296 protein-coding genes, 7 pseudogenes and 1 riboswitch are annotated in these 333,289 nt (G+C 71.2%); of the genes and pseudogenes, 156 read left to right on the top strand and 147 right to left on the bottom strand.

Features of this window, described 5'->3' with window-relative positions:
• Positions 1–491 precede the first annotated feature (491 nt).
• Positions 492–1,193 carry a 2-phosphosulfolactate phosphatase gene (locus ACWCPW_RS10140; protein ID WP_449761101.1) on the top strand — a complete coding sequence of 234 codons (702 nt, stop codon included), beginning with the start codon at positions 492–494 and terminating at the stop codon, positions 1,191–1,193.
• A gap of 139 nt (positions 1,194–1,332) precedes the next feature.
• Here the strand turns inward: ACWCPW_RS10140 and ACWCPW_RS10135 are convergent, their stop codons facing one another.
• Positions 1,333–2,094 carry a TetR/AcrR family transcriptional regulator gene (locus ACWCPW_RS10135; protein ID WP_449761100.1) on the bottom strand — a complete coding sequence of 254 codons (762 nt, stop codon included), beginning with the start codon at positions 2,092–2,094 and terminating at the stop codon, positions 1,333–1,335.
• A gap of 305 nt (positions 2,095–2,399) precedes the next feature.
• On the opposite strand from ACWCPW_RS10135, the gene ACWCPW_RS10130 reads away from it, so the two are divergent.
• Positions 2,400–4,652 (top strand): MMPL family transporter, encoded by a 2,253-nt coding sequence (locus tag ACWCPW_RS10130; protein ID WP_449761099.1) that lies wholly within the window; start codon positions 2,400–2,402, stop codon positions 4,650–4,652.
• Between the two features lie 108 nt (positions 4,653–4,760).
• Here ACWCPW_RS10130 and ACWCPW_RS10125 read toward each other — a convergent pair whose 3' ends face one another.
• Entirely contained in the window at positions 4,761–5,432 is a 672-nt protein-coding gene (locus ACWCPW_RS10125) for a TetR/AcrR family transcriptional regulator (RefSeq protein WP_449761098.1), read from the bottom strand.
• Between the two features lie 188 nt (positions 5,433–5,620).
• Here ACWCPW_RS10125 and ACWCPW_RS10120 point away from each other — a divergent pair, with 188 nt between their 5' ends.
• Entirely contained in the window at positions 5,621–5,992 is a 372-nt protein-coding gene (locus tag ACWCPW_RS10120) for a hypothetical protein (RefSeq protein ID WP_449761097.1), read from the top strand.
• A gap of 94 nt (positions 5,993–6,086) precedes the next feature.
• On the opposite strand, the gene ACWCPW_RS10115 is transcribed toward ACWCPW_RS10120, so the two are convergent.
• Both ACWCPW_RS10115 and ACWCPW_RS10110 read right to left on the bottom strand, forming a co-directional pair.
• On the bottom strand, positions 6,087–6,950 hold the full coding sequence (locus tag ACWCPW_RS10115; RefSeq protein ID WP_449761096.1) for a YwqG family protein: 864 nt from the start codon (positions 6,948–6,950) through the stop codon (positions 6,087–6,089).
• A 468-nt stretch (positions 6,951–7,418) separates the two neighbouring features.
• Entirely contained in the window at positions 7,419–8,081 is a 663-nt protein-coding gene (locus ACWCPW_RS10110) for an NADPH-dependent F420 reductase (RefSeq protein WP_449761095.1), read from the bottom strand.
• A gap of 254 nt (positions 8,082–8,335) precedes the next feature.
• Here ACWCPW_RS10110 and ACWCPW_RS10105 point away from each other — a divergent pair, with 254 nt between their 5' ends.
• From ACWCPW_RS10105 to ACWCPW_RS10095, 3 genes are all read left to right on the top strand, one after another.
• Positions 8,336–8,965: an RNA polymerase sigma factor gene (locus tag ACWCPW_RS10105; protein WP_449761094.1), complete on the top strand. Its 630-nt coding sequence runs from the start codon at positions 8,336–8,338 to the stop codon at positions 8,963–8,965.
• Positions 8,962–9,540 (top strand): hypothetical protein, encoded by a 579-nt coding sequence (locus ACWCPW_RS10100; RefSeq protein ID WP_449761093.1) that lies wholly within the window; start codon positions 8,962–8,964, stop codon positions 9,538–9,540. The genes ACWCPW_RS10105 and ACWCPW_RS10100 overlap by 4 nt, the downstream gene beginning before the upstream one ends.
• Before the next feature lie 554 nt (positions 9,541–10,094).
• Positions 10,095–10,526, top strand: a complete 432-nt coding sequence (locus tag ACWCPW_RS10095; RefSeq protein ID WP_449761092.1) for an ester cyclase — start codon at positions 10,095–10,097, stop codon at positions 10,524–10,526.
• 317 nt (positions 10,527–10,843) lie between these two features.
• Here the strand turns inward: ACWCPW_RS10095 and ACWCPW_RS10090 are convergent, their stop codons facing one another.
• Positions 10,844–11,551: a class I SAM-dependent methyltransferase gene (locus ACWCPW_RS10090; RefSeq protein WP_449761091.1), complete on the bottom strand. Its 708-nt coding sequence runs from the start codon at positions 11,549–11,551 to the stop codon at positions 10,844–10,846.
• A 66-nt stretch (positions 11,552–11,617) separates the two neighbouring features.
• Between ACWCPW_RS10090 and ACWCPW_RS10085 the strand changes: the two genes are divergently transcribed.
• Positions 11,618–12,115 (top strand): MarR family winged helix-turn-helix transcriptional regulator, encoded by a 498-nt coding sequence (locus ACWCPW_RS10085; RefSeq protein ID WP_449761090.1) that lies wholly within the window; start codon positions 11,618–11,620, stop codon positions 12,113–12,115.
• A gap of 208 nt (positions 12,116–12,323) precedes the next feature.
• Here ACWCPW_RS10085 and ACWCPW_RS10080 read toward each other — a convergent pair whose 3' ends face one another.
• A complete protein-coding gene (locus tag ACWCPW_RS10080) occupies positions 12,324–12,917 on the bottom strand; it encodes a permease-like cell division protein FtsX (RefSeq protein WP_449761089.1) in 594 nt (197 codons plus the stop codon).
• Positions 12,918–13,197: 280 nt separating this feature from the next.
• The gene (locus tag ACWCPW_RS10075) at positions 13,198–14,181 is read right to left on the bottom strand and encodes a hypothetical protein (protein WP_449761088.1); all 984 of its coding nucleotides are present in this window, start codon (positions 14,179–14,181) and stop codon (positions 13,198–13,200) included.
• A gap of 187 nt (positions 14,182–14,368) precedes the next feature.
• On the opposite strand from ACWCPW_RS10075, the gene ACWCPW_RS10070 reads away from it, so the two are divergent.
• Both ACWCPW_RS10070 and ACWCPW_RS10065 read left to right on the top strand, forming a co-directional pair.
• Complete coding sequence (locus ACWCPW_RS10070) at positions 14,369–15,496, top strand: MerR family transcriptional regulator (RefSeq protein WP_449761087.1); 1,128 nt, start codon at positions 14,369–14,371, stop codon at positions 15,494–15,496.
• Between the two features lie 296 nt (positions 15,497–15,792).
• Positions 15,793–16,179, top strand: a complete 387-nt coding sequence (locus ACWCPW_RS10065; protein WP_449761086.1) for an MmyB family transcriptional regulator — start codon at positions 15,793–15,795, stop codon at positions 16,177–16,179.
• Between the two features lie 94 nt (positions 16,180–16,273).
• Here ACWCPW_RS10065 and ACWCPW_RS10060 read toward each other — a convergent pair whose 3' ends face one another.
• Positions 16,274–17,428 carry an MFS transporter gene (locus ACWCPW_RS10060; RefSeq protein WP_449761085.1) on the bottom strand — a complete coding sequence of 385 codons (1,155 nt, stop codon included), beginning with the start codon at positions 17,426–17,428 and terminating at the stop codon, positions 16,274–16,276.
• A 391-nt stretch (positions 17,429–17,819) separates the two neighbouring features.
• On the opposite strand from ACWCPW_RS10060, the gene ACWCPW_RS10055 reads away from it, so the two are divergent.
• The 4 genes from ACWCPW_RS10055 to map all read left to right on the top strand — a co-directional run bounded on the left by ACWCPW_RS10055 (position 17,820) and on the right by map (position 22,662).
• Complete coding sequence (locus ACWCPW_RS10055) at positions 17,820–18,326, top strand: MarR family winged helix-turn-helix transcriptional regulator (protein WP_449761084.1); 507 nt, start codon at positions 17,820–17,822, stop codon at positions 18,324–18,326.
• A gap of 286 nt (positions 18,327–18,612) precedes the next feature.
• The gene (locus ACWCPW_RS10050) at positions 18,613–19,623 is read left to right on the top strand and encodes an NAD(P)/FAD-dependent oxidoreductase (RefSeq protein ID WP_449761083.1); all 1,011 of its coding nucleotides are present in this window, start codon (positions 18,613–18,615) and stop codon (positions 19,621–19,623) included.
• A 434-nt stretch (positions 19,624–20,057) separates the two neighbouring features.
• A complete protein-coding gene (locus ACWCPW_RS10045) occupies positions 20,058–21,557 on the top strand; it encodes an MFS transporter (RefSeq protein WP_449761114.1) in 1,500 nt (499 codons plus the stop codon).
• A gap of 337 nt (positions 21,558–21,894) precedes the next feature.
• Positions 21,895–22,662, top strand: coding sequence for a type I methionyl aminopeptidase (gene map / locus ACWCPW_RS10040; protein ID WP_449761082.1), 768 nt, complete (start codon positions 21,895–21,897; stop codon positions 22,660–22,662).
• Here map and ACWCPW_RS10035 read toward each other — a convergent pair.
• Positions 22,545–23,192 (bottom strand): nuclear transport factor 2 family protein, encoded by a 648-nt coding sequence (locus ACWCPW_RS10035; RefSeq protein ID WP_449761081.1) that lies wholly within the window; start codon positions 23,190–23,192, stop codon positions 22,545–22,547. The genes map and ACWCPW_RS10035 overlap by 118 nt on opposite strands.
• Before the next feature lie 275 nt (positions 23,193–23,467).
• On the opposite strand from ACWCPW_RS10035, the gene ACWCPW_RS10030 reads away from it, so the two are divergent.
• Both ACWCPW_RS10030 and ACWCPW_RS10025 read left to right on the top strand, forming a co-directional pair.
• Positions 23,468–24,331: a helix-turn-helix transcriptional regulator gene (locus ACWCPW_RS10030; protein ID WP_449761080.1), complete on the top strand. Its 864-nt coding sequence runs from the start codon at positions 23,468–23,470 to the stop codon at positions 24,329–24,331.
• Positions 24,332–24,427: 96 nt separating this feature from the next.
• A complete protein-coding gene (locus tag ACWCPW_RS10025; protein WP_449761079.1) occupies positions 24,428–25,240 on the top strand; it encodes an SDR family NAD(P)-dependent oxidoreductase in 813 nt (270 codons plus the stop codon).
• A 106-nt stretch (positions 25,241–25,346) separates the two neighbouring features.
• Here the strand turns inward: ACWCPW_RS10025 and bla are convergent, their stop codons facing one another.
• Both bla and ACWCPW_RS10015 read right to left on the bottom strand, forming a co-directional pair.
• Positions 25,347–26,258, bottom strand: coding sequence for a class A beta-lactamase (gene bla, locus ACWCPW_RS10020; protein WP_449761078.1), 912 nt, complete (start codon positions 26,256–26,258; stop codon positions 25,347–25,349).
• 273 nt (positions 26,259–26,531) lie between these two features.
• Complete coding sequence (locus ACWCPW_RS10015; protein WP_449761077.1) at positions 26,532–28,079, bottom strand: FAD-binding oxidoreductase; 1,548 nt, start codon at positions 28,077–28,079, stop codon at positions 26,532–26,534.
• 262 nt (positions 28,080–28,341) lie between these two features.
• Here ACWCPW_RS10015 and ACWCPW_RS10010 point away from each other — a divergent pair, with 262 nt between their 5' ends.
• On the top strand, positions 28,342–28,638 hold the full coding sequence (locus tag ACWCPW_RS10010) for a hypothetical protein (protein ID WP_449761076.1): 297 nt from the start codon (positions 28,342–28,344) through the stop codon (positions 28,636–28,638).
• An 80-nt stretch (positions 28,639–28,718) separates the two neighbouring features.
• Here ACWCPW_RS10010 and ACWCPW_RS10005 read toward each other — a convergent pair whose 3' ends face one another.
• From ACWCPW_RS10005 to ACWCPW_RS09990, 4 genes are all read right to left on the bottom strand, one after another.
• Positions 28,719–29,312: a YbhB/YbcL family Raf kinase inhibitor-like protein gene (locus ACWCPW_RS10005; protein ID WP_449761075.1), complete on the bottom strand. Its 594-nt coding sequence runs from the start codon at positions 29,310–29,312 to the stop codon at positions 28,719–28,721.
• Between the two features lie 354 nt (positions 29,313–29,666).
• Complete coding sequence (locus ACWCPW_RS10000) at positions 29,667–30,569, bottom strand: hypothetical protein (RefSeq protein WP_449761074.1); 903 nt, start codon at positions 30,567–30,569, stop codon at positions 29,667–29,669.
• Complete coding sequence (locus tag ACWCPW_RS09995; RefSeq protein WP_449761073.1) at positions 30,566–31,363, bottom strand: MerR family transcriptional regulator; 798 nt, start codon at positions 31,361–31,363, stop codon at positions 30,566–30,568. Before ACWCPW_RS09995 ends, ACWCPW_RS10000 begins: the two co-directional genes overlap by 4 nt.
• 284 nt (positions 31,364–31,647) lie before the next feature.
• Entirely contained in the window at positions 31,648–32,349 is a 702-nt protein-coding gene (locus tag ACWCPW_RS09990; protein ID WP_449761072.1) for a DUF4232 domain-containing protein, read from the bottom strand.
• A gap of 175 nt (positions 32,350–32,524) precedes the next feature.
• Here ACWCPW_RS09990 and ACWCPW_RS09985 point away from each other — a divergent pair, with 175 nt between their 5' ends.
• Positions 32,525–34,078, top strand: a complete 1,554-nt coding sequence (locus ACWCPW_RS09985) for a helix-turn-helix domain-containing protein (protein ID WP_449761071.1) — start codon at positions 32,525–32,527, stop codon at positions 34,076–34,078.
• A gap of 198 nt (positions 34,079–34,276) precedes the next feature.
• On the opposite strand, the gene ACWCPW_RS09980 is transcribed toward ACWCPW_RS09985, so the two are convergent.
• Positions 34,277–35,134: an alpha/beta fold hydrolase gene (locus tag ACWCPW_RS09980; RefSeq protein ID WP_449761070.1), complete on the bottom strand. Its 858-nt coding sequence runs from the start codon at positions 35,132–35,134 to the stop codon at positions 34,277–34,279.
• A 402-nt stretch (positions 35,135–35,536) separates the two neighbouring features.
• Positions 35,537–35,968: a hypothetical protein gene (locus ACWCPW_RS09975; RefSeq protein WP_449761069.1), complete on the bottom strand. Its 432-nt coding sequence runs from the start codon at positions 35,966–35,968 to the stop codon at positions 35,537–35,539.
• 865 nt (positions 35,969–36,833) lie between these two features.
• Here ACWCPW_RS09975 and ACWCPW_RS09970 point away from each other — a divergent pair.
• Complete coding sequence (locus ACWCPW_RS09970; protein ID WP_449761068.1) at positions 36,834–37,832, top strand: NlpC/P60 family protein; 999 nt, start codon at positions 36,834–36,836, stop codon at positions 37,830–37,832.
• Between the two features lie 157 nt (positions 37,833–37,989).
• Here ACWCPW_RS09970 and ACWCPW_RS09965 read toward each other — a convergent pair whose 3' ends face one another.
• Entirely contained in the window at positions 37,990–38,616 is a 627-nt protein-coding gene (locus tag ACWCPW_RS09965; RefSeq protein ID WP_449761067.1) for a pyridoxamine 5'-phosphate oxidase family protein, read from the bottom strand.
• A gap of 99 nt (positions 38,617–38,715) precedes the next feature.
• Complete coding sequence (locus ACWCPW_RS09960) at positions 38,716–39,411, bottom strand: carboxymuconolactone decarboxylase family protein (RefSeq protein ID WP_449761066.1); 696 nt, start codon at positions 39,409–39,411, stop codon at positions 38,716–38,718.
• A gap of 260 nt (positions 39,412–39,671) precedes the next feature.
• Between ACWCPW_RS09960 and ACWCPW_RS09955 the strand changes: the two genes are divergently transcribed.
• Positions 39,672–39,896 (top strand): hypothetical protein, encoded by a 225-nt coding sequence (locus ACWCPW_RS09955; RefSeq protein ID WP_449761065.1) that lies wholly within the window; start codon positions 39,672–39,674, stop codon positions 39,894–39,896.
• A 242-nt stretch (positions 39,897–40,138) separates the two neighbouring features.
• Positions 40,139–40,753, top strand: a complete 615-nt coding sequence (locus ACWCPW_RS09950; protein ID WP_449761064.1) for a TetR/AcrR family transcriptional regulator — start codon at positions 40,139–40,141, stop codon at positions 40,751–40,753.
• A gap of 131 nt (positions 40,754–40,884) precedes the next feature.
• Here ACWCPW_RS09950 and ACWCPW_RS09945 read toward each other — a convergent pair whose 3' ends face one another.
• Positions 40,885–41,292, bottom strand: a complete 408-nt coding sequence (locus ACWCPW_RS09945; protein WP_449761063.1) for an SHOCT domain-containing protein — start codon at positions 41,290–41,292, stop codon at positions 40,885–40,887.
• Between the two features lie 545 nt (positions 41,293–41,837).
• Here ACWCPW_RS09945 and ACWCPW_RS09940 point away from each other — a divergent pair.
• The 4 genes from ACWCPW_RS09940 (at position 41,838) to ACWCPW_RS09925 (ending at position 45,295) form a co-directional block, all read left to right on the top strand.
• Entirely contained in the window at positions 41,838–42,485 is a 648-nt protein-coding gene (locus ACWCPW_RS09940; RefSeq protein WP_449761062.1) for a GAP family protein, read from the top strand.
• Positions 42,486–42,904: 419 nt separating this feature from the next.
• The gene (locus ACWCPW_RS09935; protein WP_449761061.1) at positions 42,905–44,242 is read left to right on the top strand and encodes an MFS transporter; all 1,338 of its coding nucleotides are present in this window, start codon (positions 42,905–42,907) and stop codon (positions 44,240–44,242) included.
• 327 nt (positions 44,243–44,569) lie between these two features.
• Entirely contained in the window at positions 44,570–44,992 is a 423-nt protein-coding gene (locus ACWCPW_RS09930; protein ID WP_449761113.1) for a DUF6325 family protein, read from the top strand.
• A 36-nt stretch (positions 44,993–45,028) separates the two neighbouring features.
• A complete protein-coding gene (locus ACWCPW_RS09925) occupies positions 45,029–45,295 on the top strand; it encodes an SHOCT domain-containing protein (protein WP_449761060.1) in 267 nt (88 codons plus the stop codon).
• A 112-nt stretch (positions 45,296–45,407) separates the two neighbouring features.
• On the opposite strand, the gene ACWCPW_RS09920 is transcribed toward ACWCPW_RS09925, so the two are convergent.
• A complete protein-coding gene (locus tag ACWCPW_RS09920; RefSeq protein WP_449761059.1) occupies positions 45,408–46,733 on the bottom strand; it encodes a hypothetical protein in 1,326 nt (441 codons plus the stop codon).
• 226 nt (positions 46,734–46,959) lie between these two features.
• On the opposite strand from ACWCPW_RS09920, the gene ACWCPW_RS09915 reads away from it, so the two are divergent.
• The 5 genes from ACWCPW_RS09915 to ACWCPW_RS09895 all read left to right on the top strand — a co-directional run bounded on the left by ACWCPW_RS09915 (position 46,960) and on the right by ACWCPW_RS09895 (position 54,037).
• A complete protein-coding gene (locus tag ACWCPW_RS09915) occupies positions 46,960–49,668 on the top strand; it encodes a LuxR C-terminal-related transcriptional regulator (RefSeq protein ID WP_449761058.1) in 2,709 nt (902 codons plus the stop codon).
• A gap of 107 nt (positions 49,669–49,775) precedes the next feature.
• A complete protein-coding gene (locus ACWCPW_RS09910) occupies positions 49,776–49,973 on the top strand; it encodes a hypothetical protein (protein ID WP_449761057.1) in 198 nt (65 codons plus the stop codon).
• A gap of 62 nt (positions 49,974–50,035) precedes the next feature.
• Positions 50,036–50,554: a hypothetical protein gene (locus ACWCPW_RS09905; RefSeq protein WP_449761056.1), complete on the top strand. Its 519-nt coding sequence runs from the start codon at positions 50,036–50,038 to the stop codon at positions 50,552–50,554.
• A gap of 183 nt (positions 50,555–50,737) precedes the next feature.
• Positions 50,738–52,351 (top strand): MFS transporter, encoded by a 1,614-nt coding sequence (locus ACWCPW_RS09900; RefSeq protein WP_449761055.1) that lies wholly within the window; start codon positions 50,738–50,740, stop codon positions 52,349–52,351.
• Positions 52,352–52,597: 246 nt separating this feature from the next.
• Positions 52,598–54,037 (top strand): diacylglycerol/lipid kinase family protein, encoded by a 1,440-nt coding sequence (locus ACWCPW_RS09895; RefSeq protein ID WP_449761054.1) that lies wholly within the window; start codon positions 52,598–52,600, stop codon positions 54,035–54,037.
• 131 nt (positions 54,038–54,168) lie between these two features.
• Here the strand turns inward: ACWCPW_RS09895 and ACWCPW_RS09890 are convergent, their stop codons facing one another.
• Positions 54,169–54,420: an amphi-Trp domain-containing protein gene (locus tag ACWCPW_RS09890; protein ID WP_449761053.1), complete on the bottom strand. Its 252-nt coding sequence runs from the start codon at positions 54,418–54,420 to the stop codon at positions 54,169–54,171.
• Positions 54,421–54,769: 349 nt separating this feature from the next.
• Here ACWCPW_RS09890 and ACWCPW_RS09885 point away from each other — a divergent pair, with 349 nt between their 5' ends.
• Together ACWCPW_RS09885 and ACWCPW_RS09880 are read left to right on the top strand one after the other, a co-directional pair.
• On the top strand, positions 54,770–55,048 hold the full coding sequence (locus ACWCPW_RS09885) for a three-helix bundle dimerization domain-containing protein (protein ID WP_449761052.1): 279 nt from the start codon (positions 54,770–54,772) through the stop codon (positions 55,046–55,048).
• 236 nt (positions 55,049–55,284) lie between these two features.
• On the top strand, positions 55,285–55,929 hold the full coding sequence (locus ACWCPW_RS09880) for a dihydrofolate reductase family protein (RefSeq protein WP_449761051.1): 645 nt from the start codon (positions 55,285–55,287) through the stop codon (positions 55,927–55,929).
• A 224-nt stretch (positions 55,930–56,153) separates the two neighbouring features.
• Here ACWCPW_RS09880 and ACWCPW_RS09875 read toward each other — a convergent pair.
• Positions 56,154–58,938, bottom strand: a pseudogene (locus ACWCPW_RS09875) (helix-turn-helix transcriptional regulator).
• A gap of 244 nt (positions 58,939–59,182) precedes the next feature.
• Between ACWCPW_RS09875 and ACWCPW_RS09870 the strand changes: the two are divergent.
• A pseudogene (locus ACWCPW_RS09870) lies at positions 59,183–59,586 on the top strand (MBL fold metallo-hydrolase); the annotation flags it as partial.
• Between the two features lie 257 nt (positions 59,587–59,843).
• Here the strand turns inward: ACWCPW_RS09870 and ACWCPW_RS09865 are convergent.
• Positions 59,844–60,020, bottom strand: a pseudogene (locus tag ACWCPW_RS09865) (aldo/keto reductase); the annotation flags it as partial.
• 86 nt (positions 60,021–60,106) lie between these two features.
• Complete coding sequence (locus ACWCPW_RS09860) at positions 60,107–60,943, bottom strand: class II glutamine amidotransferase (protein WP_449761050.1); 837 nt, start codon at positions 60,941–60,943, stop codon at positions 60,107–60,109.
• A 515-nt stretch (positions 60,944–61,458) separates the two neighbouring features.
• On the opposite strand from ACWCPW_RS09860, the gene ACWCPW_RS09855 reads away from it, so the two are divergent.
• The 9 genes from ACWCPW_RS09855 (at position 61,459) to ACWCPW_RS09815 (ending at position 69,039) form a co-directional block, all read left to right on the top strand.
• Positions 61,459–61,779, top strand: a complete 321-nt coding sequence (locus ACWCPW_RS09855; protein ID WP_449761049.1) for a cupin domain-containing protein — start codon at positions 61,459–61,461, stop codon at positions 61,777–61,779.
• Positions 61,780–61,796: 17 nt separating this feature from the next.
• Positions 61,797–62,006 carry a hypothetical protein gene (locus ACWCPW_RS09850; RefSeq protein WP_449761048.1) on the top strand — a complete coding sequence of 70 codons (210 nt, stop codon included), beginning with the start codon at positions 61,797–61,799 and terminating at the stop codon, positions 62,004–62,006.
• 336 nt (positions 62,007–62,342) lie between these two features.
• Entirely contained in the window at positions 62,343–63,983 is a 1,641-nt protein-coding gene (locus ACWCPW_RS09845; RefSeq protein WP_449761047.1) for an ATP-binding protein, read from the top strand.
• A complete protein-coding gene (locus ACWCPW_RS09840) occupies positions 63,983–64,420 on the top strand; it encodes a roadblock/LC7 domain-containing protein (protein WP_449761046.1) in 438 nt (145 codons plus the stop codon). The genes ACWCPW_RS09845 and ACWCPW_RS09840 overlap by 1 nt, the downstream gene beginning before the upstream one ends.
• Positions 64,417–64,797: a DUF742 domain-containing protein gene (locus ACWCPW_RS09835; protein ID WP_449761045.1), complete on the top strand. Its 381-nt coding sequence runs from the start codon at positions 64,417–64,419 to the stop codon at positions 64,795–64,797. The genes ACWCPW_RS09840 and ACWCPW_RS09835 overlap by 4 nt, the downstream gene beginning before the upstream one ends.
• The gene (locus tag ACWCPW_RS09830; protein WP_449761044.1) at positions 64,778–65,371 is read left to right on the top strand and encodes a GTP-binding protein; all 594 of its coding nucleotides are present in this window, start codon (positions 64,778–64,780) and stop codon (positions 65,369–65,371) included. The genes ACWCPW_RS09835 and ACWCPW_RS09830 overlap by 20 nt, the downstream gene beginning before the upstream one ends.
• Positions 65,368–66,660 (top strand): cytochrome P450, encoded by a 1,293-nt coding sequence (locus ACWCPW_RS09825; RefSeq protein ID WP_449761043.1) that lies wholly within the window; start codon positions 65,368–65,370, stop codon positions 66,658–66,660. Before ACWCPW_RS09830 ends, ACWCPW_RS09825 begins: the two co-directional genes overlap by 4 nt.
• 1 nt (position 66,661) lies before the next feature.
• Positions 66,662–68,527, top strand: coding sequence for a hypothetical protein (locus ACWCPW_RS09820; RefSeq protein ID WP_449761042.1), 1,866 nt, complete (start codon positions 66,662–66,664; stop codon positions 68,525–68,527).
• Positions 68,528–68,616: 89 nt separating this feature from the next.
• Positions 68,617–69,039: an ATP-binding protein gene (locus ACWCPW_RS09815; protein WP_449761041.1), complete on the top strand. Its 423-nt coding sequence runs from the start codon at positions 68,617–68,619 to the stop codon at positions 69,037–69,039.
• 100 nt (positions 69,040–69,139) lie between these two features.
• On the opposite strand, the gene ACWCPW_RS09810 is transcribed toward ACWCPW_RS09815, so the two are convergent.
• Together ACWCPW_RS09810 and ACWCPW_RS09805 are read right to left on the bottom strand one after the other, a co-directional pair.
• The gene (locus ACWCPW_RS09810) at positions 69,140–69,592 is read right to left on the bottom strand and encodes a hypothetical protein (RefSeq protein WP_449761040.1); all 453 of its coding nucleotides are present in this window, start codon (positions 69,590–69,592) and stop codon (positions 69,140–69,142) included.
• Positions 69,593–69,762: 170 nt separating this feature from the next.
• On the bottom strand, positions 69,763–70,155 hold the full coding sequence (locus ACWCPW_RS09805) for an MmpS family transport accessory protein (protein ID WP_449761039.1): 393 nt from the start codon (positions 70,153–70,155) through the stop codon (positions 69,763–69,765).
• Positions 70,156–70,543: 388 nt separating this feature from the next.
• Between ACWCPW_RS09805 and ACWCPW_RS09800 the strand changes: the two genes are divergently transcribed.
• A complete protein-coding gene (locus ACWCPW_RS09800) occupies positions 70,544–71,800 on the top strand; it encodes a pyridoxal phosphate-dependent aminotransferase (protein ID WP_449761038.1) in 1,257 nt (418 codons plus the stop codon).
• Between the two features lie 44 nt (positions 71,801–71,844).
• On the opposite strand, the gene ACWCPW_RS09795 is transcribed toward ACWCPW_RS09800, so the two are convergent.
• Complete coding sequence (locus tag ACWCPW_RS09795; RefSeq protein WP_449761037.1) at positions 71,845–72,729, bottom strand: MurR/RpiR family transcriptional regulator; 885 nt, start codon at positions 72,727–72,729, stop codon at positions 71,845–71,847.
• A gap of 109 nt (positions 72,730–72,838) precedes the next feature.
• Positions 72,839–74,338, bottom strand: coding sequence for a PP2C family protein-serine/threonine phosphatase (locus tag ACWCPW_RS09790; protein ID WP_449761036.1), 1,500 nt, complete (start codon positions 74,336–74,338; stop codon positions 72,839–72,841).
• 398 nt (positions 74,339–74,736) lie between these two features.
• On the opposite strand from ACWCPW_RS09790, the gene ACWCPW_RS09785 reads away from it, so the two are divergent.
• On the top strand, positions 74,737–75,003 hold the full coding sequence (locus tag ACWCPW_RS09785; protein WP_449761035.1) for a GlsB/YeaQ/YmgE family stress response membrane protein: 267 nt from the start codon (positions 74,737–74,739) through the stop codon (positions 75,001–75,003).
• An 860-nt stretch (positions 75,004–75,863) separates the two neighbouring features.
• Here the strand turns inward: ACWCPW_RS09785 and ACWCPW_RS09780 are convergent.
• Positions 75,864–76,208, bottom strand: coding sequence for a hypothetical protein (locus ACWCPW_RS09780; RefSeq protein WP_449761034.1), 345 nt, complete (start codon positions 76,206–76,208; stop codon positions 75,864–75,866).
• Between the two features lie 267 nt (positions 76,209–76,475).
• Between ACWCPW_RS09780 and ACWCPW_RS09775 the strand changes: the two genes are divergently transcribed.
• Positions 76,476–76,964: an isochorismatase family protein gene (locus ACWCPW_RS09775; RefSeq protein WP_449761033.1), complete on the top strand. Its 489-nt coding sequence runs from the start codon at positions 76,476–76,478 to the stop codon at positions 76,962–76,964.
• 64 nt (positions 76,965–77,028) lie between these two features.
• Here ACWCPW_RS09775 and ACWCPW_RS09770 read toward each other — a convergent pair whose 3' ends face one another.
• Genes ACWCPW_RS09770 through ACWCPW_RS09755 form a run of 4 tightly spaced genes read right to left on the bottom strand, consistent with a single transcriptional unit; the run spans position 77,029 to position 81,468 of the window.
• Positions 77,029–78,966, bottom strand: a complete 1,938-nt coding sequence (locus ACWCPW_RS09770; protein ID WP_449761032.1) for a hypothetical protein — start codon at positions 78,964–78,966, stop codon at positions 77,029–77,031.
• Between the two features lie 55 nt (positions 78,967–79,021).
• Entirely contained in the window at positions 79,022–79,792 is a 771-nt protein-coding gene (locus ACWCPW_RS09765) for a class I SAM-dependent methyltransferase (RefSeq protein ID WP_449761031.1), read from the bottom strand.
• A gap of 12 nt (positions 79,793–79,804) precedes the next feature.
• On the bottom strand, positions 79,805–80,617 hold the full coding sequence (locus ACWCPW_RS09760; RefSeq protein WP_449761030.1) for an LLM class flavin-dependent oxidoreductase: 813 nt from the start codon (positions 80,615–80,617) through the stop codon (positions 79,805–79,807).
• Entirely contained in the window at positions 80,614–81,468 is an 855-nt protein-coding gene (locus ACWCPW_RS09755; protein WP_449761029.1) for an alpha/beta fold hydrolase, read from the bottom strand. Before ACWCPW_RS09755 ends, ACWCPW_RS09760 begins: the two co-directional genes overlap by 4 nt.
• Before the next feature lie 96 nt (positions 81,469–81,564).
• Between ACWCPW_RS09755 and ACWCPW_RS09750 the strand changes: the two genes are divergently transcribed.
• Positions 81,565–82,470 carry a LysR family transcriptional regulator gene (locus ACWCPW_RS09750; protein WP_449761028.1) on the top strand — a complete coding sequence of 302 codons (906 nt, stop codon included), beginning with the start codon at positions 81,565–81,567 and terminating at the stop codon, positions 82,468–82,470.
• A 123-nt stretch (positions 82,471–82,593) separates the two neighbouring features.
• On the opposite strand, the gene ACWCPW_RS09745 is transcribed toward ACWCPW_RS09750, so the two are convergent.
• Both ACWCPW_RS09745 and ACWCPW_RS09740 read right to left on the bottom strand, forming a co-directional pair.
• Entirely contained in the window at positions 82,594–84,096 is a 1,503-nt protein-coding gene (locus ACWCPW_RS09745) for a glycoside hydrolase family 6 protein (protein ID WP_449761027.1), read from the bottom strand.
• A 252-nt stretch (positions 84,097–84,348) separates the two neighbouring features.
• On the bottom strand, positions 84,349–86,103 hold the full coding sequence (locus ACWCPW_RS09740; RefSeq protein WP_449761026.1) for a type IV secretory system conjugative DNA transfer family protein: 1,755 nt from the start codon (positions 86,101–86,103) through the stop codon (positions 84,349–84,351).
• A 647-nt stretch (positions 86,104–86,750) separates the two neighbouring features.
• Here ACWCPW_RS09740 and ACWCPW_RS09735 point away from each other — a divergent pair.
• On the top strand, positions 86,751–89,690 hold the full coding sequence (locus ACWCPW_RS09735) for an ATP-binding protein (protein ID WP_449761112.1): 2,940 nt from the start codon (positions 86,751–86,753) through the stop codon (positions 89,688–89,690).
• A gap of 238 nt (positions 89,691–89,928) precedes the next feature.
• Here the strand turns inward: ACWCPW_RS09735 and ACWCPW_RS09730 are convergent, their stop codons facing one another.
• Entirely contained in the window at positions 89,929–92,256 is a 2,328-nt protein-coding gene (locus ACWCPW_RS09730) for a HelD family protein (RefSeq protein ID WP_449761025.1), read from the bottom strand.
• A gap of 328 nt (positions 92,257–92,584) precedes the next feature.
• Between ACWCPW_RS09730 and ACWCPW_RS09725 the strand changes: the two genes are divergently transcribed.
• Both ACWCPW_RS09725 and ACWCPW_RS09720 read left to right on the top strand, forming a co-directional pair.
• Complete coding sequence (locus tag ACWCPW_RS09725) at positions 92,585–93,496, top strand: RNA polymerase sigma-70 factor (RefSeq protein WP_449761024.1); 912 nt, start codon at positions 92,585–92,587, stop codon at positions 93,494–93,496.
• A 65-nt stretch (positions 93,497–93,561) separates the two neighbouring features.
• Positions 93,562–94,338: an SDR family oxidoreductase gene (locus ACWCPW_RS09720; protein ID WP_449761023.1), complete on the top strand. Its 777-nt coding sequence runs from the start codon at positions 93,562–93,564 to the stop codon at positions 94,336–94,338.
• A gap of 22 nt (positions 94,339–94,360) precedes the next feature.
• On the opposite strand, the gene ACWCPW_RS09715 is transcribed toward ACWCPW_RS09720, so the two are convergent.
• Positions 94,361–94,984, bottom strand: coding sequence for a TetR/AcrR family transcriptional regulator (locus tag ACWCPW_RS09715; protein ID WP_449761022.1), 624 nt, complete (start codon positions 94,982–94,984; stop codon positions 94,361–94,363).
• Between the two features lie 114 nt (positions 94,985–95,098).
• On the opposite strand from ACWCPW_RS09715, the gene wrbA reads away from it, so the two are divergent.
• The 3 genes from wrbA to ACWCPW_RS09700 all read left to right on the top strand — a co-directional run bounded on the left by wrbA (position 95,099) and on the right by ACWCPW_RS09700 (position 96,933).
• Positions 95,099–95,707, top strand: coding sequence for an NAD(P)H:quinone oxidoreductase (wrbA, locus tag ACWCPW_RS09710; RefSeq protein ID WP_449761021.1), 609 nt, complete (start codon positions 95,099–95,101; stop codon positions 95,705–95,707).
• Positions 95,708–95,962: 255 nt separating this feature from the next.
• Positions 95,963–96,277: a DUF2795 domain-containing protein gene (locus tag ACWCPW_RS09705; protein ID WP_449761020.1), complete on the top strand. Its 315-nt coding sequence runs from the start codon at positions 95,963–95,965 to the stop codon at positions 96,275–96,277.
• Positions 96,278–96,336: 59 nt separating this feature from the next.
• Positions 96,337–96,933, top strand: coding sequence for a DUF7691 family protein (locus tag ACWCPW_RS09700; protein WP_449761019.1), 597 nt, complete (start codon positions 96,337–96,339; stop codon positions 96,931–96,933).
• A 133-nt stretch (positions 96,934–97,066) separates the two neighbouring features.
• Here the strand turns inward: ACWCPW_RS09700 and ACWCPW_RS09695 are convergent, their stop codons facing one another.
• Positions 97,067–97,477, bottom strand: coding sequence for a hypothetical protein (locus ACWCPW_RS09695; RefSeq protein ID WP_449761018.1), 411 nt, complete (start codon positions 97,475–97,477; stop codon positions 97,067–97,069).
• Between the two features lie 88 nt (positions 97,478–97,565).
• Entirely contained in the window at positions 97,566–97,829 is a 264-nt protein-coding gene (locus ACWCPW_RS09690) for a hypothetical protein (RefSeq protein WP_449761017.1), read from the bottom strand.
• A 268-nt stretch (positions 97,830–98,097) separates the two neighbouring features.
• On the opposite strand from ACWCPW_RS09690, the gene ACWCPW_RS09685 reads away from it, so the two are divergent.
• Positions 98,098–99,003 (top strand): protocatechuate dioxygenase, encoded by a 906-nt coding sequence (locus ACWCPW_RS09685; RefSeq protein WP_449761016.1) that lies wholly within the window; start codon positions 98,098–98,100, stop codon positions 99,001–99,003.
• A gap of 168 nt (positions 99,004–99,171) precedes the next feature.
• Entirely contained in the window at positions 99,172–101,262 is a 2,091-nt protein-coding gene (locus tag ACWCPW_RS09680; protein WP_449761015.1) for an ATP-binding SpoIIE family protein phosphatase, read from the top strand.
• 160 nt (positions 101,263–101,422) lie between these two features.
• Here ACWCPW_RS09680 and ACWCPW_RS09675 read toward each other — a convergent pair whose 3' ends face one another.
• The gene (locus ACWCPW_RS09675; RefSeq protein ID WP_449761111.1) at positions 101,423–101,902 is read right to left on the bottom strand and encodes a winged helix-turn-helix transcriptional regulator; all 480 of its coding nucleotides are present in this window, start codon (positions 101,900–101,902) and stop codon (positions 101,423–101,425) included.
• Positions 101,903–102,035: 133 nt separating this feature from the next.
• Here ACWCPW_RS09675 and ACWCPW_RS09670 point away from each other — a divergent pair, with 133 nt between their 5' ends.
• Entirely contained in the window at positions 102,036–102,530 is a 495-nt protein-coding gene (locus tag ACWCPW_RS09670) for a PaaI family thioesterase (protein WP_449761014.1), read from the top strand.
• 162 nt (positions 102,531–102,692) lie between these two features.
• On the opposite strand, the gene ACWCPW_RS09665 is transcribed toward ACWCPW_RS09670, so the two are convergent.
• On the bottom strand, positions 102,693–103,091 hold the full coding sequence (locus ACWCPW_RS09665) for a nuclear transport factor 2 family protein (protein WP_449761013.1): 399 nt from the start codon (positions 103,089–103,091) through the stop codon (positions 102,693–102,695).
• A 318-nt stretch (positions 103,092–103,409) separates the two neighbouring features.
• Here ACWCPW_RS09665 and ACWCPW_RS09660 point away from each other — a divergent pair, with 318 nt between their 5' ends.
• From ACWCPW_RS09660 to ACWCPW_RS09650, 3 genes are all read left to right on the top strand, one after another.
• Positions 103,410–103,511 (top strand): putative leader peptide, encoded by a 102-nt coding sequence (locus ACWCPW_RS09660; protein WP_449761012.1) that lies wholly within the window; start codon positions 103,410–103,412, stop codon positions 103,509–103,511.
• 295 nt (positions 103,512–103,806) lie between these two features.
• Positions 103,807–104,466: a cysteine dioxygenase gene (locus ACWCPW_RS09655; protein WP_449761011.1), complete on the top strand. Its 660-nt coding sequence runs from the start codon at positions 103,807–103,809 to the stop codon at positions 104,464–104,466.
• A 340-nt stretch (positions 104,467–104,806) separates the two neighbouring features.
• Positions 104,807–106,528, top strand: a complete 1,722-nt coding sequence (locus tag ACWCPW_RS09650; RefSeq protein ID WP_449761010.1) for a type IV secretory system conjugative DNA transfer family protein — start codon at positions 104,807–104,809, stop codon at positions 106,526–106,528.
• A 107-nt stretch (positions 106,529–106,635) separates the two neighbouring features.
• On the opposite strand, the gene eno is transcribed toward ACWCPW_RS09650, so the two are convergent.
• From eno to ACWCPW_RS09635, 3 genes are read right to left on the bottom strand one after another with little or no spacing between them, the layout of a single operon-like run.
• Positions 106,636–107,919, bottom strand: coding sequence for a phosphopyruvate hydratase (gene eno / locus ACWCPW_RS09645; RefSeq protein ID WP_449761009.1), 1,284 nt, complete (start codon positions 107,917–107,919; stop codon positions 106,636–106,638).
• A 32-nt stretch (positions 107,920–107,951) separates the two neighbouring features.
• Positions 107,952–108,230, bottom strand: coding sequence for a hypothetical protein (locus ACWCPW_RS09640; protein ID WP_449761008.1), 279 nt, complete (start codon positions 108,228–108,230; stop codon positions 107,952–107,954).
• Between the two features lie 9 nt (positions 108,231–108,239).
• Positions 108,240–109,487: a phosphotransferase gene (locus ACWCPW_RS09635; RefSeq protein ID WP_449761007.1), complete on the bottom strand. Its 1,248-nt coding sequence runs from the start codon at positions 109,485–109,487 to the stop codon at positions 108,240–108,242.
• Positions 109,488–109,965: 478 nt separating this feature from the next.
• On the opposite strand from ACWCPW_RS09635, the gene ACWCPW_RS09630 reads away from it, so the two are divergent.
• The 3 genes from ACWCPW_RS09630 to ACWCPW_RS09620 all read left to right on the top strand — a co-directional run bounded on the left by ACWCPW_RS09630 (position 109,966) and on the right by ACWCPW_RS09620 (position 113,056).
• On the top strand, positions 109,966–111,216 hold the full coding sequence (locus ACWCPW_RS09630; RefSeq protein ID WP_449761006.1) for a sensor histidine kinase: 1,251 nt from the start codon (positions 109,966–109,968) through the stop codon (positions 111,214–111,216).
• Positions 111,217–111,353: 137 nt separating this feature from the next.
• Positions 111,354–111,812 (top strand): SRPBCC family protein, encoded by a 459-nt coding sequence (locus tag ACWCPW_RS09625; RefSeq protein ID WP_449761005.1) that lies wholly within the window; start codon positions 111,354–111,356, stop codon positions 111,810–111,812.
• A 293-nt stretch (positions 111,813–112,105) separates the two neighbouring features.
• Positions 112,106–113,056 (top strand): endonuclease/exonuclease/phosphatase family protein, encoded by a 951-nt coding sequence (locus ACWCPW_RS09620; RefSeq protein ID WP_449761110.1) that lies wholly within the window; start codon positions 112,106–112,108, stop codon positions 113,054–113,056.
• Positions 113,057–113,077: 21 nt separating this feature from the next.
• Here the strand turns inward: ACWCPW_RS09620 and ACWCPW_RS09615 are convergent, their stop codons facing one another.
• From ACWCPW_RS09615 to ACWCPW_RS09605, 3 genes are all read right to left on the bottom strand, one after another.
• Positions 113,078–115,459 (bottom strand): protein kinase domain-containing protein, encoded by a 2,382-nt coding sequence (locus ACWCPW_RS09615; RefSeq protein ID WP_449761004.1) that lies wholly within the window; start codon positions 115,457–115,459, stop codon positions 113,078–113,080.
• Between the two features lie 112 nt (positions 115,460–115,571).
• Positions 115,572–117,839, bottom strand: coding sequence for a protein kinase domain-containing protein (locus tag ACWCPW_RS09610; protein WP_449761003.1), 2,268 nt, complete (start codon positions 117,837–117,839; stop codon positions 115,572–115,574).
• 354 nt (positions 117,840–118,193) lie between these two features.
• The gene (locus tag ACWCPW_RS09605; RefSeq protein WP_449761002.1) at positions 118,194–118,868 is read right to left on the bottom strand and encodes a hypothetical protein; all 675 of its coding nucleotides are present in this window, start codon (positions 118,866–118,868) and stop codon (positions 118,194–118,196) included.
• 227 nt (positions 118,869–119,095) lie between these two features.
• On the opposite strand from ACWCPW_RS09605, the gene ACWCPW_RS09600 reads away from it, so the two are divergent.
• On the top strand, positions 119,096–119,686 hold the full coding sequence (locus tag ACWCPW_RS09600; protein WP_449761001.1) for a TetR/AcrR family transcriptional regulator: 591 nt from the start codon (positions 119,096–119,098) through the stop codon (positions 119,684–119,686).
• Positions 119,687–119,740: 54 nt separating this feature from the next.
• Complete coding sequence (locus ACWCPW_RS09595; RefSeq protein ID WP_449761000.1) at positions 119,741–120,763, top strand: nitroreductase/quinone reductase family protein; 1,023 nt, start codon at positions 119,741–119,743, stop codon at positions 120,761–120,763.
• A gap of 72 nt (positions 120,764–120,835) precedes the next feature.
• Here the strand turns inward: ACWCPW_RS09595 and ACWCPW_RS09590 are convergent, their stop codons facing one another.
• Positions 120,836–121,336 carry a hypothetical protein gene (locus ACWCPW_RS09590; RefSeq protein ID WP_449760999.1) on the bottom strand — a complete coding sequence of 167 codons (501 nt, stop codon included), beginning with the start codon at positions 121,334–121,336 and terminating at the stop codon, positions 120,836–120,838.
• Between the two features lie 149 nt (positions 121,337–121,485).
• On the bottom strand, positions 121,486–122,814 hold the full coding sequence (locus ACWCPW_RS09585) for a hypothetical protein (RefSeq protein WP_449760998.1): 1,329 nt from the start codon (positions 122,812–122,814) through the stop codon (positions 121,486–121,488).
• 315 nt (positions 122,815–123,129) lie between these two features.
• On the opposite strand from ACWCPW_RS09585, the gene ACWCPW_RS09580 reads away from it, so the two are divergent.
• Positions 123,130–124,599: a hypothetical protein gene (locus tag ACWCPW_RS09580; protein WP_449760997.1), complete on the top strand. Its 1,470-nt coding sequence runs from the start codon at positions 123,130–123,132 to the stop codon at positions 124,597–124,599.
• Between the two features lie 260 nt (positions 124,600–124,859).
• Here the strand turns inward: ACWCPW_RS09580 and ACWCPW_RS09575 are convergent, their stop codons facing one another.
• On the bottom strand, positions 124,860–125,801 hold the full coding sequence (locus ACWCPW_RS09575) for an EamA family transporter (protein ID WP_449760996.1): 942 nt from the start codon (positions 125,799–125,801) through the stop codon (positions 124,860–124,862).
• Between the two features lie 38 nt (positions 125,802–125,839).
• On the opposite strand from ACWCPW_RS09575, the gene ACWCPW_RS09570 reads away from it, so the two are divergent.
• Positions 125,840–126,406 carry a CGNR zinc finger domain-containing protein gene (locus tag ACWCPW_RS09570; protein WP_449760995.1) on the top strand — a complete coding sequence of 189 codons (567 nt, stop codon included), beginning with the start codon at positions 125,840–125,842 and terminating at the stop codon, positions 126,404–126,406.
• Between the two features lie 292 nt (positions 126,407–126,698).
• Here the strand turns inward: ACWCPW_RS09570 and ACWCPW_RS09565 are convergent, their stop codons facing one another.
• The 3 genes from ACWCPW_RS09565 to ACWCPW_RS09555 all read right to left on the bottom strand — a co-directional run bounded on the left by ACWCPW_RS09565 (position 126,699) and on the right by ACWCPW_RS09555 (position 129,467).
• Positions 126,699–127,133 carry a VOC family protein gene (locus ACWCPW_RS09565; protein WP_449760994.1) on the bottom strand — a complete coding sequence of 145 codons (435 nt, stop codon included), beginning with the start codon at positions 127,131–127,133 and terminating at the stop codon, positions 126,699–126,701.
• A 154-nt stretch (positions 127,134–127,287) separates the two neighbouring features.
• On the bottom strand, positions 127,288–128,787 hold the full coding sequence (locus ACWCPW_RS09560; RefSeq protein WP_449760993.1) for an MFS transporter: 1,500 nt from the start codon (positions 128,785–128,787) through the stop codon (positions 127,288–127,290).
• Between the two features lie 62 nt (positions 128,788–128,849).
• Positions 128,850–129,467, bottom strand: coding sequence for a TetR/AcrR family transcriptional regulator (locus ACWCPW_RS09555; protein ID WP_449760992.1), 618 nt, complete (start codon positions 129,465–129,467; stop codon positions 128,850–128,852).
• A gap of 421 nt (positions 129,468–129,888) precedes the next feature.
• Between ACWCPW_RS09555 and ACWCPW_RS09550 the strand changes: the two genes are divergently transcribed.
• From ACWCPW_RS09550 to ACWCPW_RS09540, 3 genes are all read left to right on the top strand, one after another.
• Entirely contained in the window at positions 129,889–130,785 is an 897-nt protein-coding gene (locus tag ACWCPW_RS09550) for an ABC transporter ATP-binding protein (protein WP_449761109.1), read from the top strand.
• Positions 130,782–131,654 (top strand): ABC transporter permease, encoded by an 873-nt coding sequence (locus tag ACWCPW_RS09545; protein ID WP_449760991.1) that lies wholly within the window; start codon positions 130,782–130,784, stop codon positions 131,652–131,654. The genes ACWCPW_RS09550 and ACWCPW_RS09545 overlap by 4 nt, the downstream gene beginning before the upstream one ends.
• Positions 131,655–131,767: 113 nt before the next feature.
• Positions 131,768–132,913 carry an ABC transporter substrate-binding protein gene (locus tag ACWCPW_RS09540; protein ID WP_449760990.1) on the top strand — a complete coding sequence of 382 codons (1,146 nt, stop codon included), beginning with the start codon at positions 131,768–131,770 and terminating at the stop codon, positions 132,911–132,913.
• 154 nt (positions 132,914–133,067) lie between these two features.
• Here the strand turns inward: ACWCPW_RS09540 and ACWCPW_RS09535 are convergent, their stop codons facing one another.
• The 5 genes from ACWCPW_RS09535 to ACWCPW_RS09515 form a co-directional block, all read right to left on the bottom strand.
• The gene (locus tag ACWCPW_RS09535; protein ID WP_449760989.1) at positions 133,068–133,514 is read right to left on the bottom strand and encodes a DUF3598 family protein; all 447 of its coding nucleotides are present in this window, start codon (positions 133,512–133,514) and stop codon (positions 133,068–133,070) included.
• 81 nt (positions 133,515–133,595) lie between these two features.
• A complete protein-coding gene (locus ACWCPW_RS09530) occupies positions 133,596–135,074 on the bottom strand; it encodes an aldehyde dehydrogenase family protein (RefSeq protein ID WP_449760988.1) in 1,479 nt (492 codons plus the stop codon).
• Entirely contained in the window at positions 135,074–136,114 is a 1,041-nt protein-coding gene (locus ACWCPW_RS09525) for a nitrilase-related carbon-nitrogen hydrolase (protein ID WP_449760987.1), read from the bottom strand. The genes ACWCPW_RS09530 and ACWCPW_RS09525 overlap by 1 nt, the downstream gene beginning before the upstream one ends.
• A 150-nt stretch (positions 136,115–136,264) precedes the next feature.
• Positions 136,265–137,134, bottom strand: a complete 870-nt coding sequence (locus tag ACWCPW_RS09520) for a hypothetical protein (protein ID WP_449760986.1) — start codon at positions 137,132–137,134, stop codon at positions 136,265–136,267.
• 17 nt (positions 137,135–137,151) lie between these two features.
• Positions 137,152–138,000 (bottom strand): serine/threonine-protein kinase, encoded by an 849-nt coding sequence (locus tag ACWCPW_RS09515; protein ID WP_449761108.1) that lies wholly within the window; start codon positions 137,998–138,000, stop codon positions 137,152–137,154.
• Between the two features lie 461 nt (positions 138,001–138,461).
• On the opposite strand from ACWCPW_RS09515, the gene ACWCPW_RS09510 reads away from it, so the two are divergent.
• Complete coding sequence (locus tag ACWCPW_RS09510; RefSeq protein WP_449760985.1) at positions 138,462–139,367, top strand: HpcH/HpaI aldolase/citrate lyase family protein; 906 nt, start codon at positions 138,462–138,464, stop codon at positions 139,365–139,367.
• A gap of 104 nt (positions 139,368–139,471) precedes the next feature.
• On the opposite strand, the gene ACWCPW_RS09505 is transcribed toward ACWCPW_RS09510, so the two are convergent.
• Positions 139,472–139,975 (bottom strand): GNAT family N-acetyltransferase, encoded by a 504-nt coding sequence (locus ACWCPW_RS09505; RefSeq protein ID WP_449760984.1) that lies wholly within the window; start codon positions 139,973–139,975, stop codon positions 139,472–139,474.
• A 233-nt stretch (positions 139,976–140,208) separates the two neighbouring features.
• On the bottom strand, positions 140,209–141,204 hold the full coding sequence (locus ACWCPW_RS09500; RefSeq protein ID WP_449760983.1) for an alpha/beta fold hydrolase: 996 nt from the start codon (positions 141,202–141,204) through the stop codon (positions 140,209–140,211).
• A gap of 144 nt (positions 141,205–141,348) precedes the next feature.
• Between ACWCPW_RS09500 and ACWCPW_RS09495 the strand changes: the two genes are divergently transcribed.
• The 3 genes from ACWCPW_RS09495 (at position 141,349) to ACWCPW_RS09485 (ending at position 143,691) form a co-directional block, all read left to right on the top strand.
• Positions 141,349–141,957, top strand: coding sequence for a helix-turn-helix domain-containing protein (locus ACWCPW_RS09495; RefSeq protein WP_449760982.1), 609 nt, complete (start codon positions 141,349–141,351; stop codon positions 141,955–141,957).
• Positions 141,958–142,203: 246 nt separating this feature from the next.
• Positions 142,204–142,800, top strand: a complete 597-nt coding sequence (locus ACWCPW_RS09490) for a hypothetical protein (RefSeq protein ID WP_449760981.1) — start codon at positions 142,204–142,206, stop codon at positions 142,798–142,800.
• Positions 142,801–143,142: 342 nt separating this feature from the next.
• The gene (locus tag ACWCPW_RS09485; RefSeq protein ID WP_449760980.1) at positions 143,143–143,691 is read left to right on the top strand and encodes a cysteine hydrolase family protein; all 549 of its coding nucleotides are present in this window, start codon (positions 143,143–143,145) and stop codon (positions 143,689–143,691) included.
• Between the two features lie 133 nt (positions 143,692–143,824).
• On the opposite strand, the gene ACWCPW_RS09480 is transcribed toward ACWCPW_RS09485, so the two are convergent.
• On the bottom strand, positions 143,825–144,676 hold the full coding sequence (locus ACWCPW_RS09480; protein WP_449760979.1) for an SAM-dependent methyltransferase: 852 nt from the start codon (positions 144,674–144,676) through the stop codon (positions 143,825–143,827).
• Between the two features lie 403 nt (positions 144,677–145,079).
• On the opposite strand from ACWCPW_RS09480, the gene ACWCPW_RS09475 reads away from it, so the two are divergent.
• The 3 genes from ACWCPW_RS09475 to ACWCPW_RS09465 all read left to right on the top strand — a co-directional run bounded on the left by ACWCPW_RS09475 (position 145,080) and on the right by ACWCPW_RS09465 (position 148,227).
• Positions 145,080–145,694, top strand: a complete 615-nt coding sequence (locus ACWCPW_RS09475; RefSeq protein ID WP_449760978.1) for an RNA polymerase sigma factor — start codon at positions 145,080–145,082, stop codon at positions 145,692–145,694.
• On the top strand, positions 145,691–146,710 hold the full coding sequence (locus ACWCPW_RS09470) for a CU044_5270 family protein (protein WP_449760977.1): 1,020 nt from the start codon (positions 145,691–145,693) through the stop codon (positions 146,708–146,710). The genes ACWCPW_RS09475 and ACWCPW_RS09470 overlap by 4 nt, the downstream gene beginning before the upstream one ends.
• A 131-nt stretch (positions 146,711–146,841) precedes the next feature.
• Positions 146,842–148,227, top strand: coding sequence for an SMI1/KNR4 family protein (locus tag ACWCPW_RS09465; RefSeq protein ID WP_449760976.1), 1,386 nt, complete (start codon positions 146,842–146,844; stop codon positions 148,225–148,227).
• 59 nt (positions 148,228–148,286) lie between these two features.
• Here the strand turns inward: ACWCPW_RS09465 and ACWCPW_RS09460 are convergent, their stop codons facing one another.
• Entirely contained in the window at positions 148,287–148,649 is a 363-nt protein-coding gene (locus ACWCPW_RS09460; RefSeq protein WP_449760975.1) for a DoxX family protein, read from the bottom strand.
• 197 nt (positions 148,650–148,846) lie between these two features.
• Positions 148,847–149,359 (bottom strand): cupin domain-containing protein, encoded by a 513-nt coding sequence (locus ACWCPW_RS09455; RefSeq protein ID WP_449760974.1) that lies wholly within the window; start codon positions 149,357–149,359, stop codon positions 148,847–148,849.
• A gap of 95 nt (positions 149,360–149,454) precedes the next feature.
• Here ACWCPW_RS09455 and ACWCPW_RS09450 point away from each other — a divergent pair, with 95 nt between their 5' ends.
• A complete protein-coding gene (locus ACWCPW_RS09450; RefSeq protein ID WP_449761107.1) occupies positions 149,455–150,306 on the top strand; it encodes a LysR family transcriptional regulator in 852 nt (283 codons plus the stop codon).
• A 78-nt stretch (positions 150,307–150,384) separates the two neighbouring features.
• Here ACWCPW_RS09450 and ACWCPW_RS09445 read toward each other — a convergent pair whose 3' ends face one another.
• Complete coding sequence (locus tag ACWCPW_RS09445; RefSeq protein ID WP_449760973.1) at positions 150,385–151,071, bottom strand: hypothetical protein; 687 nt, start codon at positions 151,069–151,071, stop codon at positions 150,385–150,387.
• A gap of 672 nt (positions 151,072–151,743) precedes the next feature.
• Between ACWCPW_RS09445 and ACWCPW_RS09440 the strand changes: the two genes are divergently transcribed.
• The 3 genes from ACWCPW_RS09440 (at position 151,744) to ACWCPW_RS09430 (ending at position 153,996) form a co-directional block, all read left to right on the top strand.
• Positions 151,744–152,046: a hypothetical protein gene (locus ACWCPW_RS09440; protein ID WP_449760972.1), complete on the top strand. Its 303-nt coding sequence runs from the start codon at positions 151,744–151,746 to the stop codon at positions 152,044–152,046.
• A 54-nt stretch (positions 152,047–152,100) separates the two neighbouring features.
• Entirely contained in the window at positions 152,101–152,427 is a 327-nt protein-coding gene (locus tag ACWCPW_RS09435; protein WP_449760971.1) for a DUF1330 domain-containing protein, read from the top strand.
• Positions 152,428–152,724: 297 nt separating this feature from the next.
• Positions 152,725–153,996, top strand: coding sequence for a protein-glutamine glutaminase family protein (locus tag ACWCPW_RS09430; RefSeq protein WP_449760970.1), 1,272 nt, complete (start codon positions 152,725–152,727; stop codon positions 153,994–153,996).
• 159 nt (positions 153,997–154,155) lie between these two features.
• Here ACWCPW_RS09430 and ACWCPW_RS09425 read toward each other — a convergent pair whose 3' ends face one another.
• Positions 154,156–155,610 carry a PhoX family protein gene (locus ACWCPW_RS09425; RefSeq protein ID WP_449760969.1) on the bottom strand — a complete coding sequence of 485 codons (1,455 nt, stop codon included), beginning with the start codon at positions 155,608–155,610 and terminating at the stop codon, positions 154,156–154,158.
• A 302-nt stretch (positions 155,611–155,912) separates the two neighbouring features.
• Here ACWCPW_RS09425 and ACWCPW_RS09420 point away from each other — a divergent pair, with 302 nt between their 5' ends.
• The 11 genes and pseudogenes from ACWCPW_RS09420 to ACWCPW_RS09370 all read left to right on the top strand — a co-directional run bounded on the left by ACWCPW_RS09420 (position 155,913) and on the right by ACWCPW_RS09370 (position 164,148).
• Positions 155,913–156,188: a hypothetical protein gene (locus tag ACWCPW_RS09420; protein WP_449760968.1), complete on the top strand. Its 276-nt coding sequence runs from the start codon at positions 155,913–155,915 to the stop codon at positions 156,186–156,188.
• A gap of 5 nt (positions 156,189–156,193) precedes the next feature.
• Entirely contained in the window at positions 156,194–156,493 is a 300-nt protein-coding gene (locus ACWCPW_RS09415) for a hypothetical protein (RefSeq protein ID WP_449760967.1), read from the top strand.
• 83 nt (positions 156,494–156,576) lie between these two features.
• On the top strand, positions 156,577–158,229 hold the full coding sequence (locus ACWCPW_RS09410) for a PucR family transcriptional regulator (RefSeq protein WP_449760966.1): 1,653 nt from the start codon (positions 156,577–156,579) through the stop codon (positions 158,227–158,229).
• Between the two features lie 195 nt (positions 158,230–158,424).
• Positions 158,425–159,819: a diaminopimelate decarboxylase gene (locus ACWCPW_RS09405; protein WP_449760965.1), complete on the top strand. Its 1,395-nt coding sequence runs from the start codon at positions 158,425–158,427 to the stop codon at positions 159,817–159,819.
• Positions 159,816–160,649 (top strand): M55 family metallopeptidase, encoded by an 834-nt coding sequence (locus ACWCPW_RS09400; RefSeq protein ID WP_449760964.1) that lies wholly within the window; start codon positions 159,816–159,818, stop codon positions 160,647–160,649. The genes ACWCPW_RS09405 and ACWCPW_RS09400 overlap by 4 nt, the downstream gene beginning before the upstream one ends.
• A gap of 107 nt (positions 160,650–160,756) precedes the next feature.
• A pseudogene (locus ACWCPW_RS09395) lies at positions 160,757–160,921 on the top strand (amino acid transporter); the annotation flags it as partial.
• Between the two features lie 20 nt (positions 160,922–160,941).
• On the top strand, positions 160,942–161,439 hold the full coding sequence (locus ACWCPW_RS09390; protein ID WP_449760963.1) for an amino acid permease: 498 nt from the start codon (positions 160,942–160,944) through the stop codon (positions 161,437–161,439).
• A 223-nt stretch (positions 161,440–161,662) separates the two neighbouring features.
• On the top strand, positions 161,663–161,959 hold the full coding sequence (locus tag ACWCPW_RS09385) for a hypothetical protein (protein WP_449760962.1): 297 nt from the start codon (positions 161,663–161,665) through the stop codon (positions 161,957–161,959).
• Positions 161,960–162,162: 203 nt separating this feature from the next.
• A complete protein-coding gene (locus ACWCPW_RS09380) occupies positions 162,163–162,408 on the top strand; it encodes a hypothetical protein (protein ID WP_449760961.1) in 246 nt (81 codons plus the stop codon).
• Positions 162,395–162,871, top strand: a complete 477-nt coding sequence (locus ACWCPW_RS09375; protein WP_449760960.1) for a Clp protease N-terminal domain-containing protein — start codon at positions 162,395–162,397, stop codon at positions 162,869–162,871. Before ACWCPW_RS09380 ends, ACWCPW_RS09375 begins: the two co-directional genes overlap by 14 nt.
• A 116-nt stretch (positions 162,872–162,987) precedes the next feature.
• Positions 162,988–164,148 carry a serine hydrolase domain-containing protein gene (locus tag ACWCPW_RS09370; protein ID WP_449760959.1) on the top strand — a complete coding sequence of 387 codons (1,161 nt, stop codon included), beginning with the start codon at positions 162,988–162,990 and terminating at the stop codon, positions 164,146–164,148.
• Positions 164,149–164,293: 145 nt separating this feature from the next.
• On the opposite strand, the gene ACWCPW_RS09365 is transcribed toward ACWCPW_RS09370, so the two are convergent.
• From ACWCPW_RS09365 to ACWCPW_RS09355, 3 genes are all read right to left on the bottom strand, one after another.
• Positions 164,294–165,220: a hypothetical protein gene (locus tag ACWCPW_RS09365; protein ID WP_449760958.1), complete on the bottom strand. Its 927-nt coding sequence runs from the start codon at positions 165,218–165,220 to the stop codon at positions 164,294–164,296.
• An 11-nt stretch (positions 165,221–165,231) separates the two neighbouring features.
• Positions 165,232–165,879 (bottom strand): SigE family RNA polymerase sigma factor, encoded by a 648-nt coding sequence (locus ACWCPW_RS09360; protein ID WP_449760957.1) that lies wholly within the window; start codon positions 165,877–165,879, stop codon positions 165,232–165,234.
• Between the two features lie 340 nt (positions 165,880–166,219).
• The gene (locus tag ACWCPW_RS09355) at positions 166,220–167,890 is read right to left on the bottom strand and encodes a protein kinase domain-containing protein (RefSeq protein ID WP_449760956.1); all 1,671 of its coding nucleotides are present in this window, start codon (positions 167,888–167,890) and stop codon (positions 166,220–166,222) included.
• A gap of 600 nt (positions 167,891–168,490) precedes the next feature.
• On the opposite strand from ACWCPW_RS09355, the gene ACWCPW_RS09350 reads away from it, so the two are divergent.
• The 3 genes from ACWCPW_RS09350 to ppk2 all read left to right on the top strand — a co-directional run bounded on the left by ACWCPW_RS09350 (position 168,491) and on the right by ppk2 (position 171,580).
• Positions 168,491–169,084: a hypothetical protein gene (locus ACWCPW_RS09350; protein WP_449760955.1), complete on the top strand. Its 594-nt coding sequence runs from the start codon at positions 168,491–168,493 to the stop codon at positions 169,082–169,084.
• Positions 169,085–169,384: 300 nt separating this feature from the next.
• Positions 169,385–170,326 carry a YihY/virulence factor BrkB family protein gene (locus ACWCPW_RS09345; protein ID WP_449760954.1) on the top strand — a complete coding sequence of 314 codons (942 nt, stop codon included), beginning with the start codon at positions 169,385–169,387 and terminating at the stop codon, positions 170,324–170,326.
• A 285-nt stretch (positions 170,327–170,611) separates the two neighbouring features.
• Positions 170,612–171,580, top strand: a complete 969-nt coding sequence (gene ppk2 / locus ACWCPW_RS09340; protein ID WP_449760953.1) for a polyphosphate kinase 2 — start codon at positions 170,612–170,614, stop codon at positions 171,578–171,580.
• Between the two features lie 112 nt (positions 171,581–171,692).
• Here ppk2 and ACWCPW_RS09335 read toward each other — a convergent pair whose 3' ends face one another.
• The gene (locus ACWCPW_RS09335; RefSeq protein ID WP_449760952.1) at positions 171,693–172,319 is read right to left on the bottom strand and encodes an alpha-ketoglutarate-dependent dioxygenase AlkB; all 627 of its coding nucleotides are present in this window, start codon (positions 172,317–172,319) and stop codon (positions 171,693–171,695) included.
• Positions 172,320–172,468: 149 nt separating this feature from the next.
• On the opposite strand from ACWCPW_RS09335, the gene ACWCPW_RS09330 reads away from it, so the two are divergent.
• A complete protein-coding gene (locus ACWCPW_RS09330) occupies positions 172,469–173,026 on the top strand; it encodes a DUF3592 domain-containing protein (RefSeq protein ID WP_449760951.1) in 558 nt (185 codons plus the stop codon).
• Between the two features lie 57 nt (positions 173,027–173,083).
• Here the strand turns inward: ACWCPW_RS09330 and ACWCPW_RS09325 are convergent, their stop codons facing one another.
• The 4 genes from ACWCPW_RS09325 to ACWCPW_RS09310 all read right to left on the bottom strand — a co-directional run bounded on the left by ACWCPW_RS09325 (position 173,084) and on the right by ACWCPW_RS09310 (position 177,665).
• A complete protein-coding gene (locus ACWCPW_RS09325; RefSeq protein ID WP_449760950.1) occupies positions 173,084–174,193 on the bottom strand; it encodes an acyl-CoA dehydrogenase family protein in 1,110 nt (369 codons plus the stop codon).
• Between the two features lie 190 nt (positions 174,194–174,383).
• The gene (locus ACWCPW_RS09320) at positions 174,384–175,088 is read right to left on the bottom strand and encodes a hypothetical protein (RefSeq protein WP_449760949.1); all 705 of its coding nucleotides are present in this window, start codon (positions 175,086–175,088) and stop codon (positions 174,384–174,386) included.
• Positions 175,089–175,272: 184 nt separating this feature from the next.
• Positions 175,273–176,364, bottom strand: coding sequence for an NlpC/P60 family protein (locus tag ACWCPW_RS09315; RefSeq protein ID WP_449760948.1), 1,092 nt, complete (start codon positions 176,362–176,364; stop codon positions 175,273–175,275).
• 9 nt (positions 176,365–176,373) lie between these two features.
• A riboswitch (cyclic di-AMP (ydaO/yuaA leader) is annotated at positions 176,374–176,511 on the bottom strand.
• Positions 176,512–176,999: 488 nt separating this feature from the next.
• The gene (locus ACWCPW_RS09310) at positions 177,000–177,665 is read right to left on the bottom strand and encodes a DNA-binding response regulator (protein ID WP_449760947.1); all 666 of its coding nucleotides are present in this window, start codon (positions 177,663–177,665) and stop codon (positions 177,000–177,002) included.
• A gap of 67 nt (positions 177,666–177,732) precedes the next feature.
• On the opposite strand from ACWCPW_RS09310, the gene ACWCPW_RS09305 reads away from it, so the two are divergent.
• On the top strand, positions 177,733–178,581 hold the full coding sequence (locus ACWCPW_RS09305) for an oxidoreductase (protein ID WP_449760946.1): 849 nt from the start codon (positions 177,733–177,735) through the stop codon (positions 178,579–178,581).
• Between the two features lie 236 nt (positions 178,582–178,817).
• On the opposite strand, the gene ACWCPW_RS09300 is transcribed toward ACWCPW_RS09305, so the two are convergent.
• The 4 genes from ACWCPW_RS09300 to ACWCPW_RS09285 form a co-directional block, all read right to left on the bottom strand.
• A complete protein-coding gene (locus ACWCPW_RS09300; protein WP_449760945.1) occupies positions 178,818–179,654 on the bottom strand; it encodes an NmrA family NAD(P)-binding protein in 837 nt (278 codons plus the stop codon).
• 27 nt (positions 179,655–179,681) lie between these two features.
• Positions 179,682–181,277 (bottom strand): MFS transporter, encoded by a 1,596-nt coding sequence (locus ACWCPW_RS09295; protein WP_449760944.1) that lies wholly within the window; start codon positions 181,275–181,277, stop codon positions 179,682–179,684.
• A 494-nt stretch (positions 181,278–181,771) separates the two neighbouring features.
• Positions 181,772–183,001, bottom strand: coding sequence for a sensor histidine kinase (locus ACWCPW_RS09290; protein ID WP_449760943.1), 1,230 nt, complete (start codon positions 182,999–183,001; stop codon positions 181,772–181,774).
• A 23-nt stretch (positions 183,002–183,024) separates the two neighbouring features.
• A complete protein-coding gene (locus ACWCPW_RS09285) occupies positions 183,025–183,681 on the bottom strand; it encodes a response regulator transcription factor (RefSeq protein ID WP_449760942.1) in 657 nt (218 codons plus the stop codon).
• Positions 183,682–183,875: 194 nt separating this feature from the next.
• On the opposite strand from ACWCPW_RS09285, the gene ACWCPW_RS09280 reads away from it, so the two are divergent.
• The 4 genes from ACWCPW_RS09280 to ACWCPW_RS09265 are packed head-to-tail and all read left to right on the top strand — an operon-like array spanning position 183,876 to position 187,552.
• On the top strand, positions 183,876–184,490 hold the full coding sequence (locus ACWCPW_RS09280) for a hypothetical protein (RefSeq protein ID WP_449760941.1): 615 nt from the start codon (positions 183,876–183,878) through the stop codon (positions 184,488–184,490).
• A gap of 41 nt (positions 184,491–184,531) precedes the next feature.
• Positions 184,532–185,578, top strand: coding sequence for an efflux RND transporter periplasmic adaptor subunit (locus ACWCPW_RS09275; protein WP_449760940.1), 1,047 nt, complete (start codon positions 184,532–184,534; stop codon positions 185,576–185,578).
• Positions 185,575–186,348, top strand: a complete 774-nt coding sequence (locus ACWCPW_RS09270) for an ATP-binding cassette domain-containing protein (RefSeq protein WP_449760939.1) — start codon at positions 185,575–185,577, stop codon at positions 186,346–186,348. The genes ACWCPW_RS09275 and ACWCPW_RS09270 overlap by 4 nt, the downstream gene beginning before the upstream one ends.
• Position 186,349: 1 nt before the next feature.
• The gene (locus tag ACWCPW_RS09265) at positions 186,350–187,552 is read left to right on the top strand and encodes an ABC transporter permease (protein WP_449760938.1); all 1,203 of its coding nucleotides are present in this window, start codon (positions 186,350–186,352) and stop codon (positions 187,550–187,552) included.
• A 425-nt stretch (positions 187,553–187,977) separates the two neighbouring features.
• Here ACWCPW_RS09265 and ACWCPW_RS09260 read toward each other — a convergent pair whose 3' ends face one another.
• The 3 genes from ACWCPW_RS09260 to ACWCPW_RS09250 form a co-directional block, all read right to left on the bottom strand.
• On the bottom strand, positions 187,978–188,757 hold the full coding sequence (locus tag ACWCPW_RS09260; RefSeq protein WP_449760937.1) for a ferritin-like domain-containing protein: 780 nt from the start codon (positions 188,755–188,757) through the stop codon (positions 187,978–187,980).
• 392 nt (positions 188,758–189,149) lie between these two features.
• Positions 189,150–190,562, bottom strand: coding sequence for a hypothetical protein (locus tag ACWCPW_RS09255; RefSeq protein WP_449760936.1), 1,413 nt, complete (start codon positions 190,560–190,562; stop codon positions 189,150–189,152).
• A 307-nt stretch (positions 190,563–190,869) separates the two neighbouring features.
• Positions 190,870–191,688, bottom strand: coding sequence for an alpha/beta fold hydrolase (locus ACWCPW_RS09250; protein ID WP_449760935.1), 819 nt, complete (start codon positions 191,686–191,688; stop codon positions 190,870–190,872).
• A gap of 531 nt (positions 191,689–192,219) precedes the next feature.
• Between ACWCPW_RS09250 and ACWCPW_RS09245 the strand changes: the two genes are divergently transcribed.
• Both ACWCPW_RS09245 and ACWCPW_RS09240 read left to right on the top strand, forming a co-directional pair.
• Positions 192,220–192,504: a hypothetical protein gene (locus ACWCPW_RS09245; protein ID WP_449760934.1), complete on the top strand. Its 285-nt coding sequence runs from the start codon at positions 192,220–192,222 to the stop codon at positions 192,502–192,504.
• A gap of 165 nt (positions 192,505–192,669) precedes the next feature.
• Positions 192,670–192,966 (top strand): hypothetical protein, encoded by a 297-nt coding sequence (locus tag ACWCPW_RS09240; protein WP_449760933.1) that lies wholly within the window; start codon positions 192,670–192,672, stop codon positions 192,964–192,966.
• A gap of 119 nt (positions 192,967–193,085) precedes the next feature.
• Here the strand turns inward: ACWCPW_RS09240 and ACWCPW_RS09235 are convergent, their stop codons facing one another.
• Complete coding sequence (locus ACWCPW_RS09235; protein ID WP_449760932.1) at positions 193,086–193,868, bottom strand: alpha/beta fold hydrolase; 783 nt, start codon at positions 193,866–193,868, stop codon at positions 193,086–193,088.
• A 137-nt stretch (positions 193,869–194,005) separates the two neighbouring features.
• Here ACWCPW_RS09235 and ACWCPW_RS09230 point away from each other — a divergent pair, with 137 nt between their 5' ends.
• The 3 genes from ACWCPW_RS09230 (at position 194,006) to ACWCPW_RS09220 (ending at position 197,081) form a co-directional block, all read left to right on the top strand.
• Positions 194,006–194,941, top strand: coding sequence for a LysR family transcriptional regulator (locus ACWCPW_RS09230; RefSeq protein WP_449760931.1), 936 nt, complete (start codon positions 194,006–194,008; stop codon positions 194,939–194,941).
• A gap of 139 nt (positions 194,942–195,080) precedes the next feature.
• On the top strand, positions 195,081–195,797 hold the full coding sequence (locus tag ACWCPW_RS09225; RefSeq protein ID WP_449760930.1) for a DUF3152 domain-containing protein: 717 nt from the start codon (positions 195,081–195,083) through the stop codon (positions 195,795–195,797).
• Positions 195,798–196,304: 507 nt separating this feature from the next.
• A complete protein-coding gene (locus ACWCPW_RS09220) occupies positions 196,305–197,081 on the top strand; it encodes a hypothetical protein (RefSeq protein WP_449760929.1) in 777 nt (258 codons plus the stop codon).
• Positions 197,082–197,192: 111 nt separating this feature from the next.
• Here the strand turns inward: ACWCPW_RS09220 and ACWCPW_RS09215 are convergent, their stop codons facing one another.
• Positions 197,193–198,197 (bottom strand): tyrosinase family protein, encoded by a 1,005-nt coding sequence (locus tag ACWCPW_RS09215; protein WP_449760928.1) that lies wholly within the window; start codon positions 198,195–198,197, stop codon positions 197,193–197,195.
• A gap of 1 nt (position 198,198) precedes the next feature.
• Positions 198,199–198,723 carry a hypothetical protein gene (locus tag ACWCPW_RS09210; protein ID WP_449760927.1) on the bottom strand — a complete coding sequence of 175 codons (525 nt, stop codon included), beginning with the start codon at positions 198,721–198,723 and terminating at the stop codon, positions 198,199–198,201.
• A 558-nt stretch (positions 198,724–199,281) separates the two neighbouring features.
• Between ACWCPW_RS09210 and ACWCPW_RS09205 the strand changes: the two genes are divergently transcribed.
• A complete protein-coding gene (locus tag ACWCPW_RS09205) occupies positions 199,282–200,961 on the top strand; it encodes an FAD-binding oxidoreductase (RefSeq protein WP_449760926.1) in 1,680 nt (559 codons plus the stop codon).
• Between the two features lie 495 nt (positions 200,962–201,456).
• Positions 201,457–203,646, top strand: coding sequence for a collagenase (locus ACWCPW_RS09200; protein WP_449760925.1), 2,190 nt, complete (start codon positions 201,457–201,459; stop codon positions 203,644–203,646).
• Positions 203,647–203,838: 192 nt separating this feature from the next.
• On the opposite strand, the gene ACWCPW_RS09195 is transcribed toward ACWCPW_RS09200, so the two are convergent.
• Both ACWCPW_RS09195 and ACWCPW_RS09190 read right to left on the bottom strand, forming a co-directional pair.
• Positions 203,839–204,897 carry a hypothetical protein gene (locus ACWCPW_RS09195; protein WP_449760924.1) on the bottom strand — a complete coding sequence of 353 codons (1,059 nt, stop codon included), beginning with the start codon at positions 204,895–204,897 and terminating at the stop codon, positions 203,839–203,841.
• Between the two features lie 134 nt (positions 204,898–205,031).
• Positions 205,032–205,298, bottom strand: coding sequence for a hypothetical protein (locus ACWCPW_RS09190; RefSeq protein ID WP_449760923.1), 267 nt, complete (start codon positions 205,296–205,298; stop codon positions 205,032–205,034).
• Between the two features lie 739 nt (positions 205,299–206,037).
• Here ACWCPW_RS09190 and ACWCPW_RS09185 point away from each other — a divergent pair.
• The gene (locus ACWCPW_RS09185; protein ID WP_449760922.1) at positions 206,038–206,244 is read left to right on the top strand and encodes a DUF6229 family protein; all 207 of its coding nucleotides are present in this window, start codon (positions 206,038–206,040) and stop codon (positions 206,242–206,244) included.
• A 478-nt stretch (positions 206,245–206,722) separates the two neighbouring features.
• Here ACWCPW_RS09185 and ACWCPW_RS09180 read toward each other — a convergent pair whose 3' ends face one another.
• From ACWCPW_RS09180 to ACWCPW_RS09145, 8 genes are all read right to left on the bottom strand, one after another.
• Complete coding sequence (locus tag ACWCPW_RS09180) at positions 206,723–207,019, bottom strand: DUF6506 family protein (protein ID WP_449760921.1); 297 nt, start codon at positions 207,017–207,019, stop codon at positions 206,723–206,725.
• A 38-nt stretch (positions 207,020–207,057) separates the two neighbouring features.
• Positions 207,058–208,050 (bottom strand): LysR family transcriptional regulator, encoded by a 993-nt coding sequence (locus tag ACWCPW_RS09175; RefSeq protein WP_449760920.1) that lies wholly within the window; start codon positions 208,048–208,050, stop codon positions 207,058–207,060.
• An 825-nt stretch (positions 208,051–208,875) separates the two neighbouring features.
• Entirely contained in the window at positions 208,876–209,337 is a 462-nt protein-coding gene (locus ACWCPW_RS09170) for a DUF3237 domain-containing protein (RefSeq protein ID WP_449760919.1), read from the bottom strand.
• 63 nt (positions 209,338–209,400) lie between these two features.
• A complete protein-coding gene (locus ACWCPW_RS09165; protein ID WP_449760918.1) occupies positions 209,401–210,186 on the bottom strand; it encodes an ABC transporter ATP-binding protein in 786 nt (261 codons plus the stop codon).
• The gene (locus ACWCPW_RS09160; protein ID WP_449760917.1) at positions 210,179–211,207 is read right to left on the bottom strand and encodes an ABC transporter ATP-binding protein; all 1,029 of its coding nucleotides are present in this window, start codon (positions 211,205–211,207) and stop codon (positions 210,179–210,181) included. Before ACWCPW_RS09160 ends, ACWCPW_RS09165 begins: the two co-directional genes overlap by 8 nt.
• Positions 211,204–212,097: an ABC transporter permease gene (locus tag ACWCPW_RS09155; protein ID WP_449760916.1), complete on the bottom strand. Its 894-nt coding sequence runs from the start codon at positions 212,095–212,097 to the stop codon at positions 211,204–211,206. The genes ACWCPW_RS09160 and ACWCPW_RS09155 overlap by 4 nt, the downstream gene beginning before the upstream one ends.
• Entirely contained in the window at positions 212,094–213,053 is a 960-nt protein-coding gene (locus ACWCPW_RS09150; protein ID WP_449760915.1) for an ABC transporter permease, read from the bottom strand. Before ACWCPW_RS09150 ends, ACWCPW_RS09155 begins: the two co-directional genes overlap by 4 nt.
• A complete protein-coding gene (locus tag ACWCPW_RS09145) occupies positions 213,050–214,762 on the bottom strand; it encodes a CocE/NonD family hydrolase (RefSeq protein ID WP_449760914.1) in 1,713 nt (570 codons plus the stop codon). Before ACWCPW_RS09145 ends, ACWCPW_RS09150 begins: the two co-directional genes overlap by 4 nt.
• A gap of 113 nt (positions 214,763–214,875) precedes the next feature.
• Between ACWCPW_RS09145 and ACWCPW_RS09140 the strand changes: the two genes are divergently transcribed.
• Positions 214,876–215,448, top strand: coding sequence for a TetR/AcrR family transcriptional regulator (locus ACWCPW_RS09140; protein WP_449760913.1), 573 nt, complete (start codon positions 214,876–214,878; stop codon positions 215,446–215,448).
• 213 nt (positions 215,449–215,661) lie between these two features.
• On the opposite strand, the gene ACWCPW_RS09135 is transcribed toward ACWCPW_RS09140, so the two are convergent.
• The 4 genes from ACWCPW_RS09135 to ACWCPW_RS09120 form a co-directional block, all read right to left on the bottom strand.
• On the bottom strand, positions 215,662–217,185 hold the full coding sequence (locus ACWCPW_RS09135) for an amidase (protein WP_449760912.1): 1,524 nt from the start codon (positions 217,183–217,185) through the stop codon (positions 215,662–215,664).
• 239 nt (positions 217,186–217,424) lie between these two features.
• Positions 217,425–219,071, bottom strand: coding sequence for an ABC transporter substrate-binding protein (locus ACWCPW_RS09130; RefSeq protein ID WP_449760911.1), 1,647 nt, complete (start codon positions 219,069–219,071; stop codon positions 217,425–217,427).
• Between the two features lie 564 nt (positions 219,072–219,635).
• A complete protein-coding gene (locus ACWCPW_RS09125; RefSeq protein ID WP_449760910.1) occupies positions 219,636–220,040 on the bottom strand; it encodes a hypothetical protein in 405 nt (134 codons plus the stop codon).
• A 177-nt stretch (positions 220,041–220,217) separates the two neighbouring features.
• On the bottom strand, positions 220,218–221,831 hold the full coding sequence (locus ACWCPW_RS09120; protein ID WP_449760909.1) for a PucR family transcriptional regulator: 1,614 nt from the start codon (positions 221,829–221,831) through the stop codon (positions 220,218–220,220).
• Positions 221,832–222,111: 280 nt separating this feature from the next.
• Between ACWCPW_RS09120 and ACWCPW_RS09115 the strand changes: the two genes are divergently transcribed.
• Positions 222,112–223,227 carry a serine hydrolase domain-containing protein gene (locus tag ACWCPW_RS09115; protein ID WP_449760908.1) on the top strand — a complete coding sequence of 372 codons (1,116 nt, stop codon included), beginning with the start codon at positions 222,112–222,114 and terminating at the stop codon, positions 223,225–223,227.
• Between the two features lie 125 nt (positions 223,228–223,352).
• Here the strand turns inward: ACWCPW_RS09115 and ACWCPW_RS09110 are convergent, their stop codons facing one another.
• From ACWCPW_RS09110 to ACWCPW_RS09090, 5 genes are all read right to left on the bottom strand, one after another.
• Positions 223,353–224,582, bottom strand: a complete 1,230-nt coding sequence (locus ACWCPW_RS09110) for an ABC transporter ATP-binding protein (RefSeq protein WP_449760907.1) — start codon at positions 224,580–224,582, stop codon at positions 223,353–223,355.
• Positions 224,579–225,685, bottom strand: a complete 1,107-nt coding sequence (locus tag ACWCPW_RS09105; RefSeq protein WP_449760906.1) for an ABC transporter ATP-binding protein — start codon at positions 225,683–225,685, stop codon at positions 224,579–224,581. The genes ACWCPW_RS09110 and ACWCPW_RS09105 overlap by 4 nt, the downstream gene beginning before the upstream one ends.
• Complete coding sequence (locus tag ACWCPW_RS09100) at positions 225,682–226,680, bottom strand: ABC transporter permease (protein ID WP_449760905.1); 999 nt, start codon at positions 226,678–226,680, stop codon at positions 225,682–225,684. Before ACWCPW_RS09100 ends, ACWCPW_RS09105 begins: the two co-directional genes overlap by 4 nt.
• 109 nt (positions 226,681–226,789) lie before the next feature.
• On the bottom strand, positions 226,790–228,562 hold the full coding sequence (locus ACWCPW_RS09095; protein ID WP_449760904.1) for an ABC transporter substrate-binding protein: 1,773 nt from the start codon (positions 228,560–228,562) through the stop codon (positions 226,790–226,792).
• 70 nt (positions 228,563–228,632) lie between these two features.
• Entirely contained in the window at positions 228,633–229,640 is a 1,008-nt protein-coding gene (locus ACWCPW_RS09090; protein WP_449760903.1) for an ABC transporter permease, read from the bottom strand.
• Between the two features lie 323 nt (positions 229,641–229,963).
• Here ACWCPW_RS09090 and ACWCPW_RS09085 point away from each other — a divergent pair, with 323 nt between their 5' ends.
• The 3 genes from ACWCPW_RS09085 (at position 229,964) to menC (ending at position 233,198) form a co-directional block, all read left to right on the top strand.
• Positions 229,964–230,989 carry a dipeptidase gene (locus ACWCPW_RS09085; RefSeq protein WP_449760902.1) on the top strand — a complete coding sequence of 342 codons (1,026 nt, stop codon included), beginning with the start codon at positions 229,964–229,966 and terminating at the stop codon, positions 230,987–230,989.
• Between the two features lie 289 nt (positions 230,990–231,278).
• Positions 231,279–232,064, top strand: a complete 786-nt coding sequence (locus ACWCPW_RS09080) for a GNAT family N-acetyltransferase (RefSeq protein ID WP_449760901.1) — start codon at positions 231,279–231,281, stop codon at positions 232,062–232,064.
• A 24-nt stretch (positions 232,065–232,088) separates the two neighbouring features.
• Positions 232,089–233,198 (top strand): o-succinylbenzoate synthase, encoded by a 1,110-nt coding sequence (menC, locus tag ACWCPW_RS09075; RefSeq protein ID WP_449760900.1) that lies wholly within the window; start codon positions 232,089–232,091, stop codon positions 233,196–233,198.
• Between the two features lie 245 nt (positions 233,199–233,443).
• Here the strand turns inward: menC and ACWCPW_RS09070 are convergent, their stop codons facing one another.
• The 4 genes from ACWCPW_RS09070 to ACWCPW_RS09055 all read right to left on the bottom strand — a co-directional run bounded on the left by ACWCPW_RS09070 (position 233,444) and on the right by ACWCPW_RS09055 (position 239,300).
• Positions 233,444–234,928 carry an amino acid permease gene (locus ACWCPW_RS09070; RefSeq protein WP_449760899.1) on the bottom strand — a complete coding sequence of 495 codons (1,485 nt, stop codon included), beginning with the start codon at positions 234,926–234,928 and terminating at the stop codon, positions 233,444–233,446.
• Positions 234,929–235,357: 429 nt separating this feature from the next.
• Entirely contained in the window at positions 235,358–237,217 is a 1,860-nt protein-coding gene (locus ACWCPW_RS09065) for a glycoside hydrolase family 15 protein (protein ID WP_449760898.1), read from the bottom strand.
• Positions 237,218–237,396: 179 nt separating this feature from the next.
• Positions 237,397–238,395, bottom strand: coding sequence for an aldo/keto reductase (locus ACWCPW_RS09060; protein ID WP_449760897.1), 999 nt, complete (start codon positions 238,393–238,395; stop codon positions 237,397–237,399).
• The gene (locus tag ACWCPW_RS09055) at positions 238,392–239,300 is read right to left on the bottom strand and encodes an EamA family transporter (RefSeq protein WP_449760896.1); all 909 of its coding nucleotides are present in this window, start codon (positions 239,298–239,300) and stop codon (positions 238,392–238,394) included. Before ACWCPW_RS09055 ends, ACWCPW_RS09060 begins: the two co-directional genes overlap by 4 nt.
• Positions 239,301–239,425: 125 nt before the next feature.
• Between ACWCPW_RS09055 and ACWCPW_RS09050 the strand changes: the two genes are divergently transcribed.
• On the top strand, positions 239,426–239,863 hold the full coding sequence (locus tag ACWCPW_RS09050) for an Lrp/AsnC family transcriptional regulator (RefSeq protein ID WP_449760895.1): 438 nt from the start codon (positions 239,426–239,428) through the stop codon (positions 239,861–239,863).
• A gap of 39 nt (positions 239,864–239,902) precedes the next feature.
• Here ACWCPW_RS09050 and ACWCPW_RS09045 read toward each other — a convergent pair whose 3' ends face one another.
• From ACWCPW_RS09045 to ACWCPW_RS09025, 5 genes are all read right to left on the bottom strand, one after another.
• On the bottom strand, positions 239,903–241,666 hold the full coding sequence (locus ACWCPW_RS09045) for a RodZ domain-containing protein (protein WP_449760894.1): 1,764 nt from the start codon (positions 241,664–241,666) through the stop codon (positions 239,903–239,905).
• Between the two features lie 9 nt (positions 241,667–241,675).
• Positions 241,676–242,389 carry a TetR/AcrR family transcriptional regulator gene (locus ACWCPW_RS09040; protein WP_449760893.1) on the bottom strand — a complete coding sequence of 238 codons (714 nt, stop codon included), beginning with the start codon at positions 242,387–242,389 and terminating at the stop codon, positions 241,676–241,678.
• A 141-nt stretch (positions 242,390–242,530) separates the two neighbouring features.
• Positions 242,531–243,277: an SDR family oxidoreductase gene (locus ACWCPW_RS09035; RefSeq protein WP_449760892.1), complete on the bottom strand. Its 747-nt coding sequence runs from the start codon at positions 243,275–243,277 to the stop codon at positions 242,531–242,533.
• The gene (locus tag ACWCPW_RS09030; protein WP_449760891.1) at positions 243,274–243,432 is read right to left on the bottom strand and encodes a hypothetical protein; all 159 of its coding nucleotides are present in this window, start codon (positions 243,430–243,432) and stop codon (positions 243,274–243,276) included. The genes ACWCPW_RS09035 and ACWCPW_RS09030 overlap by 4 nt, the downstream gene beginning before the upstream one ends.
• Positions 243,429–244,349 (bottom strand): zinc-binding dehydrogenase, encoded by a 921-nt coding sequence (locus tag ACWCPW_RS09025; RefSeq protein WP_449760890.1) that lies wholly within the window; start codon positions 244,347–244,349, stop codon positions 243,429–243,431. Before ACWCPW_RS09025 ends, ACWCPW_RS09030 begins: the two co-directional genes overlap by 4 nt.
• Positions 244,350–244,438: 89 nt before the next feature.
• On the opposite strand from ACWCPW_RS09025, the gene ACWCPW_RS09020 reads away from it, so the two are divergent.
• Positions 244,439–245,383 carry a LysR family transcriptional regulator gene (locus ACWCPW_RS09020; protein WP_449760889.1) on the top strand — a complete coding sequence of 315 codons (945 nt, stop codon included), beginning with the start codon at positions 244,439–244,441 and terminating at the stop codon, positions 245,381–245,383.
• A gap of 241 nt (positions 245,384–245,624) precedes the next feature.
• Here ACWCPW_RS09020 and ACWCPW_RS09015 read toward each other — a convergent pair whose 3' ends face one another.
• The 6 genes from ACWCPW_RS09015 to ACWCPW_RS08990 form a co-directional block, all read right to left on the bottom strand.
• Positions 245,625–246,455 (bottom strand): lipase family protein, encoded by an 831-nt coding sequence (locus ACWCPW_RS09015; RefSeq protein ID WP_449760888.1) that lies wholly within the window; start codon positions 246,453–246,455, stop codon positions 245,625–245,627.
• A 1,229-nt stretch (positions 246,456–247,684) separates the two neighbouring features.
• Positions 247,685–248,509: an alpha/beta fold hydrolase gene (locus tag ACWCPW_RS09010; protein WP_449760887.1), complete on the bottom strand. Its 825-nt coding sequence runs from the start codon at positions 248,507–248,509 to the stop codon at positions 247,685–247,687.
• Between the two features lie 226 nt (positions 248,510–248,735).
• Positions 248,736–250,121 (bottom strand): GH1 family beta-glucosidase, encoded by a 1,386-nt coding sequence (locus ACWCPW_RS09005; RefSeq protein WP_449760886.1) that lies wholly within the window; start codon positions 250,119–250,121, stop codon positions 248,736–248,738.
• Positions 250,122–250,345: 224 nt separating this feature from the next.
• The gene (locus ACWCPW_RS09000; protein WP_449760885.1) at positions 250,346–251,185 is read right to left on the bottom strand and encodes a carbohydrate ABC transporter permease; all 840 of its coding nucleotides are present in this window, start codon (positions 251,183–251,185) and stop codon (positions 250,346–250,348) included.
• Positions 251,178–252,170, bottom strand: a complete 993-nt coding sequence (locus ACWCPW_RS08995) for a carbohydrate ABC transporter permease (RefSeq protein ID WP_449760884.1) — start codon at positions 252,168–252,170, stop codon at positions 251,178–251,180. Before ACWCPW_RS08995 ends, ACWCPW_RS09000 begins: the two co-directional genes overlap by 8 nt.
• A 125-nt stretch (positions 252,171–252,295) precedes the next feature.
• Complete coding sequence (locus tag ACWCPW_RS08990; protein ID WP_449760883.1) at positions 252,296–253,621, bottom strand: ABC transporter substrate-binding protein; 1,326 nt, start codon at positions 253,619–253,621, stop codon at positions 252,296–252,298.
• A gap of 370 nt (positions 253,622–253,991) precedes the next feature.
• Here ACWCPW_RS08990 and ACWCPW_RS08985 point away from each other — a divergent pair, with 370 nt between their 5' ends.
• Positions 253,992–255,230 (top strand): ROK family protein, encoded by a 1,239-nt coding sequence (locus ACWCPW_RS08985; RefSeq protein ID WP_449760882.1) that lies wholly within the window; start codon positions 253,992–253,994, stop codon positions 255,228–255,230.
• A 269-nt stretch (positions 255,231–255,499) separates the two neighbouring features.
• On the opposite strand, the gene ACWCPW_RS08980 is transcribed toward ACWCPW_RS08985, so the two are convergent.
• Together ACWCPW_RS08980 and ACWCPW_RS08975 are read right to left on the bottom strand one after the other, a co-directional pair.
• Positions 255,500–256,120, bottom strand: a complete 621-nt coding sequence (locus ACWCPW_RS08980; RefSeq protein ID WP_449761106.1) for an ankyrin repeat domain-containing protein — start codon at positions 256,118–256,120, stop codon at positions 255,500–255,502.
• A gap of 736 nt (positions 256,121–256,856) precedes the next feature.
• Complete coding sequence (locus ACWCPW_RS08975) at positions 256,857–257,207, bottom strand: winged helix-turn-helix transcriptional regulator (protein WP_449760881.1); 351 nt, start codon at positions 257,205–257,207, stop codon at positions 256,857–256,859.
• Between the two features lie 110 nt (positions 257,208–257,317).
• Here ACWCPW_RS08975 and ACWCPW_RS08970 point away from each other — a divergent pair, with 110 nt between their 5' ends.
• Positions 257,318–258,205 carry an NAD(P)-dependent oxidoreductase gene (locus ACWCPW_RS08970; RefSeq protein WP_449760880.1) on the top strand — a complete coding sequence of 296 codons (888 nt, stop codon included), beginning with the start codon at positions 257,318–257,320 and terminating at the stop codon, positions 258,203–258,205.
• Positions 258,206–258,556: 351 nt separating this feature from the next.
• On the opposite strand, the gene ACWCPW_RS08965 is transcribed toward ACWCPW_RS08970, so the two are convergent.
• Positions 258,557–259,918, bottom strand: coding sequence for a protein kinase domain-containing protein (locus tag ACWCPW_RS08965; RefSeq protein ID WP_449760879.1), 1,362 nt, complete (start codon positions 259,916–259,918; stop codon positions 258,557–258,559).
• Positions 259,919–260,271: 353 nt separating this feature from the next.
• Here ACWCPW_RS08965 and ACWCPW_RS08960 point away from each other — a divergent pair, with 353 nt between their 5' ends.
• Positions 260,272–260,604, top strand: coding sequence for a hypothetical protein (locus tag ACWCPW_RS08960; RefSeq protein WP_449760878.1), 333 nt, complete (start codon positions 260,272–260,274; stop codon positions 260,602–260,604).
• Between the two features lie 290 nt (positions 260,605–260,894).
• Positions 260,895–261,892, top strand: a pseudogene (locus tag ACWCPW_RS08955) (zinc-binding alcohol dehydrogenase family protein).
• A 179-nt stretch (positions 261,893–262,071) separates the two neighbouring features.
• Here the strand turns inward: ACWCPW_RS08955 and ACWCPW_RS08950 are convergent.
• Positions 262,072–263,298 carry a hypothetical protein gene (locus ACWCPW_RS08950; protein WP_449760877.1) on the bottom strand — a complete coding sequence of 409 codons (1,227 nt, stop codon included), beginning with the start codon at positions 263,296–263,298 and terminating at the stop codon, positions 262,072–262,074.
• Between the two features lie 201 nt (positions 263,299–263,499).
• On the opposite strand from ACWCPW_RS08950, the gene ACWCPW_RS08945 reads away from it, so the two are divergent.
• The 11 genes from ACWCPW_RS08945 to hcaB all read left to right on the top strand — a co-directional run bounded on the left by ACWCPW_RS08945 (position 263,500) and on the right by hcaB (position 273,619).
• Positions 263,500–264,243 (top strand): hypothetical protein, encoded by a 744-nt coding sequence (locus ACWCPW_RS08945; RefSeq protein ID WP_449760876.1) that lies wholly within the window; start codon positions 263,500–263,502, stop codon positions 264,241–264,243.
• A gap of 276 nt (positions 264,244–264,519) precedes the next feature.
• On the top strand, positions 264,520–265,674 hold the full coding sequence (locus ACWCPW_RS08940) for a saccharopine dehydrogenase family protein (RefSeq protein ID WP_449760875.1): 1,155 nt from the start codon (positions 264,520–264,522) through the stop codon (positions 265,672–265,674).
• Between the two features lie 388 nt (positions 265,675–266,062).
• Complete coding sequence (locus ACWCPW_RS08935) at positions 266,063–266,887, top strand: IclR family transcriptional regulator (protein WP_449760874.1); 825 nt, start codon at positions 266,063–266,065, stop codon at positions 266,885–266,887.
• A gap of 10 nt (positions 266,888–266,897) precedes the next feature.
• The gene (locus tag ACWCPW_RS08930) at positions 266,898–267,545 is read left to right on the top strand and encodes a TetR/AcrR family transcriptional regulator (protein ID WP_449760873.1); all 648 of its coding nucleotides are present in this window, start codon (positions 266,898–266,900) and stop codon (positions 267,543–267,545) included.
• A gap of 109 nt (positions 267,546–267,654) precedes the next feature.
• Complete coding sequence (locus ACWCPW_RS08925) at positions 267,655–267,777, top strand: hypothetical protein (RefSeq protein ID WP_449760872.1); 123 nt, start codon at positions 267,655–267,657, stop codon at positions 267,775–267,777.
• A gap of 738 nt (positions 267,778–268,515) precedes the next feature.
• Positions 268,516–269,364, top strand: a complete 849-nt coding sequence (locus ACWCPW_RS08920; RefSeq protein ID WP_449760871.1) for an alpha/beta fold hydrolase — start codon at positions 268,516–268,518, stop codon at positions 269,362–269,364.
• A gap of 188 nt (positions 269,365–269,552) precedes the next feature.
• Positions 269,553–270,458, top strand: a complete 906-nt coding sequence (locus ACWCPW_RS08915) for a VOC family protein (RefSeq protein ID WP_449760870.1) — start codon at positions 269,553–269,555, stop codon at positions 270,456–270,458.
• A gap of 16 nt (positions 270,459–270,474) precedes the next feature.
• The gene (locus ACWCPW_RS08910; RefSeq protein WP_449760869.1) at positions 270,475–271,809 is read left to right on the top strand and encodes an aromatic ring-hydroxylating dioxygenase subunit alpha; all 1,335 of its coding nucleotides are present in this window, start codon (positions 270,475–270,477) and stop codon (positions 271,807–271,809) included.
• Positions 271,806–272,354 (top strand): aromatic-ring-hydroxylating dioxygenase subunit beta, encoded by a 549-nt coding sequence (locus ACWCPW_RS08905; protein WP_449760868.1) that lies wholly within the window; start codon positions 271,806–271,808, stop codon positions 272,352–272,354. Before ACWCPW_RS08910 ends, ACWCPW_RS08905 begins: the two co-directional genes overlap by 4 nt.
• A 13-nt stretch (positions 272,355–272,367) precedes the next feature.
• Positions 272,368–272,820, top strand: coding sequence for a bifunctional 3-phenylpropionate/cinnamic acid dioxygenase ferredoxin subunit (locus tag ACWCPW_RS08900; RefSeq protein WP_449760867.1), 453 nt, complete (start codon positions 272,368–272,370; stop codon positions 272,818–272,820).
• Positions 272,807–273,619 carry a 3-(cis-5,6-dihydroxycyclohexa-1,3-dien-1-yl)propanoate dehydrogenase gene (gene hcaB, locus ACWCPW_RS08895; protein ID WP_449760866.1) on the top strand — a complete coding sequence of 271 codons (813 nt, stop codon included), beginning with the start codon at positions 272,807–272,809 and terminating at the stop codon, positions 273,617–273,619. Before ACWCPW_RS08900 ends, hcaB begins: the two co-directional genes overlap by 14 nt.
• A 352-nt stretch (positions 273,620–273,971) precedes the next feature.
• On the opposite strand, the gene dmpG is transcribed toward hcaB, so the two are convergent.
• From dmpG to ACWCPW_RS08870, 5 genes are all read right to left on the bottom strand, one after another.
• A complete protein-coding gene (gene dmpG / locus ACWCPW_RS08890; protein WP_449760865.1) occupies positions 273,972–274,997 on the bottom strand; it encodes a 4-hydroxy-2-oxovalerate aldolase in 1,026 nt (341 codons plus the stop codon).
• Positions 274,994–275,926, bottom strand: a complete 933-nt coding sequence (locus ACWCPW_RS08885; RefSeq protein WP_449761105.1) for an acetaldehyde dehydrogenase (acetylating) — start codon at positions 275,924–275,926, stop codon at positions 274,994–274,996. The genes dmpG and ACWCPW_RS08885 overlap by 4 nt, the downstream gene beginning before the upstream one ends.
• Positions 275,927–275,993: 67 nt before the next feature.
• Positions 275,994–276,794, bottom strand: a complete 801-nt coding sequence (locus tag ACWCPW_RS08880) for a 2-keto-4-pentenoate hydratase (protein WP_449760864.1) — start codon at positions 276,792–276,794, stop codon at positions 275,994–275,996.
• Positions 276,791–278,161: an NAD(P)/FAD-dependent oxidoreductase gene (locus tag ACWCPW_RS08875; RefSeq protein WP_449760863.1), complete on the bottom strand. Its 1,371-nt coding sequence runs from the start codon at positions 278,159–278,161 to the stop codon at positions 276,791–276,793. Before ACWCPW_RS08875 ends, ACWCPW_RS08880 begins: the two co-directional genes overlap by 4 nt.
• Positions 278,162–278,419: 258 nt before the next feature.
• Entirely contained in the window at positions 278,420–279,349 is a 930-nt protein-coding gene (locus ACWCPW_RS08870; protein WP_449760862.1) for a helix-turn-helix transcriptional regulator, read from the bottom strand.
• Positions 279,350–279,552: 203 nt separating this feature from the next.
• Between ACWCPW_RS08870 and ACWCPW_RS08865 the strand changes: the two genes are divergently transcribed.
• The gene (locus ACWCPW_RS08865; RefSeq protein ID WP_449760861.1) at positions 279,553–280,404 is read left to right on the top strand and encodes an aldo/keto reductase; all 852 of its coding nucleotides are present in this window, start codon (positions 279,553–279,555) and stop codon (positions 280,402–280,404) included.
• Positions 280,405–280,753: 349 nt separating this feature from the next.
• Here ACWCPW_RS08865 and ACWCPW_RS08860 read toward each other — a convergent pair whose 3' ends face one another.
• Both ACWCPW_RS08860 and ACWCPW_RS08855 read right to left on the bottom strand, forming a co-directional pair.
• Positions 280,754–281,767 carry an MBL fold metallo-hydrolase gene (locus tag ACWCPW_RS08860; protein WP_449760860.1) on the bottom strand — a complete coding sequence of 338 codons (1,014 nt, stop codon included), beginning with the start codon at positions 281,765–281,767 and terminating at the stop codon, positions 280,754–280,756.
• 265 nt (positions 281,768–282,032) lie between these two features.
• Positions 282,033–282,824 carry a DeoR/GlpR family DNA-binding transcription regulator gene (locus tag ACWCPW_RS08855; protein ID WP_449760859.1) on the bottom strand — a complete coding sequence of 264 codons (792 nt, stop codon included), beginning with the start codon at positions 282,822–282,824 and terminating at the stop codon, positions 282,033–282,035.
• Between the two features lie 396 nt (positions 282,825–283,220).
• Here ACWCPW_RS08855 and ACWCPW_RS08850 point away from each other — a divergent pair, with 396 nt between their 5' ends.
• The 7 genes from ACWCPW_RS08850 to rph all read left to right on the top strand — a co-directional run bounded on the left by ACWCPW_RS08850 (position 283,221) and on the right by rph (position 292,326).
• Entirely contained in the window at positions 283,221–284,279 is a 1,059-nt protein-coding gene (locus ACWCPW_RS08850; RefSeq protein WP_449760858.1) for a substrate-binding domain-containing protein, read from the top strand.
• A gap of 130 nt (positions 284,280–284,409) precedes the next feature.
• On the top strand, positions 284,410–285,957 hold the full coding sequence (locus ACWCPW_RS08845; RefSeq protein ID WP_449760857.1) for a sugar ABC transporter ATP-binding protein: 1,548 nt from the start codon (positions 284,410–284,412) through the stop codon (positions 285,955–285,957).
• Positions 285,954–286,994, top strand: a complete 1,041-nt coding sequence (locus ACWCPW_RS08840; protein WP_449760856.1) for an ABC transporter permease — start codon at positions 285,954–285,956, stop codon at positions 286,992–286,994. The genes ACWCPW_RS08845 and ACWCPW_RS08840 overlap by 4 nt, the downstream gene beginning before the upstream one ends.
• Positions 286,995–287,234: 240 nt before the next feature.
• The gene (locus ACWCPW_RS08835) at positions 287,235–287,540 is read left to right on the top strand and encodes a PadR family transcriptional regulator (protein WP_449760855.1); all 306 of its coding nucleotides are present in this window, start codon (positions 287,235–287,237) and stop codon (positions 287,538–287,540) included.
• A 538-nt stretch (positions 287,541–288,078) separates the two neighbouring features.
• Positions 288,079–288,723 (top strand): dihydrofolate reductase family protein, encoded by a 645-nt coding sequence (locus tag ACWCPW_RS08830; protein ID WP_449760854.1) that lies wholly within the window; start codon positions 288,079–288,081, stop codon positions 288,721–288,723.
• Positions 288,724–288,851: 128 nt separating this feature from the next.
• On the top strand, positions 288,852–289,262 hold the full coding sequence (locus ACWCPW_RS08825) for a nuclear transport factor 2 family protein (RefSeq protein ID WP_449760853.1): 411 nt from the start codon (positions 288,852–288,854) through the stop codon (positions 289,260–289,262).
• Between the two features lie 457 nt (positions 289,263–289,719).
• Complete coding sequence (gene rph / locus ACWCPW_RS08820; RefSeq protein ID WP_449760852.1) at positions 289,720–292,326, top strand: rifamycin-inactivating phosphotransferase; 2,607 nt, start codon at positions 289,720–289,722, stop codon at positions 292,324–292,326.
• Positions 292,327–292,470: 144 nt separating this feature from the next.
• Here rph and ACWCPW_RS08815 read toward each other — a convergent pair whose 3' ends face one another.
• The 3 genes from ACWCPW_RS08815 to ACWCPW_RS08805 form a co-directional block, all read right to left on the bottom strand.
• Positions 292,471–295,317, bottom strand: coding sequence for a SpoIIE family protein phosphatase (locus ACWCPW_RS08815; RefSeq protein WP_449760851.1), 2,847 nt, complete (start codon positions 295,315–295,317; stop codon positions 292,471–292,473).
• 326 nt (positions 295,318–295,643) lie between these two features.
• Positions 295,644–295,811: a transposase gene (locus ACWCPW_RS08810; RefSeq protein WP_449760850.1), complete on the bottom strand. Its 168-nt coding sequence runs from the start codon at positions 295,809–295,811 to the stop codon at positions 295,644–295,646.
• A gap of 35 nt (positions 295,812–295,846) precedes the next feature.
• On the bottom strand, positions 295,847–297,301 hold the full coding sequence (locus ACWCPW_RS08805; RefSeq protein WP_449760849.1) for a DUF4082 domain-containing protein: 1,455 nt from the start codon (positions 297,299–297,301) through the stop codon (positions 295,847–295,849).
• 332 nt (positions 297,302–297,633) lie between these two features.
• Here ACWCPW_RS08805 and ACWCPW_RS08800 point away from each other — a divergent pair, with 332 nt between their 5' ends.
• From ACWCPW_RS08800 to ACWCPW_RS08790, 3 genes are all read left to right on the top strand, one after another.
• Positions 297,634–298,647, top strand: a complete 1,014-nt coding sequence (locus ACWCPW_RS08800) for an SMP-30/gluconolactonase/LRE family protein (protein WP_449760848.1) — start codon at positions 297,634–297,636, stop codon at positions 298,645–298,647.
• Between the two features lie 293 nt (positions 298,648–298,940).
• Positions 298,941–300,392: a purine-cytosine permease family protein gene (locus ACWCPW_RS08795; RefSeq protein ID WP_449760847.1), complete on the top strand. Its 1,452-nt coding sequence runs from the start codon at positions 298,941–298,943 to the stop codon at positions 300,390–300,392.
• Positions 300,393–300,643: 251 nt separating this feature from the next.
• Positions 300,644–300,850 carry a hypothetical protein gene (locus ACWCPW_RS08790; RefSeq protein ID WP_449760846.1) on the top strand — a complete coding sequence of 69 codons (207 nt, stop codon included), beginning with the start codon at positions 300,644–300,646 and terminating at the stop codon, positions 300,848–300,850.
• A gap of 162 nt (positions 300,851–301,012) precedes the next feature.
• Here ACWCPW_RS08790 and ACWCPW_RS08785 read toward each other — a convergent pair whose 3' ends face one another.
• Positions 301,013–302,344: a glycosyltransferase gene (locus tag ACWCPW_RS08785; RefSeq protein ID WP_449760845.1), complete on the bottom strand. Its 1,332-nt coding sequence runs from the start codon at positions 302,342–302,344 to the stop codon at positions 301,013–301,015.
• Positions 302,334–302,939, bottom strand: a complete 606-nt coding sequence (locus ACWCPW_RS08780; RefSeq protein WP_449760844.1) for a TetR/AcrR family transcriptional regulator — start codon at positions 302,937–302,939, stop codon at positions 302,334–302,336. Before ACWCPW_RS08780 ends, ACWCPW_RS08785 begins: the two co-directional genes overlap by 11 nt.
• Positions 302,940–303,123: 184 nt before the next feature.
• Here ACWCPW_RS08780 and ACWCPW_RS08775 point away from each other — a divergent pair, with 184 nt between their 5' ends.
• A complete protein-coding gene (locus ACWCPW_RS08775) occupies positions 303,124–303,675 on the top strand; it encodes a GNAT family N-acetyltransferase (RefSeq protein ID WP_449760843.1) in 552 nt (183 codons plus the stop codon).
• A 386-nt stretch (positions 303,676–304,061) separates the two neighbouring features.
• Here ACWCPW_RS08775 and ACWCPW_RS08770 read toward each other — a convergent pair whose 3' ends face one another.
• Positions 304,062–304,817 (bottom strand): helix-turn-helix domain-containing protein, encoded by a 756-nt coding sequence (locus tag ACWCPW_RS08770; RefSeq protein WP_449760842.1) that lies wholly within the window; start codon positions 304,815–304,817, stop codon positions 304,062–304,064.
• A 229-nt stretch (positions 304,818–305,046) separates the two neighbouring features.
• On the opposite strand from ACWCPW_RS08770, the pseudogene ACWCPW_RS08765 reads away from it, so the two are divergent.
• From ACWCPW_RS08765 to ACWCPW_RS08740, 6 genes and pseudogenes are all read left to right on the top strand, one after another.
• Positions 305,047–305,301: pseudogene (locus ACWCPW_RS08765) on the top strand (hypothetical protein); the annotation flags it as partial.
• A gap of 13 nt (positions 305,302–305,314) precedes the next feature.
• Positions 305,315–306,298, top strand: a complete 984-nt coding sequence (locus ACWCPW_RS08760) for an ATP-binding cassette domain-containing protein (RefSeq protein ID WP_449760841.1) — start codon at positions 305,315–305,317, stop codon at positions 306,296–306,298.
• Positions 306,295–307,086 (top strand): ABC transporter permease, encoded by a 792-nt coding sequence (locus ACWCPW_RS08755; protein ID WP_449760840.1) that lies wholly within the window; start codon positions 306,295–306,297, stop codon positions 307,084–307,086. Before ACWCPW_RS08760 ends, ACWCPW_RS08755 begins: the two co-directional genes overlap by 4 nt.
• A gap of 202 nt (positions 307,087–307,288) precedes the next feature.
• Positions 307,289–309,904: a hypothetical protein gene (locus tag ACWCPW_RS08750; protein ID WP_449760839.1), complete on the top strand. Its 2,616-nt coding sequence runs from the start codon at positions 307,289–307,291 to the stop codon at positions 309,902–309,904.
• A 218-nt stretch (positions 309,905–310,122) separates the two neighbouring features.
• Complete coding sequence (locus tag ACWCPW_RS08745; RefSeq protein ID WP_449760838.1) at positions 310,123–311,352, top strand: lipase family alpha/beta hydrolase; 1,230 nt, start codon at positions 310,123–310,125, stop codon at positions 311,350–311,352.
• Positions 311,353–311,503: 151 nt separating this feature from the next.
• Entirely contained in the window at positions 311,504–313,339 is a 1,836-nt protein-coding gene (locus tag ACWCPW_RS08740) for an alkyl/aryl-sulfatase (protein WP_449760837.1), read from the top strand.
• A gap of 168 nt (positions 313,340–313,507) precedes the next feature.
• Here ACWCPW_RS08740 and ACWCPW_RS08735 read toward each other — a convergent pair whose 3' ends face one another.
• The 3 genes from ACWCPW_RS08735 to ACWCPW_RS08725 all read right to left on the bottom strand — a co-directional run bounded on the left by ACWCPW_RS08735 (position 313,508) and on the right by ACWCPW_RS08725 (position 316,466).
• Entirely contained in the window at positions 313,508–315,211 is a 1,704-nt protein-coding gene (locus ACWCPW_RS08735; protein ID WP_449760836.1) for a SulP family inorganic anion transporter, read from the bottom strand.
• Positions 315,212–315,276: 65 nt separating this feature from the next.
• Positions 315,277–315,951, bottom strand: coding sequence for a GAP family protein (locus ACWCPW_RS08730; RefSeq protein ID WP_449760835.1), 675 nt, complete (start codon positions 315,949–315,951; stop codon positions 315,277–315,279).
• Entirely contained in the window at positions 315,885–316,466 is a 582-nt protein-coding gene (locus ACWCPW_RS08725) for a 3-oxoacyl-[acyl-carrier-protein] synthase III C-terminal domain-containing protein (RefSeq protein WP_449761104.1), read from the bottom strand. Before ACWCPW_RS08725 ends, ACWCPW_RS08730 begins: the two co-directional genes overlap by 67 nt.
• Positions 316,467–316,667: 201 nt before the next feature.
• Here ACWCPW_RS08725 and ACWCPW_RS08720 point away from each other — a divergent pair, with 201 nt between their 5' ends.
• Both ACWCPW_RS08720 and ACWCPW_RS08715 read left to right on the top strand, forming a co-directional pair.
• Positions 316,668–317,720 (top strand): MDR family NADP-dependent oxidoreductase, encoded by a 1,053-nt coding sequence (locus ACWCPW_RS08720; RefSeq protein ID WP_449760834.1) that lies wholly within the window; start codon positions 316,668–316,670, stop codon positions 317,718–317,720.
• A gap of 41 nt (positions 317,721–317,761) precedes the next feature.
• The gene (locus ACWCPW_RS08715) at positions 317,762–318,181 is read left to right on the top strand and encodes a MerR family transcriptional regulator (protein ID WP_449760833.1); all 420 of its coding nucleotides are present in this window, start codon (positions 317,762–317,764) and stop codon (positions 318,179–318,181) included.
• 52 nt (positions 318,182–318,233) lie between these two features.
• On the opposite strand, the gene ACWCPW_RS08710 is transcribed toward ACWCPW_RS08715, so the two are convergent.
• Positions 318,234–318,563 (bottom strand): putative quinol monooxygenase, encoded by a 330-nt coding sequence (locus ACWCPW_RS08710; RefSeq protein ID WP_449760832.1) that lies wholly within the window; start codon positions 318,561–318,563, stop codon positions 318,234–318,236.
• A gap of 59 nt (positions 318,564–318,622) precedes the next feature.
• Between ACWCPW_RS08710 and ACWCPW_RS08705 the strand changes: the two genes are divergently transcribed.
• Positions 318,623–318,982, top strand: coding sequence for a MerR family transcriptional regulator (locus tag ACWCPW_RS08705; RefSeq protein WP_449760831.1), 360 nt, complete (start codon positions 318,623–318,625; stop codon positions 318,980–318,982).
• Between the two features lie 231 nt (positions 318,983–319,213).
• Here the strand turns inward: ACWCPW_RS08705 and ACWCPW_RS08700 are convergent, their stop codons facing one another.
• Positions 319,214–320,341: an FAD-dependent oxidoreductase gene (locus ACWCPW_RS08700; RefSeq protein ID WP_449760830.1), complete on the bottom strand. Its 1,128-nt coding sequence runs from the start codon at positions 320,339–320,341 to the stop codon at positions 319,214–319,216.
• Positions 320,342–320,414: 73 nt separating this feature from the next.
• Between ACWCPW_RS08700 and ACWCPW_RS08695 the strand changes: the two genes are divergently transcribed.
• Positions 320,415–321,095, top strand: coding sequence for a TetR/AcrR family transcriptional regulator (locus tag ACWCPW_RS08695; RefSeq protein WP_449760829.1), 681 nt, complete (start codon positions 320,415–320,417; stop codon positions 321,093–321,095).
• Positions 321,096–321,409: 314 nt separating this feature from the next.
• On the opposite strand, the gene fdxA is transcribed toward ACWCPW_RS08695, so the two are convergent.
• Positions 321,410–321,763, bottom strand: a complete 354-nt coding sequence (fdxA, locus tag ACWCPW_RS08690) for a ferredoxin (RefSeq protein ID WP_449761103.1) — start codon at positions 321,761–321,763, stop codon at positions 321,410–321,412.
• A gap of 115 nt (positions 321,764–321,878) precedes the next feature.
• On the opposite strand from fdxA, the gene soxR reads away from it, so the two are divergent.
• On the top strand, positions 321,879–322,343 hold the full coding sequence (gene soxR / locus ACWCPW_RS08685) for a redox-sensitive transcriptional activator SoxR (protein ID WP_449760828.1): 465 nt from the start codon (positions 321,879–321,881) through the stop codon (positions 322,341–322,343).
• Positions 322,344–322,561: 218 nt separating this feature from the next.
• Entirely contained in the window at positions 322,562–323,272 is a 711-nt protein-coding gene (locus ACWCPW_RS08680; protein WP_449760827.1) for an L-2-amino-thiazoline-4-carboxylic acid hydrolase, read from the top strand.
• Positions 323,273–323,459: 187 nt separating this feature from the next.
• Here ACWCPW_RS08680 and ACWCPW_RS08675 read toward each other — a convergent pair whose 3' ends face one another.
• Positions 323,460–324,803 (bottom strand): MFS transporter, encoded by a 1,344-nt coding sequence (locus ACWCPW_RS08675; protein ID WP_449760826.1) that lies wholly within the window; start codon positions 324,801–324,803, stop codon positions 323,460–323,462.
• A 653-nt stretch (positions 324,804–325,456) separates the two neighbouring features.
• Complete coding sequence (locus tag ACWCPW_RS08670) at positions 325,457–325,903, bottom strand: MarR family transcriptional regulator (RefSeq protein ID WP_449760825.1); 447 nt, start codon at positions 325,901–325,903, stop codon at positions 325,457–325,459.
• Between the two features lie 214 nt (positions 325,904–326,117).
• On the opposite strand from ACWCPW_RS08670, the gene ACWCPW_RS08665 reads away from it, so the two are divergent.
• On the top strand, positions 326,118–327,377 hold the full coding sequence (locus tag ACWCPW_RS08665; RefSeq protein WP_449760824.1) for a PP2C family protein-serine/threonine phosphatase: 1,260 nt from the start codon (positions 326,118–326,120) through the stop codon (positions 327,375–327,377).
• Between the two features lie 145 nt (positions 327,378–327,522).
• Here the strand turns inward: ACWCPW_RS08665 and ACWCPW_RS08660 are convergent.
• Both ACWCPW_RS08660 and ACWCPW_RS08655 read right to left on the bottom strand, forming a co-directional pair.
• Positions 327,523–328,675, bottom strand: a pseudogene (locus tag ACWCPW_RS08660) (catalase); the annotation flags it as partial.
• Between the two features lie 263 nt (positions 328,676–328,938).
• On the bottom strand, positions 328,939–329,253 hold the full coding sequence (locus ACWCPW_RS08655) for a DUF6479 family protein (RefSeq protein ID WP_449760823.1): 315 nt from the start codon (positions 329,251–329,253) through the stop codon (positions 328,939–328,941).
• 126 nt (positions 329,254–329,379) lie between these two features.
• Here ACWCPW_RS08655 and ACWCPW_RS08650 point away from each other — a divergent pair, with 126 nt between their 5' ends.
• Positions 329,380–330,237, top strand: coding sequence for a Rieske 2Fe-2S domain-containing protein (locus ACWCPW_RS08650; RefSeq protein WP_449760822.1), 858 nt, complete (start codon positions 329,380–329,382; stop codon positions 330,235–330,237).
• A 423-nt stretch (positions 330,238–330,660) separates the two neighbouring features.
• Here ACWCPW_RS08650 and ACWCPW_RS08645 read toward each other — a convergent pair whose 3' ends face one another.
• Positions 330,661–331,467 carry an FUSC family protein gene (locus ACWCPW_RS08645; protein ID WP_449760821.1) on the bottom strand — a complete coding sequence of 269 codons (807 nt, stop codon included), beginning with the start codon at positions 331,465–331,467 and terminating at the stop codon, positions 330,661–330,663.
• 94 nt (positions 331,468–331,561) lie between these two features.
• Complete coding sequence (locus tag ACWCPW_RS08640) at positions 331,562–331,960, bottom strand: PRC-barrel domain containing protein (protein WP_449760820.1); 399 nt, start codon at positions 331,958–331,960, stop codon at positions 331,562–331,564.
• Positions 331,961–332,274: 314 nt separating this feature from the next.
• Between ACWCPW_RS08640 and ACWCPW_RS08635 the strand changes: the two genes are divergently transcribed.
• Together ACWCPW_RS08635 and ACWCPW_RS08630 are read left to right on the top strand one after the other, a co-directional pair.
• A complete protein-coding gene (locus ACWCPW_RS08635; RefSeq protein ID WP_449760819.1) occupies positions 332,275–332,445 on the top strand; it encodes a DUF5670 family protein in 171 nt (56 codons plus the stop codon).
• 491 nt (positions 332,446–332,936) lie between these two features.
• Positions 332,937–333,289, top strand: a 353-nt coding sequence (locus ACWCPW_RS08630) for a sigma-70 family RNA polymerase sigma factor (RefSeq protein ID WP_449761102.1), incomplete at its 3' end; no start/stop codon positions are given.

Raw genomic sequence — 333,289 nt, 5'->3', positions numbered from 1 at the left:
TGGGGCGGATACGGCGCCACCTTCGCCGACCCCGACGGCTACGTCTGGAGCCTGGGCTACAGCGCCCCGGGAACCGACCAGCCCTACGCCGAATAAGCGACGGCCAGGTGTCCTTGGCCTGCCGGACGCACACCGGCATCTCGATTCCGATCGACCGTGCCGGGGTGGCCGCCGGTTGGTGACGGGGGAACGGCCGGTCGGGGAACCCGCCGGTTTCCGCGGACGGTTGCCACGGCCCGGCACGACGTCCGTGTCCCGGGTGACGACCACGCCCCGCCGGCGGCTGCCCGTGTCATCGTGCAGATGCGCCTGCCGACCTCGACGCCCTGAACGCGACCTTCTCCATGCCCGGGGCCCTCGACCCCATCAAGCGCCGGCGGGGCCGGTAGCCGTACGAGGCGATCCGGGTCAACCACGAGCCGTTGGCGTAAGCGGCTGCGCATTTCGGGCTGTAGGCGGTGCCGGGGGCGGGTATGCGCGATCATCGCCGGATGGACGCTCGTTTCCTCGGCATCGCCGAGCTGGTCGAACCCCCGTCCGTGGCGGTCGTGGTCGACGTCATGCGTGCTTTCACGGTGGCTGCCTGGGCCTTCGCCCAGGGGGCGGAGAAGATCGTTCTGGCCGAGTCGCCGGCCGAAGCCCTGGCGCTCAAGGCTCGCCATCCGGATTGGGTGGCGCTCAAGGACGGTCCGCCCGCGCCCGGGTTCGACACCGTCAACTCGCCGGGCCTGCTGCGGTCCATCGACCTCGGCGGACGGACCGTTGTGCAGAAGACGACGGCGGGGACGGTCGGTGCCCTCGCCGTCAAGGAGGCGTCGCTGGTGTTGTGTGCGAGCTTCGTGGTGGCGGAGGCGACGGCTCGGCTCCTGCGGACACGCGAGTGTGAGAGCGTCACGTTCGTGGTCACCGGCGACGACGGGAAGGCCGACGAAGATCTGGCCTGCGCTCGATACATCGCTCGCCGGGCCACCGGAGCCGGCACGGATGCGGCCGAGTTCCTCCGCCGTGCCCGCGAGTCGCGCGCCGCCGCCGAGTTGACGGAGGGGGTGCGTGCGGGAGCCCATCCCGACGACGTCGCACTCTGTCTCGAACTCGACCGGTTCCCCTTCGCCATGGTGGCGACCTCGGCGGACTCGCTCATGGTTCTCCGCCCGTGCGCCGTGCCTTCGCCGACCGGCGACGCTTCGATCTGATCCGAGGCGAGGTCCGACTCCCGCCGTGCGAGAGCCGGCGCCCGGTCGGGTACGCGGCGCCGGACGCGCGCGGGCCGGCCGTACGCGGACCGGACTCCCTCGCCCCACCGTGAGCAGCGCATCGAGCCTCGCCGGTCGGTCAGGTCGTCGGTTCCGACGGCGCAACGCCCGTTTCGACGGCCGGAATTCGGCGGTGCACGTCCTCGTACATGTCGAGCATCGCGATGCGGAAGACCTCGGCCTGGTGCGTGCCGATGAACGCGGTGTGCCCGAACACCTCCAGGGCGACGAGGCCGTGCATGTGCCCCCACGAGCTGAGGATGAGGGCGGCCGCGGCCGGCGGTAGATCTCCCAGCCCGTCCGGCGGCAGGCCTTCCAGGTGTCCCCGGAGCGCGGGCGAAAGCGCGGGCGTGTCGGCGGCGCCCAGTTGTTCGGTGGTCAGCCCGGCGAACAGTTCCTGCTGGAAGATCGCGCTCATCCGGCGAACCGCCTGCGTGGTGGGACCGTCGGCGGGCGCCTGGTAGTGCCGCAACGGGGCCCCGTAGATCAGTTGGAACCGTTCGGGATTGGCGATGGCCCATCGGCGGTAGCCCTCGGCCGCCACCACCAGGCGCGGCATGGACGCGTCGTGCGCGCCGTCGACCGTGGCCTGCACGGCGTCGGCCAGGTCGTCGTACGCCTTGGTGATCAGCGCGGTGACGAGGTCGTCCCGGCTCGGAAAGTAGTGGTACAGCGCCTGCACGGTCATGCCGAGGCTCCGGGCGACCGCTCGCAGGGACAACGAGTGGGGTCCGTGTTCGGCGATGTGGCTCTCGGCGGCGCTCAGGATCTCCTGGACTGCGACGGCCCGGCGCCGCTGGCGCAGGGTGGGCACGGCCGCTGGGGCTTCGGCTGGAGGCATGCGACGACCGTACGACGAACCTTCCGGTACCGCATCCAAAAACCGCACTCTGTGAAGAAAATCTAACACTGCCAAAGATTCTTGTCCCTCACTAATGTCGTCCATGGCGACGGGGAGAACGACATCGCATCCCGTCCCCGGTACGCGAAACACGATGGACGCGGAGGAGCGGTCTCTTCCGCCTCCTCGGCACCGCCCCGGACGCCCCGCCTCCCCTGACCGGAAGGACGCCGGGGCCCACCCCCATCAGGTCGTTCCGACCTTCGTCATGTCTTTACGCAGTGAGAGTGCAAGGGAGAGAGTGCGTGTTCGACCGCATAGCCGAGCTGGTGGTTCGCCGGCCCAAGGCGGTACTCGTGGTCGCGGCCCTGGCCGTGGTCCTCATGGGTGTCGTGGGCTTCGGCGCATTCGGCAAGCTGCTGGGCGGGGGCGGCTTCGACGATCCGGCCTCCGAGTCCACCCGTGCCGGGCGGGTCATCGACGAGAAGTTCGGCGGAGAGCCGAACCTGGTCCTGCTGGTCCGCCCCTCCGACGGCGGCGTCGACGGCCCCGCCGCGAAACAGAGCGGTCGAGCCCTGGTGGCCGACCTGAAGAAGGAGCGGAAGCTCGACAACGTGATCTCGTACTGGGACACGGACAACCCGAACCTGCGCTCCAAGGACGGCCGCGAGGCCATCGTGCTCGCCCACGTCAAGGGCGACGACACGGAGCAGGGAAAGAACGTCAAGAGCATCGTCGACACCTACACCGGTCGGTACGGGGACGGGCTCACCGTCCGTGCCGGAGGGGCCACCGCGGTGGCCGACGAACTGGCGACACAGACCGGCAAGGACCTCGTGCTGGCCGAGGCGATCGCCGTGCCGCTGACGCTCGTGCTGCTCCTGGTCGTCTTCGGCAGCGTGGTCGCGGCGCTGCTGCCGCTGTTGATCGGCACCATCGCGGTCCTGGGCACGTTCGCCGTCCTCGCCGTCCTCGGCAGCGTCACCGACGTCTCGATCTTCGCGATCAACCTGACCACGGCTCTGGGCCTCGGACTGGGCATCGACTACGCCCTGTTGATGATCAGCCGGTTCCGCGAGCAACTCGCGTCGGGGGCCGAGGTGGACGACGCGGTCCGGCACACCGTGCGCACCGCCGGCCGCACCGTCACGTTCTCCGCCGCCACGGTCGCCGCCGCGCTCGGATCGCTGCTGGTGTTCCCGCAGTTCTTCCTCCGGTCGTTCGCGTACGCCGGCGTCGGTGTCATCATCGTCGCCGCGGCCGCCACCTTGTTCGTGATGCCCGCCGTCCTGGCCCTCCTGGGGCACAAGGTCAACAGCGGACGGATGCCGTGGGCGAAGCTCGGGCGCACCGACGCCCGGGTGCCGCTGTGGGGCCGGATCGCCGGCACCGTCATGCGACGTCCCGCGCTCACCGCGATTCCGGTGCTCGCGGTGCTGCTGCTGGCCGCGAGTCCGCTCCTGGGGATCAGCTTCGGTACGGCCGACGAACGGGTGCTGCCCGAGGACGCGCAGGCCCGTCAGGTCTCGACCGCGCTGCGGGAGAACTTCGACGGCAACGACGCCGCAGCCGTCCACATCGTCCTCGACGGGCCGGTGGGCGAGGCCCCGTTGGCCGCGTACGCCGCCGAACTGTCCAAGCACAAGGACGTGGTCCGCGTCTCGGCCTCCACGGGCACCTACGTCGGCGGACGCTCCACCGCGCCGGGGCCCGGCAATACGGCCCTGGGCCGCCCCGACGCCCAGCGCGTCGACGTGGTGAGCGCGTTGACGCCCAAGTCCGGCGCCGCCCAGGACCTGGTCGCCGAGGTGAGGTCGCTGCCGGCGCCGGCCGGGACGCGCCCCCTGGTCTCCGGATCCGACGCCGAACTGGTGGACTCCAAGGACTCCATCGCCGGCCGACTCCCGATCGCGGTGGCCCTGGTCGCCGTCACCACCTTCCTCCTGCTCTTCCTGTTCACCGGCAGCGTCGTGCAACCACTGCGTGCGCTGGTCCTGAACCTGATCAGCCTGGGAGCGGCCCTGGGCGCCATGACCTGGATCTTCCAGGACGGGCACATGGCCTCCCTGCTCGGCTTCACACCGCAGCCGATGGACACCTCGATGACCGTGCTGATGTTCTGCATCGCCTTCGGTCTCTCGATGGACTACGAGGTGTTCGTGCTCAGCCGGATCAAGGAACTCCACGACCTGGGCGAGGGGACCGAGTCCGCGGTGGTCAACGGCCTCGGGCACACGGGACGCATCGTCAGCGCGGCGGCCGCCCTGCTGGCGGTGAGCTTCTTCGCCTTCGGTACGGCCGAGGTCGGCTTCATGCAGATGTTCGGCCTGGGCACCGGGCTGGCCATCCTCATCGACGCCGTCGCCGTACGCGGCGTACTCGTGCCCGTGGCGATGCGCCTGCTCGGCCGTTCGGCCTGGTACGCGCCCGGCCCGCTGCGCAGGTTCCACGACCGATTCGGGCTCAGCGAAGCCGGCCCGGCGCCGGTGGCCGCGACCGCAGCCGCGACCCCGTCGGGCGCCGGCGCCTCTTCCGAGAAGGACTCGGCGGGAGTCTGACCACGCGGGACCGCTGCCGCACCGTGCCCGCCTCCGCCGTCCTCGGAGGCGGGCACGGTCGTCTCGCGCTTGCCGTCACCCGGCCGGGTCCGGAGCCCGGGTGCTCGCTCACCCGTGACCGGGAGGCACCGCACCGGGGTTCAGCAGGTCTTCCAGTTCGGCCGCGAACAGCAGGGCGGGGTCGAACCGCATTCCGGTGAAGTGTCCGGCGAGTTCCAGGGAGAGCACGCCGTGCAGCCGGGTCCAGAAGGCCAGGACCCGGCGGAGGACGGCGGACGAGGCGGGATGGTCGCCCGCCCAGTGCCGATGGTCTTCGAGGTGCGCGTCGAACGGCGTCGCACGCGTGTCCGGGGGCAGCGCGGTGCAGGCGTCGAGCAGAGTCACCAGGATCTCGTCCGCGATGGCGGTGACGTCTTCGGGCGCGTGGTAGCCGGGGACGGGGGTGCCGTAGATGAGGAAGTACCGCTGAGGGTCGGCCAGGGCCCATCCGCGCAGGGTGTGCGCCAGCGCGGCCATGTCGCCACCGGAGTGGGCGGCCGCGCGGAGGGTGTCGGCGAGGCTTCGGTACGCGTCCGTGATGAGTTCCGTGATCAACTCGTCGCGGCCGGCGTAGTACCGATAGAGCGCCGGTCCGCTCACGCCCATCTGCTTGGCGATCGCGTTGAGGGAGAGCGCGGACGCGCCCGCCGAGGCGATCTGTTCCCACGCGTGATGCTTGATCTCCGCGCGTACCTGGGCGCGGTAGCGCTCGCGCGGGGTCGCCGTGCCGGTTTCCGCCATGCCGTACCCCTGTCCGAACCCAGTCGGCTACATAGTCAAGTTGTGGTTAGAAGATATCACGCAGGTGGTTGACGTCGGTCGCCCGTGGAAGTTATAACTTATAACGAACGGCAAATCATCTAAGTGGGCTTCGCGGTGCGGTTCCTCGGGATCCGTACGCCCGACCACTCGCATACGAGGAGAGCGTCATGTCAGCTCCGTCGAACGTCGTGTCGGCCTCGCCGACGTCACCCGAGACCGGGGCGGCCCGGCGCGTTCCGCGGGCGGTGACCGTCTCCGCGTGGGCGGTTCCGATCATGGTCCTGGGCCAGTTCGCGCTGCTCGCGGGTGTGCCGGTCGTGGTGGCCCTGGTCGGCGCACTGGCTCGGGTTCGCGACCGGGCGGTGCGGGCGGGAGCCGTACTCGTGACCGTCGCGTTCGCGATCCCGCTCACCGTGTGGCTGGTGCGGCCCGACGGCGCGCAGAGCCTGTCCAAGGACATCCACCCGGCGTTCGTCGGCCTGATCGTCGCCGCGTCCGCCGTACTGATCTTCACCCTCCACCGCGCCCGCCGACGCTGAGCACGGCCCGCGCGGCGGAGCCCACCCCACCAACGCACCGAACACCCCGGCCGGGTCCACGACGGACCACCCGGCTGGGCTCACGACGGGCCGCCTAGCACTGCGCCGTCAGCCGTGCCCGGTCGAAGCGGCGGGCGGCGAGGTCCTCGGGACGGATCAGCCAGTAGAGGGCGCCGGCGTCGCCCCACATCGTCTGCGCGTCGCTGTCACTGTCGAACTGGGCGAGCAGGACCCAGCGTTCGGCTTCCCGGTCCAGGACGGGGGTGCCCCACGAGGGAGAGTTGCCGAGCACCCCGCATGCGATGTCGTACTCCACCGGGCCTTGCACCGGCACGGCGTGGCCGCCGATCCGGTGGTCGAGGTAGCCGTTCAGCCGGCGGAACGCCCGAATGAACGGCCGCAGCGGGGCAGGGGTTTCGCGCATGTCGGGCCAGAGCCCGCCGTCGCCGAGCAGGGCTTCCCGGACCCGGGGCAGCCACAGGTCGGGGGCGCTCTCCTCGACGAGCGCAGCCAACTCCACGCGCGCGTACGGTTCCAGCCCGCGGGGTGTCTTCGCCCGGAAGATCGGCGTGTCCTCCGGGATGTAGAGCACCTGGGCCCCGGCCCACGACCGCGGGTCGTCGGGGGAGACGAACGCGCCCTCGTCGGCATCGTCGCCCCGGCCGTCGAAGTAGAAGAACAGCAGGGTCCCGTCGTGCGGGAAGTCGGAGGTCAATCCGTCGCGGGGGAGCAGCGCGCATCGCACCGATGCGATGAAGGACAGCGGGCCTTGGCCCGGCCACTGTGGCCAGTCGGCCCCGGCGGGCAGTTCCGGCTCCCCGCCGAGGGCGGCGACGGCCTGCTCGCCGTCCGCCGCCCGGCGCAGACGCACGCATGGACGCAGCAGAGCGGTCCACCGCTCGGCGAGATCTCCGGGCAGATGCTCGGCCGCGAGCCGCGAGTATCGATCGTCGGTCATGCGAGCCATGATGGAGCGTGCCGCCGACACCGGTGCCGGAGGAGGGCGGATTCGCCCACTGTCCCCGCTACTTCACCGGCCCTCGGCAGCCCGGGCGTCGAGGCGCGCCGTACACGCCGTTCGGCACCTTCGCCCTGTTGACGATCCCCGGTGACAACGACACGTGGTCGGTCACGGTGGTCGCCCGCACCGGCGACGCACCACCGGTGAGGCGAGGTTGTGGCACCCGCGCGGCCACGGTGACGAGAGGGTTGGGCGCGCGATGACGCCGACACGCGTGGCCCGTGTGCTGAGGCGAGGCGAAGGTCTTTCCGGATCTCCTCGCCGCTGCCGAGGTCCTCGACTCCGAAGCGGGCGACCTTCTCCGTGAACACCCGTCCCGAAGAACCGAACGAGGCGGGGTGACCTCGTGGATGCGGCGGCACGGACCCGGCGGCGGGAGGAGTTGCGCCGCGTGGGAGACCAGCCTCAGCCGCGGAAGGATTCCTTGCGCTCCGGGTCGGCCTCGGCCAGGGCCTTGGTGACCGCTTCGACGCCGGCGCGGAGGCCGTAGACGGGGGTGTCCGGCTGCTGGCGCCAGGAGTCGTCGAGGTCGCCCGCGTCCACGGAGTCGAAGCCGAGTTCGTCGATCAGGGCCCGTACGACGTTCTTGGCCGACTCGTCGTCGCCCGCCACCGGCAGGGCCATGCGGTCGGGGTGGCCGGCCGGGAGGGGCCTTTCCAGGAGGTCCTGGGCGTAGGTGCCGTTGAAGGCCTTGACCACCGGGTGCCCGAGCTGCTTCTCGACCCAGCGGCTCTCGGTCAGCCCCTCGTCCTCGATGGCGGCGATCCGGCCGTCGCGCTGCTGCGGGTAGTAGTTGTTGGTGTCGATCACGGTGAAGCCCTCGGCGGCTTCGTCGAGGAGGCCGGCCGGCAGGTCGGGCACGTTCTTCAGCGGGACGGTGACCACGACGACCTCGGCGTCTCGGGCCGCCTCGGCCACGGTGACGGGGGTGGCGCCGGTCTCCTCGGCAAGGGCCGTCAGCGTCTCGGGGCCGCGGGAGTTGGCCACCGACACCTCGTGTCCGAAGGAGGCGAGCCGACGCGTCAGGTTGCCGCCGATGTTGCCGGCGCCGATGATGCCGATCTTCATGAACTCTCCAGTGCGTGCGGTATCGGGTGTCGCGCATGCCGGAACCCCGCGGGACGGCATGGCATTCCCCGACGCGCCGGATTCGCCGCACGAATAGCGAGCGGCGCATCGGTTTTGCCTGTGGTGTGTCGGCCGGTGGGACGGTCACGCGGTGCCGGGTGCCGGGCCGGGGGCGTCGGCGCGGGTGCGCTGTTCTTGTAACGCCTTCCGGAGCCGGGGCCAAGTAGGGGAAAGCAAACGAAGGGACACGCCACATGGGTGCGTACGACCTTGCACGGATCGGTCGTGATCCGGCCGCCTTCGAGGTGTTCTATCGCAGGCATTTCGAGGCGGTGACACGCTTCGTCGCGCGACGGGTCGACGACCCGCACACCGTGGCCGACCTCACCGCGGAGACGTTCCTGGCCGTGGTCGACTCGGCTCACACCTACCGCCCGGACAAGGGCAGCGAGCTCGCCTGGCTGTACGGGGTATCCCGCAACGTCGTACAGAACGAGAACCGGAGGGCCGCGCGCGAGCTGCGTGCCACCCACCGCAGTGCCGGCCGGCGTCGACTCGACGACGACGACATCGCGCGCATGGAGGAGCGCATCGACGCCGAGGCCTCCGGTCGTCGTGCGCTCGACGCGCTCGCGACACTGCCCGAGGGGCAGCGGGCGGTGATCGAGTTGATGTCGATCGACGAACTGTCGGTGAGCGAGGCCGCGGCCGCGCTGGGGATATCCCCGGTCACCGCCCGTGTGCGCCTGCACCGTGCCCGCAGGACACTGCGCAACGTCGCCGGCACCGCGGCCCCGACCGCCGCGGTGGTCACGTCCCGCTCCACCCCGACCCCCACCCCCACGGCCTGCGCCGTGACGACACCCACGATGGAGACTCGATGAACACTCGGAGCCCCTTCCAAGAGCAGCTCCTGACCGAACTCAGGGGAGTGGTCGCGGAAAAGGCCGCCACGCCGGCTCCCCGGCCCGGCATCAGCCGCCGCCGCAAGGCCACGATCACCGGCGCGATCGCGGTGGCGATGGGCGCCGCCGTGGCCGTGGTCGTACCCGTCGTCGTCGGCGGCGGCGCCACGTCACCGGCGTACGCGGTGGAGCGCGAGCAGGACGGCTCGATCACGGTCCGCGTGCGGGAGTACACCGACCCCGCCGGGCTCCGAGACCGCCTCCGGGACCTCGGCGTCGACGCGGTCGTGGACTTCGTGCCGCTGAACCGGCAGTGCGCCGAACCCCGCGCCGCCTTCGCCGAGTTCGACCCCCTGCTGTTCACCAGTGAGGCGCCGACCGAGGGTGCCGAGGGATACATGCGGCTCCACCCCGACCGGATCGCCGCCGGCCGGACCCTCGTGCTCGAGATCCACTACCGGAACGACGCCCGGACCCACGTGAGCAGTGACCGCGCGCGCCTGGCCACCGGACCGGTGGCCCCGTGCGTACTCGTTCCCGTCCCCGCGAACTGAAGTCCCGCAGGGTCGGCGGCGTCGGCGGCAATCCGGCCGAGCGAGCGGCACGAACGACTCCGCCGCATCCGGCGGGCACGGCACCGGCGGCTTCGCCGGGTGTCGGGTGTGTGGGGCGCCGTGCGTGGCCCTCGCCACCGAGGATGCCGCGCCGGACGCGGCCGGGGACACGCTCGGTTGACCGAGTGCGCGACCAGGCGCCACCGTGGTCCGGCCAAGACGCTGATCGGCGCGATCAGCTCTTGGCCGAGCCGCGGCCGCGTCCGTCGCACGGACCCGGGCGGCCTGTCTCGCGGCGTGGGCCGGAGGCTTGGCGGATGGCGTCCGCCCGCCCCGATGCGCTCGCCGCATCCGCGCGGACTCGCGGACGTGGCTGCGTCCGCCCGCCGGGCGCTCGCGGACGCACCTGGGCTCCGCCGATCCGTCAGGGCCGGCTCCCTCGTCCCGGCCGGGTCTGACGACGTCCCCGTCGGGGGGATCACGCGGTGGGGCGGTGGTCCGCGGGTCGAGGGGAGGATCATGGTGGTGGGGGCCGAACCTGCAGGAGGTAGGTCATGGGACAGGCACGTGAGGCCATGGACCGGCTCACCGAGGCGATGACCAAGTCCAAGGACGTCAAGGCCATCGCAGACTGTTTCGCGGAAGACGCCGTGGCCACGACGCCGGAAGGCAATTTCCGCGGCCGTGACGCGATCGCGGAGTACATGATCGAGTTCGCCGTCGCGGTACCGGACGGTGAGTTCGAATATGAACACGAGTACGAAGTGGGTGATACCGCAATCGACGAAGGATGGTTCCACGGGACCAACACCGGCCCGCTGAAGCTCCCCGACGGCGAGATGCTCCCGGCGACCGGCAAACCGGTCCGCATCCACGGTTGCGACGCCGGGACGGTCGAGGACGGACGGATCGTGGACTATCGGTTGTACTTCGACCAGTTGGCATTCCTCGATCAACTGGGGCTGGCGCCCGCAACCGCGGGTTGAGTCGGCGGCGCGAGCGGGCGGCTCGAACCGTCCGCTACGACAGGCACGGGCGCACACGGCGGACGCGTGTGCGGCGCGGGCGGTGCCGCATGACCGGCGGCGCGCCGTTCACCGTGCGTGGGCGCCGTTGTGCGTTCAACGCGGCTTCGTAGGTCCGCGGTCTTCGTGGGTCCGCTCGAACGGTCGGTCGATCACGCACGGTGCGACGCCACGCACGGTACGTCCGCCCGGGGACACGTCCGCGTCCGCGGCTGTGTCCCCGCCCGCGTCTCCGACGGTCCGACCGGCGTCCTCGACGGATTCCGCAGCCCCGATCCTCACGCCTCGCCCTCCCGCGAAGCGCCCGGGTCACCGTCACCCGGAGCCGGTGGACGTACAGCGGTGCCGAGGATGTGAGTGGCGGCGGGCATCGGGACCCGGGTGTCGGGGAATGCGAAGCGGTCCAACTCGGGGACGGTGAAGCCGGCCCGGCGGATCGCGGCCTCGGTGTCGCGTCCGGTATGACAGCCCCCGCACAGCAGCGGCCACAGCGTCGCATCCGCCACCCGTTGCACCCGCCGCATCCGCGCACTGTTCGCCCGGACATGCTCGAAGAACCGCAGTTGCCCGCCCGGCCGCAGCACCCGGAACCCCTCCCGAAGCGCCGCATGCGGGTCCGGCACCGAACACAGCGTCAGACAGAACACGACCGCGTCGAACGACTCGTCCTCGAACGGCAATTCGTCGGCCACGCCGTCGCCGACGTCGACCGGGACCGCGGTGGCCCGGGTGGCCTCGACCGCAAGCGCCCGCAGTCGCGGCTCCGGCTCGACCGCCGCGACCCGTGCCACCGAGGCCGGGTAGTGCACGAAGTTCGCGCCGTGCCCCGCGCCGATCTCCAGCACCTCACCGCTCAGGCCGTCCAGCAACCGCCCGCGATGCTCACCGACGCCCGCCTTCTCCAGACCCGGACCGGCCACCTTCGCATAGAACCGCGCGAACACCGGCCTGCGCACCGACCTCGCCGACGCCTTCGTCTCGTGCACGATCGACCACCACCTTCCCAGCCGCCGCCATCCGGCCGCTATCCTTGATGTAGGAGGGAGTACATAGTGAACTCTATTCACGATAACGCCGCAAAGGCCAGGGCGGACGGCTCGCTGGACCGGTTGTTCGAACTCGCCGAAGTCCTGGGCAGGTTGATGACCCACGGCATCGACGCCCACGGCCTCACCGCCGCCCGCGCCCGCCTCCTCTGGGTCCTGCTCCACCACGGCCCGATGACCCAGCGCGCCCTCGCCGACGCCCTCGACGTCACTCCGCGCAACGTCACCGGCCTCCTCGACGCGCTCGAAACCGACGGCCACGTCGAACGCGTGCCCCACCCCACCGACCGCCGCGCCACGATGGTCCGGCTCACCGACCACGGCACCGCCGTCGTCACCCACCTGCGCGAAGGCCGCGATGGCATGGCCGCCGCCCTGTTCGCCGACATCCCCGAGACTCACCTGGCGGGGTTCACGGCGACCATCGCCACGGTCACCGCCCGCCTGCGCGGCACACCCGCGCCGGGATGCGACGGCGTGCCCGCACCTCAACCTCCGCGGTGAACAGCGGATTTACCGCGACAGAGGCACGGACGGTGTCCCGCGCGACCTGCCGCTCGGTATCGGTGACCGGTGGGTGAGGCGTAGGCGTTCGCGGCGTCGGTCGGGCGATTCCACGGATGGTCACGACGGCGAGAGCGAGGGGCGGCCGACGGGTACCGGGGCCGGGCGTCCCGGGAAGCGTTCGATCGCGGGGTGACCGCGGAGTTCGTCAGTCGCGTCCGGCGGAGGGAGCGCGCCTCGTGGTCGAGGCGACGCCGGGGCGTCCCTCGAACGCGGAGGCCACGGTGGTGACGGTGGTGGGGTCCTCGAGCTTGACGCGGAAGGATTCCGGGAGTTGCTCGGCGGTGGTGGCGCCGAGGAGAAGGGGGTTGTTCGCGCTCTGTGCGCGAAACAACTCCCATGCCTGTTGCCGGTCCTCGAAGTACACGTGTTCGACCTGCGGCATGGCCTTGAGCGCGGCGAGGAGTTCCTCGCGCTGGGCGTTGGTGACGGCGCCGTTCGAGCAGCCGCCCGTCTTCGGATCGGAGGCCCGGCACAGGAACACGGCCAGGTCCGCCTTGCCGGCCCAGAAGTCGACGCCCGGCGGCAGGTTGTCCGTGCCCCAGGAGGGCGCTTCCTCGTTCGCGCCGTCGGAGCCGGACCCGGCCGACCCGGCGACCCCCGAGGAAGCGGCCCCCGCCCGCTTCGGAGGTGCTTTCCCGCTGCCGCCACCGGAGCACGCGGCTACCGCCGTGACCGCCAAGAGGGTTGCCGCGCATCCGATGCCGACCCTGCCGGCGCGCGAGGTGATCCGATTCGCCATGTCCGCCCCCGTCATGAACGTGCCTGGCAGCGAGCGTAGTTGGCAACTCTCCCACCGCAACCATCCGCCGCTCGCGGGTCGGTCCGACGAAGTACGACAAGCCAAAGCGAACCGCGCGCGGCAGAAGGCCGGCGGGGACCGGTCGGGTGATCCGGCCGAGGCCGGGGACGCCGTCGTGTACATCGCCGCCGTCGACCGGCCGCCGCCCCACCTCCTCCCCGGCGCGCGCCGGCTCCGAAAGGGGCGGTCGCGCGGCTTTGGGCGCCGGATCGGCCATCGGTCAGTTCGAGGTGGGGCCGCGTGTGAGCAGGCCTGCCGAATGCACCACGGCGTTACCGGTGTTCGGGAAGACCGTGTAGTAGTCGTACTTGAGTTTGCCGCCGGGTGCCTTGGTGAGCACGATCCAACCGCGCCGAGTACAGACCTGTTTCGGGTCTCGGACGATGTCCTCGCGCAGGACGATCCGGTCGCTGCGGATGGCCGCTCGGTCCTCGGTCTCCAGAGTGAGCGTGCCGGAACAGTTGATTCCGGGGTACTCCGACTCGCCGACGATGCTTCCGGGTTGGCCCACCTGTAGGCGCAGGGCGACGGTGTAGGTGGAGGTACTCAGTGCCGACCCGCGCCATCCCGCGGCGAAATCCGTCGGCAGCCGGCGGGCCGTCGGCTGCGCACTGCCACTCGTGCGGCTGCTCGCGCCGGTCCGGGGACTCGTCGCGGGCCGGGTGCCGCCGCTGGGACTCGCGCTCGCGCGGGCGCTCGGCCGGGTGCCGCCGCTCGGGTTCGCCCCGGGGCTCGCACCGCCACCCGTGGAATCGATGGTGATGCCGGTCCCCGGATCGGCCTCGATGAGCACTCGCCCCGGCGAGAACTCCTGGACCACCCTGCCCTCCATCGTCACCCGAAGCCCCTTCGCGGCGGCGACCCGAAAGACGGATTCCTTGACCGTGCCGTCCTCCTTGTGCCTGATCACCACGACGAGTTCGTTGCCGGCGGTCTTCTTCGAGTAGTCGACACCTTCGTCGACACTGAACGTGCCCACCGGCGTGACCCAACGGGCGCCCAGCGAAATGGAGATCTTCCCGCGCGTCGAGATCGAGAATTTGATCGGCCCGATCGCGTAGCCGATCACCGGATCCTCGACGCCCGCCTTCCGGTCGCCTCCCTCGTCGAGCCCCAGATAGCCGCACGACGTGGTGCCGATCAACGCCATCGACGTGCACACCGTGATCAGTCCCACCCGTGCCCTGAGCCGCCGCAACCGCATCGCGTTCCTCCCCCGAGAACACCCGTGCGTCGAGTATGAGCCCGAATACGAACGAATGTCGGGGAAACCGCCTCGATGCCGCGCGGGAACCGATCACCCATCACGCGACGGTGAACCCGCGGCGGCGCAGCCACGCAGCGGGCGGTATCGGAGCCAGGTGCTTGACCCTCACGTGGCGTCATGCCGCATGGTCGGTGGCGTGGAAGAGCACCTGACCGTGGGACGTGTGGCCGAGCTGGCCGGCGTGAGCGTCCGCACGCTGCATCACTACGACGAGATCGGCCTCGTGCGGCCGTCCGCGCGGACCGCGGCCGGGTACCGGGCCTACTCCGCGGGCGACGTGGAGCGGCTGCGGGAGGTACTCGCCTATCGGCGGCTGGGCTTCGGACTGCGCGAGATCGCGGATCTGGTCGACGACCCGACCACCGACACCGTCGCGCATCTGCACCGGCTGCGCGGCCTGCTGGCGGAACAGCGCGACCGCGCCGAGGCCATGGTGACGGCCATGGACAGGGAACTGGAGGCACGGGCAATGGGGATCAGAACGACGCCGGAGGAGCAACTGAAGGTGTTCGGCGCGCAGTTGTACGAGGCCATCGGGTCCGCCTACCCGGCGACGCGGCGCACCGAGCCGCGGATCGCCGCGAGGGTCTGGGAAGCGCTCGGGCACGCGCGGACGGTACTGAACGTCGGTGCCGGCACCGGCTCCTACGAGCCGCCCGACCGCGACGTCACGGCGGTGGAACCGTCGGCGGTCATGCGGGCACAGCGTCCCGCGGGCGCGGCGCCGTGTGTGGCCGCCAGTGCGGAGAGCCTCCCGTTCGAGGACCAGTCCTTCGACGCCGCGATGGCGTTCAGCACCATTCACCACTGGCACGACCCGATCGCCGGGCTGCGCGAGATGCGCCGGGTGGCCCGCCGCGTGGTGGTGTTCACGCACGACGCCAGTGACACCGGCTGGCTTCACCGGTTCTGGCTCACCCGCGACTACCTGCCCGAGGTCGCCGGCCTGATCGCCGGCCGGCCCTCGGTGGTCGAGTTGGCCGGAGCGATCGGGGCCCGCCTGGAGCCGGTGCTCATCCCGTGGGACTGCGCCGACGGCTTCCTCGAGGCCTACTGGCGCCGCCCCGAGGCGTACCTGGACGAACATGTGCGCCGCGCGATTTCGATCTGGACCAGAGTCGGGCCGGAGGCCGAGCGGCGCGCGGTGGGCAGACTCCGCGACGACCTTTCCTCGGGCCGGTGGGTCGAGCGCAACCGCGAACTCGTCGCCCTCGACGCGGCGGAGCTCGGCCTCCGCCTCCTCGTCACCTGAACCATCGTGCGTGAGAACGCCACGGGGAGCCGGCCCGCCGGAACCGGTGGACGTCGACCGCGGGCCGACCGGTCCGGCCCATCAGCCGCATCGGGCCCCTCGGAGCGCGCTGTGTCCACCTCGGTGCGGGGCGTGGTGGGCCGCATACGGTCGAGGGCGGTCCGCACGGGACCGCCCTCGACCGTGGATCAGCGGCGGGTTCCGACCTTCAGGCCGCCGCGGATCGGCGTGCGAGCCACGTCGCCGGCGAACATCTCGTACGGGAAACCGAGTTCGATCGCCCCGGCCTCGTCGAGGTGGACCAGTTGCCGCGGCGCAATGCGATGTGGCTGTGCCTGACGCATCCGCAGACGCGCGAGCTCTATGTCGACCGCGAACGCGTCGTGCGGGAGGGCATCGCCCACCTGCGCGCCGCGTGGGCCGCGTATCCGCAGGACCGGGTCTTGACCGACCTCATCGCCGAATTCATCACGCGGGACGAGGAATTCGCGCGCCTGTGGGCCGAGCGGGACGTCAAGGTCAACGGCCGCGGGCGCAAGGAGCTGCGGCATCCCGCGGTCGGTGTGATCGCAGTGCACTTCGAAGTGCTCATGCCACTCCAGGATCCGGACCAGCGGCTGGTGATCTACCGCGCCGCGGACGACGAGAGCCGGGCGGCATTGGACCGATTGCGCACGCGCTGACGTCGAACCCTCCACCCGCACACCGGGCCGCCCCGTCGTTCCGGTCGCGGGGAGGCCCGTCGTTCCGGTCGCGGGGCGGATCGAGGGCGGGGATTCAGCCGCCCAGGGTGATCGCGGCTGCGATCGCCGGACCGAAGGCGCCACCGAGCTGGTAGCAGAGGTTGAACAGGCCTATCGCGGTGGGGCGTTGGGCGGCCGGCGCGGCCGCGGTCGCGTACACCGCGAGCGTGGCCTGGCCCGCGCTCGCGGTGAACACGGCCAGTGTCGCGACCAACAGGAGCAGCGGCGCCCAGGGGGTCAGGGCGGCGGTGAGCGGAGCGAGCGCGCCGACGGTGAGCAGGATCGTCAGGACCCGGGGGCGGCTCATCCGGGCCGAGACGGCAGTCGGCAGCATGGCGAGCGCCGAACCGGCGAGGAGGGCGGCCAACTGGCTCGTGCCGATCGTGGAGGCCGACCAGTCGGTGCGGTCGCGCAGCAACTGCGGGACGGTGAAGAGCAGTGTGAAGTACGAGGTCGCGAAGGCGCAGGCGAGCACGGCGGAGAGGACGAACGCGCGGGTGCGCAGCAGCGCCGCCGGTACGAAGCCCGTGGGATCGGACCTGATGTGCAGGGCCAGCAGCGCGCCCGTTGCCAGTGAGGCGACCACCGCGGGGAGCGGGTAGCGCGGGACGAGTACCAGCGCCGTCGCGGTCAGGACCAGCAGGGCGGCGCCCCGGCCGTCGAACGGGGTGCCGTGCCGAGGCGCGGACGAGTCGGCGCGGCGCAGGACCGCCGGGAGGGCGAGGAGGGCGATCGCGCCGACGGCCATGGACAGCCGCCACGAGGCGACGTCCGCGATGGTCGAGCCGAGCAGCGGGCCGACCGCCCCCAGCGTTCCGAAGCCTGCCGTGATCACGCCCATCCGGCGGACCGAGCCGGCCAGGCTCATCGCCGCGGTGACCAGGCCCGCGCCGCCCGCGGCCTGGGCGGCCCGGCCCGCCATGGCCACCGGCAGCCAGGGGGCCGCGGCGAGGACCGCGGTGCCGGTCACGATCAGGACGGCGCTCAGCTTGAGCGTGGTGCCCAGGCCGCGGCGGCGCAGCAGGTTCGCCATCAGCGGGGTGCCGACCGCCATGGCCCAGGCGAATACGGTGACGAGCCAGGTCGCGGTGGCCGTACGGACGCCGAGCGAGTCGGCCGTGTCGGGGAGGATCAGGACCGGGCTGTTGGCGCTTGCGGCGATCGGGGTGGCCAGCAACGCCAGCCACATGACCGGTACTGGGCGCGAAGCGGGCTCGGCGGCGGAGGGCCGGAGGGCCGGCCGGCCGAGGGCCGAGGCGAGGGGCTTCGTCGGTGCGGTGGGGCGCGGGCCGGGACGGGTTTGGGCGTGCGGGGACACGGCAGCCTCCGGAAGGCGGGGTGGTCGGCGGTCGTCGGTGGGGGGCAGCGGTGAAGCCGGGAGAGTGATTCGGGCGGCTCGGTGGGAGGTCGGCTCGGACGCCGGATGTTCCCGTCGCTCGGATTCGACAATCTCAGTAGCCAGATACAAGCATTCGACTCTCCCAGAGTCAAGTATCTCGAATCTAAGAGACTTATTACTGGTAGAGTTCCTACTGAGAAAGTCCGTACCGAGAGAGTCTGTATCGAGAGGCGTGACGACGATGAGCGATGCCGTGGACGCGATCATCGGTCAGTGGGCCGAGGAGCGCCCCGACGTGGTGGACGACCTCTGGTCGGTGGAGCTCTTCGGGCGCATCCAGCGGCTGGCCCTGGTGGTCGAGAAGTCGGTCAAGGCGACCGCCGTCAAACACGGCCTGGATGTCGGCGAGTTCGACGTCCTCACCACGCTGCAGCGCTCCGGGCCGCCGTACGCCCTCACCGCCGGGACGTTCCTCAAGGCGTCCATGGTGTCCTCCGGCACGATCACCAACCGCATCGACAAGATGGAGGCCAAGGGCCTGGTGGAACGGGTGCGCGACGGGGAGGACCGGCGCACCGTCAAGATCCACCTCACCGAGCACGGGCACGAGGTCACCCGGGCCCTGTTCGCCGACCATCTGGAGAGCTATACAGGGCTGCTCGCGGACGTGGACCGGGATCTGGTCGAGAAGTCCGCCGACAGCCTCCGGCAGGTGCTCGAGGCCCTCGGCGACACCAGCATCAAATGACGGCCGCCGGGGCGGTCGCTCCCGGCGCTCTCGGGCGGCCCGCGGCCCTGTAGTCGACCGGACCGGCGGGCGCGGGGTCGGCGGGCGCGGGCCGGAACGCCGCCGGCGGCCGGCCTTCCGCCACGCGCGGGCGGAGAGTGCGGATGCCTCCGCGGGCCGGACTGCCCGTCTCGACCGAGTCTTGCGTTATAGGCAAGTTGACATGCCTTTATCGCAAGGTGGGCTTAGCGTTGCTCGCATGGCACTCCGAGAACGCACGGAGTGAGCAACGAGAGGGGACGACGCCATGTCTGTGACCACTGCGGCCTACACGACCGACCGACTGCCGAGCACGACCGCGGATGCCGTGGTGATCGGCGGCGGCGCCGCGGGCCTGAACGGTGCGCTGATGCTTGCCCGCTCCCGCCGATCGGTCGTCGTCATCGACAGTGGCAGCCCGCGCAACGCGCCCGCCGAGGGCGTACACGGCCTGCTCGGCCTGGACGGCACGCCGCCGGCCGAGCTTTTGCACAGGGGGCGTGAGGAGGTCCGCCGCTACGGCGGCCTGGTCGTGACCGGGCGGGTGATCTCGGCCGCGCCCGCCACCGCCCCTGCCTCCGCCGAAGGCGACCCGCGCTTCACCGTCACGCTCGCCGACGGCCGCACCCTGCGGGGCCGCCGACTGCTGGTGGCCACCGGACTGCGCGACGAGCTGCCCGACATCCCCGGGCTCGCCGCGCACTGGGGCCACGGCGTGGTGCACTGCCCGTACTGCCACGGCTGGGAGGTGCGCGACGAACCCATCGGGATCCCGGCGGTGGGCCCGGCCTCGGTCCATCACGCGCTGCTGTTCCGTCAACTGACCGACGACCTGGTCTACTTCACTCGCGGAACCGACCTGGACCAGGACACCCGGGCACGCTTCGCCGCACGCGACATCCGCGTCGTCGACACCGCCGTGACCGCGATCGAAACCGCCGAGGACGGGACCATCGAGGGCGTACGCCTGGCCGACGGCCGGCTTGTGCCCCGTCGCGTCCTCGCGGTCGCGACCCGGATGCGGGCCCGTACCGACGGCCTCGAGGAACTGGGGCTGCCGATGCGGGACTTGCCCGACGGTATGGGGCGCCACTTCGCGACCGGCATGGCCGGCACCACCGGGATTCCCGGCGTGTGGGTGGCCGGGAACGCCACCGACCCGACCGCTCAGGTCGGCGCCTCCGCAGCGGCCGGCGCTCTGGCAGGCGCCCGCATGAACGCCGACCTCGCCGCTGCCGACACCGACGCCGCTCTCCGGGCCGCACGCACCGTCGCCTGAGAAACCCCGCCCTCCACGGAACCCGCACGACCTTTCGCGGCGCCCGCGCCGGCAGCCACCACGCCGGCGCCTCGTACCCGGACAGCGCCGAATCTCGCACGCGCTCTCGAGCCCAGTCCCGCACGCACGCTTCCGAGCCGCACCCGCATGTGCTTGGAGCCGTGTGCCGTGTCCCGCGTGCGCCCTTCCGAGCCGCGCACCCCGCATGCCCTTCGAGCGGCGTCCTGCACGCATGCCCATGGAGAGGAACCATGAACTTCGACCGATCCGCGCAGGCGAGCACCGGCCCATCCGGCCTCCCCGCCCCAGCCTCCGCCTCCGCCTCCGCCTCCGCCTCCGCCTCCGCCTCCGCCTCCGCCCCCGTCCCCGTCCCCGGCGGCCCGCCGGACGCGCGGCAGCGCCGTACGATCCTGATCGCCGTGTGCGTCGCGCTGATGGCGGTGATCGCCTCGGTCTCCGGGCTCAACGTGGCCCAACCCGACCTGGCCGTGGAGTTCGACGCGTCGCAGGGCACGATCCTGTGGATCATCAACATCTACACCCTGAGCCTGGCCGCGCTCCTGCTGCCGCTCGGTGCCCTCGGCGACCGCCTGGGTCGCAAGCCCATGCTGGTGGCCGGCCTGACCCTGTTCGGCCTCGCCGGCGCCGCGGCCGGACTGGCGCCCTCCGCCGAGGTGATGCTCGCCGCGCGCGTACTCGGCGGCATCGGGGCGGCGATGATCATGCCGATCACCCTCGCCGTGATCACCTCCACCTTCCCCGAGGAGGAGCGCGGCCGAGCGATCGGCGTGTGGACCGGCGTCGCCGGCGGCGGTGGCGTCCTGGGCATGTTCCTCTCCGCGGCCCTGGTGGACGTGGCGAACTGGCGCCTGTTGTTCGTACTGCCCGTCGTCCTCGTCGCCGTCGCACTCGTCATGGCGGTGCGTTCGGTCCCCAACTCCCGTGACATCTCCCGGCATTCCTTCGACTTCACGGGTGCTCTCAGCTCCGTCGTCGCCGTGGTCGGGCTGATCTTCTTCCTTCAGGAAGGCCCCGAGCGGGGCTGGGGCGCACCCGAGACCCTCATCGGTCTCGCCGTCGGCGCGGTGGCCTGCGTCGCGTTCGTGACCTGGGAACTGCGACGCCGTGACGCCGCGCTCCTGGACGTACGCCTGTTCCGCGAACGCGGCCTGGCCGGCGGCTCGATCACGCTCCTGGCCGTCTTCGGAGTCCAGGCGGGCATCTTCGTCGTGCTCTTCCCCTTCCTCCAAGCCGTCCTGGGCTGGTCCGGGCTGCTGTCCACCGTGGCGCTGATGCCCATGGCCGTGCTGATGATGATGTCCTCCGGCCTTGCCCCCAAGCTTGCCGAGCGCATCGGCCCCAAGGCGACGATGGCCACCGGGATCGCGCTGGCCGGTGCCGGGCTCGCCCTGATGGCCGCCATCGTCTCCGTCGACGGCGGCTACCTGTCCGTGCTCCCCGGCATGCTCGCCATGGGCATCGGCATGGGACTGTCGATGACGCCGTCCACCGAGGCGATCACCGGCTCCCTGCCCCAGGAGCGCCAAGGCGTGGCGTCCGCCCTCAACGACGTCACCCGAGAGTTCGGTACCGCGCTCGGAGTCGCCCTGCTCGGTGCGTTGTTGTCCGCCGGATACCGAAGCGCCATCGACACCCGACTCGACGGCATCCCCGAGGACCGCGCCGACACCGCCCGCGAAGGCGTCGCCAACGCCATCGACGCGGCCCACACCGCAGGCCCCCGCGCGCAGGACCTGGTCCGCGCCGCCCGGGAATCGTTCGTCGACGGATGGCAACAGGCCATGTGGGCAGGCGTGATCGTGATGGGCGCCCTCTTCCTGTACATCCTCGCCCGAGGCCCCCGGCGCCCGGTCCGCACACCCGACATGCCGGAACCGGCCGCCACCACCACCGCCGTGACATCGCCGCACTGATCCGGGAACCGGCCGACTCGACTGCCCGAAAACCGCACACGGCCACGGAATTCGCGACCACACCCATGGCCGCCACCGCACCGACGCCGTCCGGGTCGCGCGTGGAACCGCCGGCCACACGTGCTCCCGACGAGAGCCTCCGCTCCAACGCGGGCCGGCTGCCCGGCGGGGGATTGAAGACACGCCCCAGCCCGCACATCCACCCGCGGTGGCGCCGCACACCACGGACGCGCCTCCCGCACCGCGCGCGGAGGGGGCGCAGGACTTCCCGCCTTGGGCGTGATACTAATACCGGTATAAGAATTGGATTCGCACGTGAGACATGGAGTCGCGGGACATGGTGGAGATCAAGACCGATACGGACCTGGACGCGATGCGGGAAGCCGGGCGCGTGGTGGCCCACGCCCTCGCCGCCGCTCGGGAAGCCGCGGGCATCGGGGTGTCCCTGCGGGAACTGGACGAGGCGGCCCGCGCCGTCCTGGGTAAGGCGGGGGCGCGCTCGCCCTTCCTCGGCTACCTGCCCTCCTTCGCCCCCACCCCCTTCCCCGCGGTGATCTGCACGTCGGTCAACGACGCCATCGTGCACGGCATCCCCACCGACTACCGTCTGCGCGACGGCGACCTGGTCGGCGTCGACTGCGGAGCGGAACTCGACGGCTGGACCGGCGACGCCGCCATCAGCTTCATCGTCGGCACCCCACGACCCGCCGACGTGGACCTGATCGACGCCACCCAACGCGCTCTCGACGCCGGCATCGCCGCGGCCAAGGCCGGCAGCCGCATAGGCGACATCTCGCACGCCATCGGCGCCGTCGCCCGATCGGCACGCTGCGGCATGCCCGCGGACTTCGGCGGCCACGGCATCGGCCGCCGCATGCACGAAGACCCCGACGTTCCCAACCGGGGACGCGCCCGCCGCGGCTTCCCCCTGCGCCACGGCCTGACCCTCGCCATCGAGCCCATGCTCATGGCCGGCGGGCACGACGACTACCGCGTCGGCCCCGACGGCTGGACCCTGTACACCGTGGACGGCAGCCGTGCGGCCCACATCGAGCACACGGTCGCCGTCACGGAAGAGGGCCCCCGGATCCTGACCCTGCCCTGATCAACGGAGGAGGGCCCCGGATCCTGACCCTGCCCTGACCATCCGGACGGCGCACCGTCCCCGCGCCGACCACTCGCACGCCGACCCGCGTGTTCGACACGAACCCGCGGGAGAGGTCGACTCTCTTGCGTCCAAGCGGGCTTGATCCGATAGTCGCGGATTCGCCGGCCCGCCGGCGTTCGTACCACGGCGCAGGTCAGTCGCAGGCCGCTGGTCAGATGTGGCGCCCGGGCCTCGCGGTGGAAGTACACGAGCGAGTTCGCCGACGCGGCCGCCCGGTCGCCGTCGACGTCCACCAGTACGTCGGTGGTCAGGTGCTGGGTGAACTCCCCTTCGACCTCGGCCCGGCGCGGGTAGCCGACGACGTTGTCGAGGCCCCGGACTTCGCCTCCGCGCGGCGAGTGCACCGCCACGTCGTCGGCGAACACGGTGCCCACGTCCGCCCACCGCCGCTCGTCGAGCAGGCGCGCGAGACGGATGAACAGGTCGGCGATCTCGATGCGGTCGTCGATCGCGGTGTTCGGGGACATGGCATCCCTCTTTCATTGGCGTGTCCAACATTGGCGTCGCCAACTATATCCAAATCCATTGGCGGCGCCAACGATGTATGCCCGCTGGGGCCGGCAGCACCACCGGCCCGGCGAACCGGTCCGATCGAGGCGCCCTCCGGAAGGACCCGGCGCCGCGGGCTCGACCGAGGCGGCGACCGCCGGGTCGACCGGCCTTCCACCGGATCGCGCTCGGCCGCTCGAGCCGGCAGGGCCCCGCAAGGGTTCGAGCGCCCGAGAGCCGGCAGAGTGGGGGGATGACCAGCACTTCCTCGACTTCCGGCAGCCCCTCGGACCCACGCCGCGAGGCGCTCCGGGACTTCCTGCGGGACCGCCGGGCGCGACTCACGCCGGGCGACGTCGGCATGTCCGCCGCGGGCCGGCGTCGTACTCCGGGGCTGCGCCGCGAGGAGGTGGCGGTGCTGGCCGGGGTCGGGGTGTCCTGGTACACGTGGCTCGAACAGGGTCGCGACATCACCGTCTCGACCGAGGTGCTCGACGCGATCGCCGGTGCGCTGCGGCTGAGCGATCCGGAGCGCGTCCACCTCTACCTGCTCGCCGGTCTCAACCCGCCGCCCGCCGGGGGCGAGCCCGCGGCCGAGGTGACGGCCGAGATCCGGCAGTTGCTGGACGCGTGGGCCCCGCGGCCCGCGGTGCTGCGCGACCGTTCCTGGAACGTCCTGGCCTTCAACGACCCGGCACGCGCGGTCTTCGACTTCGACGGCACCGCCCGCAACTGCCTTGTCACGTACTTCACCAGCCCCCGCTACCGCGCGATGCCCGACCTGTGGGCGGCAGGCGCGCCCGCGGTGGTGGCCGCGTACCGCGCCGACGCGGCCCACGCGCCGGGCGACTCCGGGTTCGCACGGGTGGTGGACGGACTTCGCGACGCCAGCCCCGAGTTCGCCGAGCTGTGGGCCGGGCACGACGTCGGCGCCCCCGCCCAGGCCGTGAACGCGCTGCGGCACCCGGAGGCCGGGGAACTGCACTTCGACGCGACGACGCTGACCGTCGCCGACCACCCGTACTGGCACGTCGTCCTGTACAACCCGCGGCCCGGCACGGACACCGAAGCCCGCCTCGCGACCCTGCCCCACCTGCGGCTCGCCACCCCGGCCTGACCCCTCGGGCGGGGCGCGCGCGGATCATCCTGGTGGTGCCACACCCACGATAAACGCGCACTGTATAGCCGCGAACCGGTCCCGCACGCTGGATCCATGACGCACAACAGCTCCCGCTTCGGCGGCAAGATCGTCCTCGTCACCGGCGGTACCAGCGGCATGGGCCTGGAGGCCGCCCGCAGGCTCCTCGACGAGGGCGCCCAGGTGATCGTCACCGGACGCGACAAGGTCCGCCTCGACAGCACCATCGCCGACCTCTCCGCCGCCCCCGCCCCCGACGATGCCTCCGCCGCCCCCGCCATCCGCGGCGACCGCGTCCTCGGCATCTCCGGCGACGCGAGCGACCCCTCCGACCTGGACACCTTGTTCGCCGCGATCCGGGAACGCCACGGCCGCCTCGACGCGGTGTTCGCCAACGCGGGCATCGGCGCCTTCCAGCCCGTCGGCGAGGTCACCGAAGCCGAGTTCACCCGCGTCGTCGACGGCAACTTCAAGGCGGCGTTCTTCACCGTGCAGAAGGCGCTTCCGCTGCTCGCCGACGGGGGCGCGATCCTGATCAACGCGTCCTTCGCCGTGCACCACGGGGTTCCCAACACCGCGCTCTACACGGCCACCAAGGCCGCCGCGCACAGCCTCGCCCCGACCCTGGCCGCCGAACTGGCACCGCGCCGCATCCGGGTCAACTCGGTGAGCCCCGGCTACACCGACACCCCGGCCTACCGTGCCGAGGCCTCCGACGAGGCCCAGGCCGGCGTCGGCGCGGTGGTCGCCGCAGGCCGCGTGGGCACCTCGGACGACATCGCCGCGGCGGTTGCCTTCCTGCTCTCCGCCGAAGCGTCCTACATCAACGGCCGGGACATCGTCGTCGACGGAGGCCTCACCGCCGCCACCCCCGCCCAACTCCTCTGAGCACCAGGCGAATCCCGGGCCCCGGGGCGAGGCTGTCGAACTGCGGCGCGGCACCGGTCAACGCGTCCGCCTCGCCGGCCCGAGCCCGGCTTCGTGCGGTTGGAGGTCAGGCGAGTACCGCTGCCACCAGCGCGGCGGTGTCGGCGATCAGGGGTTCGTCCGCGGGTGCGTCGGCGTCGTGCTTGGCGGACAGGACTGCCATGACGATGGGTCCCCGACCGGGTGGCCAGGCGATGCCCACGTCATTGGTGGTGCCGTACCCGCCGGTACCGGTCTTGTCCCCGACGATCCAGTCCCTGGGCAGCCCCGCCCGCAGGCGGTTGCCGCCGGTCGTGTTGGCGAGCAGCCACCCGGCCAGCCGCTCGCGGTCCCGCGCGTCGAGGGCGTTTCCCAGGGCGAGCCGCGCGTACGTCCGGCCGATCGCGCGAGGGCTCGACGTGTCGGTCGCCCGGTCCGGCTCCGCCGAGTTCAGGGCGGGCTCCCATCGGTCGAGCCGGGTCACCTCGTCCCCGATCGAACGGCAGAAGCGGGTGACCGCGCTCGGGCCGCCGAGTTCGCGCAGCAGGAGGTTCGCCGCGGTGTTGTCGCTGTGGTCGATGGCGGCCGCGCACAGGTTCGCCACGGTCATGCCGTCGGCGAGGTTCTCGGGCAGGCCCGTGATCGGCGCGTAGCCCGAGTCGGTGACGTCCTTCCGCGTGTACCGGACGCGTCGGGCGAGGAACTCGCCGTCCCGGTCGAGGTCCCTCAGGACCGCGGCCACGGCGATCGTCTTGAACGTCGAACACATCGGGAACACTTCGCGCGCGCGGTGGTGCACGGTCCTGCCCGTGACCGTGTCCCACGCGAAGACCCCCAGCCGTGCGGCATGCGCCTGTTCGAGAGCGCGCAACCGACCGACGATCCGCTCGTTGTCGCCCGTGCCTTGGGCGAAGGCCCTTCCCCCGACGGGGAGAACGACGCCGAGAGCCGCTGCGGCGAACCCGCCCAGTACCCCACGCCGAGTCGGTCGCAACTCCATGACCACTTCTTCCCTCTGCTCGTGCGGCGCCACCCGGCATGAGGACGCTCCCTCGCGGGCCGTCCAAACCCATCCATGCCTATTGCGGATGCGGGTTCACCCGAAACGGTTCCCACCCGCCCACCCGCCGGCCCGCCCGATACGTCGACCCGTGCGTCGTGGACCACGGCGACTCGTGCGTCGTGGACCACGGTGTGCAACGCTGTACGGACCTTGGGACGAGCGGCGCGTCGCGTCCTCGCGCACGCCACCGCCCCACGAGAGCCGTGCCGCTCAGGCCCGGGCCACCGACTGGGGGAACGTGAACACCTGGTCCGGGTCGTAGTGTCGGGACACCGCCTTCAGCCGCGACAGGTTCCCGGCGTAGTAGGCCGTACCCCAGTCCGGCAGGTTCGCGTCGATGTAGTTGACGTACGCGCCCGTCGCGCCCAGCGCCTCGAGGCCGTCCCGGACGGCGTCCACCGCGGCCGTGGCCTCCTCCTTGCCGGCCGGTGTGGTGCTCGCGTAGATCTGCGCGGTGGCGAGTGCCGAGCGGTGCGGAAAGGCCGTTGCGTCGGGGGCGATCCGCGAGACCGCGCCGCCCATCGAGTCCAGCAGCAGGTCCATCCCGGTACGCCCGGCCATCAACCGCACCACCCCTTGCGCGTCCAGCGGAGCGGTCAACACCCGGGAGACGGCGACGAAGGCCGCTCGCGGCAGCCGCCCGCCCTCGAAGGTCGGGTGGCACTGCGCGATGGTGTCGTTGGCGCAGCCGGCCATGTACTTCATCGTGTCCAGATAGCTCTTGCCCTGCACGGTGCGCGAGGTGGGCTGCGTCGAGGCGGCGGCGATCAGCCGGTCCAGGAGCGGATTCAGCCCGCCCTCCGCCCCGACGTAGCATCCGCCCACCCGGCAACTCGGCGGCGTACCGCCGGAGACCACGCAGTTCGACCACAGCTCCGGCGGCGCGTCCGAGACCCACTCCTGCCAGGCCCCGATCACCGACGCGGCCGAACCGGCCGGGAAGCGCAGCGAGAAGACGGTGAGCGCGGGCGCCGGCTCGGTGCTGAAGGTGAACCGGGTGACCACGCCGAAGTTGCCGCCGCCTCCGCCGCGCAGCGCCCAGTACAGGTCCGGCTCGGAGCACTCGGAGACGGTGAGCACCCGCGAGTCGGCGGTGACCACCTCCGCCGACACCAGCCGATCGCAGGTCAGTCCGTACTTGCGGGTCAACACCCCGATCCCGCCGCCCAGGGCCAGCCCGCCGACCCCCACCGTCGGACACGAGCCGGCCGGCATCAGCCGCCCGGCCTCCGCCAGCGCCGCGTACACCTCGATCAGCCGGGCTCCCGATCCCACCCGCACCGTCCCGTCCGACTGCACCTGGACCTGCGCCATCGGCCGCAGGTCCATCACCAGCCCGCCGTTGGGCACGCTGTACCCGAGGTAACTGTGCCCTCCGCTGCGCGCGGCGATCGGCACCCCGTGCCCACGGGCCGCGTCCAGGCAACTCTGTACATCCGCCGCGGAGGTGCATCGGGCCACCGCCGCCGGCAGTTGATCGTCGTAGAGTTCGTTGTATCCGAGCCGGGCCACGCCGTACCCCTGGTCCTCCGGCAACAGCAGCCGCCCATCCAGCCGCGCCTTCAACGCCGCCCAGTCCGGCGGGCCGGCCACGGACCCGGGCACCCGCTGCCCTGCGATGTCCCGCAACGGCCGCGCGTCGTACGCCGGCGACACCGGCGTCCCGCTCCGCGCCCTCGCCCCGGCCGCCGTCCCCGTCACCGCCAGCGCACCCCCGGCCCCCAGCGCGGTCAGAAACCCCCGTCGATCGATCGTCATACGTTCACATCTCCCGGCGACCCGTGCGCGCCGCGTGTCGGCCACGCGGCACTGCGTCGCTGCCATCCTCACCCGGGAACGGGCCGACGGCGCGCCGGATTACGCCCATCGGCGGACGCGAGTCTTCGGTCTCGGCGTCTGCGGCCGGCCGCCGACGCCTTTCGGGTGGATCTCCCGCATGCGAGCGCTTAATACCAATCGGTTGGGCATGAGGGGTCCGGGCTCCGGCGAACGGACCGGAGCATCTCAACCGGAGGAACCCATGCGCCGTATCGCACACGTCCTGGCCGCCTGCGCCGCCGCAACGGTGATGACATCGGCAACGGCCACCTCGGCCCACGCCGCCGAAGGCGTGTTGATCATCAACGGCACGCTGCACGAGGACCCCAGTGGCTGCATCGGGGTGGGCTCGCAACCGCAACCACTCGACGTGGTCAACGACACCGACCGTGCCGTGGACGTCTACTCGGGCGCGAACTGCACCGGTGCGAGGGTCTTGACCCTGCAGCCGGGCGTCGAGGACAGCGCCTTCGGCGCAAGCGTTCGGGTCCGGTCCTAGCGTCACGGAGCTCGGCCTGTCGGCCGGGCCTTGGCCCCTGCGAAGTCCGCCCGTTCGCAGGGGCTTCCTCCGATTGGTTGCTACGACTCGCCGCGGATCCCGGCCGAGGCGATCGAGGCCGCGGCTATGGTCCTGGCGGCGGTCTGGGTGGAGGAACCGGAGTTCAGGCCGGGCAGGGACGGCCGGTCGAGTGCGTGCACGACGAACTCGTAGGTGTTCACCGTCGAGGGTGAGCAGGGGCCCTGGTAGCCGTAGAGGCTCGCGCTTCCCCGGTAGTAGATCTGCCTGGCTCCCGCGGGGACCGAGGGGCGGTAGGCGTGGTCGACGTTTTGGGGGAGGGAGGTCGTGGTCGCCGGGATGTCGTAGATGACCCAGTGGATGAGGTTGGCGTTGTCGAGATCGCGCATGACGATCGCGTAGCTCCTGGCGGCGGCCGGGGCACCGGACCAGGTCAGGGGCGGGGACTCGTTCCTCTTGGCGGGGTCGGTGCCACCCCCGCTGGTGCACTCGTGGATCTTGGGGATGAAGCCGCCGTCGACGAAGGCGGCGCTGGACAGGGCGAACGCGCTCCGGTTTGCCGACGATGCCGGTGCGACCGACGAAGCGACGGCGGGCGGGACGGCGACGGCCCAGGTGATGAGCAGCGCGCACAGCACAATTCTTGTGCTTCTCACTGGAGGCTCCCGAGGATGCTTGTGGTCCCTGTGGTCGGTCCGTCCATGGGTGAGCGGGGATACGGGGCAAGCCGGGGTGGAGCAAGCCGGGACGGGCAAGCCGGGGCGGAGCAAGTCGGAGTGGGGCGAGTGGGGGTGGGGCAAGCGTCGTACGCGTGCGGTCGAACCAGCGTAGGCACGCCGGATTCCGGCGGCCAATGCCACTTTCTCGGCGAACGATGCACTTTTCTCGTGTGAACGACGTATGCGCCGCCCTGTGTTCGGTGACGACGGCATCGAACGCGGCCGGCCCGAGGGCGGGCAGCGGGGCCAGGGAGCCGACACGCCCCCGAGGTGTGAGCGGGCCGCCGCCGGTCAGCGGCTCCGGGGATGCCCGGGCGTGGTGGATGTGCGGGTTTCGGCGCCGGTGCCGGCTCCGAGGGACGCGACGCGGGCCTTCAGGGCCGCCACGGCCGGCTCGGGGTGCTCGGCGTAGAAGCGGAAGGCGCGGGCTTGGGCGGGCTTGCCGAGGGGGCGTCGGTACGGGACGGGGGCGGTGAGTTCGACGGTGATCGTGGTCTGGCTCGCCACGGCCAGGTCGGCGACGCCGTTGTCGTCGACGGTGCCCGATCTGCCTTCGGGGAACTTCCGTTCGAGGCGGACGGAGGCGATGTGGTCGGCGGGGATGTGGATGTCGAGGAGGGCGCCGTAGCGCAGGCGCAGGGACCCGTCCGGGCCGATCACGTGGGGGCGGACCACGCACGAGGCGTGCAGGGCGACGATGAAGTAGCAGCCCCAGATGTCGATGACCAGAGTGACGGCGTGCACGACCGGCCACGGGATCAGGAACGCGAGGGCCAGGGTCTCGACGACGGAGACGAAGAAGAAGCAGCACACGAACGCCGTTTGACCGGGGGCGTAGGCGACGGGCAGGTCGCCGTCGCGAACCCCGTGCGGGCCGCGGCGGGTTGCCCAGCGCAGGAAGCTGGTGGAGAGGAACACCTCGTGAGCGGTCAGCCTGCGTACGGGCGCCGGGACGGTGTCGGCGATCGCGGCGAGGAAGGCGGTGCGGCGTGCGAGGCCGGTACGGCGGTGACGGCGGTGGTCGAGGGCGAGCAGGGTGGATGCCAGAACGGCGATGGTGAGCGTCGCCGCGGCCGAGGCGGCCCGGGCGGTGGAAGGGACGCGTACGCCGCCGACCAGGCACAGGATCATCGTGAACTCCCCGGGAAGGAGCGCGACGAAGGACCAGCGCACGATCTTCCTCAGCCCCTTCATCCGGCACGCTCCCGGAGCAGCACGATGGCGCGGCGGATGGCCGCCGCCTGGGCGGGGGAGTGATCCTCGAAGAAGGCGCCCAGGAAACCGCTTTCGTCTTCCGGCACGTCCTGGTCCGGGATGCCCATCGCCCGCACCGCCGCGTCCGGGACGCTCTCGGCGACGGCCCGGGCGGCCTGCTCCACCCGGGGGTCGTCCTCGGCGGCGTCGGCCAGTTCGTCCAGTCGGGCGTAGACCTCGTACGCGCGCCGCATCGCCTCCGGGTCGGCGCCGAGGGTGTGTACGAGGGCGTCGAGCCAGCCGCGGTCGCCGTCCGGTGATCCGGTCTCCAACAGGGCCAGCAGTTGCCGCTCCTTGGCGGCCATCGCCGGCTCCGGACCGGGGAGCAGCGCCGATGCTCGGGCCATGTCCTCGAAGACGGCGGCGAGTTCGGGGGAGACGGGAGCCTCGGCGGGCAACCGTCCGGTCCGCTCGCCCTGTTCGAGCAGTTGGCGCAGGCGGGCGCGGCGCTGCCGGATGGCGTCCTCCTGGCGGGCCAGGTCGGCGTCCAACTCGGTGAGGATTTCCACGAGATCCCTGCCCGCGTCGTCCGCCAACACGACCTTGACCTCGTCCAGGCTCAGGCCGAGCTCGGTGAGCCGACGCAGGCGGGCCAGCTCGACGGCATCGCGCAGGGAGTACTCGCGATACCCGTTGGGCTGCCGAGGCGGCTCGGGCAGCAGGCCGATGCGGTGGTAGTGGCGCACGGCGCGAGTGGTGACGCCGGCGATGGCGGCTAGTTCTCCGATTCGCATGCCACCAGTAGAAACGTTGACGCTACGACAAGGTCAAGCTGTCGCCCCCGCGAGTCGGTCGCGCCTTGTGTCGCGCGTTCCGTCGCACCCCGCACGCGGTGTGAGGCGGCCCCCGCATGCCCGCGCCCCGCCATACACACGCCCCCGCCCGGGCCGTGCGCGCCCCCGACCCGCCGCCGACAGCGACTCCGACCATCCGCCGGCGATCCGGCCCACGGGTCCGCGGTGGTCGGGCCTTGCCGGCGCTGCCCGTGGGAGGGTCCGTTCACGTCAACGGTGCGTGCCTACCAGTCGGTCGCGGTGTCCATCGACTGCTGCCAGTACGTGACCTTGAGCGAGTCGTCGACGTGGATGCCGTTCGCGGGCAGCGACGGGTGGGCGCCCGTGCCGACGTTCTCGTTGCCGGAGGGGCCGTGGAAGTAGACGGTGAGGGACTTCTCGGTGTGGCCGGTGCCACCGCTGCCGTCGGCGGCGGACAGGTTGACGGAGGCGTAGCCGGACTCGCCCGGCTTGAGCATGACGACCGCCTGCGGCTTCGACGCCTCGATGACGGGGGGTACGGATTGGGCCTCACCGAAGCGCACGGCCGGGTAGCCGTAGAGGGCGCAGAGCTTGCCGCCGGTGTTGGTGACGGTGAGAAGCATGTGGTTCACGGGGCGGTTCAGCGGGGCCGCGACGGTCTTGGTGTTGGAGCCTTCGCAGGTGACCGCGGCGCCGGAGTCCGTGCGGCCGGCCGGGCCCTGGGTGGTGGCCGGGCCGGGCTTGCCGGTCGCGGAAGAGGGCCGGGAGGAGGGGGTACCGGCGGGGGCGGACGCGGACGGTGCCGTGGCCGGCGGCGCGGTGGAGGCGGCGCCGGGCGCCGGGGCTGTGGCGGAGGCCTTGGCGTCGGCGTCCTTGTCGTCATTGCACGCGGTCAGCAGGAGCGCGGCGAGCGCGAACGTGGCGGCGCCGACGAGACGAGAGCGGGAAGTGCGGTTGCCGGACATGAGGTCGAGCCCCTTCGGTGTTCGGGTGGGGGTGCTGCTTGAATGATCACGAGCTTGCGGGGCGGGTTGTCCCAACCGCCGGACGCGGCGGGCAGTTCGGGACGCCGGAACGGCAAATCCCGCCCTGAGCAGGGGAAACGCAGCGTCCCTGGAACGCGTGCATGGGACACGAGGCATGGAGGAACGGGTGTCGGAGGCAACGGGGGCCGAGGAAACGGAGGCATTCGCACGCCAGTTGCGGGAGCTCAAGGACCGCTCGGGACTGAGTTACGGCGCGCTGGCCAAGCGGCTGCACACGGGCACGTCGACACTGCACCGCTACTGCAACGGCACCGCCGTGCCGAGCGATTACGCACCGGTGGAACGCTTCGCCCGGGTGTGCCGGGCAACGCCGCAGGAACTGGTGGAGGTGCACCGGCGCTGGATCCTGGCGGACGCGGCACGGGGGCGCCGGGCGGATTCGGCGGCGACGGCGCCGGTGCTGGATCCGGCCCCGGCATCGGGCGCGGACCCGGCGTCGGGTCCGGGACCGGGCGCCGGTCCGAGGGGAGTGGGTCAGGCGGTCGGCTCGTCGGAGACGGTGGGTGCGGGCGCGGCGGAGGATTCGGCCGAGCGGGCGAGCACGACGCCTACGAGCGAGCGGGACTCGGATCCGGACTCGGACTCGGCGGCGGCGCCGGGCTCCGCCTCGGCCCCCGCGCCGGTCACCGGAACGGGCTCGACCCGCGCGGCGACGTCGCACGAAAAGGGCCAGGGCCAGGGCGGGGACGGTGAGTCCGCGGAGGCCGAGGCGCCTCGCGAGCCCGCACCGTTACGGCGCCGTCGTACCGTGGCGACCTCCTTCGTCGCGGTGGCGGCCCTGCTGGGAGTCGTGATGGCCGTCGTACAACCGTTCTCCGACACCGAAGGCGACGATGCGGGCGATCACCGGGCAGCCGGTCCCGCCGCCGCAATCACCGGCGCGGCGCATGCCACGGAACGACCCACCGAGCGAGCCTCCTCCTCCCCGTCTCCCAACGGCACCGCGTCGGCCTCGGCCGTCACGGCCGATTCCGGCAAGGTCGGGCCCGGCGCCTCGAAGAGCGGCGGTACGCCGGGCACGCGGGAGCCCGCCGGCGACAGCGGTGCCGGCGCCGTCCCGCTCAATGTGGGCATTCGCCCCTACGTCTACAACAATCCGTGCAGCCAGCATTTTCTCGTCGACAGTCCCCCCGAACAGGTCGGTCCGCCCGCGGGCGAGCGGGACGCCCCGCGTTGGGCCGGCGCGTACGGCGCGGTCTCCTCGAACGAGCAAAAGATCGCCCTCACCATCCAGGGCCGCGGCCAGGACACCGTGGTCCTGGAGGCGCTGCACATACGCGTCGTCGGCAAGAACGCGCCGCTCGCCTGGAACGACTACTCGATGGGCGTCGGCTGCGGCAGCGGGGTCGAGACCAAGTCGTTCGACATCGACCTCGACAAGGGCAGCCCCGTCATCACCGCGAAGAACGGCCAGGGCGACTTCCCGTACAAGGTCAGCGCGTCCGACCCGGAGGTCTTCTACGTCACCGTGCACACCAAGGCGCACGACGTCCGCTGGGACCTCACCCTGGACTGGTCCAGCGGCGACCGCCGGGGCACGGAGCACATCGACAGCAAGGGCACCCCGTTCCGCACCAGCGCCGACGCCGGCCGCCCCGGTTACGACTACCCGCTGGGCGGCGGGGAGTGGGTCGAACGACAGGAATGACAGCGGATCACACCAGGGCCCGCACCGGCGCGATCGAAGGCCGCGCCGTCGGGCGAGGACGGTCGGGCGGCCTGGGAGTTCGCCCGCGTGTCTGGACGCGCTTCGTGCGCGCCGAACCCTTTCGCCGCCATACGTGGCACGGGCGGCGGCGGCGTATCCATCTTGTTCATTTCGGCGTCGACGCCAAGCGCTCCTGTGTCACGACTCGCCTGTGAGGAACGCGTGCAGTGCGGTGGTCAGCGCCGCAGGGTTGTCCTCCTGGACGTTGTGCCCCGCGTTCGGCACGACCACGAGTCTCCCGTCCGGGATGCGCTCGACCAGGCGTTCCGCGGTGGCCTGCGGGAGGACTCTGCTGCGTTCGCCGCGCACCACCAGGACCGGTAGCGCGGTCAGCCGAGCCTCCAAGCGGTCGATGGCCGCGAGGATGGCGGGGAAGTCCGGGGGACGCGGATCGCCCTTCGGTGTCCAGACGCCGTCGGGCGCACGACGAAACAGGGTGCTCATGCGGTAGGCGACGGCGGCGCGGTCGCCGCGCGGATTGACGCACATCGCGGCCTCGACCACCGTCTCGAGTTCTCGCACGGGACCGAGCCCGGCCATGAACGCCCGTACCCGCCGGGTGCTTTCGAAGTCCACACCGGGCGCGACGTCGACAAGAGCCAACCGCTCCACCCGATCGGGCCGCGACTCGACGACGTGGGCGGCGACCACGCCGCCGAGCGACATGCCGACCAGCCGGACCCGATCGAAGCCGAGGTGGTCGGCCGCGGCGACGACGTCGGCCGCCATGGTGTCGATCCGGTAGTCCTCGGACCAGTCGCTGTCGCCGTGCCCACGCAGATCCAGCGCGACGAGTCGGGCGGCGCCGCGCAGGCCGAGGCAGACGAAGTCCCATGTGCGCGCGGTCAATCCGCCACCGTGCAACAGGAGCACCGCAGGCCCCGTTCCGCCCCAGTCGAGTCCGTGCAGCCGGCAGCCCGCGCGGGAGAAGCGGATCTCGCGGGGCGGTACCGCAGCGTGGACCGTCACGCCCAGGGCCGCCGCCACCTCGGTCATCGCCGCAATCGTGGCTCGTCCGCGCACGACGCCTCCTCTCATTACCTTGGCCATTCAAGGTAAAACTACTTACCTTGACCAGTCAATGTAAGTAGTTTGGCGGATGGCCACCCGAGTACGCCGACGGCTACACCGAACTCGCGCTCGCCCCTGCGCTGATCCGCCCGTCGGGACACCGGCGGCGGATCTGCGGCCCGCACACCGCAGCCCGCAGCCCGCACACCGTCACGGTCGCCGTCGCGGTCGCCGTCCGGTTTCCGGGCGGGCCGTCCGCTCCGCCGGGTGGCAACTCGGTGGAGCGGACGGCCCGCCCGTCGTTCTTGTTCGGCCGCGTTCCCGTGCCCGCGATATCGGTCATGCGGCGGGATCGGGGTGCGCGTGGCCCGTTCGAGGGTTGTCGCGTCAGCCGCGGACGGCGGCGAGAGTCACCTTGACGTCATGGCCGCTGTGCCAGCCGGTGTCGATCAGGGGGCTGTGCCGGCTCTCGTCGCCCCAGCCGTAGTACTTGCTCCAGGTGGTGTACCAGATGCCGCCCTTGCCCCAGCCGGTGATGACGTGGGCTTGGGCGATCTTGCCGTCGTGCTTGTTGTCCCACAGGTAAATCTGGGCCTTCGTCTGCTTCTGGGTGCCGCTGCCCCGGTCGCACTCCCGGTACCTGAGGCCGGTGGAGTTGCCCGACGTCCGGATGTCCCGCCAGTCCGTGCAGCTTTCTGCCGCTGCCTGGGCCGAGGGCGGTGCGACGGGTGCGGCCCCGGCCGGTGTCGCCACTGCCGCGGATGCAGCGAGTGCCGCGAGCACGCCGGCCACGAGTGCGAAGCGCTTTCCGGTGTTCATGGTTCGAACTCCCTTCGACGGTGGTGCACTTGGCGACGCGGAGTCGACCGCGCCGTGTAGTACCAGGGAAGCCGACCGCGGATTCCACGGCTTCCCACCGCGGGTTGGTCTTCGTCGTCAACCTGTGTGGCAGTCGGCCCGCCGCCTGCACCCTGCGCATCAGGCGACGGCGCAACCGCCGACACCGACACCGACACCGGACGCCGACGCGGATGCCGATCCGGATGCGAGGAATGCGGAGATCCCGCGTGTTCGTACGAGCTTTATCAATCGGTCGGCTGCGGGATCGAGGGTGAATCCGAAAAGGAGCGAATCCCGCATTTCGAAGGCTCTCATTCGAGGCTCCTCGTTCGCCGGGTCGACCACCGGCCGAGATTGCGCCACGCGTCCGGCCGAACGATGGGCCGCGGCAGAGGGCATTCCATCGCCATATGGACGCTCGCGGTTCCGAAATATGCGCCGATCCGCGCTCGGAATACCCCGCACGGACGCGATATTCGGGTGGCATCGTCGAATCCGCCACGAAACGCATCGGACATAGCTCTCATTTATGATCTTCTCGACTGTTCACGGAACTGTCGCGATGAATTCGAAGGCGAAGCATGTACGATAAAGATTCGGTAACGTGAAGGCCGGGGTCATGGTCGTCGGATGGCTGGGGTGGGCCTTCCTTCGACGGACGATCGCTTCGGGGTCGCGGCCACCCGGCCCGCCCGGGTCGCCCGGTCGTCGCCGCCGAATCGAGTGTCCGGCATTCGGCCCGGTAGGCGGCCGAGGAAGGAGAACCGCCCCAGTGGCGTCCAGACATCGGTGCGGACAGCACCGTAAGCCCAAACCGCGCACCTCCGCCCGCGCGGTGGCGACCGTGGTCACCGTCGCCGCGACCATGACCGGCACGATCGCCTTGGCCGGCTCCGCCCAGGCCGACCCCCAGCCTTCGCTGCAGCAGATCCAGGAACAGGTCAACAAGCTGCACAGCGACGCGATCAAGGCCACCGAAGTCTTCAACGGTGTCCAGGAACAGACCGACAAGCTGCGCGAAACAGCCAATCGCACGCAGGCCCGGGTCGCCGACGAGCAGAATCAGCTCAACATGCTGCGCGATCAGATCGGGGTCGTCGCGGCCGACCGCTACCGGGGCGGCACGCTTCCGGCGACGCTCTCCCTGGCGCTGAACGGAGACCCCGAGAACTACCTGCAGAAGGCGCAGATGATCGCGCAACTGGACAGCCAACAGGCTGCCAAGCTGCGCCAGATCGCCGCGCAGGCACGTGCTCTGAGTCAGGACCGCACCGAGGCTTCGTCGCAACTGGCGGAGCTGGAGAAGTTGCGAACCGAACTCAACCGGAACAAAACCGAGATCCAGGGGAAACTCGCCGAGGCCGAGCGCCTGCTCAACACCGTCACCAGGGAGCAGCGAGCCAAGATCCTCGCCTCCTCGGAGCACGAAGCCGACCCGGGAAGCCGGGCCGACCGCAGTTCGCGCGACAAGCCCGCGACGGACGTGCCGGCCTCCGGGCGCGCCGCCGCCGCGATCCAGTTCGCGCGCGCCCAGATAGGCAAGTGGTACGGCTGGGGCAAGACAGGCCCCACCAACTACGACTGTTCGGGCCTGACCCAAGCCTCCTGGGCCGCGGCGAACGTCAAGTTGTCACGCGTCACGACCACGCAGATCAATGACGGCAAGAGGGTGAGCAAGGCGGAGCTTCAGCCCGGGGACCTGGTCTTCTTCAACCGGGACAACTCGCATGTCGGCCTCTACATCGGTGGCGGTCGCATGATTCACGCACCGCGACCCGGTACGCAGATCACCGAGGCCTCGATCGACACCATGTTCTTCTACGGGGCTGTTCGTCCCGGCTAGAGGCGATCGCGGCACGCCGACGAACGTACCGCCCGCGCATCGGCACGGAGATGAGAATCCTCCCGTTCGCCCATCCGCGCGTCCGTTCACCCGGCCGACGAGCCGAGGCCGCCCCTCGATGTCACGAGGGGCGGCCTCGGCCGCGTCGGGTGGTGAATCACCCCTTTGAGCCGCCGCCCACACCTCCCGGTGCCGGCGGCGCGACCCGGGAGGCGGAGCCGGTTGCTCGGAATGTCCACCGCGTGTGGGTGTAAACCCCCTCGTCCCGGCCGAAGCCGTACGCGGTCGCCGGGGCCACCGCGAACACCAGCACGCTGCCCTTACGGATCGCGTCCCCCATTCCGTGGAAGGTGCCCTCGGGCGACGTGATGTGCGGACCGTACTTGCTCTCGTAGGCCGCGATCACGTCCTCCAGCAGCGCCGGATCGTCGATGCGCTTCGCTGTGCCCTCGATCACGACATCGAGCCCCTCGGTGAGCGAGTTCCCGCCGGTCAGCAGCGCGCAGTGCTCGTCGTGGGCCAGGTTCCTTGCCTTCTGCTCTCCCGGACCGGTGGAGAAGTACAGCGCGCCGTCGTGCCAGGCGGCGATCAACGGGGTGATGTGCACCCGCCCGTCGGGTCGCACGGTGGTCACCCAGAAGATCTCGGCGGCGCGCATTCGGCGCTGGGCCTCGGCCCATTCGGTGGCCGTGACATCCGCGGCGCCGGGGCGGGGGTTGAGTGCGGAGCTGTAGCGGGCGTCGAGTTCGGTCGTGGGTTGTTCCGCGGGTCCGTGCCGAGACATGGCGGACTCCTTCCTGTCCTTGCTCATGTAGACCGAAAGTCCGCGCCGAAATCATCGCCGTGCGCGTGTGGGTCTTCGGTACGTCCGATCAGGTGCCGCTCACGACCCCGGGGCGGTGGCCGGCTCGGTCAGCAGTGCGTCCAGGACGTTGAGGGCGCGCCAGGTGCGGGTCATCCCGAACGGCGAAGTGGCGCGGACGGCGGCACGGACCTCGTCGGGCGTGGCACCCGTGCCCAGGGCCCGGCCGACATGGGCGCGGAAGCTCTCCTGGAGGGTCTGGTAGAGGACATCGACCGTCATCGTGGCGAAGGCCCGCTCGCGGACACCGATCCTGGACATGTCGGCGCGCATGCGCGACTGGAGATCCATGTAGTCGGCGAACGTCGGGTCGAGGGCGTGCACTTCGGCGCGCATTGCGGCGGGGATGGGACTGCCGGTGCCGTCCGTGTCCAGCCGATGCGCCTGTCCGGTCGGCCCGGGCAGGTCGTGCTCGCGCTCGATCTCGACCAGTCGCGCCAGAGCGGCCAGTGCCGCCGGATAGCCGCTGTCGTAGGAGATGAAGCGGAGCAGCTCGCGCAGATCGTCGGCGTCGAGGCCGTTGTCCAAGGCGGCCCGTACATGCAATTCGTACGGCATCCCGAGGGTCTGTGTGCAGACATCCGCAACCAGGCTGAGCAAAACCTTTTCACGCGACGACAGTTCGGCTCCCGCCCCGGCGAGCCGGAAGCTTGCGGCGGCCATCTCCGCGAACGAAGGATCCAGTTCCTCGACCGCGGCCCGAGTCGGTAGCGCCATGATGACTCCTCGTAAGTGAACGTCTGTAGCGCTACGACTGTAGCCATATGAGTCGTCCGAGACAACAAACGCCGGATCGAAAACCTCGACCCCGCGGCGAAGCCTCGCCCGGCGGAGGGATATATCGGACGGCAAAGGTATAGACCTATTGTCCCGAGGTGGGGCGGACGGCTAGCTTGGGTTCGCCGCGCGGCACGAACCGTCAGTCCTCGCACGTCGTTTCCCCGGGCCGGACCGTCCGGGAGAATGGGGTTGGGCTCATGCGCAAGCTTTTGATCGGTTCCGCGTTCGTTCTCGCTCTCGCGGCCGGCTCCGTCGCACCCGCGGCCGCCCAGGGCGGACCTCCGGACTTCACCTACATCGTCGGCTACTACACGTCCGCCGAGGACTGCCGCGCCGGAGCCGTCGCGCAGTACCCCAACCACGGGGCGTACTTCTACTGCCAACAGGTCAACGCCCACGTCTGGGCGCTGTGGATGCACTAGCCCGGGCCCACCGGCATCCCGGAAGCCCCGCTCTCGGCGAGGGCTTCCGGGCAGACCGCAGAGCCGCGACCCGCGACGACGTCAGCGGTCACAGGTGATCACGGCGAAGGTGTTCGCCCGACACGGGGCGGGCGGTACGGAATCGGGCAGGTCGCGGCACCGGCACGGGCCGCAGGCCACTACTGCTGTAGTGCTACCGGCGTAGGGCTACAGGTGGTCCGGGTGCCGTCTACACTGCGGGCGTGAACGACGTTCCCACGACTCCACGGGTTGCCCGCGGCCGCAACCGGCGGGGGCAGGGCGAGCGCCTGCGCGACGAGATGTTGGTGGCGACGACGCGACTGCTGGACGAACTCGCCGACGACCAGGCGCTGTCGATGCGGGCCGTGGCCCGTGAGGTCGGCGTGGCGGCGACGTCTGTGTACCTGCATTTTCCCGACCGTGATGCCCTCGTCGTCGCCGCCTTGGAACGATGCCACCGAGAGTTGGCCCACGCGGTCGACGAAGCCGAGGCGTCCGCCGCGGATCCGGTGGCGCGGCTGCGTGCGCGCCTCCTGGTGCTGAGCGCGTGGGCCTGCGAGCACGCCGGACTGTACAAGGTGATGTACGAGAGCACGCTCAATCGGCGCGCGCACATGGCGTTCAAACGCGACATCACCGACCGGACCGTCGAGGCGGTCCAGCGCTGTATGGACGCCGGATCGGCTTGCTCCGCCGACCCGGTCGTCGTTGCCTTCGACCTCCGGTGCGCGGTACACGGAGCCGTCTCCATGCACCTGAACCAGCCCGAGGAAGCGCGTACGTCCTTGGACGAGCAAATCGACCGGTTCCTTCGGAAGCTCGTCGGCATTCGCTGACCCGGGCGGCCGATGTCCCGGATGTTCGGCGGAGACCGAGGGCTTCGCACGCCGGTCGAATCCGCCGTGCCCGAGCGGGAACGGCCCGGGAGAAGGTCCGGCGCGCCCCGGGGCCGGGCGGGGGCGCGGGCTCAGGTCAGGAGCTTTTGCTTGGCCCTTTGGAACTCGTCGTCGGAGATGGCGCCGTTGTTCTTGAGGTCGGCGAGCTTGCCGAGTTGGTCGACGGCGCTCGCGGACGTACCCGCCCCGCTCGTGGGCCCGGCGGCGTCGCGCACGTATGCCTTGAAGGCGGCCTCGTTCTCCTTGGCCTCCTCGACGTCGCGGCGGTTCATGGAGTGGCCGCGGACGATGAGGTAGATCAGGACTCCGACGTAGGGCAGCAGGATCGTGAAGACGAGCCAGCCTGCCTTGCCCCAGCCGCCCAGGTCGCGGCTGCGGAAGATGTCGCCGATGACCTTGAACAGGAGGAAGAACCACAGGACCCACAGGAAGAGCCACATCATCGTCCAGAACAGGTTCAACAGCGGATAGTCGTCCATCGAAAACTCCCAGTTCAGGGCCGCGGTCGGCGCCGTTGGGGCGCGGGCTCGCCGAGTTGCCGGATTGCCGTCGGACGCCCGGCATGTCGCATGTCGGCAGGCCGGATAGCGCGCACAGCAATCATTCAAGGCATACCACTCGTTCCGGATGAAAGCATTTCGAGAGCCGTGCGGCGCATCGCCGCACCTCGCCGCACATCGCGGCCGAGCCGAACGACACGTCCGGTTCAACGGACCATCGGCCGGGTTGCCGTTCCCCGGAAACAGCGGAAGCGTTGTGCGCACGATGTGGCTGCGTCGACCCGCCGCGTGACGCGATGGAGTGATGGCGCGATGTCGCTGTGGTCGACAGGGGCACAAGGGGCACAGGAGAAACGCCCGGCGTTCGAAACGGAGCGTGTGTCAGGACCGGAGCGGCTCCCGGGGCTCCGTCGACGATTGCCGGGATCCCCTGGCGGACAATGCGTTTCGTGCAACCCCGGATACGGGCTGCGCCGAGGAATCTCCTCGACTTCGCCCCGTGGTTACCGTCATGGGGGCAACCAATGGTCCTTGATCTCGTCATCATCGGCACGGCCATCACTTTGGGGCCGGTGCACAACTGCACGTTCATTCTGCTGCTGTCCACGGACAGAGGGTTGTTGAAGGGGCTCGTCTTCATCCTCACCTGGCTCGCCGAACTCGTCCTGGTGGTCGCCGGTGTGGTGTGGCTGACCGGCGGCGACCCGCCTTCGCGGCACAGCGCGTCCTCGACGGCGGCCCTGGCGACCAAGTTGGCGGTGGGCGTCGTGCTCGTTGTCTACGGCGAGCGCAAACGGCGGCGGGGGACCACCCGTGCCCGGGGGACACCCAAGTGGCTGGCGCGGCTGGATCACGTGTCCGCGTGGACGGCCGCCGGGCTCGCCGTCCTGCTACAGCCCTGGGCGATGGTCGCCGCCGGTGGCGCCACCGTGGTGCAGGCGGACATGTCCTCCGCCGTCACGTTCGTGGCTTTGATGAGCTTCTTCCTGCTTGCCACGGCCGGCGTGCTGGTGATGGAGCTGTACGCGACGTTCGCACCGACTGAGGCGCAGGCCCGGCTCGCGCGGCTGCGCACGGCGATCGAATCACACCAGGACCAGGCGATCGTCGTCCTGTCGCTGCTGATCGGCCTGTGGCTCGTCGCGCAGAGCACCTACGAACTCGTCACGTAGAGCCGCCGGCCCCCGACGACGTCCCGGGTGCCCGGTTGGGCCGGACGAGTGGCCGGTGCGGGATGGGTGGGACCCGCTCAGAGCGTCGTCTCGTCGTGGTGTCGCGGTCTGTGCGACGCTGCACCGACGGCCGCCGGGTCGGACCCGAGTCGGACCCGAATCGGACCCGAATCGGGCCGGATCGAAAACGCGTCGCGACGTGTCGGACGTGTCGGCACGCGTCGAATCGGCATGCGCCGTCGGCCCTGGCGCGGTGCGCCGTGGCCCGCACGGTTCCGGGGTCGTGGGTGGTGTGGTCCCTGCGGAAAGGTGGCGTTGTGGCGGCGGCAGCGGGGCGCGGGCCGGCGGGCGATTCGTCCAGAAAGGTACTTCTCCCTCTGGCGTTGGCGCAGTTCATCTGCAGTTTCGCCGGGTCGAACATGAACGTCATGATCACCGACATCAGCGAGGACCTCGACACGACGGTGCAGGGCGTGCAGGTCGCCATCACGGTCTTTCTCCTGGTCATGGCGGCGCTGATGATTCCCGCCGGCAAGCTGACCGACCGCTGGGGCAGGAAGCGGTGCTTCGTGCTCGGCCTCGTCGTCTACGGGGCCGGCGCGATTCTGAGCGCCCTGTCGCCGGGGCTGGGCGTCCTGATTCTGGGCAACTCGATCCTCGAAGGGGTGGGGACGGCGCTGATGATCCCGCCCGTCTACATCCTCACCACGCTGCTGTTCACGGAGGTGACCTCCAGGGCCCGCGCGTTCGGAGTGGTGATGGCGCTGGGAGGTATCGGTGCCGCCGCCGGGCCGCTGATCGGCGGACTGATCACCGCGGCGATCAGCTGGCGAGCGGCTTTCGTCTTCCAGGCCCTGGTCATCGTCGGGATCCTGGTGCTGAGCCGTCGGATCGAGGACCCCCTGCGGCCCGACCCGGAAAGTCCGTTCGACATCGTGGGCGCCGTCCTGTCGGCGGCGGGCCTGGTCCTCCTCGTCACGGGCATCCTCGCCGCGGACGAAAGCCTTTGGTTGATGGTCGGCCTGGTGTTGCTGGGCGTTCTGGTCCTGTGCTGGTTCTTCCGGGTCGTCCGCGCCGAGGAACGGGCCGGCGAGGCGCCCCTGTTGTCGACGTCCCTGTTCCGCAGTCGGACGTGCAATCTCGGCCTGGTCACCCAGAACGCCCAGTGGCTGATGTTGATGGGCGTGTCGTTCACGGTCGCGGCGTACCTGCAGACCGTCCGCGGCTACGACGCGATCGAGACCGGCGTGATCTTCACCGCGGCCACCCTGGGCATCCTCACGACATCGCTGGCAGCCGAGCGACTCGCGGCGCGATGGGCCCAACGGACCCTCATCATCGCGGGGTTCGCGGTCTCGATCGCCGGGATCGGCGTCCTGCTCGCCCTGGTCGGCGGCTCGTCGAGCGCGTGGAGGTTCGCCCCGGGCCTCCTGCTGATCGGGCTCGGCATGGGGGTGATGCTCACCCCGTCGGTCAACATCGTGCAATCGAGCTTCCCGGAGGAGCGGCAGGGGGAGATCTCGGGCCTGTCCCGCAGCGTCTCCAACCTCGGATCCTCGCTCGGCACCGCGATCGCCGGCACGATCCTGGTCGCCGGCCTGTCCACCGGCGCGTACGCGGTCGCCATGGCCGCCCTGGCCGCCATCGGTCTCCTCGGCCTCGGCGCCGCGGTGTACCTGCCGCGCGCCGCCGGCCGGCCGGACGGTTCCACCGGGACCGGGGCGGGCGGTTCGCCCGGAATCACCCCTGGCAGGTGATCCGAGGGGCACTCGGGCGCGCTAGCGTCGCATTATCCCGGTCGGCGCACACATCCCGATCGGCGGTAGCGCGCCGCCCGGGAACGGGTGAGGAGACACGGCATGCGCGAGTCGGCCTCCGAGTACGCCGGCTCCGCGTACGCCGGTCCGCTCGCCGAGGGGATAGGTGCGTCCGGCGGGCGACTCGGTGACCTCCCCCAGGCTTTACGCACCTCGCGCTGGTCGCAGCGGCCATCGCGCCCGACGAGCGACTCGACCGTGTCGAGGCGTAGCCCGTCGTTCCCGACGCACCCCTCTGGAACCGCCGTGAGCAATGAATTCAACGACATGGGCCCGATCGACTACCTGATCATCGAGTTCCCGGGCAGCCACATGACCGGAGAGGGCCTACCCCTCCTCATCGACCTGGTCGACCGCGGCATCATCCGCATCCTCGACCTGGCCTTCGTGCGGAAGCAGCAGGACGGCACGGTCTCGGGCCTGGCCTTGGCCGATGTGACCGGTGACGGGCTGCTCGACCTCACGGTCTTCGACGGCGCGTCCTCCGGCCTGTTGGGCGAGGAGGACACCGCGGAGGCCGCGGCCTCGCTGCGCCCCGGAGACTCCGCCGCCCTGCTTCTCTACGAGAACCTGTGGGCCGCGCCTCTCGCCGCCGCGCTGCGCCGCGGTGGCGCGCGCATGGTGGCCGGCGGTCGGATCCCGTTCCAGAACGTCGTCGACGCGCTGGACGCGCTGGAAGCCGCCACCTGACCCGCGGGCCCGTCCCGCCATCCCGAGGAGGCAATCATGCCCGGACTCCTGCGCGGCGTCGCCCGTACGGCCGTCATCGCCGGAACCGCCACCGCCGTGTCCAATCGCGTCTCGCGCCGCCAGGCCGGCCGCTGGGCGCAGCAGGGCGAGGAACAGGCCGCCCCGCCGCCCGCCGCCGCTCCGCCCGCCGCCGCGCCGGCCGACCCCATCGCCCAACTCAAAGACCTCGCCGCGCTCAAGGAGCAAGGCGTCCTCACCGACGACGAGTTCGCCGCCCAGAAGGCCCGCATCCTCGGCGCGTGAAGTCGGGGAGCGACACCGCCGCCCGCTCGCGGCGACCCGGCGCGCGTTCCGCGCCCGCGCGGGCGCCTACCCCGCCGCCCGCTCGCGGCGACCCGGCGACCCGGCGAGGCGACTACCCGTGCGCCCGGGAGTCCTCGTGGGAGCGTGTCACACGGCCCGACGCCGCCAGCAGCGCGACCACGGCAAGCAGCACCAGCAGGATGACCACCAGCAGCACGATCGTCAGCGCGGTGGGGTGGTTCCACAGTGCGAACCAGAGGGCGACGAGCAGCACCAGGCCGAGGATCAGCCATCTGCGGTAGGCGTCGACCCAGGTGCCGACGGGTCCCGCCGTGAGTCCGTGCGTGTCCCCCCACCGTGCCACGGAGTCGGCCGTGCGGTCGGTGCCCCCGCGCAGCGCGCGCGGCAGGCCGCCGGTGCCGGACAGGTACGCGCCGATCGCCACCACCAGGCCCAGGACCAACCCGGTGACCGTGCTGACCTTCAGGAAGTGCAGCAGCCTGTCGAAGACCGCTCCCGCCGCCGCCGGGGACAGCACCTCCGGCGGCAGGTGGTCCATGTAGTAGCGGCGCACGATCGCCAGCGCGACGAGCATGACCACACAGGCGGCCGCGACACCGAAGGCGGTCGTCACCAGGGCGCGACGGCGCCTGCGGGCCAGTGCGATCCCGATCGCACCGATCACGACGGTGATCACCGGCAACCAGTTGCCGATGACGTCGAGCGCGTGCGCCGCGTTCCTGACCTTGTTCATCTGGTCCGACCGGAAGAGCACCATCTGCTTGTCGACGTCGGGGATGCGTGAAGCGGGCTTGACTCCCGCGTCGACGAGGCTCTGCCGGACGTTCTCCACCGCGTCGCCGACATCGAGCGTGACCGTTCCCCCGTTGATACCGACCGCGCCGCGTCCATCGCCGGTCAGCACATCCACGACGGCCGTGTGCGCCTTCCGGTTGGCCTGCGTCCAGATCGTCTCGAACCTGTCGCTCGTCACGAAACGGTCGGCCGCCTTCCGGGCGACCTGGGTGACGGCATCGTCCAACTGCGGGGCGAGCGAGCGTACGGCGTCGCCCACCCGCGGCGGCAGCCCTTGGGATTCGAGCCAGCCGGCGACATCGGAGGTGACCGCCTTGCCGTCCGCGCGCACGTCGACCGCGCGCACGATCCGGTTGGCGGCGGCGTCCTCGATCGCGGGGTCGGTCGCGAGCGGCTTGACCGTCTGGACGTAGCGGTCGGTGTCGAGGACGATGTCGTGCACCCACACCGTGATCAGCGAAACCGGCACCAGGACGCAGGTCAGCGCGATGAGTACGGCCGAGGCGAATGCCCGGGCGAACCCGAGGACGTGCGAGCCGGCCCCGCGGTGCGGTGTCGGAGCGGCCGACACACCCCGCGAGCCCTCGGTTGCTCCGCCATGAGGCTCCGATGAGCTGGACATCGCGCTCCTTCTCCCAGGCCGACTCCGCGTGTTCGGCCGACTCCGCGTCTTCGAGTGTCACCGACGGTGACGAGGTTGGCACGTCGGGTTCCGCCACTCGGGCGTGCCCGGTCGCGATGTGGGCGGGCGTTCGAGGGCGGATCGTCCCCGCTGGTGAGCCGTGCACAACTGGGGTTGAGTGGAAATGTGGCCTGATTCCAGCTCCCCGGACGTGGGTGACCCCACCATGCGCGACCTCTCGGCGCTCGACTCCGCCGGACCGGTGCCGGCACCGGAGCGGGCGCGGGCGACGGCGCCGATGCTGACCGACCGGTTCGTCATCCCCGCGACACCGAAGGTGTTCGTCGAGCGCCCGGCGCTGTTGGATCGGCTGACCGCCGGAATCGCGGGACCACTGACCCTGGTGGGCGGCTCCGCCGGAGCGGGGAAAACCGCGCTCGTCGCGCACTGGATCACCTCGGGCGCGGCCCCTCGGGGCACCGCCTGGCTCACCGCGGAGGAACGCGACGGCCCCGGCGCGTTCTGGGCCCACCTGCTCGAGGCACTGCACCGGAGCGGGGTGCGGCTCCCGGTCGAGGTCGGCGCGCCGGTACGCGACGAAGGCCTGGACTCCTGCGTCCTGGTACGCCTCGCCGCGGCGCTGGCCGCCTGCCGGGACCCGGTCGTGCTGGTCATCGACGACTTCGACGCGGTCTCCGCCGCGGGCGTCCCGGAGGATCTGCGCTTCGTGCTCGCGCACGCCGCCGGCGGCCTGCGGCTCGTCCTGACCGCCAGAACCGAGCCGCTGCTGCCGCTGCACCGCTACCGGCTGGCCGGCGACATCACCGAGATCCGCAATGCCGACCTGCGCTTCACCGGACCGGAGACCGAGCAGATCATGCGGCGCCACGGACTGGACGTGTCACCGGCGGCGGTGGACCTGCTGACGGAACGCACCCGGGGCTGGGCCGCCGGGCTGCGCCTGTGCGCCCTGGCGATGGGGCGCAGCCCCGATCCCGAGGCGTTCGTGCGGCAATTCGCGGCCGACCGTACGACGATCGCCGACTATCTGCTCACCGAGGTCCTCGACGCGCAACCACCGGCCACCCAGGACCTGTTGCTGTGTACCTGCGTCTGCGACCGGATCCACCCGGACCTGGCGGACGAACTCACCGGTCGCCGGGACGCGGCCTGGACGCTGGGCCGACTCGCGCGCGACAACGCCTTCGTCGACCGCGAGGAGGGGGCGGAGCACTACCGGATGCACCCCTTGTTCGCCGAAGTCCTGCGAGCGCACCTGGGCCACCGGTTTCCCGACCGGGTACCGCTGTTGCGCGCCCGGGCGGCCCGGTGGCTCGCCCGGACCGGGCGACTGGGCGACGCGATCGCCCAGGCGACGGCCGCGGCCGACTGGTCGTTCGCGTCCGCGCTGCTGACCGGCGACCTGGCCCTGGGCAAACTGTTCACGGGCCTGGAGACGTCCACCCTGACCCGCGCGTTCGCGACCATGCCGACGGACCTGCCCGGCGCGGCACCGGCCCTGGTGGCGGCGGCGTGCCGGGTTGCCGAGGGCGACCTGCGCGGCGCCGCGGCCGCACTGCGGCGCGCGGACGCGTGCCTGACCGGGGTCGCCGACCCGTGCCTGCTGCTCGGCCGAGCCCTGGTCGGCGTGCTCGTGGCCCGACCGGCGGCCGACGCGGAGGCCGCCGAGCACGCGGCGGCCGACATCGACCGCCTCATGCGGCAGGTCCCGCGACCGCTGCGCGAGCGGCACCCGGAATTCCTCGCCCTCACGCTCGTCAACCTCGGCGCGACCGAGTTGGGAGGCGGGCGGCTGGACCGCGCCGAAGCCACCCTCACCACCGCGCTGGAGGCATGCTCTCGACCGGGGACCGAGGAACCGCGCTGCGACGCGCTCGGATCGCTGGCTCTGGTCGACCTGCTGCGGGGTCGGCTGCGCGACGCCCGGGCACACGCCCGCGATTCGCTCGCACTGGCTCGCAGATGCGCGCTGCCGCCGGACCGCGTGACCGGGCTCGACCACCTGGTCCTGGCCGGCGTCGCCACCGAACACGACGACCTGGACGCCGCCCGGGCCGGCCTCGACCTGGCGAACGCGGCGGCGGACACTTTCCACCAACCCGTGGCGAACGTGCGGGCGGCCGTCATCGGCGCCCGATTGGCGACCGCACGAGGGGACGGCGAGCGAGCCCTCGCCATCCTGCGGGGCGCGGCCGGCTCGACGCGGGACGCCGTGGCGGACACGGCGCGGTGGGAGGCGGACGAACTCGCCGTCGCGCAGTCCTCGGCCCACCTGGCCCAGGGCGACCCGGACGCGGCGTTGCGGGTGCTGGGCGGCATCGGCGACGGCCGTCCCGGGTACCTCGTCGCCCGGGCGCGGGCCCTGCTTGCCACGGGCGAACGCGAGCGCGCGCTGAAGCTGCTGACCGACCTGCCCGCCCACGCGACGAACGCCGACCGGGTCGAGGCCCGCCTGCTGCAAGGCGCCGCCGCCGCCGAGGCCGGCTCCCCCGCGGAGGCCGGCCGCCTGCTGGGCGAGGCGCTCGAACTTGCCCGCGCCGAAAGACTGCGGCGGACCGTCGCCGAGGCGGGCCCGTGGGCGCGCCGGCTGCTGCGCCGGGACCCGCGGCTCGCGACGGCCCACGGTTGGCTTCCCGCCCGTGTCCGCGGACGGACGGGCACCGGCCCGCCGGCGACTCGCGCGCCGGGCCGCACCGGCGAACACACGTCGGCCGTACCGGTGCCGCTGACCGACCGCGAGAGCGAGGTGCTGCGGGAGGCCGCTCGGATGTCGTCCACGGAGGAGATCGCCGCGGCACTGTTCATCTCACCGAACACGGCGAAAACCCACCTGAAGAGCATCCACCGCAAGCTCTGCGTCACCCGCCGCAGCGAGGCCGTGCGTCGGGCGCGCAGTCTGGGGATTCTCGAATGAGCGCGCGGTCTCCCCCGAATCGGGCGATGCCGAGGGCCGGACCGTCGACGAGCATGGCAGCGAAAGCATGGTCCCGGCCTCGGCCGCAAGCTTTGAGGACGTGCCGTATGCGCTACGAATTTCGAGTGGCCGGCCTCGTCTCCGAGCCGCTCGGCGAAGCCTTCCCCGAACTCGGCCGCGTCCAGGTGCCCGATCAGACACTGTTCATCGGCAGCGTGACGGACGACACCCACCTGTACGGGCTGCTGCTGCGTTTTCGGTCCCTGGGCCTGACAGTGGTCGAGATGCGGCAGTTGCCGCAGTGAGCGCGGCACCCGCACGACCGACGTCGGGGACGGCTCCACCGTGAACAGGCAAGGGAACTTCGATGTTCAGAACGCACCGGTCCGAAGCCCACGAGCGCAGGGCACAACACCGCGCCCACGCCGACTACACCGGTGGCGTCTACGGATCGATGCTCGCCGCGTCCGTCATCGTCGGCGCCGGGGGATTGGGCTCCTTTCCACGCCTGCAACTGATACTGCTGCTCCTGGCCACCGGACTGGTCTTTTGGATCGCCCACGTTCACGCGCAACTGTTCGGCGAACGCATGTCCCGACGGCGGATGAACCGCGACGTCGTCATGCGCGTGTGCCGGGAGGAGTGGCCGATCTTCAAGGCCGCCATCCCGCCGGCGATCGCGGTGGCGGTCAGTCCGCTGCTCGAACTGGGAGCACAGGGCACGGTCTGGCTGGCGCTCATCGTGGCCGTCGGCGGGCAGGTCGGATGGTCGCTGGCCGCGGCCTTTCGATTCGGTGCCTCCACGCGGCTCGTGGTCGTCTCCGCGGCGGTGAACCTGGTGCTCGGGATCGTCATCATCGTCCTCAAGGTCGTCCTGACGCACTGAACCCGGTCCGGCCGGGACGGGACGCCGTGAGCGCGGACGCGGTCGAAGCCGCGGTCGGAACCGGCGGTGGGCGACCGGCGTGCGTCGGCCGGAAGGGGGCCGCGGTACGTCGACTGCCGCCATTCGACGTACCGCCGTGGCGAGCCGCGAGCCCGTCCGTCGGGGCGCTGCGACGATGTGGCCATGACGGACAAGGCCGGGGCCGCGAAGCGTTCGGCGGCGGGACTCGTCCTGGGGACACTGGCCGCCGGGCAGTTCGTGATGGCACTGGACAGCTCCGTCATGAACGTCTCGATCGCGACCGTCGCCGAGGACGTGGGCACGACCGTGACGGGAATCCAGGGCGCGATCACGGCCTACACCCTCGTGATGGCGATGTTCATGATCCCCGGCGGCAAGGTCGGCCAACTCATCGGGCGCAAGCGCGCGTTCATGATCGGCTGCGCCGTCTACGGCTGCGGCTCCCTGACCACGGCGCTCGCCCCGAACCTGCCCGTACTCCTGTTCGGCTGGGCGTTCCTCGAGGGGATCGGGGCGGCGTTCATCCTGCCCGCGATCGTGGCACTCGTCGCCGGGAACTTCCCCGTGGAACGCCGGCCCGCCGCGTACGGACTCGTCGCCGCAGCCGGCGCCGTGGCGATCGCCCTCGGGCCGCTCATCGGGGGCGTCGCCACGACGTACTTCTCCTGGCGTTGGGTCTTCGCCGGCGAGGTCCTGCTCGTGCTCGTGATCCTGCTGCTCGCCCGACGCGTCGCCGACGCGCCGACCGGCGAACGCGCGCGCGTCGATCTCGTCGGAGCCGTGCTCTCCGCCGTCGGGCTCGGGACCTTCGTCTACGGCGTGCTGCGTTCCAGCGAGTGGGGCTGGTTCGTGCCGAAGGCCGACGCGCCCGATTGGCTCGGCATCTCGCTGGTCGTGTGGTTGATGCTCACGGGTCTGGCCGTCATCCGGCTCTTCCTGCACTGGGAGGCCCGCCTCGTGGAGCGGGGCAGGGATCCGCTCGTGGACCCGGCGATGCTGCGCAACCGGCAGCTCACCGGCGGCCTGACGATGTTCTTCTTCCAATACCTCGTGCAGATGGGCGTGTTCTTCCTCGTACCGCTGTACCTGTCGGTCGCACTCGGGCTGTCCGCGCTGGACACGGGCGTGCGGATCCTGCCGCTCTCGCTCACGCTGTTGGCAGCCGCGATCCTGATTCCGCGATTCCTCCCGAACGTCTCGCCGCGGCGCGTGGTACGGCTGGGGATCCTCGCGTTGCTCGCGGGCGCGCTGGCCCTGATGGCGGCACTCGACGCGGGCGCGGGCGCGGAGGTCGTGACCGTCCCGCTGTTGTTCATCGGGCTCGGCATGGGCGCACTGGCCTCCCAGCTCGGATCGGTCACCGTCTCGGCGGTGCCGGACGAGCAGAGCGCGGAGGTCGGCGGCATCCAGAACGCGGTCACCAACCTCGGCGCCTCGATCGGCACGGCGCTCGCGGGGTCGGTCCTGATCGCCACGCTGACGACCTCGTTCCTGACCAACATCGAGCAGAACCCGGCGATCCCGCCCCAGGTCACCAGCCAGGCGAGCGACGAACTCGAGAGTGGAGCACCCTTCCTCTCGGACGCCCAACTCGAGTCCGCCCTCGACGAAGCGGGCACGAGCCCGGGGGTGTCCCAGGCCGCGCTCGACGCGAACGACGAGGCCAGGCTCGACGGCCTGCGCGTCGCACTCGCCATCCTCGCCTTCGCCGCACTCCTCGCGATCTTCTTCACCCAGCGGATCCCGACGACCCAACCTCGCTCCGAACAGGCCTAGGACGCGGATCCCGGCGGCCCGACCTCGCTCGAAACAGGGGTGGAGGCCCATCCGCCGTGCCCGCGCGGGCACGGCACGACGTCGTGGGCGGCGCTCGCGCACGCGTGTCCGCCGCCGGTGGCGCACCGGGCCCTCGCGGGTCGGAGGGTGGCGGACCGAGTCCGGCACTAACGTGGATAGCGCGATGACCGGCGTGGTGGCTCGGGCTGATCCCGCGTGCTGTGCGCACGCGGTCACGGAGGAGTCATGACGGATTCCGAGAAGCCCGGCCGGGCCCCGGGAACAGGCCGCGGCAGTGGGGGTTCCCCCGGAGCGGCCGGGACCCCCGAGGCGCAATTGCCGCCGGTGACGGCCGCCCAGCGCCGGCTGGCCCGGCTGGCCTTCGCGGCGGCGCTCGGCGCCGCGGTGTTGCTCGTCAGTGGTGGTCTCGGCAGCCTGTCGGTGCTGATCGTGGGCGTACTCGGACTCGTGGTGACCCTCGCGGCGCTGTGGGGCTTCCTGAGCAACCGAAGCCCGCTGCGCTGGGTCTGCGCCGGCATCGCCGTCGCCGCGCCGATCATCGTGGTCGTTTACTACGTTGCCCGCGGCCAGGTGTGGGACATCGTGTCGACGGTGCTCCTGGCGGCACTGGCGGTTGCCGCCGCGAGGGCCGCCCTGGTTTTGGCCCGGCCGCCCGCCGGCATGCCCGAGCGCGAGACGCCGCCCCCGATCCGCCCCTTCCTGATCATGAATCCCCGCTCGGGCGGAGGAAAGGTCGCCCGGTTCGCCCTGGACGACAAGGCGGCCGCGCGGGGCGCCGAGGTGGCGCTGCTGGAGGGTCCCGGCCAGGTCGACGTTGCCGCCATGGCCCGGAAGGCGGTGGCGGACGGGGCCGATCTGCTCGGGGTCGCGGGCGGCGACGGCACCCAGGCACTCGTCGCCGGCATCGCCGCCGAGCACGATCTCCCGTTCCTCGTCGTCTCGGCGGGCACGCGCAACCACTTCGCGATGGACCTCGGGTTGGACCGGGAACGGCCGGACGCCGGCCTCGACGCCTTGAACGAAGGCGTCGAGGTGTGCCTGGACCTGGGGCTGATCGGCGGCAGGACCTTTGTCAACAACGCCTCGTTCGGTGCCTACGCCGAGGTCGTGCAGAGCCCTGCGTATCGGGACGACAAGCGGGGCACGATGCTTCGGCTGCTTCCCGAGACGCTCTCCGGCCACCGCGGCCCGCGTTTGGTCGTCCGGATCGACGACGAGGTGGTCATCGAGGCCCCGAAGGCACTGCTCGTCAGCAACAACCCGTACGAGTTCGGCGGTCCGACCGAACCGGGCCGGCGGGCCCGCCTCGACACCGGCCTGCTCGGCGTCGTCGCGATCACGGTCGACAACGCCGAGCAGGCCGTCGAACTGCTGCGCGGCCGCCGTGGCCGAGGACTGCGCGCGCTGGTCGCACACGAGGTGGTCGTCGAGTCGCCCGCCCCCAGGATCCCGGTCGGCATCGATGGTGAGGCCGTGCTGATGCCCACTCCGGTGCGCCTTACGATCCGGCCGCTCGCCCTGCGGGTGCGCGTGCCGCGGGAACGGCCGGGCGCGCCACGGTCGAAGCCGCCGATCGACCTGGCCCTGCTGCGCCACCAGGCACTGAACATGACACGTCTCGCGGGTGGTGGGACGCCCACGACCCGCCGCCGCGACCGGGGGTGACGGGTCGCCGACGGCCCACCGGCGGCCCGCCGCGAGGTGACGGCACACCGAACGGCGCACGACGAGGTGACGGCCCGGCGCTCTTCGGCACACCGCCGATCACCGCTCGGCGCGGGTGCCTCGCCGGACTTCTACCGCGGAGCCGCTGCCTTGGTCTTCGTGGTCGACCACTTGAGCTCGATCTCGAGCTCGATCTCGCCGTCGCCCACTTCCACCTCGACCTCGCTGCGCAGCTCGTCGGGAACGTGCATGCTCAGCACGCCCGGGCCGAGTTCCAGCTCGACGTGGCCGCCGCGCCGCAGCGCGGTCGCGAGCGCGGAGAGCAACTCGGCCGCCTCGGTGCGCGACAGCGAGCCCTTCTGCTCGAATTTGAGGTCCTTCATGGGAAGCCTCCCACTCCGCTGCGAACAAGCTTTGCAGTCGAGTCTGCGCCCCGCGTGGCCCCTGGGCATCCGGTGGCCGCGCGCGCCGGGCGGGCGGGATCGGCGGTACGCCGCTCCCGAGCGTCGTACGGTCGCACTCCGGGCGGGGCGCGACCGGCCGTCTCGACTGGACGCCGCGAGTCGGGCGCGTTCCCATGGAGGCGGGGCCGATCGACTCCGCGGCCGGTCCGCGCCGGATCCGCCGCAAAGCCCTCGGGTCGCCGTGCGGCGCGATCATTTCGCCCGGGTGGGTGACCCGACCACACGATCCGCGGAAGGCACCGTCGGTGACGTCCTCGAGGATTCTCGGATGAACGTCCGGCAGGATGAGCAGGCCGCGGTCCGGCATGCGGCGGCCCGGTTGAAAAGCGCCTTCCCTTCCGTGGATCCGGCCACCGTCGACGCGCTCGTCGAGGCGGCCCACGACGCGCTGAGCGATGCCCCGATCCGAACGTACGTCCCGATCCTGGTCGAACGGCGCGCCAAAACGATGCTCACGGACGGCGTCACGCCGCCGCCGGCGCCGTTGGCACCGGACGCCGAGCCCCGGGGCCACGGGGCCACCGCCTGGCACATCGTGGATCGGTGAGCCGATACCCGGACCGGTGGTCCGACAGCGCTGGGAGCGACGGACAGGACGGTCACCCGGCATGCGCCGGCGCCGGGTGGCCGGGCACCTGGGAGATGGCCCGAAAGATTCTTCGTGATTTCCCGGGGAGCCGTGTCGAGAACGCGAGAACGACTCCGACCCACCCGTGAGAGCAACGCGCGACCCGGCCGAATCCGTGCGAAGCACATCGACCGGGCACAACATGGGAGGAACTCGTGACTCAGCTCTTGAGGGTGCAGAACTTCAACGTCTCCGCCGACGGTATCGGCGCCGGTGAGGACCAGAGCCTCGAGCATCCGTTCGGGCACGTCGAGCCGGAGAGGTTGTTCGCCTGGGCCGGTGCCACGGCGAGCTGGCCGATGCGTACCGATCCCGGGGGCAGTCGGGGCCTCGACGACCTTTTCACGCGGGACTACCCGCGCAACATCGGTGCCGAGATCATGGGCCGCAACAAGTTCGGGCCCCAGCGCGGGCCTTGGCGCGATCACGAGTGGCGCGGCTGGTGGGGCGACGAGCCCCCGTTCCGCACCCCGGTGTTCGTCATGACCCACCACGAGCGTCCTTCGTTCACGCTCTCCGACACCACGTTCCACTTCGTCGACGCCGACCCGGCCACGGTTCTCGAACAGGCGCGGGAGGCGGCCGACGGCAAGGATGTGCGGCTCGGCGGCGGGGTCACCGTCATCCGGGAGTTCCTCGACGCGGACCTCGTCGACACCATGCATGTGGCGGTCTCGCCGATGAAGCTCGGGTCCGGGCTGCGACTGTGGGAGTCACCCGACGAACTGCTCGACCGCTTCCACCTGGACGTCGTGCCCAGCCCGAGCGGCGTGACGCACCACCTGTTCTGGCGAAAGTGACACGAATTTCGCCCACCTGAGGTGCCCGATGTCGAGCGGGCGCAGCGGGTACGCGGCGACCGGGGTGGTCGGGCCGGCGCAGTTCGGGGCCCGGTCGCCGGGCTGCGGTGCTTCGGCCGGTTCCCACGGGCTGCCGGCGAGCGGGCCGCCCCGGTAGTTGGCCGGGCGCGGGCCGTTGCCGCGCTGGGCCACGGGATGGGGTGGTTCCGGTGCCGGGTTTGGCCTCAGTCCTGGTGGTCGGGCGTGGTGCGGGCGTTGTCGACGAGGTCGCGCAGTTGGGAGCGGGCGGTGATGCCCAGCTTGGGGAAGCTGCGGTACAGGTGCGAGCCGATCGTGCGAGGGGAGAGGAAGAGCCTCTCGCCGATCTCGCGGTTGGTCAGTCCGCGGGCGGGCGGCGAGCCTGACGATCTGCTGCTGTTGCGGGGAGAGTTCGGCGAGCGCGTCGGGTGTGGAGTCGGTGACGTCCAGGCCGCGGCGCGCGCTTCGGCCCGGGCCCGCTAAATCCACGGGCGGGCGCCCAGGCGCCGGAAGGTCTCCAGGGCCTCGGTGAGGGGCGCTCGCGCCTGGGCGATGCGGCGACGGCGCCGCAGCCACTCGGCGAGGTCCAGGAGGGTCTGGGCGCGTTCGAAGGGCCAGTGCTCGGGCACCGGGTCGGCCAGGGCCGCCCGGAAGTACCGCTCCGCGTCCTGGGAGTCGGCCGGCAGGCCGCGAGCCCGGCTGATCAGCGCGCGCAAGCGAGGCGAGGTCCGCCCCGAGATCACGTGCGGAGCGTTCCACGATCGCGACGGCCTCGTCGCGGCGGCCACCGCGCACGGCGGCCGCGACCAGATCCGCGAGGGCCGGGTAGGCGGCGTGGTAGTGCACGGGCGCGCCGTCCGCCGTGAAGACCGCGCGGAGTTGGTCGTACGCCGCCTCGTACGCGCCGTCCGCGAGGGCCGCGGCACCGAGGGCACGACGGGCGTAGACGGCCACCGAGCGGCTCTCCAGCGGGTCGATCAGGGCGAGCGCGTCCTCGGCCCGGACGCGGGCCGCCGCGCTGTCCCCCTGGTAGGCCAGGACGGTGGCGTCCACCGCGGCGGGCACAGGCCACGGCGTGGTCGAGGCCGGCCGTCGAACCGAGCGCGCTGCTGCGGGCGCGGGCCTCCCGGGCCCGTCCCCACCTTCCTTGTTCCACGTAGCTCCACGCGGCCTCGCCGCCCAGACCCTCCGGGAGCGGTCCGCGCATCCCCCAGCGGTCGAAGGCCTCGTCGAACGCGCGGACGGCCTGTGGGGTCTCGTCCAGCAGCCACGCCATGATCGCGAAGGCGGTGAGCCGGTCGGGCCTGCGTCGTGCCTCGGCCGCGAACCGCGGGAGCAGGGAGAGCAGTTCGGCCCGGTCCTCGAAGGGGTCGGACACGGCCCGTACCCAGGCGCGCAACCACGCGGGTGACGCGTCCGCGGGAAGGCTCGCCAACACGCCTCGGACGCGGTGTCGTTGGGCGTCGTCCCCGCAGTAGAAGCGGACCACGGCGGCGCCGGCCAGGAAGTCCAGCGCGATGGCGGGCCGGTCCGGAGCCAACTCCTGGGCGGTGACGGCCAGTCGGGCGAAGACCACGGGGTGGCGCACGGTCAGGGCCGCCAGCCGCCCGACCTGTGCGGCGGCGCCGGCCGGCAGTGACGCGTCGTCGGTACGGGCGTGTACCGCGGCGGCCAGTTCCTCGACCCAGGGGAGGTCACCGGTGAGCACGGCCTCCGCGGCGGCCTCGACGAGCAGGCGGGCACCGTCCTCGCGCGGTGCCAGGTACGCGGCGTGTTGCAGGGCCCCGGCCGCCGCCGCGTGGCCGCCGCGACGACGGGCCCGGTCGGCGGTGCGTTCCAACTCCGCCGATACGGCCGGGTCCGGGGGCGTGGCGGCGGCGAGGTGCCAGGCGCGCCGGTCCGGCTCGTCCCGCAGCACTTCGGCGAGAGCGAGGTGGGCCACGCGCCGGGCCTCGACGGACGCGGCGTGGTACACGGCGGATCGCACCAGCGGGTGGCCGAACCGCAAGCCTCGGGCGGTCCGTCTGACCAGTCCGGCCTGCTCGGCGGGCAGCCAGGTGTCGTCCTCGGCGCTCGGCAGCGCGGCGGGGAGGGCGATGGCGGAGTCGGCGGTGTCCATGGCCGCCAGGAGCAGCAGGGCCCGGGTGGTGGGCGCGGGCAGGTCGTTGAGCCGAACCGCGAAGATGCGCTCCAGGTGGTCGGCGACGGGGAGCGGGCCGGCGGACGGCGGCCCCGCGGCCGCCTCGTGTGCGGTGGCCGTCCCGGCCAGTTCGGTCAGCGCCAGCGGGTTGCCGTCGGCCTTGGCGAGGATCCGGGTCCTCAACCGGCCGGTCGGGCGCCGCGGTTGCCGGTCCAGCAGCCGGCCGGCCGCGCCCTCGTCGAGCGGCTCCAGGGTGAGTGTCGGGACGTGCCGGTCCAACCCAGGCAGGTGATCGCCGACACGGGCCGCGATCAGCATCGTGACCGGTTCACCCGCCAGACGTCGGGCGGCGAAGAACAGTGCGTCCAGGGACGCACGGTCGAACCACTGCGCGTCGTCCAGGACCACGAGCACCGGCCCTCGATCCCCCAGGGCCGAGAGCAGGTTCAGGACGGCGACCCCGATCAGCATGAGGTCGGGCTCCGGTGCGACCGGTCCCGTACCGAACGCGGCGTGCAGCGCCGCACGTTGCCGCTCCGGCAGCCCGTCCGCCTCGGCGGATACCGGCCGCAGCAGTCGATGCAGGGCGGAGAACGCCAGGCTCGACTCCGACTCGCTGCCCTCCGCGTGCAGGACGCGGGCGCCGGTGGTCTCGGCCCGGCGTACCGCCCGGTCCAGCAGGGCGCTCTTTCCCATGCCCACGTCACCGAGCAGCGGCAGGATCGGGTCGGCCGATACCGAGTCCAGCACGTGGAAAAGGCGTGCCAATTCCGCGTCCCGGCCGACGATGGGCTTTTCCGCATCCGGCATCGGTCCCGTGCGCGCACGGGGGCGCCTGGGTGCTCGTCCACGGGGTCTCCCGGAATTGTGGCTCGTCGATCGTCGAAGGTTGTCGATCTTCGATCGGAGCTGTCCTGCCTTGTCGCGCCCAGGCTACAAGCGGGCGGGCCGGGTGCCCTGGGCGTGTGGGCGGGGTGCCCGGGCATGCGAGGCGGTGCCCGGGGCGTGCCGGCCGGTGCAGTCACGTGACGGATACCGGGCCCGGTGGGGCGCTCGTACGGTTCGGGAATGGCTTCGAATTCCTCAGGAATCCCCATGGAACAGATCGAGCTCGGCGATGTCACCATCACCCGGGTCCGGGAATACTACGGTTCCGTCGACATGACACCCGACACCTTCTTTCCGGAGAGTTCGAAGGAAGTCTGGGAAGACGGCGCTCCCTGGCCGGCCCCGCATTTTCTGGATTCCGAGACCAATATCGTGAATTCCGCGATCCAGACCTGGCTGCTGCGCAGCGAGGGCAAGACCATCCTCGTCGACACCGGCGTGGGCAATCACAAGGAGCGTCCGTACGCGCCGCTCTGGAGCCACCTGGAAACGGACTTCCTCGGCAATCTCGCCCGCCCCGCGCCGGCGTCGAGCCCGAGGACGCGGACATCGTGATCAACACACATCTCCACGTGGACCACGTCGGCTGGAATACATACCTGGACGGGCGGCACCCCGCAGCCGGTGCGCATGCGCGTTCGGGGCCGGACGCCGTGTCGATCGGCGTCCGATCACAGGTGCAGGCTCGCCGGTTCCGCCGCCGTCAGGGCGAGTGCGGCTGCCGCGGCCGAGTCGCGGACGGAGGCGGGTCGGCGCGCGCCCGGGATCGGGATCAGGGCCGGTGACTGGGCCGGATGTCAGGCCAGGCAGACCTGTTGCGGGCTGACGCCGTAGGCGCGGGCGATGGCGTGGAAGGGGGTGTCGGGCAGTCGGCGGTGTCGATCAGCCGTACGCCCGCGTCGAGCGCGGCGTGGATCGTGGCGAGCGCCTGCCCCTCGTCGGGGCGCCCCTCGACGGAGAGCGGCATCGCGCCGAGGCCGATGGTGCCCGCCGCGATGCCGCCGATGCCGCGCAACGAGGCCGGCGTGTGCGCGGTCCCGGTCATCCCCGACCGGGGACGGGTACAGGCGCGGAGCGGCCCGGCTTCGTAGGCCGAGCCGGGCCGGTGCGTGCGGGGAAGTCGGACCGCCTTCAGGTGGGCGGGCTGGGCGTGAAGGGGAGCAGTTCATTCCCGCCGGGCTGCACGATGCCGTAGCTGCCCTCGGGGACCTCGTTCCAGGCGCCGGGAAGGTCGCCGGGAGGCTCCGACACGATGAGGCGGGTGTCGTCGGAAATCCCGCGCAGGTACGCCACATCGGGGTGGAGTGCGCGCAACGTGTCCACCCGGGTGCTGTAGAAGAGCGAGCGTGACTGCGTCCGGCTGGAGTAGCGGAACGCCCACAGTCGTTCCCCGTTGGTCACCGCGACCGTCATCTGCAGCGGGAACTCCACGTCGTGCCGTCGACCGGTGTGCTCCACCAGGCCGGCCATTCGCGCGACGGCGCCCGGCGGGTCCTGCTCCAAGCCGAAGGTGAGTGCCAGGAAGAACATGAGCTCGGAGTCCGTCGATCCCTCGATCTGGGGGAACAAGTCCGGATCGACGGCCAGGGCCAGGTCTCGCTTGCTGCGGTGGAAGTCGGTGATGGCACCGTTGTGCATCCACATCCAACGCCCGCGACGGAACGGGTGGCAGTTGCTCTGCTGTACCGCCGTGCCGGTCGAGGCCCGGATGTGCGCGAAGATCAGTGGAGAGCGGACGTGGTCGGCGATCTCGCGGAGATTGCGATTGCTCCACGCCGGGCCGGTGTCCCGGACGAGTGCCGGGGCCTCGACGTCGGGTGTGTACCAGCCGACGCCGAACCCGTCGCCGTTGGTCGTCTCGACGCCCAGCTTGGAGTGCAGGCTCTGATCGATCAGCGAGTGGGCCGGTTTGTAGAGGATGGTCTCGAGCAGGATGGGGGTTCCCGCGTAGGCGAGCCAACGGCACATCGTCTACCGCCTCCCGGTCTTGGGGTTCGCGCCGCGGAATCGCGTTCGCGCCGCGGGACCGCGCCGCCGCGCCCGCAACGGGCACGTGGCGCGGATCCGGCTTCGGGACGGCGCACCCGGCACGCGACCTCGGGGCTTCGGCGACGTGGCGACGGACCGCTTCCGCGTCGGCGTCGTGGATGTCCGCGTCGCCCGGATTCCGCGGTCTCCTCCTTTCGACTCTAGGCATGTCCGCCGGTGGTCGCACCCGGGCGGAAGCCGATGTGACGTGCGCGGCCGTCATCGGCGTCGCACTCGCCGGTGCACGCGCGCCCGTCGTTCGGTCGACGCGATGACCACCACGCACATCCGGTGGGAGGAGATGGTGCACGCGGCCCCATCCGCCGCCGGAAAATGGTGCACGGGGGACGTAGTTCCGGCCATGCGCGTCCCTCTAGCGTGCTCATCACCGCCGACCGGACCGAGACGAGGTTCCGGGCGGTGGAGATGTGTGCCGTGAAACAGAAGGGACGATCATGCAGTCAGGATTCCGAGTGACCTCGATCCAGGACACGCCGCCGTCGACGGTCACCGACGGGATCACCGCCCGTGTGCTCAAGGAAGGCAGCGCCGAGGACCCGTCGGTCGTCATGGAGCTGAACTTCGCGCCGGGCGCCGCCTTCGGGGAGGACGCCCACGCCCTGCCGGAGATCCTGATCGTCACCGACGGCGTATTCCTGGACGGACACGCCGAGTACGGCAAGGGCAGCGTCATCGTGGGTGCCCCGGGCTCGGTGCACTTTCCGCAGTCCGAAGTGGGCTGCACGGTCCTCACGATCCACCCCGCGGGCCTGTAGCGCCGAAGGACCTGGTGATGTCGATGACCAGCGCACCGGAGTCCCGTTGGCCCGGGCAACCGCGACCCCGCCGGATGACCCTGGCCGTCTACCGGGTCGACGAGAGGACCGGCGATCGTATCCAGGTCGCCGAGCCGCGGACCGTCGTCGTCTCCGAGCGGAAGTGCGCGCAGACGAACGCGTACCCGGCCTGCCGCTGTCCGGGCTGTCGCCCGCCCGGTTCCTGACGACGGCACGGCCCGGGACACGCGGGTCGTCGGCTACGGCGTGTTCGCCTCGTGCACACGCGGCTCCGGGGCAGGTCCGACGTTGTCGGCGAGACGACTCATCGAAAAGTGCACCGGTGCCCACTCCGTGCCGCCGAAGCCGGACTCCGGGGGCATCCGGTGCTTCAAATGGTGCACGGGTGCCCTGTGTGTGGCCGAAATTGGTGCATCAGGACCGTGGTTCCGCCGTCCGATCGTCCTCTAGCGTGCTGATCTCCGCAGCCGGAACCGGGAAACCGGGTTCCGGATCACCGGTGCACCACCGGCTCCGTTCGTGCGGCGATTGGTTTGAAATTCGTGATCGATGACGTGCACATCTGGGTCGGCGCTTCGAGCGCGGGCCTCGCGGCCGGCCTGACGTGGCTCGGCCACCTGCCGGGGCGACGCAGAGCCGCACAAGACGTCCGACAAGTGCACGACCGGGCCCGGCAGACCGCGGCCCGGTCGGAGCAGACGGCCGGGCAGGCCGCTCGCGAGGCCCGTTCCGCGGGGCTCCGGGAGGTCGCGGAGGCGCGCGCGGAAGCCGCCGCGAACTGGTCGCGACTCCAGCTTGTGATGGCGGAGTTGGAGCACCTGGTCGAAGTGCGCCTGCCCGCGGTGACGCAGCGCCTTCAAGGCGTGTCGATCGCCGCGCCCACGGGCCTGCGCCGTCCGGAGGTGTTCGACGGCTCCGAGGTGGCGGAGCGGATGGCGGAGATCGAGGAGGCGCTGCGCGAGGCGGCGGCCGCGGTCCGGCGGCGCGTCGAGGATTCGGCCCGTGCCGGAGTGCGCGTCGCGGCCGAGGAGATCCAGGCGGCCCTGACGCGTGCCCAGCGGGACATCGACAACGCGCTCGACGACCAGGACGACCCCGAACTGTCGGCACGTCCGGACGGGGTGTACACCCGCACGCTCGCCCGGGTGGACCACAGCGTCACACTGGCGGGGCACACCGTGCAACGCCTGCGGATCCTGACCGAGTCGTGGCCGGGCGTGCAGCGGGCCAACTGCACCGTCGCGGAGATCGTGGAGAGCGCGCGCGGACGCGTCCGGCAGAGCGAGGCGGTCGACTACACCTACCGGGCGCGGACCGGCGAGACGGTGGTCGAAGGCCTCGTCGTGGAGCCGGTCATCGTGGTCCTCACGGAGCTGCTGGACAACGCCACCTCCTACTCGGGCGGCCCGGCCGTCACACACGTCGTCAAGGTGGCGGCCGGCATGCGCGTCACGGTCGAGGACCAAGGACTGGGGATGAGCCCGCTCCAGCTCCAGGAGGCCGAGCGGGCGCTCGCGTCCGGCGAGACCGACGTCACGGGCCTGGGCGATCCCGGGCGCCTCGGATTCCTGGTCATCGGGCGTCTGGTGCGCGCCTACGGGCTGCGGGTCGGCCTGTCACCGTCGGCTTCCGGCGGCGTCCGGGCCGACCTGCTGATCCCCACCGGGCACCTCGTCGCGGACGGACCGGAGGAAACGCGGTATCCACCCATGGCAGTGGCGCAGGAGCCGCCGCCCGCCGCCGCGCCGTACGCGGCCGAGCTGCCCGCGGGTCGGGCGTACGCGCCCGAACCGCCCGCGGTGCGGGACGAATTGCCCGCGGCCGAGCCGTACACCGCGCAACTCCCCGAGGCCCGGCCGTACGCCGCCGAACTCACCACGACACAGCCGTACTTCGCCGAGCCGGCCGCGGTTCGGCCGCCCACGGCCGAGACGGGTGGGGCCGACATCCCCACTGCGGCGTCCTCGTCCACCGCGCCGAGAAGAACGCCCGCCGGACCGGAGCTGACCGCGTACGGGCTGCCCAAGCGGCAGCCGCGGCGCGCGGCGCGCAGGGACCCGACGCCGCGACAGGAGGAGGTGGCCGACGCCGAGGCGTTCACCGAGGGGTTCGCTCGGCTCAGGGGTGTCCTGGCGGCCGAGTACGACCGAAGCGACAGCGTCAACGAAGGTTGGAGCACGTGATGTCCGAGTACCCGCACGCCACGGCCGACACGGCCGACCTGCGCCCGCAACTCAACGCGCTCCTGGGGGAGGGCGTCGTCTCCGCCGTGTTGTTCTCGACCGACGGGCTGGCGCTGGCGGCCACCGACGGTCTGGGCCGTGACGAGGCCGAGCGGTCCTGCGCGGCGTTCGCCGGCGTGGCCTCCCTGCAGGACACCTTCGCCGACTGTTGCCGAACCACGCCCGACAACCTCTTGATGCGCTATCAGATCATGGACTTCACGCGGTACACGGTCCTGCTGCTCGCGGCGGGTCGCAACAGCGGCCTGGGCGTCGCCGTCGAAGGCGACTCGATCAGCCAGAACGTGCAGTTGGCACTGTCGAAATCGCTCAAACTCATCAAGGCCCTGGGACCGTTCCTGGCCGCCCGGGACCGCCAGGCATCCGCCCGGGCATGACCTCCGGCGCGGGCGGTGGCGGCCACACGCGCCGCGGCGTCGTCCGCTCGCACACGGTCATCCGCGCGCGAGCGGCGGCAGCCGAGGGCGAACGCCCGCACATCGACGTGGCGACGCTGCTGTCGGTCGACCCCACGGCCCCGGTCACCGGACTCGGAGTTCAAGCACGCCGCGTGGTCGCGCTGTTGGTGCCGGGGGTGTTGTCGGTGGCGGACGTCTCCGCGCATCTGGAGCTTCCGGGGGCCGTGGCGCGTGCCGTCGTCGCGGACCTCGTCGTCAGCGGCCACGTACGTGCCGCCGATCCCTTCACGCCGCTCGCACAGCCGCACGACCGGGACTTCCTCGAAAGGGTTCTGCATGGCCTCCAGCGTCTCTGAGCGCGGATATCTGCCCGCCGGGGCACGATCGGTGAAGGTCGTGGTCCTGGGGGCGTTCGGTGTCGGCAAGACCACCTACGTGGCGACGCTCTCGGAGATGCGTCCACTGCACACCGAGGAGCGACTGACGCGCGCCGGCGAAATGGTGGACGACGTGGGGGTGGACACGAAGTCGACGACGACGGTGGCCATGGACTTCGGGCGGCGCACGCTCGGCGACGGCGACATCGTGGTCTACCTGTTCGGCGCGCCCGGGCAGCCGCGCTTCGCCGCGATGATCCGTTCGCTGCTGACCGGTGCCCTCGGCGGGCTGGTGCTCGTCGACACCCGGTACATCGACCGGTCCTACGAGTCGATCGACCTCCTCGAGGAGGCCGAACTGCCGTACGTCGTGGCCGTCAACGCCTTCCCCGGAGCGCCCGAATACCCCGAGGACGTGCTGCGCGACGCACTGACCCTCCCCAACGACCGCCCGCTCGTCTTCATCGACGCCCGCACCATGCACTCGGCGAAGCGCGCCCTGGTCGCGCTGGTCACCGACATCCTCCGACCCGCAGGGAGCCGCGCCCGATGACCGACCGGGACCAGCAATCCGCCGCCGTGCCGCGGTTGTTCGGCACCGCGTTTCGCGAACGCCCGGAAGCGGCCTACGCATCGCTGCGCGCCGCCGGACCGGTGGCGTGGGCCGAGGTGGCCGACGGCGTACGGGTCCTCGTGGTCACCGACCACGCCGCCGCCCGCGCACTCCTGGGCGAACCGGCGTACACCAGGGACCCGGGCGCGTGGGAGGCCCTGGCGCGCGACAGCGTCCCGCCCGGACTCGCGCTCATGTACGCCGGCGGTGTCCAGCACACCGACGCCGAGGAGCACCAGCGGTTGCGCCGGGTCGTGGACGACTGCCTGGCCTGCGTCGATCTGCACTCCGTCCGGCGCGGCGTGCAGCGCTACGCGCGGGAACTCGTCAAGGCCTTCGCCCACCGCGGACACGCGGACCTGATGGCCGAGTTCGCCGAACGCGTCTCCGTACACACCCTGGTCGAACTGCTCGGCGGCACGGCGGACATCGCCGAACGCGTCCGCGCGTACGCCTGGCCCGTGGTCGACGCGCTCCCGGAGGCGGCCGAGGCATCCGGGGAACTCAACCGTGCGCTGGGCGAAGTGGTCGCGGCCAAGCGAGCCAGGCCCGGTGCCGACGTGACGTCGTGGATGCTGGCGCACCCGGCAGCGCTCGGCGACCGGGAGGCCGAGCTGCTGCTGCGCTCGACGGTGGTGCTCGGCGCCACGTCCACGGCCGCCTGGATCGGGGCCACGCTGCACACGCTGCTCACCGAACCGGCCTATGCCGGCGAACTCGTCGGCGGCGCGGTGACGATCCGCGACGCGATGGACGCCACTCTGGCGACCCGGTGCCCGGTGGCGAACGCGTCGGTGCACTACGCGCGGCGGCCCACGACCCTGCTCGGTGTCGCGATACCCGCCGGGGTGCCGATCCTGATCAGCCACGCCGCCACCGGCCCGGACCCGGCTCGGCCCGGCGTGCCGCGATCCCGGGACCGCAGCCACCTGGCGTGGTCGGCCGGCCCCCACCGATGCCCCGCGCAGGCCGTGGCCTCGACCATCGCCGAAGCGGCGATCGAAACGGTCGTGGACGCCCTGTGGGACCTGTCCACACCCACTCCGGCGATCTCCGGCAGGCCCGGTCCGTTCCGGCGGTGCCCGGCGCACCTGGGCGTACTGTTCGCGCCCGACGGCGGACGCGGCGCCGGCGGGCAACCCGCGCGAGGCGACGGCGAACCCGTCGTGGACACTGATTCCGGTTCCGGTCTGAAAGGGGTGACCGCAGGACATGTTGTCCCTGCGTGATTTGAGTGCGATTTCCGAGTTCGGGCTGAATCCGGTGGCCGGCGCGGATCGGGAGGTGCACCGCGCCCTCATCCTGTCCGGCCGCGAGTGGATCGGCGCGGACATCGCGAACGCCCTGATCGTCGCCAACGCCGCGAATCTCCAGGTCGTGGACCGGCTCCTGGCGACGCTCGCCGCGGGTGGGGCGGCCGGGCTCGCGGTCGCGGAAGCCCCCGACCAGGCCTCCATCGCCGCGCTCCGGCGAGCCGCGGAGCACCGTCGCTTCCCGCTGCTCACCTCCACGCGCCCGCTCTCCGCGTGGCGATCCGGCCTCGCTCAGAGCGTCCTGGACCTCGGCGCGGACCGGGCCCGGCGACACGCCGCCAGATTGGGCGAACTGATCGGGCAACTCAAGACCTCGCACGACGCCGTCGGGGCGATCACCCGGCTGCTGGCCGAGGAGTTGGACGCCGAAGTCGTCGTACGCGGTGCGGACGGCATCCTCGCGGCGGTGCCACCGGCCGCCCCGCTCACGCTGGCCTCGGTCATCCAACGGCCGGACCGCCCTTTGCAGACGACGCCGGCCGGCCTGTTCGCCGCCACCGTGCACCTGTCGGCCGACCAGGTCCTGATCGTCGCGACCAGGGAACCCGCCGGGCGGGCGGACCGGGAGATCGTCAGGCACGCGGCCACGGCGCTGACGTTCGCCTTGGTGCCCCGGCCCCGACAGACCGACACGGCCCTGCTCACCGCCGTCCGCAGCATCCAGCTCTCCGCCTTCCAACTCCTGATGACCGGCAACACCACCCACGCGCGACGGGTGATGGCCGGCGTCACCCCCGGGCTCCTGGACAGCGAGTCCGCCCGGGTCTTCGTGGTGAACTGCGCACGCGCAGACCGCGACACCGTCATGGCGGAGGTGGAACGCAGCTTCCAGGACCGAGCGCTGGCCATCCGCTGCCCCGCCTACCACGAGCACATCATCGTCCTGGTCCCCGAACACCCCGGCACCGACGGGGAACGCGAACTGCGGATCCTGCGCCAGGCGTTCCGCACCGCCGACGTCGCCGTCGGAGGCAGTCCGGTGCATCCGCTGGAAGAGGTCGGCGACGCCTACGGGGAAGCGGCCGACGCCCTGTCCCGCGCGGTGCACCACCCGGAGCGCACGGTCATCACCTCGTCTCGCACCCCCGGCCTGGTGGACGTCCTGCCGGACGCCGCCCGTACGTGGGCCGCCGGGTTCCTCGAGCCGATCCTGAGCCTGCCGCGAACCGGGCAACAGATCCTGGAAGCCACCGCGATGGCGCTGGAGTTCCGGACGTCCGCGGCGGCCCGCGTCATCGGCGTGCACCGCAACACGATCGCCCGGCGGGTCAACCACGTGTGCGCCGAGATCGGGATCAACCCGGAGCGCACGCTCGACCGCATCACGCTGTCCCTGGCGATCCAGATCGTCAGCGCACTTCCCTCCACGACCGCCGGGCCCGGCGCGGACGTGTCACTGCACGGCGTTCTCTGCCATCCCCAGGTCCGCGGGTGGGCGGACCGGACGCTGCGTCCGCTGGCGGACGATCGACGCGACCTGATCCGCACCCTGCGGACCTGGGTGCTCACCGAGTTCAACGCCGACGCGACGGCGGCACGGCTGGGGATCGCCACCAAGACCGTCCGCGCGCACATCCACGCCGCGGAACCCCTCCTCGCCAAGGAACTCATCACCGGCCTGCCGCAGGACGTGGCGGAGGAGGGGGAACAGCGCCTGAGCGGCCTCAGGACGCTGACCGTCGCCCTGTACGCGACCACGCCACCGGGAGGCGCGCACCCCGCGCTGCCCGGCGACCCGCCCCGGCCCGCCCCGGGCGCCGGGAGCTTCGCCGCGAGTCGCTGACGGCCGCCCACGACCCAAGCAGGCGTGGGTCGGACCGTCCGGGGCAGACGCCCTCCGGCGGCCGTCGGCCGTGAAGAGGAGGGAACGACATGGCGGACATGCGTGCTGTGGGGTGGGCACGGTCCTTCCCCGTCACCGGAGGTGTCGAGGCGGGACGGCACTGGACCCGGGACCACCTCAGGTCCCTGGCCTGGACGAAGGACGCACCCGAGACGGTGCAGGACGTCCTGCTCACCGTCTCGGAACTGATCACCAATGCCCACGTACACGCGCACAGCACCGCCCACCTGGTCCTGGCCTGGGACAACCGATGCCTGAACGTCTACGTCAGTGACTCGGGCCCCGGCCTGCCCGTCGTCCGTGAGGACGGCGACACGCGCGCGACGTCGGGGCGCGGACTGGCCATCGTCGCCGCGGTCGCCGACGAGTGGGAGACACACCCCGTTCCGCACGGCAAGGCCGTGATCGCCTGCTTCCATCCACCGGGACAGGACCCTCACCCGGCAGGATGACACTCGCGCCGTCGGGGTGCCTCGGCCCCGGCCGGTGCCGGCCGTCGGGCCGGGACGCGCGTGGCGGCGTCCCGGCCCTGGTCCGTCGTCGCAGGTGCGGTCACGTCGGCTTCGTGCGGACGAACGAGTCGCTCTCGCCTTCCGTCCAGTCGAACGTGAGCGTCTTTCCGTTGCCGCTCACCACGGCTTTGCCGTGGGCCGACACCCCCGGGCAGTTCAACGTCACGTTCGCGGACGCGGACAACGTGCCCGAGCACTTCGTCGAGCCCGCCGTCAGCGACACCGCACCGCCGTCGACGGTCAGCACGCCCAGCGCGCCGTCCCCGCGCCGCACGGGCACGTACCAGGTGCCCTGGAAGGCCGCGCCCGCACCACCCCCGGCCGGGGCCGAGGTGCGCGGTTTCGTGGTCGTGGGACGGGACGACGGCGCGGCGCTGGTGCCCGGTCGCGAGGACGGCCCCGGGCTCGCGCTCGCGCCCGGTGTCGACTCCCGCGCGTCCGGGGGCGGCGTGGACGCCACGGTGCCGGGGCCCGCCGTCGCGGACGGCGCCACCGGCGGGCCGGACGCCTTTGCCCCGCCGCCGTGTTCGTTCGAGCAGCCTGCCACGGCGATGGCCGCCAACACGGCGGCGGCGACCGACGCGCCACGGCGCGCACGGGTCGCGGACGTACGGTCTCCGGCGGTTCGGGTCCCGGTCGAGCGGGCCCGGGTTTTCACCCGGATCACCGCTTCGACAAATCGGCCTCGCACTGAAGTGCCTCGGATGTCTCACCCCGTTTGAGCGTCTTCTCGTCCACGATCTCGCCGTCCAGACGCACCCGGCACGTGACCGTCTCCTCGGGCGCCTCCGACGCGGAGGCGTAGACGGTCATGTGCATGAGCGTCTCGGGAGTGGTCACCTCGATGCTCTTCGTCCATCCGGACGGGACGGCCTTGGCCTCCTCCCCGTCGGAGTTCGGGTCGTCGACGCTGTACCGCACGTCGACCGGCCCCCGGCCGGCCACTTCGTACACCACCGTGTGCTTCGACGACCCTCCACCACCGTCGTCACTCGAACAACCGACCAGTACGAGCGACCCCGCGAACGCGACGGCCGCAGCGATGACTGCGCGCAAAACTCTTCCCCCGTCTTCGTGACTTCCTTGCCGGACTCGCGTGCGACCCACACGCGCGGGCACGCTGTCCACGGCCGGGACCAGCCGCAACCGGCGATCCCGCACAGGCCGTTCGGCCCCGACGGCCGAGCACGGCGGCGACGATACACGCAACCTCCGTCCATCACGGAGTCGTTGTCCGCTCCCGCGCGCACACCTCGCGAGGCAACGATGCCGCGACGAACGGCGGCTCCGCGACCGGGACTTGCGCCGGCTCGTCGCGTCACGACCTCGGGGCGTCATGGTCGGGTCGGCTGTACGGGGTCGATTCCATGCATACCCTTTTGCATTTTTTGGTTGGATGCAACGCTGATTGCAGAAGCTTTCGATCTCGGGTAAGGGGTGGACCATGACCAATCATTCGGCGACCCTCGCCATCGACGAACGGCTGCGTGCCCGTCGGGCCGCGGGCGAGAAGGTCCTGCATCTGGGCTTCGGTGAAGCGGGGTTGCCGGTGCCGGCGGCGGTCGCCGAGGTGCTCGCCGGTGCCGCCGGCCGTAACGGCTATGGTCCGGTCGCCGGTTCGGTCGAGGCCCGGGAGGCCGCCGCGGGGTGGTTCTCGCGGCGTGGTCTGTCGACCGACGCCGACCGGATCCTGTTCGCGCCCGGAAGCAAGGCGCTGTTGTACGCGTTGCTCGAGGCCATCCCCGGGGACGTGGTCCTTCCGTGCCCGGCGTGGGTGACCTACGCGGCGCAGGCCGCCCTGGCGGGCAAGCGGGTGATCGGCGTGCCCATTCCCGAAGAGGCCGGCGGTGTACCCGACCCCGCGCTGCTGGAACAGGCCCTGAAGGACGCCCGGGCCGACGGCGCCGACCCCGGCATCCTGATCCTGACCGTGCCGGACAACCCGACCGGGACGGTGGCCCGTGCCGAGCACGTCCGCGACGTCTGCGCGATCGCCGACCGATTCGGGCTCGCGGTCGTCTCCGACGAGATCTACGCGGAACTGTGCCACGCGGACCGGGAGGCACCGCGCGCGGCGCGGCACCTTCCGGAACGGACCGTGGTCACCTCGGGTCTGAGCAAGTCGATGGCGCTGGGCGGTTGGCGGATCGGCTTCGCCCGGGTACCCGACGGGGCGTGGGGGGACCGCCTGCGCGCGGATCTGATCGGCGTGGCCAGCGAGATCTGGTCCGGTCTGGCCGCACCGATGCAGGCCGTCGCGACCCACATCCTGGGCGACCCGCCCGAGATCCTCGCCCACGTCCGGGCCGCCCGCGCCCTCCACGGCGTCGTCGCCCGCGCCGTGCATGCCCGGTTCACCGCCGCGGGGGCGCTGTGCCGGTCCCCGGAGGCCGGGTTCTACCTGTACCCGGACCTCGAGCCGCTGCGCCCGAACCTCGCGGCACGAGGCATCCACGACGGGGCCGCCGTGTCGACGGCGCTCCTGGAGCGACACGGCGTCGGCGTACTGACCGGGGAGGCGTTCGGCGACAGCGCCGGCGCGCTGCGGTTCCGGGTCGCGACGAGTCTGCTCTACGGCGACACCGACGCGCAGCGATGGCAGACCCTGCACAGCGACGACCCGCTGACCCTGCCCTGGGTCGCCGCGTCGATGGAACATCTGCGTGATGCCCTCGGCGCGCTCACCGCGAGCCCGCGATGACCGCGGAGGAGGCGGCCCGCGGATCGCGCGCGGCCCGCACGCCCCTACCGCCCGCCGTACACGTCGAAGTCCCGGAGCAGCCCCTCCTCCTCCAACAGGATGGCGCGTGCCTGCGGACCTCGGAGTTCGGCGACACCCGCGGCGAGTGCCTGGATCAGCGACGTGAAGGCGGTCATCGAACGCAATACCGACGGCCCCGCTGCATCGACGTATAGGACGTGCTCGCCCGAAGCCGCCAGCGGGGACGAGGGGTTGTCGGTCAGCGCCACGCTCCGCGCGCCGCGTTTGCGCGCCCACGCGGCGGCCCGGACGATCTCGGCGCTGTAGCGGTGGATCGAGATGGCCACGAAACAATCGCCGGCGCGCACCCGACGCAGGTTGTCGATGAGCGTGCCCGCTCCCAGGTCGACGGTCTCGACGTCGTCGTGCATCATCCGCAGCAGATAAGCGAGGAGGTACGCCGGGCCATGGCACTTGCGCAGCCCCATCACGTGCACGCGCGGTGCTTCGGCCAGTGCGCGCACCGCTCCCCGCCAGGTCTCGGGATCCACCCGGGCGAACGTGCGGGCGATGTTGGCCGTGTCGAACGCGGCGACGCGACCCAGCAGATCCCCGCCCTCGGCGAGACGCTCGAGGTTGTCGTAACGGCGCAGAAGCTGGGCCTGTTCGCGCAGACGTTCCCGGCACAGCACGGTCAGACCGGGATATCCCCTCAGCCCCAGACTCGTGGCGAAGCGCACGACCGTCGCCTCGTTGACCCCCACCGCCGACGCCAGGTCGGACACCGTCATGAAGGCCACCCCCTCGGGGTCGGCCATGACACGATCCGCGAGCAACCGCTGCGACCTGGTCAGCCCCGCCTCCCGCTCGCGCAGGACGAGCACGAGATCGTCATAGGTACCCGGCGGGGTGTTCGCGATATCGGCCATGTTCGGGATTCTCCCGTGCCCACGCGCCGGGCGAAACGGAGCACCCCTGCCGCGCCCGGCCGTGCGCGGCTCGCGCCGATCGGCGCGGTGCTCGCCACGGCGGCGGTGGCTACAGCGGCAGGACCACCAGGGCGGTGTCGTCGGTGGCGCCGTCGGGCGGGAGGAGATCGGCGAGGACGGCGTCGGCCAGGGGTTCCGGGGCCAGGGCACGGTGGTGTGCCAGTGCTTCGGCGAGGCGGGCGAGGGATGTGTCGATGTCCTCGCGGCGGCGTTCGACCAGGCCGTCGGTGTACAGGACCAGGGTCGCTCCGGCGGGGTACACGATCGCCGCCTGGGGGCGCGGGAGGTGTTCGGGGTGGGCGCCGAGCGGCGGGTCGGTGGCCCGGTCGAGGAAGGTGACCGTGCCGTCGGGGCCGAGCAGTGCGGGAGGGAGGTGCCCCGCGCTGCTGTAGAGGAGACTGCGACGCGCCGGGTCGACGATCACGGCCACCGCGGTCGCGGACTCCGCGCCGGGCACCGAGCGCGCGTGCAGCCCGAGTGCCTCCAGGGCCTGGGCGGGTCCGTCGGCGATGCGCAGGGTCGCGGTGAGGGCGCTGCGGAGCTGACCCATGACGGCGGCGGCCCGAAGGCCGTGTCCGACCACGTCGCCGACCGCGACGGCGGTGCGACCCTCGGGCAGGTCCACCAGGTCGTACCAGTCGCCGCACACGTTCAGCGCCCCCAGCGCGGGACGGTAGCGTACCGCCGCGGCGCGGGGCCCGGTGCGCGGCGACGGCGCGGGCAGCATGGCGCTTTGCAGTACGAGCGCCACCTCGCGTTCGCGGGTGTAGGCGCTGCGGAGGCGTTCGTTGACGTCCTGGAGTTCCCGGGCGCGGTTGTACAGCTCCGCCTCCATGAAACTCGCGGGGTTCTGGTGGCTCCCGCTCTTGGCACGCAGGAGTTCGGTGACCTCCTCGACCCGGTGCAGCACCCACCGCACGCGGCCGACGGGGTCGAGGACCGGGACGTTGAGAATGCTCCAGTACCGCTCGTTCCACACGCCGGGCTCGCCGGGCGGCTGCGTGTCGTACCGCTGTGGGGCCATCGCGTCGCGCTGCCCGGTGGCCGCCACGCGGCGCAGCGACGCGGCGAGGTTGCGCGTGCCGGTCGCGGACCGGTCGTGGGGATTGTCGGGGAACGCGTCGAAGATGTACCGGCCGATGATCTCCTCGCGGCGGCGCCCGGCCAGGCGCAGGTACGCGGGGTTCGCCTCCACGTAGACCAGTGCCGGCGTCAGCAGCGCCACGCCGGCGGGCAGCGCCTCGAACACCGCGTGGAAGTCCACGCGCCGGTCGGGTCGGCCGGCGCGGGCGGACGCCGCCGCGTCCTCGCCGGCTCCCGAGCCGACATCGTCCGCCGGACGCGGGCCGTCGACCGGCCCGGGCCCGGGCGCGGTGGCACGCGGCGCGGCGGCGGAACGCGGGGCGGAACCACCGGTCGGATCGAGGCCCGGAACGGCACCGGGGCGAATGCGGTGGCGCGTCGTCCCCGCCCGGGTCTGCCGGCCGGGCCGGTCGTTCGTCCCGCCGCCCATGTTGCCGTCGGCTCGATGGCTTGTGGGCGCGCCCATGGCCACCACCCTTCGTCGGTGAAGCCCCGAGCCCGTTCGCCTTCCACCGTACGCGCGCCGAACATCGGTCACATGTGCCGTAGCGGGCCCGGGGCCGCTTCCGGTGCGGGCCGCTCGCGCGGCAGTCGGCCTCGTGCGCGGTCCGGGCCCGCTCCCGTGGGCTCCCATATGTGTCGACGCGCCGGCATACCGTTCGCCGAACGGGGGCAGTAGCGGGTTGGTCGGACGGGGGCGTGCAGCCTCCGTGGCAGTCCCCGTTCGAGGAACGCAGGTGTGGCGACCCAGGTCGGTCGGCGGTTCGTCCCCTGACCGGCCCGACGACTCGCCGGGCGGCCCGGGCCGCCCGGACTGCCCGAGTGGCACCGCTTCGCCGCCGTCTTCGAAGGGCAGGACACACCGTGGGCATCCTCGCGTGGATCATTCTCGGCCTCATCGCGGGAGTCATCGCCAAGCTCCTGCTTCCGGGACGCGACCCCGGCGGGTGCCTGATCACGATCCTGATCGGAGTCGCCGGCGCGGCCCTGGGCGGGTGGATCGCCGCCGAGGTCTTCGACCGTCCCTTCGAGAAGCAATTCTTCGATCTCAAGACCTGGGGCGCGGCGATCGGCGGATCGCTGATCCTGCTGATCCTGTACCGCGTCATCTTCGGGCGAAGCCGACGCTGACCGGCCCGCGTCGACGAGGACGGCGTCCGCGCCCCGGATTCCACGCGGGCACGGACGCCGTCGCGTCGTCCTCGTGCGATCGGACCCGTCCGGATCACCGACGGCGGCCGTGCGGACGACGTCTCCCGCACGCGAGTGACCGACGACTCAGGACTCACGGCTGATTGCTCGGAGGGAGATGGTCCAGAGGCGAATTCCGCCATCGACGCCGGCGCCGGCCAGGTCGCGGAGGTGCGGGCTCGACGCCAGTGAGTTCAACGGACTTGACGCGCCCGGCCAGGGAGCGGACTTCGGGACCGGTGTGCGCATCCCACAGGCGGATCAGCCCGGTATCGGCGTTTCGCAGACCGGACTTGACGTGGCCGGTGGCCACCAGGCGGCCATCGGGGCTGAACGCCACCGACCTTGTGGGCTGGGACCCGGCCGCGCAAGAGGGCGGAAGGCGATGGAAGGCCGCGGAAGGCCGCCGGTGGCGCGTGCGTCGGCGCGTCCCCGGCGAACGCCGACCGACCGGCCCGCGCGCCGGTCAGCGGCGAAGGAGGCGGTGACGCGTCGTCGACCGCTTCGCCACGATCGGCCCGGTGGGTCCGGTGCGGATCCGGCTGACACTCGGAGGGTGTCGTCCGTGAGGGTGCGTTTCGGCGCGTCGGGTGGAAGGGGCGCGGGAGGTGACGCCCGGCCGGCCGGGTTCTCCGGCGGCCCGTACGGCCCGTTGTCCGCGTTCTGTTCCGGGTGGGGCGTACGACGGTGTGGGCGACCCGCGCACGGGCGGGCCGCCCACGACCGGACGCGCGGGCGTTCGGTGTACGGTCACGGTGCTCGGAGCGCGCGACCGGCCGGGCCGTCGTCCGACGGGCGACCTACGAGACGTAGGAGGCGTAGACCCAGCCCTTGATGCCGGTTGCGTTGTGCTTGACGTAGTACCAGTACTGGAGGTCCTGGTCGGCGACGATCAGGCCCTTGCAGTAGACGGTCACCTTCGCGTTCTTCTGGAGGAGGCGGAGGATGGGCGAGTTGTACGTGCCCTTGGTCTTGCGCAGACTCACGTTGTTGCCGGTGATCTTCCCCGCGCGGTCCTTGTTGTTGGAAACGTTGCACAGGGGATGGTCGACGGCTGCGGCCGTCGGGGCCAGGGCGATGCCCGCGCCCACGAGCAGGGACACCGAGGCCGTCGCGGCGGCCACTCTGCGGCCGAACTTGCTCATCGAGGACTCCTTGGAAGTGCGCGTCCGACCCGTGGCCCGACTCGCGGACCCGCCGGACACGACTTGGCGTGTCGTACGGAGGCCGGCACGGGAACGAAAGGCGCCGATCCGGCGACTCGAAACGGATGGGTGCGGACGGTCCTCACGCTCGGTGCCGCTCGCACATCATCGGCAACCAACTGCGGGTACCGCTAGCCGATTCGCGCGGCGGGCAGGCGCGCGCCATGTCATGGAGGGCTGCTTCCGGCCCTGGCCTACCATCGTCGCGTGACCTCCGCGCTGCTCCTCGTCGATCTGATGCCACGCATCATCGCCCTGCCCCTCGCCCCGCATTCCGGGGAGGAGGTCCTCGCACGCTGCCGTCGGTTGGCCGAGGCGTTCCGGGCGAGTGGCCGCCCGGTGGTGGCGGTTCGCGTGGAGAGGCCGAACGTGGCCGAGCAGCCGCCGGGCAGCGGCTTTGCCGACGATCTCGTCCGGCCCGATGATGTCCTGGTCGTCAAGCGCACCGTCGGGGCGTTCCATGGCACCGACTTGCACGACCGGTTGCGCGATCTGGGCGTGGACACGCTGGTGCTCGCCGGACTGGTCACCACGATGGGGGTCGAGTCCACCGCGCGGGCCGCGAGCGACCACGACTACGAGTTGGAGTTCGTCGCCGACGCGATGTCCGGATTCAGCGCGGACGAACACGACTTCACCGTGGAGAGGATCTTCCCCCGATTCGGCGAAGTGCGCGACACGGCGGCCTACACCTGACCGACCTCGCCCCGCCCGAACCCCCCCGCCGGAGCCGGGGTACAGGTCATGGTCGCGCGACCGGCTACCGGCTACCTGTCGTGGTGAGTAGGCCGAGGGCTGTTCTCAGCATGGCCGTGCTCCAGTTGAGGGGTGTGTGGGGGGAGGGCACGATCAGTTCGTTGTCCTGATCGTCACGGTAGGTGACATAGCATTCCGGGACTCGGTAGGGCGGCACTTCCCGCACGTGGTAGCCGTCGTCCTCGCGGAGCACGGCGTGCCACTGGTTCGCGCCGGTGACGGTGGCCAGCATGCGGTTCAGGTAGCGCACCGCGAATTCGCGGTAGTGCCGGGCCTGTTCGGGATCGGTCCGGCGCGTGTGCAGGCTTCGGCGGGCGGCCCATGTGGCCAGTTGTCCGAGTGGGTGGGTCCAGGCGGCCTCGCGCCCCCGCGGCGTCAGGCGGCCGCGCATCTCCTGTTTGCGGTCGAGGTCCGGATCGCCCCCGCGGGCCTCCGCGTCCGCCTTGATCTCGTTCTTGATGGCGTGGATGGTCGCCCGCACCTCGTGCGTGTGGAAGTTGACGCGCTGGTAGGAGTCCTCCGCATAGCGGATGAGGCCGCCGGTGGCCGGGTCCTCCAGGGGGCGCAGCGCGTCCAGGACCACCGTCTCCACTTCGTGCGCGGTCATGGGCCGGGCCGGATCGCCGATGGGGACGCGGCCTTCGGCGAGCAGTTCCGGCAGGCCGTACATCAGGAGGTAGACCAACGACGCGTCCGCCCGGCGGTGCCGGATCGAATCGGTGTCGTAGTCCGGTGACTCGAACGGGATCCGCCGGCCGATTTCCCGGAGACCGGCGTCCACCATCGCGCCGACCCGCGCGGTGAAATCCTCGCCGTCCGCCAGAAAGCCGAGTTCCGCGTGGTCCGCGAGCACCCTGATTCTGTCGAGCAGGGCTGTTTCGACGGCCATCACCGAGGTGCGTCGCGCGGCAACCTCCTCCCACGATCCGGAGCTTTCGTAGCACGGGAAACCGACCGCCCGGAGAAACGGCACCACGAAGCGAAGGAACTCCTTGTGCGCCGGCAACAGTTCGCCTGCGTCGACGAACCCACGATCCAGCGCGTCCAGGACGAGGAACGCGAGCATCTGGAACGAATCCTGCTTGTTTCGCCACCTGTTCGGCTTTTCGGCCTCGAGGTCGTCGAACCACAGGGATATGTGGGGCCATTCCTCCTGCCCGGTGTCCCCTCGCTCCACGACGGCGGCGAACCGGGCGAGTTGCGCGGGTGTGGAGATCAGGTGCAGCGCGCTGTGGATCAGCTCGCGCCCGATGGCCCCTTCCGTCGCGTATCGGTCCGGGTCACTCAGGAAGAGCTCCATCATGGCGCTCGCGGACTGCACGTGATCGCGCAGGTAGAACATCGTCGACATCTCGCCGTGTCGCACGGTGGGGTCGGCGGCGATGTCCGTCGCGGCGACGATGCAGACCCGTCGCGCCGCCCCGTCGACCCGGACGCTCCCGGCCTCGATCACCGGCAGATCGAGCGCGCCCCGCTCCTTCAGCAGCGTCTCCACCGCGCGCAGGTGCGTGGGTGAGCCCTCCGCCGTCGCCAGGCGCGCCAACGTCGGATCGGCGAACGGGATCCCGACGCCTTCGGACGCCCGATGCGCGCGATTTTTTGCCATCAGCTCGCGCAGCAGCGCCTGGTCGTATTGCCGGTGAAATGCGGGCACACTTGCTCCGTCGTACATGGCCGATACCGGTGCGGCGCGGCTCGAATTCATGAGAACCGTCGCAGCGAAACACCGGACGACGGGCGATCCACGGAGTCTCACGGTATTTCCGGAAATCGCGTCAACGCCTTGATCGTCCGATTTCGCCGCCCACGGCATGCTCATCCGTTGTGGACTTTTGGGCACGCACGGTAACCAAATGGATCCGCTTTTGCACAGTGCAAAGGCGACCGCTGCGGCGCTGATTATATTTTGCCACGCGCTGTGCCGGTATTTGATTCGGGGCAATAGTCCGGCATATCCCGGGGGGCTTCGCCGGGTCGGCGCGGGCGCGTGCCGGGTGTCAACGCCGGCGCGCGGTGATCAACCAGGCTCGGGAGTCGAACCACACGCCGTCGCCGGTGTCGTGCGCGGCGAGGGTCGCGCGCAGCCGATCGAGTGCGCGCTCCGCGGACGCGGCGTCCAGGTCGGCGAGCGGGTCCCGAGCCAGGAGCAACCCGAGCACGGCCGCACACGCGTGATCGACGTCCGGGCCGTAGTAGACGGGCTCGCGGACGTCGACGACGTCCACCGAGGTGAAACCGGCCGCGGTCAGGACGCCGACCGCGAGGTCCGGATCGGCCAGTGCGAAAGCGGCGTCGGCTTCGCCGGCCGCGGTCGACACCGTCTCCCCGCCGGCGAGCGCCGCCCGGATCGCGGTGGCCCACTCCTGGCGGTCGCGGGCCTGCCAGACCAGCTGTACGAAGGGCGCACCCGGCCGCAGGGCCCGCCCGATGTTGGCGAACGCGGCGACGGTGTCGGAGAAGAACATCGTGCCGAACCGGCTGATGCCCACGGTGAATTGCTCCGGCGCGAAGGCATGGGCCTGGGCGTCCGCCCGGACGAAGCCGACATTGCCGAGCCCTTCCGTCTCGGCCCGCAGGCGAGCCCGCGCCAGCATCGGGGCCGAGACGTCGATGCCGAGCGCGCTACCCGGCGAAGCGGCTCGGGCGGCGCGCCGAGTGGTCTGCCCGGTGCCGCAGCCGATATCGAGGACACGATCGCCGGGTTGGATGTCGAGGGCGTTCCACAGCCGTTCGTGGTACCGAGCGAGTTCCGAGTCGTAGTCGAACATGACGATCGCCTCTCACGCCGCGGGGCCGTCGCGAACCACGCCGCGCACGGTGTCGAGCCGTACACCCGGGTCGAGCTCCGGGAACCACCACGTCGCGCCGGCCCGCGCGTACGGCTCGGGATCGACACCGGGCGGCAGCGCGATGGCGATGTCGTACGAGGCCATCTCACCATGGCGCAGTTCGGTGAGGGTGCCGACGGCCTCGGCGAGTTGGTCCGGGTGCTCGAGGTTGACCGGGAAGAAGCCGTCGAGTCGCGCGGCCCGGCGGATCGGCTTGGGGCTGCCCGGGAACGCGGCGGCCCACACCGGCACACCGGGCCGCTGGACCGGCCGCGGCAGGAACGCCATGTCGTCGACGGTGTAGTGCTCGCCGCGATGGCGCACCGGCTCGCCGGACCAGGCGGCGGCCAGGATCGCCAAGGACTCGTCGAGCATGCGCCCGCGCACCCGGTCGTCGAGTTGCTCGCCGGTCTTGGACAGCTCGCCGCCGAACCGGTCGCCGCCGAGACCGACGCCGAGAGTCAGACGTCCATCGCTGAGCCGATCCAGCGTCGCCGTCTCCCGCGCGAGCTTGGCCGGCCGTCGACGGGCAAGCGGCGAGACCATCGGGCCGAGCCGCAGCCGCTCGGTCGCGGTCGCGATCGCCGCAAGTACGATCCACGGGTCGGCGACCCGGCGTACCGGCGCCCGCCAGTGCAGGTGATCCCACACGAAGCAGCCGTCCCACCCGGCCTCCTCCGCGTCGGCGGCCAGGCCCGCCACCACCCGCGGGTCGGCGAGGTCGTCGAAGAGCGGCAGCCACAGTGCCGAGCGCGGCCGGTTCACGATCGGCCACCTTCCGTGTGCCGCACCAGGGCCGTCACGAATGCGTCCCACACCGGCCTCGGCAGGTCGTGTCCGGCCCCCTTCAGGGCCAGCAGCTCGGCACCGGGGATCGCCTCGCGCAGCGCCTCGCCGTGCGCGAGCGGCAGGAGTGGATCGTGGTCGCCGTGGACCACGAGCGCAGGCACCGCGATGTCGCCGAAGCCGCCTCCGACCGGCCCGTCGAGCTCGATGGCGTAGTGGTTGACCAGAGTCGACGCGTAGCTCCTGGCACGCGCCACATCGTGTTCGACCAACGCTCGAATGGCGTCCTCGTCGAAGTACGGCGAGCCGCCGGCGTACGCCCGCGCGGCGGCGACCACGTACTCGACGAGCGCGGCGGGGTCGGAGGAATCCGGCTCGGCCGGCATGGCCAGGTCACTCGACGGCGGCGGCAGGTCGTCGGCCCCGGTCGAGCACGAGAGGAACGTCAGCGACGCGAGCCGATCGGGATGGTCCACACCGAGGATGAGTGCGATCCCGCCGAACATCGATTGACAGACCACATGGGCGCGTTCGATGCCCAAGGCGTCCAAGAGCCCGAGCACGTCCAAGGCCAGGTCGGTGAACGAGTACGCGGGCCGTCCCGGCGGGTAGGCGGTCGACCGGCCGGTGTCGCGATGGTCGTACCGGACCACGAACCGGTCACGGGCGGCGATCCGTTCGCACAGATCGGCGTCCCACCACAACATCGAGGCCGACGACCCGGCGACCAGCACGACGGCCGGGGCCGTGCGGTCTCCGAAGGTCTCGACGCACAGTTCGGCACCGTTGATCTCGAGGAGTTGCTCCCCGTGTGATTGCTGAGGGGTCATGTCCGGAACGTTAGAGCCCGTGGCTCGATCGCGAAAAGCGATGATTTCCGATCGGTTCAATCGCTTATCGCAATGATCGTCGTTAGGTTGGAGCACATGACCGATGTCGAACTGCGCCACTTGGCGGCGTTGTCCGCCGTCGCCGAGGAGGGCTCGTTCGGCCGGGCCGCGACCCGCCTCGGGTACACCCAGTCGACGGTGAGCCAACAGATCGCCGCGTTGGAACGGGCCGTCGGCGGCCTGGTGTTCGACCGGCCGGGCGGCCCGAAGCCGGTCCGGCTCACGCCGCTGGGCTCGGTGGTCCTCGACCACGGTCGCGAACTGCTGGCGAAGTGCGCGGCATTGGCCCACGCCGTGGACCGATTCAAGGCCGGAGAAGGCCGCATCGACATCGGCACGTTCCAGAGCGTGTCCAACGTGATCCTGCCGTCGGTCGTACGCAGGCTGCGCGACGAGTACCCCGGCTGCGACATCCGATTGTCCGAAGACGAGCCGGACCAGCCGCGGCTCGGTGACCTCGACCTGCTGTTCTACGACGGCCGCATCGACGGCGACGTCGAGCAGCTCAAGCTGCTGGACGATCCGTACCTGCTGGTGGCACGCGCCGGCACCTTCCCCGACGGTCCGGTCCCGCCGGCGCTGCTGGACGGCGCTCCGCTGTTGGCCTGGCCGCCGACCTGCGACCAGCCCCGAATGGAGCAGGCGCTCGCCCGGAGCGGCGCCCGTCCGCAGATCGTTTTCCGCACCGCGGTCAACGACACCCTGCTGTCGATGGTGCGCGCCGGCATGGGGTCGGCGGTACTTCCCTGGCTCGCCATCCGCGGTGCCGACATCGCGTCCGACGACCGGCTCCGCATCCACGAACTGCGGCCTTCGCTGCCGCCGCGCGAGATCTACCTGCACTGCCGGGCCGGACGGACCCACTCGCCCCTCGCCACCAGGGCCATCGAGATCGCCGTGGAGGTCGCCGGCGACCTCGCGCCGCCACCGGCCACCGCCTGAAGCCCGGCAACATTCGGCCGAGCTGCTCGACCCCGGCGCCTGCGGCGGGGGCGTCGACTGCACAGACGACGCGCCCCGCCGTACCTCGACCCGACCCGACCCGACCGGGCGCGGGCGGGGCGGTCAGGTGCCGTCGATCAGGCGGGTGGCGAGGTTCGGGTCGAAGGTTCCGGCCGCGACGCCCGGCGCGATACCGCACGGGCCGTCGGAGTCACCCGGCACCTTGATCCACAGCTCGTACTCGGCACCGCCGGTCCCCGCTCGGGACGGCTTGCCGAGCTTGCCGCCGGCCGGGTTGCACCACGCGCCGTCGGCGCCGCCGTTGCCGTTGCGGCTGGTGTCGATCAGGTACTTGGCGGTTCGTGCGCCGCCGTTCGGCAGCGCGGCGCGGACCTTCTCGGCGTAGCCGGCCGAGTCCGCGGTGGTCTTGTAGTTCGAGACGTTGACCGCGAATCCGCGCACATTGGCCACTCCGGCCTGGGCCAGCCGCGAGGCCATCGTGGTGGGCGCGATCCAACCCGCGTTGCCGCCGTCGAGGTAGACCTTGGCGTTGGGCGCCTTGGCCTTGAACTGCTCGGTGGCGTAGCGCAACAGGGCGAAGCGGGCGTCCCGTCCCTGCGCCGACATGCAGTCGACGTTGGCAACGGCGTCGGGCTCGATCACCACGATCGCCGAGCGGTCGCCGACCGCGCCCGCGAAGTCGGAGATCCAACGGCGGTAGGCGTCCGGACCGGCGGCGCCGCCGCCGGACGCGCCGCCGCAGTCCCGATCCGGGATGTTGTAGGGCACCAGGATCGGCGTGCTCCGGGTGGCGGTGGCGGCATCGACGTACGACCGCACCGCCTTGCCGATGTCCCCGCTCCAGGCGCCGAACCAGCGGGCACCGGCCTGCGTGGCGATCGCGGTGCGAATTTTGGCCGCACGCGGGTCGGATCCGTGCTCGCGTACCCACGCCGCCGCGTTGTTCGTCGGGTCGGTGTAGAACTTCTCGCCCGAACTCGCCGGGGGGACCGTGGCGGTGGGCGAGGACGCGGTCGGACCGGCCGGCGGGGGAGCGGAGGACGGACGGGCGCCGGGGGTGCCGGTCGGCTTCGCGCCGGGGCGGGAGGAGACCGAGGGCCTCGCGGGTGCACCGGGGACCTGCGAACCGGTGGCCGCCAGCGACACGTTGTCCAAGGTCGCCTCGAACCCCTTTGCCCGGCCCCCGAGTTGGAAGGTGACCTGGGTGGCGTCGATGCCGGGCATGGCCAGGAAGCGCAGCGTGTGCCCGCCGGTCTTCTCGCTGAACGTGACGGTGCGATCCAAGACGGTCCTGTAGGGCGGGAGATGCGATTGCACGGTGACCCGAACCTTGGCGGATGTGGTCGCCGAGGCGTCGAAGGAAAGCGTGTACACGGCCAGATTCGTCAGCCGCAGACCACCTTGCCCGAGCATCGAATCCCAGGGCGCGCGGGTGTGATCGGGAACCGTGACCCGCGCCCGCCCGTCCACGGTCTTGGCCGTGGTCGCACCGGTGGTCCACCAGTAGGCGGGGTTCGGTTCGAAGGCCCCGTTGGTGACGAGGTCCTTCCCGCCGGCCGCGGGCGTGGCCTGCCCGACGCCCGGCAGGCCCACAACACAGGTCACCGCCACCATCGTTGCGAGCGCAGCACGCCGACCATGCATGTGTCCTCCGTGAGCCCGAGCGAACGGTTGGCTTGCCGCGCATGCTAGGGCCGGGTCCACGGCACCGCTATCCACCGAACGCGAATCGACGAACCCGCGCGGAGTTCCCGAGGTGGGAGTCGGCGGCCGCCCCGCTCGCAACCGGTCCGAGGCGCACGAGCGTTGCGGGACAGGGCGAGGAACGCCACGATCGCGTCGCGCGGTGCGGGGGACTCACCGCGCCTTCGCCAGGCCGACTCCGGCGGAGAGGACGTGGGAGGGGTCGTGCATGGCGATCGACTCGCGGATCCGGTCGGCGTACTCCGTCTCCCACCACGGAACCGTGCGCACCAGCGTCGGGCGCGAACCGCTGATCTGCACGAAGGCCCGGCCGCGCGGCATCGACATCAGATCCGCGGCGTCGAGTACCGCCTCCGACCGGGAGGATCGGCTGATTCCCCGGTGGTCGCCGAACTTGTGGCTGGTGCTGGTGGTTCGCGGCTCGAAGTTGCCGCCGGATTTGGCGAGTTTCTCCAGAAACGAGACGTCGGAGACGCCGCCGCCGTACACGCGGATGTTCGCCGCACCCCACAGCTTCGACATGCCGTTCTCGCCCCACACCGAGACGCCCTGGGCCCAGGACTGGAGGATCACCATCACGATCACGCCGCGCGAGCCGAAGTGCGTGAACTTGTCCGGAAGCGCCTTCCAGGGACACACGTTCGCGGCCTCGTCCAGGACGAACAGCGCCGGAGTGGGCAGCCGTCCGTTGGGCAGCACCCGGGAGTACTTGTCCGCCTCCTCGGCCAGGATCGTGGTCAACGCCATCACCAGCGGAGCCGCGATCTTGTTCGTCTCCTCCGACAGCAGATAGAGCGTGTCCGAAGGAGAGCGTACGAACGCCTTGTGGTCGAATTCGGGTCGTGAGGGATCGCTTCCCGGGGTGACCCACTCGTTGATGTTGTCGGCCACCAGGAACGAGGCCATCTGGATCGCCGTGCCGTAGACACCCGCGCGCTGCCGGTCCGGCTGACCGATCACCGACTCGACCGACTCGGCCGGCATCCGATGACCGGCGTCGCGCAGGATGCGCACGGGAGTGTCGTCGGTGGGACGGGTCAGCCACACGTAGACCTGCGTGATCGGACGCTTGTCGATCGACGCCGCAAGCAGCAGGTTGGCGAACAGATCCTGGGCCGCGGGCTCGAAGTACGCGTCGCTTCGGGCGTGGCTCTGGCGATTGACCGACACGAACCGGCCGGCGAGCTTGACCGCGCTGACGATGCTGTCGCCGACGTAGGTCAGCGGGTTCCACCAGAACACCGGCTTGCCGCCGGCCTGGTTCTGCGGGTCGAAGATGTAGACGGTGCCCTTGTCCTCGCGGATGGCCCGGGTGGCGTCCACCACGTCACGCTTGTTCGACGTCACCACCACCGCACCCGGCGCCGCGACGATGTTCGGAATGGCCCGCGTCGCCGTCTTGCCGGTACGAGGACCCCAGATGTCGACGTGCATGTCCTCCCAGGAACCCCAGAGTTCCTGGTCGCCGCGAATGGCCCGGCCGATGAACACGCCCGGTGTCGTGCCTTGCGGCACCCCGAGTTTCGCCGCGGTACGGGTCACGCCCGCGGTCGTGGACGCCTGCAGTTCCCTGGACGAGGCCAGATGGCGATTGGCTCGGTCGATGCGTTCGCGCTCGCCCCGAAGCCGGGCGAACACCCGCCACCCGACCACCGCGACGAACAGCAGCACGGCAATCTGCAGGCTGAGCAGCACGGTTGCTGCGGTACCCGGCCAGCGGTAGTCGCCGATCATCAGCCGCACGCCCAGGACCAGCGGGTTGGACCCGGGCTGCTCCGTCGGTCCTCCGCCCCAGGACGCCGCGAGCCACATCATCCCGTGCAGGACCACCACCGCGATGATGCCGAACAGGAAGACCAGTGCCTCGAGTTCGACGTTGGGGCCTCTGCGCTTCTGCAGGGAGCTCATCGGTTACCCGCCACCGGCGGCTCGGAGGGCTGCCTCGTCGGGGAGGAAGCTCGCTGGGTAACCGTCGATGGAGGCAAACCCCACACGCGTAAAGCCCTTTCGCATGTCCGGGCAACCCGTGGACAGGCGGCCCCAACGCTGGGTCGTGACCGGATGATCGGATCTCGACGCTTGGCTTGATCGACCGTGCCGGCACCAGGTGAACGCTCGGCACCGCGACGCCCGCCGACGGGCAAACTCCTCACGCCGGATTCCGTCCCGAAGATGAACACCCCTGGGGTTGCCGGGACATCGCCGGTGTACCGCGCACCGGATCGTCCGGGAGAAGGCGTTGTCACATTCGAGTCGCAGGGTCCATCGGTGGTTGGCACGACGCGCACGATGCGGCCCCGGGCGATTTCGATCCCGGGGTCGTCGAAAATCCTCGAGGGGACGAACCGATGCGCACCCGACCGGTCGCGTGCTCCGCGGTCGCGCGGGCCCTCGTCGACGCGTCCGAAGGTGTCGCGGGTGCCGCGCCAAACGGATAGCTTCGGCCGCCGCCGGTGCTCTTGTATGAGGGGATACAGGAGACCTGCCAGGGCGTCCGGTCCGCGCCCGGGAACCTTGGCATGCGCGGACGCGAGGAGAGTCGACGCTTGGAAAGCGTGTACCACGGGTTTCGGTTCCATCAACTGCTCGCCCTGCCGAGGACGACGACGAAACCGGATCCCGGTGCGATCGGTTCGGGCGAGGCGCGGCACGCGCAGGCGGCCACCTTCGCGGCGTTGACCGCGGCGCACGCGAGGCTGGCCACCCGGCTCGTCGGCCCACCGCCCGCCCTGTCCGTCGCGTGGGTACGCCCTACGTCGGGCGGACCGCTGCGGTTCCTGATGGGCGGCAGACCGTACTTTCCGCCCGCCGGCGCCGCCGTGCCGGTCGGTGCGCACGGCAGGGTCGCGTACCCGCGCGGGGCGCGCGTCATGGCGCTCCCCGAGCGGGACGTCGCCGACATGCTCGACGCGCTGCCGTACTGGGTGCGGTGCGTCGGGGCGCCCGACGCGTTGTGGACCCGGACCTCCCCGATCGTTCGGCCGGTGGGCGGGCCGAGGCCGATCCTGGACACCGCCGCCACGTACATCGACGCGCCGTTCGCGTGGCTGGTGATCGCCGAACCCGTGCCCCGAGAGGTGCTGGACTGGGCGGGCCCCGACCCGGCCGATCTGTTCGTGACGCTCACCCGGACCGACAACGCGGTCATGGAGCGCGAGGCCGAGCGGCGCCGCGCGTTGGCCCGGGCGCGGGCGACCGGCATGTGGGAGGTGCGGATCCTGGTCGGAGCCGCGGACCCGGAGACGGCACATGCCGCCGCCGGACTGTTGTGCGGTGCCGCCGATGTGACCGACCAACCGTTCCTGCTCACACCGACGCGCGGTGTGAGCGACCTCGCCGGGAGCTGGGCGGCGCCGGAGGATCGCCTGCCCGACCCGGTGAGCGGTGGCACCTGGCCGTTCACCACCACGACGGAGTTCCTGGGGGCGCTCGCGCGACCGCCGGTCCTGGAGACGGCGGGACTGCACATGTTCCCGCCCAACACCTTCGGTCTCACCTACCCGGAGCTGGACGACGACGCGTTCCTGATCGGTGACGCGCTCGACGAGACGCAGACCCCGATGGGACCCATGCGGGTCGCGCGGTCGACGCTCAACAGGCACGCGTTCGTCTGCGGGGCGACGGGTTCGGGGAAGTCCCAGACCGTACGCTCGCTCCTGGGCGAACTGTCCAGGCACCCCCGGCCCGTGCCGTGGCTGGTGATCGAGCCGGTCAAGGCGGAGTACGCCCGGATGGCCGGCCGACTCGGCCCCGAGCACCGGGTGACCGTCATCCGTCCCGGCGACCCCGACACGGCCCCGGCCGGACTGAATCCGCTGGAGCCCGAACCCGGGTTTCCCCTGCAGAGCCACATGGATCTGGCACGGGCACTCTTCCTGGCGGCATTCGACGCGCATGAGCCGTTGCCGCAGGTGCTGGCCAGGGCCATGAGCAAGTGCTATCGCGACACCGGCTGGGACGTGGTGAGCGGGGTGCAACGCCCGCCGTACAAGCCCAAGTTCCTGGTGGATGATCCCGACGTCCCGCGTGCCGCGCGCTATCCCACGCTCGACGAACTCCGCACGGCGGCGATAGACGTGGTGCGGACGATCGGCTACGGGCCCGAGATCACCAGCAATGTCCAAGGTTTTGTGGACGTCCGTATCTCCAGCCTTCGCGAAGGCGCGTGCGGACGCTTCTTCCAGGGTGGACACCCGCTCGACATCGCCGCGCTGCTCGAGGGCAACGTCGTGCTCCAACTCGAGAACATCTCCAACGACCAGGACAAGGCCTTCGTCATCGGCACGGTGCTGATCCGCATCGTCGAGTACCTGCGGGTGCGGACCGATTCCGCCGTGCCCGGCCGACTGCGTCATGTCACCGTCGTCGAAGAGGCCCACCGCCTGCTCCGGGCGGGCGGCAGCCGGATCTCCCTCGCGGCCGCGGAACTGTTCGCCGGTCTGCTCGCCGAGATCCGCGCCTATGGCGAAGGCGTCGTGATCGTCGAACAGATCCCGAACAAGATCCTGTCCGACGTGGTGAAGAACAGCGCGTTGAAGATCATCCATCGGCTCCCGGCCGCCGACGACCGCGCGATGGTGGGCGACGCGGTGAACCTGCAAGGCACCCAGCACGAACGGGTGGTGGCGCTGCCTCCGGGACACGCGGCGGTGGCCACCGACGGTATGGACGTGCCCGTCCTCGTCGCGATGCCCTACGGGGAGGGATCCGAGAGCGAGGAAGGAGTCGCCACCGACCCACCGCTGCGCGGCCGCCGCAGCGTACTGTGCGGCACCGCCTGCGCCGAACAGCCGTGCACGCTGGGCGTCATGAGCCGCTGCGCCAACACCGCCGGTGATCCCGAACTGGTCCTGTGGACGGAGGCCAACGCGGCCGTGATCGTGGCCATGGGGGATGCGTTGCGGCCCGGCGAACCCCTCCTTCGGCGCCTTCGCGAACTGGACGACCGCGAGCTGCACTGCACTCTGGTGTACGCGGCCGAACGCGCGACGGCCGCACGGGTGGAAGTCATGTCGGGCGAGATCGACCCCGACGACTTCGCCGGTCGGCTCGTGGCGGTGCTCGCCCACCGCAGCGACCGCGGTCCCGAACCGCAGGCCGTCGATCCGCGAGCGCTCACCTTCGGCACCTTCCGCTGGCAGGACATCAAGGACGCGCTGCAAGCGGCGAAGGAGGCCGATCCGAGCACACCGTGGCAACACCCCGACAGCGCCGAGTGGGCACGCCGGGGCCTGCGACTGACCAGCGCGACGCCCGCCGGCCAGTTGCAGGAGCTGTGGCAGAAGCCCTTCTACTGGTCGGGTTCGAACCTGGTCCGGTACGGCGACCCGTTCCGGAGCGGACTGCACGAAGCGGTCGCCACCGTCGCGGGGGCGGTCAATGCCGAGGCCATCAAACGGGCCTTCCGCATCGCGTGCGCGGACACACCCGAACGCGCGAGGTTCCTGAACTGGACCACGACGAAATTGGCGGAACGCTTCAAGGCCGGCGCCTGACGCGGGCACCGAGGCGATGTCCGCGGCGCCGGCGGCGCACGTCCGCGGCGCGCGTCCGGATGATCCGCCCTGACGTCGGCGGCCTCGGGGAGCGGATGGTGTGGTGGTCGGCGCGGATCCCGCGTCCGCCGGCGGCCCGCGACCGCGCGGGCGGCAAGCGGGCCGGGGAGGACGCGGGACGCGCGCGGGCGGGACCGGCCTCGCCCGCGCTGCGGTCACCTCGCCCGGGCCGCGCCGGTCACCCCGCCTGGGTGAGACCGGCGAGCCCCGGCGGGAGGTCGCGGGTGTGCACGACGCCGAGCCGCTGGGTCGCGCGGGTCAGCGCCACATACAGGTCGGCCAGGGCGAACGCGGCCGGCTCCACGACGATCACCGCGTCGAACTCCAGGCCCTTGGCCTGCTTGGGGTCGAGCAGTACCAAAGGCCGGGTGAGGTCCGGCTCGACGCCTCGTTCGGCGTGCGGGAGCGCCGCCGCCACCGCGTCGATCAGCTCGCGCGGCGCGATCACCGCGAGGCGCCCCTCGGCCGGAGCCTGTGGATCGCGGCCGGCGGTCCCGTCCCCCGGGCCCGACTCCGGGCCCGCCCCCTCGTGCGCGACGGCCCACGCCACGGCGCCCGGCAGGTCCGCGGTGTGGTGCGACCACGGCTTCACGCCGGTCGAACGCACCGACCTCGGCGGTTCGAAGCCCGGGTCGGCGGCACGCATGACGTCGGCCGCGACCTGCATGATCTCGGTCGGCGTACGGTAGTTCACGCCCAGCCGGACCCGCTCCCAGCGGCCTTCGACGTACGGCACCAGGATGCGCTCCCAGGATCCGCACCCGGCCGGCTCCGAGGTCTGCGCGGGGTCGCCGACCAGGGTCATCGACCGGGTGGGGCTGCGCCGCATGAGCAACCGCCAGGTCATCGCCGAGAGTTCCTGGGCCTCGTCGACCACGATGTGACCGTAGGCCCAGGTGCGGTCCGCGGCCGCGCGCTCGGCGGAGGTGCGGTGGTCGAGTTCCTCCTGGCGTTCGGCGAGCCGCTCGGCGTCCACGAGGTCGTGCGCGCTCAGGACCTCCGACTCCTCGTCGTCGCGGTCCTCGAACTCCTGCGTGCGCGAGCCGTACGACAGGTCGAGCACACCCTGCGCGTAGGCGATCTGCCGTCGGCGCTCGACATCCGCCGCGGCGCGCGCCAACGAGTCGTCCTCACCCAGGAGTTCGGCCGCCTCGTCGAGCAACGGCACGTCGCCCACCGTCCATTCGTCGGCGGTCCGGGTCCCGAAGACCGGGTCGTACCCGGACGGACGCCGGATCGCCGCGGCGTCCTCGTCGGACAGGTACACCGGCTCGGCGAGGTAGTCCGCGAGCAACCCCTGCGGGGTCAGGCGCGGCCACAGCTCGTCGACGGCCGCCTGCACGGCCGGGCTCTCGGCGACCGACATCGCCAATTGCGCGACCTCTTCCGAGCCGAGGAAGTTCGGCCCGCCGAACGGGTCCGCGCCCAGCCGGTCGACCAACTGCTCCGTGAGGCCGTCGATCACGCGCGACGCGAACGCCGCGCGGGCGAGGTTGTGCGGCAACAACGTCGCACGCGCCCTGCTCCGGGCGGCCCGGGCGATTCCCGCGTCGAGGAACAGCTCGCCGTCGTCGTGCCCGATCACCAACGGCGTCTCGGGCACCGTCTGTCGGTCGGCCACGAAGCGGGCGAGCACCTCGGCCATCGCGGCCCGGCCCTTGACCTCGGCCGCCGCGGGGGTGTCGACGGCGGTCGCGGTGACGCCCGGGAACAACTCGCCGGGCGTGGCGAACTGCACGCCCGTCTCGCCGAGCGAGGGCAGGACGTCCTCGATGTAGCCGAGGAAGGCGGGGTTGGGGCCGACCACGAGCACCACGCGGCGGGTCAGGTGCTCGCGGTTCGCGTACAGCAGGTACGCCGCGCGGTGCAGGGCGACGACCGTCTTGCCGGTGCCCGGGCCGCCCTCGACCACGAGGATGCCGCGGTGCGGCGCACGGATGATGCGGTCCTGCTCGGCCTGGATGGTCTGCACGATGTCGTGCATGCGCCCGGTGCGGGCGGCGTCGAGCGACGCGAGCAGGACCGCGTCGGCGTCCGAGCCCTCGAAGCCGGTGCGGGTGTCGTCCGTGAGGTCGAGGATCTCGTCGTGCAGCGCGGTCACCCGCTTCCCGGACGTGGTGATGTGCCGTCGGCGGCGCAGGCCCATCGGGGTGTGCCCGGTGGCGAGATAGAACGGTCGTGCGACGTCGGCGCGCCAGTCGATGACCAGAGGGGTGTGTTCGGTGTCGTCGCGGCGGATACCGATGCGTCCGATGTGATGGTCGGCGCCGTCGCGGAACAACAATCGCCCGAAACACAGGCCGTTGGCGCCGGCGTCGAATGCCGCGCGCAGGCTCGAGTGCTCGAAGACCGCGATGTCCCGCTCGACGCGTGCCTGCCGGGTGCCGTCGTGCTCGCGCCCGAGCGCGCTCGTCACGGCGGCCTCCGCCTGGGCACGCAGGTCCGCGAGGCGCGCGTAGAGCACGTCGACGAATTCCTGCTCGTGTCGCAATTCGGCGTTTGACAATTCGTCTCCCGGGCGGGTATTATGCGTTCATTGAGATTCCTGAATACCGTGAAAACACCGGTATTCAGAACCATCCAATATACCTTGAATAAAGGCCCCGGACGTCAAGACGTCCGGGGCCTTTCTCGTTGTCCGGTGGCCGTGGAGACGCCGAGGACGAACGACTCGCGCGGGTAGTCACCGTCAACCCGATCCTCCCGACGGACCGGGTGATCGAAGCCCTGCGCGCCGTCGTCACCGGCGCCGCTCCCGCTTCCTCGCCCGCCACGTGACGCCCGTGTCGGGGCGGCGGCAAGCGGGGTCGTGCGGGGCTTGTACGGTGGATTTCGTGACGACCGACGCGTTCCCCGACCCGACCGCGGAATTCGAGGCGCAGCGGGGGCGGCTGTTCGGGATCGCGTACCGGATGCTGGGGTCGGCGGCCGAGGCCGAGGACGCGGTGCAGGACGCGTACCTGCGCTGGCACGCGGCCGATCGGGGACACATCGAGCTGCCGGGGGCGTGGTTGGCCAAGGTGCTGACGAACCTGTGCCTCAACCGGCTGACGTCCGCGCGGGCGCGGCGCGAGGAGTACGTCGGGCCGTGGTTGCCCGAGCCGGTGCGGACGGACGCGGGGGCGCTCGGCCCGTTGGAGACCGCCGAGCAGCGGGACGCGGTGTCGATGGCGATGCTCGTGATGCTGGAGCGATTGTCGCCGCCGGAGCGGGCGGTCGTGGTCTTGCGTGACGCGTTCGGGTACAGCCATCGGGAGATCGCCGAGGTGCTGGACTGGCCGGAGGCCAATTCCCGGCAGACGTACCGGCGGGCCAGGCAACATCTGGTGTCCGGGCGGCCGCGGTTCGAGGTTTCCGCGGAGGTGCGGTCCGATCTGCTGGCGCGTTTCCTGACGGCGGCGGCCGAGGGAGCGCTCGAACAACTGGAGTCGCTCCTCGCGGACGACGTCGTGACCTGGTCCGACGGGGGCGGCAAGGTCTCCGCGTCGACGCGACCGGTCTCCGGGCGCGACAAGGTGGCCCGGTTCCTGGTGGGCCTGGTGGAACGCTTCTCGTCCCGGATGGAGTTCGGCTTCGCCGAGGTCAACGGCGAGGCCGCGGTGTTGGGCTGGGAGGGCGGGGCGCTCACGACGGCGGCGGTGGCGGAGGTCGGCGCGGGGGGTATCGCGGGCGTGCGGATCGTCCGGAACCCGGAGAAGCTGAAATTCCTCGAAGAACAATGCCGAGAGTTGTCACGTAACGCGTAGCCGCCCGGTTCCTTGCTGGCGAGGCGACGTCGCGGCGGTGCGGCGTCCCGTAGCGAGGAGGACCGATGAGCGAGAACGTGATCCTGGTGACGGGTGCGACCGGTGTGCTCGGGCGCGAAGTGCTGGATCGGGTCCGGCGCACCGGGCTGCCGGTGCGCGCGATGACCCGCAGGGTGGCGCTGCCCGACGACCCGGGGGTCACCTGGGTGACCGCGGACCTGCAGACCGGCGAGGGCCTCGACGCGGCGTTCGAGGGCGTCGCGACGATCATCCACTGCGCGTCGGACACGCGGAAGCCGAAGCATGACCTTCCCGGCTGGCGGCACCTGCTGGGCGCCGCGAAGCGGGCCGGAGTCGGGCACATCGTGAACATCTCGATCGTCGGCGTGGACCGGATCCCGTACTCCTACTACAAGATCAAGATCGAGGGCGAGCGCCTGCTCGCCGAGTCCGGTATCCCGTGGAGCAATCTGCGCGCGACGCAGTTCCCCGAGTTGCTGCACATGGTGTTCGGCATGTCCGCCAAGACGCCTTTCGTCGCGGTCCCGTCGAAGACCGTGTGCCAGCCCGTCGACCAGGGCGAAGTGGCCGACCGACTGGTGGAGTTGGCGCAGGGCGCGCCGGCCGGGCGGGTCGCGGACATGGGCGGGCCGCGGGTCTACCAGGCGGCGGACCTGGCACGTTCCTGGCTGAAGGCGGTGGGCAAGCGGCGGTGGGTCCTGCCGGTGCGGGTCCCGGGCAAGGCGGGCGCCGGGCTGCGCGCCGGGGGGCTGGTCACGCGGGAGAACGCGGTGGGCGTCAGGACGTGGGAGGAGTACCTCGCCGCGAGGGTGGCCGGCTGAGCGGGACGCGTCGAGCGCGGCGTCAGTCGAGGCGTGCGTCGAGGCCGTACAGCTCCAGCGTCTGGTCGAGTGCCCGCTTGATCTCCGTGGGCGTCAGTCCTCGGTCGGTGCGCAGGTGGTGCAGCATGCTCGGCCCGCACGGGCCGAGCACGAAGTCCGCGACGGTCGTGGCATCGGCGTCCGGTCGCAGGCGGGCGATCAGCATCGCCGTGTGGATCCGCATCGCGCGGTAGGGCGCGCTGGTGTAGCGCACGCACGGATCGGCGATCTCCGCCGCGAGCAGCATCGCGTGTTGCTCCTCGACCCGATCGACGAGTGCGTGCAGGAACGCGCGCAGGCGATCGGCGGCGGGCGCACCCGGACCCAACGGGGGCGGACCGGAGAGGAAGGCGGCCTGGAAGGCCTGTTCGCGCTCGTCCAGGAGCGCGAACAGCAGGCTCGCCACGTCGCCGAACCGGCGGTAGACCGTGCCGACGCCCATCCCGGTGGCATGCGCGACCGCGTTCATGGTGAGCGCGTCGGGACCCTGCTCGGCGACGATCCGGCCTGCGGCATCGAGGATCCGGCGGCGGTTGCGGGCGGCGTCGGCGCGTTCCGGCGGAGGTTGTTCGGCCATCGGGAGGTCGATGCGGGGCGATGGGCTCATGACCGCAGCTTAACGGATAGCCATCCGTTTCCCTCTTGCCAAACGGATTGCTATCCGCTTGACTGCTCACCGAAGCGGATAGCAATCCGATTAGTCGCTGCCGGAGGTTTCGCCATGACCACCAAGATCGCCGTCGTCTACTACTCGTCCACGGGCAACGTCCACCGACTCGCCCAAGCCGTCGCGGAGGGCGCGGAGAAGGCCGGTGCCGAGGTGCGCCTGCGCCGGGTGCCCGAACTCGCGCCCGACGAGGTCGTCGACTCGGTACCGGCATGGCGTGCGCACGTCGATGCCACCCGGGACGTCGAGGTCGCCACACTGGACGACCTGGTGTGGGCCGACGCCTACGCGTTCGGTTCGCCGACGCGGTTCGGCAACATTTCCTCGCAGCTCAAGCAGTTCATCGACACGACCAGCGGGCTGTGGCAGCAGGGCGTGTTCATCGACAAGCCGGCCACCGGTTTCGTCAGCGCGGCGAACCTGCACGGCGGCAACGAGTCGACGCTGTTGGCGCTGTACAACACCCTGCACCACTGGGGTTCGCTGATCGTGTCGCCGGGCTACACCGACCCGGTCGTGTACGGCGCCAACGGCAACCCGTACGGCACCGCGCACGCGTCCGGGACCGGCGAGCCCGGCGACAACATCCTCGAAGCCGCCCGCTACCAGGGCGCGCGCCTGGCCACCGTGACCGGAAAGCTCCTGGCCGGCCAGGCCGCGTAGGCGTCGCCTCGCCCTCGCCCTCGTGCACGTGCGCTCGTGCGCTCGTGCCTCGTGCGCGGGCGGGAGAGGCGAAATCCGGGACGCCCCAACCCGGTTCGTCCGGAGGCCGGAGCGCGATGCCGGGTTCCGGGTTCCGGGTCGAGGTCCGGGGCGGGTGGACGCGGTGGCCGGGGGGTCGTCTCGTGCGCGGTTTCGGGATGCACCGGTTTGCCGTACGGGATTCCGGATCGAAGTGAATCGGGTAGGCGTCATGACATGACCACTCACGAGCATGACAACGTCTCCATCGCCGCGCCGGAGGATCTCGTCGAGCGCGCCTCGGGTGTGGGTGGAACGCCATCCGGGATGAGCGCGACCGACGTGCGGGTACGGAGTGATTTGGCGCGCTACCTGGGGCGGGACATCTACCCCGCCGATCGCGAGGCGCTCCTGGCACGGTTGCGCGGGACGTCGGCCCCCGACCACCTGGTGGACCTCCTCACCGGGCTGCCGGTGGACGGCTTCGACTACGAAAGCGTGCAACAACTGTGCAGGGCTCTCGGCCTGGGCACCGAGGAGCACCACACCTGAGAAGACGCGACCGCACGCCGGGCCGGGCCGTGTCGGGCGAGGTGGATAGGTTTGCCGGCATGAGTCTTTCGCTGTCTTTGTTCATTGCAGACCCCGAGACCGTGCGTGCGGTGGTGGGGTCGGGGGATGTGCGTGTGCGCCGGGCCATCGGTGGTCGCTTCAAGCAGGAGATGGCCCGGGACGACGATTACTTCTCGAGCGAGATCGAGTCCGGCGCGCCCACGCTGTACGAGGCGCTGACCGCGGTGGTCGACGGCGGGCCGTTCGCGGACGGGCACGCGTTCCAGTACGGCTACGCGTACCGGATGATCTGCGCCTTCCACGGGCGGCGGATCTACAGCAACAACTTCTCGCCGTTCCGATTCGGGTGGCTCGAGCGCGTCGACGAAGGGCTCGCGTCACTCGGCGTCGACGCCGTCCGGGTCTCGGAGTTCGGCTACGGACTTCCCTCGCCGCTCCCGTACACCGACCTTCCGGGTCACGGAGTCTGGTCGCCGGCGGACTGCGCCAAGGCGCTGGAACAGTACGGGGCCGCCACCGGCGAGCAACTGGCCGCCCTCGACGGGGAAGTGCGCGAGGCCATCGAGGAGTGCGCGGAGTGGCTGAACGCGGCGCGGGCGAGCGAGGGCCGCGGCGTCCTGGGGTTCATGTCCTGAGACCGATTCCGGGGATCGCCGGTGGTGGGTGGGTGTCTCCTTCGACCGAGGGGGATGCCCGCCCCGCCGACCCAAGCGCCGGGTCCGAGGCCCCGTCGCCGCTTCGCGCACGGGCCGGCGAGGTGGGGAAGGGTCAGTGCCCTGGGCGGCCGCCTCGCGCTTTGTGCCTCGCGGAGCTGACCAGGTGGGAGACGAGGCCGGTCGCGCCCGCGCTCGCGAGTCCGACCATGGTCACGCCCACCATGTACAGCCCGCTCGAGTCGTCCGACCAGTCGAGGTAGGCGGCGAGGGTCAGGCCGACGGTGATGCCGATCGTCGCCGCCGCGGCGTGGTCGCGGGCGGCCGCCCAGCAGACCGCCGCGAACAGGGTCAGTACGAGCCCGACCACCTGCCAGCCCTGGTAGGGGCCGGTCGTGGAACCGTCGGGCTGCACGTCGCGATGCCGATCCCAGCCCAGCCAGGCGACCCATGCCGCCGCCGCGATCCCGGCCAGGACCAGGGGCGCCAAGAAGGTGGGCACTGCTCTGCGTGGTCCTTCGTTCATGGCCCCAGTTTTCCGGCCCACGCCGAACATCCATCAGAGTACGAATACTCAGATCCGGCCGGCCCGGTCCGGGTGCGGGAGGCCCCGGTCACGGGGTCTTGCGTCCGCTGATTCGGGTGACGTGGTGCCCGGCGGCGATGACGACGAAGGGGTGTCCGATTCCGGCAGGCTCGGTGTCCAGACGCAGGAAGCCCTCGGTGTCGGGTTCCAGGACGGGGCCGTTGTCGATGACCGCGCTCCACGTACGCGCGAGGGTCTCACCGTTGATCGGCCAATCGAACAGGTCGAAGGTGACCTCGACATCCCCGAGGCCGGGGAGGACGAGGTAGCCGTGCGCCGACATGATCTCCACCATTCGAGTGTGCGTCGACCGGCCCGGTCCCGCCGGCGGCGGACCGGGCGGCATGGTGGTTCGGGCGCCTCGCGTACGAGGACGGCGACGGTGGCCCCGTTCCGGTGTCCGCTCGCACGCGTGGTGTGCGGGGCGGGCACGGCGGCGCGGGCACGGCGAAGGGCTCGCGGGCGGGAGGATGCGTTTCTCATCCGGCTCACATACGGCTCTCATGCCGCGTTCCTACGCTGCCGATGACCGAGAGGGACTCGGAAGGAGTCGACGGACCATGAGCCATGACCACCACGAAGGTCAACGCGTCAGCCGGCGCACCGCGCTGGCGGGCATCGGCAGCATCGGCCTGGGCGCGCTGCTCAGCGCCTGCTCGGGAGCGAAGAACGGCGGCAGTGCCCAGGCCACCACGACGACGGGCGCGACCGCCACGGTCTCGCCCCAGGCCGGCGCCACCCAGGACATCGACAAGCTGTTCGAGGGGGCGAGCACCTGCACTCTCACCCCACAGACCACCCAGGGTCCGTACTACTTCGACGCCGACAAGATTCGCGGCGACATCCGCGAGGACCGTGCGGGCACCCGACTGCGGCTGGCCGTCCGGGTCCAGGACAGTGAGACGTGCCAAGCGATCCCGAACGCGGTGGTGGAGATCTGGCACTGCGACGCGGCCGGCCTCTACTCCGGGGCCGAAAGCCTCTCCGGCGGCGGGAGCGGAGGCGGCCCGGGCGGCGGGGGCGGCGGTCCGGGTGCCGGCGCGCCCCCGTCCGGAGCGCCCGGCGGCGCACCACCCTCCGGAGCTCCGGGCGGTGGCGGGGGGCAGGGGGACCTCACGCCGCAGGACGACAAGCGTTACCTGCGCGGCGCCCAGGTGACCGACAACCAGGGCATCGTGCAGTTCACCACCATCTGGCCCGGCTGGTACCGGGGCCGTACCGTCCACGTCCACGCCATGGTGCACGTCGACAACGAACGCACGCTCACCACCCAGCTCATGATGGACGAGGCGCTCAACCGCGCCGTCTTCGCCAAACAGCCGTATGCCACACACACCGGTCGCGACACGTTCAACGACGGCGACAACATCTACAAGCCCACCATGCTCCTCGAGGTCGTCCAGGATGGCGACGGCTATCTGGGCGTGATCACCCTCGCCGCGGATCCCGACAAGGACGGCAAGTAGGTCCGGTGCCGGTGCCGAAGCGTCACCGCCGTCGACGGCGACGTTCTCGTGATCGGGGCGGGGTGGGACCGGCACGTCCGGGGTTCTGGTGGCAGGTGATGGTCGGGTGGCGTGAGAATGGAACGTCACGAAGGATTCCGTGGCTCGGGGAGGCAGGGCGGGCCGAGGATGCGGGCGTCGCGTGCCGTCGAACCGGACGACGAGATCCCCCCTGACCTCGCCGCGGTGCTGTTGGACGCGGAGGGCAACGTCCTGTTGTGCAGCCCGTCCGCGCGGAGGCAACTGGGTGATCCGCTGCCGCCGGCCGCTGCCGAGGCGCTGCGTGCGGTGCCCGGGCGCGGGCCGGGCGCGCGGGTGACGATCCCGGGCGTCCTGGGGCCGGTGCACGCCCGTTCCCTGACGACGCCGTTGTCCGACCACGGTCCGGACAGGTCGAACCTCGTCCCCAGCGCCCGACTGGTTCTGCTGCTGCCGGTGCGGCGCGCCGCCGGCAATGCGCGGGACCCGGAGGTCCGGGCCCGCGAACACCACGAGTTGGCGCACGCGGCGGCGGTCGACATCGGCGCCAGCCTCGACCTGGGCGAGGCGGCCCGAGCGTTCGTCGACGTGCTGGTGCCGGACTTCGCGGACCTGGCTTCCGTCGATCTGACCGAGCCCGTCCTGCACGGGGACGAGCCGCGCCCCACCGGCGAGAATGACCTCGCCCTGCTGCGGGTCGCGGTCGCCACCCTGCCGGGCACCCGCTGGCCCGCCCCGATGCTGGGCGTCGGCGACCGGCTGCCGCGGTTTCCGGAAAGCCCGATGCTCGGCCCGCTCGCCGAGGGCGTCCCCGTCTGCGCCACCGACATGGCGCAACTGCGCGCGTCCCTCAACCTGGATCCGCAGACGCTGGACTCGATCATTCCGGCGGTGGCGTCCTCGTCCATGGTCGCCACGCTGCTGGTCCGCGGACTGATCCTGGGCAGTATCACCGTGTGGCGCACCGGTGACCGACCCGCCTTCGACGACCGCGACGCGACCCTGCTCGCGGAGATCGCCTCGCGCGCCGCGCTCAGCGTGGACAACGCGCGCCGCTACACGCGCGAGCACCGCACCGCCGTGGCCCTGCAGCGATCGCTGCTGCCCCGGCGGGTCAACCGCACCGCGGCCGCGGAAACCGCCGGTACATACCGTCCCGCCGAAGGCGACGCGGGGGTGGGCGGCGACTGGTTCGACGTGATCCCGCTGTCCTCGATGCGCACCGCGTTCGTGGTCGGGGACGTGGTCGGCCACGGGCTGGGCGCCACCGCCGCGATGGGGCGCCTGCGTACCGCCGTGCAGACCCTCGCCGACCTGGACCTGGAGCCCGACGAGCTGATCGGACACCTGGACGACCTGGTGCTCAGCTACTGGCCCGAACACGATCCCGACGACGCGACCGCGGAACTCGCCGCACTCGGCGCCACGTTCCAGTACGCGGTCTACGATCCGATCGGCCGTACCCTCGCCATCGCCAGTGCCGGACACCCGCCGCCGCTGGTGCTGCGCCCGGGCGCGGAGCCGCGGTTCGCCGAGGTGCCGCCGGGACCTCCGCTCGGCGTCGGTGGACTGCCGTTCGAGGCCGTCGAGATCGAGCTTCCGCCCGACTCGCTGCTCGCCTTCTACACGGACGGGCTCGTCGAGCGCCGCGACGCCGACCCCTCCGTGAGCCTGGACGAATTCGCGGCGGTCGCGGCCGAGAACCGGGACCGGCCGTTGGAGGCCATCGGCGCCGCGGTGCTGGCTCGCCTGGACCCGCCGCGTGACGACGACGTCGCGTTGCTGCTCGCGCGTACGCGCGGCGTCCCCGACGACGCGGTGGCCCGCTGGGAACTGCCGGCCGACCTCGCACAGGTCGCGCACGCCCGGGAGCTGGTCACGAGCAAGCTCGCGGACTGGGGCCTGGAGGAACTCGCGTTCACCTCCGAACTCGTCGTCAGCGAGTTGGTCACCAACGCCATCCGGTACGCGGGCGGCCCCGTCGGTCTGCGGCTCATCCACGACGGCATGCTCGTGTGCGAGGTCTCCGACCCCAGCAACACCCAACCCCGGCTGCGCCGAGCCCACGACACCGACGAGGGCGGCCGCGGCCTGTTCCTGGTCGCCCAGCTCACCGCCCGCTGGGGCAGCCGCTACCACCGCACCGGCAAGACCATCTGGACGGAACAACCGACCACCTCCGCGCGCCCGACCGCCGCGCCGTCCGAGGACGACCTCCTGGCCGCCTTCGACGACGGGTGAGCCGGGCGCGGGCCCGGAGGCGGCTCCGGGCAGCCCCGCGTCGGGGTTGGTGGATTCGGCCGCGCGACCGGGCTGCGGTGGTTCGCCGCTCGGGGCCGATTCGGCGAGCCCCCGTGTGGGAAGCGTGTGGGGCGTGTCGGTGGGGCGCGCGGACGGGCGCTCAGCGGGTGGATCGGGTGAGCGGCCGGGCCGCCGGACCCGGTCGTACCGTCACGTCACGACGCGTCGGAACCGGGTGCCCCTCGGCGCATTCGACGACGACGCGAACCGGCGCGCCGCAGTCGCGGTGCCGTACGTCGAGCATCGGCCCGGCCGGATCGGCCCAGTGCTTTTCGCCGAACTGCTTGAGGGCCAGCAGCACCGGCCACAGGTCCCAGCCCTTGGCGGTGACCCGGTACTCGTTGCGCGTGCGCGCTCCGGGCTCGCGGTAGGGCCGGGTCGCGAGCACGCCGCCGGCGACCAGTTTGCGCAGCCGGTCGGTGAGCACGGCCTCCGACAAGCCGACGTGGCGTCGGAAGTCGTCGAACCTGCGCACGCCGTTGACGGCGTCCCGCAGGATCAGCAGCGACCACTTCTCGCCCACCAGGTCGAGCGTGCGCCGGACCGGGCAATCCGCAGGGTCGATGTCCAGCCACTCCAGGTCCATGGGAGTAGTGTGACACCTGGCTTCGGAAATCGAAGCCAGTCGGTGTCGGCAGCGGCGGCGCCGGTCACCTCGCACACGGACAACCCGTCGCGCCACGGCACGGCCGGGAGGGAAGCGGAGGACGGGCATGGGCAGGTCGCGGACGTATACGTGGGACGACCCGGCGATCACGGCGGCCGCCGCCGCGTCCATGGCCGGCCTCGATTTCCTGAAGGCGATGATCGCCGGCAGGTATCCGGGGCCGCCGATAGCCGCCACCCTCGACTTCACGCTCGACGAGGTCGAGCACGGGCGCGCGGTGTTCTCCATGACGCCGGGCGAAGAGCACTACAACCCGATCGGGAGTGTGCACGGCGGCGTGTACGCGACCCTGCTGGACTCGGCGGCCGGCTGCGCGGTACACACGACGCTGCCCGCGGGCATGGCGTACACCTCGCTCGACCTGTCCACGAAGTTCCTGCGTCCGATCACCTTCGACACCGGCCGGATTCACGCGGTGGGCCGGGTGCGCAGCCAAGGCCGCCGCACCGCGCTCGCGGAGGCCGAACTGCTGGACGCGAACGACCGTCTGCTCGCGCACGCGACGAGCAGCTGCATGATCTTCCCGCTCCCGGGGGCGTGACCGCGCGCGGGCAGGCCGGCAGGGGGAGGATCCCGTCGGGGACCGGGGCTTCACGGTGCGATGCCGCGCCGGCAACCCTTGTCTCCCTGTCGGCGACCCGCGCCGGTGATCCCTGGCCGGTGATCCCGCGCCGGTCCTCCCGGGCGGATGTGGCCCGGCCGGTCAGACCACGCCGAACGAGCGGGCCAGGTTGAGGCTGTCCTCGTAGGTGACGAATCGGGTGATCAGGCCGTTTCGCACCGTGAAGCGGAAGGCGAACGGGGAGACGAACAGGTTGCCGGTGGTCACGACCACCTGTCGCATGTAGCCGAGGGCGACCGCGTCCTCGCCCTCCACCAGGATCTGGTGGATGGCGAATTCCTCGGCCTTGAGATGCCGGGGAAGGATGTCGAAGAAGTCGGCGACCTCGGCCCGGGTGGTGCGACGACCGATCCATGGCACCTCCTCGGCGCCGTAGACGTCCCAGTCGACCTCCTCGGCGACCAGCTCCGGCATCCGCTCGAAGTCACCGGCCGCGGCGCGGCGGAAGTACTCCTCGACGACTGCCCTGGTTTCGCTCATGTTCCGACCTTCCTTGGAAAAGCACGTGCCGAACCAGGCACCTGCCGCAACGGAGTTCGTGCCGCACAGGCACCTGCCGCCACCATATTGGATCGCTCAGTACAAAACAAACGCCGCTCACACCGACGCCGGGGAGCGACAGGTTCCCGACTCGCGCGGCAGTGGCCGGGCCCGTCGGAGAGAGTGAGTCGCTCGCCCTCAGGGGGAGGGCGAGTCGGCCTGCGCGCCGGCTCGCCTGCCGTGCGGCAGTCGGGAATCGCCAACTCTTCTTCGAAGGCGGGCAGTTGGAGCAAGCCGATTTGACTGTGGGGAACGTGCGTGATTGTGTCCGTGAGCGTGAGCACTCACGAAATCCTCGTTGGGCGCATCCACCTGGATCTTCTCAGGTACGCCGGGTGTCTGTGTCGCGCTTCGCGCTGACCTGAGCCCTGGCCATTTTCGCGCGCCCCACTTGCCGACGCGCACACCTCGCATCCCGCCGCGGTCCGACACCCGGACCGATCGGTCCGCAACGAGGATTCGCCTCGCCGCGAAGTGCACGTGGCATGCCCACACACATCTCCTGACGCCGTCGGGTCGACCCGGTTTCCGGGCCGCTCCGCGGTGCGCCGAGACGTTCGCCGACGCCCGACCCCGTCACCCGACGCGTGTCCGTGGGCGGAAAAGGTGGAGGGCATACGGCAACAGCGCGGAGCACCCGTTTCGAGGACGATGCATGCGTACCGACTCCGTTGCCTCCGACAACTTCACTTCCCGATCGCCCGGTCGGCCCGGTCGGCCCGGTCGGCCCGGTCGGCCCGGACTGCCCGGACTGCCCGGGCCCGACCTCGACGGGTCCTCGGGTTCGCGGACCTCGGCCGCCGTGGCCGCCGCGGCTCGTTCGCACCCGTCGACGCGATCGTTCCTGGACTTCGTGCTCACCGCGGTGGGTGACCGGGAACTCGTCTCCACCCTGCGGTTGCACCCCGAGCGACGCACCTGGTCGCCGCTGCCCGTTCCGGGCGGTCGCCAGGCGTGGCTGATCGGTTGGCCGCCGCGTTCCTCCACCGGCTTTCACGACCACGGCGGGGCACGGGGCGCGTTCGCGGTGGCCCGTGGTGAACTCGCCGAGCAGGTCCTGCGGGTACGGAGCCTGCCCATCGTGGTGGGAGGCGCGGTCGAGGTGGAGCCCCGGCAACCGCGAGCGCGGCTTCTGCGCGCGGGCCGAGGGCGCGCCTTCGGCGCCTCGCACGTGCACGACGTACGCAACCCGTCCGATGCCGAACACGCGATCTCGGTCCACGTCTACAGTCCCTCGCTCCCGTCGATGCGCCACTGTCTGCGAGCCGGCGACCGGCTCACCCTGACCACCGTCGAGAACGCCCGGGACTGGTGACGACGGTGGTGGGGAGGCTCGGATCCGGCACGGGTGTGAGTGCGGGGGCGGGGGCGGAGGATCGGCCTCGGCGTTCCCGGCCGTGGTGTCGTGTTCTCGCATCCGCTACACGCTGTTGCCATCGCCGGAGCGGGAGCTGTAGCTGTCGTCCCTTCGACGCGTAGCCGCCTCCGGAGCGGCCTTCCCTCTCGACTTCCGCCCGCCCGACACGACGCCTCGCCGCCCGCCCGCGGTCGAGGGCCTTCGTGTCGGCACGCGGGCGACGCCATCGTGCACCGACTTCCCGTGCTGCCGTGCGCCCCGGCGCCGTCAGCCGATTCACCGATCGGATCACTCCGCAATGAGCGCTACCACCACCAGACGTGGCCCCTCACCGCACACCGACATCATCGTGCTGGCCGCACTGCCGGCAGCCGCCGTACTGGCCTGCTGCTGGCTCTGGTCGGCGGCATTCGTCATCACGTGGGCGGACGGCAGCCGGCCGCGTCCCGCCGCCTTCCCGCCGAGGTTCGTCCTCGAATGGCTCGCCGGCACCTACCCATGGCCCGGCGTGCCGGCGACGCTCGTCGCCGTGGGGGAGTTGTGCCTGGTGGGCGCGGGTGCGGCCGCCCTGATCCGCGCTCGCGCCGCCCGGCCGAGGGTGGATCGCGCCGCCCGGTACCTGGCGCGGGCCGGCGACCTGCGACACACGACGGCTCGCGCCGCCCGCGCGAGGGCGCTGCGCATGGGCGTGGCCCGCGATGCCGGCCCGGGACTGCTCGTGGGACGCACGGTGCGCGGCAACCGGGAACTGTGGGGATCGTGGGAGGACATGCACGTCGACATCTGGGGACCGCGCACGGGCAAGACCGCCACCAGGGCGATCCCGGCCGTCGTCGCCGCGCCCGGGAGCGTCGTCGTGACCTCGAACAAGCGGGACATCCTGGACGCGACGCGGGGCGTACGGGCCCGCGGGGGCCCGGTCTGGGTGTTCGACCCGCAAGGACAGGCGGGGGAACCGGCGTCGTGGTGGTGGAACCCCCTGACCTTCATCGGCGACAACGTGGTGAAGGCGGTCGTCCTCGCCTCGATCTTCGCGAGCGTCAATCGCAGTTCGCATGTCCGCAGCGACGGCTACTTCGAACCCGCCGGACAGGATCTCTTCGGCCACCTCATGCTCGCCGCCTCCATCGACGACCGGCCCATCACCGACGTGTACGGGTGGCTGACCCGCCCCAACGACGACACCCCCAGCCGGATCCTGCGCCACCACGGCCACCACACGGTGGCGAACGCCGTCGAAAGCGTCCATCAGGCCCCCTCCGCGCAACGCGCGGGGGTGTACGGCACGGCTCTGCAGATGGCGTCGTTCCTGTCCGCGGCCGAGGTCACCCGATGGGTGACGCCGAACGAGGACGCGTCGCGCCCGCAGTTCTCGCACAACGCCTTCGCGTCGACCGTGGGCGGCACCATCTACCTGCTGTCCGAGGAGACGAACAAGATGGCCGCCCCGCTGGTCCTGGCGCTGACCACGGCGATCGCCTACGCGTCGGAGGGTGTGGCGATCGAGAGTCCCGGAGGCCGACTGCCGGTGCCCGCGGTGTTCGTCCTGGACGAGGCGGCGAACGTCTGCCCCTGGAAGGAACTCCCCACCATGTACAGCCACTACGGGTCGCGCGGCATCCTGATGATGACGATCCTGCAATCCTGGGCACAGGGCGTGGCGGTCTGGGGCGAGCACGGCATGGCCAAGCTGTGGGGCGCGGCGAACGTGCGGGTCTACGGCGGCGGCGTCGCCGACACCCGCCTCCTCGGCGAACTCGCCAGTGCGGCGGGCATGTTCGAGCCGGCCACCACCAGTACGTCGAGTACGTCGCCGGCCCTGTGGTCCCAGTCGACCACCCGGGCGTCCCGCCCGGAATCGGTCCTGGACATCGCCGATCTCGCCGCGTTGCCGCGCGGTCGCGCGCTCGTGCTGATGAGCGGCACCCGTCCGGTCCTGGTCAAGACCGTGCCCTGGTGGGAGGGCCCACGTGCGGGCGCCATCCGCGCCTCGCTCGCCCGCCATGCCCCCACGGGGTGACCGGTCTTCGGCGGCCCCCGCCGGGCACGTCGGCGGCGGGACGACGATGGCCCGGCCACCGGATTCACCGGCGGCCGGGCCATCGCGGGGCGCTGTCCGAGGAATCGTCAGCCGCGCACGTACAGCGCCGAACGGCCGGCGTACCGGGCCTGGGAGCCCAGTTCCTCCTCGATGCGGATCAACTGGTTGTACTTGGCCGTGCGGTCCGAACGCGACAGCGAACCGGTCTTGATCTGGCCGCAGCCGGTGGCCACGGCGAGGTCGGCGATCGTGGTGTCCTCGGTCTCGCCGGAACGGTGCGACATCACCACCGTGTAGCCCGCCTTGTGCGCGGCGTCGACGGTGGTCAGCGTCTCGGTGAGGGAGCCGATCTGGTTGACCTTGACCAGGATGGAGTTGGCCACCCCGTCACGGATGCCGTCGCGGAGCCGGTCGACGTTGGTGCAGAAGACATCGTCACCGGTGAGCTGGCACCTGTCGCCCAGCACGTCCATGAGCAGCTTCCAGCCCTTGAGGTCGTCCTCCCCCATCGGGTCCTCGATCGAGGCGATCGGGTAGCGGGAGACCAGACCGGCGAGGTACTCGGCGTGCTCCTCGATGGAGCGCTCGACGCCCTCACCGGCGTAGTCGTAGACCCCGTCCCGGAAGAACTCCGAAGAGGCCGGGTCCATCACCAGCGTGATGTCCTCCCCGGGCGTGTAGCCGGACTTCTCGACGGCGTCCACGACGAACTGCAGCGCCTCGTCCGCGGTGCTCAGCGAGGGAGCGAAGCCGCCCTCGTCGCCCACCCCGGTGCTGTGACCGGCGTCGGACAGGGACTTGCGCAGGGTATGGAAGACCTCCGAGCCCATCCGCACCGCGTCGAAGAAGTTCTCCGCGCCGATCGGGGCGATCATGAACTCCTGGAAGTCCAGCGCGTTGTTGGCGTGCGCGCCGCCGTTGATGATGTTCATCATCGGTACCGGCAGCAGCCGTGCGCCGGCGCCCCCGACATAGCGGTACAGCGGCAGCCGGTGCGCGGCGGCAGCGGCCTTCACGGTGGCCAACGAAGCCCCGAGGATCGCGTTGGCACCGAACCTGCCCTTGTTGGGCGTGCCGTCGAGGCCGATCATGGTCTCGTCGACCAGGGCCTGGTCCTCGGCATCGAGTCCGACAAGTGCTTCGGCGATCGCACCGTTGACGGCGTCGACGGCCTGGCGCACGCCCTTGCCGTGGAACCGGGCCTCGTCGCCGTCACGGAGCTCGACGGCTTCGTTCGCGCCGGTGGAGGCACCGGAGGGAACGGCCGCACGGCCCAGCGAACCGTCCTCCAGCAGGACGTCGACCTCCACTGTGGGATTGCCCCTGCTGTCGATGACCTCGCGTCCTACGACACGGCCAATCGCAGTCATGTTCTCTCCTACTGTCGTCGGCTGCACGCACGTCAGTCCGGGTGACGTGATGCCGGTGGTCCGACGGCTTCGTCGCCGCGCCTCGCCATCCACCCTATCCAGGCCGGTGAATGGAGATCACGCAGCGGTCGGGGAGGCGCTTTCAGGCAGTCGGAAACATGGCAATTCGTGATTTTTTCGGTGCCGGCGATCGCTCGTCGGTCGAGGGCGTGTCGAGCGCGCACCGCCTCGTTCGGCGTCGCGTCGACCACGTTCACACGCGAGCTGCCCGTCTCGGCTTCGACAAGGGACTCGAGCAGGAACCCGAGCACGATGCCGATTCACGGCGTGGGGTGTTGGCCGGCCGGAATCCCGGCTGACGCGATCATCGCGGGGTTTCGGGGGAGCGTGTCGCCGAGGCGGTCGCGGACCCAGGCGGCACCGACCTGTGCGTCACGACCGTACGCCATGGCCGGTGCGATACAGGCCTGGATCTTGCGGGCGGCCTCGTCGAGGGTGTGTTCAAGACTCGACCGATCACGTTCGGCGGCCTCGCGCACGGACTTGATCACGTTGGGGATGAGCACCGTCGACTGCGTCGCGGAGACCGCCGCCATGGCGGTGGGAAGGTCGCGCTCGATCCCGGACGTTCGGCCGGCGTCCAGGCGACGGTCCCAACCGAAGGCCAGATCGGCGACCTCGTCCATCGTGCAGTCGAGCTTGACCGCGGCACACGCGAGGTCCTGTACCGGGTCGCCTTCGGTCACGAACTGCAGGTCCAGCAGGCAGACTCCGCTGCTGCGCATGCCACCGTCCCGCGGCACCGGCCGCACCAGCATGTTGTCGTAGTGCAGGTCGTTGTGCAGGATGCCGGGGGTACGCGGGGTGAACGCGGCGGCTCGGTCGCCCAGGTCGTCCAGGAGGGCGTCGTCGATTCCGAAGGTGGCCGTCCGACGCAGTTGTTCCTCACTGAAGCGACTGCGGCGCACGGTTCGCGCGCGGTCGATCATGGCCACGGTCGAATCCACGTTCTGGTGGCGTCGCACCTCTCTGGGGATCCGTATCGTCGTGAAGTCGGCCAACGCCTGGGGCAACCCCTGGAGGAGCAGTCGACGAACCACGGAGCCGGACGGATCGCGGTCCCTCCGCGGGTGGATCCCGAACTCGAAACTGGTCACGATCAGCTTCTCGTCCTCGTGGTGGAACAGCCGAGGAGTGAGTCCCGGTCGCTGCCCGTTGGCGATGCGGAGCGCCTCCGGCGTCGTCACGATCGGCTCGGCCTGCAGGACGGGATGCGTCGGACGGTAGTTCTCGCTGGTCCGTTGCCCGACCACATAGCCCTTCGTGGTCAGTGCCACGACCCCGGTGCTGAAGGCCCCGCGGACGGGGGGCCGGCCCGGAAGCGGGAAGTTCCGCAGCCCCGCGCTCTCGTACGCGTCGGTGAGCACCTTCGCGTACGAAGTGGGAGTGCCCTCGCCATGCGGGAAATCGGCAAGCGAGTCGTTGACCGGCATGCCCAGCAGGTGGCGGACGATGTCGATCTCCGGTGGCGAAAGGCCGTCTTCGGGTGCGGCCGGCCCCGGTCTCACCACTGCCCCACTCGCCGGGTCCGGAGCCGCGGCACCCGGCTGCCACAGCGGCCGCGGCCGGCCGTGCTCGCCGCTGCTCCGGCGCTCGTCCGGCGGCCCCGGCGCCACGGCCGGGGCATCGGCCGCCCGAGGTCCCTGGCACGGCTTGCCGCGAACACCCGCATGACCGTTCATCCCTCCGAACTGGGGAACCGGCTCTCGCGAGACGCGAGAAACCGGAGGAACTGTGCCATGGAAAAGGCGGCGGGGAGAAGTGACCGAACGGGTGACTCCCGCTGAGAAGACGCGCCCGGACAACCTGTGCGGATACCTCGAGCAGTTGCGCATCCGGGCGCAACGGGCCCCCGGGACACGGAACTCGGCGCGGTGTATCGCCGGCCGGGCGTGCGCGGTCCGTGTCTCGCCGCGCGTGTCGTCGGGCGGAGGTGTCGGGAGGCCGAGCCACTGGACGCACGACCATTGCGTACTTTTGTCGACCATGAAAGATGACACGACGGTGCCGGAACCACGGGCGTTCGGCGAGCGGCGGTGGTGGCTGCCGTCCGCGGTGGTGGACGAGCTCGATCCCGACGCGGGTGGACAGGGCCGATCCCGCCGCACGGCCCGTGACTGGATCGTCGACGTCTGCGGTTTCCTGGTGGCCGTCGCCATCGGCTTCGCCGCCGCCGCCTCGCTGCAAGAGGAGTCGGATCTGCCACGCGGCCTCGTGGTCGCCGACCTGGCGCTGGGCGCTCTGGCATGTGGCGCGGTCTGGTTTCGCCGCCGGTGGCCGTTGGGTCTGGCCGTCGCGATGATCCCCGTCGGTCTTGTTTCCACCGCCGCGGGCGGCGCCGCGCTCATCGCGCTGTTCACCCTCACGGTGCACCGTCCCTTCCGGTACGTGGCCTGGGTGGGCGGCCTGCAACTCGCGTTGATCCCGGTGTTCTACCGGCTGCGTCCGGATCCCGATCTGTCGTACCTCGGCGTCGTCGTGTTCGCCGTGCTGCTGACCCTGTCGGTGATCGGCTGGGGCATGTTCGTACGCGCCAAGCGGCAACTCATGCTCAGCCTGCGGGACCGGGCCCGCCGCGCCGAGGCGGAGGCGCGGTTGCGGGCCGAGCAGGCGCAGCGCCTCGCCCGCGAGGCCATCGCCCGCGAGATGCACGACGTCCTCGCGCACCGGCTGACCTTGCTGAGCGTGCACGCCGGCGCGCTGGAGTTCCGGCCGGACGCGCCGCGCGAGCAGGTCGCGAGGGCGGCCGGCGTCATCCGGGAGAGCGCCCACGAGGCACTGCAGGACCTCAGGGAGATCATCGGTGTGCTGCGCACGGGCGATGCCGACGATCCCGGCGGTCGGCCCCAGCCGACGCTCGCCGCGCTGGACGGACTGGTCGCCGAGTCGCGCGAGGCAGGCATGAGGATCACGCTGGCCCACGAGGTGACCGACGCGGAGACCGTACCCGCCTCCGTCGGCCGTACCGCCTACCGCATCGCCCAGGAGGCGCTGACCAATGCCCGCAAGCACGCCCCCGGAGCCGAGACCGCGGTGACGGTCGCGGGCGCACCGGGCGAGGGCCTGACCGTGTGCGTGCGAAACCCGGCGCCGCCGGGCGAGGTGCCGCACGTGCCGGGCTCCGGCCAAGGCCTCATCGGCCTGACCGAACGCGCCACCCTGGCCGGCGGCACCCTCGCCTGCGGCCCCACCCCGGACGGCGGCTTCGAGGTACGCGCCCACCTGCCCTGGGGCTGAGCGCGGTGCCGGCATCCGTTCGAGAGGGGTGTGCCGCGGCTCGGGAAAGTTCCGCGGCGGGTTGCGACGAGTTCGTGTCGGTGCGCGGGTCTACGTTTCGAAAGCACGGGACACCACCAGGATTCGAGGAGCTTGTCATGACCGGGAACACCGCTCTGGCGACCACGATGACCGACGACGGCGACGGTACGGTCACCTTCGTGCGTGAGTTCGACGCGCCGTGTGAGGAGGTGTTCGCCGCGTACACCGACCCGGATCGGATCGTGACGTTCTTCGCGCCCGAGGGGCTGTCCGTGCCGCGCGAGAGCGTCACTCTCGAGCCGCGGACGGGTGGGCGCTGCGAACTCACCATGGTCATGGGCGACATGGAGATTCCTTTCAACGGCGTCTACCTTGACGTCGTCGCACCGCACAGGCTCGCCTTCCACGTTCCCGGGGAGGCGATGAGGCAGGAACTGACCCTCACCGACCTGGGCGAGGGCCGTACCCGTCTGACCCTGCGCCAGACCGACGTTCCCGAGCAATTCCGGGGCGAGGGCGCCCACTTGGGCTTCGACTCCAGTTGGAACCTGCCGGCACGGCACCTGGCGGCCTGACGAGGCGGGCTCTGGGCCCGAACCACTTCCGCATGTCGGATTCCCGGGGCTGGTTCGACCTCTCCACGCACTGAATCCTCCCGCGCCGGGTTCCGCCCGGGCGTGGGGTGGCGGTGTAGGCGGCCGGGGCTCGGTGCTCTCGATCGATTTCGGCGACGATGCCGACATTCGGGTGAACACCGGGTCGTGGTCCGGCGGTCCTGGGCGTCCGCGCGAGATGTGGTGGGGACACTGTGCGGGCAGGGGCGAGTGCCGTGCCCGTGGATCGCGTCGTCCGGGAGCCGCAAGTGAAGCTGACGATTGCCACCTGGAATGTGGAGAACCTGTTCCTCGCGGGGGAGGCCGACGGCCCGAAGGACGAAGCGGCCTACCAGGCGAAGTCGGCCTCGCTCGCGGACACGATCAACCGCCTCGCGCCGGACCTGCTCGGTCTGCAGGAGGTCGGCAACCCCGAGGCGCTGGACGCGCTGGTCGACCTGTTGGACGGCCAGTGGCACACCGCGCTGTCCGCGCACCCGGACAAGCGTCGCATCCGGGTCGGGTTCCTCAGCCGCAAGCCCCTCACCGTGGTCGCCGACGTCACCGCGTTCCCGGCGGAGTTCACGCCGCTGCAGACCCAGGACACCGGGGTGCCACAGAACGCGATGGGCCGCGGCGGCCTCGCGGTGAGGCTGACCCCGAAGACCGGGCACACCCTGCTCGCGGCGGTGTGCCACCTCAAGTCGAAACTGCTCACCTATCCCGGCAATCGACACAGCCCCCGCGACGAGGGCGAACGCGCCCGCTACGCCGCCTACGCGCTGTGGCGGCGAGGCGCGGAGGCCGCGACCATGCGCGCGCTGACCGACGGGCTCCTCGACGGCGACGGACGCACCCGGGACGTGGTGGTGATGGGCGACCTGAACGACACCCCGCAGGCGGCGACCACCCAGATCCTGTACGGACCGCCCGGCTCCCAGATCGGCACGGGCGGGTTCACCAAGCCCGACAACGGCGACGCGGCCCGGCTGTGGAACCTCGCCCCGCTCATCCCCGAGAAGCAGCGCTTCTCCCGTGTCTTCGAAGGACAAGGCGAACTCATCGACCACCTGCTGGTCAGCCACGCGTTGCTCGCCCGCGTCGATACCGACCAGGTCTTCACCGGCGCGGACGGCCCGCTGCCGTCGGTCAACGGTCAGCCCGGCGAACGACGAGGCGCACCCGGCTCCGACCACGCTCCCGTGGTCGCCCGCCTGGACTACTGACGGCTCACGTCGCGGGTCCGGCTAGCCGGCCGCGTCGATCGCGGTGATTCCGAATCCGTGACCGATGAACACCGTGCCCGCGCCGGCCGCCAGGACCGGGTCGACACCGGCCGCGGTGGACGGGACCGGGAACGGGTGCTTCCACCGGGTCGCCCCGGTGGCCGCGTCGACCGCCCACAGTGTTCCGGCGGGGTCGACGACGTACACGTTGCCGAAGTCGTAGCGAACCCGGACACTTTCGGCCGTGAACACCGGCTGCCTCGCGGACCCGCCGGGTATCGAGCTGCGCCAGCGCGGCGCGCCCGTCTTCGCGTCGAGGCAGTAGAGCGTGGTCTGCGTGGTGGCGAAGACCGCACCGCCGTCGGCGTCCGAGGCGCAGTCCGTGAAGACCTCGCCGGCCGCGGCGGCGGGGAAGGCCCACACCTGCTTTCCGCTGCCCGGTTCGACGAGGTGGACCCGGTCCGCGCAGTAGACGAAGCCGTCGCCCGCCCAGCACACGGGGACCCGGCGGTCGCGCGGAACGGCGTACGCCGACGACGACACCGGCGGCAGGGCCTTGGTCCAGCCGCGCGCGCCCCGGCGCGTCGCGTCGAGCGTCATGAGCTGCCCGTCCGGGCCCCGTCTCCCGTCGCCGTGCACCAGCAGGTTCGGGCCGCGCGGGGGCACGAACAACCCGGAGACGTCCTCGCCCACGGCCTCCCACAGACCGGTCCGGGTCGCGAGGTCGACGGCCCACACGAACCTGGAGGCGGGCGCCCCGGAACCGACGACCACCCGGCCGACGACGAAGGCGGTGCCGTCGACGACGCCGGCCACGCCGTGGGGGAACCATTCGCGACGTGGGATCGGGAGTGTCCACAGTTGCGTTCCGGTGCCGGGCTGGACGGCGCTCAGCACGTTTCGCCCGCCGCCGGTCACGCTTCCGGTGAGGTAGGCGGTCTGGTCGTTTCCGGCGGCGAAACCGTCGTTCTCGGTCCACTCCACGGCCAGGGGCAGGGTCCACCGCGGTCTGCCCGCGCCGGTGTCGAACGCGTCCCGCCCGTTCGTGCCGGAGGCGATGACCGAACCGCCGTACACGGCCAGGTCGGTGATCGGGCCGCCGGCCGTCGCCGTCCACTTGGTCGCGGCCGCGGGTCCGTCGAGCACGCCCTTCCGGCCGGTGGGCGCGGGCAGCGGGGGGTGCGGAACGATCGCGGGCGGTGCCGGGGCGGCGGGCGGTGACGCGGATTCGGAGCGGGCTGCGGACGGTGTCGCGGCCGCACTCTTCTTGCCCGAACCGTCGTTCCGCGACAGCAGGACGGCCGCCGCGCCGCCGGACACCGCCACGGCCGTGCCCGCGGCCAAGCCGAGGATCAGCCGCCTGCGCGAGGGCTGCCGCCGGTCCGGCGCCGGCGGTCCCGGTGGCGGGTACATCCCGGGCGGCGGGGGAACGGACGACACGGGCCGGTCGCTCGACCGCGTGACCGTGTGCACGGCCGGATGTTCGGTCCTCCCCTCGCTCGCCGCGCCCGAGGAGGCCGGCAACCCCGTCAGGACGTCGGCCGCGCGGCCGATGTCGCGCGTCAGCGCCTCCGGCAGCCAACTCGGGGTGTCCGGGTGGTCCCCGTCGCGGCTGACGAAGTCGATGAGCGCGTGCGGCGTCGGACGCCGCGCGGGGTCCTTGTCCAGGCAGGCCGCCACCATGTCCCGGATGGAGGACGGCAGCACGGTGGTGTCGGCCTGATCGCCGACGACGCGCCTGAGCACGGCGGCGGGCGGGCCTTCACCGAACGGCCGTTGCCCGGACGCGGCGTACAACATCGTCGAGCCGAGCGCGAACAGGTCGCTCGCCGCGGTCACCGGCCGTCCCAGGGACTGTTCGGGCGACATGTACCCCGGCGATCCCACGATGGTGCCCTCCCGGGTGAAGGAGGTGGCGTCCAGTGCGCGGGCGATGCCGAAGTCGATGACATGGGGGCCGTCCAGAGCCAGCAGCACGTTGCCGGGCTTGAGGTCGCGGTGCACCACGCCCGCCGCGTGGATGCGGACCAGCGCCTCGGCCAGCCCGGCCAGCAGCATGCGCAGCGACCGCTCGGGCAGCGGGCCGTGGCGCCGGACGGCGTCGGACAGCGACAGGCCCGAGACGAACGCCGTTGCCATCCACGGTGGGTCGCCGTCGGGGTCGGCGTCCACGACCGGTGCGGTGAAGGCGCCGGACACCCGCCGCGCGGCCGCCACTTCGGCGCGGAACCGGTCCCGGAAGTGCTCGTCGGCGGCGAAGTCGGCGCGGATGACCTTCACCGCGACGGCGCGTCCGGCGGCGGAGCGACCCAGGTAGACCTTGCCCATGCCGCCCGAACCGAGCGGAAGGAGCAGGACGTACGGGCCGACCCGCCGCGGGTCCGAGGCGTCGAGCTGTTCCATGGCCGGTAGCCATCACCTTCTTGTTCGTGAACACCCGGGCAGTGGCGGGGGGTTCGAGTACGGTTCGCGGATTGCCCGGGCCGATCGCGCCGGTCGTGTGGCGGGTCGGCGGCTACGCCCCGCTCGCGGCGACGACGACCAGCGAGGTGTCGTTGGCCCCCCACAGCCGGCCGCCGCCGACCGCCGTGAAGGGGACGTTGATCGTGTTCTGGACGGGGTCGGTGTACTTCCACCGTCCCTTGCCCGTCTCGGCGTCCACGGCCCACAGGTTCGCCCGGTCGTCCGCCACGTAGACGTTGCCGTCCGCGATCCGGATCCCGGCCGAGGCCGAGCCGCGCTCCTCGAGTGAACCGCTTCGCGGCGCGGTGGCCCACTTCGGTGTTCCGGTCGCCGCGTCGAGGGCGACGAGACCGGAGGCGCAGGTGACGTAGACGGTTCTGCCGTCCGGGCTCGCGACCGGCCCGCCGAAGGCGTCGTTCCCGTTGGGGGTGGCCCTGAAGGTCCACCGCGTCCTGCCGCTGAGCGGGTCGACCGCGGTGAGCGCGGGTCCCGCGTACACGTAGGCACCGCCGGCGAAGCACGCCGTCGTGCTCCCGAAGGTCGAGAAGGAGCCGCCGGGCACCCGGTTTCGCCAGCCACGCCTGCCGGTCGCCGGATCCAACGCGACCACCTCGTCGTCGAAGCGGCCGAGGTCGCCGGCGCCGCCCGCCAGGATCATCGTCTCGGAACTGGGCGGGACCAGCAGCACCACCTTCAGATCGTCGCCGGACTGCTGCCACAGCGTGCCGCGCGTGCGTGTGTCGACGGCCCACACGAAACCTTGCTGCGACGTGCCGGGATCGGCGCTGCCGGCGACGATCACGGTGTTGCCGACGAGTCCGGCGACGCTGCCCAGGGACCAGCCGGCGACCGGGGCCGGCACCGACCAGCGGAGCTTTCCGGTCGCGATGTCCACGGCGTGCAGGCTCAGGACGTCCGCGGACGCGACGGACCCGAAGAGGTAGAGGGTGCCGTTGTGCACGACCGCGGGCCGGTCCCAGGGCCTGCGGACGGGCTGTGCTCCGATCGACGCCCAGCGCACCTTGGCGTCCAGGGCCAGGCCGGTCGCGTCGAGCAGGCCGAAACTGACCAGGACCTCGTCGCTCAGGACGAGGCCGGTGCAGGCGGTGGCGAGGTTCGGCATCTTGCGGACGACGGCGTCGGGTGCGGTCAGGGGCGTCGTCGCGAGGCCGGGCGGGGCGGTCGGGCCGGACGGGGCGGATTTCGGATCGGGGCCTGCCCCGGTTTTCCGGCCGGTGTTCTCGGCGCCGCCGCCCCGTGTCGACAGCAGGGCGGCGGTGACACCCCCGGCAACCGTGAGGGTGCTCGCGGTGCCGATGAGCAGGGCGCGGCGACCGATCCCGCGTGGGCCTGGAGCGGGGGCTTGCGGCGATGGGTGGGGTGGCGCCCACGGGGAGGTCGGGGGTATTCGCGTGGGTGGGGGCGTGGGGGCGGTGAGGATCGACGTGCGGACCGCCATGATGTCGGCGGTCAGCGGCGCGGGCAGCCAACTTCCGGCGGTCACGTCGGCGCCGTGCTGTTCGATGTCCGCGACCACCCGAGCCGGATCGGGCCGCGCGGCGGGATCCTTGGCCAGGCAGCGCAGGATCAACGCGCGAAGCGGCTCGCCGAGTCCGGCCAGCGGCGCGTGGTCCGGCTCGGTGCCGGCGACGCGGAACATCAGCGCGGCGGCGTTGCCGGTTCCGAACGGCGGCAGCCCCGTCGCGGCGAAATACGCGGTGGCGCCCAGCGAGAAGACGTCGCCGATCGGCGTGAGCGGCTGTGCCAGGGCCTGTTCGGGCGACATGTAGCCGGGCGAACCGACCACCGCGCCGCTGCGGGTGTGCGAGGTGCCCTCCGCCGCGCGCGAGATCCCGAAGTCGATGACGTGTGGCCCGTCGAGCGCGAGCAGGACGTTCGAGGGCTTGAGGTCGCGGTGGATGAGGCCGGCGGCGTGCACGTTCCCGAGCGCCTCCGCCAGCCCGGCGACCAGCATGCGCAGCGACGCCTCGGGCAGCGCCCCGTGCCGGGCGACCGCCGCGGACAGGGATACGCCGGGCACGAACGCCGTTGCCATCCAGGGGATCGGGCCGTCGGGGTCGGCGTCCACGACCGGGGCGGTGAAGGCACCGGAGACCCGCCGGGCGGCCGCCACCTCCTGGCCGAAGCGTGCCCGGAACACCGGGTCGTCGGCGAACTCGGGACGGATGACCTTGACCGCGACGGTATGTCCGCCGGCCGAACGGCCCAGGTACACCTTGCCCATGCCGCCGGCACCCAGCCGGCCGAGCACGGCGTAGGGCCCGACCCGCCGCGGATCGGCGGCGCCCGACAACTCCATGGTTCCCCTATTCAGCGGCAGCACGTCACCATACCCACTCGATGATCTTCGTGTGCCGCCCCCGCCGCGCGCTCCGGGCGAGCCCGCGCGTCACGGTGTCGGGCCGCGCGAGCGGGCGCTGTTCTCCCCCGTACCGCCCCCGCGCGGGTGTGCGTGAGGGACCTCGCGACACGCACCGCGACCTCTCCCGGCCGGCCTGATCCGGCGGCGGACGACGCACGGCGTTCACGGCGCGGCCCGGACGCGGGCTGCCTGGGGGAGGGACGTCGTCCAGGGCCTCTCACGGAGCACCAACACGACCGGGAAGACCTCCGCGGCCTGGTGCTCGGCCGTCGGGCGCTCGGCGTTTTGCTGCTAGCCCCGGCCCTGGTTCAGCACCAGTTGCCGGACGGGGCGTACCGCTCGGCCCAAGTGGGCGCAGCGTGCCTCGAAACCCGGAGGAAGCCACGTGCCGCCGAGTAGCCGGGGGTGCGACGGGAACGCCGCCAGGGCCGCCAGGGCGAACATCAGGGACGCCCACGGGGTGGTGACGCGCACGCACACGTACCCCTTGCCGTACATGTCGTGGTAGCGGGCCTCGAAGATGCCGGGCTCGGGCAGGTCGATCTGGTCGAGACCGGTGAAGCCCAGGCTCAGTGGATTGCGGGGATGCGCGAGGTACGCCGACAGTTGCGTGATGGTCAGTTCGCCGCCGCCGTCGTGCACCCAGCGGGGGACGGTGTCCTGCTGCGCACGCTTGCGGCGCGCCGCGTTGCCCAAGGCGTTCAGGGCCAGCGCGCCCACCACGAACCCCGGCTTGCCGATCGCGGCCACGCCGGTGCTGCGGTAACTGCCGTTGCCCACCGCGCGCAGCCTGAACTGATCCCCCGGCCCGGTCGCGAGCACGCGCTCCCCGGCGTCGATCCGGGCCGTGCTCGCCACCAGCGGGCGGCGGTGCGCTTGGCCGGTGACGGCATCGGCCACGATGTCGCAGGTGTACCAGAGGTATTCGTCATTCTGCGTCCACCCGTCGGCCGGCTGGGAGTCCATCCGGTTCCTCACGCTTGTCCCCTTGCCCGGCGAGCCCCGTGCCGCGCCGCGCCTTCGAGTCTAAGCGTGCCCGATGGACCGGAGTTCGAGCCAGACCCTTGTCCGGGAACTGCCCGGGTCGGCCGGGCCGGTGGCCGCACTCCGGTGCGGGGAGGACCGGGCGGGCTCCTGGCGGCTTGCGGCTCACCGCCCGCCGGGGCGTCGCGACGGTCCGGTATTTTCCGCGCATGGGACGCAAACCGAACCCCGAGCGGCGACCGGAGATCCTGAGCGCGGTCGTGGACGAGCTGGCGCGTACGGGACTCGGCGACCTCTCGCTGAGACCGCTGGCGGGCGCACTGGGGGTGAGCACGTACACGCTGACGTACCAGTTCGGCTCCAAGGAGGAACTGCTGCGCGCGGTACTGGAGTTCGTGGAGGCCGAGCAGGCCGCGACGGCGCGCGGGGCGATGGCGGACGCCGACGGTCGGGTGGGCGCGGTGGTCGCGGCGTACTGGGGTTGGGTCGCGGAGCCCGCGCATCTGGCGCGCGTACGACTGGTGTTCGAGGCGTTGACGATCCCGCGCCTGAAAGAACTGCTGCCAGGGGATGTCCGGGCGCGGCTGATGTCCGCGTGGGTCGATCTGCTGACGGGTGACCTGGTGCGGGTCGGTATGGAGCGCGAGGAGGCGGAGGCGGAGGCCACGGTCGCGGCGTCGGCGCTCGCGGGCATGCTGCTCGACCTGCTGGCGACCGGGGACCGCGAGCGTCTGGACCGGGGTGCGCGGCGTCTGGCGAGGCGCCTCGATGATCTTCAAGTCGCCGGCGGGGCAACGTAGTTGGTCGGAGATGCGGCATTGCCGATTGATATGACGGTCGTTATGTTAATCGGTATGACAATGACGCGCGCACTCTCGGACGGCACCCGCACCCCCTCGTGCGGTTCGGACGCCACCGGCCGCACACACGCCTCCCGTTCCGAGACGTTGCGCTGGGAGGGCATCGCATGGGCCCTCGTCGGCGCGGCCTGGACGGCCTCGGCGTGGCCCGGGTTCCTGGTCGACTGGGGCGGCGGTCCGGCCGCGGTCGTCGCGGGGTTGGCCATGGTCGCCCTGTTCGTCGTCTGGCACGCCCTCGCGCACGGCACGCGCCTCGGCCGGGTCGGCGAGCGCGTGCTGCGGGCCCGCGTCGGCCGACGCCGCAAGTCCCGTGCCCACCTACGCGCCACGGTGGTCGTGGACACCGTGGTGATCGGCGGCTCCGGCGTCCTGTGGTGCGTCGCCGCACGCGAGTTCGCGTGGTCCGAGGCGGTCACCGGCGGCGCCGCACAGGTCGCGGCGGGCGTCGCGTTCCTGGTGTGGGGCACGTTGCACGCCCCGGCGGTGCGGCGCGTACGCGGCGGCGCGGCCGACGCACCCGTCGTCAGCCGCCGGGTGTTGGGCGCGGGCCCGATGACCGTCGCACCGGCAACGGAGCCTCAGGCGGCGGCCCTCGACGACGCCGACGCCCGGCACCGCAAGGTCCGCATGGGCCGCCTGCAACGCTGGGTGCTCAACCCGCCGATGCGGGCACTGGCGTGCTCGGGCGTGCTCCCCCACCACGCGGTGTTGGAGACGACGGGGCGGACCACGGGGCGTCGCCGCCGGACGGTGGTCGGCGTACGCCGCGACCCGGACTCCGTGCTGTGGCTGGTCGCCGAGCACGGCCCGCGGGCGGGGTACGTCCGCAACCTGATGGCGGATCCCCACGTACGCGTGCATCTGCGCGGGCGTTGGCTCCCCGGCGTCGCGGCACTCGTGCCGGACGACGACGTGGAGGCTCGCCTTGCCGCGTTCCCGACCCGTCACGCGCGGACGCTGCGGAAGTTCGCCACGACTCCGGCAACCGTCCGCGTGGACCTCGCCCGCGCGGCCTGACGCGCGGCCCGGTCCGTCGTCGCGCGGCATCCCGTGTCGTCGCGGCGAGGGCCCAGGCGACGGTGATCGCCGTCAGGGCTGGATCGGGTCCGCGGGCGCCCCGCCGAGCACGACCGTCGCGGAGGAGCGATCCAGGTAGACACCCGCCCCGTTGTACGACCACCGGCCGTGTGCGGGTACGAGCGAGCGCAAGCCGACCGGCATCTTCGGTATCTCCGGTTCGCCGGTCGGCTGCCATGGCCCCCATGCCTCCGCGGCGGTGGTGTCCGCGAGACGAACGACGCCGTAGTACTCCCAGTCGTGCGGTCCCGGCACCGTCAGACGTGCCGTGTCGGGCGGCCCGAGAGCCTGGGTACACCAGTCGGCGGAAACCACCGGCCCCAGCCTCGGGAACGCCGCCGACAGGTCCGACGTGCTCGAACTCAGCGGTTCACAGCGGTGGGCCGCCAGTTCGGCCTTCTCCGCGTCACCCGTTCCGCTCCCGACGCCGCACGCGGCAGCGAGCAAACCGGTCGCCACGACGAGCGCCGCGCCGGCTGCTCTCCACTCGATCGTCGGCCTTGTCTCGCCCATGTGTCGATCTCCCCGCCCTTGACGTCACGTCGACGTTCGAGTCTGACGCCGAGGCCTCCCCGGCACATCCGACTTCGTGCGTACTTTCACGCGCGTCGCCGGGCGATCTTTTCGGGTGTACAGGCCGTCGGCCCGCGTGGGAGCCGGGGCTACAGCTCTCGGGTGCAGTTCTCCAGGTACGGGTCGTCTCGCCAGAGGCAGATCTTGACGGTGACGGCACGGTTGTTGATGACCGTCGGTACGGCCGGTGTGCGCACGTAGTCGCGTTCCTCCGTGGGAAGCGCCTTGCGGCACTCGTGCCATGCGGTTTCGCCGTCGAGCCGCCACAGCAGGCGTACGCCGCCGGAGTGCGGGTCGTGGTCGTCGGACCCGGCCCGGCCCCAGTAGTACTTGCGGCCCTGGTGACTCAGGTAGCGGGCCGAGCCGTTCATGGTGTCGAAGTCCAGAGTGGGCAGGACCATCGTGGCCTGGCTGTCGACGAACACCGTCGCGGGGGATTCGATGATGCCGGCGTCGACGACACCGTCGCGGCAACTGAGCACGGTCGGCCCCGACTCGGAGACCGGGTCGATGCGCTGTGTCGCGATGGATCGCGCGTCGGCGGAACTCGACGGCCTCGCGTCCGAGTCTCCCGAGGCGACCCACCACGTGATCCCCGCGGATGCCGCCGCGACGGCGGCGAACGCGGCAACGGCGGTGAGTCGAGACGTTCGGCGTCGTCTCGACGCGGTGGTCGCGGTGCCCTCGGGCGACGCGTCCGGCGAGGTACCCGACCCTCCGTCCGGTGAGGCATTCGACGATTCGTCCGGCGAGGCACCCGCCCCTCCGTCCGGCGAGGCACCCGCTCCTCGCTCCGGTGATCCACCCGCGGATCCGTCCGAGGGAAGGTCGGGCCCGGCAACGCCCCCGCCGCCGGCGGCCGGTTCGGTGACCGCGCCTGCGGTCGCACCCGCGAGCGGGCGTCCCGGTGGGTTGCCGGTCGGGTCGAGCGGACGGGCTTTGGCCGCGATCTCCGCCCTCCTGCGGAGCGCGTCGGCATGCCGGGCCGCCGCCGTGTACGTCCGGGCCTCGGCGTCACCGAACTCCTGTCCGGCGATGTGATGGCAGGCGCGGGCGACGGCGAGGACCAGGTCGACGTTGGCGACGCGGCCGGGCCTGCCCTTCAGGGCCTGGTCGATCGGGTTGTGGTCCGGGCCGTCCGTCGGTGACACGGCCAGGTCGTACAGGCGTAACTCGATGACGACCGCCGCGATATGACGCAGCGACCCGGGACGCCGGGGTTTGACGCTGCCCTTGCGCGGCTCGGGAACCGCGCCGTGCGCGACGGCGCGGTTCTGGGCCTCTCGCAGCAGACGGGCAACGTGTTGTTCCGCCCGCACGGCAGCGGCGTGGGCGGACACTTCGTCGTCGGCGCTTGTACCGCTCGTATCCCCGGCGACGTCCGCGTCCGCGGAACCGCCCGTACCGGTGTCGCTCATGCTCGAGTCCCCGTCCCATCGCGTAGGCGAGCACCGATTCTGCCGCAGGTCCGCGCCCGATCTGTTTCGATCCGTCGCGGAAGACACATCACGCCAGGTCACAGACACGTGGTGGGGGCGATGAACGGCCTCTCCATCACTCGATCGTGGCAAGCTCCAGATCGGTTGGACTGCGGACGGGGCGTCGCGGTGTGCGGCGCCACTCCCCCTTCGTCCTTCCTTCCTTCGCTCACTGTCGGGCCGGCCCTGTGCCGCCACCTGTTCTGTTCGCGTGCTTTCGCGGCCCTTGACGAACTCGGAGAAGCCGTGCGGTTGATGTCCAGGAACGTGGCCCTCGCCGGTGCCGTCGCCTTCACTCTCACCCTCGGCGGGTGTTCGGGCGACGGGGACGGCGCGGAGGAGCGCCGCCCGGCCGGCGCGAACAGCGATGCCCCGACCGCCGGGGACGGCGCACCGGGCGGCGGTGCGACGGTACGCAACGGCCCCGCGTACGCCGGGCCCGCGCTGCCGGGTCTGACCGACAAGCCGCTCTGGTCCGCGGTCGGCGGCAAGAACGGCGCCAAGGTCGACATCTCGACGGGCAAGGTCACCGGGCCCGCCGAAGCGCGGATCGTCGGCAACACGGTGGCGCTCGTGCGTACCGAACCGGCCGCGAACGCGCCCAAATCGACACCCGGGCCCGGTGCCGACAGCATTGTCGGGGACTGGAACACCGTGGAACTGCGCGACGCCGAGAGCGGCGCGGTCCGCGCGACCGTGAACCTGCGCGGCCGGGTCGTGGTGGGAACGTGGGCAGGCAGTCCGGTGCTGTACGCCGTCTACACCGAAAAGCTCGAGTCCGACGGGTTGAGCACCGCGAAACGCACCACGGTGTGGCTGGCACTGGACGAGAACGGCCGTGAAGTGGGAAGGGTCGCGCTTCCCGAGGACGGCGACGCCGACACCACGGAGACCGTCGTCGACGGATGGGTGCTGCGTAGCGTGCACGACGGCTCCAAGGCCACGGTGAACGCGCGCCCCGCGCAAGGAGGTTCCGCGGGTGCGACGGTCGAGCAGAACATCGCCGACTTCGACGGCGGCAAGGACAGGCAGGTCTTCGGCGGCCTGCTGTTCTCCTACGACAAGGCGGACAGGGACGGTGTGAAGCACCTGGTTGCCACCGACATCGCCACCGGGCAGCGCAAGTGGACGACCGCGAGCGTACGCAGGCCCGCCGGCACCCCCGAGGCGTCCACGACCAGCGCTCACGCGCCGGCGATCGTACGGATGATCGATGGCGACAAGATCGTCATCGCCTGGGACGCGGGCTCGAAGGGCAGCTTCAGCTTCGCGACGCAGTGGGGGCTGTACGACCTGGCGACCGGAAACCTCGTCCACGAAGGACCGCGCGTCGCAAGCGGCTACTACCGCGCGATCGTCGACCGCGAGGAGTCGCTGATGCTCGTCGCGGCCGGCACCGGCAGCGAAGTGCGAAGCACGGCATGGGACTTGAGGACCGGTCGGACCGTGTGGCAGCAGCCCAAGGAGGGCGAGTTGCCGATCGAGTCGTTCGTGGTGGTCAACGGCGCCTTGTACGCGAGCAAGCGCGGCTACAGCCCCAGCGGGAGCATGAACGGCGACAATCCGCGCGCCGGCGATCCGCTCGTGGTCGACGCTCGGACCAGGAAGGTCGTGCTGCCCGAAGGGGTGCCGGGCGAGTTGTTCCCCAGGATGACCGCGGACGGGCACGGTGTGGTGAGCACCAAGGACGGCATCTTCGTCTTCGGTGCCAAACCGCTCGCGTAGACACCGGCGGGTGGTGCGAGTTGCCGACCGCCCGGGACCGGGACCGGGGCCGGCGCGGGGTGGCCGGCCGGTGACCGGGCCACTCGCCCTCGCGACGGATCGATCCGCGGCTTCACCGGCAGGTCACGCGCGGGGGGTGTGAGCCTGCGGGTGGCGCGGGGGCGGGCGCCGGGGCGAAGATCCGGGTCGGGTGTGGTTCGGCGAGGTGGGGGAGATGGTGGTCCAGTCGGCGGGGGCCAGGGGGCGGGTTCGGGGAGCGGTCAGCGGTCGTCGAGTTTGGCCAGGACGACGCCGCCGATGATCAGGAGGCCGCCGGCGGTCTGGGACGCGGTCGGTGCCTCGTCGATCAGCAGCCAGGCGAAGGCCACACTGGCGACGACTTCCAGCAGGGCGACGAACGAGGCGGTGCGTGAGCCGAGGCGGCGGCTCGCTGCGGTTCCCGTCGTGTAGGCCAAGGCGGCGGTGACCAGACCGAGCAGGAGCACCGGCAACCACCACGGCGTGCTGCCGGTCGTGTAGGAAGCCGGTTCGAGGGTGGCGCGCATCGGCAACAGTCCGACGGCCGCGAGGGCGGCGAGGGTGACCGTGCCGACCACGAGACCGGCGCCGGTCAGGGCCACCGGCGGCAGCCCGGTGTCGGTGTCCGCCGCGATGAGGAAGTACGCCGTCAGGCCCACCATCGCGGCGAGCGCCCAGGCCACGCCCGACCAGGCCAGGTCGGCGCCGGAGAGCAGGTCGACGGCCAGTACCAGGCCGACGGCTGCCAGGCCGGCGCCGGCCAGGGTGTACGGGCGCGGGCGCTGACCGCGACGCACCCACAACCACACCACGACGGCCGCCGGAGCGGTGTACTCGATCAGCAACGCGGGCGCGACGTCCATCGTGGCGACCGCGGAGAAGAAGCAGAACTGCGCGCCGGCGAGGCCCAATATGCCGTACACCAGCACGGTCGGCGCCTGCGCGCGCAGTTGCCGCAGGCGTCCGCGCAGGGACGCGACCGCGAACGGCGCCACGACGAGCGCGGCGATGCCGACCCGGGCCAGCACGATGGCGCCCGGGCTCCACCCGGACGAGAGCAGTCCTCGTGCCAACGACCCCGACATGCCGAAGGACGTCGCGGAGACGAGAGCGAGGAACAGGCCGCCGCCGAGGGCACCGGAGGAGGTGCGTACACGCAACGTGTCATCGACTACATGGGTCATAGACTATGACGGTAAGAGGGAAGATGTAAGATGTCAAAATGATTTTTGGTCATGACACCGAGTCCGACCTGCAGGCGGCCGTGGCGTTGGTCAACAGCGCGGAGGGGTCGGACACCCTGACCACCGTGCAGGAATTGGACTCGTGGTACGCCGAGCATCGCTACACCGGGCGCCGGGATCGCGATGCCGCCGAACTCGCGAGCATGCGCGGGCTGCGGCCGGTTCTGCGCGAGTTGTTGACCGCCGACCGCGACCACGCGGCGAGTCTGGTGAACACGATGCTCACCGACGCTCGCGCGCTTCCGCAGCTCGTTCGACACGACGACCAGGACTGGCATCTGCACGCGGTGTCCTCCGACGCGCCCCTGGCGACCCGCGTCGTCGTGGAGACCGCGATGGCCATGACCGACGTGGTGCGCGTCGACGAGCTGTCCCGCCTGTTCGTGTGCGCGGACGAAGGCTGTGGGGGCATCGTCCTGGACCTCACCCGCAACCGTTCGCGCCGCTACTGCAGCACCGCGTGCGCCAACCGCAACGCGGTGGCCGCCTACCGCGCCCGCCTCGGTGCACGCCGGCCCGCGGACGGGCCGAACACGGCGACCTGACCTGCGGTGCCCCTGCGGGTATGGGTCCGACGGCTCGCACGCACGAGTGAACGGTGCGGCCTCGCCGCTCGTCGGGTACGTCGCCGCCGGCCCTGGGCTGCCGGAAGGCCTACCTCGGTGGGTCGCGGCGGTGTGTCGGGCAGGCCGCTTCAGCGGTGTCGCCCGTCGGTCCGATGGCTCGGTCGTGAGCCGAACGCCCCCATCGTGCCTCGTTCCGCCCGAGGGCCGGGCCGCAGGCCGCCTTCGATGGCCGGGCCCATGGGGGGCGGAACGAGGACACGTTCGCGGCCGCTCAGTCGAGACAGAACTCGTTGCCCTCGATGTCCTGCATCACGATGCACGACTCGTTCTCGGCATCGGCACGCAGTACTTGTAGTTGCACCGCGCCGAGCGCGACCAGTCGTGCGGACTCGGCCTCGAGTGTGGCCAGGCGCTCTTCACCCACGAGCCCGGTGCCGGCCCGCACGTCGAGGTGCACCCGATTCTTGACGACCTTGCCTTCGGGGACACGCTGGAAATACATGCGTGGGCCCTCACCCGTGGGATCCATGCAGACGAAGGCCGCACCCCGGCGCTCGGGCGGCAGCGATTGATGGAAATCGTCCCAGGTGGCGAAGCCCTCCGGAGGCGGCGGTACGACGTACCCCAACACGTCGCACCAGAAACGGGCGACGCGCTCGGGTTCCGCGCAGTCGAAGGTGACCTGGAACTTCTTGATCGATGCCATCGGTCCACCGTAGCGGCGTGTGCCGGCCACAGGGAGCCCGGGCGACATCGCCGCGCGGGACCTCGCCGCTGCGCCGGAGCGGCGCGGCCATGGGTTCCGGCGCCGATCTCCGGTCGCAGGACGGGACTTGCCCGAGCGGCCCTCGGGTTGTGGATCACATGTGCACGGTGGGGGCCGCGTTCGGTTCGACGGTGGGGGCGCCGCGGCGGAAGAGCAGGGCCGTGGCGACCAGGCCGACGGCGAAGAACGCGGCGGACCAGCGGTAGGCGGTCGCGTAACTCTCCAGCGCCGCGCGGGCGAAGGTCTCGGGGCCGGCGCGATGGTCCGTCAGGTAGTCCGAGCCGGCCGACGCGGACAGCGTGCTCAGCAGCGCGATGCCGACCGAACCGCCGACCTGCTGCACGGTGTTGACCGCGGCCGAGGCCACCCCGGAGTCCTGCGCCCGCACGCCGAACGTGGCCGCGCTCATGCACGGCGCGATGACCAGCCCCACACCCGCGCCGAACACGATCAGGCCGGGCATCAGGTCGCTCGCGTACGCGCTGTCCAGGTCCAGGCGGGTCAGGTGGAGCAGGGCGAGCGCGGCCAGGCCCATTCCGGTCGGCACGATCGGCTTGGGCCCGAAACGCGGCAACAGGACGACGGTCGCGCCGGTCGCGGTGAGCATGATGCCGAACACCATGGGCAGGAAGGCCAGTCCGGTCCGCACCGGGCTGTAGTGCAGGGTCTGCTGCATGTAGTAGGTCAGGAACAGGAAGATGCCGAACATGCCGGCGCCGGCCACGAGCATGCCGATCAAGGCGGCGCCCCGGTCGCGGTCCAGGAGTACGCGCGGCGGCAGGAGCGGGTTGGCCACGACGGTCTGGATGCGGGCGAAGACGGCGAGCAGTACGACGGCGGCGATCAGGCAGCCGTAGGTGATCGGGTCACGCCAACCGGCGCTCTCCGCGTGCGAGAAGCCGTAGACGAGCGCGAACAGACCGGTGGAGACGGCCAATGTGCCCGGCAGGTCCAGCCGGGGGCGGTCGGCGGCGCGTTCGTGCCTGCCCAGCAGCAGGGCTCCGCCGACGATGGCGACGCCGGCCAGGATCAGGTTGACGTACAGGCACCAGCGCCAGTCGAGGTGTTGGGTCAGTACGCCGCCCAGGAGCAGTCCCACGCCGCCGCCCGCGCCGGCGACGGCGCCGAACACGCCGAAGGCCTTGGCGCGTTCGGCCGGGTCGGTGAACGTGGTGGTGAGCAGGGACAGCGCGGCCGGGGCGAGGAGTGCGCCGAAGACGCCCTGGAGGGCGCGGGCGGCGACCAGCACCTCGAAGTTCGGCGCGGCGCCGCCCGCGGCGGAGGCCAGGGCGAAGCCGAACAGGCCGATCAGGAAGGCGTTTCGGCGGCCGAACAGGTCGGCGATCCGGCCGCCGAGCAGCAGCAGGCTGCCGAACGCGAGGGCGTAGGCGGTGACCACCCATTGGCGATTGCCGTCGGAGAAGCCGAGGTCCTGCTGGGCGGACGGCAGGGCGATGTTGACGATGGTGGCGTCCAGGACGACGGTGACCTGGGCCAGCGCGATCACCGCGAGGATCCACCAGCGGCGGGGCACGGTGGCGGCAGTGGCCGGGTCCGGTGGCGCGACGGCCGGGGCGGCGGTGTTTTGTGGCATGGCGAAACTGCTCCTGTCGGGTGGGAGAGGACGCGCTTCGGGATCGGCCGGCGGCCGGCGGTTCAGTGCCGGAGTAGCGCCGGGAGGACGACGGCGTCGAGGTAGCGGCGCAGGTACTCCTCGTCGGCGATGCAGCCCTCGATCAGCGGTCGGCCGGTCACCGCGCCGATCAGCAGGTGTGCCAGCAGGCCCCTCGCCGGGTTGTCCGGGGCGACTTCGCCGCGCGCGACGGCGTTCGCGATCACCCGGTCGAGCACCTCCGACTCGGGATCGACGATGGCTTCCCGTACCGCCAGGCCGAGTTCGGGGTCGCCCAGGATGGCGTGCGCGACACTCGCCAGCAGCGCGGTGTCGGGGGCGGCGCCGTACGCGATCCGGTGCACGGTTTCGTACAGGTCGCCGCGCAGCGAACCGGTGTCCAGGCCGACCAGGGACGCGCCCTTGTTGTGCCGCAGCGCCGCCGCGACCAGGCGCGGCTTGCTCTGCCACTGGCGGTACAGGGTGGCCTTGCTGGCCTTGGCCCGCGCGGCGATGGCCTCCATGGTCAACGCGGCGTAGCCCGTCTCGCGGAGCAGGTCGAGCGTGGCCACGTACAACTCGGCCTCGCGCTCAAGGGTCAGCCGTGAACGCCGGCCGGAGGGCCCGGAGTCGGTGGTCCCGGTCGAGTCGATGATGCGCATGCGGGGGTACCTCGTCCGTGAATCAGCGAAACGACTTCGTTTCGCCAAAGCTAGAGGTATCGCTATCGAAACGCAACCGTTTCGATAGCATGCCGCCGGAACGCCGGTTCCCCGGCCGGGAATCGCGCGTCGTCGAGCCCACGCGAAAACGATGTTGTCGAGCACGCCCGAGACTCCGTCAGGTCTCGTGGCGGACACATCTCATGATCAATGTCATCTTGTCGATTCGATCGATTGAGAAATCTGACGCATCGTCATATCGTCACGCCGGTCGAACGGAATGATCGACTCCGGTGGGGACACCGGGTGTGCTCGGGCACGGACGCACACGGACAACCGGACGCACGGATCGACGGATCGACGGATTGCACCGACCGCACGGACCGCACGGACTTCAGGGGTGAGACACGTGGGCCAGGAGCTGCCCGAACCGGCCGCGCAGGCCGGCAGGATCCGAGCCGCAGGGGTCGAGCGCCGATTCGGTCGCGGCGCGAGCCGGGTGCACGCGCTCGGCCCACTCGATCTGGACGTCGACGCCGGAGAGTTCTGCTGCATCGTCGGCCCCTCCGGGTGTGGCAAGTCCACGTTCCTGCGGATCGTGGCCGGGCTGGTCAAGCCGACCGCGGGCCGGGTCGAGGTGACGGCGGCGACCGCGAACCCCGCCGCGATGGTGTTCCAGAACTACGGCATCAGCCCGTGGAAGACGGTGTTGGCCAACGTTCGGTTCGGCCTGGACCTGCGTCGGGTGCCCCGCAAGGAGGCGAACGCGCGAGCGCGCGACTGGCTGGGTCGACTCGGCCTCGCGGACTTCGCCGACCGCTATCCCGCGGCCCTGTCCGGTGGGATGCAGCAGCGCGTGTCGATCGCCCGCGCGCTCGCCGTCGAGCCGGAAATCCTGCTCATGGACGAGCCGTTCGCGGCCCTGGACGCGCAGTTGCGGACGATCCTGCAGGACGAACTCCTGGAAATCTGCCAGGCGGACAAGCGCACCGTCCTGTTCGTCACGCACAGCCTGGAGGAGGCGCTGGTGCTGGGCGACCGCGTCCTGGTGATGTCCGCGCGCCCGGGTCGACTGATCGCCGAGCGGGTACCGCCGTTCGCCCGCCCGCGTACCGGAGAGGTGCGCAGGTCACCGGAGTTCGCCGCGATGCAGGCCGAACTGTGGGAACTGTTGCGCGGGGAGGTCGAGACGACGTCCACCCGCGAACAGGAGACGGACCGGGAGCAGGACCGCGACCGGGACGCGAAGCAGGGCGGGAAGCAGAAGCAGGACCGGAAGAGGGACCAGGAGAAGGACAAGGAGGAGGTCGCGTCGTGACGGTCACCGTAAAGGAGAACGCGCCGATCCGGGTGCTGGTCCGCGAGCCGGGCACCGCCGAACGCGACCCCGGCCGGGCGCGGACGCGACGGCGGCTGCTGGAGATCGGCATGGCCGTCGCCGTCCCCGTGGTACTCCTGCTGTGGTGGCAACTCGCTGCGAGCCAGGGGTGGATCGACGACCGGCTCTACCCCGCGCCCTCGACCATCGTGGCGGACGGCTGGACCGACGCCACCGACGGCAAGCTGTGGCCGGACGTGTGGGCCACGCTGGCCCGGGTGCTGCCCGGCTACGCGATCGGCGCCCTCGGCGGATTCGTCGTCGGCCTCCTGATGGGTACCAACGCGCTGGTGCGGGCCGCGCTCGAACCCACCCTGGACGCCCTGTACGTGGTGCCCAAGCTCGCGCTCCTGCCGATCTTCATGACCATGTTCGGCCTCGGCGAGGCGCCGCACATCGCGCTCGTCGCGGTGACGGTGTTCTTCTTCGTCTGGATCGCCACGATGGCCGCGGTCATCGCCGTGCCCGACGGCTACCGCGAGGCCGGGGCGGTCTTCGGCGCCGGTCCCTGGCAGATGTTCCGACACGTGTTGCTGCCCGCGTCGCTGCCGCAGGTGATGGTGGGCCTGCGGATCTCGGCGGGCGTCGCGGTCCTGGTCATCATCGCCTCCGAGGGCATCGCCTCGCCCGACAACAAGGGCCTGGGCTATGTGATCTTCAATTCCCGCCAACTCTTCGACAACCGCGCGATGTTCGTCGGGATCATCGTGGTCGCGATCGTCGGCGTGCTCTTCTCCGAGCTGATCCGCTACGTGGGCCGACTGTGCACCCCGTGGGCACCGCGCGACCGCGGCCCCGGGCAGTCCTGACGCGACGTCACCACCCCGACGCGGCGCTGACGCGACGTCACCACCCCGGCCGGGCCGCCTCGTGCGCGGCCGCCCCGACCACATCTCGGCGCACCGACCCCGAAAGGCACATCATGGCGAGACGCGGATTCCTGACGACCACCGCACTGTTGGCGTGCACCACGCTGCTCGCCGGATGCGGCGGTTCCGCCGACTCCGGTTCGGACCGGGACAAGACCCCGCAGCCCAAGCGCCCGATCGAGGCGGTCGCGGGATGCGAGAACGCCTGGACCGATCCGGCCGACCTGGCCCCGACCCGCAAGCCCGCGCGCTGCGCGGCGGGTTCGCCCGCCGCCAAGCCGCTCGCGCAGAAGGCGAAGATCACCGTGACGGCGGGATCGTTGTCGGCGGAATACCTCGGCCCGCTGCGCACCGCGATCGCCAAGGGCGAGTTCGCCAAGGAAGGCCTGGACGTCGAGCTGAAACAGATGCCGGCCACCGACGCGATCACGCTGCTCGCCAAGGGCCAGGTGGACGTGCTGTATTCGGCGCCCGAGGCGGGCATGGTCAACGCGGTCAAGCAGGGCTTCGACATCAAGTGGGTCGCGGGCAACTACTCGGTGGCTCCCGCATCCAAGACCGGGGTCTGGGCCCGGGTCAAGGACGGCAAGACCGGGGACGCGGTCGACCTGAAGAACGCGCGCTTCGGCACGCTGGTGGGCAAGACGTCGGTGATCATGTACCCGATCGAGAGCGTGCTCGCCCAGCACAAGACCAAGCCCACCGACGTCTCCTTCCAGCAACTGGACGGCGCGGGCGTGCCCGAGGCGTTCAAGAACGGCGGCATCGACGCAGCCTGGCTGCTCGACCCGATCTGGAAGGACTTCGAGGGCAAGCCCGAGTACACCTTCCTGGGCGGTCAGCCGGTCGGCGAGCCGCTCGGCGGAATGCTCTACGGGCAAAACCTCCTGGCGAAGAACCGGGACGCCGGCGTCGCGTTCCTGCGCGCGCTGATCCGCACCGTGAACACGTACTTCGCGGGCGACTACAAGCAGGACCCGGCCTTCGTCCAGGAGTTGGCGACGACTCTGGGCAGCAAGCCCGAACTGCTGAAGTCCGTGCCCGCGCAGGTGGTCGACTGGGAGATCCGCGGCGGCACGACCGACCGGGTGCAGAAGATGTACATCGAGGGCAAGGTGGTCGAGGCGCCGGCGCTGCCGGAGGACAAGCTCGTCGACCGTTCCTTCTACGCGGAGGCCGTGGGCCACACCGGCCCCTGAGCGCCCCGGCCGCTCACCCGGGCGGCATCGGATCGAACGCTGCCTTCCCGCCCGGGCGGGCCGCGTTCGATCCGGGCCCCGGTGTCGAACGATCTCCCGCGGTTCGTCGGCGTCCCCGGGTCCCGCGGCGTCGATCGCGGGAACTGGCCGCCGATCAAGGGAGGATGCGGCGCTCGTTGATCAGGACGCGTCGGGTGCACCGACCGTCCTGGATGAAGTGCCATGTCCGGCACCGCGCGTTGCCGTCCTCGGAAAGATGGATCATCTCGTAGAAACAGCCCGAGGGGTCGTGGGTGTACGTCCAGGTCAAAACCGTGATCCGGTCGTCGACATCCCACGCGTGGCCGCTCATCCGCTCGGTGTCGAAATGGATCCGGCCGTCCTTGTAGGTGGCCGGGAAGAGGAACTCCTCGGAGCGGCCGTCGTCCCAGCGGTACCGGTTCGTCTGCAGGTACGGGTAGGCGCCGTCGTCGGGGAACGCGCACGTCAGGCGGGCGTGGTGCCGGTCGGTGACCGTGCCGTCCTCGTCGATGTAGACGTAGGTGCCCTCCCACTCGCCCTCGTGTCGGACGAGGGTGGTCATCTCTTCGCGGATTCCCATGCGAGCGCGGTCCCTTCCCGGTGGGTGTTCGGTGTCGAGGAGTGGTGGCGCGGTGGTGCCCGGCGGCGGAGCGTTCGCCGATCAGAGGGAGTGCCACCAGGGGTTCGCGGTCGTGGGTTCGTGCACGAGCAGTGATTGGCGTCGGAGGAAACGCTCGATGGAGGCGGCGCCCATCCGCGAACCTCCCAGTCCCGACTGCTTGAACGCGTTCTTCTCCCCTTCGTGCAGCACGGCGGTCAGCGCGGCGTCGTTGACGCTGATCGCTCCCGCCGACAGTCGGGCGCCCACGGCCGCGGCGGCGTCGACGTCCTTCGCGAAGACCGCCGCCGAGAGCCCGAAGTCGCTGTCGTCGGCGAGCGCCAAGGCGTCCTCGACGGTGTCGAACGGCATCACCGGCAGGATGGGGCCGAACGTCTCCTCCTTCATGACGCGCATGCCGTGGTCCACATCCGTCAGTACGGTCGCCCGAAGGTAGGTGCCTCCGGCGTGGGTTTCGAACGCCCCACCCGTGAGCGCCGTCGCGCCCTTCGCGTAGGCGTCCGAGAGGTGGTCCTCGATGACGGCCGCCTGCGCGGGATCGATGATGGGTCCGAGGCCGCCGGCGGACGGGTCCGGGTACGCCAGGCCCAGCCGGCGAGCCTTGTCGGCGAGCAGCGCCGTGAAAGCGGCGAACACCCGGCGCTGGACGTAGACGCGTTCGATGGACAGGCACGACTGTCCGGCGTTGGCGGTGCCGCCCCACAGGATCGCCGAACCGGCGTGTTCGAGGTCCGCGTCGGCGCAGACCACGGCCGCGTCCTTGCCGCCGAGTTCGAGGAACGCGGGGATCAGCCGCTCGGCCGCCGCGCGCGCGACCAGGCGTCCGGTGGGCACGCTGCCGGTGAAGGCGACGGCGTCGACCTCGGCGATCATCGCCCGACCCGTCCCGGCGGCGCCTTCGACGATCTCCAGAACGCCCGCCAGTTCCGGTTCGTGGCACAACGCGGCGCGCACGGCCGCGACGAAGCGTGGGGTGACCTCGCTCGGTTTGACGAGCACCGAGCAGCCGGCGGCGAGGGCCGGGATCGCGTCGATGAGGGCGAGCAGCAGCGGAAGGTTCCAGGGGCTGATGACGCCCACCAGGGGATGCGGCCGGTGGGCGCGACGGATGGTGATCCAGGGGATCTCCGAACGGCGCGGCGCACCCGGCTCCAAGAGCGCGGGAGCCCGGGCGGCCCACCGCCGCAGTCCCGCCACGGTGATGTCGAGTTCCATGCCGGACTCCACCACGCGGCCGGTGTCCACGACGAGCGCGGCGACGATGGCGTCCCGGTGCGCCTCGAGCCGGTCGGCGAAGCGTTCGAGTATCGCGGCCCGTCCGGCGGCGCCGAGCGCCAGCCAGTCCGGCTGGGCGGCGCGCAGGCGCGCGCAGGACGCCTTGAGTTCGCCGAGCGTGGGCGCCGCGAGGACGTGGTCGCAAACACCGGTGCGCGGGTTGCGCACGGGCACGTCGGGGTCCAGCGGGACACGGGCACCGGTGTCCGTCACACGCTGGTCGAAACGGCGTGGCGTGGACGACATCAGGTCACCACTCCCGCCTCGCGCAGGCGGTCCAGGGACTCGCGGTGGCGGGCCGCGAAGTGTCCGCGATCGGGAACGCCGCCGTCCAGGTCGTGCGGGCGCTCGACGTCGTGGCGGGCGTACTCGCTCGCCCACAGGCCGCACTTGACCCGGGCGAGGAGATTTCCCATGCCCGGGCGCGCCCGGTACCGGCGGAGCGCGGCAAGGTCGATCTCGGCGTTGGCGACCATGGACTCGCCCGGGCCGGCGGCGGCCACGACCTGCCCGGTGAACGCGACGATCTTGGACAGGCCGTCCGTGGAGGCGGCCGGGATCGCGGTCCCGGTGTGGCCGCCGGTGTTCGCCGAGACCACGTACGCGAGATTCTCCACCGCCCGCGCGGACTTGGCGACGTCCTTCGGCGTGGCCAACGGGCTACCGGCCTCGGCGGACGAGTGCACGAAGACCTCGGCGCCGCGCAGCGCCAGACTGCGCGCGAGCTCCGGGTAGAGGATCTCCTCGGAGGCGATGGCCGCCAACGCGCCGATGGCGGTGTGCGCCACCGGCAGGACGGCATCCGGCCCGTACACCTCCAGGTAGCGATCCCACACGTCGTACGGCGTCGGAGAGTACAGCGAGTGCAGCCGGCGGTATCGCAGTACGCAGGTCCCGGTCGGGTCGTGCACGGTGGACGCCTGGAAGTACAGGCCGGGGAAGTGCGGGTCGGTCTCGTACGCGTTGGCCGCCAGGAAGATGTCGTGACGGGAGGCGACGGACGCGAGCCCGGTGTATTCGGGGCCGTCCGGCGCCAGTGCCGCCTTGCGCGCCCACGCGTCGACGGGGTCGCCCATCGGGAAGCCGGTGAGTACGTACTCGGGGAGTACGACCAGGCGCACGTCCGGCCCCAGGAACGCGATGCTCGCGCCGATCTGCCCGTCGATGCGATCGATCGCGTCGGCGATCGCGGTCCGTGCGTCGGTGTCGTTCAACGCGTTGACGGCCCTGCACGCGGTCTGTAACGCCAACGCGCGGTACGCGAGCACCTGTTCGCCGTGGTTCACGCACTCTCCCGTTCCTCGGAGCCACCCAGCGCCGTCGGTGGGACAGCGTTCCGCCACGAGGAACGTAACAGTGCCCACCCGGGTCGCGCAGGTACAGAACGCGACATCCCCCCGCAGACGCTCCCACCCGAACTCACCTTCGACGGGGCATCACTTCGGCACCCTACCCGCCACCGAGTCGGTGAACTCGGCGGTGACACCGCAGAGGTCCCGCTCCGGTCCGTCGCCGACCCTGTACACGTTCACGAACGCACTCCCGAACGTCGTGGACCAGGCGATTTCGCAGGTCCGCTTGTAGCTGTTCGCGCGTATCGTGGGGGAGGGCAGCCCGGCCAACGAAATCGGGCTCGGCTCGGGCTCCTTGACCGTGTCGTCCGGGCCGTATTGATAGACGAGCATGATGTCCGCGGTCGCTCGGCGTTGGGAGTTGAGCAGCGTCCACGAACACACCATCCGTGAGTGTCCGTCGGGGCGGTAGGCCTGACCCGCGCTCAGGCCCCACCGCTCGCGCATGGCATCGTCGACCGCCGCACACGGCTCGACCGCCCCACCCAAGCCCACCGGCCCGGTCGGCGTGGTGGCGGTCGTGGGTGCGGCAGCCGGCGTGGTGCCGCCGGGCCGGGCGTCCGTCCGCGCCGGGGCGTCGTTGTCGTCCCCGCCTGCCGTCGACCGGATACCGATGGCGACCGCGGCAACCAGGAGAACCGCGATCATCACCCCGAGCAGGGCTCTTCGGTGCCTGCGTTCGGGTGCCGGCTCGCCGGAGTGCGGCACCGGGCGGTGGTCGCCCTCGACATCGGGATCCGTACCGACCACGTTCGCCTCCGCCGGGCTCGGGCGGGGCGCTCGCCGAGGCACGAGGTTCCGGGTCGGGGCGGCATGGAGGAGTGCGGCGGTCGGCGGGTCGGTCACCGTGTCGCCCGCGTTCGCCGGGTCGGTCACCGTGTCGCCGCCGTTCGCCGGGTCGACCGCCTCGGCAGCGTCCGCCGGGTCGGGCGCGTGCAGCGCGGCGGTGGCCACCCGCAGGATGGCGTGGGTCAGGGCCGGTGGCAGCCAGCCAGGGTCGCCGCCGACCCGGGTGGGCGGGGTGGGGAGCAGTGCGAGGGCCTGCCGGGCGGTGGGGCGGCCGGCGGCGTCCTTGGCGAGTGCGGCTCGGATCGCGGGGGCGAGCGCGGCCGGGCGTCGTCGAGGTCGGGCTCGCGGAGGGTCAGGTTGGCGAACAGCACCGGCAAGGTGTCGCCGGGGAACGGCGGGCGTCCGGTGGCCGCGTAGGCCAGGACCGCCGCGCACGAGAACACGTCGCTTTCCGGTCCGACGTCGGAGCGCTCGAACTGCTCCGGCGACATGAAGCCCAGGGTCCCCACCGTGTGTCCGGTCCGGGTCAGGTCGGTCGCCCCGGAAGGGAGGGCGATCCCGAAGTCGATCACCTTCGGGCCGTCGACGGCGAGCATGACGTTGGCCGGTTTCATGTCGCGGTGCACCAGCTCGGCCGTGTGGAAGCCCGCGAGCGCGGCGAACAGGCCGGCGGCCAATTCCCGGAGCGAGTTCTCGGGCGGCGGTCCGAACCGCGCCACCGCCTCGTCGAGCGGGATCCCCACCACGAACCGGGTGGCCAGCCAGGGGACTTCCGCACCCGGGTCGGCATCCACCAGCGTCGCGGTGAACTCTGCCGGCACGCTGCGCGCGGCCCGCACCTCCCGCTCGAACCGGCGCCGGAATTCGGGCCCGCCCTGCTCCAGCAGGTCCGGGTGCACCAGCTTCACCGCCACGACCGCACCACCCGGTTCGCGACCGAGGAACACTCGACCCATGCCCCCGGATCCCAATCGCCCCAGCAACCGGAACCGGCCCAACCACCGGGGATCCCCTGCGCGCAACGGCTCCATGTCCCACCACTTCCCGCCCGGACCACGCCGGGACGGCCGGGCCGTCCCCCGTGGACGGACGCCCCACATCACACCGGACCCGTTACGAAGCGTCAACCGAACGGATCCGGTCACGGCTGCGGACGCGGCGCGGCCGGACTCGTCGGCGTCCGGGTCGAAGGATGTGAAATGCTCGGCGAAGTTCGCCGGCACGTCGAGCAGTTCGCGCACCGGGCGCGATCGCAGCGCTCGATTCGACTGCCGCGCTCGCCGCCCGACCAACTTCATCGGTTGAAAGTCACGCTATGGTGGCGGAGCATCCCGCTCCCGCCGCACGACCGCGCAGTCCGCCCACCGCCGTGCCCCGCGCGCCCGCGAGGAGACATCATCGCCGTCATCGAGCACGTGCCCTCGAAGCCCGCCGGCGGGCCGACTCCCGCCCGGCGTGGACGAGTCCGCCTCGGGGCGGACGGGCGGACCGGATGACCGGCCGCTCGTGGCTGTACGTTCCCGGGGACCGACCCGCCATGCTCGACAAGGCACTGTCCCGAGGTGCGGACGCGGTCATCGTCGACCTCGAGGACGCCGTGCCCGCCTCGGCCAAATCCGCCGCGCGCGCCGAGGTCGCGCGATGGCTGACCCGGCAGGACCCCGAAGGGCGATGCGCGATCTGGGTCCGCGTCAACTCCGGTACGCCGGGCCTCGTCGATGCCCGTGCCGTCGTGGCGCCCGCCCTGCGCGGTCTGGTCCAGGCCAAGTGCGCGGGTCTCGACGAACTGCGCGCACTGCACGACGTCCTCACCGAGCGGGAGCACGAGACGGGCGTCGACGCGGGCCGGACCGAGGTGTCCCCGCTGCTGGAGGACGCGGCGGCGATCCTCGCCGCACCCGCCGTCGCCCGTGCGCCCCGGGTGACGCGACTCCAGGTCGGCGAGGCGGACCTGTGTGCGGACCTGGGCATCGAACCCGGTGACGACGAATCGGAACTCCTCGCGATCCGCTCCCGGATCGTCCTCGCCTCGGCGGCTGCCGGCATCGCCCCTCCGGTCGGCCCCGTGTCGACCGACTACCGCGACCTGGACGCTTTGCGCCGTTCCACCGATCGGCTGCGCCGCCTCGGCTACCGTTCGCGGGCGTGCATCCATCCCGATCAACTGGGCGTCGTTCATGACGTCTTCACTCCCTCACCGGAGGCCGTCGAGCGCGCCGCACGACTCGTCGCGCGTTTCGAGGCGAGCCTTGCCGCGGGACAGGCGGTGTGTGTCGGCGACGACGGCAAGATGATCGACGAGGCGGTGGTCCGCATCGCCCGCCGGACCCTGGCTGCGGGAAACGCGGCCTCAGGGGGATCGGCGTTCCGATGGACGGGACCGGCCACCGCCTGGTGAGCCGTCCGCTCCGCCGTTGATCTTCGAGGCCACTCCCTGGCACACCGTCATGCGCACGCTCCCGCAGCCCTGACCGACGCCCCGCCGTGGAGCACGATCCCGCGTTACGGCAACGGGCGGGTGAGCCAGACCACTTCACCGCTGTCTTCGGTGGAGACGCGGTCCCGCTCGAAGTCGAGTTTCTCCAGGACACGCAACGATGGTGTGTTCCACGCGCCGACGGTCGACCAGAGCCGCTTCCGCCCGGTCGCGACGGCGGCGTCGACCACCGCGCCGGCCGCCTCGGTGGCATAGCCGCGTCCGTGCGCGCGCCGGAACAGCTCATACGCGATTTCAGGCTCCTCCAAGGTGGAGCGGCCGATGATCAACCCGCAGTAGCCGATGAAGTCGCCCTCGTCACGGCGCTGGATGGGCAGCAGGGCGATCCCCGTGGTCTCCGTCGCGGTGAGCAGCTTCGCGATGGCGGTCCGGGTGTGCTCGACCGTGGGCGTCTCCTTGCCGCGTTCGGCGAGGAGGGCGCAGAACTCGGCGGCGTCCGACTCGGCCCACGGCCGCAGTATGAGCCGCTCGGTCTCGAGGTGGAACGACATTTTCGCGTGCGTGGACATGTCCCTACCCTGCCCCACCATTGATCACGAGCCACAGCCGGAGTACGCCGATCCCGATCGCCGCGGCACCTCGTCGGTCGGCACGCCGATGCACGGCATCCGCCCTTCGGGCTCCTCGCTGCGCCCTTGCCGCGGAGCCCGATGGGGATTGAAGACACGCCCTGGGCCCGGGCCGCCGCGCGGCGGTGGACGTCCCGGTGGGGGGCGAGCGGGCTCATGGGGTGAGGGACCGGTCAGGTGGCCGAGGGCAGGGAGTCCAGCCAGGTGGTCAGGACGTGGTTGACCTCGTCGGGGCGTTCCTGCTGGATCCAGTGGCCGCAGCCGTCCAGGAGGTGCGAGGAGACCAGGCCCGGCAGCGTGGACGGATAGGCGTCGATCGCGTCGGCCATCCAGATCGTGGAGGCGTCCAGGCCGCCGCCGATGAACAAGGACGGCTGCTTGATGGGGGCGCCGGCGTACGGGGCGAGGTCCTCCCAGTCGCGGTCCATGTTGCGGTAGCGGTTGAGTGCCCCGGTCATGCCGGTGCGCTCGAACTCCGCGGCGTACACGTCGAGGTCGCCCTCGGTCAGCCAGGAGGGCAGCCGACCGCTCGGGAAGCGGTCGCGCAGCCGCCCGCCGCCGCGGCTGACGAAGTGCGGGTCGGGTTCGCCCCGTGCCGGCATGGTGTCGGCGGACAGGGCCGCGAAGAAGCCCGCGAGCCAGCCGCGGACGTCGGGCTCCACCTCGGCCTCGGCGCGGCCGGGCTCTTGGAAGTAGGAGACGTAGAACTCCGCCTCGCCGCCCATTCGGGCGAACACGTCGGTGGGGCGGGGGCCGCCGGGCGGTGCGTAGGGGACGCTCAGCAGTCCGACCGCGCGGAAGATCTCGGGATGGAGCAGGGCGGAGCCGGCCGCGATGTTCGAGCCCCAGTCGTGTCCGATGATCACCGCCGCGTCCTCGCCGAGAGCGTGTACCAGGGCGACGTTGTCCTCCACCAGGGCGAGCATCCGGTAGTCCCGCGTCGCGGCCGGCTTGGAGGAGCGGCCGTAGCCGCGTACGTCGAGCGCGACCGCCCGGTAGCCCGCCGCCGCGAGTGCCGGGAGCTGGTGCCGCCACGAGAACCAGGACTCGGGGAAGCCGTGGACGAGCAGGACCAGCGGCCCGGTGCCCTGCTCGACCAGGTGCAGCCGGCCGGCGGGTGCCTCGATGGTGCGGTGGCGCAGGTCTGCGGCTGGTGCGGGCTGGTACATGGCCCCTCCTGGGGTTCCCGGGTGGCTGGGGTGACGCACCGATCATGCGATGCCGCGGCCGACCGACGCGACATCGCTTGCCATCCTGGCAAACTCGGAGGCCAGGGCGGTGGACGCGGCCCGACCGGAAGGGGCGAGGCGAACATGACGGACGACGACACCGCGGGCGCACTGGCGGCCATGGGCCCGCGGCTGCGGGCCGTGCGCGAGCGGCACGGTGCCACGCTCACCGACGTGAGCCGAACGACCGGCATCTCCCTCAGCACGCTGTCGCGCTTCGAGAACGGTCGGCGCAAGCCGACCCTGGAGGCGCTGCTGCACCTGGCCGAGATGTACGGCGTCACGCTCGACGAACTCGCCGGCACCGCGTCCGCCACGGCGGAGAGCGCGCGCAGTGCCCCGCCGCGGCGGCCCGGGCAGGACAAGACGATGTTGTCGCTGACCCGGTACGTCGGGGGCCTGCACGCCCACAAGCACATCCTGCCCGCCGACGGCGAGCCGCCGTCGCGCCCGCGACAGGTATCCCACGAAGGGTACGAATGGCTGTGCGTGTTGTACGGGCGGCTGTGGCTGGCGCTCGGCGAACACGACCTCGTCCTCACCGCCGGGGAGGTCGTGGAGTTCGACACCCGTACACCCCACGGAGTCGCCAACGCCGCACCCGATGGACCGGTCGAATACCTGATCATGTTCGGACCGCAGGGCGAACGCCTGCGCCCGCGCGCCAACCCGGCCGCCGACCACCGGGGGTGAGCGGCCGAGGTGGCCGCGTACCCACGGGTACCGCCGTCGCGGCGATGACGAGCGGCGACGCACGAGGTGCCCGGCGGGCTGCTCCCGCCGGCGTCAGCGAGTCCCGAGGAGGCCGGTTGGCTCAGTCGCGATTGCCGGGCGAGGCGGGCCGCCGTGCAATGGAAGCCGCCGCACGTATTCCGGCGGCGCCTTGCCGCCGGGTCGAGAACAGGGATGGCAATGCAAGAGACGCTCTACGTTCGAAGCATGTACGCGACGGGTGACCCGGCCAGGATCGACGCCGCGCTGGACGGGGTCGTTCGTGAGGCCCCGGGCCTGCTGTCCGAGAATGCCGGCTACCGCCGCTTCGGACTGTTCGCCGACCGTGATCTCGGCAAGATCGTGATGAGCTCGTGGTGGGAGACCGCCGACGCCCGCACGCAAAGCGACGCGCGTCTGCGCGAGCGCCGGATGGAACTGCTCCGGCCGTTCGCCGACACCGTGACCACGGACCAATGGGAAGCACCGTCGTACACGGCGATGCCCGACGTGCCCGACGGCGCTTTCATGCGCATGGGCCGTACGGAGTTCGACCCCGCCGACGCCGACGTGTATGTGCGGACCTTCCAGGACTTCGGACGCGCGAAGCTCGAAGCCATCGACGGACTCGTCGCGGCGGCACTGTTCATCGACCGCGCCGCCGGGCGGGCCGCGGTCGGCACACTCCACCGCGACGAGGCCGCGCTGGCCTCGTCCCGCGCCGCGCAGTCCGCGGTGCGCGGCGAGGCGCTGCGGAAGGCTCGGGTCACCCTGCGCAGCATCGAGGAGTTCGAGGTCGTCATGCTGCATCGGCGTCCGTCGTAAGCGCGTAGGGGTATGGCGCAGTTCGGCGACCCCGGCCCGGGCGGACGTGCCGCGGACTCGGGGCGTCCTCGGGCCGCGCGTGACGAGCCCGCGTCGCCTCGTTCGGCGTGTGATGGTCCTCGAGGACGTCGTTCACCGAAAGGCCGGACGGCGCGGGCGAGTTGAGACGTGCGCGATGGTGCGGCGGGGGCGGGTCGGGCATCGGGGGCGACGGGCGTCGTCCGCGGGCTCGCCGGGAGGGCGGCTTCGGTCATGGACCGTCGGTGATCGTATGATCGTGGCCGTCGGAACGGTTGTCGTGCCGACCACGGGTGTTGGATACACAACTGGATGTGGGCTGTCGTGACCTCCGCACTGATCATCGGCGATATCCAGCAGGGCATCACGAGCGGGTACCCGTTCGCCGCGCGCGTCGTACCGACGCTCACCGAACTGCTTCCGCGTGCCCGCGAGAGCGGTGCTCTCGTTGTGTTCGTGCACTTCGCCGTTCGGGGCAACGGGGCCGATCTGCCGCCGGGCAACGAGATGTTCAGGACGTTCCACGAGGCCGGGGACACCTTCCACGAGGGATCGGCCGGAACCGAGATCGCGCTGCCGGTGGTCGACGAGGACGTCGTCGTGGTGAAACGCCGGGCAAGCGCGTTCGCCGGCACGGATCTCGACCTGGTGCTCCGCGCGAGGGGGGTCGACACACTCGCGATCGCCGGAGTGGCGACCAGCGCGATGGTGGCCGCGACGTGCTACGACGCGGCGGACCGCGGCTACCGGGTGACCGTGCTCCGCGACGGCTGCGCCGACGGTGACGCGGCGATACACGACTTCTTCATGGACGCGGTCTTCCCCAGCCGGGGATTCGAGGTCGTGCCCTGCGCCGACTGGCCCGGAAAGTAGCGCCGCGCCGCGCCGGGCGATCCGCCGGAACCCGACCCGGTGACGAGCCGCCCGGCGTCCATCGGGCCCTGTCCGGCACGGAAGTCGCCGTGGAGTGGCGGTCGGTGTGGCCGCTTCCCCGAGTGTGGTTCGCTCAGGGCTTGCGAGCCGCGAGTCCGTAGCAGCCGATGTCTGTCGGGTCCGGGAGTTCGGTGTCGGGTTCCGGGTGCCACCGGGACACGAGTTCGACGCCCGGTTCGAGGAGTTCCCAGCCTTCGGGGACGAGTGCTTCGACCTCGGCGCGGCTGCGCAGTTGCATCGAGATGCCTGATTTGCGGTACACGTTGGCGCCGCCGCCGGTGCCGACCGGGTCGAAGTCGCCGGTCAGGTGGGAGAGCAACAGGTGGCTGCCGGAGGGGAGGCGGTGGGTGAGGCGGCGCAGGATGTCCGTGGGCTTCCGGTCGTCCGGGACGAAGTGCAGGATCGCGAGCAGCATGAGGGCGAGAGGCTGGTCGAGGTCCAGGGTCCGGGTGAGTGCGGGGTGGTCGAGAATCGCGTCCGGGTCGCGGACGTCGGCGTCGATGTACGCGGTCTCGCCGTTGGGGTGGCTGCTCAGCAGCGCGCGGGCGTGCGCGAGGACGATGGGGTCGTTGTCGACGTACACCACTCGGGATTCGGGCGCGATCCGCTGGGCGGCGTCGTGCGTGTTGCGGCCCTCGACGGGGATGCCGGTGCCGAGATCGAGGAACTGCCGGATGCCGAGCCGGGCGAGGTGTTCGACCGCCCGCAGCAGGAACGCCCGGTTCGCTCGTGCCGCGGTGCGCGCGTAGGGGACCGCGGTCAGGGTTTGCTCGGCGGCTTCCCGGTCGGGGGCGAAGTTCGTCTTGCCGCCGAGGAAATAGTCGTAGATGCGCGCCGAGTGCGGCCTGGTGGTGTCGATCTCCGGCGGAGTCCAGCCTGTGATGAGGGCCTCCTGCTCGGGTGAACGCTCAAAGGCGGAGTCCATCGGGTCGTCGCTCCCGTCTCGCGCGGCACCGGGGACGGGCAGGCCGCCCTCGTTCGGTGATCGCGTCCTGCAAACGTCATGCTACTCGGGGGACTTGCCCACCCGGCGGTCGCCCGCCGTGCCGGAGTCGGGGCCACCGTCGTCGACCGGCGTCCACCCACCCGCGCCTGTCCGGTCACGCGCTTCGGGCCGTCGGCCGGGCGGAGAGGACGGCGGCGACCGGTGTCCGGGCGCGAGGCTCGAGGCCCTGCCCGACCGTGCGTGGCGGAGCGACGGCGGAGCGATTTCGTCGCGGATCGCACGCCCGCACGGGTGTGCCCCGGCGGCCTCGCACGCGCGGCGTCGCATCATGTGTGGCGCCGGTCACAGGAACCCGCCGATGCCGCCGGACAGGTCCAAGGACATGACGAGGAAACTGCGCGCGCGCATTCGCGACGGGGACGACGACGCTTTCGCGGAGTTGTTCGATCAGTACGCACGGTCCGTCTACAACCACGCCTTCCGGCTGACGGGGGACTGGTCGACGGCCGAGGACGTCGTGTCCCTGACCTTCTTCGAGGCGTGGCGGCTGCGTGGCCGATTGGACGCCGAGGGTGGGTCGTTGCGGCCGTGGCTGTTGGGGATCGCCACGAACACCGTGCGCAACATCAGACGCGCGGCCCGACGTCACGCTGCCGCGATGTCGCGACTGCCACCGGGCGGCGTCCTGCGGGACTTCTCCGACGAGGTCGTGGGCCGGATCGACGACGCCGAACTGTTGGCCGCGGTACGGCTCGCGTTGGACACGCTGCGCCGCACCGAACGGGAGGTGCTGGCGCTGTGCGTGTGGTCGGGCTGCGACTACACGACGGCGGCCCGGACGCTGGGCGTTCCGGTGGGCACGGTGCGCTCGCGGCTCTCCCGTGCCCGGCGCAAACTCGCCGCGGCCGCGGAGAAACGGGAACCGCTTCGCCGCTCGGGACAGGTGAGAGGTGCCCACACGTACACCAGCAGGCCCATCCAGGAAGGAAACGAATGAACGACACGACGTCGCTGCCCGAGAAGGACCTTCCGCCGGGTCGCCATCAGCAGATCAAGGAGCATCTGATGCGCGAGATTCGGCACGACCACGCCCCGGCCGGGAGCCGTTACCGACGCGCCGCGTGGTTGCGGCCCGTCGTCGTCGGGCCCGCGGCGGCCGGTGCCCTGGCCCTCGCGATTCTCGCGGGGGCCAGCCTGAACGGCGCGGACGACCCCGCCAGGACGATCGGTCGGGCCGGACCGGCGACGTTCGCCTTCGCCCCGCAGGTCAACGGTGACACCACCGGTGGCGCCGCCGAACTGCTCAACCGCATCGCGATGGTCGCGGCCGAGTCGCACGCGGTGGAGGGTGTTCGGGACGACCAGTACGTCTATGTGCGCAGCCGGGTCGCCTCGGCGACGGTCGGCGACGGCATCCCCACCACACTGGCCCCCCTGCACCCGCGTGAGGCGTGGATGGCGGTGGACGGCTCCCGCCCGGGACTGTCCCGGGAGCCGGGTCGGCCGCACCGCGCCGACGAGGAGCCGATCGAGGCCGACGCGCGTCCCGGCGAACTCGGCTACGAGTCGACCACCAACTACCGGCACCTTTCGACCCTGCCGACCGACGCGGACGCGATGTACCGCTGGCTGCGGGCCCAGGGCGACAAGGAGGCGGACGACCGGAACCCGGACCAGGACGCCTTCGTCCTGGTGAGCGGTCTGCTCCGCGAATCCCTGATGCCGCCGCACGTGGGGGCCGCGCTCTACCGGGCCGCCGCCAGGATCCCGGGCGTGCTCGTCGTACCGGACGCCGTCACCGCCGCCGATCGACACGGCATCGCGATCGTGCGATACGACTCCTACAATCCCGGCGTCCGCGACGAACTGATCTTCGACAAGGACACGTTGCGGTACATCGGTTCGCGCAGGGTCGCGACGAAGGCGACCGACGGCATCGAGGCGGGACAGGTGCTCGACACCACGGCGGTGTTGGAGACCGCGGTGGTCGACAGGCCGGGCATGCTGCCCTGATCGATACCCGACGCGAGTCCCGAGGACCGGCGGAGCCGCGTGCCCGGCGCCCCGGTCCGGGGGCATGGCAACCCGTTGTCGCACCCCTGTGGTGGGGTGATGTCAGGCGGTCGAGAGCGAGGGCGGGGACGATGGGTGAGCGCAGGGTTTGGCGGCCGTTCCTGGAGCAGTGGAGCCGGGAGTGGGTCGAGGGGCACGATCCGGAGCGCGACGGGCCGCTCGCGGAGGAGGTGGCAAGGGACACCTGGCTCGGGTTCGCGCCGGCGGGCGAGGCCGAGGTGGCCAAGGCCGAGGCCCGACTCGGGCGCCGACTGCCGCCTTCGCTGCGGGAGTTCCTGCTCGTCACCGACGGGTGGCGGGACGCGGGGAACTTCATCTACCGGTTGGCGGGCAGCGCGGAACTGGAGTGGCTGCGGGACACCGACGACCGTACCTGGATCGAAGTCTGGGAAGAGCTCGCGGAAGACGAGGACGACGAGGAGGCGTTCGGCATCCAGGAGGCGAAGATCCTCGCGCGCTCCCTGCGCCTGTCCCTCGACGGTGATGCCGCGGTCATGCTGCTCGACCCGGACGACGTGGACGAGGACGGCGAGTGGGCGGGGTACTGGCTCGCCTCCTGGTCCGGCGACGGGCCGCAGCGGTACGGATCGTTCCACGACCTCATGCACCGGCAGTGGGTGTCCTTCCACGCCTTGCGCAAGCCGCCGGGTGCCACTCGGGACCACTGGGACGCGGAGGTCGAGCGGGCTCGCCACGAGGCGCTGGCCGGGGCGGTGAGCGGGCCGCTCGAGGTGTTCGCCCGGGCGCGCGAGTACGGACGCGAGCGCGCCGAGGTGCTGAGCACGCAGATGGAGGCGATGCTCGGCGATTGGCGTCGCCACATCGCGAGTCTGCTCTGGTACAGCCCGAGCAAGGACGACCTCCTTGCCGGCCCACTGTTCGCCGCGGAACTCCTGCCGCTGCTGGTGCGGCACGACCGGCTCGCCCATCCGCACGACCTGCGGCCCCTGCCGCGGCTCAAGGAGTACGCGCCCGAACCGGTACGGGAGCTCATCGCCGACTACGAGGCCCGTGCCGACGAACCGGGCTTCCGGCTCATCTTCGGCGGCGGCCCCGAGTTCGACGCGGCCGTACACGCCGTCGCCGACCTTCTCGCCGCGCACCCGGCCTTCCGGGCTCCCGACCAGCCGACGCCCCGTACGGGCCCCATCGGCGTCACCCTGTACGCGAGCGGCGGCCCGGCGGCCGAAGCCGACCCGTTGGCAGATCCCACCAAGGTACGGGCGGCCCGCGCGGCCCTGTGCGACGAAGCCTGGCCCGAACTCCGCGCGGCGCTGCGCCTGTGGAGGCCGGTGTGCGAGGACCACATCGCCCCGATATCCCTGTTCGCCGACCCCGTCCTGGCCCACATGATCACCGAGGCCCGCGGTCGCGGGATCCTGACCACGCCTCGTGGCGCGAGCCCCGGAACAAGCGCCGGCCAGTCGTCGGCGGATTCATCAACGGGCGGCCGATGAGCGGGAGTTGCTCGTCTCCGCGCACCCGGTCGCGTCCACCGGTCGAGGACTCGGCTCGATCACAGCCAGACGGTGGCGAGTGGGATGGTCACGGCAGCGGCGGTGATGAGCCCGACGTTGAGCATGATTCGGCGGTCTTCGCTGGTCAGGTGGACGGCGATCGCACCGATCTGCAGGAGGGTGAAACCGATGGCGGCGGCCAGGGCCAACCAGGGTGCGACACCGGTTGCCGGAGGCAGCAGCAGGCCGACGGCGCCCAGCACTTCGACCGTTCCCAGCGCCCTGACGGCGGGCAGCGGTACGCGGTCCACCCAAGCCATCATCGGGCGGAGCGAGTCGGGGCTGCGGACCATCTTGAGCCCGCCCGCGTAGAGGTGGAAGAAGGCGAGCAGTCCGGCAACGATCCAATAGGCGATGTTCATGATCTCCGTTCGGGGTCACCACCACGTGTGGGTGACCCGTCGGCTTCGGGAGGGCGCGGAAGCCGTACGTAGGCGTGTGTGTGGGCGGCCCGGACGCCGAGGGCGCCGTGAGGGGTGGGCGTGCCCGAGAGCGCCCGGGGCACGCCACCCGGTGCCGGACAGCCGGGCGGTAGCCGGGCGGTTTCGGGCGACAGGCTTCAGGCGAAGTCGGTGGCGGGCTCGGTGGCGTAGCGGCTCATCGTGTGGAGGCCGGCCCGGGCTGTCGGCGGTCGGCCGTCGGCGGTCATGCCCTGGAGGTCGCGGAAGTACTGCACGTACAGGTCGGGCGTGAACATGCTGAGCATGACGGCGGGTCGGTCGGTCGGGTTGGCGAAGGTGTGCGGGGCGCCGCGCGGGACCATCACGAGCGTGCCCGCGATCGCGTCGTGCTCCCGGTCCCCGACGGTGAACCGCACCGTGCCGGAGACGATGTAGAAGCCCTCGTCGTGCCGGGCATGGCGGTGCTGCGGCGGTCCGGAGGTGTGCGGGGCGAGGATGGACTCGGTCACCCCGAGACGGTGCTCGGTGTGGCTGCCGTCCTCGAGGACTCGCATGCGCGTGCCGGCCGCGATGATCACCTCGCCGTCGTCGGGGCCGACCACCGATACGCCGGGGCGCGGGGCCTGCTGTTCAGCGGTTTTCGCTTCCTCGGATGTGCTCTCGTCGGGCATGCCCCAAGTGCACCGCCGGGGCTCTGCCGCTGTCCAAGACCCTTTTCGGCACGCCGATACCACGCGGGTATCGTTGCAGCGTGGAGCTACGTACCCTGCGCTACTTCGTGGCGGTCGCCGAGGAACTCCACTTCGGCCGGGCCGCCGCCCGGCTGCACATGAGCCAGCCGCCGCTGAGCCGGGCGATCAAGCGGTTGGAGACGGAGGCCGGTGCGGCGTTGTTCACCCGCTCGCCCGCCGGCGTCACGCTCACTCCGGTGGGGGCGATACTGCTCGACGAGGCGCGGGCGCTGCTCGACCAAGCCGACCTCCTCCGTGTGCGCGTGGCCGCGGCGGCCGGCACGGCCGGCATCACCGTGGGCATCCTGGGCGACAGCACCGATCCCGGTATCACCAGGCTGGCTGCCGCCTTCCGCCGCAGCCACCCCGGCGTCGACATCCGCATCCGTGACACGGACCTGACCGACCCGACCTGTGGGCTGCGTGCCGGGCTGGTCGACGTCGCCCTGACGCGCGCGCCGTTCGACGAAACCGCCCTGACGGTGCGAGAGTTGCGCGCCGATCCGGTCGGTGCGGTGCTGCGCGCCGACGATCCGTTGGCCCGCCGCGATCACCTGGAGTCGGCCGATCTGGCCGACCGCCGCTGGTTCCGGTTCCCGCAGGGAACCGACCCGATCTGGCAGTCGTACTGGAACGGCGGCGAGTCGCGCGAGGGCCCGGTGGTGCGCGTCGTCCAGGAATGCCTGCAGGCCGTGCTCTGGAACAGCACGGTCGGCCTGGCTCCGCTCGGACACGGCCTGCCGGAGAACCTGCTGCCGGAGAACCTGACCGTGGTTCCGCTGGCCGACATGGCGCCGAGCCGAGTGGTCTCGGTGTGGAACGACGGCGACAACAACCCGTTGATCCGCTCGTTCGTCGAGATCGCGACGGCCGCGTACCACCACTGAGCACGCACGGGCCGGACTCGAACCGAGGCCCGCCCGCCATGCCCCGCCCCTCGGGATCGGGCGCTGTCGTTGCCCGGGTCAGTGCGGGCGGGGGGAGGGGCGGCGTGGTCGGGTGTGTCGGGCTCTGATTTGGGGGACGATCAGTGCCGCGAACACCGCCACGGCGAAAGCCCGTTCGGCCTTCCACAGCGAATCGCCCGGTCGGGCGACCCGGCGCTCGGGCACGGTGTCCACTCGGCCCTTCGGGTCGTAGCGGATACGCAGTGATTGGCCCTTCTTCGCGGCGGCGCGGCTCGTGGTCATCTTGGTCGGGCCGCCCTCGGGGCAGTTCAGCCGGTGGTCGTGGTACGTGCGTGTCGTGGTCGTGGTGTGGCCGTTGGCGTCGGTGGAGGTGGACGTCTCGGTCCGAGCGCGCACGTCGAGGACCAGGCAGGTCGTGGAGACACCGCGCTTGGCCAGCGCGGCGTCGCCGACCGCGTCGGACGCGTGGTGGATCGTGAGGGACATGGCGAAGAAGACGACGATGCCACCGACGACGGCGCCGCCCGACGGACACGACCACACCACGGCGGTGGTGGCGAGGAGCATCGCCATCGAGGCGATCACCAACATCACGACGCACACCGACCGCCACCACGTGGCGGGTCCGTAGGCGTTGAGGAACGCGGCGGCAACGACGGTGGCGACCGTCGCCGATGCCAATCCGACGGCGGCCAGGCCCACGAGGAATACGTGCGCGGCGTCGCCTCGCTCGTGCCGGATCATCGCACCTCCCGTGGCCGGTCCTCATCTTCCCCAGGATGCGGGCACGGAGCCCCGGCGTGGGAGTGGAGATCCCTCGGATCACGCGACGAACGCGTGGCGCCGGTGGGACTCCCGCGTTCGGACACCGAGCCGGGCCCGACCCGTTCCGGACCGACGTCCGACCGGGAAGCCGGTGCGCCGTCGCACATTCGGGCCGAGGCACGATCCGAACGAGCCTGTGAACAACGACGACGGTGCCGGTGGAGGCCCGAATCGGTCCCGCCGCGGGCGTCGGTGTGCTCTGGTAGGCAAGACCTGTCCGTGAGTCGATCGATCCACACGCGCCACCGCGCCACGCTTCCCCCGCCGCATTCCCCACGCCGCCCACTTACGGCCCGACCTACGCGGATGACCCACCGGCTTGAGCATCCACGACCACCGCGCGCCCTTCGGCGGCATGCCCGTCGCCGACCCGCGACCACCGGACTCGAAGCAGCCTTCGGCCGTTCCCGGAAGGCAACGCGAGGACGGCCACGGCGCCGAGTCCGCGACGCCCAACGAAATCGCGCCCGGCGACCACTCCGCGGACGCGGTCGCGTTCCGGCTGCGCCACCTGGACCGCCACCGGAGGGGGTGCGACTCCCTGCCCGAACGTACCCGCACCTGCGCGAACTCCGGCTCGAGAGCGGTGGTATGCCCCGCGAGGCCATCCAGGCCGTGGTCGGCAGCGTGTTCCCCGAACTGCGTCGTCTCGACATCCGGCTCGGCATCCGCAGCTACGGCGGCAACGCGACGGTGGAGGATCTCGCGGGCATCCTCGACGGAGCCGGGCTTCCCGCCCTCACCCACCTCGGTCTCATGGACAGCGAGATCTCCGACGGGATCGCGACTGCCCTCGCGAGCGCCCCCATCGTCGCGCGGCTCGAATGCGGAGCAGGGGACTGGCGGGAACGATACCTATACATGACCGATTCCGCGTACGCCGTGGGCACGTAGCGTTTCGACCCGGAAGGAAAGCCATACCCCCGACACCAGGCCGAGGAGGCCCTCATGACCGCGTACGCGTTCGCGCACCTGCGTTCCGTCGACTTCAACGCCGAGATCGTCGAGTACCTCAAGAAGATCGACGCCACTCTCGACGCGCACGGTGGTCGGTTCCTCGTGCACAACAAGGTGCCCGAGGTGTTGGACGGCTCGTTCGAGGGCGTGTTGGTCCTCATCGAGTTCCCCTCCACCGAAGCCGCCAAGGCCTGGTACCACTCCACCGGCTACCAGGAGATCGTCGACTTCCGCATCAACAACTCGGACGGCGGCGCGGCCGTCGTCGAGGGAGTCGGACCGGACTACCGCGCGGCGGACATGGTCGCGGGCACATAGGCCTCGCGCGGCGTACGTCCACGTCGCACAACGCGCGGGTCGACCGAACGCGTCAGGAGGCGTCGCCGTCGATCGTGCCGTGCCCGCGCGGGAACGGCACGATCGACGCGCCTTGGAAGACCGACGGCAGCGCGTCTCCCGGAGAACCGGACACCGCGCCGTTGTCGCCCGAACCACCCTGCGCCACACACGAGTCGGTTTCGCGTGTGCTGTGCGCACGGAATCGCGAACACCGCGCCGGCGGGCATTTCGGTCAGTACGCTGGGCCGCAGGGTGGCGGGACTTCCAGGGGGATCCATGAAACGTGATCGCGATCTCAACACACCGAGCAGCCAGGGCGTGGAGCCGATCGAGCGAGGGCCGGAGGACGACACCAAGCGTCAGAAGCTCACGAATCCCTCGCCGGACACCGAACCCGGTGGGGACGCACCGGTGATCGTGCCCGCGGGGGCGGACGTGCCCGGGGAGGGGCCGGGGGACGGGCCGGGGATCGCGGCGGCCGACACGCCGGCGCACACCGGCGCCGCGGCGCCGGCGACGGTGCCCGGGCCGGGGACCGGACAGCCGGGCCCGATACCGGAAACCGAGCCGGCACCGCAGCCGTTCCGCTTCCAACGAGCCCCCGGCTTCCTCGCTGCCGAGAAGGCCGAGAAAGCCGAGGAGGAGCGCAGGAGGCGCAAGGCCGAAGCGGAAGCCGCGGCGGCGGCCAAATCCCGTGGCCCGGGTACCGTGGCCGGGCCGAAGGTGTCGACCGGCTTCGGTTCACGGGCCGGCGTCGTCGGGCAATCCGAGCAGGGGCCGGGGCAGTTCACCTCGCTGAGCCGATCGTCGATCGCCGTCATGCCCCTCGACCGGATCACCGCCGCCATCGAGAAGCGCCACGAGGACTTCGGCGGACTGACCCTGGACATGGGAGCCCTGACATTTCGTCAGTCCGCGCTCGGCCTGTGCGCCAACCTTTCCTTGGCCAGGAGCATCGGGTGTGTCGCGCGGGTTCGTTCATGGCTCGAGACGCAGGCCGACCTGGTCCCGGAGTTGATCGTGCTGTGCGAACGACGGGTGACCGCTCTGGCGTTGCCGGCCGGGCCGCCACCGAGTGTGGCCGAACTGATCGGCGTATGGACACAACTCACCGGTGCGTTGATCACGCCCGTGCCCGAGCGCGAGTCGCAAGACGGCTGCGAGTTCCTCGCGCACGCCGTCTGTGAATGGATCGAGAGCACGCACCCACACTGGGCCGGGTCGCACCTGAGCAAGCGGTGGGTGGTCGCGCCCACCGGCACCATGCACCCACCGTACAACTGGAACCACCACGTGGCTCCGCAACTCCTCTGTACCGAGGGTACGTTCGTCATCGACCTGCTGCTCGGCCCTAGGGCGCCCATGGCCGCAGCGGCGTGGGCCGTTGCGGCCAAGGGCAGGAGGCCACCCGCCGACGTCTTCGAACAGACCGCCCCGTGGGAATTCCTGGGGGCGCCCGCGTCCGCGACAGCCGACCTCGATCCGGAGATGTTGTCGCCGATCGGCGACACCATCCTTGCGAACATCGCGGCCTGGCGCCGGGTTTGACGCCCGTGGCACGGATCCGCTCCCGAGGGCCGCGCAACACCTCGGAAGGCGGGTGCGGGGCGGCGGCGATCCCGATCCCGGGCGCCCCGCCGCCCCGTCGCTCCGGGTTTCGGGCCACGCCGACGACAATCCCGCCGAACGGCTCGACTTCCTCGCGATTCAGAATCCTGCCCGGTGCCAGGGCCCCCAGATGGCGATGCTCATGCCCAGCTTCGACTGGATGTTGACATACAAGGTGTGCCCGTCCGGACCGAAGGTCGCGCCCGCGAACTCGGCGCCCGGGTCGCCGGTGACCGGTTCCATCCTGGACAGGTCGAAGACGCGGCCGTCCGCGGTCAGGCCGCGCAGGAAGTTGTCCCCGTCGCCGTCCTCGCACAGCACGAGCGTGCCGCGCGGGCTGACGGTGACGTTGTCCGGCAGGTCGAGCCTGGTCGCGGTCGGCGATTCGTACACGAGCCGAAGGCGCCGCGTGACGGTGTTGTACGCCCACACCTGCCCGCGCCCGTCGCCGAAGCCGTCGGGCGCCGCTTCGCCGGGCGCGGTCGCGCCGCCCTGCGTGGACACGAAGTACACGACGCCGCGCTGGTGGTAGGCACCTTCGAGGCGCGAGAAGAGCGCCGCGCCCTGGGCCCGGCCCTGATTCCCGACGGCCTGAAGGGCCTGGTCGTTGGTGGTGCCCGGGGCGAACGTGGGGTCGGGGTCGTCGATGTCGACCCAGGTCACGTCGTACGCCGCGCCGGGCCGCTGCGCCGCCGACAGGTCGAGCCCGGGACGCCCGCGCACCGCGAGCATCTGGAGTCGGCCGCCGTCGCGCAACCGGTCGCCGACCCAGGGGCTGACGGGCGGCAGGTAGCGGTAGAAGCCGGACGCGAAGCCGAAGTTGTCCTCGGTCAGGTATACGGCGCCGCTGATCGGGTCGTATGCCGCCGACTCGTGGGCGAACCGGCCGGCGCTGCGGATCGGCACCCGCGTCGAGACGCCGTCGGTCGGCACCTCGAACACGTAGCCGTGCTTTCGCGTGAGCTTGCTGTTGTCGGCGCCGGTGAAGTCGTTGCCGACATCGGGGCCGTTGACGGTCTCCTCGCAGGTGAGCCAAGATCCCCACGGCATGGGACCGCCCGAGCAGTTCATCTGGGTGCCGTTGAGGCTGACGTACGAGGTCTGCACCGTGCCGTACCGGTCCACCACCACGGTGGTGGTGCCGCCGCCCGTCGCCGGGTCGTAGGCGAGCGCCGCGTCGCCGAACGCGCCCACCGGGCCGTTGACTTCGTGGTTGCGGACGAGGACGGTCGTGCCACGGCGCCCGCGGAAGGCGGCCATGCCGTCGTGCTTGCCGGGGGTCGGGCCGCCGTCGGTGAGCGGGGACCCGGCCGGGGTGAAGGAGCGGTAGCGAAAGCCCTCGGGCAGGTGCAGCCGTACCGCGCCGTCGCGTTCGTCGGGGACCGGGCCCAGCGGACCGTATCCGCCGGAGCCGGGACGTCCCCGGTCGACACCCGACGCGGTGCCCGAGGCGGCGTGCGCGGCGCCCGCGACGAGGCCCTGGAAGGGGCCGCCGACGGCGGCGGTACCGGCCGCGATCACAGCGCCGCGGGCGAGGAAACGACGACGGTCCACAGGCGTACAACCTCCTTGACGGCCCGCCGAGCGGACCGGATGCGCGACCGAACGCCGAAACGCTACTCGCGTAGAGAGGGCGTCGCCAGTGCATCGGAGATGTTTCCGCGTCGACGACCCCCGCGTCGACGACCCCGCAGCGTCGAGTCCCTGTGTCACCCACGACGCGGACCGCCGGCGCCGAGGCTCGAACGCGACCACTCGTCGTTGCGTGGGTGTGTGGGGGAAGTCCCTGTGGTGGTCCGGCAGTGCGGGTGCGACGTTGATCCCTCGGATGCGCGGTGCGGGGGACGGGGGCGGTCATGGGAGGACTCGGATGGGGCGTGGTGTCCGGCGCGGTGGCCGGCGTGCTGCTGCTGTCGGGGTGCGCCGAGGAGGACGACAAGCGCGGCACGGGAGATGCTCCGGTGGCGAACCAGCGCGGCGACGACACCCCGGCCCAGGTGTTCAACATGCCCGACGGTTTCGGGAACCTCGCGACCAAGTGCGTCGGCCACGGGTTTCGCGCCTACGTGACCACGAACGCGAGCGGTCCCTCCAACGTGCAGATCGTGCCCGACGGCACGTGCGCGGGGTGAACGCGATGCGATGTGCGTCGATCGTGGCGATGTGTCTGGTTCTCGGTGCCGCTGCCGGTTGTTCGCAGGAGTACTACGACGAGCGCGGCAAGGCCGACGCACCGGTGCTCGACGGTCGAGGCCGGGACGCCCCCGCGGAGGTGTTCAACTTCCCCGACGGCTTCGGGAATCTCGCGACCAAGTGCGTCGGGCCCGGCAAGCGCGCCTACGCGACGACCAAGGGGTCCGTGTCGATCGGGGAGGACGAGGTGATCATCCCCGCGAACGCGGTGATCGTCGACGATCCGACCTGCACGGGGCGCTGAGGCGGCCCCGGAGCGGGGGAGACGGCCCACCGGGTTCGATGACTTTCCACCGGGTGCGTCGACGCGCACGCGATCATGGACGTATGAGCGAGCGTGAATCCTCCGGCCGTCGCGCCGCGGCGACGCTGGCCCGGGTGCTGGATCTGATCGACCCCGGGATCCTCGACGTCGTGGCCGCGCCGCGCGGGACCGAGGTGCCGGTGAACGGGGTCACCCTGTACGACCTCGGCGACGAGGACGCCGACGGCGCGACGCTCGCCGGAATGATCCTCCTCGCGGTCGGCGTGGAGCCGCGCGGACCCGGCGCGGTCGAGGCCGTACGCGCGGCCCGCCGCGCGGGGGCGAGCGCGTTGGTGATCCGGCGCGGTGCGGCCGGTGCGGACCCCGCCGCGGTCGAGGCGGCCGAAGACGGCGGGATGGCGCTGCTCACCCGGCATCCCAAACGCGGCTGGACCGACGTGCTCGGCCTGCTGCGCAACGCCTGTACGCAGAGCAGCCCGTCCGAACTCGCCGCGGTCGACAGCCTGCGCCCGGGCGACCTGTCGGGCCTGGCCAACACGGTCGCCGACCTGGTGGGCGGCGCGATCACGATCGAGGATCCGCAGTCGCGGGTGCTGGCCTATTCCCGGATGGACCACGAGCCGGATCCCATGCGCCGGGCGACCATCCTGAACCAGGAGGTGCCGCGGTGGCGGGTGGCCGAACTGCGCGAGAGCGGTTTCTTCCGCACCCTGTGGGGCACCGACGACGTGGTCCGGCTGCCCGCCGACGAGCGCTACGCGGAGCGGCTGGTGATCGCGGTGCGCGACGGCGGCGAGGTGCTCGGGTCGATCTGGGCCGCGGCAGACGGGCACCCGCTCGCGCCCGACGCGGCGGCGGCGCTGCGCACCGCCGCCCGGGCGGCCCTGCCGCACCTGGTGCACCACGAGACCCGCGGCCGCGCGGCGGCGCGCCGCCGGGAGGAGGCGGTGCACACCTTGCTGAGCGGCGGCGCCGGTGCGGAACAGGCGGCCCGGGTGGTGGGGGTGCGCCCGGATCGGCCGTACGCGGTGATCGTGGTCGAGGCGTACGAGAGCCCCACGACGGAGTCCGCGTCCGATGCGCCCACGCCCGCCGAGCAGCGGGTGCTCGACGTCCTCGCGTTGCAGGCGGCGGCGCTTCGTCCGGGGTACGTGACCGCGCGGGCCGGTCGACGGCTGTTCGTCCTGACGCCGGCGGGCGAGGCGCACGCGGACCCGGCGCGCGACCTGGTCGCCACGGCCCGGTCGGTACCGGGCACGGTGGTCTTCGCCGGTGTCGGTCCCCTCGCGCATCGGCCGGCCGAGTTGCCCGGTGCGCGCGAGGAGGCCGAGATCGTGGTGCGGGTGCTGCGCGAGCGGGCGACGGCGGCCGGGGTGTCCGCGTCGGCGTCCGCGTTGTCGGCCGACGTGGTGTCGGACGCGGCCCTGGTGCGCCTGCTGGACCGGGTCGAGCCGCTGTGGCCGATGGCCGGACCGGTGTACGCGATGGTCGAGCACGACCGTCTGCACGGATCGGAGTACTCCGCGTCGGTCGGCGCCTACCTGGGCGCCTTCGGCGACACCGTGGCCGCCGCGCGCGGGCTGAGCGTGCACCCGAACACCCTGCGTTATCGGCTGCGCCGGGCCAAGGAGCTCTTCGGCGTCGACCTGGACGACCCGACGGGCCGACTGCTCGCCGACATCGGACTGCGCCTGGCCCGGCGCGAGCACGGGTGAGTGCCCGGCCCGGTGAGCACGGGTGAGCCTCAAGGGCAAGCGATCGTTTTCATGATCATTTTCCTGTCGTGGCAAACAACCGATGCGCGCTCCTTTGGTCGTGTCCGACGCTGACGCCCGCGCACGCCCGGATCCAAGCTGTGCGTGCGGCCCGAACGGGTCGCGAACACTTGAGATCTTCGAGGTGTGGTGCACGTGACTTCCGCAGTGGCCCGACGGCGTCGATCGGCCCGACAGGCGGCCCTGGCCCGAGTCGTCGAGCGGGGTCTGCTGGGTCCCGAGCAGCCCCTGGTGGGTCTGCTGGACGTGGACGGCATCCGGGCGTCGGTCGGCGCGCTGACGGCCGCGTTCGGCGACACGCCCGTGCTGCACACGTTCGCCGCCAAGGCGTGCGGCCTGGTCCCGGTCCTGCGCCTGCTCGCCGACGCGGGCATGGGTTGCGAGGTCGCCTCGCCGGGCGAACTGGAGCAGGCCCTGGCGGCCGGGTTCACCCCCGATCGGCTAGTCCTGGACAGCCCCGCCAAGACGGTCGAGGAGCTGCGGTACGCCCTCGCGCACGGCATCGCCGTCAACGTCGACAACTTCCAGGAACTGGCCCGCGTCGACGCGATCGTGGCCGAGCGCCCGGCCGCCGGACCGATCGGGATCCGGGTCAACCCGCAGGTCGGCGCCGGCACCATCGGCGCGATGAGCACCGCGACCACCACGTCCAAGTTCGGCATCGCGCTGCGCGACCCGGGGGCCGTCGACGCCGTGGTCGAGGCGTTCGCCCGCCGACCGTGGCTGAACCGGCTGCACGCGCACGTCGGTTCCCAGGGCTGCCCGCTGTCGCTGATCGCCGCCGGGCTGCGCGCGACCTACGAACTGGCCGAGCACATCAACTCCGTCCTGGGCCGCCGACAGATCACCGGCCTGGACATCGGCGGCGGCCTGCCGGTGAACTTCGCCGGCGACGAGGACGACCCGACCTTCGCCGACTACGTCGCCGAGCTGCGCGCGGCCGTACCCGAACTCCTGGACGGCCGTTACCGGTTGGTCACCGAGTTCGGCCGCTCGCTGCTCGCCAAGAACGGCACGATCGCCTCGCTCGTGGAGTACACCAAGAGCGCCGGCGGCCGACGGATCGCGATCACCCACGCGGGCGCCCAGGTCGCCACCCGCACGGTGTTCATGCCCCAGGCGTGGCCGCTGCGCGTGGGCGCCTTCGACGCGCACGGCCGACCCAAGAACGCGCCCGAGGAGATCCAGGACGTCGCCGGGCCGTGCTGCTTCGCCGGCGACCTGACCGCCGTCGGCCGTGCCCTGCCACTGCTCGAACCGGGCGACGTCGTCGCGCTGTACGACACCGGCGCCTACTACTTCTCGTCCCACTTCGCCTACAACTCGCTGCCTCGACCGGCGGTGTACGGCTACCGCGTCGTGGACGACGAGGTGCGCCTGGCCACCGTCCGCGAGGCGCAGACCGTGCGCGAAGTGGTCCGGGAGAGCGGCGCGGCGCACGTGCACGCCCTGGTGGACCTGGTGTCCACGCATTCCTCGGGGAACCGGTCCGAGCACGACCGTCCCGATCCCGAGGAGGTTGCGGTATGACCCGCGTCCTGATCTCCGCCGACATGGAGGGCGCCACCGGCACGGTGCTGCCCGCCGACGTGACCGCCGGCAACCCGCGCTACGAACGCTTCCGACGCCTGCTCACCGGCGACGTCAACGCGGCCGTGGCCGGATTCCTGGACGCCGGCGCGGACGAGGTGATCGTCAACGACGCGCACTGCGGCATGGACAACGTGCTCCTGGAGGAACTCGACCCGCGCGCGGTGCTCATCGTCGGCCGCAACAAACCGCTGGGCATGCTGCAAGGACTCGAACTCGACGTGGACGCAATGGCGTTCGTCGGCTACCACACCGGTGCGGGCGAGGCCGGCGTACTCGCCCACACCTACCTCTCGCACAGCGTGCTCGCCGTACGCGTCGACGGACGCCCCGTCGACGAGGGAAGCTTCAACGCACTCGTCGCGGCCGAAGCCGGCGTCCCGGTGGTGCTGGTCACCGGTGACGACCTGACCTGCGCCGAGGCGGGCCGGTACGCGCCGGGCTGCCGCACGGTCACGGTCAAGACGGCGATCTCCCGGCACGCGGCGATCTGCCGCACACCCGCCGCGACGGCGACCGACATCCGCCGCGAGGCCGCCGCCGCGTTGGCGGGCCCGCCGGAACGACCCATCGCGACGCCCGCCCCGCACGTGGTCGAGGTCGACGTGGACAGCCCCTACCTCGCCGAACGCGCGAGCGCGACGGGCGGGGTCGACGTCGTCGGCCCGCGCACCGTCCGCCTGGAGGCCCCCGACGCCCGCGAGGCGTTGCGCCGGTTCCGGGCACTGACCTGGGTGATCGGCGCCGGCCGCGAGGGCGACTGGACCTGACCGGTCGCGCCCGTGCCGCGATCGGGCGTCCGTACCGGCTCACCACCGCGCCCGCACGCCGTTGTTTCCCGCTGCCTCCCCCTGTTCCCCGCCTCGCAGGAGTCTCCATGTCGCAGCACACACCCCCGACCGAGCAACCCCGACTCAGCCGTTCGCTCCGCAACCGGCACATGGCGATGATCGCGATCGGCGGGGCGATCGGGGCCGGTCTCTTCGTCGGCAGCGGCAGCGTCATCAATACCGCCGGGCCGGCCGCGATCGTGTCCTACTGTCTCGCCGGCGCGCTGGTCTTGTGCACGATGCGCATGCTCGGCGAGATGGTGGTCGCGAGTGGTCGGTCGCGACCAGCAAGCGCAACGTCCCGGTCCGGGCGATCCTGGCGGGTACGGTCGTCGGCTGGGTCTCGGTGGTACTCGCCTACCTGTCGCCGGACACCGTGTTCACGTACCTGGTCAACTCCTCCGGCGCGATCGCCATCTTCATGTACGTCATGATCGGCGCCTCGCAACTGCGCATGCGCCGGCGGCTGGAGCGCGAGGCTCCGGAGCGACCGGCCCTGAAGATGTGGCTGTTCCCCTACCTCACCTGGATCGTGATGGCGGGCTTCGTCGCCGTGCTCGTGGCCATGGCGGTCATCGACGACCAGCGCACGCAACTGTTCACCAGCCTGGGCAGTCTCGCGGTCGTGCTCGTCGCGTACGGAGTACGCCGGGTCTACGGCCCCCGTCCCACCGGATCGGGTGACATCCGGGGCGCGCAAGCCGTCCCGGAGCCGATGGCCACTCCGTAGCGAACGGATCCGACGCCGGCATGCGCTACCGCCTCGGGCTTTTGTGCCCGGGGCGGTCGGGTGCCGGGTCGCCGGGTCGTCCGGGGTGTCCGGGGTGTCGGCGATCCGGTCGCCCTCGTCGAGTCGAGGCGTGGGGGAGGCTCCCGGGCACGGTGGCACCGGGTTCCAGGCTGAGGGACCATGGTTTTGGGGCTCCGAGCACTCGACGCCGAGGAGCACGACCATGAATACCAAGCCCGCCTGTGGGCCGGAGCGCGACCCTGACTTCTTCGAAGAAGTCGGCAAGCTGTTCGCCGAGTACCCCGAGGCCGCCGGCAGGTATGCGGTGAGTTGCAGAAGATTGGAACTCGAAATACTGAGGGTCGACTTCGGCAAGCAAGTAGGGGTCACGCGGGTCGAGGACGGCCGCATCGTCACGGAGTTCCTCGATCGCGACAAGGTCGAGCGTTCCGCTCACCACGCCTGCTGCGAGTGGCCGCGCAACGACGACGGCAAGTGCAACAGGATATGTCCCGAGTGATTTCACAAGCGATGCCGTGAACGGATTGGTTCATGGCGTTTTGTGTCGCCGGCACCGCGGCCCCGGCCGCGGTGCCGGCGACGCTTGCGCATGAGTCCACGTCGAACGCCCCATCGCTCGGGGGGAGTCGGCCGACACCTCACCCGCCTTCTCCGTTGGCAACTTGGGTTGACTATCTGCATTAGTCAACTACAGTTGCTTGTATGTCGGCCGCCAAGAATCCCCTTCCGCAGGAGCCCGCCGACAGCCTGGCGGCTGTCGTGGCGTTGCGGCGCCTTGCCGATCAACTGGAGGACGCCGCCGTCGAGCAGGCCATGCGAGCGGGCTGGAGTTGGCCGCAGGTCTCCGAGGCACTCGGTATCACCCGCCAAGCCGTCCACAAGAAGCACGCCAAGCGGCTCATCGCCGCCGGAGTCAAGCTGAGGAGGCGCGGCGATGAGCGCGTTTGACAAGTACCTGCACGCGGTCATCCTGCGGGCGACGCACGAAGCCCACGAGGACGGGTCGGCGACGATCGACGCGCACCATCTCCTGATGTCGATCGCCGCCGATCAGGGGTCCACCGCACAGCAGGTCCTGGCCTCGGCCGGACTTGATCGCGCCGCTGTGCGCGAGGCACTGGATCGAGAGTTCGAGCACAGCCTGAGCCTGATCGGAGTGTCGCCGGCCGCCTATGACCTTCCCCGGCCGAGCCACGCTCTGGAGCAGCCCAGGATGGGTGCGTCCGCCAGGCTCGCGCTGGAGCGGAGCTTCGCCCTCGCCCGCAAGAAGGACCTGCGGTCGGCGCATCTGCTCCTGGGGATCCTGCAGGCCCGCATCGGCACCGTGCCCCGCGCTCTCGCCTTGGCCGGTATCGATCAGGCCCAACTGGCGGACCACGCGCGGCAGACGCTCGGCGATCAGGACCGGTGACCAGCGAAAGCAGCCGACACGGGCGATCCGCCTCGCGGGCGCGCCCCGGCAAACCACCACGCCGTCGAGAGGGGCCGGGCGGCCATCTTCGCGTTGCGTGCGACAAGGAGAATCACATGCACCGACACACCGCTCGTACGGACGGCGACCGTGCGGACGCCGAACCGGTCACGGACGTGGGCGCCGCCTCCGAGGCCGCGCCGGCCTCGGCGGCCGAGGGTCACGAGGCGATCCAGGCCCTGCTTCGGCAAGCCGTGACTCGAGGCGGCCTCCCCGGCATTCTCGCCGAGGTCCACGACGGCGAGCGGCAGTGGTTCGGGACCGCGGGAGTGGCCGACACCCGAACCCGCCGCACGCGCTCACGGCAGGACCGGTTCCGCATCGGCAGCATCAGCAAGACGTTCGTGGCCACCGTGGTGCTGCAACTGGCGGCCGAACGCAGGCTCGGCCTGGACGACACCGCGGCACGGTGGCTGCCCGGCGCGCTCCAAGGCCGGCACCACGACGGTGCCGGGGCGACCATCAGGATGCTGCTCAACCACACCAGCGGGATCTTCAACTACACCGATGACCAGGAAGCACTGAACCGTTCCGAGACACACACCCCCGAGTCGCTCGTGCGGATCGCCACATCCCATCCGCCCACCTTCACACCGGGCTCGGGCTGGGCGTACTCGAACACCAACTACGTGCTCGCGGGCATGATCATCGAACGGGCCACCGGCCGCACGCTTGCCGAGGAGATCACCGACCGGATCACCCGCCCGCTCGGCCTGACCGGCACGTACCTGCCGTGCGGCGGCGACCCGACGATCCGCGGGCCGCACTCCCGGCACTACACGAAGCTCTTTCGGACCGACCCCGGCGCGCCGGTCCACGACGCGACCGAGTTCGACGCATCGATATTCTGGGCGGCCGGCGGCATGATCTCCACCGCCGGGGACCTCAACCGGTTCTTCGGCGCCCTGCTGGGAGGCCGGATACTGCCGGCGGACCGACAACGCGACATGTTCACCACCGTGCCCACCCGCGACTGGATCTCCGATTCGGCCTACGGCCTCGGCGTTTCCTCGGTGAGACTGCCCTGCGGGGATACGGTCTGGGGCATGGGGGGCGCGCTCTTCGGATCGTGGTCCTACAGCTATGGCGCCCGCGATGGCGACCGGATGCTCACCACCAACGCCAACGGCGACTGGAGCGACGGCGGATGGGACGACCCCATCGGCATCTTCACCGATCTACTCCGGGCGAAGTTCTGCCGCCGGATCGATCCCTGAACACCGGAGTCGCCACATCGGCCGCGCCCAACCCGAATGCCGCCGAGCGGGGCAGCAGTGTCGCGGACACGGCGACGCGAGGGTCGCCGCACCGACCCCGCGCGAACTCTCCTTCCGCACAGGGTCGGTGCCGTGGCCGGTGGTGCTACTGCCGGATTGTGGGCGCCTGTTGCCCCGTCGCCTGGGGCGCCGGGTCGGTCGGCTCGCAGGTGGGGGTTCGGAACAGGACTCGGCACTCCTCGGGGGTGGTGCGGGTCGACAGGAGCGGCCCGTCCTCGCGGATTCCGGACGAAAGCACGGTGACCGCGCGCGTCGGCGTGGCCGGGTCGACGGCCCGGTCCGAGAAGATCGCCGTGTAGCCCTTGTCGTTCGTCGTACCGGCCCCGATCAGGCGATGCGTCGTCGCCTCGTACAACTCGACGGCGGAACCGGGGGGAGCCCACATTTCCCATGCCGTCCGGCCCGCCTCCAGGACCAGTCGGGAAGCCTCGTTCGCGCGCGCGGTCGGAACGGCCGCATGGCTGCGCCGCCCGTAGCTGGTGTCGACGAAGTCGATGGTGTCGGCCCCTCGGGTGACGCGCAGTACGACCCCGGTGGCGCCGGATGCGAACGTGCCTCGCCACATCACCCGATAACCCAGCCCGTCGCTGCCGTGCGCCCACTGGTCCACCTGGCACACGATGGCCTCCAGCAGCTTTCGTTGGGCCGTGTCGCGACCCTCGGTCGGCCCGTAGTCCTCGATCGCGCGCGCCAATCGGGCCTTCGTGGCGCCGGCGGGTACGGCCCGTCCGTCCCCGTCCGTCCGGCACCCGCTCCACGAAGCCTGCCGATCACCGGCGGGCGAGCCGTTGTCCAGGGCCGCGCCGCTCGAGGTGAAGGCGATGCCGCCGGCCACGGCGATCGCCGCGACGCCCGCCGTACACGCCGCCAATCGGCGCCGCCGGGCCCGTCTGATGTCCCGCCGCAGGCTCTCGTACCCGGGATGCGCGTACTCGACCGTGTCGGCGTGCGCCCGAAGAGTGGCCGCCAAACGCGTGACGACCGGGTCCGGCACCGAACTGTTGTCCTCCATGTCGTTCCTCCTCAGGTGTGTGCGACAGTCCGCGCGGACACGGGCCGGGAGCCGGTCGCGCCGTTCGTGGGTTCGGGCGACTGCGCCGAGGCCGGCGACCCGGCCGACTCCGACCCCGACTGCTCCGCTCCGAGCACGGCGCGCAACCGGGCCAGGCCACGCGCGTGTTGGCTCTTCACGGTGCCGATCGGAGTGCCGAGGATGCGGGCGACCTCCGCCTCGGGCAGGTCCTCGTAGTAGCGAAGGACCAACACCGCCCGTGTACGCGGCGACAGCGTCGCCAACGCGGCCCACATGTCGGTGTGCAACTCGACCAGGGCATGCGCGTTGCGCACCGCCCCCTCGGGCAATTCGGCCCGACTCTGCTCGCGCGAGGACTTGCGTCGCCACCACGAGTTGTGCAGATTGACCACGACCCGCCGGGTGTACGCCTCGGCACCCATACCCCGGTCGATGCGACGCCACCGCCGGTAGACCCGGATCAAGGCGGTCTGCACCAGGTCCTCGGCGCGGTGGTGATCGCCCGTGAGCAGATAGGCGGTCCGCAACAACCGAGTTCGCGCGCCGAGCACGAATTCCTTGAACTCGGCGTCGTCCCCGCCGCCCGCTTCGTCCATCGCGCCGTGTGGTTGCCCGTGGTGCCTCTCGGCCCTGTCCATCCGTTCCCCGTTCCGCCGCGTGCCGAAGACCTTTCGCCTGTAGTAGCCCGCGAGCAGCCCCGAAGGTTGCAGTCCCGCCCGCCTTTTTCGACGGCACCGTTCCGGACATCGGCCACGGCCCGGCCGCAGGCTCGGAATGGGGCCGGGCCGTCGCCGACGCCCTCGACCTGCCCGCATACGAGCAACCGGGCGCCCCGGACGCGGCGGGCGGCGCCGCGGACTCGTCGGGGCACCGGGCGCACCGACCGGATGCCGGCCCGCAGTCGGCCGCACCGCCGCACCGGCGGATCGCCGCACCGCCGCAGCGCCGCGCGGCCGGTCGGGGCCGTCGGCGAACCGATCAGGCTGCGGTCAGCAGGTCGACCACGAACACGAGGGTCGCGTTCGGCCGCATGTCGCCCGGAGGCGTGGTGCCGTACGCCTTGGCGGGTGGGATCACCAACTGCACGCGGCTGCCCACCCGTTGGCCGACCAGGCCCTCGTCCCAGCCCGGGATCAACTGTCCGACGCCGATGGTCGCGGTGAGCGTGTCGCCGCGTGTCCACGAGCTGTCGAAGACCACGCCGTCCGAATAGTAGAAGCCGGTGTAGCGAACCTCGATGGACTGCCCGGCCTCGACCGCCGCGCCCGATCCGGGCGCGAGGACCCGAACGTCCATCGTGTCGGCAGGGCCGAGGGTGAGCCGGCGCATGTCGGGCGCGTCGCGCGACGTGGTGTCCCCGGTGCCGGCGGCAGGTGTCGTCGGCGGCCTTTCGCCGGACGGAGGAGCACTCTTGCCGGCGCTCGTGGCGTCGGGCTTCGGCGAAACGGTGCCCGTGCCGGTCGCGTGCCGGTGGCCGCCGGGGTCCTCGCGCGTGGCGAGCAGGGCCGCGACGACCGCGGCCGTGACCACGATCGCCGCAAGGGCCACCGTGAGGACCCGACGTGGGCGCCGCCGAGTACCCGATGTCTTCGGCGGTGGTGCGAACGGCGGCGGGGGCGGTGCCGGCGGCGGGGGGATCGCCGGCAGGGCCCGGTCGGAGGCCGGCGCGCCGACCAGGGGCGACGTGTACGGCGGGTGGGCGGTGTCGGCCACGTCCTCGGCATCCGGCGTGGCGGCGGCGGGGGAGGCCGCAGGTCCCGAGTCGACCCCGTCGGCGCCTGCGGATCGACCCGCGATCGCCTCGGCCACACCGGCCGGCAGCCACCGGCGCTTCCCCGACCCCGGGGCGGTCGTGACCGCGAGTGCGGTGAGCACCTCGGCCGCCGTCGGACGGTCCGCCGGCGCCTTCGCCAGGCACGCCGACAACAACGGCAGCAACTCCGGGGGCACGCCGTCGAGTGCGGGCGGGTTGTGCACGACGCGATACAGCAGCGCGGGTGTGGGTCCGGTGCCGAACGGGCCCTCTCCGCGCGCCGCGAAGACCAACACCGCGCCGAGCGAGAAGACGTCCGAGGCCGGCCCGATCGCGAGCCCGCCGCACTGCTCGGGCGACATGAAGCCCGGCGAGCCGACCGTGCTGCCGGTACGGGTGAGCGCGCTCGCCTCGGACGCGAGCGAGATGCCGAAGTCGATCACCACGGGCCCGTCCGGGGCCAGCATGACGTTCGACGGCTTCAGGTCGCGGTGGATCACCCCGACCCCGTGGATCGCGGCGAGGGCCTCGGCGAGCCCGGCGCCCAGCATCCGCGCCTCGGCACTCGGCCACGGGCCGTGGGCGGCCACCGCCTCGGACAACGACATGCCGTCGACGTACACGGTGGCAAGCCAAGGACTCGGCGCGTCCGGTGCGGCGTCCACCACGGCGGCCGTGAACGCCCCGCCCACCGCGCGGGCCGCGGCCACCTCGCGCGCGAATCGCCGCCGGAAGTCCGCGTCGTCCGCGAGTTCGGGCCGGACGACCTTGATCGCCACCGCCCGGCCGGACGGCGACCGGCCGAGGTAGACCCGCCCCATACCGCCTTGGCCGAGCCGCCGCTCGATCCGGAACGGCCCGATCCGCGACGGGTCGTCAGCCGTCAGCTCGCTCATGCGGCTCCCCACCGGCACCCGCCCCGCGGCGCACGGGAACGCACGCCGTAGACCCATCGACCAACATCCATCGGACCGAACCTTAGCGTGGGCCTCACGCAATCCCTCGGCCGCCGCCCATGGCGCGGCCTTCGCACAAGCCCTGGCCCTCGCCCCTCACGCGCACCCGTGGCGAGCGACGGCGACGACATCCAGCCCTCTCGTTTGCCGCTGACGACGGATCAGCGTTGTACGACGCGATGTGCGTTCCCGGAGGCGCCGATTCGGCCGAGCGGTGCGCGCCCGCCCCACCCGGTCGGCCGACGGAGCGGGCGGCGCCTCGGACGAAGCCCGGGGCATGAGCGCGCCCGCGTCGCCGCCACCCGCCAGGCCCTGCCGCGTGCGGCCGCGCGGGGTCTGCCGCGCATGCGGCCCGGCCGGACCGGCCCGGCGGGACGTGCCGTCCCTTCGCCGAACGCAAGGGTCCGGGTATCTAGTCGTGCCAAGAACGCAAGGGTCCGCGTATCGAGTCGTGCCAAGAAGGCGTGGGCCCGGGTATCGAGTCGTTCCGAGCGGGTACCCGGGCCTGACGATGTAGCCCATCCCCCGGAGGAGCCCTCCATGTCGGACCCGTCGCGGCGACAACCTTCTCGACCGGCGCCACCCACGACCTTCCAGCAGGCGCGGCGGCGAAAGCACCCTGCGAAGCCGTCCTCCGGTGACGAGTCCGACGCCGCGCGCCTGCTTCGCATCTACCTGGGCGACCACTTCGCCGGCTCCACCGGCGGCGAAAACCTCGCCCGCCGCATCGCACGCAACCACAGCGGTGACGTGCACGGGCCCGCACTGTCCGCCATCGCGGACGAGGTGGCCCAGGATCGCCGGTCGCTGAAGCGGATCATGAGCGAACTGGGGATCGCGCCACCACCCGCGAAAGCCGCGCTGGCCTGGGCCACGGAACGAGCGGCGAGGCTGAAACCCAACGGCCGACTGCTCGGCCGTTCGCCGCTGAGCAGCGTCGTCGAACTCGAGACCATGCGCATGGGCGTCGAAGGCAAGGCGTCGTGTTGGCGGAGCCTGCGCGCCGTGGCGGACCACGACCGGCGCTTGTCCGCACAGGAGCTGGACGAACTCCTGGACCGCGCCGAATCGCAGTCCCGTCGTCTCGAGGACACGCGGACCGGGATCGCCGCGGCAACCTTCGGTCGACCCTGACGGCACCGGCCCGCCACCAGGTGTGCCGCGGTCACCGCACAGGCCTGCCCCAGGCGGCTCCGGCGGACGACGAGCCCCACGCGGGACAGGGACCCGTCCAAGCGCCCCTATCGCACTCGCGCTGGGCGCCGGGCGAGCCCTGCACCGCGGGTCCCGGCGGTGCCCCAGGCCGACGAGAACGCGGACAACGCATGGAGCGGCGGCGGGGCAGGGGTGCGTCCAACCATCGCGTCCAAGGAATTCCGACGGCCCGCCGCCACGCGGAGCGCTGCTTTCGTGGCCGGCGGGCAGAAGCGGTGCATGGGCACAGCGAAACGAGTTCCACAGACGCGGGACATGAAGGGCGAGGAACTCTCCGCCGACGAGGCGTGGTTGACCTTGCGCCGGTACGGCGGATGGACATTGGTCAAGAACGCGTTCGTGCGCTTTCGCTACGCGGACGGATTCACCCACTCCCGCGCGCTCGCGCTCCAGACGGTGCTGTCGGTACTGCCGTTCGCGATCGCCGTCGTCGGACTCTCCCGGGTCCTGCACACCGACAAATTCGGCCGGTTCGTCTCCGCCGTGCTCGCTCGGCTGTCCACGGGTCCCAGTTCGGCCGTCGTGCAGGACACGCTGCGCGACGCGGGCGAGGGCAGCGCGGTCGCGCTGTCCCTGGGACTGGTGTTCTCGCTGGTCAACGTCGCGACGGCGATGAGCCAGATCGAGCGGGGCGCGAACCGCATCTACGGCGTCGAGCGTGATCGCCCCTTCATCCGCAAGTACGGCCGGGCCGCCGTGATGACCATGGTGGTCGGCGTCCCGATCGGCCTCGGCGCCTTGTTGACCGTGGCCGGCCGCGACATGGTCGGGGCCGCCGCCGACGTCTACGGCTGGAGCGACACGCAGCGTACGGTGTGGGGCATCCTGTGCTGGCCGGTGGGCGTCGCGCTCGCGCTGATCTCCGCGTCCGCGGTGTTCCGGTGGTCGCCGCGCCGTCGCCAACCCGGCTTCACGTGGCTGGCGTTCGGGGCGGCCGTGTACCTGGTGCTGTGGGTGCTGCTGTCGTGGCTGCTCGGCCTCTACATTCGGCTCAGCGGTTCCTTCGACTCCGTGTACGGCCCCCTCAGCGCGTTCGTTTCCTTGATCCTGTGGGCCTACCTGACTTCGATCGCCCTCTTTCTGGGCCTGGCGTTCGCCGCCCAACTGGAGGCGGTCCGTGCCCACTTGCCCGAGCCGGTGCAACCGGATCCGGGCGTCTGAGGACGCGGCGAACGACGACTCCCCGTGGCGAACGTCGGTTCGAAGTGCTCCTCCGGGTCGCCCTGCCCCGCGCGAGGACCCGGTCACCGGCCGCCCCGTGCGGCGCCGGCGGCCCCGGCTGGACTCCGTGCCCGAAACCCCGCGAGCGGTGCGTCGGGGTCCCGCCGCCGAAGACCGCACCGGCGCCGTCGTCGACCTCCCGGTTGACGGCCCGCTGACGGACGTGAAGCGGATCATCGTCCGACCGGCCGGCGTACGAGCCGGTCAGGCGGGCACAGACAGTGGGTGAACACCGGAGACGTCGGCAGCGGCCGAGAGCCGCACTTGCTGACAGGGCTGACCGTGGATTCCAGCAGGCCGGAGCAGCCCGTGCTGCTGGATGCGAGGGGCCGGCCCATCCAGACCTGGCGGGAGAATTTTCCGTACGAGCGCAAGATCCGCCGGGCGCAGTACGAGCGTGCCAAGCGGGTGCTTCAGATCGAGCTGCTGAAACTACAGCGGTGGGTGAAGGAGACCGGACAGCGGTTGGTGGTGATCTGCGAGGGCAGGGACGCCGCGGGCAAGGGCGGCACGATCCAGCGATTCACCGAACGTCTGAACCCGCGTGGTGCCCGGGTCGTGGCTCTCGGCACGCCCACCGAGCGCGAAGCGTCCCAGTGGTACTTCCAGCGGTACACCGAGTATCTTCCCGCAGCCGGGGAGATCGTGTTCTTCGACCGGTCCTGGTACAACCGGGCCGGCGTCGAGCCGGTCATGGGGTTCTGCACCGAAGAGCAGCACCGGCTCTTCCTCGCCCAGTGTCCGGCTTTCGAGCGGATGCTCGTGGAGGACGGGATCCTGCTGGTGAAATTCTGGTTCTCCGTCTCGCGGGCGGAGCAACGTACCCGCTTTGCGATCCGCCGGGTCGACCCCGTGCGTCAGTGGAAGCTCTCCCCGGTCGATCTCCGGTCGCTGGACCGCTGGGACGACTACACCAAGGCCAAGGTCGAGATGTTCCGGGCGACCGACACCGAGCACGCGCCGTGGACCGTGGTCAAGACCAACGACAAACGGCGCGGCCGGCTCGAAGCCATGCGCAGCCTGCTGACTCGGGTGGACTACCCCGCGAAGGACGAGGCGGCGATCGGGGTACCCGACCCGCTCATCGTCGGTGCCGCCGGAACACTCCTGGAACCCGGCGAGGAGAGCAGCGACCTTTCCCCCACCCCCCTCGCGCACGCCGACGGCACACCCGGCGAGCATCCGGACCGGTAGGCGCGTGCGCCTTTCGACGTTGCCGCACCCGCGCGGTGAGGTCGAGCGGCGGCCTCGGGAAGCAGCAGGGGGCTTCGGGGCCGTGCCGGCCGGGGCGCCGCCGCTCAGCCGCTCAGCCGATGCCGCGCGGCCGGAACTGGATGCTGATTCGCGGCCCCGTGGGTCTGGCCGTCTTGGGGATCGCGTGCTCCCAGGTGCGTTGGCAGGTGCCGCCCATGACGATCAGGTCGCCGTGGCCGAGGGGGCGCCGTACCGTTTCGCCGCCACCGCGCGGGCGGAGCAGGAGGTCTCGCGGAGTGCCGACCGACGCGATCGCGACCATGGTGTTCTCGCGGGCTCCGCGGCCGTTGCGGTCGCCGTGCCAGGCGACGCTGTCGTGGCCGTCGCGGTACAGACACAGTCCCGCGCTGACGAAGGGCTCGCCGAGTTCCGCCGCGTAGTGCTCGGAGAGTCGGTCGCGCGCCTCGGCGAGGGAGGGGTGGGGCAGCTCGTCGGCGGCGCCGTAGTAGGCGAGCAGGCGGGGAACGTCGACCACGCGTTCGTACATGCGCCGACGCTCGGCCCGCCAGGGCACGCTCTCGGCCAGCGCGGCGAACAACGCGTCCGCGCCCGCGACCCAGCCCGGCAACTCGTCGATCCAGGCGCCGTTGCCCAGCATGGTGCGTCGCAGGCCGCGTGGCGGCCCGACACGGATGACGTCGCTCTGGTCGAAGAGCGAACCCTGGAGACAATCCGACATTCCATCACGATACTCCATCGAGCCGAACATGTGTTCGAGATTCGATCGGGGTATCGAACGCGGTCGTGGGGATGCGCGTCCCGACTTGCCCCGGTCGACTGCGACGGGCACACGAACTCCCGTACTGTTGAAGGGAATCGGGGGCGGGCATGAGACGGAACCTTGATCGTCCGGGCGGACGGCCGGCGAGCGGCGGGTCCGAAGTGCCGGGCATCGGCATGGCCTGCGTGTTCTTCCCCGTGGTCGTCGGCCTGCTGGTGCTGCTCCTGTGGGGGTTGTACTACGGCTTCACCCGGTCGCCGACCGCCTTCGGTGGCGGTCTCCTGGTGCTCTGCTCGCTGTCCGGAGTCGCCCGGGTCGTGCTTCAGCTCAGGCTGCTGCGCCGCGGGGTCGCCGTGCCGGGTGTCGTGACGCGGGTCGACCGCAGGTGGATGGACGGCGAGGCAGGCGGCTATTGGGTCTACACCTCCCACGTGCGTTTCTCGGTCCCCGGCAGCGAGGAGCGCACGGTCAAGGGGCCCGCCTCCGAGCACACCCGGGTCGGCGACCCGGGTGCGGTGCACTACGACCCCAGGAAGCCCTCCCGGGCGGCGGTACGCGAGACCCGGGGCGGCCTGGCCGGCCTGATCGTGTTCGTCGCGCTGTTCGTCGCCGCGACCGTCCGGTACGTGCTGTGGGCCGTCGGCGGTGGGCGCTGGTCGCCGTAGCCGCCCGCCGCCGTGCGGTGCCGGGTGGCTACCGGCGGTGGCGGGCGGTGGCGGGCTTCAGGTCTGGTCGCCGCCGGTCAGGCTCTTGCCGATCATGTCCCGGCAGACCTCGACCGAGAAGGCCATCAGCGCGCCGGCCTGGGCATCGCGGAAGTGCCGCTGGATCGGGGAAGACCGCAGAAAGCCCGAGCCGCCGCCGACCCGGAGCCCGAACTCGGCGATCGATTTCGCCACTTCGTTGGCGTAGAGCTTCGCCTCCACGGCGGCGACGAGGGCGCCGGGCGCGTTCCGGTCGGCGAGCCACATGGACCGTTCCGCGAGGACGCGTGCCGCCAGCAGCCTCACGTGCGCGTCGGCGGCGTCGAAATGGACCCATTGCATGTCACCGACCGGTTTGCCGGTACTCGGCACGACACGTTTGCGGGCATGGTCGGTCGCCGCGTCGAGCGCGGCCTCGGCGATGCCGATCGACAGCCACGGCAGGCCGAGCGCGATGATGTTCGGCGCCGTCGGGTCGACGATCCGGCACCGATTCTCGTGACGCAGCAGGGTGGCGCGGAAGTTCACCAACTGGCTGCGGGTGCCGCGCAGGCCCATCGAGTCCCAGATCGACACCATCTCGATGCTGTCGTCCCGGCTCACCCCGAAGAACGCCGGTCCGTCGTCGAGCAGCGCATTGACCAGGAAGTGGTCCGCGATCTCGCACCCGGACACGAACCGCTTCGCGCCGTCCAGTTCGAATCCGCCGTCCACCGGTTCGGCCCGCTGGAGCGGCATCAGGAAGAGATTCCCGCCGGTCGGCTCCGACAGCGCGTTCGCGAACCGTTTGCCCGCCGCCAACTCCTCCGCGTAGAACTGCGGCCCGAAGCCGACCAGCGCCTGCGCCGCGCCCAGGTGCATCATCCAGACGCACGCCGTCGACGGGCACGCCTTGCCGACGATGCCGAGGATCTCTCCGAGCGCCTGGTAGGACAGCCCGGAACCGCCCCGCTCCCGGGGCATCGCGGCCATGTCCAAGCCGGCTTCGTGTAACGCCGTCAGGTTGGCGACCGGCAGGGTGGCCTCGTGATCGTGCCGGTCCGCCGTTGCCGCGAACCGCCGGGCAAGATCCCGCGCCGCGTCGACGAACCGCTGTTCTTCCCTGGAGACCGCAAAGGGTGAAGTCACCGGCCCAGCCTAGAAGTCTCGTGGAAACGTCGGGGCGGGTTCGCGCAACGCGAACGGCGGGACCGGACTCGTCGTTTCGCGGCGGAGCCGGACTCGCTCGCCGACCATCCCACCGTGCACGGAGCGGGAGTTGGCGATGACCGCCGGGGTGTCTCCGGGGCACCGCCGGTGCGCAGGCGCAACGCTCGTCTCAGGGACGGGTGTTCGCGGCCGGCATCGCCGGTGTTGTGCCGTCCAGGACCGGTCGGCTCGGCACGGATGCGCGTGGGACCTCGAAGCGCGCGAGCCGGATGTACGGGGCGAGGCATTCCGGTGGGGTGTTGCGATCGGGGAAGCGTACGTCGAGCCTGAGCCGGTTCCCGTTCGCGTACAGCCGGGCGCCCTCGGGGTCGAGGCAACCCGCCTCGATGGTCACGGAGATCACGACGTTGCGGGCGAAGTCGGTTGCGGGGGCGGGTTCGGAGGGCCGCTTGGCCGGGGCTCCGGCGAATAGGCCCGCCAGGACGTCCGCATCCTGTGTCGCCGATTCGGCGATGGCGAACACCTTGGGGAGGCCGCGGGCGTCGGTGAAGGAGATGGTTCGCGTGTCGAGGCGGCCGGTGGAGGGCGTGGCGGGCGGTCGGGTGCCTGGTGGTGTGGTGCCCGGTGGCGTAGTGCTCGGGGTGACCGGAGTTCCGGTGGAGCCGGCGGAGGGCGCGGGGACGGGAGTGGTGACCGATGCGGTGACCGGAGTATCGGACGCCGTTCGGATCGGCTCTCCCGCGGTGGGGTTGTCGTCGTCGTCTCCCGCGAGCAGGAGCCACAGGGCGATCCCGACGCAGGCGGCGGCGATCAGTGCGGCGGTGACGACGATGATCGTCCGGGTGGCGGGTGGTCGTGCATTCGACTCGGCCATGGTGATGGGACGTCGGCGCTCGGTGCCTGGTTCCCCGCATCCGCAGGCCGGACAGCCGCGGGTCGATACGGACCTCGCGGCTGTCCTGACGCGCGTGCGCGTTCGGCCGACGCTCGCCGGGTGGGCCTGTCGGAGTGCGTCCGGGGGAGGACGTCGTGGAGGGCTCGGCGCGCGGCCGATGGGTCTAACCGGGTCGAACGGCCGCGTAGAACTCCATCGAGAAGACCGGCGCTATGGTCACGTTCTTGCCCGGGCGCGGGGCGTGCACGATCTGGCCGCCGCCGATGTAGATGCCCACGTGCGAGTTGTCCGAGTAGTAGAACACCAGGTCACCCGGCTGCAGTGCGTCCTTGGAGATCCGCGGGCCGTCGTTGACCTGGGTCCACGTGGTGCGGCTGAGCGAGACGTTGGCGGCCTTCCAGGAAGCCTGGGTCAGCCCGGAGCAGTCGTAGGAGCCGGGACCCACGGCCCGAGGCGAGTACGGCTTGCCGATCTGGGCCTTCGCGAACGCGACCGCGGCTGCGGCCCGGCCGGAGACGGGGACGTTGCTCGCCGGCGGCGGTGTGTCCGGCTTGTCCCGCGAACTGCGATCGGTCTCGCCGCGTGCGGCGGCGTCGTTCTTGTGCTCGTTCGAGTCGAGGACTTCCTTCTTCTGCTGCTCGGTGAGCGTGTTCAGCAGCCGCTGGGCCTCGGAGAGCTTGGTCTGGATCTCGGTCTTGTTCTTGTTCAGCTCGGTGCGCAGCTTCTCCAGTTCCGCGAGCTGCGAGGAGGCCTCGGTGCGGTCCTGCTGGAGAGCTCGGGCCTGCGCCGCGATCTGCTTCAGCTTGGCGGCCTGTTGGCCGTCGAGCTGGGACATCATCTGTGACTTCTGCAGGAAGCCTTCGGGGTCGCCGCTGAGCGCGAGCGAGAGCGACGGCGGCAGGCCGCCGCTGCGGTACTGGTTGGCCGCCAGGACGCCGATCTGGTCGCGCAGGGCGTTCAGTGCTGCCTGTTCCTCGGCGATCCGGGTCTGGGTCTGGTTCGTGGCGGCCTGCTGCCTGGTGATCTGCTCGTCGACGCCGTTGGCGGCGTCGGTGGCCTTGATCACGTCGCTGTGCAACTGGTTGACGCGTTCCTTGGTCTGCTGGAACGACTGCGCGGGATCCGCGCTCGCGGTGCCGGCGAAGGTCATCACGCCGGTCATCGTCGCGGCGGCCGTGACGACGGTGGCCGCGGTACGCACGGCGGTGCGCGGTTTGGGCTTGCGGTGCTGCCCGGAACGATGTTGTGACGCCATGGGTGGCGGGTCTCCTTCCTCGGCCGCCTACCGGGTTGGCTGACGGGTTCGGGCGGAAGAAGGCGCCCTACGGTGCCGGAGCACCGATTCACCCCAGGGACTGCGAGGGTCCCCGGTTCCGGTTCCTCGTCGCGACGACGATGGTCACCCACCGTCACCGAAACGCGTCCCCGAATTCGGCGGAGGCGATCGTGCCGAACGGGTTGGTCGACGTGGAACCGATCGCCTTTCATAGAACATTAGTCACAGGAGTGTCACGGTCCTCACCAGTGATCTCCGCATTGCCAAACCTTTACCATACCGACCGTTTCCTTTTCCTTATTTCAGCGGAAAAAGTCTTGAATTCCCTAAAGTCGACCCTGGGTCGCTTTGGTGTAATTGGTCGCTGGAAACGACGAGTGACCCAACTGTCTGTATGTCACTGAACGTATGCAGGCCGGCGGTGAGCCGCTGCGGTGTCGCGAGTGCGGCAGTCGAACCACCAGGGGCACGACGGCGAAGTCCACGGCCCATCGGCACCCGACGCCCCGCCACCCGGCCCTGCGCCTTCCGTGCACCCTGCACGGACCCTCGACGCATCCGCCGCCGCTACGCCGGCCCGCTCCGATCGCCAAACGGCCGCGGCCACCCGGGATTCAGTGGGACAGCCCCAGCTCGCCGGCTCGCAGTCCGGCCTGGAAGCGGGAGCCGGCCTCGAGTTCGGCCATCAGTTCGGCCACGCGCCGCCGGTAGGTGCGCAGCGAGACGCCGAGGCGTTTTGCCGCCGATGCGTCGGTGAGGCCCGAGCCGAGGGCTTCGAGGATTCGGCGGCCGTCGGCGTCGAGGTGCGGGACGTCGCTGTGCAGGTAGGTTTCGAGATCGACGGCCGTGTCCCAGATCGCCCGGAACAGCGAGTGGACTCCGTCGACCAGGATCTGCGAGGTCGTCACCGTGTACTCGCGGCCGGTGGGGGTCTCCAGGCCGGCGAGAATCATCACTCGCCGGTCGATGAGGATGGTCTCGTGCGGCAGCGGCGAACGGCTGATCCGAACGAGAGCGCCCTTGCTCCGTACCATCCGCAGGTGCGCGCGGGCCTCCTCGTCGGCGAGTGCCACCGGGCTGAGCAGCTTCCGCGGGGTGAACCCGGCAGGATCCGCGGCGCGCATGCGATCACGGATCGCGGCCCTGGCTCCCGGGTGCGACCAGGTCCCGAGGTCCCGGGCTGCGCACAGGAATTCGGTCCGCGCGGACTCGAAGAGATGACCTGCGCGCGCGGTCAGCTCCGCGTCTCCGCGTACCGAGAACACCTCTTCGTTCCGCATCCCGCCAGTGTGGCAGCTTGCTGCCACGAACTCGCCGGGCGTTGTGGCGGCGGACAGCATGAGCGTCATGAGCATCAAGACCTTCCCCCTCGGCGGGGAACTGACGATCAACCGGCTGGGCTTCGGCGCGATGCGCCTGGCGATGGGCACCTTCGCCGGTCCGGCGCGAGACCCCGAGACCGGAATGGCGGTGCTTCGCCGGGCAGTTGAGCTGGGCGTGAACCACATCGACACGGCCGGCTTCTACGGCAGGGACTCGGTGTGGGCCAACGAGCTGATCCGTAGGGCCTTGGTCCCGTACCGTGACGACCTGGTGATCGCGACGAAGGTGGGGCCGTTGCGCGGACCGAACGGTGTGCCGAGCGGGCAGGCGACGGCCGGCCGGCTTCGGGGCCTGGTCGAGGCGGATCTGCGCTCTCTGGGTCTCGACCGGCTCGACCTGGTCTACCTGCGGGTCGGCGGGATGGGCGGACCGGGTGACGAGTCGATCGCCGAACGGTTCGCGGTGCTGGCCGAACTCCGTGCGGAAGGGCTGATTCGGCACCTGGGTGTCAGTAACGTCGACGCCGCCCAGTTGGCGGAGGCCCGGGGGATCGCGCCCGTCGCGGCGGTGCAGAACCGGCACGGCGACGACGCGGTCCTGCCGGCGGAATGCGAGCAGGCGGGCATCGCGTATGTGCCGTACTTTCCGCTCGGCGGCGGCGTCGGCGGCGGCCCGCTCGACGCCGAACGGCTCGGCGAGGTCGCGGCACGCCTGGGCGCGACCACCGCGCAGGTCGCGATCGCCGCGCTGTTGGCGAAGTCGCCGTCGGTGCTGGCGATTCCGGGCACGGGCTCGCTCGATCACCTGGAGGACAACCTCGCGGCGAACGATCTCAGCCTCGGCGTCGAGGACTTGTCGGACCTGGACGGCTGACCGGTCGGCCCGTTCCGGAAGTCGGCTGCCTCGGCCTGTCGCTTCGCCATCCGGACGCGGGGTGATCCGAAGGAGTCACCCCGGCCGGGCGGGACATGTCCGGTCGATCGTGTCTGCTGCCCCGGCACCGCCACGGCCGCAGCCCTCCATCCGGCGCCGCGCGCGATCGACCGGACCGTGCCCGGGGCCCGACTACAGCCGGGCCATGTCAGGTTGTGGCGCCGGCTGCGGCCGAGTCAGTGATCGGCGGTGGTCCCGGGCGGTGCCTTGAAGCGGTCGGTGTGTTTGGCCACCCACTCGGCGAATGTGCGCGCCGGGCGACCGGTCACCCGCTCAACGGTGTCGACCACGGTCTTGGAGTCCTCGCTCGAAGAGGCGTACCAGTCGACGACGTATTCGGCGTCCGCACGGGACACGCCGTCGGCGATCAGCCGGTCGACCGCCTGTCCGTGGGTGATCCGGACGAAGGTCACGTCGTGGCCGATCGCCCGGGACAGGACGGCGAGTCGTTCGCGCGAGGTCAGCGACTCGGGCCCGGTGAGGTTGTACGCGCGCCCCGCATGCCCGTCGTCGAGCAGCGCGGCCGCGGCCACCGCGCCGATGTCGGCCTCGTGCACGAGCGCGCTGGGAAAGTCGTAGGGCTCCCGCACGACCCCCTCGGCCCGGATCGAATCGATCCAGGTCAAGGTGTTGGACATGAACTCCTGCGGTTCCAGGCGTGTCCACTCCACACCCGAATCCGCCACGGCCTGCTCGACCGGTCCCACCCAGCCGCCCCACACCACGGTGACGCGTCGCACGCCGGCGTCGACCGCCCGCCGTACCAACTCGGGCCCGACCTCGGCGAGTCCCGCCGTCACGGTGATGTGCAACCGGCTGACGCCGTCGAAGGCGCGATCCAACTCCCGTGGGGTCGTGTGGGTGCCGGTGATCAACTCCGTACCCGGCGGAAGCCGCTCCTCGGCGGCGGCCGGATTCCGGGTCAGTGCCCGAACACGCTCGCCGCGGCGGACCAGCTCTGCCACAACGTGCCGACCGGTGTTCCCGGTGGCGCCCGTAACCAGTGTCGTCATGATGGATCTCCCGATTTCGTAGGTCGGTCAGGTGGTCGACAGCGAGTTCTCGGCGGCGTCGGACGTCGCTGTCCGCTCCGGCGCACCGGTGTCCGCGGGTGTGGCGCCGCGGCTCTTGCGCAGCATCGCGAGGGCGAGGGCGGCGCTGGTCGCGGTGATGATCGCGCACGCGACGCCGATGACGTTCAGCCCGTTGGTGTAGGCCTGCGCGGCGGCGGCCAGCAAGTTTTCGGAGGGCTCGGCGGGCAGGTCCCGGGCGGCGGTTACGGCGTTCTCCATGCCTGCCCTCGCGGCCTCGGCGGCGCCGGGTGTGGTGTCGGCGGGCAGGTCGAGCGAGTCGCGGTACACGGCGGCGCCGAGGCTGCCGAGTGTGGCGACGCCGAGCGCGTTCCCCAAGTCGCCGCAGATGGAGGACAGGGCCGCCGCGGAGCCGCCCCGCTCCGGCGGCACGGATCCGACGACCAGAGTGGTGCCGAGCGCCCCGAAGGTCCCGACGCCGATGAAGATGATCACGAACGCGGCCATCAGCAGCGGCAGTCCGCCGACCGGATCGACGAAGACGAGCATCAGGTAGCCGATCGTGCCGATGAGCAGGCCCACGCCGATGACCGTGCCGAGCGGATGCCGTTTGGCCAGGACCGGCGCCAGTTGCGCGGCGACGATCGATGCGATGGCCGACGGCACCATCCACAGTCCCGCCTTCATCGGCGAGAGTCCCTCCACCATCTGGAGGAAGCCGGAGATGAAGAGGTAGCCGCCGCCGGTGGCCAGCATCGAGACCATCAGGATCAACAGCGCGGCGGTGAACGCGCCGACCTTGAAGAGCTTCAGGTCCAACAGCGGCTCGGCCAACTTGCCCTGCCGCGACACGAACAGGGCGCCCACGGCGATACCGACGCCGATCGCGGCGACGGGGACCATCGCGAAGCCGTAACGGGCAAGCTCCTTCAGCCCGTAGATGATCGACAGGATCGATGCCAGCGACAGCACGACACTGAAGAGGTCGATCCTGCCGGCATCCGCATTCTTGTACTCGGGCAGGACGAGGGGCGCGACGATCAGCAGCACCACCATGACGGGTACGCCGAGCAGGAACACCGAGCCCCACCAGAAGAACTCCAGCAGCACGCCGCCGACCGCCGGGCCCAGGGCCGTGCCTCCCATGAAGCAACCGGCCCATACCGCGATGGCGCGGCCACGCTCGTACGGATCGTGGAACATGTTGCCGATGAGGGCGAGCGTCGACGGCATCAGCGTCGCGGCGGCGATGCCGAGCAGCGCGCGGGTGACGATCAAGGCTTCCGCGCTGGTGGAGTAGGCAGCCGCGACGGAGGTGATGCCCACTGCCGTGGCGCCGATCATCAGCAGCTTGCGGCGACCGATCCGATCTCCCAGCGCGCCCATCGTGATGAGAAAGCCGGCGATCAGAAAGCCGTAGATGTCCATGATCCACAACGTTTGCGTGCCGGTGGGCCGCAAGTCCTCGGCGAGATGCGGCAGCGCCAGGTACAGCACGCTCTGATCGAGGGATATCAGCAGCGTGGGCAGGGCCAGTACCGCGAGCCCCAGCCATTCCCGGGGCCCGGCCTTCCGCGAAGGGGTCTCGGGAGCGATCGATGACATCGATGACCTTCCTTGAACTCTGGTGCTTGGTGCTTGGTGCTTGGTGCGTGTCGTGCTCGATTCGTAGTGATCGCCACACTGGGCCGTGGCGCTCTCGGTGATCTCTCGGTCCGCTCTCGGTCCGCTCTCGGGGGTCGGGCTTGGGTGGTGTCGGGGAGTTCGCTTCGGCGTGGAACCACGGTCGCGAACCGGCGGGGCGGCTGACCTATGGAGGTCGTCCCGGGGGGATCGTGACCACGTTCGGTGGTCGTCGAGAGGTGCGGTCCGGGTCGACGCGGAGGCGGCCCGCGGAGAGGGCGCAGCCGTGGACGCCGGCCGTGGCGTCGCCGAGGCCGAGAGCCGCTCGACGGGGCTGCTCGCGCCGTCGGCGCCGGCTTCCGGGACGGGGCCACCGTCGATGATCCCGCTCCAGGTGCGGGGGAGGGTGCCGCAGTCGCCCTCGGCCGGTTGCCGGGTCACCCCGGTGCCCGCTCGAAAGGTGTGGTGGTGTGGTGTCAGGGTGCCGGGGCGCCGTCGCCGGGTTCCCGGGCGGGCGGGAGGGTGACGGTGACCGTCAATCCGCCGCCCTCTCGGGGTTCGGCGTGGACGTCGCCGCCGTGGGCGCGGGCCACGGCGCGGACGATGGACAGACCGAGCCCGGCACCGGGTGCCCGGGTCGCCAGGCGTTCGGCGCCGAGACGGCGGAACGGCTCGAAGAGCGAGGGGACTTCGTACTTCGGCACAGCCGGTCCGGTGTTGCTGACCTCGACGATTGCCGATCCGTCGGCGCCGGTGCGGCTCGTGACGCGTACCCAACCGCCCTCGGGTGTGTTGTGCCTCATCCCGTTCTCGACGAGGTTTTGCACGAGGCGTTCCAGCAGCACCGGGTTCCCCGTCGTCGGGGCTTCGGAGGTTTCGGTCTCGACGGTCACGGCCCCTAGGGGCGCGAGCTCCGCGACGTGGTCGACGACATCCGCGAGGTCGACGAACGCGCGTTCCAGCACCTCGTGTTCGGAGCGGGCCAGGAGCAGCAGGCCGTCGATCAGACGTTCGTGGCGGTTGTTGATCTCCAGAAGCGTCTCGCCCAACTGGCGGACCTCCTCCGACGCGGTGCGGCGAAAGACCACGACCTCCAGCAGCGCCTGGTTGAGGGCGAGCGGCGTACGGAGTTCGTGCGAGGCGTTCGCGATGAACCGCCGTTGGCCGTCGAAGGAATGGTCGAGGCGTTCCAGCATCAGGTCGAACGTGTCGGCGAGCCGTTTGAGTTCGTCCTCGGGGCCGGCCAGATCGATGCGTTCGTGCAGGTTCCGGTCCGCGGCGGGTGCCTCGGCGATTCGTCGCGCGGTCTCCGTCATGCGGTGCAGCGGCTGCAACATGCGTCCGGCGATGAGCCAGCCGAGCAGGGTGGCCGCAATGCCGACCGCGGCGAGGGCGATGCCGCCCTGGGTGAGGAGGGCGTTGAGCGCGCCCTCGCGCGTTCCGTCGGTCGAATGGGTGATCTGCTGGTCGGGCGGCGGCAGCGCTCCTCCCGACGTGCCCCCGGGCGTGGTGTCGCCCGCGAGCCCGCCGCCGACGGGAGCGCCGCCCACCGTCGAACTCTTGTACGTCCCTTGCGAGTTGTCCCCGAGTTGTTGCGACACCAGCAGATACGTCGCTCCCAGCACCACCCCTCCCGCAATCAGGAACAGCACACTGTGGACGAGCGTCAGCCGCGCGCGAATGGTCAGACGGGAAGGTTGCCTCATCCGGGCCGCAATGCGCCTCATGCTCACGGGATTCGGTACCCCACTCCCGGTTGCGTCACCACGAGTTGCGGTTCACCGAGCTTGCGGCGCAGCTTGAGGATCGTCATCCGCACCACGTTCGTGAACGGGTCGGCGTGCTCGTCCCACGCCTTCTCCAACAGGAGTTCGGCGGACACCACGGCTCCGTCCGCACGCAGCAGCTCCGCCAGAACCGCGAACTCCTTGCGGGAAAGCGGGACATAACGGCCGTCCCGGTACACCTCGCGCCGATGCAGGTCCAGCCGTACGCCCGCCCGCTCCAGCGCCGGCGGCGCGGCAGCCCGCGAGCGTCGTCCCAACGCGACCACCCGGGCGCCCAGTTCGCGAAAGGCGAAGGGCTTGGCGAGGTAGTCGTCGGCGCCGAGCGTCAGCCCCGCCACCCGGTCGTCGATCAGGCCCGCGGCGGTCAGCATCAGAACGCGCGCCGTCCCCCGTCCGGCGGCGATGGTGCGGCACACCTCGTCGCCGTGCACAACGGGCAGGTCCCGGTCCAGGACGACCACGTCGTAGTCGTGGACGGCGAGGTTCTGCAGGGCTGTGCCGCCGTCGTACACGACGTCCACCGCGTGTGCGTCGCCGCGCAGCCATTCCGCCACCGCGTCCGCGAAGAGCGGTTCGTCCTCCACCACCAGGATTCTCATCCGCCCATCGTCCCGCCGAGGGTGTCATTTCCGCGTCAACGAATGCGATGACGGTGGGATGACGGGGCGGCGGCTCGAATGGGGTCCACGGCCGCGGCGGTACGGCCACGGCGGTACGGCCACGGCGGTGCAGCGACGGCCGTACGGCCACGGCCACACACGGCCACACGGCCACGACCCAAGGAGATCACCTGATGCGAACAACGGCAGGGCTCGGACTCGGCCTCCTGCTCATGCTCGGCGCGGTCGCCGGATGCGGCGGCGGGGGCGACGACGGCGACGGGATCGCCTCCGCGGGGACGCCCACCGCGACCGTCTCGGCATCCCCCGGCGGCAACGGGACCGGCGGCGGCACCGGAAACGGCAAGGGCGCCGGCGACGCCCGCGACAGCATGCTCCGCTACGCCCAGTGCATGCGCGAGAACGGTATCCCCGATTTCCCCGACCCCACCTTCAGCGGCGACGGCGGCGTCTCCCTGAACCTCCCCGAAGGCACCGACGCGAAGGTCGTCGACGCCGCGCAGGCCAAGTGCCGCAGCCTCATGCCCAACGGCGGCGAGAACCAGAAGGTCGACCCGAAGGTCACGGAGCAACTCCGCCGGTACGCCAAGTGCATGCGTGAGAACGGTATCCCGCAGTTCCCGGATCCCTCCGCCGACGGCGGCCTCCAGATCAACAACGACGCCCTCGGCCTGGGCCCGGACGACCCGCGCTTCAAGGCCGCCGATCAAGCGTGCTCGACGTACATGCCGAAGCCGCCCGGCGGTGACGGAGGCCGGAAGACGAGCGGCCCGGGAGCCGGCGCGTGACCCGCCGCAGGCGCCGCGCGGCGGGACGGGTAATCGCCGGGATGACGGCGGTGCTTGCCGCCGGGGCCGCGACCGCGGCCGCGACGGGGATCGGGCTGCCCGCCAAGGACGAGGCGAAGCCGCCGCGCGACACGCTGCCCCCGGCCACCGGCACGGTGACGAAGGAGACCCTCGTCGACACGACGTCCAAGGCCGGCGAACTGGACTACGGCAACACCACGACCCTCAACGGCGGCAAGCTCGCCGGCACGCTCACCTCCGTGGCCGCGCCCGGGTCGACGGTTGCCCGCGGGAAGCCGCTGTACAAGGTGGACAACACGCCGGTGCTGCTGCTGTACGGCGCGCTCCCCGCGTACCGCGACCTCGCGTCCGGCGTCGAAGGGCCCGACGTCGAGCAGTTCGAGCAGAACCTCAAGGAACTCGGCTACACCGGCTTCACCGTCGACACGAAGTACACCGAGGGCACCGAAGCGGCCGTGAAGAAGTGGCAGAAGGCCAACGGGCTCAAGGAGACCGGAGGCGTCGAGCTCGGGCGCGTGCACTACGCGCCCGCTGAGATCCGCGTCGACATCGTCAAGACCGCGCTCGGCGACGCGGTGCAGCCGGGGCAGGCCGTGCTCACCCACACCGGAACCCGGCGGGTGGTGAGTGTCGAGCTGGAGATGGCGTACGCGAGTCTGGCCAAGACCGGTACCGCCGTCACGGTCAAGCTGCCGGACCGACGGAACGTCCCCGGCAAGGTCGCCGCGACCGCCACGGTGATCGATCCGGGCAAGGAGAGCGGCGGCAGCCCGGCCACGCCCACCACGAAGCTGAAGGCCACGGTCGTCCTGGACGACGAGAAGGCCGTCGCCGGGCTCGACCGGGCCTCCATCGACGTCGCGTTCACATCGTCGCGCCGCGAGAACGTGCTGACCGTGCCGGTGGCCGCGCTGCTCGCACTCGCCGAAGGCGGCTACGGCGTCCAGGTCGTCGAGGGGTCCGCGACGCGGATCGTGCCGGTGGAGACCGGCATGTTCGCGGGCGGACGCGTCGAGGTGACCGGCTCGGGGCTCGCCCAGGGCACGACGGTGGGGATGCCGACATGAGCCTGCCGGATGTGGATGCCGACATCAGGCTGCCGGCCGGGGCCGACGATTCGAGCCTGCCGGCGGGCGCCCTCGCGGTCGAACCGGGCGTCGAGAGCGCGGAGTTCACCGGTCCGCTCGTCGAACTCGCCGGGGTCGGGAAGGAGTACCCCGGCGGAGTGACGGCGCTCGCCGATGTCGACATCGTCATATCGCGGGGCGAACTCGTCGGCATCGTAGGCCCGTCGGGTTCCGGCAAGTCGACCATGCTCAACCTGATCGGCACCCTCGACCGGCCGACGAGCGGCACAGTGCGCATCGACGGATCCGACGTCGCCGCGGTGTCCGACCGTCGCCTGTCCGCGCTCCGGGCCCGCCGGATCGGGTTCGTGTTCCAGCAGTTCCACCTCGCTCCCGGGCGCAGCGCCTGGGAGAACGTCGCCGACGGGCTGCTGTACGCGGGGATTTCGCCGCGGGAGCGCCGCCGCGTCGCCCGAGCCACCCTCGAACGGGTCGGCCTCGGCGACCGGCTCGACCACCTGCCGCACGAACTCTCCGGCGGGCAACGGCAACGTGTCGCCATCGCCCGTGCCGTGGCGGGCGATCCGGTGCTGCTGCTCGCCGACGAACCGACGGGCAACCTCGACACGGCGTCCGGCCGCGGCGTGATGGCGCTGCTGCGCGAACTCCACGCGGCCGGAACAGCGGTGGTGGTCATCACGCACGACCGGGAGATCGCGGCGTCGCTGCCGCGGCAGATCGCGATGCGCGACGGACGGGTGGAGACCTGACATGGGAACCGTTCACACTCCGGCCCGGCTGCGGCCGCGCGATGTCGCTGCGGTCGGTGCCGTCGGACTGCGTACGCGTCCGCTGCGGGTGTTCCTGTCCGCACTCGGCATCGCCATCGGCATCGCGGCGATGACGGCCGTCGCCGGCATTTCCACGTCCAGCCGCGCGGACCTGGACGCCCGCCTCGCCACGCTGGGCACCAACCTGCTGACCGTCGCCCCCGGCAACTCGCTGACCAGCGGCACCGCGTCGCTTCCGGACGAGGCACCCGCGACGATCGCCCGCATCGGCCCGGTGCGGCAGGTCGCCGCGACCGGTGCCGTCAAGTCCGCGAAGGTCTACCGCAACGACCGTATCCCGGCCGCGGAGAGCGGCGGCATCACGGTCGCGGCCGCGCACCTCGCGCTGCCCGAGACCGTCGGGGCCACGGTCGGGCGCGGCACGTGGTTCAACGGGGCGACCGAGCGCTACCCGGCGACGGTCCTGGGCGGGTCGGCGGCGGACCGGCTCGGCGTCGGGGCGCCGGGCCCGGACGTCCAGGTGTACCTGGGCGGACGCTGGTTCACCGTCGTCGGCATCCTCGACCCGGTGCCGCTCGCGCCCGAACTCGACGCGACGGCCTTGGTGGGGTGGACCGCGGCGCGCACCTACCTCGGCTTCGACGGGCACCCGACCACCGTGTACACGCGTTCGGCCGATGCGGCGGTGGCGGCCGTGCGCGACGTGCTCGCGCGTACGGCCAACCCGGAGAACCCGAACGAGGTCAAGGTCTCGCGACCCTCCGACGCGCTGGCCGCGCGGCAGGCGACCGACCAGGCGTTCACCGGCCTGTTGCTCGGGCTCGGCGCGGTGGCGCTGTTGGTCGGGGGCGTCGGGGTCGCCAACACGATGGTCATCACCGTGCTGGAACGCCGCGCCGAGATCGGTCTCCGCCGCTCGCTGGGCGCCACCCGCGGCCAGATCCGCACCCAGTTCCTGGTCGAGTCGCTGATGCTCTCCGCACTCGGCGGGTTGGCCGGTGTCATCCTCGGGATGGCGGTCACCACGGGCTACGCGAGCACCCGGAACTGGGACGCGGTGATCCCGGCCTGGGCGACGGCGGGCGGCTTCGGCGCCACTTTGGTCATCGGCGCCGTCGCCGGCCTCTACCCGGCCATCCGCGCCTCGCGGCTGCCCCCGACGGAGGCCTTGGCCGCGGCGTGATCCGCCGAGCCGTCGACGCCTGCGGGTGCGAACGTCGCGGCGACGCGTCGGGTGAGGCCCCTTCGGCGGGTCGGTGGTTTCGGCCCCGGTGGTGGCGCGGGGGTCGAGGCGGCGGGCCCGTCGATGGGTCCGGGCGGACATCGGCCCGGTCGCAGGTGTGGCAGACGGCTTCCCGACGATCCTGGGGACCTGAGGCCGACGGGCGTGGAGAGCGGGGGACGCGGTGTCGGACGGTCCGCGTCCCCCTTCGAGCGCACCGGCGCCGCGCCGCCTCCCGGAGGCCGAGCACCGCGTGGCCGCTGCGGATGTCCCGCGCACCGGTCCCTGCCGGATGGTCGCCCGCGGTTCTTCGAGGAGGTGGCGGGTCCGTTCGGGGTGGGCTCGGCGCAAGGTTCGCGGGGGCGATCGGCGCGTGGGCGGCGGTGCTATACGGTCCGCGGTTCGGTGGGTTTCGGCCCCATGGCGTTGACGCGCTTCGGGGGGCGCAGGTCGACCATGCGGCGGGTGCCCCACAGCCGGTCGTAGGCGTACGTCGCGTGGATGCCGACCTTCAGGGCCAGTCGCCGACCGCGCGACCAGCCGAGCAGGTGACCCATGCGGGCCATCACCGCGAGGCTCACGTCGCGGTTCACCTTGATCTCGGCGCGGGCGGTCCTGCGCAGCGCGCGCCCGATGTCCGTCGCACAGCCGCGCGCGGACAGGCGAAGCAGCTCCTCGTGGCAGTACGCGAGGTGGTTCTCCTCGTCGTCGCAGATCATGCGAATGCCTCTGCCGATGTCGGGGTCGTCGCCGAGGTATCGGCTCAACATCCGCATGTCCTCGGCGGCGCGCTGCTCGGTGACGCGGCTGTGCACCAGGTATTCGACGATGTCGACCTCGGTCATCGGCTCGCCGCGGCGCAGCCGGTCGTGGGCCAGGCCGAAGCCCTGGCGTTCGAGCAGCATGCAGTAGTCCGTCTCGGGCGGGACGTCGACCGGATCGAGCCCGCGACGGTGCAGCATGGCGTTGAAGATGCGTCCGTGCTTGTCCTCGTCGGCGCCGTGCCGGGCGATCTTGGGCGCGAGTTCCGGGTCGGAGACCAAGGCGGCGATGCGCCCGTTCTCCCACCCGCCCTGGCTCTCGCCCTTTGCCGCGATGCTGCAGAACAGGCGGAAGGCCTCGTCGTCTCGGTGGATCTCCTGAAGGATGCCGCGGGGGCTGAGCATGACCGGGCCCTCCATCTCCGCAGGCACTGCGTGTGCCGCTGAACTCGGTCACTGGACCAGGTACGGGAACAATCGTCGGATGAGCGTGCATACCACCTCGCACCGAAGCGAAACCGGCGCAACGATCCGCAGCCGTTTGCCGCGATCACCGCCGACGACGGTTCCGCCGTCGTTGCCTTCGCGCCGGTTCGGTCCGGCAGCGTCACCGAGGGCGACCAATTCAAGGATGAGCGGCGGTGCGGGGATGATCCCGGCTCGGCTCGTCGTGGCCGACGCCTGTCGAGCATGGCGACTCGTGCACCGCCCGCTCGGCGCAATGGCACCCCCGAAGGCGCGGCCTTCCGAACGTGCGGCGGGCGGGCCTTCGCACGGCACGCCGGCGGCGCCAGGGCTCAGCCGGTGGGCTCGAGCCGCGATCGTGCTTCCTGTCGCCGGACGGGGGACGGCGGCAGGGGACCGGCGGCGACCGCACCGCGACCGGGCGCGGGAGCGCTGCGAGCGGCGGGACCCAGGGTTTCGGACAGGAGCCGCAACATCGCTGTCGCCTTCGCGTCCGCCGTTCGGGTCCCTCGGGATCGAGCGACGTCGGTCGCCGACGCGAGCAGACTCGTGCGTGGTGTTCGGGCGGCGGGTCCGGGTTGCCCGCGGCCGGACGTGTCGGCGGTCGTCTCCGGGCCGGTGCCGCCCGAGGAGGGAGCACGCGGTGTCCTGGGTCGGGCGGATGGGCCGGAGCGCCGCTCCCTGCTCGAGTTCGGATCGACCCGGCCGGCGAAGTCCAGGGCGGTGGCCACCAGTCCATCGGCGGCGTTCATGAACGCGTTGAGGTCCAGGGGCGAGGCGTCGACGTACGCCTTCGCGGTATCGCTCGCGTCATGACCGAACAGCGAGACGTCGACGCCGGATTCACCGAGAGCTTCGTGTTTGCTGTGGGTCGCGTACGGGCTCACCTCCGTCTCGACGCGCGCGTCGTCCACATCGGCCCATCGTGGATCGCTTTCCAACGGATGGGGCTCGGACATGCGCGCCAACTCCCGATGCGCGTGCCAGGTCAGCAAGGCCGAGTCCCGTTGCCACAGGTCGGCGGGGAGCTGACCCAATTCCCTTGCGGCGGCGGCGTATTCGGCGGACGAGGGTTCGGCCCGGTCCAACTGCCGCCAAAGTTCGGCGGCCTTCTCGGCATCGGCCGCACCCACTCCGGTGCCGGCGATCCGGTTGCTCAGGAACTCTCGGGACGAGGCTGCCGCGGCGCGGTCGGCGGCCAGGGCGTCGGGCAGGAACCTGTGCGCCCCGTCCTCGCGCATGGCAGGCGTGTGGGTGTTCTCGTGCAGTCCGATGTGCAAGGGCGAGACCAGCGGGTGGTTCCGGTCGAGTCCCAGGTGGCGGGCGTACTTGCCCAGCCACGTCTGCCCCTGGAGGAAAAGCGGATGACGCATCTCGAACATGACTTCGAGGGTCGTGTTCCCGTATTTGTTGTAGGCGGGCACGCTCAGCGCGGGAAGATTCTTCGCGACCATGCTGTAGGTGTCCGGGGCGGCGAACTTCACAGGGGTCAGCCCCCAGAAGTGGCCGGCGGTGATCGCGAGCACCTTGGACTCGTACAGGGGGTCGCTTCCCGCGGTGGCGGCGTTCGGGGTCAGGTCCACGGCGACCTTGCGGCCGGTGTACGCCTCGAACATTTCGGCGACGGTGTGATTGAGCTCCCCTGCATCGCGGGCGTCCACCACGCCGCGATAGAAATCGTCGTCCGGGGTTATGCCCTGGGGCACCCGACGGGGCGGAGCCGGCTCGGCGACCGAGTTCGCCACAAGGGTTTTGTGGGTCTGCTCCGCCTGCCACAGAGCCTCTCTGGTGCCGGGAATTTCGCGCCAGAGGGGAATGGGTGAAGCGTCGGGCCCGTCGTACAACGAGGTCCCCTCTCGTCTGCCCGATCCGTGGCTGTCCGAAGTCGGGCGGGCATACGCCGGTTTCGAGGGGCCTACCGCCTCGCCCGGCCGATGCCGCCGAGTCCCACCGGCGGAGACACGAGCATAGTCGGACCGGGGTCGGCGGGGTGGTCGATGCTCCGTCCTCGAACGGGCTTCGCCGCGGTGGTGCCGACGCGGAGGGGATCGATTAGAGGATCTCCCGCAGGCGGATGGTGAAGGGTGCGGGGGCGTCGACGAAGCCGGTGTGGTCGCCGGGGAAGAGCACGGGTTCCCCGCCGAGTGCGGTGGCCAGGGCGCGGGAGGCGCGGTCGCAGAGTTGTCCCGCGGAAGCGTCGCCGATGCCGACGACGACGCGTGTGGTCGCCGATCGGAGGGTGGCGGGGTCCGGTCGCCAGTGTGTGGTGGGGCGCAGTTCGTGGGCGAACCAGCGGAGTTCGTCCGCCTCCTCGTGGGGCGCGCGTTCGCCGCCGAACATCGTCTCGATCGCGCCGTCGGGCAGTGCGATGTCGGCCTGGGCCATGAATTTGATCCAGGCGCCGGTGACGTCGCCGGCGAGGCGGGTGGCGATGATGTCGTCGGTGCCCGCGTGGAGGCGCTCGCGGTCGTCGAGGAGTTCGACGAGCGGAGGCTCGTGGGCGACGACGGTGTGTACCCGGTCGGGTCGGGTCTGGGCGAGGGCCAGTGCGGTGACGGCGCCGCCGCTGGAGCCCAGGACGGCGGCCGGCCCGAGGTCCAGGTGCGTGATGAGCCGGGACAGGTCGTCGGCGCGCAGGTGTGGGGTGGAGTCCTGGCCGGGGTCGTCGACCGGGCTGCGGTTGATGCCTCTGGGGTCCGTGGTGAGCACGGTGTGGTCGGCGGCGAGCAGGTCGGCCATCGGTGCGAAGGCGGCGGCGTCCATCGGGGCGCCGACGAGCGCGATGAGCGGGCCGGTGCCACGCACCTCGTAGTACAGGCGTGCGCCGGGGACCTCGAGGGTGCCGGTGGTGACGGTGACGTCTGCGGTCATGGTGTCCTCCTCGGACGGGGCGGTGTCGCCCGCGCGAACGGGTGTGCGGGGCGATTTCCTCGCCCCTTGCCATGACGACGAACGGGACGCGCCTGGATCGACACGGTCGTCGAAACTACTTCGGCCGCGCGGGCGACCGCCGCGCGGGGCCGTGGCCGGATCCCGCACCGACGACGCGGGACCGGCGCACGGTTGTCGCACTGCCACGCGGGATCGAGGCGGTATCCCGCCTTCGGCCCCATCCCTCGGCCCCATCCCTCGGCCCCATCCCTCGGCCCCATCCCTCGGTACACCGCTGGACAAGCTGCCGGAACAGCCGGAAGTCCGCGCCCGGCCGCGGCACCCGAGGACAAGTCCCGCGGCCGGCCGCCGATTGTGCGCCGCTGCCGGTGCGGAGCCGTCCACGTACGCGGACCGAAGCCCGCTTCCGCTCCGCACGCGGCAGGTCGGTGTTCGGAAGTCGGTAAAGATCTTCCCGGTGTCACCCGCGCGCAGTACGGTGCAGGGCCGATGATCTCGGAGGTGAACCCCATGTGGGTCATCCGTGAATGGCGCGACGGCGACGGACACAGCGTCACGGTGGTACTGGACCCGTTCCGGGCCGCGCGGTCGGACGCCGAACTCCGGGAACGCTACCGCCACATCCTCGACCACGTCACCGATCCGGAACCGCCCGTGACCGACCGCGCCGAGCCCGTCGGCGTGTTCGCCCCGGCACGCCGCGAAGTCCCCCGCACCCGCCGCCACCTCGTCGGGCTCGACGACCTCGTGCCCGGCCTGCTGCCGACCGAACTCGACCTGCGGTCGTCGGCCTGACGGTCCCGAAGAGCGAGCCGGCACCCCGGGCCGAACCCCATCTTCGTCGGATCCGGCGGCGAACGGGTGAACGTCGCCGCCGGCCCGGTCGCTTCCTGCAGGGGGCGGGTATCGCATGCCAGGCGAGTGGATGGTATTCGCGTCGGACCGTTCCGGGAGCCCAGCGTGCGCCGTGCCGCAACGATGTTCGCAGCCTTTGCCGCCACGGGTGCGATCGCCCTCGCCGTGCCCGCCTGCGCCTCCGCCGCCAAGGGAACCATCGTGTTCCTCGACACGGGTCGGGTCGTGAACAATCCCGGTGGCTGCTACAACACCAAGGTCATGCCACTCGCGGTCGCGAACAGGACCAGCGAGTACGTGCTGATCTACAGCGGGCCCGACTGCACGGGAAACCCGGTCCGGGTCGTCCCACCGGGCGGCCGGGCAACGGAGGAGTTCGGCTCCAGCCTGTACGTCGACTGAACCGCGCGGGCCGGGCCGGGGTCGAGCGGTGTCCCGCCCGTGTCGAGCGATCGGCCCGCGCGCCGTGTCACGCCCGCGCTGCGGAGCACGAAGGTATGGAGCCGGTTACGGCGCGGCCCTCACGCGCGACCGCACCGCGCCGTCACGGTGCGCAACACGGCGGCGACCGAGGCCGGTTGCTCCTGATGAGCCATGTGCCCGGCCCCCTCGACGACATGAAGCTCGCCGTGGGGGGCGAGTTCGGCCAGTGTGCGGGACACCTCCAGCGGAATCTCACCGTCGAGCCGGCCGTGCACGAACGCGGCCGGGACGGCGAGTTCACGAACGGCCGCGCGGGGGTCGTGCGCCGCTGCGTCGTCGAACAGTTCGTCGATGGCGAGGCCCGAGGCAAGGATTCGACCCACCGTCGAGTCGACCAGACGCGGATCCGCACCCGGAGCGAACCACTGGGGAACCCACGCGGCAAGCGTCTCGGCGCGGTCGGTGGCCAACGCCACGCGCAGAGCGCGCAACCGCTCGGTCATGCCCTGACCGGGCCAATGACCACTCCCGCTGACGGACACGATTCCCGAGACCCGCTCGGGAGTGTTCAGCGCGACTTCGAGAGCGAATGCGGCACCGAGTGAACTCCCCACCAGGATGGGCCGATCCAATTCCAGGACATCGATCAGTGCGGTGACGTCCGCGGCGTTGTCGGCCACCGTGTTCCCGGTGCTCGGCCGATCGGAGCGGCCGCAGCCGCGCCCATCGACGGTGACCACACGGTGACCGACGTCGAGTTCGCCGGCCAGGTCGTCCCACACCCGGCCACAGGTACCCCATCCGTGCAGGAACAACAGCGGGGTACCGCTTCCGCTGTCCTCGAAGTACAGGTCGATCCCGTTCACTCGTGCGTACGACATCACATTCCATCCTTTCCTCGGTGCCGTGCCGGCACCGGCGGCGCGCTGTGCGGGATCAGTTCATCGCCGCGGCCGCGTTCGACCAAGGGGCATTCCGCTTCTACACTCATCGATGATCGTGATGAATGTGAGAGGCCATGGAGCTGCGTCAGATCCGGTACTTCGTGGCGGTCGCCGAGGAGCTGCACTTCGGCCAGGCCGCCGAACGGCTGCGCATCGGTCAACCGACGGTCAGTCAGCAGATTCGTCGCCTGGAGCGCGAACTGGGTCTCGCCCTGTTCCGACGCACCACCCGCCGAGTCACGCTCACGCCGGCCGGCCATGCCTTTCTGCCGCACGCCCGGACCATGCTGGGCGCGGCGGACGTCGCGCTCGACGAGATGGCCGCACTGCGGACCGAGGAAGCGGCCGTGGTGCGCCTGGGGACGAGCGTCGGCCTGGGAACGCACCTCGACGGCATCCTCGCGCGCATGGCGGAACACTCGCCCGAAACGGTCGTGGAACTGGTGAGTGCCACGACCCGGGCCAGGCTGCGCGCCGTGCGAGCCGGTGAACTCGACGCGGCCTTCGTTCGCGGAGCCACCCGCAGCCCGGGCCTGGACCTGATCCCGCTCTGGCGGGACCCGCTCGTCGTGGCACTGCCCGCCGGCCACCCGCTGACCGCCGGCGAAACGGTGGCCATCACCGACTTGGCGGACCTGCCGCTGCGCATCGCCGCCCACGAAGCCAACTCGCCCCTGGTCGACCTGGTGCTCGAAAGCTGCCGCGACGCCGGATTCGAGCCCCTGCTCGGACCACCCTTCACCACCGACCAGGACACCCTCGCCGCGATCGGAACCGGCCGACCCAGTTGGACGGTGTTCTACGCCGCCCAGGCCCGCACGCTGCCCGCCCTCCGCACCGTGTTCCGTCCGTTCACCGCGCCCGCTCCGGCGCTGTCGACGGCACTCGCGGTACGCCCGAACGCGTCCGCCCGCCGCCTCGCCGCGCTCCTCGACGCCTATCGGGTCCCGGCCGATCCGGCGCCCCCGAGCACTCGGGCACTCACGACCGGCGCGGTGCGGGAAGCGTGAGGGTGGCCGGCAGGTCCCCCGCCCGAAAGCGGCTTCGGCGCGTGCGAGAGGATACCGATCGTCCCGGACGAGAACCCCGGCTCGACTTCGGCGATGGACGGACACCTCAGCCGGGCGAAGACGGGGAGTGGCAGCAACCGTGAACCGGGCACGCAGAACTCTCTGGCCGGCCCTCCTGATTCCGGGCCTGCTCCTGACGACGGTCGCCTGTCAACCGGCGGACAAGGAATCCGAGAAGTACGTCACCGCCGCCGCGGACACCCGGCCGTACGACCAATGGCTCGCGGCGCGCTCCGAGATACCGGCCGACCTCGCGCTCTCGGGGCAATTCCTCACCGTGCCGGGTCACGACGCGGCCAAGAGCGGAGATCGGGTGCTGCGTTATCGCGTGCAGATCGAGAAGGGCCTGCAGATCGACGCGCGATACCTCGCCCGTGCCGTGCACGAGACGCTCAACGACGCGCGAAGTTGGGGAGGTGACGGAACGATCGGCCTGGAGCGGGTGAGTTCGGGCGCGTCTTCCTTCACCGTGACCGTGGCCAGTACGGGAACGGTCAACTCGTGGTGTGCCAAGGACGGTTTGGACACCGGCGAACAACGGGTTTCCTGCAACGTCGCCTCCACCCGCCGGGTGATGCTCAACGCGTGGCGATGGGGGACGGGATCCTCCACCTACGGCGACGACTTGGCGAACTACCGACGCATGCTGATCAACCACGAGGTCGGCCATCGACTCGGTCATCCGCATGAGACGTGTGCACGATCGGGCGCTCCCGCGCCGGTGATGATGCAGCAGACCCTGACCCTGGTCACCGGCGGCGCCACATGCGCGCCCAACCCGTGGCCACGTCCGTAGTCGGCGCCCTCGGCACCGAACGATTCGAGCGGCAGGCGCGTCCCGACGAATCGACCGAAGCACCCTCGGTGTTCGCGGGCGGGGCGGTCGGCCGAGGGCAGGCCTCGAAGTTGTGGGCCCCACGCCCAAGATCTCGCTACCTGGGGTACTAGGCAACGGCCGAACCCGAGCGCAGGATGGTCCGACGGGGTTGGTCAGCCCCTCCGGGGAGCCGCGACAGCGGTGAACCGGCTCTTCGGGGCCTGTCGTTCGACAGTGTCGTCGGGCTGTGTGCAGGCTCCGAGCATTCGGCCGGGCAACGTCGCTCGAGCCTCATCCTCGGAGGAAGCAGTGACCGTCACTCATCTCGGTGACAGACTCAACGGCGAGTCTGTCACCATCGCGGCGTCGAACCCCCGAATCCGGGCGTGGTTGCACGACATCGCGACGGTGGATCGCATTCATCACCACCTGGGAGCACAACTCCGCAACGGAACGACGGATCCGGGCGCGAGACCGCTCCGTGCCATGCGCTTGCACAGCGACGACGCGCAGGCCTCGATCCTCGCGGCCGTTCGCGCGTCCGCCGCCGAGCCGAACAGCGTCTCGCTCACCAAAGAGGTGAACGACCACGCCCTGCGCTGGGCGGATGCGCTGGCTCGCCTGACCGCACACGCGGGATGGTTCGGCCACCTCTGTGACGCACTGATCGCGACGCACCACGTCGTGCGAACCGGCGCCACCAAACCCTGCGGTCGCTGCGGGATCCATGGCGAGCGCGTGGTGCTCACCAGCCCCTACCCCGGCGTGATGGACCGGGTCACCGTGTCCTGTCGAACGTGTGGCAGCTCGAACCAGCACCCGTACGGCGAACCCGGCCCCGAGATCGACGTCCGCGTCCGCTCGGGATCGGGCTCCGCCGTCATCGAGATCGAGTCCGTTGCCGAGGCGCGAGCCCTCGACTGTTCGACCATCCACTTCCAGTTCGCACCCGGCGCCGTCGACGGCGGCCCCTCGAAGCCGCTGCCCATCGACCGGGTCCGGCTGGAACCGAGCGGGCGCTTCGCCACGACGCTGGACCTGCCCGACGTGCTGGGCGCGGGAGCCGAACTCCAGGCGTTGTGCGTGAGCGGATTCCAGGTCTCGACCCGACGTTTCGCCGTTTCGGACGCCGCCACAACCGCTCTTCCTCGCGTCGTGAAGCCCCGCCGAGGGGGCTCCCGCAAGGCCGACCCGAAGCCGGCTGCGGCGGTCGCGGCGGTCGCGGAACAGCCGATCGACGTGGCACGCACTGTGAAGGCATAAGGCCCGCCAACGCCACTCGTGTCCCGCGCGGGGGCAGCGCTCCGGCGCGGGACACGAGGCCACCTTCGCCGTCGCCTCGGAGGGGCACTCCACGGTGCTGCCCGTCCGCACTCACGGGACGACGTCGTAGGTGTACTCGGAGGTGAAATCGAGGGTCAGACCGGGTGTGCCGCCGGGCGCGCCCGGCCCCAGCGGGGTCACGATCGGGTCGTCGATGCGGTGGCCCAGCAGGTCGATCGAGGCCGTCATGGGCGGAAGGTAGGTCCGGCCGTTGCGCTGCATCCAGCCTTCCCAGATCCGGTCCACGTTGCAGTGGTGCAGGTAGAAGATCGGATCGTTCGGGGACGACGCCGGGCCCATGTCGCCGCCCACCCAGCGGTGGACCTGGTTGTGCAGCCCGGTCCCGATGAACCCTTCCAGCCGGTTGCGGAACCCTTTCGACGACGCGTCCCAGGGGGAGAAGTCGTATGTGGCGAGGTCGGGATCGCCGCCCGAGAGCGGCGACGTGTTGAACGCGGCGCCCACGTCGAGGGCGTTCGGAAGAGTGGCCGACGAGGCCGTTCCCAGGGGCGGAAGAATGCCCAGTCCCCGGCGCAAACCCCGGTTCGCCTGGACGAGTTGCAGGGAACTGTCGGTCTCGACGCGGACCCGGAAACTGTTCGGGTCGGCGGGATCGAACACGAACGGTCCCATCGAGATCGGACTGCCCCGACCGCCCATCCAGTCCTTCGTCCAGATCGGCTGACCCGCCGGCTGGGGGAGGGAGCCGTCGATGGACCAGTCCCAGTACGGGAGGGCGAAGTCGGCGTCGTCGAGGACTCGTTGAATGTTGGTTTCCAGATAGGCCAGCATGACGCGGTGCCACGGCAGGAATACCGGCCCGCGATGGGCGCCGTTGCGGACCATCCAGCTCCCGGTCGGCGGGACGGGCGTGGTCATGGCCCGGTGGTGCCAGATCACGAACAGATCGTATGTGCGGACCGGCGCGGCGGGGCCGGGAATCCCGAAGGCGGTCGTCTGCAGTGTCGACTTCTCCCGTTTGAGGAGATTGACTCCGCGGATGTACGCGTCCCGGGACGCCACATTGGTGATGATGTTCCTGCGTACGATCGACATCTCAGCCACCTCCCGGGCGATCCGGTCCGTGACCGTGACCGCCGTGGCCGTGACCTTCGTGGTTGTGACCGCCGTGGCCGTGACCTTCGTGGTTGTGACCGTGACCTTCGTGCCCGTGGCCGCCGCCGTGCCCCCCGGGATTCTTCGGATCGCCGTGTCCTCCGTCACCGGGCGGGAATTCGTCCGGGAAGTACTGGATGAGCGCTTTCACGGTGTCCACGGCGGAGAGGAATTGATACGCCGGCAAGGCATGACAGTGCACTTCGCCGTTGTTCGACACCATCAGGTGGGCGGTGACCGGCCGTTCGTCCACGGTGATCTCGTATCTGGTCCTGACGACGATCCGGTGGCCCTCGAACTCCTCCTCGCGAACGCTCTCCATCGAACCGTGCGTCGGCGCCGGCACGGGCAGATCCGCGATATATCGTGCGAGGGCGGCCGGTTCGGCGGATGCGGCGATGTCCTGACGGTCCATGAGATCTTCTCCCAAAGCGCGCAGTTGCCCCGGGTCGAGCAGCCTCGTCACACATCGACCCGGCGGAATCTCGCGGACCGCAACCACGACGGCCGCCGCGCGTCGGGGTCTTGCGGCCGCCGGCACGACCCGCGGCGCCCCCGGCTCCGGGCCGATTCTGCAGCGCCCACGAACGTGGGTCCGCTCAACCGGGAAGGTCCGGTACACGTCCAGGAGACGCCCCTTCGACACACGCCGCAACTCCTGTCGCAACGGGTGAACGAGACGGCTACGCGGTCCCCGAGACCATGTCCGCCAGTCGCTGTGCGGTGTCGAGGTGGGGGTGGTCTTGGTCATGGCGAAGGAGGTGCCGGTGGCGGTATCGGCGTGGACATGGAGCGAATCCGACCGTCGGCGCGACTCGATACAGCCTGGTGTCGCCGGTGACGACGGCCTCGCCCAACGGCCGGCCCGGAGTGTCGTGCGGGGCTTTCGGTGGGGTGGTGTTAACTTCGATTGATTTTTTGGTGAAGAGACCCGGGCATTCGCCGGTGAATTTCCCGGCGGGTGGTCGAGGGCGATCTTTCCATACGATTTTCCGAGCTTTGGACGGCGAAGGAGATTTGGCGCATGGGTCAGGATCACGAGGTTTCCCGACGAGGGCTCCTGGGCGTCGCCGGAGCGGTTGTCGCCGGGGCGTCACTCGGTACGCTCGGCCCGGCCGGAACCGCCGAGGCGGAGCCCGTCATTCCTGCGCCGGGTGGTCCGGTCGACCCCGGTGACCTGCGCGTACTTCCCGGGGACGGGCGGTACGAGACCCTGAGCCAGGGATTCAACCAGCGGTGGACCAGCGAGCCGTGCTACATCCAGCTCGTCACCGGCGACGCGGACGCGGTCGCCGGGGTGAGCCGTGCGCTGGAGCGAAATCTGCGGCCCACCGTGCGGAGCGGCGGCCATTGCTACGAGGATTTCGTGGAGAACACCGGCGGCGTCATTCTGGATATGAGCACGATGAACGGCGTCTATCGTACGAAGGACAAGTACGGTCGCACCGCTTATTGTGTGGAATCCGGCACGACCAACTGGGATATCTACAATGAGCTGTTTCGCAAGTATGGGGTGACCATCCCGGGCGGGTCCTGTTACTCGGTGGGGGCGGGTGGTCACATCTGCGGGGGCGGATATGGAGTTCTCTCCCGGCGCAATGGGTTGACGGTCGATCATCTGGTGCAGGTGGATGTCGTCACGGTCAAGGACGGCCGGGTCGAAGTGACCGAGGCTCACCGCGACGACCGCAAGGGCTCGGACACCGAGCACTTGTTCTGGGCGCACACGGGTGGCGGCGGCGGGAACTTCGGCGTGGTCCTGCGCTACTACTTCGCCGATAACCTGCCGACTCCGCCGCCGCGGGTGTGGCTCAGCAGCATTTCCTGGCCCTGGGCCGACCTCCTGAACAACCGCTACGACTTCGACCGACTTCTGAGGAACTTCGGCGAGTTCTTCGCCGCGCACAGCGGCCCGGACGAGAAGGTCTACCACCAGCTCTTCAGCATTCTGAAGCTCACGCACAAGACGAATGGCAACATCGCCCTGTTCAGCCAGTGGGTCGGCGAGGACGTCGCCCCGCTGGACGCGTTTCTTCGGGAGATCGAGTCCGGTCTGACCACCGTCTCGACGATGCAGACGAGCAGCGCCGGCGGCCTGTTCCTGCCTCTGCCGGAGAAGCGCCGTCAGATGCCTTGGCTGCAGGCGACCATGACGCTGAACGGGTCGGGGGCGAATCAGCGTGGCAAGTACAAGTCCGCGTATCACCGAAAGCCGTTCTCGGACGGCAACATCGCGGGTATCTGGAACTGGCTGACTCGCGACGATCCGAACGTCGACCTGACCCAGACGCTGGTTCAGGTCGACTCGTACGGGTGCCGTATCAACGCCGTCGGGTCGTCCGACACCGCCGTTCCGCAGCGGGACTCGACCATGAAGCTTCAGTATCAGACCTATTGGACCGACCCGGCCCAGGACGCGGCCCACCTGGAGTTCATCAACGGGTTCTATCGGGAGGTCTACGCGGAGACGGGTGGCGTTCCCGAAGTCAGCGACGCGACCCACGACCTGGGCACGGACGGTGCGTACGTGAACTATCCCGATGTCGACCTGGGCATCGCGACGGATCCCGCCCCGCTCTACCCGCGGCTCTACTACAAACAGAACTACCGGCGGCTACAACTCGCGAAGGGCATCTGGGACCGGCAGAACACCTTCCACCACAAGCAGTCGATCGTGGTTCCGGGCGCGACTCACAACGGCTGACGCTCGGCGGCCGGCGGCCGGCCGCCGACCGCGGTCATCGACCGGGTCTCGCTGCGGCCCGGGGCGAGGCCCGCCACCCGGTCCGCGAACTCGACCGCGCGGGCCGCGGCCGGCAACACCCTCCGCGCGCAGGCCCGTTCGCGCACTAGACCTGAGCGCCGGCATCGCCCGGTGCCCGCGCGGCCGACGCGGTTCGTCCGGCCCGGCCCCGCGATATGAGGACGTTTCTGTGGTGGCGGACAGGCATTCCGCCTCAGGCTCTTCCGGCGTGATGCGACATGTGCCATGTTACATGTCGCATACCGTCGGGCTGCGTGTCAGTACGCGGCCACAACGCTCCGGAGGCCTCCACAGATGCGTCTCTCCCGGATATCGAAGGCCAACGCGCGCAGATTTCCTGTGCTCGGCGTCGCTTTCTTCATAGCGCTCGGCCTGCCGGCGCCACAGAGCCAGGCCGCCCCCGCCGCTGCGGCCGCTGCCACGGCCCCGGCCGGCGTGAGCGCCGGCAAGACCGCGACCCCGGCGCCGCGGTCGATCCCGGTCCCCAAGTCACCCGACGCCAGGACCGACAGTTTCGGCTTCAAGATCTCCTCGCAGGAAGGCGCCGAGGAGTCCGCCACGCCGGCCGCCCCGACCACCGAATCCGGCGCGGCCGACGGGCGGTTCTCGGCAGCCGCGGACGAATGCGGCGACCTGTCCGGAGTGATCAACGCCTCGGGCGCCGCGCTGATCCAGCAACTCAAGGCCCTTCCCAGGGTCACCTGCACCTACCCGCTGTTCAACCTCACCGGGGCGACCGCCGGGACGGCCTTCCGCGAGGCCAAGATGGTCACCGTCGCCGACGCGCTGCGCGACACCTCCGCGACGTACCCGGGCAACAACACCACCTCCATCGGACAGTTGGTGATGTTCCTGCGCGCCGGCTACTACGTGCAGGACAACAACGCGGACGCCGTCGGCGACTACGGCCCGGCGTTGGACACCGCGGCGCGCGGCGCACTGGACGCCTTCTTCGCCTCCCCGCGCAGCAAGGACGTCACCGACGCCAACGGCGAGACCCTCAACGAGGTCGTCACGCTGATCGACAGCACCCACACGGCCGGCCGGTACGCCGGGGTCGTCAAGTGGTTGCTGGCCGGCTACGGCGCCACCTGGCCGGGCCGGATGACCCTCGCCGTGGAGCACGTCGAGTGGGTCGTCGAGAACGGCTTCAAGGCCAAGAACGACGGTCGCGGCTGGCGGGCGGCCCTCAAGGCGGACCCCGCGATCCTCGACACCTGGTCCGACTTCATCATCCGCAACAACGCCCAACTGAACCGCTTGGACGTCGTCAGCAACGTCGGCCGCTTCCTCGGCTACGCGCTCGACGTCCCCGAACTCAAGGACCGGGTCCGGCCGCTGCTGAAGGACCTGATCAACCGCTACCCGAACGTCGGCCCGACCGCGCCGCTCACCATGAACCTGGCCTGGTACACGCGCCAGTTCGACAGGAACAACTGTGCGGCCTACGCCATCTGCGACCTCGCCGACCGGGTGCTCCCCGTGGTCCTGCCGATCCAACACTCCTGTACCCCGAACCTGAAGTTCCGCGCCCAGGACATGTCCCCCGGGCAACTGGCCACCACCTGCAACAGCCTGATCAACCAGGACGCCTATTTCCACCGGGTGATCGGCGACAAGGGCGCGATCCCGGGTGACGTGAACACCAACCTCGAGGTCGTCGCGTTCGACGACTACACCCAATACGCGCTGTACGCCTGGGCCATCTACAACATCGACGTCGACAACGGCGGCATGTACGAGGAGGGCAACCCGACCCAGGCCGGCAACCAGGCGCGCTTCATCGCCCACGAGGCCGACTGGCTGCGCCCGTCCTTCGAGATCTGGAACCTCAACCACGAGTACACCCACTACCTCGACGGCCGCTACAACATGTACGGCGACTTCGAGGCGGGCATGACCACGCCGACCATCTGGTGGGTCGAGGGCATCGCCGAGAACATCTCGTTCGGCTACCGCAACGAGCGCAACGCCGGGGCCATCGCCGTGGCCGGCAACAGGACCTACACGCTCGGCGAGCTGTTCGACACCGTCTACGACCAGGACGAGGACCCCGACGTCAACTCGGCCCGGGTCTACCGGTGGGGCTTCCTGGCCGTTCGCTACATGCTGCAGGCGCACCCCGCGGACGTGGAGACCGTGCTGGGCAAGTACCGCACCGGTGACTGGAACGGCGCCCGCACCTTCCTGAAGGAGACCATCGGCACCCGCTACGACGCCGGCTTCGCGACCTGGCTGACGACCACGTGTGCCACCGACGACTGCGGCCCCCTGCCGGAGGCCTCGTCCACCCCGGTCTGCACCAACGCCGACGCTCGTCAGTTCGACAAGAACTGCCGCCGGGACAACCTCGCGGCCACCACCGGCAACTACAGCTACCACTTCCTGTACCTGCCCGCCGGTGCGAAGGACCTGACCATCACCAGCAGCGGCGGCACCGGCAACGCCGACCTGTACTACGGCGGCACCAGCTGGGCCACCACCGGCAACTACCAGGCGAAGTCCACCAACGCCGGCAACGGCGAGACCTTGACGATCGCCGACCCGCCGTCCGGCTGGGTCTACTTCACCCTCGCCGGCACGCAGACCTTCGGCGGTGTGAGCGTCACCACGCAGTACAAGTGAGCCGCGCCGCCGGGAATCACCGGCCCCGGTGAAGCGGGATCCGCCGAACGGGGATCCGCCGTACCGGGATCCGGCCGGCAAGGCGGCCCCCCACCGGTGCGGCTCAGCCGAGGAGCGGAGCCCGGGCGTGACGACGGTCCTTGCCATCCGGGCGCGGATGGCAAGGACCGTCGGTGGTATCCGGGCGCGGGTTCAGCCGAGCATGCGGGTGGTGCTGCTGGGGCGGTTCTCGAGCATCGTGGCCTCCCACGGTTCGAAGTCGATCCGCCGGCGCGGGCCTCGGGGGTTGGGCGGGTCGGTGGGTCGGCTGAGGACCGCCGCCGCGCACAGCGCGGTGAGTGTGCCGGCTCCCAGAGCGATCGGGCCCCACGCGTCGATCCCGCCTCCGGCGTCGGTGACCAGTCGCGGTACGAGCGCGGTGGCGATCGTCACGCACCCCGCCACCAAGGCGGCCAGGCAGGTGCCGCGCCCGGCGCGCACGGCCGTGACCCCGGCCAGGAACAGGCACACCAGACCCGACAGCGCGAACCACCCGGCCGCGTATGGGGGTGTGCGAATGCTGGATGGAATGGCGCTGCCAAGCGCCAGTCCGGATACCGCCAGGCCCACCGCGGTGGCCCAGCGCAGACCCCTTCCCACGACCTTCCCTGTGGCCGGCGGCGGTTTCCCGGCCGATGACGCGGGGGTGGTGGACGCCGGGGGCAGGGGTGCGAACGCGCCGGCCTTGCCCGGACCGGCCGGCGGCCCCGGGTGGTGCGGGTCGCCTTGTTCGGCCGGGCGCCTGCCCTGCCTGGCGTGGGTGGGGTTGCTCAACAGGTCCGCCAGGAGCACGAGGTCGCTCACCGGCCGCGTCATCGCGGCCTCCCGCAAGGCGTCGTCGGCGGCCATTCCGGAACAGTCGCCCAGGATCGCGATCATCCGGGCGACGTCGGGGACGGAGCGATGGGTGGTCGCCAGGCGCAGCAGCGTCTCCGCCGCGTCGTCCGGGACGTCGCCCGTCGTGTCGTGGAAAGGTTCGCCGACCGAATCGCCCGGTGCCGGCTGCGCGAAGGGATCGGCACGCGACGCGGCGGGTGCGGGGGTGGACCACGAAGGCGCCGGCTCGCCCGGGCGGGTCGGCGGCGAGACGGGTCGCGGGGGTGCGCCGGGCGGGGGCGTCCAGGTGTCGAAATGGGCGCTCGGCATGGAGGGTTCGTGATGCCTGGGCAGCGGTGCGGGCGTCGATGGTTCGGGGTCTGGTGCGAAGGTCACGGGATTCTCCCTGCGCGTATGAACACGGCCGGACCGCGCCTGTGCCGGACACGCTCCCGGTCGCCGGATGAGGGCGTGTACCCGCTTGCGCAATCGCTCAGTCCCTGCCACCGGCGCCCGCGGCGCCGGCCGGGCTATCGCGGGTGAGGTGGGTCGGGTTGGGCGGTGGGGTGCCTGCTTTGTGCGGAGTGGGCGGGGATGCGCAGCAGTTCCGCCAGTTGTACGAGGTCGCTCACGGGTCGTGTCATGGCCGCCTCGCGCAGGACATCGTCGGCGGCGGTTCCCGGGCAGTCCCTCAGAATCGCGATCATGCGGGCGACGTCGGGAATCGGCCGGTGTGTCGCGGTCAGTCGCAACAACGTCTGCGACGCGTCGTCCGGGGGCTCTTGCGTGTTGTCCACGGACGGTTCTTCGAACGGATGGCCGGACGTTCCCGTCGTCGGCAGCGCCGGTGTCGTCGGTGCCGGGTGCGCGGGGGCGGAACGTGTCACGGGTGAATGGGGGGCGGCCCGAGAGGGAGCCGGATCCCTGCGGGCCGTGCGCGAGGCGTGTCGTGGAGGGAGGACGGGCGGCCCGGGCGGGGGTGCCCAGGTCTCGAATTGCGCGGTGGGTGCGGCGGGTTCGTGACGCGTCGGCGTCGTCGTCGGTGGCGGTGTGGGTGGTTGAGGCTCGGCTGCGAATGTCACGGCACTCTCCCTACGCGTGGAAACAGGGCCGGATCGCGTCGGTGCCGGACGCGCCCCGGTGGTAGGACAAGGGCGTGTACCCGGATCGACAACCGCTCAGTCGCAGCGGGTTGCCCTCCGGCCCGCGCGACGTCGGATGGCCTCCGCCTCGGACGCGTGCGGGCACGATCGGGCCCGGTGGCTTCGTGGCCCCCTCGCGCGACGATCGGCAACGCGATTCACCGGGACCCGGCCCAGCCGTCGGTCGCCGAGGCAGCGGCCGAGGCGAGGGGGACGGTATGACGAACGCTCACGCAACGCACGTTCTCCGGGGGTGTTTTCCGCTGTGCCGCGGCGCTACGGTGTGGGCTCCGCACCTTTGCGCTCCGGACCGGGGTGGCCGAGCGCCACCCACGCACCACCGGGTCTCCGCATCGAGAGGTCCGGGCATCCAGGGAAGACGAGAGGTGTCGCCATGCGTACGACATCGCACAACATCCCCGTCGACGAGATCGTCGCTGCCTGGCGCGCGGGCGCCGGATCACCCCAGGGCATGGAGAACCCGGCCGGGTCCCTCTACGTCGGAGGGTCGGCGACCGAGCGAGGACTGACCGAGATCGACGTCGCCGCCCAGACCTGCGGCACCGTGTGCTCGATCTCGCGCACCCGCATGTGTTGCTGAGGAATCCGCGTCGACGCGCGGCGTGATGGGGACGGCTCGGGACGAGCGACCCGACGCCCGACCGGGAAGCCACGCCCGCTCCGCGCCGCCGCTCAGCCGCTCCGGGTGGCCCGCCCACACCGGGCGGGCCACCGCCCCTGGTGCGGTGACCACAAAGGTTCACCGGTTCTCGCCGCCCGACACGGCACCTCGCCGCGTTGCGGGACCTCGCGAGTACGACCGAGTACGAGCTTCGGCCCCGCGCCTTGCGATGCACCGCACCGAACGACGAGAACCGGCAACCTTTGTGGCCTGGTGACCTGAGTCGGCGATGCGTTGGCAGTTTGCGGCGACTTTGTCGAGGATGTCGTCGGCTGTCTTGGTCCGGGCGAAGGGGCGGGGTTGGTCGTTCCAGTCGGCGAGCCAGGTGCGGATGTCGCGTTCGAGGGCTTGGACGGAGCGGTGGACGCCGCGCTTGAGCTTCTTGACCGCGGGTGCGTCAGGCGAATATCGCGTGTATCTGGTCCACCGCCTCCGCGCCGTAGCCGACCGCCCCCACCGGTACGGCCCCCTCGACGGCCTCGATCACGCGGGCGGTCCACACCGGTCCGAACCCGCCGCACAGTTCGACCAGTTGCGCGCCTTCCGCGACCAGGCGGCGAGCGACATCCGGCGCTTGGTCGGGGCGGTCCACGCCTACGAACACGGAGCGGCAGGCCGGCGTCTCGACCACGGTCTCCGCGGCCGGGTCGGCGCCGGATGCGGTGTAGATGAAGCCCCACGCGGTTAGTGCCATGGCGTACGCCTCCCGGACTCGCCCCGCGCAGCTCAGGCTCAGGGCTCGCTGTGGCCGCCCGCGGCCTCGCGCGGTGCGGTCCTTTCGTGCGCCACTACAGCCGCCTCCGCCGCGGCGTGTCCACGAGGCATCGCCGCACACCCGTACGGCGGTGCCTCAGACAGCAGTTCAGCAGCCCTGCCCGCGTACTGCGCCACCGACGGATCGCGCGGATCCCAGACGAGGCCGTGGCGGATGCGCGGGACCACCGGGCCTCGCAGCCGCAGCCACACCAGTCCGTCGCCCACACGGACGTCCCAGGCCGGGCGCAGCGCCACGACCGCGTCGGCGTCCCCGCCCCGGGCACTGCCGGCCAGTTCCGCACGGAACAGCGCCCGCCTGGGTGATCCGCACCGGACCTCGCGAGGAGTCCAGCCGCCCTGCATCCACGCCTCGCGCGTCGCGTCGTGGTACCCCGGTGCCGCGGTCCTCCGAAACCACAACAGCGCGTTTCCGGTCAGGTCCGACCACGACACCTCGCCCCGGTCGGCGAGCGGGTGTGCATCGGCGACGACGACCCCCAGCTCGGCTTCCGCGACGGTGACGCACGCGAGGCCGCCGACGTCCTCAGGGAGCGGCACGACGCCGACATCCAGTCGCCCGTCCCGCAGGGCCGCCACCTGGTCTGCGGTCTGCAGGTCGGCAACCTCGGGCGCGGCAGCGCCCGCGGCGCGCCACAGCGCGTCGGCGACCCAGGGCGGCGCACCCGGCGTGACGGCGGCTCGGACGGGGGAGGGACGGCCGCGCACCGATTCCGCCGCCCGCGCCGCGGCCTCGACCGCCGCGCGGGCGTCCGGTATGAGCCGCCGCGCCGCGTCGGTGGGCGACATGCCCCCGGGAGTGCGCACGAACAGCGCGGCTCCCAGCTCGCGTTCGAGCGCGATGATCTGTTGGCTGAGAGACGTCGGCCGGAGCCCCAGTCCCTCGGCAGCCCGGGTCAGATGGCATTCCTTCACGACGGCCAGGAAATACCGCAATTGACGCAACTCCACGTCGGGACGCTACTGGTGCGTTGACCACGAACGTTCGCCGGGTTTGGTCAGGCGGCCTTGGGGCGTGGTCGGCCCAGCGTTGTCGGCGCTCGTGGCGTTGGGCGGCCAGGACGTCGGGGTGGCGGGCGTCGGCGTTGCGCCACCGCGGGTATTCCTGGAGTTTCCGGGCGAGGACGGTGTGGTTGGGATGGTTCGAGGCGCCCATGACGAAGGTCCGCAGCGGGCCGAACCGTGCCTCGATCGGGTTGGCCCAGGACGCGCTGGTCGGAGTCAGGCACCCACCTGGGGATGACGGGGGTCTTGTTCGCCGAGGGGGTTGTCCATGATCACGTATATGGGTGCGCCGTCCGGCCGGGCGGCCCTGATCGACTCGAGCGCGGCGAGGCTGTGCTCGCCGCTTTTGCGGCGGCGAGTGATGCTCCACAACTGGTCGTCGCCGAGGGAGTAGCAGCCGTGGAAGTACCTGATGCCGTGGGTGCGGCGGTAGGTGGCCGCCGGCCGGTCCGGCCTGCTCTCCTTCGCCCAGCCGGAGCCGTGGCAGGGGTGTATCGACAGCGGCCCGAACTGGTCGAACGCGAAGCACCGGTCGGGGAAACGGCCGGGGTGCCCGACGCGGACGCCATGACGCTTAACGCCCTGCGGACCCGCACCGACTCGTGACGGCCGCGCCGGACGATCTGCCGGAGCTTCCGCCCCCATCGGTTGACCGCCGCGCTCTGACCGGCTCCGCCACGACAACCCACCCTCACCAGACGACCACGTCGCCCCGAGGATGAGGCCGACTGACCCCATCGTCACACCCGGCGAACGTTCGTGGTCACCGGCTTAGCGCAGCGCGTACATCCTGATCACCACCACGTCGTCCCCGTCCGGGCGGGCCAGGCCGACGAATACGGTTTCGGTGAGGCGGCGGTGGGCCGGGGCGTCGGTGCGGAAGGTCGGGGATGTGCGGTAGTAGTGGCCCTTTTCGGTGACCTGGAGGTCGCCGTCGTACTGGTCGGGGCCCTCGGGTGCGGGGTGGTAACAGCCGCGGTTGACGATGTCGACGACCGCGCCGTCGTCCGCGCGCATCAGGTAGCGCGCCTCCAGTTCGCAGACTTCGCCGCGGGTGTTGCTCCAGTCGCCGCCGCCGGGCAGCACGGTGCCGGTGAACCAGGGGCCGGCGACCGTGCCGCCGACGATCGGGGTGAACTCGGTGCGCTCGCCGGCGCCGTTGCCGATGTGCAGCGTCTCGGCGACGTGGGCGCGGATCTCGAAGGCGAATTCGAGGGCGGGGGTGAAGGTCATGAGGGTTCCTCGATGGAAGGGAGGGGGACGGCGGATCGGGGGGCGGGCTGTGGACCGGCGGGGTCACGCCGTGTCGAGGCCGCGCCGGCGCGGCCTCCAGCCGGGTTTGGGGATCGAGTCGATGAGCCGGCGGGTGTAGTCGTCCCGGGGCGCGCCGAGAACCCGCTCCACCGGGCCGTGTTCGACGACGCGCCCGGCGCGCATCACCAGCACCTCGTCGCTGACGTAGGGGACCGCGCCGAGGTCGTGGGTGATGAACAGCAGCGCGGTGTTCGTGCTTTCGCGGACGCGGGCCAGCAGGTTGAGGATCTGCGCCTGGATCGACACATCGAGCGCGGCGACGGCCTCGTCCAGGATCAGCACCCGTGGTTCGGCGGCCAGCGCGCGGGCGATCGCCACGCGCTGGCGTTGGCCGCCCGAGAGCCCTTTGGGCAGTGAACGGGCCTGGCGCTCGTCCACGCCGACCATGTCCAGGAGTTCCGCGACCCGGGCGCGCAATGCCTCGCCCTTGAGCGGGCGATGGAGCGCGACGGCTTCGGCCACCGCGTCCTGGACCCGTTGCCGGCGGTCGAGCGACGAATAGGGGTCCTGGAAGACCATCTGGATCCGTCCCGCCCGGGTCCGGCGGCCCACACCGCCTCGTCGTCCGGGCCGGCGCTCCACTCCCGCGACCACGATGCGGCCGCCGGTCGCCGGTTCCAGTCCGGCGATCATGCGGGCGGTGGTGGTCTTGCCGGACCCCGATTCGCCCACCACCGCGAGCGAGGCGCCCGCGGCCAGGGTGAAGCCGACGTCGTCGACGGCGACGAAACCGCCGTAGACCTTGCGCAGGTTGGCGACCTCAAGCACGGTGGTCGGCCTCCTTCGGTGCGGTGGCGGGAGGAGCGGCGGTGGTGTGCGGGAAATGGCACGCGGCCGTGCTCGGGCCCGCGGGGCGCGGTTCGGGCCGGTCGGTGCGGCAGTGTTCGGCGGCCCGCGGACAGCGTGCGGCGAACGCGCATCCGGGTGGTACCTCGAAGCCCGACAACGGCCGTCCGCCGATCGCGCGCGGTTCGGCCTCGAGGTCGCCGACAGCGGGCCGTGAGGCGAGCAGGGCCCGGGTGTACGGGTGCGCGGCGTTCTCGTGGAGCGCCGTCGCGGGCACCTGTTCGATGGTCGATCCCGCGTACATGACGACGACGCGGTCGCACACGGCCGCCGCGAGTTCGAGGTCGTGGGTGATGAACAGCATGGCGAGGCCGCGAGCCTGTCGGGCCTCGGCGATGATCGCCATCACCTCCTCCTGGGTGGTGACGTCCAGCGCGGTGGTCGGTTCGTCGGCGAGCAGCAGTCGGGGTTCGGTGGCCAGGGCGGCGGCGATCATCACGCGTTGGAGGAGGCCGCCGGACAGTTCCCAGGGGCGTTGGCGCATGCGGCGTTCGGCGTCGGGGATGCCGACCTCGCGCAGGAGGCCCGCGACCTTGGTCCGGGCGGCCGAGGCGGGCATCCCGCACGCGGTGGTGAGGCCCTCGATGAGGAAGTCGCCGACGCCGCGGGTCGGATTGATGTGCGCGCGCGGGTCCTGGAAGACCATCGCCACCTCGCCCGCCCGGTAGGCACGCAGCCGTTCGCGGGTCATGTCCGGGACCGACTCGCCGGCGAAGCGCAGCGTGCCGTGCAACCGCGCGCCGGGCGGCAGCAGGCGCAGCACCGAACGTGCGGTGAGCGACTTCCCGGATCCCGATTCGCCGACCAGGGCGATCGCCTCGCCTTGCCCGACGCTCACGTCGGCCCGATGTACGACGGTCCTGGGGGTGCCGTCGACCGGGAGGTCCAGGCGCAGGGCACCGATCTCCAGCAGCGGCGCGATCGGGGGTTTCGTCCCGCTCATGTGTTCCCTCCCGGCAGGCGCCGGGACAGTCCCGATCCCAGCAGGTTGAAGGCGACCACGACGAGGAGCACGATCAGTCCGGTGAACAGCGACTGCTGGGGTCGGCCGGCCAGGATGCCGGCGGCGCCGTTGGAGACCATGAGGCCCCATTCCGGGTCGGGCGGTTGGGCGCCGAGCCCGATGAAGGAGATCGCGGCGACGTCCAGGAGCGCGTAGCCGAAGCCGATGGTGGCCTGGACGAGGACGAGCGGGGCGAGGTTGGGCAGCAGGTGGCGGAGCCAGATGCGGCGGGTGGGCGCACCCAGGAGTTGCAGGGCGGAAACGTAGGGCAGCGCGCGTTCCTTCATCGCCGCGGAGCGCACCACCCGGGTGACCAGCGGCAGGTAGGCGATGGAGAGCGCGGCGACCGGGGCGACGAGCCCGGCGCCGAACACGGCCGCGGCGAGCACCGCGAGGATCAGCCCCGGGAAGCCGAAGACGACGTCCAGGAGTCCGGAGACGACGCGGTCGACCCAGCCGCCGAACCAGGCCGCGGTCAGCGCGAGGAGCACTCCGACCGCGGTCGAGAAGGCGACGACCAGTGCCGGTGCGGCCAGGCCGGCCCGCGCTCCGCAGATGATGCGGGACAGGATGTCGCGGCCGGTGTCGTCGGTGCCGAGCAGGTGGGCGCCCGAGGGTCCCGCGTTGACGTCGAACGGGTCGACGGCGTTGGGGTCGTGCGGTGCGATGAACGGTCCGACCAGGGCGAGCAGGACGAAGGCGCCGACGACGCAGGCCGCGGCCACGGTGACGCGGTCGCCGCGTCGGGCGGGGATGCCGGGCGGGTTCTCGGGCCCGGCCATGGCCGTGGTGTCGGAGCCGACCGGGTGGCCGGCCGCTGTGCCGCTCATCGGCTTTCCTTCCGCGCGGTCCGCGGGTCCAGGGCCGCGCTCACCAGGTCGACGAGGGTGTTGACGGTCACGAAGACGACGACGAACAGCAGTGACACGGCCTGGACGACCGCGAGGTCCTGCTTGGCCGCGGCGTCGATCATCAGCGCCCCCAAACCGCCGATGCCGAAGGCCTGTTCGGCGACCGCGGTGGTGGCGATCAGCCCCGCGACACCGACGCCGGCGACGGCGAACACCGGCCCGGACGCGTTGCGCAGCACGTGTCGGCGGATGACGACGGACTCGGGGACGCCGCGGCCGCGGGCGGTCTCGACGTGTTCCCCGCGCAGCTCGGCGCGTACGGCCGCGCGGGTGACCTGGGCGACGTAGCCGATCCACGAGACGGCGAGGGCGATGGCGGGGAGGGTCAGGTGCGACAGGGTCCCGGCGAAGCCGCTGCCGGAGCCGTAGACCGGGAACCAGGGCAGTTGCACGGCGAACACCCAGATCAGCAGCACCGACATGATGAACGTCGGCACCGCCATGGCACTCGCGGTCGCGGTGGTGACCAGGGTTTCGGTACGCCCGCCGCGCAGCGCGGCCAGCGTCCCGGCGGCGGTGCCGAGCACGATGACCAGGACGGCGGCGTAGCCGACGAGGGCGAAGGTGTCGCCCGCGCGCGAGCCGACGAGGTGGCCGACGTCGTCGCGGTAGACGAGCGACTTGCCGAAGTCGCCGTGCAGGCAGCCGCTGAACCAGTGCCACCAACCGCGCAGGAACGAGTCGTCGAGGTGGTAGTCGCGGTGGATCTGGGCAAGCACGGCCGGATCGGGTTTGCGGGCGCCGCCGACGAGCAGTGTGGCCGGGTCGCCCGGGGCGAGCATGAGGGCGCCGTGGATGCCCAAACTGGCGATCAGGACGGTGGCGGCGAGCGTGGCCAGTCGGCCGGCGAGGAAGGAGGGCGACACGGTGCTCACCCGCCCTGGGTCTCGGGGGCGGGGGCGGGGCTGGGGGTGGGGTCGGTGTCGGGGGCGGCCGACAGGACGCTCAGGCGTAGCCGGGACGGGTACGCGGGCCCGGTCCGCAGCGTTTGTACGCCGGCCTTGGGCGAGGTGGTCAGCCACGGGTTCTCGGTGGAGCCGGAGTTGGGCAGGTGGTTGGGGAAGTCGCTGCCGGCGACCATGAGGGTGAGGCGGTGCCCGGGGCGCAGCCGGTAGCCGGTGTGACCCAGCTCGATCTCGTGGGCGCCGGGCGCGTCGACCCGAGCGCAGCCGCGCAGTACGAGTCGGGCGGTGCCGTCGGGGGCGAGGTCGAGGAGTCGGACGAACAGGTCGTGGGTGGGGGTGGTGCTCTCGGTGTGCAGGACGGCGTGGACCGGGCCGGCCAGGTCGAGCGGGGTGCGTGCCGCGGGCCCGGTGAAGACCAGCACGTCGTCGCGGTCGGCGGTGGGGCTCTCGTCCGGGTGGTCGTGCAGCAGCATGAAGGTGTTGGCGACCGCGGATGGTACGAGGTTGTCGGGGTCGTACCGCCACGTCACCGTTTCCGTTGTCGGTGGGGGGAGTTCGCCGAGCGTGCCGCCCGGGAGCGGGCCCGTCGCGGCGTGCGGCGCGCCGAGGTGCCAGTCGAGGGCGGTCGCCTCGGGCGGTGGCCACGTGTTCGCGACGCGCGGGCCGGCGTGGCCGAGTTGCCAGCGCACGCGGGGCAGCGTGTCGGGGTGGGCGGTGCCCTTGAGGAAGACGTCGAAGAAGTCGAGCGCGGGTGTGGTGTACGCGTCGAGCAGCGTGCTCAGCGCGTGGGCGTCGACCATGTGGTCGGTCGCGGGGGTGACCGGGGCGTTCTCCAGGAAGTAGTTCTCGTGGTCGATCGCGTCGGCGTTCAGGTACTGGACGGCGGCCCAGCCGGGGCGCTTGGCCAGTTCGGTGTAGTCGTGCATGTGGGCGATGCCGAGGTTGTCGAACCAGCCGACGCAGTGCAGCACGGGGACGGGGCGCGCGTCGTAGGGGTGCGGTCCGTTGTACGCGGGCAGTTCGATGTCGCCGACGATCAGGTCGAAGCCCGTCGAGCGTTTGCCGATGGCGGCGAAGGCTTCCTCGTAGGCGGCGACGAAGGGTCGTCGGGTCAGGTCGGGCTCGAACTCGTAGCTGTCGTTGTCGACCCAGATGTGTGCCTGGTAGTCGGCGCCTTCGAGCCAGACCGGCTGCCGGGCGGGCGCGTAGACGGCCGTGCCCGGGACGATGTTGGTCGAGGTGACGCGCGGGACGATGGCGCGCAGCGCGGGGTGTTGGCTGGAGACCGCGGACCATTGGGTGAATCCGTAGTAGGAGTCGCCGAACATGCCGACGATGCCGTTCGACCAGGGTTGGTGGGTGATCCAGTCGAGGGTGTCGTAGCCGTCGTCGACCTCCCCGGTCCAGCCCAGGGTGTGGCCCTGGGAGCGGAACTTGCCGCGTACGTCCTGGACGACCATGACGTAGCCGCGGGCGGTGAAGCGTTCGGCGACGTTCTCGAAGAAGACGTAGCGGCTGTTCTTGTCGTACGGCAGGCGCACGAGCACGGTCGGGGCGGGGGTCGGTCCGGTGCGGTACACGTCGGTGGCCAGTCGTACGCCGTCGCGCATGCGCACCATGTGCTGCTGCGCGTGATCGGGAACGGGCTGGGCCGCGACGCGTTCGAAGATGAGGCTCATGGGCACTCCAACGCGGGGGAACGCACGCGATAACGCGTGGAAAACACTGTGATATAACAGCGTTGCATTACGCGAAGTTCCACGTCAAGCCCCCTCTGAGCTAGGTTGCCCTCATGCCGATCGACGTCGACGAAGTCCAGCGCCGCAAGGCCATCGCCAAGGCGACGCTCACCGTCGCCGCGCGGGACGGGGCCCGGGCGGTGACGATCCGCGCGGTCGCCAAGGAACTCGGCGGCTCCACCGCGATGGTCACCAACTACGTGCCCACCCGCATCGCGCTGATCACCAACGCGGTCGCGGCGGCCGAGTCCCGCTGGTATGGCGAACTCGAGGAGCACGTCGGCCGCCTGGACGGCCGGGAGCGGCTGCACGCGACCGTCGCCTGGAACCTCACGACCGATCCGGACGACCTGCAACTGCGCCGCCTGTGGGTGGAGATGTTGTCGTCCGTGCAGGGCGGCACCGATTCCGCGGAGGCCGCGCGGACCCGCGAACCCGCCACCACGCGCCGCGAACTCCTCGACGCCGTCACGGCCGCGGGCGTCGCCGATCCGGAACTCGCCGCCGATCTGCTCTTCCTGCTGGTGCGCGGCTACTTCATCTCCACCGTCGAGGACCCCGCCCCCTGGACGCCCGAGCGCGTCGGCCGGGTCGCGGAGGCGATCGTGGACATGCTCACGCGTTAGAGCGCGGCCCCGGGCAGGTGCGGGGCATGTCCCGTGCCCCGGGCATGTCCCATGCCCCGGGCAGGTGCGGGGCGCGGCCCCGGCGCGTCGGCCTCGCGCGTCGCGATCGGGATCGGCTCGTCGTGGCACGGCATCGACGCAGGGGCGAGGGCGACCGGGGGCGGGGTGGGCCGGCAGGGTGCGATCCGCCCCGCCGGCCCAGGGATTCCGGCCTCAGGCGGACCGGATCGTGGGACGCGCCCGCGGCGTCCGGGCCTCTATCGCGGCCGCGGCGTCGAGCAGCAGATCCTCGCGGAACCGTCCGCCGATCAGTTGCACGCCCGACGGCAGCCCGTCGGCGACGCCGGTCGGGACCGCGAGCGCCGGGAAGCCCAGCACCGGAACGGCCTGCAACGGCCATTGCGCGGCCAGGACTTCGCTCATCCGCGCGTCGCCCACCAGGTCGGCGTCCTGCTCCAGCGGCGGCTCCGCCGACACCGGGGTGAGCAGGATGCGGTCGCCGCCGAGGTACTGCTGCAACCGGGCGATGAGCGTGCCGCGGCGCGCGTAACCGCGGATGTAGGCGGCCAGGGCGGGCTGCTCCCCCCAGATCGCGGCGGCGGCACGGAACGTCGAGGCCAGCGAATCGCGCACGCCCGCGTCGCCGAACCGCTCGATCTCCGGAAGCATCGTGCGCAGTTCCTCGAACAGCAGCAGCGACCACAGGCGCGCGGCCTCGGCGAGCAGCGGTAGTTCGACCTCCTCGACCTGGTATCCGGCCTCGGCGAGCACGCGGGCGGCCGTGTCGATCGCCGCGTCCACGGCCGGCTGCGGCTTGGCGATGCCGACGTCGCGCACCACCGCGACCCTGACCGGGCCCGCCGCCGAACTCGGGGGCGAAAGCGCCGGAATCCCGACGGGATCACGCAGGTCCGGCGTGGCCATGACGCCCATCGCGGTGCGCAGGTCCGCCACCGTCCAGGCCATCGGGCCGTGCACGGCCATCGTCTGGAACGACATCGGGCTGTCGAACTCGACCTCGCCGGCCGGCTCCCACGCGGAGACCAGGCCGACCGTCGGGCGCAGACCCACCGCACCGCAGCAGTACGCCGGATAGCGGATCGACCCGCCGATGTCGTTGCCCTGGGCGATCGGCACCATCCCGGCGGCGAGCGCGGCGGCGGCCCCACCCGAGGATCCGCCGGGGGTGCGGTCGTGGTCCCACGGGTTCAGCGTGCGTCCGTGCAGGTCGTTCTCGGTGAACCAGCGCACGGCGAACGCGGGGCTGTTGCTGCGGCCCAGCAGGACCGCGCCCGCCTCGCGCAACGCCGCCACGCACGCCGCGTCCTCGGGCGCGACGAGGCCGGACCACTCGGGGATGCCGTGCGAGGAGGCGTACCCGCGCTGCGACGTGTTGATCTTCGTGGCGGTCGGGACGCCGTGCAGCGGGCCGAGCGGGCCGAGCGGGCCGAGCGGGCCGAGCGGGTCGCCGGACGCCACCGCCCGGTCCGCCGCGCGCGCCTGGGCGAGGATCTCGTCGGGCCGGATGTCGACGAGAGCGTTGACCACCGGGTTGACCGCCTCGATCCGGGCCAGGAACGCCTCGGCGACCTCGACGGCGGTGAACTCGCGGGCACGGATCCCGGCGGCCAGGTCGATCCCGGGGCGGTTCCACAGCGTGTCGGCGTCATCGCCCGTGGCGGCCGGGGGCGCGGCGGGATTTTCGGCGGGCTCTGTGGAATCTGCGAAGTGCGTCATCGCGACTCTTTCGTGAATACCCCGGTTTCGGCCGGGGGAGGAAGTGAAGCTCCTGAGGAGCAGGAGGGGTGAAGCCGTCGCGACGTGGTTCCCGGTGCACCGGCTCCGGGCGCGGCCCCTCGAACGGGCGCCCACCCCAAGCCCCGGGCCGCGACCACCGATGGGCAGGCGGGAACCCCGGCTTTCCGGGCGGGAAGGACGTGGCGGTGGGTACGTGTAGGGACGCGGGGTGGAGGGGGTCAAGACGCGGTGCCGCCGAGGTGGGCCGCCCACGGGATGTTCATGTACGCGAACGACGACGGCGCGCCGCTGACGCGCTTGTTCATGAACATCCGCTCGTGCGGGGCAACCAGATAGACCACCGGCAGGGTCGGGGTGTACGCGGCCTGCGCCCGGGTGAACGCCGTAGCCGCCGCCGCGGGATCGGCGGCGGTGCGGGCCTGGCCGAGGAGGCGGCTCGCCTCCGGGTTGCGGTAGCCGGTCCAGTTGAACAGGGCGCCCTCGTCGACCATGTCGGCCGCGTACGACGCGGCGTCGGGGGCGGCGACGTAGCCGAAGGTGACGATGAGGTCGAGGCCGTCGCGCATCGAGGGATCGTAGAACAGCGAGGACATCTCGGTCGGCTGCAACTGCCGGATCTCGATGTCGACGCCGATCTTCTTCGCCGCGGCCTGGAGGAACGTGACGATCTGGAGATCGCGCTGGTCTCCCGCGGGTATCGCGGTGACCAGCGGACGCTTCGGCGCGCCGACCTCGGCGACCAGGCGCCTGGCGCGGTCCAGGTCCGGCCCGGCGATCGAGGGGAGGGCGTGGTACGCGGCGTTCAACTGCGCCGCCGCCGGGTCGCCGGCCCAGGTGAGCGGCGGGGTGAGGGACTTGAGCACGGTGGCGTCGCCGCCGAAGGTGTTCTTGATCAGCGCGTTGCGGTCGACGGCCAGGGACAGCGCGTCCAGCAGGCGACGATCGGCCGCGGGCGTCCGCGGGTTGCCGGGGACCAGCAGCACGTTCTGGGTCGCGGGACCCAGGTGGATGCTCCCGTTGTTCGCCTTGGCGAGTGCCGCGGCGCTGCCGGCCGGGAGTTCGTACACCCCGTCGATCTCGCCCGAGAGCAGGGCACCGGTCAATGTGTTGCCGTTGGTCACGAAGCGGAAGACGACCTGGGCGACCTTGGGCCTGAGCGCCGAGTCCCAGTAGGCGTCGTTGCGCGCGATGGTGATGCTGTCGCCGGATTTCCACGACGAGAGCTTGAACGGACCGGTACACATCACGCCGCCGTTGGGGGTGCCGTAGTCGGCGCCGGCCCTCGTCGCGAAGGACTCCCGGACCACCGCGCCGAAGGGGGTCACCAGGGCCTTGTACAGGCCCTCGTCGTGGGCCTTGGTGCGCACCGTGACCTGGTGGGGGCCGGTCGCCTCGATGGCGGTGACCTGGGCGAGCGCGCTGCCGTAGATGCCCTGCGTCTTCGGGTCGGTCTGGCGCCGGAGGCTGTAGACGACGTCCTGGGGCGTCAGCGGCGCGCCGTCCCAGAACGTCACCCCCGGCCGCAGGTCGAGAACGAGGTTGTGGTCGTCCGCCCAGGTGGCCCTCTCGGCCAGACCGGGGCCGATGGAGAAGTCCGGGGCCATGCGCAGCAGCGTGTCGCACAGGTTCGCGATCACCGTCTGCGGCGAGTAGTCGCCGACCTTGGCCGGATCCAGCGTGGTCGGCTCGCCCATCGGCAGTGCCCAGGTCACCCGGTCCAGCGCACCATTGCCGGGCGGTGTGGTGCTGCTCAACGAGGCGCCGGACGACGGCTTCGCACCGGGGCCGGACCCTGCCGAACAGGCCGCGGTGGCGGCCAGCGAGGCACTCACCAGCAGGGCGAGCGCCCGTCTTCTTGCAGCCATGGCCGAAGCTCCTTGCGACGAAGGGGGTTGCCGGCGCGCATGCCGCCGGCCCGGGAACGACGGCGCGACACCGTAATAAACGAACGTCATATAACGTTGTTTCATCACGTAGCTTCCACGCGATGAACGAGACCGTCAAGCCCCCATCCGGATGGCGTCGCCGCCACGACGCGGACCCCGCCCCGGGGGAGCCCGCCGCTCCCTGGTGGCGCGGAGACGATTGCCCCATGACCGGGCACGCCTTCATCCCGGACGACCTGCGGCGATGGGCGCCGACCACCTCGGCGGCGCGGACGAGGTCGCGGACGTGTCCTGGCCTCGGCGGAATTCCGGGATCTGGCGGCACGGCGAAAGGGGGATTGAAGACACGCCCTGATTCCCGCACGGCCCGGGCCTTCGCGGTGCCGACTCGCCAGGGCGGCCCCGTACGGCACCGGGTGAATCACCACCACCGACGGACGGGTTCACCCCGCCGTCCGACCCGTCGGGTGGGCACAGCGAAACGGCCCGCCGGAACCTGGGGGTTCCGGCGGGCCGTTGGCCAAATCTGTACGTCGGGTCGGATCAGGCCCTGGCCTTCACCGCGCTCTCGGACCAAGCCATGGAGTCACAGTCCCAGGCGACATTGTCCTCGGTCAGGCAGGCTCGGAACCAGACCGTGGCACCTTCGGGGAAATCCTTGTTGAAGGCCTTGACGCTGCCTTTTCCGCCGTTGTTGACCAGCAGCGGATAGGCGTAGGAGTCGTTGATCCGGTATTGGACGGCCACCCCGTGGCTGTCCGAAGCCAGGTCCTGGGCGTAGAACCAGTCGCCGTCGTGATCGAACCACACCTTGCCGGTGGCGGTGCTGCCCGTATACACGTAATCGGTATTGTTCGTCCCCGCGTTCGCCGATCCGGCGCCCGCGATCATGCCCAGGCTCATGGTGATCGCACCCAGGCCGACGACGAGCTTGCGCTTGTGCTTCATGGGACCTCTCTCCGGCCGTACCTTGATCACGACGGCTCGAAAAGGATGTTCCCAGTGGCCGAAAAGCGCCACTATCCAGAAAGTGTGGATAGCCTGCGCGCATTCCGGATGAGAGGGAACCGAAACAAGCGCGATACCGTCCGCGGTGACCTCGTCGTGACGCAGCGGTGCCGGCGTTCACCAGCCGAGTTGGTCTCCGAGTCGCAACCGCAGCCACAGCACCAGGCGTTCGTCCGGGTCGGCGAGATCGAACCCGAAGATCTCGCCGGCGCGGGAAAGCCGGTACCGGATCGTGTTCGGGTGCACGGACAGCCGATGGGACGCGGCGGCGACATCGCCGTTGGCGTCCAGGTAGGCCAGGATCGTGGACGCGTAGGTGGTGCCGTGCTCGAGGTCGTGGGCACGGACCGCCGGCCCGAGTCCGCGGGGGAGCACGTCGTGCGTGGCCAGCATCTGGGCCAGCGCGGACAACGTCGCGCCCGCCCACACCTCGTCGATCGTGGCCACCTGGCACGGCTCCGGGGCACCCGGCCGCTCGGAGAGCGCCCGCAGGACGAGATCCGCGTCGGCGCGTGAGCTCACGATCGAGCGCAGTCCCTCGACGACCGAGCCGAGTCCGGCCCGGACGGGCACGCGGAGCGCGCTGTGCGCCCGCCGCGCGATATAGGCGACGAGTTCACGGTGCGCGTCCGGCGAAGGCCCACTCGGCAGCAGCGCGTAGACCGTCGCGTCGATCAACGCGCAGCCGTGCCTGCCGTAGCGCGCCTCGCAGTGCAGGCTGACCAAGTCCGCGAGCCGGGTGGCCGCGTGTGCCGTGAGAACATCCTCCGCGTCGACCGAGGCGACGGCGAACGCGGCCACCGCGACGGGCAGGTTCGGGTCCAGGCCGAGCTGTGGGGCCACCGCGGTGACACTGCTCGGGTCGGCGAGCAGCCGCCGCAACAGGTCGGCGTACCTGCGCCGGACGGCGGATTCCGTGGTCCGGGCCGCGAGCAGGTGCAGCGCGACGTTGTCCGCCACATCGGAAAGGGCCTGTTCGGCAACGGAGTCCAACTGTTCGCCGGCATTGACGACCCAGATCGAACCCAACACCTCGTTTCCCACCCGGACCGCGACACCGAGACGGGGAAGACCCCCGGCGACGGCAGCGAACCGGCAGGTGCGCCCCGCCCGGGTGAGCACCCGGTACTGCTCGTCGTACTCCGGCCCCTCCGGCACCTGGAGGCCGAGGATGCCCTGGCGGCGGCCCTCGTCGACGGCCTGGCCGGGCAAGGTCGAGTAGGCGAGGATGCGCCGGTGCGGATCCTCGATCACGGTGGCTCCTCCCACCATCCCCGCGATCGCGTTGGCCAGCGCGAACAGATCGCCGACGGCCGGGGCACCCGGGGCCTGCCCGAAACGCACCGTCGGGGTGAGGGCCGAGGAGATCATGGCATCCAAGTGGTGCCAGGCCACGGCCTCGTCCGCGGCGAGCAGCACGATGCCGGACTGCCGGGCGGCTTCCACGAGGGGAGTGACCGGCTCGTCGAAGGCCTTCACCACCAGACAGGCGTACCCGGCCTCGGCCGCCGAACCGACCAACCCCATCGCCTGCGCCTCGACCATCCCCACTCCGACGGCGAGCAGGATCGCGTCCCTGACCGGGGGAAGGGGAAGCGGGGCTCGCCGTTCGAAGATGAGTACGCCCGAGACCGGCACCAGTGTCTCCGGCGGAACGGTCAACGGCCGCAGCAGCGACGAGCCCAACACTTCCAGGACTTGTCCGAGATCGGGAACCCCGGTACCGAGCATCCTCACCTCTTTAGCCGGTCACACAAAACATTCCGGGAATCTCTGGACGGCTACCGCATGTACCCGGCCAGTCCAGCCGCGACGCTGTCCGCATGCACAATCCAGGAAACGTGCGGCGGCCACCCCCGGCGACCGTACCCCCCACCGCCCCGCGCAGCACAACCAACTCCGGCCGGCTGCGCCGTTCCTCGTGCGGCCACCCGAGCGGTGGCCGCCTTCCCCGGCACCGGGCGCCGGCGATTCCGCCACACGCATCAGTACTGCAGAAGGAGACATCATCATGCGATACCGGACCAGTGTCGTCGTGGCCTTGGCGTGCGCGGCCTCTCTAGTGACGGTGCCCACGCAGGCGACTGCGAAGGCGCAGTGTGACCACACGCCCATCCAGACGGCGCTGAAGTCGCTGCAAGGTATCGGCGCCTCGGGAATCAGCGTGACGGTCAAGAGCCCGAACTGCGGCGTCTGGAACGGTGGTGTCGGACTCGCCGACCTCAGAACGGGCCGCAAGGTCGTCGGCAACGAGCACAGCCGCATCGGCAGCAACACCAAGACCTGGACGGCCACGGTCGTGCTCCAGCTCGTCGGCGAGGGCAGGATCGGTCTCGACGACACCGTGGACGACTATCTGCCCGGTCTGATCCGCACCAAGCTCTACGACGGGCGCACCATCACCATCCGCCAGCTTCTGCAGCACACCAGCGGCTTGCCCGATTACCTGGACGCGCCGTTCTGGGAGGACGAGGACGAGCACCGCTGGGATCACATCGAGCCCTTGCAGACGGTCCGGCAGGCGCTCGGTCTGCCCAAGCCCGACCGGACGGCGGACGGCTTCGCCTACTCCAACACCAACTACAACCTGGCCGGCCTGATCGTCACCAAGGTCACCGGCCGCGGCATCGGCACCGAGATCAAGGAACGCATCATCAAGCGTCTCGGACTGTGCGAGACCTCATGGCCCGGCGATCGCACCACGATCCCCAAGCCGGACCTGCGCGGCTACGGGGAGCGCGGATCCACTCTGGTGGACCTGACGGAATGGAACACCTCGGAGGCCGACGCGTCGGGCGCGTTGATCTCCGACGGTGCGGACACCACCGCCTTCTGGACCGCCCTGTTGAGCGGGAAACTGCTGGCCCCGGCCCAACTCGCCGAGATGAAGAAGACCGTTGCCGACGACTTCCCGGGTGAGCGCTACGGCCTGGGAATCGAGCGCCACGAGCCCGCTCCGGGTCTGGTGGTCTGGGGACACAGCGGCAGCGTGGCCAGCGGCCACAAGTTCAGGAACGCCGTCACCGACGACGGCCGACGGGCGGTGACCCTGCTGATCGGCTCGGAGAAGTTCGACTCGGACAAGGTGGACTCCATCATGGGCAAGCTCATGCGCGACCTGCGCTGAACTTCACCGACTCCACCGGCTCCACTGACGGTACCCATCGAATCCGGGTGGCTCTGATCCGGAGACGCACCCTCGGACCGACGATCGGCCGGTTCCTGTGCCATCGCACAGGAACCGGCCGATCGTCACCTCCCGGCCGTACCCGCGGCACCGCGCCCACCGGGTGCGGCCGACTCCGCGGCCGGCTCCGCGGTCCGCTTCGCGGTCCGCTTCGCGGCCGAGAGCAGGACGGTGTCCCGCGGGGCCTGGTCGGCGAAGTTCTCCGGGTGGTGGCAGGCCACCCGCTGACCGGGCTTCAGCTCCCGGAGAGGCGGCTCGTCGGTCGTACAGATCCGCGTCGCCTTCCAGCACCGGGTGTGAAAGCGGCAGCCGCCGGGTGGGGCGATCGGCGAGGGCACGTCGCCATCGAGCAGGAGGCGCTCGCTCGCGGCGTTTCTGCGCCGCGGGTCCGGGATCGGGACGGCCGACATGAGCGCCTTGGTGTACGGATGCATCGGCGCCTTGTAGAGCAGGTCCCGGTCCGCGAGTTCGACGATCTTGCCGAGGTACATCACCGCGATCCGGTCCGAGACGTGCCGGACGACGGACAGGTCGTGCGCGATGATCACGTAGGTCAGGCCCAGTTCCCGCTGCAGGTCGTCCAGGAGGTTGACGACCTGGGCCTGGATCGACACGTCCAGCGCGGACACCGGCTCGTCCGCCACCACCAGCTTCGGCCTGAGGGCGAGCGCGCGGGCGATGCCGATGCGCTGCCGCTGGCCGCCGGAGAACTCGTTCGGGTAGCGGTTGTAGTGCTCGGGGCTGAGGCCGACCACCGACAACAGTCGCTGCACCTCCTTCTTGACGCCGCCCTCGGGTTCGACACCCTGGAGCCGGAAGGGGGCGCCGATGATCGTGCCGGTGGTGTGCCGCGGGTTCAGCGACGAGTACGGGTCCTGGAAGATCATCTGCACGTCGCGGCGCATCGGGCGCATGCCGCCCACGCCGAGGTGGGTGATGTCCCTGCCCTCGAACTCGATCGTCCCCGCGGTCGGTTCCAGCAACCGGGTGATCAGCCGGCCCATCGTCGACTTGCCGCAGCCCGACTCGCCCACGACCCCGAGGGTCTCGCCCGAGCGCACCTCGAAGTCGATGCCGTCGACCGCGCGCACCGCGCCGACCCGGCGCTGGAAGAGGCCCTTGCGGATCGGGAAGTGCTTCCGCAGCCCGGTCACCTTCAGCAGGACCTCGCCGGGCGCGGCGTCCTCGGTGAGGGTCGCCGCGCCGCCGGTCTCGGATGAACCGAGAGCACCGGCCCGCCCGCCGCCGCCATCTGCAGGGATGCTCACCGCGTTCTCCTTCGCGTTCTCGCTCACAACCTCGGCGCAATCTCTTCGGTCCAGATCCGCTCCCGCTGCTCCCGCGTCATGTGGCAGGCCGCCCAGTGCCTGTCGCCGACTTCGGTCAGCTCCGGGCGGAGCGTGCGGGTGACGTCGCCCTTCGGCACGTCGGCGTACGGGCAACGCGGGTTGAAGGCGCAGCCGGACGGGAGGTTGATCAGGGACGGCGGGGAGCCCTTGACCGGGATCAGCCGCTCCTGCTGCTCGCGGTCCAGGCGCGGCATCGAGCCGAGCAGACCCCAGGTGTAGGGGTGCCGGGGCTCGTGGAACACCTGCTCCGCCGGGCCTCGCTCGACGCAGCGGCCGCCGTACATCACCAGGATGTCGTCGGCGAGTTCGGCGACGACGCCCAGGTCGTGGGTGATGACGACGACGGCGGAGCCGAACTCCTTCTGCAGGTCCCGGATGAGGTCGAGGATCTGCGCCTGGACGGTGACGTCGAGGGCGGTGGTGGGCTCGTCCGCGATGAGCAGTTCGGGGTTGTTCACCAGCGACATCGCGATCATCGCGCGCTGGCGCATGCCGCCGGAGAATTCGTGCGGGTAGTTGTCCACCCGCTTGTCCGGCTGCGGGATGCCCACCCGGTCGAGCATCTCGACCGCACGCCTGCGGGCGGCCTTCCTGTCGACGTCGTGGTGGATCCGGTACGCCTCGACGATCTGTTGGCCGATCGTGTAGTACGGGTGCAGCGCGGACAGCGGATCCTGGAAGATCATCGCCATCTCGCGGCCCCGCAGCCTGCGCACGTGGTCGGGGCCGGCCGACAACAGCTCGGTGCCGTCCAGCCAGATCTCGCCGGAGATCCGCGCTTTGCGCCTGCCGTATCGGCCGGCGGTGTGCAGGCCCATGACGGCGAGCGAGGTCACCGACTTGCCGGAGCCCGATTCGCCGACGATGCCCAGGGTCTTGCCCCGCTCCAGGCGGAAGCCGAGCCCGTCGACGGACTTGACCAGGCCGTCGTCGGTGGGGAAGTGCACCTTCAGGTCGCGTACTTCCAGGAAGGCACTCGGAGCGGGCGAGGCGGCGGGCCCGCCCACCGCGGCTTCGCTGGTGTGGAGTCTGTGGCCGACTTCGGTCATGTGAGCCTCACTCTGGGGTCGATCACGGCGTACAGGACGTCCACCACGAGGTTGGCCAGCAGCACCGAGAGGGAGGTGATCAGGACGACGCCCAGGATGACGGGCAGGTCCTGGTTCCTGATGGCGTTGAGCACGGCCTGGCCGAGGCCGGGCAGGTTGAACGTCGACTCGGTGAGGATCGCGCCGCCGATGAGGGCGCCGAGGTCCATGCCCAGCATGGTGAGGATCGGCGTGATCGTGGAGCGCATGGCGTGCTTGCCGATGACGGTCCGCTCCCGCAGGCCCTTGGCGCGCGCGGTACGGATGTAGTCCTCGCCCAGCACCTCCATCATCGTGGCGCGGGTGATGCGCGCGTACATCGCCGCGTAGAGGAAGGCGAGCGTGATCCACGGCAGGATCATGCCGCCGAACCAGCCGCCCAAGCTGTCGCCGAGCGGCACGTACTGCGCGTCGAACCACTTCAGTCCGAACGCGAAGGTGGCCAGGGAGAGCATGCCGGTGAAGTAGATGGGGAGGGACACACCCGCGAGGGCGACGACCATCGCGCCGCGGTCCCAGAGGGTGCCGCGCTTGAGCGCGGAGAGCACTCCCGCCGCGACGCCGAGGGCCAGCCACAACACGGCGGCGCCCAGCGCGAGCCCCAGGGTCACCGGGAAGCGGTCGGTCAACACCGGCCAGACGGCCTGTTCGCTCTTGAACGAGTAGCCGAAGCACGGCGCGGAGCAGTGCACGACGTCGCCACCGGTCGCGTACGTGCGGCCCGTGAAGATGCCCTTGAAGAATTCCCATGCCTGGAGGTGGATGGGGTCGCTCAGACCGAGCTTCTCCCGCACGGCCTCGACGGCGGCGGGGTCGGCCTGCTTGCCCACGAAGCTCGCGGCGATGTCGACGCCCGCCCACTTGGGGACGAGGAAGAAGATGCCGAAGACCACCATGATGATGACCACCAGCATCACTGCGGCGGCGAACAGCCGCCTGATGAGGTAAGTGAGCACAGCTAACGGCCTGCCGCGGATCGCGGGCCGCCGGGGCTTCCGGCGGCCCGCGATCACGCCGCGCCGGCCTTCACCTGCCTTTCGTGCCGTTCGGCGGGTGTACCGGAGTTCACTTCGAGGACTTCAGACCGAGGTTGACGAAGTCGTAGCCGTTGTACGCGTCGGTCATGTAGACGTTGGTGAGCCGACCGGAGCGCCAGTTCAGATACTTCTCGTGGGTGAAGGGCAGGTAGTACGCGCCCTCCATGACCTTGTGGTTGATCTGTTGGGCGATGCGGACCTTGGTGCCCTCGTCGAGCTCCTTGGCGTAGGCGTCGAAGAGTGCGTCGATCGCCTTGTCCTCGATCAGGGCGTAGTTGACGTTGCCGCTCTGCAGGATGTACTTGCTGTCCCACAGCGGCCGACCGAAGCCCTGGACGGACGGGAAGTCCGCGGCCCAGCCGTCGATGATGATTCCGTAGTTGTTCTTCTCCACGTTGGAGGGGCTGCCGACGATGCCGGAGGTCTGCGAGCCGTCGTACTGGTCGATCTGCGCGTCGATGCCGATCTTCTTCAACGACGCCTGCAGGGACTGGGCGGTGGCCACCTCGACCGGTCTGTTGTTGCGGACGGCGATGGTGGTGCCGAAGCCGTCCGGCTTGCCGCAGGCGGCCAGTTCCTGTTTGGCCTTGGCGATGTTCCCGCTCTTGTCGGCGCCGGCTATCCCGAACGGGTCGTACGCCTGGCCCTCGGTGCCCGGAACCGACTGCGGGAGCATGTTGGTGCCGATGTCGCCGCCGGCGACGGGGCCGCCGCGCGCGGTCTGCAGGGACAGGTGGTCGGCCCCGTGGATGACCGCCTTGCGGCAGTGTTCGTTGTCGAAGGGCTTCACGCTCTTCGGGAAGGCCGCGTAACGGACGTAGCCGGAGATCGGATTGTCCAGGTTGCCCTTGTGCTGTTTCAGCGCGGTCTGGCGACCCTGCGGCGACAGGCCGGCCTGGTTGAGGTCCAGGTCGTAGTCGCCGGCGATCAGTCGCTGGTCCAAGTCATTGGCGTTGGAGAAGAATTTGACGCTGATGGTGTCCGGGTAGGCCTTGCGGACCGGGTCCGAGGCTTCCTTCCACTGCGTGTTGCGCACCAGTTCCAAGCCCTTGCCCGGGTCGTACGACTCGAACCGGTAGGGACCGCTGGAGAACGGATTCAGGCCGTACTTGGACCTGGTGTCCTTGTCCCGGCGTACCGGGGAGGCCGCCGGCATCGCGAGCATCTGTGGGAAGTCGCTGTTGGCCTGCGGCAGACGGAAGACGATCGTCTTGTCGTCGGGTGTCTCGATGGCCTTCAGGCCCAGCTTGTCGGGGGATTCGTCCTGGTAGGGGCCGTGGTACTCGCCGTCCGGGTCGAGGATGTCCTTGAGGTAGACCGGGCCACCCGACAGCACGTCCTGCGCCCACTGGCGTTCGATGCCGTACTTGACGTCCTTGGAGGTGATCGGCTTGCCGTCCTCCCAGGTGATCCCGTCGCGCAGGCCGAACGTGTAGGTCTTGCCGCCGTCGGAGACCTTGCCCATGTCGGTGGCGAGGTCGGGCTGCAACCCGGCGCCGGACTTGCCCGGCTCGGTCTTGTAGGTGAGCAACTGGCGGCTGTAGTACCGCATGAAGTTCCAGGCGAAGCCGTAGTAGCTCCGCGTGGTGTCCCACGAGTCGCCGTCCTGGGCGCCGGCGAACTTCAGCGTGCCGCCCTTGGTGGAATCGGCGTTCAGGACCTTGTTGTTGGCCGCGTCGTAGCCGGCCGCGCTCGATTTGTCGCCGTCGCCGCCGCATGCCGCCGTGGTCAGCAGTCCTGCGACCACGGCCGCGGCGGCCAGCGCCTGCTTGCGCCGCCCTGAGGTGCGTTGGGTAGTCACGATCTCGGATCCTCCGGATTTGATGAGAAACCCCGTGTGAAGTGCCGCGGGTCGCCTCGGGTAGGGCGGTTCAGCGGGAGCCCTTGGGGTCGAGCGCGTCGCGCACGCCGTCGCCGAAGAGGTTGAAGGCAAGGACGGTGATGAAGATGGCCACGCCCGGAACGATCATGTACATCGGATCCGAGTCGTAGTAGTCGATCGCGTTCGAGAGCATCTGTCCCCACGAGGCGGTGGGCGGCTTGACGCCCACACCCAGGAAGCTGAGCGCGGCCTCGGTCAGGATGTTCGTGGGAATCATCATCGTCGTGTACACGACGATCGGGGCGACGAGGTTGGGAAGCAGTTCCTTGTACAGGATGTAGAAGCGTCCGGCGCCCAACGAGCGGGCGGCTTCGACGTATTCGCGTTCGCGCAGCGAAAGCGTCTGGCCGCGCACCACGCGCCCGATGTAGGGCCAGCCGAAGAAGCCGATGACCAGGATCATCACGAAGACGCGGACGCCGGAACCGGTCATGCCCAGCAGCTCGCCGGGCATGACCGAGACCAGCGCGATGATGAACAGCAGTTGCGGAAAGGCGAGCAGACCGTCCATGACGCGGCTGATGGCCGCGTCCACCCAACCGCCGAAGAAGCCCGCCAGAATGCCGAGGACGGTACCCAGGACGACCGCGACCAGGGCCGACAGGAAGCCGACGAGCAGCGAGATCCGGGCACCGTAGAGGATTCGGGCGAAGATGTCCCGGCCGTTGACCGGCTCGACACCCAGCAGGTGCTCGCCGCTGATGCCGCCCAGCGCCCCCTTGGGAGTGCCGAACAGCGCGTCGATCTTCTCCTCGTGGTAGGCGTTCGGATCCTGTCCGACGAGGTTGGAGATCACCGGCGCGAGCAGCGCGATCACGACGAGCGCGAGGATGAGGGCGCCGCCCGCCAGGGCCAACCGGTCGCGCTTGAGCCGTTCCCAGGCGATCCGCCCCAGCGAACGGCCCTGTACAGGCTTGGTGTTGCCCCCGACCGCCGTTGCTTCCCCGGCCGCGCTCGGGGCCGCTTCCGCGATCGGCTCGTGCAATGGTGCCGTCATCTGACAGGGACCCCTCTCAACCGGCGCCGGCCGGAACGCGTGTGCCGCTGCGGGTACGGCCGCCGGGGGCCCGCCGCACGCTTGTTGGATTGTGCATGCGGACAGCGTGGTCTGTGGACTGGCCGGGTTCATGCGGTATCCGTCCAGAGATTTCCCGGATGCTTTGTACGACCGGCTAAAGTCGCGGGATCCGCTCGGCCGGAACTCTGGACCTCACCGCCATCGACGTCTCCATCGTCGGCGGGTCGGTATCGACTGCCCGCGGAACGCCGTGGTGTTGGAACTTGCGGACCCGTGCTCCCTCCCACGCGAAAGGACCCGTCGTGTCCTTGGACCTGCATCACCGCGCGGTCGTCGCCGATGCCCACAACGACCTCCTCATGGCCGTTTCCGCCCGCCCTCCGCGGCACTGGGGCGGGTTCTTCCGGGTGCGGTGGCTGCCGCAGTTGCGCGCGGGCGGGATCGACATCCAGGTTCTGCCGGTGTTCATCGACGAACAGTTCCTGCCGGAAGGGGCATTGCGGCAGACGCTGCGCATGATCGAGTGCGCTCATGTCCTCGCCGAGGCCAACGCCGAACACGTCGCCCTGTGCGTGAGCGGCGCGGATATCGACCGGGCTCTGGCCGACGACAAGATCGCCCTCGTACTCGCTCTGGAGAGCGCCCCGGGCATCGACGCCTCCGTGGAACTGTTCTCCACCCTCTTCCGGCTCGGCGTGCGTATCGCTTCGATCGCCCACTGGGGGCGCACCCCGCTCGCCGACGGCAGCCGGGAGGAGGCCACCGGCAGTCGGCTGACTTCACCCGGCGTCCGGGCGCTGCGGGAAATGGAACGTCTGGGCATGTTGTTCGACATCTCCCATCTGGGATCGAGCGGCGTCGGCCATGTTCTGGAGCTGGCCACCCGCCCGGTGATCGCCACCCACTCCTGCGCCCGCGCCCTGCGCGATCACCACCGCAACCTCACCGACGACCAGATCCGTGGAGTGGCCGGCACCGGGGGAGTGGTGTGTGTGAACTTCGTCCCGGGCTTTCTCACCGACGACGAGGCGAAGGTGAGCGTCGACCGGGTCATCGACCACATCGAGCACGTGGTCTCCGTGGCCGGGGTCGACCACGTCGGCCTCGGATCGGACTTCCTCCGCGAGGTGATCGCGGACCTCACCCCGCCGTGCTGCGAGGACGTCGACGACGAGGACCCCCTCCTCGTCGACTTCCCCGACCTGGAGGGCCCGGCCGACCTGCCCCTGGTCACCGCGGCGATGGTTCGCCGCGGCATGCCCGAGGAGCACATCCTGAAGATCCTGGGCGGGAACCTGCGGCGGCTGATGAGCGAGCAGATGGGCTGACGCCCGATCGGTTCCGACCGCGCCCGGCGAGCCCGGCGACCCGCCGGGGAGCGGCGTCGCCCGCGTCGGGTCCGGGGCACGACTTCGGCCGCACGGCTCGGCCCCGATCCGCCGCGGCGGACGGCTGTCCGCACAGCCCCCGACGGCAACCACCCCGCCGGGGCGAGGTGTTCCACGCTCGACGGCCTCGGCACGGCCGCGGGGCCGCGAACACCGACCACGACCCTGTCATCACCGCCACCACGCCGGCCCGCGCCCGGCCCCTGGCCCACCCAGTCGGAGCACCGCGATGAACGGATCCACAATCCGAGAACTGCACATGATGGAGGACCTCGATGCCGTCAGCCTCCTCTATGCCGACATCTGGGGGTCTCGACCCGGCGCCTCACCCATCTCCGCCGAGGTCATGCGGGCACTCGCGCACGCCGGCAACTACGTGGCCGGAGCATACGAGGACGGCCGTCTGGTGGGGGCGTCGGTCGCCTTCTTCGGCGAACCCATAGGCACCAGCCTGCACTCGCACATCACCGGCACCGTAGTGGGGCGCGGCGTGGGCCTCGCCCTCAAGATGCACCAGCGGCAGTGGGCGCTCGCCCATCGACTGAGGCGAATCACCTGGACCTACGACCCGCTCATCCGCCGCAACGCCTACTTCAACCTGACCAAGCTGGGCGCCCGGCCGGAGGCGTACCTGACGTCCTTCTACGGCGCGATGCACGACACCATCAACGGCGGCGACGAGTCCGACCGGGTCCTGGTCGCCTGGGACCTCACCGAGCCCTCCCCGCCCGAGGCGATCGAACCGCCCGCCGGCGCCGCCCACCGCCTCCGCAACCACGAAGGCCGCCCGGAGACCACCGCGACCGACGCCCGGACCGTACTCATCGACCTCCCCGACGACATCGAGGCCCTGCGCCGCACGGATCCCGGCGCTGCCCGGGCCTGGCGGCTGGCCGTCCGAGAGACCCTGGGCGGCCTGCTCGCCGAAGGCGCCCGTGTCATCGGCTTCCACGAACGCCGCCGCTACGTGGTCCAACGCACCACAACCCACGAACGCACCACAACCCACATGTGACCGCCCGCAGAGGAGCCACCAGTCATGAAGACGAAGATCTCCGGCGTCGAGCTGCGTCGGATCGCGATGCCGCTCGTGGCCCCGTTCCGTACCTCCTTCGGCGTGGAGACCAGCCGCGATGTGCTGCTGGTCCGCGTCGTCACCACCGACCACGAGGGTTGGGCCGAGTGCGGGGCCATGACCGAGCCGCGCTATTCCTCCGAGTACGTCGACAGCGCCCGGCACGTCCTGCGCAGGTTCCTCGTCCCCGCCCTGCCGAAGGACGGCTTGGATGTGCACACGGTGGAACGTGTCCTGCGACCCTTCACCGGCCACCGGATGGCGAAGTCCGCGCTGGAGACAGCGGTGCTGGACGCGCAACTCCGCGATGCCGACCAGTCCTTCGGCTCGTACCTGGGTGCCGCTCGGGACCGGGTCCCCTGCGGTGTCTCGGTCGGGATCATGGACTCCGTGCCCGAACTCCTCCACGCCGTGGAGAGGTACATCGCCGAGGGCTACGTCCGGATCAAGCTGAAGATCGAGCCCGGCTGGGACCTCGACCCCGTGCGCGCCGTGCGCGAGCGTTTCGGTGACGATCTGCTCCTGCAGGTCGACGCCAACGCCGCCTACACGCTGTCGGACGCCCAACACCTCGCCGGGCTCGACGACTTCGCACTCCAACTGATCGAACAGCCCCTGGCCAACGACGACATGGTCCAGCATGCCGCGCTGGCCAAGCGCCTGCGCACCCCGATCTGCCTGGACGAATCCATCAAGTCCGCCGCCCACGCCGCGGCGGCCATCTCGCTCGGCGCCTGCTCCGTGATCAACATCAAGCCTGGCCGGGTCGGCGGCTATCTCGAAGCCCGCCGCATCCACGACCTCGCCCGCGCCCACGGCATCCCCGTGTGGTGCGGCGGGATGCTGGAGACCGGCATCGGCCGCGCCGCCAACGTGGCGCTGGCCGCGCTGCCCGGTTTCACCCTCCCCGGCGACACGTCCGGCTCCAGCCGGTACTTCGCCACCGACATCACCAAGCCGTTCGTCCTGTCCGACGGACACCTCGAGGTCCCCACCGGACCCGGCCTCGGCGTCGAGCCCCTCGCCGACATCCTCGACGAGGTGACCACGTCAAGCGAATGGATAGCGATGTAACCGTGGTGGACGAAGTCCACGCGGGGTCGGCCCGGAAGGTCCGGGTCGGCCCCGCCGCATCCCGCCGCCCGCACCTCGCCGGTCGGATGCCGGTGGTGCGCCGACAGCCTGGGCCGTCGTGCCCGGGGCCGGGCGCTGGACGCGCCGAGGGCCCTGTCCGGGGGTGCGGACAGGGCCCATGCCGTGGTGCCTCGTTCAGCCGCGGGGCCGGCGTCTCGCGCGTCTCGTCGCGGTCGGGGGTGGGGTCAGGAGTTGTTCGCCGTTCCGCCGACCGGCACCGGGATGTCGGCGGCGACGGGGGTGGCGGTGCCGTCCGGGCTTCGGCGGGTGCGCCTCTGGTGTACGAACGCCATGATCAGCACGACGGCGGCGGCCAGCAGGGAGAGCAACATCTGCTTGCGACCCGTGTCGTCGTACAGCATGTAGCCGATCACGAAGAGCAGGAACGCCGTGGTGCCGTAGGTCAGGTACGGGAAGAGCCACATCCGCACGGTGAGCTTCTCGGGCGCCTCGCGCTCCAGGATGCGGCGCATGCGCAGTTGGGTGAGGCAGATCGACAGCCAGATGAACAGGGCGATGGCGCCGGAGGAGTTCAGCAGGAAGTCGAAGACGGTCTCCGGCGACGTGTAGTTGAAGAACACCGCGACGAAGCCGAAGACCACCGAGGCCAGGACGGCGTTGCGCGGGACGCCGCTGCGGCTGACCGTGCCGAAGGCCTGCGGTCCGTCACCGCGCTTGGCCAGCGAGAAGGCCATCCGCGACGCGCTGTACAGGCCCGAGTTGAAGCACGAGAGCACGGCGGTGAGCACGATCACGTTCATGATCTGGCCGGCGGCCGGGATGTCGAGGTGGTCGAGCACCGCAACGTACGAGCTGTCGCCGACGGCGCTGGAATCCCAGGGCATCAGCGTGACCACGATCAGGATGGAGCCCAGGTAGAACAGCGCGATCCGCCAGATCACGCTGTTGGTGGCGCGGGTGACCGCGCGGCGGGGGTCCTTGGACTCGCCCGCGGCGAGGGTGACGATCTCGCTGCCCATGAAGGAGAAGGCGACGAGCAGCATGCCGGAGAGGATCTGGCCCCAGCCGTTCGGCAGGAAGCCGCCGTGCCCGGTGAGGTTGGCCATGCCGACGGGGTCGGTGTCGGGGAGCACGCCGAAGATCGCGAGGCCGCCGATCACCAGGAACGCCGCGATCGCGACGACCTTGATGCCCGCGAACCAGAACTCGAATTCCCCGTACGAGCCCACCGAGATCAGGTTGGTCGCGGTCAGCAGCACCATCACCGCGAGGGTGAAGGCCCATTGCGGCACGGCGGTCACCCAGCCGTGCAGGATCGCGCCGCCGGCGGTGGCCTCCACCGCGAGCACGACGACCCAGAAGAACCAGTACAGCCAGCCGACGGTGAAGCCCGCCCAACGGCCGAACGCGCGGTCCGCGTATGAGGAGAAGGAGCCGCTCGTGGGGTTGGCCGCCGACATCTCGCCGAGCATGCGCATGACGAAGACGATCATCAGGCCGGTGAGGGCGTAGGAGATCAGGATGCCCGGGCCGACCTTGTTGACGCCCGAGCCGGAGCCCACGAACAGGCCGGCGCCGATGACTCCGCCGATGGCGATCATCGACAGATGGCGGTTCTTCAGACCACCGCTGAGGCCCTGCTCACCGGAAGCCGCCGCCTCGATCGGTTCGGGTGGCGCGGTCTTCCGCGTGGGGACGTGGGACGACATGCGATAGCTCCTCGTGGTGCGGGCGTGCGACGTTCACCAAGGCGAAACGGGATGCGGACCGGGTGGTCCGCGGGGAACGTGTGATGCCAGTCACGGACCCGGAGGAAGGTATGTCTGGTTTGAATAGGTGAGCAATACATTGATCCATGAATATGACTTATGTCATATAGGTGAATCGATGGGTTCCCGTTTCGTCACGGAACGTCGGACCGGCAGGCGCGGAACCGGCGCGGGCGGCGATCGTGGAGCGATGCCAGGCACGGCCGGTGAGGGGAACGTGAGGCGCCCTCGGTTCCGAGCGAGGTCCCGGAGCCGTGCCGGCATCGCTTGTTGCGCGGTCGCGAGGCCATGCCGACCGGCGCGACCTCGGGCATCGGCCGGGCGGGCGCGATCGTGCTCCCGGGCGAGCGGCGCCGCCGGGTCGGCGGTTCAGCGGCCCAGCGGCCCGCGCGGCTCCGCCGGTCCGCCTGCCAGGCGCTCGCGGTCGAGCGCGTCGTCGAGGGTGCAGGCGGCGGTGATCAGCGAGAGGTGGGTGAACGCCTGGGGGAAGTTGCCCAGCTGTTCGCCGCTGGGGCCGACCTCCTCGGCGAACAGGCCCACCGGGTTGGCGTAGGTGAACATCTTCTCGAACGTGTAGCGGGCGTTGCGCAGACGGCCCGCGCGGGCCAGCGCGTCGACGTACAGGAAGGTGCAGAGGCTGAACGTGCCCTCCGAGCCGCGCAGGCCGTCCGGGGACGCGGTCGGGTCGTAGCGGTAGACCAGGCTGTCGGAGACCAGCGTGCGCTCCATCGCGTCGAGCGTGGACAGCCACGCGGGGTCGCGCGGCGCGAGGAAGCCGACGCGCGGCATCAATAGCAGGGAGGCGTCCAGCACGTCGGCGCCGCCGTAGTGCTGGACGAACGCCCCGGCGGTGTTGCTCCAGCCGTGCTCCATGACCTGTTCGAAGATGGTGTCGCGGGCCTTGGCCCACACTTCGGTGTTCGCGGGTCGGCGGTACGCCTCGGCCAGCCGCATGCCGCGGTCGAAGGCGACCCAGCACATGACCCGGCTGTAGGTGAAGTCCTTGCGGCCGCCGCGGGTCTCCCAGATGCCCTCGTCCGGCCGGTCCCACCAGTCGGCCAGCCAGTCCAGCGCGCGGGTGAGGGTCTTCCAGCCGACGTAGCCCGCCTGCGGGGCGATCTCGCGGCCTTCGGAGACGCCGTACAGCGCCTCGCCGTAGATGTCGAGCTGGAGCTGGTCGGCGGCGGCGTTGCCGAGTCGGACCGGCGCGGAGCCGCGGTAGCCCTCCAGGTGGCCGAGGATCTCCTCGGTGGTCAGGCGTTCGCCGTCGACGCGATACATGATCTGCAGTGGTTCGGCGTCCTTGCCGACCGAGTCGCCCAGGCGGGCGCCGAGCCAGTGCACGAAGTCGGTGGCCTCCTCGACGAAGCCGAGGTCCAGCAGCGCGCGGATGGACAGTGAGCCGTCGCGGATCCAGGTGTAGCGGTAGTCCCAGTTCCGTTCGCCGCCCACCTGCTCGGGCAGACCCATGGTGGCCGCCGCGACGGGGGCGCCGGTGGGCCGGTAGGTGAGCAGCTTGAGGGTGATCGCGGAGCGGTTGACCATGCCGGGCCAGCGGCCGCGGTAGTTGGACCCGCGCACCCATCGCTGCCAGAAGTCGGTGGTGTCCCACAGTTGCTCGATGACGGCGTCGGCGTCGGGCGGGGGCGGCGCCGCGCCGTCGGGGCCGCAGACGGTGAACACGGCGACCGCGCTCTCGCCGTCGTTCAGGACGACGCTGCCGTGCAGGTCGTCGCCGTCGCGTTCCAGCGCGAAGGTGCTCTGGAGGTACGCGGTGGCGCCGGGGGCGCGGAAGGCGGCGGCTTCGGGCCGTACGTCGAGCCGGTGCGCGGCCCTCCCGTAGTCGAAGCGCGGCCGGCACTCCAGATCGAAGCGCACCGTCCCGCGCACGGTGCGCACGACGCGGACCAGCGTGTGCCGGTCGCTCGGCGTGCGGCCGGTGAGCGGGGGCATCAGGTCGATGACCTCGCCTACGCCGTCGGGCGACATGAAACGGGTGACCAGGACCGCGCTGTCCGGGTAGTAGAGCTGTTTGCGAGTGATCTCTTCGCCGTCGACCCCGAGGCGGAAGTAGCCGCCCTTTTCGTGGTCGAGCAGGGCGGCGAAGATGCTCGGCGAGTCGAAGCGGGGGGCGGCGAACCAGTTGACGACGCCTTCCGAGGAGACCAGGGCGGCGGTCTGGAGGTCGCCGATGAGTCCGTGTTCCGCGATGGGAGGGTAGCGCTCCATGGGCGTTCGATGTCCTTTATGCGGCTTATATGTCATCTGGGACCACTATCGGACAGCCCTCACGGCCTCGCCTGCCGGATCCGAGCCGCGATGCCGGCGCCGCCGCGTGGGCCGCGGGGTCCGCGCGGGTGAATCGACGGTGCGGACGAGTGCGCGCGTGTGCGGGGTCGGCGCGATGGTCAACCGTGTCCGATGACCGGATGCGGGCGGTACGGCGCCTCCAGTGAGGCCGTCTGTTCCTCGTCGAGGGTGATCTCCAGCCCGGCGATCGCGTCGTCGATGTGGTGCGGCTTGGTTGCTCCGAGCACGGGTGCGCTCACGGCGGGTTTCGACAGGAGCCAGGCCAGGGCGATCTGCGCCGGGGGCCGGCCGAGCCCCGCGGCGAGCGTGCGCAGGGTGTCGACGACATCGAAGTCGGCGTCGCTGTACCTCGCGCCGGCGAGCGGGTCGCCGCCGGAGCGTACGGTGCTGCCCCGGCCGCGGCGCTCGCGGGTGCCGGTGAGCAGCCCGCGGGCCAGCGGGCTGTACGGAAGGACTCCCACGCCCTGGTCGGAGCAGAGCGGAATCATCTCCCGCTCCTCTTCGCGGTAGAGCAGGTTGTAGTGGTTCTGCATCGACACGAACCCGGTCCAACCGGCCGACCGCGCCGTGTACTGGGCCTTGGCGAACTGCCAGGCGTACATGCTCGACGCGCCGATGTAGCGGACCTTGCCTGCCCGTACCACGTCGTGCAGCGCCTCCATGGTCTCCTCGATCGGGGTCTCGTCGTCCCACCTGTGGATCTGGTACAGGTCGACGAAGTCCGTGCCCAGCCGTCTGAGCGAGGCGTCGACGCCGTCCAGGATGTGGCGGCGCGACAGGCCCCGATCGTTGGGTCCGGAACCCATGGGGTAGTACACCTTGGTGGCCAGCACGTAGTCCTCGCGGCGGGGGAAGAGCTTGGCCAACACAGCTCCCGTGATCCGCTCGCTCTCGCCCTGGGAGTACATGTCGGCGGTGTCGAAGAACGTCACCCCCGCTTCGGCGGCTCGGCGCACGATCGGCTCGGCCGCGTCCCGGTCGAGGTGCCAGGGCTCCCAATAGGGGTGGCCCGGATCCGCGGGATTGCCGTAGCTCATCATGCCCAGGCAGATCCTGGACACGGTCAATCCCGTTGTGCCCAACCTGACGTATTTCATGAGGTTTTCCCACTCCGTTCCCGGTGGACTGCGATTGCGGTGATGATCAGGGCGATGCCGGCCGCCTCGAACCGGGAGGGGATCTGGGCGAGGACGACCATGCCGGTGATCGTTGCGGTGGCGGGGAGCAGGGACGACATCAGCGCGAAGGTCGCCCGGGGGATGCGTGCCATGGCCAACTGATCGCAGACGTAGGGGATCACCGACGAGCAGATCCCGACGCCGAGGGCGGCCACGAGGAGGACCGGCGTGGTGACGGTGACGGCGGCGTCGGCGATTCCGACCGGGGCGACCACGATCATCGCGATCAGCATCGAGGCACCGAGACGGTCGACGCCCGAGGCGCCGCCGTCCTGGGCGATGCGGTGGCCCAGGACCACGTAGAGGGTGAACAGCACGCAGTTGCCCAGGGCGAGGGCGAGGCCGAGCGGTTCGTCGACGAGGTGCACATCGGCGAGCAGGCCGACCCCGGCGACCGCGAGAACGAGCGCGAGCACGTTGCGACCGGTCCGGGCACCGACGGCCGCCAGGAGAACCGGGCCCAGGAATTCGATGGCTCCGACGGTGCCGAGCGGCAGTCGGTCCAGGGCGAGGTAGAACACGCAGTTCATCAGGCCGAGCACGATGCCCAGTGCCGCCACCCCCCACCGCCGACGCCGGGGGGTGGCGCCCCACGCCCGCCACGGGCGCCGCCAGACGGCGAAGACCACGGCGGCCGAGGCGATCCGCAGCCAGGCCACGCCCAGCACGTCGACACGTGCGAACAGCAGGACCGCGCAGGCGGGTCCGAGGTAGTGGAAGACCGCGCTCGTGACGAAGAACGCGGGCGGCGGCACCCGAACGGCGGCAGCGGCGAACCGGGACGGCGAGGGGTTGGGGCGGAAGCGTCGGACTGCGTTGACCACGGGGAAAGGATGGCAAGCCCGCGACGCCCGAGACCATGCCGAATACGAAAGCCGATCGGTCATTTGCTTTACGATCGGTGCCGCGGACTCGCAGTCGACATCGTGATGATGAAAAGGGTGAGGAAATGGACGAGGTGGACCGGGCCATACTGACCGAGCTCGACGCGGACCCCCGGCTGTCGATGGCCGAATTGGCCCGCCGTGTCGAGGTCTCGGTGCCCACGGCGCGGGACCGGGTGCGGCGGTTGCGGGAGGAGGACGTGATCCGCGGTTACCGCCTCGACGTGAACCCGGCGGCGCTGGGCTATCCGGTGGCCGCGTTCGTCCGGGTCCGCCCCGGCCCGGGACAGTTGCCGAAGATCGTCGAGCTGGCGAAGAGCCTGCCCCAGGTCAGCGAGTGCCACCGCATCACCGGCGAGGACTGCTTCCTGATCAAGGTTCACGCCACCGACCTCAACACCTTCGAGGAGGTACTCGACCGCTTCCTCCTGCACGGGCAGACCACCACCTCGATCATCCAGTCCACCCCCGTGCCACCGCGCACGCCGGGGTTGTGGCAATGAGCCGAGGACGGGCGGCCCACCCGGGCGTGGCGTCCGGCGTTACGAGGGTCGTGGGTCGCCGGGTTTGAAGGTCAAGCGCGTGACCGCGTTCGGCGGGCCCGGGCTGCCCAAGTCGACGCCGTTGACGTCCAGTCGCACCGCGCCGGCGTTCCCGATGACGAGGTCGATCCGCACGGCGTCGGTGAACTGCCGCGTGGCGCCCTCCTCCACGCGTCCCTCGAAGAGCAACGTTCCGTCGGATGCCTTCGCGCTGACCCAGGAGTTGCCCAACCCCTTCACCTGGACGACGACACCGGCGGGATACCCGGAGCCGGAGTCGCTCGGTGCCGCCGAGTTCGGCTGCGGCGCGGCGGACGAAGGTTGCGTAGCCGGGGATTTCGGGGCACCCGAGGGGTTCGGTGCGGAGGCGGACGCACTCGACGTCGTCCCCGTGCTGCCGACGGACCAACTGCCTTCGCCCGTACGGCCATCGGAGTCGTCGGCCAACAGGAGGGGCACGGTGATCGCCGCGGCGACCGCGGCGACGGTGGACAACACGACGGCGGGCATTCGCCGTCCGACGAAGCGGCCTCGCGGGGCCGTCGACGGGGCGGCAGGCGGTGTGGCCGGCCGTCGCGGTACGACGGAGCCGAACGGCGCCGGTGGTTCCGGGGGTTGTCGTGGGTGCCGCGGTTCGTGTGGTTTCTGCGGTGCGTATCGGAGCGCGGGCGTCACCTCCGTGGCCGCCTGGGAGAGCGACGGGGCGGGCGCGGGCGACGGCGCGGGAGACGGGGCCGGTGGCCGGTGCGCCGCGGCTCGGCCGGCCACCAGGCCCCGCAGCGCGGGCGGTAGCCAGTCCGGCCCGAAGTGCGGCGGTGCGATGGTGGTCAACCGCTCCAACAGGGCCCGCGCGCTCGGGCGTTCCTTCGGTTCCTTGGCCAGGCAACCGGCCGCCAGGGTGCGCAGGGGCTCCGGCAGCTCGCCCAGGTCGGGCTCGTCCTGCACGACCTGCCGCAGGAGTTCGGCGAGCGACGCCGACGCGAACGGGGGTCTGCCCGTCCCCGCGAACACCAGGACGCAGCCCAGCGCGAACACATCGGACGCGGCGCCCGCCCGCGTGCCGTGCGCCTGTTCGGGGGACAGGTAGCCCGGCGTCCCGATGATCGCCCCGGTCGCGGTGAGCCGCGCCGCGAGGTGGTCGTCGGGGGAGGCGGGGTCCTCGGCGCCCACCGCGATTCCGAAGTCGATGATTCTGGGCCCGTCGGCGGCCAGGAGGATGTTGGCGGGCTTGACGTCGCGGTGCGCCGTGCCGCCGGAGTGGATCGCGTGCAGGGCCTCCGCGAGTCCGCACGCCATGACGTGCAGTGTGGGCGCGGGCAGCGGTCCGAGCGCGCGTATCGCTTCATCGAGTGTCGGGGCCGGGATGAACTCGGTGGCCAGCCAGGGTGGTTCACCGTCCGGGTCGGCGTCGACCACGGCCGCCGTGAACAGTGAGGCGACACCGCGCAGCGCCTGGACCTCCTGCCGGAAGCGCGCCCGGTAGTGCGGTTCGGAGTCGAGGCCGGAGCGGATCACCTTGACCGCGACCAGGCGCCCGCCGCGCGAACGCCCGACGTACACGCTCCCCATGCCACCCGAGCCCAGTCGGCCGAGGATCTCGAAATCACCGATCCGCCGCGGATCGGTCGGCCCCAACTCGTCCACCCGCACCCCGTCCTTCGTGTCGCCGCCGACCAACGGTACGTTTCCCGCGCGCCGCGCCGATACCACCGCGATGCATTCGACGGTGCGCAGCCGCCGACCGCCGCTCCCGACGCGGATCACCGACCCGCCCTAGCAGTCACCGCCCTTGGTGCTGTCGTCGGGACGTGCCGGGGTACGCCGACCGCGTTCGCGACTCGCCGCGGCACGCGCCGCGCCGGCCCGGGGGCCCGTGTGGGGGCCGTGCCCGGCAACGGTCGTGCGCAGGATTTCGATCCACCATTCGAGCACGCGATCTCGCGCGGTCGCTTCGAGTCCGACGCTCCTGCGGAAGTCGTCGCCGAACAGGGGATCCATCGCGACGGCTTGGTGCAGTCCGGCCATCGTCAGTTGGATCGCCTCGCGGGGCGGCGGCGTTCGTCCGTCGGCGGCACACTGCTGCCGCGCCTGAGCGTGCAGCCGGTCCACCACCTCGTCGAGCAGGCCGCTGCCGGTGTCGCGCCAGCCGGACCGGTGCAGAGCGAGCGCCAGTTCGGCATAGCCGTCGGCATAGAGCGCGGACAACGCGCGCACCAACTCGGCGGGGTCGACCGGGCCTTCGGTCCACGTGCTCAGTACGGCGTGCAGTTCGGCCTTGAGCTTCGCCCCGCCGAATCGCAGCAGCGACTCCAACAGCCGGTCACGCGTGCCGAAGTGGTGGTTGACCGCCGCATCGGTCATCCCGATCTCGGCGGCAACGGCGCGCACCTGTACGGCGGCCGGACCACCGGCGGCGAGCAGCTTGCTCGCCGCCTCGAGGATCATCCGCCTGGCGTCTTCGGGGTTGCGTCGTACGCGGGTGGGCACGCACCCACCCTACTTTGACCAGTCAAGGTGGCCTCCTTCGCCTCGGGGGGCCAGGCGAGGAAGGGGGTGCGTACCCGCGCGGAAGTCCACGATCCGACGATGATCGAGCGACCGGCCACCCCGGGTGTGCGCGACCGGTCGTCAGGCGGAGACCGCACCGACGAGGCCGCCGTCGATGACGAGGTCCTGGCCGTTGACGTAGGACGCGTCGGACGAGGCGAGGAATGCCACGGCCGCCGCGATCTCCTCCGGGCGTCCGAAGCGGCCCGCGGCGATTCGGCCGGTCAGCGCCTTCGCCTCCGCCGTACTCAGTGCGGCGGCCGGGTACATCGGGGTGTCGATGTACCCGGGGCTGATGGAGTTGACGCGGATGCCGCGCGGGGCGAGCGCGGCGGCGAGGGTCCGGGCCAGGTTGTGCACGGCGGCTTTGGTCGCCGAGTACAGGGTGAGGACACTGTTGCCCCGGTGGATGGTCCACGACGCGTTGATGACGATCGAGCCCTCGTCCGCCAGGAGTGGCAGTGCCTTTTGCACGGTGAAGAACACCCCCTTGAAGTTGACGTCGACGCCGCGGTCGAAGTCCGGCTCGGCGATCCGGTCGAACGGCAGGAACGTGCCGGTGCCCGCGTTGGCGAAGAGGCTGTCGAGACGGCCGTGACGGTCGCGGACCAGCTCCATCAGCGCGTCCACCGCGGCGAGGTCGGCGGCGTCGGCCACGGCGCCCGAGGCGCTGGGACCGAGCCGGCGGACGGCGGCGTCCACGCGTGCGCGGGTGCGGCCGGTGACGATGACGTGGGCACCTTCGGTGATGAGGCGGTGTGCGGTCGCCAGGCCCATGCCGCTGGTGCCGCCGGTGATCAGGACGGTCTTCCCGGTGAAGCGGTTCATGCCGATGCCCCCCTCGGGGTGCGCGTGACGTGGTCGGTGAGGTGGGGCAGCCCGTCGGCCCGCGCGTCGCAGCCGCCCGCACCGGGGCCGACGAGCCCGACGCGTGCGCCGCCGGCGCGTGCGCACGGGGCGGCGGTGAACTCGGCGATGCTCATCGGGTCGCTCCTGTGGTCAGTACGGCCTTGCCCCGTATCCGGCGCTCCCGCAAGTCGACCAGCGTGTCGGCGGTCTCCGACCAGGCGGCGATCCGGCCGATCTCGGGGTGCAGCCGCTGCTGCTCCACGAGGCGTACCAGGGCTGCGAGGTCGGAGCCGTAGGGGGCGCCGGCGTAGTGGAAGTGCTGGATCGTGACGCGCTCGGGCCCGCTCAGCAGTTGGAAGAAGTCGAGGGTCGCCGGTGTGCGGCTTGCCTGGCCGAACCAGACGAGCAGCCCGCCGGGGCGCACCCTGGTGAGGGCGACCGGCAGATCGGGCCCGCCCGTGGACTCCAGCACGACGTCGAACGGACCTCGAGCCGCCGCGACGTCGTGCACCACCTGCGCGCCCAGCTCCGCGAGCCGCCGGCCGCGAGCCGGCGTGGTCGTGACCGCCGTCAGCTCGGCCCCGGCGGCGACGGCCAGTTCGGTGACGTAGTGGCCGACCCCGCCCGCGGCGCCGGTCAGCAGCACGCGCCTGCCCGCCAGGGAACCTGCCGTACGCAGCAGGCGCAGGGCGGTGATCCCGGCCAGGGGCAGGGCCGCCGCCCGTACGGTGTCGATACCGTCCGGGAGCACCGCGAGCGCGTCGGTGGGCACGGCAGCGTACTCGGCCCAGCCGCCCCGCGCCGGATGTCCGACCACCCGGGTGCCGATGCCGGGACCCGAGCCGTCGGCCGCGGCCTGCACGACGAGCCCCGCGATGTCCTTGCCGGGCAGCATCCCCGGCCGGGGGTGTTCGAGGAGGAACGTCTCGCCCCGGTTCGGGGCGAACGCCTCGACCTTGACCAGCGCCTCACCGTGCTCGGGGACGGGCTGGGGAGCCTGGGTGAAGGCGACGGGACGCGCCGCATCCCCGGTGGGAATCAGTCTTCGCATGCCGAGCATGCAACCTCCACGGCCGCCGCGTGATCCAACAACGCACACGCACAGCCGACAACCTTCGGTTGTCACCTATGGTGGGAGCCATGGATCTCGACGTGGCACAGGTACGCGCCTTCGTGCGAGCCGCCGATGAACTGCACTTCGGGCGGGCGGCAGGAATGCTCGCCATCTCCCAGCAGGCGCTGTCCAAGAGGATCGCGAGGTTGGAATCCCTGCTCGGCACCGAGCTGTTCGAGCGCGGCGGCAACGGGGTACGCCTCACCGAGGCCGGCCGGCGTTTCCTCCCGCCGGCCCGACAGACCCTGGCCGTCGCCGACGCCGCGGTCGCGGCGGCGGTCGGCGAGCACCGTCCACTGCGTGTCGATGTCTGGGGGCACCTCTACGCACCGATGCGGACACTGACCCATGTCGCCGGACGAGCCGGGGACCTGACACTGGGACACGGGCGCGACCTGCCGTCGGTGACGGCGGCACTGCTGCACGGCGACATCGACGCGGCCTTCGGCCGAGTCCACCCCCCGCTGCCGTCCGGCCTGACACACCGCCTCGTGCGCCTGGAGCCGGTGGACGCCGTCCTGAGCACGGACCATCCGCTCGCGGCCGAACCGGCGCTGCGGCCCGACCGGTTGCGCGACAGCGTGCTGTGGGCACCGGGTCGGCTGGACCGGCTCGACTTCCTGCACCGGTTCGCCGACCGATTCGAGATCCGAGACACGGTCACCAGCGTGAACCTGGGCCTCGCACACTTCCTCGCCGAAGTGGCGCGAGACCCACGAGGCTTCTCGCTGCTGCCCGCGGACGCGCCACTGCCGGAGATCCCGGGGCTGCGCTGCGTCCCGCTGGTCGACCCCACGCCGCTGTACGCCTGGTCGCTGCTGTGGCGCGCCGGCAACGCACACCCGGGACTGAGCGACCTGACCGCCGTCTGCGCCGCCGAAGCGGGGCAACGCCGTTGGCTGGAGTACGACCCGGCCCGCGACTGGCTGCCCGAGCCCCCCGCGAACCGCGCCCCCGACAACAGCGGGTAGTCCCGATCGGAACGGCCCGGCGGTACGCGTCGCGCTACCGGCGCAACGGGTCGTTCGTCGGGGAGTTGGTGCCGGGAGACGGGGTGACCACGGCGCTGCTCGAACGGAACGGGATCGTTGTGCGGTCCGCACCCGGAGTGTGACGCGATTCCGGGCGGCGCCGGCCCGGTCCGGGACGGAGGTGTTGTGCCGCCTGCCCGCGGGGCGTCGCGTGGCGCCCCGCGGGCGGACGCGGCGCCGGTCAGGGGGTGCGGGCGAGGTTCTTCTCCAGGCAGGCCAGGTAGTTCTTCATCGCGTGGTCGCGGACGCCGTCGGATGCCGGCGCGAGGGGGTCGGCGGTCAGTCCCTTGGCCCGGTCCGTCAAGCCCGCGAGCACCGGCATCCTGTCGTGGAGCTTGCCGTCGGCGTCGAAATGGCGCAGGTGCTCGACATGGGTGAAGGGCGGCTCGGGAGGCAGCAGGGGAACGACGTCGTTGTTGTTGACGAAGCGGTGGTGCCGCTCCTTGAACGCCTTCTTGTGGGCGCCCGCCAGGATTCGCTCGCAGGTGCGCGGCTGGCCGTAGGTGTAGACACCGTCGGGCAGTTGCCTCGGGTCCTCGAAGTACATGCGCGCTCCGGCGAGCATTGCCAGCGCCCCACCGAGGCTGTGGCCGGTGAACCACACGGTCTGCCCGTCGGTGCGCATCCCGGCGACGGTGTCGCGGACCTCGGGGTACACCGACGCGAGGGCCTGGTTGAAGCCGTGGTGCACGAATCCGGTGCCGCCGGGGCCGGGCACGGGTGGGGTGGTGGCGTCGGAGAGCCAGTCGCGGATCTGCGCGGGCTCGGTGCCGCGGAACGCCGCGACGACCATCCGGTCGGAGGCCATCACGTACGCCTGGGTGTCCTCGATCGGGAACGGCATCGCGTGCGGCGAGGCGAGGTGCCGCACTTGGTCGAACCCCCAGTCGCGCGCCCGGGTTTCGACCTCGGCGGGGTTTTTGTAGGCGAGGTCCGCGGCTCGTGCCATCCAATAGGCGTGGGCCAGGTTGTAGCCGGATGCGGTGTGGTCCCAAGCTGTGGGCACGGCCATGACGGGCCTCCATGAGCGCCGGTGCAGATACCCGCCAAACCATAGACGCGCATCCAACCGGGCGGATGGCACGGCGCGTGGCACTCACCCGAACGGCACAGCGACCTGTCGCTCCGCTTACGGGAACCGTCGATCGCGTACCGACCCCGCGACCAACTCTCGCCGACAGGTCGGGCGGCACGGCCGTCGGGGTCGCATCGTCAGCGTTCCCGACGTGGACCGCGCGGAGCCGCTTCGCGAGTCGGAGCCCGGGGGGTTTGCCCGGCGCTGCCGAGAGACGGGGACGGAGGCCTGGTGGTCCGGGTCGGACCACCCTGACCCGTCCTCGGCCCGTCGGCGCCGCGGGGCGCGGTCTTCTCGTTCCTGCCGTACGGGCGGACGAGGTCCACGACGGCCGTTTCACCGGGATTCAAGGCGAACTGGGCCGACTCGCCCGGGCCGAGGACATAGTGGTGGTCCGGCCTCTGCTGCTGCACGTTCGGGTCGCGCGTCGTCGGTGCCGCGCGTGTCTGGGGCGCCGCGCGTGTCTGGGGCGCCGCGCGTGTCTGGGGCGGCGGCAACCCGGGGCGCGAGAGGCGATAGCCCGCAGGCACAAGGTTGTACAACTCGGGGTCGAGGTCGCCACCTTGGCGGCTTCCTCCCTCGGGAAGTCGGTACAGGTTGCTGTAGACCTTGGAGGACGCTTGCGGCGCGTCAACCCTCTCGATCGTCAAGCGTGTCACCGTGGGATCCGGTGAGCCGTCGGGATTGACGCCCGGTGTGCTCGGATCCGCTGCCGGTCCCGCCGGACTCGCCCCCGAGGCGCCGGCGGATGGGGGTTGGGCGGCCCGGTCCGCGCCCGAAGAGGACGAGGGGCCGGACGACGCACCCGGCGCGGAAGGGGTGGTCAAGACAACTCCCGTGGTGAGGGCGACGATTGAAGTGTGTCGTGTGGAGACCAGCCGATGTAGGGATTATCGGAACGCCTGTCGGAACCTGTCAAACCCCGCCGGCAACGTGCACCACCCTCCGGGCGCGCGCCTTTCTTCGGTGAAAATCGCGGTTTCCCGCCGGGATGTGGACCGCGACAGCCTGCCGATGTCGGGTCGACCTGCGGCGCGATGGTCATCGGCCCCCGGGAGGGATCGTCGCGGATGAGGGGCCGGCGACCCCGTGCGTGTCGGGGTCGCCGGCCCAGGGCGGATCAGGCCCAGTTATCCGCGTGCTGGACGCAGCCCGATCCGCGAGCCTCAGCGGGTGTCCGCGGCTTTGAGGCAGAATGCGGCGACCGCGGCACCGATGCCGGCGGGGTCCTTCTCGGGACCGAAGTGGTCGAGCTTGGGGAAAAGCCGCAGTTCGGAGCCGGTCAGCGTTTCGTGGAGCCGGGGTGCCGCCCGGCCGGGCCCGGTGGTCTTGACGTCCTTGCCGGCCATCAGCAGGACGGGACTGGTGATTCCGGAGTACTTGGGGAAGTCGCCGTCCTGCGCCGAGGACAGGGCGTGCTCGCGGATCACGGTCTCCAGGAGCGCGTACTTCCGCAGGCGCTCGGGCTTCTTGATGGCCAGCGGGATGATGATCCGCAGCAGCCAGCGCGGGGCCTTGCCGCTGGTCTCCGGGTTGACGCCCTGGATGAAGGACAGGAACGCCTCGGCCCGCTTCCCGGCGTCGACCAGTCGTCGGCACTCGTCGGCCCAGCCGAACGGTATGGATCCGTCGATGGAAACGCCCGGTTCGTAGACGACGACCTTCTCGAAGCCGGAGTCGCGCAGTGCGGATTCCAAGGTGAGGAAACCGCCGAAGCTGTGCCCGAAGACGAATCGGGACGCGGTGGCCGTGCGGACCGCCTCGATGTCCGCGCACTCGGTCTCGACGCTGTACGAGTCGCCTTGGGGCCCGCTCGCACCGCGCCCGCGCCGCTCGATCACGTGCACGGTGAATCGGTCGGCGACGGCCGCGGCGAAGGCGTCGAAGTCGGCCGCCATGCCGGGGGATCCCGGAACGACCAGAAGTCCCGGGCCCGAGCCGATGCTGCGGTAGCCGATGACGGTGCCGTCCGCCGACGTTGCCGAACCCACTGTCATTTCATTCGTGACCTGCATGTTCCTGTCCGCCCCCACCTGGATGACCAAAAACGAAACGACAACGTGCCTGGACCGGATCCAGCCAATGAGCCGGATCGTAGTGCTCCGGCCGGCCTGCCGTTCGATCTTCGGAATCGGTCGGGGAGGAGGACGAGTCGCATGCGGTCCTGCCGCTCATCTTGACAGCCTCGGGGGCGCCCGGCGACGGCCGGCGGCGGGCCTACCGGGCGGTCGGGAGCCGGGACGCGGACGTGCCGCGGCCGGTGCGTTCGGCGTGTGCCCGGATCAGGGCGGCGTAGCGGTGGCCCGAGGACTTGATGGTGCGTTCCTGCGTGGTGTAGTCGACGTGGACGAGGCCGAAGCGCTTGTCGTAGCCGTACGCCCATTCGAAGTTGTCCAGCAGGGACCAGGCGAAGTAGCCCTCGACCGGCGCGCCGCGCTCGATCGCGCGGGCGCAGGCGGCGATATGGCCTTCCAGGTAGGCGGCGCGCAGTTCGTCGTGCACCTCGCCGGCGGCGTTGCGCTCGTCGGGCCAGGCCGCGCCGGATTCGGTGACGTGCAGGGCCGCGACGGGGTATTCGGCGGCGGCGCGGACCAGCAGTTGCTCCAGGCCGTCGGGATACACCTCCCAGTCCATACCCGTGGTGGGTGCGCCGGGGACCGGGACCTGGCGGAAGTGCGGTGCGGGGCCGGTCGGATCGTCGGCGACGATCTGGCGGAAGTAGTAGTTGATGCCCAGGAAGTCGATCGGCCCGCCGATCACCTCGGCGTCCCCGGCCAGTTCGGGCAGCTCCACGCCGTACACCTCGCGCATGTCGCTCGGGAAGCCTCGGCCGTACACCGGGTCGAGCCACCAGCGGTTGATGTGTCCGTCGGCGCGGGTCGCGGCCGCGATGTCCTCGGCGCGGTCGGTGGCCGGCTCGCACGGGCTGAGGTTGACGACGTAGCCGACCGAGGGGGTGCGCGGGGCGGCGGCCCGGACGGCCTGGGTGGCCAGGCCGTGGCCGAGCAGGAGGTGGTACGACGCGCGCACGGCGGCGGTCAGGTCGGTCAGGCCCGGTGCCATCCGGCCTTCCAGGTGGCCGATCCAGGCCGAGCACAGCGGCTCGTTGAGGGTGATCCAGTCGGTGACCCGGTCGCCGAGCCGGCCGGCGACGACGCCGGCGTACTCGGCGAGGCGTTCGGCGGTGTCGCGTACGGTCCAGCCGCCGCCGTCCTGGAGGGTCTGCGGCAGGTCCCAGTGGTAGAGCGTGGCGAACGGCCGGATGCCGGCGTCGAGCAGCTCGTCGACGAGCCGGTCGTAGAACGCGAGCCCCTTGGCGTTGACCGCGCCGCTGCCGGTCGGCACGATCCGCGGCCAGGCGATCGAGAAGCGATAGGCCTTCAGGCCCAAGTCGCCCATCAGCGCTACGTCTTCGGGCCAGCGATGGTAGTGGTCGCACGCCAGGTCGCCGGTGTCGCCGTTGTCGATGGTTCCGGGGGTGTGGGCGAAGGTGTCCCAGATGGACGGCAGTCGGCCGTCCTCTGCGACGGCTCCCTCGATCTGGTAGGCGGACGTGGCCGCTCCCCAGACGAAGTGCTCGGGGAAGGCGGTCGTATCAGGCATGAGGTTCCTTCGGGCGTTCCGGGCATGCCTCGCATCGCGCCGGCGCGTCGTGGCGACACGCGTGCGTCGGGCGCGAATCCGCGAGAGGTGCGATGGGGCTGAAGCGGGCGGATGTGTGGGTGCGCGGGGTGGGCGGGTGTACACGTGCGCGGTTCGCGTGAGCGGGGCAGTGGTCCGGCGGCCGGCCGGCCGCTCGTCCGGCTGCTCGACGCGTACCCGGGCGGCTACTTGACGGCGCCGGCGGTCAGGCCGGCGACCAAGTAGCGCTGGAGGAAGAGGAATCCGGCGACCACGGGCACGCTCACCACGAGTGAGGCGGCCATCACCTGGTTCCAGAAGACGTTGTTCTGCGTCGCGTAGCCCTGGAGGCCGACCGCGAGCGTGCGGGTGGACTCGTCGGTCATCACCGAGGCGAACAACACCTCGCCCCACGCGGTCATGAACGCGTACACGGCCACCGCCACGATTCCCGGCGACGCGGCCGGGATGACGACCCGGATCAGTGCGCCGATCGGCCCGTTGCCGTCGACCATCGCGGCCTCGTCCAGGTCGCGCGGAATGGAGTCGAAGTAGCCGACCAGCATCCAGATCGCGAACGGCAGCGAGAAGGTCAGGTAGGTGGCGATCAGTCCGAGCCGGCTGCCGTAGAGCTCGATGCCGGTGGCGTTGCCGATGTTGACGAACAGCAGGAACAGCGGGAGCAGGAAGAGGATTCCGGGGAACATCTGGGTCGACAACACCGAGATCGAAAACACCTGCCGGCCGCGGAAGGTGTGCCGGCTGATCGTGTACGCGGCGAAGACCGCGATCGTCACCGAGCAGACGGTCGCCGCGCCGGAGACGACCAGGCTGTTCACGAAGTACCGGCCCAGCGGCACCGTGTCCCAGATGTCGGCGAACGGGCGCAGGGTGACCCGCGAGGGGATCCAGCGGAACTCGCGCCGCACGTCCTCCAGCGGCTTGAGCGCGGAGGTGACCATGACGTAGACCGGGACGAGCGCGAACACGGTGAGCAGGCTCAGTCCGACCCTGCGCACCCAACGAAACCACCGCGGCTCAAGCATCGGCCCTGCCTCTCAGCCGGCCGACCGCCAGGTAGGCGAGGCTGACCAGCATCAGGAACAGCAGCAACAGCACGGACATCGCCGAGCCGGTGCCGAAGTTCCAGGTGACGAACGAGTTCTGGTAGATGTGGATCGAGATCAGGTCGGCCTCCTCCGGCGCCGACTTGCCGAACAGCACGTACGGCGTGTTGAAGTCGTTGAACGTCCACAGGAACAACACCAGTACGACGACCCGGTTGACCGGCGCGAGCATGGGCAGCGTGACCCGGCGGATCTGTTGCCAGACGCCGGCGCCGTCCAGCGAGGCGGCCTCGTACAGGTCCTTGGGGATGTTCTGCAGCGCGGCCATCAGGCACAGGAACGCGAACGGCCAGGTGCGCCAGACGGCGGTGATCACCAGCGCCCAGAAGCTGTTGCCGCCGATCAGCCAGAACGGCCGGTCGTCGACCAGGCCCAGTTGGTCGACCAGGACGTGGTTCACCAGGCCGGTGTCGCGCTGGAACATGAAGCCGAAGGTGATCACGCCGGTGTACACGGGCAGCGCGTACGGGACCAGGAACACCGCGCGCAGCACCGCGCGTCCGCGGAACGCGCCCTGCATCAGGATCGCGCCGACCGCGCCCAGCAGCCACGAGATGCCCACGACCAGCGTGGTGAAGGCGACCGTGATCCAGAACGAGTGCAGCAGCGACTTGCCCACCGGGCCGTCGACGTCGATCGCCAGTCGGTAGTTGTCGAATCCGGCGAAGGGCGCGCTGCTCCAGTGTCGGATGTGGAACTGGGTGAGCTTGAGGAAGCTCATCCCGATGCCGACGAACATCGGGACGATGTGGATCAGCAGTTCGAGCAGGATCGCGGGTGCCAGCAGCAGGTAGGGCAGCGCGCCGCGGCGGACGCGAAACGGCCGGCGCAGGCTCGCGCGGGTGCGTGGGGTGGGCGGCGGGTCCTTCGCGGCGGTCGGCTGCCGCGTGGTGGTGGCGGCCATCGGGTACTTCCTTCCGTGATCCCGCGCCCGACCCCGGTCGTGGTGCACGCGGGTGACCGGCGGGCGGGGCTGGGCGGCCCGGGGGTGGGGGAACCGGCCCGCCCCCGAACCGATGTGACGATGGGTCAGCCGGCCGCGAGCATCTTCTGCTGGGCGTCCTCGAGCCGGGAGCGGACCGCCTCCTCGTTGATCGTCTTTCCGGAGGCGGCGTCCGCGACCAGTTGCTTGACGGCGTTGCCGACGAGGGTCTCGAACTGGCTCTCCGACGGCAGTTGCGGCAGCGGACTGGCGGTCTCGGCCAGCACCTTCTGGTAGACCTTGACGTTCTCGGTCTGGAACGCCGGGTCGCCGTAGGCGTCCTTGACCGAGGGCAGCGAGCCGTAGGCCTTGTTCAGCACGGTCTGCGTCTCGGCGCTCGTCATGAAGGCGAGCAGTTCGGTCGCGGCACCCTTGTTCTTGCTGCCCTTGAAGATGGCCATGTTGATCCCGCTGACCATGCTGTTCATCTTCTCCCCGCCCGGGGGCGGGCTCGCGGGCATCGGGATCGGCACCACGCCGATGTCTTCGGCCTTCATGCCGTTGGAGATCAGCGAGCCGCTCGCGGACTGCCACATGAGCATCGCGGACTTGCCGCCGGCGAAGTCGGCGAGCGACTGCGTGCCCGCGCCGTACTCGGCGTTGCTCGGGTTGACGATCTTGTCCTTGCTCATCAACTCGACCAGGCGCTGGACGCCCCTGACCATCTCCGGCGAGTCGAACCGGGGCTTGTCGCCCGCGAAGATGTCGGCACCGTACTGCTTGCCGAACGTGAAGGCGTGGTGCACCAGTTCGGTGCCGCTACCACCTTCGAGCGCGAGTCCCCAGCGGCCGTTGCCGGTGAGCTTGGCACCCACGTCGGCCATCTCGTCCCACGTGGTCGGCGGCTTGAGGCCGGCGTCCGCGAACAGCTTCTTGTTGTAGTAGAGCGCGTAGGCGTTGCTGTACACCGGCAGCCCGACGGGCGGCTTGCCGACCGCGCCGGTGGCGGCGTAACTGGGTCCGAGAAAACGATCCCTGCCGCCGACCTTGGCCAGGATCTTGTCGTCGATCGGCACGAACGCGTCGGTGGCCTGGAGCGAGGCCGACCACGTGTTGCCGATGTTGAGCACGTCCGGTCCCTTGCCGGAGGTGGTCGCGGCGAGGATGCGGTTGAGCAGGTCCGCCCACGGGACGACCTCGAGGTCGACCTTGATGCCGGTGCGCTGGGTGAACTTGTCCAACTCGGGCCGCAGGACCTGCTTGTCGTGCTCGATGCTGGTGCCCTGGTTGCTGGCCCAGTAGGTCAGGGTCCGGCCCGCGTTCGAGCCCGAGTCGGAATCTCCGGAGGACGAGTCGTCGGATCCACCGCACGCGGCCAGGGTGGAGGCGGACAGGATCAGCGCCACGGCGGTGGCGACTCTTCGTACACGCACGATGATGGACTCCTCGGTACGGATGTGTGGTGGGGGCGCGGCGGGCGCGGGGGCACGGGAGAGTGCGAGAGCGGAGTGCGGGGGGTGCGGGTGCCGGGTGCGCGAGGAGGCGCGGGGCACCGGGCGCGCGGGGGCACGGGCTGCGTGGGGTGGGGGCGGGCGTGGCCCGGTGAGCGGTTCGGTGCGGCGCCGAGGTGGTGGTCTCGGGGGCACGATCGATCGGATCTGCCGGCCCGTGGTCACCGAGGACTTCTTTCGAGGTGTGATTTAACTCGGCGGTCACAGCACCGTCAAGGGTTTGTTCAACACGTAAATTAAGCGTGGTTCAGCGATGGTGAGGCCTTGACTGCCTTGCTCCACGAGTTGAAATATGTACGCAGCATTGACCGGCATGGGAGTGACGATGGCGCCGAACAAGCTCAGTACGGTCCAGGACCTGCGACGCGGCAACCGCGCCCAGGTCCTGCTGCGGCTGTACTCCGACGGACCGCTCAGTCGACAGGAGCTGAGCGGACTCACCGGCCTGAGCGCCGCGACCGTGAGCAACGTCGTCGGCGAGCTCGTCGATTCGGGCATCGTCGGCGAGGCCGGGGCCCTCGACAGTTCCGGCGGTCGCCCCCGGGTACTGCTGCGTGTCGAACCGGGCCACGCCTCGGTGATCGGCGTCGACGTCGGCGAAACCCGGGTCCGGGTCGAGCTGTTCGACCTGTCGATGCGGGAGATCGCCCGCGACGACATCGCCCTGTCCGCCCAGGGCGCGGACGTCGAGGAGGTGGTGCGCCACATCCTCACCGGCATCACCAAGGTGATCGGCGAAGCCGGCGTGGACCCCGCGACCATCATGGGCGTGGGCATCGGCGTCCCCGGCCTGGTCGAACACGGACCCGAACTGCTCGTGCACGGACAAACCACCGGCTGGGACGCGGTCCCCCTGCTGCGCCTGCTCCGCGAGGGCACCGACCTGCCCCTGGCCATCGACAACGGCGCCAAGACCATGGGCCAGGCCGAGATGTGGTTCGGCGCCGGGCGCGGCGCGGAGAACGCGGTGATGATCCTGCTCGGCTCGGGCATCGGCGCGAGCATCGTCACCAACGGCAAGCCCTACCGCGGATCCACCACCAGCGCGGGCGAGTTGGGCCACCTGACCGTCAACGTGCGCGGACGCCGCTGCCGCTGCGGCGCCCTCGGCTGCCTGGAGGCGTACGTCGGCGCCGAAGCCGTCCTGGACAGCTACCGCGAACTCCGGCCCGACGACGTGCTCACCGGCGCGGACGAGGAAACCCGCCTCGCCGCACTGGTCGCCGCCGCCGACATCTCCGCCGCGGCGGCCGAGGTCCTGGAAACCACCGCGCTCTACCTCGGCGTCGGCATCGGCAACCTGATCAACCTGCTCAACCCGCAACGCGTCGTGCTGGGCGGCTGGGCCGGCCTGGTGATGGGCGCACGCATGCTCCCGGCCATCCAGTCCCACGCGGCCGAACACTCCCTGCGCCGCCCCTTCGAGGGCACCACCATCGAACTCGCCCGCCTGGGCCCGGACGCGGTGGCCCTCGGCGCGGCCACCCTCCCGATCGAACGTTTCCTGCGTTCGGGCGGCGCCCGCGAGTGACGCGGGCCCGGGTCGGCCGTCGTGGACGGTGCGGCCCGGCCCGATCCGTGCCCGGGCGTGCCTACCGGCCACTCGCGCCGTGTTCGGCCGCGCCCAGGATCGCCTCGACGGCGGTGCCCGCCCGTTCGTTCGTCCGCCCGCCCGCCGGGCGGATGTCGGATCCGTCGACGGCCGATCGGCGATCGGCAACCGGGAACGGGCAACCGGAACGGGCAACTGCCGGCAACCGGCCGCGTCGCACGGCGGGTTCGGCACCGTGCCGTGGTCCCTCAGGGTGCCGCCCGGAGGGTGTCGGCGATCACGCGGTATCCGCGCTCCTGGGCGTGCCGCAGGGGTGAGACCCCGCTCTTGTCCGCGATGCGGGGGTCGGCGCCGGCCGCGAGCAGGAGTCGGACGACCTCCTGGTGGTCGGCGCCGCCGTCGCCGAGGATGACCGCCTCCAGCAGCGCGGTCCAGCCGAGATTGTTCACGTGGTCGACGTCGATGCGGGTATCGGCGGTCACGAAGCGCACGTACGCGACGTGGCCGCGCTCGCTCGCGGGGATCAGCGAGGTGCCGCCGTACCGGTTCCGCAGCGTCAGGTCGGGGTCGGCGGGCAGCAGCGTCCTCGCCATCTCCACGCTGCCGGTCACACCGGTCACGAGCCACGCCGTGTCGTCGCGGTAGTCGCGCGCGTCCGGGTCGGCGCCCGCGGCGACCAGGACGCGCGCGGCCTCGACGCGGTCCTCGATCGCGGCGAGCAGCAGGGGCGTACGCCGATCGCCGTCGCGCGCCTCGATGTTCGCGCCCCGCTCCAACGCGGCACGCACTCCGGCGGCATCGCCCTTGCGCGCCGCGTCGAGCAGGGCCCGGTCGTCCCGGGGAGTTCCCCGGGGCGGTGTCGTGGTCATGGTCTCTCCGGGCGGTAGGGGTGTGGCGGGGGTCGCGGATCCGGGGTTCGCGGCGGCGTTCGGCGGCGCGGCGGGTGGTGACGACGTGGCCGGGCCGGACGGGGCGGCCGTCGCGGAGGCGGGCGGCGCCGTACTCGAACCGGAGCCGCCGTCGCCGCCGCCGCTTGCGCAGCCGCTCACCAGCACGGCGGCCACCGTCCCCAGCACCACGACGGACGCGCCGGACCGCCACCTGGCTACGGGCGCACCACCGGACTCGATGTCCGGCTTGCCGTGCGGATCGTTCCCCGCGTCGCCGTCCGACTTCGGGCTTCGCTTCATGGCAGCCGGTCCTTTCTCTCGCGCCGACTACCTCCATCGTCCCGGCACGGGCCCGCGGCCGGATCCTCGGAGCGGCTGCCGTCGCGCACCCGAGCGGTCGACCATCGGGTCAACCGATCGGATGATGCCCGGACCGGTTCCCTCCGTAGGCGTTTCCCACCGGGCGAGCCGGCCGGTCCCCGAAGACCCGCCCGTGGGCCAGGCAGCCCCATCCGGGTGCGCTCGCGATCCCGGTCCGCGGTTTCCGCGACGCGGCGATCGCGGGCGCGATCGCAACGGACGTCGGCGCCCCGTCCGTGAGCCGCCCGCGTACCCACTTTTTTGTGGGTACTTGGCGGCGGGCGGCGGCGGGGAGAGGCTGGTCGCAGGCGGTCGAGGGGCCGCCGGATCGGGCGAGACGTGGGGGACGGATGGATTACGAGACCGACTGGGTTTCGGTGAGCCGCTCCAGGCGGCGGTGCCCCCAGTCGGACAGGGGAGCGAGCGCGTCGGCGAGGTCGCGGCCGAAATCGGTCAGCGAGTACAGGGTCTTCAACGGCAGTACGTCGTACACCTCACGGCGCACGATCCCGTCGTCCTCCAACTCGCGCAGCGCCTGAGTCAGCACCTTCTCGCTCAGTCCCGGCAGCCGCCGGCGCAGTTCTCCCGGGCGCTGCGGGCCGAACTCCATGGCCCACAACAGCGCCGTCTTCCACTTGCCGTCGATCACCGCGATCGCGGCCGTCACGCCGCAGACATTCGTGTCCCGGGCCCGACTGCGCGTCATCTTCACCCCTCCGTTCCCTGTCGTCGGTCGATCGCCGTCCGTCGACATTTCCACTTGTTCCACTCGTTCTGCTTGTTCCACTGGTGCCATTTGTTCACGGGAGCCGAATCATGTCCTCACACACCGAACAGTCTGCCGTCACCGTGCTCGGTCTGGGTCCGATGGGGCGGAGCCTGGCCGGCGCGTTCGTCGACGCCGGTCTGCGGACCACGGTCTGGAACCGGACGCCGGGCCGGGATCGGGACCTGGTCGCGCGCGGTGCGATCGGCGCCGGATCGCCCGAGGAGGCGGTCGCGGCGAGTGCGCTGACCGTGGTCTGCGTGGTCGACTACGACGCGGCGGATGCCGTTCTGCGCCGCGCCGAGGTGGCCGACGCGCTGAAGGGGCGCACGGTGGCGAACCTGACCGCCGACACGCCGGACCGGGCCCGCGACACCGCAGCCTGGGCGGCCGAGCGGGGCGTCCGGTACCTGGACGGGGCGATCATGACGCCGACCACGACCATCGGAACGCCGGCGGCGGTGTTCATCCACAGCGGCCCGGCGGACCTCTACCGGGAGCACCGGCCGGTGCTGGACGCGCTGGGCGGCACCCACACCCACCTCGGTGAGGACATCGGCCGGGCGGCGGCGTACGACGTCGTGCTGCTCGACATCTTCTGGACCGCGATGGCCGGCTACATGCACGCCCTCGCGCTGGCGAAGGCGGAGGGGATCAGCGCGCGGGAACTGGCGCCGTTCGCCAAGGGCATCGGGGCGATCCTGCCCGCGATCATCGAGCAGTCCGCCGGGGAGGTGGACGACGCCACCTACTCCGGCGAGGGCAACCCGATCACGTCGGCGGCTTCGTCGATGGCGCACATCGTGCACGCCTCGGAGGCACACGGCATCGACGCCGGCGTGATGCGCGCGGCCGAGGGCATGGCCCGCCGCGCGATCGGACTGGGCCACGGCACCGACGGGCTCACCCGGGTCACGGAGATCCTGGGGCGCCATTAGTCAGGGCGTGTTGGACGGATGGCACCACCGGCTCGCCGGGAAAGTGGGAGGTTCGCCCTCGGCCCGTGCGCGGTGGCCGGGCCGAGGGCGTGGAGCCTCGGGATCCGCGTGGTCCCGGCTCAGGGCTTCGTCGGCGGGCGGAGGTTCGGAATCGGCGGTCGAGCTTTTGGCCTCGATCGGTTCGAGGGCGCGTTCCTCCGGCGACCGGTTCGGTGGTTCGGTCGCCGACGCGCCCCTGCCGGTACGGGTATCGATCGCGGAAGAACCGGTTGTCGCCGGCGGACGCGCTTCGCGGTTCCTCGTGAAGTAGGTACAGCCGTGGGCTTGTCGGGGATCCGACGGGCCGCCGGTCTATTTCTCCGGCCCACCGGGAGGTTCGGAGGACTTGTTTCTCTTGTCCTTGGGCTTGGTGTCGTTTCTGGGTTCCTTGGTCGCGCCTCGGGTCGGGGACTCGTCGGCGGCGGGTGAGGAGACCTGGTTGTCGACGGAGCGGGTTGTTCCCCGGGGGGAAGGGAGAGCGGTCGTGAGCGCGGGTGGCGCCGAGGACGTCGGGGTGGAGGCCGTCGTCGGTGCGACGGTGGGTGGGGCTGTGGGCTGCGTGGAAGGCGGGAGGGGCGTGGTGGTCGGTGCGGGACGGCTGTTGTCCGCGTCCGGGGTGGCGGGGTTGTCGAGGACCGCCACGGTCGCCACGGTCGCGGCCAGGAGGATGCCGGCGACCAGGCCCGCGGTCGCCGAGAAGTGTCGTCGTCTCCGCTGCACCGTCCTTGCCGTATCGGATGCGGACGCGGCCGGAGCCGGGGTCGGGGCCGACGGAGGGGTCTCGGCGAGGGCCGCGTGGCCGGTCGCGACGACCGGGGTGCGCGGCGCGCCGGACGGGGGCGTGGACGATGACGCGGCGGCGGCGAGCAGGCGGACGCACTCGGCGGCGCCGGGCCTGGCGGCGGGATCGGCTCGTGTCATCGCCTCGACCACGGAGGCGAGTTCGCCAGGCACGTAGGACGGGATGTGCGGCGAGCGCAGCGAGCGAGCCGTGGCGGCCTCGATGGAGGCGCCCGGATATTCGCGTTCGCCCTTCAGCGCCTCCAGCAGGACCAGGCCGAGGGCGTGGATGTCGCACGCGGGGCCGGAACCCTGCCCGAGGATCTGCTCGGGCGCGAGGTAAGGGATGGTGCCGACGATCGTGCCGGGGGTGGAGCGGGTGGGTTCGTCGACGAGGCGCGAGATCCCGAAGTCCGCCAGGTACGGGGTGTCGCCGGGACCGATCAGGACGTTGGACGGCTTCACGTCCCGATGCACGATGCCGGCCGCGTGTACGTGTTCCAGTGCCGAGGCCAGTCGCGCGCCGAGCCTCGCCACCCGGTCGCCCGTCAGGGGGCCGTCCAGTATGTGCTCCCGCAGGGTGACGCCTCTGATCAGGCGCATCACCACATACGTGCAACTCTCGTGCCAACCGACATCGTGCACCGTGACCAGGGCAGGATGCGACAACCTGCCCAGCAACACCGCCTCCTGGCAGAACCGTTCCGTTGTCATCGCACAGACACCGGGTCGGAAGACCTTGACCGCGACCTCCCGCCGCAGGCGCAGATCGACGGCTCGGAAGACGTCGGCGGTACCGCCCGCGCCCAGCAGTTGCCCCAGGCGATAGCGACCGTCGAGGATGCCACCGCTGCGCGGAGGAGGACGCCGTATTCGGCGCGGCAATGCCGTCATGCACTCTCCCCGGATAGGCCTCGACAATGTCCGGGCCCTACCCACTCTTCGTCTCCGCATACCGAAGCGCGGCCCGAATGCCGACAACTCCGCGTGCGCCCACGGGACATCCAGGCCGGCACGGCGCGAGCACGGGATGGAGTTCGTGGCGCCATCGAAGGCCGAGTTCGACGAGAGCGAAGGGCGGCAGGCGGGGCCGATGCACGATGTGGCGCTGCCCGTACCCGTGTTCCTAACCTGTCGGCATGACCGAGCCTGTGCCCGTCCCTCCGCCGTGTCTTTCTTCGCACACCCTCCGCGGTGTCCGGGTCGGGTACGTGCGGCAGAGTTCCTGCCCGTCCGACTTCGCTTTCGTGAGCTTCGACTTCGCGCCGGCGACCGGTTGGGGGGACGACTCGCTGTGGGTCGAGTTGGATCCCGAGGTGCGCATCGTCGGCGACGCGTTGCCGATCGCGTATCTGACCGCGTTCGCCGCCGGGATCGAGGAGGAGTGGGCGAGGAGGTACCCGGACGAGCCCCTGGTGGGAGTGCTCACGATCACCGAGGTCAGGATGCACTTGGTCGACTCGCACAAGGGTTCGTTCCGGATGGCCGGACGCAAGGCGGTCGACGTGGTGCTCGCCCGGCTCCGCGCCGATCCGGCCGGCCCTGCGGACCTCACGGACCGAGGGGTCACCGCCGGATAGGTCCGGTACGCATGTTCAGCCCGGGGTGCGCCGTTGTGGGTGGCGAGCGGGGTCGGGTGGGTCGCGGCAGGGGCAGGCCGCTGCCTGGACGTCCGCGGGATCGGCGCATTCTCCGTCTTGTACCGCCATGACCCGGATGGCGCACAACGGGTATCCGGCGCCCCTGCGGGTTACCACTACCTTCCGCGTACCTTCCGCGTTACCTTCCCGGCGGCCCACCGGGCAGCCGGCCGAAGGGCCGAAACGACATACCGCAGCGAGGACTTCTCGTGAATCCGATTCCGTCCACCATGCCCGCCGTCGCGTACCGCAAGAGCCTGCCGATCGACGACCCCGAGAGCCTGGTGGACGTCGAACTGCCGGTCCCGTCCCCGGTCCGCGCGACCTGCTGGTCCGGGTCGAGGCGATCGCCGTCAATCCGGTCGACTACAAGATCCGGGAGAACGCCGACCCCGGCGGCGAGCCGCGCGTACTGGGCTGGGACGCCGCCGGCACGGTAGTCGCCGTCGGCGATCGGGTGGAGCTGTTCGCCGTCGGCGACGAGGTCTTCTACGCCGGGGCGTTGGATCGTCCCGGTGCCAACGCCCGGTTCCACACCGTGGACGAACGCCTGGTCGGCCGCAAGCCCGACACCCTCTCCTTCACCGCGGCCGCAGCCCTGCCGCTGACCTCGCTCACCGCCTGGGAAGGACTGTTCGACCACCTCGAGCCCACCGGCGACGGCGGCACGCTCCTGGTGACGGCCGCGGCGGGCGGCGTCGGCGCGATGGTCTGCCGGCTCGCGCGCGCCCGGACCGGCCTGACCGTGGTCGGCACCGCGTCCCGCCCCGAGACCGCGGAGTTCGCGCGCCGGATGGGAGCCCACCACATCGTCGACCACCACGAGCCGCTGGCCCCGCAGCTCGCCCGAGTGGCGCCCGACGGGGTCGACCACGTCTTCGGCACCGCCGGTACGGAACGGAACCTGTCCGCCTACGCCGACATCCTCAAGCCGTTCGGCTCCATCGTCGCGATCGACGATCCCGACACCCTTGCGATCGGCGTGCTCAAGTCCAAGAGCATCGCCTTCCACTGGGAGTTCATGTTCACCCGGTCGCTGTACGCCACACCCGACCGGCAGGAGCAGCACCACATCCTCACCCGGGTCGCCCGGCTCGTCGACGAGGGTGTCCTGGTCTCCACCGCCACCCGCGACCTCGGTCCGATCAAGGCGGCCCGCCTGCGCGAGGCGCACCGCGTCCAGGCGTCGGGCACCGCGATCGGCAAGCTCACCCTCACCGGCTTCTGACCGCCGCCGCCCGCCACAAGACGCAGGGCGTGGTTCGAATCAGCTTGTACGCGCCGGGCCGGCCGCGTCGCCGGTTTCGGACCGAGTCATACAGCCACCTCGTCGCCGCGAACCGGGCCATCCGTGACTACCGGGCGGTTGTCGACCGTCTCGGAACACCCGACACCGCACCGAGAGGGTCACGCCTGTGATCGGCCGGTCCGCGGTGCCGGGGCCCCGGCCGAGCGACCGGCTGTCTCCAGCAACTCGGCCATGCTGCCCTGGAATTCGGGAAGCATCCGCAATGCCACGACCCACGCGTCGACGTGATCGGCGAGGAACTCGTCGGTGAGTGCGCGCAACGTGCGATCGTAGGCGTCCGAGGTCGCGGGCCCCGGAGAGTGAAGGGCTCGCGGTCGGGGCCGCGCCGCGGGCACGGACCCCCGCGGTGTCACCCGGGCACCCGGCGGGATGCGATGCCACCACGGACCGAGGGCGCGATCGGCGTCGGGGGTTCCTGTCGTCCGCACGTCGAACCGGACCGCCTCCGCGCGGGACCGGAGTTCGTCGGGGCAACCAGGCTGATCGGCGAGGGTGAGGGCGCCGACCGGTCCCCACGGTCGCACCTCGTCGGCGCGACGTACCTCGTCCCATTCCAGCGCCGCTCGCGGGGACAGCAGCAGCAGATGCATTTCCGAGGGGTGGATGGTGTAAGCGGAGTAGTAGTAGTGCCCGTCGGGCAGGCCGACGTCGAGGTGGTGCAGCCGCCGGACGAGCACCTGTCGCCGGGTTCTGAAGACGCTGAGCCGGTCGAGGATGGCCATGCCGTCGCGATGGGCGAACGCACGTGCCACCACGTCCCGGTCGGCATCCTCCATGAGCGGTCCGTGCCTGGTGAACAGCGCACGGCCGGCTTTGGGGCCCAGGGCGCCCAGCAGGTTGTGGGCGGCGCGCAGCGCGACGGACCGGGCGACGGCTCGGGCGACGGGAGGGCAACCCCGCACGACCAGTCCGTGCAGGCCGTGCACGATGCACTCGGGATCCGCGGATTCGATGAGCGCGTACCGTTCCGCCGCCGTGCGGTCGTACGGAGAGCTGTCGAGCATGGCTCGGCCCGGGTCGGCGATCGCCATCACGCGCAGCATCAGATCTCGATCGATGCGGGGATGGACCGCCAGGCGCCAGGCGAGTCGGCCGTCCGCGCGGTCGGCCAGTCGGCGCAGGGTCGGCGGCCCGACGGCCGGATTCTCGGCGAGCAGGTGGCGCGACGCGGGCGAGCCGTGCGCGATCACCGCGTCGACAATGCGGGGATCCGGGGCGCCGGCCCCACCGAGGACGCCGCGCCGGATCTCCGCGCCGCACCGTTCCAGCACCGGCACCAGCACGTGACGCGGCGCGCGGCTCAGCAGCGTGGCCCACTCGCTCATGCACACCCTTTCGACGGCCCACGTCAGGCTAGCCACCCGACCGACCGGGCCGCACATGCGTTTTCGCCACCCCCACCGGCCCCGACGACATCGCCGCCCGACCGGTCCCCCGCGTCGTCCGGTGCGTCATCGTCGAGCGCCTCGCACCACGCGCCGACGCACGGGGCGTCCGGGGCACGGCTGCGGGCTGTGGTGGGGGTGGTGTTGGGTAGGGTCGCGGTCAAGTCCGAGGAGTATGTGGTGGCGGCGGGAGTTGCCGCAGTCCACGACGCGGCCGACGCGTGGGGTTTCGTCACGAGGTTCGTGCGGGACTGGCTCGATCCGCTGCGTCCCGGCGACGGCTGCGCGGACGCGGAGATCGCCGCGGCGGAGCACCGGCTCGGCCTGCGGCTGCCGGATGCGGTGGCCGCCTGCTATCGGCTGCTCGGGCACCGGGACGACCTCACCAGCGTTCAGGACCAGCTCCTGTCCCTGGACCAACTGTGCGTCGAGGACGACGTGTTGGTCTATCGCGTCGAGAACCGGTGCTGCGCCGAGTGGGGTGTCCCGGTGGCCCGGCTCGCGGACGCGGACCCGCCGGTGGTCTTCCGTCTCGACGGCACCGGCCGGATGGGTTGGCGGCCGTTCCTGGACCGCTTCTCGCTCGCCGCGATCGAGATGGTGCTTTCCGAAGCGGTCCTGTCCGCGGACGGCGGTGTCGGGGACAACCGTGAGCTGGATGCGGCGTCCGTCGCGGTTCTGCGGAACGGCTTTCAGCGGATCGGGTTTCCCGACTACCCGATGTGGGCGATCGCCGACGGTCCTCCGGTGCGCTGGTTCACCGCGGCGGATGTGATCCTGCGCGACGACGCCCAGGAATGGCTGTGGGTGCTCAGCCGCACCATCGACGGCCTCGACGCGGTCAGGGCCCAACTGCCCGGCGAGTGGAACCTGCGGATGGACTGACTGCGGGCGTGGGGCGTCCGCCCCACGCGCACCCGGACAACCGCCCGCCCCGACCGACCTTGACACCTCGGGCCACCTGTCGTCGACTCTCGGGCCCATGCGGGAGCGTGATCGTTGTGGTGTTCGCGGGTGAGTCGGGTGATCGCCGGGTTCGACGGGCCATCCGGGCGTTCGTTGCCCGGTCGGGGGTTGTGGTGCGCGCCATTGCACGGCCCAGTGTGGCCAGGAGTCGCAGCGGCATCCGGCCAGGCTAGCCGCGGTGTTAGTGTCCCGGGCATGGGGGAGCAGCGGGTGGTCGTGGTGGGGGGAACCGGCTTTTACGGCCGGTATGTCGTGGACGACCTGCTGCGTCAGTCGCAAGTCGCGGTGACCGTCGTCGCCCGGCGCCGGCCGGCCGAGGCCTTCGATTCCCCGCGTGTCGACTGGGCGATCGCGGACCACGCGGAGGTGCGAACTCTGGCCCGGATCCTGGAGGGGGCCGCGGCCGTGGTGCACTGCGCCGGGCCCTTCCAGGCGATGGACCCGGGCGGCACGCCTCCTTGGGGGCCGCTGCGGGCCGCGCTTGCCGCGGGTGTTCCGTACGTCGACATCTGCGAGGACCGGGCGTTCCGGCGCGGCGCGCTCGCGCTCGCGCGGTCGGCTTCGGTTCCGGTCCTGACCGGGGCGTCGGTCGTCCCGGGGCTGCAGGCGCTGCTGGTGGCCGACATGGCGCGAGGCCTCCGGCGGGTCGACGCCGTCCGCTGCGCGGCGGCGCCCGACACCCGGCGTCACCGGGGACCGGCGATGTTCGCGGCCATGCTGCACGGTGCGGGGCTGCGCTTCGAGGCCCCGCGTGGTGGTGTGCCGGCGGTGGTGCACGGTTGGTCGGAGCCGGAGTGGGTGCGGTTCCCGCCGCCGATCGGCAGGCGACTGGTTCATCAGGTCTACGAGATGGCCGATCTGGACGTGCTGCCGGGCCTGTTCGGGGCGCGCACGGTGAGTTTCAAGGCGGGCAGCGAATTCCCCGTGCTGAACCGGGCCTTGGGGGCGTTCGCGGCAGTCAGGGCGCGGACGGGCAGGCCCCGTCGTCCGCAGGACTGGACGCCGGTGGTCCGTGGATTGTCCTGGCTCGCCGGGCGCGCGGGCGACGAGGCGGGGGCGTTCATGGTCGAGGTCACCGGCGATCGGGACGGCTGTACGGTGACCCGCCGCGTGGGCATGACCGCGCGTCGGCACGGCGGTCGCATGCCGGCCCTGCTCGCGGGAATCGCCGTGGAGAAGCTCCTCACCGGCCGATTGCAGGCGGCCGGGGCCGTTCCCTTGGACCGCTGGCTGCCTCCGAGCGAGCTGTATGCCGCGCTTGTGGAACGTGACATACGTCTGTGGACCTCGGCGGACGACGACTGGCGCCCACATCCCCTCGCCTCCGACCCGGTTGGCACGGCGTCGTAGAGCACGGAAGCGGTGGGCGGGCGAGACGGTAGACGCCCACGCCCGCAGAGGAGGCGTCCCGTCGGGGGAGGGGCCGGTCCCATCCTCCGACGGACGCCTTTGCGGAACCGGTCGAGGATTTATCAGCGTGGTGCGGAGCCCGTCCCACCCCGTCGGACGTCGACGAGGGGTACCCGGCGGGCGGATACGACACGTCGAGTTCGCGTGGTGGGCAGCAAGCCTGTTCCGCGGCCGGTCCGAGCCGGGCGGGTGCCCGCGCGGTGTGCTCCGGCTCCCGTACGCCCACCCGGGCGGGTCGGTTGACCTGTTGGGTGGCTGCGGTTACGTTGTCTAGAATCTAGATTCTAGAGTCTCCATTCTAGGGCTTTTCGGTGAGCGGAGTCGGGACATGGCAAAGGACACGGGCGAGGCCGTGCGGAGGGTGGCGGAGGCCGCGCTCGAACCCGGGGACACGTTGGCGCCGTCCGTGTTGTGGAAGGCGTTTCGGGTGCTGGGGGTCTTCAGTCACAGTCGGCGTGTGCTGACCCTCGCGCAGATCGTGCGCCGCAGTGGGCTGCCCAAGTCCACCGCGCATCGGGTGTTGACGATGTTGCTCGAGGTCGGCGCGGTCGAACAGCACAGCGACGGCTACCGGATGGGACTGCGGATGTTCTCGCTCGGGGCTCTGCCGCCGGAGGTCGCGCTGCGCGACGCGGCGCTGGTGCACTTGGAGGAGCTGCACCGGGTGACCGCGCAGACGCTGCACCTCGCGATCCTGCGCGACGGCGACGCCGTCTATCTGGAAAAGCTTCGCGGCCGTCGCCACGACCGGTCCCCGGCGCTGGTCGGGGGCCGACTGCCGGCGCAGTGCACCGCGATCGGAAAGGCGATGCTGGCGTTCTCGACGGAACGCGCGATCGCCGACGTGTCGGCAGCGCCGCCGGCGCCGCGCACGGCCCGCTCACTCACCTCGGTGGTGGCCCTGCGTCGGCAATTGGCGGCCGTCCGCGTCGACGGTTACGCCGTCGACCGGGAGGAGGCCGTCGAGGGGCTGGCCTGCGTGGCGGTACCGGTACTGGTCGGGGACCGGGCCGTCGCGGCGGTGTCGATCGCCTTCGCGGCGGCCGCGGGCAGCGGGACCGTACTGGTGGACCCGCTGCGTCGTACGGCCGCCGCGATCTCCCGCTCGATCATGGCCGGCTCGGCCGCGCACCTGATCCCGGCGGTTGGGTAGGGTGGCGACCGTGGACAGGACGAGCGTGAACCGGGACCGGATCCTGGACGCGGCCGAGCGTCTGTTCGGCACCCGGGGCTACGCGAACGTCACCATCGGCCAGGTCTGCGAGGCGTCCGGTTTCCCGGTGGGCTCGATCTACCACCACTTCACCAACAAGTACGGCCTGCTGGTGGCGGTGTTCGAACGTTCCTCCGGCCTGTTCTTCGCGTCGCTGCCGGCCGTGGCCGACCTGCCCGGTGACCCGCTCGAGCGGCTCGGCATCTTCTACGACGCCGCCGCCCACGAGATCGGTGACCGGGCGCTGTTCATGCGGCTGATGTTCCTGCTGCAACTGCAGGAGGACCGGGACGGAACCATCGCGCCGCTGGTGCACGAGGCCCGCCGCCGGGTACGCACCGAGCTGGTCACCGTGATCGAGCCGGTCGCGCGCGACTGCGGCGTCCCCGACCCGCGGGAACTGGCGCTGGAACTGGCCGAGTTGACCATGTCCTTCACCGCCGGCCTGGTGGTGTTCACCGACGCCGAGACCCTCGGCGTCCCCGCCGGCATGCACCGGCTGCGCCAACTGGTCCTGGCCACCATCCGCGAGAGCGCCGGCCGACCGGCCACCACCGCACGGAGCACCGCCCCCGGGTCGTCGACTTCCCACCGATGACACCGACCCCGCCTCGGCCGTCGGCCGCGCGGGCGGACCGAAGCGGGCCGGGAGGACCACGGCCCGCACCCCGCATCCGCCCGCGCCGCCCAGCCCGGCCGCGACGAGGGTGAAGCGGGCGCCGAAGCGCACGACCGACCGGCCACCGATCGGCGCGGCGATCATCGACGCGATCGTCATGGGCAGCGGGTACACCACCGAGACGGTCGTCGCCGACGCGCCGAACCCGTAGCCCGAGGACTCGGGCCACCCGCGAGCAAGCGGGGTCGGTGCCGGCACCGCCAGGCAATACATCAGCACGCCCCGGCCGGCTCTCGGGTCGGCGTTCCGGCCGCACACCGGGATGGTGACCGCCGAGGTCGGCAGCCGCGCCGACACCGGCAGGCTCGCCGTGCCAGGTTGTCGACACGGGCAACTCCCGTGCACCGCCTAGCAGTACGGGGACCTCGACCGCCGGCCTCACACCGCGACGCCGGCGCAGCACGGTGCGAACAGCACGCGGGCCGGGGCGGGCGGCGGTGGATCCCCAAGGCCCGGCATGGCCGCACCGTGCCGGCGGCCGGCACGGCGAAGGGCGGTTCGTTCCGCGGGTCGGGAGGCCCGAACGCGGATCCGACCGGCGGGTACGGCCGCGCCGCGTGTCGCCGTCCCGGCCAGCGGGACGATCCGCCCCCGGTTCGGTCCGCGCGACCGAGACTCGCAGGCAGTGGAAGCGATCGCCACGACGCCACGTCCGTGACGGCGCCGACCCCGTGGCCTCGTCGACAACCTCCCCGGAGTGGGCCAAGCGCACGTCGGCGAAGCGCACGTCGGCGGTGGGTGCGGCGAGGCGCGCACCGGCGTACCGAGCACCGGTGCACGGGTGCACGGGTGCACCCAACTCCGGCGTACCGAACACCGGTGCCGCGTGCCGGGACATCCACTCCACACACGCGACCTCAAGGCGACTCACGCAACGGGAGCCGAACACATGAGCAACATGATCGCCACCTCCGATGTGACCGTGGGGGAGTACACCCTTCGGGTCAACCGCGCCGGTCAGGGCCACGCGGAGAGCATTCTCTTCCTGCACGGTTCGGGGCCCGGCGCCACCGGCCTGTCCAACTTCGCCGGCACCGTCGCGGCGTTGTCCGACACCTACGACTGCGTGGTCGTGGACCAGGTCGGGTGGGGCGACTCCAGCCACCCCGAACACACCCCGCCCGGTTCCCGCCTCCGCCAGAACGTGGCGGCCTGCCTGGGCCTGCTCGAGGAGCTGGGCCTGGAGCGGGTGCACCTCGTCGGCAACTCGCTGGGCGGCGCTCTCGCGTTGCACCTGCTGGTTCGCGCTCCGGAGCGGTTCGGCAAGGTCGTGCTGATGGGTGCCGCCGGCGCGGGCACCATGACCACGCCGTCGCCCGCCATGATGCGGCTGATCACCTTCTACGACGACCCCACCGCACGGTCGATGGCCGAGTTGATCTCGTTCATGCTGCACGACCCCACGTTGTTCGGCGACCGGCTCGGTGCCATCGCCGAGGAGCGCCTGGCGATGGCCGTTCGCCCGGAGGTGGAGCGCTCGCACCGGCAGACGTTCACCATGGCACCCGGCGCCGGTCCCGGGCTGCCCGAGATCGCGCTGAAGCGGATCACCAACGACGTGCTGCTGGTGCACGGCCGCGAGGACGTCATCGTCCCGCCCGAGGGCAGCGAGTGGTTCGCCCGCCGGATCCCGAACGCCCGCCTGTACCTGCTCCCGCACTGCGGCCACTGGGCGCAGATCGAACAGGCCGGGCGATTCCAGGCGGTGACCCGCGCATTCCTCGCGGACGCCCTCTAGCCGATCGGGGCCGGACGCCCCTCCACCGAAGGCCACACCGACGCACGGCGATTCCACCCCGGTGCCCACCTCACCGGTAGCCGTCCCACCCGAGAGCCGCCTCATCGGCAGCCGTCCCACCGCAAGCCCGTTCCACCGCAAACCCGTCCCCCACCGCGGTCCACCGAACAAGGGAGCAGGACCAGACCATGAGCATCGTGAGCGCCCTGGGCTACGTCGTCGTACGGGGCCCCCTGGAGGCGTGGCAGCACTTCGGCCCCGAGATCCTCGGGTTGCAGCCCGCCCACTCGACCGATCCGGACACCCTGCTGTTCAAGACCGACAGCCGTACCTGGCGGCTGGCGATCGAGGCGGGCGAGCCCGCCGGCCCGCAGTCCCTGATCGCCCTCGGTCTCGAAGTCAGGTCGGCCGACCGCTTGGAAGCCCTCGCCGAAACGCTGCGCTCGCGCGGCATCGAGGTCCACGAAGACCCCGACCTCACCGAACGTCGGCGAGTCCGCGGCCTGATCGCGTTCCGCGACGCGACCGGCAACACCGTCGAGGCCTATTGGGGCCCGACCGTCGACAAGTGCGGCTTCACCTCACCGCGCGGCGTCACCTTCGTCACCGGCGAGACCGCCGTCGGCGAGATCGGCATCGGCCACACCTTCCTGTTGGCCGACGACGTCGCCCGAGCCTCCGCCTTCTACACCGAGCACCTCGGCTTCAAGCTCTCCGACACGATCGCGTTCGGCCCGCAGTCCGCGCACTTCCTGCACTGCAACCCCCGGCACCACTCGATCGCCTTCGCCGCGCTCCCGGGCGCACCGGCCTCGGGCCTGGGCCACCTGATGCTCGAGGTCACCACCCTGGAAGCCGTCGGCCGCGCCCTGGACGCCGTCCAGGAGCGGGAGATGCCCGTTCCGCTGTCCATCGGCGAGCACAGCAACGACCGCATGACCTCCTTCTACGTCCGCACTCCCTCCGGCTTCGACATCGAATACGGCTACAACGGCCGGGTCATCGACGACCGGGACTGGACCGTCAGCCACTACGAGTCGCCCAGCACCTGGGGCCACCGCTTCGCCACCCCGCCCGGCCCCGGAACCGACTGACCGAGAAAGGCCCGTCATGTTCGACGTCACCGAACTGGTCCGGCCCGACCAGGGACTGATCAACCCCAGCATCTACACCGACCCCGAGATCTACCAGGCCGAGCTGGAGCACGTCTTCGCACGGAGCTGGCTCTTCCTCGCACACGACACCCAACTCGCCGAGCCGGGCAGCTTCGTGCAGACCTACATGGCCGAGGACCCGGTCCTGGTGGTCCGCCAACGCGACGGTTCCGTCAAGGCGTTCCTGAACCAGTGCCGGCATCGAGGCATGCGCATCTGCCGCGCCGACGAGGGCGTCGCCCGCGCGTTCACCTGCACCTACCACGGCTGGGGGTACAACCTGGCCGGCGAACTGGTCAACGTACCCATGCAGGCCCGCGCCTACCGCGACGAGATCGACAAGTCCCAATGGGGTCCGACCCGGGTACCGCGCCTGCACAACCACAGGGGCTTCATCTTCGGCACCTGGGACGAGAGCGCACCCTCCTTCGAGGACTACCTCGGCGACATGATCTGGTACTTCGACGCCCTCGCCGACCGCTACGACGCGGGCCTGACCCTGGTACCCGGCGCCACCAAATGGGTCATCGACTGCAACTGGAAGTTCGCCGCCGAGCAGTTCGCGAGCGACATGTACCACGTGCCGTCCTCGCACGCCTCCGCGTTGGTGGCACTGATCGAAGACCCGGCGGTACTCGCCGAGTTCCAGGAACAGAGCGCCGCCGGACCCGGCCGGCAGTACGCCGGCAACGGCCACGGCTCGGGCTTCGGACTGCGCCCCGACCTGGTGCCCACCCAGGCCGGACCCGACTTCGACGCCTGGGTCGTGGCCAACCGCGAACAGATCTACCGCCGGATCGGCGAACAGCGCGCGCTGGCCGTCAACGGACACAACACCGTCTTCCCCAACTTCTCCTGGCTGACCATCAACAACACCATGCGGGTCTGGCATCCGCGCGGACCCGGCCGGATCGAGGTCTGGTCCTGGACCTACCTGCCCAAGGACGCCGACGAGTCGGCCAAGCGGGCGGTCCGCACCAGCACCATCCGCACCTTCAGCGCCGCCGGCGTGTTCGAGACCGACGACGGCGAGAACTGGACCGAGATCCAGCAGGTCCTGCGCGGCCACCAAGCCCGCAAGACCACCTTCAACGCCCAGATGGGCCTGGGCCACGAACGACACGGCACCGACGGCATGCCCGGCCGGGTCACCGACGACATGTACACCGAGATGGCCGCCCGCGGCATGTACCGGCGCTGGGCCGACCTGATGTCCGGGCTGAGTTGGCCGGAGATCACCGAGCGGGACACGGCCCGACGGCAGCGGGAACAGGAGGCGCACCTCGCATGAGCGACATCGCCGCAACGGCACGCCGACGCACCGGCGTCGACGCCGAGACCCGCCACGAGATCGAGCGGTTCCTGTATCTGGAGGCCGAACTCCTGGACGACCAGCGGTTCGAGGACTGGCTGGAACTCTTCGACGACGACATCCACTACTGGCTGCCGACCCGGACGACGCGACCCGTCCGCGAACGCGACCTGGAGGTCGCCGGGCCGGACGGCGCGGCCTTCTTCGACGACGACAAGGCCTTCCTGGCCGGCCGGGTGCGCCGATTGGCCTCCGGCCGCTCGTGGTCGGAGGAACCCCCTTCCAGAACCCGCCGGTTGATCACCAACATCCGGCCGGTCCGACTGGACACCGGCGAGTTCGAGGTCCGGGTCAACTTCCACGTACTGCGCAGCCGGGCCGAACGCCACCACGACACCTTCTTCGGCGAACGCACCGACCTGCTGCGGCGCGTCCCGCAGGAGCCGGGATTCCACATCGCTCGACGCAAGATCGTGCTGGACACCACCACGCTCCTGGCGCCGAGCCTGAGCATCTTCCTATGAGCGGGATCTTCCTATGAACGAGTACACCCGGGAATCGTGGATCCGAGCCGGTCGGGTCGACGACATCCCCGAGGATCAGGCGCTGCGCCTGGACACCACCCCACCGGTGTCGGTGTTCCGGTCCGGCGGCGAGCTCTTCTGCGTCGACGACACCTGCACCCACGAGGACTTCTCGCTCGCGGACGGCTGGGTGGAGGACGGCGCGGTGGAATGCCCGCTGCACCTGGCCAAGTTCTGCCTGCGCACCGGCGCGCCACTGGCCGCACCCGCGTTCCGAGCGTTGGCCACACACGAGGTGCGGGTCGAGGGGACGGACGTGTACGTGCGCATCGACCGGAGCGGAGACGGCCGGATCGAACGGCAACGCCCGGACGGCACGAGCGGTTCGGACTCCGCCGGTTCGTCCACGGTCGGTGCGGACGCGGGCGGCCGGGACGCGGAAGGGGCGGGCCATGGGGTGGCTTGAGGGCTCGTCGATCCTGGTCACCGGCGGCGGATCCGGCGTCGGTCGGGCCGTCGTCGAGCGCTTCGTCACCGAGGGCGCGCGCGTGGTCGTGCTGGATCGGTCCGCCGAGCGGTTGGCCGAACTCACCACCACACTGGGCGATTCGATCCGTACCGTGGTCGGTGACGTGACCCGCTACGAGGCCCACGAGCGCGCGTGCGCGTGCGCCGAGGACGCGTTCGGCGGCCTGGACACCCTCGTCGGCAACGCCGGACTGTGGGACTTCGCCCGGTCGTTGACCGACACACCGGCCGACGTCCTGGACGCCGGCTTCGACGAGTTGTTCGCGGTCAACGTCAAGGGCTACCTGCTGGGCGCGAAGGCCGCGGTGCCCCTGCTGCGCAGGTCGCGCGGCAGCATGGTGTTCACCCTGTCCAACGCCTCGTTCTACCCGGGGCCCGGGGGCGGGCCGGTGTACACCGCGGCCAAACACGCGGGGCTGGGCCTGGTTCGCCAGCTCGCCTACGAACTGGCCCCGGACATCCGGGTGAACGCGGTCGCCCCGGGCCCGATGGCGACCGGCCTGAGCGGACCCAGGGCGATGGGACTGGCGGACACCACGATCGCCCGGGAGGTGCCCATCGACCGCATCGTGACCGAGCAGTCCGCGCTCGGGGTGGCGGTGCGCGCCGAGGAAGGCGTCGGACCGTACGTGCTGCTCGCCGCGAGGGAGTCGGCGACCACGACGGGAGCCGTGATCGACATCAGCACCACCGGCATCCCGCGCCGGCGGACGTCCCCCGGAGCACAGACCGGGTGAACCGCCGCGGGTGAAGGTCCGAACGCGTCGACCAGCGTGCCGAATCGGCACGCTGGTCGACGCGTTGTGTGCGCCCTGCCCGTCCGCCCGGCCGCAGCGGGCAGTCCCGCGCACGGCATCGCACTCCGCTCCGGGGGGCCGGGGTCCGGGGTCCGGTCCACGCCAGGGCAGGGCAGGGCAGAGCCGGGCCGTCCTGCCGTGGGCCGCGCGACGTCCGCACCGCTACGCCCGGGACCGCGCAAGCGAAGGCCGCCCGCCCGCGATGTGTGGTCGCGGGCGGGCGGCCTTCGGTGTGTCCGGAGGGCACGTGGACCGACCGGTGCGGCGCGGCCGCCGGTTCGGTGTCGGGCCGTTACGCGGTCGTGGCCGAGCGGGCGTCGACCAGGTCGAGCGCGACGTCGACGATCAGGTCCTCCTGTCCGCCGACCAGGCCGCGGCGGCCCACCTCGACCAGCACGTCGCGGGTGTCCAGGTCGTAGCGCGCGGCGGCCCGTTCGGCGTGGTGCAGGAAGGAGGAGTACACGCCGGCGTAGCCCAGGGTCAGAGTCTCCCGGTCCACCCGCACCGGTCGTTCCTGAAGCGGGCGCACCAGATCGTCGGCCGCGTCCATCAGCGCGAACAGATCGCAGCCGTGCGACCAGCCGTGCAGGTCGGCGACCGCGGCGAACGCCTCGATCGGGCAGTTCCCGGCGCCCGCTCCCTGTCCGGCGAGCGAGGCGTCTACCCGGGTGACCCCGGCCTCGACGGCCACGACCGAATTGGCCACCGCCAGGGCCAGGTTGTGATGGGCGTGGATGCCGATCGCGGTCGTGTCGTGCAACACGTCGCGGTAGGCGCGGACTCGGTCCCGGACGCCGTCCATGGTGAGCCTCCCACCGGAGTCCACGACGTACACGCAGTGCGCTCCGTAGGACTCCATCAGCTTGGCCTGACCGGCCAGCCGATCCGGCTCGGCCATGTGCGACATCATCAGGAACCCCGAGACTTCCATGCCCAGTTCGCGGGCGAGCGCGACGTGTTGGGCGGCGATGTCGGCCTCGGTGCAGTGGGTGGCGACACGCACCGAGCGGATGCCCAGCGCATGCGCGCGGCGCAGATCGTCGGCGGTGCCGATGCCGGGCAGGATGAGCGTGGCGGGCGTGGCCGAGCCGAGTTCGGCGACGGCCGCGGCGATCCACTCGTCGTCGGAGTGGGCGCCGAACCCGTAGGTGAAGCTGGATCCGGCCAAGCCGTCGCCGTGCGCGATCTCCACGGAGTCGACGCCGGCGGCGTCCAGCGCACGGGCGATGGCACGGACGGTGTCCAGCCGGTAGCGGTGGCCGACGGCGTGCATGCCGTCCCGCAGGGTGACGTCCTGGATGTACAGACGGGCGGTCATGCGGCAGGCCCTTCGAAGGCGAGGACGCCGACGCGTTCGGCGACCCGGAGCGCGGCGGAGGTCATGATGTCGAGGTTTCCGGCGTAGGCCGGCAAGTAGTGGCCCGCGCCCTCGACTTCGAGCAGGGCGGTGACCTTCCAGCGGGCCCGGTCCGCCTCGTCGGGCCGCAGCCGGGCCCGCAGGTCCGCGTCCACCGGGTCGATCTGCGGGGAGTGGCGCAATCGATAGCCGGGTACGTACGCGGCCACGTCGGCGACCATCGTGGTCACCGACTCGGCGATCTCGGCCGGATCGCCGTCCTCGGTCAGGCAGATCACCGTGTCGCGCATGATCAGCGGCGGCTCGGCCGGGTTCAGCACGATGATCGCCTTGCCGCGCCGGGCGCCGCCGACCCGTTCGATGGCCCGCGAGGTGGTCTCGGTGAACTCGTCGATGTTGGCGCGGGTGCCGGGGCCGGCCGAGCGGGAGGAGATCGAGGCGACGATCTCGCCGTAGATCACCGGGGCCCGGCGGGCGACGGCGGCGACGATCGGCACGGTGGCCTGGCCACCGCAGGTCACCATGTTCACGTTCGGCGACGCGAGGTGGGCGTCCAGGTTCACCGCGGGGACCACGAACGGTCCGATCGCGGCGGGCGTCAGGTCGATCACCCGCTTGCCGTGCGGGCGCAGGAGCGCGTCGTGTCGGTGATGGGCCCGGGCCGAGGTGGCGTCGAAGACCACCGCGATCTCGTCGAAGTCGGGCAGCGAGAGCAGCCCCTCGATGCCGTCGGAGGTGGTGGGCACACCCAGACGGCGGGCTCGGGCCAGGCCGTCGGAGTCGGGGTCGATGCCGACCATGGCGCCCATGGTCAGGACGGACGAGGTGCGCAGCACCTTGATCATCAGGTCGGTGCCGATGTTGCCCGATCCGATGATCGCCACCTTCACCGGCGCGGCCCCGGGGTCTGCGACGGACGTCGTCGATGCCGTCGCTCCGCTGGAATCGCTCACGGTGTCACTTCCCGGTCCGGATGCCGACCGACCCGAGGCCGGTGATGTGCGCGGTGAGGTGGTCGTCGGCGCCCAGGGTGACCATCGGCCCCAGCGCTCCGGTGAGCACGATGTCGCCCGCGCGCAGTGGGGTGCCCAGCGCGCCGAGGGTGTCCGCGAGCCAGACGGCGGCGGTGAGCGGGTGGCCCAGGCAGTCGGTCCCGGTGCCCCGGGAGAGCACGTCGCCGGCGCGCGTCAGCGTCATCACGCAGCGTGCCAGGTCCACTGCGGCGGGCGAGACCGGGACGGTGCCCAGGACGAACGCCGCGGAGGAGCCGTTGTCGGCGATCGTGTCCACCAGTGCGATGTCCCAGTCGGCGACGCGGCTGTCCACGATCTCCAGCGCGGGCAGCACGAACGCGGTGGCCCGCAGCACGTCGGCGATGGTGTGCCGGCCCAGGTCCAGATCGCGGTCCAGGACCAGGGCGACCTCGGCCTCGGCACGCGGCAGGATCAGGCCGGCGAACGGCGGCTCGGCGCCGTCGGCGTAGGCCATGTCGGCGAAGAGGGTGCCGAAGTCGGGTCGGTCGACCCCGAGTTGCCGCTGTACGGCGGTGGAGGTCAGGCCGATCTTGTAGCCCACCGGACGGCGGCCCTGGGAGATCCAGCGTGCGACGTTGTGACGTTGTACGGCGTAGCCCGTGGCAGCCGGGTCGCCGTCCGGGAGTTCGGTGCGGATCGGCGGAATGGCCGTCCCGGTGCGGTCGGCCTCGTACAGGCGGTCCGCGACGCGGGCGATCCGCGGGTCGGTGGAGTGCTCGGTCACGGTGCCTCCTTGCTGCTTGCGGTGCTCGGGTCGCCTGTGTGCGGCGATCGGGCCTCGGGACGGGATCGGGGCCGGGCCGCCGGTGGGCCGGGCGCCGCGGAGTGGGCCAGGGCCCGCAGGTCGGTTGTGGGGGAGGCCAGCGCGGCGGCGTGTACCGGCACGCGACGCTCGATGAGCACGCGTGCGGCGCGCAGTTCGCGCGGACGGTCCAGGCCGGCGGCGGCGACCGGGACGCCGCCGCGGGTCCAGAATCCGAGGAAGCCGCCGTCCGCGGGTCCGCCCGCCTCGGCCGGGTCCACCGGGTCGACCGCGTCCGCGGCCTCGGTGCGCAGGACGAACTCGTCGCCGGGAGCCGGGCGTCCGTACATCTGCAGGGTCCGGCCGTACTGCTCGGAGTAGAAGTAGGGCAGCGCGGTGTGGCTCTCCAGGACACCCGCGAGCACGGCGCCGGCGACCGCGCCCTGCTGCACGGCGTTGTCCCAGTGCTCGATCCGGCCCCGGGCGGGCAGGTGTGGATGCGCCTGGTTCGTGGCGTCGCCGGCGGCGAGGATCCACGGCACGCTGGTGTGGCAGTGCCGATCGACGACGATGCCGTCGTCGCACAACACCCCGGCCGCCTCGGCAAGCGCGGTGTCGGGTCGTACCCCGACGCCGACCACCACGGTCGCGGCGGGCAGCACCTGCCCGTTGCCCAGGCGGGCCCCGGTGACGTGGGTTTCGCCGGTGAACGCGGTCACCGATACCCCGGTTCGCAGCCGTACCCCGGCCCGCTCGTGCAGCGCGGTCACCCGCGCGGCCAATACCGGGCCGAGCGGGCCCTCCAGCGGGCGGGCGCCCATTTCGACCACGGTGACGTCCAGGGCGGCCTCGCGCGCCGCCGCCGCGACCTCCAGGCCGATGAAGCCGCCGCCCACCACGACCACCGGCCCGCCCGCGCGCAGCCGGGCGGCGAGCGCCCTGGCGTCGTGCACGTCCCGCAGGGTCAGCACGCCGGGCAGGTCGGCGCCGGGCACCGGCAGGGTCCGCGGGAGCACGCCGGTGGCGAGCAGGACTCGGTCGGCGTACAACGTTTGCCCGTCGTCCAGTTCGACGGCCCGGCGCCGGGGGTCCAGGGCCAGGGCGCGGGTGGCCGGCAGCAGGGTGATGCGGTGCTCGGCGTACGCCTGCCGGGGCAGGATCGCATGCAGGAAGGCGTGTTCGCCGCCGGCCAACGCCTTCGACAACGGTGGTCGTTCATAGGGGAGTTCCTCGCCCGCCTCGACGACGGTGACGCGTCCGGCGAAGCCGTGCCGGCGCAGTGCGAGAGCGGCGGAGATGCCGGCCGCGCTCCCTCCGACGATGACATGGTGGTGCGTCTCGTCGCCCATGTGTGCCTCGCTCTCCCCGTCCCCCACGGGACGGACGGCCGCAAGGCTACGAACGCGGCGCCGTCCGCACGGCCGACCGTTCCGGCGGCCGGGACACGGTCGGCGGGAATCCCGCCGCCGGCCGGCCCGCCGCATCTTTCGCGGCCGGGCTCCGGATCCGGCTCCGACTCCGGATCCGGCTCGGATTCCGGCTCCGGAGACCGTCGTGGGGCACGGTCGATCGCGGCATGTCCTGTGACGATGCGCCCCGCCGGGTTTCTACCGGGTTTCGGTGCCGGGTGCGGACGGCGGGGTGCGCGTGGTCGTCCGGTTGTTTCCGGGCGGTTCGGGGGCGGTCATGTCCAGGAGGCGCAGCGCGTCGTGGTCGGGGGTGTCGGGTGCGGCGAGGTAGACGCCGAGGCGTTGGCCGGGGGTGCCTTCCAGGTGCAGGGACTGTGCGGTGAGGGTGATCGTGCCGACGTGGGGGTGGTGGAAGGTCTTCTGCGCGGGTTTGCGGCCGGTGACCTCGTAGCGTTCCCAGAGTCCGGCGAAGTCGTGGCTTTTGACCAGGAGTTCCCCGACGAGGTTGGTGAGGTCGGGGGCGTCGGGGGCGGTGCCCGCGGTGGCGCGCAGGCGGGCGACGCAGGCGCGGACCTGGTTGTCCCAGTCGGGGAACAGGTCCCGGGCGGTGGGGTGCAGGAAGAGGTAGCGGGCGAGGTTGCGCTGCTTGACGGGCCAGTCGTCCAGGCCCGCGTACAGGGCGAGGCCGCCGGGGTTCCAGGCCAACATGTCCATGCTGCGGTTGATCACGTAGGCGGGGTTCGGCCGCAGCGATTCCAGCAGCAGCTCGAAATGGGGGCGCACGGTGCGGCTCGGTGCGCGGGGCGGTTCGGGCGTGTAGCGGGCCGCGCGGGCGGCGAGTTCGCGCAGGTGTCGGTGTTCCTGGTCGTCCAGGTGGAGGGCGCGGGCGAGGGCGTCGAGGACGGAGGGGCTGGGACGGGTTTCCTTGCCGCGTTCCAGGCGTACGTAGTAGTCGATGCTGATCCCGGCGAGGGTGGCCAGCTCCTCGCGGCGCAGTCCCGGGGTGCGGCGGATTCCGGTGCCGACGGTGAGGCCGGCCTGCCGGGGGCTGGTCTGAGTGCGGCGGGCGCGCAGGTAGCGGCCCAGCTCCGCGCCCTCTCCGCCGCCGGTGGGGTGCTCGGATGCCATGCCTTCAGTGTCACACCGCGCCGACCCGAGTGGCCGTGCGGTGGGGGGCCCTGTCGTTACCCCCGAACAGTGCGGCCTGCCCGCGTGCGCGGGAAAGCGCGAGGGTGGGTACACGACGAGCTGTGCCTCCGGCCGTCCGGCCGCCCGCCGACCCGCCGCGCACCCCGGCGCAGCCGCGCACCCCAGCGAAAAGGAAGAACACCGTGCAGACCGTCACCCTCGACAACGGCGTCCGGATGCCGATCCTCGGCTTCGGCGTCTACCAGATCCCGGCGGAGAAGACCGAGCAGGCCGTCTCCAGCGCCCTCGCCGCCGGCTACCGCCTCCTCGACACCGCGGCCGCCTACGGCAACGAGGAGGCCGTCGGCCGCGCCGTCGGGAACAGCGGCATCCCGCGCGAGGAGCTGTTCGTCACCACCAAGCTGTGGATCCAGGACGCGCCCGCGGAGGACCACACCCGGCGCGCTTTGGAGACGTCCCTGACCAAGCTGGGTCTGGACTACGTCGACCTGTACCTGATGCACCAGCCCTTCGGCGACGTCTACGGCCAGTGGCGCGCCATGGAGGCCGCCAACCGCGAGGGCCTGGCCAAGGCGATCGGCGTCGCCAACTTCCATCCCGACCGGCTCCTGGACCTGATCCTCAACAACGAGGTCGTCCCGGCGGTCAACCAGATCGAGACCCACCCGTTCTTCCAGCGCACCGCCGATCACGACCTCATGCGCGAGCACGGTGTCCGGCACCAGGCGTGGGGCGGCTTCGCCGAAGGCAGGAACGACCTTTTCACGAACCCCGTCCTCGGCGAGATCGGCGGGGCACACGGCAAATCCGCGGCGCAGGTCGTGCTCCGCTGGCTCATCCAGCGCGACATCGTGGCCATTCCCAAGTCGGTCAACCCCGACCGGATGGCGCAGAACATCGACGTCTTCGACTTTCGACTCACCAACGACCAGATGAGTCGGATCGCCGTCCTCGACACCGGCACGACACTGTTCTTCGACCACCGCGACCCCGAGATGGTCGCCTGGCTCGGCAAGCGCCGCCTGGACGGCTGAGTCCACCGGCAGGCGCGGCCCCGCCGCCGTCGCCGATCGCGGTTGGAGCACGTGCGCGGTTGGAGCACGTGCGAGGTCGGGATGGGTCGTCGGTGGCGCGGTGGCGCGGTGGCGCGGTGGCGCGGTGGGGACCGGGCGCTACCGCGGTCCGGCGCCGATCCGTCGGCTGTGCGGGATCCGCCCGCGGCGTCGGTGTCCCCTCGCGGCGGCTGGATCACCACGTCGAAGTCCGCCGGGCGCCCCGCGTGGCGCCGCACCCCCCAAGCCCCCGCCGCGCTCGACAGCACGACGAGACGAGGTCGCGGTGGGCGGCGGCGCCCGACAATTCTGACAGCAGATCAACTCCCGATCAGACAAAACGCGTTGATCCGGTAGGGGAGTGTTGGTGCTGTTCGGGTAGGCGGCTGTCCGGGTGGGCCCACACCATGACGTTGTCGGGCATCGAGACTTCGGGGTCTTCGTGCTGCCGTCGGAAGAAGGCCAGAACCTCGCGGTCGGAGTACCGCAGGCTGAAGTGGGTCAACACGAACAACGTCCGCGGATTCGCCTCCACCACCGGCTTGAGCCGACTCCAAACCGTGTGCCCGATCCGATTCGCGCGGTCCAGTTCCGCGTCGTCGAGGAAGGTGCACTCGGTGATGACGACCGGATACGTGAGCAGCCACGGATTCCGCTCGAACACGTTCACGTGAGTGTCGCCGAGGAAGGCGAACAGCGGCCGGGAGACCACCTTGTCCACCTCGACGCCCTGCTTCTTCCGCTCGGCCATCATCCGGCCGAACTCCCGCCCACGGCCTTCCTGTTCCAGCGTTCGGCGCAGCTCTTCGAAGCGGGGCAGGAGTGTCTTGCGGCGCTCGGAGAAGGCGTAGCCGACGCACGGCACCTTGTGCTCGCACTCGACCACCCGCACCCGGTGCCCACCGCGGCCGAACGTGAACTCGTCGTCCTGCCTCACGCCGTGCAACCGGTGGCCCGTCAGCGCGGGGTCGAACGCCGCGCCGTGGTTCAGTTCGGCGCTCGCACGGAGGTAGGACTCCACGTACGGCACGGCGTCGGCGGGCAGGTAGATGTCCGTGCCGCCGGGCTTGGCGGCGAGGAAGTCGAGGTCCTTGGCGTGGTCGTGGTGGGTGTGGGTGAGGAACACGGTGTCGACCTGCCGGCCCTCGCACAGTCCCGCGTCCAAACCGCATCGCAGCTCGGGGATGTGGAAGAACGTCTTGTCGTTGGCCCGGGAGTATCCCGTGAGTGTGAGCTCCGTCCCCGGTATCCGGCAGGTCTTCCACTGCCGGAACGGGTGCCCGCGCTCCAGGAGTTCGGGATGCGCCGGCGATGACGGGGACGCCGGGCCGGTCGCGGTCGACATGCGGAGGGCTCTCAATCTGCGGCCGGGGCAAGGAGATCGGACGATCCTCGCACGGCACATGATCGACAGCGGAATGCTTTTCGGCCCGCTCCGGATGGGCATCCGAGCTGGACGAGGTGGCTGCGACGGGTCGCGGTCGGTGGCCCGAGGGCGAACCTCGCCACTCGACCGCGCACCCGCGACGCCCGCCTCCGTGGCGCCGCCGGCCGGCGCGGGTGGCGGCTGCGGTCGGCGGCGGTGATCGGGCCCGTGCGGTGGTACCGCGTCAGGGGGCGGCGGGGTGCACGGGGTCGACCACGACGAGTTCTTCGATGTGTTCGGTCAGTTGCTCGCGTGCTTCCTGGGGCAGGCCCGTGTCCATGATCAGCGTGTCCGCGTCGCCGAGTCGGGCGATCGTGCTGATCCCGATCAGGCCCCACTTGGTGTGGTCGGCGACCACGACCAGGCGACGGGCGGCTCGCACGAGGGCGTGATTGGTCTCCGCCTCGAGCAGGTTCGGCGTGGTGAATCCGACGCGCGGGCTGATGCCGTGGACGCCCAGCATGAGCATGTCGACGTTGAGGCTCCGCAGCGCGGCGACCGCGACGGGACCCACCAGCGCGTCCGACGGCGTGCGCACGCCGCCCACGATCACCACGGTCTGGTCGGAACGGCCGGATTGGTGGAACACGTCCGCGACCGGAATCGAGTTGGTGACCACCGTGAGTCCGGGGACGTCGACGAGTTGCCGGGCCAGTGTCCACGTCGTCGTCCCCGCCGACAACGCGAGGGCGCTGTTCGGCGCGACCATCGCCGCCGCACGCCGGGCGATCGCCTCCTTCTCCGCGGCCTGGAGCCCGGACTTCGTCACGAACCCCGGCTCCTCGGTCGAGCTGCCGTCCCTCGACGTGGCGCCGCCGTGCACCTTGACGATCAGACCCTGCGCGGCCAGCACTTCGAGGTCGCGTCGGATGGTCATGTCCGAGACCCCGAATTTCCGCACCAGCGTCGCGACACGGACGGAACCCTGATCGGCGACCATTTCCAAGATCGTGTTTTGTCGCTGACGTGCCAGCATTCCCGATCCTCCCGCCCGTAGGTAACCAACATATTTCAACATAGCAGTGTTCGTTTCCCGTGCCGCGCCTTGCCTCCGGGAAAGATCCTTTGTGCACGGCCTTTCCTGTCCGGAGAAGGCAGGGTGGCGGGAGTGTTTACCAAACCGAGTCTTGTTGGTTAATGTTGGAACTGCTAGATATGTGAGTTGCATTACGAGTGAATACCGCGCATCCATGTTCGATTACAAGATCGACCTTTCCCGAGCGCACGGGGATTCCGCTTCGAAAATCCCACCCTTCCGCAGGTCGGAGCCCTTCCGTCGAGGGGAGCGAAGCATGACGGCCGGGCATGTGGACGCATCGACCATCGAACACGCGCGGTTCTTCCGAACCGCCGACATTCACAGGGGTTGATCATGACGCACCGCAGACACACCCGGCGGAGGGCCGCGATGGTGGCGGCGTTCGCATTCGCCGTGACGCTCACGGCCTGTTCGTCCGGCAAGGACGAGAACAAGTCCGGATCGCCCTCGGGCCCACCGGCTTCCTTATCCGGCACCATCAAGATCGCCTATTTGCAGAAGCAGGGCGACCAGCAGTACTTCGTGGACGAGGCGGACGGCGCCCGCGCGAAGGCCAAGGCCCTCGGGGTCGACCTCAAGGTCGTCAACCTCGGAAACGACACCAACAAGGCCGTCAGCGAGGTTCAGGCGGCAATGGCACAGAAGTACAACGGTGTCGTGATCGTCGTGCCCGACCCGGCCGTGGGACCGCAGGTCGTCGACATCGCCGCGCGGGGCGGCGCACCGCTTCTCGCGTCCGACGACCAGATCTGCGTCGGCGGGGCCGACCCGACCAAATGCGCCAAGGACAAGCTGGTCCCGCGCGTGGGCTTCAGCGGCCCCCAGATGGGCACGCAAGTGGGCCAACGCGCGGCCGAGGAATTCAAGAAGGCGGGCTGGACTCCCGCCGACACCGCGATCATCGCCGCCTGGAAGCAGGACGTGACGGTCTGCACCGATCGGGTCGAGGCCGCTCACGAGGCGTTCAAACAAGCGACCGGCGCGGACGTCAAGGTACTCGAGGTCGGCACCGACAACACGCCGCCCGACGCCCAGAACAAGACCGCGGCCACGATGAGCGGCAACCGATCGGTGAAGCACTGGATCGTGTGGGGCTGCAACGACGAGAACGTGAGCGGCGCGGTCACCGCGCTGCAGAACGGCGGCTACGGAGCCGACGACGTGATCGGCGTCGGGCTGGGCGGCTATCTGGCGTGCAAGGACTGGGGTTCCGGCAAGCCGACCGGGATGAAGGCCGCGTTGTTCATCAACGGCCACGAGGTGGGCGGCCTCGCCGTGCAGACCATGGTCGATCGGCTCAGGAACGGCAAGCCCTTCCCCGCCGAGGCGTTCGCGACCACGAAGATGGTCGACCCGTCGAACTGGCAACAATCCGGCCTCAAGTGCACGTGACCCGGCCCGGCTCGCGGCCGCGTCGACCCGCCCGCCGCCACCCCTGACGGCACCGCCCGGCACGAGTCGCGGCGACCCGGGCGCCCGCACGGGCCGCCGCGACCTCCCGAAACGCCCTCGAGGTCCAGTCATGACGAAAAGCCCACCTCTCGACCTCCCGGGCCCCGCGCTCGCCGTCGAGAACATCCACAAGGACTTTGCCGGAGTCCACGCACTGCGCGGCATCACGCTGGACTTCCCCCGCGGCAGCGTCACCGCGCTCATGGGGGAGAACGGCGCCGGCAAGTCGACCCTGATCAGGATCATCAACGGCGACCATCGACCCGGCGACGGCCGCGTCCTCGTCGCCGGCACACCACGCGAACTGCACAGCCCCGCCGACGCCCGCAGGCACGGGATCCGCGTGATCGCCCAGGAGCCCGAGATCGTCCCGCACGTCAGCGTGGCCGAGAACGTCTACATCGGCGCACTGCCGCGCAAGACGGGCCGCGTGCTCGACCGGGGCACGCTGTACCGGCGCATGCGCTCCGACCTCGAACGCCTGGGGTTCGCACACGCCATCGCTCCGGAAACCCTCGGCTCCCAACTCTCGCCCGCGCAGCGCCAACTCGTGGAGATCCTGCGCGCCCTCACCACCGAGGCCGCCGTCCTGGCCTTCGACGAACCGACCTCGTCGCTGTCCGAACACGAGGTGGAAGCGCTCTTCGACCTCATCCGGCGCCTGCGCGACCAAGGTCTCGCCATCATCTACGTCTCGCACCGCATGCAGGAGATCTTCCGCCTCGCCGACCGCATCGCCGTCCTGCGCGACGGGGAACTCGCCGGCGTACGCGACGCCTCGCGCACCGACGAGGGCGAGGTCGTACGCCTCATGGTCGGCCGCGACCTGTCGACCCTGTTCGCCCGCGGACGCAGCGCGCGCGACCGCGTGGTCCTGGACGTTCGCGACCTCACCACCGACCACGTGTCGAACGTGCACCTCGAGGTACACGAGGGCGAGGTCGTCGCCCTGGCCGGCCTGGTCGGCGCCGGGCGATCCGAACTGGCCGCCGCCCTCGTGGGAGACCTGCCGATCCGCTCCGGCGAGGTACGCGTCGAGGGCCGGCGGCTCCGGCTGCGCATCCCCCGGGACGCCGTGCGGGCCGGCATCGGGTACGCACCCGAGGAACGCAAGGCCCAGGCGTTGTTCATGACCGGCTCGGTCCGGCACAACATCAGCGTCGCCGTCCTCGACCGCCTGCGCCGCTTCCGCTTCGTCGGCGCGCGTCGCGAACGAAGCCTCGCCCAGGAGTTCGTCGACCGCCTCGAAGTACGCACCCCCTCCCTCGACCACGAGGTGCGCAAGCTGTCCGGCGGCAACCAGCAAAAGGTCGTCCTGGCCCGCTGGCTCGCCCGCCGACCCAAGATCCTGATCCTGGACGAACCCACCCGCGGCATCGACATCGGCGCCAAGGCGGAAATCTACCGCCTCGTCGACGAGTTGGCCGGGTCCGGTGTCGCCATCCTCGTCATCTCCTCCGAACTGCCCGAGGTGCTCGGTCTCGCGGATCGCATCGTCGTGATGCAAAACGGCGGGATCACCGGCGAACTCGACCGCGCGGACGCCGACGAGGAAAGCATCCTCGCCCTCGCCATGGCACACGACCTCGCCGAACCGACCCAGGGGAATCCGTCATGACCACCACGACCAACGCGCCGCCGCCGATACCCGCCACCACCACCGGCGCCCACGCCCGAGCGTTACCCCGCCGCGTCGCCACGGCCGTCGGCGCGCAGAACACCAGCCTCATCGGTGCGCTCGTCGTCGTCGTCGGCACCTTCGCCTGGCTCGACGACGGCTACCTCACCACCGCCAACATGACCGTGATCGGCGACACCGTCGCGGTCACCGGTCTCCTCGCGGTCGTCCAGACCGTCGTCATCATCTGCGGCGCGCTCGACATCTCCGTCGGCTCGCAAGCGGGCATCGCGTCCGTCGTCAGCGCCATGGCGTTCACCTCGACCGACGGCAACGCGGCCCTGGGCGTTCTCGCCGCGATCGGCGTCGGCATCGCGGCGGGCGTGGTCAATGGCGTCATCATCGTGTACGGGCGGGTCAACCCCGTCATCGCCACGCTGGCCACCCTCGCCGCGTACAAGGGCGTCGCCCAACTGCTGGCGGGCGGCCGCGCACAGGGCTATGTGCTCGGCGACGACTTCTTCATCTTCGTGGCCCGCGGCAAGATCCTCGGACTGTCCGTCCAGATCTGGACGTTGTTCGTGGTCGCCGTCGCCGTGCACGTCCTGCTCAAGTACACCGACATCGGCCGCAACATCTACGCCATCGGCGGCAACGACACCGCGGCGCGCCTGGCCGGCATCAACATCAACAAATACCTCGTGGCCGTGTACGCGCTCACCGGCGTCGTGGCGGCGATCGCCGGAGTCATCCTGACCGCGCGCACCGGCTCCGGTCAGCCCACCTCCGGCAGCGAAGGGCTGGAACTCAAGGCCATCACCGCGGCCGCGCTCGGCGGTTGCGCCCTCAAGGGCGGCAAGGGCGGCGTCGGCGGCACACTCCTGGCCGTCTTCCTGCTCGGCGCCCTGGAGAACGGCCTCAACGTCGTCGGAGTCAACTCCTTCTGGCAAAACGTCGCCCAAGGGGCGCTCCTGGTCGTCGCCGTCGTCATCCAACAACGCCGCAACGGGGAACGCGCCGTCGGATTGCCCACATAGGCACCGGCGTTGCCGATCGCGGGGCGGCCCCCGGACGGGAACGGGAGACGCGTCGCGTCGGCGCGCGCCGCCGGATCGGAGCGTCGGTCACCCACTGTTCGCACTGCGTTCAGCGTGAGGTGGGAGATCGGCCCGGCTCGAACCTGTTGACTGAGGCCGGTGTGCTCAACGGGGGACGCACGCAGGCCGTATGGCCTCGGCGGAGAAGGGGACGTGGTGGGTAGGTCCGGGCGGAGTGCGATGCGGCGACACATCATCGATCGGGCGGTCGAACGGGAGTTCCACAGCGCGTGGATGCTCGCGGACCTGGCCGGACACGACTTCGAGGTCACGTTCGCCACGGTGAATCCGCTGCTGCGCCGGATGGAGGCGGACGGCGTGCTGGTTGCCGAGCGTCGCGAGATCGAGGGACGCGCTCGCCGGATGTACCGAGCGTCCGAGGCGACGCGGATGGAGTTGGCCGAGGAGCGGCGGGCGCTCGCCGAGGCGATTCGCGAGGTGTTGCCCGCCGGCCGGCCCGACCGACCGCAGGTGCCGGTCGAGTAGTCGGCCCCGGTCGCGAAGCGGTTGGCCCGTGGCGACGCACCGGGTTCGGGTGACGCGTGCCGGGCCGGGCCGGTTCACCCCGACCCCGGTCCCGACGCGGACCGCCCGCCGCCGGTGGCAAGCGGGAACGGCCGGGAAAGGGGACGGCCGACCTCGACACCGTAGGGAACCGGTGACCCACGGTAGCGCCGGACGCGAGGCGGCCACCGAGTTGGGACGCGGCCGGTGATCTATCGTGGGTGGGGAGCGTCGGTGCGGCCTCCGGCCGGGTGGCACGGGCAGGGCACCGCACCGCGCGCCTCGGGAACGGTCGGCATGCGCCGTTCGAGGAATCGCACGCGCGGCCCGGATCAAGGCGCACGGCATACCCGCCTAGCCTGCCGCCGGGCGACGCGAGGACGCCGACCGCGGGGCGGGGTGGTGACCGACGCACCGGGCGATCGACGGGTACGGAGCCGAGCGCCGAAGCAGCGATGAGTTCGCCGACTCCCACAGGTCTACCTCCCCACCGAGACAACCGACGCATCGGGAGCAGGACATGGGCCTCATCCACATCGAGATGTTCGCAACCCTCGACCTGGTCGGGCAGGCGCCCGGCGGCCCCGACGAGGACCCGGTGGGGTTCCCGTTCGGCGGCTGGCAGGCACCGCTGCTGGACGAGGTCGCCGGCGCGCAGGTCGGTGCCGCGTACGAGGGCACGGACGCCCTGCTGCTCGGCCGGCGGACGTATGACATCTTCGCCGCCTACTGGCCGTACCAGGAGGACGGCGAGGACAACGAGATCGCCGCGCTCTTCAACGGCGTCCCGAAGTACGTGGCCTCCCGCGGCAAGCCCGACCTCTCGTGGGCGGGGTCCAGCCAACTCGGTCCGGATCTCGCCGACGCGGTACGCGAGATCCGCGACCGGCACGAGCACGTGAAGGTCGTCGGGAGCCTGAACCTGGTGCAGACCCTCCTGCGCGAGAAGCTCTTCGACCGTCTCGACCTCTGGGTGCATCCGATCGTGCTCGGCGTCGGGAAGAAGGTGTTCGACGGTGGCGCGGTGCCCACGAACCTCACCCTCCTCGAACCGCCGGCAGCCGGTCCGAAGGGCACCGTGTACCTGCGCTACCGGCTCGCCGACGGCACGCCCGCGACGGGCGACATGAGCGCACCCGATCGCGGTGCCGGAGGCGACGTCTGAGGCCGCCCCGCGCCACGTGACCCGGTGGCCGTCGGAACACGGCCGTCGTGGTGGCGTTGACGCCGACGTCAGGGCGTAGCGTTCTCGAGCGATTGCCATCGCCAACGAGGAGAACGGAAACCACGTCGATGACCACCACGGCGAACCCCGCCGACCGCGCCGCGCTGATCGAGTGCGACCAGGACTTCTTCCGGGCGCTGGTCGCCGCGGACGGCGCGCGCCTGGACGAACTGCTGACCGACGATTTCATCCTCGTCGGCATCAGCGACGGCGCGTCGGTCACCAAGGCCATGCTGCTCGAAGCCGTCGGTTCCGGCGCCGTTCGATTCCCGGCCGTGCGGTGCTTCCCGGACGAGGCCGTCGTTCGGCGCATCGGCGACGTGGGTGTCATCGTCGGCCGGACCAGCATGGCCTTCACCCAGGCCGACGGCTCGTCCTTCACCGCCGCAAGCCGCTACACCCACGTTTTCTCGGTCGGCCACACCGGCGGATGGCGCCTGCTTTCCGCACAGGGCACGGAGATCAAACCCGGTACGTGAAGGCGCCGACGGGAACGCACGCCGGGGGCACGGGCGGCCGTCGCGGGGTCGTGCCGGCGACCGCATGGCCTGTTCCGTACCGCGTCGTTCCCGCGCGGCTCGTCCGTGCCGACAAAGGCGAAAGGCAGGGAGATCGCTCTCCCTGCCTCTCCCAACTTATAGCGCACCGGGGGCCTTGCGGCAAGGCCCCGGTGGTGGCGCAGAATCGTCGACCGAGGCCACCACCTGCGGAAATGGGGCACGACAGATGTGTGTTGCCGTCGATCTCCAGGGATGCGGTGACGTCCGTACAACGGTGGGCCTCGCAGTGTGATCGCGGGCGGGACTCGTGGGAGAGAAGGCGACCACCGACGAGGACGTGCCCGACGACAAGCGGCTCGACAGAGCCGGAGGTGCCGGTGATCCGACCGGCCGATGCGGGGCAATGGGGCACGGCGGCTGCCTCGGAGGGATGGCAATGAGCGAGCAGTACGTGTTGGACCTGCGAGAGATCGACGAGACGCAGGTCGCGGTCGTCGGCGGCAAGGGCGCGCACCTGGGCGGACTGTCGCGGATCGAGGGCATCCGCGTGCCGACCGGCTTTTGCGTGACGACGGACGCCTTCCGGCGGATCATGGCGCAAGCCCCGTCGATCGAGGATCGGCTCGATCTGCTCTCGCGCGTGGACCCGGACGACCGGGAGGCGATCCGCACACTGAGCGCGGAGATCCGGCGGACCATCGAAGGCATCGCCGTCCCGGCCGATCTCGCGGCCGCGATCACCCGCGCGCTCGCCCGGCACGGCGAACAGGCAGCCTACGCCGTGCGATCGAGCGCGACGGCGGAGGACCTGCCCACGGCCTCCTTCGCCGGCCAGCAGGACACGTACCTCAACATCGTGGGTCCCACGGCGATCCTTGGGCACGTCAGCCGGTGCTGGGCCTCGCTGTTCACCGAACGGGCCGTGACCTACCGCCGGCGCAACGGCATCGACCACCGTGCGGTCCGGATGGCCGTGGTCGTGCAGCAGATGGTCTTTCCGCGTGCGTCGGGCATCCTGTTCACGGCCGACCCCGTCACGGGCAACCGGAAGGTCGCCACCGTGGACGCCGGCTTCGGCCTCGGCGAGGCCCTGGTCTCCGGCCTGGTGAACCCGGACGTGTTCAGGGTGCGGGACGGCGAAGTCGTCGCCAAGGCGATCGCCGCCAAACAGCGTGCCGTGCGGGCCCTGGCGGCCGGTGGTACGCGGGAGGTGGCGGTCGACGTGCGGCGGCAGGAGGAGCCGGCGTTGACGGACGCGCAGGTCGTGCGGCTCGTACGACTCGGGCGGCGGATCGAGGCGCACTTCGGCCGCCCGCAGGACATCGAATGGTGCCTGGACGGCGACGAGTTCCGGATCGTGCAGAGCCGCCCGATCACGACGCTGTTCCCCGTCCCCGAGGTCGGCGACCAGGAGAATCGCGTCTACGTCTCCGTCGGTCATCAGCAGATGATGACCGACCCCATGAAGCCCCTGGGGCTGTCGATGTGGCGGCTGATGGCCATGGCGCCGATGCACGAGGCGGGCGGGAGGCTGTTCGTCGACGTCACCCGGGCGGTGGCCTCGCCGGAGGGCCGCGCCGGCCTCCTGGACATGGTGGGCAGAGGCGATCCGCTGACCGGGGACGCGTTGGCGACCGTCCTGGACCGCGACGATTTCGTCCCGTTGCTCCCGGACGCGGCCCCCGGAGGGCCGCCGGCGGGCGGCCCGCCCGCCCCGATCGAGACCGATCCGGCCATCGTCGCCGAGCTGATCGAGCGCAGCCAAGCGTCCATCGCCGGCCTGAGGCGCGAGATCCGGACGAAGACCGGACCGGCGCTGTTCGACTACCTGTCGGAGGCCTTCGCGGAGCACAAGCGGATCCTCGGTGATCCGCTGAGCATGCGGGTGATCATGGCGGGGATGGAGGCCACGTGGTGGCTCAACGACAAGCTGCGGGAGTGGCTGGGGGAGAAGAACGCGGCGGACACGCTGACGCTGTCCGCTCCCGACAACGTCACGTCCGAGATGGGATTGGCGCTGCTCGACGTCGCGGACGCGATCCGCCCGCATCCGGAGGTGGTGGCGTTCCTGCGGGGCGTCGAGGACGAGGGCTTCCTGGACGAACTGGCGAAGCTCGCGGGCGGGACGGAGGCGCGCGACGCGATCGAGGCCTACCTCGACCGGTACGGAATGCGCTGCGTCGGCGAGATCGACATCACCAGGCCGCGTTGGCGCGAGCGCCCCACCACGCTCGTGCCGGTGATCCTCGACAACGTCCGGAACTTCGAGCCGGGCGCCGCCGAACGGCGCTTCGAGCAGGGGCTGCGGAAGGCGCGGGAGAAGGAGCGGGACGTGCTGTCCCGCCTGCGGGCCCTGCCGGACGGGGAGCGGAAAGCCGACGAGGCCAAGCGGATGATCGACCGGGTCCGCACCTTCATCGGGTACCGCGAGTACCCGAAGTACAACATCATCTGCCGCTTCCTCGTCTACAAGCAAGCCCTGCTGGCGGAGGCCGAGCGCCTCGTGCGGGCCGGCGTGCTTCCCGAGCGGGAGGACGTCTTCCACCTCACGTTCGGGGAGTTCCGCGACGTCGTGCGCTCGAACCGGCTGGATGACCGGCTCGTCCGGCTCATCCGGGAACGCGAGGAAGCGTTCCGGTCGTACCACGCGCTCACACCGCCCCGGGTGCTCACCTCGGAGGGCGAGGCCGTCACCGGGGCCTACCGGCGGGACGACGTGCCCGCGGGCGCCCTGGTCGGCCTGGCGGTGTCCGCCGGAACGATCGAGGGCAGGGCCCGCGTCATCCATGACATGTCGGAGGCCGATCTCGAAGCGGGCGACATCCTGGTCACGGCCTTCACGGACCCCAGTTGGTCGCCCCTGTTCGTCGGAATCGCCGCCCTGGTGACGGAGGTCGGCGGCCTGATGACCCACGGCGCGGTGATCGCCCGGGAGTACGGCCTGCCCGCCGTCGTGGGCGTGGAGGGGGCCACCCGCCTGATCCGCGACGGACAACGAATCCGGGTACACGGCACCGACGGCTACGTCGAGCTCCTGCCTTGACCGGAAGTCGGCGGCCCACCACCGATCGGCGCGACCGCGCGGGCGCGACGCCCGGATGCCGAACGGCCCCGACAAGGGGGCGCCGGCCCCGGTCCAGATCGGTTCGTGCTCGCCGGGCGTGAACACCGTGGCTGATCGGGTGGTTCAGTCCCGAGAGGCGGGAGGCAGTTGTTCCGTCCACAGGGTCTTGCTGCCGGAACCGGTGTATCGGGTCCCCCAACGGTGGGTCACGGCCGCCACCAGTTGCAGACCGCGGCCGTTCTCGTCCATGAGCGCGGCGTGCCGGGTGCGTGGACTGGATTGACTACCGTCCTGGACTTCACAGGTCAGCGTCGTGCCGCGGATCAGGCGTAGGGTGATCGGTCCCGCGGCGTGCCGGATCGTGTTGCCGATCAGCTCGCTCACCACCAATTCGGTGGTCGCGATCAGGTCCTCCCAGCCCCACCGGGTGAGTTGATCACGCACGAGCTTGCGGGCCGCCGCCGCCGAGGAGGGTTCGAACGGAAGGTGCAGCGAGACGACGTGCTCCGGGGGAAGCCGGTGGGCGCGCACGGCCATGATCGCGGCGTCGTCCTTGGAGTACCCGGAGTCGTGGAGCAGCGCTCCGATGACGGCGTCGCACAACCGACCCAGTTCGGCGGCCTCGTCGTCGGGCGCGTCGTCCTGCCGTTGTGCGTCGATCGCGTCGGTCAGTGCCCCGTGCAGTCGATGCATCCCGACGTCGGGATCCGAGTCCGCGACGCCGATCAGACCGTCCGTGTAGAGCACCAGCAGGCTTCCCTCGGGCAGCACGAAGTCAAGAGTTTCGTAAGGGAGTTGAGCGGTCCCCAAGGGTGGGCCGATGGGGGGTTCGAGGAAGCGCGTGGTGCCGTCCGGGTCGACCACGGCCGGGGGCGGCTGGCCGGCGGAGGCGAGCGTGCACACCCCGGTCGTGGAGTCGTACACGGCGTAGAGGCAGGTCACGTACAGGTCGCCGTCGAGGCCGGCGACGACGTCGTTCAGGTGGGCGAGCATCTCCTCCGGCGGGTGATCCAGGATCGCCAGGGTCGAGACCGCGGTGCGCAGTCGACTCATGGTGATCGCCTCGGACAGCCCGTGCCCCATCACGTCGCCGATGACCAGGGCGACGCGCTCGGCCGAGAGCGGGATGGCGTCGTACCAGTCGCCGCCCACGTCGACGCCTTTGCCCGCGGGACGGTATCGGGCGGTGGAGGTCAGGGCCGCCGATTCGGGGAGCCGCCAGGGCAGCAGTTGCTCCTGCAATCGGCGAGCGCGCTCGTGCTCACGGTCGTAGAGGCGGGCCCGTTCCATGGCCTGGGCGATCAGACCGCTCAGGGCGATGAGCACGCCGCGTTCGGCGCCGGCGAATGAGCGGGGGTGCTCGAAGCCGATCACGCAACTGCCGACCGGATGGCCGCCGGCCGTGAGCGGCAGCAGCGCCCAGGCTCGTCGTTCGCCCGATCGGGCCAGGTCGGCGAGCTCGGGGTAGCGTTCGACGAACGCCTCCAGCGAGGGGATGAACTGCGCGACGTCGGTGTACAGGGGACGCGGTTCGTCCAGGTCTCTCAGTCGGGCGACGAGCGCCGGGTCGTAGCCGACCGCCCCCACCAGGCGCGGTCTCGTGTTCTCCCGGGCGTACATCAGCACGCCGTCGGCGCCGAACGCCGGGAGGATCTGGGCCGCCACGGCCTCGACCACATCCCGCGTGGTCAGGCTCTGGGCGAGGGCTTCGGCCAATGCGCCGATCCGGCGTCCGCGTTCGGCGCCGGCTCGTTCGGCTTCCAGTTCCGCGGTCACATCGGCCATGAAGACCACGAGGTAGGGGTCCGCCACCACCAGGCGCAGTCGTTGCCAGGTCTCGCCCAGCCGTATGTCGACGGTCACCGGCAGGTCGCCGTCCATCGCTTTCGCGAACTGTTCCGGGAGTCCTCGATCCGCGAGTTCGGGGATCACCTCCCAGGGCGTGCGCCCGGTCGGGGAGGTGTGGTCGGTCGCGAGAAGACTCGCCCGGTCGTTGGCGTACAGTACGCGCCAGTCGACGGGGTCCACGATCAGGAACGCGTCGGGGAGATGGCGCAGCACGCGAGCGACGCCCTGCTCCGTCATGCGCTCGGCGGTGGTGATCCAGCCGGTGCCGGTCATCCGCAACGGGGTCTCGTCGTCGGCGTAGCTGGTGTGGCCTCGCAGTTCGACCCAGTTGACCCGTCCGTCGGCCGAACGCACCCGATACTCGACCGAGTACACCTCGTGTCGGGCGATGGCCTGTTCCATCGCCGCGAGCACGCCCTCCAGGTCGTCGGGGTGTACCCGTTGCATCCAGGTCTCGACGCGGCTGTCCCACTCGTCACGGCGCAATCCGGCGCTTTGCAGAATGACGTCGAAGCCCACCTCGTCGATGAGCAGTTCCCCGGTCCGCATGTCCCATTCCCACGTGGCGACCCGTACGCCCGCCATGGCCTCGCGCAGACGCGATCCGGATCCCGACCACCAGGGCAGCATCACCCGTTCCGAGGTCGAGGCCCGCGCGGGCCGGGTGCCGACCGTGTGCACCAGACGGGCGAGGAACGCGCGTCGTTCCTCGGGGACGGGCGTCGTGGTGATCAGGGTGAGGGTTCCGGCGCCCTGCCGGCCGTCGGGGATGGGCAGGACCAGTATTTCCGCGGCACCGTAGCCGAGCGGCCAACCGTCGGCCTCGCCGATACTGCCGGTGCCGGTGCCTCGGTCGGTGTCGGAGAGGGCCAGTGCGATGGCTTTGCCCTCGCGCATCGCCCGTGCCGGTCCGTTGGAGCCGTCGGCGGGGAGGTCCTCCCATCGACCCGCGTGGCTCGCCCGGAGTCCGCTGATCGCGGCCAACCGCAGCACGTTTCGGTCCGGTGCCCGCAGGTGCACGAATCCGGCCAGGGCCCCCGTGGCAGTCACCGCGTGATGCAGCGCCAGCCGCGCCGACTCGACCTCGTCGATGTCGGCGTCGGCGCAGGCAGTCCGTAGCATCCCGAGTCTCGCGGCGTCGACGGAGCCGGGATCCGGTTTCCCGAGCCCATCCATGCGTGGCCCCTCTCACGGGACAGAAACGCACATAATACCCAAAACATGATCGATGAAGAGGCTCGCGCGAAATCTCGAGGGCGATGGGGCGGCTTGCCGCCGGGCCCTTTTGACGGGCCCGGCGGCATGCCGGTGGGCACGGAAGATCGTGGAGTCGACCGCGACGACCCGGTCGAGATCTCCTTCGGCGTCGGCTGCGCCGGGAGGGCGGTGAAGGGTTTCGCCCGGGTGCCGTCCGCGGCCCACATCCGCAGCGGGTTGTGGGCGCCCTGTCACGAGGAGAAGTGCTCGGGCAGGTCCATCCACGGCGTCCCGGCGCGGTACTCGAACGCGATCGCGTCGATCACCTGCCGGTGATGCCGCCACCGCCCACCCCGCCGAGGCGTGCGCTCCGGCAGCAGCGGCTCGATCCGTGCCCGCCGGGCATCGGTCGACGACACACATCAACCGGCCTTCGGATGTCCGAAGGAACTGGCTAGCCGTTGGTGGTGAAGACGACGTCCACCCAGAAATTGGTGCCGTTCCCGGCGCTGGTCGGGAAGCCGCTGGAGCCGTACTTGTACACGCCGTTGCCGCCGACGCCGCCGGACGCGGGGGCGATGATCGCGCCGCCGGCCGCTTCCGTCAATCCGCCGTCGGTGGAGGAGTACCGGCCCGCGGGGGCGAAGTACGAGGCCACGTAGGTGTGGTTGGGGTAGATCGGGACCGGTTGGTCGAACGTCACCTGCTGCCGGCCCGATTCGGACTCGTTGGTGAACGTGGCGGTGGCCAGTCGAGACCCCGCGCCGTACCAGATGGTTCCGGTGTGCGGGCCGGTGTTGCCGGGGCCCTTGTAGAACCGCAGGCCGGTGGCGTACCCGCGGGTGTTGACGCCGAATTTGACGCCGACTTCGATGCTGGTGGTGTCGTTGTCCGCGAGTACGGCGGGCGTCGCGTTCGAGGGCCAGATGGTGCAGGACGGATCGCAGACGGGCGGCGGGCTGTCGGCCGTGGTGAAGGTCCACCTCTTGGCGGGCATCGGGGTGCCGTCGACGGATTTCACGCCGACCAGGTCGACGAAGTAGGTGTTGGCGGGCGCCAGGTGGTAGGTGAGATCGAAGGTGGTGATGCGGCCGGCGGCGTTGTAGGTCGTGGTGCCGGGACGCCCGCCGCTCTCGCCTTGCCAGACCACCCACTGGATGGTGGAGGGTTGCACCTCCCGGTCGAAGGCGGCGGTGATGTTGGTGTCGACCGGGACGGAGGTCTCTCCTTGCGTCGGGGAGATGTCGATGACCACCGGCGCGGGGGCGGGGGCGTCGGAGGTGTTGAACACCGGGTCGACCCAGTAATTGGTGTCGTTCCAGGTCGAGTTCGGGAATCCGGTGCCGTAGAGGTAGACCCCGTTGCCGCCGGCGGCGTCGCTCGCGGGTGCGGTGAGCGGGCCGCGGACGTGCGCGGTGGTCAGGCCGCCCTGGTCGGCGTTGTACCTGCCGTTGGGCGCGTGGTACGAGGCCACGTAGGTGGTGCCGGCGGTGACCGGGACGGGCTGGGCGAAGTTGACCTGTTGCCAGCCGGAGTCGGACTCGTCGGTGAACGTGGCGGTGGCCAGTCGATCGCCGGACGCCGACCACAGGGTGCCGGTGTGCGTGCCGGTGTTGGTGGCGTCCTTCCAGAAACGCACGCCGGTGATGTAACCGGACCGGTCCGCTTGGAACTTGACGCCGAGTTCGGTGGCGGCGGTGTCCGGATCGGGGCCGGAGGAGGGTTGTTCGGTCGATGCCCACAAGGTGCACGGGCAGGTGACCGGCTGGGCCGGAGCGTCATTGACGCCGATGTCGGTGGAGCCCGCGGCCGCCCGGGGTGTCCCCGGTGCGGCCACGGTTAACGCGAGCAGGAGCGCGAAGATCGTCGCAATGGTTGCTCTGTGCAGCCTTGGCCAAGGTATGTTCATGGGTTCCCCCCACTCGAACATCACTTCCCGGGGCGGTTGTCCCGGGGCCGAGCTGTGGGAAAGTCTGGCGCACGTCCCGGCCCGTTGTCCGGGGTTTGTCCTCCCGCGAAGCGGGTCGTGGAGTTCCGCATGACGGTCCGGGGGAGTCACGAAGATGGTGATCACCGGCGGCAGCCCTCGACACCCCTCACCGCCGAAGGTGGGCTCCGTAACTCGCCGCTCCCCGGGCGAGATCGGATCCCGACTCGTGCCACGCGTCGGGGACAATCGACGGACGGCCCCACGAGCGAGGGCGGTCGATGGGTTGCCGACACCCGGGTAGGGAGCCTGCCATGTCCTTGAACCGCCGCCTCATCTCGCCCCGCCGCTGGACACCGCCTCCCGCCCCCGCCGACCGGGGGCGCACACCCGGTACCGGCCGTTTCGTCGTCGCCCGCCGCATCGCCACCGGCGGTCACGGCCCCGAGGACGTGATCTTCGACAGGCGGGGCGGCCTGCTCACCGGTCTCGGCGACGGCACCGTCGTACGTATCGACCCCGCCGCCGGAACCCGCACGGTGGTGGGCAGCACCGGCGGCCGTCCGCTGGGGTTGGAACCGGCCGCCGACGGCGGCATCCTGATCTGCGACCACAACCGGGGTCTGCTGCGGATGTCCGCCGACGGATCGGTCGAGGTGCTCGTCGACACCATCGCGGGCCGGCCGCTCACCTTCGCGAGCAACGTCGTCGAAGGCCCGAACGAAACCATCTGGTTCACCGTGTCCACCCGCCGCTGGGACCTGGAGCACTACGTCGGCGACATCGTCGAGCACTCCTGCACCGGCCTGCTCTGCCGCCGAGACCCCGACGGCACCGTCACCGTGCTGCGCGAAGGCCTCAAGTTCGCCAACGGACTCGTCCTCGCCCCGGACGCCTCGCACCTGCTCGTGGCCGAGACCGCCGGGTACCGGATCAGCCGCCACTGGCTCACCGGCCCGAGGGCCGGAACCGACGAGCCGTTCGTGGAGAACCTCGCCGGCATGCCCGACAACATGAGCCTCGGCAGCGACGGGCTGCTCTGGGTGTCCATCGCCGCGCCCCGCAACGCGCTGCTGGACAGGCTGCTGCCCCTGCCGGGACTCCCGCGTGTCCTCCTGTGGAACCTGCCCGAGGCGCTACGGCCCAAGGCCGCACCCGTCGCCTGGGTGATGGCCTTCGACCTCGACCGGCGCGTCGTCCACGACCTCCGCGCCGACAACGTCTCGTACGGCTTCGTCACCGGCGTCGCGGAGCACGAGGGCACGGTGGTCGCCGGCAGCCTGCACGAGGACGACATCGTCGTGCTCGCGTCCTCGCCCGCCGGGTAGGTGACGGACCCGGCCGGAACCCGCCGCCGCGCGGTCACCGTACGGCATCCCGCACGCGGCTCCCGGCGGTTTCACGGTCGGAAATTCCCGGCGGCACCGATGTCGTCGGTGGGCGCCGGTTCGCTGTCGACGCCGGGAATCCGTCGCGTTTCGGTGCCCGTGTGGCCGGCTGCGGGGTGTCCACCGAATGAAATTCTTCATTCATGATCTTGAAGTCTGTTCATCTCCATGCCAGATTCGGCGGGACACAGACACAGTTCGGCGTGATCGCCGCTACGCCTTGGGAGCCACGCATGCCGATCGAGCAGACCCCCGAGGGGGGCCTCGCGCTGGAACGCCGCACCATCGAGGTGATCCCCGACGCCGAGCGGCACGGTACGCCGCTCAGCCAGTTCACCCTGTGGTTCGGCGCCAACATGCAGATCACCGCGATCGTGGACGGCGCCCTGGCGGTGGTCTTCGGCGCCGACGCGCTGTGGGCGATATTCGCCCTGCTCATCGGCAACGTGCTGGGCGGGGCCGTGATGGCGCTGCACTCGGCGCAGGGGCCGCGGCTCGGGGTTCCGCAGATGATCTCCAGTCGGGCGCAGTTCGGCGTCTACGGCGCGGTCCTGCCGTTGCTGCTGGTGATCCTGATGTACCTCGGCTTCGCCGCGACCGGCACCGTCCTGGCCGGTCAGGCGGTGTGCGAGATGCTGCACATCGACAATGCCAAGGTCGGCATCCTGATCTTCGGCGCACTCACCGCGGTGGTGGCGGTCACCGGCTACCGCCTGATCCACATCGCGGGCCGCATCGCGACCGTCGTCGGCGCGCTCGGCCTCGGCTACCTGATGATCCGCCTCTTCACGCAGTACGACGTCGGCGCGCACGTGGGCGAAAAGGGCTTCGACATCGCGACGTTCCTGCTCGCCATCGGCCTCGGCGCCGGGTGGCAGCTCACCTTCGGCCCGTACGTCGCCGACTACTCGCGCTACCTGCCGCGCGACACCAGCCTCCGCGCGACGTTCTGGTCGACGTTCGCGGGCTCCGTCGTCGGTTCCCAGATCGCCATGACGCTGGGGGCGCTCACCGCGGCCGTCGCGGGCAAGGCGTTCCTGCCGGACCAGGTCGGCTTCCTCGGCGATCTGGCGGGCCCCGCGTTCGTGGCGTTCCTCATCTACCTGGTGATCGTGGTCGGCAAGCTGACCGTCAACTGCCTGAACGCGTACGGCGGCTTCATGTCGATCCTGACCATCGTGACGGCGTTCGACGGGCGTTCGCGGATCTCGCAGGTCGCCCGCGCGGCGTACATCATCGGGTTCACCGCGGTCTCGGTGATCATCGCGATGGCGGCCAGCGCGGACTTCCTGACCAACTTCAAGAACTTCGTGCTGCTGCTCCTGATGGTCTTCACGCCGTGGAGCGCGATCAACCTCGTCGACTACTACCTCATCTCGCGCGAGCGCGTCGACATCCCCGCGCTCTACGACCCGAACGGCCGTTACGGCCGCTGGAACGTCACCGCACTGACCTGCTACGTCGTGGGCGTGGCGGTGCAGATCCCGTTCCTGGCCACCAAGATGTACACCGGCGCGCTCACCAAGAAGCTGGACGGCGCGGACATCTCCTGGATCGTCGGCCTCGCCGTCACGTCGGCGCTCTACTACCTGTGGGCGCGCCGTGTCGCCAACCCGCCCGCCGAAACCATCCGCCCCGCCGAGTCGCAGGCCGGCGACACCCGCGCCGAGGCGCCGGTCGGCTGACGGCCGCGCACCCCGCGCACACGGTGGATCTCCCGCCACCGCGTTCGAACCCGCCGCCTTCGTACGGTCCCTCCCGTCGGGACCGCGCGGAGGCGGCACGTGTGTGTCGGCCGCCGACCGCAGTACCCCTTCTCGAACGCTCCCGCGACCTCGCGACGGAGGTCGGCGACCGGGACACCCGCGCCGAGGCACTTCGCCATCCGGGCATCGCCGACCACGCCACCGGTCGCCTGGCGGCGGCTCGGGAACACTTGACCGAATCGTCCCGGATCCGTCGGGAGATCGGCCAGGCCGACGGAGTCGCGTCGAACATGGTGGGTCCGGGCTACATCGCCGCCGCCGAGGGTCGCCACGACGACGCGGTGTCGATCCTGGCCGAGGCCCACGCGCCGGCGCGGGCCCACGGGGCAGACAACATCGTGCTCCGGATCGAGGAGGCGCAGGCGCACATCCGGTAGAGACGCGTGACGACCGAGTCCGGTCCCACCGCGTGGCGGACCGGACTCCGTCGTCTGTCGTCCGCGTCGTGGTTGGCGCCACGGCCCTCGTACGGGATCCGACCGCGGGTGCTGTCGTCCCCTTCGGTCGGGTCGATGGCCCGCAGCGGGTGTGACGGGGCGTCAGCCCGCGAGCGTGCCCGTCTGCCCCGACGGTTCGGCCGCCTCGTGGCCGAGGGTGCCGGCGGCCCCGGGTGTGCCCCGCTCGGCGAGGGCCTCCAGTTCGGCGACCGCCCGGTCGGTGGCGGTCTCGGCGGCGATCGCCCGCGCCATCCGCTCGGCGGCGGAGCGGTACGACGGGTCGTTCAGTACCCGCTCGACGGCGCGCGCGATCGTCCGCGCCGAGGCGCCCTTGCCCACGGAGACGCCCGCGCCCGCCAGCCGGACGTGCCCCGCCACCTCGATCTGGTCACGGCCGAGCGGCACGCAGACCATGGGAACCCCTGCGCCCAGCGACTTGACGGTGGTTCCGTGGCCGGCGTGCGTGACGGTCACGGCGGCGTGGCGCAGCGCGAGGCTGTGCGGCGCGGAGGCGGTGACCAGGACGTTGGCGGGTGCGCGTACCGTCGCCGGATCCACGGCGGGGCCGGTGGTCAGCAGCCCGCGGACCGGCAGGGTGCCGAGGGCTTCGGCGATGCGCTCCAGCAGGTCGTGCTGCTTCATGAACGACGAGCTCAAGCCGACCAGTACCAGGGGTGCGTCGCCGTCCGGCAGGGTCAGGTCCCCGGCCCAGGCGGGGTCTTCCAGGCGGGGGCCGACGTGGCGTATGTGGTCGGGGAACTGCCGCCCGGCGTGGTCGAAGGCCCGTGGCGAAAGCACGAGTACCCGGTCGACGCGCTCGAACGCCTCGACGACCGAGCCGAGCGGTTCCAGGCCGTTCGCGACGCGTGCGGTGTTGAGGGCCGGCAGCCCCTTCACCCACGGTTTGCCGGACAACCGCGTCACGACGCGGTCGCGCAGCCGGCCGGGCGCGCCCTTCGCCGGGGCGAAGCCGAGGCCGGGCGGCGGCGCCCCCGGGGTGGGGAAGGGATAGATCGTCGTCGTCAGCGAGGCCGTCGGGACGCCGGCCGCCTCACCCGCGGTGGCCACGCCCAGCAGCATGTGCTCGGACACCAGTACGTCCGTCGGCCGGGCGCGCAACTCGGCGAGGGTGTCCCGGGCGTAGTCGGCCGCCGGCCCGCAGACGATGCGGTCGCGCAGCCGGGCGGCCGCGCCGAGCGGCGTGCGGGCCTCGAAGTCGCGGATGACGTCCTTGCTCGGGTCGCTGGGGTCGCCTTGCGGCGCGGTGGTCCAGGCGACCGCCTCCAGACCCGCGCCCACGATCTCGTCGCGCAGCGACTCGTCGGCCAATACCCGCACGCCGTGGCCGCGTTCGCTCAGCGCGCGGGCGACCGACAGTACGGGTGGCACGGCTCCGCCGCCGGCCCACGTGGCGAAGAGGAAGTTACTCGGCATGGTGTTCCTTCCGAGGGTCGATCGCGGTCAACATGTCGCGCATGGCTCGTTCGGCTTCCTCGCGGGAGAGGCCGAGGTCGCGGCGCCACAGCTTCCACAGGTAGATGTCCGTGGCGGCGTAGTGCAGGTTCAGCGCGTGATCGCGGGCCGGTCCGGCGGCGGGGAGCCGGTCGGCGAAGACCCGTTCCAGCCAGGCCCGGTGGAGACCGCGGGCGTGTGCGGCGGCCCGGGCGGCAGCGGGGATCCGGTCCATCTGCGCGATCCAGAGCACGTTGGCGTCGCCTTGTTGTTCGTAGTCGGCGAAGAGGACGGCGACGATCGCCGCCACATCGCCGGTCGGCGCCTGGCGCGCGAGCTCGGTCTGTGCCGCCACCGCGTCCGCGACGGCGTCGGCGAGACCGTCCTTGCCGCCGAAGTGGTTGACGATCGTCTGCACCGACACGCCGGCCGCGTCGGCGATGTGCTGCAACGTCACCTCGTCGTGCCAGCGCCGCGACCACAGTTCGGCCGCGGAGCCGATCACGCGCGCCCGGGTGGCCTCCAGAGCCGCGGCCCGGGCGCCCATACGGTACGAGCGCCTGCCCTCACTTTCCATGGAGTTGATTCCATATTGAATTGAGTGGGAAGTCAAGTGAAAAACTCGCCGCCTGCGCCTGCGCCTGCGCCCTGCCGCGCGGGCGGGCGTCGGTGGTCACGCATGGTTCGTCGGGCGAGGGGCCCGTGGCGCGGCGGCGATGGACCCCCCCGCCGGGGCACTGAGCGGCATAGAGTCCACGACCATGGTCGATATCACCGGCGCCCGCCTGGGGCTGCGCGAGTTCCGCCCCGACGACGTGGACGCGATCGTCGCGATCTACGGCGACGCTGCCGCCACCCGCCATCTGTCGTTCGAACCGCGGACCCGCGAGCAGGTGGCGGTCATCGTCGAGCGCTCGATCGCCTCGGCGAACGCCGACCCGCGCACCGAGTACGCCACCGCGGTGACCCGTGGCGACGATGTGATCGGGTTCGCTCGGCTTGCCATGGACCCGCACAGTCCGCGTGGAGCCACCATCGGCTTCGCCCTCCGTCCGGACGTGTGGGGACACGGGTACGGGGTCGAGACCGTACATCTCCTCGCCGCACTCGCGTTCCGGAACCTGGATCTGCACCGGATCTGGGGGGCTCGCGCTCCCTTGAACGAGGTTTCCGGGCGGACGATGGAACGTGCCGGGTTCACCCGCGAGGGCACGATCCGCGAGCACGTCCACGTCCGCGGCGCGTGGCGGGACTCCGTCGTGTACGCGATTCTCGACCACGAGTGGGAGGCGCCGGCCGACTTCCCCGGCTGAGCCGAGCAGCACCACCGCTCCCGACTACCGCTCCCGAGTCGCCGACGACGCCGTCTTCACCCGCGCGGCGCGGGGACTCGCCGCCGAAAGGAGCAATGGCGCGCCCGTCGCGCCGCCGCCTGCTGGGATGGGGCAGCGGATCCCCGTCCGAACAGGTCCGTGTGCCGCAGTCCTTCCCACGTGGGTGGGCGCCATGACCGCGGTCATCGCCCGCACGGCTCTCGCGTTCCCGGGCGGGGCGGGCGCCGCCACCGCCCGCCCCGCCCGGGAACGCGAGAGCGGCGCGTCGAGCCGGCCGCCGGCCGCGTCACGCCGTTCACCTCGATCCGGCGGCGACGCGATCAGGCCGAACCCCGCACGACGACAGGGACTTCCGCCCGGGCCCTCTATCCGCGTTCCGGGTGAGGTTCGGCGGTGCCGTCCGCACGCGTTTCGGGTTTTGTGCCGAGGACCTCGCGGGCCTGCATCGCGGCGCGCAGGACGCTCTCGCTGATGAAGTCGCTGAAGCGGGCGACGTTCTCCAGGCGGGTGGCGGCCGGGGTGTCGCGGCCGAGGATGCCGACACCCTGCCGTGCGATCTCGGCGACCTGGGCGGTACCGCGAGCGCTGTCGATCGTCGACTGGTACCAGACGTCGTCGTCGACGAGGTAGCGCTCGCGGCGGCGTTCGTCGCGCACGCGGCGGACGAGGCCCTGGCTTTCGAGGAACGCGATCGCCTTGGAGACGGACGCCGGGCTGACCTGGAGGTGCCGGACGAGTTCGGACGCGGTGAGGCTGCCCTCGTCGGTGATGAAGAGGCAGGTCAGCACCCGGGCCATCATCCTGGGCAGGCCCTGTTGCATGAGGACGGTGGTGAACGTCTCCTCGTACTCGCGCAAGGCCTCGTCGTCGCGTCCGTGGGCCTGTGCGGGCACTCCCTGTCCGCCGGACGCGGTCTGCCTGCGCCGGTGGGCGCGGCGTTCGGTGGCGCGGTGGGCCAGGTCGGCGCGGTAGGCGATGGGTCCGCCGTTGCGCATCACCTCACGCGTGATCGTCGAGGTGGGGCGTGCCAGGCCTCGGGCGATCTCCGCGTAGGCGAGGCTGTCGGCCAACCCCAGTGCGATCTGCCGGCGTTCCTGCTGAGTGAGTCTGCCTCCCGGCATCACGATCTCCCTTCGCTCGTCCCTGTCGACCTCAGCATAGCGTTCACCTCTCAATCATTGCAACGTCGACGGAGAAGTCGTTGCATTAAGCGCACTACTGTTGCAACGATTCCATGGCTTTGAGCTGCAAAGATGGTGATCATTCGCAATGAAACTGTTGAGCAATCTTTAAATGCAACGTAGCTTTCTCGATATCGGAAACAGCAGACACCGGAGGGCACGATGCAGACGTTCGGGCGGCCCCGCGGAGATCAGCACCCAAAAGGGCGACATCCACATCGCCGAGGCGCTCTCCGGCACGGTCGTGCTGCGCACGCAGATGGGCGACGTGGCGGTCGGCGCCGCGGCCGGAGTGTCCGCGTCCCTGGACGCCGGCACCGGGCACGGACGGATTCACAACGCGCTGAAGAACACCGACGGCATCGCCGACCTGGCCATCCACGCGACCACCGGCCACGGCACCATCACCGCCCGCAGCCTCTGAAGCAGGAGCACCCATGACCAACCCGGCCATCGCCGCGAACGGGCTGCGCAAGTCCTACGGCGACAAGACCGTGCTCGACGGCGTCGACATCACGGTCCCCGAAGGAACGATCTTCGCCCTGCTCGGCCCCAACGGCACCGGCAAGACCACCGCCGTGAAGATCCTCTCCACCCTCGTCTCCGCCGACCCGGCCTCCGGCGAACTGCGGGTCGGCGGGCACGACTTGGCCACCGACCCGCAGGCGGTACGGGCCGCGATCGGCGTGACGGGGCAGTTCTCCGCCGTCGACGGGCTGATCACCGGCGAGGAGAACATGCTCCTCATGGCGGACCTGCACCACCTGTCCAAGCGCGAGGGACGCCGGGTCGCCGCCGAGTTGCTGGAGCGCTTCGACCTCACCGAGGCCGCGAGGAAGCCCGCCTCCACCTACTCCGGCGGCATGAAGCGCCGCCTGGACCTGGCGATGACGCTGGTCGGCAGCCCGCGGATCATCTTCCTCGACGAACCGACCACCGGCCTGGACCCTCGCTCCCGCCACAACATGTGGCAGATCATCCGCGAACTCGTCTCCGACGGCGTCACCGTCTTCCTCACCACGCAGTATCTGGAGGAAGCAGACGAACTCGCGGACCGGATCGCGGTCCTCGACGACGGGAAGATCGCCGCCGAGGGAACCGCCGCGGAACTCAAGCGGCTCGTCCCCGGCGGGCACGTCCGACTCCGCTTCGTCGAACAGCGTGCGTACGAGCATGCCGCCGCCGCCCTGCACGAGGTCGTGCGCGACGAGGAAACCCTGTCGCTGCAGATACCCAGCGACGGCAGCTCACGCGAGCTGCGAGCCATCCTCGACCGGCTGGACGCCTCCGCCGTGGAGGCGGACGAACTCACCGTGCACACCCCCGACCTCGACGACGTCTTCTTCGCCCTGACCGGCCACCCCACCGCCCCCGCACCCGACGCCGCGGCACCCGCCGTCCTGAAGGAAGCCGTCCGATGAGCGCCTTCTCCCTCGCCGTACGCGACTCGAACACCATGCTGCGCCGCAACCTCCTGCACGCGCGGCGCTACCCGTCCCTCACCCTGAACCTGCTGCTCACGCCGATCATGCTGCTGCTGCTCTTCGTCTACATCTTCGGCGACGTGATGAGCGCCGGCATCGGCGGCGCCGGCGCGGACCGCTCCGAGTACATCGCCTACATCGTCCCGGGCATCCTGATGATGACCATCGGCGGCGCCACGGTCGGGACCGCGGTGTCGGTCTCCACCGACATGAGCGAGGGCATCATCGCCCGCTTCCGCACGATGGCGATCCACCGCCCGTCGGTGCTCATCGGGCACGTCGTCGGCAGCGTGCTGCAGTCGATCGTCGGTGTGGTCCTCGTCGGCGCCGTCGCCGTGGCCATCGGCTTCCGGTCCACGGACGCGACCGCCCTGGAGTGGTCGGCAGCGTTCGGCCTGCTCGCGCTGTTCGCCCTGGCACTCACCTGGATCGCGGTCGGAATGGGCCTGGTCAGCCCGAACGCCGAGGCGGCCGGCAACAACGCGCTGCCGCTGATCCTGCTGCCGCTCTTCTCCAGCGCCTTCATCCCGGCCGACACGATGCCGGGCTGGTTCCAACCGATCGCCGAGTACCAGCCGTTCACCCCGGCCATCGAGACCCTGCGCGGCCTGCTGCTGGGCACCGAGATCGGCCACAACGGATGGCTCGCCATCGCCTGGTGCCTGGGCCTGACCATCCTCGGCTACCTCTGGTCGACCTCGAAGTTCAACCGCGACCCGAGGTAGCGGTCATGACAGCGCGGGCCGCCTCCCGCACCTCGTCCCACCCCAGGGCGGCGCACTCCGACCCCGCGTCGGCGTCCGCCGCCCTGTCGGCGTTCACGGGCGCGATCACCCGTCGCCGCATGGGCGGTTCGGGCCGACCCGCCGGAGGGCCGGTCGGGCACGTCGATGGTTGCGGCGTGGGGTGTGGCGGAGGATGGTGCGCGTGAACATGTCCGATGGGGCTGCCGGAGTGAGCGCCGCCTTGATGCTGTGTGATCCGGCGCGGGTGGCGGACCTCGCGCTGCGGTTGCGCGAACCGGTCCTGGACGCCCTCGCCCGGGCACGGGATCTGCCGCCGGAGCTCGTCCGGCGCCTACTGGCGAGCGCCGGCCCCGAGACCCACGCGGCCCTCGCCCGCAACGCCCTCGCGCGCGGGACCGCGCTGACGGCGGACGTCGCGGTCGCGCTCGCGACGCTGGGTTGGCCGGAGTTGGCGGTGCGGCTGTACCTGGCCGACCACCCGTCGGAAGCCGAGTCGCCCGGGCGATACGCGACCGCACCCGGGGCGAGCCCGGCCGACACCCGCGCCCGTGCCGAGGCCGCTCGGGCCGAGACCCGGAACCGGACACTGGCCGCGCTCCGCGTCAGGTCCGCGGTGCTGGCCGCGGCGGATCCGGCCGATCCGCGTTGGTACCAGCCCGGCGGCCTGGTCGAACGACTCTCGGATACCCGGGCCGACGTCCGCCTCGTCCCGGCGCTGCGTGGCCCGTTCCCCGAACCGATCGCCCGCGCGCTCCAGGTGTTCGGCGACGATCCGACCCCCGCCGTACGGCTCGACGCGAGGCGCCGGTTGGCGGAGTCCGGTGCCGACGAGCGGTTCGCGGCTTTGGCGGAACCGGCCGCGCCGCTCACCGTTGTCCGCGGCACGTCCGGTGAACGGCGCGAAGCGGCTCCGGCCCCGCCGCCGCTCGACGATGCCACATTCGCCGCGCACCTGCTGCTGCTCGGGTTGCGCCATCTGGACCGGCGGGCGCCGAAGGAGGACCGGTACGCGAACGACGACGACGAAGACTGGAACGCCGATTTCGCGGTCTACGCGTGGACCGAATTCGCATCGGTCCCCGACGAACCGCTGCCGTGGGACCTGATCCTGGCCGAACACGCGCGCCGCCCGTTCACGGGCATGGGCCTGGCGGCACTGACCACGCGTGCGGGATGCCCGGCGGACCTGGCCGCCGAGGCGTACCGCGAAGAGCCGTACCGGGTCCTGGCCGTCGCGCCGGACGTCGTCCCCCTGGAATGGATCACCGCGTTCGAGACCGGCACGTCGATCGGCGTCGTGTGGGAGCCGCTGCTGTCGCGCGGCCTGGCGGAAGGCCGGTACGACCCGGACGAGGTACTGGACTCGGTCGCCCCGGCGACCGGTGTGTTCGCCGCTCTTCCCTTGGCCGTACCCGGCGTGCGCGGCGCCGTGGCGCGCCTTGCCGCGTGCCTGGGCACGGATATCGCCGCGTGGACCGCGATCCTCACCGGAAGGGCCTGGTTCCGGGGTACCGCAAGGCGGTTCGTCGATTCGGCGGTCACCGGACAGGTCCCCGAACGCCACAACACCACGTTCGCGGGCGCGCCCCACTCGGCGAACCCCGTCGAGTCGGCCTTCCGGATCCTGTTCATGTGCACCGAGGCGAACGTACAAAGCGCGCTGATCCCGAGGTTGCCGCCCCGGGCCCTGGAACTGCTCTGCATGCCCGGCGGCGTGAACGCGGCGTCGCGGGCCGCGATCCTCGCCGAGCACGGCCGCGCCGCCGCCCTGGCGATGGCGACGTATACGACGGACCTGTCGCCGGAGGAGACTTCGAAGCTGCTGGACCGCGACGACCCCGAGATCAACGCCCGGTTGTACGCCCGCGCCCGGCTCACCCGGGCCCAACGCGTGCGCATTGCCTCCGGTACCGACCGGCACGGCCGCCCGCGCGCCGTCCCGGTCTCCGAAAGCGTCGCCACCTGGGACCGGGAGCCGCCACCGGACCAGCTCCTCGACCGGATCGCGGCCGCCCGGCGGTCGGGGCATCCGCTGATGCTGCGGCACCTCCCCGCGCACGCGGCCGGGCGGACCGCGGCGCCGCGCCTGGCGATGCTGGTGCGGCTGTGGGAATACGGTGGGCCGCACGACGTACGGGAACTGCTGGAGGCGACGAGCCCTCCGCCGCTGCGTGGTCGGACCGGAACCGAGACGTGGCCGGCCCGGGTGCGAGCGGCGGCTCGGCGGGCACTGGCCGCCGGACCCGAAGCGGGACTCGACCTGCTGCGCGCGGCGGCCGACGACGCGGCGCGTCCCGAGGCGGTGATCGCGGAACTGCGCGAGGCCGTCGGCGTGGTGCTCCCGTTCCGGGACGAGGACCTTCCCTGGCCGGAGCTCCTGCGAGCACAGGCCGAGCGGCCGTTCGACGGCGACCTGACCCGAAGCCTCCTGGACCACCCCGACTGCCCGACCGAGTTCCAAACCGCGGTGCTGCACAGCCTTGCCTCGCTCGGGACGTTGGGCACATGGACGGCGCAACGCCTGGCCTCCGGCGCGCTCACGGTGCTGGACGTGGCGGCGACCGCGTGCACGCCGGCGCCGCAGGCGGTTCGCATCATCACGGAACACGCGGCACGGACACCCGACTTCCTTCGCGACCCCGCGGCCCGGGAGCTGATCCGCCGCGTCCGCGCCCGACTCGACCACACCGACGCGTGGGTGGTCGCGGTGCGGCTGCTCCCCGAGTTCACCGGCACCCTGCTCGAACTCGTCGACACCGCAGCCGCCACGACCGGGCACGCCACCCCTCCATCCTGATCCGCCACACACAAAGCCTTCGACCCGCCGTGCCGAACGCGCTCGGATCGCCGCCGAGCGGATCGCCCCCTCCGGGGGGCCACTCGGCCGTCACCCGCGTGGGTGACCTTCACCGCCGGGTCTCGACACCGCACCGGTTGTTTGGCCGAGGATGGGTCCGGGCCCGCGCCCCCGGCGTCGGGCGTCCCGAACTCCCGTCCAGGTCAAAGGAAACACGCATGTCCGAACCCACCGAACAAGACATCTCCGCCGCTTTCGCGACGGCTGCGCCGATCGTGCTCGCCGCCGCCCCACACGTACTCCCGCACCAGGCGCCTCCCGAGCCGGACGAGATCTGGGACCTGCCCCGCGGCAGCGCCTGGGTGTACCGCGGCGAGGGCAACCACGGCATCGTCCGGCCGGTGATCCTGGCGGACGGCTTCAACACCGGACCCAGCACGCTCGAATTCCTGTGGGCCGGGCTGGAGAGCGGCGACTTCCCGCTGATCACCGAAATGCGCCGCCGGGGCCGCGACGTGATCCTGCTCGGCTTCGCCGAACGCAGCGCCTCGATCCTCGACAACGCCGAAGCGGCCGTCGCGGCGATCATGCGGACGAACGCCGACCGGGTGGGCGACACTCGGCTCACCGTCGGCGGCTTCAGCATGGGCGGCCTGGTCACCCGCTACGCGCTCGCCAAGATGGAGTCCGAGCACATCGACCACCGCACCGGCGTCTACTTCTCCTACGACAGCCCGCACAACGGCGCCCACATCCCGCTCTCGCTCCAGGCGTTCGCCCACTACATCCGCAGACTCGACCCCCGCTTCTCCGACCAGATGAACAGCCCCGCCGCACGGCAACTATTGTGGCGGCACATCGAGAACTGGTCCGCCAAGCCCGAAGTCGACCCACTGCGCACCCGGTTCCTCGACGAACTGGAGCGGGTCGGTACCTGGCCGCGGATCCCGCTGAAGCTCGCCCTGGCCAACGGCGTCGCCACCGGCGCCGGCAACGGCATCACGCCCGGCACCACCGCCGTCAAGGGCAAGGGCCTGGCCATCATCGGAACCGACCTGCGCACCACGCCCACCGGAGCCGACACCCTCTCCGCCACGCTGCGGGTGCTCACCCCGCAGAAGAACGAGGCCCGCGCCGAGGGACTGCCCGACATCGACGGCGCCCCCGGCGGCACCCTGGAGAGCTTCGAAATCCTCGCCGACGCGCTGAACAAGGTCATCGGCCTCGGCGTCGCCAACCCCGTCACCGAGCACTGCTTCGTTCCCACCGTCAGCGCCATCGCCGCGGACCGCGGCCTCGACACCCACGACGACCTCTACACGAACATCGACGCACTCGACCGTGACCAGGTCGCCGTCGACGACTTCGCATGCGCCTCGGACAACGAGCGCCACACCAAGGTCACCGCCGAGTTGTGCACCTGGCTCCTCGACCGCCTTCCCGACTGATCCACGCCGCAAGAACGCGAGGGGCCGTGCCGCATCCGGCACGGGCCCCTCGGTGGGTGCCGGGGTCGGCTCGGCACGCCTGCCGTGCGGCGGACGTGGTGTCGTGCGCAGGTCGAGTGTAATTCTCTGCCAATCGGGTCATTCGGGGTCCATGAGTGTTCTCGATTACGCGGACAGGTCGGATTTCGACGACGTGGAGCGGGGGTTCGTCGCGGCGCTGAAGCCGGCGATGGTGCGTGCGGACGACGGCCGGGTGGTGTGGGACGGGGAGGCGTACGCGTTCCTGGACGGCGACTGCCCCGACACCGCGCATCCGAGCCTGTGGCGGCAGTCCCGGCTGTGCAACAAGCAGGGCCTGTTCGAGGTGACCGACGGCATCTACCAGGTCCGCAACCTGGACCTGTCGAACATGACGCTGGTCGAGGGCGACACCGGGGTGGTCGTGATCGATCCGCTGATCTCGGCGGAGACCGCCGCGGCGGCGTTGGCGTTGTACCGCGAGCACCGGGGCGATCGGCCGGTGACCGGGCTGATCTACACGCACTCGCACGGCGACCACTTCGGCGGCGCGCGGGGTGTGCTGCCGCACGGACACCCGCCGGTGCCGATCCTGGCGCCGGCCGGGTTCCTGGAGCACGCGGTCGCGGAGAACGTGTACGCGGGTGGGGCGATGACCCGCCGCGCGGTGTACATGTACGGCGTGGAGCTGGCCAAGGGCCCCGCCGGGCAGATCGGCTGCGGCCTGGGGATGACCACGTCCACGGGCACCATCACGATGATCCCGCCGACCGTGGACATCACCCGCACCGGCCAGGAGGAGACGGTCGACGGAGTGCGGATCGTCTTCCAGATGACGCCGGACACCGAGGCGCCGTCGGAGATGAACTTCCTCTTCCCCGATCGGCGGGCGTTGTGCATGGCGGAGAACGCCACGCACAACATGCACAACATCCTGACCCTGCGCGGCGCGGTGGTGCGGGACACCCGGATCTGGGCGCACTACCTCGACGAAGCCATCGCGCTGTTCGGCGACCGGGCGGACGTCGCGTTCGCGTCGCACCACTGGCCCACATGGGGCCGGGACCGCATCGTGGAGCACCTGGCGGGGCAGCGCGACATGTGGGCGTACCTGCACGACCAGACGCTGCGGCTGACCAACCGGGGCCTGACCGGCGCGGAGATCGCCGAGGAGTTGGAACTGCCGCCGCGGATCGCGGACCTGTGGGCCAACCGGGGCTACTACGGTTCGCTCAGCCACAACGTCAAGGCGATCTACCAGCGCTACATGGGCTGGTTCGACGGCAACCCGGCACACCTGTGGGAGCATCCGCCGGTCGAGCAGGCGAAGCGGTTCGCCGCCGACTACGGCGGCGTGGACGCCTTGGTGGCCAAGGGCCGGCAGTACGCGCAGGCCGGCGACCTGAGGTTCGCCGCCACCCTGCTGGGGCACGCGGTGTTCGCCGCCCCCGACGACGCGGCGGCGAGGGAGGCCTTGGCGGGCGTGTTCGAGAGGCTCGGGCACGGCGCGGAGAACGGGACGTGGCGCAACTTCTACCTGATGGGCGCGCAGGAGTTGCGCGGCAGCGTCGCGCACACCGCGATCGAGACGACCAACCCGGAGATGGCGATGGCGTTGACCGTCGACATGCTCATCGATGCCCTCGCCGTGCGCGTCGACGGGCCGCGCGCGTGGGACGAGAAGCTCTCCATGACCTGGCACGTGACCGACGAGAAGCGCTCCTGGCACCTGCTGTTGTCCAACGGCGCGCTGACCCATCGCAGCACCGCCGCCGGCGACACGCAGCGCGACGGCACGGCGACGCCCGCCGCCGACCTGACGTTGACCCTGACCAGACCGCAACTGCTGGGCGTCCTGGCCGGACAGGGCCTGGACGGCGTGCACGTCGAGGGCGATCCGCAGGTGTTCGCCCGCCTGGCGGCCCTGCTCGACACATCCGACCCCGAGTTCGCCATCGTCACACCCTGACGACCACAGGCGGCGCCGCCCGCGCGGACGCACCATCGCGGAAGCCCGCCGCGTCGGTGCGTCCGCACGCGTGCGTGGTTGCCGGGGGAGCCGTGCCGGGAGTCTTGGGCGCCGTGCTCGCCGTCCCCGTCGTCGCGGCGACCCTCGGGGCGGGCTCGGCGGTCGTGGTCAGTGCTGGGTGTGTCGTGCCCGGACGGCGTCGGCGACGCCGGGGTGGATGTGGTCGGGGCCCAGCGCCCTGCCCAGTGGGCTGTCGGCGAGGCGGTGGGCGGTCGGGGGGTGGACCCGGGCCAGGCGCAGGAGGCAGTCGCGGTGGGCGAGTTCGACCCGCAGTTCCTCGAGGGTGTCCAGGACGGGGATGCCCAGGCCGTAGCTGGAGACGAGGTTGAGGACGACGGTATCGGGGGCGGGGTCGGTGTGCGCCGCGTGTTCGAGGACGGCGAGTTTGAGGCGGGCGGCGTTGCCGAAGAAGAGTTGGCCGTCGGGGCGGATGATCAACAGCCCGGGAGTGGTGCTCGCGCCCGGTCGGTCCTCGACGTCGCCGTACAGCCCGGTGTCGGCGACCAGGCCCAGCACGGCGGTGCGGGGCCGGGAGGCGTAGGCGATGAACATGATCAGCGACAGCCCGGCGGCGATGAGCAGCCCGGGCAGCAGGTCGAACAGCAGCACGCCGAACAGGGCGGCGGCGGCGATGGCGAAGTTGGGCTTGTCCAGTCGCAGATAGCGGCGCAGTTCGCCGACTTTGAGGAAGCTGCGGACGGCGACGATGACGATGGCGCCCAGGACGGGTTCGGGCAGGTCGGTGAACAGCGGGGTGAGGAACGCGCCGGTGACCAGGACGAAGGCGGCGGCGACGACGGAGACCATCTGGCTCGTCGCGCCGGAGGCCTCGGCCGCGGCGGAGCGGGAGGCGCTGCCGGACACGGCGAAGCCCTTGAACAGGCCGGCCGCGACGTTGGAGGCGCCCATGGCGAGCATCTCGCGGTTGGCGTCGACGGTGTCGTCGTGTTCGCGGGCGAACCGCCCGGAGATCGAGTAGCTCTCGGCGAACACCACCAGGGCCAGGCCGAACGCGCCGCCGATCAGGGCGATCCAGTCGTTCGCCGGGATGTCGGGCCACCCGGGGACCGGCACGGCGCCGGGGATCTTTCCGACGGTCTCGACGCCGTGCTCGTCCAACGAGAACGCCGCCGAGACCGCGATTCCCGCCGCCAGGACCACCAGCGACGCCGGCACGCGCGGCAGCAGGCGCTCCAGGGCGAACAGCGCGGCGAGCGCCGCCGCGCCGACGGCGATCGTTGCCCGGTGCCAGTCGTCGACGTGGGCGAGGAGGTGCCAGGTGCGGGCGAAGAAGTTCCCGTCGCCGCCGGGGATCCCCAGGATCTTGGCGCACTGGCGCACGATGATGGTCAGCGCCATGCCGAACAGGAAGCCGACCAGGGCCGGTTCGGACAGGAAGTCGGCGATGAAGCCGAGCCGCGCGAGCCCGGCCACCACCAGGATCCCCCCGGCGAGCATCGCCAGTGCGGCGGACAGGGCGACGGCGACCTTCGGGTCGCCCGAGACGTCCGCCACGGTGGCGGCGGACAGCACCGCCGCGGCGGACGTCGCGCCCACGACCAGGAACCGCGACGACCCGAAGACCGCGTAGGCGATCAGCGCGACGGGCGCCGCGTAGAAGGCGTTCTGCGGCGGCACCCCGGCGATCTGCGCGTAGGCGACGCACTCGGGCACGATCAGCGCCCACGCGGTCAGCGCGCCGATCGTGTCCTTGCCCAGGTGCGCGCGGCGGTAGCCGGGCAGCCAGGACAGCACCGGCCACGCGCGACGCGCGCGTTCGCTGCGGGGTGCGGCCGGTGGGCGCGGGCTCACGGGTGTCTCCGATCGGCGTCGAATCGCGGCGGGAGGCGGTGCCGTTCTCCGTCTGCGCGGGATGTTCAGCCGGTGAGGCCGCCGACGGCGTCGCCGACCGACTTGGCGCCCAGGACCAGGAGCAGGACGGCCATGATCGCCGCGTTGTGCTCGGCCATCCACGTCTTCCACGCGTCGAGGGTGGTGGTGGCCCTGTTCCCGCCGACCAGGTACACCGCGAGCGGGACGACGGCGCACAGCGAGCCCAGGGCGACGAACACCGCGCCCGCGACCACACGGGCGTCGGTGTCGGACGTCGCGCCGGCGATCGACACCCCCGCGGTGATCACCAGGGCGAGGTTCTTCGGATTGACCACCGCCAGGGCGAACGCGAGACCGGCGGACTTGGCGGGGGTGAACCGGTCGATCGTCCGCATCCATCCCGGGAGTTCCCGAGCGTCACCGCGGGGCCGACCGTGCCACTGTTTGGCGGCCAGCAGCAGGAACAGCACGCCGACGCCGAGTTCGACCCACGACACCCACCTCGCGGGCGTCCCGTCGTCGTCGGCGCCGCCACCGGCGCCCACCGCGACCAGCGCGGTGATCGCCGCGGCCAGAGCCACGATCCAGCCGAGCGCGAACGCGATCCCGTTGGCCCGGCCCTTCGGCGTGGCCAGCATCAGCACGATCGCGATCAGCGGCATCGGACTGATCGCCACACCGATCGCGGGACTGAGGACTCGACCGATCGCGTCACCCACGCACAGCCTCCCGTCGCAGTGGACGGGCCCACCCCGCCACCCGCGGCGCGCCGAACCACCGCCCGTGCGCACGCTCCTTCGGCGATCATGACGCCTCGCGCACGAATCGCATCACCAGTGAACAACTCATACAAATCGTGTCGAATCATGATCACTCGGGTAAGCCAAGCGTTCGTGTGCCGTCGCGCCGACGGGGAGTCTTCGGATCGGTCGGGGCGCGTGCCCGTCACCGATGCGGGATCTCGTAGCCCCGGCTGAGCCGGGTCCGGCAGCGAGGTGCGTCGGCACGGGCCGTGGGTGGCCGCTTGATGCACGGCCCAGAGAGTGCTCGTCCTCGGGGCTGTCCAGTCGATGAGCATGATGCCGCCGCCGGCCAGACCGAACAGTGCGATCTTCATGCCCGGGTGCAGACGGCCTTGTTCGGTGGCGAGGGCGAGTTGCAGGGGGAGCGTGGCCGCGGCCATGTTGCCGGTACGCGCGAAGGTGGGCACGACCGCGTCGGGACGGGCGCCCACGCGTTTCGGGGCGTGGATACGGTCGTGCCGAGGACGGTCCGGATCAGTCACCCCGATTCGACGACGCCCGGCATCACGCGGCGAGTGGGGGAGGCCCGGGTGGACCGAACCGGAGGCGAATTCCGCGGCAGGGCTTGAACTTGACGTATGCGTCAAGTTCTACGGTCGTCGCGACCCAATCCTCGGATCCCAGGAGTCGTGATGACCGGCGACGTTTCCACTGTCCCCCCTGCTTCCACCGTCCCTGCCGTCCCCGCCGAGCAGCGCGAGGTGTGGTTGCGAGCCAGGCCGGACGGGGCGCTCACGGCCGACGACTTCGAGCTGGTCCGGGTTCCGGTCCCCGAGGTGGGGGCCGGGCAGGTGCTGGTGCGCAATCGGCTGATGAGCGTGGTCGCGGTGATGCGGACGCTGGTGGAGGGCGGCGACGATCTGCCCGTCCCGGCGGCCGAGTTGGGCGAGCCGATGTGGGGGCCCGCCCTCGGGGAGGTGGTCGCGGCACCCGGCGGCGGCGAGTTGGCGGCCGGCGATCTCGTGACGCACATGCGGGGCTGGCGCGAGTACGCGGCCGTCGACATCGGCGAGGCCCGGCCCGTCGACCCCGAGCTGCTGCCCGACGCGGCCGCGCATCTGTCGCAGGCGATGACCGGCTGGCTCGGCGTCGTGCGGGGTGCCGAAGTGCGGGACGGGGACACGGTGTTCGTGACCGGCGCGGCGGGCGGGGTCGGGACGATGGCCGGGCAGTTCGCGCGGCTGCGCGGGGCGCGACGGGTGATCGGCAGTACCGGCTCGCGGAGCAAGGCCGACTACCTGATCAAGGAGTTGGGGTACGACGCGGCGGTGATCCGGGGCGGCGCCCCGATCGAGGAGCAGTTGCGCGAAGCGGCTCCCGAGGGGTTGGACGCGGTATTCGACAACGTGGGCGGCGAGCAACTGACGGCGGCCCTGGCGGTGGCCAATCGCGGTGCCCGCGTCGGCCTGGTCGGCGCGCTCTCCGGCCAACTCGGCGGCGGGTTCTCCGCTCCCGTCGAGGTGGACACCGGCTCGCTCATCCTGCGCGGGATCACCCTGCGCGGCATGGCGGGCATCGATCACCTGGACGCGATCCCCGAGGGAATGCGCGAGTTCGGGCGCGGACTGCGCGCGGGAACCATCGCCTTCCCGCACGTCCGGCTCTCCGGCATCGATCAGGCGCCCCGGGCGTTGTGCGAACTGCTGGAGGGACGACACATCGGTGCGGTGCTCGTGGAATTGTGATGCGTGACCGTCCCCGGGCATCCACCCCGAAAGGATCACGCGTGCGTATCGGCGATGCGGCGGCAGCCGCCGGCCTGACCCCTCGGGCCCTGCGCTACTACGAGCAGGAGGGCCTGCTCCGGGCCGGGCGTTCGGCGTCCGGCCACCGCGAGTACGAAGCCCAGGACGTGCACCGGTTGCTCGCCGTACGCCGACTTCTCGAAGCCGGTCTGACCATCGGCGACCTGAAGGACTTCCTCGACGTGCTCGACATGGTCTTCCCGCTCCACGGCGAGCCCCCGGGCCCGGGCCCCCGAGTCCGTGCGGGCGACTGCCCGGTCGCCGAGGTCGCCGTCCGCCGCCTGGCGGAGCTGGACGCCCGCATCGCCCGCCTGACCGAGGCCAGGACCCGTCTGGCCGACGCCCTCGCCCACCGCTTCGGCGACATGTTCCCCGTCGGCAGCCCGAACCGGGCGGCCTGACCGGCCGAGGCGGTCGGGCGCGGGCCCTCCCCCCAGCGGTGCCTTACGAGTCCTACGCGGGAACCGGTTCGGTCTCGGGGTACGGGCTGAGCATGGTGTCGAAGTAGCCGTCCGGGGCCTCCTCCAGGAAGGTCGACAGGTTTTCCAGGAAGGCGCGCAGCGGGGGCGTCGCGTTGTGCCGGTCCAGATCCTCCTGGGAGCGCCAGACCTCGTACAGGAAGAAGCGGCCGTCCTCGTGCTCGTGGAGGTGGTACTGCAGGTTGCCGGGCTCCTGCCGGGTGGGGGCCACGAACGAGGAGAGGACGCGCCGGACTTCGTCCCTGCGCTCCGGCCTGGGGCGAAGGAATCCGTAGAGGGAGATGGGCTGATCCGTGTTCGTCATGGCCGTGACACTAGGATCTCTCATCGATGTGAGGTTCAAGGGGTTGTGAGGAGCACCACATGAAGATCGGCGAGCTCGCCGCCGCGACCGATACTTCCGTTCGACTGCTGCGCTACTACGAGGAGCAGGGACTCCTGGAGTCCCACCGCCTCGACAGCGGCCACCGCCGCTACGACGACAGCGCCCCCGCCGTGGTCCGCCGCATTCGCTCGCTCCTGGACGCCGGCCTGCCGACCCGGGTCATCCGCGACCTGCTGCCGTGCGTTCGCCAGGACGGCACGGTCGCCGCATGCAAGCTGGAGACCCTTCGGGAACACCTCCAGGGGCTGAACGACCGGATCTCCGCGCTGTCGGAAGCCCGGACCTCCCTCACCGGGCTCGTCTCCGCCGCCCAGGCCCACGAGCGGGCGCTCGGGTAAGGGCGGCACCGGCAAGGGCGTCACCGCTCCTGCGTGCGCGACGACGTCCGGCTTCTCGCTGTGGCAGCAGGCGGCGAGAGATCGACGGCACGCGCCGATCGGCGCAACCGCGAGGGCGCCGAACGCCGCCGTTGTCCACGCGCCGACGCGCCCTCGCGTCGACGCGCCGATGCGGACCGCAGGTGACCCGACCCGGCCGGGTGGCCGCTTCCCGGTCGTATGCGGTGGCCTTCAGCCTGGTTGGAAGAAGGCGAGCAACTTCTGGGCGGCGTTCGGCGACGTCAGCAGTTCCTGCATGTCCGCGGACATCCGGGCGGCGGCGCTGGTGCGTTCGAACATCTCGCGTTCGTATTCCTCGACGGCGGCCGGAACGTCGTCCGGGTGCGCGGCCAGCGCGAGACCGAGCAGGGCGCCGTCGAGCAGCGCCATGTTGGCACCCTCTCCCACCGGTGGCATCAGGTGCGCGGCATCGCCGATCAGCGTGACGCCCGGCGTCGACGGCCAGGTCAGGCCGACCGGGAGAGTGGTGATCGACCGCGGCACGACCGTGTCGTCGCAGGCCGCGATCAGCGCGGTGAACCGCGCGTCCCAGCCGGAGAGCAGGTCGATCAGCCGCGCCCGGGCGGCGGCCGGGTCGTCGAACGGGATCCCGCTGGTCGCGAACCAATCCTCGGCGGTGTCGTAGAAGCTGAGGCCGATGCGAACGCGGCCGTCACCGTTGCGCTGCGCCGCCAGCGACAGCCCGTTGCCGAGCACCCAGTAGTTGCCGCGCCCGACCATCTCCGCGAGGTCGGGGTACGTGCGGTCGATGTCGGGAATGCCGAGCTCGACGATGTTCTGGCCGATATGCGCCGGGCGAGCGTCGGTGAGCAGCGCGCGGACCCGGGAGTTGGCGCCGTCCGCGCCGACCAGCAGGTCGCAGGTCGCGCTGCTGCCGTCGGTGAAGTGCAGCCGGCCGATATCGGCGCGTTCGAACGCGTGCCCCCAGCGCACCGCGTGCTCGGGGAGAGAGTCCAGCAGCAGGTTGCGCAGGTCGGCACGGTCCACCTCGGGCCGCTCGAACGGGGCGTCGTCGGGCGTGTCCTCCTGCAGCAGCAGGGTGCCGTCCGGCTGGAGGAGACGCATGTCCTGGCCCTCACCACGGGCGATCGCGTGGAATCGGTCGATCAGGCCGGCCTCGCGCAGCGCCCGCTGTCCGGAATGTATGTCGAGCATGCCGCCCTGGCCGCGCGCGTCGCGCGAGGGTTCGCGTTCGTACACGACGGCGTCGATGCCCTTCACATGCAGCACACGGGCGAGAGCCAGGCCGCCGAGACCGGCTCCGACGATGGCGATGGTCGTGGTCGTGGTCGTGGTCATGAGATTGCGCCTCCTTCGATACGCCGTACTGGTCGATACACTGTATCGCCTGATGCGATGTAATGTTGGCGGCATGTTGGTGTGGGAGAGGCCGGAGCCACCGAATCGACCCGTGCCGGCCCCGCTGAGCCGGGAGCGGATCGTGCGAACGGCGATCCGACTGGCCGACGCGGACGGCCTGGACGCGGTGTCGCTGCGCAAGGTCGCCACCGCGCTGGACGTCGGCCCGATGCGGCTGTACGGCTACATCGTGAGCAAGGAGGAGTTGCTCGACCTGATGGTCGACGCGATCCACGCCGAGATCCGGCCGGTCGGAGACGGCTGGCGAGAGGTGCTGCGCTCGCTCGCCGAAACCACCCGGCAGGCCGTCCACGAGCACGAATGGCTCGCCGACCTGCTCGGTGGGCGACCGCAACTCGGGCCGCACGCGCTGGCCAGAGGGGAGGCCGTGGTGGCCGCGTTGGACGGCATCGACGTGGACGACGTGATGCCGGTGGTGACCGCGGTCGACGCGTACGTGATCGGTGCGGTGCGTCGGGAGATCGCCGAGCGGCGTGCCGAGCGGGTCACCGGGATGGACGAGAGGCGGTGGCAGGCCTCTCTCGGTCCCTATCTGGTGCGGACCTTCGCCACCGGCCGATTCCCGGCGCTGGCGACGGTGGTTCACGATGCCGTCCATCTGGACGCCGACCGGACCTTCCGGATCGGCCTCGACTTCCTGCTCGACGGCATCGCAGCCCGCATCTCGAAGTGACGCGCGGCCGAAGGGCCGGACCGGCACCGCTGCCGCGGGGGCGAGACGGGTCGGCAGGTCGTCCTCCTTCGGCGTATCGGCACAGCCGACGACGAGCCTCGTCCGGGAAGCCCGTCGTGGGCATGCCGCCCGTGGCCCACGACGAGCCGCACACCTGCCGCCGCGCCCGCCGCGCCCGGTCGCTCCTCGACGGCGTACTCGACTCGTGACGACGGCATGTTGCCGCCGGTCCCGGTCCCCGGTTCCGCCCACGCGATCGGCGAGCCCGGTGACGGCCCGCACCGAATGGCGCGGTGTGCACGGCCCCCGGGTCGTCAGCGCTTGGGCGGGAGCGCAAAGGGTGAGGCGACGGCACCCTGGGACGGCAGTTGCGCCACGATCGGATGGTCCCGTCCGATCGGACCGAGCTTCGAACTGCCGCCGGGGGCGCCGAGGTCTTCGAAGAACTCGGCGTTCATCGCGTTGAAGTGGTTCCATTCCTGCGGGGTGTCGTCTTCGAAGAAGATCGCTTCGACAGGGCACACCGGCTCGCAGGCGCCGCAGTCGATGCACTCGTCCGGCTGGATGTAGAGCATGCGCTCTCCCTCGTGGATGCAGTCGACGGGGCACGATTCGACGCATGCCTTGTCCTTGACGTCCACACAGGGCGATGCGATCACAAACGTCATCGAACTGCCGTCCTCTCCGGGGTCGTTCCTGCCTGTCGTTCCGACGTGGCCGACCGTTGGGCCTGCGGCCGACCGTATGACCTCAAGTGATGTCGAGGTCAAGAGGAGGCTCCGCATGACGAGTTACCGTTCCGGTGAGGTTCGAGCAGGCCCGGACGATTGGCTGAGCATCGGCGAGGTGAGCGCCCGGACCGGCGCGGCCGTCTCCGCTCTGCGGTTCTACGAGGAGTTCGGTCTGATCGCGTCCGAACGCGACGAGCGCAACCAACGCCGTTATCCGCGGCACATGCTTCGCCGAGTCGCGTTGATCTCGGTGGCGAAACGCATCGGCATCCCGTTGCTCGACCTCCGAGAGGCGTTCGCCGACGTGCCGCTCGACCGTCCGCCCAGTCATCGCGAGTGGCAGCGCGCCTCGCGCGGCTGGAGGCGTCGGCTGGAGGAGCGTCGGCAGACCATCGAGCGACTCGAGGCCGAACTCACCGGGTGTATCGGCTGCGGATGTCTCTCGATGAAGGCATGCGCTCTGCTGAACCCCGGCGACGCGCTCGCCGGGGATGGTGTCGGGCCCCGACGACTGTGAGAGACGGACTGTCGGCGGTGGGATCGTCGTCGGGGCGGGACAGGCCGGCCGTCCATCTGCCAGACTGGGCGGGCAAGAGTGATACTCACCCAAGTTCGTCAGCGCCTGGTCGGTCGGTGGAGCGCGCTGCCGTGCTCGCCCGGTTGCGAGCGCGGCCGGCCCTGCCCCGGTGGCGCCGCGCCGTGTGTCGGAACCGAGCCCGTCTCGGAAGGACCGTCATGGCCACCGACCACCATTCCGACATCGAGATCGACGAGGGCGGCTACGTCCCCGATCCCGATCGCGATACCGCAGCTCTCCTCGACGCGTTCCACGACCACCTCGCCGGAACCATTCGAGAGCGGTCGCTCTCAGACGAACTGCCCGGCGCGATCCGCGTGTTGCACGACGACCTCGAGGCCGCCAACGCGCACCTGATCGACGACGAGCCGTCCCGGCACAATCTGCGGCTGACCCTGGTGCTGGTCGCCGCGTACCGCACGCTGCTGCCGTATCTGGGCCGCGAGGACGCCCTCGCCGCTGTTCGAGCCGCGTTCGTCGAGCCGTTCCACGAGACGTTCCGGGTGGGGACACTCGCGATGCTCGACGCCGCACCCGACCCGTTCACGGCCATGGTCGCGCTGTCGAAGACCCGCGAGGAGCAATCCTTCGGCGCCACGTTCACCTTCGACCGACCTGCGGACGACGATCGGAGCTACCTCCTCGACGTGCACCGCTGCTTCTACCACGACGTACTGGTCGCCAACTCCGCCCCGGAACTGACGCCCGCCATGTGCGCGTTCGACAGTGCCTGGATCGAGGCGATCGATCCGGACCGGCACGGCTTCCGCTTCGAACGCGTCACCACGATCGGACTGGGCGGAACGCACTGCCCGTTCCACTTCCACCGCACCACGACCACCGGGGAGACGGAAGCCGACCTCGGCTGAACCACCCGTGGGGGGACGCCCGGGACCGGGCGTCCCCCCACGGGGCACAGCGAGCCACTCCCGCGCCCGCGTCGAGGTCCGCGGACTCCGGCCGGGCGCGGGCCGACCGTGGCAACGCGCGGCCGGAGCCGGAGCCGTCCCGGCCGTCCCGTTCCCTGAGCTCCCGCCGGGTCGGCCCTGCCGTGTGTCAGCGCACTCCCTTGATCTTGAAGGCGAACAGGGCCCCCACGACGCCGATCCCGGCCGAGACCGGGAAGATGGCCTCGTACCCGCCCGCGTCGACGATCCACGACGCGACGAACGGTGCGGCCACCTGGGGCGCGGCGTTGGCGATGTTGATCAGGCCCATGTCCTTGCCGGCGTCCCGGCCGTCCGGCAGCACCTGGGTGATCAGGGCCATGTCGACGGCCATGTACATGCCGAACGCGAAGCCGTTGACGATGTTGAAGGCCGCGAGGCCGCCCACCGTCGGCCACCACAGCGGGATCATCAGCGAGATGCCCGAGACGACGCCCGACGCGATCACGAACGGCTTGACCGCGTTGAGGCGGTCGGCGATCCTCCCGATCACCACGGAGGCCGCGATGGTCGCGACGGCGCTGACCACCATCAGGTAGCCCATGACCGGGTCGACGTCGTCCTCGGGCACCCCGACGAAGTCGATCAGGATGAAGTAGCTGTACGTGAGGGAGATGAAGAAGCCGGCCATCACGCCGAACCGGGACAGGAACGCCCACGCGAAGTCCGGGTGTTTCCTGGGATCCAGCCAAAAGCTCCCCAGGAAGGCCTTCAGGTTGAACTTCTCGATCGACATGTCCTTGCTGGAGGTGTCCGGCGACACCAGCACGAACAGCAGCGCGGCGACCGCGATGCACCCGGCCAGCAGGTAGTAGCCGTTCGCGCCCGCGAACGTGCCGTCGAAGCCGCCGACCACGCGGTCGACGCCGAACCTGGACAGGTCGACGCCGCCGATGACGTACGCGGACGCCACGATGCTGATCGGCATGCCGAGGCCGATCAGGCCGGAGAAGGTCCCGTACTTCGCCGGCGGCACCCGGTCCGGCATCGCCGCGGTGATGCCGGCCTGGTAGCCGTTGAGGATGAACTGGACGGCGCCCCAGGTCAGTCCCAGGGCCAGGATGGAATGGGCGTTGGCCTGGCCCACCAGCGCGAGGGCGCCGAGCACGCCGCAGAGCAGGACCCACGGGGCCCGGCGGCCGAACCGGGAGCGGGTGCGGTCGGAGAGCTGTCCGAAGAGCGGGTTGCCGACCGCGGCGAGGAGCGCCCCGAGCGCCACCGCGTTCTTCATCGCGTCCGGGTCCGTACCCCCGGTGATCTCGATGACCTGCTTGGGGATCAGATACGAGCCCGCGCCCATCCACACCAGATTCAGTGCGGTGTTCGAGAGCGGAAGGGTCAGATACAGCGGCCCCAGCCGCCTGCCGGACTTCCCGTCGGCGACGCCCGGCCCGTCGGTGCGCCGGGACAGCGCCGCCCCGTCGTCGTGCACGCGCAAGCTGTTGTCCGTCATGTGTCCTCACCGCTGGTTTCGAGGGGTCTGTCGCCGCCGGACCGCATCGGCCCATCACCGACCGGGGCGCAGCGCACGATCGCGGTGCGGACGCGTTTCGGAACGCCGCGACGTGCATCTAGCTGACACGTGTCAGCAGATGCACGGATCATGCCAGCGGGATCGTTCCCGCACCAGATGTCGACGAGAACACGAATCAACGCTCGCCGGGTGCGCGACCCCCGGCGCCCCGGCCGCCTCCCGGGTGCACGCCACGCGCTGTGCGGCGGAGTCGTCGCCGACTCGGCGCGAGCGGCCGTGCGCGCTCACGTGTTCGATGCCAGATCACGCGTACCGCATCCGTGACGCATGTCCACTCGCAACATTTGTCATCAGTCAATAATTCGATACGCTTCGCGTCGGGACGCCGGGGGACAGGGCACAGGGCACAGCCGTCGACGTCAGGGAACGACATCGATGTCGTCGCTCGAGCCGCTCACTCGCGGCCGGGCGTCATCGCTCGCTCGTCCGACGAAAGGGGGGTCGCCATGGGACAGCGGCATCGGCCGGCGCCCGGTCGGCACACGTGCGCCCGGCGCGGCCGGCACTCCCGGCGCGCGCTGGAGCGGGTAGGCCGCGCACGCCGCGCAGGCCGTGCGAGGTGGCCGGTTGCCTCAGGCGGTTCGCGCGCGCGAGGCGAGCGATGTCTTGTCCGCGACCTCGTCCATGACGGGAACGGCGGCGCCGCGCAGGGATTCGAGCCCCTTCAGCAGCATCGCCCGGGATTCGCCCGACATGCGCGCCGTGACGACGGCCAGTTCCCGCTCACGGCGGGCCCGCAGATCCGCCAGGAAGGCACAGCCCCGCCCGCTCAGCCGCAACTGCAGTTCACGACGGCTGTTGGCGCTGGGCAGGCGTTCGACGAAACCCACCGCCTGCAGGCGGTCACACAGGCGACTCGTCGAGGAGGGCGTCGACCGCAAGCCGTCGGCCAACGTACGCAGGTTGATGCCCTCGTGCTGCTCGAGCAGGAACAGCGCGCGGAGCTGTGACGGAGAAACGGGGGCCGTGGACGCACGCCCCAGCAGCATTTCGAGCAACTCGGCCGCGGCGGTCGCCACTCGCGCCGTCTCGTCCGAATGGTCGTGTCGAGAGGAGGTAACCCCGCTCACCGCCTTACTCTGACGCCCGAAACAGCCGCCGGTCCGACGGCCGTGCCGTCACCACAATAGACGTTGTAAAAGCGGTTGATCCGACAGGCGGTCCGGGCCGTTCCACAGACACGCCACGAGGGTGCTCCTTGCCGCGCCCGCAGAGAACGGCTGAAGACATACTGTGAATGCATACGAGGAAGCCGAGCGCGCGCTGCGCGCCGCGCCCCCGCAGGGACTGCCGGACGCCATTCGCGGCGTGCTGGCGCGGCACTACCGGGCAGGATCGGTCGAGCTGCTGATGGCCGACTACAGCCTGACCGTCCTGCTGCCGGTGTCCGCGCCCCCACCCGCCACCGGACCCGTCGCCGAACCCCTCTCCATCGACAACAGCCCTCAGGGTCGAGTCTTCGGCGCCCAGGAGCCCGCACGCGAGGAACAAGGAGAAGTCACGGTCGTCCACCTCCCGGTGACCGTACGCGGCGACCGCCTCGGTGTCCTCACCGTCACCCTCCCGACCGACGCCTGCTCGCCGGCGATCCCCGCCGAGCTCGTCGACATCGCGGAGATGCTCGCTCACGCGGTGACCGTCGCCGAACGCGACACCGACCTCTACCGCCGGGCCCGGCGCAAGGACCGCCTGACCCTGGCGGCCGAAATGCAGTGGCAACTCCTGCCCGGGCGAGCCTGCAGCCGCGACGAATACGCCATCGGCGCCCAGCTCGAGCCCGCCTACGCCGTGCACGGCGACAACTTCGACTGGTCCGCCGACGCCGACCACCTCGTCCTGACGGTGACCAACGGCATGGGCGAGGGCATCGACGCCGCCCTGCTCAGCAACCTCACGATCAACGCCCTGCGCAACGCCCGACGTGCCGGCATCCCTCTCGCGGACCAGGCAGCCCTCGCCGACCAGGCCGTCTACGCCCGGCACCGCGGCGACGCCTACCTGTCCGTCCTGCTGCTGGACTTCGAACTGGCCACCGGCCGAGTCCAGGTGGTCGACGCAGGCTCCCCGCGCCTGCTGCGCCTGCGCGAGGGAACGGTGACCCCGGTCGACTTCGACGCGCAACTGCCCCTGGGCATGTTCGAGGAGACCGACTACACGGCGCAGGAATTCCGCGTCCGGCCCGGCGACCGTCTCGTGTTCGTCAGCGACGGCGTCCACGCGGTCGCCTCGCCGGCCGGCGAGGCCTACGGCGAACGCGCGCTGGCCCGGTCGATCAGCGCCACCCGTCTGCTGCCGCCCGCCGAGATGCCTCGCGCGCTCCTGCGCGAACTCACCGGCCACCGCGGACGCCCCGTCCCCGACGACGACGCCCTCGTCGTCTGCCTGGACTGGTACGGCAGACCCACCACCCCCGACCGCCTGCCGCCCGACGACCCCGAACGGCACCACACCCGCTCCGCCACCTTCCCCGTCCCGCCTTACGCTCCGCGGTGACGACGCGGAACGGCGCTCGGGCGTGACCGCCGCACGCGCGCGGGTCGATCCCGGCGCGCGCCGGGGTGCGGGGCGCGCGCCGGGATCGAACTCGTCCTCGCGCCGATCCGCGTCGGGGACGAGGGGACGAGGGGCGAGCGCGGGCTCAGATGGTGTCGGTGTCCGCGGTGGGGAAGCGTTCCCAGACCCGGTGGGTGCCGAGGAGTTCGGCGACCCGGGCCTGTACGGCGGACGCGTCACGGGCGACGACCACTCCGGGGGCGTTGGTGGGGATGCCGGCCGCGACCAGGCAGTCCTCGCTGTCGCCCCAGCCACCGATGGCCTTGGCGTGGCGGTATGCCTCGGCGAGCATGAGCAGGATCCGCGGATCGGTGGCGGACAGCGGTGTGCCGTTGCCCGCCTTGGCGTCCCGTGCCCCGTACGCGTCCTTGCCCGGCGCCGGTGAGCCGGCGAGCAGGATCGCGTCGAACTCGATCGACCGGGCGGTGGCGAAGGCGCGCTGGACGGCGATGGGCGCGTCGCCGTCCGCCCCGAGGGTGCCGCCCGTGGGGGCGATGACCAGTGGCACCATGCCCGCGTCGAACACCGCCCGTCGCACCTCGCGAACGGCGTCCAGGTCGGCTGCGGGGTCGGCGACGATGCCGATCACGCGGCCGGTGATCGGCCACGTCCCGCCTATCTGGGACAGCGCGGGGCTCGGTTCGACCGAGGCCGGGGGGCCCGAGGGCGAGGGCGTCGGCAGCCCCAGGCCCTCGGCGACGCGCGCGCACAGCAACGGGTCGATGTCGGCCAGGACCCGCAGATTGCGTTCCTTGATCGCCTGTTCGTGGCACTTGCCGAGTTCGAACGTGTAGGAGGCGATGACGTGTTCGCGCTCGATGGGGGTCAGGCTGAGCCGGAACAGCCGGGGCTGGCTCGTGTGGTCGGCGAAGGATGCCGGGGCCTCGCGCACCTTGGCCGCCGGCGGTAGCGGTACCGGTACCGGTACCTCGACGTATCCGCCGAGGTACCGGTACCGGCGGTGAAGGGGCAGCCGCCGTCGAGCGAGTTCGGTCGATACGGCGCCACGCCGCTGTGCACGGCGTTCTGGTGCAGGCCGTCCCGGAGCATGTCGTTGACGGGGGCATGCGGGCGGTTGATCGGGATCTGCGCGAAGTTGGGGCCGCCGAGTCGGCTGATCTGCGTGTCGAGATGGGAGAACAGTCGGCCCGCCAGCAGCGGGTCGTCGGTGATGTCGATGCCGGGGACCAGATGACCGGGGTGGAAGGGAAGGCGACCTGTTCGGTCTCGGCGAAGTAGGCATCCGAACCGGTCGCGGGAGTCAGAGCTGCCCGCGCTGTCCGGATCGAACCGAAAGGTCCGGTGGCGGCCGAGGCGGGCAGCCCAGGACCCGCCCGGCTCCGGCCGACCGATCGTGCGGTCGGCCGCCTCGCGACGCCCGCCCGGCTCCCGGTGCCATCCCCGCCGGCGAGGCGATGGCGAGTACGGCCGTGGGCCACGACGGGCGCATCACGGCAGGTCCGTGCGGTTCACCTGGTCGGGTGGTCGGTACCGACGCGACTCAGGCGTCCCGGTCGTGCTCGTGCGCACCGGATCCCGACGGGCGGGAACCGAGGTTGCCGTAGCCGGGCAGGTCGTGCGGTCCGCGCCGGCGACCGTCCCGGGGCATCTCCGCGGGCTCCCGGCTCTCGCCGCCGGGGGCCGGGGGCGAAGCGGTGGGCAGGTTCCGCGGCGGGGCCGGCGGCGGGCGACGCCTGCGACGCACGCCGCTCACCACGGGGATGACGAGCAGTACGGCGATCAGCAGGACGGCCACGATCGCCACCCCCGCGACGGTTTTGGGCGAAGCCGATGCGAACTGTGCCAGAGCAGTCATGTCGGCACGGCTACCCCGGCCCGCCGAGCCGATGTCTCACGCCCCGAAGGAGGTTCCGGTGGGCACCGGGCGGGGCCGACCGGGCGTGGTGGGTATGGCGAGCCGGTTCTCGGGAAGCGGGTTTCCATGAGGATCACGACTACGGCAAGCCGCCTGGAGCAGGCCAAGGCCCTGGATCGTCCCGCCGCGTTGGTACGTACCGTGGTGGGGAGGTTGCCGCAGGGCCCCGTCCGGGACACGTTGCACGGCGTGCCCTTGGGCCACGCGCTGCACCCGCTGCTGGTGCAGGTGCCGATCGGGACCTGGCTCTCCGCCTCGATGCTCGACCTCGTCCCGCGAACCGGGCCCGCGTCCACGGTGCTGATCGCGGTGGGCATCGGCGCCGCGGCGCCCGCGGCGGCCGCGGGATGGGTGGATTGGGCCGAGACGCACGAGCAACAGCAGCGGGTGGGTCTCGTGCACGCCGCGTGCAACATGGTGGCGGTCGGCCTGTACTCGGCCTCCCTGGTGGCCCGACTGCGCAAGCGGCGGCTGCACGGTCGGGTGCTGGCCCTGGCCGGGCTGGCGGCGGTCGGGACGAGCGGGCTGCTCGGCGGGCACCTCGCCTACCGTCAGGCAACCGGGGTCAACCACGCCGAACACGTACCGCACGTGGTCGGCGACGGCTCCGAGTGGCATTCCGTGGGCTTGTTGTCCGCTCTTCCCGACGGAAAACCCGCCCGCCGTTTCCTCGGCGAGACCCCGCTGCTGGTCGTCCGCGACGGATCGCGGGCGAGCGTGCTCGCCGATCGTTGCTCGCACCTGTCGGGTCCGCTGTCCGAAGGCGATGTCGCCGACGGCTGTGTGACCTGCCCCTGGCACGGCAGCGTGTTCTCCCTTGCCGACGGCGAGGTCGTGCACGGGCCGGCGACCGCGCCGCAACCGCTGTTCGAGACCCGCGTCATCGGCGAGGAACTCCAGGTCCGCCTTCCGGGCGCGGGCTGACCGGCGGCCCCGCCCGGCGATCGCCGATACACGCGTGTCTCCGATCGCTTCGGTTTCCGGTCCGGGTCGGTTGCCGACCGGATGGGGACCGGCGTCCGGGCCCGGCTCGAGGTCGCTCAGCAGCCGGCCCGCCTCCGCGAGCAGGGAACCGGTCAGTGCCGTTGTCACCGGCCCCGACCGCGCAGACGTACCCATCGTGGCCACGGCCCGTCCGTACTCGCGCACCGCTCGCGCCGGCGCGTCCAGGAAGGCCGCGTAGGGCGCCAATTGTTCTTCCGTCCGGGGTCAGGTCCACCCCGTCCGCTCGCGCGGCGTCCCGAATGGTCCTGGTGATCGCGATCGTGCGCACCGCCAGATCCTGCAGCGTGGGCAGGAAGCCGTGCTCGATCTCCGGCACCGGTCCGTGGCGGTGCCGGCGCGGGTTCATCCGGACGCTCGCGCGCGCGTGCTCGGTGGCCGCCCGCAGGTCCTCCCATCGGTGGGAGACCCGCAGTGCCCGTCGATACCGTCCGTCCGCGGCCGCCGCGTCCATTGTTCGCGCAGCCCGGCGGCCGACTCGGCCAGGATCTCGGCCACTTCGTCCGCGACGTCGAGCGCGGCGCGGCGGCTGTCCCGCAGATGCATCGGCGGCCGGATCAGGAAGTTCACCGCGAGTCCGATCAGGGCGCCGAGGAGTGCCTCCCCGAGGCGGTGTGCGATGGTGGCGCCGGTGACCGGGCCGTAGGACAGCACGAACAACGCGCTGGTCGAGCTGTACATCCCCTTGTCCCCGAACCGCCGCCAGTTGCCGAGCAGGATCGTGATCGGCAGCACCGCCGCCATCGCTCCGATGGTGCTGCCGCACATCACCCAGGCGAGGGCGGCGATCAGTGTGCCGAAGGTCATCGACACCAGGACCTGGAGAGCCTGGGCCACCGATCGGTACACCGTCGCCTGAACGAGACGATCGCCACCCAGGGCGCCATGATGGCCATCGGGGCCCGCAGCCACCACCCCGCCACGGCCCAACTCGGCACCGCCGCGAGCGCGGCCTTGGCCGACTGCCAGACCAGATCCCGCTCGCGCCCCGGACCTCGCCAGGCCCGGGCGGTCGACCGCCCGAACCCGCGAACCTCCGCCCCGATCACTGTGGCCGCACCACGTCTTCGTCGCCCCCACGAAACACCCGACATGACCCGAGCCCGTCTCCTCCCACGAGCCGACACCCGCCGCGTGTCGGCCCGGCGGCATCCGATGCCGTTCGCATACCGCTCCACATGCCGGTGGCGCTCCGCCGGCGAGGTTGCCGGCGGAGCGCCACCCTTCGTTCAGGTCTGTGTGTGGACTACAGCGTGCCCGCGGGGCCGGCGCCGGGGGTGCCGGGAGTGCCGGGTGTCGTGTTGCCGTAGTAGTCGCCGGTGCGGCCGCGGTGGTCGTGGTCGTCGAGGTGCTTGTCCTTGTCGAACTCGGGGGAGTTCTTGATCTCCTCCTTGGTGCGCGAGACGTGGACGACCTTGTTCTCGGTGTCGATGCTCGCGATCGTGCCCGCCGGGAGCAGGACGTGCTTGCCGAAGATCCACACGCCGGTGTCGACTACCAGGTAGGACGCGTCGACGTCGTCGTTGTGCTTGTCGACCTTGCCGATGTGACCGTCGGTGGCATCGACCTTGTAGCCGGCCAGGCTCGTTCCCGCGGTGTAGCCGGACTCGGGGCGGTGACCCCACACGTTGTCGCCGGTGCTCACAGGGAACTCCTCAACTCCTGACGAACTCCTTCACCGCAGGCGGATTGCCACGGCGGGAGCCGTCGTCTCGAATGGTTCGAACCGCGCCTGCCCCGTCGATCCGGTCACACACCCGCTCGACTCTCCGGGCCTGTAAACCACGGTCCGTGCCGGGTCGTCGCGCGATGTCATGGGCGTGGTCGCCTTCGGAGCGAACACGCTCGGGAACGGCGGAAACGGCGCCGAATCCTGTCCCGGAAACACCCCGGTAAACCACCCTCTTTTCAGGCATGCGCCCGAATGGGTGGGGCACAAGCGGGTCGGAGGTAAAAACAATGATTCCCCTGCTGGTAGTCCTGCTTCTCGCCCTGATTCTTTTCGGTGCCGGTTTCGCTTTGAAGGCGCTGTGGTGGATCGCCGTGATCGTCCTGATCGTGTGGGCGCTCGGGTTCGTTTTCCGCTCGGTCGGCAGCGGCGGCGGTCGTGGTCGCTGGTACCGCTGGTAGCAGCGCCGGCCACTCGGGCGACACGATGAAACGGGCTGTGGTCCGACTCGGAAACACGAGTCGGACCACAGCCCGTTTCGGCATCCTCGACCACTTTCCGAAACGGCGCCGGGTAACGAAGCCGTGGTCCCGAGATGAATCCCGATTTCGGGGGCAGGTGCTTTACCACGGCCGGGGCCGCTGTGATCCGCAGGGAATCTGCACCTCCACACGGTGACCCCGGTCTCCGCCGTTCCCGCCGACACGCCGCGCCCTTTCCAGCGAGGGGCATCACGCAACGGAAACGCCGGTACTCCGGCGGTGGCGCCGAGATCGGTGACAAGACCCACTACTGCAAACGGGTGTACCCGGGGCGGTGCCGGGCAAGTAGCCCTCGCGCCCGTCCGACCAACGAAGGGGATGCCCAGATGAGCCCGAGTACCGTGAGCACGACCGAGACGACCGCCACCGAACGACACCTGCCCTCCGTCGACACCCCCACGGCCGAGGACATGGCGCAGATGACGGCGACGGACGCCCGGGCGATGTCCAAGGTGCTCTTCGATCGGCTGAAGGTGCTGGAGGAGGGCACGCACGAGTACCAGTACGTGCGCAACACCCTCATCGAGCTCAACATCCCGCTCGTGCGCTACGTCGCCGGACGATTCCGGGCGCGCGGCGAGACCACCGAGGAGATGGTCCAAGTCGGCACGATAGGCCTGATCAAGGCCATCGACCGGTTCGACCCGGCGTTCGGGTACGAGTTCCCCACCTTCGCCATCCCGACGATCTCCGGCGAGATGAAGCGCTTCTTCCGCGACACCTCCTGGGCCGTGCACGTCCCGCGCCGCCTGCAGGAGTTGCG

The sequence above is a fragment of the Embleya sp. NPDC001921 genome, from assembly GCF_053594475.1.
This window is presented reverse-complemented; position numbering and strand designations above follow the sequence as displayed.

Excerpts from the sequence above, each read along its gene's own strand:
- ACWCPW_RS10110 (WP_449761095.1), bottom strand. The coding sequence starts at position 8,081 with ATGAAGATCGGCATCATCGGCGCCGGCAACATCGGCGGCAACCTGACG.
- ACWCPW_RS09685 (WP_449761016.1), top strand. The coding sequence starts at position 98,098 with ATGAGCCATGACCACCACGAAGGTCAACGCGTCAGCCGGCGCACCGCG.
- ACWCPW_RS08780 (WP_449760844.1), bottom strand. The coding sequence starts at position 302,939 with ATGGAAAGTGAGGGCAGGCGCTCGTACCGTATGGGCGCCCGGGCCGCG.
- ACWCPW_RS09795 (WP_449761037.1), bottom strand. The coding sequence starts at position 72,729 with ATGGCCGATATCGCGAACACCCCGCCGGGTACCTATGACGATCTCGTG.
- ACWCPW_RS09145 (WP_449760914.1), bottom strand. The coding sequence starts at position 214,762 with ATGAGCCTCATCTTCGAACGCGTCGCGGCCCAGCCCGTTCCCGATCAC.
- menC (WP_449760900.1), top strand. The coding sequence starts at position 232,089 with ATGAAGACGAAGATCTCCGGCGTCGAGCTGCGTCGGATCGCGATGCCG.
- ACWCPW_RS08700 (WP_449760830.1), bottom strand. The coding sequence starts at position 320,341 with ATGACCACGACCACGACCACGACCATCGCCATCGTCGGAGCCGGTCTC.
- ACWCPW_RS08935 (WP_449760874.1), top strand. The coding sequence starts at position 266,063 with ATGGCAAAGGACACGGGCGAGGCCGTGCGGAGGGTGGCGGAGGCCGCG.
- ACWCPW_RS09985 (WP_449761071.1), top strand. The coding sequence starts at position 32,525 with ATGGAGGAACGGGTGTCGGAGGCAACGGGGGCCGAGGAAACGGAGGCA.
- ACWCPW_RS08645 (WP_449760821.1), bottom strand. The coding sequence starts at position 331,467 with ATGCCGCCGGGCCGACACGCGGCGGGTGTCGGCTCGTGGGAGGAGACG.
- ACWCPW_RS09220 (WP_449760929.1), top strand. The coding sequence starts at position 196,305 with ATGCGCTTGCACAGCGACGACGCGCAGGCCTCGATCCTCGCGGCCGTT.
- ACWCPW_RS09375 (WP_449760960.1), top strand. The coding sequence starts at position 162,395 with ATGAGCGCGTTTGACAAGTACCTGCACGCGGTCATCCTGCGGGCGACG.
- ACWCPW_RS09020 (WP_449760889.1), top strand. The coding sequence starts at position 244,439 with ATGGATCTCGACGTGGCACAGGTACGCGCCTTCGTGCGAGCCGCCGAT.
- ACWCPW_RS09480 (WP_449760979.1), bottom strand. The coding sequence starts at position 144,676 with ATGGACTCCGCCTTTGAGCGTTCACCCGAGCAGGAGGCCCTCATCACA.
- ACWCPW_RS09105 (WP_449760906.1), bottom strand. The coding sequence starts at position 225,685 with ATGACCGAAGTCGGCCACAGACTCCACACCAGCGAAGCCGCGGTGGGC.
- ACWCPW_RS09115 (WP_449760908.1), top strand. The coding sequence starts at position 222,112 with ATGCGATACCGGACCAGTGTCGTCGTGGCCTTGGCGTGCGCGGCCTCT.
- ACWCPW_RS09215 (WP_449760928.1), bottom strand. The coding sequence starts at position 198,197 with ATGTCGATCGTACGCAGGAACATCATCACCAATGTGGCGTCCCGGGAC.
- ACWCPW_RS10055 (WP_449761084.1), top strand. The coding sequence starts at position 17,820 with ATGAGCGATGCCGTGGACGCGATCATCGGTCAGTGGGCCGAGGAGCGC.
- ACWCPW_RS08975 (WP_449760881.1), bottom strand. The coding sequence starts at position 257,207 with ATGACGCGCAGTCGGGCCCGGGACACGAATGTCTGCGGCGTGACGGCC.
- ACWCPW_RS09720 (WP_449761023.1), top strand. The coding sequence starts at position 93,562 with ATGAGCGAGAACGTGATCCTGGTGACGGGTGCGACCGGTGTGCTCGGG.
- ACWCPW_RS09965 (WP_449761067.1), bottom strand. The coding sequence starts at position 38,616 with ATGTCTCGGCACGGACCCGCGGAACAACCCACGACCGAACTCGACGCC.
- ACWCPW_RS09975 (WP_449761069.1), bottom strand. The coding sequence starts at position 35,968 with ATGAACACCGGAAAGCGCTTCGCACTCGTGGCCGGCGTGCTCGCGGCA.
- ACWCPW_RS08875 (WP_449760863.1), bottom strand. The coding sequence starts at position 278,161 with ATGGGCGACGAGACGCACCACCATGTCATCGTCGGAGGGAGCGCGGCC.
- ACWCPW_RS09505 (WP_449760984.1), bottom strand. The coding sequence starts at position 139,975 with ATGTCCACGCACGCGAAAATGTCGTTCCACCTCGAGACCGAGCGGCTC.
- ACWCPW_RS09625 (WP_449761005.1), top strand. The coding sequence starts at position 111,354 with ATGACCGGGAACACCGCTCTGGCGACCACGATGACCGACGACGGCGAC.
- ACWCPW_RS09440 (WP_449760972.1), top strand. The coding sequence starts at position 151,744 with ATGCCCCGCGAGGCCATCCAGGCCGTGGTCGGCAGCGTGTTCCCCGAA.
- ACWCPW_RS08965 (WP_449760879.1), bottom strand. The coding sequence starts at position 259,918 with ATGACGGCATTGCCGCGCCGAATACGGCGTCCTCCTCCGCGCAGCGGT.
- ACWCPW_RS09825 (WP_449761043.1), top strand. The coding sequence starts at position 65,368 with ATGACCGACCGGGACCAGCAATCCGCCGCCGTGCCGCGGTTGTTCGGC.
- ACWCPW_RS09060 (WP_449760897.1), bottom strand. The coding sequence starts at position 238,395 with ATGAAATACGTCAGGTTGGGCACAACGGGATTGACCGTGTCCAGGATC.
- ACWCPW_RS09170 (WP_449760919.1), bottom strand. The coding sequence starts at position 209,337 with ATGACCTTCACCCCCGCCCTCGAATTCGCCTTCGAGATCCGCGCCCAC.
- ACWCPW_RS09070 (WP_449760899.1), bottom strand. The coding sequence starts at position 234,928 with ATGTCGTCCCACGTCCCCACGCGGAAGACCGCGCCACCCGAACCGATC.
- ACWCPW_RS10030 (WP_449761080.1), top strand. The coding sequence starts at position 23,468 with ATGACCAGCACTTCCTCGACTTCCGGCAGCCCCTCGGACCCACGCCGC.
- ACWCPW_RS09065 (WP_449760898.1), bottom strand. The coding sequence starts at position 237,217 with ATGGAGCGCTACCCTCCCATCGCGGAACACGGACTCATCGGCGACCTC.
- ACWCPW_RS08980 (WP_449761106.1), bottom strand. The coding sequence starts at position 256,120 with ATGACCACGACACCGCCCCGGGGAACTCCCCGGGACGACCGGGCCCTG.
- ACWCPW_RS09280 (WP_449760941.1), top strand. The coding sequence starts at position 183,876 with ATGCGAACAACGGCAGGGCTCGGACTCGGCCTCCTGCTCATGCTCGGC.
- ACWCPW_RS09380 (WP_449760961.1), top strand. The coding sequence starts at position 162,163 with ATGTCGGCCGCCAAGAATCCCCTTCCGCAGGAGCCCGCCGACAGCCTG.
- ACWCPW_RS09140 (WP_449760913.1), top strand. The coding sequence starts at position 214,876 with ATGCCGATCGACGTCGACGAAGTCCAGCGCCGCAAGGCCATCGCCAAG.
- ACWCPW_RS09350 (WP_449760955.1), top strand. The coding sequence starts at position 168,491 with ATGTCGGACCCGTCGCGGCGACAACCTTCTCGACCGGCGCCACCCACG.
- ACWCPW_RS09435 (WP_449760971.1), top strand. The coding sequence starts at position 152,101 with ATGACCGCGTACGCGTTCGCGCACCTGCGTTCCGTCGACTTCAACGCC.
- ACWCPW_RS09305 (WP_449760946.1), top strand. The coding sequence starts at position 177,733 with ATGAGCATCAAGACCTTCCCCCTCGGCGGGGAACTGACGATCAACCGG.
- ACWCPW_RS09650 (WP_449761010.1), top strand. The coding sequence starts at position 104,807 with ATGAGCGCTACCACCACCAGACGTGGCCCCTCACCGCACACCGACATC.
- ACWCPW_RS08675 (WP_449760826.1), bottom strand. The coding sequence starts at position 324,803 with ATGACGGACAACAGCTTGCGCGTGCACGACGACGGGGCGGCGCTGTCC.
- ACWCPW_RS09920 (WP_449761059.1), bottom strand. The coding sequence starts at position 46,733 with ATGTCCAGCTCATCGGAGCCTCATGGCGGAGCAACCGAGGGCTCGCGG.
- ACWCPW_RS09270 (WP_449760939.1), top strand. The coding sequence starts at position 185,575 with ATGAGCCTGCCGGATGTGGATGCCGACATCAGGCTGCCGGCCGGGGCC.
- ACWCPW_RS09080 (WP_449760901.1), top strand. The coding sequence starts at position 231,279 with ATGAACGGATCCACAATCCGAGAACTGCACATGATGGAGGACCTCGAT.
- ACWCPW_RS10060 (WP_449761085.1), bottom strand. The coding sequence starts at position 17,428 with ATGTGGCTGGCGTTGCTGGCCACCCCGATCGCCGCAAGCGCCAACAGC.
- ACWCPW_RS09830 (WP_449761044.1), top strand. The coding sequence starts at position 64,778 with ATGGCCTCCAGCGTCTCTGAGCGCGGATATCTGCCCGCCGGGGCACGA.
- ACWCPW_RS09610 (WP_449761003.1), bottom strand. The coding sequence starts at position 117,839 with ATGGAGTTGTCGGGCGCCGCCGATCCGCGGCGGGTCGGGCCCTACGCC.
- ACWCPW_RS09335 (WP_449760952.1), bottom strand. The coding sequence starts at position 172,319 with ATGTCGGATTGTCTCCAGGGTTCGCTCTTCGACCAGAGCGACGTCATC.
- ACWCPW_RS08970 (WP_449760880.1), top strand. The coding sequence starts at position 257,318 with ATGTCCTCACACACCGAACAGTCTGCCGTCACCGTGCTCGGTCTGGGT.
- ACWCPW_RS08985 (WP_449760882.1), top strand. The coding sequence starts at position 253,992 with ATGTACGCAGCATTGACCGGCATGGGAGTGACGATGGCGCCGAACAAG.
- ACWCPW_RS10125 (WP_449761098.1), bottom strand. The coding sequence starts at position 5,432 with ATGGCGGAAACCGGCACGGCGACCCCGCGCGAGCGCTACCGCGCCCAG.
- ACWCPW_RS09600 (WP_449761001.1), top strand. The coding sequence starts at position 119,096 with ATGGGACGCAAACCGAACCCCGAGCGGCGACCGGAGATCCTGAGCGCG.
- ACWCPW_RS08920 (WP_449760871.1), top strand. The coding sequence starts at position 268,516 with ATGAGCAACATGATCGCCACCTCCGATGTGACCGTGGGGGAGTACACC.
- ACWCPW_RS08900 (WP_449760867.1), top strand. The coding sequence starts at position 272,368 with ATGAACGAGTACACCCGGGAATCGTGGATCCGAGCCGGTCGGGTCGAC.
- ACWCPW_RS08815 (WP_449760851.1), bottom strand. The coding sequence starts at position 295,317 with ATGCTACGGACTGCCTGCGCCGACGCCGACATCGACGAGGTCGAGTCG.
- ACWCPW_RS09605 (WP_449761002.1), bottom strand. The coding sequence starts at position 118,868 with ATGGACTCCCAGCCGGCCGACGGGTGGACGCAGAATGACGAATACCTC.
- ACWCPW_RS09930 (WP_449761113.1), top strand. The coding sequence starts at position 44,570 with ATGGGCCCGATCGACTACCTGATCATCGAGTTCCCGGGCAGCCACATG.
- ACWCPW_RS09415 (WP_449760967.1), top strand. The coding sequence starts at position 156,194 with ATGCGATGTGCGTCGATCGTGGCGATGTGTCTGGTTCTCGGTGCCGCT.
- ACWCPW_RS09230 (WP_449760931.1), top strand. The coding sequence starts at position 194,006 with ATGGAGCTGCGTCAGATCCGGTACTTCGTGGCGGTCGCCGAGGAGCTG.
- ACWCPW_RS09125 (WP_449760910.1), bottom strand. The coding sequence starts at position 220,040 with ATGAAGCACAAGCGCAAGCTCGTCGTCGGCCTGGGTGCGATCACCATG.
- ACWCPW_RS08745 (WP_449760838.1), top strand. The coding sequence starts at position 310,123 with ATGTCCGAACCCACCGAACAAGACATCTCCGCCGCTTTCGCGACGGCT.
- rph (WP_449760852.1), top strand. The coding sequence starts at position 289,720 with ATGAGCGAGCAGTACGTGTTGGACCTGCGAGAGATCGACGAGACGCAG.
- wrbA (WP_449761021.1), top strand. The coding sequence starts at position 95,099 with ATGACCACCAAGATCGCCGTCGTCTACTACTCGTCCACGGGCAACGTC.
- ACWCPW_RS09365 (WP_449760958.1), bottom strand. The coding sequence starts at position 165,220 with ATGGAGGACAACAGTTCGGTGCCGGACCCGGTCGTCACGCGTTTGGCG.
- ACWCPW_RS09465 (WP_449760976.1), top strand. The coding sequence starts at position 146,842 with ATGGGTGAGCGCAGGGTTTGGCGGCCGTTCCTGGAGCAGTGGAGCCGG.
- ACWCPW_RS09275 (WP_449760940.1), top strand. The coding sequence starts at position 184,532 with ATGACGGCGGTGCTTGCCGCCGGGGCCGCGACCGCGGCCGCGACGGGG.
- ACWCPW_RS09740 (WP_449761026.1), bottom strand. The coding sequence starts at position 86,103 with ATGAGCTCCCTGCAGAAGCGCAGAGGCCCCAACGTCGAACTCGAGGCA.
- ACWCPW_RS09490 (WP_449760981.1), top strand. The coding sequence starts at position 142,204 with ATGTACGCGACGGGTGACCCGGCCAGGATCGACGCCGCGCTGGACGGG.
- ACWCPW_RS09670 (WP_449761014.1), top strand. The coding sequence starts at position 102,036 with ATGGGCAGGTCGCGGACGTATACGTGGGACGACCCGGCGATCACGGCG.
- ACWCPW_RS09050 (WP_449760895.1), top strand. The coding sequence starts at position 239,426 with ATGGACGAGGTGGACCGGGCCATACTGACCGAGCTCGACGCGGACCCC.
- ACWCPW_RS09005 (WP_449760886.1), bottom strand. The coding sequence starts at position 250,121 with ATGCCTGATACGACCGCCTTCCCCGAGCACTTCGTCTGGGGAGCGGCC.
- ACWCPW_RS08845 (WP_449760857.1), top strand. The coding sequence starts at position 284,410 with ATGACGAAAAGCCCACCTCTCGACCTCCCGGGCCCCGCGCTCGCCGTC.
- ACWCPW_RS09155 (WP_449760916.1), bottom strand. The coding sequence starts at position 212,097 with ATGAGCGGCACAGCGGCCGGCCACCCGGTCGGCTCCGACACCACGGCC.
- ACWCPW_RS10080 (WP_449761089.1), bottom strand. The coding sequence starts at position 12,917 with ATGGCGAATCGGATCACCTCGCGCGCCGGCAGGGTCGGCATCGGATGC.
- ACWCPW_RS08950 (WP_449760877.1), bottom strand. The coding sequence starts at position 263,298 with ATGAGCGAGTGGGCCACGCTGCTGAGCCGCGCGCCGCGTCACGTGCTG.
- ACWCPW_RS10045 (WP_449761114.1), top strand. The coding sequence starts at position 20,058 with ATGGCGGTGATCGCCTCGGTCTCCGGGCTCAACGTGGCCCAACCCGAC.
- ACWCPW_RS09925 (WP_449761060.1), top strand. The coding sequence starts at position 45,029 with ATGCCCGGACTCCTGCGCGGCGTCGCCCGTACGGCCGTCATCGCCGGA.
- ACWCPW_RS09700 (WP_449761019.1), top strand. The coding sequence starts at position 96,337 with ATGAGTCTTTCGCTGTCTTTGTTCATTGCAGACCCCGAGACCGTGCGT.
- eno (WP_449761009.1), bottom strand. The coding sequence starts at position 107,919 with ATGACTGCGATTGGCCGTGTCGTAGGACGCGAGGTCATCGACAGCAGG.
- ACWCPW_RS08840 (WP_449760856.1), top strand. The coding sequence starts at position 285,954 with ATGACCACCACGACCAACGCGCCGCCGCCGATACCCGCCACCACCACC.
- ACWCPW_RS09445 (WP_449760973.1), bottom strand. The coding sequence starts at position 151,071 with ATGATCCGGCACGAGCGAGGCGACGCCGCGCACGTATTCCTCGTGGGC.
- ACWCPW_RS09235 (WP_449760932.1), bottom strand. The coding sequence starts at position 193,868 with ATGTCGTACGCACGAGTGAACGGGATCGACCTGTACTTCGAGGACAGC.
- ACWCPW_RS10140 (WP_449761101.1), top strand. The coding sequence starts at position 492 with ATGGACGCTCGTTTCCTCGGCATCGCCGAGCTGGTCGAACCCCCGTCC.
- ACWCPW_RS08785 (WP_449760845.1), bottom strand. The coding sequence starts at position 302,344 with ATGCCGAGTAACTTCCTCTTCGCCACGTGGGCCGGCGGCGGAGCCGTG.
- ACWCPW_RS09695 (WP_449761018.1), bottom strand. The coding sequence starts at position 97,477 with ATGAACGAAGGACCACGCAGAGCAGTGCCCACCTTCTTGGCGCCCCTG.
- ACWCPW_RS09915 (WP_449761058.1), top strand. The coding sequence starts at position 46,960 with ATGCGCGACCTCTCGGCGCTCGACTCCGCCGGACCGGTGCCGGCACCG.
- ACWCPW_RS08855 (WP_449760859.1), bottom strand. The coding sequence starts at position 282,824 with ATGCTGGCACGTCAGCGACAAAACACGATCTTGGAAATGGTCGCCGAT.
- ACWCPW_RS09940 (WP_449761062.1), top strand. The coding sequence starts at position 41,838 with ATGGTCCTTGATCTCGTCATCATCGGCACGGCCATCACTTTGGGGCCG.
- map (WP_449761082.1), top strand. The coding sequence starts at position 21,895 with ATGGTGGAGATCAAGACCGATACGGACCTGGACGCGATGCGGGAAGCC.
- ACWCPW_RS09345 (WP_449760954.1), top strand. The coding sequence starts at position 169,385 with ATGGGCACAGCGAAACGAGTTCCACAGACGCGGGACATGAAGGGCGAG.
- ACWCPW_RS09765 (WP_449761031.1), bottom strand. The coding sequence starts at position 79,792 with ATGTTCGACTACGACTCGGAACTCGCTCGGTACCACGAACGGCTGTGG.
- ACWCPW_RS09320 (WP_449760949.1), bottom strand. The coding sequence starts at position 175,088 with ATGGCCGAGTCGAATGCACGACCACCCGCCACCCGGACGATCATCGTC.
- ACWCPW_RS08830 (WP_449760854.1), top strand. The coding sequence starts at position 288,079 with ATGGGCCTCATCCACATCGAGATGTTCGCAACCCTCGACCTGGTCGGG.
- ACWCPW_RS09180 (WP_449760921.1), bottom strand. The coding sequence starts at position 207,019 with ATGGCACTAACCGCGTGGGGCTTCATCTACACCGCATCCGGCGCCGAC.
- ACWCPW_RS09655 (WP_449761011.1), top strand. The coding sequence starts at position 103,807 with ATGCGTACCGACTCCGTTGCCTCCGACAACTTCACTTCCCGATCGCCC.
- ACWCPW_RS08650 (WP_449760822.1), top strand. The coding sequence starts at position 329,380 with ATGAGGATCACGACTACGGCAAGCCGCCTGGAGCAGGCCAAGGCCCTG.
- ACWCPW_RS09120 (WP_449760909.1), bottom strand. The coding sequence starts at position 221,831 with ATGCTCGGTACCGGGGTTCCCGATCTCGGACAAGTCCTGGAAGTGTTG.
- ACWCPW_RS09510 (WP_449760985.1), top strand. The coding sequence starts at position 138,462 with ATGACCGGCCGCTCGTGGCTGTACGTTCCCGGGGACCGACCCGCCATG.
- ACWCPW_RS08775 (WP_449760843.1), top strand. The coding sequence starts at position 303,124 with ATGGTCGATATCACCGGCGCCCGCCTGGGGCTGCGCGAGTTCCGCCCC.
- ACWCPW_RS09750 (WP_449761028.1), top strand. The coding sequence starts at position 81,565 with ATGACCGATGTCGAACTGCGCCACTTGGCGGCGTTGTCCGCCGTCGCC.
- ACWCPW_RS09580 (WP_449760997.1), top strand. The coding sequence starts at position 123,130 with ATGTCCAGGAACGTGGCCCTCGCCGGTGCCGTCGCCTTCACTCTCACC.
- ACWCPW_RS09560 (WP_449760993.1), bottom strand. The coding sequence starts at position 128,787 with ATGCCACAAAACACCGCCGCCCCGGCCGTCGCGCCACCGGACCCGGCC.
- ACWCPW_RS09595 (WP_449761000.1), top strand. The coding sequence starts at position 119,741 with ATGACAATGACGCGCGCACTCTCGGACGGCACCCGCACCCCCTCGTGC.
- ACWCPW_RS10000 (WP_449761074.1), bottom strand. The coding sequence starts at position 30,569 with ATGAAGGGGCTGAGGAAGATCGTGCGCTGGTCCTTCGTCGCGCTCCTT.
- ACWCPW_RS09540 (WP_449760990.1), top strand. The coding sequence starts at position 131,768 with ATGGCGAGACGCGGATTCCTGACGACCACCGCACTGTTGGCGTGCACC.
- ACWCPW_RS08795 (WP_449760847.1), top strand. The coding sequence starts at position 298,941 with ATGCCGATCGAGCAGACCCCCGAGGGGGGCCTCGCGCTGGAACGCCGC.
- ACWCPW_RS09000 (WP_449760885.1), bottom strand. The coding sequence starts at position 251,185 with ATGCTTGAGCCGCGGTGGTTTCGTTGGGTGCGCAGGGTCGGACTGAGC.
- ACWCPW_RS10070 (WP_449761087.1), top strand. The coding sequence starts at position 14,369 with ATGGTCGGTGGCGTGGAAGAGCACCTGACCGTGGGACGTGTGGCCGAG.
- ACWCPW_RS08940 (WP_449760875.1), top strand. The coding sequence starts at position 264,520 with ATGGGGGAGCAGCGGGTGGTCGTGGTGGGGGGAACCGGCTTTTACGGC.
- ACWCPW_RS09850 (WP_449761048.1), top strand. The coding sequence starts at position 61,797 with ATGTCGATGACCAGCGCACCGGAGTCCCGTTGGCCCGGGCAACCGCGA.
- ACWCPW_RS08755 (WP_449760840.1), top strand. The coding sequence starts at position 306,295 with ATGAGCGCCTTCTCCCTCGCCGTACGCGACTCGAACACCATGCTGCGC.
- ACWCPW_RS09295 (WP_449760944.1), bottom strand. The coding sequence starts at position 181,277 with ATGTCATCGATCGCTCCCGAGACCCCTTCGCGGAAGGCCGGGCCCCGG.
- ACWCPW_RS10095 (WP_449761092.1), top strand. The coding sequence starts at position 10,095 with ATGGGACAGGCACGTGAGGCCATGGACCGGCTCACCGAGGCGATGACC.
- ACWCPW_RS09960 (WP_449761066.1), bottom strand. The coding sequence starts at position 39,411 with ATGGCGCTACCGACTCGGGCCGCGGTCGAGGAACTGGATCCTTCGTTC.
- ACWCPW_RS09945 (WP_449761063.1), bottom strand. The coding sequence starts at position 41,292 with ATGGACGACTATCCGCTGTTGAACCTGTTCTGGACGATGATGTGGCTC.
- ACWCPW_RS08770 (WP_449760842.1), bottom strand. The coding sequence starts at position 304,817 with ATGCCGGGAGGCAGACTCACTCAGCAGGAACGCCGGCAGATCGCACTG.
- ACWCPW_RS09585 (WP_449760998.1), bottom strand. The coding sequence starts at position 122,814 with ATGAGCGACACCGGTACGGGCGGTTCCGCGGACGCGGACGTCGCCGGG.
- ACWCPW_RS09630 (WP_449761006.1), top strand. The coding sequence starts at position 109,966 with ATGAAAGATGACACGACGGTGCCGGAACCACGGGCGTTCGGCGAGCGG.
- ACWCPW_RS09995 (WP_449761073.1), bottom strand. The coding sequence starts at position 31,363 with ATGCGAATCGGAGAACTAGCCGCCATCGCCGGCGTCACCACTCGCGCC.
- soxR (WP_449760828.1), top strand. The coding sequence starts at position 321,879 with ATGACGAGTTACCGTTCCGGTGAGGTTCGAGCAGGCCCGGACGATTGG.
- ACWCPW_RS08760 (WP_449760841.1), top strand. The coding sequence starts at position 305,315 with ATGACCAACCCGGCCATCGCCGCGAACGGGCTGCGCAAGTCCTACGGC.
- ACWCPW_RS09615 (WP_449761004.1), bottom strand. The coding sequence starts at position 115,459 with ATGGAACAGCTCGACGCCTCGGACCCGCGGCGGGTCGGCCCGTACGTC.
- ACWCPW_RS08740 (WP_449760837.1), top strand. The coding sequence starts at position 311,504 with ATGAGTGTTCTCGATTACGCGGACAGGTCGGATTTCGACGACGTGGAG.
- ACWCPW_RS09780 (WP_449761034.1), bottom strand. The coding sequence starts at position 76,208 with ATGAGCAAGTTCGGCCGCAGAGTGGCCGCCGCGACGGCCTCGGTGTCC.
- ACWCPW_RS09360 (WP_449760957.1), bottom strand. The coding sequence starts at position 165,879 with ATGGACAGGGCCGAGAGGCACCACGGGCAACCACACGGCGCGATGGAC.
- ACWCPW_RS09705 (WP_449761020.1), top strand. The coding sequence starts at position 95,963 with ATGACCACTCACGAGCATGACAACGTCTCCATCGCCGCGCCGGAGGAT.
- ACWCPW_RS08850 (WP_449760858.1), top strand. The coding sequence starts at position 283,221 with ATGACGCACCGCAGACACACCCGGCGGAGGGCCGCGATGGTGGCGGCG.
- ACWCPW_RS09935 (WP_449761061.1), top strand. The coding sequence starts at position 42,905 with ATGAACGTCATGATCACCGACATCAGCGAGGACCTCGACACGACGGTG.
- ACWCPW_RS08720 (WP_449760834.1), top strand. The coding sequence starts at position 316,668 with ATGACCGGCGACGTTTCCACTGTCCCCCCTGCTTCCACCGTCCCTGCC.
- ACWCPW_RS09410 (WP_449760966.1), top strand. The coding sequence starts at position 156,577 with ATGAGCGAGCGTGAATCCTCCGGCCGTCGCGCCGCGGCGACGCTGGCC.
- ACWCPW_RS08915 (WP_449760870.1), top strand. The coding sequence starts at position 269,553 with ATGAGCATCGTGAGCGCCCTGGGCTACGTCGTCGTACGGGGCCCCCTG.
- ACWCPW_RS09285 (WP_449760942.1), bottom strand. The coding sequence starts at position 183,681 with ATGAGAATCCTGGTGGTGGAGGACGAACCGCTCTTCGCGGACGCGGTG.
- ACWCPW_RS09955 (WP_449761065.1), top strand. The coding sequence starts at position 39,672 with ATGCGCAAGCTTTTGATCGGTTCCGCGTTCGTTCTCGCTCTCGCGGCC.
- ACWCPW_RS09815 (WP_449761041.1), top strand. The coding sequence starts at position 68,617 with ATGGCGGACATGCGTGCTGTGGGGTGGGCACGGTCCTTCCCCGTCACC.
- ACWCPW_RS09420 (WP_449760968.1), top strand. The coding sequence starts at position 155,913 with ATGGGAGGACTCGGATGGGGCGTGGTGTCCGGCGCGGTGGCCGGCGTG.
- ACWCPW_RS09035 (WP_449760892.1), bottom strand. The coding sequence starts at position 243,277 with ATGAACCGCTTCACCGGGAAGACCGTCCTGATCACCGGCGGCACCAGC.
- dmpG (WP_449760865.1), bottom strand. The coding sequence starts at position 274,997 with ATGACCGCCCGTCTGTACATCCAGGACGTCACCCTGCGGGACGGCATG.
- ACWCPW_RS09130 (WP_449760911.1), bottom strand. The coding sequence starts at position 219,071 with ATGGCTGCAAGAAGACGGGCGCTCGCCCTGCTGGTGAGTGCCTCGCTG.
- ACWCPW_RS09185 (WP_449760922.1), top strand. The coding sequence starts at position 206,038 with ATGCGTACGACATCGCACAACATCCCCGTCGACGAGATCGTCGCTGCC.
- ACWCPW_RS10025 (WP_449761079.1), top strand. The coding sequence starts at position 24,428 with ATGACGCACAACAGCTCCCGCTTCGGCGGCAAGATCGTCCTCGTCACC.
- ACWCPW_RS09905 (WP_449761056.1), top strand. The coding sequence starts at position 50,036 with ATGTTCAGAACGCACCGGTCCGAAGCCCACGAGCGCAGGGCACAACAC.
- ACWCPW_RS08870 (WP_449760862.1), bottom strand. The coding sequence starts at position 279,349 with ATGGCATCCGAGCACCCCACCGGCGGCGGAGAGGGCGCGGAGCTGGGC.
- ACWCPW_RS09590 (WP_449760999.1), bottom strand. The coding sequence starts at position 121,336 with ATGGGCGAGACAAGGCCGACGATCGAGTGGAGAGCAGCCGGCGCGGCG.
- ACWCPW_RS08710 (WP_449760832.1), bottom strand. The coding sequence starts at position 318,563 with ATGACGAACACGGATCAGCCCATCTCCCTCTACGGATTCCTTCGCCCC.
- ACWCPW_RS09860 (WP_449761050.1), bottom strand. The coding sequence starts at position 60,943 with ATGTGCCGTTGGCTCGCCTACGCGGGAACCCCCATCCTGCTCGAGACC.
- ACWCPW_RS09470 (WP_449760977.1), top strand. The coding sequence starts at position 145,691 with ATGAACGACACGACGTCGCTGCCCGAGAAGGACCTTCCGCCGGGTCGC.
- ACWCPW_RS09890 (WP_449761053.1), bottom strand. The coding sequence starts at position 54,420 with ATGAAGGACCTCAAATTCGAGCAGAAGGGCTCGCTGTCGCGCACCGAG.
- ACWCPW_RS08805 (WP_449760849.1), bottom strand. The coding sequence starts at position 297,301 with ATGAACATACCTTGGCCAAGGCTGCACAGAGCAACCATTGCGACGATC.
- ACWCPW_RS09260 (WP_449760937.1), bottom strand. The coding sequence starts at position 188,757 with ATGCTCAGCCCCCGCGGCATCCTTCAGGAGATCCACCGAGACGACGAG.
- ACWCPW_RS09290 (WP_449760943.1), bottom strand. The coding sequence starts at position 183,001 with ATGAGGCAACCTTCCCGTCTGACCATTCGCGCGCGGCTGACGCTCGTC.
- ACWCPW_RS10015 (WP_449761077.1), bottom strand. The coding sequence starts at position 28,079 with ATGACGATCGATCGACGGGGGTTTCTGACCGCGCTGGGGGCCGGGGGT.
- ACWCPW_RS08835 (WP_449760855.1), top strand. The coding sequence starts at position 287,235 with ATGCGGCGACACATCATCGATCGGGCGGTCGAACGGGAGTTCCACAGC.
- ACWCPW_RS09790 (WP_449761036.1), bottom strand. The coding sequence starts at position 74,338 with ATGGGCGCGCCCACAAGCCATCGAGCCGACGGCAACATGGGCGGCGGG.
- ACWCPW_RS09530 (WP_449760988.1), bottom strand. The coding sequence starts at position 135,074 with ATGTCGTCCACGCCACGCCGTTTCGACCAGCGTGTGACGGACACCGGT.
- ACWCPW_RS09990 (WP_449761072.1), bottom strand. The coding sequence starts at position 32,349 with ATGTCCGGCAACCGCACTTCCCGCTCTCGTCTCGTCGGCGCCGCCACG.
- ACWCPW_RS08800 (WP_449760848.1), top strand. The coding sequence starts at position 297,634 with ATGTCCTTGAACCGCCGCCTCATCTCGCCCCGCCGCTGGACACCGCCT.
- ACWCPW_RS09310 (WP_449760947.1), bottom strand. The coding sequence starts at position 177,665 with ATGCGGAACGAAGAGGTGTTCTCGGTACGCGGAGACGCGGAGCTGACC.
- ACWCPW_RS10105 (WP_449761094.1), top strand. The coding sequence starts at position 8,336 with ATGGGTGCGTACGACCTTGCACGGATCGGTCGTGATCCGGCCGCCTTC.
- fdxA (WP_449761103.1), bottom strand. The coding sequence starts at position 321,763 with ATGACGTTTGTGATCGCATCGCCCTGTGTGGACGTCAAGGACAAGGCA.
- ACWCPW_RS09885 (WP_449761052.1), top strand. The coding sequence starts at position 54,770 with ATGAACGTCCGGCAGGATGAGCAGGCCGCGGTCCGGCATGCGGCGGCC.
- ACWCPW_RS10135 (WP_449761100.1), bottom strand. The coding sequence starts at position 2,094 with ATGCCTCCAGCCGAAGCCCCAGCGGCCGTGCCCACCCTGCGCCAGCGG.
- ACWCPW_RS09025 (WP_449760890.1), bottom strand. The coding sequence starts at position 244,349 with ATGCGAAGACTGATTCCCACCGGGGATGCGGCGCGTCCCGTCGCCTTC.
- ACWCPW_RS10010 (WP_449761076.1), top strand. The coding sequence starts at position 28,342 with ATGCGCCGTATCGCACACGTCCTGGCCGCCTGCGCCGCCGCAACGGTG.
- ACWCPW_RS09665 (WP_449761013.1), bottom strand. The coding sequence starts at position 103,091 with ATGAGCGAAACCAGGGCAGTCGTCGAGGAGTACTTCCGCCGCGCCGCG.
- ACWCPW_RS08655 (WP_449760823.1), bottom strand. The coding sequence starts at position 329,253 with ATGACTGCTCTGGCACAGTTCGCATCGGCTTCGCCCAAAACCGTCGCG.
- ACWCPW_RS09755 (WP_449761029.1), bottom strand. The coding sequence starts at position 81,468 with ATGACCCCTCAGCAATCACACGGGGAGCAACTCCTCGAGATCAACGGT.
- ACWCPW_RS09330 (WP_449760951.1), top strand. The coding sequence starts at position 172,469 with ATGAGACGGAACCTTGATCGTCCGGGCGGACGGCCGGCGAGCGGCGGG.
- ACWCPW_RS09250 (WP_449760935.1), bottom strand. The coding sequence starts at position 191,688 with ATGACCGCAGACGTCACCGTCACCACCGGCACCCTCGAGGTCCCCGGC.
- ACWCPW_RS08910 (WP_449760869.1), top strand. The coding sequence starts at position 270,475 with ATGTTCGACGTCACCGAACTGGTCCGGCCCGACCAGGGACTGATCAAC.
- ACWCPW_RS09575 (WP_449760996.1), bottom strand. The coding sequence starts at position 125,801 with ATGACCCATGTAGTCGATGACACGTTGCGTGTACGCACCTCCTCCGGT.
- ACWCPW_RS09570 (WP_449760995.1), top strand. The coding sequence starts at position 125,840 with ATGATTTTTGGTCATGACACCGAGTCCGACCTGCAGGCGGCCGTGGCG.
- ACWCPW_RS09855 (WP_449761049.1), top strand. The coding sequence starts at position 61,459 with ATGCAGTCAGGATTCCGAGTGACCTCGATCCAGGACACGCCGCCGTCG.
- ACWCPW_RS10120 (WP_449761097.1), top strand. The coding sequence starts at position 5,621 with ATGTCAGCTCCGTCGAACGTCGTGTCGGCCTCGCCGACGTCACCCGAG.
- ACWCPW_RS09500 (WP_449760983.1), bottom strand. The coding sequence starts at position 141,204 with ATGTACCAGCCCGCACCAGCCGCAGACCTGCGCCACCGCACCATCGAG.
- ACWCPW_RS08905 (WP_449760868.1), top strand. The coding sequence starts at position 271,806 with ATGAGCGACATCGCCGCAACGGCACGCCGACGCACCGGCGTCGACGCC.
- ACWCPW_RS09030 (WP_449760891.1), bottom strand. The coding sequence starts at position 243,432 with ATGAGCATCGCCGAGTTCACCGCCGCCCCGTGCGCACGCGCCGGCGGC.
- ACWCPW_RS09900 (WP_449761055.1), top strand. The coding sequence starts at position 50,738 with ATGACGGACAAGGCCGGGGCCGCGAAGCGTTCGGCGGCGGGACTCGTC.
- ACWCPW_RS10115 (WP_449761096.1), bottom strand. The coding sequence starts at position 6,950 with ATGACCGACGATCGATACTCGCGGCTCGCGGCCGAGCATCTGCCCGGA.
- ACWCPW_RS09835 (WP_449761045.1), top strand. The coding sequence starts at position 64,417 with ATGACCTCCGGCGCGGGCGGTGGCGGCCACACGCGCCGCGGCGTCGTC.
- ACWCPW_RS09895 (WP_449761054.1), top strand. The coding sequence starts at position 52,598 with ATGACGGATTCCGAGAAGCCCGGCCGGGCCCCGGGAACAGGCCGCGGC.
- ACWCPW_RS09980 (WP_449761070.1), bottom strand. The coding sequence starts at position 35,134 with ATGACCGAGGTGGCGGCGGCCCTGGGCGTGACGGTCCACGCTGCGGTA.
- ACWCPW_RS09715 (WP_449761022.1), bottom strand. The coding sequence starts at position 94,984 with ATGAGCCCATCGCCCCGCATCGACCTCCCGATGGCCGAACAACCTCCG.
- ACWCPW_RS09265 (WP_449760938.1), top strand. The coding sequence starts at position 186,350 with ATGGGAACCGTTCACACTCCGGCCCGGCTGCGGCCGCGCGATGTCGCT.
- ACWCPW_RS09430 (WP_449760970.1), top strand. The coding sequence starts at position 152,725 with ATGAAACGTGATCGCGATCTCAACACACCGAGCAGCCAGGGCGTGGAG.
- ACWCPW_RS09910 (WP_449761057.1), top strand. The coding sequence starts at position 49,776 with ATGCGCTACGAATTTCGAGTGGCCGGCCTCGTCTCCGAGCCGCTCGGC.
- ACWCPW_RS09315 (WP_449760948.1), bottom strand. The coding sequence starts at position 176,364 with ATGGCGTCACAACATCGTTCCGGGCAGCACCGCAAGCCCAAACCGCGC.
- ACWCPW_RS09245 (WP_449760934.1), top strand. The coding sequence starts at position 192,220 with ATGTGGGTCATCCGTGAATGGCGCGACGGCGACGGACACAGCGTCACG.
- ACWCPW_RS09090 (WP_449760903.1), bottom strand. The coding sequence starts at position 229,640 with ATGACGGCACCATTGCACGAGCCGATCGCGGAAGCGGCCCCGAGCGCG.
- ACWCPW_RS10035 (WP_449761081.1), bottom strand. The coding sequence starts at position 23,192 with ATGTCCCCGAACACCGCGATCGACGACCGCATCGAGATCGCCGACCTG.
- ACWCPW_RS09355 (WP_449760956.1), bottom strand. The coding sequence starts at position 167,890 with ATGAGCGAGCTGACGGCTGACGACCCGTCGCGGATCGGGCCGTTCCGG.
- ACWCPW_RS08680 (WP_449760827.1), top strand. The coding sequence starts at position 322,562 with ATGGCCACCGACCACCATTCCGACATCGAGATCGACGAGGGCGGCTAC.
- ACWCPW_RS09535 (WP_449760989.1), bottom strand. The coding sequence starts at position 133,514 with ATGGGAATCCGCGAAGAGATGACCACCCTCGTCCGACACGAGGGCGAG.
- ACWCPW_RS09385 (WP_449760962.1), top strand. The coding sequence starts at position 161,663 with ATGAATACCAAGCCCGCCTGTGGGCCGGAGCGCGACCCTGACTTCTTC.
- ACWCPW_RS09475 (WP_449760978.1), top strand. The coding sequence starts at position 145,080 with ATGACGAGGAAACTGCGCGCGCGCATTCGCGACGGGGACGACGACGCT.
- ACWCPW_RS10050 (WP_449761083.1), top strand. The coding sequence starts at position 18,613 with ATGTCTGTGACCACTGCGGCCTACACGACCGACCGACTGCCGAGCACG.
- ACWCPW_RS08635 (WP_449760819.1), top strand. The coding sequence starts at position 332,275 with ATGATTCCCCTGCTGGTAGTCCTGCTTCTCGCCCTGATTCTTTTCGGT.
- ACWCPW_RS10075 (WP_449761088.1), bottom strand. The coding sequence starts at position 14,181 with ATGCGGTTGCGGCGGCTCAGGGCACGGGTGGGACTGATCACGGTGTGC.
- ACWCPW_RS09680 (WP_449761015.1), top strand. The coding sequence starts at position 99,172 with ATGCGGGCGTCGCGTGCCGTCGAACCGGACGACGAGATCCCCCCTGAC.
- ACWCPW_RS09460 (WP_449760975.1), bottom strand. The coding sequence starts at position 148,649 with ATGAACATCGCCTATTGGATCGTTGCCGGACTGCTCGCCTTCTTCCAC.
- hcaB (WP_449760866.1), top strand. The coding sequence starts at position 272,807 with ATGGGGTGGCTTGAGGGCTCGTCGATCCTGGTCACCGGCGGCGGATCC.
- ACWCPW_RS09800 (WP_449761038.1), top strand. The coding sequence starts at position 70,544 with ATGACCAATCATTCGGCGACCCTCGCCATCGACGAACGGCTGCGTGCC.
- ACWCPW_RS09160 (WP_449760917.1), bottom strand. The coding sequence starts at position 211,207 with ATGAGCGGGACGAAACCCCCGATCGCGCCGCTGCTGGAGATCGGTGCC.
- ACWCPW_RS09015 (WP_449760888.1), bottom strand. The coding sequence starts at position 246,455 with ATGGCCGTGCCCACAGCTTGGGACCACACCGCATCCGGCTACAACCTG.
- ACWCPW_RS09370 (WP_449760959.1), top strand. The coding sequence starts at position 162,988 with ATGCACCGACACACCGCTCGTACGGACGGCGACCGTGCGGACGCCGAA.
- ACWCPW_RS09565 (WP_449760994.1), bottom strand. The coding sequence starts at position 127,133 with ATGGCATCGATCAAGAAGTTCCAGGTCACCTTCGACTGCGCGGAACCC.
- ACWCPW_RS10100 (WP_449761093.1), top strand. The coding sequence starts at position 8,962 with ATGAACACTCGGAGCCCCTTCCAAGAGCAGCTCCTGACCGAACTCAGG.
- bla (WP_449761078.1), bottom strand. The coding sequence starts at position 26,258 with ATGGAGTTGCGACCGACTCGGCGTGGGGTACTGGGCGGGTTCGCCGCA.
- ACWCPW_RS08860 (WP_449760860.1), bottom strand. The coding sequence starts at position 281,767 with ATGTCGACCGCGACCGGCCCGGCGTCCCCGTCATCGCCGGCGCATCCC.
- ACWCPW_RS08705 (WP_449760831.1), top strand. The coding sequence starts at position 318,623 with ATGAAGATCGGCGAGCTCGCCGCCGCGACCGATACTTCCGTTCGACTG.
- ACWCPW_RS09205 (WP_449760926.1), top strand. The coding sequence starts at position 199,282 with ATGGGTCAGGATCACGAGGTTTCCCGACGAGGGCTCCTGGGCGTCGCC.
- ACWCPW_RS09300 (WP_449760945.1), bottom strand. The coding sequence starts at position 179,654 with ATGACGACACTGGTTACGGGCGCCACCGGGAACACCGGTCGGCACGTT.
- ACWCPW_RS09555 (WP_449760992.1), bottom strand. The coding sequence starts at position 129,467 with ATGCGCATCATCGACTCGACCGGGACCACCGACTCCGGGCCCTCCGGC.
- ACWCPW_RS09135 (WP_449760912.1), bottom strand. The coding sequence starts at position 217,185 with ATGACGCACTTCGCAGATTCCACAGAGCCCGCCGAAAATCCCGCCGCG.
- ACWCPW_RS09455 (WP_449760974.1), bottom strand. The coding sequence starts at position 149,359 with ATGCCCGACGAGAGCACATCCGAGGAAGCGAAAACCGCTGAACAGCAG.
- ACWCPW_RS08995 (WP_449760884.1), bottom strand. The coding sequence starts at position 252,170 with ATGGCCGCCACCACCACGCGGCAGCCGACCGCCGCGAAGGACCCGCCG.
- ACWCPW_RS08695 (WP_449760829.1), top strand. The coding sequence starts at position 320,415 with ATGTTGGTGTGGGAGAGGCCGGAGCCACCGAATCGACCCGTGCCGGCC.
- ACWCPW_RS09515 (WP_449761108.1), bottom strand. The coding sequence starts at position 138,000 with ATGGAGCCGTTGCGCGCAGGGGATCCCCGGTGGTTGGGCCGGTTCCGG.
- ACWCPW_RS09495 (WP_449760982.1), top strand. The coding sequence starts at position 141,349 with ATGACGGACGACGACACCGCGGGCGCACTGGCGGCCATGGGCCCGCGG.
- ACWCPW_RS08825 (WP_449760853.1), top strand. The coding sequence starts at position 288,852 with ATGACCACCACGGCGAACCCCGCCGACCGCGCCGCGCTGATCGAGTGC.
- ACWCPW_RS09400 (WP_449760964.1), top strand. The coding sequence starts at position 159,816 with ATGACCCGCGTCCTGATCTCCGCCGACATGGAGGGCGCCACCGGCACG.
- ACWCPW_RS09840 (WP_449761046.1), top strand. The coding sequence starts at position 63,983 with ATGTCCGAGTACCCGCACGCCACGGCCGACACGGCCGACCTGCGCCCG.